This is a genomic window from Scatolibacter rhodanostii, from assembly GCF_900197595.1.
Taxonomy (GTDB): Bacteria; Bacillota; Clostridia; order Oscillospirales; family Acutalibacteraceae; genus Scatolibacter; species Scatolibacter rhodanostii.
Genome location: NZ_FZLO01000002.1, coordinates 57,672 through 519,044 on the forward strand (window position 1 = coordinate 57,672; position 461,373 = coordinate 519,044).

Annotated in this window: 426 protein-coding genes, 8 tRNA genes, 1 other RNA gene, 1 pseudogene, 1 CRISPR repeat array, 3 riboswitches and 3 other annotated features (1 of these 443 cut by a window edge); of the genes and pseudogenes, 150 read left to right on the forward strand and 286 right to left on the reverse strand. The window is 41.0% G+C overall.

Translation table 11 applies throughout. The features are described 5' to 3' along the window. The 16 genes from CS931_RS04865 to CS931_RS04940 form a co-directional block, all read right to left on the reverse strand. Positions 1-1,070 carry the 5' portion of an argininosuccinate synthase gene (locus CS931_RS04865; RefSeq protein WP_099204663.1) on the reverse strand. Its footprint begins 163 nt before the window's first position, so the window shows 1,070 of its 1,233 coding nt (coding positions 1-1,070); its start codon is at positions 1,068-1,070; the stop codon falls past the left edge of the window. A 256-nt stretch (positions 1,071-1,326) separates the two neighbouring features. Continuing rightward, positions 1,327-2,580, reverse strand: a complete 1,254-nt coding sequence (gene hflX, locus CS931_RS04870; RefSeq protein WP_099204664.1) for a GTPase HflX — start codon at positions 2,578-2,580, stop codon at positions 1,327-1,329. 184 nt (positions 2,581-2,764) lie between these two features. Then, positions 2,765-3,229: a hypothetical protein gene (locus CS931_RS04875; protein ID WP_099204665.1), complete on the reverse strand. Its 465-nt coding sequence runs from the start codon at positions 3,227-3,229 to the stop codon at positions 2,765-2,767. After that, the gene (locus CS931_RS04880) at positions 3,226-4,287 is read right to left on the reverse strand and encodes a baseplate J/gp47 family protein (protein ID WP_099204666.1); all 1,062 of its coding nucleotides are present in this window, start codon (positions 4,285-4,287) and stop codon (positions 3,226-3,228) included. The genes CS931_RS04875 and CS931_RS04880 overlap by 4 nt, the downstream gene beginning before the upstream one ends. Further along, positions 4,274-4,621, reverse strand: a complete 348-nt coding sequence (locus CS931_RS04885; RefSeq protein WP_099204667.1) for a hypothetical protein — start codon at positions 4,619-4,621, stop codon at positions 4,274-4,276. Before CS931_RS04885 ends, CS931_RS04880 begins: the two co-directional genes overlap by 14 nt. Next, on the reverse strand, positions 4,622-4,909 hold the full coding sequence (locus tag CS931_RS04890; RefSeq protein WP_143826230.1) for a hypothetical protein: 288 nt from the start codon (positions 4,907-4,909) through the stop codon (positions 4,622-4,624). Positions 4,910-4,922: 13 nt separating this feature from the next. Further along, positions 4,923-5,855 carry a hypothetical protein gene (locus CS931_RS04895; RefSeq protein WP_099204669.1) on the reverse strand — a complete coding sequence of 311 codons (933 nt, stop codon included), beginning with the start codon at positions 5,853-5,855 and terminating at the stop codon, positions 4,923-4,925. Continuing rightward, positions 5,852-6,367, reverse strand: a complete 516-nt coding sequence (locus tag CS931_RS04900; RefSeq protein WP_099204670.1) for a hypothetical protein — start codon at positions 6,365-6,367, stop codon at positions 5,852-5,854. The genes CS931_RS04895 and CS931_RS04900 overlap by 4 nt, the downstream gene beginning before the upstream one ends. A 79-nt stretch (positions 6,368-6,446) precedes the next feature. Continuing rightward, the gene (locus CS931_RS04905; RefSeq protein WP_099204671.1) at positions 6,447-7,127 is read right to left on the reverse strand and encodes a hypothetical protein; all 681 of its coding nucleotides are present in this window, start codon (positions 7,125-7,127) and stop codon (positions 6,447-6,449) included. Continuing rightward, the gene (locus tag CS931_RS04910) at positions 7,124-7,441 is read right to left on the reverse strand and encodes a hypothetical protein (RefSeq protein ID WP_099204672.1); all 318 of its coding nucleotides are present in this window, start codon (positions 7,439-7,441) and stop codon (positions 7,124-7,126) included. Before CS931_RS04910 ends, CS931_RS04905 begins: the two co-directional genes overlap by 4 nt. Further along, entirely contained in the window at positions 7,431-7,820 is a 390-nt protein-coding gene (locus tag CS931_RS04915; RefSeq protein ID WP_099204673.1) for a hypothetical protein, read from the reverse strand. The genes CS931_RS04910 and CS931_RS04915 overlap by 11 nt, the downstream gene beginning before the upstream one ends. Before the next feature lie 121 nt (positions 7,821-7,941). After that, a complete protein-coding gene (locus tag CS931_RS04920; protein WP_099204674.1) occupies positions 7,942-8,961 on the reverse strand; it encodes a phage major capsid protein in 1,020 nt (339 codons plus the stop codon). 30 nt (positions 8,962-8,991) lie between these two features. Beyond that, positions 8,992-9,939: a hypothetical protein gene (locus CS931_RS04925; RefSeq protein ID WP_099204675.1), complete on the reverse strand. Its 948-nt coding sequence runs from the start codon at positions 9,937-9,939 to the stop codon at positions 8,992-8,994. Beyond that, entirely contained in the window at positions 9,936-11,054 is a 1,119-nt protein-coding gene (locus CS931_RS04930) for a phage portal family protein (RefSeq protein WP_242964905.1), read from the reverse strand. The genes CS931_RS04925 and CS931_RS04930 overlap by 4 nt, the downstream gene beginning before the upstream one ends. A 5-nt stretch (positions 11,055-11,059) precedes the next feature. Next, entirely contained in the window at positions 11,060-12,310 is a 1,251-nt protein-coding gene (locus CS931_RS04935; RefSeq protein ID WP_099204676.1) for a PBSX family phage terminase large subunit, read from the reverse strand. Beyond that, a complete protein-coding gene (locus CS931_RS04940) occupies positions 12,307-12,603 on the reverse strand; it encodes a hypothetical protein (RefSeq protein ID WP_099204677.1) in 297 nt (98 codons plus the stop codon). The genes CS931_RS04935 and CS931_RS04940 overlap by 4 nt, the downstream gene beginning before the upstream one ends. A 270-nt stretch (positions 12,604-12,873) precedes the next feature. On the opposite strand from CS931_RS04940, the gene CS931_RS04945 reads away from it, so the two are divergent. The 5 genes from CS931_RS04945 (at position 12,874) to CS931_RS04965 (ending at position 17,976) form a co-directional block, all read left to right on the forward strand. Next, positions 12,874-13,071: a DUF951 domain-containing protein gene (locus CS931_RS04945; RefSeq protein ID WP_099204678.1), complete on the forward strand. Its 198-nt coding sequence runs from the start codon at positions 12,874-12,876 to the stop codon at positions 13,069-13,071. Between the two features lie 56 nt (positions 13,072-13,127). Continuing rightward, on the forward strand, positions 13,128-14,195 hold the full coding sequence (gene prfA / locus CS931_RS04950) for a peptide chain release factor 1 (protein ID WP_099204679.1): 1,068 nt from the start codon (positions 13,128-13,130) through the stop codon (positions 14,193-14,195). Positions 14,196-14,232: 37 nt separating this feature from the next. Continuing rightward, entirely contained in the window at positions 14,233-15,852 is a 1,620-nt protein-coding gene (locus tag CS931_RS13110) for an L-threonylcarbamoyladenylate synthase (protein WP_159459739.1), read from the forward strand. A 143-nt stretch (positions 15,853-15,995) separates the two neighbouring features. Next, on the forward strand, positions 15,996-16,553 hold the full coding sequence (locus CS931_RS04960) for a lytic transglycosylase domain-containing protein (RefSeq protein WP_099204680.1): 558 nt from the start codon (positions 15,996-15,998) through the stop codon (positions 16,551-16,553). A gap of 16 nt (positions 16,554-16,569) precedes the next feature. Then, positions 16,570-17,976, forward strand: a complete 1,407-nt coding sequence (locus CS931_RS04965) for an aminopeptidase (protein WP_200814946.1) — start codon at positions 16,570-16,572, stop codon at positions 17,974-17,976. 527 nt (positions 17,977-18,503) lie between these two features. Here the strand turns inward: CS931_RS04965 and CS931_RS04975 are convergent. The 6 genes from CS931_RS04975 to CS931_RS05000 all read right to left on the reverse strand — a co-directional run bounded on the left by CS931_RS04975 (position 18,504) and on the right by CS931_RS05000 (position 24,015). Then, positions 18,504-20,075, reverse strand: coding sequence for an ATP-binding cassette domain-containing protein (locus CS931_RS04975; RefSeq protein ID WP_099204683.1), 1,572 nt, complete (start codon positions 20,073-20,075; stop codon positions 18,504-18,506). Continuing rightward, positions 19,972-20,289: a hypothetical protein gene (locus CS931_RS13125; RefSeq protein ID WP_099204684.1), complete on the reverse strand. Its 318-nt coding sequence runs from the start codon at positions 20,287-20,289 to the stop codon at positions 19,972-19,974. Before CS931_RS13125 ends, CS931_RS04975 begins: the two co-directional genes overlap by 104 nt. Before the next feature lie 1,660 nt (positions 20,290-21,949). After that, on the reverse strand, positions 21,950-22,492 hold the full coding sequence (locus tag CS931_RS04985; RefSeq protein ID WP_099204685.1) for a glutathione peroxidase: 543 nt from the start codon (positions 22,490-22,492) through the stop codon (positions 21,950-21,952). Between the two features lie 33 nt (positions 22,493-22,525). After that, entirely contained in the window at positions 22,526-22,984 is a 459-nt protein-coding gene (locus CS931_RS04990) for a MarR family winged helix-turn-helix transcriptional regulator (protein ID WP_099204686.1), read from the reverse strand. A 105-nt stretch (positions 22,985-23,089) separates the two neighbouring features. After that, a complete protein-coding gene (locus CS931_RS12905) occupies positions 23,090-23,566 on the reverse strand; it encodes a TM2 domain-containing protein (RefSeq protein WP_242964906.1) in 477 nt (158 codons plus the stop codon). Positions 23,567-23,592: 26 nt separating this feature from the next. After that, positions 23,593-24,015: a TM2 domain-containing protein gene (locus tag CS931_RS05000; RefSeq protein WP_200814947.1), complete on the reverse strand. Its 423-nt coding sequence runs from the start codon at positions 24,013-24,015 to the stop codon at positions 23,593-23,595. Between the two features lie 463 nt (positions 24,016-24,478). Between CS931_RS05000 and yicI the strand changes: the two genes are divergently transcribed. Further along, positions 24,479-26,731 (forward strand): alpha-xylosidase, encoded by a 2,253-nt coding sequence (yicI, locus tag CS931_RS05005; protein WP_099204688.1) that lies wholly within the window; start codon positions 24,479-24,481, stop codon positions 26,729-26,731. A gap of 85 nt (positions 26,732-26,816) precedes the next feature. Here the strand turns inward: yicI and CS931_RS05010 are convergent, their stop codons facing one another. From CS931_RS05010 to CS931_RS05055, 10 genes are all read right to left on the reverse strand, one after another. After that, positions 26,817-27,776: a hypothetical protein gene (locus CS931_RS05010; protein WP_099204689.1), complete on the reverse strand. Its 960-nt coding sequence runs from the start codon at positions 27,774-27,776 to the stop codon at positions 26,817-26,819. A 366-nt stretch (positions 27,777-28,142) separates the two neighbouring features. Further along, entirely contained in the window at positions 28,143-29,501 is a 1,359-nt protein-coding gene (locus CS931_RS05015; protein WP_099204690.1) for a CdaR family protein, read from the reverse strand. Beyond that, positions 29,498-30,415: a diadenylate cyclase CdaA gene (gene cdaA / locus CS931_RS05020; RefSeq protein WP_099204691.1), complete on the reverse strand. Its 918-nt coding sequence runs from the start codon at positions 30,413-30,415 to the stop codon at positions 29,498-29,500. The genes CS931_RS05015 and cdaA overlap by 4 nt, the downstream gene beginning before the upstream one ends. Before the next feature lie 317 nt (positions 30,416-30,732). Continuing rightward, a complete protein-coding gene (locus CS931_RS05025) occupies positions 30,733-31,869 on the reverse strand; it encodes an aminotransferase class V-fold PLP-dependent enzyme (protein ID WP_099204692.1) in 1,137 nt (378 codons plus the stop codon). Further along, positions 31,866-32,093 carry a putative Se/S carrier protein gene (locus CS931_RS05030; RefSeq protein ID WP_099204693.1) on the reverse strand — a complete coding sequence of 76 codons (228 nt, stop codon included), beginning with the start codon at positions 32,091-32,093 and terminating at the stop codon, positions 31,866-31,868. The genes CS931_RS05025 and CS931_RS05030 overlap by 4 nt, the downstream gene beginning before the upstream one ends. Before the next feature lie 379 nt (positions 32,094-32,472). After that, complete coding sequence (locus tag CS931_RS05035) at positions 32,473-33,075, reverse strand: GrpB family protein (protein ID WP_099204694.1); 603 nt, start codon at positions 33,073-33,075, stop codon at positions 32,473-32,475. 13 nt (positions 33,076-33,088) lie between these two features. Continuing rightward, on the reverse strand, positions 33,089-34,237 hold the full coding sequence (gene ispF / locus CS931_RS13050; protein ID WP_099204695.1) for a 2-C-methyl-D-erythritol 2,4-cyclodiphosphate synthase: 1,149 nt from the start codon (positions 34,235-34,237) through the stop codon (positions 33,089-33,091). A gap of 155 nt (positions 34,238-34,392) precedes the next feature. Beyond that, positions 34,393-35,325: a cysteine synthase A gene (gene cysK, locus CS931_RS05045; RefSeq protein ID WP_099205124.1), complete on the reverse strand. Its 933-nt coding sequence runs from the start codon at positions 35,323-35,325 to the stop codon at positions 34,393-34,395. Between the two features lie 22 nt (positions 35,326-35,347). Continuing rightward, positions 35,348-36,637 (reverse strand): O-acetylhomoserine aminocarboxypropyltransferase/cysteine synthase family protein, encoded by a 1,290-nt coding sequence (locus CS931_RS05050; RefSeq protein WP_099204696.1) that lies wholly within the window; start codon positions 36,635-36,637, stop codon positions 35,348-35,350. 549 nt (positions 36,638-37,186) lie between these two features. Continuing rightward, complete coding sequence (locus CS931_RS05055) at positions 37,187-39,508, reverse strand: SpoIIE family protein phosphatase (protein WP_099204697.1); 2,322 nt, start codon at positions 39,506-39,508, stop codon at positions 37,187-37,189. Positions 39,509-39,868: 360 nt separating this feature from the next. On the opposite strand from CS931_RS05055, the gene CS931_RS05060 reads away from it, so the two are divergent. Then, positions 39,869-40,078, forward strand: coding sequence for a hypothetical protein (locus CS931_RS05060; RefSeq protein ID WP_099204698.1), 210 nt, complete (start codon positions 39,869-39,871; stop codon positions 40,076-40,078). Next, the gene (locus CS931_RS05065) at positions 40,068-40,385 is read left to right on the forward strand and encodes an RNA polymerase sigma factor (protein ID WP_099204699.1); all 318 of its coding nucleotides are present in this window, start codon (positions 40,068-40,070) and stop codon (positions 40,383-40,385) included. Before CS931_RS05060 ends, CS931_RS05065 begins: the two co-directional genes overlap by 11 nt. On the opposite strand, the gene spoVAE is transcribed toward CS931_RS05065, so the two are convergent. Both spoVAE and CS931_RS05075 read right to left on the reverse strand, forming a co-directional pair. After that, a complete protein-coding gene (spoVAE, locus tag CS931_RS05070; protein WP_099204700.1) occupies positions 40,382-40,738 on the reverse strand; it encodes a stage V sporulation protein AE in 357 nt (118 codons plus the stop codon). The genes CS931_RS05065 and spoVAE overlap by 4 nt on opposite strands. Before the next feature lie 203 nt (positions 40,739-40,941). Then, positions 40,942-47,454 carry a prealbumin-like fold domain-containing protein gene (locus CS931_RS05075; protein WP_099204701.1) on the reverse strand — a complete coding sequence of 2,171 codons (6,513 nt, stop codon included), beginning with the start codon at positions 47,452-47,454 and terminating at the stop codon, positions 40,942-40,944. Between the two features lie 397 nt (positions 47,455-47,851). On the opposite strand from CS931_RS05075, the gene CS931_RS05080 reads away from it, so the two are divergent. Then, positions 47,852-49,261, forward strand: a complete 1,410-nt coding sequence (locus CS931_RS05080) for a hypothetical protein (protein ID WP_099204702.1) — start codon at positions 47,852-47,854, stop codon at positions 49,259-49,261. 35 nt (positions 49,262-49,296) lie between these two features. On the opposite strand, the gene CS931_RS05085 is transcribed toward CS931_RS05080, so the two are convergent. From CS931_RS05085 to CS931_RS05140, 11 genes are all read right to left on the reverse strand, one after another. Beyond that, positions 49,297-50,010 (reverse strand): pilin N-terminal domain-containing protein, encoded by a 714-nt coding sequence (locus CS931_RS05085; protein WP_099204703.1) that lies wholly within the window; start codon positions 50,008-50,010, stop codon positions 49,297-49,299. Between the two features lie 141 nt (positions 50,011-50,151). Then, complete coding sequence (locus CS931_RS05090) at positions 50,152-51,030, reverse strand: class C sortase (RefSeq protein ID WP_099204704.1); 879 nt, start codon at positions 51,028-51,030, stop codon at positions 50,152-50,154. Positions 51,031-51,132: 102 nt separating this feature from the next. Further along, on the reverse strand, positions 51,133-52,755 hold the full coding sequence (locus CS931_RS05095) for a SpaH/EbpB family LPXTG-anchored major pilin (protein ID WP_099205125.1): 1,623 nt from the start codon (positions 52,753-52,755) through the stop codon (positions 51,133-51,135). A gap of 43 nt (positions 52,756-52,798) precedes the next feature. Continuing rightward, positions 52,799-57,103: a SpaA isopeptide-forming pilin-related protein gene (locus CS931_RS05100; protein ID WP_099204705.1), complete on the reverse strand. Its 4,305-nt coding sequence runs from the start codon at positions 57,101-57,103 to the stop codon at positions 52,799-52,801. A gap of 1,011 nt (positions 57,104-58,114) precedes the next feature. Continuing rightward, positions 58,115-58,330, reverse strand: coding sequence for a cold-shock protein (locus CS931_RS05110; protein WP_099204707.1), 216 nt, complete (start codon positions 58,328-58,330; stop codon positions 58,115-58,117). Positions 58,331-58,586: 256 nt separating this feature from the next. Beyond that, positions 58,587-59,609: a stage V sporulation protein AD gene (gene spoVAD / locus CS931_RS05115; protein WP_099204708.1), complete on the reverse strand. Its 1,023-nt coding sequence runs from the start codon at positions 59,607-59,609 to the stop codon at positions 58,587-58,589. A gap of 1 nt (position 59,610) precedes the next feature. Next, positions 59,611-60,066 carry a stage V sporulation protein AC gene (spoVAC, locus tag CS931_RS05120; RefSeq protein WP_278277654.1) on the reverse strand — a complete coding sequence of 152 codons (456 nt, stop codon included), beginning with the start codon at positions 60,064-60,066 and terminating at the stop codon, positions 59,611-59,613. A gap of 234 nt (positions 60,067-60,300) precedes the next feature. Continuing rightward, positions 60,301-61,200, reverse strand: coding sequence for a glycerophosphodiester phosphodiesterase family protein (locus CS931_RS05125; RefSeq protein WP_099204709.1), 900 nt, complete (start codon positions 61,198-61,200; stop codon positions 60,301-60,303). Between the two features lie 214 nt (positions 61,201-61,414). Continuing rightward, the gene (locus CS931_RS05130; RefSeq protein ID WP_099204710.1) at positions 61,415-63,475 is read right to left on the reverse strand and encodes an LTA synthase family protein; all 2,061 of its coding nucleotides are present in this window, start codon (positions 63,473-63,475) and stop codon (positions 61,415-61,417) included. Positions 63,476-63,674: 199 nt separating this feature from the next. Then, a complete protein-coding gene (locus CS931_RS05135) occupies positions 63,675-65,060 on the reverse strand; it encodes a sugar transferase (RefSeq protein WP_159459740.1) in 1,386 nt (461 codons plus the stop codon). A gap of 158 nt (positions 65,061-65,218) precedes the next feature. After that, positions 65,219-66,343 (reverse strand): aldo/keto reductase, encoded by a 1,125-nt coding sequence (locus CS931_RS05140; protein WP_099204712.1) that lies wholly within the window; start codon positions 66,341-66,343, stop codon positions 65,219-65,221. 200 nt (positions 66,344-66,543) lie between these two features. On the opposite strand from CS931_RS05140, the gene CS931_RS05145 reads away from it, so the two are divergent. Then, the gene (locus CS931_RS05145) at positions 66,544-66,909 is read left to right on the forward strand and encodes a DUF2752 domain-containing protein (RefSeq protein ID WP_099204713.1); all 366 of its coding nucleotides are present in this window, start codon (positions 66,544-66,546) and stop codon (positions 66,907-66,909) included. Positions 66,910-66,912: 3 nt separating this feature from the next. Here CS931_RS05145 and CS931_RS05150 read toward each other — a convergent pair whose 3' ends face one another. The 3 genes from CS931_RS05150 to CS931_RS05160 all read right to left on the reverse strand — a co-directional run bounded on the left by CS931_RS05150 (position 66,913) and on the right by CS931_RS05160 (position 71,014). Beyond that, the gene (locus CS931_RS05150; RefSeq protein WP_099204714.1) at positions 66,913-67,389 is read right to left on the reverse strand and encodes an HdeD family acid-resistance protein; all 477 of its coding nucleotides are present in this window, start codon (positions 67,387-67,389) and stop codon (positions 66,913-66,915) included. Positions 67,390-67,609: 220 nt separating this feature from the next. After that, positions 67,610-68,260 (reverse strand): HD-GYP domain-containing protein, encoded by a 651-nt coding sequence (locus CS931_RS05155; RefSeq protein WP_099204715.1) that lies wholly within the window; start codon positions 68,258-68,260, stop codon positions 67,610-67,612. 39 nt (positions 68,261-68,299) lie between these two features. Continuing rightward, positions 68,300-71,014 (reverse strand): diguanylate cyclase, encoded by a 2,715-nt coding sequence (locus CS931_RS05160; protein WP_099204716.1) that lies wholly within the window; start codon positions 71,012-71,014, stop codon positions 68,300-68,302. Between the two features lie 848 nt (positions 71,015-71,862). Between CS931_RS05160 and CS931_RS05165 the strand changes: the two genes are divergently transcribed. Beyond that, a tRNA-Val gene (locus CS931_RS05165) sits at positions 71,863-71,939 on the forward strand. A 345-nt stretch (positions 71,940-72,284) separates the two neighbouring features. On the opposite strand, the gene CS931_RS05170 is transcribed toward CS931_RS05165, so the two are convergent. After that, on the reverse strand, positions 72,285-72,575 hold the full coding sequence (locus CS931_RS05170) for a replication initiator protein A (protein ID WP_099204717.1): 291 nt from the start codon (positions 72,573-72,575) through the stop codon (positions 72,285-72,287). A 129-nt stretch (positions 72,576-72,704) separates the two neighbouring features. Beyond that, positions 72,705-73,124: a hypothetical protein gene (locus CS931_RS05175; protein ID WP_099204718.1), complete on the reverse strand. Its 420-nt coding sequence runs from the start codon at positions 73,122-73,124 to the stop codon at positions 72,705-72,707. A gap of 127 nt (positions 73,125-73,251) precedes the next feature. On the opposite strand from CS931_RS05175, the gene CS931_RS05180 reads away from it, so the two are divergent. Beyond that, positions 73,252-73,590 (forward strand): hypothetical protein, encoded by a 339-nt coding sequence (locus tag CS931_RS05180; protein ID WP_099204719.1) that lies wholly within the window; start codon positions 73,252-73,254, stop codon positions 73,588-73,590. Positions 73,591-73,735: 145 nt separating this feature from the next. Here the strand turns inward: CS931_RS05180 and CS931_RS05185 are convergent, their stop codons facing one another. The 4 genes from CS931_RS05185 to CS931_RS05200 form a co-directional block, all read right to left on the reverse strand. Next, positions 73,736-74,059 carry a hypothetical protein gene (locus tag CS931_RS05185; protein ID WP_099204720.1) on the reverse strand — a complete coding sequence of 108 codons (324 nt, stop codon included), beginning with the start codon at positions 74,057-74,059 and terminating at the stop codon, positions 73,736-73,738. A gap of 170 nt (positions 74,060-74,229) precedes the next feature. Then, the gene (locus tag CS931_RS05190; protein ID WP_099204721.1) at positions 74,230-75,228 is read right to left on the reverse strand and encodes an ABC transporter ATP-binding protein; all 999 of its coding nucleotides are present in this window, start codon (positions 75,226-75,228) and stop codon (positions 74,230-74,232) included. 10 nt (positions 75,229-75,238) lie between these two features. After that, positions 75,239-76,042: an ABC transporter permease gene (locus tag CS931_RS05195; protein WP_099204722.1), complete on the reverse strand. Its 804-nt coding sequence runs from the start codon at positions 76,040-76,042 to the stop codon at positions 75,239-75,241. Between the two features lie 12 nt (positions 76,043-76,054). Next, positions 76,055-76,834 carry an ABC transporter permease gene (locus CS931_RS05200; RefSeq protein WP_099204723.1) on the reverse strand — a complete coding sequence of 260 codons (780 nt, stop codon included), beginning with the start codon at positions 76,832-76,834 and terminating at the stop codon, positions 76,055-76,057. 479 nt (positions 76,835-77,313) lie between these two features. Here CS931_RS05200 and CS931_RS12630 point away from each other — a divergent pair, with 479 nt between their 5' ends. Continuing rightward, on the forward strand, positions 77,314-77,466 hold the full coding sequence (locus CS931_RS12630) for a hypothetical protein (protein ID WP_159459741.1): 153 nt from the start codon (positions 77,314-77,316) through the stop codon (positions 77,464-77,466). Positions 77,467-77,788: 322 nt separating this feature from the next. Here CS931_RS12630 and CS931_RS05205 read toward each other — a convergent pair whose 3' ends face one another. Further along, positions 77,789-78,190 carry a hypothetical protein gene (locus CS931_RS05205; RefSeq protein ID WP_099204724.1) on the reverse strand — a complete coding sequence of 134 codons (402 nt, stop codon included), beginning with the start codon at positions 78,188-78,190 and terminating at the stop codon, positions 77,789-77,791. A gap of 345 nt (positions 78,191-78,535) precedes the next feature. Here CS931_RS05205 and CS931_RS12635 point away from each other — a divergent pair, with 345 nt between their 5' ends. The 5 genes from CS931_RS12635 to CS931_RS05230 all read left to right on the forward strand — a co-directional run bounded on the left by CS931_RS12635 (position 78,536) and on the right by CS931_RS05230 (position 83,009). Then, positions 78,536-79,420, forward strand: a complete 885-nt coding sequence (locus CS931_RS12635) for an alpha-helical endospore appendage domain-containing protein (protein ID WP_159459742.1) — start codon at positions 78,536-78,538, stop codon at positions 79,418-79,420. A gap of 80 nt (positions 79,421-79,500) precedes the next feature. Further along, entirely contained in the window at positions 79,501-80,028 is a 528-nt protein-coding gene (locus CS931_RS13055) for an alpha-helical endospore appendage domain-containing protein (protein WP_143826231.1), read from the forward strand. A gap of 206 nt (positions 80,029-80,234) precedes the next feature. After that, a complete protein-coding gene (locus tag CS931_RS05220; protein ID WP_099204726.1) occupies positions 80,235-81,665 on the forward strand; it encodes a ParB/RepB/Spo0J family partition protein in 1,431 nt (476 codons plus the stop codon). A 298-nt stretch (positions 81,666-81,963) separates the two neighbouring features. Continuing rightward, positions 81,964-82,317, forward strand: coding sequence for a DUF7768 domain-containing protein (locus tag CS931_RS05225; RefSeq protein ID WP_099204727.1), 354 nt, complete (start codon positions 81,964-81,966; stop codon positions 82,315-82,317). Positions 82,318-82,406: 89 nt separating this feature from the next. Further along, the gene (locus tag CS931_RS05230; protein WP_442467195.1) at positions 82,407-83,009 is read left to right on the forward strand and encodes an antirestriction protein ArdA; all 603 of its coding nucleotides are present in this window, start codon (positions 82,407-82,409) and stop codon (positions 83,007-83,009) included. Between the two features lie 61 nt (positions 83,010-83,070). Here the strand turns inward: CS931_RS05230 and CS931_RS05235 are convergent, their stop codons facing one another. Beyond that, positions 83,071-83,541 carry a TspO/MBR family protein gene (locus CS931_RS05235; RefSeq protein WP_099204728.1) on the reverse strand — a complete coding sequence of 157 codons (471 nt, stop codon included), beginning with the start codon at positions 83,539-83,541 and terminating at the stop codon, positions 83,071-83,073. Between the two features lie 140 nt (positions 83,542-83,681). Between CS931_RS05235 and CS931_RS05240 the strand changes: the two genes are divergently transcribed. The 3 genes from CS931_RS05240 to CS931_RS13135 are packed head-to-tail and all read left to right on the forward strand — an operon-like array spanning position 83,682 to position 86,045. Continuing rightward, complete coding sequence (locus CS931_RS05240) at positions 83,682-84,155, forward strand: PcfB family protein (RefSeq protein WP_099204729.1); 474 nt, start codon at positions 83,682-83,684, stop codon at positions 84,153-84,155. Next, complete coding sequence (locus CS931_RS05245) at positions 84,145-85,917, forward strand: VirD4-like conjugal transfer protein, CD1115 family (protein WP_442467196.1); 1,773 nt, start codon at positions 84,145-84,147, stop codon at positions 85,915-85,917. Before CS931_RS05240 ends, CS931_RS05245 begins: the two co-directional genes overlap by 11 nt. Continuing rightward, a complete protein-coding gene (locus CS931_RS13135) occupies positions 85,914-86,045 on the forward strand; it encodes a hypothetical protein (RefSeq protein WP_442467197.1) in 132 nt (43 codons plus the stop codon). The genes CS931_RS05245 and CS931_RS13135 overlap by 4 nt, the downstream gene beginning before the upstream one ends. Before the next feature lie 40 nt (positions 86,046-86,085). On the opposite strand, the gene CS931_RS05250 is transcribed toward CS931_RS13135, so the two are convergent. Next, a complete protein-coding gene (locus CS931_RS05250; protein ID WP_159459743.1) occupies positions 86,086-86,946 on the reverse strand; it encodes an HNH endonuclease in 861 nt (286 codons plus the stop codon). Positions 86,947-86,977: 31 nt separating this feature from the next. Next, on the reverse strand, positions 86,978-88,189 hold the full coding sequence (locus tag CS931_RS05255) for a Shedu immune nuclease family protein (protein ID WP_099204731.1): 1,212 nt from the start codon (positions 88,187-88,189) through the stop codon (positions 86,978-86,980). 210 nt (positions 88,190-88,399) lie between these two features. Here CS931_RS05255 and CS931_RS05260 point away from each other — a divergent pair, with 210 nt between their 5' ends. From CS931_RS05260 to CS931_RS05275, 4 genes are read left to right on the forward strand one after another with little or no spacing between them, the layout of a single operon-like run. Further along, the gene (locus tag CS931_RS05260) at positions 88,400-88,612 is read left to right on the forward strand and encodes a Maff2 family mobile element protein (RefSeq protein ID WP_011988858.1); all 213 of its coding nucleotides are present in this window, start codon (positions 88,400-88,402) and stop codon (positions 88,610-88,612) included. A gap of 11 nt (positions 88,613-88,623) precedes the next feature. Continuing rightward, complete coding sequence (locus tag CS931_RS05265; protein ID WP_099204732.1) at positions 88,624-89,496, forward strand: VirB6/TrbL-like conjugal transfer protein, CD1112 family; 873 nt, start codon at positions 88,624-88,626, stop codon at positions 89,494-89,496. Positions 89,497-89,543: 47 nt separating this feature from the next. Beyond that, on the forward strand, positions 89,544-90,017 hold the full coding sequence (locus CS931_RS05270; protein WP_242964907.1) for a SpoVG family protein: 474 nt from the start codon (positions 89,544-89,546) through the stop codon (positions 90,015-90,017). A gap of 47 nt (positions 90,018-90,064) precedes the next feature. Further along, positions 90,065-90,460 carry a DUF7007 domain-containing protein gene (locus CS931_RS05275; protein ID WP_099204733.1) on the forward strand — a complete coding sequence of 132 codons (396 nt, stop codon included), beginning with the start codon at positions 90,065-90,067 and terminating at the stop codon, positions 90,458-90,460. 25 nt (positions 90,461-90,485) lie between these two features. Here the strand turns inward: CS931_RS05275 and CS931_RS05280 are convergent, their stop codons facing one another. Beyond that, on the reverse strand, positions 90,486-90,917 hold the full coding sequence (locus CS931_RS05280; protein ID WP_099204734.1) for a VOC family protein: 432 nt from the start codon (positions 90,915-90,917) through the stop codon (positions 90,486-90,488). 65 nt (positions 90,918-90,982) lie between these two features. Between CS931_RS05280 and CS931_RS05285 the strand changes: the two genes are divergently transcribed. From CS931_RS05285 to CS931_RS05315, 7 genes are all read left to right on the forward strand, one after another. Continuing rightward, positions 90,983-91,378, forward strand: coding sequence for a PrgI family protein (locus CS931_RS05285; protein WP_099204735.1), 396 nt, complete (start codon positions 90,983-90,985; stop codon positions 91,376-91,378). Continuing rightward, positions 91,326-93,695 carry a VirB4-like conjugal transfer ATPase, CD1110 family gene (locus CS931_RS05290; protein ID WP_370738183.1) on the forward strand — a complete coding sequence of 790 codons (2,370 nt, stop codon included), beginning with the start codon at positions 91,326-91,328 and terminating at the stop codon, positions 93,693-93,695. Before CS931_RS05285 ends, CS931_RS05290 begins: the two co-directional genes overlap by 53 nt. Positions 93,696-94,097: 402 nt before the next feature. Further along, complete coding sequence (locus tag CS931_RS05295; protein WP_242964908.1) at positions 94,098-95,675, forward strand: C40 family peptidase; 1,578 nt, start codon at positions 94,098-94,100, stop codon at positions 95,673-95,675. 17 nt (positions 95,676-95,692) lie between these two features. Further along, positions 95,693-95,962 (forward strand): DUF4315 family protein, encoded by a 270-nt coding sequence (locus CS931_RS05300; protein WP_099204737.1) that lies wholly within the window; start codon positions 95,693-95,695, stop codon positions 95,960-95,962. Next, the gene (locus CS931_RS05305; protein WP_099204738.1) at positions 95,959-96,612 is read left to right on the forward strand and encodes a DUF4366 domain-containing protein; all 654 of its coding nucleotides are present in this window, start codon (positions 95,959-95,961) and stop codon (positions 96,610-96,612) included. Before CS931_RS05300 ends, CS931_RS05305 begins: the two co-directional genes overlap by 4 nt. Positions 96,613-96,662: 50 nt before the next feature. Beyond that, positions 96,663-96,827 carry a hypothetical protein gene (locus CS931_RS05310; RefSeq protein WP_370738184.1) on the forward strand — a complete coding sequence of 55 codons (165 nt, stop codon included), beginning with the start codon at positions 96,663-96,665 and terminating at the stop codon, positions 96,825-96,827. After that, positions 96,820-97,188 (forward strand): cysteine-rich VLP domain-containing protein, encoded by a 369-nt coding sequence (locus tag CS931_RS05315; RefSeq protein WP_099204740.1) that lies wholly within the window; start codon positions 96,820-96,822, stop codon positions 97,186-97,188. Before CS931_RS05310 ends, CS931_RS05315 begins: the two co-directional genes overlap by 8 nt. 201 nt (positions 97,189-97,389) lie before the next feature. Here the strand turns inward: CS931_RS05315 and CS931_RS05320 are convergent, their stop codons facing one another. Next, on the reverse strand, positions 97,390-97,899 hold the full coding sequence (locus CS931_RS05320) for a nucleotidyltransferase domain-containing protein (protein WP_099204741.1): 510 nt from the start codon (positions 97,897-97,899) through the stop codon (positions 97,390-97,392). A gap of 122 nt (positions 97,900-98,021) precedes the next feature. Here CS931_RS05320 and CS931_RS05325 point away from each other — a divergent pair, with 122 nt between their 5' ends. After that, positions 98,022-98,207, forward strand: a complete 186-nt coding sequence (locus CS931_RS05325; RefSeq protein ID WP_099204742.1) for a DUF4316 domain-containing protein — start codon at positions 98,022-98,024, stop codon at positions 98,205-98,207. Then, positions 98,207-98,551: a plasmid mobilization protein gene (locus CS931_RS05330; RefSeq protein ID WP_370738185.1), complete on the forward strand. Its 345-nt coding sequence runs from the start codon at positions 98,207-98,209 to the stop codon at positions 98,549-98,551. Before CS931_RS05325 ends, CS931_RS05330 begins: the two co-directional genes overlap by 1 nt. A gap of 45 nt (positions 98,552-98,596) precedes the next feature. On the opposite strand, the gene CS931_RS05335 is transcribed toward CS931_RS05330, so the two are convergent. After that, positions 98,597-100,600 carry an ATP-binding protein gene (locus CS931_RS05335; protein ID WP_159459744.1) on the reverse strand — a complete coding sequence of 668 codons (2,004 nt, stop codon included), beginning with the start codon at positions 100,598-100,600 and terminating at the stop codon, positions 98,597-98,599. A gap of 208 nt (positions 100,601-100,808) precedes the next feature. Between CS931_RS05335 and CS931_RS05340 the strand changes: the two genes are divergently transcribed. From CS931_RS05340 to CS931_RS12640, 11 genes are all read left to right on the forward strand, one after another. After that, positions 100,809-100,988 (forward strand): hypothetical protein, encoded by a 180-nt coding sequence (locus tag CS931_RS05340; protein WP_099204745.1) that lies wholly within the window; start codon positions 100,809-100,811, stop codon positions 100,986-100,988. A 141-nt stretch (positions 100,989-101,129) separates the two neighbouring features. Beyond that, a complete protein-coding gene (locus CS931_RS05345) occupies positions 101,130-101,423 on the forward strand; it encodes a CD1845 family protein (protein WP_099204746.1) in 294 nt (97 codons plus the stop codon). Between the two features lie 77 nt (positions 101,424-101,500). After that, the gene (locus tag CS931_RS05350) at positions 101,501-102,901 is read left to right on the forward strand and encodes a relaxase/mobilization nuclease domain-containing protein (RefSeq protein WP_099204747.1); all 1,401 of its coding nucleotides are present in this window, start codon (positions 101,501-101,503) and stop codon (positions 102,899-102,901) included. Positions 102,902-103,260: 359 nt separating this feature from the next. Then, positions 103,261-104,139, forward strand: coding sequence for an AraC family transcriptional regulator (locus tag CS931_RS05355; protein ID WP_099204748.1), 879 nt, complete (start codon positions 103,261-103,263; stop codon positions 104,137-104,139). 7 nt (positions 104,140-104,146) lie between these two features. Then, entirely contained in the window at positions 104,147-104,950 is an 804-nt protein-coding gene (locus CS931_RS05360; RefSeq protein ID WP_099204749.1) for an N-formylglutamate amidohydrolase, read from the forward strand. Further along, positions 104,940-105,512 (forward strand): folate family ECF transporter S component, encoded by a 573-nt coding sequence (locus CS931_RS05365; protein ID WP_099204750.1) that lies wholly within the window; start codon positions 104,940-104,942, stop codon positions 105,510-105,512. The genes CS931_RS05360 and CS931_RS05365 overlap by 11 nt, the downstream gene beginning before the upstream one ends. Positions 105,513-106,048: 536 nt before the next feature. Continuing rightward, the gene (locus CS931_RS05370; RefSeq protein WP_099204751.1) at positions 106,049-106,468 is read left to right on the forward strand and encodes an RNA polymerase sigma factor; all 420 of its coding nucleotides are present in this window, start codon (positions 106,049-106,051) and stop codon (positions 106,466-106,468) included. Between the two features lie 561 nt (positions 106,469-107,029). Beyond that, complete coding sequence (locus tag CS931_RS05375) at positions 107,030-107,293, forward strand: DUF6870 family protein (RefSeq protein ID WP_099204752.1); 264 nt, start codon at positions 107,030-107,032, stop codon at positions 107,291-107,293. Positions 107,294-107,378: 85 nt separating this feature from the next. After that, complete coding sequence (locus tag CS931_RS05380; protein WP_099204753.1) at positions 107,379-109,076, forward strand: recombinase family protein; 1,698 nt, start codon at positions 107,379-107,381, stop codon at positions 109,074-109,076. 58 nt (positions 109,077-109,134) lie between these two features. Beyond that, positions 109,135-109,557 (forward strand): BclA C-terminal domain-containing protein, encoded by a 423-nt coding sequence (locus CS931_RS05385; protein WP_159459764.1) that lies wholly within the window; start codon positions 109,135-109,137, stop codon positions 109,555-109,557. Between the two features lie 15 nt (positions 109,558-109,572). Then, positions 109,573-110,493 (forward strand): BclA C-terminal domain-containing protein, encoded by a 921-nt coding sequence (locus CS931_RS12640; protein ID WP_159459745.1) that lies wholly within the window; start codon positions 109,573-109,575, stop codon positions 110,491-110,493. A 200-nt stretch (positions 110,494-110,693) separates the two neighbouring features. Here the strand turns inward: CS931_RS12640 and CS931_RS05400 are convergent, their stop codons facing one another. From CS931_RS05400 to CS931_RS05410, 3 genes are all read right to left on the reverse strand, one after another. Next, complete coding sequence (locus CS931_RS05400) at positions 110,694-111,389, reverse strand: alpha/beta hydrolase (RefSeq protein WP_099204756.1); 696 nt, start codon at positions 111,387-111,389, stop codon at positions 110,694-110,696. A gap of 387 nt (positions 111,390-111,776) precedes the next feature. Beyond that, a complete protein-coding gene (locus CS931_RS05405) occupies positions 111,777-112,847 on the reverse strand; it encodes an NADH:flavin oxidoreductase (protein ID WP_099204757.1) in 1,071 nt (356 codons plus the stop codon). Positions 112,848-112,950: 103 nt separating this feature from the next. Further along, the gene (locus CS931_RS05410) at positions 112,951-113,823 is read right to left on the reverse strand and encodes an AraC family transcriptional regulator (protein WP_099204758.1); all 873 of its coding nucleotides are present in this window, start codon (positions 113,821-113,823) and stop codon (positions 112,951-112,953) included. A 104-nt stretch (positions 113,824-113,927) separates the two neighbouring features. On the opposite strand from CS931_RS05410, the gene CS931_RS05415 reads away from it, so the two are divergent. After that, the gene (locus CS931_RS05415; protein ID WP_099204759.1) at positions 113,928-116,099 is read left to right on the forward strand and encodes an alpha-L-rhamnosidase; all 2,172 of its coding nucleotides are present in this window, start codon (positions 113,928-113,930) and stop codon (positions 116,097-116,099) included. Between the two features lie 140 nt (positions 116,100-116,239). After that, positions 116,240-116,392, forward strand: coding sequence for a hypothetical protein (locus CS931_RS12790; protein WP_200814949.1), 153 nt, complete (start codon positions 116,240-116,242; stop codon positions 116,390-116,392). Between the two features lie 98 nt (positions 116,393-116,490). Here CS931_RS12790 and CS931_RS05420 read toward each other — a convergent pair whose 3' ends face one another. Both CS931_RS05420 and CS931_RS05425 read right to left on the reverse strand, forming a co-directional pair. Beyond that, positions 116,491-118,722 carry a collagen-like protein gene (locus tag CS931_RS05420; protein ID WP_143826233.1) on the reverse strand — a complete coding sequence of 744 codons (2,232 nt, stop codon included), beginning with the start codon at positions 118,720-118,722 and terminating at the stop codon, positions 116,491-116,493. Positions 118,723-119,013: 291 nt separating this feature from the next. Next, the gene (locus CS931_RS05425; protein WP_099204760.1) at positions 119,014-120,072 is read right to left on the reverse strand and encodes an FAD:protein FMN transferase; all 1,059 of its coding nucleotides are present in this window, start codon (positions 120,070-120,072) and stop codon (positions 119,014-119,016) included. A gap of 348 nt (positions 120,073-120,420) precedes the next feature. Here CS931_RS05425 and CS931_RS05430 point away from each other — a divergent pair, with 348 nt between their 5' ends. From CS931_RS05430 to CS931_RS05450, 5 genes are all read left to right on the forward strand, one after another. Continuing rightward, entirely contained in the window at positions 120,421-121,101 is a 681-nt protein-coding gene (locus CS931_RS05430) for a response regulator transcription factor (protein WP_099204761.1), read from the forward strand. Continuing rightward, positions 121,098-122,594: a sensor histidine kinase gene (locus CS931_RS05435; protein ID WP_099204762.1), complete on the forward strand. Its 1,497-nt coding sequence runs from the start codon at positions 121,098-121,100 to the stop codon at positions 122,592-122,594. Before CS931_RS05430 ends, CS931_RS05435 begins: the two co-directional genes overlap by 4 nt. A gap of 93 nt (positions 122,595-122,687) precedes the next feature. Next, a complete protein-coding gene (locus CS931_RS05440; RefSeq protein WP_099204763.1) occupies positions 122,688-123,527 on the forward strand; it encodes an Mrp/NBP35 family ATP-binding protein in 840 nt (279 codons plus the stop codon). Positions 123,528-123,633: 106 nt separating this feature from the next. Further along, positions 123,634-124,803, forward strand: a complete 1,170-nt coding sequence (gene thiI, locus CS931_RS05445) for a tRNA uracil 4-sulfurtransferase ThiI (protein ID WP_099204764.1) — start codon at positions 123,634-123,636, stop codon at positions 124,801-124,803. Positions 124,804-124,890: 87 nt separating this feature from the next. Continuing rightward, complete coding sequence (locus CS931_RS05450) at positions 124,891-126,165, forward strand: competence/damage-inducible protein A (RefSeq protein ID WP_099204765.1); 1,275 nt, start codon at positions 124,891-124,893, stop codon at positions 126,163-126,165. Here CS931_RS05450 and CS931_RS05455 read toward each other — a convergent pair. The 3 genes from CS931_RS05455 to dinB are packed head-to-tail and all read right to left on the reverse strand — an operon-like array spanning position 126,155 to position 129,372. Further along, complete coding sequence (locus tag CS931_RS05455; RefSeq protein WP_099204766.1) at positions 126,155-126,904, reverse strand: TIGR03915 family putative DNA repair protein; 750 nt, start codon at positions 126,902-126,904, stop codon at positions 126,155-126,157. The two genes, CS931_RS05450 and CS931_RS05455, sit on opposite strands and share 11 nt — an antisense overlap. Then, complete coding sequence (locus CS931_RS05460) at positions 126,883-128,181, reverse strand: putative DNA modification/repair radical SAM protein (RefSeq protein WP_099204767.1); 1,299 nt, start codon at positions 128,179-128,181, stop codon at positions 126,883-126,885. Before CS931_RS05460 ends, CS931_RS05455 begins: the two co-directional genes overlap by 22 nt. A gap of 3 nt (positions 128,182-128,184) precedes the next feature. Further along, positions 128,185-129,372, reverse strand: coding sequence for a DNA polymerase IV (dinB, locus tag CS931_RS05465; protein WP_099204768.1), 1,188 nt, complete (start codon positions 129,370-129,372; stop codon positions 128,185-128,187). Positions 129,373-129,565: 193 nt separating this feature from the next. On the opposite strand from dinB, the gene proC reads away from it, so the two are divergent. Next, positions 129,566-130,360 carry a pyrroline-5-carboxylate reductase gene (proC, locus tag CS931_RS05470; protein WP_099204769.1) on the forward strand — a complete coding sequence of 265 codons (795 nt, stop codon included), beginning with the start codon at positions 129,566-129,568 and terminating at the stop codon, positions 130,358-130,360. Positions 130,361-130,449: 89 nt separating this feature from the next. Here proC and CS931_RS05475 read toward each other — a convergent pair whose 3' ends face one another. After that, a complete protein-coding gene (locus tag CS931_RS05475; RefSeq protein ID WP_242964909.1) occupies positions 130,450-131,718 on the reverse strand; it encodes an MFS transporter in 1,269 nt (422 codons plus the stop codon). A 134-nt stretch (positions 131,719-131,852) separates the two neighbouring features. Between CS931_RS05475 and CS931_RS05480 the strand changes: the two genes are divergently transcribed. Then, the gene (locus tag CS931_RS05480; protein WP_099204771.1) at positions 131,853-132,359 is read left to right on the forward strand and encodes a flavin reductase; all 507 of its coding nucleotides are present in this window, start codon (positions 131,853-131,855) and stop codon (positions 132,357-132,359) included. A gap of 197 nt (positions 132,360-132,556) precedes the next feature. Further along, entirely contained in the window at positions 132,557-133,630 is a 1,074-nt protein-coding gene (locus tag CS931_RS05485) for a glycosyltransferase (protein WP_099204772.1), read from the forward strand. Positions 133,631-133,748: 118 nt separating this feature from the next. After that, a CRISPR array of direct repeats spans positions 133,749-140,033; the repeat unit is 32 nt; unit sequence ATTTCAATCCACACTCCCGTGTGGGGAGTGAC. A 168-nt stretch (positions 140,034-140,201) separates the two neighbouring features. Here the strand turns inward: CS931_RS05485 and cas2 are convergent. The 8 genes from cas2 to CS931_RS05525 all read right to left on the reverse strand — a co-directional run bounded on the left by cas2 (position 140,202) and on the right by CS931_RS05525 (position 149,934). Then, positions 140,202-140,492, reverse strand: coding sequence for a CRISPR-associated endonuclease Cas2 (cas2, locus tag CS931_RS05490; RefSeq protein WP_099204773.1), 291 nt, complete (start codon positions 140,490-140,492; stop codon positions 140,202-140,204). Between the two features lie 9 nt (positions 140,493-140,501). Then, complete coding sequence (cas1c, locus tag CS931_RS05495) at positions 140,502-141,533, reverse strand: type I-C CRISPR-associated endonuclease Cas1c (RefSeq protein WP_099204774.1); 1,032 nt, start codon at positions 141,531-141,533, stop codon at positions 140,502-140,504. After that, on the reverse strand, positions 141,530-142,198 hold the full coding sequence (gene cas4, locus CS931_RS05500) for a CRISPR-associated protein Cas4 (RefSeq protein ID WP_099204775.1): 669 nt from the start codon (positions 142,196-142,198) through the stop codon (positions 141,530-141,532). Before cas4 ends, cas1c begins: the two co-directional genes overlap by 4 nt. Next, complete coding sequence (cas7c, locus tag CS931_RS05505) at positions 142,180-143,070, reverse strand: type I-C CRISPR-associated protein Cas7/Csd2 (protein ID WP_099204776.1); 891 nt, start codon at positions 143,068-143,070, stop codon at positions 142,180-142,182. The genes cas4 and cas7c overlap by 19 nt, the downstream gene beginning before the upstream one ends. Then, positions 143,063-144,823, reverse strand: coding sequence for a type I-C CRISPR-associated protein Cas8c/Csd1 (gene cas8c / locus CS931_RS05510; RefSeq protein ID WP_099204777.1), 1,761 nt, complete (start codon positions 144,821-144,823; stop codon positions 143,063-143,065). The genes cas7c and cas8c overlap by 8 nt, the downstream gene beginning before the upstream one ends. After that, entirely contained in the window at positions 144,820-145,473 is a 654-nt protein-coding gene (cas5c, locus tag CS931_RS05515) for a type I-C CRISPR-associated protein Cas5c (protein ID WP_099204778.1), read from the reverse strand. The genes cas8c and cas5c overlap by 4 nt, the downstream gene beginning before the upstream one ends. A gap of 16 nt (positions 145,474-145,489) precedes the next feature. Further along, positions 145,490-147,628 (reverse strand): CRISPR-associated helicase/endonuclease Cas3, encoded by a 2,139-nt coding sequence (locus tag CS931_RS05520; protein WP_099204779.1) that lies wholly within the window; start codon positions 147,626-147,628, stop codon positions 145,490-145,492. 353 nt (positions 147,629-147,981) lie between these two features. After that, complete coding sequence (locus CS931_RS05525; protein WP_099204780.1) at positions 147,982-149,934, reverse strand: AraC family transcriptional regulator; 1,953 nt, start codon at positions 149,932-149,934, stop codon at positions 147,982-147,984. A gap of 247 nt (positions 149,935-150,181) precedes the next feature. On the opposite strand from CS931_RS05525, the gene CS931_RS05530 reads away from it, so the two are divergent. From CS931_RS05530 to CS931_RS05545, 4 genes are all read left to right on the forward strand, one after another. Then, entirely contained in the window at positions 150,182-151,240 is a 1,059-nt protein-coding gene (locus CS931_RS05530) for a helix-turn-helix domain-containing protein (protein WP_242964910.1), read from the forward strand. 109 nt (positions 151,241-151,349) lie between these two features. Next, positions 151,350-151,796 carry a VOC family protein gene (locus CS931_RS05535; RefSeq protein ID WP_200814950.1) on the forward strand — a complete coding sequence of 149 codons (447 nt, stop codon included), beginning with the start codon at positions 151,350-151,352 and terminating at the stop codon, positions 151,794-151,796. A gap of 72 nt (positions 151,797-151,868) precedes the next feature. Beyond that, positions 151,869-152,444, forward strand: a complete 576-nt coding sequence (locus CS931_RS05540) for a flavin reductase family protein (protein WP_099204782.1) — start codon at positions 151,869-151,871, stop codon at positions 152,442-152,444. A gap of 288 nt (positions 152,445-152,732) precedes the next feature. Beyond that, the gene (locus CS931_RS05545) at positions 152,733-153,995 is read left to right on the forward strand and encodes a chloride channel protein (RefSeq protein WP_099205131.1); all 1,263 of its coding nucleotides are present in this window, start codon (positions 152,733-152,735) and stop codon (positions 153,993-153,995) included. 186 nt (positions 153,996-154,181) lie between these two features. Here the strand turns inward: CS931_RS05545 and CS931_RS05550 are convergent, their stop codons facing one another. Genes CS931_RS05550 through CS931_RS05565 form a run of 4 tightly spaced genes read right to left on the reverse strand, consistent with a single transcriptional unit; the run spans position 154,182 to position 156,431 of the window. After that, positions 154,182-154,547 (reverse strand): DUF1304 domain-containing protein, encoded by a 366-nt coding sequence (locus CS931_RS05550; protein WP_099204783.1) that lies wholly within the window; start codon positions 154,545-154,547, stop codon positions 154,182-154,184. Positions 154,548-154,586: 39 nt separating this feature from the next. Beyond that, positions 154,587-155,426 (reverse strand): nitroreductase family protein, encoded by an 840-nt coding sequence (locus CS931_RS05555; protein ID WP_099204784.1) that lies wholly within the window; start codon positions 155,424-155,426, stop codon positions 154,587-154,589. An 18-nt stretch (positions 155,427-155,444) separates the two neighbouring features. Then, positions 155,445-155,948: a nitroreductase family protein gene (locus CS931_RS05560; protein ID WP_099204785.1), complete on the reverse strand. Its 504-nt coding sequence runs from the start codon at positions 155,946-155,948 to the stop codon at positions 155,445-155,447. 27 nt (positions 155,949-155,975) lie between these two features. Next, a complete protein-coding gene (locus CS931_RS05565; RefSeq protein ID WP_159459746.1) occupies positions 155,976-156,431 on the reverse strand; it encodes a MarR family winged helix-turn-helix transcriptional regulator in 456 nt (151 codons plus the stop codon). Between the two features lie 330 nt (positions 156,432-156,761). Between CS931_RS05565 and CS931_RS05570 the strand changes: the two genes are divergently transcribed. Beyond that, positions 156,762-157,463: an MBL fold metallo-hydrolase gene (locus tag CS931_RS05570; RefSeq protein ID WP_099204787.1), complete on the forward strand. Its 702-nt coding sequence runs from the start codon at positions 156,762-156,764 to the stop codon at positions 157,461-157,463. 343 nt (positions 157,464-157,806) lie between these two features. Here the strand turns inward: CS931_RS05570 and CS931_RS05575 are convergent, their stop codons facing one another. Further along, complete coding sequence (locus CS931_RS05575) at positions 157,807-158,148, reverse strand: winged helix-turn-helix transcriptional regulator (protein WP_099204788.1); 342 nt, start codon at positions 158,146-158,148, stop codon at positions 157,807-157,809. A 116-nt stretch (positions 158,149-158,264) separates the two neighbouring features. Between CS931_RS05575 and CS931_RS05580 the strand changes: the two genes are divergently transcribed. Further along, a complete protein-coding gene (locus CS931_RS05580) occupies positions 158,265-158,660 on the forward strand; it encodes a pyridoxamine 5'-phosphate oxidase family protein (RefSeq protein WP_099204789.1) in 396 nt (131 codons plus the stop codon). A 494-nt stretch (positions 158,661-159,154) separates the two neighbouring features. On the opposite strand, the gene CS931_RS05585 is transcribed toward CS931_RS05580, so the two are convergent. From CS931_RS05585 to ruvC, 15 genes are all read right to left on the reverse strand, one after another. Then, positions 159,155-159,231: transfer RNA gene (locus CS931_RS05585), tRNA-Arg, on the reverse strand. 33 nt (positions 159,232-159,264) lie between these two features. Then, positions 159,265-159,338 (reverse strand) — tRNA-Gly (locus CS931_RS05590). 67 nt (positions 159,339-159,405) lie between these two features. Then, positions 159,406-161,688: an ATP-dependent Clp protease ATP-binding subunit gene (locus tag CS931_RS05595; protein ID WP_099205132.1), complete on the reverse strand. Its 2,283-nt coding sequence runs from the start codon at positions 161,686-161,688 to the stop codon at positions 159,406-159,408. Between the two features lie 34 nt (positions 161,689-161,722). Beyond that, the gene (locus tag CS931_RS05600) at positions 161,723-162,358 is read right to left on the reverse strand and encodes a CDP-alcohol phosphatidyltransferase family protein (RefSeq protein WP_099205133.1); all 636 of its coding nucleotides are present in this window, start codon (positions 162,356-162,358) and stop codon (positions 161,723-161,725) included. Positions 162,359-162,417: 59 nt separating this feature from the next. Next, positions 162,418-163,104, reverse strand: a complete 687-nt coding sequence (locus tag CS931_RS05605) for a CvpA family protein (protein ID WP_099204790.1) — start codon at positions 163,102-163,104, stop codon at positions 162,418-162,420. Positions 163,105-163,413: 309 nt separating this feature from the next. After that, positions 163,414-164,691: a DUF5711 family protein gene (locus tag CS931_RS05610; RefSeq protein ID WP_099204791.1), complete on the reverse strand. Its 1,278-nt coding sequence runs from the start codon at positions 164,689-164,691 to the stop codon at positions 163,414-163,416. 21 nt (positions 164,692-164,712) lie between these two features. Further along, on the reverse strand, positions 164,713-165,489 hold the full coding sequence (gene truA / locus CS931_RS05615; RefSeq protein ID WP_099204792.1) for a tRNA pseudouridine(38-40) synthase TruA: 777 nt from the start codon (positions 165,487-165,489) through the stop codon (positions 164,713-164,715). A gap of 12 nt (positions 165,490-165,501) precedes the next feature. Then, the gene (locus CS931_RS05620; RefSeq protein ID WP_099204793.1) at positions 165,502-166,317 is read right to left on the reverse strand and encodes an energy-coupling factor transporter transmembrane component T family protein; all 816 of its coding nucleotides are present in this window, start codon (positions 166,315-166,317) and stop codon (positions 165,502-165,504) included. Beyond that, the gene (locus tag CS931_RS05625; RefSeq protein WP_099204794.1) at positions 166,314-167,174 is read right to left on the reverse strand and encodes an energy-coupling factor transporter ATPase; all 861 of its coding nucleotides are present in this window, start codon (positions 167,172-167,174) and stop codon (positions 166,314-166,316) included. The genes CS931_RS05620 and CS931_RS05625 overlap by 4 nt, the downstream gene beginning before the upstream one ends. A 54-nt stretch (positions 167,175-167,228) precedes the next feature. Beyond that, positions 167,229-168,068 (reverse strand): energy-coupling factor transporter ATPase, encoded by an 840-nt coding sequence (locus CS931_RS05630; protein WP_099204795.1) that lies wholly within the window; start codon positions 168,066-168,068, stop codon positions 167,229-167,231. Between the two features lie 12 nt (positions 168,069-168,080). Continuing rightward, positions 168,081-168,941 (reverse strand): class I SAM-dependent methyltransferase, encoded by an 861-nt coding sequence (locus tag CS931_RS05635; RefSeq protein WP_099204796.1) that lies wholly within the window; start codon positions 168,939-168,941, stop codon positions 168,081-168,083. Continuing rightward, a complete protein-coding gene (gene glmM, locus CS931_RS05640) occupies positions 168,942-170,294 on the reverse strand; it encodes a phosphoglucosamine mutase (protein WP_099204797.1) in 1,353 nt (450 codons plus the stop codon). Between the two features lie 237 nt (positions 170,295-170,531). After that, complete coding sequence (gene ruvB / locus CS931_RS05645) at positions 170,532-171,563, reverse strand: Holliday junction branch migration DNA helicase RuvB (protein ID WP_200814963.1); 1,032 nt, start codon at positions 171,561-171,563, stop codon at positions 170,532-170,534. 193 nt (positions 171,564-171,756) lie between these two features. Beyond that, positions 171,757-172,359, reverse strand: a complete 603-nt coding sequence (gene ruvA, locus CS931_RS05650; RefSeq protein WP_099204799.1) for a Holliday junction branch migration protein RuvA — start codon at positions 172,357-172,359, stop codon at positions 171,757-171,759. A gap of 35 nt (positions 172,360-172,394) precedes the next feature. Continuing rightward, positions 172,395-172,904, reverse strand: a complete 510-nt coding sequence (ruvC, locus tag CS931_RS05655; protein WP_099204800.1) for a crossover junction endodeoxyribonuclease RuvC — start codon at positions 172,902-172,904, stop codon at positions 172,395-172,397. Between the two features lie 521 nt (positions 172,905-173,425). On the opposite strand from ruvC, the gene CS931_RS05665 reads away from it, so the two are divergent. After that, positions 173,426-174,772 (forward strand): PepSY1/2 domain-containing protein, encoded by a 1,347-nt coding sequence (locus CS931_RS05665; RefSeq protein ID WP_159459747.1) that lies wholly within the window; start codon positions 173,426-173,428, stop codon positions 174,770-174,772. 119 nt (positions 174,773-174,891) lie between these two features. Here the strand turns inward: CS931_RS05665 and CS931_RS05670 are convergent, their stop codons facing one another. The 9 genes from CS931_RS05670 to CS931_RS05710 form a co-directional block, all read right to left on the reverse strand. Beyond that, positions 174,892-177,126: a DNA gyrase subunit A gene (locus CS931_RS05670; RefSeq protein ID WP_099204803.1), complete on the reverse strand. Its 2,235-nt coding sequence runs from the start codon at positions 177,124-177,126 to the stop codon at positions 174,892-174,894. 112 nt (positions 177,127-177,238) lie between these two features. Next, positions 177,239-179,227 (reverse strand): DNA gyrase/topoisomerase IV subunit B, encoded by a 1,989-nt coding sequence (locus tag CS931_RS05675; protein WP_099204804.1) that lies wholly within the window; start codon positions 179,225-179,227, stop codon positions 177,239-177,241. A gap of 250 nt (positions 179,228-179,477) precedes the next feature. Beyond that, a complete protein-coding gene (gene ftsH, locus CS931_RS05680) occupies positions 179,478-181,370 on the reverse strand; it encodes an ATP-dependent zinc metalloprotease FtsH (RefSeq protein WP_099204805.1) in 1,893 nt (630 codons plus the stop codon). Positions 181,371-181,438: 68 nt separating this feature from the next. Continuing rightward, positions 181,439-181,993, reverse strand: a complete 555-nt coding sequence (gene hpt / locus CS931_RS05685) for a hypoxanthine phosphoribosyltransferase (RefSeq protein WP_099204806.1) — start codon at positions 181,991-181,993, stop codon at positions 181,439-181,441. Between the two features lie 67 nt (positions 181,994-182,060). Then, the gene (gene tilS / locus CS931_RS05690; RefSeq protein WP_099204807.1) at positions 182,061-183,398 is read right to left on the reverse strand and encodes a tRNA lysidine(34) synthetase TilS; all 1,338 of its coding nucleotides are present in this window, start codon (positions 183,396-183,398) and stop codon (positions 182,061-182,063) included. Continuing rightward, positions 183,391-184,755 (reverse strand): replicative DNA helicase, encoded by a 1,365-nt coding sequence (gene dnaB / locus CS931_RS05695; RefSeq protein WP_099204808.1) that lies wholly within the window; start codon positions 184,753-184,755, stop codon positions 183,391-183,393. Before dnaB ends, tilS begins: the two co-directional genes overlap by 8 nt. A 19-nt stretch (positions 184,756-184,774) precedes the next feature. After that, positions 184,775-185,221, reverse strand: coding sequence for a 50S ribosomal protein L9 (rplI, locus tag CS931_RS05700; RefSeq protein WP_099204809.1), 447 nt, complete (start codon positions 185,219-185,221; stop codon positions 184,775-184,777). Positions 185,222-185,240: 19 nt separating this feature from the next. After that, a complete protein-coding gene (locus CS931_RS05705) occupies positions 185,241-187,223 on the reverse strand; it encodes a DHH family phosphoesterase (protein WP_099205134.1) in 1,983 nt (660 codons plus the stop codon). A 135-nt stretch (positions 187,224-187,358) separates the two neighbouring features. After that, a complete protein-coding gene (locus CS931_RS05710; RefSeq protein WP_242964911.1) occupies positions 187,359-189,539 on the reverse strand; it encodes an RNase J family beta-CASP ribonuclease in 2,181 nt (726 codons plus the stop codon). Between the two features lie 504 nt (positions 189,540-190,043). On the opposite strand from CS931_RS05710, the gene CS931_RS05715 reads away from it, so the two are divergent. Further along, on the forward strand, positions 190,044-191,201 hold the full coding sequence (locus CS931_RS05715) for a cysteine desulfurase family protein (RefSeq protein WP_099204810.1): 1,158 nt from the start codon (positions 190,044-190,046) through the stop codon (positions 191,199-191,201). A 210-nt stretch (positions 191,202-191,411) separates the two neighbouring features. Here the strand turns inward: CS931_RS05715 and CS931_RS05720 are convergent, their stop codons facing one another. From CS931_RS05720 to CS931_RS05735, 4 genes are all read right to left on the reverse strand, one after another. Continuing rightward, positions 191,412-192,179: a methyltransferase domain-containing protein gene (locus tag CS931_RS05720; RefSeq protein ID WP_099204811.1), complete on the reverse strand. Its 768-nt coding sequence runs from the start codon at positions 192,177-192,179 to the stop codon at positions 191,412-191,414. A 197-nt stretch (positions 192,180-192,376) separates the two neighbouring features. Then, positions 192,377-193,861: an oxaloacetate decarboxylase subunit alpha gene (locus CS931_RS05725; RefSeq protein ID WP_099204812.1), complete on the reverse strand. Its 1,485-nt coding sequence runs from the start codon at positions 193,859-193,861 to the stop codon at positions 192,377-192,379. 50 nt (positions 193,862-193,911) lie between these two features. After that, positions 193,912-194,301 carry a biotin/lipoyl-containing protein gene (locus CS931_RS05730; protein ID WP_099204813.1) on the reverse strand — a complete coding sequence of 130 codons (390 nt, stop codon included), beginning with the start codon at positions 194,299-194,301 and terminating at the stop codon, positions 193,912-193,914. Between the two features lie 61 nt (positions 194,302-194,362). Further along, on the reverse strand, positions 194,363-194,704 hold the full coding sequence (locus CS931_RS05735) for a hypothetical protein (protein WP_099204814.1): 342 nt from the start codon (positions 194,702-194,704) through the stop codon (positions 194,363-194,365). A 608-nt stretch (positions 194,705-195,312) separates the two neighbouring features. Here CS931_RS05735 and CS931_RS05740 point away from each other — a divergent pair. Both CS931_RS05740 and CS931_RS05745 read left to right on the forward strand, forming a co-directional pair. Then, on the forward strand, positions 195,313-196,638 hold the full coding sequence (locus CS931_RS05740; RefSeq protein WP_099204815.1) for an MATE family efflux transporter: 1,326 nt from the start codon (positions 195,313-195,315) through the stop codon (positions 196,636-196,638). 282 nt (positions 196,639-196,920) lie between these two features. Next, positions 196,921-197,472: a DUF4364 family protein gene (locus CS931_RS05745; protein ID WP_099204816.1), complete on the forward strand. Its 552-nt coding sequence runs from the start codon at positions 196,921-196,923 to the stop codon at positions 197,470-197,472. 129 nt (positions 197,473-197,601) lie between these two features. Here the strand turns inward: CS931_RS05745 and CS931_RS05750 are convergent, their stop codons facing one another. Together CS931_RS05750 and CS931_RS05755 are read right to left on the reverse strand one after the other, a co-directional pair. Further along, positions 197,602-201,357: a phosphoribosylformylglycinamidine synthase gene (locus tag CS931_RS05750; protein WP_099204817.1), complete on the reverse strand. Its 3,756-nt coding sequence runs from the start codon at positions 201,355-201,357 to the stop codon at positions 197,602-197,604. Between the two features lie 288 nt (positions 201,358-201,645). After that, positions 201,646-202,917 (reverse strand): glycosyltransferase family 2 protein, encoded by a 1,272-nt coding sequence (locus tag CS931_RS05755; protein WP_143826234.1) that lies wholly within the window; start codon positions 202,915-202,917, stop codon positions 201,646-201,648. A gap of 244 nt (positions 202,918-203,161) precedes the next feature. Here CS931_RS05755 and CS931_RS12795 point away from each other — a divergent pair, with 244 nt between their 5' ends. Continuing rightward, positions 203,162-204,292 carry a hypothetical protein gene (locus tag CS931_RS12795; RefSeq protein ID WP_200814951.1) on the forward strand — a complete coding sequence of 377 codons (1,131 nt, stop codon included), beginning with the start codon at positions 203,162-203,164 and terminating at the stop codon, positions 204,290-204,292. A gap of 154 nt (positions 204,293-204,446) precedes the next feature. Then, positions 204,447-204,548, forward strand: a riboswitch (guanidine-I (ykkC/yxkD leader). A 45-nt stretch (positions 204,549-204,593) separates the two neighbouring features. Further along, complete coding sequence (locus tag CS931_RS05765; protein WP_159459748.1) at positions 204,594-205,319, forward strand: GAP family protein; 726 nt, start codon at positions 204,594-204,596, stop codon at positions 205,317-205,319. Positions 205,320-205,416: 97 nt separating this feature from the next. Here the strand turns inward: CS931_RS05765 and CS931_RS05770 are convergent, their stop codons facing one another. The 4 genes from CS931_RS05770 to CS931_RS05785 form a co-directional block, all read right to left on the reverse strand. After that, entirely contained in the window at positions 205,417-206,409 is a 993-nt protein-coding gene (locus CS931_RS05770; protein WP_099204820.1) for an aldo/keto reductase, read from the reverse strand. A 22-nt stretch (positions 206,410-206,431) separates the two neighbouring features. Further along, positions 206,432-207,955: a S1C family serine protease gene (locus CS931_RS05775; protein ID WP_099204821.1), complete on the reverse strand. Its 1,524-nt coding sequence runs from the start codon at positions 207,953-207,955 to the stop codon at positions 206,432-206,434. Beyond that, positions 207,945-209,537, reverse strand: a complete 1,593-nt coding sequence (locus CS931_RS05780) for a sensor histidine kinase (RefSeq protein ID WP_099204822.1) — start codon at positions 209,535-209,537, stop codon at positions 207,945-207,947. The genes CS931_RS05775 and CS931_RS05780 overlap by 11 nt, the downstream gene beginning before the upstream one ends. 216 nt (positions 209,538-209,753) lie before the next feature. Further along, positions 209,754-210,446 (reverse strand): response regulator transcription factor, encoded by a 693-nt coding sequence (locus CS931_RS05785; protein WP_099204823.1) that lies wholly within the window; start codon positions 210,444-210,446, stop codon positions 209,754-209,756. A 474-nt stretch (positions 210,447-210,920) separates the two neighbouring features. On the opposite strand from CS931_RS05785, the gene CS931_RS05790 reads away from it, so the two are divergent. Next, complete coding sequence (locus tag CS931_RS05790) at positions 210,921-212,327, forward strand: S1C family serine protease (protein ID WP_099204824.1); 1,407 nt, start codon at positions 210,921-210,923, stop codon at positions 212,325-212,327. 120 nt (positions 212,328-212,447) lie between these two features. After that, positions 212,448-212,930 (forward strand): amidase domain-containing protein, encoded by a 483-nt coding sequence (locus CS931_RS05795; protein ID WP_099204825.1) that lies wholly within the window; start codon positions 212,448-212,450, stop codon positions 212,928-212,930. A 109-nt stretch (positions 212,931-213,039) separates the two neighbouring features. Here the strand turns inward: CS931_RS05795 and CS931_RS05800 are convergent, their stop codons facing one another. The 3 genes from CS931_RS05800 to CS931_RS05810 all read right to left on the reverse strand — a co-directional run bounded on the left by CS931_RS05800 (position 213,040) and on the right by CS931_RS05810 (position 215,197). Next, on the reverse strand, positions 213,040-213,573 hold the full coding sequence (locus CS931_RS05800) for a cysteine hydrolase family protein (protein WP_099204826.1): 534 nt from the start codon (positions 213,571-213,573) through the stop codon (positions 213,040-213,042). 26 nt (positions 213,574-213,599) lie between these two features. Further along, positions 213,600-214,682, reverse strand: a complete 1,083-nt coding sequence (locus CS931_RS05805; protein WP_207653738.1) for a GntR family transcriptional regulator — start codon at positions 214,680-214,682, stop codon at positions 213,600-213,602. An 80-nt stretch (positions 214,683-214,762) separates the two neighbouring features. Further along, positions 214,763-215,197 carry an acyl-CoA thioesterase gene (locus CS931_RS05810; protein ID WP_099204828.1) on the reverse strand — a complete coding sequence of 145 codons (435 nt, stop codon included), beginning with the start codon at positions 215,195-215,197 and terminating at the stop codon, positions 214,763-214,765. Between the two features lie 312 nt (positions 215,198-215,509). Here CS931_RS05810 and CS931_RS05815 point away from each other — a divergent pair, with 312 nt between their 5' ends. After that, positions 215,510-218,434 carry an acyl-CoA dehydratase activase-related protein gene (locus CS931_RS05815; protein WP_099204829.1) on the forward strand — a complete coding sequence of 975 codons (2,925 nt, stop codon included), beginning with the start codon at positions 215,510-215,512 and terminating at the stop codon, positions 218,432-218,434. Continuing rightward, positions 218,427-219,710, forward strand: a complete 1,284-nt coding sequence (locus tag CS931_RS05820) for a 2-hydroxyacyl-CoA dehydratase (RefSeq protein WP_099204830.1) — start codon at positions 218,427-218,429, stop codon at positions 219,708-219,710. Before CS931_RS05815 ends, CS931_RS05820 begins: the two co-directional genes overlap by 8 nt. Positions 219,711-219,781: 71 nt before the next feature. Here CS931_RS05820 and CS931_RS05825 read toward each other — a convergent pair whose 3' ends face one another. Next, positions 219,782-220,024 (reverse strand): helix-turn-helix domain-containing protein, encoded by a 243-nt coding sequence (locus CS931_RS05825; RefSeq protein ID WP_099204831.1) that lies wholly within the window; start codon positions 220,022-220,024, stop codon positions 219,782-219,784. 141 nt (positions 220,025-220,165) lie between these two features. Here CS931_RS05825 and CS931_RS05830 point away from each other — a divergent pair, with 141 nt between their 5' ends. Continuing rightward, positions 220,166-220,354 carry a hypothetical protein gene (locus CS931_RS05830; protein WP_099204832.1) on the forward strand — a complete coding sequence of 63 codons (189 nt, stop codon included), beginning with the start codon at positions 220,166-220,168 and terminating at the stop codon, positions 220,352-220,354. 166 nt (positions 220,355-220,520) lie between these two features. After that, positions 220,521-221,291 carry a M23 family metallopeptidase gene (locus CS931_RS05835; RefSeq protein ID WP_099204833.1) on the forward strand — a complete coding sequence of 257 codons (771 nt, stop codon included), beginning with the start codon at positions 220,521-220,523 and terminating at the stop codon, positions 221,289-221,291. Positions 221,292-221,502: 211 nt separating this feature from the next. Here the strand turns inward: CS931_RS05835 and lexA are convergent, their stop codons facing one another. The 14 genes from lexA to CS931_RS05905 all read right to left on the reverse strand — a co-directional run bounded on the left by lexA (position 221,503) and on the right by CS931_RS05905 (position 238,210). Beyond that, positions 221,503-222,087 (reverse strand): transcriptional repressor LexA, encoded by a 585-nt coding sequence (gene lexA, locus CS931_RS05840; protein WP_099204834.1) that lies wholly within the window; start codon positions 222,085-222,087, stop codon positions 221,503-221,505. A 502-nt stretch (positions 222,088-222,589) separates the two neighbouring features. Beyond that, positions 222,590-224,146, reverse strand: coding sequence for a cardiolipin synthase (gene cls / locus CS931_RS05845; RefSeq protein WP_242964912.1), 1,557 nt, complete (start codon positions 224,144-224,146; stop codon positions 222,590-222,592). 203 nt (positions 224,147-224,349) lie between these two features. Next, positions 224,350-227,478, reverse strand: a complete 3,129-nt coding sequence (ileS, locus tag CS931_RS05850; protein ID WP_099204835.1) for an isoleucine--tRNA ligase — start codon at positions 227,476-227,478, stop codon at positions 224,350-224,352. A gap of 403 nt (positions 227,479-227,881) precedes the next feature. Continuing rightward, positions 227,882-228,454 carry a signal peptidase I gene (gene lepB / locus CS931_RS05855; RefSeq protein ID WP_159459749.1) on the reverse strand — a complete coding sequence of 191 codons (573 nt, stop codon included), beginning with the start codon at positions 228,452-228,454 and terminating at the stop codon, positions 227,882-227,884. A gap of 104 nt (positions 228,455-228,558) precedes the next feature. After that, the gene (locus tag CS931_RS05860) at positions 228,559-229,185 is read right to left on the reverse strand and encodes a V-type ATP synthase subunit D (protein ID WP_099204837.1); all 627 of its coding nucleotides are present in this window, start codon (positions 229,183-229,185) and stop codon (positions 228,559-228,561) included. Between the two features lie 15 nt (positions 229,186-229,200). Further along, positions 229,201-230,667: a V-type ATP synthase subunit B gene (locus CS931_RS05865; protein WP_099204838.1), complete on the reverse strand. Its 1,467-nt coding sequence runs from the start codon at positions 230,665-230,667 to the stop codon at positions 229,201-229,203. Then, on the reverse strand, positions 230,664-232,427 hold the full coding sequence (locus tag CS931_RS05870) for a V-type ATP synthase subunit A (RefSeq protein WP_099204839.1): 1,764 nt from the start codon (positions 232,425-232,427) through the stop codon (positions 230,664-230,666). Before CS931_RS05870 ends, CS931_RS05865 begins: the two co-directional genes overlap by 4 nt. 11 nt (positions 232,428-232,438) lie before the next feature. After that, positions 232,439-233,044: a V-type ATP synthase subunit E gene (locus CS931_RS05875; protein ID WP_099204840.1), complete on the reverse strand. Its 606-nt coding sequence runs from the start codon at positions 233,042-233,044 to the stop codon at positions 232,439-232,441. A 48-nt stretch (positions 233,045-233,092) separates the two neighbouring features. Beyond that, positions 233,093-233,401, reverse strand: a complete 309-nt coding sequence (locus CS931_RS05880; protein ID WP_099204841.1) for a V-type ATP synthase subunit F — start codon at positions 233,399-233,401, stop codon at positions 233,093-233,095. Positions 233,402-233,424: 23 nt separating this feature from the next. Next, positions 233,425-233,847 carry an ATP synthase subunit C gene (locus CS931_RS05885; RefSeq protein WP_099204842.1) on the reverse strand — a complete coding sequence of 141 codons (423 nt, stop codon included), beginning with the start codon at positions 233,845-233,847 and terminating at the stop codon, positions 233,425-233,427. 27 nt (positions 233,848-233,874) lie between these two features. Continuing rightward, positions 233,875-235,821, reverse strand: coding sequence for a V-type ATP synthase subunit I (locus CS931_RS05890; protein ID WP_099204843.1), 1,947 nt, complete (start codon positions 235,819-235,821; stop codon positions 233,875-233,877). 12 nt (positions 235,822-235,833) lie between these two features. After that, positions 235,834-236,880 carry a V0D/AC39 family V-type ATPase subunit gene (locus CS931_RS05895; RefSeq protein ID WP_099204844.1) on the reverse strand — a complete coding sequence of 349 codons (1,047 nt, stop codon included), beginning with the start codon at positions 236,878-236,880 and terminating at the stop codon, positions 235,834-235,836. 4 nt (positions 236,881-236,884) lie between these two features. After that, entirely contained in the window at positions 236,885-237,196 is a 312-nt protein-coding gene (locus CS931_RS05900; protein ID WP_099204845.1) for a hypothetical protein, read from the reverse strand. Positions 237,197-237,457: 261 nt separating this feature from the next. Then, positions 237,458-238,210 carry an exodeoxyribonuclease III gene (locus CS931_RS05905; RefSeq protein ID WP_099204846.1) on the reverse strand — a complete coding sequence of 251 codons (753 nt, stop codon included), beginning with the start codon at positions 238,208-238,210 and terminating at the stop codon, positions 237,458-237,460. Positions 238,211-238,479: 269 nt separating this feature from the next. Here CS931_RS05905 and CS931_RS05910 point away from each other — a divergent pair, with 269 nt between their 5' ends. Beyond that, entirely contained in the window at positions 238,480-239,004 is a 525-nt protein-coding gene (locus CS931_RS05910) for a peptidylprolyl isomerase (RefSeq protein ID WP_099204847.1), read from the forward strand. A 117-nt stretch (positions 239,005-239,121) separates the two neighbouring features. Here CS931_RS05910 and CS931_RS05915 read toward each other — a convergent pair whose 3' ends face one another. Further along, on the reverse strand, positions 239,122-240,387 hold the full coding sequence (locus CS931_RS05915) for a pyrimidine-nucleoside phosphorylase (RefSeq protein WP_099204848.1): 1,266 nt from the start codon (positions 240,385-240,387) through the stop codon (positions 239,122-239,124). Between the two features lie 311 nt (positions 240,388-240,698). Here CS931_RS05915 and CS931_RS05920 point away from each other — a divergent pair, with 311 nt between their 5' ends. Continuing rightward, positions 240,699-242,045, forward strand: a complete 1,347-nt coding sequence (locus tag CS931_RS05920) for a hemolysin family protein (protein ID WP_099204849.1) — start codon at positions 240,699-240,701, stop codon at positions 242,043-242,045. 329 nt (positions 242,046-242,374) lie between these two features. On the opposite strand, the gene rplQ is transcribed toward CS931_RS05920, so the two are convergent. From rplQ to CS931_RS06080, 32 genes are all read right to left on the reverse strand, one after another. Then, positions 242,375-242,716, reverse strand: coding sequence for a 50S ribosomal protein L17 (gene rplQ, locus CS931_RS05925; protein ID WP_099204850.1), 342 nt, complete (start codon positions 242,714-242,716; stop codon positions 242,375-242,377). 44 nt (positions 242,717-242,760) lie between these two features. Further along, complete coding sequence (locus CS931_RS05930) at positions 242,761-243,714, reverse strand: DNA-directed RNA polymerase subunit alpha (protein WP_099204851.1); 954 nt, start codon at positions 243,712-243,714, stop codon at positions 242,761-242,763. Between the two features lie 139 nt (positions 243,715-243,853). Further along, on the reverse strand, positions 243,854-244,252 hold the full coding sequence (rpsK, locus tag CS931_RS05935) for a 30S ribosomal protein S11 (protein ID WP_099204852.1): 399 nt from the start codon (positions 244,250-244,252) through the stop codon (positions 243,854-243,856). Positions 244,253-244,267: 15 nt separating this feature from the next. Continuing rightward, the gene (rpsM, locus tag CS931_RS05940) at positions 244,268-244,636 is read right to left on the reverse strand and encodes a 30S ribosomal protein S13 (protein WP_099204853.1); all 369 of its coding nucleotides are present in this window, start codon (positions 244,634-244,636) and stop codon (positions 244,268-244,270) included. A 33-nt stretch (positions 244,637-244,669) separates the two neighbouring features. After that, positions 244,670-244,783, reverse strand: coding sequence for a 50S ribosomal protein L36 (gene rpmJ, locus CS931_RS05945; RefSeq protein WP_004824776.1), 114 nt, complete (start codon positions 244,781-244,783; stop codon positions 244,670-244,672). Positions 244,784-244,878: 95 nt separating this feature from the next. Then, the gene (infA, locus tag CS931_RS05950; RefSeq protein WP_099204854.1) at positions 244,879-245,097 is read right to left on the reverse strand and encodes a translation initiation factor IF-1; all 219 of its coding nucleotides are present in this window, start codon (positions 245,095-245,097) and stop codon (positions 244,879-244,881) included. 14 nt (positions 245,098-245,111) lie between these two features. After that, a complete protein-coding gene (locus tag CS931_RS05955) occupies positions 245,112-245,378 on the reverse strand; it encodes a KOW domain-containing RNA-binding protein (RefSeq protein ID WP_099204855.1) in 267 nt (88 codons plus the stop codon). An 11-nt stretch (positions 245,379-245,389) separates the two neighbouring features. Continuing rightward, positions 245,390-246,142 carry a type I methionyl aminopeptidase gene (gene map / locus CS931_RS05960; protein WP_099204856.1) on the reverse strand — a complete coding sequence of 251 codons (753 nt, stop codon included), beginning with the start codon at positions 246,140-246,142 and terminating at the stop codon, positions 245,390-245,392. A gap of 28 nt (positions 246,143-246,170) precedes the next feature. Then, positions 246,171-246,809: an adenylate kinase gene (locus tag CS931_RS05965; RefSeq protein ID WP_099204857.1), complete on the reverse strand. Its 639-nt coding sequence runs from the start codon at positions 246,807-246,809 to the stop codon at positions 246,171-246,173. 15 nt (positions 246,810-246,824) lie between these two features. Next, positions 246,825-248,141: a preprotein translocase subunit SecY gene (gene secY, locus CS931_RS05970; protein ID WP_099204858.1), complete on the reverse strand. Its 1,317-nt coding sequence runs from the start codon at positions 248,139-248,141 to the stop codon at positions 246,825-246,827. Next, on the reverse strand, positions 248,141-248,581 hold the full coding sequence (rplO, locus tag CS931_RS05975; RefSeq protein ID WP_099204859.1) for a 50S ribosomal protein L15: 441 nt from the start codon (positions 248,579-248,581) through the stop codon (positions 248,141-248,143). The genes secY and rplO overlap by 1 nt, the downstream gene beginning before the upstream one ends. 16 nt (positions 248,582-248,597) lie before the next feature. Then, positions 248,598-248,774, reverse strand: a complete 177-nt coding sequence (rpmD, locus tag CS931_RS05980; protein ID WP_099204860.1) for a 50S ribosomal protein L30 — start codon at positions 248,772-248,774, stop codon at positions 248,598-248,600. Between the two features lie 13 nt (positions 248,775-248,787). Next, positions 248,788-249,288, reverse strand: coding sequence for a 30S ribosomal protein S5 (gene rpsE, locus CS931_RS05985; RefSeq protein WP_099204861.1), 501 nt, complete (start codon positions 249,286-249,288; stop codon positions 248,788-248,790). 16 nt (positions 249,289-249,304) lie between these two features. Next, positions 249,305-249,664: a 50S ribosomal protein L18 gene (gene rplR, locus CS931_RS05990; protein ID WP_099204862.1), complete on the reverse strand. Its 360-nt coding sequence runs from the start codon at positions 249,662-249,664 to the stop codon at positions 249,305-249,307. Between the two features lie 19 nt (positions 249,665-249,683). After that, positions 249,684-250,226, reverse strand: coding sequence for a 50S ribosomal protein L6 (rplF, locus tag CS931_RS05995; protein WP_099204863.1), 543 nt, complete (start codon positions 250,224-250,226; stop codon positions 249,684-249,686). A gap of 18 nt (positions 250,227-250,244) precedes the next feature. After that, positions 250,245-250,643 carry a 30S ribosomal protein S8 gene (rpsH, locus tag CS931_RS06000; RefSeq protein WP_099204864.1) on the reverse strand — a complete coding sequence of 133 codons (399 nt, stop codon included), beginning with the start codon at positions 250,641-250,643 and terminating at the stop codon, positions 250,245-250,247. 22 nt (positions 250,644-250,665) lie between these two features. Continuing rightward, positions 250,666-250,851, reverse strand: a complete 186-nt coding sequence (locus CS931_RS06005) for a type Z 30S ribosomal protein S14 (protein WP_099204865.1) — start codon at positions 250,849-250,851, stop codon at positions 250,666-250,668. An 11-nt stretch (positions 250,852-250,862) separates the two neighbouring features. Then, positions 250,863-251,402 (reverse strand): 50S ribosomal protein L5, encoded by a 540-nt coding sequence (rplE, locus tag CS931_RS06010; protein ID WP_099204866.1) that lies wholly within the window; start codon positions 251,400-251,402, stop codon positions 250,863-250,865. Positions 251,403-251,416: 14 nt separating this feature from the next. Beyond that, positions 251,417-251,743 carry a 50S ribosomal protein L24 gene (gene rplX, locus CS931_RS06015; protein ID WP_099204867.1) on the reverse strand — a complete coding sequence of 109 codons (327 nt, stop codon included), beginning with the start codon at positions 251,741-251,743 and terminating at the stop codon, positions 251,417-251,419. A gap of 15 nt (positions 251,744-251,758) precedes the next feature. Continuing rightward, positions 251,759-252,127 carry a 50S ribosomal protein L14 gene (gene rplN, locus CS931_RS06020; protein ID WP_099204868.1) on the reverse strand — a complete coding sequence of 123 codons (369 nt, stop codon included), beginning with the start codon at positions 252,125-252,127 and terminating at the stop codon, positions 251,759-251,761. Between the two features lie 61 nt (positions 252,128-252,188). Beyond that, the gene (gene rpsQ / locus CS931_RS06025) at positions 252,189-252,449 is read right to left on the reverse strand and encodes a 30S ribosomal protein S17 (protein WP_099204869.1); all 261 of its coding nucleotides are present in this window, start codon (positions 252,447-252,449) and stop codon (positions 252,189-252,191) included. A gap of 19 nt (positions 252,450-252,468) precedes the next feature. Next, entirely contained in the window at positions 252,469-252,672 is a 204-nt protein-coding gene (rpmC, locus tag CS931_RS06030) for a 50S ribosomal protein L29 (protein ID WP_099204870.1), read from the reverse strand. Then, a complete protein-coding gene (gene rplP, locus CS931_RS06035) occupies positions 252,672-253,094 on the reverse strand; it encodes a 50S ribosomal protein L16 (protein ID WP_099204871.1) in 423 nt (140 codons plus the stop codon). The genes rpmC and rplP overlap by 1 nt, the downstream gene beginning before the upstream one ends. Then, positions 253,094-253,789, reverse strand: a complete 696-nt coding sequence (rpsC, locus tag CS931_RS06040; RefSeq protein ID WP_099204872.1) for a 30S ribosomal protein S3 — start codon at positions 253,787-253,789, stop codon at positions 253,094-253,096. The genes rplP and rpsC overlap by 1 nt, the downstream gene beginning before the upstream one ends. A gap of 19 nt (positions 253,790-253,808) precedes the next feature. Next, on the reverse strand, positions 253,809-254,144 hold the full coding sequence (gene rplV / locus CS931_RS06045) for a 50S ribosomal protein L22 (RefSeq protein ID WP_099204873.1): 336 nt from the start codon (positions 254,142-254,144) through the stop codon (positions 253,809-253,811). Positions 254,145-254,163: 19 nt separating this feature from the next. Next, complete coding sequence (rpsS, locus tag CS931_RS06050) at positions 254,164-254,436, reverse strand: 30S ribosomal protein S19 (RefSeq protein ID WP_099204874.1); 273 nt, start codon at positions 254,434-254,436, stop codon at positions 254,164-254,166. Between the two features lie 26 nt (positions 254,437-254,462). Beyond that, positions 254,463-255,296, reverse strand: a complete 834-nt coding sequence (gene rplB / locus CS931_RS06055) for a 50S ribosomal protein L2 (RefSeq protein ID WP_099204875.1) — start codon at positions 255,294-255,296, stop codon at positions 254,463-254,465. Between the two features lie 117 nt (positions 255,297-255,413). Continuing rightward, complete coding sequence (gene rplW, locus CS931_RS06060; RefSeq protein WP_099204876.1) at positions 255,414-255,707, reverse strand: 50S ribosomal protein L23; 294 nt, start codon at positions 255,705-255,707, stop codon at positions 255,414-255,416. Continuing rightward, a complete protein-coding gene (gene rplD / locus CS931_RS06065) occupies positions 255,704-256,327 on the reverse strand; it encodes a 50S ribosomal protein L4 (protein ID WP_099204877.1) in 624 nt (207 codons plus the stop codon). The genes rplW and rplD overlap by 4 nt, the downstream gene beginning before the upstream one ends. A 17-nt stretch (positions 256,328-256,344) precedes the next feature. Next, on the reverse strand, positions 256,345-256,977 hold the full coding sequence (gene rplC, locus CS931_RS06070; RefSeq protein WP_099204878.1) for a 50S ribosomal protein L3: 633 nt from the start codon (positions 256,975-256,977) through the stop codon (positions 256,345-256,347). 75 nt (positions 256,978-257,052) lie between these two features. Next, positions 257,053-257,364, reverse strand: coding sequence for a 30S ribosomal protein S10 (gene rpsJ, locus CS931_RS06075; protein WP_099204879.1), 312 nt, complete (start codon positions 257,362-257,364; stop codon positions 257,053-257,055). Between the two features lie 381 nt (positions 257,365-257,745). After that, the gene (locus CS931_RS06080) at positions 257,746-258,222 is read right to left on the reverse strand and encodes a GNAT family N-acetyltransferase (RefSeq protein WP_099204880.1); all 477 of its coding nucleotides are present in this window, start codon (positions 258,220-258,222) and stop codon (positions 257,746-257,748) included. 146 nt (positions 258,223-258,368) lie between these two features. On the opposite strand from CS931_RS06080, the gene CS931_RS06085 reads away from it, so the two are divergent. Next, positions 258,369-258,614, forward strand: a complete 246-nt coding sequence (locus tag CS931_RS06085; RefSeq protein WP_099204881.1) for a hypothetical protein — start codon at positions 258,369-258,371, stop codon at positions 258,612-258,614. 102 nt (positions 258,615-258,716) lie between these two features. Beyond that, positions 258,717-258,902: a hypothetical protein gene (locus tag CS931_RS06090; RefSeq protein ID WP_099204882.1), complete on the forward strand. Its 186-nt coding sequence runs from the start codon at positions 258,717-258,719 to the stop codon at positions 258,900-258,902. A 70-nt stretch (positions 258,903-258,972) separates the two neighbouring features. Here CS931_RS06090 and CS931_RS06095 read toward each other — a convergent pair whose 3' ends face one another. Further along, positions 258,973-259,248 (reverse strand): hypothetical protein, encoded by a 276-nt coding sequence (locus CS931_RS06095; protein WP_099204883.1) that lies wholly within the window; start codon positions 259,246-259,248, stop codon positions 258,973-258,975. Positions 259,249-259,286: 38 nt separating this feature from the next. Next, positions 259,287-259,538 carry an IreB family regulatory phosphoprotein gene (locus tag CS931_RS06100; protein ID WP_099204884.1) on the reverse strand — a complete coding sequence of 84 codons (252 nt, stop codon included), beginning with the start codon at positions 259,536-259,538 and terminating at the stop codon, positions 259,287-259,289. Between the two features lie 203 nt (positions 259,539-259,741). Between CS931_RS06100 and CS931_RS06105 the strand changes: the two genes are divergently transcribed. The 3 genes from CS931_RS06105 to CS931_RS06115 all read left to right on the forward strand — a co-directional run bounded on the left by CS931_RS06105 (position 259,742) and on the right by CS931_RS06115 (position 261,137). Continuing rightward, positions 259,742-260,101, forward strand: coding sequence for a sulfite exporter TauE/SafE family protein (locus CS931_RS06105; protein WP_099204885.1), 360 nt, complete (start codon positions 259,742-259,744; stop codon positions 260,099-260,101). Then, positions 260,091-260,483 carry a sulfite exporter TauE/SafE family protein gene (locus CS931_RS06110; protein ID WP_159459750.1) on the forward strand — a complete coding sequence of 131 codons (393 nt, stop codon included), beginning with the start codon at positions 260,091-260,093 and terminating at the stop codon, positions 260,481-260,483. The genes CS931_RS06105 and CS931_RS06110 overlap by 11 nt, the downstream gene beginning before the upstream one ends. Positions 260,484-260,609: 126 nt before the next feature. Continuing rightward, positions 260,610-261,137 (forward strand): manganese efflux pump MntP, encoded by a 528-nt coding sequence (locus tag CS931_RS06115; RefSeq protein WP_370738186.1) that lies wholly within the window; start codon positions 260,610-260,612, stop codon positions 261,135-261,137. A 173-nt stretch (positions 261,138-261,310) separates the two neighbouring features. On the opposite strand, the gene ilvD is transcribed toward CS931_RS06115, so the two are convergent. From ilvD to CS931_RS06190, 15 genes are all read right to left on the reverse strand, one after another. Further along, positions 261,311-262,975 (reverse strand): dihydroxy-acid dehydratase, encoded by a 1,665-nt coding sequence (gene ilvD / locus CS931_RS06120; protein ID WP_099204888.1) that lies wholly within the window; start codon positions 262,973-262,975, stop codon positions 261,311-261,313. Between the two features lie 232 nt (positions 262,976-263,207). Then, positions 263,208-264,209 carry a ketol-acid reductoisomerase gene (gene ilvC / locus CS931_RS06125; protein WP_099204889.1) on the reverse strand — a complete coding sequence of 334 codons (1,002 nt, stop codon included), beginning with the start codon at positions 264,207-264,209 and terminating at the stop codon, positions 263,208-263,210. Positions 264,210-264,293: 84 nt separating this feature from the next. Beyond that, on the reverse strand, positions 264,294-264,797 hold the full coding sequence (ilvN, locus tag CS931_RS06130) for an acetolactate synthase small subunit (RefSeq protein WP_099204890.1): 504 nt from the start codon (positions 264,795-264,797) through the stop codon (positions 264,294-264,296). A gap of 19 nt (positions 264,798-264,816) precedes the next feature. Further along, entirely contained in the window at positions 264,817-266,478 is a 1,662-nt protein-coding gene (ilvB, locus tag CS931_RS06135) for a biosynthetic-type acetolactate synthase large subunit (RefSeq protein ID WP_099204891.1), read from the reverse strand. Between the two features lie 140 nt (positions 266,479-266,618). Continuing rightward, positions 266,619-266,896: a binding site (T-box leader), on the reverse strand. 161 nt (positions 266,897-267,057) lie between these two features. Further along, positions 267,058-267,249, reverse strand: coding sequence for a hypothetical protein (locus CS931_RS06140; protein WP_099204892.1), 192 nt, complete (start codon positions 267,247-267,249; stop codon positions 267,058-267,060). Positions 267,250-267,297: 48 nt separating this feature from the next. After that, on the reverse strand, positions 267,298-267,723 hold the full coding sequence (locus tag CS931_RS06145) for an aspartate carbamoyltransferase regulatory subunit (protein ID WP_099204893.1): 426 nt from the start codon (positions 267,721-267,723) through the stop codon (positions 267,298-267,300). After that, positions 267,717-268,658: an aspartate carbamoyltransferase gene (pyrB, locus tag CS931_RS06150; RefSeq protein ID WP_099204894.1), complete on the reverse strand. Its 942-nt coding sequence runs from the start codon at positions 268,656-268,658 to the stop codon at positions 267,717-267,719. Before pyrB ends, CS931_RS06145 begins: the two co-directional genes overlap by 7 nt. A gap of 133 nt (positions 268,659-268,791) precedes the next feature. Beyond that, positions 268,792-269,529: a YebC/PmpR family DNA-binding transcriptional regulator gene (locus tag CS931_RS06155; RefSeq protein ID WP_099204895.1), complete on the reverse strand. Its 738-nt coding sequence runs from the start codon at positions 269,527-269,529 to the stop codon at positions 268,792-268,794. 38 nt (positions 269,530-269,567) lie between these two features. Next, entirely contained in the window at positions 269,568-270,158 is a 591-nt protein-coding gene (locus CS931_RS06160; RefSeq protein ID WP_099204896.1) for a flavodoxin family protein, read from the reverse strand. A gap of 144 nt (positions 270,159-270,302) precedes the next feature. Further along, entirely contained in the window at positions 270,303-271,571 is a 1,269-nt protein-coding gene (locus CS931_RS06165) for a methionine gamma-lyase family protein (protein ID WP_099204897.1), read from the reverse strand. 57 nt (positions 271,572-271,628) lie between these two features. After that, positions 271,629-272,363, reverse strand: a complete 735-nt coding sequence (locus tag CS931_RS06170) for a GNAT family N-acetyltransferase (RefSeq protein WP_099204898.1) — start codon at positions 272,361-272,363, stop codon at positions 271,629-271,631. 63 nt (positions 272,364-272,426) lie between these two features. Then, the gene (gene secG, locus CS931_RS06175; protein ID WP_099204899.1) at positions 272,427-272,675 is read right to left on the reverse strand and encodes a preprotein translocase subunit SecG; all 249 of its coding nucleotides are present in this window, start codon (positions 272,673-272,675) and stop codon (positions 272,427-272,429) included. A gap of 324 nt (positions 272,676-272,999) precedes the next feature. Next, positions 273,000-273,917, reverse strand: a complete 918-nt coding sequence (locus CS931_RS06180) for a sugar phosphate nucleotidyltransferase (RefSeq protein WP_099205137.1) — start codon at positions 273,915-273,917, stop codon at positions 273,000-273,002. A 23-nt stretch (positions 273,918-273,940) separates the two neighbouring features. After that, a complete protein-coding gene (locus CS931_RS06185) occupies positions 273,941-275,113 on the reverse strand; it encodes an LCP family protein (protein ID WP_099204900.1) in 1,173 nt (390 codons plus the stop codon). A gap of 2 nt (positions 275,114-275,115) precedes the next feature. Beyond that, positions 275,116-275,586, reverse strand: coding sequence for a GtrA family protein (locus CS931_RS06190; protein ID WP_242964913.1), 471 nt, complete (start codon positions 275,584-275,586; stop codon positions 275,116-275,118). A gap of 362 nt (positions 275,587-275,948) precedes the next feature. Between CS931_RS06190 and CS931_RS06195 the strand changes: the two genes are divergently transcribed. Together CS931_RS06195 and ssrS are read left to right on the forward strand one after the other, a co-directional pair. Further along, positions 275,949-276,245 (forward strand): DUF1292 domain-containing protein, encoded by a 297-nt coding sequence (locus CS931_RS06195; RefSeq protein ID WP_099204901.1) that lies wholly within the window; start codon positions 275,949-275,951, stop codon positions 276,243-276,245. 118 nt (positions 276,246-276,363) lie between these two features. Next, a non-coding RNA gene (gene ssrS / locus CS931_RS06200) (6S RNA) lies at positions 276,364-276,568 on the forward strand. Positions 276,569-276,710: 142 nt separating this feature from the next. On the opposite strand, the gene CS931_RS06205 is transcribed toward ssrS, so the two are convergent. The 6 genes from CS931_RS06205 to CS931_RS06230 all read right to left on the reverse strand — a co-directional run bounded on the left by CS931_RS06205 (position 276,711) and on the right by CS931_RS06230 (position 281,998). Further along, complete coding sequence (locus CS931_RS06205; RefSeq protein ID WP_099204902.1) at positions 276,711-277,370, reverse strand: DUF6320 domain-containing protein; 660 nt, start codon at positions 277,368-277,370, stop codon at positions 276,711-276,713. Positions 277,371-277,398: 28 nt separating this feature from the next. Further along, on the reverse strand, positions 277,399-278,670 hold the full coding sequence (locus CS931_RS06210) for a hypothetical protein (RefSeq protein ID WP_099204903.1): 1,272 nt from the start codon (positions 278,668-278,670) through the stop codon (positions 277,399-277,401). Then, on the reverse strand, positions 278,667-279,599 hold the full coding sequence (locus CS931_RS06215; protein WP_099204904.1) for an alpha/beta hydrolase: 933 nt from the start codon (positions 279,597-279,599) through the stop codon (positions 278,667-278,669). The genes CS931_RS06210 and CS931_RS06215 overlap by 4 nt, the downstream gene beginning before the upstream one ends. A 514-nt stretch (positions 279,600-280,113) precedes the next feature. Then, positions 280,114-281,013 (reverse strand): diaminopimelate dehydrogenase, encoded by a 900-nt coding sequence (locus tag CS931_RS06220; RefSeq protein WP_099204905.1) that lies wholly within the window; start codon positions 281,011-281,013, stop codon positions 280,114-280,116. A gap of 158 nt (positions 281,014-281,171) precedes the next feature. Next, a tRNA-Arg gene (locus CS931_RS06225) sits at positions 281,172-281,248 on the reverse strand. Positions 281,249-281,587: 339 nt separating this feature from the next. Then, the gene (locus tag CS931_RS06230) at positions 281,588-281,998 is read right to left on the reverse strand and encodes a helix-turn-helix transcriptional regulator (protein ID WP_159459751.1); all 411 of its coding nucleotides are present in this window, start codon (positions 281,996-281,998) and stop codon (positions 281,588-281,590) included. Between the two features lie 395 nt (positions 281,999-282,393). Here CS931_RS06230 and CS931_RS06235 point away from each other — a divergent pair. From CS931_RS06235 to CS931_RS06245, 3 genes are all read left to right on the forward strand, one after another. Continuing rightward, positions 282,394-282,468: transfer RNA gene (locus CS931_RS06235), tRNA-Gly, on the forward strand. A gap of 349 nt (positions 282,469-282,817) precedes the next feature. Beyond that, the gene (locus CS931_RS06240; protein ID WP_143826236.1) at positions 282,818-283,216 is read left to right on the forward strand and encodes a hypothetical protein; all 399 of its coding nucleotides are present in this window, start codon (positions 282,818-282,820) and stop codon (positions 283,214-283,216) included. A 22-nt stretch (positions 283,217-283,238) separates the two neighbouring features. Beyond that, a complete protein-coding gene (locus CS931_RS06245) occupies positions 283,239-283,871 on the forward strand; it encodes a CpXC domain-containing protein (RefSeq protein WP_099204908.1) in 633 nt (210 codons plus the stop codon). A gap of 91 nt (positions 283,872-283,962) precedes the next feature. Here the strand turns inward: CS931_RS06245 and trpS are convergent, their stop codons facing one another. Beyond that, positions 283,963-284,970, reverse strand: coding sequence for a tryptophan--tRNA ligase (gene trpS, locus CS931_RS06250; protein WP_099204909.1), 1,008 nt, complete (start codon positions 284,968-284,970; stop codon positions 283,963-283,965). Between the two features lie 25 nt (positions 284,971-284,995). After that, positions 284,996-286,171 carry an aminotransferase-like domain-containing protein gene (locus CS931_RS06255; protein WP_099204910.1) on the reverse strand — a complete coding sequence of 392 codons (1,176 nt, stop codon included), beginning with the start codon at positions 286,169-286,171 and terminating at the stop codon, positions 284,996-284,998. Positions 286,172-286,525: 354 nt separating this feature from the next. Between CS931_RS06255 and CS931_RS06260 the strand changes: the two genes are divergently transcribed. Together CS931_RS06260 and CS931_RS06265 are read left to right on the forward strand one after the other, a co-directional pair. After that, positions 286,526-286,601: transfer RNA gene (locus tag CS931_RS06260), tRNA-Gly, on the forward strand. Positions 286,602-286,699: 98 nt separating this feature from the next. Beyond that, positions 286,700-287,152, forward strand: coding sequence for a GNAT family N-acetyltransferase (locus tag CS931_RS06265; protein ID WP_099204911.1), 453 nt, complete (start codon positions 286,700-286,702; stop codon positions 287,150-287,152). Between the two features lie 81 nt (positions 287,153-287,233). Here CS931_RS06265 and CS931_RS06270 read toward each other — a convergent pair whose 3' ends face one another. After that, the gene (locus CS931_RS06270; protein WP_099204912.1) at positions 287,234-288,136 is read right to left on the reverse strand and encodes an ArsR/SmtB family transcription factor; all 903 of its coding nucleotides are present in this window, start codon (positions 288,134-288,136) and stop codon (positions 287,234-287,236) included. Positions 288,137-288,354: 218 nt separating this feature from the next. Between CS931_RS06270 and srtB the strand changes: the two genes are divergently transcribed. Then, a complete protein-coding gene (gene srtB / locus CS931_RS06275) occupies positions 288,355-289,137 on the forward strand; it encodes a class B sortase (RefSeq protein WP_099204913.1) in 783 nt (260 codons plus the stop codon). 118 nt (positions 289,138-289,255) lie between these two features. On the opposite strand, the gene uvrA is transcribed toward srtB, so the two are convergent. From uvrA to CS931_RS06290, 3 genes are all read right to left on the reverse strand, one after another. Next, entirely contained in the window at positions 289,256-292,078 is a 2,823-nt protein-coding gene (gene uvrA, locus CS931_RS06280; RefSeq protein WP_099204914.1) for an excinuclease ABC subunit UvrA, read from the reverse strand. Between the two features lie 16 nt (positions 292,079-292,094). Then, complete coding sequence (locus tag CS931_RS06285; protein ID WP_099204915.1) at positions 292,095-292,931, reverse strand: DegV family protein; 837 nt, start codon at positions 292,929-292,931, stop codon at positions 292,095-292,097. Positions 292,932-293,189: 258 nt separating this feature from the next. Continuing rightward, positions 293,190-293,555: a DUF6483 family protein gene (locus CS931_RS06290; RefSeq protein ID WP_099204916.1), complete on the reverse strand. Its 366-nt coding sequence runs from the start codon at positions 293,553-293,555 to the stop codon at positions 293,190-293,192. Positions 293,556-293,809: 254 nt separating this feature from the next. Here CS931_RS06290 and proB point away from each other — a divergent pair, with 254 nt between their 5' ends. The 4 genes from proB (at position 293,810) to CS931_RS06310 (ending at position 297,226) form a co-directional block, all read left to right on the forward strand. Then, positions 293,810-294,604, forward strand: a complete 795-nt coding sequence (proB, locus tag CS931_RS06295) for a glutamate 5-kinase (RefSeq protein WP_099204917.1) — start codon at positions 293,810-293,812, stop codon at positions 294,602-294,604. A 211-nt stretch (positions 294,605-294,815) separates the two neighbouring features. Beyond that, on the forward strand, positions 294,816-296,057 hold the full coding sequence (locus CS931_RS06300) for a glutamate-5-semialdehyde dehydrogenase (protein ID WP_099204918.1): 1,242 nt from the start codon (positions 294,816-294,818) through the stop codon (positions 296,055-296,057). Further along, on the forward strand, positions 296,057-296,611 hold the full coding sequence (locus tag CS931_RS06305; RefSeq protein WP_099204919.1) for an AAA family ATPase: 555 nt from the start codon (positions 296,057-296,059) through the stop codon (positions 296,609-296,611). Before CS931_RS06300 ends, CS931_RS06305 begins: the two co-directional genes overlap by 1 nt. A gap of 93 nt (positions 296,612-296,704) precedes the next feature. Beyond that, entirely contained in the window at positions 296,705-297,226 is a 522-nt protein-coding gene (locus CS931_RS06310; protein WP_099204920.1) for an NUDIX hydrolase, read from the forward strand. Positions 297,227-297,366: 140 nt separating this feature from the next. On the opposite strand, the gene CS931_RS06315 is transcribed toward CS931_RS06310, so the two are convergent. The 3 genes from CS931_RS06315 to CS931_RS06325 are packed head-to-tail and all read right to left on the reverse strand — an operon-like array spanning position 297,367 to position 298,559. Then, on the reverse strand, positions 297,367-297,807 hold the full coding sequence (locus CS931_RS06315) for a hypothetical protein (protein WP_099204921.1): 441 nt from the start codon (positions 297,805-297,807) through the stop codon (positions 297,367-297,369). Between the two features lie 12 nt (positions 297,808-297,819). Further along, positions 297,820-298,290, reverse strand: a complete 471-nt coding sequence (locus CS931_RS06320) for a hypothetical protein (protein WP_099204922.1) — start codon at positions 298,288-298,290, stop codon at positions 297,820-297,822. Positions 298,291-298,313: 23 nt separating this feature from the next. After that, positions 298,314-298,559 (reverse strand): hypothetical protein, encoded by a 246-nt coding sequence (locus tag CS931_RS06325; RefSeq protein ID WP_099204923.1) that lies wholly within the window; start codon positions 298,557-298,559, stop codon positions 298,314-298,316. Between the two features lie 88 nt (positions 298,560-298,647). On the opposite strand from CS931_RS06325, the gene CS931_RS06330 reads away from it, so the two are divergent. The 7 genes from CS931_RS06330 (at position 298,648) to CS931_RS06360 (ending at position 309,260) form a co-directional block, all read left to right on the forward strand. Continuing rightward, a complete protein-coding gene (locus tag CS931_RS06330) occupies positions 298,648-299,127 on the forward strand; it encodes a metallophosphoesterase family protein (protein WP_099204924.1) in 480 nt (159 codons plus the stop codon). A 136-nt stretch (positions 299,128-299,263) separates the two neighbouring features. Beyond that, the gene (locus CS931_RS06335) at positions 299,264-300,958 is read left to right on the forward strand and encodes a phospho-sugar mutase (RefSeq protein ID WP_099204925.1); all 1,695 of its coding nucleotides are present in this window, start codon (positions 299,264-299,266) and stop codon (positions 300,956-300,958) included. A 412-nt stretch (positions 300,959-301,370) separates the two neighbouring features. Continuing rightward, complete coding sequence (locus CS931_RS06340; protein ID WP_242964928.1) at positions 301,371-303,785, forward strand: glycogen/starch/alpha-glucan phosphorylase; 2,415 nt, start codon at positions 301,371-301,373, stop codon at positions 303,783-303,785. Positions 303,786-304,019: 234 nt separating this feature from the next. Continuing rightward, positions 304,020-304,478: a GNAT family N-acetyltransferase gene (locus CS931_RS06345; protein ID WP_099204926.1), complete on the forward strand. Its 459-nt coding sequence runs from the start codon at positions 304,020-304,022 to the stop codon at positions 304,476-304,478. Positions 304,479-304,525: 47 nt separating this feature from the next. Continuing rightward, on the forward strand, positions 304,526-306,382 hold the full coding sequence (locus CS931_RS06350) for a glycoside hydrolase family 13 protein (RefSeq protein WP_099204927.1): 1,857 nt from the start codon (positions 304,526-304,528) through the stop codon (positions 306,380-306,382). Between the two features lie 234 nt (positions 306,383-306,616). Then, complete coding sequence (gene rpsO / locus CS931_RS06355) at positions 306,617-306,880, forward strand: 30S ribosomal protein S15 (protein ID WP_099204928.1); 264 nt, start codon at positions 306,617-306,619, stop codon at positions 306,878-306,880. Between the two features lie 190 nt (positions 306,881-307,070). Then, entirely contained in the window at positions 307,071-309,260 is a 2,190-nt protein-coding gene (locus CS931_RS06360) for a polyribonucleotide nucleotidyltransferase (RefSeq protein ID WP_099204929.1), read from the forward strand. A gap of 100 nt (positions 309,261-309,360) precedes the next feature. Here the strand turns inward: CS931_RS06360 and CS931_RS06365 are convergent, their stop codons facing one another. Both CS931_RS06365 and CS931_RS06370 read right to left on the reverse strand, forming a co-directional pair. Then, positions 309,361-310,056: a 5'-methylthioadenosine/adenosylhomocysteine nucleosidase gene (locus tag CS931_RS06365; RefSeq protein ID WP_099204930.1), complete on the reverse strand. Its 696-nt coding sequence runs from the start codon at positions 310,054-310,056 to the stop codon at positions 309,361-309,363. 68 nt (positions 310,057-310,124) lie between these two features. Continuing rightward, entirely contained in the window at positions 310,125-311,462 is a 1,338-nt protein-coding gene (locus CS931_RS06370) for a YcxB family protein (protein WP_159459752.1), read from the reverse strand. Positions 311,463-311,751: 289 nt separating this feature from the next. Here CS931_RS06370 and CS931_RS06375 point away from each other — a divergent pair, with 289 nt between their 5' ends. Further along, entirely contained in the window at positions 311,752-312,513 is a 762-nt protein-coding gene (locus CS931_RS06375) for an SDR family NAD(P)-dependent oxidoreductase (RefSeq protein WP_099204932.1), read from the forward strand. Between the two features lie 81 nt (positions 312,514-312,594). Here the strand turns inward: CS931_RS06375 and pflA are convergent, their stop codons facing one another. Beyond that, a complete protein-coding gene (gene pflA, locus CS931_RS06380; RefSeq protein WP_099204933.1) occupies positions 312,595-313,299 on the reverse strand; it encodes a pyruvate formate-lyase-activating protein in 705 nt (234 codons plus the stop codon). Then, positions 313,296-315,524, reverse strand: a complete 2,229-nt coding sequence (pflB, locus tag CS931_RS06385) for a formate C-acetyltransferase (RefSeq protein WP_200814952.1) — start codon at positions 315,522-315,524, stop codon at positions 313,296-313,298. Before pflB ends, pflA begins: the two co-directional genes overlap by 4 nt. Before the next feature lie 501 nt (positions 315,525-316,025). On the opposite strand from pflB, the gene CS931_RS06390 reads away from it, so the two are divergent. Then, positions 316,026-316,102: transfer RNA gene (locus CS931_RS06390), tRNA-Val, on the forward strand. Positions 316,103-316,336: 234 nt separating this feature from the next. Here CS931_RS06390 and CS931_RS12645 read toward each other — a convergent pair. Continuing rightward, positions 316,337-316,705, reverse strand: a complete 369-nt coding sequence (locus CS931_RS12645; RefSeq protein ID WP_159459753.1) for a BclA C-terminal domain-containing protein — start codon at positions 316,703-316,705, stop codon at positions 316,337-316,339. A gap of 157 nt (positions 316,706-316,862) precedes the next feature. Between CS931_RS12645 and CS931_RS13060 the strand changes: the two genes are divergently transcribed. Beyond that, entirely contained in the window at positions 316,863-317,231 is a 369-nt protein-coding gene (locus tag CS931_RS13060) for a collagen-like domain-containing protein (RefSeq protein WP_278277656.1), read from the forward strand. Between the two features lie 2 nt (positions 317,232-317,233). Here CS931_RS13060 and CS931_RS06400 read toward each other — a convergent pair whose 3' ends face one another. The 7 genes from CS931_RS06400 to CS931_RS06435 form a co-directional block, all read right to left on the reverse strand. Beyond that, positions 317,234-318,841: a recombinase family protein gene (locus CS931_RS06400; protein WP_099204935.1), complete on the reverse strand. Its 1,608-nt coding sequence runs from the start codon at positions 318,839-318,841 to the stop codon at positions 317,234-317,236. Positions 318,842-318,897: 56 nt separating this feature from the next. Then, positions 318,898-319,161 carry a DUF6870 family protein gene (locus CS931_RS06405; RefSeq protein ID WP_099204936.1) on the reverse strand — a complete coding sequence of 88 codons (264 nt, stop codon included), beginning with the start codon at positions 319,159-319,161 and terminating at the stop codon, positions 318,898-318,900. Positions 319,162-319,608: 447 nt separating this feature from the next. Continuing rightward, positions 319,609-319,860, reverse strand: a complete 252-nt coding sequence (locus CS931_RS06415; RefSeq protein ID WP_099204938.1) for a helix-turn-helix domain-containing protein — start codon at positions 319,858-319,860, stop codon at positions 319,609-319,611. Beyond that, positions 319,841-320,284 carry an RNA polymerase sigma factor gene (locus tag CS931_RS06420; RefSeq protein WP_099204939.1) on the reverse strand — a complete coding sequence of 148 codons (444 nt, stop codon included), beginning with the start codon at positions 320,282-320,284 and terminating at the stop codon, positions 319,841-319,843. The genes CS931_RS06415 and CS931_RS06420 overlap by 20 nt, the downstream gene beginning before the upstream one ends. Before the next feature lie 588 nt (positions 320,285-320,872). Beyond that, a complete protein-coding gene (locus tag CS931_RS06425) occupies positions 320,873-322,120 on the reverse strand; it encodes an MFS transporter (protein WP_099204940.1) in 1,248 nt (415 codons plus the stop codon). Positions 322,121-322,244: 124 nt separating this feature from the next. Next, on the reverse strand, positions 322,245-322,832 hold the full coding sequence (locus tag CS931_RS06430) for a DUF1349 domain-containing protein (RefSeq protein ID WP_099204941.1): 588 nt from the start codon (positions 322,830-322,832) through the stop codon (positions 322,245-322,247). Positions 322,833-322,853: 21 nt separating this feature from the next. Then, positions 322,854-323,465 (reverse strand): DUF1349 domain-containing protein, encoded by a 612-nt coding sequence (locus CS931_RS06435; protein ID WP_099204942.1) that lies wholly within the window; start codon positions 323,463-323,465, stop codon positions 322,854-322,856. Between the two features lie 120 nt (positions 323,466-323,585). Between CS931_RS06435 and CS931_RS06440 the strand changes: the two genes are divergently transcribed. From CS931_RS06440 to CS931_RS06460, 5 genes are all read left to right on the forward strand, one after another. After that, positions 323,586-324,494: an AraC family transcriptional regulator gene (locus CS931_RS06440; protein ID WP_099204943.1), complete on the forward strand. Its 909-nt coding sequence runs from the start codon at positions 323,586-323,588 to the stop codon at positions 324,492-324,494. A 315-nt stretch (positions 324,495-324,809) separates the two neighbouring features. Next, on the forward strand, positions 324,810-325,139 hold the full coding sequence (locus CS931_RS06445) for a plasmid mobilization protein (protein WP_099204944.1): 330 nt from the start codon (positions 324,810-324,812) through the stop codon (positions 325,137-325,139). Next, positions 325,100-326,440, forward strand: a complete 1,341-nt coding sequence (locus tag CS931_RS06450; protein ID WP_099204945.1) for a relaxase/mobilization nuclease domain-containing protein — start codon at positions 325,100-325,102, stop codon at positions 326,438-326,440. Before CS931_RS06445 ends, CS931_RS06450 begins: the two co-directional genes overlap by 40 nt. An 81-nt stretch (positions 326,441-326,521) precedes the next feature. Further along, on the forward strand, positions 326,522-326,914 hold the full coding sequence (locus CS931_RS06455; protein WP_099204946.1) for a hypothetical protein: 393 nt from the start codon (positions 326,522-326,524) through the stop codon (positions 326,912-326,914). A 122-nt stretch (positions 326,915-327,036) separates the two neighbouring features. Continuing rightward, complete coding sequence (locus CS931_RS06460) at positions 327,037-328,050, forward strand: hypothetical protein (RefSeq protein WP_099204947.1); 1,014 nt, start codon at positions 327,037-327,039, stop codon at positions 328,048-328,050. 278 nt (positions 328,051-328,328) lie between these two features. Here the strand turns inward: CS931_RS06460 and CS931_RS06465 are convergent, their stop codons facing one another. After that, positions 328,329-328,574 carry a helix-turn-helix domain-containing protein gene (locus tag CS931_RS06465; protein WP_099204948.1) on the reverse strand — a complete coding sequence of 82 codons (246 nt, stop codon included), beginning with the start codon at positions 328,572-328,574 and terminating at the stop codon, positions 328,329-328,331. Between the two features lie 112 nt (positions 328,575-328,686). On the opposite strand from CS931_RS06465, the gene CS931_RS06470 reads away from it, so the two are divergent. Further along, positions 328,687-328,914, forward strand: coding sequence for a sporulation initiation factor Spo0A (locus CS931_RS06470; RefSeq protein WP_099204949.1), 228 nt, complete (start codon positions 328,687-328,689; stop codon positions 328,912-328,914). A 377-nt stretch (positions 328,915-329,291) separates the two neighbouring features. Here the strand turns inward: CS931_RS06470 and CS931_RS06480 are convergent, their stop codons facing one another. From CS931_RS06480 to CS931_RS06650, 35 genes and pseudogenes are all read right to left on the reverse strand, one after another. After that, positions 329,292-331,358, reverse strand: a complete 2,067-nt coding sequence (locus CS931_RS06480) for an antirestriction protein ArdA (protein ID WP_099204951.1) — start codon at positions 331,356-331,358, stop codon at positions 329,292-329,294. Between the two features lie 11 nt (positions 331,359-331,369). After that, complete coding sequence (locus tag CS931_RS06485) at positions 331,370-332,074, reverse strand: antirestriction protein ArdA (RefSeq protein WP_159459755.1); 705 nt, start codon at positions 332,072-332,074, stop codon at positions 331,370-331,372. Then, a complete protein-coding gene (locus CS931_RS06490; protein ID WP_099204953.1) occupies positions 332,064-334,163 on the reverse strand; it encodes a type IA DNA topoisomerase in 2,100 nt (699 codons plus the stop codon). The genes CS931_RS06485 and CS931_RS06490 overlap by 11 nt, the downstream gene beginning before the upstream one ends. Next, positions 334,160-334,792 carry a DUF4366 domain-containing protein gene (locus CS931_RS06495; protein WP_099204954.1) on the reverse strand — a complete coding sequence of 211 codons (633 nt, stop codon included), beginning with the start codon at positions 334,790-334,792 and terminating at the stop codon, positions 334,160-334,162. The genes CS931_RS06490 and CS931_RS06495 overlap by 4 nt, the downstream gene beginning before the upstream one ends. Then, positions 334,782-335,042 (reverse strand): DUF4315 family protein, encoded by a 261-nt coding sequence (locus tag CS931_RS06500; protein ID WP_099204955.1) that lies wholly within the window; start codon positions 335,040-335,042, stop codon positions 334,782-334,784. Before CS931_RS06500 ends, CS931_RS06495 begins: the two co-directional genes overlap by 11 nt. Before the next feature lie 28 nt (positions 335,043-335,070). Next, complete coding sequence (locus CS931_RS06505) at positions 335,071-336,858, reverse strand: CHAP domain-containing protein (protein ID WP_503167621.1); 1,788 nt, start codon at positions 336,856-336,858, stop codon at positions 335,071-335,073. A 233-nt stretch (positions 336,859-337,091) separates the two neighbouring features. After that, positions 337,092-337,250 (reverse strand): hypothetical protein, encoded by a 159-nt coding sequence (locus CS931_RS13140; RefSeq protein WP_442467198.1) that lies wholly within the window; start codon positions 337,248-337,250, stop codon positions 337,092-337,094. 342 nt (positions 337,251-337,592) lie between these two features. Further along, positions 337,593-338,117 (reverse strand): annotated as a pseudogene (locus tag CS931_RS13145) (DNA cytosine methyltransferase); the annotation flags it as partial. Positions 338,118-338,183: 66 nt separating this feature from the next. After that, a complete protein-coding gene (locus CS931_RS06515) occupies positions 338,184-339,281 on the reverse strand; it encodes a DUF3800 domain-containing protein (protein WP_099204957.1) in 1,098 nt (365 codons plus the stop codon). Between the two features lie 101 nt (positions 339,282-339,382). Then, positions 339,383-341,776 carry a VirB4-like conjugal transfer ATPase, CD1110 family gene (locus CS931_RS06520; protein ID WP_099204958.1) on the reverse strand — a complete coding sequence of 798 codons (2,394 nt, stop codon included), beginning with the start codon at positions 341,774-341,776 and terminating at the stop codon, positions 339,383-339,385. Then, complete coding sequence (locus tag CS931_RS06525) at positions 341,712-342,128, reverse strand: PrgI family protein (protein ID WP_099204959.1); 417 nt, start codon at positions 342,126-342,128, stop codon at positions 341,712-341,714. Before CS931_RS06525 ends, CS931_RS06520 begins: the two co-directional genes overlap by 65 nt. Before the next feature lie 15 nt (positions 342,129-342,143). Beyond that, a complete protein-coding gene (locus CS931_RS06530; RefSeq protein ID WP_099205142.1) occupies positions 342,144-342,995 on the reverse strand; it encodes a VirB6/TrbL-like conjugal transfer protein, CD1112 family in 852 nt (283 codons plus the stop codon). 83 nt (positions 342,996-343,078) lie between these two features. Continuing rightward, entirely contained in the window at positions 343,079-343,294 is a 216-nt protein-coding gene (locus tag CS931_RS06535) for a Maff2 family mobile element protein (RefSeq protein ID WP_099204960.1), read from the reverse strand. Between the two features lie 291 nt (positions 343,295-343,585). After that, positions 343,586-345,343, reverse strand: coding sequence for a VirD4-like conjugal transfer protein, CD1115 family (locus CS931_RS06545; RefSeq protein ID WP_099204962.1), 1,758 nt, complete (start codon positions 345,341-345,343; stop codon positions 343,586-343,588). Further along, a complete protein-coding gene (locus CS931_RS06550) occupies positions 345,340-345,813 on the reverse strand; it encodes a PcfB family protein (RefSeq protein WP_099204963.1) in 474 nt (157 codons plus the stop codon). The genes CS931_RS06545 and CS931_RS06550 overlap by 4 nt, the downstream gene beginning before the upstream one ends. A 3-nt stretch (positions 345,814-345,816) precedes the next feature. After that, positions 345,817-346,677 (reverse strand): DUF6017 domain-containing protein, encoded by an 861-nt coding sequence (locus tag CS931_RS06555; protein ID WP_099204964.1) that lies wholly within the window; start codon positions 346,675-346,677, stop codon positions 345,817-345,819. 32 nt (positions 346,678-346,709) lie between these two features. After that, on the reverse strand, positions 346,710-347,021 hold the full coding sequence (locus CS931_RS06560) for a DUF5720 family protein (RefSeq protein WP_099204965.1): 312 nt from the start codon (positions 347,019-347,021) through the stop codon (positions 346,710-346,712). 123 nt (positions 347,022-347,144) lie between these two features. After that, positions 347,145-349,415 (reverse strand): S8 family peptidase, encoded by a 2,271-nt coding sequence (locus tag CS931_RS06565; protein ID WP_099204966.1) that lies wholly within the window; start codon positions 349,413-349,415, stop codon positions 347,145-347,147. Beyond that, entirely contained in the window at positions 349,408-350,514 is a 1,107-nt protein-coding gene (locus tag CS931_RS06570; RefSeq protein WP_200814953.1) for an AAA family ATPase, read from the reverse strand. Before CS931_RS06570 ends, CS931_RS06565 begins: the two co-directional genes overlap by 8 nt. Positions 350,515-350,724: 210 nt before the next feature. Then, on the reverse strand, positions 350,725-351,129 hold the full coding sequence (locus tag CS931_RS13065) for a collagen-like protein (RefSeq protein ID WP_099204967.1): 405 nt from the start codon (positions 351,127-351,129) through the stop codon (positions 350,725-350,727). A gap of 233 nt (positions 351,130-351,362) precedes the next feature. Beyond that, entirely contained in the window at positions 351,363-352,160 is a 798-nt protein-coding gene (locus CS931_RS06580) for an OmpA/MotB family protein (protein ID WP_099204968.1), read from the reverse strand. A 44-nt stretch (positions 352,161-352,204) separates the two neighbouring features. After that, a complete protein-coding gene (locus CS931_RS06585; RefSeq protein ID WP_242964915.1) occupies positions 352,205-353,047 on the reverse strand; it encodes a motility protein A in 843 nt (280 codons plus the stop codon). A 32-nt stretch (positions 353,048-353,079) separates the two neighbouring features. Further along, entirely contained in the window at positions 353,080-353,271 is a 192-nt protein-coding gene (locus tag CS931_RS06590; RefSeq protein WP_099204969.1) for a flagellar FlbD family protein, read from the reverse strand. A gap of 155 nt (positions 353,272-353,426) precedes the next feature. Then, positions 353,427-354,563, reverse strand: coding sequence for a sodium ion-translocating decarboxylase subunit beta (locus tag CS931_RS06595; protein ID WP_099204970.1), 1,137 nt, complete (start codon positions 354,561-354,563; stop codon positions 353,427-353,429). Positions 354,564-354,616: 53 nt separating this feature from the next. After that, the gene (locus CS931_RS06600; RefSeq protein WP_159459756.1) at positions 354,617-354,775 is read right to left on the reverse strand and encodes an OadG family transporter subunit; all 159 of its coding nucleotides are present in this window, start codon (positions 354,773-354,775) and stop codon (positions 354,617-354,619) included. 102 nt (positions 354,776-354,877) lie between these two features. Beyond that, positions 354,878-354,939 (reverse strand) — a sequence feature (sodium ion sensor (DUF1646 type); this cis-regulatory element may regulate processes involved in with the transportation of sodium ions). A gap of 261 nt (positions 354,940-355,200) precedes the next feature. Continuing rightward, on the reverse strand, positions 355,201-356,685 hold the full coding sequence (locus CS931_RS06605; RefSeq protein WP_099204972.1) for a response regulator transcription factor: 1,485 nt from the start codon (positions 356,683-356,685) through the stop codon (positions 355,201-355,203). Beyond that, entirely contained in the window at positions 356,682-358,442 is a 1,761-nt protein-coding gene (locus CS931_RS06610) for a sensor histidine kinase (protein ID WP_099204973.1), read from the reverse strand. The genes CS931_RS06605 and CS931_RS06610 overlap by 4 nt, the downstream gene beginning before the upstream one ends. 108 nt (positions 358,443-358,550) lie before the next feature. Beyond that, positions 358,551-360,218 carry an extracellular solute-binding protein gene (locus tag CS931_RS06615; protein WP_242964916.1) on the reverse strand — a complete coding sequence of 556 codons (1,668 nt, stop codon included), beginning with the start codon at positions 360,216-360,218 and terminating at the stop codon, positions 358,551-358,553. Positions 360,219-360,273: 55 nt separating this feature from the next. After that, positions 360,274-361,161 (reverse strand): carbohydrate ABC transporter permease, encoded by an 888-nt coding sequence (locus CS931_RS06620; RefSeq protein WP_099204974.1) that lies wholly within the window; start codon positions 361,159-361,161, stop codon positions 360,274-360,276. Positions 361,162-361,180: 19 nt separating this feature from the next. After that, positions 361,181-362,095, reverse strand: a complete 915-nt coding sequence (locus CS931_RS06625) for an ABC transporter permease (RefSeq protein WP_242964917.1) — start codon at positions 362,093-362,095, stop codon at positions 361,181-361,183. Between the two features lie 477 nt (positions 362,096-362,572). Next, positions 362,573-365,659: an alpha-mannosidase gene (locus CS931_RS06630; RefSeq protein ID WP_099204975.1), complete on the reverse strand. Its 3,087-nt coding sequence runs from the start codon at positions 365,657-365,659 to the stop codon at positions 362,573-362,575. Between the two features lie 23 nt (positions 365,660-365,682). Next, entirely contained in the window at positions 365,683-366,678 is a 996-nt protein-coding gene (locus tag CS931_RS06635; protein WP_242964930.1) for a glycoside hydrolase family 130 protein, read from the reverse strand. Positions 366,679-366,793: 115 nt separating this feature from the next. Continuing rightward, positions 366,794-368,305, reverse strand: a complete 1,512-nt coding sequence (locus CS931_RS06640) for an ABC transporter substrate-binding protein (RefSeq protein WP_159459757.1) — start codon at positions 368,303-368,305, stop codon at positions 366,794-366,796. Between the two features lie 31 nt (positions 368,306-368,336). Continuing rightward, positions 368,337-369,269: a carbohydrate ABC transporter permease gene (locus tag CS931_RS06645; RefSeq protein WP_099204978.1), complete on the reverse strand. Its 933-nt coding sequence runs from the start codon at positions 369,267-369,269 to the stop codon at positions 368,337-368,339. A 17-nt stretch (positions 369,270-369,286) separates the two neighbouring features. Continuing rightward, the gene (locus CS931_RS06650; protein ID WP_099204979.1) at positions 369,287-370,258 is read right to left on the reverse strand and encodes an ABC transporter permease; all 972 of its coding nucleotides are present in this window, start codon (positions 370,256-370,258) and stop codon (positions 369,287-369,289) included. Between the two features lie 357 nt (positions 370,259-370,615). Between CS931_RS06650 and CS931_RS06655 the strand changes: the two genes are divergently transcribed. Further along, complete coding sequence (locus tag CS931_RS06655) at positions 370,616-371,635, forward strand: LacI family DNA-binding transcriptional regulator (protein ID WP_099204980.1); 1,020 nt, start codon at positions 370,616-370,618, stop codon at positions 371,633-371,635. Between the two features lie 134 nt (positions 371,636-371,769). Here CS931_RS06655 and CS931_RS06660 read toward each other — a convergent pair whose 3' ends face one another. The 7 genes from CS931_RS06660 to CS931_RS06685 form a co-directional block, all read right to left on the reverse strand. Further along, positions 371,770-372,717: an ArsR/SmtB family transcription factor gene (locus CS931_RS06660; RefSeq protein WP_159459758.1), complete on the reverse strand. Its 948-nt coding sequence runs from the start codon at positions 372,715-372,717 to the stop codon at positions 371,770-371,772. Positions 372,718-372,863: 146 nt separating this feature from the next. Beyond that, positions 372,864-373,040, reverse strand: coding sequence for a hypothetical protein (locus CS931_RS12800; RefSeq protein WP_200814954.1), 177 nt, complete (start codon positions 373,038-373,040; stop codon positions 372,864-372,866). 134 nt (positions 373,041-373,174) lie between these two features. Continuing rightward, a complete protein-coding gene (locus tag CS931_RS06665) occupies positions 373,175-373,447 on the reverse strand; it encodes a GNAT family N-acetyltransferase (protein WP_099204982.1) in 273 nt (90 codons plus the stop codon). 17 nt (positions 373,448-373,464) lie between these two features. Beyond that, a complete protein-coding gene (locus CS931_RS06670) occupies positions 373,465-374,595 on the reverse strand; it encodes a cysteine desulfurase family protein (protein ID WP_099204983.1) in 1,131 nt (376 codons plus the stop codon). A 52-nt stretch (positions 374,596-374,647) separates the two neighbouring features. Continuing rightward, positions 374,648-375,622 (reverse strand): D-2-hydroxyacid dehydrogenase, encoded by a 975-nt coding sequence (locus CS931_RS06675; RefSeq protein ID WP_099204984.1) that lies wholly within the window; start codon positions 375,620-375,622, stop codon positions 374,648-374,650. Positions 375,623-375,704: 82 nt separating this feature from the next. Next, positions 375,705-377,621, reverse strand: coding sequence for an NAD(+) synthase (locus CS931_RS06680; RefSeq protein WP_099204985.1), 1,917 nt, complete (start codon positions 377,619-377,621; stop codon positions 375,705-375,707). 179 nt (positions 377,622-377,800) lie between these two features. Beyond that, positions 377,801-379,414, reverse strand: coding sequence for a VanW family protein (locus CS931_RS06685; protein WP_159459759.1), 1,614 nt, complete (start codon positions 379,412-379,414; stop codon positions 377,801-377,803). 552 nt (positions 379,415-379,966) lie between these two features. Here CS931_RS06685 and CS931_RS06690 point away from each other — a divergent pair. From CS931_RS06690 to CS931_RS06700, 3 genes are all read left to right on the forward strand, one after another. Continuing rightward, on the forward strand, positions 379,967-381,136 hold the full coding sequence (locus CS931_RS06690; RefSeq protein ID WP_099204987.1) for an MGDG synthase family glycosyltransferase: 1,170 nt from the start codon (positions 379,967-379,969) through the stop codon (positions 381,134-381,136). Beyond that, complete coding sequence (locus tag CS931_RS06695) at positions 381,133-381,834, forward strand: DNA alkylation repair protein (RefSeq protein WP_099204988.1); 702 nt, start codon at positions 381,133-381,135, stop codon at positions 381,832-381,834. Before CS931_RS06690 ends, CS931_RS06695 begins: the two co-directional genes overlap by 4 nt. Positions 381,835-382,113: 279 nt before the next feature. Next, positions 382,114-383,136: a hypothetical protein gene (locus tag CS931_RS06700; protein WP_099204989.1), complete on the forward strand. Its 1,023-nt coding sequence runs from the start codon at positions 382,114-382,116 to the stop codon at positions 383,134-383,136. A 168-nt stretch (positions 383,137-383,304) separates the two neighbouring features. On the opposite strand, the gene tnpA is transcribed toward CS931_RS06700, so the two are convergent. The 3 genes from tnpA to CS931_RS06715 form a co-directional block, all read right to left on the reverse strand. Further along, positions 383,305-383,763 (reverse strand): IS200/IS605 family transposase, encoded by a 459-nt coding sequence (gene tnpA, locus CS931_RS06705; protein ID WP_099204990.1) that lies wholly within the window; start codon positions 383,761-383,763, stop codon positions 383,305-383,307. Between the two features lie 190 nt (positions 383,764-383,953). After that, entirely contained in the window at positions 383,954-384,484 is a 531-nt protein-coding gene (locus tag CS931_RS06710; protein ID WP_099204991.1) for a TetR/AcrR family transcriptional regulator C-terminal domain-containing protein, read from the reverse strand. A 21-nt stretch (positions 384,485-384,505) separates the two neighbouring features. After that, a complete protein-coding gene (locus CS931_RS06715; protein ID WP_099204992.1) occupies positions 384,506-385,060 on the reverse strand; it encodes a manganese efflux pump MntP in 555 nt (184 codons plus the stop codon). A gap of 398 nt (positions 385,061-385,458) precedes the next feature. On the opposite strand from CS931_RS06715, the gene CS931_RS06720 reads away from it, so the two are divergent. After that, entirely contained in the window at positions 385,459-388,080 is a 2,622-nt protein-coding gene (locus CS931_RS06720) for a calcium-translocating P-type ATPase, PMCA-type (protein ID WP_099204993.1), read from the forward strand. 60 nt (positions 388,081-388,140) lie between these two features. Here CS931_RS06720 and CS931_RS06725 read toward each other — a convergent pair whose 3' ends face one another. From CS931_RS06725 to CS931_RS06750, 6 genes are all read right to left on the reverse strand, one after another. After that, positions 388,141-389,148, reverse strand: coding sequence for an ATP-binding cassette domain-containing protein (locus CS931_RS06725; protein ID WP_099204994.1), 1,008 nt, complete (start codon positions 389,146-389,148; stop codon positions 388,141-388,143). Continuing rightward, positions 389,145-389,846, reverse strand: a complete 702-nt coding sequence (locus CS931_RS06730; protein ID WP_099204995.1) for a GTP-binding protein — start codon at positions 389,844-389,846, stop codon at positions 389,145-389,147. The genes CS931_RS06725 and CS931_RS06730 overlap by 4 nt, the downstream gene beginning before the upstream one ends. Further along, complete coding sequence (locus CS931_RS06735; RefSeq protein WP_099204996.1) at positions 389,843-391,087, reverse strand: ABC transporter substrate-binding protein; 1,245 nt, start codon at positions 391,085-391,087, stop codon at positions 389,843-389,845. The genes CS931_RS06730 and CS931_RS06735 overlap by 4 nt, the downstream gene beginning before the upstream one ends. A gap of 153 nt (positions 391,088-391,240) precedes the next feature. Next, complete coding sequence (locus CS931_RS06740; RefSeq protein ID WP_099204997.1) at positions 391,241-391,915, reverse strand: Crp/Fnr family transcriptional regulator; 675 nt, start codon at positions 391,913-391,915, stop codon at positions 391,241-391,243. 44 nt (positions 391,916-391,959) lie between these two features. Further along, entirely contained in the window at positions 391,960-392,946 is a 987-nt protein-coding gene (locus CS931_RS06745) for a Gfo/Idh/MocA family protein (RefSeq protein WP_099204998.1), read from the reverse strand. A gap of 178 nt (positions 392,947-393,124) precedes the next feature. Continuing rightward, on the reverse strand, positions 393,125-395,212 hold the full coding sequence (locus CS931_RS06750) for a methyl-accepting chemotaxis protein (protein ID WP_099204999.1): 2,088 nt from the start codon (positions 395,210-395,212) through the stop codon (positions 393,125-393,127). A gap of 639 nt (positions 395,213-395,851) precedes the next feature. On the opposite strand from CS931_RS06750, the gene CS931_RS06755 reads away from it, so the two are divergent. Further along, a complete protein-coding gene (locus CS931_RS06755; RefSeq protein ID WP_099205000.1) occupies positions 395,852-397,867 on the forward strand; it encodes a methyl-accepting chemotaxis protein in 2,016 nt (671 codons plus the stop codon). Positions 397,868-398,473: 606 nt separating this feature from the next. Here the strand turns inward: CS931_RS06755 and CS931_RS06760 are convergent. The 5 genes from CS931_RS06760 to CS931_RS06780 all read right to left on the reverse strand — a co-directional run bounded on the left by CS931_RS06760 (position 398,474) and on the right by CS931_RS06780 (position 405,387). After that, positions 398,474-399,358, reverse strand: a complete 885-nt coding sequence (locus CS931_RS06760; protein ID WP_099205001.1) for a carbohydrate ABC transporter permease — start codon at positions 399,356-399,358, stop codon at positions 398,474-398,476. Between the two features lie 14 nt (positions 399,359-399,372). Beyond that, positions 399,373-400,266 carry an ABC transporter permease gene (locus CS931_RS06765; RefSeq protein WP_099205002.1) on the reverse strand — a complete coding sequence of 298 codons (894 nt, stop codon included), beginning with the start codon at positions 400,264-400,266 and terminating at the stop codon, positions 399,373-399,375. 259 nt (positions 400,267-400,525) lie between these two features. Beyond that, positions 400,526-402,292: an extracellular solute-binding protein gene (locus tag CS931_RS06770; protein ID WP_200814955.1), complete on the reverse strand. Its 1,767-nt coding sequence runs from the start codon at positions 402,290-402,292 to the stop codon at positions 400,526-400,528. A gap of 239 nt (positions 402,293-402,531) precedes the next feature. Next, positions 402,532-403,551: a response regulator transcription factor gene (locus CS931_RS06775; protein ID WP_099205003.1), complete on the reverse strand. Its 1,020-nt coding sequence runs from the start codon at positions 403,549-403,551 to the stop codon at positions 402,532-402,534. Between the two features lie 39 nt (positions 403,552-403,590). Next, on the reverse strand, positions 403,591-405,387 hold the full coding sequence (locus tag CS931_RS06780) for a sensor histidine kinase (RefSeq protein ID WP_159459760.1): 1,797 nt from the start codon (positions 405,385-405,387) through the stop codon (positions 403,591-403,593). A gap of 683 nt (positions 405,388-406,070) precedes the next feature. Between CS931_RS06780 and CS931_RS06785 the strand changes: the two genes are divergently transcribed. From CS931_RS06785 to CS931_RS06855, 16 genes are all read left to right on the forward strand, one after another. Further along, positions 406,071-407,858: a glycoside hydrolase family 2 protein gene (locus tag CS931_RS06785; RefSeq protein WP_099205005.1), complete on the forward strand. Its 1,788-nt coding sequence runs from the start codon at positions 406,071-406,073 to the stop codon at positions 407,856-407,858. A 413-nt stretch (positions 407,859-408,271) separates the two neighbouring features. Then, positions 408,272-409,429 (forward strand): ribose-phosphate pyrophosphokinase, encoded by a 1,158-nt coding sequence (locus CS931_RS06790; protein ID WP_099205006.1) that lies wholly within the window; start codon positions 408,272-408,274, stop codon positions 409,427-409,429. Between the two features lie 281 nt (positions 409,430-409,710). After that, the gene (locus CS931_RS06795; RefSeq protein ID WP_099205147.1) at positions 409,711-411,129 is read left to right on the forward strand and encodes an MATE family efflux transporter; all 1,419 of its coding nucleotides are present in this window, start codon (positions 409,711-409,713) and stop codon (positions 411,127-411,129) included. Positions 411,130-411,296: 167 nt separating this feature from the next. Continuing rightward, complete coding sequence (locus tag CS931_RS06800) at positions 411,297-412,415, forward strand: ABC transporter ATP-binding protein (protein ID WP_099205007.1); 1,119 nt, start codon at positions 411,297-411,299, stop codon at positions 412,413-412,415. Then, positions 412,402-413,274, forward strand: a complete 873-nt coding sequence (locus CS931_RS06805; RefSeq protein WP_099205008.1) for an ABC transporter permease — start codon at positions 412,402-412,404, stop codon at positions 413,272-413,274. The genes CS931_RS06800 and CS931_RS06805 overlap by 14 nt, the downstream gene beginning before the upstream one ends. Positions 413,275-413,925: 651 nt before the next feature. Beyond that, a tRNA-Pro gene (locus CS931_RS06810) sits at positions 413,926-414,002 on the forward strand. Positions 414,003-414,255: 253 nt separating this feature from the next. Further along, positions 414,256-414,876, forward strand: coding sequence for a formate/nitrite transporter family protein (locus tag CS931_RS06815; protein WP_099205009.1), 621 nt, complete (start codon positions 414,256-414,258; stop codon positions 414,874-414,876). 255 nt (positions 414,877-415,131) lie between these two features. Next, positions 415,132-415,240: riboswitch (TPP riboswitch) on the forward strand. Positions 415,241-415,288: 48 nt separating this feature from the next. After that, a riboswitch (TPP riboswitch) is annotated at positions 415,289-415,395 on the forward strand. After that, complete coding sequence (locus CS931_RS12660; protein WP_159459761.1) at positions 415,387-415,539, forward strand: hypothetical protein; 153 nt, start codon at positions 415,387-415,389, stop codon at positions 415,537-415,539. It overlaps the preceding riboswitch by 9 nt. A 114-nt stretch (positions 415,540-415,653) precedes the next feature. Continuing rightward, entirely contained in the window at positions 415,654-416,196 is a 543-nt protein-coding gene (gene thiW / locus CS931_RS06820; RefSeq protein ID WP_099205010.1) for an energy coupling factor transporter S component ThiW, read from the forward strand. 3 nt (positions 416,197-416,199) lie between these two features. Further along, positions 416,200-417,021, forward strand: a complete 822-nt coding sequence (gene thiM / locus CS931_RS06825) for a hydroxyethylthiazole kinase (protein WP_099205011.1) — start codon at positions 416,200-416,202, stop codon at positions 417,019-417,021. After that, positions 417,008-417,649 (forward strand): thiamine phosphate synthase, encoded by a 642-nt coding sequence (gene thiE / locus CS931_RS06830; RefSeq protein ID WP_099205012.1) that lies wholly within the window; start codon positions 417,008-417,010, stop codon positions 417,647-417,649. The genes thiM and thiE overlap by 14 nt, the downstream gene beginning before the upstream one ends. 207 nt (positions 417,650-417,856) lie before the next feature. Continuing rightward, a complete protein-coding gene (thiD, locus tag CS931_RS06835) occupies positions 417,857-418,654 on the forward strand; it encodes a bifunctional hydroxymethylpyrimidine kinase/phosphomethylpyrimidine kinase (protein WP_099205013.1) in 798 nt (265 codons plus the stop codon). 9 nt (positions 418,655-418,663) lie between these two features. Next, positions 418,664-419,344: a thiaminase II gene (gene tenA, locus CS931_RS06840; RefSeq protein ID WP_099205014.1), complete on the forward strand. Its 681-nt coding sequence runs from the start codon at positions 418,664-418,666 to the stop codon at positions 419,342-419,344. After that, positions 419,338-420,090: an ABC transporter ATP-binding protein gene (locus CS931_RS06845; RefSeq protein WP_099205015.1), complete on the forward strand. Its 753-nt coding sequence runs from the start codon at positions 419,338-419,340 to the stop codon at positions 420,088-420,090. Before tenA ends, CS931_RS06845 begins: the two co-directional genes overlap by 7 nt. Then, the gene (locus CS931_RS06850; protein ID WP_099205016.1) at positions 420,087-420,839 is read left to right on the forward strand and encodes an ABC transporter permease; all 753 of its coding nucleotides are present in this window, start codon (positions 420,087-420,089) and stop codon (positions 420,837-420,839) included. Before CS931_RS06845 ends, CS931_RS06850 begins: the two co-directional genes overlap by 4 nt. Before the next feature lie 16 nt (positions 420,840-420,855). Next, positions 420,856-421,860 carry an ABC transporter substrate-binding protein gene (locus CS931_RS06855; protein ID WP_099205017.1) on the forward strand — a complete coding sequence of 335 codons (1,005 nt, stop codon included), beginning with the start codon at positions 420,856-420,858 and terminating at the stop codon, positions 421,858-421,860. A 90-nt stretch (positions 421,861-421,950) separates the two neighbouring features. Here the strand turns inward: CS931_RS06855 and CS931_RS12805 are convergent, their stop codons facing one another. The 5 genes from CS931_RS12805 to CS931_RS06870 form a co-directional block, all read right to left on the reverse strand. Next, positions 421,951-422,103, reverse strand: a complete 153-nt coding sequence (locus CS931_RS12805) for a hypothetical protein (protein WP_200814956.1) — start codon at positions 422,101-422,103, stop codon at positions 421,951-421,953. 111 nt (positions 422,104-422,214) lie between these two features. Next, positions 422,215-422,340, reverse strand: coding sequence for a hypothetical protein (locus tag CS931_RS13070; RefSeq protein WP_278277657.1), 126 nt, complete (start codon positions 422,338-422,340; stop codon positions 422,215-422,217). 205 nt (positions 422,341-422,545) lie between these two features. Then, complete coding sequence (locus CS931_RS06860; protein WP_099205018.1) at positions 422,546-423,052, reverse strand: DNA-deoxyinosine glycosylase; 507 nt, start codon at positions 423,050-423,052, stop codon at positions 422,546-422,548. A gap of 44 nt (positions 423,053-423,096) precedes the next feature. Then, positions 423,097-423,642 carry an NUDIX domain-containing protein gene (locus CS931_RS06865; RefSeq protein WP_099205019.1) on the reverse strand — a complete coding sequence of 182 codons (546 nt, stop codon included), beginning with the start codon at positions 423,640-423,642 and terminating at the stop codon, positions 423,097-423,099. Between the two features lie 68 nt (positions 423,643-423,710). Further along, on the reverse strand, positions 423,711-424,994 hold the full coding sequence (locus tag CS931_RS06870; protein ID WP_099205020.1) for a DUF1015 domain-containing protein: 1,284 nt from the start codon (positions 424,992-424,994) through the stop codon (positions 423,711-423,713). Positions 424,995-425,625: 631 nt separating this feature from the next. On the opposite strand from CS931_RS06870, the gene CS931_RS06875 reads away from it, so the two are divergent. The 10 genes from CS931_RS06875 to CS931_RS06920 all read left to right on the forward strand — a co-directional run bounded on the left by CS931_RS06875 (position 425,626) and on the right by CS931_RS06920 (position 435,011). Then, entirely contained in the window at positions 425,626-426,687 is a 1,062-nt protein-coding gene (locus CS931_RS06875; protein ID WP_099205021.1) for an ATP-binding cassette domain-containing protein, read from the forward strand. Continuing rightward, positions 426,684-427,391 (forward strand): ABC transporter permease, encoded by a 708-nt coding sequence (locus CS931_RS06880; RefSeq protein WP_099205022.1) that lies wholly within the window; start codon positions 426,684-426,686, stop codon positions 427,389-427,391. The genes CS931_RS06875 and CS931_RS06880 overlap by 4 nt, the downstream gene beginning before the upstream one ends. 13 nt (positions 427,392-427,404) lie before the next feature. Beyond that, positions 427,405-428,928: a motility-associated ABC transporter substrate-binding family protein gene (locus tag CS931_RS06885; RefSeq protein WP_099205023.1), complete on the forward strand. Its 1,524-nt coding sequence runs from the start codon at positions 427,405-427,407 to the stop codon at positions 428,926-428,928. 3 nt (positions 428,929-428,931) lie between these two features. Beyond that, positions 428,932-430,425: a DUF4340 domain-containing protein gene (locus CS931_RS06890; RefSeq protein ID WP_099205024.1), complete on the forward strand. Its 1,494-nt coding sequence runs from the start codon at positions 428,932-428,934 to the stop codon at positions 430,423-430,425. Between the two features lie 50 nt (positions 430,426-430,475). Then, positions 430,476-430,711, forward strand: a binding site (T-box leader). Positions 430,712-430,786: 75 nt separating this feature from the next. After that, entirely contained in the window at positions 430,787-431,824 is a 1,038-nt protein-coding gene (locus tag CS931_RS06895) for an ABC transporter substrate-binding protein (protein ID WP_099205025.1), read from the forward strand. A gap of 104 nt (positions 431,825-431,928) precedes the next feature. Continuing rightward, entirely contained in the window at positions 431,929-432,882 is a 954-nt protein-coding gene (locus CS931_RS06900; protein ID WP_099205026.1) for an ABC transporter permease, read from the forward strand. After that, the gene (locus CS931_RS06905; protein ID WP_099205027.1) at positions 432,866-433,660 is read left to right on the forward strand and encodes an ABC transporter ATP-binding protein; all 795 of its coding nucleotides are present in this window, start codon (positions 432,866-432,868) and stop codon (positions 433,658-433,660) included. The genes CS931_RS06900 and CS931_RS06905 overlap by 17 nt, the downstream gene beginning before the upstream one ends. Before the next feature lie 138 nt (positions 433,661-433,798). Then, positions 433,799-433,966 (forward strand): 4Fe-4S ferredoxin, encoded by a 168-nt coding sequence (gene fdxA, locus CS931_RS06910; protein WP_099205028.1) that lies wholly within the window; start codon positions 433,799-433,801, stop codon positions 433,964-433,966. Between the two features lie 73 nt (positions 433,967-434,039). Further along, entirely contained in the window at positions 434,040-434,777 is a 738-nt protein-coding gene (locus CS931_RS06915) for a tRNA1(Val) (adenine(37)-N6)-methyltransferase (protein ID WP_099205029.1), read from the forward strand. Between the two features lie 33 nt (positions 434,778-434,810). Next, on the forward strand, positions 434,811-435,011 hold the full coding sequence (locus CS931_RS06920; protein ID WP_099205148.1) for a helix-turn-helix domain-containing protein: 201 nt from the start codon (positions 434,811-434,813) through the stop codon (positions 435,009-435,011). Positions 435,012-435,125: 114 nt separating this feature from the next. On the opposite strand, the gene CS931_RS06925 is transcribed toward CS931_RS06920, so the two are convergent. The 6 genes from CS931_RS06925 to CS931_RS06950 all read right to left on the reverse strand — a co-directional run bounded on the left by CS931_RS06925 (position 435,126) and on the right by CS931_RS06950 (position 440,538). Continuing rightward, on the reverse strand, positions 435,126-435,995 hold the full coding sequence (locus tag CS931_RS06925) for a PSP1 domain-containing protein (RefSeq protein WP_099205030.1): 870 nt from the start codon (positions 435,993-435,995) through the stop codon (positions 435,126-435,128). A gap of 166 nt (positions 435,996-436,161) precedes the next feature. After that, on the reverse strand, positions 436,162-437,145 hold the full coding sequence (locus tag CS931_RS06930; RefSeq protein ID WP_099205031.1) for a DNA polymerase III subunit: 984 nt from the start codon (positions 437,143-437,145) through the stop codon (positions 436,162-436,164). Continuing rightward, positions 437,145-437,468 carry a cyclic-di-AMP receptor gene (locus tag CS931_RS06935; RefSeq protein ID WP_099205032.1) on the reverse strand — a complete coding sequence of 108 codons (324 nt, stop codon included), beginning with the start codon at positions 437,466-437,468 and terminating at the stop codon, positions 437,145-437,147. The genes CS931_RS06930 and CS931_RS06935 overlap by 1 nt, the downstream gene beginning before the upstream one ends. A 170-nt stretch (positions 437,469-437,638) precedes the next feature. Continuing rightward, positions 437,639-438,988 carry an alanine/glycine:cation symporter family protein gene (locus tag CS931_RS06940; protein WP_099205033.1) on the reverse strand — a complete coding sequence of 450 codons (1,350 nt, stop codon included), beginning with the start codon at positions 438,986-438,988 and terminating at the stop codon, positions 437,639-437,641. Positions 438,989-439,060: 72 nt separating this feature from the next. Next, the gene (locus CS931_RS06945; RefSeq protein ID WP_099205034.1) at positions 439,061-439,603 is read right to left on the reverse strand and encodes an N-acetylmuramoyl-L-alanine amidase; all 543 of its coding nucleotides are present in this window, start codon (positions 439,601-439,603) and stop codon (positions 439,061-439,063) included. Between the two features lie 35 nt (positions 439,604-439,638). Beyond that, positions 439,639-440,538 carry a polysaccharide deacetylase family protein gene (locus tag CS931_RS06950; RefSeq protein ID WP_099205035.1) on the reverse strand — a complete coding sequence of 300 codons (900 nt, stop codon included), beginning with the start codon at positions 440,536-440,538 and terminating at the stop codon, positions 439,639-439,641. A 443-nt stretch (positions 440,539-440,981) separates the two neighbouring features. Here CS931_RS06950 and CS931_RS06955 point away from each other — a divergent pair, with 443 nt between their 5' ends. The 4 genes from CS931_RS06955 to CS931_RS06970 all read left to right on the forward strand — a co-directional run bounded on the left by CS931_RS06955 (position 440,982) and on the right by CS931_RS06970 (position 446,590). Then, positions 440,982-442,790 (forward strand): ABC transporter ATP-binding protein, encoded by a 1,809-nt coding sequence (locus CS931_RS06955; protein ID WP_099205036.1) that lies wholly within the window; start codon positions 440,982-440,984, stop codon positions 442,788-442,790. Positions 442,791-442,846: 56 nt separating this feature from the next. Then, the gene (locus tag CS931_RS06960; protein WP_099205037.1) at positions 442,847-444,676 is read left to right on the forward strand and encodes an ABC transporter ATP-binding protein; all 1,830 of its coding nucleotides are present in this window, start codon (positions 442,847-442,849) and stop codon (positions 444,674-444,676) included. 174 nt (positions 444,677-444,850) lie between these two features. Beyond that, positions 444,851-445,963 (forward strand): radical SAM family heme chaperone HemW, encoded by a 1,113-nt coding sequence (gene hemW / locus CS931_RS06965; protein ID WP_099205038.1) that lies wholly within the window; start codon positions 444,851-444,853, stop codon positions 445,961-445,963. A 144-nt stretch (positions 445,964-446,107) separates the two neighbouring features. Beyond that, complete coding sequence (locus CS931_RS06970) at positions 446,108-446,590, forward strand: VanZ family protein (protein ID WP_143826237.1); 483 nt, start codon at positions 446,108-446,110, stop codon at positions 446,588-446,590. Between the two features lie 68 nt (positions 446,591-446,658). Here CS931_RS06970 and CS931_RS06975 read toward each other — a convergent pair whose 3' ends face one another. Together CS931_RS06975 and CS931_RS06980 are read right to left on the reverse strand one after the other, a co-directional pair. After that, entirely contained in the window at positions 446,659-447,498 is an 840-nt protein-coding gene (locus CS931_RS06975) for a DNA-3-methyladenine glycosylase family protein (RefSeq protein ID WP_099205039.1), read from the reverse strand. Further along, positions 447,495-448,202 carry a DUF6062 family protein gene (locus tag CS931_RS06980; protein ID WP_099205040.1) on the reverse strand — a complete coding sequence of 236 codons (708 nt, stop codon included), beginning with the start codon at positions 448,200-448,202 and terminating at the stop codon, positions 447,495-447,497. Before CS931_RS06980 ends, CS931_RS06975 begins: the two co-directional genes overlap by 4 nt. Before the next feature lie 758 nt (positions 448,203-448,960). Here CS931_RS06980 and rlmB point away from each other — a divergent pair. The 4 genes from rlmB to CS931_RS07000 all read left to right on the forward strand — a co-directional run bounded on the left by rlmB (position 448,961) and on the right by CS931_RS07000 (position 456,409). Then, positions 448,961-449,722, forward strand: coding sequence for a 23S rRNA (guanosine(2251)-2'-O)-methyltransferase RlmB (gene rlmB / locus CS931_RS06985; protein WP_242964919.1), 762 nt, complete (start codon positions 448,961-448,963; stop codon positions 449,720-449,722). Positions 449,723-449,737: 15 nt separating this feature from the next. Continuing rightward, a complete protein-coding gene (locus tag CS931_RS06990; RefSeq protein ID WP_099205042.1) occupies positions 449,738-453,493 on the forward strand; it encodes a hypothetical protein in 3,756 nt (1,251 codons plus the stop codon). 97 nt (positions 453,494-453,590) lie between these two features. Next, the gene (locus CS931_RS06995) at positions 453,591-454,049 is read left to right on the forward strand and encodes a pyridoxamine 5'-phosphate oxidase family protein (RefSeq protein ID WP_099205043.1); all 459 of its coding nucleotides are present in this window, start codon (positions 453,591-453,593) and stop codon (positions 454,047-454,049) included. Between the two features lie 299 nt (positions 454,050-454,348). Next, positions 454,349-456,409 (forward strand): elongation factor G, encoded by a 2,061-nt coding sequence (locus CS931_RS07000; RefSeq protein WP_099205044.1) that lies wholly within the window; start codon positions 454,349-454,351, stop codon positions 456,407-456,409. An 86-nt stretch (positions 456,410-456,495) separates the two neighbouring features. Here the strand turns inward: CS931_RS07000 and CS931_RS07005 are convergent, their stop codons facing one another. Next, a complete protein-coding gene (locus CS931_RS07005; RefSeq protein WP_099205045.1) occupies positions 456,496-457,572 on the reverse strand; it encodes a YeiH family protein in 1,077 nt (358 codons plus the stop codon). A gap of 125 nt (positions 457,573-457,697) precedes the next feature. Between CS931_RS07005 and CS931_RS07010 the strand changes: the two genes are divergently transcribed. Continuing rightward, complete coding sequence (locus CS931_RS07010) at positions 457,698-458,594, forward strand: LysR family transcriptional regulator (protein ID WP_099205046.1); 897 nt, start codon at positions 457,698-457,700, stop codon at positions 458,592-458,594. Between the two features lie 79 nt (positions 458,595-458,673). On the opposite strand, the gene CS931_RS07015 is transcribed toward CS931_RS07010, so the two are convergent. From CS931_RS07015 to CS931_RS07025, 3 genes are all read right to left on the reverse strand, one after another. Further along, complete coding sequence (locus CS931_RS07015; RefSeq protein ID WP_099205047.1) at positions 458,674-459,222, reverse strand: NADPH-dependent FMN reductase; 549 nt, start codon at positions 459,220-459,222, stop codon at positions 458,674-458,676. A 52-nt stretch (positions 459,223-459,274) separates the two neighbouring features. Next, the gene (locus tag CS931_RS07020; RefSeq protein ID WP_099205048.1) at positions 459,275-459,700 is read right to left on the reverse strand and encodes an Rrf2 family transcriptional regulator; all 426 of its coding nucleotides are present in this window, start codon (positions 459,698-459,700) and stop codon (positions 459,275-459,277) included. 289 nt (positions 459,701-459,989) lie between these two features. Beyond that, positions 459,990-460,385 carry a hypothetical protein gene (locus tag CS931_RS07025; protein WP_099205049.1) on the reverse strand — a complete coding sequence of 132 codons (396 nt, stop codon included), beginning with the start codon at positions 460,383-460,385 and terminating at the stop codon, positions 459,990-459,992. A 271-nt stretch (positions 460,386-460,656) separates the two neighbouring features. Here CS931_RS07025 and rbr point away from each other — a divergent pair, with 271 nt between their 5' ends. Next, on the forward strand, positions 460,657-461,196 hold the full coding sequence (rbr, locus tag CS931_RS07030) for a rubrerythrin (protein WP_099205050.1): 540 nt from the start codon (positions 460,657-460,659) through the stop codon (positions 461,194-461,196). Positions 461,197-461,373 lie beyond the last annotated feature (177 nt).

The following is a 461,373-nucleotide window of genomic DNA, read 5'->3' on the forward strand; positions in this document are numbered from 1 at the left end:
TTGCCCTTATACAATTTCAATTTAACGTCGCCTGTTACATAAGTCTGTGTAGAATCGACAAACGCTGACAATGCAGAACGAAGGGGGGTGTACCATTTTCCATTATACACCAAATCAGCAAATTCTAAAGCTACTTTTTGCTTATAGTGATAGGTGTCTTTATCAAGGCAGATTTCTTCTAATTTGTTATGAGCATGATAAAGAACCGTGCCTCCGGGAGTTTCATAAACGCCTCTGGATTTCATGCCGACCAAACGGTTTTCAACAATATCTGCAAGACCAACACCGTTTTTGCCGCCGATTTCATTGAGTGCTGTCACCATTTCTGTGCCGTTCAATGTTTTGCCATCAAGCTGTGTTGGAACACCTTTTTCAAAATGCAAGGTGATATAGGTAGGCTCGTCAGGGGCTTGCTCCGGTGAAACGCCCAATTCTAAGAAGCCTTCTTTATTATACTGGGGCTCGTTGTCGGGATTCTCTAAATCCAGTCCCTCGTGGCTCAAATGCCAAATGTTTTTATCTTTGGAATAGTTGGTTTCACGGTTGATTTTCAGTGGAATATTGTGTGCTTCTGCATACTCAATCTCTTCATCACGAGATTTGATTTCCCATTCTCTCCAAGGAGCAATGATTGCCATTTCAGGTGCAAATGCCTTGATGGTCAGCTCAAAACGAACCTGGTCGTTGCCTTTTCCGGTACAGCCGTGGCAGATTGCATCAGCGCCCTCTTTTTTGGCAATGTCAACAATTCTTTTGGCAATAATGGGGCGAGCAAAAGAAGTACCCAAAAGATATTTGCTCTCATAAACAGCTCCCGCTTTGACGGTTGGATAAACGAAATCTGTTACAAATTCTTCTTTTAAATCTTCAATATAAAGTTTAGAAGCCCCTGTTTTGAGTGCTTTTTCTTCTAAACCGTCAAGCTCTGTTCCCTGGCCTACGTCGCCTGAAACAGCAATGACTTCGCAGTCATTATAGTTTTCTTTCAGCCATGGAATGATAATGGACGTATCCAAACCTCCGGAATAAGCCAGCACTACCTTTTTAATGTCTTTTTTTGATTTTGCCATGATGAATATCCCCTTTATAGAAAAATTACTTTTAAATTTATCTCTTATGATGATTTATTATACACCTATTTTTGCAAAAATCAAGCATTTAATGTATATTTATTCAAAATCAAATTCACAAATATACATCCACTTTTTCTAAATTTATTGGTATTTTGCCGAAACTTAACTATAATTCCTCTTTCTGTGTGTTTCATTCTTGCTGAATGTATACTTTTAATCGGATAATATACATTCCATACAGTTTTTTATGCATTTACTCTTGCACAGCAAACATTTCTACAGACGATAATAATCTTTGGGGAATATTGCCGTCAATCAGCAAACCGGTTTCCACATATTCTTCATGCAAAACAGCCCCCTCTTCACGCAGAACAGCGGCTAACCCACTCTTAGAAAAAGGCAGCAGTATTTTCATCTTGATTGTTTTTTCAGGCAGATTTTCTTCAATTTGCCGCAAAAGCTCGTCGATTCCCTCTCCGGTTGACGCACTGATTTTCACGGCATTGGGCACGTTAATCGGCATCTCTTTTTCTTTTGCCAAATCCCATTTATTCAGCACTGTTAAAACGGGGCGATCCCCTGTGCCCAAGCTTTGCAAAATTTCATTCGTAACATCAATATGCACACCAACCTCTTCATTAGAAGCATCGCAAATATTCAAAACAATATCTGCCGTTGCGGCCTGCTCTAAAGTCGATTTAAAAGCTTCTACTAAATGGTGCGGCAAACGGCGAATCAGTCCAACTGTGTCAATCAGTACCACAGATTTTCCGCTTGGCAGCTTAAGCGCCCTAGCGGTAGGGTCAAGCGTGGCAAACAGCTTGTCCTCTGCCAAAACACCAGCTTGTGTTAAGCGGTTCATCAGCGTACTTTTGCCCGCATTGGTATAGCCAACCAAAGCGACGGTTACAACATTTTCTTTACGGCGACGCTTTGACATCTCTTGCCGATTCGCTTCTACCTTTCGAAGCTGCTCTTTTAAGCTCTCCATCTTGCGTCGAATATGACGGCGGTCGGTTTCCAGTTTGGTTTCACCTGGCCCCCTTGTGCCGATTCCGCCGCCTAAACGAGAAAGCGCAACTCCTTTTCCTGTCAATCTTGGCAGCATATATTTGATTTGAGCCAATTCAACTTGCAACTTTCCCTCACTGCTTTGGGCACGTAGGGCAAAAATATCCAAAATCAAAATGGTTCGGTCGATAACACGCACATCGCAGATATTTTCTAAGTTTCGAATTTGTGATGGCGTTAGCTCTCGGTCAAAAACAATGACGTCTATTTCTTCTTGGCGACAGGTTTCGGCCACTTGCTCTACCATACCGCTGCCAATACAGGTGGCTTTTTCAGGGACAGGGCGTTTTTGTACAACGGTCAAAACTGGGTCTGCACCCGCACTTTTGACTAACTCTTTGAGTTCGAGCAATGACGCTTCCACATCAAAATCGCCGGTGTCCAACGATACCAGTAAAGCTCTTTCAGGTGTAATTTGATTTTCAGTCAGAAGAATTCCTCCTTTATACGGTCACAAGTTTTGCCATCTTTGTCTATACATACCATTTTGTCGGCTATCTTAATAGTATTATACAAAATGCTGTCCGTCAACCAAAACACTTTGTTTTTTCTTTATCGCCTTCAGCAAAGCAAAGAACAAATGGCCTTGCTGAAAATAAATTCAACAGGGCCATTTGCTGTTATTTGATTTCTATATCAAGATGAGCCGGTAAAAGCGTCAATAATTCTTTTTTGGCTTGTTCAAGAGAAATACCTAATAACCTGTTAATGGTCACTACCAATTTGTTCTCTTTTACGTTTTCTGCAATAACGGCATCAACGCCTGCTGCTAAAAGCAGTTTCTGAAAACGAGTGAAATTGCTGTTTTCTGCAAAATCTCCGTATCGTGCCAAAAGCATTTGACGTTTGACCGCCAAGCTCTCTGAAGACGGCACATAGCGAAAAGCCAGTTCTTTTTCCTCTACTGTTTCTGCAGAGGCCGATTCAATAAACAAATCTTCCAGCAATTTTTGTATTTCTTCTTCTACCAGAGAAAAGCCCACCTCATAGGCAGACATTTCACTTTGCAGAATTGTTCCCAAAGAAAAATCATATAGACCGGTTGATTCCAACACCTTTTGCATATGTTTTCTGGCCTCTGTCATGTCTTCATCTCCAATATTTTCACTTCTGATAAGAGAGGGATAACCCCTTTTTCTCCGCCATAATCCAATACATTTAGGGCCAACGAGTAGTTTTTGACTACCCCCGTGTTCATGAAGGCAGCTCCTAAATCTACTTTATACACTGAATCTCCAATTTTTTTAGCGGCATAATATTGCCTGACGGCCTTTGCTACTAAATCGGCTGCTTCTTCAAAAGAAACTCCCTCTTTGGGGATAATATATCCATATACCGAAAGCAATTTTTCTTTCGCAGCGCTTACTGCGACGTCTACATTAATTTCTCTTTCTGCATTTAGTTTAGTTCGCACAGCTTCCAGTACACTTTCTGGTGGAGCTGCTCCATTACCCCAAACATAGACTGTCACCGTACCAATGCCTTTTTCACGAGGCACTGCCATCGCAGAATACACCCCTTCGACCTCTAATGCACTACGACGATAAAATTCACCGTTTGTGCCATTTGACAGCACAGAATAAGCCTGCATTAATCGCACTCGCAGCATTTCGTCTGACTCTTCTTCCTCGCCGCCGGAAAATATTTGCGCGTTGCTTACTTTTTCAATGCCAACAGGAGGTGTCACCAGCGTGTTGATTGAGCCAATTGCCGCATTACCCAGCTTTCCACCCTGCACCGCCTGCGCTTTAGCCAATATAGAAAGCTGACCTGCTTTCAAAACAACCGCTTCTACGGTTTCATATTCTTGAGATAAATCTCCCGAAGTGGCGCATATGGTGCCAAGTGGTATCATGACATCATAGGCAAGTGTGGTGGTGCGAGAAAAAGTTAACACTCCCATCGCTTTTTTTGCTGTATATCTTGCAAGACCTCTTTGTTTAGCGTGATAATCCAGTTCCCTTCCTAAAGCTGTTTGCGGAAAGGCTTGTCTTCTCAGCCAAAATATCTCATTGCTGAGTTTATGAATCTCTCCTGCCAACACTTTCAAACGAATACCAATATCAGCGGCTTCATCTGCTTTAGAGCCGCTCTCTTCTTCATATTTTTCTTGCATACGCTGCAAAATTTCATGGTAGGTCATTTTCTTCTCCTTTCAATACTAGGATTACCGTCCCCTTGCCCTTTGGGGTTTCAATTTCTATCATTACCCTGTCTTCTCTTATCTCAGCTGAACAAGCTTTCATTTGACTGTATTGAGACAGCGCTTCATTGGCATTGGCTATGATTCTCTCAGCCTTTTCTCCTTTTTTTATAAAAGCAACCGTACTGCCAAAACCTCTGTCATACAGAAAGCTGCCTAACGGCACAGCTAATATAAATTTTGCCTGTTGCAAGAAATCTGACAATCCACTCACTGTTTCAGGCAAGCCTTGCGCATTGACAGCAATCTTCCCCTCTACAATTTTTAGGTTCATTTAAGCCTCCTTTGCCGCAAAACGCTGACCATTTATCCAAACATCTCCGTTATTTTTCAGCCAGATTTCCGCTCCGGCAGCAGAACGCAGCCGAATTTCCCCCGGCTGCAATTCAGTTGTATCGGTCTGCACCCCCATGCAGCAACCGTTCATGATAATACCTTGTTCCCCCTCCGGCGGCACACTCGCAACGCCATACGGTGCTACCATTTTAGGGAGTCTATATTCGAGTTCTGCTTGTACGGTTATCTGCTCTTTATCGCTGGAGGTTACTCTTCCGGTACTCATTTGCACCTCTTTACTATCTTGCATTATTTTCTTTGTCAGCCACATTTTTGTTTTCCTCCTTCTCTCTTAGAACAAAAATGGTTCGTACTCCATCTGCAGATTCCGTATACCGTATTCTATGTATATATAAATCTGTCTGCGGCAAAAACCCGGTTATGTTCAGTTGTACTCTGTCCCCAGGTTCAGCCATAATAAAGTCGGCACATTGAATCTCCCATTGCACCACTTCTTGTTCTGTTTGGTTCACATAGGCAATCGGTGACCGATTATCCTGATAAGAAAAGAACCGCTGCCGAGAAATCCCCTCTGTTTTTTCATTGTTATATCCAATTTGATAGGCTCCCGCTGCATTTTGAATCCATATGCGACTAATCTTTTTGTATGGACAATATCGCTGTTGGGCCGAAATAATGGAATGCAGCTCTCTGGTTCGTGGTTCCTCTTGTTTCCATAAAAGTTCTCCTTTTTTATTTACCGTTAATTTGCCACCCAAAAACTGCTCTGCATAGCGAGAAAGCACCGTCCAACAGCTTTCTCCTTTTTTTATTTCAAAGTCACCTTTTACTTCTACAGAATGAACACTCTCTTTTGCTGACAGGCCAAAACTCTCGGCATATTTCAAACACATTACACGCCAAGACGGATTTCGCAGTGTCATCGGCTCTGCTTCATTGTCAAGCAGCAGCGCAGCTAAACTTCGGCAGACTAATTCAACTGTAAATCCCTTTTTATCCAAATGGGTATTTTGTTCATCTACAATCCCACTGAAAACAAGCTCTCCTTCTTGATAGGCATACACACGATAGAGATTCTCCCAAACGCTGTCTGCTGAGAACTTTACAGTCAAGGAATCTGCCGGCACGCCTTCTTCTCGATTGAAATAAGTGCTAATGGCTCTGCCTAAAAGAAATCGTGAGTGATCTTTCATTTCTGCCCAAAAAGTCATCCTATTACCACCTTTTCTCCTTGATTTAGTGAATGAAGATTCCGAATGTGAGGGTTTAGCCGAATCAACTCTTCTATATCGACACTAAATTGGAACGCATAGTCCCAAAGCGATTCTTCCCCTCTGCTGATAACTATTTGGCTAGATTTAACGCTCGTTACATTTTCTTTTTCCACAAACGAAAAACTGTATTCTATAACATTTTCGCCTGCTTCTCCAATAAAAGTTAAACTCTCCATAAGCGCCTGAAAAGGAAGTTGACCCGGCAGCTGCAAACAGCCTGCTCCAGATTGGCGAAAAACATCCTGTAACGCTTCAAATGTTTTGCCGCTCTCGGCACCTGTAAAATATCCTCTGCCGTTTACCCGACGATTCATTAACCCCATATTTTGCGTTTGCTCCCCATAAAAAGGTATCACTGTTTGTTGAATTGTTTTGCTTTCTTTTACTTCTATTCGTGTGGGGTTATTGGGCCAAACAAAATCTTTAAATTTCATCGTCATTAAGCTCATGTTGTCCTCCCAAAATCCGTAGGATAACGACGGCTGTCCCGTTCAAGTTCTTCTGATAAGCGTTCCAATTCATTTTCTGTCATACCAGTTTCCTCCTGTCTGCCGAAATTAGCGTAAACTCATGGTCTGTCAGCGAATACTTGCTCCACGAACAACCAAAATAACCAAATCCGCTTTCATCATCCGGAATAAAAACGAAGTCACTATATTCTTCGAAAGCCAGCCCGTCAAAGCCTTTGAACGTCACACTGTATATAACCTTTTCTTTACTCGTACCAAACGGGATATTTTCCCCAAATGCTGTAAATTCTTTTTGAGATCTTACCGCAGAGATTTGAATGGAGTCCGCCTCACACCGAATATTCTGAAGCCAAAAATAAGATTTTTTCTCCTCTGTTTGCTTCTGCTGAACCGATATGGTACACGGAAACAGAGACAATCCCAAGTCTTCATCCAGTAAAACTTTTCCCTTGCTGACTTTGAGAATAGACCATCCATATTCCTCTAAAACTTTGCACATTTTAGAAAAGACATCTTGTACATACTCTGTTTTTAAATCTTGTGGTACAAAAAAATTGCTTTCAATGTTCACCTCATTTTGCTCTTTTGGGTGCTGATTGTTCAGTAGCTTCAAACTCACATTAATCTGCCTTACTGATAGATTTTCAAGCTGATACTCGTACGCTTTATGAAAAGCAACTTCTTCTATTTTATTTTGAAACAAAGCAATCATTTCATCGCATAGCGTTAAAAATCTCATACCAAACACCTCTCCAAGACTGTTCTGACCGCCATTTTTTTACCGTCTGCCAAAATTAGTTGGCTTGTTAGCTTGCGATAGGTTACGCCCTGATAAAGCAATGTGCAGTCTTCTTGCAACGGATATTCGCAGCTGCCATAGAATACATAAAACAAGTCTTCTGTGCCTCTGATTTCTTCCGCTAATTTTATTCGCAAATCACTTCTGTTGTCTTTTAAAGAAGTAAGTAATCCCCTATCGTTATAAGAATTGGTGGGGGTCACAATTTTCACCATAGCTTGTCGGCGAAAAAGCTTTTGACTTTCATCTTTCATGAGTCGTCACTCCAAAATAAAATTGATTGTCTTTTAATATCGGTGCCACTGCTTTCTTGTTTTCTTCATAAAACTTCTGCGCTTTCTCACTTTTTTCTTTCCACTGCACTGTGCTTTCTGATGTCGTTAAAGAGGTCGCTGCCAATATATCCTCCGTAAGGCAAAAATCCCAAAACGCTTTTGTCGCCGCCAAATTTTCCAATTTAGTGAGATAAGATGCTAGAATAGTCGGCGATACATCTGCTTTTATCATTTTCTCGACTTCTTCCTGCGCCGATTGACACAATGACTCACTCAGCAATAAGCGTAAATAATCCATTTCCGCTTGATTTTCGCCGCTAATCAGAAAAAACCATGCCTTAATTTTCTCGTAATTCATACCTCTCCTTACTATAAAAGAAACCTGCCTACCCTTGGCAAGCAGGTTCTCTTATCCTCTATAAAATTACCTTAATTTGAGTTTTTCTATTCTCTTATTTTCTGGTTGGCCTAACCAACTTTTACACGGTTGCTTCAAAAGTAACTGCCTTAGCAGCTTTCTCAAAGATTCTGGCAAAACCTGAAATAACAGAAATACCCGCACGCTCAAGCTGTCTGTCAATGAGCTTGTCTGCTTCTGCCATAATTTCTCCGGCCTGTACCATTTCAAGCGCACAGCTGTTATCAAGACCAATCATCATACCGCTTGTCATGTTTGGCACATGAATGATTTTTGCGCCCATTGGTGTGCAAAGCTCGCCTGTACCATGGAATTTCATGCCGGCAGCGGAATCTTTAAATTCATTAATGCGCATAATCTGCTGCAAAGCATCTGTACCCGCCACAATCGTGTTTAAGTTGAATGGAGAAAGCTCACCCCACAGCTGCACAAATTCGTCATAGCTCAGTTTACCGTCTTTCGCAGCACGGCTTTGAATAGCTCCGATACTACCATCACCATTTTCAATGATTTTTACCGCTTCTTCAACCTGTGAGGCCGCAATAGCAGCGCCAATCTGACGAAGCATAATGGTGAACAGGTCAAGCTTCTGAAAACGCAGTGCTTCATAGGACGACACAATCAAACGACCTTTTTTGCTCAAGCTGATAAGGTTCGGTGATGTGCGAATATTGACCTGTGCCATCACTTCTCCCTCATCAACTTTTTTCAATCCCTTTGTATTATCTACGCTTTCGGCCGTCATTGAGCGATAATCTCTTGCCTCAATCTTGGTCACAGTTGCCACTAAATCCTCAACCTTGCTCCCACGCTGAATGCCCTGACCCACCGCACGTGTGACGTATTCTGGGAACAGTGCCGCACTGGTTGAGTTCTCAAAAAACTTTTCCAGTCTGTCAGAATTCTTGCCGCTGACTTTGATACCAAAACGTTTTAGCTGTCTTTGATAGGCATCTAAACTTTCGAGTGGTGTTCCTCTATAATTTTCAGATGAGTCCAAGCCCTCCAATACTTCGGTAAAGCTTTTTCCGGGTACGCCGTACATTGCTTTTTCCAGTGTAAGATTTTCAAAATGTGCCATATTCTATCTCCTTATTCTTTATCAAAATGATTATATTTTAAATTCGTTGTCCTGCTGTTTTTCAGGCTGATTCGCTCCACGCCAAAGCTGGGGCTGAATGGGCAGTATTTTTTCTGCCATTTTGCCATAGGCAGCTGCCATGGTTTTTAGGTCTTGAACAGACATTTGCTCAATTGCTTTTTCAAGCACGGCTCTGGGCATTTCCGGCTGTACCAGTGCGCTGTATTTCATGATCTGGCGGCTTAAATCCGCTTTATATTCCTCACCCCACTGCGCTTTTTCTTCTAATTCCTTCACATAAGCAGCTAGCTTTTGCACAGTTTCTTTCTCTGCCAAAAAAGCTTCTCCTGTTTGAATTTGCTTTAGAATTTCCTGCATATTTCTCACCTCCTCAAAGGCAAATTGCTTGGTTACGCCGGCTGCCCGTTGTGCCGGAACCGCCACAAAAGAGCATTCATACGCATCCGTAATTTCTTCAAAAATCTGGTGACATAGCTTGCCTTGATACGATTCACCTTTACGGTGAGAGCAAGTATTTTTTTCGCAAACGCTGCAACGACTGCTTTTTACCGCACAGCTAACACTCACCTCTTTCAAAATGCCGCTTTCAATCGCTGTCACCATGTCCTTTGATTTTTCGGTAATCGGCAAATATGCTCTTGCCACCAATTTTGTGTAAGGTTCTCCCCATTCGGTCTGTCTGCTCTCAGTCTGTATTTCTGTATGAAAGATTCGTGCTGTTTGATTGGCACTTTTCCTTTCATGATCAAAAATACAAGTTTTGCCTACAAATAGAGCTTGCATTTGCTGAAGTGCCGCTAATGAAAATCGGTCAAAATCTCTGTCCACTTCATTGTCACAAAGCACCAGTGAAAAAGAGTAAACCTCTGATTCGGCAAATTTTCGTCTGGTGAAGGCATTAATTCGCTCCATATCACCCTCTTGCAAACCTGATTTCTCTATAATATAGCCGCTCATTCTTCCTCTCCTTTCCATTCTCGCTCAATCGCCTCACTTTTGGCATTGAGATAACGTGCATTGGCATGGTCAACCTCGTCTTGCATGGTAATTTCATTCCACTCTACGGCACATTCACTTTCATAACCCTGCAAAACCAGCCACGTACGGCAGATTTTTTCAATTACAGGTGTCAGCAGTCTGCGATAAGAATCTAGCTCACTGGTCAAAATATCCGCCTGCTGGCTAGACATTCTCTCTGTTGATGACCAAGAAAGTCCCAATAAAAAAGGAGGAACCCCCATCTTGGCAACAACTTGCTCAAGCATTTGCCTTACCGGAATTTCACTGTCTAAAATCTGGTTGTCTGCTCCAATTGCTTTAATAGAAACATCGCCTACCGCCACAAAATCACTGACTTCATGGCTTCTCATAGCACGTTTCCACTCTTCGGCCATTTGCTCAGCTCGCTCTTTTGCATAAATGCCAGAAGAAGCATCAGCAGAGGTGGTCACAGCAAACCTAACATTCCCTGCTCTGTCCCAATTTGTGCCGATTGTGTTGTAGATTTTAAGCAGAATACCGCTTACAAACGGCAGCCCTCGCAAAATAGAAATACCTTCTACTTGTCCCGCCGGTGGATTCAGCGCCGAAGCCAACAGTAATTGTGGATAACGACATGGAATTTTTTTACCTTCTTCCAAACAGCTGATTTGGAGTGTAAGATTTTCTCCTTCTTCTATAACAATGTCGGAAAGAGGAGCATTATAAAGCGCATAAATTTCGTCACCCGACAGTACAATTTCTCCCACTGCATTGCCATATGTCAGCAGCTCTTCAAAATATAAACCGATGAAGCTATCCATGCCCGTGGAAACCGCATTCACCTTAACATTTTTTAAGAAGTACGCCAGTTCTTTTTCTGCCTTCTGATTCGGGCAGTTCACCACAAAGTCACCGATTAATCGTCTTAGCTTATCAATGCTGGCATCAATAATCGGCACATTTTCTCGCAAAGCACGATACAAGCCACGCTCTCCCGATTTTATCGAAAAAACGTCATGCTGTGTGGGTCTGGTCTGTACGCTTAAGGTCGCATATTTGTCTTTTTTCTTGAAAACACCTATTTTTCTCACCCCTTTTATCTTCTAGTAACGGCAAATGCAAAAACGTTAGTTGGCGGTTCTACAGCCAAAATTGTACTTACAAAATAACGAATGTCATCCATGGCATGGTCGTTTTCTTTTACCGGCATATCCTTGGTACTGTCATCTTGCCAGCGATAAAGACCAAATTCTCGTATGGTATCCGTACAGTTTCGGCAAATTTTGATTTTTCTGCTTTTTAGTGCATTGCTCGTTTCACGAATGCCGTCTACCACCGTGTTTTTCGCTGGAATCACCCTAAACCGCCCATGCCGTTGAATCGTCTGTATAAAGCTAGCTGCACTTGGGTCAACCGTTACTGTGCTGATTTTTCTGCCCTCACAAAGCTTATCCAATTGCGCATAATGTTCTTCATCGGTGCGCTGTGTACCTGTCTCTCGTGAGGCATAGTAGTATTCATCGATTCTGTACCATGTGCTCTCATGTTTTCCCCAAAGTCCAAAAGAAGCCGGATTAATCGTGCCGTAATCACACGAAACAGCATATTCTGCAAAGGCAACATCAGGCACATGACAGGCCAACTCTGCGGCGAACGGATAAATTAACCCTTCTGCAGCAACCCATTTTCCTTCCACAAAACGCTCATAAAACGTACCCGAAAACAGATTCTTATATCGCTCCTTGGTTTCTGCTGAAAGCGAAGGATTGTCATCCATTGTGAAATGCAGATAGAGCGCATTCTTTTCCCCTGCTTTCAAAACCCACTCTCGATAAAACCAGTGCTGTGGGTGCTCTGGGTTGCAATTAAACCAAAGTTTTGCACCGGTGATCGAACATCTTGCAATGGCCTGCTCTACAAAAGAACGAGGCATAAGTGCCACTTCGTCTAGTAGCAACCCAGCCAGTGTCACCCCTTGTATCAACGAAGCTGAAGCTTCATCACGGCCGCCAAATAAATAGAATCGATTTGTTCTGCCGTGCATAGATAGTTCCAACATATTTTGGCTTAAACGCTCGGTTACCGTGAAACCCATTTCTTTTAGAATGGGGATTAAATCTACAATCAAATTGCGCCGAATACCACGAATGGTTTTACCGCAAATGGCAAAGCTCCTTTTATCAAACGAAGCAAATGCCCACATCATAAAAGAAATCCCCATGCAAACCGTTTTACCGCTTCTAACTGCGCCGTCGCAAATGACAGCCAACTTATCTTTCTGTTTACTTGTTTTGCACCACCAAGAAAGCACACGCATTTGCTTGCGTGAAAACGGAACCATTCTCATTCATCATCATCCTGCATGGTTTCTGCCGCTTGCTGAACTGCCGTCAAAAAATCTGACGCTCCCGATTCTCCTCTTTCAAGCTCTTGCATACATTGCAGCGCTTTGATTCGGTCAAAGAATTTAATGTCAACTTCACTGTCCTTTTTCTTGATTTGTGCAATGTTGAAAAGATTCATTCGCCGCAACGCAGCAGAAGTCACTTTTTCTTGGAACAACAACCGAATTGGGTCGCTGACGTCGCCAAACGCTAGCTTTTCATATCCATCTAGCACCTTTTCTTTTATATCTTCCAATTCATCACCCTTCCCAATTATTTTTAATTTTTATCTTTGAGGTTTTGTCTCCTCATATCTCCCTCCAAAAACTAAAAAAGTTGCCCTCTAAAAGGCAACTTTTTCGAAAAAAGGAACTAAACTTCCTTTTTATTATCTTTATGAAAATTTATTTTTGCTAAAATCCTTTCGCTGTTGTATAATATAAGGTAAGTTAAATTTTTCCGTTTTATTAGGAAATTATTAAAATCAAATTCACTCTTTCACAACAAATATAAAGGAGGAAAAGCAATGGACGTCAAGGTTGGCGATATTTTAAAAATGAAAAAACCGCACCCTTGCGGCAGTCATTCCTTTCTGACACTTCGTGTCGGCATGGATTTCAAGATTCGCTGCACTGGCTGTGGCCGTGAAGTCATGCTTCCCCGCCTAAAATGCGAAAAAAACATCAAGCAGATTATTCGTGAAAATTCAGAAGAAGAAACCTAGCCACTCTGCTTTTATAACTACTTTACAAATAAACAGCAGAGAGGAAACAAACCACTATGTTTGAAAATCTACAAGCCTTTGAAAATCGATATGAAGAACTAAATATGAAACTCTATGACCCTACTGTAGCCTCAGACCGTGAACTGTATGCCAAGCTCATGAAAGAGCATAAGGACATCAGTGCCATCGTCGAAAGCTACCGTCAATATAAATCCTTACTCGAAACGATTCGGGAAAGTAAAGAAATCATTGCTGAAACCTCTGACAGAGATTTCAAAGAAATGGCACAACAGGAACTCAAAGAAGCCACTGCCGCTTTGTCGCAAACCGAAGAAGATTTAAAACTTCTTTTACTGCCCAAAGACCCCAATGATGATAAGAACGTCGTTATGGAAATCCGTGGCGGTGCTGGCGGCGAAGAAGCTGCTCTGTTCTCCAGTGTGCTTTTCAAAATGTACTCCATGTATGCCGAAAAAAACGGCTGGAATGTCGAAATTGTTGGCTTAAATGAAACGGAGATTGGCGGTTTTAAAGAAATTAGCTTTATGATCGACGGTGCAGGTGCTTATTCTAAACTAAAATTTGAAAGCGGCGTACATCGTGTGCAGCGTGTCCCCGAAACCGAAACACAAGGCCGTGTGCACACTTCAACCGCAACCGTTGCTGTACTGCCCGAAGCCGAGGACGTTGATATTGAAATCAATCCGAAAGACTTGCAGATTGATACGTTCCGTGCCAGCGGTGCAGGCGGTCAGCATATTAACAAAACGTCTTCTGCGATTCGTATCACCCACTTACCCACAGGCTTAGTGGTCGAGTGTCAAGATGAACGCAGTCAGCTGAAAAACAAAGACAAAGCGATGAAAGTGCTGCGTGCCCGCTTGCTTGATCAAGAGATTCAAAAAGCGAATGCTGAAGTCGCCCAAGAACGCAAAAGTCAAGTAGGCACGGGTGACCGCTCTGAGCGAATTCGCACCTATAACTACCCTCAAAACCGAGTCACCGACCATCGAATCGGCTTAACGCTTTATCATTTAGACGACATTCTCACAGGCGAAATCGATGAAATCATCAACTCTTTAATTTCTGCTTACCGTGCAGAACAGTTAGAATCACAAGAGTAAAACTTAGATAAACAAAGTAACGAAATCAGGTAGTTCTATGAATACGATTATTTTAGATGAAAACAATCCACAAGATATCCAAACAGCAGGCAAACTTCTGCATGACGGAGGTTTAGTGGTCATTCCTACCGAAACAGTCTATGGCCTTGCCGCTGATGCGCTGAATCCTACCGCTGTTTCCAAAATATTTGAAGCCAAAGGGCGTCCGAACGACAATCCGTTGATTGTGCATATCAGTGATTTAAGTCAGCTCCCCGCTTTAGTGAAAGAAATCCCCGAAAGTGCTCTGCGTTTGGCCGACGCCTTTTGGCCGGGTCCTCTGACTATGATTTTTCCAAAGTCAGAGCTTATCCCTTATGAAACAAGTGGAAAGCTCGAAACAGTTGCCATTCGTTTTCCGTCTAACAAAACGGCCTTGGCGGTCATCAATGCGGCTGGCACACCTTTGGCGGCCCCCTCTGCCAACCTATCCGGCAAACCAAGCCCCACCACTTTCTCCCATGTCAAAGATGATTTAAACGGACGAGTTGATGCTATTATCAATGGAAAAGACTGCGAAGTCGGGGTAGAATCCACTGTGATTACACTTGTAGGCGATACTATCAAGATTCTTCGTCCGGGTGGAATCACCAAGCACCAGCTTGAATCTGTCCTCGGTCATGTCGAAGTCGATTCAGCGGTTGTAAACCCTGTAGCTAAGGGACAAACTGTTTCTTCCCCTGGCATGAAATATATGCATTATTCTCCTAAGGCTGACATAACAATCATTGATGGCTCTCCTTTTGATTTTGTGTCTTTTGTCAACCAACAGGGAGATTGCCATGCCCTATGTTTTGAAGAAGATACTTCTTCTTTAGGCGTTCCTTTTGTCAGCTATGGCACAAGATATGACGGCGAAAAACAAGCCCAGCGGCTTTTCTCTGCTCTCCATGAACTAGACGAAAAGAATGCTAAGACTGTTTACGCAAGGATTCCTTCCAAAAACGGTGTGGGGTTAGCCGTCTATAATCGCCTTGTCAGAGCTGCCGGATTTCAAATTTGCAACCCCGAACATTGCTATGTGATTGGGCTTACCGGTCCTAGCGGCAGCGGCAAAACAACTGTCTGCCAAGTGATGAATCAACTTGGAGCTGCTATTATTGACTGCGACGAGGTTTCAAAATCACCAGCCGTATATGACAAAGATTGCTTACAAGAATTGCAAAATGCCTTTGGCAGTACCATTTTAAAAGATGGCAAATTACAGCGCAAAGAGCTTGCTAAAATAGCTTTTGCTTCAGATGACAATCGCAAAAAATTGAATGCAATTACCCATCCCCGCATTTTAGCCAAAGTTTGGGAAATGATAACACAAGCTAAGGCAGTCGGGAAAAAGCTGATTGTTGTCGATGCTCCCACTCTGTTTGAATCAGGTTTAGACGAAAAATGTGCCAGAATTTTGGTGGTGACTGCCAAAGAAGAAACCCGCATTCACCGAATTATGCAGCGTGATAATCTAACTTTTGAAGAAGCAGAACTGAGGATTAAAGCACAAAAGCCACCCAGTTTTTATCTTTCTCGTGCTGATCACATCATCAGCGGTGATGACGGCAGTAATTTCGCCAAACGTCTCACACCCATTGTTAATGGTCTTCTGCAAAACATTGACCATACTTAAAACTTAGATACATCTTAAAGAAAACGCTAAAATCTTGTTTATGGCACTTAAAATTTGTTGCCGCCAAAGGATTTTTTGCTATCTCTCTTCTTCGTGAAATAGCAAAGCCTGCGTTATATCTACATGCTTTGAGAGGAGGTTTTATGAAGAAAAATTGCAGCAGTCTTCTTTTTGTCCTTTTTATCGTCTTTATTTTGGGTGTTCTAATCGCTCCAAAATTGATAGAATACGTTCTTAAAATTTATTATCCACAGCCCTACGCTGAAATTGTGGAAGAAAAATCGCAAGCGTTTTCATTAGATAAAAATCTGGTTTATGCTGTTATTCATGCTGAAAGCAAGTTTGATCATAAAGCAGAATCACATGCAGGTGCATCAGGCTTAATGCAGTTAACCGATGAAACGTTTGAGTGGATCAATAGCAAATATCCGTCTGAAGCCGAGCTGCCAAACGTGTTAGAACCGCGAGATAATATTCACGCTGGCTGTGCCTTGCTCAAGCTTCTGCTTGATCACTATGGTGATTTAGACGTAGCCCTGAGTGCCTACAACGCCGGAATGGGCAATGTTGACAAATGGCTTGCTGATGAGCGGTACTCTTCTGACGGCAAAACCTTGCATACTATCCCCTTTCCTGAAACCGAAAAATACGTAAAAAAAGTTCATAAGAACTACGAAAAATACAATAATTTATATAGCTAATAAAGGAGAATTTAAAATGGCTAAAAAAAATGAAAGCAAATCAGAATCATTGCCCAAAGAACTTCTTTTAGAGAGAAAAAATGGTTTTCATAAAATCTCCGATAAAGATATGGAAAAAGCGACTGCCTTCTGCGAAACTTATAAAGAATTTTTAAACGCGGCTAAAACCGAACGTGAAAGCGTTGACTATGTGATAAAACACGCTGAAAAGCATGGATTTGTTGCCTTTGATTCCCAAACCGCTTATCAGCCGGGCGACAAGGTTTATTATAATAACCGCGGCAAAGCAATTTGCTTGGCTGTCATCGGCAGTGACGGCTGCAAAGACGGTGTGCGCATTCTAGCTGCCCATATTGATAGTCCCCGCCTTGATTTAAAACCAATCCCTCTCTATGAATCCAACGAACTAGCTCTGCTCAAGACACATTATTACGGCGGTATTAAAAAATATCAGTGGACAACAATTCCGCTTTCCATGCATGGCAAGATTGTGAAACGTGACGGTTCTGAAGTCACCGTTAATATTGGCGAAAAAGAGGGTGACCCTCAGTTCTGCATCACCGATATACTTCCTCACCTTGGTAAAGACCAAGCAGCCAAAAAGCTTGGTGAAGCCATTGAGGGTGAATCTCTCAATATTCTCGCTGGCAGTCTACCTGTAGACCGTCAAGACGGTGAAAAGCTTTACAAATTGAACGTGCTGAAAATTCTAAACAAACAATACGGTGTTATTGAAGAAGATCTTATCTCTGCCGAAATTGAATTTGTCCCCGCATTTAAAGCAGCAGATGTCGGCTTTGACCGTAGTATGGTGGGTGCTTACGGACACGATGACCGTGTATGTGCCTATTCTTCTATAGAAGCTATCTTCAACTGCAAAAAGCCAAAGCAGACCGTTGTCACGGTTCTCGCTGATAAAGAAGAGGTTGGCAGCAATGGCAACACAGGACTTGCCTCTAACTTTTTGTCTTATTTCATCACTGATTTGGCGGAAAAAGAAGGTTTCGAGGGACGCCATGTCCTCTCAAAATCCACTTGTTTGTCTGCTGACGTAACCGCTGCTTATGACCCCACTTATGCTTCTGCCTATGAAATTGGAAACAGCACTTTTATCAATCATGGTGTTGCTCTGGCAAAATACACAGGTTCCAGAGGAAAAAGCGGCTGTAATGATTCTTCTGCTGAATTTCTTGGCAAGGTACGCAAAGTATTCAATGACCATGATATTCTGTGGCAAATTGGCGAGCTTGGCAAAGTTGACCAAGGCGGCGGCGGTACAGTTGCTTTTACAGTTTCCGCTCTCAATGCCGATGTCATTGACGTAGGCGTTCCCGTGCTTTCCATGCACGCTCCTTGGGAAGTTGTCTCCAAAATCGATGTCTATATGGCTTATAAAGGCTTTAAAGCATTTTTAGAGGACTAATTTCCTACAAATAGAAAAAGGAACCGATTTACAGGAATGTTGGAGCTTAAATCAATAAGTTTATATTCTTTTACTCTTCCAAAACGCCAATGTTTATCTATACTTTTAGGATATTAGACTTACAAGAGAGATAGAATATAACTCTCAATTATCTGAATATCAGTCTAACCGGCCAGACTCAATGGTTAATCTCAGTGATGTCATGACATATTGTTTAGGGAATAATAAAAATACAAGTCTTAAAAGATGACACGCATATGCGTGTCATTTTTTTAAGGCTTGTATTTTTATGCAATAGGCGTAGTTCTGTTTTGTTAAGAAGATGTAGATTCTCATTAAATTTTGACGAAAAAGTAAATAGAAATCAGATTTGTATCCATACTTTTGAGCCTTGACCGGCCATAAATCCCTATTATGAGTCTCGTATTCAAGCTCGATATTGATATAATCTTCCATTATATCGTTCCTGTTTAATCGCCAAATACAATAAATAATACATAACTGATTTCCTTTCATAATATACAATTTTAACAGGTGTATCTATTTCTTACATCGAGATCAATGACTTTATTTGCTATCCCGTCAAGTGCATCGCTGTGCGTGATTGCAAAAATGATTTTTTCGGCTGCCACTTCTTTCATTCTATCATATATCTCCACCGCGCTTTTTACATCAATATTGCTGGTGATTTCATCCAAAATCAAAATATCTGCCTCATTATAAAGCGCCCGTATAAAAGCGATTTTTTGCTTTTCCCCTCCCGAAAGATTGCTGCCATTTTCAAATATTTCGGCATCCAAACTCTTTTCTGCCAGTATTGTCTGCAGCAGCGGATCCTGTTGCATGGTGATTTCCGCTTCCTTGCTGTAAGCTTTATTAAAAAACAAATTCTCCAATAGCGTCCCATGAATAATCGGTACGTTCTGAGATAAATACTCCACCTGTTTTCTGAGTGACGCATTTGTGTATTCTCGCAAATCAATCTCATTGATATAAACAGTATCTGCTGTTCGAAACTTTGGCAACAATTTTAGCAGCGTCGACTTCCCACTGCCACTCTCTCCTTTTACCCAGACAATATCCCCTTTTGTAAATGCCGCTTCAATATCCCTGCCTAAAATCACATTGTTCACTTGTAACGTCTTGATATCCAACCGAATGGAATCGACTTGTGCCAGCTCTCTTTCCCCGTTCTCTTCCTTGTTGTCTCGCATCCACTGCACAAACTCTTTTGAAGCAATCAAATCTCGTTTACTTAGGTTAGCACTGACAATCTTTGTCAGTCCAGAAAAATAAATTGGCAAAACAACAGTGAAAAAGATCAAATCCACCACATTTGTCGTTTGGCTAGTAAACTCGTAGACCACCAAAACCATAATAAAGACTCTGCAAATATCATTGATATTTGAGAAGAGCTGATGCGATATTTGACCAAATTTATTGACTTTTGACATCGCCTGATACATCTTTTTCAATGGGGTCGCAATTTGCTCCAACACATTCGTATGGTCTGAAGACTGCTTCAAATAATCTGTTTGGCCGGCAATAGAGATTAAAGATTGCGCTCCTTCAGATGTTTTTTCCTGCATATCTTTTGAGCGCTGCAGCAATTCCTTATTCAACCATTTATATCCAAAATAATTAATCGGCACCAAAATCAGCAACATACAGGCAATCAGTATATTGGTTAAAAATGTCATGAGCAACAAGGCAAACAAAATGAGCAAGTTGCTCCATATTTCAATCGCATCACTGGTGTAGTATCGATACGAATTATTGACAGCCATCAAAATCTTTTCAATCATACTTGTTGGGCCGGCTTCGTTAATCGTATCATAGTCAACATCAACAAAATAGCCAAACAGTTCTTTGCCGTGGCTAACATTAAATTCCACCGCAAACTGTTCCCGAAAATACACTATTACAATATTAATTGCTATTGTACCCAATAGAATTCCAAGCAGAATACCCGCCTTCACCAAATCGATAGATTGATCATTTCTGGACCACACTGACAGTAATACCGGTGCAACCAGTGATGTGGCCGCATTGAAACAAGTTAATAAAACCATGACACCTACAAAACGACTGTATTTCATAAGATAACCTCTTTTTTTCTTTATTGTTTATCAACATTTCATTTGGCGGTATTAACGCTTCACTTAGCAACAGATACCCTAAAAATTGTAATGGGTTCATGTTATAACAATATGCCCCAGAATTTGGTATTACAATTATGTCACCCTTTTTCATCTTAGGCAAACACTGGTAATAACCAAAACTGTCAGTCGAAGTACAAATCCTTCCAGTAATTTCATATGAGCATGAGGCCTACGTCGTTGGTTTCGCAATATGAATGAAGAATATTCTTATAACAAATCTACGAATGCCGCACGTGGCAGCATGTTGATGCAATCATTCATTCTTCACCTCTGCGAGCTCCCGTGTTTGGAATACTAAATCTCACTGATTCCAAGGATGATGACTTGGCAAGTAGAAAAACTAAGATAAGACATATTTCTCACATATACCTCCCAATTGTTCTTGTGAACGATTTCTATCAAGAATTTCAACATATGGCTGGCAGAAGCTTGCGTTTTCGGTAGTCATATGTCCATGTCCGCATTCATATCCGTCTTTTGAAATATACAGTAAGGATATTGACCATCCCTACTTCGCATGATTTTATCATAATTATATACTTGATAGCTATTCGGCACCGAGAACTCATGAAACCACAACGCTCGTGCTGTTAGACGTCTTCCCTGTAATAATTCCGTCAATACTCTAGTAATAACAACAGGAATCGATAGACCAAATGATGCATCTTCCTATAGGAATTCACAATTTTTTAATTCCATCAAGCCATTATACAGTTGTTTATTATGACCAAACACAGTCTCAGGCGAAATTGTAGGTAATGCTTGGTCAATTTTCAACACGCATTTATTTGAGTACCGTTCAAATATTTCACAAATCGCTTATATAAGCTTCTTCATTCGCATTGCTCGAGGGCTATCTCATTTGTCGCGTAGCATATATCAGTCAGATAGCTAGGCATATATATTTCTGTATTATCGAGAAGTGTATACGCCTAGCTATGTGACTGGATTTTTCTATATCTGATAACAACTTATATGCTTTTCTAAACTTTCCTGTATACCAATTTCATAAGCACTGATATCCATTAACCGTTCATTTGGACTGTAACAAAAAGATTTTGTGGACTTTACTTGAGATAATGGTATACGAAATTTGTACAAGGAAAATGTTTGTAACCGTTCAAAGAATTCTGCTAATCCACTAACCAGACATGCTTCTTCCGTAATCCTTTTCCTATTTGTACCAAACATCGGAATACTTTTCAGCTGCACTCTTGACGAGTATCCACTTGGCAACCGCTGGTCTATTGTCATTTTAATTCGCTAACTATAATTACTATTATTTTTGTTTATTTTTTTATAATTTTAGTTAAACGATACATCCAGTGTTACTGTTTGTCAATAGTAACATTGGAAAATTTTTATATATTTTTAGGTCAAGCTTCACATCTTGCTGTGAGCTGGCAGGCGTTTAAGCGCTTTCAAATCAGAAGGCGCGTATATTGTATTTCAGGTAGTCTTCTCTTAGTTCCGTTCTCGTTATCATGTCTCTATTATCATACTCGGTACCCGAATATCCAATGAAAACTTAAATACTGGTTCTCGTCTACGAATTTCATTGAAAGATTTATTTAAAGATTGTCGAAAAATTGAGGAAATAAACCTGTGTTTCCTCAATACAAAAGCCTTTTGAGCAAAAGAAAAAAGCCCCGTACTCCACTAGGATTCTGGACTTTTACTATTTAGTAGAAGAGGACGGATTCGAACCATCGAAGTCAAAGGCAACAGATTTACAGTCTGTTCCTTTTTGCATAAAAGAACACCCTGATTCTTTGGTAAATACCTTAAAATCAGGGTGCATTTTTATTATTTTATTCTTGTGAAAGTAGTTCTTCAATCGTGCTTTCTATTTTTTCAGGTGTATAGCCAGGAGAAAATCTCTTGACTACATTTCCCTTTTTGTCTACCAAGAATTTACCGAAGTTCCATTTGATATCACCCGGTTTTGCGAATGGTTTCAATGGTTTTACTTTCTTTTCAAAAGCAGCTGATTCTTCATCACCACTATCTTCGGCAATTTCTTCTCTAAGCCACGCAAAAAGCGGGTCGGCATTCTTACCGTTTACATCGACTTTAGAAAAACGAGGAAATGTCGTTCCATAATTGAGTGTGCAGAAACTGTTAATATCTTCGTCAGAACCAGGTGCCTGATTTAAAAACTGGTTTGACGGAAAATCTAATATTTCAAAACCTCTGTCTTTATATCTCTTGTAGACAGCTTCTAATGCGTCATATTGTGGTGTTAAGCCACATTTGATTGCTGTGTTGACAATCATCAGAACCTTTCCTTGATACGCTGAAAGGGAAACGATTTCGCCTTTTCTGTCTTTTACTTTAAAATCAGATATATTCATTTTAATTCTCCTTTTTCTTCTTTTTTATTTTGATTAACATTCCTGTTTATATACATTTGACTCAGGAATTTTTCTTAATAGTTTGTGTGTCAAATCGTATAATTGTTTCATTTCTGCGGCGTTAAGAGGAATACACCCTCCAATGATTTCCGGTAACTTCAATGCTTCTTCTCGCACAGCCAATCCATTTTCTGTTATCGCCGCCAAAACACTGCGTCTGTCTTCTTCTGCTTTGCTAAGAGTGATATAGCCTTTTAACTGCAATTTTTTTAATAAAGGAGTTAATGTGCCGGTATCCAAAAAAAGACGCTCGCCCAATTCTTTAACAGCAATTTGTTTATCTTCCCACAACACCATCATGACGATATATTGTGTATAGGTGAGCTTTAATTCATTTAAATGAGGAGTATATAGTCTTACAATACCTTTTGCTGCCGCATATAAAGGGAAACAAAGTTGATTCTCTAATTTCAGTGCTTCATAGCGACTCATATCGTCTCCTTTAAAATACATTTTATACAATGTATTTTATCACAACAATCTGAAATGTCAAGTTAATTTGGGCAAAAAAAGAAAAAATCCTGAAAATCAGGATTTTTAGTCTTTTAATTCAATTCCATTTGCATCATAACGATATTGTTCGTTGTTGCTAATAATCTGCACACCCTCAATAAAGCTCCAAACCAACACCACAAGAGTTGGAATAAAAAGTGTGAAAATATTGCTCATTAGTCCCACGAGCGCCAACACAAGTTGAATAACCGCTTTATTGCTAAAACCCAAATAGAAGTTATGCACGCCAAAAACACCAACGGTAAAGGCTAAGAGTGCGGCAGCCAGTTTACTTTTCTTATGATATTGATAATAAGGATATCCATTGGGTATGGGTGCATTGTTTTGAGCATTTTGTTCTATCGGTCGTCCATTTGGGTAAAACTGTTGTTGTGTATAAAATCCATTGGGTGGCGGCACAGGCACTCCATTTGGGACATTGTTTTCAGCTGCCCTAAACTCCTCTGCTCCCTGTACAGACCCATCCTTGTTTTGATGCGGCTGATAACCATTCTCTGCCACTGCTTTCACCTCACTTCCATGACAATTTAGTCTTTCAAATAAATACCATAAGCATCTGTAGTAATCCGTCCGTCCAAAATTCTCACCCCTTCAATAATGGCAAGAATCTTCATGACAATCGCACCAATGCCACAAGTTAAAAGAGAAACCAAAAGCTGTGTAAGGCCTTTAGATGTATTGCCAAGATAAAAACTGTGTACGCCCAACTCTCCCAAGAGAATCGCTAAAATACCGGCAGCAATTCGACTTTTTTGCATATAACCTGGAGGTGGCTCCATGCCTTGCTGAGGTTGATATTGTGGAGGGTTATAATAAGATGACTGACCCGGCTGCTGTTGATTATTGGGTGGTATTGGTCCCGCTTGTTGATTATTCGGTTGCTGAGTGGTTTGTGTATTAAAAGGCTGCTCATGATTTGGTATATTTCCGTTATAATTATCTTGCATCATCAAGACCCCTATCTATCAATTTTTACTCTTTTATCTTACGCTTATTCTAATTTAAAATCAACTCTTTCACTAGGATAGTAAGACAAATTTAAAGAAATCAATACTTTTTATTAATTTTTTAATCTTTCGTTTCTAACTAGAAATTATCTTTTTTCAAATTGTTAAATTTATCTCAAATTTTTACTCAAATAATCTACGAAAAGATAAAAATTGACTATAAAAGGTTATCATTTCGCTATACTTTTATCTGTAAAAATGATAGTATAATAATTATCAATTCAGTAATAGAGAACTGTCTTTTATTCCTATTTCTTAATTCATATGAATGGCGGTAGAATGAGCAGCCTTTTATTACTCTTCACAAACTTTTGTGAAACACATTTTTTATTTCACGTCTTAAATGTTCTTGTCAGCTAAATAATTGATACATTATTGCAGGCTTTTGCCTAAAAGGAGAACGATTATGAAATTTACAAATGGCTATTGGCATGTACGTGACGAGATTAACCCACTTTTCGCTGTAGAATATGCTGATCACCGTATAAATGGAGACTCTTTGACCATTTATGCGCCGGGTAGAAACGTATTCCACCGTGGTGCTTCGCTTAATTTGGGTATGATTACCGTTGAACTAACCAGCCCGATGGAAGACGTTATCAAAGTATCCATGCGACACTTTGAAGGCACAACTTATCCCGGTCCTTTTGTTGAAATCAATGATACACACCCACATGTAAGCATTGAAGAAACAGATACTACTTTAACTTATACCACTGGTTCAACCAAAGCTGTTATTTGCAAGGAACCAAATGCATGGTCAATTCGCTTCTTCGATGGTGACCGTGAGTTAACCAACACACAGTTCCGCAATATGGCTTACATGACCAACACAGAAACTGACCGTACTTATATGGTTGAGCAACTTTCCATTGACGTAGATGAATATATCTACGGTTTAGGCGAGCGCTTCACTCCTTTCGTTAAAAACGGACAAACCGTTGAAATGTGGAATGAAGATGGCGGTACCGCCAGTGAGATTTCCTACAAAAACATTCCTTTCTATATTACAAACAAAGGCTACGGCGTTTTAATCGATAACGAAGGCGATGCCGCCTATGAAATTGCCAGTGAAAAAGTGGAACGCATTCAGTTCTCTGTCGAAGGCGAGCGTTTAGATTACTTTGTCATCAACGGCAAAACCCCTAAAGGAACTATCCAAAAATATACCGAATTAACAGGCAAACCCGCTTTGCCGCCGGCATGGTCTTTTGGTCTTTGGCTCACTACCTCTTTCACCACCAACTATGATGAAACCACTACCTCACACTTCATTGATGGCATGGCAGAGCGCAATATCCCTCTTCACGTTTTCCATTTTGACTGTTTCTGGATGGAAGCCTTTGAATGGTGTAACTTTACTTGGGACTCCAAAACTTTCCCTGATCCTAAGGGCATGATTGAGCGCTATCACGAAAAAGGTCTCAAAATTTGTGTTTGGATTAACCCCTATATTGCTCAAAAATCCTATCTTTTCCAAGAAGGCAAAGAGCGTGGATATCTCATTAAAAAGACAAACGGTGATGTTTGGCAAACCGATATGTGGCAGGCTGGTATGGGCCTAGTCGACTTTACAAATCCCGAAGCTGTTCGTTGGTATCAAGAAAAGCTAAAAGTGCTGCTTGACCAAGGTGTTGATTGCTTCAAAACAGATTTTGGTGAGAGAATTCCTGTCAAAGATATCGCTTATTTTGACGGTTCCGATCCTGTAAAAATGCATAACTACTACACTCAACTTTATAATCAGACTGTCTTTGAATTACTCGAAAGAGAAAGAGGCGTTGGTGAAGCTGTTTTGTTTGCTCGTTCCGCTACTGTTGGCGGACAAAAATTCCCTGCACACTGGGGCGGTGACAGTTCAGCTAGCTATTTCTCTATGGCAGAAACGCTACGCAGCGGTCTTTCTTTGGCTTGTGCCGGATTTGGATTTTGGAGCCATGATATCAGTGGTTTTGAAAGCACTGCACCTGCCGATATCTATAAAAGATGGTGCCAGTTTGGTCTCTTAAGCTCTCATAGCCGTTTGCACGGTTCTTCTTCTTATCGTGTGCCGTGGCTCTTTGACGATGAAGCTTGCGATGTGCTAGAGAAATTCACAAAACTGAAATGCTCTCTTATGCCTTATCTCTACCATCAGGCTGTTCTTTCTCATGAAGAGGGTACTCCTATGATGCGCCCCATGTTTGTAGAGTTCCCAACCGACCGCGCTTGTGAACCTCTTGATAAACAATATATGCTTGGCGATTCTCTATTAGTCGCTCCTATTTTCAAAAATTCAGGCGAAGTAGAATACTATCTACCAGAAGGAAAATGGTATAACCTGTTAACTGAAACCGTTGTTGAAGGCGGAAAATGGCAAACTGAAACACATGATTACTTCTCCATGCCATTACTCGTTCGCCCCAACACCCTTCTTGCTGTTGGTTCTTGTGACACCAAACCTGATTATGACTATGCTGACGGCGTGACATTCTATATTTGCATGCCTGAAGACGGTGCTGCTGCTGAAGCTTCTGTCACAGATCTATCCGGCAAAATCGTTATGAACGCTAAGGCTGTTCGTAGCAACGATATTGTTACTCTACAAGTTACAGGCGGCTCTAACTGGCAATATAAAGTTCTTGGCGATGAAGCTTTGACTGTTGTTACTCAATCATAAATTCTAAGTTTATCATCATACGAAAAAGGCTTGAGATTTTAAAATCTCAAGCTTTTTTACTTTTAAATGCTAAATGCATCAAAATTTAATTTAAATTATCTTGTGTTCCCATTTTATAGCTGATTCGGCTTGTTTTTTTCTTTTTAACTGCATTGTAAATAGTAGGAACAGCTCCGACTAATGTAAACAAATAGACCAAACCAAGATTTCCAAGATAATCGACCAAATCGATAATTTCTTCTTCAATGAGAAGAGGTATTGTTCTAAAGGCAGTGAAGAAATCTGTTTCAAAATAGCTCATGACAGTAATTGACCAGTCAGCTTGATGGCCAACAAAGACCATGACCAACATAATAACAACGCTAATAATCGTTCCTTTAATCGTGAGCTTTCCTCCCAGCAATTCATAACCTTTTAAGACACAAATTGCCATAATAAAACCAGAAATACTGGCTACATATCCCAATTGGCCCAAAATAATGATACTTGCTACACCAAGTAAAGAGCCTATCAACGCACCCACAACACCTGCCGCTATATTCTCTTTCTTCATTTTTTCTGTCTGCTGCTCTCTATCTATGTTACTGCTTTTCCCGGCAAAGCAAGAGCTGCAGAGTATTTCTGGCACACCTGCTACCATATAGGTATCGGTAGAACCAATTGCACTGCACTCTTGGCAGCAATTCTGATATTGATTACTAATTAGATAGGATATAACTTCTTCTAAAGCTATTCTAATATTTTCTGTGGTCTTATTTTTTGACATACCAGGATTAATGGTAAAGTTAGCTTTATGTAATGCAGTATTACAACCTGCAATTGCTTTTGACTGTTTCACTAATTCTTTAAATTCTTTTGAAGAGAGTGCCTGCGTCTCTCTGTTCACAACTGAAACACTCAAAACAAACTGGCGCGTATTTTCGGGAGCTTGAAGATAAACCTCATACTCACTTTTCACACCAAAAATCACACCGGAATCTTGATCTACACGCAGTCCATTTTCTTCTGCTATTCTTTCTAACAACTTGAGAAAACTTTTATTCATACCCCTTAATTCCTTCCTTATCCTATATTCATTTAAAAATTTGTGGTACACATTGTCAACCGCAGACAATTCGTTTTTGTTCGCTTCAAACTTTTAAAGGTATGTATATCATATCATTTTTTATTTTCACTGTCATTCCTAAATCTATAAATTCTTTAAAAACATTATTATTACCTAAAAAGTAGAGGAAAGGTCTTTGCAATTTGAACCTTTTCTCTATAAAAATCAAAGCCTACTACTTCCACTACTAAGCTATTGTGCTTACTACTAAAACAAAAAAAGGCCGCATAGTTTGCAGCCTTTTTTAAATTTAAAACTCTATGAAATATCAATCTAATAAGAAAAATGGAAATGTGCCTTCTTAACCTACTGCGTGGCACGTACGGTTGCTACAGCATCATTGTCATTATCTTCTTGTGCCGGTGCATTGGCAACAACAGCATCCATATCAACTGTAACAACATAATTATTGCCTACTACCCAACAAGAATTCGCTCCGTTCACTTGCACTGTTACCGGAACTTCTACACTGCCCGAAGTAGTATTCACATTTTCGAGATTGACCGTGCAATAAATGGAATCGCCAGTCAATTTGCTAATTTGTGCTTCCGAACCCATAATACTGACCGATAACGCTTTTGTTACAAGCTGCGGATTTGACACCGATGGGGCATTTACTAGCTTAATATTAGTGGTAGAAAACTTACTTTCTTTATAAGAATTCAAGTTAAATGATACCTGAACAGATTCTACATTACTGATATTTTTCACATCTGCCACTACGGGAATATCCAAACTAAAAGATTGATTGGACGGTGTAATCGTGGAAAAATCAATAGGACTTTCAATGAGAAATTTATTAATAGCCGCTAGTTTATCAGTTGATGCCGCTATATCAATGGTTGCTGGCGAAATTGTGATTCTAGAATCAGCAAAACCTTCAGGACGATTGATTAAATTCAATTCAATTGGCACTGTCTTTTTAGGTAAAGCTGAAATTGTCACATCAATTTTGTCTGTGCTCAGCGTCAACTTCTCACGGTTCACATCAGTAACTGCCACATTATCTGCGTCATAAAGCGTGATACCCGTGTTAAAAGAAACATCTTGCTTTAAAGTTCCACCTACTTCATAAGAAATAGCCGCCCTTTTAATTTTATTGACAATTGATTCCGGTCCCGTAACAATCACGTCGGTCTCCGAAAAAGCAGGAGCCGAAACATAGTAAGAAGAATCCAGCTGATATTTAATTTCATTTTCAATAGGCAACGTGATTTTTTTCACCCTGTCATATTCTACTGTGATTTCATTGGGTTCTACCGAAACAATCTGAAAATCTTTGAGAGACTGTGCTTTTTGCACTTTGAGTGAGATTGCTTGTGACTGCAAAGAAGACCCTGTCACTTTAGTAGAATCCGGATCAAAATTGGCTTCTACCAAAAAATCATCAACTGTCAATTTATTAATAACAGAAGAATTTCCGGTGACAGAAATATCTATTGTATTTTGCGATTGAGAGAAAATTGCCAATCCATCATTTTGTGCTTTATCAGACATTTTAATGCTAATTGGCACTTCTTGAATCTGTCTAGGGGTCTTTTCCGATACCTCAGAAAATGACATCACAAACCAGATCACTAACGCTATTAAAACAGAAAGTCCTAGAACAAATCCATTGTGAAAAAACAAATTTAGACCAGCATTCTTTTTATCTGATTCTTTCATTTTTTCTCCGCTCCTTTCTTTTTGGAGCTAATTTTCATCCTTCCAAAAACAGCTGAAGGAGAAACAGAGATTCGATCTTCATTGTTAAAAATCAAATATTTTTTGAGCAAATCATTGAGTTGCAGACGTGTTAAATTCCGTTCTAGCCTGCCTGCATCGGCAAAAGAAATTTGCCCTGTTTCCTCTGAAACTACCACTACCACAGCATCTGAATCTTCGCTAATACCCATGGCTGCTCGATGTCTTGTCCCTAATGAGGCACTCACCTTGTGGCTATTGGTTAATGGTAATATACAGCCAGCTGCATATAATTTCCCGTTTCTAATCAATAAAGCGCCATCGTGTAAGGGCGCTTTATTATAGAAAACGTTTCCAATCATTTGAGCATTTGGTTTTGCATCAATGATTGTGCCCGTAGCAGCGATTTCATCCAATCTGGTTTCTCTTTCAAAAACAATCAGTGCACCCATCCGCAATTGTTGCAACATGGCTGTACCTTCAACGACAGCATCAATAGCTTCAAGCATTCTCGCGCTATAATCTCTTCCGTCTTTATTCCCAAAAAACACCCCTAAAACAGAACGTCTGACATTGCTGCGTCCCACTTTTTCCAGTGCCTTTCTAATTTCAGGCTGAAAAAGAATAATAACGGATATAAAGCCAAACTCAAAAAAGAAATCCATAATACGGCTAAGCAGCAGTAACTTAAAATACGAAGAAATAATTCTAGCAAGAAAAACCAATACAACTCCTTTTAGAAGCTGTCCGGCTCTGCTATCGCGCATTAATTTAATAAGCTGATACAACAAGGCTGCAACTAGTCCGATATCCAGCGCATCTTTCCATTGAAAGCCTCGAGCAATATTAATTAATACCTGTCCAAATTGGGCTAATTGTGCTCCCAAAGTATCCATTTCGAAGTCCTTTCATTTGCATATTCCCTATCTAATTCTATCCCATCTTAATTCTAAATTTAAATGAAATCATATAACTTTTTTCCAAAATGATTTCTATAATTTAAAGTCTTACAAGCTGTTTTAAAAGCTAAACGTGTTTTCTCATATTCTAATTTTGAAATTTGCATTGCCGCTTTGGCGGCAGATGGCAAGCATACGTTGACTACAAATTTCGAACAAACTCACTTACTGGATTCTATTTTATCATAAAACTATTCTCAAGAAAACCCCTTTTAGATAAGAATATCTAAATAAATTTCCCCAGACCTAGTGGTTTATTGTACAATTTTCATGATAGCACGCAAAAAAACTTGAATCTCATGTTCTTTTGTAAAATAAGACGGAGAAATGCGAACAGTTCCATCCAATGTGTTCATTTTTTCATGAGCAGCAGGAGCACAATGCAGCCCACAGCGCACACAAATATCATGGCGTGCCAGATATGCGCCCACCTCTTCGCTTGCCATGCCTTCTATATTAAAAGATAGCACAGGAACAAAAAAAGGAGCTTGCGGCTTACTGGTATAAAGAATCACTTTTGGTATTTTCTCTAAAGATTGATATAGCTGCGCAATATGCTTCATTTCTTTTTGATAAATATTATCTATGCCTGTTTTTTGAACAAAATCCATGCCGGCTCTTAACCCTGCAATACCAGGTATATTTTGTGTTCCGCTTTCAAAACGCTCTGGAAATTCATCGGGTTGTATTAGTTCTCGTGAAGATGTCCCTGTTCCACCTTCCACCAGTGTGTCTAACTGTTGCTCACTACTCATAATCAGCATCCCAGTTCCCATAGGACCATATAGCCCCTTGTGTCCGGCAATACATAAATAGTCTAACTGATCTTTGCGCATATGAATCGGAACAACCCCCGCCGCTTGCGCACAGTCTACACAAATTTGGACACCCTTTTCATGAGCAACTTTCGCAATTTCTAAAATAGGCAGGCGAATTCCAAATACATTTGAAGCATACGTGCAAATCACTAGTTTTGTTTCAGGGCGAATAGCCTCTCGAAATGATTCTACCGTTTTTTGCGGTTTAGATTCATACGTTTTTGCTGCTGTATAGCTTATCCCCACTTTTGTCATTTTTTCTAAAGGTCTCATTACGGCATTATGCTCCAAGTCAGAGACTACCACATGGTCTCCCGGCTTGAGAAGTCCTTTTATGACGATATTGACCGCCTGTGTACAGCTTGGCTGAAAAAGCACACATTCGGCTCCTTCAGCGCCAAAAAATTGAGCTGCATCGCGCCGACAAGCATACACTTCTTCGGCTGTCCGCATACTCATTTCATAACCACTCCGTCCTGGATTGGCGGCAAACTGTTTTAAAGCTAAATTCATTCTGTTTATAACCTGTATCGGTTTTGGAAATGTTGTTGCACTATTATCCAGATAAATCATAATCTATTCATCCCTGTCTGCGGTACTCTTCCATAGGTTCTAATACCATTCTGTCTGAGTACATTTTCTGCATAATTAATATCACCCTGTACTGCCAATACATATCCGCATCCGGTTTCTCTCGTTTTAGGAATACGCTCTACACGGCAAGAAATACCCCATTGTGTCAGAACATCTCTTCCTTTCATGGCATATGTGACCGTCTTCATTAGAATCAGTTCCATTCAATCACCTCATTTATCTGTAAAATGTGCTTTTTTTTTTATCTAGTTTGAAGTCAATCCAGTTTATCTTTTTTCACTGGAATCCCATAAAAGAAAAGAGCGCTTTTCGCTATTTATCCTATACAAAAAGAACATTGTCATAAATTAAAAAGAAAGTATCGTTAGGAAATCAGCTTTGCCCAATAGCTATTCTGTATGCTGAATTTCCTCATGCAAATTTTGCCCTCAACAAAAATAATTGGTTTTCGATAAACTTTGCATTTTTGTTTGATGAGCAAATCTGCCACTACTTTTTGTCCATTATATGCTGCTGATTACATTGCCGTCACATTTTTAACAATTTTCTTGCCTTTTAATTGAGAAAGAGAGCCGTTTCTTTTTATAGAAACAACTCTCTCTCTTTCGGCATATATCGTTCTAAGTATAGTAATTTTGCCCTCTTTGTCACGGTCTGAATAAACTCTGTTTTTGCTTCCGTATAACCGTCTCTGTCATGCTCAAACTGCTGCCCCAAAACTCTTTTTAACTTTGCATAGTCTTCAGCTGTTTGGGGATGTTCCATGAGATAGTCCCTAAAATAGAGCTCATCCCAATCAGATTTTAAACGAACGTGCAAGTGATATACCTTTTCCGCAAATCCGGCAGAAGTATAGCCTTTATTTAGTACCCAGCGAAATTCAGGCTCATTTTCAGCGTGCATCATCAGCCAACCCTGGGTCAGCAATCTTTCTTTTAAATAAACAACATCACAATCCGGATTTATCTCTAACAAGATATCCACTGTTGGCTTTGCTAAAAGATTTTTCACAGCTGTACTACCAATATGGTTTATTCTATACCACTCTTGCTTGTGTAAAAGCGAAAGAATATTCTCTTTTTCTTCTTCATACCACCTTGCATATTCCTCATTATGTTCCTTTAAAATAATAGGGAAAAGCTGCCACAATTCTTCCAATGACATCTCTGATAACTCTTTTGCCATATTCAATTCCTCTTTAATTCAATAAACATACCGCCGAAGCAGCCATTCCTTCTTCACGGCCAGTAAACCCTAACCCCTCTTCAGTGGTAGCTTTTACACTGATATCTTCATGGCTTATCTGACAGGCTTTTGCTAGTTTTTTTCTCATTTTTTCAATATGAGGAGAAAGCTTTGGTCTCTGCGCCATAATGGTTGCATCAATATTGCCAATTTCATAGCCTTTTTCTCTAATACGGTGGCAAACCTCTGTTAAAAGCAGCAAACTGTCTGCTCCCTCAAAACTGTCGTCTGTATCCGGAAACAACTTGCCGATGTCTCCCATAGCCGCTGCTCCCAAAATCGCATCCGAAACAGCATGAGCCAATACATCGGCGTCAGAATGCCCCAACAGACCTTTTTCAAACGGTATTTCCACTCCGCCCAAAATCAACTTTCGATTTTCTACTAACTGATGTACGTCATAGCCATAACCAATTCTCATCTTTCTCTCTCCTTCGCAAAACGCATTGGCCGTCAGCAAATCTTCGGGTGTCGTGATTTTTATATTGCGATAATCTCCTAGACACAAACGGACTTTGCCACCATTAAATTCAATTAACTGACAGTCATCCGTAAATTCACGGTTTGCTTTTTTAGCTTTTTCTACGGCTTCTAAATATAGGTTGCCAGCAAATATTTGAGGAGTTTGCACCATCATTAAACGCTCTCTTTGCGGTGTTTCTGTCACAAATCCATCTTCATCTACAAGCTTGCAAGTATCTTTTGCCCAAACCGCTGCCGACACAGCTCCATGTATCAAAGCCTCCTCACAGAGAGACTCAATCAAATTCGGTGTCACCATGGGCCTTGCCGCATCGTGAATCACAAAATAGTCGCTGCCTAACACCAGATTAATCCCATTCAAAACTGATTCTTGTCTGGATTTTCCTCCCACTGCAAACAGGATAGGCTTATTCTTGTTTGCCAATCGTTTCTGTAGCTTCTCTTGGTCTGTTTGTCGGCAAACAACCACTATCTTTTGAATTCTATCTGTCTGCAAAAAAGCTTCTATTGTTTTTTCTATGACCGCTTTTCCATTAATACTTGCAAAAATCTTATCTATCCCCTGCATACGAGAAGAATTGCCTGCTGCTACCAAAATAGCGTTAAACTGATTTTTCACACTCTTACTCCTAAAATGATTTATATTTAAAATTCTTACCTGTAGTTTTATAATTGATGAATATAAGTATAAACCATTTTTGTAACTCGTCAAGCCGCAAAAGAAAACAGACAGCAAAATTGCTGTCTGTTTGAAAAAGGGAGGCTTTCAAAATTTTATTCTGTGAACATGGGGGTAGATAAATAACGCTCACCTGTATCCGGCAGAACAACCACAATGGTTTTTCCGGCGTTTTCAGGACGTTTTGCCAGTTCAGTTGCTGCAAACAACGCTGCACCTGAAGATATTCCGACCAACACACCTTCTGTTTTGGCAATTTGGCGTCCTGTCTCAAAAGCATCCTCATTCGATACGGCGATAATCTCATCATAGACACCGGTGTTTAATACATCCGGCACAAATCCAGCGCCAATACCCTGAATTTTGTGAGGGCCCGGAGTACCTTTAGAAAGAACCGGAGAATCTTTTGGTTCAACTGCGACTACCTTGACATCAGCCTTTTTGGATTTTAAGAATTCACCTGTACCGGTTATCGTGCCGCCTGTGCCGATTCCAGCTACTAGAATGTCAACCGTGCCGTCTGTATCTTCCCAAATTTCAGGGCCTGTTGTCACACGGTGCACCTGTGGGTTTGCGGGGTTCACAAATTGTCCGGGAATGAAACTGTTCGGAATTTCTTTGGCAAGCTCCTCTGCTTTAGCAATGGCACCTTTCATGCCTTTCGCACCTTCTGTCAGCACCAATTCTGCACCATAAGCCTTTAAAAGATTGCGACGCTCAACGCTCATTGTTTCAGGCATTGTCAGGATAATACGATATCCTCTTGCTGCTGCAATAGAGGCAAGACCGATACCTGTGTTACCGCTTGTTGGCTCAATAATGACAGAGCCTTCTTTGATTAGACCTTGCTGTTCTGCATCGTCTAACATAGCTTTTGCGATTCTGTCTTTTACACTTCCTGCGGGATTAAAAGACTCTAATTTTACAATAATTTTTGCTGCCGCATCATGTTCTTTTGCATATCTGCCAACTTCTATAAGTGGGGTTTTGCCAATGAGTTCGGTTATGTTTTGATAAATTTTCATAATTGACACCGCCTAAATTTATTTTTTATTTAATAAAGCTGAATGCTTCTTCGAGATCAGCTTTAATGTCATCAAAGTGTTCTGTTCCAATAGAAAGTCTAACTGTGCTTGGTGTGATACCTGAATCTAAAAGCTCTTCAGGGCTCATCTGTGAGTGTGTAGTTGAAGCAGGGTGAATCACCAAAGATTTTACGTCGGCCACATTAGCAAGCAGAGAGAACAATTGTAAATGGTCAATGAATGTTTTTGCCTCTTCTTCTCCCCCTTTGATTTCAAAAGTAAAGATAGAACCTGCGCCCTGTGGGAAATACTTTTGATATAAATCATAATCGGCACGATTTTGAATTGAAGGATGATTTACTCTTTCTACTTTAGGGTTATTTAAAAGATAGTCAATAACCTTTTTGGTGTTTTCAACATGACGCTCTACACGCAGAGAAAGTGTTTCAAGTCCTTGCAAAAAGAGGAAGGAATGGAACGGGCTAAGCACGGCTCCCGTATCTCTCATCAATGTTGTTCTTGCTTTCGTGATATATGCTAGATTCCCAGCTGCTTCTGTAAATACAGCTCCATGATAGCTGTCATTCGGCTCTGTTAAGCTCGGGAACTTACCGCTGGCTTTCCAATCAAACTTGCCAGAATCTACAATGACACCGCCAATGCTTGTGCCGTGACCACCAATAAATTTAGTGGCTGAGTGAACAACAATGTCTGCTCCATATTCAATGGGTCTCAGCAAGTATGGTGTTGCAAATGTATTATCTACAATGACAGGAATTCCATTTTCGTGGGCAATAGCAGCTACCGCTTCAATATCAATAATAGTGCTGTTAGGATTGCCAAGAGTTTCAAAGAAAATAGCTTTTGTATTAGGACGAATTGCCTTGGCAAAGTTTTCAGGATCACTGCCGTCTACAAACGTTGCTTCAATGCCGATATCTTTAAAAGTATGAGCAAATAGATTATAGGAGCCGCCGTAAATATATTTGTCAGAAATAATGTGATCGCCTGCAATGGCAATATTCTGTACCGCATAGGCAACTGCTGCCGCTCCTGAAGCTGTTGCCAAAGCAGCTGCGCCACCTTCTAAAGCAGCAATACGAGTTTCAAAAACGTCAGATGTCGGATTCATCAATCTAGTATAAATGTTGCCTGGCTCTGATAATGAAAAGCGTCCGGCTGCCTGTGCGCTGTCTTTAAACACATAAGAACTGGTCTGATAAATCGGAACTGCTCTTGCGTCTGTGGTAGGATCCGGATTTTCTTGTCCTGCATGAAGTTGAAGCGTTTCAAATCTATAATTTTTGTTGCTCATGATTAATACCTGCTTTCATTTATTTTTGTGATGACATATCTTTGCTATATACCTGTCATAAGACATCCTTATCTCTCTAGTATAGCAGATATATCTTTCTTAATAAATATCCTTTTTGAGATTTAACAATAATCATCCCAAGCAAGCATTCTACACATTCGAGCACTTCTTATCAATTGTTTGTTTCTTGCAAAATCAGTTTCCATATTTCATTACTCGCTTTTCATATCTGTTTAATATGATTATATGCATTTGCATGGATTTTGTCAATACATTTTTAAACTTTTTTATTTTCAATTCTTGAAATATTTTTTTATCTTTTCTCCAAAAACCTTTTTTCTATTTAACAGTTCCTTGGTATATCTAGATTTCTAATCTATATTCAGCGTTATCACAAATTATTATTCGAAACTTTGCAGGAGTAAAAAAGTAATCCTATCTTTCTTTTTTATTCCTATACAATCAGTATGATTTATATTTTATTGCTCCTGTTTTTCTATAAAAATAATTCCTACCGCCAACTTGCCGTAGGAATTATTTCACACCTATTTATTTTAATACCAAAATGAGTACGCTTACATCATCATCATGACCGTCGCTGCGCTCTTTCTTTGCTCGAACAGTAATTTGCTCTGCCAACATATTGAGTTCTGTTTCTTCATCACAATTTTCCACAAAATCAATTAGCCATTCGCTTCCTGTTGCAATCACACCATCAGAAACCATGACAATCATATCGCCCGCTTCAAGCTCTCGATTGGTGCGAACAAATTCAATATCAGGCATGATACCAGCCGGCATAGAAGAAGACTCTATGTATTCAGTTTTTTTACCCCTGACCAGCACTGTACCAGCTGCACCGGCTTTGCGAAATTCTGCCATACCCGTGAATAAATCAATGGAGGTGACATCAAGCGTTGCCAGTGTTTCATCTCCTGATTTGGCAATCAAGGCAGCATTTACGGTTTTTAACATACTGTCAAACCCAATGCCTGCTTTGAGCAAACTCTCGGCCATTGCTACTGTCATTGCGCCGTCCACCGCAGCGCGCCCACCTGTTCCCATACCGTCACTAATCAGTGCGATTAAATGCCCCGCTCCGTCATAGAAAACAGCCGCGCAATCTCCACAGAACGAACTATTTCGAGCACTGTACTGTGAAAATCCTCTGACAACATCAAATTTAGCTCTCTCACACATTTGAATTCTGCAACGGTCTTCTATTACACTGACACAAGGGGGAGAGAAATTTCTGCCGCAAGCTGATGAAATATCTTTTGTAAAACCGGCACGATTAATCTTCTTTCGTCTATCCTTCTCCACTTCTGCTTCTACTGTCATGCGATCATATCGGTCGACCCGGCAACAAACCTCTATCGGCACCATACCGTTGTCCGATAAAATGGCACTAATTCGTTCTGAAGCTTCTTCATCAAATTGCTCATATTTGGCAAATTCCTCTGCCATTTCTCCCAAAATACCCGACGTTGTTCTAAAATGAGACTCCACTACTTCACGTACCTGTAAAGCTCTAAGTTCCGCAGCTTCTCGTGCCAAATGACGTGCATAGTTTTTGTTGATTTCATCTCTCATTTCGCCCGAGCGTCCGCAGCGGTCCAGAAACTCTTTTTGAAAATCTGAAGATTCAATCTTGCCCTTTTCTTTTAAAATCTTTGTTAATGAGGCAAAGTTGGCAACTGTGACCTCTTTATATTTTCGCCAGCATATCACACTTTTCCCACAGCCGGCACAGATTTTTTCCGCAGATTGGTTATAGACCGTCTGTATGTCCGGCGCAGATACAGCCTCTAGCTTTTTAGAGATTTCTTCAACTGACGCATAAATACCGGTTAGCGCTTCTGAGGCATGATTCAAACGCATGACAATGTTTCCACGCAAAGCACCACCGCTTAAATTATCTTTGCGCATGGTAAAAAACTCGCTAATCCTTCTGCTTTTTGGAATCGCCATATAAAGAATGGTTGCTGCCGCTACCTCTACCGCACCTTTAAAAGCAATATTGCTATCCCCTACTTGAATGGACGCAATTCCATGTGCCAAGATAAAGGCAACCGCTCCAGCAATTTTCCCCAGCGGAGAGAATGCTCCTGCCACTAAGCCACCTAACCCATACGCTCCTGAAAGATAAGAAAGCCCCGAAAGTGAAAGTCCTTGAATGGCACCTGCCGCTACACCGGAGATTGTTCCTCCCGCTACACCGCCCACTCTAGCACAATAAAGAACCATCAAAACACTCAAAATTCTGCCAATCGATATGCCTGCTATATCAACCTGCGTGAATGCCAAAATAAAAATGCAAACAGTAATCATCAATGAAGCTAAATCTATATTATCAAAAACATTTTCTTTTCTTCTATACAAAATCATGTCTGCCGTTCTTTGTATAAAATAAGCACAGCCTGCACCTAGAAAAGATTCTGCCATATAGAGCGCTGCTGAATAATTCAGTGTGCCTTGAATCAATATCATGGTAATTCCTGTCAACAAGAGCGGCAAAAAGGCTGCTACCGGTGCGAATGCCGGATGCTTTGATACTGCTTTAAGCTCTGAAAGTGACCAACGAATGGCCAAGACAGCGACTAGGGTGGCTATATATCGAACTGGTATGTATACAGGGGACGGCAGTAAATATCCGATAAAAGCGCCCAAAGCCGAAGCCCATAATCCCTCTCGGGGAACAGCGGCCACCACGGCGACTCCAAACGGAGAATATTTTCCGAACACCAAACCTCGCGAAGAAACTATTCCCGATAAAAAGCTTGCCACAATTATGAGTATTTTTTCGGTGTATGCTGACTGCCATAAAAGCTTTAATCGCTCTTTCACTCCGCTGACTCTTTGTTCTTCCAAGACAAACACCTCTGTAATCAGTTTTTTTATAACCTATATTCTTATGTAAATCATAGAAGAATTATACCTTTACTTTTATGCATATCTTGTCTTTTTTACTTTGGGTTTTATTGTAACTATATGGTACTCTATGAAAGATTTATGTAATTTTTAATACAATATCTAGTATTTTTAGATTTTTTGCGAATTTATTATGAATACTATATATAGTTTTCTGTTTATAAAAGAAGAAAAATGGGAGAGGAACTTTATTTCCTCTCCTAGCCGAATATATTTTCGATTTTCTATTGATTATTATTTTCTCACCTGATACAATAACTTTACAGTTTAAGAACAAACGTTTAACAGGAGGGAAATAATTTGGATTATACAAAATGGGGACAAGAATACCTTATAGAAGCCAAAAAAATCAAAGCTCACATCGATAACATACGACTAAACTGGAAACATAAATCGCAAGATGAAAAGCTTTCTATCAACCACCGAACCGCTATTCTTTATGATATGTACTTAGAATGCAAACACACAGGAGAATTACTTTTACAGAGAGGTAATAAAAATGAAAACTAGACTGCTTAGTTTTGACGAGCTAACAAATCACTTGAGCAACGAGGGCAAAGCCTCAGATAACCAAGTACAAATTCAAAGAATGACCAGTGCCATGCAATGGGCTATTAAAAATGAATTGACGGACAGGCAAAAAACTTGTATTTCTCTCTATTTTTTTGAGCAAAAGAGCATACCACAAATCGCAAAGGCTCTCTCGCTCAATAAGAGCACTATTAGTCGCCATCTAACTAAAGGCAAAAAAGCCATTCAGAAAGTAGTTTCCTACCGTTGTGCTGAACGGCTTGCCAACACTTATCAAAAATTTTAACTTTTATCTCCAGACTTCGTAATGAGAGAGCCTAAAAGTCCAAAGAATAAAGCGGCCGTTGTACCGGCTGCTCCTGCCGCAAGACCTCCAGAAAAAATGCCGATAAAGCCTTTTTGGTTCACTGCTTCTTTCACTCCCTCTGCCAAAGCCCAGCCAAAGCCAACCAATGGCACAGTAGCACCAGATCCAGCAAAATCTACTATAGGTTGGTATAGGCCAAGTGCTCCTAAAAGAACACCGGTGCAAACGAAGAGCACCATGATTCTCGCCGGTGTCAGCTTCGTTAAATCAATTAACAGCTGCCCAATTACACAAATTAGTCCGCCAACCCAAAAAGCGTTGAAAAAAATCATAGGTACATTCAACCTCTCTTTCTCTTTTATTTTATACGCTAAGCAAAAAATTATTCATTTTATTTCACGAGATAGGATTAGAATCTTTACCTTGTAATAATCAAACTTTTTTAAGATTGTATTTTTAATTCATTATTATTTAAAAAACAAAAAGGCTGTGAAACAGGATTTACCTGTCACAGCCTTTTTTAACTTGCTACAATTTAACTATTTTTTCTATATCTTCTTCCTGTAGGAGCAGAACGTTTTTTCATCATCAACAATGTAACAAGTGCTAATGAAGATACTCCCAATCCTACAAGCCACGCTCCCATTTGACCATTGTCGCCTGTTTGCGGTGTGGTAGTTGTTTTCTTGCTGTCTTTTGTGTTGACAAAAGAAGCTGTTTTTGTTTCGGCGTCAGAAATTTTTCCTGATGCATTTGTTGCTTTCGCTGTGTAGCCTTCTTTCGTGTAGTCAGCCTCAGTTACGGTGTATTCTACATCTGCTGGCAGATTTTGAACTGTAATGCTCTGTCCATTTGCCAGAGAAATTTTGTCACCGCTCTTGAGTGTGCCGTTTTCAACACCAGTTCCGATATATGCGAATTCACCTTTAGCATCAAATTTAACGGTAAAGTCAAATTTCTTGTCTTTGTCTGCTCCACTGCCAGCAACTGTTTTCTCAATCTTCAAGTCGCCGACTTTTTTAGCATTCACAAACTTTGCGGAAGAAACTGCTTTATCGACAATGGTTCCTTCTGCATTTTCAGCTGTCATTGTGTAATGTTCTGCACTATAATCAGCCTCTGACACTTTATATTTTGTGCCTTCCGGCAATCCGTTGATGGTAATGCTTTGGCCATGTGCTAGGGAGACTTGATTGCCGCTCTTCAATGTGCCGTTTGCTACCCCTACTCCGGTATAAGCATATTCACCTTCAGCATCAAATTCAACGGTAAAGTCGAATTTCTTAGTCTGATCAGCTGATTTGCCTTCTACCATTTTAGTAATGAGCAGATTACCTGTTTCTTTCACGTTATTAAAGTTCACAACTGTGTCGACATCTGTAATCTCACCATTCAAGGTTGGGTAAGCAGTGTAATAACCATCGTGCGGTGTTTCAGTTACTTCGTATGTTGTGCCTGCCCATACGTCATAAATTTCAATACTCTCGTCATGAGCAAGTGTAAAGGTATTTTCTTCATTAGAGATAGTACCTGTTACTTTTTCGCCGTTAGCCAAAGTTTTTTCGTAATTATAAGTTTGCTCTGCCCCTCTGCCGCCAAAAGCAATGGCAAAATCAAACGGAACCTCATAGTCACTTGGCAATACAACGCCAGTTACTGTTTTTTGAATCTTCAGGGAAGCTGAATATCTTGTGTTTATAAACTCAGCCTCTGCAGGAATATCTTTGTCAATAATTCCTTCATTACCTGTAGTTTCTGTCACATAACCGTCATTGCTATAGTCCTCTTCGGTTACGTTGTATGTTGCATCTTGTGGTAAACCATGAATGGTAATGCTCTCACCGTGTGCCAGCTCGATTACATCTCCGCTTCGAATGGTTCCGTCTTCTACACCAACTCCGGTGTAAGCATATTCTCCAACAGCATTAAACTCAACTGTGAATGCAAACTTCTTTTGATCATCAGCCGCATTACCAGAAACTGTTTTATGAATTGTCAAACTACCAACATCTTTTGTGTTGACAAAAGAAGCTGTCGCAATCTCTTCTTTAACCAGCGTACCCATATTATCTTCTGCGGTTACAACATAGCCTTCGTCACTATAGTCGGTCTCTGTAATTGTATAGGTTGCACCATTCGGCAAGCCAACAATTGCAAGGCTTTCATTGTGTGCTAAATAGATATTGTCACCACTCTTTACTTCTGTAATACCTTCTACGCCAGAAGCAGGATAGGCTGTTTCATTTAAATCACCATTGCTGTTTCTAAATTCTACTGTGAATTCAAACTTGCGATTTTCATCAGCTGCATTGCCGCTTACCGATTTAGTAATAACTAATGAAGCCGTCTTTTTATCATTGGTGAAAGAAACTGTCTTGCCATCTTGCGTTGTGATTTCACCTGTTCCATTGACAACCTCGGTCTCATAATCTTCACCGGTGTAGTCATCTTCTGTTACTACATAGGTTGTGCCTTCTGGCAAGTCTTTAATTACAACAGTTTCACCATGTGCTAACGTGAACGTATTGTTGCTGTTCGAAACCGTTCCTGTCGTCGTTACATCGCCAACTGTTTTTTCGTAATTATACGTGCCATCTTTACCACGACCATCAAAGGTTACTGCAAAGTTAAACTGTCTTGTATAATCACTGTCTAACAAATCACCGATAACTTGTTTTTCAATCGTTAGGTTATGGTATTGCAACACAGTGTTGGTAAAGGCAACTTCTTGTGTATCGTCAGCTGCAATTGTGCCGGCCGCTGTATTTGATTCTTCTGCCTGGCCGTTCACATGTGTTTTAAACCCATTGGTTGAATCTTCTGTCACAGTATACTTGATATTTTTGGGGATATAGTTAATTGTGGCCGTCTCACCATTGCCAAGATTGATTTTATCACCGCTCTTAATGGTGGTCTTGCCTTCAACTCCCTGAAGCTGATAAGAATCTTCATTGGCAGAGTTATTAGCATTTAAGAAATGAACAGTGAAACCAAACTTTTGATTCGGCTCAGCATCACCGACAACTGTTTTTGAAATTTCTAAGCTGCCTAGTTCTCTTTTTGTGTTGATAAATTCAACTTCTTGCGTTTCATCAGCAGCAATAGTACCAGAAGCAGTATCTTCATTGTCACCATTTACAGTAAATTCTGTATTGTATCTAACATCTGCTGATTCTGTTACTGTATATTTTGTGTCTTTAGGAATGTTTAGCACGGTCAAATTTTCATTATGTTTTAGTGTAAATGTATATTGACCATTTGCATTCGGTAGTAATTCACCTGTCATATCACCTGTCGCTGTTGTTTTTTTGTAGCGATAGGTAGCTGTATTATTGCTCTCCAGTGCCAAAGTGAAGTTAAATTCACCTGATGTATCGTTATCATAACTGGTCACGGTTTTACCGACAGTTAGATGTCCTGCTGTGCCCACAGGATAGTTTGCAACCTTAATTTTGTTCGAATTTGCACCTGTTTTTTCATCGACTGCTGTAACAATTCGTCCTTCTCCGCCTTCTTGTGTTACAACAATTCGATATTCAGTGCCATCTAAAACAAACTGCGGGCCTGCAGTTTTTGTCTCTTTCAAGATGTATTCACCGACAGCTAAACCGCGAAGAATTAATTTACCTTCATTGGCTACCGTTATTCCGCTTCTGAAGACGGTATCGGTTGCTTCACCGTCATTATTGGTGGTGAAGATAGCAAACTCTGCTCCATCCAAAGACTGACCGGTTGCACCGTTTGTCTTTTGAATTTCAACCCAACCACTTCTCTCTAAATAAGCAGAAGCATTGGCATACTGAATATTGAAAGGTACTTTCTTGCTTGTATCATGTGCACTGCCTGTGCCATCAAGGCGAACCTCGTTAAAGAGATTAGCTCCCTCTTCTCCAGTATAATCTGTCATATAAACGAAACGATATGCTTGATTGCTTTCCGGAATTTCGAATTTGAGCTCTCTGTCTTTCAAGTTATAGGTAATAACTTGTTTCAGCTCTTCAATGTCTAACGGTTCACCGACTTCTACATAGCTGCCGTCAGCCTTCAACTCTAACTCTTGAACAGAAATATTATCCTCAAATATTAAGTTACCTTTAGAATCTGTACGCATATCCAAACCTTCAGGCAGCTTATCTGTAATTACTTTTCCCTTAATATCAAGATTATAAGGCTTATATTCTACTGTCCACTTAACAGCACCGTCAACACCAGCATATCCGCCATATGGTGCCTCCATTTTTTTATCCAAAATAGTTCTTGAAATTTGGACATTTTGATCAGCTGTTAATTTGCGGTCATCTGGCCAGTCCTCTGCTTGCAGTGTCAAATCATTCTTAATAGTAGGAATATTTTGATTGTCTGAAAAATAAGTCTTTAAAGTTGCTTCAGTTGGCTTTGCTTTGATTAAAATAACATAGGTTTCATCTTTTCCCAAGCCGTCTGCAAAAACAAATTCCAACTTCTGTCTGCTTGCAGCATCATAGGTAGACTTTGCAAATCCAACTACTCCTGTTGCTTCAGTCAATGGCAATTTTGCTTTAACAACTTTGCTGCCCACTGCTTTAGTTTCGCCTTCGTAAATCAAGAAATCTTTTCCAGATTCAATTTCAGCGAGTTCCCAACCTTGGGGTAGTAAATCTGTTACAGTAACTTTACCGTCACTTGATAAATCTAATCCATCAGCGTTAATGCTTAAACGGAAGATAACAGATTTATCTTGATAATCAAAAGCTTTATTGGCGTCTTTTGTATCTTGGTTTGGGTCTGTAATGTTCTTGTCTGCATCTAATGCCGCTCTATCTAACACTTCTTTTGAAAGCAGATTCGTATTGTATTTTACATTATTAGAAGCTTTTCCGCGATAGTCTGTACCATTATACAAAAATGCGGTGTTATAAACGGTCTTCTCGGCATTTGCCGCATAAATCTCAGGATTTGTTACTGTGGTTTCAAAGCTGAAAGATTGGTCAACCGTGGTTGTAAAACCAGTGACTGTCAGCAAATCAGCAAGGAGATTACCATTTCCATCATAAATGGGTTGAACATTATCTGATAATCCCACATTCCCAATATCAACAAACTCGCCTGCGTATTTCTGGTAGACATTATTATTGTTCTGGTACTTTTCTTTTAACGTATTGATTTCTGATTGTGAAAGTCCTAATACCAAAAGTCGGCTTTCAATTTCTGCTGTAAAACTCCCGCGATGAATCAACAAATCATATACTTTTAGCTGATTCAAATTTGACTGATTACCGGGTTTCACAGTTACGGTCCATTTTACAGAGCGCTCTGATTTTTTATCAATCAGTTCACCTTTTTTGTCAATAGCAGCATAACCAACAGATACGCTATCGTTGCCTACATATTTTCCATCTGGATTGTAATCGCCTAAACCGTCCCAAGTAATTTCAGCATCATTGTTGACATTAAATGTGCCTGTAGGTGACGTATCGGTTACCTTTGTCACAATAGTCAAACGAATAGGCGTATTAACTGAGGCAATTTTATATTTGCCGTTACTTGGTTCTTCATTATAATCCTCAATCATTCCGGTTGAATTCCATACACCCTCGACTTTTTCAACCTTCTCAAGAGTTGCTGATACAAACTCCATTTTCGAGCCAGTTTTTTGCGTTAAATCGGTGATAACTACGTTGTCAAGTGACGCACCTTCATGGTTGGCGATAATCGTCCATGTAATTTCACGATTCTCGGGGTCATACTCTGTCTTAGTGTCATTCCAACCACTGCTTGTGAGCTTACCCGTTTTCTCAAACCATTTGAAAGGTTGGATTGTTACAGGCTCATCATCCGTTTTTTCTATTGGCTGGTCATCTTCATCCGTAGTACGCAGACCAGCTTTGTTATATCCGTTCCAGCCAACATATTGCGCTGTTTCAGGGAATTTAGTCTCGAATGTAACAACAGCTTCTGAATCTAAATAATCTTGAGGGAATGTATATAAAATTTGATTATCACTCACTGTTGGTTGTGGTGAAATAGTATCCCCATCAATTTTAAAAGATCCGTCTACATATTCACCTGCATCTTTACCATTAGCGGCCAAATCATCAAAAAATTCCATACCCGCAAGACTTAGCTTTTTGGTATGTCCGTCATAATACTTTGTAAGGGCAGAAAGCTTCACAGTCCATGTAACCGTACGATCTGCTTTACTTGTTACCTCACCTGTTTTTACTACTGATAAGTCAATGGTCGTTTTTTGTTCACTAATCGGAATTTTGGGTGATTCAAAGTCGCCTACTTTAATTAGGCTAATTCCTTCTTCATCAACATCACCGTAATCCACACTGCTTTCATCGAACTTCAGAGAAAGGCTGATTTCGCCTTTAACATTTTCAATAGACAGATCTTCCCCATTAAAAATGCTGTCAGCTCCATCAAATACAACATATGTTGAAGTTGCATCGCTATGTAGCGTACCTAGTTTTAAGCCGCCAAACATTAAATTTTCATTGGTATTGGTCATGAGCTTGAATTTATCATCAATCTCAAAAACGGCATAATCACCTTTATGAACAATTTGCTCACCCTCGGCAGCCGTTGCCTCAACCGGCACACCAAATGAAATCGTCAATTTAATAGGTCTGGTCCGGTCAATTGGCCCCTTAGCAGGAATTTCTTCTCTATTCCCGTCTTCATATCGATAACCAATAACTGGGCTTTTTAGAAGATTACTCCTATTTTCGCCTTCGGTTGGTGCATCCAAGGGAACCATTAACGCAGATGGACTTACGTCAGCAGTACCTCTATTTTGCGTATCGGCAACCGCTTCTTCAGGCTGTGCGGAAGAAGCCTGATTGTTCACTTCTTCAGCCCCTGCATCTGGGTTATCTTTTTTAGCATCATCATTTTCTTTTTCTGGCACTGGAATATCCGAGGGCTCAACTTGCCCTGTTGTCACCGTTTCTGGTGCTGAAGGATTATTGGGCTCTACAGCGCCAATTGGCAATACCGAATTAAACACAATCGCTAATGCCAGTACGCTGCTAAGAAGCCAATGTTTTTTGTTCTTCTTCATCATTTAATCTCTCCTACTCAAATAATTTTTTCTGACTCAAATATGGTCCTTTACCGCATAATATCTTTGCTGTGCTACAACTAATCAGTCATGCTAGAAATCGCTTATTTCTTACCAATGCATACTGCACTCATAAGGTTTTAAAAAACGTCTCTGCTATACATTTTGCGCTTTAGTAAAGTCTTTCTTTTTTACCATTTATTTCCAGATTAGTTATACAGTACCTATACCATGTAAAATTATACCGAAAACTAAATTTTTCCGCTTGAATTGTTGGTCTACGAAAACATATAAAATTTCCATAAATAGAAATTTTTAAAAATAAAATTTCTATTTATGGAAAGCAAGTTGTTATAAATCTAGTTATAATGGTAAAAATAAAAACTGAATGGAGAAGAAAATGAAAAATGTCGCTCATAAAACGAGTTCGCTGCTCAAAGAATTAATTTTCATTGCTCATATTTCAAAAACTGATTTTGCTTTATTCATGAATATGACCCCTAGCGGATTAAGTAAAATCCTAACAGGTAATCGCCTACCCGTCATGAAAGAAAAGAGGTTTTTTAGTCGCCAAGCCGGACAATACTTTTCAGACCTTATCTTTTGCCAAGGCTGCCACTTTAAATTTGAAAATACCTTTCCCGTAATCTATGATTTTACTTCACAATCTGAGCTTACAGCTTTTCTAACAGCGGCTATTGAATATAGCCTTGACTGTGATTATGCTTTTGAAATCAATCATAGTCTTGAATATCATGATAAGGGATCTTCTTTTTTGGGCAGGAAAACCATTCTAAACATGTTTTGTATAATTTTGTCGGATTATGTTAAAAACACTCGAAATGAGTTTTTAGAATTTTTCAGTACACTGCCTTTATTTGAATCTCTCTTCCCTGATATCTTTAAACGTCTCATTGTTTTTAAGTTTAATAAAGAAAATTTAGTATTGAATCAATTCTTTGATATACCTACTTTTGAATCTGCTCATCAAAACAATATTCATATCATTAACACGGTCATAAATTTACAGGGTGCCCTCAACACCAACTACTGGGAGACAGCTAACAAAATTGAGCCAACCTTTTTGCTTGTAAAAGGATACTGCTTGCTCACTTTCAGCTCTCAACTTGATGGTACACCTCTAATGACTTTTATCACACATAAAAGTTACCTGACTGTTTTTTTTAACCACCTTATGAATTTAGGAGCAAAAAAGATAAGTTATACTCGTGAAGAAGGCCGCCTTGCAATCGCCAATTCACCTAATTTACTTTCCGAGTTACTGGCAACCCCTGTCAAGGCGGTTTACAACCTAATTCCCGCTGGCTATTTATTAAAAAAAGAAGAGATTGAAACATTAGATGCTTCTAGTGTAATGAACAGCGGTATTTTTAGCCTATTTCAAAAAATCTCACTTGATCAAACTTTATTTTATATTTCTGAAGATACGTTGCAGCACTTCTGCCTGTCTGGCAACTTATCTGTCCCTTTTGTCTCTACCATGCATATTCCACTGGATAAACGAATCGACTATCTAGCTCGACTTGAATCCCTTGTGGATGGTGTTGAGAACCACAAAGTAAAAATTCTTAGCTCAGATTCCCCTAAAGCGGCCATTTTTTGCTTTCCTCAGTTTAGCATTGTTTATACCACTTCTTCTGATACTAGTTATGAAAAAGTTCACTATTTTTGCAGTGACGCTATCTATAATATCTTGCAAGAAGAACTATCTGAACAGGATACTTCTCCTATCGACTTTACTCCCGATTTGTGGAAAGCCTATTTGGAGGAATTATCCTTTTCTCTATAACACACAGTCCTCTTTAACGAACTCAAATATTTATTTTATCCTTTATCGGTTTTATTATTTTTAAACAGTATTTTCTTTACAGCGAGCAAAGCTATTACTGCTGCAAATGATAGTAAAAGCAAAGATATCATACCCTCGCGATTGAATGAATCGCTTGTTTGTACAATTTTTCCTCCTGTCGGCTTATCAGGCACTACCGGTGTAGGCGTGGGAATAAAATTGCTTTTTTCTGCTTTGGGATATACTTCAAGATCATATAACCATTCACTGTCCTTTGTGTAAAGAGGTAGATAAATCAAAAATGGTTCCACTGTTCCATACTGGCTTTCTTCTGTTTGAACAGCTAAATAAACCCCTTGCTCTATATCCGCAAAATTGGCTACCCCATTTTTCTCTGTTAATTTTTGTGCCATCGGCTTTTTTCCATGCAGATTATTGGCTAATTTTTGAGAAGCCTGCCGCTGTTGTTTCCCATAAATGAGCGTATTTAAATCAATTTTAGTATCTGAAAACTCGTGAATGAGTTCAAATTGCAAAGTTGTGTTTTCTACCGGAAGACCTACTTGATAGAGAGAAAACTCTACATTCTCCTTAGGTGTACCCAATTCTGCCAATTCTATCTTAACACTGCCAATTCTATCTCTTTCATACAGAGAGTCTGCTGATACTGGCATGGCGCTCAGTAAAAAAAACATGAGTATCATTGGAAAAATGCAATTTTGAAATCTTTTTGCCAATTTATGTTTCATATGTTCCCCCACATCTCTCTTCATCCATCTATAGGAAAGACTTGCTTGCTAAAAGCTATCAAATTACTTTTTAAAAATAAGTTATTCCGTTCAGTATCTTTAAAATAAGGTTGTGTTCCATTTTTCCATTTTCTTGTTTGCTTATTTATAGAATTTTCCTTTTCCATTCATTTGGTGTTTTAACTCAGGCAGTTTCTGTTTGCGGTAAACGACTCTCATGATATAAAAACAAATGATTGGTATTAAAAAAGCAAGTATCCATAAAGCATTTTCTTGTCGCTCATTATTTTCAACTTCGCCTATCACTGCCTGCGCTTGATTCGTAAAAGGAATTCGTTTTCCTCTAACCAGTAATCTATGTGTATTAATCCCATAGGGTGTACAGGTCACTAAAGTCACATAATCTTTATTCTCCGTAATGTCCATACTGTCTAACTCTGAAGGCAAAACCGTTTCAATGTTATCTACTTCATATGCTAATGTTTCATCGAGTACATGGATATAAAAAAAATCTTTTTCCACCAATTGATCAATATCTGTCAATAACTTTGCAGAGGGTAAACCTCTATGTCCAGTCAGCACTGCATGGGTACTTTCTCCGCCTATTGGCAAAGATGAGCCAATATAATGACCGATTCCAACTTGCAGCACATTATCTTCTGTGCCATGATAAATAGGTAGATACACTTTAATAGCCGGAATTTCTAAAACTCCAATAATTTCGTTTTCTCCAATATTTAGTATATTGTCATATTTTAGTTCTCTCGACTTAGTTTCAACAATGTTAGCTTCACTCAATGACTGATATTCTTTTCGCAAATATTGATTATACTGATCTGCTTGTTCCTTTTCTTTGCTATAATCTTTTTCATCCATTTCTTCCACTTCGCCTAAATAGACGGCGGCCGCCTGACTTTGACTTTTTTGATTAACCCAATTACTAATAGAAGGATAAAGGAGAATGGATGCCCCTGCTAAGAAAACAATGCCCAAAATAGCTGTGAATATTTTTCTCTTCAAGGTACTCCATTCCTTTCCTTTATATAAACATCCTTTAACCCTGCTATTGCATGGTTGATTTCAAAAAACAATTGTTGCTTGATTGAGATTTCAAAGTTACTCTTAGTCTCTTTCTTTTTTACGCATTCTCAAAAACATTGCTGCTGCTCCTGCCATAAGAACCGTTCCGCCAGCTGTAAACAGTACTGTTCCTACCCCACCGGTTGAAGGAAGCTCTTTACCTGAAAAGTTTTTCACTTCCACTTTTACAACTCCAGCTTCAACTGTTGTATTTACTTCGCCAACCTGTGCAGCGATATTGGTCAAGATTTCAGTTGTGGCACCGGTCCAAATTTGTCTGATTTCTTCCTCATATTCTGCCTGAATCAAAATTCTGATAGGCTCTTTTAGTTTGTTGTATCCGTCAGGCGCTTCTATTTCTTCCAACAAATACGTTCCTGAATCAAGACCGCTGATGAGTATTTCATCTGTTCCATTACTTTTAATTACATCACCCTCGCCGCCTGTTACATACTTCGCGCCTGCTACAATTTCTTTCACCTTTACTTCCGTACGATTTTCCGGATTATTTCCCCATACCTGGTATAGTTTAAATTCAGCGTCGGCTAGCTTTGTATCGGCGTTTTCACTTTCTCCGTCCACTTTATTTACATTTACACCAAAAGTGAATACCACCACTTTATCTCGCGGTGTTTCTTTTTTGTCTGTGGTCGAATAGGGGTTTGAACTATAAGAAAGCCAAACTTCATTGGGGTTTCCCACAATGCCAATCACAGCATCTTCATTTAATTCGGCTTTATAAGAAATCTCAATCTCATCGCCTGTTTGAATGCCCGCAATCGTCATTAAGTTAGGAATAGTCACTGAAAAAGTAGCACCTACAACGTCAGTAGAGACATCGAATTGATTATCCTGCAATACAATGTCGCCAATTGTTATGCGGATATCGGCTTTGCTATTATAAATAAAAGAAAGCCCGTCGCTCATTTCATCATAAAAAGTCATCTCATATTTTTTATATCCTGTGATATCCGGCACTTTACTATAAAAAGCAAAGGGAATTTCATCACCGATGTGGTAATCTGCCGCATCATTAAATCCTTCACCATATATCTCTGTCGCTTCGGCATTTTTATATTCTTCATCGAATACTTTTTTCTCTACAGATGGATAATCTGACTTAATTGTAATTTCGGTATCACTCATAGCCGTATCTAGCATACAGAGAGAAGCTGCTCCCCCCGTTTGATTGGTTTCGTCTACCAAATAGTAACCAAATGGCAGTTCATCAATCAATACAAAGTCATCTTGTTGGGCTGTTATTGTCCCATAGTCTCCTACACCAATTGTTCCATCTTCCACTGCCTGACGAATAGCTAAGCGAACCTCATCGGCAAATTCCCGAACTTTAGCTTCTTCCGTCAGCGCTTGTATGTAGGCTAAAATTTCTTCCTCTTCTTCTTTTTCTGTCACTGTCTTTAAGATATTTTCGAAAACCGGATTTAGTGTATAAGAAATTTTAGGCTGAGAATCTTCTCCGCTTAGTGCTACACTGGCATTTAAAATGCGATAATAGGAAAAATCTTTTCCCATTAGGCTCTGCCCGTCTTTAGCGTTAATCTTGATACTGCCGACTAAAGCGCCCGCTGATACTATCATGCCCATGCTCATAACAACTAACATTGCTAAGAAAAATGCGGATATTTTTTTTCCGATTACTTTCATGCTTCTTCCTCCTCGTTTGTTTGAACAAATTCTTCTGACTGCGCTAAGATTTGGTTAATTGTTTTCTATTTTTCCGTTTTGACTTTGCATACAATCCCAAAATCAAACTGGAAATTACCATAGCTATACCCGCCAAGTGGTAGAAAGCATCTCCTATGCCACCTGTTTCAGGAAGCTCTGCCTGTTCCGCTTCCCAAATATTTGTAATACTGATTGTACCTTTCGGAATTCCATTATTTTGATAAACCGCTATGTAACCAGCTGGAATTCCTATTTCTTCTACAGAATAGTAATAACTATTCCCTTCAGGGTTTGTTCTCTCTAAATTCTCCCAAGCATACTGCCAACCATTTTCTTTTGTGAGATGAACAGGTTCTCCCACTTTTTCCTTTTCTCCTGCTTCGTTTTCTGGATTTGTATAGTCAGAAAGTTTTATATCTATCTGATTCAGCCAGCTTAAGGCATCAAACTTATACGCCACATCTTCTGTGATCGTCGGAATTGTATACGAAAAAGTTTTATCCCACGGATTTTCAATTTTTTCTATAAAGCTTTGATTTTTAAGTACATTCCAACTTAAGCTGTTATAATTTGTTTCAATTTCTACTGTTAGGGTTGACCCGGGAGCCACCAAAATAGTTTTGGTCTGCGAAAGATTGGGATTTGTCGATTCAGCTTGAATGGTAACCGTATGCCCTATCGGACGAGTCTCTTGTCGGTAAAGCTGAACCTGAATATCCTCAACCACGGGTTCTATTGGTTTTCCTACTTTATCACTCCAGTATTTTTCAACTTTTAGCACTTTATATTCGTTGGGTAAGAACAGTTCTCCGCCGCCTTTAATGAATGCCTTGATATTTTCTGCCGTTACTTTTTCTTCTCCCAGAGAATTTTTTAAACGATTGATCAGATTTATAATTGCCTCTTTATTCTCATCAATGCTCTGTGTCTGGCTAGGTGACCAAACAAAATAAAGAGGCTTTGCTGTCTCTAAATCATATCCTTCCGGTGCAGTGGTTTCTACTAATTTATAGAGAATATCCTGCGATTGTTCTATCACATCAATATTGGGATTTGCCCCAACAGCACCTTGCGTTGGTATCGGTCTAAAAAGAATTTTTCCATTTTCATCCGACTTTGCCTGATTGGTTACCAGTTCCCATCCTTGGTTTGAATTATCCGCTTTTATTTTATAGAGAGAGAATTCCGCTCCTGAAAGCTTTTTCTGATAATTCTCGCTGTCTGTTTTGTATAAGGTAAGCTGGAATTTATAGGACGTTGCTCCACTTTTTGAAGTGTCAATAATTGTTTTGTCTTTATCTCCGTGTCCTTTACCTACTCCTTTGAGTTCAATGCTGTTGTCCATAGTAACATCGACACCTGTCCGAATTGGTTCAAAGTAATAGTGATACTCCAGTACTAAAGCCGTGCTGTCAGGCACTGTAAAATTGGTTTTATAAGTAGCCCCATCATGATTAAAATTAAAATACCCCGGCAGCAGCTCGTGTCCTTTATAACCATTTTGCTCATTCGATGCATCATAGTAATAGAGTCTTGCTGAATTCGGCACTAGATAAAGCTGTCTTAAATTAGCAGTAACAGTTGTTAGCTGGTCTGTAAGGGTAAGCACATTTGAATTTTTGTCCAAATCATCTGCATTGGGGTTAATAATAATTCGATAGAGAATATCATTTTCATCTTGCTGCTCACCGAATTTGTCTATTGTTTTAACTTCTCTCTCTACTTCAACCTTTTGACTGCCAGAAAACTCACCCATGATTACTGTATTTTGATAGGTAACAGTTTTACTGATGAAATCTTTCCAGTTTGCATCTTCGGCGATTGACAGTTGATAATAAATAGCAACCGCACTCTCTCCATATCCTTCTTGAATCTGAATTTGCAGCTGATTATTATCTGTCATCTCATAAGATACTAAATCTTTTATGTCTTTTTTGGTGGTCCAATTATAGTCATATTCGTAGTGATCACTTCCGTAGAAAGAAGCTTTAAAAGATTCTTCTACAAATTCTGTTCCGGCCGGTAAAGAATCTATTAGTAATAAATCACCTTCCTGCAATCCATCCAAATTCACTAAAAGACGATAATAAAGTGTATTTTGAATGTCACCATAATTTACTTTAAAAGATTCTTCTTGATAAGATGTTGCCCCTGACCCTGTTGGGCTCGCCTGTTTTACCAGCGCATACTCAACAGTATGTGTTTTTTTAGCGACATCTACTTCTGTCTTGCCGTTTATCGTAAAATTGGCTGTGTTTACAAATTCCGTATCTCCTCTGTCTTCAATCCAACTGTAATCTGCATAAGTGCCATACGAAAATTGAAGTTGGTCATATGATTTCAAAATCATATCGGGGTTTGTAAGCACAATTTTAAACGATTTCAGCTGCAAATCAGAATTCTCAATCAACTCTTGTCGTGTATACGAGCTCCCTGCTGCATCGGCTGCCTCATAAAAAAGCAACGTGTAATCTTCTTGTGCCAGTAAAACAGATTGATTTCCTTTTGTCGCCTTAATTTCAAATGATCCAAAAGTGTCTCCCGTAAAATAAAGGTGGTCACCTGCTGTATCTATGTATGAAAAGCTATTGCCCGTGTCATTCAGCTTTGGCATTTTTAGAGTAGTCGTCCAAGTATATTTTTCGCCTTCTCTGATTTTCGTGGTTACATTTTCTGCTTTTTTGGTCTGGTAATCAGGTTTAGCAATCACCGGATAATCTGATGTATAATCGTTATCATCTTCATCCGTTACCTTTCCTTGGTTCTCGTAAAGCACTTGTTCGCCAATTTCTGTTTTGGTAACTTCTGTTTCATAAGTGATATAGATTTTATCCTTGGGCATATCTGTAAACTGATAAGGAAGTTGGATATTATCTTTTATCACTCGATTCCCAGCATCTTTAATTGTTATTTTTACATTTGATAAACCAATGTTTGTGCCTGCCTCTTTTAAAATATCTTGAAGCCACCAACCATTAATATCCTGCTTACTCTGATTAAGCGTGATTGTCCACGTTATTTTATTGGTTTCTTTGCTATACCATCCTGATTTGCTGATAATACTATTCTTGAAAGTAATCGTAGTAGAAGAGTTGTCATTATTCGGACCACTTTGTGCTATCGCTTTATTTTCAACCGTTATTTCTCCATTAATCGGCTTCCCATCCTTGCCTAAAAAGAAGCCTTCTTGAAGAACCGCCGTATACGTAATTTCATAAGATTCTCCTGCTGCCAGTGCAGGAAGTGCTTCATAGATAAAACTTTGTTTTCCTTCATTTGTTGTAATTTCAGGTTTTTCAGCAGAAAAGCTTGTATCTATTTCACCGCTTGCTTTCTTTTTGACAATTTGAAAGCTTTCTGTATCATAAGCAATCTTTTCATGCTGTAAACTATCCATGACTTTGATTGTTCCTTTGGTTCCTTTTACAGAAGAGACCTTAACCATATAGTTTGCTTTATCATCTGCCTGGTCACCATTCAGCCATTTCTCTATTTTCACATCGGTGCGTTTTTCTTCTGGAATTGGATTAACGTGAAAACGATATTCTCCTTCACCAATGATAATCCAAGTTCCTTCTCCGCCCTCTTGCAGACTTGCCTGTCCTTGCATATAAAAACTTCCTGCAATACGTGATTCAGGTCTCGATTCTAAAAATTCCTGCTTGTATGTAAGAACTACTTCATTATTTTTCACTTCATATTGACCGACTATCACAGAACCTTCTTTAATCGCACCACTCTGATTTTCTGACCAACTAATTCCTTGTGTGGGCAATTTAAGAATGGCTACAGGATTGTCAGTCGTTACTTTTCCGTTTTCAATATCAAAGTTAATTTCTATTTGAATTTCATCTTTGTCATAAATATCCTTGCTTGGGTCTAACACAGGTATATATTGATCTCCCTCTTTTTTCTCTATTTTCATTCCAGTAATATAGGGAGAAATATCAACGCTAAGCAAGTCCTTTTTTATTTCAGAATTTTGTCCTTGAACCTCAGAATTCTTACCAGATACTTCCGTTTTTGGGCTCGGTTTATTTACGGTTTCCGATTGTTCTGCTGCTGGTTCAACACTCTTTTTTTCTGTATTTTCTTCTATTTGACTTGATTGCTGTGGTATTTCAGATTCTAAGTTTGTGGGTGATGAGCTTGCGGATTCTGCCGGAAGCTTTTCTATTATTTCTCCTAATTGACTTTCCTCTTTATCCTGCAAACCTTCTGCATAGACCAACGGTGTTCCAGCAGAAATTGTTATGAGCAGTACCATGATAAGAGAAAACACTTTTTTGCCGAACTTTAATTTCTTTCTTCTTTTCCACTTTGTCACAGATATATTCCCCTCTCGCTAAAGAATGAGTCCATATAAAATGTATACCTTCAAGATGTTTAGCGGAGCTTTCCTCCGAACAGGCTCTACTTACTATTTCATACGTTAGAGACACCACATTTATGCCAACTTTTTTAAATATAGTTTTTCTTTGGTTACTTTTTAGAGACGGTAAAAAAGTCGATTCTTAAAAGTATTTGTCTTGTTTGTGCATAGAATTCTATTACTTTTAAATTTGTCCCTAGTTCAGTATTTTATCATTTGAACTTCGTCAAATTTTGTATAACTCGGCTTGATAAATTTATAAGCTTTTGTTCAGTTCAGTCGATTTTTCACCGAAAAGAAAACATTTATAGCTTTTTTCTTTTTTCTGCTCCTTCAAATATTTCAAGATCGACCACAATTAAAAAGTGCAAAGAACAAAATCGGTATGTTCTTTGCACTGCTTTTTAGCTTTCCTATTAACTTTTAAAATTCGAATTCATTATATCCAGGCTTGAGAGTCTCTGATATTCTTCTACTGCTTTAACCTGTCTGCGTAAATCAAAAGCTGTATGAATAAACTCCCCTTGCTCATGCAATGTCATCTGCAACGATATCGGCAAAGACAAAAAATAAGTTCTTGAGCTTTTACTTTTAGAAATCAACAAATCTAAATTTTCATAGGACAAATGATCACCTCTAAACTATCATGCACGTTATGCTAAGCACAAACGATACCTACAAAATGTTATCCCTATCTAGTATCCTCCCATAAAATGAATTTACTCTTTGTACTATGTAAATTTTGCTGTTGAATCTTCCTAACAAAATAAAAAAAACAGCATAGAGTGGTGATAAAATCACAATTCTATGCTGTTTTTTATTAAACTGATTTTTAATTGTAAGATAACTTTTTGTTAAATTTTCTTGATGAATGCAAAAAAGGTGAACCCCCCGGCTATACGCCAAGGGGTTCACCTTCACAAAAAGGATTTTTCACAAGAGTGAGAAATTCTTGAGGTTCAAAACTTAAACAACTGGAACAACGTTTGTTGCTCTGTATTTTGAGCTGTTTTTAGGATCTACTTCAGTGTCAAAAGTAACTTTTTGACCTTCTTGAAGTGATTTGTATCCCTCAGAAATGATTGCTGAGAAATGTACAAAAACATCTTCGCCGCCGTCATCATTAGAAATGAAGCCATATCCTTTTTCTGCGTTGAACCATTTAACTGTACCGTTATTCATAAACCGGCACCTCCAAGTAATATTATATTCTCCCTCTGACAAATAGAAAACTCACATCATGTAAATCATAAACGGACAATGACTTACATACAAATGTGAGTTCAAGTTCGTACATTCAGAATATTGTAATCAGTATAGCATTCTCTTTTTGAGATGTCAAGATACTTTGGGCATTTTTTAGAAACTGTAAAAATTTTTCTAATAAATTTTATTGTTTTTAACAACAATTTAGTCTTTTTTCGACTTATTCCAACTTTTATGTCAAATCTTGACATGTTCGCAAGTGCACAATATGAGCAATGCCAGGGATGCTTTCACCTTGCTGTGTGGAGGTCGGTGACATCAATGCGCCAGTTGCTGCAAAAAGTATATTTTTGTATTTTCCCGATTTATCACGCATATTTTTCAAGATATGTCCGCAAAGCACCGAAGCAGAACAACCGCAGCCAGAGGCGCCTGCATGAACATCTTGCCCCTCCAAATCATAAATCATAAGCCCACAATCTTTGTGCTTGCCGGCGATGTTAATTCCTTCTTCCAAAAGCAGCTTTTCTAAAAGACTTGAACCAACTTTTCCAAGATCACCCGTAAAAATCGCATCATAGTCCTGCGGTGATGTTCCTGTATCCTTAAAATAATCTGCATAGCTGTTTGCTGCTGCCGGCGCCATCGCAGCACCCATATTGGCCGCATCCTTAATTCCCAAATCAACTATCTTCCCCGGCATGACATGTTCTATCTGGATTTCTCCTCTATTCGTCACAATGGCACTTCCAGAAGCGGTCGCTGTCCACTGTGCTGTCGGTGTTCGCTGCCCTCCATATTCAAGTGGCAGTCGAAATTGTCTTTCTGCCGAACAAAAATGAGAAGATGTAACTGCTGCGGCAATCCGCGCAGCTCCTGATTCCACCATTAATGAAGACATTAAAAGTGTTTGCGCCATTGTTGAACAGGCTCCATATTGACCTAAAAAAGGAATGTTAAAATCACGCAAGCCAAATGTCGATGAAATGCACTGGTTCAGCAAATCTCCTGCAAAAACTAAATCTACGTCCTCTGCTGTAATGCCTGCTTTGGCAATAGCAAGCCCCAAAGCTTCTTTCTGCATGATGGCCTCCGCTTGCTCCCAGGAACTTGTACCCATCATGGTATCACTGAAAGTTTGGTCAAAATCTTGTCTAAGCGGTCCCTCTGACTCTTTTTTTCCTCCTAATGCTGCACTGGCTAAAATGCGCGGCTTCGTTTCTAATTCCAATGTATATCTGCCAATCCGTTTCATTTTAACCCCCCTGTACAAGCTTAATTACATAAAGTATAATGCCATAAAGCACTGAAGAAGAAATGCCGAATACTAGTACGGGACCCGCAATGCTAAAAATTTTGGCGCCTAATCCCATTACAAATCCTTCACTGCGAAATTCTATGGCAGAAGCCACCACAGAGTTGGCAAAACCTGTAATAGGCACAACAATACCAGCTCCGGCATACTTTGCGACTTTATCATATACCTTTAAAACTGTTAGAACAGCCGCTATAAAAATTAGCGTTATCGCAACAAGCGTTCGAGATTCTTTTAATTCCATATCCCAACTCAAATAGAGCTGGCAAAAAAACTCCCCCAAGGTGCAAATAGACCCGCCAAATAAAAACGCCATTAAACTATTTTTAAAATAATTCGAATTCGGAGATTCTAGTTTTACCATTTCTCCATATTGTTCTTTAGAAGTTATCTTCACAACATCACCTCATCTGATAGAATAGTTCTATTTTTTGCAAAATAATAGAACTTATTCATGCCCATCAAATCGATTTAATTGATAGGTAAAATTTAAGCTACTATTATTTTCTATCCAAATGCGGCTCTTATGCAAAAAAAGAAACTTTCTTAAAGAAAGTTTCTTCCAATTATCTATTTCATTGAATTTAAATTTATTTTGAGTGTCGAAAAACTGTATATATGATCTTATTTTCTAATTTTTAACGGTAATCAAAGCAGCCGCTGCGGTTCGTGCTTCCTCAAAAATAGACTTTTTACCGTCGGTTTGCGGTTGGTTCGGAACAAAACCCTCGAAAATACAAATGGCGCCATCATTCTTCGCAATCGCATAGTCCTCTGGGTTTCTTAATGTCCAACTAACCTCTTGCATTCCAAGCAACGTTTTTGCCAATCGTAAAGAAATATTATTTCTAAAAATAAAATCATACGCTTCAAAATCAGGTCTAGTTAAAAAATTGGTCAGCATATTCATTCCTGCAAAAGCACCAAAAGCTGAAAGCTCATTAGACGGGATTAATTTCCCCATAAGCTGGCCCCTCACCACATTCGGTCGGTTCTGCCGAAACCAACGAACAATCCTAGGGTCAAAGGATTCTATGCAGTAAAGACCCGTATAATCTTGCAATATTTTGGCCACCAATGGGCAAATAATCTCCGGATTGTTATAGGCTTTGATTTCCACAATAATCGGCACACGACTTCCTACTGCTTTCAGCGTCTCTGAAAATAGAGGTATTTGTTCTTCTGTATTGAAAAGAGAAAATGCTTGAAGCTCTGCAAAGGTGAGTTCAGATATTTTTTTATTGACCTTGCCGCTTTTACGCAAATCAGCGTCATGATGAACGACAACTTGATTATCTTTTGTTAATTGAACATCTAACTCAATGCCAAAGCCAGATTCAGCCGCTAAGCGAAAGGCTTTCAATGAATTTTCGGGTATTCCATTTTTATTATTATGAAGTCCCCTATGCGCGTAGTCAAACTTAGCAAGTTTCTGCAAAAATCCCCTGTGTTCTACATTTGGTGCGATTGCCCAAAGCCAAAAAGCTATGATTACGCAAATCGCTGCTATTAAAACTACCGGTAAATACATCGCAAAAACCTCTCTCAAATTATAATATCTTAATTTTATGATACCTTTTCAATCTATAAAAATCAAGTTTTGAATGTAAACAATTCTTATATTAATAGTATTCCTCTTTTTTGTCTTTCATGATTGGTTTTACAAAATTCCATTCTATCTAAAAAAGCCAGCGTTTTTTAAGCGCTGGCTTTCAATCTCAACTATATTATTTGCATTTTGTGTTTTAAGGTGTCACTGTAAATAGCTCAGACATATGATTTTCTTTATCAAATACATTATTATACTGTAGGATGGCATATTCATTCAATAAATCTTCATATGGCTTTTCTTCGTCAGGCCAATAGATATTTTCGTTTTCATCAATGGCGCCCACACCGGTCATAACAGGCAATGACTGACTGAAATAATGCAAATACTTTTGATAAGGCGTACTTTCCAAACCAGCCGCACGCATCAATAAACTTGATAAATAGTTTATACTCGTAACCTCTGTCTCTGGTTGTTCCAAATCATAGTTTGCCCAAATGATATAAGGTACTTCTTGGCGACGCATAAACTCTTCTTTTGATAAGTCGGGGAAAGTCGGAGCATCTAATAGTACTGACATCTGATCATTTGTACCTGCAAAAGGCCAATGATCGCCAAAGAAAAGAATAACCACAGGTTCTTTTTCTTTTTCAAAGTATTCAATCAACATCTCATACGCTTTGTCAGAAGAGTTCGTAGAGGTAAGATATTGATTGGCAGCCGAGAAATCCGTTTCACCAGACATAATTTCTACCGTTGAAGGATAGTCTTCAAATTCAAATCCGGCATGATTCGCCAACGTAATCAGAAAGGTAAAAAGAGGTTCTTCTTTATCTCTGTTCTCATATTCATAGATTACTTCATTGTAGCTTGAAGCATCGTCTGTATAGCCACGCTCCATCACTTTTTCTGTCTTAAAAGTATAATAGTCTGTAAACTGATCAAAACCAAAGTTTTCATAAACTCGATCTCGCTGCCAGTTAGCACCGTTAGCCGGATGAATTGCCAACGTATTATAACCATATTGTTCTAATGTCTGCACCAACGAATCTTGCGGTGTCGTAACATACTGTTGATACGGTTTGCTGCCGATCGGGAAAAATGCCATTGAATTCCCTGTCAAAAATTCATATTCACTGTCACAAGTATTTCCGGCAAATACAGAAGAATAGGCCGTGCCCGAAATTACATTTGGATCTTTCTGTAAAGAATGAATAAAAGGCATATTATCTTTAGACAGCTCCAAATTTGGGTTTGTCGTTAGCACATCTGTCATCGATTCACACATCACCGCAATAATAGTTGGTTTTTTGCCTGGGTCTCCCAAAAAAGATGGTTCTTCCAGTCCATCAATCTCGTCTTTAATGTTATTCAGTGTTTCGACACTATAATTAGATGGTTTTTCAACTATCATAAACTGCATATTTGCTAAAAATCCAGCCAGCATACCAGTGTTTTGACTGCTCATTGTTTGGTTATAAGGACCCACAACAATTCCTAGATACGACATGACATTTAGCGGCATAACGGCCAAATACAACCCCAGTGCCAAAACTGCCGTTACTCCTCTTTCTGCTAATTTCATGCGCATTGATTCTTTCTTATGCTCTGGTTGCATTTTAGAAAACAAGGAAAGCAGAGCAACTGAAAAAAGAAAAAACAACGCAATCGCATCTGTAAGGACAAATTCATAACGATCAGCCACTTCCATGGCTGTACCCAAAGAACCAATATCCCATGGTAAAACGGGGTCACCCCTAAAAATAATTACATAATAGTTAGCAATACCAAAAATAAGAGAAATTAACATTCCCAACCAACCGGTAATCACAGCACGGCGGAAAATCAAGTAGATAACAGCAAACAACATCAAATAGCAAATATAGTTCGCCAATATTTTCCCTGGTTCTTCAAAAGAAAGAGCCGAGGTATGGTTAATATATTCGACCATTATCATAGACAGTGCTGGCAATATAAACAACATAATGCGAGAAATCCGTCTTCGAATCTTATTCCCAACATCTATTTGTAAAAGTTGAAAGAAGCCGGCAACTAGCCCCAGTATGATAAACATACCGACCTTCAATACATCAACCGTACCTTTTTGATACACATGTGCACGTGTTATCAGATACGGAAAAAAAACAAACAGAAGCGTTGATGGCAATAAATAAGCCACCATAGCTATCCAATTCTTCTTCTGTAATGCAAAATGTATCCCTAGTTTCATTCCCTTTTCTTCAGCCTGTTTTTCCAAAAAATCACCCGCTAACCTTTATTTTAAATACCGAGAGGTCGTGCCAAGACATAAACTGCCTTTTCTACATAACAACTATAATTTCTAACCAGAGGTCAAATGTCAATTCAGCCGACACTCAAAACAAAAGCTTTTTTATTGCAAAGCTTTTAATCTTCAGTCCGGCTTTATTGTTATACTATCATTTTATTTCAAGATATCACTCTGCGTCTGAACCGCATTTATCATCAAAACTATAATTTTCTTGTTTACCAAAAGCTTCTGTACTTTCTGATGATTTAAAAAATACGGTGACTGTCTGAAGGATAATTTTAATATCAGACCAAATACTAAAATTCTCAATATACATCAAATCAAGCACTAATTTGTCTTTAGGTGAAGTATTGTACTTTCCACTAATCTGTGCAAGACCCGTTAAACCTGCTTTAGCTCTTAGACGGTATGAAAATTCAGGTAAATCAGAGGTATACTCCGCCACATTTTCAAGCATTTCAGGTCTCGGACCAACCAATGTCATATCTCCCCACAAAATATTAATCAACTGAGGAAGCTCGTCAAGTCTGAACCGGCGCAGAACATTGCCCACTTTTGTGATACGGTCATCATCTTGTGCCGCCGACTTATGAACGGAATTTTCTTCTTTCATCGTACGAAATTTTAGAACCTCAAATACTTTGCCAAATTTAGTCAGGCGTTTCTGACGATAAAAGATTTTGCCACCATCTTCAGCTTTGATAATAATGGCACTAATCAACATAATAGGGCTTGCAACAATTAAACCCACCAAAGAAATAGAGATATCCATCAATCTTTTGACAGCGCGTTGTTCAATCGTCATCTCTTTAACAGTATGGCAAACAAAAGACTTGTCATCAATTGTCGTAAATTTTCCACCCATTGCCACAACATCAGCCATTTCAAAATTATAATAAATATGCTTGTTGTTTTGATAGCAGTAGTCTATAAAACGGTTTCGATGCGATTCTGGTATATCATAAATAAATACAGTATCACATTCATCTATTCTGTCAAAAACAGCTCTATTTCCATAGTGAATCTTATAAACTATATTATATTGTTTTTTAAATCGATTTATTTTCGGGATAACATGACCTAAACTTGACTCTGAAGAAGCAATAACACAACATTTTTCTGGTGGCTCTATTAAAAAATAAATATAGTTACCTAGATAGGTAAAAGCAATAATCACTAAAATCTGTAAGATAATCACCAATAGAAGCAGATGAGGATCTTCATAAACAAAACGGCCGTGTTTACCTGCACCGGCGTTCATAATAGAAAGCTCAAAGTGGGTAATTAAATCGGTAATAATCGTTGCCAAAGTCAGCGAATAAATAATCGGCTTACTTTTCTGCTGACCAATGGCATATCCCCCATAAATCGACATAAAGGCCATGCCCATCACGGTGAAGGTTACCATAGTGATACCCATCGTTCTAGAAGGGTCTAAAAGCCAAGGATTGTCCATGGAAAAAATGCCAAAGAAAATTGCAAATAGAGAGGCAAAAAGTGTAACTTTTAAAAAGAATACAATTGTCTTTTTTAACTTCTTTATTATTTTCATTATAAATATCATCCTAAATAAAATTTATATATTCTTAATGTATTCTTAATCTTTTCTTTAAAATACGTCATATTATATCATATCAACTCAAAAAAAGCAAAGAAAAGCGATAAGATGATAAATAAAATCATTCTTATCGTTCTCTTTGTTATTCTGCTTTATGCAAAAAGTTTCGTAATTTCAGAGAGTTCATCTATGATGGCAATATGCTGAGGACAGTGAGATTCACATGCTCCACAGGCAATACAGTCAGCAGCTGCGCCGCGTTCTGCTATTACACCCGTATATCGTTTTTGTGAAATGGCCAAATTGTTGTAACGAGTACGAAAATTGGCCACATCAAATATTCCCGGAATATTGATATTCATCGGACAACCATCTACGCAATATTGACAAGCTGTGCACGGAATGGTCGGCAAACTATTTAAAATATCTACGGCCTTGCCAATTGTCTGATATTCCCTTTCAGAAAGCGGCTCAAAATTCTCTAAATAAGAGCAATTATCTTCCATCTGCTCTCTGTCAGACATACCGCTTAATACCGTCAAAACTCCCTCTAGCGAAGCTGCATATCTCATAGCCCATGAAGCAATCGAAGCATCTGGGTTGACTTCTTTAAACAAAGTTTGAATATCTGGTGTCATTTCTGCTAATGCCCCACCGCGAATCGGCTCCATGATGATAATAGGTTTATTATGCTTACGTGCCACTTCATAACATTTACGAGATTGAACTACATCGTTTTCCCAATCTACATAGTTAATTTGCAACTGCACAAATTCAGCTTCAGGATGTGCTGTTAAAATTTCATCTAACAGTTCGGCATTATCATGGAAAGAAAATCCCATGTGGCTGACTTTGCCTTGTTTTTTTAAATCTGCCACAAAATCCCAGGCTTTCAACTTCTCGGTTTTGCGATAGTTTTCCTGATCTAAGGAGTGCAAAAGATAGAAATCAAAAAACGATAAACCTGTCCGCTGCAATGACTCATGAAAGATTCTCTCCATGTCTTCATAGCTATTGCATTCGCCCCAAATGGGTAATTTATCAGCTGTCTGAAAACTCTCTCTGGGGTATCTTTTCACGACAGCTTCCTTTAGAAGTTCCTCCGACTTACCTCCTAAATACACATAGGCCGTATCAAAGTAAGAAAAGCCTTTGCTCATATACGTATCTACCATTTTCTTAACTTGCTCAACATCCACTTCCCCTTCAATCATAGGGGGACGCATCAAACCAAATCCCAGTTTCTTGATATTAAGGTTTTCGATAGCTTCAGACATTTTAACTCCTCCTCTAGCTTTCCTATTACATACAATTTCCTCACCTATCCTGAGTATATCGTCTAATATTAAAATCGTCAAGCAAATAAATGCGGTCTGTACCCTCTTGTTCTGCTTCTATAAATCCCTTATAATAGAAAACAGCTGGCTCCTCATGTAGTCTAAGGAACAATCAGCTGTAATAAAAGCAGTGAGGTTTTATGATGTCATTACGCAAAAAAAGATTTGCACATGTAGCTGTTTTCTGGCTTTTAGGTATTTTCTTATTTATTCTTGTAATTCAGTTAGAAATCCCTTGTTGGATAAAATCACTTACTCATCTTGACTGCCCTAGCTGCGGCACTGTACGCATGATGGGTTATCTAAAGCAAGGAAACTTCTTATCTGCTTTTTCACAAAACCAATTTATGTTTTTTGCGCTACCCATCACCGCTATTTTCACCATTATTGCAAGCTGCCGCTATGTAAAAACGGGCAAAATATTGCAAAGAAAAGCAGAACAGCTATTTTTGCTGACACTTATCGTCATCGGCATTTTATTTGCTGTTCTGCGCAATCTTGTTTAAATTTTAGAAATTTTTATTCTGCCGAATCATCGGCGAAAGTCCTTCATAAATAACCAATACACCTACTATTTTTACCAACAGCTTAATCAAACCAAACGGATTGGTAATTAAGGATACTCCCAGAATAACGATGAACACGGCAATAATCAGATCTACTACCCAACGAGAATATCCTATCTTCTTTTTCTCAAAGGCCTTTTGAATTTCTGTAATCCCATACATAAGAATAAGGATACCAAGCAACGTGGGCAGCAAGCCTAAAATAAATTGCGGTAAAATAATCAGCACCAACGCAATTACAATAGAAATAATGCCTTCTGTTTGCTGTGTGCCCATTTTATTATTGATACAAGACACTCCATAAATCAAAACAAGTATACCAAGAACCACCATCAACCATTTAAGGGCAGAGTAAGGAAATAGCACCAATACGGCACCGGCTATCATACATAAAATAGAACGAAAATTTTTATCTTGCATTCGTCAGGCTCCTTTACAAATTAAATTCTATTTTTAATCTATCTAAACATAAGACCAATCATCAATAACAGCTTTATTTTTAGCTTTCTATTTTTTATACGCTGTTTATACTGGTATTATAACAAACAAGTACTAAAAAGAAAGCCTTTTAACAAATTCAACATAAAGAATTAAGTTTTTTGTTATATTTTATTTTCGCATAAATGTATCTTTCCACTTTTTATTCTATAACACTTGCTTTTGGCAAAACCAAATCATTAAACTTATGCTCATACTTTAAAAATATATCCACTAACCCCTTTTCAAATTGAGTGCCTGCACCTTTCTTAATCTCCTCACACGCATAGTCATGTGAATGCGCCAAACGGTAGCTGCGGTTATTAACCATGGCATCATAAGCATCACAGATAGAGGTTACTCTTGCCACCAGTGGAATATCCTTACCGCTTATTCCATAGGGATACCCTTTCCCATTCCACCACTCGTGATGATAAACCGAAGAATCATGAGCCAAAGGAATTAACTCTTCTGTCATACCCGTTATATCACCTGCACGGATATGCACAAAAAGCTTATCCGCAAATCTCGTATGGCTCTGAATAATCCGATACTCCTGTAAAGTAAGTTTTCCTGGTTTGGATAGAATTTCAGGTGGAACACAGACCTTTCCAATATCGTGGTAAAAAGCTGCCATTCCAAATAGCTTAACTTCCTCAGGTGTTGCTTCTTGTAAATATTGTGCAGAAGAGTCTAACAAGTCACTCAACGTACTAACCAATTGTTTAACGTTGCAGATATGTGTAAATTGATCAAGCGGTAGCTTTTTTATAATATCGTTTACATTTGTTCCTTTATAGGTACTAGCGTCCATTTTCTCCCTCCTCAACTTCTAACATCCTCAAACTATTTGTTATTGTTTATTGTTCTTCATCATTTTAATAAAAAAGCTTGCTATATCGGGGTCAAATTGCTTACCCGAACCCTCGGCAATAACTTGCAGTGCCTGCTTTCTACCTTCTTCTGTGTCTCCGCTAAGGTTTAACGCCCTTTCATAATTTTCTGACACCGAAATAATTCTTGAAATAAGGGGAATCTCTTCTCCCTGCAATCCTTTGGGGTAACCACGTCCATCCCAACGTTCATGGTGACTATAAACGCCCCCCGCAATATCCAGCGTTGCAGGAGACAAGTTTAAAATTCGATAGCCGACGATGGGATGTTGCCGAACCAATTCCCTTCCTGCTTCTGTTTGTTCACGTTCACACCCAAAAAGCAGCGAGTCATCCAGCGTGATTTTGCCAATATCATGAAACCAACCTGCGTCTCTCAACTGACGAATTATGGTTTCAGAAAGTCCCATTGCTCGTCCTGTCATTTCACACAACAAGCTGACTTGTTCAGAATGTTGACGTTCTTTCGCACTCTTCTCATGTAAAGCCTTCATAATATCTGAAACGGCTGCGTTACAGAAACTTTTAGAAGAGACATTTTTTTCATGATACATTTCATGCTCAGCATTTTCTAATATCTGCTGTAAACTTTGCCAATGCTTTTGCTTGGTGGCAACTCCAGCTGCCATACTAAAAGGAATCATCTTGATTTTTTGAGAAGCAAGTTCTTCTTTTAGCTTTGCCATTACTTTCACGGCATCGTCCTTTATGGTGCAAGGAAACAAAATTACAAATTCATCTCCACCCACACGAGCCGCTATGTCATTTTCTCTGCAATTACGTTTTAAGATTTTTGCGGTTTTAACCAGCAGTTCATCCCCTGCCGTATGCCCAAATGTGTCATTCAAAAGCTTTAACCCATTCATATCCATATAGAGGACAGAAATCGGTAAATTTAAGGGTGTATCTATCTCCATCATTTTTTTATCGAAAAAAGTGCGGTTGTATAATCCAGTTAAAGAATCATGAAAACTAAGATATTCAATTTGCTGCTCTGCTTTTTTTCGTTCCGTAATATCGATGAAACTAATGACATACCCAATTTTTTTGCCATGCCGAATTTGTGGCAGTATGCGGTATTCAATATCAAAAAAAGATCCGTCTGCTCGCCAAAGAGTATTTTGTTCTGGACGTCCTGCCTCACCAGCCTGCAGATATTCTGTGACAGGTAAGTAATTGTCTAAGTTATGCAAAGCTAGATGATTACTGGGATGAATCAAATCTCGCATCTCTTTTCCCAGTAAGCTCTCTTCATCTTTATATCTTAAAAGTGTTAAAAAGCTCTTATTGTAAAAGGTGCATTTTCCTTCTAAATCTATCCCAAAAACACCCTCTGCTGTAGAATTAAGAATCAAACGCAGTTGATTTCTTTGTTTCTCAAGCATAGTATTGCTTTCATTTAATTCATACGTACGTATTGCGACGGTTTCCTCTAAGTTATTCACTTGCTGCTGAATTTGATCAGCAAGGCTATTAAAAATTTCACTCATAAACCCTACTTCGTCATTTCGAATAATTTGAACACGTTGCTTTAAATCACCTGCTGAAAAAGTCTTAGCAGCAGCTAGAAGAGAGCGTATTGGCGCAAATAACTTTCTTGAAGCAACCCAATAGACGAAAAGAGAAGCAATGCCGACTACGATAACACTTACTACCGTAATCCAAATGTTCGAAGAAAATCCACCGGCCATATAACTTTCCGGAAGCAAAGATATTGTCATCCAATCAATTCCATTATGCTGATATTCTTGTACATCCACATACCATTTTTCGTTTTCACTTTTTATGGTAAAAGCATCTCCATCTGAAAACTCATTATAATTAGGCAACTGATTAAAAATCGAATTATCCAAATCCTCAAGTGTTTTTCTCGTCAAAGTGCCATCAAGGTTATCTTGGGCATTTTCAATATTTGCCGAGTTAGCAATCAAGTACCCTGTGTTTTTCTCTATAATGACAGCATATCCGTTTGATGCGGATGCGATATCACTTAGAGAACTATTTAAATCAGACAAGCGCATATGGGCAACCAATACGCCTCTGAGTTGGTCATCTTCGTCATAGACAGGCACTGCTGTCGACACAGAAATACCTAAATTTGAAAAAGCAGCAAATACTGGTGAAACCACTAAAGCGTTTGCCCTGATAGCTTCTTGATACCAAAGTCGCTCTCTAGGGTCAAAACTTCCCTTGTTTTTAATCACTTCCGTGGTAACCCAATTTTCTTCCGAAGGAAAATAGGGTGCCTGCCCTGGCAGATTTTTATCGTTCTGTACATAAGCCAGTTCTTCGTCTTCTCCGCGATAGGCCGCATAATATTCTCCGTCTACCGTTCCATAACCAATACTATAAAAGGCATTGCCATAGGTGGTCAGTGCACTAAAAAACAGACCCTCCAAATCATCGGTATTGGTTAAATCTATCAAGCCATTTTCCACTAGTCTGCTCGTTACATCAGTCACACTAGCCGGAATCAGTGAGAACTCTGCAATCTTCTTGGAAATATTTTGATTCATGCCTACAGACATAGCCGAAGCTCCACGTTCAATAGAGGCATACCCATTCGTTAAAATTACCAGTCCTGTAATAAAAATACCAGCCATCATCAAGCCCATAAAGATCATAAAAAATATGCTGCGGATAGACATGCTTTTTATTTTGTGAGATTTTTTCATCTTTTCACCATCTGACTATTTCTTTTTTAAAGTTTTCCTGAATCTTTTTGTTTTTGCCGCAATTCAGTCAAACTAATTCTTTCAAACTATTATCTTTAAAGCAGTAATATGCTTTTACTTTAGTTCTATTGCAGATAAAATCCAACTAAGCGTTTTATCCGAAGTAAGGCAGTTTTTTGATGCTTAAAACACTGCTACTGTAAGTTTTTTCCAAAAAAATTATATTCCTATATTCTAAACTAATTTGTATTTATACGTTAATTCTCTTGGTTTCAACAATATCTGACACTTTATCATAACAAAAAATGCAAATTAATAATTCTAAATTCAATTATTTTTTACCAATTTTTGTTTGCCATTAACCTTTGATTAACAAAATGAATGCAAATTTTGCTTTATCATTAACTATATCCCCCACATCAAGGTATTAACTTATGCTAAAGCAATTTTAAAAAGACACCTAGGAGATATTACTTCCCTTCTTACTACCATAACAAGGCAGAACACAGGTTACAATCCTATGCTCTATGTTTACATTTATAGAAGCCACTTCAGCTATCTCGCAATCTTGGCTTTTGAAAACCTGTTAGACATCTGAATTCATCCATTTAATCGACATAAACTGTCAATAAATCCATCTAAAATAACAGAATCAAATCCCTTTCTACAACCATTTCCCATATCATAAATCAGAGATTAATCTTCTACCTTTTATTCTTCATTTTTCTCTTTCGCTCAATAATTTGCAGAAGTTTATAATTTTATTTTTACAACTCTTGACGAAAAAGAAAAATTATGATATTATAAATATCGCTGATTACTACTTAGTGTTAGTTTTCATGCATTATGGGCGATTAGCTCAGCTGGCTAGAGCACCTGCTTGACGTGCAGGGGGTCAGCGGTTCAAGTCCGTTATCGCCCACCATACTTTAAAGCTTTGGCAGAACTTTCTTATTAGATTGTTCTACCAAAGCTTTTTTCTTGCATACCAGAACCTATACTGTATTTCTACCTTATTTCGTTCTTAAACTACATCAGCCGTACAAAATTAAATAAAACATTGAATTTTATTTATTCTATTCTTTTTGCCTTGAATTTCGAATTAAAGACAAAAAACGAATCTTTTTAACTAGTTCGTCCGATGGAGTATCAAGGGGACTGAATTGCACTCTTATTGATTAGATAATGATGAATCCTGTGCAACTACAGCAGAAAAATTCTTGGCGTAGATAATCGTAGGCAACTCTTGACCACGTCTGCATTTTTTAATTTATCCGACTGTCACAAGCTCATTGAGTGCCTTTACGGTCTTCCTATTGCCGCAACAGAGAGTTTCTTTTATCTCTTCTATCGTAAAGATAATGTATGACCGATTCTGTTTGTCAATCCAATTGTTGCGTTGAGAGAATGAATTACGGCTTAAGAGGATACTGTATAAGATTTTGGCAGTGTCTGATACCAAGCGATAGGCAGGGTTGGTGAATAAAACTTTTGGCATGGAAAAGAAACTGTATTGCTCGGCGCTGTTGCCATAAAAGTAGTCTAGGCTTAAGTTTGTCATTTTTTATTTCTCCTCTATTTTAAGAATGGGCAAAAGAAAAGACCTGAGTGAAACCTCAGGTCTTAGTGCTAATATTATTTGAATGTTATTTAAGATTCAAATAATATTATAGAATACGGTAAAATTTATTTATGCTGACGAAATAATAAATGTTTTAATCATACCATTATCACTTTCATCCCTAACTTCTTTAACCTCACCTATATATGTCTGAAAATTTTCAGGTGATACATTGATACTCACTATTTGTACGTTTGAAAGATCGATAGCAACATTATCGTTCTTATAAATAACAGTTATCGTATCACCAACTTCTATGTCATCTACTTTATCTAATCCCGTTATTGGGATTGTGGTATCCGCGGAAAAAGATAAGACTGTCTCGTTATATTCATCGTTTGGCAATACACTAACCTGATAACTGTTATTTTCATTCCAAATCATTTCAGTTATAATTCCTTTATAGTACTTGTGAGTCACCTCAATGGTAACAATTTTAAGATAACGGTCTTCTGTGCAGATCGTTGAAAATATAGTGGTTGCAGTCATACCCTACTAACAACAGATAGTGTTCTGACAGGTCACATTGCTTTTTTACTAGCTTAGTGATACACTTTTTTATATACTATTTTAATTTATAAGTACTTAATTTCAGCACTAACAGATAGGAGAAAAAATGAAAAATTTAAAATTAATTTTAGCTTTTATATGGCAAACTCTTATATCTCTTTTTTCACCATTTGCAATAGGCTTTATTGTTTTATGCCTTACTGGGCGGAGTAAAAGTGATAGTCCTGAAATAGGAGCTGACCTTGATATTTCTATCATGATTGGAGTCGTTGCACTAATCGTATGGCTAATAGCAGCTATACCTGTTACTGTCTGGTTGGGAAAAACACTTTACCATAGAAAGAAATGGATGTGCTTAATTCCTGTCTTATGGTTTATTTTTCTTTTTATATTAGTCGTGATGATAATGGGATTAGGTGAATTTTTAAGTGCTTTTGCTTTTTAGTATATTTTTTGATTTATTATTACGCTCGGCATTTGTGTATAAAAACAGTCTTCAGCAATAGTGTTACTGAAGACTGTTTTTTATTTCAATGCAATATCTCTACTTAATTCTTGAATCTTATATTAACAAAGGTAACTTTATGGATTTAATGATTATACTTGTGGATAACCTGATACCAATCAGCACAATCTTTTCCATAATTATTTGGCATATCTGAAAGAGGATTATATTTACTGAAAGCCATAGCTATTTGCTCTAATGTATAACCGGTAAAACCACTCTTATATGTTAGAGTGGAAAAAGATTTGTATATGAGAGTTAAAGCAGAACATTTTATATTAAAATTAACGTCATCCTTTAACTTATACCAAATGATTTTCATATCTTCAAGATTTTCACTGCTATACTTTCTTTCATCTCTAATAATTCCTTGGTCAACAGCAAAATTAATAGCTTTGATAGCTGTCATTGCAAATATTTGAGCTAATCCTGTGCTGCAATCATGCCTAGATGCAAGAATGTTCTTTACGGCAAGCTCTTTCGTAATTTTGCGAGTGCCATAATTATTTCGGCTAGTCTGAAATATTTCTATAATAGCGTTGGTGAGTTCAGTTGTTTCTTGAGGCTTTTTTGTCCAGTTTATTGTGGACGATTCGATGTCTTATTATTTTCTGAAAATATATTACCCACAATTTGTTCAATGGAAGATTCTTTAACAGCTACATTAATAGGGTCATACATCCTTATAAGCTCAATAAGGGCATTTTTAGCCAGTATATCTGAATTTACCGATACAGTCCAAGTATGTTCATCTTTTGATTCAAGACTATAACCCCTATGGTTTTGCCATACTGGGAAATCGTCAAATGACAGTATTACAGAGTAACCGTCATCATATTCTTCTTTAAATAAATCAAGTCCGCCATCATATAACTTTGCGCCTTCATCAATTAAAATAAGGCGTTTACAGGTGCTTTCAATATCATCCATATCATGGGTTGTTAAAATAATAGTGGTCTCTTTTTCTGCATTTATCTTTAAAATACATTCTCTCAATGCCTTTTTGCTCATAACGTCAAGACCAATAGTAGGTTCATCTAAATAAAGTATATCAGGGTCATGAAGCATTGATAAGGCTAAGTTAGCTTTCATCTTTTGTCCAAGGCTCAGCTGTCTTACAGGCCTATCCATAAAATCACTCATTTGAAGTACATCAATAAACAGCTTTTTATTAGTTTTGTATGTATTATCATCAATCTTGTACATCTTCTTATATACTTCAAATGTATCCTCAATAGGTAAGTCCCAATAAAGCTGAGAGCGCTGTCCGAATACAACACCAATCCTTGCTGCATTTCTTTTTCTTTCATTGTATGGGATAATCCCATTAACTTCGATACTGCCTGCAGTTGGCGTCAATATGCCTGAAAGCATTTTTATTGTAGTAGATTTCCCTGCACCGTTAGGCCCTATATATCCTACTATTTCACCCTTTTCAAGTTCAAAGCTAATATTCTTCACTGCTTCTTTGTACTCATACTCTCTATGAAAAAGTGAACTTAAGCTACCTAGGATACCCGGTTTTGACTTTGCAATTTTAAATGTTTTAGAAACATTTTTAACACTTATAAAAGACATATTCTCCTCCTTATGAACCGGAACTTTGATATTTTGATAACCCCTTATTCCAAGCCTTTATACTTAAGAAAAACATTAACCCCGCCATTAACGGAGTTAAATAAGGCACAAAATCAGGCAAATATGGCGACGAAGGTGTTCTGAGTATCGCTGTTACAGGATAAAAATTAAGAAATGCCAAAGGTAGTACAAACGTTAAAATAATCTGTATGGATGCACTGTAAATTGTTATGGGATAATCTACAAACTGCTTGAATCTAAATATTAAATCCCCAACTGGGTTTTCATTTATAGTTATAAAGCTTATGGAAGATACTGCTATTAACAAAGAAGCTTGTATCAGCGCCGAACTTATCAGCATAATCAAAAACATAAAGGCATTTTGAATATTAAAGGCGTAATCAGTTTGAGGCAGTGTAATCGCTATAACTATTATGCTGAGTATGGTGTGTCCGATATATCCAAAGTTAAAACCGTTATATATTTCATGCATAAACGGGTTTACAGGTTTAATCAAAGCCCCATCAAACTCACCTGTCCGTATCTTGGTAGGTAAATTAATGCATGGTGTAAAAAACACGCATGCTGCAATGGCATAGGATAAAAGGTTAAAAGCGTAAAGAAACATTACTTCTTCAGCCTTCCATCCGCCTAAATCCCCAAAATTACTTATTAGGAAGTACAGGGTAATAAAGGTAGTGCCGTATGAAATCCATTGTCCTATAACACCGGTTATAAAAGAAGCTCTATGTACAAGTTCACCACGGATAGTTTGCTTAGCAAACAGCAAATATAGTTTTATATGCTCTTTCATTTTATCCTCCCCTTAACCCCCGTTTATAGTGATACGTTTTTCTACAACCTTATATATACAAAGACCAATAAGGTTTAAAAGTAATATCCAAAACACAGACACTGATATAATGATCCAAACATCCTGTAGTTGGGTCTTTTGTAGATATAAATTGATAGGCTCAAAGCTAATATATCTAAAAGGTAAGTAATAACTAAAATCATTTAACCCTCTAGGATAAAACCATAACGGGACAACTGTGCCCCCAAACAATGTGGTAAAAGCTCTTAAGTACCAACTTATATACCATGTCTTTTGAGTAAAAAAGGCAAGTAAGCCAAATATATAGGTAAGCTCAAGCATTATTAAACAGCCTAATAAAAGGGATAATAAAAAAAGTAGAAAGTAACTTATATTTGGTACGGGAAGCTTAAAAACAGCGAAACCTAAAATTAATACAGGTAAAGCACTTGTCAAAACATTATATAGATTTTTCCCAAGGTTTTCACTAAAGCAATGGTACTTAAAAGAAACAGGTCTTATGAAGTAGTTGGCAACTGAACCATCCCGTATGGCAGGTTCAAGTTCATTGGCAATATTTGCCGAGGTGAAAGTAGTTATAATAAGGTTTATAACTACAAAAATCATCATATCCTCAATAGTTGTTTCTGATTTACCTGTTGCAGTTAAAGCCGACCATAAATTTATCTGTATAAAAAAAGTCAGCAATGAAACTAATAATCTCATCACCGTTGACGCTGTATATGAAAATTGAGATTTGAATATCTTCCCTGCAATAGTTAGATACTTCATATGCCCTCCATAAATTTACTTTTTCAAATTAAATTATATACTTGCAAAAAAAACTTGTCAATAGAAAAGGCTATGTAGCTTTACGCATATTTAGCCAGTGGGGAAAGAATTTTAGATGCTTGTAATCTCCGTTGTGGATGTTGTATTTTGAGGTCAATATCTTTTAATTCTTTATAGATGTTCTAATAAATTGCATTTGAGTTGGCTTTTATAATACCATTGCTCTTTTAAAGGGTGAGTTACACCTATTCAATTCTTTTTTTAGTTTTTCTTTAGATTTGATAGCAGTCCAGACAGCTGAGTTGACTAAGCTAAATCGCAACGCTGTGAATTAGCTATACGCAAAAATATGATATAGAATCTCTGAATATAGCGCACAAACATCTCCTATTAAAGGAGAGTTTGAAGCAGATGAAAGTTACTTTGGACCAAAGCGTATTCGTGGTAAGTGAGGTCGTGGTGCAAGAAGAAAAACCATTGTGTTTAGGTTGTTTAAACGTGACGGAAAAGTATACACTGAAATTATTCCTAACGCCAAAGCTACTGCATTACAAGGAATTATCAGAACACACGCCCGTAGTCTGTTATTCACACAGACTACGGGCGTGGATATGATGGATTGGCCGATTTAGGTTATGAAAAGCTTTTTCGTGTAAATCAGGGTGAAAATGAATTCTCAAAAGGAAATGGTAACCACATAAATGGTATTGAAAGCTTTTGAGGTTATGCTAAACATCGATCGACAAAATTTAAAGGTATCCCTAAAGATTTATTAAACTTATATCTTAAAGAAACTGAATTTCGCTTTAACCATAGAGGCTTGAATCTCTATCAGCTTTTATTAAAAATCTTTAGGGATAATCCTCTGCTCTAACCAAGACTTTTATTTTATAGTACAGACGATAAATAGCGCCTACTTTTTTATAGCTTTGAGACTTTTGCTAGGATATTTGCTTACGGACAGAATTTACCTTTTACTGTTGTAACCGTTGAATTTTTGCTTTTGTCATCTTTCTGACCGGCTAATCGCATTCTATCATATTTCTTGACGCTACCTGTATAGCTAACGGTTTTTTTGTCATTGTTTGTTGTTGTATGATAGTAATCAACGTTGTCATCAGTTCTCCTATGCATTTTATAACCAAATACATTACTTGTGGAAACATTGTTACTTGAAATGGTTAAATAGTGATTTGATTCATCATCATCTTTGGGTTTATAAAGAGAATATTTTGTGTCATTGAATCCCTTAAAATAAAATGAATACTCTTTGTTACCTGCACTTGCACCAATGGCTGAACTGCCCACCATCATCAAGCCGAGTCCAAACGCTGCTAATCTCTTTGAAAATTCCATAAACATACCCTATTGTTTCTCAATCCATTATTTTGTGAGCCATTTATTTTCTGCCCTGTATCCAAGGGACAATTGTCAAAATCACTAAAAAGTTTCGTTATTTATCCTGTGTTTATATTAAAAATACGCTTCTAATTTCTAATTATAAATTTTAAATGTTACAGAGTTATGTCTGATTTCTTACTTTATAGAAAATAAGACTACATTAATAAACCCTATAACACCCACCAGATTTGTATCTATATATACCCTCTCTATAAAAACTTAGACTACAAAAATGCTTAACTCTCTGCCGTTCTCACCTCACTTTATTTTTAGAATACAATAGAGGAGGAGGTATCTATTATGTCCATGCCTGAATTTCCAAAGCCTGACCCTGCTTTAACACAGGAAGAGGCTCTGAAAATGATTTTAGCATCTATTGCCATGGAAGAAGCCGCGCTTAGCCGCATTATCGATGCGGAAGCAGAGAAGATAAACCATATCTTAGATCAAGCTTCCAGCGGTAATGATTCCGCTAATCTAAATAGTATTTTAGCGGTTAATCAAAGTGTCACTAATTTATTAGAAATTGTATCTCAAAATCAAATGATTTTGAAAAATAAAATGGATAAGGTATTGGCATATTTACCGAATCCTCCTACGCCTCCCTGCCCTCCTGTTCCACCTTGCCCTCCCTGTCCTCCTGTTCCTCCCTGTCCTCCTGCTCCACCCTGTCCTCCTGCTCCGCCTTGTCCTCCTGCTCCACCCTGTCCTCCTGTTCCACCTTGTCCCCCTGTTCCACCTTGTCCTCCTTCTCAATCCCCTTGTTCACCAATAGGTTGTTGCCTATTTAGCATAGCTTGTTTCAATATAATTCCAAGAAACTATTGTTGTCACGAACGTTTGCAATGGAAAGAAAGTAGCGCTTGGAATCGCTTTTCACTTGCTCCCGATGATTCCTCTAAAATTTTAGTACCCCGTACTGGCCGGTTTACCATTGGTTTGGTCCTAAATGTCGGCTGCACAAATTCATCTAGTGTTGGATTAGAATTTATAGTTTCTTGCCGCGATAAATCGCCTATTGTCAAAAAAATAAATATCAGCCCTTATTGCGGTTCTTCTACTCCCTTTAAACAATTTACTGTTCAGATGCCTTGTTCATGTTTTCCATGTTATGCATCTGTTTCTGTGTGTAATCCCTGCGAAATAAATGTTCAGGAAGGTAGGATTATATTCTCAGAACTATAGATGTTGTCCCTTTGCACTCATTTAGACATATAATAGATAACAGACTCTATATCTTTTAAATTATCAGAGAGGTGATATCCTTGTCACAACCATCTTTTCCGGCTAATCCTGACATAACCAGGGATGATGCAGTTAATCAAATCCTGTCTTCTGTTGCTATGGAAGAACTTGGTTTAAGCCATATTATTAACGCCGAAGGAGAAAAACTACAATATATCCTAGGCACACTATCCGGTGTGACTGGCCCTTCCGCAACTATTGAAGATGTTCTCAACGCTAATGCAAGTATTCAAAATCTCTTGCAGAACGCGTCCTACAATCAATTGCTTTTAAGATCTAAAATGCAGCAAGCACTTTCCGCATCTGAAATGACTGGACCAACTGGACCCACCGGACCATCCGGACCCGCAGGAGATCCAGGTGGACCCACTGGGCCTACTGGACCAGCGGGTCCTACAGGAGCACTTGGACCCGTAGGCGCACAAGGTCCTACAGGAGATACCGGACCAACTGGTCCTATAGGTGTCACAGGCACAACTGGGCCAACCGGTCCGGTCGGGGCACACATATTAGGAAAACTGCAAAAAACCTTATTTCATGCGGGATAAGGGATACCACAATAAAATATGAGCTGTCACCTTACGCAGAATACCGCCCCATTGGACAAGCAGGGCGGTATTTCTGTGTCTGGATAGCGGAACTTCGGGACAAGTTGGCCCGAAGTGGAAAGGGGGGATTGCGAATCCCTATGGGGGCTTGATTGAAAAATCAGGCCTTTTTTTCATGCCATAAAACAGATTAGGAGGAAAAGCACATGACAAATAATGAGCCAAATAATCCCGAAGATGTAAAAATCACACCGGGCCAAGAGGCCCCGACAGAAGAAAAAGCGGCTCCCGCACCCCCGCTTGAAGTTGGTGATGATGGATTGGAGCCGCCCACGCCCTTTGATATTCCCGCCCCCGGTGATGTAGTGGTTTCTTTTGACAAAATCAATGAGATTGTTTCCGAGAAACAGGCGGTGGTAAAGGAAGCGGAACACGCTTCTCCCGAAAAACAAGGAGCGGAAAAATCAGCTCTCGCCGATAAAAAAGCAGAGCCGGAGAAGCCCGGCCCTGAAAAAGCAAAGAGCAATGAGCCGAAAACGACTGACAGCAAGCCCAAACCCCGCCAGCCAAAAGCCGCCGACAAAGCGGACAAGAAGCCCTCCCACCCTGCAAAACAGGAAAAACAGAGCAAAGCCGCCCAAGCGGATAAAACCGCCAAGCAAAAGCAATCAGCGGGAATCGGTGGCGGTTCTGTTTCGGGAAAATCTGCCGAACAGCCTAAACAGGAAACACCGCCCCCGGCTCCTGTTCAGCCGCCCGAACCGAGAGAAGCGCCCCGGCCCGAAGAAAAGGAGCAGATTGTTTATCTCAATCTTTCCGAGCTTCACGCTTTCAAAGACCACCCGTTCCAAGTCCGCAATGATGAAGAAATGGCGGCAATGGTGGAGAGCGTTAAGGATAAGGGCGTTACCCAGCCTGCCATTGTTCGGCCCCGTGAAGATGGCGGCTATGAAATTGTATCGGGCCACCGCCGCCAGAAAGCCAGCGAATTAGCCGGGTATGCGGATATGCCCTGTATCGTCCGCAACATGACGGACGAACAAGCCATCACGCAGATGGTAGAGGACAACACCAATCAGCGTGAAAATATCCTGCCCAGTGAACGGGCCAAAGCCCTGCAAATGCAGTTGGAGGCCATTAAAAAGCAGGGCGCACGAACCGGCAACGGACAGCGTTCCAATGAGGTTGTAGCCGAGCGCAACAAAATGACAATCAAGCAGGTACAGCGGTATATCAAGCTCAATGAGCTTGTGCCTGACCTGATGAAAATGGTGGACGAGAAAAAAATAGCGTTCACCCCCGCTGTGGAGCTTGCGTTCATCACGCCTAAAAATCAGCGATATATAGCTATCGCTATTGAGGGCCAGCAGTCGGCCCCCTCACTCTCACAGGCCCAGCGTATGCGGGAGCTTGACGGTAAAAAGCTGTTAAACCCGGATGTTATTGACGGTATTATGCTCGAAGAAAAAAAGGAGGTAGACAAAGTGATTTTATCCAGCCAAGAACTCGGCCAGTATTTCGGGAAGGAAAAGACCCCAAGGGAAATGAAAGACACCATTATGAAGCTGCTTGAGGAAAACAAGGATAAGCTGAAAGACATTTCAGCCCCGGAAAAGAAAGCCGAGCAGGAGAAATAAAGCACTTCGGGCCAAGTTGTCCTGAAGTTTTCTTTTCCGGGGCGTTGCCCCGCACCCCAAAGCTCTAAGGATATAATGTATTCCCCGTCGCCGCTTATTGGGTAGCATAGCCGGGAAAATCAGTCAAGAGCCTGCCGCCGTAGTCGGTGCTTCGCACTCTTGACGGATTTCTCCCAGGTATGCTTTAAGGCAGTCAAGCGACGGGGATATATATTCCTTTGAGCCCCTCCATTTCCATGAGTGGAAAGGGAGGGGATAGGTTGATTACTTAACGCAAGAGAAACGGAGGTGCTTTACCATGAAACGACCATTAGCATATATTACCGCCGCATGGTGCGGCGATCACGATACGGACACCAAACAGGCGGCGCAGTATTGCAGGGCAGTCTATGAAGCGGGCTTTTCGCCCATCTGCCCCCTGCTATATCTGCCCTTATTTCTCAATACCGCTATCCCGGAGGAACACAAAAGCGGCATTGACATGGGGCGTGACCTCTTGCGCCGCTCCCATGTACTGGTGGTGTGCGGCAATGAGGTTGACGAGGATATGAAAAACGACATTGCCATTGCTGGGCGGCTGAATATCACAGCAACCACGCTGGACGGTATTCTGACCGTGAAAACACAGGGCCGGGCGAAAGACAATGCTTGAAGCCTTTATCACCAATTTTGGGCGGTACAATGAGGGATATTTGGACGGGGAGTATTTGAAGCTCCCCGCCCGAGGAAGTGCAGGGCCTTTTGAAGCGAATCCATGTAGACGGTGTACGGTATGAAGAAATTTTCATTACCGATTATATTACCGACATTCCGGGTTTGCGTAGCTGCATGGGCGAAAATGAAAGCATTGACGAGCTAAACTATTTGGCGGCATTGCTGGACGATATGGATGAATGGGAAGTCGAAAAGTTTGCCGCCGCCGTGGACTTCGGGGAATACAATAGTGTACCAGCCCTAATCAACCTTACGCAAAATCTGGATTGCTTCGAGTTTTATTCAAATGTGAACAACGAGGAAGATTTGGGCCGGTACTATATTGAAGAAATGTGTACGCTGGAAATCCCGGAGCATTTGCAGAACTATATTGATTATGAAGCCTATGGGCGGGATATGAACTTGGACGAGGACGGGCGTTTTACCGATGGCGGCTATGTGGTGCGGACAGGCTACAGCTTTATCGAGCATTACAACCGCCGTGAGGATTTGCCGGATAAATACCAGATTTTCGCTTACCCAGAACCGGAAAAATCCATCAAGAAAACGCTGGAAAGCTACGGCAAGCTGATAAGCGAAACCGTCACCGCCGCCCATGAACGCCCCCAACCTGCCAATGAGGAACGTTGAGGAACGATAAAAGACTTCGGGCCAAGTTGGCCCGAAGTCTTAAAAATCGCAATATGGTTTATTAATTCAGAAGCGCTATGCCAAGATTTAAATATCCCGCAAAAGTTACCCATAACAGGTATGGAAGCATTAAATACATTGCCGGTTTTGAAATATGTGCAAATGAAATCATTGTAGTTAAAATCAAAAGCCATAAAATAAGTAGCCAAACAAATGCGAAAAAATATAGCCCTAAATTGAAAAACCAAAACGTCCACAAAAAATTGAAAAAGAGCTGTACTCCGTATAACTTGATGGCTTTGCTAACACTTTTTTGCGGCGCACTTGATGTAACAATTAAATAGGAGGCGATGCCCATGAGTATATAGAGGATAGTCCATGCCACAGGGAATAGCCAGCCGGGGGGTGACAATAGCGGTTTGTTGAGCGTTTCAAACACCCTCATGCTGTCCTTTGAAATAAAGCCCGCAATCCCACCCACAATCAGTGGAATAGCGATACAAATTAATAGTGTTTTCCATTTGATTTTCAAGCAATCACCCCTTTGGATATAGTATACGCCAAAAAACTATGGACTATGAAGATAAACCTACGAGCACTGTTTCTGCATAGAAAGTGGAGAACACAAAACTTCGGGTCAAGTTGGCCCGAAGTGAGAAAGGAGGTTTTTTCATGCAGGAGGATATAGAACGCCGAACGGTTGCCCTATCCGTCAATGCCACAAAGCTGACGGGCCGGGCGTTGGCGAAGATTTTAGGGGCGGCGGTGCGGAAGATCCAAAAGGACTACCAAAAGGGACAGACCCCTCAAGGAAAGCAGAGCGTAAAAAAGCTGATGAACCACGGCGCTTCCACGAAAAGCCTTGACCTCTCCGGGGATACAAAGCGCTTTGACCGTGTAGCTCGGAAATACAATGTGGACTATGCTTTCCACAAGACAGGGCCGAACAAGTACCTGCTGTTTTTTAAGGCAGGACAGGCGGACGCTATTACCACCTGTTTTGGCGAATACAGCAAGCTGGTACTGAACCGGGGCAAGAACCGCCGCCCCTCTATTCTGGAACAGATTAAATCCTTTGCAGACCGGGAGCGCACCAAGCCCCGCCAGCATGAACGAAAACGGGAGGCGGTGCGGAATGAACGATAAAATCAGAAAATATGTATTGCCGAACATTCCGTACTTGTTTGCACTTTGGTTTTTCCTGAAGCTCGGCACAGCCTACCGAATGGCCCCCGGCGCAGACTTCGGCAATAAGCTGATTGGCATAGTGAAAACCATAGGCCCGGCGTTTGAAACAATAGCGCCGGGCCTTGTGCTGTCCGATTGGCTCATTGGCCTTGCCGGGGCCGTTATACGTCGGTTGGTGGTATGGTATAAGGTAAAAAACGCAGAAAAGTTTCGGAGGGATGTGGAATATGGTTCGGCACGGTGGGGAATGCAAAAGGACATAAAACCCTTTATCGACCCCAAATTCAGCAACAACGTGATACTCACAGGCACAGAGTTTCTTACCATGAACACCCGGCCTGCCAATCCCGCCAACGCCCGGAATCTGAATTGTTGTATTATTGGTTCGTCCGGTTCGGGTAAAACAAGGTTTTGGCTGACCCCGAATCTGCTTCAAGCCCATTCTTCCTTTGTCGTGGTTGACCCAAAGGGCGGCATTTTGGGGCAGGTGGGTACATTCCTGCAAAAGCAGGGCTACAAAATCAAGGTGTTCAACAGTATAGATTTTTCCCAAAGTATGCACTATAACCCCTTGTCGTACATCAAAACGGAGAGCGATATTTTGAAGTTTGTAAATGCTCTAATTGAAAATACCAAGGGGGACGGCAAGGAGGGCGACCCGTTCTGGACGAAATCAGAAACTCTTTTATACTGCGCCTTGATTGGATATATCGTCTTTGAGGGGCCAGAGGAAGAACGCAATATCAATACTCTTGTGGATATGATTAACAGCATGGAAACGAGGGAAGATGATGAAAATTTCAAGAACGCCGTGGACTATATGTTTCTTGGCTTGGAAAATCGGAACCCCCGCCACTTCGCCGTAAGGCAGTATAAGAAGTTCAAGCTCGCCAGTGGCAAGACCACAAAAGCCATTCTGATTAGCTGTGGCGCACGTTTAGCCCCTTTTGATATTGGAGAGCTTCGGGAGATTACAAGCTATGATGAAATGGAATTAGACCGCATGGGCGACAGGAGAACCGCTACTTTCTTCATCATCAGCGACACGGATACAACGTATAACTTCATAGTTGCCCTTGCTTTTTCGCAGATGTTCAATTTGCTTTGCGAACGGGCTGACACCGTACACGGTGGCAGGCTCCCCCATCATGTACGGGTATTATGGGACGAAGCCGCCAACACAGGACAGGTTCCGCAACTGGAAAAACTGGTTGCCGTTATACGCTCCCGTGAAATCTCCCTGTGCCTGTTTTTACAGGCACAGAGCCAACTTAAAGCCTTATACAAAGACCACGCTGAAACCATTATGGGCAATATGGACAGCGTGATTTTTCTTGGTGGACGGGAACATAGTACCATCAAGGAGCTTTCGGAGGTTTTGGGGAAAGAAACCATTTCCATGCAGACGGAAAGCCGAACACGGGGCCAGTCGGAAAGCTACGGACAGAATATGCAGCGGCTTGGCAAAGAGCTTATGACAATGGACGAGCTGACCACAATGGACGGAAACAAGTGTATTCTGCAATTACGAGGATTGCGGCCTTTCCTTTCCCCAAAATATGATTTGAAAAAGCACCCCAATTACAGGCGTACAGCCGAAGCCGACAAGCGCAACGCTTTTGACGCTTCAAAGCTGATAAACCGCCGCATGAAAAAGCTCAACCCCAATGAGCAGTATACCCTTTATGAAGTTAGCGCCGAAGCGGAAGCCGCCGCATGAAAAAGCTCAACCCCAATGAGCAGTATACCCTTTATGAAGTTAGCGCCGAAGCGGAAGCCGCCGCCATAGACGAGGATGAGGACATTCTCAACTATGATGATGTGGACGACCCGGAAGCGTTTGCATAAAAATAACATCAGGCCAATTTGGCCCGATGTTGAAAAAAAGTTAGTTTTCATTTTTTCCATAATAGAGAGGGCTAATGTTTCCGTGCTTTTGCAACCAACGCCCATATATATCAAGTCCTTTTGAAGCAGGGTCAGACATACAAATTGTAAATTCAAGACCAAATAGGGCAAAAACAAAAAAGGGATATGCAATTACAGGATTATCGTGCAGTACATCCGTGTTCTCATCAACTGGGATTAGCAAAAAATCACTTTCATGTATTGTCTGATATGGATCTCCTGTATTGCCTTGCCATAGCTTATCGATTTCATATATCCGCCTAATATTGCATGACCATTCTTTGTTACTACCACGGCGAGCATAATCACGAATTGGGTCAAAATCTGAGTTGTCGATTAAATAGTCAACGCCACCATCAATCTTGGCAAATCTTAACGCTAGTGATTCTAATGCAATCTTGGCTATAAAGCGTGAGAGAGGAATTGTGTTTTTAGGTATCATTTCATCTACAAACGCTGGCGTAATAATTGTGCCTTTTTGCAATAATTTCGTGATGTTAGAATGTTCAGTTTCTATGGCTACAATTGGGTTGCTGCTCTGTTCAAATAGCGGTAATCCCGGAAATGGGTTTATAACTTTTACCTGGCTACCATCGGGCAGCACTCCGTTGAGATGGGGAACCACGCCCTTTTTGCTTGGAATAGCCTCCCTAAATCTCAAAGCCTTTATTTCAGTTGATTCAAGAAAGGGCTTCTCAACTTTTCGTGCAAAATAATTATTGCAGTCATCGCAAACAACACCCTTTGGAAGCGTTGCAGTTTTATTTCCTAATGATTCAGGAATTATATGCTCTACACTTTTAGAGTTAGAGCTATCTTGTTTACAAAAAAGACACCTCATGGCCGCCATCCTTTCTGTTGAAATTACAACACTAAATTGACATTTCTAAAGCAGCAATAATATTTCTGATGCGAGTAACCAAATCATCGTAGCTCATAATATCTGTTATATGTTTGTACTGCCGCTTGATTAGTTCAAAGTCGTTCCGCTGTTGAGGGTTAAAATCATTGCTTCTACCAAGAACCAAAATGCCTTGTGGGTTTACAATTTTAGGGCTTATGTTTTCTGGCAAAGCATCTTTCAGTTCCTTTGTTAAGGATGCTTCTCCATCTTTACCCCAATTGTTCATACAAAAAACATATTTCTCTATTTGCTGGATTGTCCCAGCAAGCTCCCTAACAGGTACATAGTTGTTTCTATAAGAAGATTGTTTTGTAAGCAACTGAACACCGGGCTTTTTTATTTCCATAATATCAATGAATCCATTGGCGTCAATCAGCAAAAAATCTGGACGTTTATCATATCCATCAACGCCTCGGATTGTAACTTCACGGATGCCTGCAATATATTTCGGATAAAGTAATCGAATTACATTATGTATTTTTTCTTGCCATTCGTTTTCAGTCATTCCTTCAGCGTTATCCAAAAGATAACGAAGCTCCTCATCCGCGAGCTTGAACTGGGCGAGTTCAACTTGCTTTGTGTGCTGTAAAAAACCAGCATTTCTATCTGTGGCCCAAACCGATTTTGAACGATTTTCCAAGAACTTTTGGAAACGTTTTTCATAACGTTCAGCTTCACCAAAGTATTCCTTGATGATTCTTGAAATGCGGGAGTAAGTGTAATGCCGCATTTCAGCAGTTTTGGGAAATTTCCGAATCAGCTCCGCAAATACCGAAAGAGGGAGGTTGATTTTTCTATCAGAGCTGTCTCCGGTATATATATCCGCGTTAGCAACTTTATCGAGTGTTCTTAAAATTGAAATGTGATAAGAGGCTATGAACATCTTTTCAGTCAGGTGGATTTCATTTGCAAAATAAATTCTATTTTCCGTACCAACAACGCCTGAATCGATGTACGTGTACTTAGCTCCTACTACGCCGATGCAGAAAAACAATGAATCGTCATCAACATCATATTCGGCAGTATGAGAGCGAATGCGTTCAGCGGTAACAGCAAAGCAACGTTTGATACTCCAAGATTTTCCTTCTTTAAGCTCTTGAAGTATTCGTTCACCATCGATTGTCTCTGGATGGTAGATTAGAATCAACTCATTGCCTTCCCGCACAAATTCAAGATTCATTTTGACGCCCTCCCATCAATCACTAACCTAATTATACCCTACATTTCAACGATAAACAACGAGAAAGGAGCGTTTTTGACATTGCCCCGTGGCCCTCCCTCAAAATCCACATCCCCAACTTCGGGCCAAGTTGGCCCGAAGTGACAGCCGCCAGAAATGGCGGTTTTTTCGTACCCGAAAACAAAACGAAAAAATGGAGGTAATTTGATTATGGGATTTTTTACGAGTGCAGTTAGCACATTGCAGACCCTTGTTGTTGCGCTTGGAGCTGGCCTTGCGGTGTGGGGCGTTATCAACCTTTTGGAAGGTTACGGGTCGGACAATCCCGGCGCAAAATCGCAAGGGATTAAGCAGCTTATGGCAGGTGGCGGCGTTATCCTGCTGGGAACAACGCTTGTGCCTATGCTCTCCAGCCTGTTTTAAGAGGTTAGCCTATGGATTTTCTCACCGACTGGATTAACGAATGGATAAAGGGCCTGCTGATTGACGGTATCATGGGAAACTTGGAGGGCCTTTTTTCCGATGTAAATAACCGTGTCGGAGAGATTGCAACACAGGTGGGAACCACCCCGGAGGCTTGGCACTCCGGGGTATTCTCCATGATACGGCAACTTTCCGAAACGGTTGTATTGCCGATTGCCGGGCTTGTGCTGACCTTTGTAGCCACCTATGAGCTGATACAGCTTATCATTGACCGTAACAATCTGCATGACATAGATACTTGGATTTTCTTCAAATGGATTTTCAAAACAGCGGCGGCGGTGCTGATTCTCTCCAATACATTCAATATCGTCATGGCGGTATTTGATATTTCTCAAAGCGTGATAAATAACGCAGGTGGGCTGATTCAAGGCAGTACCGATGTAACCGCCGACATGATGAACAATCTGGAAACAACTTTGCAGGGTATGGAGATTGGCCCTCTCATTGGCCTGTGGCTCCAAACTATTTTTATCGGCTTTACTATGAAAGCGATTGGCATTGTGATTTTCGTTGTGGTGTATGGCAGAATGTTGGAAATCTATATGCTTTCTAGTTTAGCCCCTGTGCCAATAGCAACACTGGTAAACCGTGAAATCGGCGGTATGGGCCAAAACTATCTCAAATCTCTTTGCGCCGTAGGCTTTCAGGGCTTTTTGATTATGGTGTGTGTGGCAATCTACGCAAAGCTGGTACAGAGCGTTGCCACCGCAGGAGCTTCGGACATTATCGGTGCAGTATGGCAGGTGATAGGCTATACCGTTTTGCTTTGCTTTACTTTATTCAAAACCGGGAGTCTTTCCAAGTCGATTTTCGGTTCACATTAGCGACTTCGGGCCAAGTTGGCCCGAAGTGGAAAGGAGTGCAATTTAACGTGAGCAATGAAAAAAACACCGTTTCGCAAGAAGCGGAACAGCAACCCGGACAGGCGGCAATACCGCTGAAACTGGACGTTACTGCCCGGCCCATTGAGCCGAAAGGAAACCTTGTGGGCTTTGCCAGTATCAAGTTTAATGACGCTTTTGTCGTGGAGGATTTCAAGATGTTGCAGAGCGACAAGGGCATTTTTGTAGGGATGCCGAGCAAACCGGATAAGACCAGCAAGACCGGCTACCGGGATACGGCAAAGCCCATTATCGCAGAGTTCCGCAAGGAGCTGACCGGGGCCGTGGTTGCCGCCTACCATGCGGAGGTGGAAAAATTACAGTCCCGTGCCGCTGCCGTTACCGTCCCGGAAAAGAAATCTATCCCGGAACAGCTTGCCGAGGGAGCGAAACAGGCGGCAAAGGAGAAAGCCGCCCGTCCTGCTCCCGCAAAGGCCAGCAAGGCTAAAAGTGCAGAAAGATAGTATTGTGACTTCGGGCCAAGTTGGCCCGAAGTGGAAAGGAGATTTTTATGTATCAACAACCGGAACAATCGCCGTGGGGCAAGGTTCAGCATTGCGAAATTCTCTGCCCCGGCGTGTTTCTTGTAAGTACCGCCAGTTACGGCGGCACCATGTTTTCTAAGGATATGGCGGCGGTTCTCTCTCCCGCCGCCCGGAAATGCGGCTTTCGTCACGGCGGCTTTCTCTGCTTTGAGGAAGATACACAGGAAGATGTTGCCCTGCGGGAGCTTTTGGATAAAAAGCTGTGGGCCGCTCCTGACCGTATCAAGGACAAGGCCGCTTTTGAGGAAAACATCAACAATTCTATCCGGAAATATAACCCGGACTATTGGCGTATACGGCAGGCCGGGCTTGAAAAGGCCCCGGCCCGGCAGACTGCCCCGGCTCACAGCGCCGAACGCTGACACTTCGGGCCAACTTGGCCCGAAGTTACGACCAAATGACAAAGCAAAAGGGATGTCCAGCCGGGTCGAGCATTGTTGTCCATAAGGATTCACTTTCCGATGAAGTAGCTTCGCCATATTGTACGTTGGTTTTTACCGCCCCACAGGAAAGAGCGTGCTGTACGGCAAGCTCCATCTGTTCCTGATTATGTACCGTAAAATCCAAATGTGCCATTTGCTGTTGTGCGCCCGGCTCGTCCGGCCATACGGGCGGAACGTAGTCTGGATTTTGCTGAAAGGCGATTTTTACACTACCGGACGGAGAAATAATATCCGTCCACTCATTTTCTTCCACATGGTTTTTCTTCCAGCCGAGAAGCCGTATATAAAAATTAGATAAAGCGGCTGCGTCCCTGCACTCCAACACAACAGCGTCAAGTGCAATCGGCAACAACCCTTTTGTATTCAATGTTTCCATAAACACACTCCTTGCTTTTTTCTCTAAATTATACCATGAAAACACCCGGAAAGGAGGATTTTTCATTGGCCTATGTAAGCGTACCCAATGATTTATCAAAGGTTAAGACCAAGCTGGCATTCAATCTTACCAAACGCCAGTTAATCTGCTTCGGAGCGGCGGCAGTAATCGGTATCCCCGCCTATCTGTTTACCCGTACCGCTATTGGCAACACCGGGGCCATGCTCCTGATGATTTCCTTTATGCTCCCTTGCTTTTTCTTCGCCATGTACGAGCGTGACGGACTGCCCTTTGAAAAGGTAGTGCGGAATATTGTCCGCTCCAAATTTCTGTGGCCCAGCACAAGGCCATACCGAACCCAAAATATCTACGCCTATTTGAGCAGCCCCAGAAAGGAGGTACAGCAGATTGGCACAAAAAACAAAATGCCCGCCCGCTCCCGCAAGAAGCGCAAAGTCTAAAAAGCGTGGGCCGCAGACCGCACAGCAGACCATTCCCTATAAGGAAATGCTGAAAGACGGTATCTGCAAGGTACGGGAGGGCTACTACACCAAGACCCTTTCCTATGAAGATATTAACTACGCCGTGGCTTCAACGGACGACCAAAGCACCATTTTTGATGGGTACTGCGGCTTTCTCAATTACTTTGACAGTGCCTTGCCCTTTCAAATGTCGTTCATCAACCACCGCTCCCGGCCTGAAAATCGGTACAGTGTGAACATTCCCCCGCAAGATGATGATTGCAACGGTATTCGCAATGAATTTACCAATATGCTGAAAGGCCAGATTGCCAGAAGCAACAACGGCATTGTCCGCTCCAAGTACATCACGTTCGGAATTCATGCGGACGGAATCAATATGGCCCGGCCCCGCTTAGAGCGTATCGAAGCGGACATTATGGGCAACTTCAAAAAATTAGGCGTTCAGTCGGCAACCCTTTCCGGGCGGGAGCGCTTGGAAATCCTGCACAGCCAGCTCCACCCCAGAGGACGGGAGCCGTTCCGGTTCTCATGGGATATGATACCCAAAACCGGAATGGGAACAAAGGATTTTATAGCCCCGACCAGTTTTGACTTTCGGCAAAGCCGCTTATTTCGTGTGGGAAGCACATGGGGGGCGGCTTCCTATATGCAGATTATGGCTTCGGAGCTTTCCGATAAGCTCCTTGCGGAGCTTCTGGAAATGGATGCCGAAATGACCATCACCATGCACATTCAAACAGTTGACCAAAATAAGGCCGTGAAAACCGTTAAGGCGAAGCTTTCCGACATAGGCAAAATGAAGATGGACGAGCAGAAAAAGGCGGCAAGGGCCGGGTATGATATTGATATTCTGCCCCCGGATTTGCTGACGTACAGTAAGGATGCCGCCGCTCTTTTGGCAGATTTACAGTCCAGAAATGAGCGAATGTTCCTGCTTACATTCCTTGTGGTGAACACGGCCCCCACCCGCCAGCAGTTGGAAAACGACATTTTCACCGTGTCGGGCATTACGCAGAAATACAACTGCTTTTTGAAGCGGCTGGACTTTCAGCAGGAGCAGGGCTTTATGTCCTCTCTCCCTCTTGGGTACAACGGTATTGAGATACAGCGGGGCATGACAACAAGCAGTACCGCAATCTTTGTGCCGTTTATGACCCAAGAACTCCGCATGGACGGACAGGCGTTGTACTACGGCATGAACGCTTTAAGCCATAATGTTATCATGGCGAACCGCAAAAAACTGAAATCCGCCAACGGCCTGTATCTTGGCAGTACAGGTTCGGGCAAGAGCTTTTCTGCAAAGCGTGAGCTAATCAATGTATTTCTTGCCACGAACGATAGAATTATTATCGTAGACCCGATGGGCGAATACGCCCCACTGGTAAAACGGCTTGGCGGTGAGGTAATCGACATTTCCCCCGACAGCCCCCACCATATCAACCCAATGGACTTAAAGCTCAATATGACCGCAGAGGACAGTCCGCTTTCCATGAAAGCGGACTTTTTATTGTCCCTTTGTGAACTGATAATCGGCGGTAAGGAGGGTTTACAGCCCATTGAAAAAACGGTGATTGACCGCTGTGTGCGGCTGGTGTACCGGGAGCTTGCCCTTGGTATCGGGGACGGGAAAATGCCCCTTTTGCAAGACCTGTATGAAACCCTGTGCCAGCAACCGGAACCCGAAGCCAAACGGATTGCAACCGCTCTGGAGCTTTACTGCACCGGCTCCCTCAATACGTTCAACTTTGCCACCAACGTACAGACCGACAAGCGGATTATCTGTATCGTGCTGAAAAGCATGGGCGAAAACCTACGAAAAATCGCTATGCACATCACCAACGAGCTTGTAACACAGGCGGTAGACGAAAACTTTTCGGCTGGCCTTGCAACATGGTGCTATTATGATGAATTTCATATTTTGTTGCAGGATGCCCTTTCTGCAAGCTATTTTGTCCGTGTTTGGAAAATGCTCCGTAAAAAGGGCTGTGTGCCGAGCGCACTTACGCAGAATGTGAAAGACCTGCTTGCCAGTCGTGAGGTAGAGAATATATTTGACAATTCGGATTTTATGATACTGCTTGCACAGGCACAGGCTGACCGGGCTATTTTAGCCAAACAGCTTGGCATATCGGAACACCAACTTTCCTATATCGCTCACAGTAACCCCGGCGAAGGACTTTTGTTTTTTGGCAGTACGACCATTCCTTTTGTAGACCGCTTTCCCCATGGTGAGATATACAATCTGCTCACCACCCGCCCGGAGGACATAGCAAGGGAGGCCCAAAATGGAGGATAAGAGCCGTAAGGGGCCATCAGCCGTTTGCGGTTTGAGCGTGAGGAACAGGCGGCAACTTCGGGCCAACTTGGCCCGAAGTCAAAACCCGGTGTAAAGGGCCGAGAAAAGTTGACGGAACCCCCTGTTACCGCTACTACACCGCCGCCGATTTCCGACCAGCCGGGAGCTTCGCCACCTGTGGGCAATGGCTCTGGCCCAGCCCCGCCGAAATCCGCTGACCCTGCCACTTCGGGTCAAGTTGGCCCGAAGTCGGGAAAGCTCCGGCAAGACAGTAAAGCACCCCGGCCCTCCGAACGCTTGCGGCGTGACGGGGGGCCACCGCCCATTGATGAAACTGCCGGGGACGGGGCCGCTCCCCATACTGGCCCTGCTGATAAAAAGGCGAAAAAAAACGGTAAGCGCATGGAGAAATCCAAGCTCCGCATGGAAAAGATCGGTGAAGAGCTGAATACCGCCCGTGAAAAGCTGGCGGAGCAGAAGCCGCCCAAGAAGCCCGGCCCCTTCAAGACCGTGGGCCGGGCCGCACAACATCAGACTTGGCGGTATGTGCATGGCAAAATTCATCAGGTAGAACGTGAAAACGTAGGTATTGAAGCGGCTCACAAAACCGAGCTTGCCGGGGAGCGTGTGGTTCGTGGCAGCACCCGCTTTATCAAAAAGCGTATTCGTACCCGCCCGGCCCGGCAGGTTCGCAAGTGGGAACGAAAAGCCATCAGCGCAAAGGCTGATTATGCCTACCGCCAGTTAGTGCAGGAAAATCCGGGGCTGAAAAGCAATCCGCTTTCCCGGCTATGGCAAAAGCAACAGCTAAAAAGGCAATATCGCAAACAGGCAAAAGAGGCAGCTAAAACAGGCGCAAAGGCGGCAAAGAAAACGGCGGTCACAGAAAAAAATATCGCCGAGGCCGCATGGCGGTTTGTTCGGAGCAATCCTAAAGTTGTATTGATTTTGGCCTGTGCGTTCCTGCTGATTGTGGTTCTGCAATCCTGCATGGGGGCGCTTACTACCATTGGCAACGGCCTGATTGGTGTTGTGGGCGGCACTTCCTATGTATCATCAGACAGTGATATTGAAGCCGTAGAAGCCGACTATACCGCACTGGAAAAGGCGTTGCGGGATAAGCTGGCCCGGATAGAAAGCGATTATCCGTCCTATGACGAGTACCGTTATTCGGTGGACGAAATCGGGCATGACCCCTTCGAGCTGGCTTCTTATCTGACCGCCAAATATGACGATTACACCCCGGCACAGGTACAGGCAGAGCTTCAAGCTCTTATGGAACAGCAATATACCCTTACCATTACGCAGACGGTAGAGGTACGCTATCGTACCGAAACCCGCACCGACACATGGACGGACGAGGACGGCAATACCCATTCCGACACCTACACGGTGGAGGTTCCCTATAACTATTACATTTTGAATGTGAGCCTACGCAATCACTCGCTTGGAGCCGTGGCCCTTGCCAATCTCAACCCGGAGCAGACAGAACGCTACCTGATTTACCAAAAGACCCAAGGCAACCGCCCGAATCTCTTTGAGGGCAATATCTATACCCACCCCGGCGAATACACCGATTACGACATACCGCCCGAAGCACTGTCCGACCCGGTCTTTGCGGCCCTGATTGCGGAAGCGGAGAAATACTTGGGCTACCCCTATGTGTGGGGCGGTTCCAAGCCCTCCACTTCCTTTGACTGTTCGGGCTTCATGTCTTGGGTAGTCAATCACAGCGGTTGGAATGTGGGGCGGCTTGGAGCGCAAGGGCTGTTTAACATCTGTACGCCTGTGTCCTCTGCCAATGCAAGGTCGGGAGATCTAATTTTCTTTGTAGGAACTTATGACACCCCCGGCGTATCGCACGTTGGTATCTATGTGGGCGGGGGAATGATGTTGCATTGCGGAAATCCCATTGGCTATGCTTCTATCGAAACCAACTACTGGCAATCTCATTATTATTCTTTCGGGCGTTTGCCCTAATACTTGGAGGTGGTAACTTGAACGCAAAAATAGAGCGTGTAAGCAAGGACATACAGAAAACAAAGGACAAAATCAATGAGTTTCAATCCAAGCTGTGGGAGCTGGAAAAGCAGAAAACCGAGCTTGAGAACATGGAAATCGTGGACGCTGTGCGGGGCATGGACATTTCCCTTGTTGACCTTGCGGCCCTGCTGAAAGCAGCAAAATCAGGCGGCGCCACTTCGGGCCAAGTTGGCCCGAAGTTAGAAGCGCCCGCCAAAATCGAAAAGGAGGAAACCGAGGAATGAAGAATAAGCCTAAAAAGCGTATATTGACCCTGATTGCCGCCGCTATGCTCTGCATGGCGGCTTTTCCTTTGACCGCCTATGCTGGCGGCGGTGAGGAAATCCCGGAGGAAGTGACGGAACCCCCGGCCCCGGAGCCGGTAGCCGCTCCCAATCCCTTTACCCCTGCCGGGACGGGAACCGTCATTGACAACGCCACGGACGAGGACGGGAAAGAGTTTTACACCATAATGACCCCAAGTGAAAACGTGTTCTACCTAATTATCGACAAGCAGCGGGAGCAGGAAAATGTGTATTTCCTCAATGCGGTAACGGAAAAAGACCTGCTGGCCCTTGCCGAAAAATCCGAGGAACCCGCCGAGCCTGCAACACCTGCAACCTCTGTTACACCGGAGCCGACACCGGAACCCGCCCCCGAACCGGGAAAAGGCGGTAACGGCATGATGATTGTTGTTGTCCTGGTGTTGCTGGCTGGCGGCGGGGCCGGGTATTACTTCAAGGTTTACCGCCCGAAGCAGGAACGGGCCGACAATGCCGAGGACGATTACAGCGAATATGAGGACGACCCCTACACCGAGCAGGAAGATGACAGCGTACCGTGGCAGGAGGACGAGGACGAAGCCGGGGCCGACAGTGAGGACGGTGAAGCATGAATTTCACCGACAACCCCTTTGAGCGAATGATGAAGCAGAAGCCCCGTCCAATGCGCCCAGCCCCACCGAAAAATCCGCCGCCCGGCTCTCCCTGCTGTGGCTGTTCCTACTGGCGGGGCATGGCTTGTGTCGGCGTATGCTACCGGGATTTAACCCGTTCCAGAACTTCGGGCCAAGTTGGCCCGAAGTTGGAGGGAGGGCAAAGTCATGGATAGCCGGGAGCTGACCCGTGGGGAACGGGCGGCAATCCGCAAGCTAGTCACTTCCATGTGCGCCAATTACGACAGCGAATACGGCTGTCTGCCCCTCGACTATGGCGGCTGTTATATGCTGGATAAATGCTGGACAGGCGCATACTGCAAGTATTTTCAAAATGCCGTCCTTCCCAATGACCCAAAGCTGGAGGCCACCTTGTTAGGCAAGGCCGCCCCCGAAATGGACGCTTGCGCCATTTGCGGCAAGGCGTTTGTATCGAACGAAACACGGGCCTACTGCTCGCCAGCCTGCCAAGCGGAGGGCAACCGCCGCAGGAGCCGAGAAAGAATGAGCAAAAAGAGGAGTTCGAATAAGGCATAGCTGTTACGATTAGAGTTGAAAAAAGCCGCTGTTTATGCGGCTTCGGGGAGTCTGTTTTAGGCAGGTGTGGCTTATCCTATGACCGCACTTTCCCAATCGTAACAGCGCCCTATAAATAAAGACAAATAAGCACTTCGGGCCAAGTTGGCCCGAAGTGCTTATTAGCTTGCTGTGGTAAACGCCAATATCCATAGTCTTAACCTATTTTTGAGGAAAGGTATCATTTAGTCTTTTTAAATCAGCGTTATCTATTTCCCTTAATTCATATCCAGAGTGAAATAATCTTTGCCCCTCTACTGAAATACAGGGGATAATTCTGCCTTCAAAAGTGCTTTTTGAAAACCATTTTGCCTCTAAATCAAACCATCCACCTTCCGGGTTAGCTTGCTTCGCATTACCCGACTCACTGATGATAAGGGGATGAATATCAATATAACCGTGCATAGGATGATATAGCTCAACACGAGTTGGACGACAATCAGTAGTAATTTGATAACCTATTTCCTCTAATTTTTCCATTAGCAAACCTTCAAAAACAGCGTCAAAGTCTATATCAATATCTCTGTGTTCCCTTATTTGATTTCCAATTAGAACATCAATACCCCAGCCACCTTCAACCCAATACGGGATATTCAATTCAGATAAAACATCTATAATCATTAGAAAGCTTTCTTTACTTGCTGTAGCATTTTTTTCAATTTTGGACTCCATCGTTTCCCTTTCCTTTACTCCATATTTGTAAAATTCTATTTTTATCACTCTACTATATTTTAACTTAAATAAAGTATATCAGCTTATCAACATATGTTCAATGAAAAGAAAGGAGCTTCACCATGAATAAAAAAGACAATTATTTAAAAAACGCCGAGCTTTCCACGGAGCAGAATTACAATATGATTGATGGGATTCCCAATAATGCCCCTTTGCCTACTCCACAGGCCCGCCCGAAGGAACAGCAAAAAGACCGGGTAAAGGAGCCGCCGGCAAAGCGGCGCAGCCGGGAACGGGAGGAACGGTGATACCATACAAACGCAAGCGGGATATTCATTTGCATGTCATGGTTACAGCAGATGAATTTGACACAATTAAACAGCGTATGGCAGAAGCCGGGATAACCAACGCAGGCGCATATATCCGCAAAATGGCGCTCAATGGGTATGTGCTGAATGTTGACCTTTCTCCTGTGCGGGAGCTTGTTTCCCTGCAACGCAGATGTGCGAACAATCTCAATCAGGTCGCCATTCATGCCAATACCTACGGTGTTTATCCGTCCGAGATTACAGCCCTGCAAAAGGATTACGCCGAGCTATGGGGCCGGGTTTCCGATATTCTGGAACAGCTTGCGGCAGTTACAGCCCTATAAATTTATGGGAGCAACGAAATTTACGTTGCTCCCATAAGCTGTTTATTAGGCGTTTATAGCAACAAGCTTGTTTGCTAGCTCTGTTACTTTATTGCGAGATATTGGAGCATTGGTATCGTCTTCTAAAGAAGATATTTGAGTGAAATCTATCTTTAGTCGTTCAAGTAAAAAACTATGACGGGCTTCAAAAGCTTGAAAAATATCATCCCAGGACAAGGCGTATATTTCAAAATTACCAATTATATCGACAAGTCCTTTCTTGCCATGTTGCTCAAAGTTGGCATACTTTGTTTTTACTTCATCATCAATAGTTGCACATACCGCAAAAAAACGCCAAGTTCTGTTAATGCCGCTAAAACGAGGCTCTTTTCGTATGGTAGTTGCATAACGTACAACTTGGTTGTAGACATCAAGAGATAAATTTACATAGGGAGCTTTCAATTCAATAATTAGCATTTCACTACTTAAATCTTCTTGTACCCTTTGTGTGTATAAAAAGACATCTATTCTCTGTAGCGTTTCTTGAGGCGAAAGGGTCGAAACAGTAGTGTTTCCTGCGGATTCTGTGACCTTTTCGAACTCCTGCAACGAGGTTTTCATGTTTTTATCAGCAGTCAGTAAATGATACTGCTCACCAAAAAGCCAAAAATGTTGCTCAATAATTTTTTGAATATGATCTCTCTCGTTTGTAAAAGAGGTCATATCGAAAACCATACTTTTAAGATTTTCAACAACTGAAATGCGTTTTTCAATTATGCTTATTGCTTCAATAATATACTGCAAATTTGTGCGCTGTAACACCTCTGCAAAGCTTTTTCTCTGCTCTGGAGTCAGATTTACAACTTGCTCAATTATTTGAAGTACATTCTCCCGCTCTTCAGAAGATAACAACAAATTCAAGAATCCTAAAATTGATTTTTCTTGCGTATCATTTAGCTTGTGAAAAATCTTAGGTTCTGTACAATACAATTCACGAGTGACTTGTTGAAAATCTTTTTTTCGTAGTTGTCCGTATACATCCTCGCTAAAAGAGGGGAAATTCCCATTCTTTTCCATTTCCATCAAGCGTTGGTCTGCCTTTAAGACTAAAAATGATTTAAGTGCTTCTGAAATGAGAGAGATGATTTTTTTCTTTAGAGCACGCAATATAATTCGTTGGCCGCTTTCCTGTTCAAGTGCTAATTGGCTTTCCTCAATATCTTGCGGGAAAAACATGCCCGGTCTAAAATATTCCGATGATACAAATACAGCATGAGAGAACCCAACAGTATTTTTATTGAAAGATGTATTTTCAACGGCTACAATTTCACCGTTTTGAGTGCGATAAAAGATTTTTGATGCGTTAGCTACATTTTTGCGCCAGATAATTATATTTATTTCAAACTCATAATTTTCAATTAAAGCCGTCTGGGTAGTGCTTAGGTCAGTATTAATGTAGTGGGAAACATCAAGTTCTATGCCCATATACTCAAGAGAAAAGTTTTTATCTTTATTCAGATATAGAAACCATGCAAATTCTTCAAGGAGCTTTTGACGCATATTGGTGTAAGAAAGTTGGTCTGTTGTTCTTGCATCGGAAATAGGAAACTCAACCGTAGTTCCAGTCTGCTCATGTTCTTGAGTAATGGATGGTTCATCTGTAATAAATTTTGACCTATCCATAGAATCAGTTTTTATACTAAACCTTTGATAGATATCATTATTTTTATAAACTGTCTTCCATTCCGCAGAGGAAGCAAAGCACAAATATGAAAAACGTCCCTTACCTTTATTCACTTGTGATTTTATTCTAATGCTAGATTCATTTTTAATAGAAGAAAGAAAAGTTCCAAATGTTTCACTTAGATTCTCATAAACAATGCCCGTCCCATTGTCAACAACTTCGATAGACATAGCCTCTCTTAACGGGATACCCTTTTGCCTTACAGCTACTTTGCTTGCACCTGATTCAAACCCATTCCAAATATATTCGCAAATCGCATCTTTACAATCTTTGGGAAGTCCTGCTCTATCAAAGCTAGTATTGTTAAGAGCTACCTGTAATTCCACAATTACTTACACCTCCACTATTCGAGATTAGGAATTATCGTTAATATAAATATGATTATACATTTATTTTCTGAAACTAACAACAAAAATTTGGCACTTCGGGCCAACTTGGCCCGAAGTGATAGGACAAGATTGGTGCGGCTTTGACAACATTGTGTTCATTGTCTGGATGCCCCATACTGTAAAAAACTTGACAAGGAGGGCTACCATGCCAGATTACAAGGAAATGTACTTAACCATAATGAGAGCTGCCAATAAAGCATTGAAACTCAATCAAGAAGCTATAGAGCATATTATCTATGCTCAACAGCAAACGGAGGATATGTATATCAAAGCGGACGATACTCCACTTTCCATTCTTCCACCAAATATGGAAATACAAGAATAGTTACACTCACGGATTGCTTTTAGCTGACTTTAAGCCAAGATCGGTGCGGCCTCGACAACATTGTTGTCCTCTTTCCCGCATGGTAAAATATAGGTAGGATAAACAATCTAACTTATGTTTTTAAGAAAGGGGCTTTGTATTATGAAAATAATCGGCAAAATTATTGCTATACCATTTATGATTGTGCTGACCCTGTTTGGCGCAATGACACGATTTCTCTTTTGCTTTGCTTCATCAATTCTTACCGTTATATCGGGCATTTTAGGTCTACTGGCTATTGCCATGTTTGTTACAGGCTGTATGTTGAACAACTGCATATGGGTAATGGTATTTGCTTTCCTGCTTTCCCCCTTTGGAATACAGGCTATTGCGGAGTGGTTGATTGATGGAGTAAACGGCATAAGCAACCGGCTCCGGTTCTACATTATGGACTAACAGAAATTGTATAAGTGCCGGACGACTTCGGGCCAACTTGGCCCGAAGTTATTTTTTGCAGGAAAGGAGGGCCGCACATGGCGACAACCTACTTTAAGCCCCACCATATCAGCAGGGGCGAAACGATAGCACAGTCTATGAAAGACCGTTTTGACTACGGACAGAATCCCGAAAAAACACAGGGCGGCGATTTGGTTCTTGCCTATGAGTGCGACCCGAAAACCGCAGATGCAGAGTTCCTTTTAAGCAAGGCCAAGTACAAGGCCATCACAGGCCGGGAGCAGAAAAAGGACGAGGACATTTTGTGCTATCAGGTGCGACAGTCTTTTGTCCCCGGCGAAGTGGATTCCGAAATGGCACTTCAAATCGGATATGATTTCGCCATGCGTTGGACAAAGGGCAAACACGCCTTTTTTGTAGTTTCCCATGTTGACCGCCCCCACCCTCATGTGCATATCTACTACAATTCAACTACTCTCGATTGCACAAGGAAGTTTCGGGATTTTCTTGGCTCGGCCCGTGCGGTTCGGCGGCTCTCTGACCGTATCTGCCTTGAAAACGGACTTTCCTATATCGCCAATCCCAAGCCGAAAAGTAAGGGGAAATACAGGCATTACGGGCAATGGCTCAGCGGCAACAAAACGCCTACCTTTCAAGAGCGCCTAAAAGCGCAGATTGACATTTGCCTTACGGAAAAGCCGCCCGATATGGACAGCTTTTTGCAGGCAATGGTTACCGCTGGATTTGAGGTTAAGCACAGGCGAGGCGGTGGGATTAGCTTCCGCACCGAGGGGCAGGAACGCTTTACACAGCTTCGTGCCGCTACGCTTGGCAAGGGTTACGGCTTAGAGGATATACAGGCGGCGATTGAGGGCCGGGCCGCTCCTATGGAACGGCGCAAGGTAAATCTGATTGTGGATATTCAGTCCCGGATTAAAGCCGGGAAAGGCCCTGCTTACGAACAGTGGGCCAAGATATATAACCTGAAGCAGATGGCGGCGGCGTTACAGTATTTGCAGGAAAACGGCTTGATGGATTATGCCGATTTGGAGCAAAAAGCCACACAAGCGGCAGACCGTTTTCATATGCTTTCAGACAGTATAAAATCCACCGAAGCCGCCATGCGTACCAACACGGAATTAAAGGCGGCGGTTGTGGATTACGCTAAGACCCGGCCTGTTTTCGAGGGGTACAAGGCGGCGAAGTACAGCAGGAAATACCTTGCGGAGCATGAAGCGGATATTGCCGCCTACCGGGCGGCAAGGGCTACTATGGATAGGCTTGTGAACGGTTTCAAGCTCCCCAAAATGGATACGCTCAAATCAGAGTTTCAGCGGTTGGCTGCTAATAAGAAAAAAGCTTACCGGGAGTACCGGGAAGCCAAAAAGGATATGCAGGAAATTATAACGGTAAAAAGCAATATAGACCATCTGCTCGGCTTGACAGACGGACAGAAAAATAAGGAAATGGAGCGATAGCGACATGACGCAACATGAGGTGCAACGCACCGATTTCGGGCCAAGTTGGCCCGAAATTGCAGGGTTTGGGGAAGGCACTCCCCAACAAGCAGTTTTGAGGATTTCCCGTAAAGGAAAATCCTCAAAACGTGCAACTGTGGCCACAGTTGCCCTGCTTGCCGTTTAGCGGAAAGCCTAAAAAACGCTCAATATGAGTATGCAATCTGCACCAAATAGATTTCGTTCTTATATGAATATATGAACTGCTTTTTTGTCATAGACAGCGATTGTGTTTACATATGAGGACATGAAAAGAGAAAAGAAATACAAAATATTATGTTATAGTATATATAACAAATTTCACAAATGGGTGTTGATATATGGAGTGGTTAAAACGATTTTCACAAGCAATTGATTATATTGAGCAAAATCTTGACAGCGAAATTAGCTATGATGAAGCTGCTAAGATTGCTTGTTGTTCAACAAATTATTTTCAACGAATGTTTTCTTATGTTGTAGGACTACCTCTTTCGGAGTATATCCGACAGAGGCGTATGACCCAAGCGGCTTTTGATTTGCAAAATGGACAAGAAAAGATACAGGATATTGGTACAAAATATGGTTATGTATCTCCTGCATCATTTCATCGTGCTTTTCAGGCGGTTCACGGTGTATCTCCATCAGCAGCGCGATTACCCGGCACCGAACTTAATTCTTACCCACAACTACACTTTTCGGTATCAATTAGTGGTACGAATGGGCTTCGTTATCGAATGGAGAAACGGGAAGCAATGCGGTTTGTGGGTGTTACGCTGCCTTTACCAAACAATATATCTCAATACGAGAAGCATTACGGTAAGTTTTGGAAAGAGTCAGCCGCTAATGGTACACTACGCAAGGTAATTGAATTTGGTGGTGATATAGATTCAACCGTCTGCGGACTAATAAGTGACATTGACCCTCAAAATCCAGTATATTACCTTGCAGTTCAAACGGATAAGCCTAAACCACGCAATATGTCAGAGATTGTGATACCAGCCACAAGGTGGGCTGTGTTCACATACTTTGGAAGGCAACTGCTGACATATGAGGAAGCGAATAAACGCTTTTTTACTGAGTGGCTACCATTTACAGATTATGAAGTAGCTCAAACTGCCGAGATGAAGGTATATCCTGCTCGCGAGGTATTCACACAGCCTTTTGAATATTGTTCAAAGTGTGAATTTTGGATAGCTGTTAAGAACGAACAGGAGGAATAATGATTATATGGATTTATTCAATCTTCACAATGCGGACAACCATAAATGTCCTGTAATAGTGAGTATACCGCATAGCGGCACATTTGTACCAAATGATATACGTTCAGGCATGTTACAGTCAGTCGTTTTATCTAATGTTGATTGGTTCTTAAAAGAACTGTATGACTTTTTACCTGATATGGGTATCACGGTTATATCCTCTAATATCAGCCGATATGTTATTGACCTTAATCGCGATAAAACAGAGGACATAAATGGTGAGGACTTCTGGACAAAGCTGGTACACACTCATAATACATTTGGGAATCCCCTGTACTCTAGGCCCTTGCGCCCTGACGAAATTCAAGGACGCCTGAAACAGTATTATGACCCATATCATACTGCATTGGAAAAGCTAATTAAAGAAAAGTTACGTTTTTATAATAAGGTATTACTTTTAGACCTGCATAGCTTTTGTGTGGATTTTATTGAGGGAGCCAACGAGGACATCAGTTTATCCAATTACAATAATCAATCATCAACAACACAATCCATCGAAGCCTTGCGTGACATACTGGCGGAGCAAGGATATAAGGTAGGAGTTAACGTCATTCGTGGTCGATATATCCTGAAAAACTATAAGAAAATTTTTAGAGATAATATCGACTGTATTCAAATGGAGTTACGCTATTCGCAATACATTGACAATTGTTACTATGGAGAAGAAGAATTGAACAGCTGGAACACAGACCTTTTTATAGGTGCAAAGGCCAAACTACAGACTGCATTTACTAAGCTGTTCAATGAAATGGAGGGAAAAAATGAATTTTAACAAAACACAGAAAATAGCTTATGTAGCCTTGCTTATTGCATTACAAGTAGTATTGGGACGCTTTGCTGGTATTATGACACCCATTGTGTCAATCAGCTTTTCTTTTGTACCATTGGTGATAAATGCAATCGTATTTGGACCAGTTTGTGCAACTGCTAGTTCAGCTATTGCTGATATTATCGGAGCACTTTTATTTCCGCAAGGCTTAGGAATCTATTTTCCCGGTTATACCGTGTCTGCCGCTCTTAATGGACTAATATATGGCCTCATACTTTACCGCAAACCCAAACAATTGTGGCGTATAAGTTTAGCTTGTATTATCCAAGGCTTATCTATTAGCTTAGGGTTAAGTACATATTGGGTATACATGATGACAGGGAAAGGCTATCTAGCAGTATTACCGACGCGTATCTTACAAAATGCAATTATGGTTCCAGTAAAAATATTTGTAATCTGGATTCTTGTTTACCGCCTTACATCGTATCTACAAAAATTTTCTTTACTTGGAATTGATAATTGCAAAAGCAAAAAGCATGTAGAGCCTTTGGATAAAAATTTGTAATATTTTCAATATAATAAAACATGAAATTACTCCCCATGCCGCCATGCCAGCGGAAAAGAAAAAAACCGTTGTTCGGCGGGGGATTCGTTATGCCCTAATAACTGTATTATCAAAGAATAGCGGTTTTGAGAAAATCAAAGCCGCTATTCTGCGTATTTATGAATCTTGTAGCAGGCACTGTGTTATAGCTTAGCGGCTTTAGGATAGGAGGTTCTTATGTATCCGAAGCCGCTGATAAATGTTCGGGAGGAACCGTTACCTTATCGTGACGGTTTGGCGTAGCTGATGTTTTAAGGCTATATAATTTCAGAAAATTATATCAAAAAATGGGCGGCTACTGCGCCTATTTTTTATTCGACACCTTTCGTGCATATTTGCGCAAAGGTGTTTTTTTGTACCCTTTTTTCACTAATAACGTATGGGACACGCTCTATCACTTCGGGCCAACTTGGCCCGAAGTTCCGTACCGCTGTCGTTCTCCTCCTATTCCATTTTGATTCGCCAGCCCCTAAAAAATCGAAATGGAGGAATGTCTTATGGCTAAAATTAATCTGCGGGATTTTTACCCGTTTTATCATTCAGACTTTTTTGTAGATATACCCAATGAAATAAAGGACACATTGCTGGAAGCAGAACGGTTGGAGAAGAATTACATTCGCCGCCGCTTTTATAACAAAGCCCACTATTCACTGGACGCTGACGATGGAATTGAAAAGGATATTCTTTTTGTCTCCCTTTCTCCTAGTGAGATTTACGAACGCAAAATCACAGCCGAACAGTTACATTCTGCAATCGCTTCCTTGCCGGACAAGCAGGGAAAACGGATTTACGCTCATTACATACTCGGCATGAGTAAATCTGATATTGCGCAAGCAGAGGGTGTAAATGAAAAAGCCATCAGAGTTGCTATTGAGAAAGGGTTAAAAAGCATGGAGAAATTTTTGAAAAAGTCTTGATTTCTAGTTCCGAATTTGTCCTCTAAATCACATGACTAATAGAAGGAGTTTTTCTCCATCTATTGTTCTTTGACAACTGAATACCGATAACCCGGATACGTTCAATCAAAAGGGAGCCAAGCCATAGGGTACGCCAAGACCGCCCGTTGAAAGGGGGAAAGACCAAGCGGAGCGTGAGCGATTCCTACCTACTATGACAAGGCAGATGTGGCAATCTGCCCGGCGATAATCTTTTGATTGATACAATGATACTTACGGTTTGAACGCTTCACAGCATTGACCGTCGCGCCATCAGCATGGGGCGGGGTGAAATTCCCATGAGGGTGGTGCCGCCGCCCGTCCGGGTTATTGTCTTTTATATAAAGGGAGTACCGTACCGTTTCTTTCTGTCTAACGATAAGCCAACTTACAGCGGTGCGGTATTCTCCACTGTGATAATAAATCGAAGTGTGAGGAAAGATTAACAGCCATCACTTTTGATGATAAAGTGGTGGCTGTTTGTGTTTCCTCATAGGACAATCCGAGCAATTCATATACATGGAAAGGAGGGGGCGATTGTGATTGAAGAAACGTATTCCAATTTCAGAGTTGGCAAGCGTAGACATAGAATCGGTAAACAAAGAGGATTTAGTTGATGTTAGCGGCTTCATCTTTGATACAACTGTACCGCAGGAACAACGTGCGGCAAAAATCATAACAGCAGTAAAAAATCCCTATTGTTTTCGTGTGGGCGATATGGGCGTAAAATTGGAGTTTTCCGAGGATGCCCCTGCCCTGCAAGATGTGTTTGCCGACTTTCTGAAACGCAAGAAAAGTGGCCTGTAAAGCCAGTTTACAGGCTGTGACAACATTGTGTGCCTTATGCCAAAATGGTATAATATAGGTGTAAGGTGACAGAAAGGAGGCCGCTATGGCGCGGAAAAGCCGAGCTAATATTTCACAAACATCTATGGTGAGAAAATCCAGAAAAACATGGTGCGTTGGACTTTACATTAGATTGTCCAAAGAGGATGAACACCCACTAAAACATGACGATTCCGAAAGTGTTAAAAACCAAGAAAAAATCCTAAGAGCGCATTTTGCCGCTATGGACGATGGCGACACATATGAGATTATCAAGGTATTTATTGACGATGGCATATCTGGCACAACAGACGAGGAACGAGAAGATTTTCAAGATATGCTGACTTATATTGAAGCAGGAAAGATAAATTGTGTCGCTGTGAAAGACTTGGCACGTTCTTTCCGTAACTATGGCGATCAGGGCTATTATTTAGATGATTACTTTCCCCGCCATGATATACGTTTCATATCGTTGTATCATCAAACGCTGGACAGCTATAAAGACCCCCGCAATATGCGGAGTATTGCCGTACCAATACAAGGCGTAATGAATGAAAATCATTGTGCCGAAACTTCCGATAAAGTCCGGGCGGTATTTGACATGAAGCGGAGCAACGGGGAGCATATCGGCTCATTTGCCCCCTTTGGGTATTTGAAGCACCCAGAGGATAAAAATGCTTTAGTCATTGACGAAGTTGCCGCCATTGTTGTCCGGGATATTTACACCATGTTTTTAGACGGTATGAGCAAAAATGCGATTGTACAAAATTTGAACGAACATGGTGTCTTATGTCCGGCGGCATATAAGCGGGAGGTTCTAAAGCAGAAATACACCAATCCAAGTCTTGACCCGGCTAAAAAAACCCTATGGACAGCAACCTCGATTACTACCATATTAAAAAACCGTATGTATTGCGGTGATATGGTACAGGGCCGCTACCGCAAGAAAAGCTATAAAATCCATGTGCAGGAAAGAACGCCCGAAGAAGAATGGTATATCGTGGAGAATACCCATGAGCCAATCATAGAACGTGCTATTTTTGAAAAAGTGCAGACATTACTACTGAAAGATACTCGAACCGGCCCACAGCAGAAAAAGCTATATTTATTCTCCGGTTTCTTGCGCTGTGCGGATTGCGGCAAAGCAATGGCACGAAGTCAAGTTAAGGGTACAGTATACTACTTCTGCCGTACCTACAAAGACCAGTCTAAAACGGCTTGCACGAAGCACTCCATCAAGCACAACCGATTAGAAGCGGCTGTATTATATGCGGTTCAGCAACAGGTTTACTTAGCGGTTCATTATTCCAATACGATTGCTTATATCAATAAAGCCCCTTTACTCAAAAGCCAGTCTGTCAAATTGCAGAACGCTTTAGAGCAAAAAGAAAAAGAGCTTGCGAAAATTACCCGATATAAGCAAGCGGTTTGGCAGGATTGGAAAGACGGAGAAATCTCACATATGGATTACCGCCATATGCGGGAAGATTATGACAATCAGATGCAGGAGCTTACACAGGTTATCGAAACCCTTAGAGCAGAAAAGGATGAGCTTGAAAATGGCATTGATGCCGAAAGTCCTTTCTTAGCAGTTTTCAAGCAATTTCAGAACATTGAGAAGCTGACAAGGGATGTTCTAACCGAACTTGTGGAACAAATCAAAGTACATGAGAACGGCAACATCAGCGTAAAGTTTAAGTTTGCAGATGAACTACGCCGGGTCATTAAATATATAGAAATTAACACCCAATCCAAAGCGGTTTAGATAGACCGCATTTTTACAGGCAGTTTGTTTTCCTAATAATAGTGCCCCGGTCGGTCCTATCGGCCCTACTGGTACAAATACGACCGCAACATCCTCATTTGCTTATGCCTCAGGAAGTGCCCTGTCGGCTTCAGCAGCTGGAACCCCTGTCCCTTTGCCAAGCGGACAAATTTTGCCCAGTGGAATTACGGTTAACGGAGCCAATAACACCTTTACTGTTGCTACACCGGGGCGCTACCGAATTGCTTATGCGGTTAATACTACCGTAGCACTTTTGCTCAGCACTCGACTTATGATTAATGGAGCAGCCTCTGTTGCTTCTACTGTTGCACCACTCCTAAGTCTTTCGAATTACTCTAATGAAATTATAACAGACTTAACCGCCGGAAGTACCGTACAGTTGCAAGCGGTTGGTGCATCCATTAGTTTAACGCTGACAACAGGCGCGGGTGCCACATTGATGATTACCCGGTTGAGCTAAGAAAGGGAGGATATTATGTCAAAGCCTGAATTCCCCTTAGTTCCTGAGTTGAATAGACCCAATGCCATTAATCAAATTATTTCTTCCATTGCATCTGAAGAACTAGCACTTAGCCATATCATCAATACTGAGGGTGAAAAAATTCAATATGCGGTCGGTACGCTGCCCGGTTTAGAAGAAAGTGCTAGCATCACAGATGTCCTCAATATAAACAATAGTGCAGGCAATATGCTCAACACGGTATTGGAAAATCAAATTATATTGACGGGTAAGCTCACTGAAGCATTACAATCTCCCGTGTTTTTTGGCCCAACCGGGCCCGAAGGCCCTACCGGTCCTACTGGCCCAGATTTAGGCCCTACCGGTCCCACTGGTCCTGCTGGTCCTACCGGTCCAACAGGCTCAGACGGACTGCCGGGACCTGTTGGTGCTATCTCCGGAGTAGGTCCAACGGGCCCCATTGGACCTACTGGACCCACTGGGGTTATAGGAATCAGTGGAGCAGCAGCTCCTACTCCGCCCCCTACTGAAACTGCCGCCTTTGCTGCTAATACTTCAGGAGGATTGATCTCAGTATTGGTATTGGGAACAGACATTGCCTTTCCCAATACACAACTTTTGTCATCCGATATCACACTGACAAGCGGAAATACTGTATTCACTCTTGCCACAACAGGTTTGTACCGAATCTCTTACCATGTTAATACCACAGCTGCTGTCGCACTGGGGACACGTCTAGTAATCAATGGGGCAAATATTCCTCAATCTACCATTCCCCCTGCTCTGTCATTATCTCAATTCTACAATGAAATTGAGTTGAGCCTAAATGCAGGTACTACCATACGTCTGCAAATGTATGCACCGTTATTGGCAGGTGTAGCAACCTTGTTAGGCAGTAGTCTGGGTGCTTCTATGATGATTATTCGCTTGGGTTAATCATTTTTAAAAAAGAAGCTAAGCACGTATGCGTACAACTATTGATTGATACAGACCAATAAAATAAATAAAAGCAGGGTATAGGAGAACTCTCTCTTACGCCCTGCTTTTATTTATAGCTTCCTACTCTTACTATTTTTTCTCGCAAGAATTCAAATTGATCTTAAGAACTATCCTTGTTCTTTTGAAGTTCTCTGCCTTCACAACAAACTCTTTTCAATCCATGATTTGACGATTGCCTCATCTCCATGATTCATAAAGGCGTGTTCACTGTTTTCGGCAACGGTAACTTTGCACCCAAATTGGCCTGCAAATTCATCAATGACTTCTCGGCTTTGCAGGTTATCTTTGGCACCATATAAAACATGGGTTGGAGCAGTCCATTGATAAATAGGATTTTCCTTTATGTATTGATAATAGAGCCACGACATCGTATCCACAGGGGTCTCAATCTCTCCTGCTACTTTAAGTTGTTCTTCTGTAATGCCAAACCATATGAACATTTGTTGAATGAGATACTCCATATTTACAATCGGCGATTGAAATAAACAGTTTTCAAAACGTCTGTTTTGATAGGTATAAAGACTAAAACAAGCCCCTAAGCTACATCCAAACAAGGACACCGTTTGCCATTTTTCAAATACATAGTTGCCTATTTTAGCTAAATCAGTAACCCCGTTCATAACATTGCATTTATAATTTCTGTCTGTTCTCTCACCGTGTTCGGGTAGGTCGAAACTGATTGTTTGATAACCTCTACTAGCAGCAATCTCGGCAAATGCTTCTGCACTCTCTTTATTCGACATCTTTCCATGTACAAAAATATAGACCTTATCAGATTTTTCACCCCAAATGATTGCCGGAATATATTCAAGGCATGTTTTCTCTTTTTTCATATTAATCTCCTACTTACAAATTAGTCATATTAGTTTTTAATTTAACTAATCATTCCGCTTCCATGCTGTTCTCTCCAACAAACAGTAACGGTTTTATTTAATCCTGTGAGATATTCTTCGGTAAATGCAATTTCAGAAAAACCGCACCATCATGGAGAAATAATCATACAGATTTTTTCAATCTTTTCACTTTGCAAAAACATTTCTCGCTGCATGCCGTTAATTTCTGCAAATACTTTCTCGTTCATCTGCGTAGTTCTCTTCCTATTCTTGCTATTCTCTAACCACCCTTAAAAACCTCCTTCAAAATTTTAAATCAGCCTACTTTACTCAGTTTCTTCATGAATGATTCCTGTAAAGCTATCTACACTCATGCTGTATGATTACTTACTTAAAGATACACCTTGTTTCTATGCCAAAGCATTTTGTACAAGAAATACAGGCAGCAGGTGCTGTGTCACCCTTTTCCCAACGATTAATAAGCGCAGGCTCACGGATAAGCGGTCTGCAAAGCGAAAAATATTCAATTTTAGTCTGGTTCAAAATATCAGTCAGTTTGTCTATATTTCTGTGTCCACCAACACATATGACGGGAATATCAATCTCTTCTGCCATTTCGGCAGCATATTGGCTAAAGTAAGATTCGGTGGCAGGTGTCACTCTCCTGATAACGCCCTCATTAGCTCTGGAAAGTCTGGTTCCCCCACTAATTTCAACAGCACTCAACCCTGCCTCTTGCAATCTTAGGCATATCCATTTGCATTCTTCAAACGTCAATCCTTGCTCCATAAAATCTTCACAATTAATTTTGACTAAAATGGGGTAATCCGCTCCTAGAGCTTCTCTGATATTTCGGCAAATTTCCACTACCACTCTTGCTCTATTTTCAGTATTACCACCGTATTCGTCCATTCTTCTATTGTAATAAGGCGTTAGAAATCGGCTGAGTAAATAGCCATGAGCTACATGAAGCTGCACACCGTCAAAGCCTGCCTCTTTAGCCCTTACAGCCCCTTTTGTAAATGCTTCTTTCATGACTTCAATATCTTCTTTTGTCATTTCGGTTGCTTCTGCCATGGAAGTATCTTCTGCAATCACGCTTGGCACCCAAAGTACCCCTTGATTTTTACTTTTGTTTTGAACGCCATTACAGACCAACTGCATAATGATATTACAATTATGTTCATGCACAGCATTGGTCATCTTGCGATATTCTTCAACAAAAGAATCATTATAAATTGCCATTTGGCCAGGTATGATTCTCTCTCTATCTGTTACATTGGCCAAACCCGTTATAATGGTTCCAACGCCGCCTTCTGCAAGCTCTACATAATGATGCATCAGCTTATCTGTTACATGTCCCCATTCATCCGCTCTCCCATCGTGAGTTGCGGAACGTACAAATCTATTTTTCGCTTTCAGTCCTGCAAACTCTGTCTGATCAAATACTGTTTTCATTTCACTTGCTCCTCTTGTCATTCATTATGGTACTTGTTTCTTTCAATCCCTCTTATAAAAATTCAAGGGCTATAAACACTAATCAATTTAAAAATTAATTACTTTACTTGTCGGCAGATATTTTTCTATACTGACTTGGCGTCATTTTTAACATTCTTTTAAATAGCTCACCAAAAAATTTATAATCGTGGTAACCGACTGTATGGGCTATCTCCACAGCTGGCATATCACTCCCCACCAATAGTTCGCAGCACTTTTCCATTCGCACTTTTTGCTGATAATTTCGAATCGTAACCCCGGTTTCTTGCTTAAACTTTCGACTGATATATTGAGGGGTAAAATGATACTGTCTTGAAAACTCATCTAATATTTTGGGACTTTGATAATTCTTTTTGATATACTCTATAACATCTGAGACCATTTTGCTGTTCGTAAAAAAAGAATGATAATCTAGCACATTTCTCATCATAATAATCAAAATTTCTTGCAGCTTACTTTTATATACTTCACGATATCCCACCTGTTTTTCCTGATATTCTTTCATCAGCCCATTTAACAGTTCTCCAATCCTTCCATCCTTATCATGAAAAATGCGATTAACGGGGGTTTTCCCCCAATAGAACTTATAATAGCGCAGAAAGCAAGCGTGCATTAGTGTCTCAAAAGAGCAACACCCTTTCAAGGTATCATCAATGATTTCCGGCAGAAACAGACAATTAATCAGCGTTAAATTTTTGCTGTCTGTATAGCGATGTACGCTCCCATAATCCACAATAAAATAATCTCCGGCAGCTACTGAATAACTCATGTCATTCAGTGTGTGCACACAAGAACCGCCTGTAATATAAGCCAGCTCAAAAAAATCATGCTTATGATCTTGCATATCTTCTTGGCTAAGCGGTATGATAACCAATTTATCAGCAGTGCTCATACCAAGCTCTGTATTTCTGAGTGTTAACGTAGCTTTTGGCTTCATAGGTTAAAACACCCCCTTATATTGGTTATAATCCGGTATTTTATTTCAGCATACTATCTGTTAATCTTAAAGTCAACTAATAAATAAAACTGGGAGGCTCTCTCATGCAGTGGAAAGCAAATTGGATTAAACCGATAGAAGACTTTGGCGATATTTGCCCCCTCTTTTCTAAAGAATTTATCTCTGACCGTCCTATAAAAGCAGCAAAACTATTTATTACGTCTTTGGGTGTCTATGAAGCCGTCTTGAATGGAAATCGAATTGGCAATTTTGTACTGGCACCCGGCTGGACCTCTTATGCAAAAAGATTGCAATATCAAGAATATGACGTAACTTCCTTGCTAAGCACCCATAACCAAATTTCAGTTACCGTCGGAAAAGGCTGGTATAGAAGCAGATTGGGCTGGGAAAGCTTTCCTGAGCAAAAAAAGCTGCAAGCGGCACCTGCTGCTTTTTTGGCACAGCTCGAAATCTTTTTTCAAGACGGAACTACCACGATGATTTGTTCCGATAACAGCTGGCTTTGCGGAAAAAGTAATGTTCTTTTTTCAGAAATCTATGACGGTGAGACCTATGATGCCTCTTATTTGCCCGTCGCCAACAGTCCCGTTGAAACTTTTGAAGGGCCATTTTCTACTTTAATAGAACAACAGGGCGAGGACATTTGTGAACAAGAACAGCTAAGGCCGGCAAGGCGATTCCAAACTCCCAAAGGAGAATGGGTGTTTGATTTTGGTCAGGAAGTCACTGGCTATGTAGAAATCAATCTAACGGCCAAAGCAGGCGATAAAGTTGTGTTATCACACGCAGAAGTTATGGATAAGGACGGCAATTTTTATACTGAAAACTATCGCAGTGCAAAAGCAAAATATTGCTATGTCTGCAAAGATGGCAAGCAAACTTATAAACCTAAACTTACCTTTTTTGGATTCCGTTATATCCGTGTTGACCAGTTCCCAAACGGTACTCAATCTGCTAATCTTGAGAATTTCAGTGCCATTGTGGTACACTCTGCCCTCAAACGTACCGGCCATCTAAGTTGCTCTAATCCCCTTTTAAACCAGCTCTTCGAAAATATCATCTGGGGACAAAAAGGCAACTTCTTAGATATTCCTACCGACTGTCCTCAAAGAGATGAACGCTTAGGCTGGACAGGTGATGCTCAAGTCTTTGTTAAAACAGCTGCGCTCAATTTTAATGTCGAGAAATTTTTCACCAAATGGTTGTCTGATATGTCTGCCGACCAAGAAGAAGACGGGCGAATCGGTCATGTAATCCCCGACATTATAAAAGACGGAGGCAGTGCTGCTTGGGGAGATGCTGCTGTTATTTGTCCTTGGGAGATTTATCTTGCCTATGGAAACACACAAATTTTATCCAATCAGTTTAATTGCATGAAAAAATGGATAGACTATATCACCTCCCATACGCAAGATAAGAATCTTTGGACAGGCGGCACTCATTTTGGAGATTGGTTGGGTTTAGATGCTCCTGTAGGAAGCTATAAGGGTTCTAGCCGAGAAGATTTTATCGCCTCTGCTTTTTATGCTTACTCCACTTCACTTGTGATAAAGGCTGGCAAAATATTAGGAGAAGATGTCAGCCAATATAAAGTATTATACAAAAATATTACTTCCGCTTTTCAAAATACTTATCCCGAATATATGACACAAACAGAATGTGTCCTGGCAGCACATTTCAAATTGGCACCTGATTGTCAATCTGCTGCCGACCAATTGGCCGACATGATTCGAGAAAGCGGAATCAAACTGCAAACTGGTTTTGTAGGAACACCTTATCTTTTGCATGTATTGAGTGACTATGGCCACACAGAACTGGCTTATTCTCTGCTACTTCGTGAGCAATATCCTTCATGGCTTTATCCCGTCACAAAAGGGGCCACGACCATTTGGGAACACTGGGATGGCATTATGGAAAATGGAGATTTTTGGAGTCCTGATATGAATTCTTATAACCACTATGCCTATGGAGCCGTAGCAGACTGGGTATATGGAACTGCTGCCGGAATTAAAACAGATGAAAATGCCCCAGGTTATGAAAAAGTCATTATTTGTCCTAATCCCGATCAACGCCTAACTTGGCTAAAAGCTTCTCTAGAAACCAAACATGGATTGATTCGCTCCGAATGGAAGAAAAAAGATGACGTTTGGCAGTATGAAATTGAAACCCCTACGAACACATCTGTTTCTATTGCCAATCAAACCTACGAAGTAAAAAAAGGAACTTACATTTTTTATAGTGCCTGTGATAAATAGGCCTATCGTTTTTCACTATATTTATCTTAAAATTTAAAATTTTTGCCATTATTATCGCACTATTTTACTTTAATGAATTGCCAATCGTTGCTTCTCATAATCCTTTTTTCTTCGGTTATGCTAACTGCGAGGTGATTAAAATGAGTTCTAAAAAAAGAGTCTTTCTTCTAAATCGAGAAGAAGATTACGAAAGACCAATTCCTGAAGACATTTACCCTGCCATTGACTCTGATTTAGCAAGAGATAATCTTGAAAATCATTTTCCTACGGCTGATTTAGAAGATTTAACATGACTCTTCCATAAAAATGAAAAGCGCATAAATCTTATAGATTTATGCGCTTTCTTGCACTTGCTTATAAAGTTTGAAAATTGCGATTGTCTCCAAAAACGTTATCTCATTGCACATAACCAAGGTGTTTTATGCAAACTTACATCGCTGACACTAATCGTCTGTCCAACAGAAAATCCAGAATTCAAATTTTGAGCTCTGAAGTTAATTGGCGGTGCGTCAATTACTGTATTCGTTCCGGCATCAATGGCGCCTAGTTCAGAAGCATTTACCTGATTGAAAACTGCTAAATAGTAAATATTTCTACCTACAACATTTGTTGCAGAAATGAGCGGCAAGGTAAATAATCCGCCTGAAATAGATGTCACCATATTGGTAATGCCAACAACAACCGCACTGGTGTTGGTTACCGCTTCCAAAATAGCCATTTGGAAACTACCCGTTCCTGCTCCTCTTTGTATCACATAAGCGGAAACGCTTGTAATTTCTCTGACATCTGCATCACCGCCAAAAGCAATTCCCCCGATTGCTTGGCTGTTACCTCCTCCTTCATTGGGTGTAATGAAAGTAGAAATATTCCCCATACTGGTTGTCATCATACAATTATCTGCACTAGCAGCCGGTCCGGCTGGCCCGGTAGGCCCTGTGGGGCCTTCCAATGAATCTAACCATTGCTGCTGCGTTCCCACAAATCCTTCTGAGAGAGCTACTTGATAGGCACTAGGACCCGGAACACCTTGAGCTCCGGTGGGACCTTGCAGTCCTGTTGGGCCAATGGCGCCTTGTGGACCTGTCGGACCTTCTAGAGAAGCCAACCACTGTTGCTGTGTTCCCACAAATCCTTCTGAGAGAGCCACTTGATAGGCACTAGGACCCGGAACACCCTGAGTACCTGTAGAGCCTTGGGGTCCTGTTGGACCAATGATACCTTGGGGTCCTGTCGGGCCTTCTAAAGAAGCCAACCATTGTTGCTGTGTTCCTACAAATCCTTCTGAAAGTGCAACTTGATAGGCACTAGCTCCCGGAACACCCTGCGCACCTGTAGGCCCTTGTACTCCAATTGAACCCGTTGCTCCTGTCGGTCCTGTTGGGCCTTGTGCTCCTGTCGGGCCTGGATCACCCTGTGCCCCCTGTATACCTTGTAAGCCTTGTGGGCCTGTTGCACCTTGCGCTCCAACTGTTCCTTGTATACCCTGTGCCCCTTGTGGACCTTGCGGCCCCGGCAATCCTTGAATCCCCTGTAAACCTGTCGCACCTCTCATTCCTTCAGTACCCTGCAAGCCAGTGCTGCCACGCAATCCAATTGTACCTGCTGGTCCCGCAGGACCTTGAGGCCCAGTTGGCCCTGGTTCTCCTTGCAGTCCTTGAATTCCTTGAATCCCTTGAGGACCTGTCGGGCCTGCCGGCCCTGGAATTCCCTGTTCACCCTGTGGGCCTACAGGACCTGTGGGGCCTTCTTCTCCCAGCGGTCCCTGAATTCCTTGCAGTCCCTGTAATCCGGCTGCGCCTGTTGGGCCTACATCACCTTGTAATCCTTGTGGGCCTTGCACACCTTGTGCTCCTTGCACACCCGCTACACCGGTTGGCCCTTGAATTCCCTGTGACCCTTGTGCTCCTGCCGGCCCCTGAATTCCTTGTGGACCCTGTGCTCCTGTTGGTCCTTGCATTCCTATAGAACCTGTTGCTCCTTGCGGACCTGTTGCACCCCTTGCTCCGGTTGAGCCTTGTGGACCTGTCGGACCTTGAATTCCCTGTAAACCTGTTGCACCTTGAGCACCTGTTGCGCCTCGTACGCCTTGTTGCCCCTGTAATCCTATAGGTCCTTGAATTCCTTGCAGACCTTGAGCACCTTGAGAGCCTTGGGCACCTTGCGAACCGGTTGCACCTCGTATGCCTTGCAGTCCTTGTGCTCCTGTCGGTCCTTGTAATCCTATAGGCCCTGTTGCACCTTGTGAGCCTGTTGCACCCCGTGCACCTTGCGCTCCTTGTGCCCCAATAGGCCCCTGTGTACCTTGAGCACCCGTGTTACCTTGTGCTCCTGTCGCACCCCGTAAACCTTGCAACCCTTGCGGTCCAGTCGCGCCTTGCAACCCTATAGGACCCGTTGCACCCTGGGGTCCCATTGGGCCTTGTGCACCCTGTGCTCCTGTTGCTCCACGTATACCTTGTGGGCCTGTAGGACCGGTTGGCCCTGTAATTCCTGTACCGGGAGGACAGGGTGTTGGGCACGGCGAAGGACATGGTGGAGGACATGGCGGAGGGCAAAAACAGTCAATTGAATTTAACTGTTCCTCTTGCATTTGCTCCTTCATCTTTGTCTGTAAAATTTTCATCTGCAGAAATCTCCTTTTGTCAATTGCTGCTTTTCATATGTTCATTAGCAAATATCTTGCTTTTTTATTCTATGCGGCCACATATAAAACGTTAATTCTTATATGACAAAAAGAATGTTATTTCTACTGCTTTCTCTTTTTAAAAATTTTATTATACAACAATATTTATTTTTTTAAAAACCTCTGCACAAGTTAACTTGCAGAGGTTTTTAAATTTGTACTATAAAAAGATTTCTTGGTTATTCCCATAATAGAAATTCCATCGTCTTAAAACTAAAAGATTATCTTCTATCAATCGTTTCCTATTAGCTGATATTCTTGATTAATGTGCTTAAATTGATTTTTTAATCCGCTTGTTATGTACACCTCTTTCGCCTCTGTGACAAATACTGCTTCTGCATTATAATCTTGAAGCAACGGTAGACTGCTCTCATATCCCAAGACAAAACACGCTTGTGCAAGAGCTTGGCTCAAAACTCCGCTTTCTGCTGTCACAGTTACCGAAACCAATCCGCTTTCAGCTGGATATCCTGTTTTAGGGTCTAATATAGAATGATAAACCTTACCGTCTTCTTCAAAGTAATTCTGATAATTTGCCGCCGTAGAAATAAACCCCGCCTGCATCGAAATTTTTCCTATTGTTTCTTCTCCCGATGGATTTTGAATCTCAATCTGCCACGGCAAGCCAAACCACTTTTCTCCAAACAAACCGATTGTGCTGCCCACCGTTATAACCGCACTTGAGGCTTTTTCTTCTTCATAAACTTTCACTGCCTCGTCGCAGGCAGCACCTTGTGCAATCAAACTTAAATCCAATGTAGTAGTCTTTGTCTTTAACGCTACCTGTGTCATTTTCTCATTAAAAAGAATATTGTTGTAATCGGTATAAGGCAGAATTTTCTGAATCAATTCATCTTGCGGAACCGTATTTTTTGCATCTCCAAAACCCCAAAGTCGACTCAGGGGAGCAATGGTCACATCAAAGGCACCTGCACTTTTTTCAGATACTTCTCGACAAGTTTTTAAAATAGAAATGACATCTTCATCAATCGATAAAAAATTGGTTCCGGCATTTAAATTTAATCGTTCTACCTCACTGCCGGCTATACGCCAAGAAATTTTATTTTCCAGCATCGCAACTTTATCCGCAGCTTCTTCGGCGGCTTCTTCTCTATTCTTGCCGTATATTGTTTGATTCACATAAGACTCCATTGAATAAGTAGTGACACTATAGCCAGGCGGTATAAACCACATAAAAACTGCTGTAATGATAAGAATAATGGCACCAACCCCAAGAAGAATCGTTAGTATTTTAAACTTGGAGGAAGAGGATGTGTTTGCTGTTTTCATATTTTCTCCCTTTGTTTTATTTTTCGGTGTAGCTATTAAACTACTAAAAACATCTTAAGTTTAGCACAAATAGAAGCATAAAAAAAGAATATTGGGTAGTCTTTGCGTTTTCTTTTCTACTTTAAAATTGAAAAACACTTTATTTTGCAGTAAAATAATAAACAAGGCTATCATTCTAGATAAATCTTTATTTTTAACTTTGCTAACCCTGCTTTCACACAATCTTCACATCATTTTTTTATACTATTCTATTATATTGCAGATTAACACACTTCTTAAAATATACTTTTATTCAGTAAAATCAGCACTATGGTATTTTACCATTTTCGAATAAACAGGAGGTCTATCATGTATCATATTTTGGTTGTCGATGATGAGGATAAAATTCGCTCACTAATTCGCAAATATGCTGAATTTGAGGGGCATACCGTAACAGAAGCTGCCAATGGTATGCAGGCTGTAGAGATTTGCCGTCAAAAGCCACACGGTTTTGATATTATTATTATGGATGTCATGATGCCTGAATTAGACGGCTTTTCTGCTGTAGAAGAAATCCGCAAAGTTTCCGTCACCCCCGTTTTAATGCTTTCTGCACGAGGCGAAGAATATGATAAAATTTATGGCTTTAAATTAGGCATTGATGATTATGTTGTAAAACCTTTTTCGCCTAAAGAGTTGATGATGCGAATTTCCGCTATTATGAATCGCATTCATCCTACAAAAGAAACGGCTCTGCATCAAACTGTCTCTTTTGAAGGTTTAGTTATCGATTTCGATGCCCGCATTGTCACGATAGACGGCCAGCGAGCCGAGCTCTCTCCGAAAGAATACGAGCTTTTGTTATATCTTGTCAACAACAAAAATATTGCGCTGACCCGTGAAAAGCTCATTACCAATGTTTGGGGCTATGATTTTTATGGCGATGATCGCACCTTAGACACTCACATCAAATTGCTTCGCAAAAGTCTTGGCGTTTATAGCAAATTCATTGTCACTTTGCGGGGTGTCGGTTACAGGTTTGAATCATGAAAACAAAAAAGAAAATCATCAAATTAACCGGAGATGACGGGCCTACAGCCGTGTTTTTATCCACTCAAGCCCGTCCTCACCGTTTCAAAATCCGCACCCAGCTTTTACTTGGATTTTTGGCTTTTACCATAATTATCGGCATTCTGCTTTGGGTATTTCAAATCCTTTTCTTAAATACCTTTTATAGCAATATCAAAAAAGCGGAGGTACGGTCAGCGGCTGAAAAAATTGCCGCCAACTTAGATAACGACAACCTAGATGACATTCTAAGAGAGCTGGTTCTTACGAAAGATATCAATCTTTTGGTTGCCAATAGTCGAGGAAAACGGTTGTATGGCTATAGCACCAGCGCCGACTTTCTAACCAATTATATTGAAAGCTACAATGCCTATGATTTGATGCATATTTTTAACTTGGCACGCTCTGACAACGGACAGGTCATGCAGACCTATGAGCGCACTTTAACAGGCGACGATCGAAACGGCATTATTTGGGCTTCCACTCCCAAAGATAGCGAGGGCAATGATTACCTGATTCTGCTTGAGGTGCAAATTACACCGGTAGATGCCACTGTAGATACCTTAAAAATCCAGCTTTTTTGTGTGACTATCGTCATGATTTTATTGGGCAGCACATTGGCTGTTTGGATTTCTTCTCGCTTAACCAAACCAATTGAATCGATTAATCAGGGCGCTAAACAAATGGCTGGCGGAGATTATGCTACTCACTTTACTGAAATTGGCAGCCGCGAAACCTGTGAACTAGCTGAAACACTGAACTACACAGCCGGTGAACTGTCTAAAGTAGAGGCACTTCGACATGAGCTTTTGGCCAATGTCTCACACGATTTACGCACACCACTGACGATGATTCAGGGATACAGCGAAGTGATGCGTGACTTGCCGGGTGAAAACACTCCCGAAAATGTGCAAATTATTATTGATGAGGCTGCTAGACTCAATGCCCTTGTGAACGACCTGCTAGATTTATCTCGATTAGAAGCAGGAGCAAACCCGTTGCACCTGACCACCTTCAATATTACACAAAGCGTTCGAGAAACTCTTAAGAGATATGAAAAGCTAAGTGATTTTATCTTTGTCTTTACCCCTGATGAAGATTTATTTGTCCATGCAGATGAACTCAAAATTTCTCAAGTTCTCTATAATTTAATTAACAACGCTATTCATTACAGCCGGAACGAGAAAATGATTACCATTCTACAAGAACATCTACCCGAAAATAAAGTGCGAATCTCTGTTGTTGACAAAGGAGAAGGCATTCCTGCTGATAAACTAAAAGATATTTGGGAACGCTATTTTAAGATTGACAAAGAGCATCGACAGTCACAAACCGGCACCGGTATTGGACTTTCCATTGTCAAAAACATTCTCTCTTTGCATGGAGGCGATTACGGTGTCAACAGCCTTGACGGAATTGGCAGCACCTTTTGGTTTGAACTTTCTCTTTCGAATATAGATGAACAAATTATTTGACATTATCCCTTAAAAGTCATATCATTAAAGAGTATAAATTCAGGTGAGTGAATCGCACCCACCTTTAAGTCTATAAAGTAAGGATGATTAAATATGGCAGATTGTAAACCGACAGATTGTTCCAGCTGCGGTGAAACTTGTTCTTCTCGCAAAAGCGAACCGCAAAGCTTAAAAATCCCTCCTCATTCGTTGAGCAAAATCAAAAAAGTAATCGGCGTGGTTAGTGGCAAAGGCGGCGTCGGAAAGTCACTAGTGACCTCTCTCATGGCCGTAGGTATGCAGCGTCGCGATTATCGCACTGCTATTTTAGATGCTGATATTACCGGTCCGTCCATCCCCAAAGCGTTTGGGCTGAAAGAAAAAGCACAAGCCACAGAAGATTCTTTGCTACCTGTCACCACCAAAACTGGCATTGACGTCATGAGCATCAATCTTTTATTAGATGAAGAAACCGCTCCCGTTGTATGGAGAGGGCCTGTTATTGCCGGCGTTCTTCAGCAATTTTGGAAAGACGTCATTTGGAAAGATGTCGACTTTATGTTTGTCGATATGCCTCCCGGAACTGGCGATGTTCCTTTAACTGTGTTCCAATCCTTCCCTGTTGACGGCATTATTATTGTGGCTTCTCCGCAAGAATTGGTTTCTATGGTGGTTGCCAAAGCCGTTGAAATGGCAAATATGATGAATATTCCGATTCTTGGCTTGGTCGAGAACATGAGCTATGCTCTTTGCCCTGACTGCGGCAAGCACATCAACATCTTCGGTGAAAGCCATGTAGACGAGATTGCCGCTAAATATAATTTGCCGATTCTCGCTAAAATGCCGATTGACCCTGTTGTTGCTTCTTCATGCGACCGCGGTGTGGTTGAATTGGTTGATAAAGACTGGCTTGACAAAGCAATTGATAAGGTCGAAGCTCTGCTGACTGAATAATCTATTTCATACAAAAGCAAAAGCGCCGCATTGCCTGCGACTAAATGCGGCAATACGGCGCTTATTCTGTACTATTTTCAAAATGATGTCTAGGAAGGATAAAAGAATGGAAGTAATTTTATTAAAACTCGGAGAAATTGTGCTGAAAGGTCTAAATCGACGCACTTTCGAGGATATGTTAGTGAAAACGGTGCGTAGACGTTTACGTCATGCGGGAGAATTTGACGTCAAAACATTGCAGTCCACCATCTATGTTGTGCCAAAAAACGAGGATTCTGACATGGATATGGCAGAAAATATTGTTTCTAAAATTTTTGGTATTGTTGGCTATGCCAGAGCTGGCGGCTGTGAAAAAGCAATAGAAGAGATTCAAAAACGTGCTGCCGAATACTTACGTGACGATTTGGAATCGGCCGCAACATTTAAAGTAGAGACCAAGCGCAGTGACAAGAAATTCCCCTTGCAGTCACCCGAGGTTTCTAATCTGGTAGGCGGCTACCTTTTGGAACAATACCCTCATTTGACGGTAGATGTGCGCAACCCTGATTTCATCGTGAACGTCGAAGTTCGTGAGGACCATGCCTATGTGCACACCACTCCAAAAAAAGGAGCAGGCGGTATACCCGTTGGCACTGGAGGACGTGGTGCTGTTCTCATTAGCGGCGGACTTGACAGCCCTGTTGCCGCATGGACTATGGCAAAACGTGGGGTTCAGCTTGTTCCCATTCATTTTTCAAGCCCACCTTACACCAGTGAGCTGGCTCATCGTAAGGTTGAAAATTTGCTGCGAAAAGTTTCAGGATATGCCGGCAGAATGCAGATGATTTCTGTTGAATTCACCAAACTGCAAGAAGCTATTCGTGACAATTGCCCCGGTGACCTAAACACGGTCATCTTGCGCCGTTATATGTTGCGTGCGGCTGAAAAGATTGCCGAGCTTGAAGGCTGCGGTGCACTCATCACAGGTGAAAGTTTGGGTCAGGTTGCCAGCCAAACCATGCAAGCCATCGCCTGTACAGACGCCGTGGTGTCTATGCCAGTGTTCAGACCGCTGATTGGCTCGGATAAATCAGAAATCGTCAAGACTGCCTATCAAATCGATACGTATGATATCTCCATCGAACCCTATGAAGATTGCTGTACAATTTTCACCCCCAAACACCCCCGTACCAAACCAAAACTACATCACATTGAATTTGCAGAGAAGAACTTTGACGGCGAATCCCTTATGATGGAAGCAATTGAAAACCGCAAATTCATTGACATTTCACCGTGATTTTGAGATATGCTAAAGGCAGCCAAAAAGCCCCTACTGAGTAGGGGCTTACTTATAAACTTAAATAAATCTAAAGGATGTGTTTTTATGAATGCTGAAATTATTTCTGTCGGAACAGAGCTTCTGCTCGGACAAGTTATCAATACAGATACGGCTATTGTCGCTAGAGAGCTTTCCGCTTTAGGCATTAATCTTCACTTCTCATCTGTAGTGGGCGATAACCCTGAACGCTTGGATGAATCCATTCGCTCGGCACTCACTCGGTGTGAACTGCTGATTCTCACGGGGGGACTTGGCCCCACGCAAGACGACTTGACCAAAGAAACAGCTGCTCGTGCCGCAGGCAAAAAATTAGTTCTGCACGAAGAAAGCCTGCGTCGCATTGAAAACTATTTTAATGAACATACTGTTAGCGAAAATCAAATGAAACAGGCCATGCTTCCTGAAGGCTGCACTGTTTTCCAAAACAACAACGGCACTGCACCGGGTTGTGCTTTTTCTGACGACAAAGGCAGCACCATTATCATGTTGCCAGGCCCTCCCTCTGAACTTGAGCCTATGCTGCTTGATTCTGTCGTACCTTATCTGCAAAAAGAGCAAAATGCTGTTATTGTTTCTCACAACGTACACATTTTTGGCAAGGGCGAAGCCGTTGTCTCTCAAATTGTGAAAGATTTAATTGATGGCGGCAACCCAACTGTTGCCCCTTATGCCAAAGAAGGTGAATGTTATCTGCGTGTCACCGCTAAAGCCACCACTCCTGAAGAAGCTGACCTTCTTTGCCAACCTGCTATCCAAACCATTCGAGAGCGTTTGGGTGATTTCGTCTATGCTGACAATGCTGAATCACTGGAAGAACTTGTAGTCAAAGAACTTACCAGAGCCAATAGAAAAATAGCCACTGCAGAATCCTGCACAGGCGGATTGCTTGCCAAGCGAATCACTGATATTTCGGGCTCCTCTGCCGTATTTGAAATGGGCTGCGTGACCTATTCCAACGAAGTCAAAGAAAAACTGCTGGGTGTCCCCCATGAACTGCTTGCTAAGTATGGAGCAGTCAGCGAACAAGTTGCTAAAGCCATGGCAGAGGGAATTGTAAAAACCTCGGGCGCCGATATTGGCATTGGCATTACCGGCATTGCAGGGCCTGACGGCGGCACTGCCGAAAAGCCAGTCGGCCTTGTTTATATTGCGCTAAGTGACGGCAAAAACACGTGGGTCAGCCGTCGTAATCCTATTGGTCGCACTAAAACCCGTGAATGGCACCGGCACTGTTCAGCCTCACAGGCACTAGACATGGTTCGTCGCTACCTTGCCGATTTACCGGTTATCGTGCCAGACTATAAACCGCTCATGCCTTAAATTCAGTCATATTGGGCCAGTACCGTTTGGGCATATGGTTCATGCGGCAACGTTCATTGCGCCGTCCTTCAATCGCAATGGTTTCGTAGAAATGCTTCCATAAACGACGATAGCTTTCTTCTTCCTCATCAGGGTCGGGGAATGTGACATTGCCATATAGATATTCGGTTGTGCCGTCTCCTTTGTGCAAAAAAGCAATTTGGTGGTTTTTGTCGTAGATAACAAAGTTTTCATCAGGGAAACGGTCGCAGAAATGATAGGTAATCAGCGGTAAAATATTATTTTTAGGCGTGATTTCTGCGCCTAAAAACTCTCCAAACTCCGAGAATCGCAAGAATTCTAACGATAGATGTGCTTCATTCCCAACAAATTTCACGGCTTTGTCAATCGTATGCACAACATCATGCGTGGAGAGCTTTGTTACTTTAGCGCCCACTTGATAGCCAAGACGAAGAAATGCCAAAATTTTAGTTTCTTTATGCTCCATACAACTGAGAAAGGCACGCTTGACAATATCTTCCGCTTCTTGTGACATTTTCAGTGGAATCGACCGTTTTACCCGACCTGCACGCACATCATCTGTCTCAATATATTTGACAGGAAAAAGCGTTTCCTGCTGTTCATCATGCAAAATGATGTCAGCAGGATTTTCTTTTGCCAAAAAGCTTTCAAAGACACAACACAAAAAACCGTCATAGCTGCCGTCATATTGATAGACTATATTTGACCACTCAAGCATTTGACTTTATCCTCCCCTGTTGGCGCAAACAGCGACATTTGCTCCGGTGCCGCCAATTCACGCTCTGAGAATCCACGCTCACAAATCGCACCGGCAATGACAGCGGGGTTATCTGTGCGCAAAAGAGAAGCGCTTTTCCCGTTGCACGTGATGAAAAATCTAGCTCGTTTTAGAACAATGCCCAGCTTCTTCAATTCTTCAACATTGAGAATCGTATATCGCCTAGCTTGCACAATACGCAAGGCACTTTTCACGCCAATGCCCGGCACACGCAACAACATTTCATAAGGTGCACGATTCACTTCGACAGGAAACTGCTCCATATGATGAATCGCCCAGTTGCATTTAGGGTCTAACAAGGGGTTAAAGTTTGGGTTGTTATCATCTAAAATCTCGTCAGCCTTAAACTTATAAAATCGCAATAACCAGTCCGCTTGATAAAGTCTATGCTCACGCAAAAGCGGCGGAGGCGTGTCTAACGCTGGCAGATTTCTATCGTTAATGATAGGCATGTAGGCAGAAAAAAACACTCGTTTCAGTTCAAACTTTTGATATAGCCCCTCAGAGAGCTTCAAAATCTGTCGGTCGCTTTCATCAGAAGCACCAATAATCATTTGTGTAGATTGCCCGGCTGGTACAAATTTGGGTGCTGATTTATATTTCACCAGCTCCGTACTATTTTGTTGAATACCGCTCTTAATCTGTTTCATTGAGCCTAAAATGCGTTCTTTGCTCTTCTGTGGTGCCAATTTTTTTAGGCTGTCATTCGAGGGCAATTCAATGTTCACACTCATACGGTCCGCATAGAGTCCCAATTCATCTATCAGTCTTTGGTCTGCTCCCGGAATGGCCTTGGCATGGATATAACCATTAAAACGGTATTCATTGCGCAGTTTTTTAATCGTCTGAATCATCAGTTCACAGGTATAATCAGGATTGCGCACAATGGCGGAGCTTAAAAATAGCCCCTCAATATAATTGCGGCGATAAAACTGAATGGTTAGTTCACAAAGCTCATCAGGGGTAAAGGTTGTTCGCTGGCCATCATTGCTGTGACGGTTAACGCAATAAGAACAGTCATAGACACAGTCGTTGCTGAGAAGAACCTTCAAAAGAGAAATACACCGTCCATCTGCCGCAAAGCTATGGCAAATTCCGGCAGCAACAGTGTTGCCTATTTTTCCTTTTTCTCCCCCTCGGTCTACGCCGCTGGACGTGCAGGCCACATCATACTTTGCGGCATCCGTCAAAATCTCTAGCTTCTGAAACATATCCATTGCTTATCCCTCATCATCCTCTGGCTTTAAAACTGCCCTGTGTACAGAATCGTCCCCAAAACGCTCTCTGACCTTATCCATGGTCATTTCTAATCTTTCTCTTTTTTTATGCTTCTCTGTTTCACCAAATAGCGAAATTTGTTCTTCTTCTATTTCTGTCAGCTTACCTGCACGAATCCCCAGCAAACGCACTTGCCATCTTTTGTTCTCTTTTTTATATAACTTCCACGCCGTTTCATAAATACTTTGCGAATCACAAATAGAGGGCGAAACGCTGCATTGCCTTTGAAACTCTTCAAAATCTTTGCTGCGAACCGTGATTTGCACTTCGCCACAGCGCCTCTCATGTTTTCGCAATCGGCTGCTCACGCTTTCTGCCAAAGATAAAAGCGCTGTCTGAATGTCCTGCTCTTTACTGATATCTCTGGGCAAAGTGGTACTGTTGCCAATAGTCTTGACATCCTCTTCTGCATCAATTCTCTCTACTACAGAAGAATCCTCTCCATTTGCTGAAAGCCACAAAGATTCTCCCATTTTGCCAAGCTTCTTTTTCATCCAAACTCTGTCAGAACATGCAATATCCCCTATATTTTTTATTCCATATTGATTCAATATTTTCTTGGTATTTGCCCCCACAAAAAGCAAATTCTCTGTTGCCTGTGGCCAAACAAGCTGCCTATAATTTTCTTTACTAAATACGGTAACCGCATCTGGTTTCTTATAATCACTGCCCAGTTTAGCAAAAGTCTTGGTAAATGAGACACCAATCGACACTGTCAAACCCAACTCCGCTTTCACTCTCTCCCGAATTTCTTCTGCTATCTGCAGACTGTCACCAAAAAGCCGGCCGCTACCACCCACATCTAACCAGCATTCGTCTAAGCCAAAGCTTTCTACACGGTCAGTATAGTTGCTATAAATTTCTTTTGCTTTTTGTGAATAATGCTGATACCGTTCAAAATGAGGCGAAATCAGTGCCAAGTTCGGACATTTTTTCTGTGCTTGCCAAATTGTCTCTGCGGTCTTTACCCCTGCTTTTTTTGCAAGCATATTCTTGGCAAGAATAATACCATGGCGGTTTTTCTTGTCACCGGCCACTGCCATCGGTACATTGCGATATTCTGGCGCATATAGACATTCTACCGACGCATAAAAATTATTCATATCAATATGCAAAATCGGATTCTCCATAATTAGCCCTCTTAAACATTTGTTTGTTTTATTTTATCAAACTTATGTACGGTTTGTCAACTCTTTTTCTACTTTTTGGTTTTACAATTTTTTCTTTTTTTGCTGTCATCCCGCTAAAAAGAAAATCATTTTTCTTGACTTCTTTTTCATTTGGTTCTACAATTTAAAGTAATTATTCAAATGAGGTGACAACATGAAACTTGGATTCATCGGTTGCGGAAATATGGCAAGTGCCATTGTTGGCGGCATTTTAAACAGTAACCTATGTGCTCCGGCTGATATTACGGCGTCAGATGTGAATGCCGCTGCCAGAGATCAGATAAAAGAAAAATATGGCATTCAAGAAACGTCTGATAATAAAGAAGTTGTTTCAGCTTCTGAAATTATCTTCTTGGCTATTAAACCGCAATTTACAGCAAATGTTCTTTCAGAAATTGCTCCTTTTCTTACCTCCAACCATCTTTTAATATCCATTGTTGCCGGCAAAGGATTAGATTTTATTGGTGCTTTGGTGGGCAATAATATTCCCGTTATCCGCACGATGCCTAATACCCCTGCTCTCGTGGGTGAAGCTATGACGGCTCTTTCTCCCAATGAGAATGTCACTCCTGAAATGCTCGAAACTGCACAAAAAATTATTAGCAGCTTTGGCAAATCAGAAGTTATTCCTGAACATCTCATGCCCGCTGTGGTCGGTGTCAGCGGCAGTTCTCCCGCTTATATTTTTATGCTCATCGAAGCTATGGCTGACTCTGCCGTTGCAGAAGGTATGCCCCGCAGCCAAGCCTATACTTTTGCAGCACAATCTGTTTTAGGCAGCGCTAAAATGGTACTGGAAAGCGGTATACACCCTGCTGCCTTGAAAGATATGGTCTGTTCCCCCGCCGGTACCACCATTGAAGCCGTCAAAACGCTGGAAGAAACAGGTATGAGAAGCAGTATTATGAAAGCAGTTCATATAAGCGCTGAAAAATCCAGAAACCTATAAAACACATTACTTACTTTTTGACAAACAAAAAGGGAACAGAAAATAAATTCCGTTCCCTTTTTCTATACTCAAATGAAGATGGTTCCTTTTTATGGTTCAACTTGTATTTCAGGCTCTGGTTCTTTGCTGCGGCTGACCACAAAAATGGCAAGGACGAACATCAAAATACCAAAAGCAAAAGGTAAGCGACGGTCTATGCCCGATAATAGACCCGTTAAATAACCAAACGGTGCAGAAAAAGCAATCATTAGCGTTGTCATCAAGGCCATAATTCTAGCTCTTTCTCCCTCGTCAACATTTAAAATCAACATAGACTCTTTTCTGGGATATACCAGCGCATTGGCAACAGCATCCATAAAAATATAGACAACAATGGTTATAATCTGCCCTTTTGGCGAAACAATTAAAACCGATTGTGCTACAATATAAATGACAAGGCCAATAATCAAAGGTCTTTTAATTTTTGTAATTTTATGCTGAAGTCCAAACATAAAGGCAATCATCACAATGGCCTTTATAATGGGAAAGAATGCCAAATATTCCTTTTTTACATCTAGCGTTTCTCCGACGTATAAGCCAAAAAAATTATTGCTGATCATGGCTGTGATATACGTAAAAATCATCAAGGCCAGTGTTTGAATGGTAGCCTTATTCTTTAAAAGATTTGGAATCACCGTCTTATATTGAAGCAGCATTTTCCCAACCGATACACCCTTCGTCTCTTGTCTGCGAATCTTGCCTTGTCTAGTCTCTGTTGTGTGTCTCCACGTGATAATATCTTTCACAATCATACTAACCGCAAAGATAAAATACAACACGCGTACAACAGGAACAAGGCTGAATTTTGCCACCAGTACGCCTGAAATAGGTGCAAAAAACACCGCCATCAAACCGGCAATACTGACCCACGTATAAATGTTAACTGTGTGTCTTTTATCACTGTCTTCCATCAGCAAACATACCCAAGCAGTTTGATTAATCTGTTCAAAACTGTTCATTAATACTGCTGCTAAAAAGAACCAAAAATTCTGCGAAAAAGCCCAGATAAGGCAAGCTAGTGTCCAACCGAAAAAATCACCCATAATGGTTGTGTTTTTTCGACCAAGCTTGTCGGTAATAATCCCGCCCATCAGAGAAAAGAACAGTTGCACCACCATAGAAATCGATAAAATCAATCCAATTTGAACATCTGTAACTCCTAATGAATACATATATAGCGTCGTAAAAGGAGCAATCAGATTAAAAGGGATTCCCCAAAATGGTTCTACCAAAATAGCTATTTTAGGGTTTCCTTTCAGATGAATCAACATATCAATCAGCGGATGCTGCTTTACTTTTTTTATTATATTTCCACTCATACTCATCCCCCTTTAAACATACCAGATTATTATACCTGATTTACCCTTATTAGCAAAGAGATATTTTGACTAATTAAATCATATAAAACTGTAAGAATACAACAACACAACAAAAATATTAATGGAGGTTTATTATGTCATTTCGTAAGTCAAATGCTGAACAGCTACTTGTTAACCCATTTACCCTCATCAACAAAGATTGGATGCTTGTGGCAGCCGGCAACAAACAGTCACATAATGCCATGACAGCCAGTTGGGGAGCTTTGGGAGAAATTTGGAATTATTACACCAGCACCATTTATGTACGCCCTGAACGCTACACATTGGAATTTTTAGACCGTGAAGAATATTATTCACTCTGTTTCTTTGACGAAACTCACCGAAAGACACTAGGCTTTTACGGTTCGCACAGTGGCCGTGACTGCGACAAAGACAAAGAGACAGGGCTTACACCTGTTTTTGACCAAAAAGCACCTTACTATGAAGAAGCAAAGTTAGTACTTATCTGCCGCAAATTGTATACGCAGTCGTTTGAAGAAAAAGCCTTTATTAATGCGGATCTCTATACAAAAAATTATAGTAAAGACGGACTCCATCGCATGTTTATCGGTGAAATCTGCGAAATATTAGTAAAAGAATAAAATAATTAATGTAAGCCTTGTGATTTCTTTTAACATGAAATCACAAGGCTTTTTTTATTGATATCTATTGCTAACCTACTAGAGTATCATTATTTTTCTTTATTTTTTTAAAATTTATACACCTTTGTAAACCTGTCCGCATAGACTGGTAAAAATAGTGTTTTTAAATTTCCACCTTAGTTAATAAAGGAGAATCTATGATGACTATCAGCGTATGTATGATTGTTAAGAACGAAGAAGATGTTCTGGCAAGATGCCTTACCTGTGCCTCAAAATTTGCTGACGAAATTGTGATTGTTGACACTGGAAGCGATGACAGTAGTAAAGAAATTGCAAAACAGTTCACTGACAAAGTGTATGATTTTGAATGGATTGAAGATTTTTCTGCTGCCAGAAATTATTCATTTTCTCAGGCTACCCAAGATTTTTGTATGTGGTTGGACGCCGATGATATCATTGAAGACAGTGAAATCGAAAAAATCATTGCTTTAAAAGAGACTTTGCCCACAGACGTTAATGTTGTCTACATGAAATACAATACTGGCTTTGATGAAAAAGGAAATGTTTCTTTTTCTTTTTATCGTGAGCGTTTAATTCGCCGCTCGTGCGGTATGATTTGGCGAGGCGCCGTACATGAAGCTATCAGCAGTATTGGAAAAAGATTGTATACAGAAATTGCCATCAGCCATCGTAAACTAAAGAGCAGAGACAATACGCGCAATTTGAGAATTTATGAAAGTGAAATTTCTAAAGGCCATCCCCTTTGTGCTAGAGATAAATTCTATTATGCCAGAGAGCTTACTTATCACAATCGATATAAAGAAGCTACCCAAGTGTTGGAGGAAGTGTTAGACGACCCCACTGCATGGATTGAGAATCAAATTGAAGCTTGCCGTAGCCTTTATATCAGCTATCTTAAATTAAATAACCGCAAAAAGGCTCTTTATTCTCTCTTGAACAGTTTTGAATTCGATCGTCCCCGTGCCGAAATTTGTTGCGACCTAGGTTCATACTTCATAGAAGAAAAAAAATATGATACTGCTGTATTTTGGTATGAAACAGCCTTATCTTGCGAACGAAATGATCAATCTGGCGCTTTTATTCTGCCAGACTGCTATGATTTTCAACCCCATCTGCAACTATGTGTCTGCTACTACCGACTAAACAACATCGAAAAATCCATTTACCATAATGAGCAAGCTGGCAAGTTAAAACCAGAAAGCCAATCTTATTTGCATAACAAAGCCTTCTTTGATTCTCTAAAACACTAAAATAAGAAATTTATTTTCGCTACTTATGGTGTTTTCCTTATTATTAATCCGCAAAAGACATTTTTATTTTCTTTCACTGGTGTATACGAAAGAGTAAGAATGTCTTTTATTATTGTCAATTCTAATCCACGCTCCCGCGTGGGGAGTGACGGCGTACAGATAATTTTTTGGTATCTGCGCATTATTGTTTCAATCCACACTCCCGCGTGGGGAGTGACATTGCGTGTTACAGCGTTTTGGTTTAATGCGCAAAATATTTCAATCCACACTCCCGCGTGGGGAGTGACATGATTGTTAGGTCGGCACGTTGCAGGACGTTCGAATTTCAATCCACACTCCCGCGTGGGGAGTGACGCAACGCACTGTAAGCGCCGTCTTTTGTTTTTAGCATTTCAATCCACACTCCCGTGTGGGGAGTGACCTGTACTTCCGTTGTAAAAAACACCTTTTCTATATTTCAATCCACACTCCCGTGTGGGGAGTGACGCACATTTTGACGACATTTTCCATGAGTAGTCAATTTCAATCCACACTCCCGTGTGGGGAGTGACTAAAATCGCCTATGATTGGGATGATTCCATTGTATTTCAATCCACACTCCCGTGTGGGGAGTGACTTATAAACATAGTAATTATTAAGTCTGTTGCGTTATTTCAATCCACACTCCCGTGTGGGGAGTGACTTTGGGAAGATTTCAACGCTGCTTCGGTTCGATTATTTCAATCCACACTCCCGTGTGGGGAGTGACTCTTACTTTTGTAAGATAATAGTTATTTAAAGGGGATTTCAATCCACACTCCCGTGTGGGGAGTGACGTTGTTTGTGATTTGTTTGATTGAGTCAATTTCAATTTCAATCCACACTCCCGTGTGGGGAGTGACGTTTATTTCTCCTTTGTGTCGGTGATAACATCATCATTTCAATCCACACTCCCGTGTGGGGAGTGACCTTCGGTTCGATTGAAACAGCAGGAATCCATATTATTTCAATCCACACTCCCGTGTGGGGAGTGACCGATTACATCTTCTTTATGTGCTACACAGGGCTTAATTTCAATCCACACTCCCGTGTGGGGAGTGACAAGTTGGCCAAGCAACGCACGCAGAAAGTTTTTGATTTCAATCCACACTCCCGTGTGGGGAGTGACCAGTTACCCACGCAGACGGCCATACCAGTATTAACATTTCAATCCACACTCCCGTGTGGGGAGTGACGGCGAGGGGTACAACCCTTACAGACGATAAAGGAGATTTCAATCCACACTCCCGTGTGGGGAGTGACCACTAAAGCTACTTACAGTTGATATTGTCTTATTATTTCAATCCACACTCCCGTGTGGGGAGTGACGGTTAAATATCCGCCATGTTTGCGGATTGTAGGTATTTCAATCCACACTCCCGTGTGGGGAGTGACCAAAATGTGCCTATAGGAATACCTATTACAAATATTTCAATCCACACTCCCGTGTGGGGAGTGACACAATGGTTTTCCTTATGAAACTACACCAAACAGATTTCAATCCACACTCCCGTGTGGGGAGTGACCTTACAGCGAGCCAGTTCCCACCTATTCAGGCAACAATTTCAATCCACACTCCCGTGTGGGGAGTGACATTTTATTGATGTGGTGGCATGGAGGAACACAGCTATTTCAATCCACACTCCCGTGTGGGGAGTGACTTATACAGTGTATTAATAGAAGATAATTTTCCTATTTCAATCCACACTCCCGTGTGGGGAGTGACCAATTAGCGTATTTACTGTAAGTTCTTCTTCAATATTTCAATCCACACTCCCGTGTGGGGAGTGACCATTAATTCAGACAGCCTTTGTGAAAATGACATAAATTTCAATCCACACTCCCGTGTGGGGAGTGACAAAATCGCCCTTGGGTAGCTGCAGCACCGTCTAAATTTCAATCCACACTCCCGTGTGGGGAGTGACGCTCCTATGACAGACAGCGAGGAGGGCAATTCTTTATTTCAATCCACACTCCCGTGTGGGGAGTGACATCAAGCCGTCAGCCGTTTTCCAAAGGCCTAGAATATTTCAATCCACACTCCCGTGTGGGGAGTGACCGGGTGGAGAAATTGCTGATATTAAGGCACAAATTATTTCAATCCACACTCCCGTGTGGGGAGTGACGTTTATCACCTATTGATTACAACGGGTTTCCTTATATTTCAATCCACACTCCCGTGTGGGGAGTGACTGCCATTACCTTAATCTCCTTTTCAAGTAATAAATATTTCAATCCACACTCCCGTGTGGGGAGTGACTTTTAATTCCGATTCTTGCTTCTTCAGTTTCACAATTTCAATCCACACTCCCGTGTGGGGAGTGACAGCCTAAACCAAGTAAGAAGCCTCCTAAAGGCAATATTTCAATCCACACTCCCGTGTGGGGAGTGACCACACAAAGAATTATGCTTGACGAGTTTCAAAGCATTTCAATCCACACTCCCGTGTGGGGAGTGACTTTTCAAAACAACCAAGCGTATTTAGTTTGGTATATTTCAATCCACACTCCCGTGTGGGGAGTGACTTTTGATTCTGCTTTGACGTATGCAGAGCAGATATTTCAATCCACACTCCCGTGTGGGGAGTGACCCACCCTCAATATGTGTTTTTATTAGTCTTCCGGATTTCAATCCACACTCCCGTGTGGGGAGTGACACAAAATGTTCCTATTGGTGTGCAAATTAATAATATTTCAATCCACACTCCCGTGTGGGGAGTGACCCTACTTCTTGTATCGCTTTAGCAAGCCAAAAAATTTCAATCCACACTCCCGTGTGGGGAGTGACAACATATCGGTTAATGGGTCGATGCAAAATGTCAATTTCAATCCACACTCCCGTGTGGGGAGTGACTTCAGATAGAAATTACGATAAAACAACAAAAGGTAATTTCAATCCACACTCCCGTGTGGGGAGTGACACATAATGCAAACATATTTTCATAGCATGTCTTTATTTCAATCCACACTCCCGTGTGGGGAGTGACTATTTTGAGCGTGGTTGCTTTAGATTCAAAGATTTATTTCAATCCACACTCCCGTGTGGGGAGTGACCCAAGAGATGGATTCAACGGCGGCGTCTTCAAATATTTCAATCCACACTCCCGTGTGGGGAGTGACCCGAAATTTACGCAGGAGCAAAACTAGAGCTTACTCATTTCAATCCACACTCCCGTGTGGGGAGTGACCAGCCTTTCTAACTCTAAATCCATTGCAGGAGGATATTTCAATCCACACTCCCGTGTGGGGAGTGACTGCTAGTGGCTAGGTTTGCTTTTAAAGCCAGCAAATTTCAATCCACACTCCCGTGTGGGGAGTGACAGCGGGTGTTTTAAAATCTGTTAGCGGTAAAACTATTTCAATCCACACTCCCGTGTGGGGAGTGACCCGAGAGAAACACGTCAGAAAAAAATTGGTACTATTTCAATCCACACTCCCGTGTGGGGAGTGACTTTGTCAGGCGTGCCGTTGTCGCCTTTTACGGCCGATTTCAATCCACACTCCCGTGTGGGGAGTGACCTTGGCAGAGAAAACATTACTTTTATGTCATTTAATTTCAATCCACACTCCCGTGTGGGGAGTGACTCAGAGCCCTGTTGTTGGCAGGATTTTTGGGAACCATTTCAATCCACACTCCCGTGTGGGGAGTGACCCGGCAAGCCAAGCAATAACACGGGCTTCAATCGCCATTTCAATCCACACTCCCGTGTGGGGAGTGACCTTGAGGACACCAGCGACACACTGATGTCTTTTTTATTTCAATCCACACTCCCGTGTGGGGAGTGACGCGTATCAGCCGAAAAAATAGATACCCATTTAACGATTTCAATCCACACTCCCGTGTGGGGAGTGACGTCTTGCCTAAATCCTGCCTGATTTCCAGTACCCGACATTTCAATCCACACTCCCGTGTGGGGAGTGACTAGAGCTGATAAAATTGTTGCTGCTGTTACTGACAATTTCAATCCACACTCCCGTGTGGGGAGTGACATAGTTGTCATCCATAACAATTGCAGTTTCTAACTATTTCAATCCACACTCCCGTGTGGGGAGTGACTTGCCTTGCTCCAGTGTGATTCTTTGGATAGTTTATTTCAATCCACACTCCCGTGTGGGGAGTGACTTACCATTGCCAACCCTATTTTGCTTGAGTTGAATTTCAATCCACACTCCCGTGTGGGGAGTGACGTTTTCGGGGACGGCACGGCAGAAGCCTTGCTGACATTTCAATCCACACTCCCGTGTGGGGAGTGACCGCACCGCTGACGTTTCGAAACTAGACAAATACATTTCAATCCACACTCCCGTGTGGGGAGTGACCCCATGCTGATTTCATCATAGCAGCACTGCCTTATTTCAATCCACACTCCCGTGTGGGGAGTGACATCTTCGATACACCGCCAGCGTTCGTTACAAATATTTCAATCCACACTCCCGTGTGGGGAGTGACTGGGCACTGTGGAGAGCCTATGACAGGAGATGGAGATTTCAATCCACACTCCCGTGTGGGGAGTGACCTGTCCCACAGGGCAAGGCTTTTGTCACGCCTGATATTTCAATCCACACTCCCGTGTGGGGAGTGACACCGAATGACAGTGCAGAGTTGAAATGGAATCCATTTCAATCCACACTCCCGTGTGGGGAGTGACTACATGAGCTGGGCGTGATGACCTCTGCCCGAGTATTTCAATCCACACTCCCGTGTGGGGAGTGACGGTTTATAACTTTATAGGTTATACAGGCACAAAAGATATTTCAATCCACACTCCCGTGTGGGGAGTGACTAGATACTCTTCAAAAATATTTAAAAAGCGGAAGGATTTCAATCCACACTCCCGTGTGGGGAGTGACCGTGCAATCACAACGCAAAAGCAAAATGAAAACAAATTTCAATCCACACTCCCGTGTGGGGAGTGACGATTAGTTTTTAATGACGATTATTATGACATCGATATTTCAATCCACACTCCCGTGTGGGGAGTGACATCTTTGCAATCACAATTAGATGTCGCTACCAGCATTTCAATCCACACTCCCGTGTGGGGAGTGACAATCCACACTTTGGAGTATGTGATAGCTGATACAATTTCAATCCACACTCCCGTGTGGGGAGTGACATGTAAATTGTCAACCTGCCAGTTGATAATTTACAGATTTCAATCCACACTCCCGTGTGGGGAGTGACTTACATCATTCACACACCACACAACCGCCGAGGGTATTTCAATCCACACTCCCGTGTGGGGAGTGACGATTTACATATCCGAGTTTGAGGAGGTGCGCACATATTTCAATCCACACTCCCGTGTGGGGAGTGACAAATTTAAGCATATCGCAACAACCTGTGGATATGCATTTCAATCCACACTCCCGTGTGGGGAGTGACAATTATTGCCCGGAGTGTGCGGAGCGGTACCGTAATTTCAATCCACACTCCCGTGTGGGGAGTGACGCTTTTGTGTAGCTTCTCCGTTTTGCCATTTTGTATTTCAATCCACACTCCCGTGTGGGGAGTGACCTACTGTACAAGTGGTTACAGGTGATATTGACACTATTTCAATCCACACTCCCGTGTGGGGAGTGACACAATGCCGGAGCTAATAAGCTCTCAATCAAAAATTTCAATCCACACTCCCGTGTGGGGAGTGACTTTCACTTCTTCTCAATGACCCTGTTGCAGCCAAAAATTTCAATCCACACTCCCGTGTGGGGAGTGACGCGGTTATTGTCACGCCGATACAAAACTCCTGTGATTTCAATCCACACTCCCGTGTGGGGAGTGACGCAGCGGTCTTACCTTGGTGACATTGCTGTTGCATTTCAATCCACACTCCCGTGTGGGGAGTGACCGATACAGCACAGAATATGCGATTTAGGCCTAAAAATTTCAATCCACACTCCCGTGTGGGGAGTGACTGCAAAACAGCGTATTGATGATGCTGCCTACTGGATTTCAATCCACACTCCCGTGTGGGGAGTGACCAAATTAGCAATGCCATGAAATATATTTTAGAGGGATTTCAATCCACACTCCCGTGTGGGGAGTGACGATTTTTCTAGGCTTGAAGAAAACAGCTTGGGCAAAATTTCAATCCACACTCCCGTGTGGGGAGTGACAAGTATCTGAAGCAATAATAAAATATCAAGAAAAAATTTCAATCCACACTCCCGTGTGGGGAGTGACTTCTTGTTGCATCACAATAAATCCGATAGGACAAAATTTCAATCCACACTCCCGTGTGGGGAGTGACATTGCCGATTATTTGGTGGCGCAAGAAGGTGTTACCATTTCAATCCACACTCCCGTGTGGGGAGTGACACTTGCTGGGGTGTGAGTTCTTGCCCCTCTTCGACATTTCAATCCACACTCCCGTGTGGGGAGTGACAGCAAAAAGTTATAATTTTTGCTTGTAAAAATTTAATTTGTTTGTCATATATTTTTAATTTTTTGCTTGTTCAGGTGTAAACTTTCTTTTTAAAGATTAATATCCATTTAGAATCAATCAAAAATTGGTGCGAGCCCTCTTGTAATTTATGTTTGCTTATCCTTCGCACTAAACCATTAATACACCTTCTGGTTCGTAACTTGTCTTTGCACCAAAATGTTCAACCTTCGTTTTGTAATTTTTTCCTAGATAATAAAAACGTAGGCTGTCCTTTTCTTGGTCGATGATACTGCAAAGTTTATGTTGAAGCATTTTGGCCTGTGCTGCATCTAACAGACACTCAAAAACACTATTTTGCACGCGCTGGCCATAATTGACACATTGCTTTGCAATTAGGCGCAGCCTTCGTCGTCCTGCTGAATCTACTGTATTGACATCATAAGAAATAAGTACCAGCATTTCAACCACCTACTTCCACAAAAAAGGAGGATATCCATCTAAATCATCTCGCAAATATCTTGCCAGCAATAAGGACTGTACGTACGGTACTAATCCCCATGGAATTTTCTCCTTCAAATAGGGATGCGTTATCGTTTCTCGTTTTCGCTCTTGCCACGCTTTAATCACGGTTTTTCGTCCCTCATCGGTCATTAGGGTCGCTCCACTCTCTCTATCCTGAAAATCTTTGGCTTTTATGATTCTATTATTGATTAAGGTCAGCACAAAGCGATCTGCAAAGCAAGCACGCAATTCCTCCATCAAATCCAATGCCAAAGAGGACCGCCCCGGACGGTCACGATGCATAAATCCAACGTAAGAATCTAGTCCTACAGATTCAAGTGCTGCCGCACAATCATTAGCCAGCAAAGAATAAACAAACGAAAGCATGGCGTTCATTTTATCTAGGGGAGGTCGTCTGCTTCTTCCTGGAAAATAAAAATTTTCTTTATCATTTAATATCATTTCGTCTAATACTGAAAAATAAGTAGCCGCCGTTTCTCCTTCTAATCCTCGCAGTGATTCCAAAGTATCCACATTTTGAATTTTAGGCAGCATATCTTGCAATATTCCCGAAGCATTTTGAAGCTTTTCTTTATCAATTCTCATGCCATGATCTCGAATAGTTCGCTCAACGCTCCACCTAGCGTTATACACTTTTCCAAATATCATGTTCCTCGCAATACGAGAACTGGCACTAACGTCGTCAGCTATTCGGTATTGCGTTCTTCGCAGCAACACATTTCCATTTGATTTACCTACCGCTCGTGCCAAAAAGCGACCATTTGGTGTGCAAAGGCACAAGTTGATATTGTGCTTGGCACAGGCTCCCATTAGAGAGGGACTAGCACCCGGATACGTAAAAGTGACAATATTTTCTAACGTATGAAGAGGAAATCTTGCCAATTCTTTCTTTTCCTGCTGCACAATCACATTTTCTCCGTCAAGGCTCAGATAAGCATCAGGCGTTGTCACAAAAAGCGTGTTGAGAAGTTTCCTCATAGATTTTCCTCCATATAGTCTTTGACAGAACGAATCTTCATAAGAGCCGGCAAGCAAACCTCTTTTAAAGAACAGGCATTGCAAGCTTTTGTTCGTTTCACTTTTGGTGTATATCCACGCTCGTGCAGCTGGTGCATTTCTTGCAAGGCGTCTTCAATTTCCTGTCTAAGTTCCTTAGTGAATTCCACAGGAAAGCGGCGCTTTGTCTTACCATAAAACAAAGCACCACGCTCTATTTTGCAGCACAGCATTTCTTCCAGACACATGGCTTGTCCACAAAGCTGTGCTGCATCACAATTGTTTTCTTTTGGTTCACCGTTTTTATATTCCACCGGAAAGGGAATCCACAAGCCGTCCAAATCGTGAATGGACACCCCTGCCTCATCACGATGAAATTCCACAACATCACATTGACCTGAAACCCCTAAACGACTGGATTTCACACTGATTCCACGGGCTATGACCGTGTTACCTCGTCTTTCTCTGTATGTTTCATCGTGAGCACGCTCATGCATAATTTGCCCATCGATGGTACGCAGATTTTCTGCCCAAAGATTCTCAACGTGAATCAAGGCCCACTGCCGCCGACAGAAAAGAAAATGCTGGAGTCCTGATAACTGCAGAAAATCTTCTTCCGGATAGCCGCTTATTCCATTTGCGTGCATGTCACACCTTCCGGAATCGCTATTTCATCTACCGAAATTTCATAGTCACTATAACTGCGTGCTATCTCGACATCTTCTTTGCGTTTAACACTGACCGTCTCAAACAGCTTATAGGCAGGCGCATTGCCAAACTCTGAATCATGCTTGAAGATAATCAGCTTCCGAACCGCCATTTTTCCTCTGGCAGCAGAATGGTCATGCTCAAACATATTGAGAATAGCTTGCCACAGCAGTTCAATATCTTCTTCTGAAAAACCTGTTGTTTTACGGGCCAAATTCGCCGAAACATAGCCCTCACAACGATATAGACCGTAAGGCACAATATATTTACGTCCCATTTCTGTTCCCTTTTTTTCAGCATCTTTTTCAGTCGTAATGGCAACACGAGTAATCGTTACCTCCTGTGGAATAACAGGGTCAACAGAGCGGGCAAAACCAAGCTGCACAGGGCCACGAACTTGTCCGCAATTAAGTGCCGCTTTCACAAAAGTCGTCATAACTGCCCCAAAAGTACGAATATCAAAGAAGTTGCTGCACATGAAGTCCCTAATTTTTTCGTCGATCTTCTCGTCTTTTTTCTTCTTATCTTTTATGGTTTTATCGTCTGCACCAACATACTCATAGGCTTCTAAATCACTACGATTAAGCGGCACTTTCTCTTTAATATAAATGCGATAACCGCTTTCTCCCTCTTTCACGGTCTCTACATAATTTCTGATTTTTCTTTTTAAGCAAACATCTGTTACTAACCCAAAATTGGTTTCGGGGTCGATGCGAGGCATATTGCCTGCGTCGGGGTCACCATTGGGATTTCCGTTCTCCACATCAAACAAAATAACAAATTCATATCGATTTTTAATTGCTTCAGACATTTTCATTTTCCTCCTTGGTTGTTTGGTTTTCATTTTTCTTTTCATAGCGTTTTTGTGTCTGATGATAATAACCTAGTTGAAAAATACCTTGATCATATAAATTGTGGTGAACCGGATAGCTGTTTGTAATCATCGCCATCAACTCCCCCATTTTTTTAGATAAGTTAATTTTAGAGCCAATTTCCAACTTGCGTACATGCTTTTCTGACAAACTGACAATAATGGGGAACACAACAGAGGGCGTTGCACAAGCCGAAGTAAAATATTTATCCTTGATGGTTGTAACGCCACTTGCTTTATTTTGAATTTCCTCCAACACGGCAAATAACCTTCCTAAAACATAAGGTTGATAGGTTGTTTGTTCATTTAGTTCCACTGTTAATACCTCCTTGTGATGGTCTATTCTATCTAAATAAGCTTTTATAATGGCCGCGCGCCCTCTAGTTATAGTGCGTTCTGCGCGAATTCTCAGCTGTGTTTGCTGATAGAGTGTCGACGGATAACGCCCCCCTGTCAAAATGGCTCTGAGCATATCGCCCGACATCTGTGGAGAAGCCACTTTTTCTCTTGCATTTTCATTCACAGTTTCACGCAAAAGCGCCCACAAAGGGATATTTTTATAGGTATTTCGATTATCCGGCACCACTTCAATTCTTTTATAATGATTTTGTATGTTACGAATCATGCTGCCAAAACTATCACAAAAAAAGAATCTTACTGAAAGTCTGGCGGCATTGGGTGCCAATGACAGCACATAAAATCGATTTTTAGGGTTTACTGGACTCCCTTTCCAGTTGACAACTTCTCCATTTGCCACTTTGCCCATTAAGTCATCTAAGTCATTGTCGTCTACTGTGTCTTGATTTTCTGCTGTATTGTTTGCTCCGTACATATAAGCGCCAAAACACTCTTGGGGCGCTTGCTCCGCATCTTCTGACCAATAGACAAGTGTTGAATCACCTATACGCTTAACGTGTTCTCGTTCTGATAAAAGGTGATTTAGAACAGTTGTATAAGCAAAGGCTGCATATTTGCTGACCGGGGCATTATAATTTTGCTCTCTGCCAAAAGAACAATAGGCCGGAGCATTGAACGACACCAACGCTGCCCCACTTGACTGTGCCCCAGCTACCCCTTTAACAGAAGGATGAGTTGCTGCTGGAACCCTGCTTTCTCCTGTAATTAAACAAGGCATTTTGTCGCCTGTTTCATCTTGATCATAATACTTTTGCCAAGCCGCCTTTATCTCTTTTTCTTCGAGCGGATAGTGATTCTGGAAGTAAAAAATAAGATTAACCGAACCCTCTAGCTCTTCTATATAGGGTAGAATAAGTTCATTTTCTCTTGCTTGTGAGGCATCCCATGTATTAAAAAATAAGCAAATCGCCTTTGCGTAATCATTATCAAGCTCCGAAAGAATCTCTTGATGCAATTGTTTGGCAGCAGCGAAGCAATCCAACACTCTTTGTGGCTTTTCCTTGTCTCCTATGCCTAAAAAATAGGCCGCATTTTCACATAAGAAATTGGAGCTGATTCCCACTGTTTTTTTCACTCGTGCCGGCAACTCCATTTCTCTTGGTACCATTCTCTTCCCATCTTTACTCTCTGTTTTGAGCGGAAGAATAGAGAGCAGTTGCCCCTCGCTGTCAATTTCGAGTGCATGCGTGACCTTGACTCTTTCCCAACCCGGTCTGGCAATTTTGCCTTTATCGGCAAGTGCTTCATAATAAGCCACCAGTGATTGCAGTATCATCGGTACACCTCACAATCTTGTAAATCCAGCACGCCCTTTTGCAGTTGTGCCCGAAAAAACAAAGGCGTTATATTTTGACTGTCACTGTAGTCCATATCGAAAAGCATAAATCCTAGGTCGATGTCCTCATGGGGGTAGGCTGTTTCTATATCGCCGCCCTCCCATTTTTTAAAATTGACAGGGAATTCACGAGTACCAAAACAAGGTTGATGATAACATTGCCCTTTTTCCAATCGCCGTCGCATGATATCGCTGAACTTCCCCTCATTGTCGCTAGGTACTGCTTTATCAGTCATTTCAAAATGCGCTTCAATGACATAATGCACATTTTGCAAAATCATGGCTGCCCGTTGCTGAATATCATCAGAAGCACTAATAAAGATTGGTTTCTGGCTTCCTTCCATCACACTTTTTGCGTTTCTTCCTGATAAAACAGATTTCACCTCATTGCGGCGAACATTGGTAAATTGAATCTTTTCCATCACATAAATTTTATCAATTATCCATCTCATACCGGGGTGCCAATAAATTGCTTCTATAATTCCTCTAGCCGCTGAGGGTGTCATCACGTCATAGCTAACACGTTCTACTTTCATTTCAGGTCGAGAGAAGCACGCATAATCTCCCCAAACCTCTACCTTAACAGACATTCTCTATCACCTCTCATCAAACAATATGTTCTTGACCAAAATTGACTTCAAAAGAAAGACCGGTTTCTTCTTTATACAATAATATATCGCTGAGAACAGCAGAATCTATTCCTATTTTTTGAATTGCGCCCGAGCGAATCAACTCATTAAAATGCGGTTGATAAACGCTAACCGCATATTGTCCTGCCTTTCGCAGCAGTCCACGACTCATCATACCATTTTTCAGCAGATTGATAAGCGATTCTCCCTCTTTCCAAGGAACGTAAACCGTACAGCTGGCTTGCTCAATAAACTGGAATTCATTTGCCACTGTCTCAAACGGCATAGTCCCTTTTTGAATCTCACGTAGAATTTCTTTTTTATCCAAATCTTTTTCATCTTTCAGCCGATAGTACAAAAAATCAAAATAGGCTTGAATGGCTTCAGGTGAGGAAATATCCTCATAATCGCGCATAATACGCTGTGCTGCTGCTACATTCTGCAAAATTTCTTGGGGCGGCTTTTGTTCACTTTCAAAAATATAGACTAATCCTTTTTCCGGTGCTCCTTCGCGATTACAGCGCCCACCTGCTTGAATGATAGAATCAAGTCCCGCCAAAGCACGATAAACCACAGGAAAATCTACGTCTACCCCAGCTTCTACTAAGCTAGTTGAAATGACTCTGCAAGGCTTGCCCAGTTTCAATCTGTCCCGAATTTCATCAAGAACTTCTCGTCTATGCATCGGACACATCATAGTAGAAAGATGAAAGCAACCTTTTCCATCTAGCAAACCGTAAATCTTTTGAGCCTGCCTTTTATTATTGACAATACATAAAACCTGCTTCTGTTCATTTAAACGATACGCTACTTCTTCATCAGACAGCGGACCCGCTTTTTTGTACTCTACTCGTTTAAAAAAAAGATACATGTCTGACACATTGGGGCAAAGCTCACGGCTTTCAAACTCGGGGAGCAATTCTGCAAACAAAGGGGTAAGTGCTGGTTGTGTCGCCGTACACATAATAGCCGAACATCCATAATTTTTGATCAGCTCGGCAACGGCATGAATACAAGGCTTGAGATAAGGGACTGGAAGCATCTGCGCTTCATCAAAAATAATTACGCTCTCTGCTATATTGTGTAGCTTTCGGCATCGTGAAGGCCGATTGGCATATAAAGACTCAAAAAATTGCACTGATGTGGTAATAATAATAGGAGCATCCCAATTTTCGGTAGCAAGATAACGCTTGTCTGTAATTTTCCCGCTTTCATCTGTGGTATAATCCAAACTGGCATAGTGCGCCACGACGTTTTCCTCACCAAATATTTTTTCAAATACCTTTTGCGTTTGTTCAATGATACTCGTATAGGGAATCACATAAATAACTCGCCGTAAACCGTTTTCAAGAGCATGCTTAAGAGCAAAAGCCATAGAGCTGACGGTTTTTCCACCACCTGTCGGCACAGTCAGGCTAAAAAGCCCTGCTTTTTGACCACTACCCTCTATCAACGCTTTTAGAATTTCACATCGCTTTTGATTTAAAAGCTTATCTGATTTCCACCAAGGGGCAATAAAGTCGTCTAACTGCATATCCAGTTTTTTTAAACCAGTTCCCTCTAAGCGCTTTTGAGGGTTGTCCTCCATAAAAGCCTCTGTGTCCAAATAATCAGCATCTACCAAACAAGAATAAAGCATTCTGGTAAAGAAAAATCCTGTTTGAGCATTAGCCAAAAATCTTTTTGGTATCTCACAGGCCGAAACAGCCAGTTCATTCTGATAGACACGGTAGTCTTCTATGTCCTCCCCCACTTTGCGCAACATCTTGCCAGCAAAAGTAGGCTCATCTGAGGTTGCCAGCTTAGGGTTCCCTCCATTTGGAAGCCCACCATGGTGTCCGGCAATGCAAAACCCTACCGGAACATTTCTTAATTCAAGGCAAGCCACCTGTGCGCCTGCCGTCGAATGGTCTACCCTTTCATTTGAACCTGTAATTCGCCGCTGAAATTTCAGCGAATATTTCCCTATGTCATGCAAAATCCCGCATAAATACCCTAAATCTGCCGCAGAAAAGGCTTTTGCAAACTGTGATGCTTTTTCAGCAGTAGCCGTCAAATGATTTAACACACTTTGTTCTCTTTGTCCGTCTTCACTTATATGTGCTAAATATTGCATTCCTCTTTCCCACCTCCCAATGGGTGTTTTTACTTTTCCGTATTAAATCTGATATTCCCTCTCGACCATTTTAGATACTTACAAAGCATTTTTTAACTTTTATATCATTCTTTATTCAAGATATAGAATATCAGTCATTAAAATCATACTACTTCTGTCCATTATTTTCCATAACCAATTTGTAAATAATTTAGAATTTATTCAATTTTTACTTTTATTTTTATTGTTTTTACACAATACGACATATTTTGACATTATTTTCTTTTGCCAAAATAACAAAAACCGCTAAATTCAAAAATAGAATTACAGCGGTTTTTTTATTGTTTAATTAAAGTTTTTGGCAGATTATTTATTTATCCTTTAGCGTTTAGGAGCTGTTCAACCACATTATTTACCATCGCAGTAGAAGAAGAAATATCAGTATAATACGTAATAGCTGTATCCATAATCAGCACTTTACCGGCACTGACCGCTGGGATAGACTGCCAAACCGCATTAGCCGCAATACTTTCAGGCACTTCACCTAAATGGAATATGTAATCTCCGCAATAATCTGAAAGCACTTCCATAGAAGGGCCTCCCCAATATTCGCCGGCATCAATGATGCTGGTCTGTACGATTTCGGGTGCTTTTATGCCTAATTCTTTATAGAGAATGACACCTAAAGCATGTTTATCTCCTGCCACAGCAATGCTGCTGTCTGAAACCTGCATAGCAGAAACGGTTGCTTCTCCAAATTCTGCTTCGGCAAGCTTGGCTTTTCCGTCAGCAATGGCATCGTCATACTTTTTGAGTGCCGCTTTAGCTTCATTTGGTTTACTGAATATTTCACCCATAAACGCGACTCTCTCTTCTGTGGTCATTGTCCCATAAGGAACAAGTACCGTGGGCGCAATTTTTGAAAGCTCTTCATATTGCTCTTCATTGACAGAAACAATTAAATCAGGTTCCAAAGACATAACTTCTTCCAAATCAAAATCCCATTGCCCCAACTGAGCCGAATCTTTTAATTCGTCTTGGAAAACCGAGCCAGGCAGCACTTCTGATACAGCAATAGGAATAACACCTAATGCCACAGCATCGCCCGCCAAATAATGTACAATCACTCTTTGAGGATTGGTCGGAATTTCCACATCTCCCTTTACAGTACTGATTATCTTTGTTTCCGCTTCAGCAGGCTCTGCTGCTTCTTTTTCTGAAACCTGACTGCTTACTGCTGATGAAGCCTCCGTTTTTGTAGTGCTGCTATTATCTGCTGCCGGTGCACAAGCTGAAAGCAACAACACAAATGACAAAGCTGCTGCCAAAATGGTTTTACTCTTGAAATTCTGCATGATTAATCTTTCCCCTTCACCTTTGAGTTTTACATAACTAACTTGACTTTTCTCATTATAGGCGAAGGTTTTGGTGTTGCCAAGGTCATCATCTCTCTTCTGAAGCGACCTGTTCTCTCTATAGGCATTCGGCGGAAACCCTAAATGCTTAGAAAACATGCGCTGCAAGTTCCTTTCATCCTGAAATCCACAATAATCTGCAATTTGGCGAATAGACGCTTCACTGTTTTGCAGCAAATCCTTTGCTTCTGCTAAACGAATATAAATCAGATATTCTTGCGGACTTTTTCCGTTCTGCTGTTTAAATTTTCGATGGAAATGGCTGTAACTAATGCCAAACATCTCACAGATTTCCTGAATGGCTATCGCTTGGCTATAATTTTCATCCATATATCGTTTCGCCATAGCAATGACATCCGGCTCAAAAATCTGTATGCTTCTTTGCGCAATCTCTTCATAGATTTCATATACAAAGCGATAAAATGCCACCTTACCATAAAACAGATTTAGTGCGGTTGGTCCTTTCCACTTTTCATACATCTTTCTTAACTCTTCTGAGAAAAAAAGGGGATTTGCCGGCACAAATCCATACTGCTGTTCAAAAGGATTCCTTTTTTTCATGAGCCTTGAAAATTCTCCTCTATGGAAAGCCGGTTCACCCGCTTTATATAAAATCAAATAATATTCAAGCCAATCACAATCAGGAGAAATCGAGAGTTCTGTACCCTTTCTGCCATGAAATACGCCAAAACGCTCGATAGCATAAGAGTGCTTGTCCAAACATACCTCTGCCTTGCCTCCACTGGTATAAAGAAATGTATTTGCCGGCATGATGTAACCGCAAACTGCTTCTTGCCGAGAAATTAAATGGTGGCGAATATCTAAAAGCGAGATGGAAGCTCGATTCCAAAGATGAATGGCGTCTGCAAAATCTTCTGTCAAAAAATCCGATGCTTTTTTATCGTTATACATAGAAATACCTCTATTGTTCCCATTAGGTTAACTTAAACTAACTTTCATTATAACATGACACAATATCTTTTCGCAATGGGATAGACTTTTCCTGTTTTGTAATTAAAAGGCAACCTAAATTAAACTATAAGTCTTTTAAAATAGTATACAAATAAATATTATTTACTCACCTAGCAATTAGCTTGTCTTTTATAGTTCTAAATGGTATGATTTTCATAAAACAAGATTGAATTTTACCACGTGAGGGGTGTTCATACTGAACAGAGAAAAAATCATTGCCCTGCGGATGGAACGGCAATACCTTACTCGCAAGGCAAACGAAGAAGAATATTTAGCATTATATCGTGATTTACAACCTGGTCAAAATGTGTACTGGAATGGCTTTGGTAACCCACCAAGCCTGACTTACCGTGCCAACTTTGACGACATCGAATATAATCGAGAACGGCAAAGAATTCATCAGCTTGTAAAAGGGAGATTTGCTGGCGGCAACCTAGGGTGGATTGTCCCAGAAGATATGGAATTGTTTGCTTGTTTATATCGTAAACCATTGACCAAACCAAACCCTCGTCAATTGGCTCTTTTAGATTTGATTGAGAACGAAGGGCCGCTGACCATTCAGCAAATGAAAGAATGGATGGGTATGTTAGTGAAAGAAATCACCCCTGCACTGCACCGTTTGCAAGAAGCCTTCTTGATTTATGAGGACCAAAATGAGGGACAAGCTGACAGAGGCTGGTACCGATTTACGGAGATGTTTCCCGATGTAAATTTAGAAAAATATTCGCGGCAAGCTGCACTAAAAATTCTGCTTCAACGATTTGCCTATCGCATGGTTTGGTTTGATGCAGAAATGGTAAAATCATATTTTAAACTGCCTCTTAAAGACATAAAATTTGCTATAGAATCCTTAAAAACCGAAGACATATTAACAGAGCTAGCTAATGGCTATCTGTTGCAGTCAGACGGCAACCTGCTTGCAACTTACTCGCCTATACTCCCTAACTCTGTGTATGCTATGCACCGCAATGATATTCTGGTGAAGTCAAATGAACACTGGCTGAAAGAAAAATATACCCACGGCTATCCAGACACCTTATATTATCTGCTGATTAACGGTGAATTTAGAGGAGTTGTTGTTGGCAAATTTCGCTATACTTATGATATCAGAGATGTCATTCTTGATTTACCCAAAGAGGAAGCAATCCAGCTGAAAGACGAAATTTTGCAAGCTGTTTATCTTTTATGCGGAGAAGAAAATATAGTAGAAAAATATATGGGAGAAGAGTTACTCACCAATGCATGATGCTCCTATATCGCATTCATAAATCAGAATTCTAAAAATAGTCTGGATAAGTTTCAGCTTCACCCTATATGGTAATAATGGAGGAAATTCAAATGAAATATCAAGGCGTTTGTATTGCTGTAAAGGATATCCTCTTTCTAAAAAGTTTTATGAAGATGTATTCGGGCTAGAGGTCTTTCAAGACTATGGCAGAAATGTTTCTTTCGGTGGATTGTCTTTACAGCAGGACTTTGATTGGCTGCTAGAAATTTCAAAAGACAGCATTTTAGAAAAATCACACAATATGGAGTTGTACTTTGAAGAAAGCGATTTTGATGGCTTTGTTGCAAAACTAAAACAACGTAATGATATCTGCTATTTAGGCGACGGCATGAAAGAAACTGAATGGGGACAGCGCTCCATTCGCTTTTACGATTTGGATAGCCACATCATTGAAGTGGGAGAAAACATGAAAATGGTTGTCAAACGGTTTCTTGATTCAGGTCTATCTATGGAGGAAACTTCTAAGCGTATGGATGTTTCGGTATCTGATTTAACAAAGCTTTTAAATAGTTAACTTTGCCATTATTGTAAAATAGCTTAGTACCTAAAAAGCTATCCATTGTTTATTTTATATTGGGAGGCTATTATGGAAAAGATAAATATAACGCCAGACAAAGTTTTTTGTCCTCAACCTATGTACATAATTGGAACAAAGAATGAGGATGGACAGGCAAATTTCAGTGTGATTACTTGGATAGGATTCAGCTGGAATGACAGCCCTCATATCATGTTGTGTATAGGCGGAACAAAGAAAACAAAAGAGAATATTTTGAGAGACAAAGTTTTCTCGGCTAATTTGGTAAGTACCGATATGGTTTGGCTGGCTGATTATTTTGGTTGTACAAAAGGAAACGAAGGCCAGAAAGACAAAATTCCTTATGAATTTACGTGGGGAGAAAAAGTAGATGTGCCCATTATAGAGCAAAGCAAATGGGTCTTTGAGTGCCAAGTTAGCAAAGTTGTTGAGCTTACAGATAGCCATATTTTCGTGAGCAAAATAGAAAATATCCAAATTGATAAGCGCTTTGAAAATATGGATTTACAAATGATTGATTTAATGCAATTAGACCCGGTTATTTACGCTCCCTATCATTATTTTAGTCTAGGTGAAAAATTAGGCAGTTGTAATGAATGGAATCAGCATTTTAATTTATCTGAATAGAATCTTTCTTGAACTTCTGTAAAAGAAGTTCTTTTTTTTTGTTTAAATTTTCAATTATTAATGACAAATTGAGTAAAACAAAGAAATACACTCCTTTAAAAAAGAAAAGAAAGTATTTTCAATAAAACACATAATTTTTTTATCTTCTATCCATCACTTCTTATTCTTCTTTGCTCTAGAAATTTTATTTTAACAGTCGTATAATTTTTATAGGGGAAATTTTGATAAAAGGATAAGAGGAAATCTATGCAATACAAATTATACCAGCGCGCCCAAGAGTTTAAAAACATGTTAAAATCTAAAGCAAGTAGTCTCAGTTTCGAATCGATAGAACAAGAGAAGATTCTTTTCTTGTCTTTTTTTAAGTGGCTTGCTATTTCTCTATTTATAGGAATTACAGCCGGATCTGCCGGAGCCTTATTTTCTATCAGCATTCATTTTCTAACAAACCTTAGATTAGCAAATTCTTTTCTAATTTGGTTTCTTCCGCTAGGGGGTGTTGTGATTGTCTTTTTATATCGGCTTGCCGGAATTAAAAAGCCACAGGGCACTAACTTAATTATTGATGCCATACGCTCTCCAGAACCCATTCCACTCTTAATGAGTCCACTCATTTATATCAGCAGTTGCCTAACCCATCTTTTTGGTGGGTCTGCCGGCAGAGAGGGTGCCGCTCTGCAAATAGGCGGTAGTTTGGGCTATCATGTTGGTAAAGTATTTAAGCTGGATGAAAAAGATTTGCATTTAGCTACCATGTGCGGAATGGCAGCTTGCTTTTCAGCTCTGTTTGGTACTCCGGTTACTGCCGCCGTATTTGTTATGGAAATCGTAACAATCGGCAGTATGTATTATTCCGCATTGGTTCCCTGTACTATCGCTTCTATTGTTGGAAAAGTTATTGCAGGATTTTTTGGAATTGCTCCAACTTCTTTTCATGTCAATAACCTGCCGTCATTCGAATTTGTTTCGATTCTGCAAATTATTATATTAGCGGCTGCTTGTGCTATTATTAGCTTATTGTTTTGCTTTGTCATGCATAAAGCTAATTCCCTTTATGAAAAATATTTTTCCAATTCTTATATTCGCATTTTAGTTGGTGCGGGGTTCATTCTCTTATTAACACGCCTAGTAGGCATTGATTATATGGGAATAGGTGAAAACATATTAGAATCTGCTTTTTCCGGAGTTACTCGCCCCGAATCTTTTTTACTCAAACTGATTTTCACGGCTTTAACGTTGGGAGCCGGTTTCAAAGGAGGAGAAATTGTTCCTGCTTTCTTTGTGGGGGCTACCTTCGGCAATTTTTTCGGAGGTCTAATCGGTATAGACCCTTCTTTTGCCGCTGCTATTGGATTTCTGTGTGTATTCTGCGGGGTAACAAATTGCCCTATCAGTACCTTACTATTAAGCTTAGAAGTCTTTGGCGAAAAAGGATTTCTTTTCTACTTCTTAGCCATTGGTGTTAGCTATATGCTGTCTGGTAATTCGCGAATTTATGAGAAACAAAAAATCCTCTATGCCAAGCATAAACTTTTATTTCAAGACTACTGATGTCGTTTGGCTTTCCTTATTTCTCTGAAAACGATATTTAAATTGAAAGTGATTCATTTTCTTGCCAAACACTAAATTGATAAAATGATGTAAAAAAATAAACTTATAATTTTAAAAGGATGTATCGATAAACTTTAAACCGATACACCCTTTTTTATGTTTTCTCTAATGTAAATTTATTCTCATCTATTGAGCTACACAAAGTACTATCATAGCAATAATGGCTGGCAATGCCTGTTTAAAAAAGATTGATTTATTAGAAGTAAGCGCACCAAAGATACCTGCTACGATAACACATCCCAAGAAGAAAGCCGCCATATAAATATTCCATGGTGCAGTTCGAATGAGCAGTGACCACATAAGCCCTGCCACCAAAAACAGGTTATAAAGCCCTTGATTAGCGGCCATTTCTTTCGTGCTTTTAAGAAAATCAATGCTTAGGTGCGGAAACATTTTGGGTCCTCTGCTAGTCCAAGCAAATATCTCTACCCACGCTATAAATAAATGTTCTAATGCAATGATTGCTACAAAAATCATACTGACAATTGACATCGTTGTTTATCTCCTTTTTTTATTTTATTTATGATTCGATTACACTGCTTTCCAAGAGAAAAGATAGCACATTTGCTCTGGCTTTTGGATTTTAGGCTCCGATAGTTTTACAAATTGACCGGACAAATCTCTTTCTTGTGCAGCCAAATGAAAGTGGCAGGCGCCGATTCCCACATCCGTTCGTTGAATATCAATCCCTAATTTATTATCTTTCATAGAACGCATTTCATAAAAATGATAACTGTCCCCATCCTGAACGACTCTCCAAGGCTGCTTATTGGCGGCAGAGGGTGCAAGTCGCAGCATTTCAAGTGGAAAGGCATATGCGCCAGCCTCATCCTGTGTAAGCGTATGTGAAAAATCGCCTTTAAAAAACATAGTTTCCCAAGGCAACCGCTGATCGGATTTTGCGATAAAACGGGCCATAGAATCCATCATGCGCCGTTTTTCTTGCGGATATCCAATAGGAGAAATTGCGGGGAATAGTTCCCCTTCCTTTAGCTTCATTGCAGCAGCAAAACCACTGCGGTCAAAAGTTCCTCCAAGCCAGCAGGTTCCAAAGCCTAGCGATGTGAGGTATAGAATTAATTGTTCAAAAGAATAACCTAGGGCTTCCAGTCCCAGTTCTCCCGGAGCAACAGACGCCCCAATAAAATCAGATGCCCCCTTTATCACACCATAGGTTCCCAGTTTTTCTCCTGATGAAGAGGGTTTGTTTTCTAAAAGATGAAAAGAAACTTCCACAGAAAACGGGTTGTTTAGTTTGGCCATATAATTTTGAATTTGCTCTTTTTCACCCGCAGGAATCGGACGTTCTAGATATGAGCGAACGCTCTGTCTTTTTTTTACTGTCTCCTCAACCGAAAAATCCATTTTCATACAACAACTTCCTTTCCATTACCATTTTTCGTAATGTACACGTTCAGCTTGATAACGGTCTACAAATTGATTTTTTTGCCCGTCCGGATACCCGACCGAAATCATTGCGAATGGACGGATATTTTCTGGTAGCGCAAACAGGCTACGAACATTTTCTGTCACAAAATCAGCGGTAGCAACACCAAGCCATACACCGCCAAGGCCTAAATGAACGGCCTCTAACAGTAGATTTTCTGCCGCTGCGCCCATATCCTGTTCCCAGCCAGTCGGCACCTTCATTTTGCTTTCATCTGCCAAAAGAACAAATGTCACAGCAGAGTCTGCAAGATGCTTTGCATAGGGAGAGGTTTCCGCCATCTGTTCCAATCTTGCTTTATCCTGCACGACAATAAATTCCCACGCCTGCTGATTTGCAGCAGAGGGAGCTTGCATAGCAGCCCTAAGCAGTTTGTCAATTTTTTCAGGCTCTACAGCCTGATTTGTGAATTTTCTAATACTTCTTCTAATAAAGATTTCTTCCATAATGCATGACCTCCTATTTATCTTTGTTTATTCAGACTTGTTTGTCAGCGCTTCTAACAGCTTTCCGCTCATCTCTAAAAATTGCATCATTTCTTCCTGTGTCAAAATATCCTGATAGTCTTTATGCAGTAAGTTCCACGCATCTATAATCAAATCTTGTTGACTCTGCCCTTTCTCAGTTGACAGCAAACAGACATTTTTGCCTTCCAATTGCTTTGCTACATAACCTTTTCGCTCCAGTTTATCAATCAAGCGAGTAATGGTAGAAGGTGTCAAGTGGAGCAATTCGCCGACATCTTTTTGTTGCATACTCCCTTTCAGATTGATTATATATAACAGCACCGCATGACTGGGAGATAGACCGGTTTTACTGAAAGCATTTTCTGCAAGCTTACTAAATTCTCTGGCAAGCTTGGTTATCGAGAAAAACAAGCAGCCATCAAGTCTGCAATTCTGCCGTTCTTTATCTATGTCTTCCTTCAAATAAATCACCTCATTTGTTTGTACATACAAACATATCGCATTCTTGAGTATTTGTCAATCCTTATTGTTATGTACCTCTGCTAATCATAAAAATTATTAAACAAATATATTTTAGGTGCTAACCGTGGTTATAATACAAACTTGAACGCAACTTAAAAGATAAACCTAGTTCAAATTTTTTCTATATCGTTTATCTAGGCTTCTAGACAGGCTGTGGAAATTCTTAATAACCTGTGATATGATAATGTCACAAAATCAAGTTATTTATTATTTGTATTATAAAAGATGAAACATACTTACTTCTACGAAAGAAAACGAGGAACGATTATTATGGAACACAGAATATTGCGGTTAACTATAAGCGCACCATTTGGCGATATTGAAAATACGATATACCCCACCTTACTTTGGGACAAACAAAATATTATTTTGATTGATTGCGGCTTCGTTGGCTCACTCCCCTTGCTTGAAGAAGAATTGTGTCGGTACAATCTCTCAGTGAATCAACTGACTGGACTTGTGCTCACACATCACGATCATGATCATATGGGGACAGCTGCTGCACTCAAAAAACAAAATCCAAGCATTCAAATATACACTTCTGCTGCAGAAGCACCCTATATTTCCGCTCAGGAAAAACCTCTAAGATTACGTCAGGCAGAAGAAATGCAAAAAGCACTCCCGCCAGAACAACAGGCTTTTGGCAAGGCATTTTGCGAAATGCTTCGTCAAGTCGAGCCAGTTGAGATAGACCATTTGTTGCACGACGGGGATAATTTAGATTGGTGCGGCGGTTGTCGTGTGGTTGCAACACCAGGTCATACACCCGGTCATATTTCGCTATTTATAGAAGCTGATTCCATTATTATTACCGGTGATGCGATTGCTTTAGAAAACAATCAACCTGCTATTGCTAATCCTCAATTTACACTTGATATTGAACAGGCAATGCAATCCATGTCCAGATTATTGTCTATGAAAGCTGACTACTATTACTGCTACCACGGCGGTGTGTATGTTCTCCCAGCGTAATTGATATCTTCGCCAAACTTTGCCTACCTACTCCTTACTATAAAGAATAATAGCATTTACACCTTCTCTGAAAACGCAAAAATAACCGGAAAATGGAGACGTAAGAATACCTCTATTTTCCGGTTATTAAATAATTGTTTTTTAGTCAATGAACTGAAATCATTTTTTCCAATACACCGCAAGATGTATCAATAGTAGTAGAGCAAAACAAAGACCTTTCACTCGTTATTCATCGGCAGCAAGTGACTCTATTTACTAAATTGAAAAAGCAGTCTATCCTTCTGTTTTTAAATCAGGCACAACTGTCCGATATCATTAAACCAGCCTAATCTCTCTAGCATAATTAACTCTCACCGTTCAAATAATCAATATACTCATTGCCCCATTGGCAAAGCGCCTGTAAAACCACTTCAAATTTTTTGCCTATTTCACTTAGAGAATACTCCACCTTTGGGGGGATTTGACTATATTCTTTTCTTATAATCAGACCCTGATCTTCTAACATTTTTAACTGCCTCGATAAAGTTGTATGCGTCATATTTTCTGGCATTTTTCTTTGAAGTTCATTAAAACGTATTGCTGGTTCCAATGATAATAAATACATAATATACATTGACCATTTTCCAGTCAGCACCTTTTGAGAAGTCACATATGGACAAAAGCCAAACAGTTCTTTTTTTGACATAATGGTATCCTTTCTGATACTGGTCTCGTAAAATATCGTAGTTGATTTATCAATCCTATGCTATATAATGTTTATGTAGTTAAGAATACCATATAATTTGAAAAGGAGCAATCATCATGAATGAAGTTTTAGTATTTTTAAAAAGCTGCGGAACCTTTTACTTGGCAACTAACGAAGGGGATAAACCTCACGTTCGCCCGTTTGGAGCAGTATGTGAATTCGAAGGCAAGCTATACATTGTTACTAACAATCAGAAAAACGTCTACAACCAGATTTTGAATAATGCTTGCATAGAAATCTGCGGAATGAACAAAGGGGCATGGCTTCGAGTGGAAGGTAAAGCAATTCATGATGATCGCCGTGAAGCACGACAAGCTATGATGGACGCAAACACCGCTGCACTAAGCAGTATGTATACCGTAGATGATAACCTCATGGAAGTCTTATATTTAGAAGAGGCAACCGCAACCTTTTATTCCTTTACTTCAGAACCTAGAACTGTCAAATTTTGATGCGCAATAGGTAAACTTAATCAATTATTTTATTCCAATACAGCAAGCAAAACAAACTATTTCTTCAGTACAGGGCATGTACTTTCCTTTAATCCAATTTTAATATCATGCTATGCCTGTATATAAAAAGTTTTACAAAAAACGCTATTCATTAAACATTCCTCTCATATTGCTATATAAAACGCAAAAAAGACACTGCTTATACTGGCTTTTAGTTTGCCATAAAATCAGTGTCTTTTTTCATATGCAATTGGTTTATATGGTCTAATTTAGTTCTGACTTTTAATACCTCTTAAAAAATATGACTACAATTAGTTCTCTTTATTTCTTAAAAATTGCATTAACAAATCTCACCAATCTATCAATAAGTATCCCCCGGCATAGCCGGGGGTTTTCTTCATTACAAAATAAAAAAGGACCTTCACTTTAAAAGTGAAGGTCCTCAAAAGGCATGTCTACTGACCTCAAAGCCAATACTATATTACCTTTTCATGTGGCGCGCCAAAAGGGATTCGAACCCCTGGCCTACTGCTTAGAAGGCAGTTGCTCTATCCAGCTGAGCTATTGGCGCATAAAATTGAGACCAGAAAGGTCTCAATAAAAATGGAGCGGGTGATGGGAATCGAACCCACACAACCAGCTTGGAAGGCTGGGGTTCTACCACTGAACTACACCCGCACAACTTGTGACGGATAATATTATATCATCTCGCCACAATATAGTCAATACATTTTGTCGATTTAATTTAAAAAGATTCTAAAACTAGTTTGTCATCTTTCACGTCGATAGCAATGGCGCTGATATTTCCCTCGCCTTTTTCTACAATGAGAGACGCAATTTTGTCTTCTACTTCACGGCGAATATTATTACGCAAATCTCTGGCACCGCTTTTTCCACCAATTGACTGTTTGGCAATCTTTTTATACACTTCCTCTGTCGCACGCAGCGCGATTCCCTTTTCATGCAAGGATGTCAAATATTCATCAATCATCAGCTTAGCAATCTTTTGATAATCTTCTTCTGTGAGCGGACGGAAAACAATCACTTCGTCAATTCTGCTTAAAAATTCAGGACGTAAAAACTCATTGAGTGCTTTCATAGCTCTCTCACGACTAATATCTGCCGCTGTTCTGGCAAATCCCAGCGTATTTTCACGTTTTTCACTGCCCGCATTTGAGGTCATGACAATGACTGTGTTTTCAAAATTCACTGTGCGCCCGTGAGCATCTGTAATTCTTCCCTCATCTAAAATCTGAAGTAAAATATTCATGACATCGGGGTGTGCTTTTTCAATTTCATCAAAAAGTAATACAGAGTAAGGACGGCGGCGAACTTTTTCTGTCAGTTGACCTGCTTCATCATAGCCAACATATCCGGGCGGTGAACCAATGATTTTAGAAACTGAATGCTTCTCCATAAACTCAGACATATCTAAACGAATCAACGTTTCAGGGGTATCAAAAAGCTCTTGAGAAAGCACTCTTACAAGTTCTGTTTTTCCTGTACCAGTTGGCCCTACAAAGATAAATGAGGACGGATGACGTCTAGGGCTAATCTGCACTCTGCTGCGACGAATGGCAGCAGAAATGGCATTTACAGCCTCTTCTTGCCCAATAATTTTTTGAGACAGAACTTTCTCTAAATCAGCAAGCTTTTTCAGCTCATTCTCTTCAATTCTAGCAGCCGGAATCCCTGTCCACAGCTCAATAACTTTGGCAAGGTCCTTCTCCTCTACTTCTGCAAATATGCCCTCTTCGTCAAGTGTACTGATATTTTCTTCCAAGGTGGCAATGCGGTAATGCGCCTTTGCAAGCTCTTCATAGTTCACTTCTTGACTTTCAGAATTTGTCAGCTTACCCTCATACATTTTCTCTTTTGCCAAGGCAAACTGCAAATTGTCATACTCTTCTAGCAACTTGTTGCGAAGCGCTGCGCTTGCACAGGCCTCATCTAAAAGGTCAATGGCTTTATCTGGCAAATAACGGTCATTGATATAGCGTTCTGCCAAGACAACCATGCGGCGGGCAACTCTATCTGAAACCTTCACACGGTGAAATTCTTCATAGTAAGTCTTAATGCCCAAAATAATCTCGGTAGCATCTTCAATAGATGGTTCTGCTACTGTTACCGGTTGAAAGCGTCTTTCCAACGCAGCATCTTTCTCGATATACTTGCGATATTCTGCAAAGGTAGTGGCTCCAATAACTTGAATCTCGCCTCTCGACAAAGCCGGCTTCAAAATATTGGCGGCGTTCATACTGCCTTCAGCATCACCTGTGCCGACAAGATTATGCACTTCATCGATAAAGAGAATAACATTCCCGTCTGCACGCACTTCGTCAACAAGACCCTTAATGCGGCTCTCAAATTGTCCTCTAAATTGTGTTCCGGCTACTAGAGAAGTCAAATCTAACAGCTGAACTTCCTTGCTCTTCAGCCTTGCCGGTACTCTGCCCTCGGCAATGCGAATGGCAAGTCCCTCGGCAATAGCCGTTTTACCCACACCAGGCTCACCAATTAGGCAAGGGTTATTTTTTGTTCTGCGAGATAAAATCTGTACCACACGCTCTACTTCTTTATCACGGCCAACGATAGCGTCTAATTCACCTCGTCTGGCTTTTCCAGTTAAGTCTGTGCAATAGTTTGTAATATGCTTGCGTTTTTTCTTATGGACATTTTCTTTCTCCGTTTTTGTTCTGCCACTATATGCATTTTCTCCCGGATTCTTACCCAGCATCATCTCAAGAGGAGGCATGGTAGCGGCACCGCCCGGCTCAAAGTCATCTTTGTCATCACTTGATTCATCATCATCAGAATCTGCTGTCATGAGCCCCATCATCTGATCCATCTCAGCTGTAGCAGCCTCTAACTCTTCTTCTGATATACCCATTTTTTCTATAATATCGTTAACAGGCTTTATTCCTAGTTCTTTCGCACAAACTATACAAAGACCTTGCGTGTTGTTTCCGTCCATTGAATTGGAAACGAAGACAACGGCAGGTCGCTTTTTACATCTTGTACACATCATCATATGTCAAATTTCCCTTTCAAGAGGTTTTGCTCTAACTAATTCTATTTTTTTTCGATTTTTTCAATTCTTTTGCTCTAATTTCATCAGGTAAGTCAAATTTATACTTCTCATCATCAGAGCGAATTATTTCTAAAAAGATTTGGAAATACTGCACGGCGGCATAAAACATAAATATTCCTGTCACCAACAGTAGTATGTTCGATGTTAGCTGAAACATGAACGGCGTCACTTCAAAGATAGTACGCATACATACAATGGCAGTCACTGAAACATAAAAGAATGTTGTTGCGACTTTTCCGTACCATCTTGCTGAGGTTGGACGTTTTTTTCTTTTTAACAATATAATGGCACCGCACAGCATTAAAAGTTCTTTTACAATAAACAAGATTAATAGCAGCCTGATTTCTGGAATCTTAATCGCTAAACAGATGGCAACGACACCTTGTGTAATCTTATCGGCCAGCGGATCAAGCATTTTTCCAAGCTCAGTAATTTGATTAAATTTTCTGGCAATCCATCCGTCAAAAAGGTCTGAAAGTCCCGAAAGAACAAGTAAAACAACCGCAACTGTTAATTTATCCTTTAAGAAAAAGTAAGCGAAAAAAGGCACCATAATGATTCTGGCCACTGACATTAAATTCGGTATTGTAATATTTTTATTTCTCATCTGGCCGCCTTTGGTCATAAAATTTCCCTTTCTATGCTAAAACTTTGCTTTTCAATCTTTTATAGAGCAAATAAATTTCTAAATGGATTAAAAGAAAAAAACATTTGAGCTATCTTCGATTCATTTGTTACTTTTTGAATTTCTGCCTGCATCTCAAGCGTTAACATGGGTAGAACCATTTGAAACAACGAAAAAATTGCCCAAGCAAAAACCAATGCTGTTAATAAGTTGAATATTCCTCCAAGTGCCCCATTCACTTCTCGCAAAACAGGGAACTTGAACACAGCTGAAATCGAATTCACAAGCACACGAACCACAATCATCAAAAGCATAAAAATAACCAAAACTGTCATCACTTTTAACAAACCAACCATAATTGGTGCAAAGGCCTGCGCAACAGTTTCTGCCGCTTTGTCAACCTGTGTTGTCATTTGATTACTAAGACTTTCTTGCGTCACACCAAGCTTTTCTAATGCCCGAATAATAAATTCGGGAAATCCCTCAAACACTTGATACATTTTTTCTTCAGCGGCAGCCTCTGCAAGGCCTTCATTCACTTTTTGCACAATCGCCGGCCGAAAAAAGGTGTCATAAATCCATTGAGCTGCCATACCGCCCAGCAGTCCCGAGCAAGATGCCGCCACTACTGTTCCAATAAAGCGAAGAGCAGAATGTACTAATCCTTTTCGAACACCCCACACAATACAAAGGATAAAAATCACGACTAAAATAATATCTAAAAACATGCTTTTTCTCCTTCACCCATTTCTATCAAAGGTATATAAAGGCATCAATTATACTCGCATTTTCACGCTTGATAGCCCCACAAACCTTATCACTAAATATAACACAGCTCTTTTATTTTCACAAGTCCTATTCCATTCAAAAGGCAAATGTTAAGGTTTCATTAATATTTAAAATGACTATTACAGAGGAAATTGACGATTCATTTTCCCTCGTAACCTCTCTTGTTAAAAAGGTATCTATTGTCACTCGATTAAAATTCTTATCTTTTTTTGAACCTGTAAATCCATTTTTATGCTCTTTAAAGCGTTTTATTGATTGACATCTAGCTTTTTAATCTCTGATGCACCCAATGTATAGACCTTGCTTTCATTTTCCATCACAATAGCACGAGTGTCACTGCCTACCTCTATTTTCTTCTGTTCTTGCTGTGTGACACTATCATAAAAATGCATTTCTTCGTTGGTTAATATCCCAAGGGTACTACCGTAGCTAGAGAGTGAGAGGACTCTATTTTCGAGTTCTATCGTCTGTGCCTCAACAGCTGAATCATCAATTATCATGACCTTGCCGCTGCCGCCATATTTATATTTTGAAAGTCCCACGAATAGCTTGCCTGAAGACACAGCATAAGCTGTAAGCTGTTGTTCATCAAAATTATATTCCTGCATTTCTGATTGTTTTGTCGAAAGCCTTGCAGCAAAGTTATCTCCTACTGCCAAAACCTGACCGGATTCTGACCAAAATAAATCAATGACCATATTATCTTTTAAATCATATTCAAGAACCGGTTCATTCTTGCTAAAATCTAAAATAATTATTTTAGAATAAAGAGTACCACCTTCACTGCCTAGTGTACTAACCGCACCCATTGTTCCGGTAGAATTAATCGAAACCGCATTGGCATATCCATCCGCAAACGAAAACTTATAGATAAGAGTGCCATCTTTTTTAAGCACTTGCAGCTGGCTAGCATATTCTTCTCCCTGCAGTCCTAAAGCAAAAGTGCCATTCTGGGCAACATCGGCAAAATAGATTTTGCTGTCTGCTTCTTTTTCAAGTAAAATATCATTTCCTGAACCCAAAAGGTAGCCTTCCAGCCCAGCGTTATAAATCAGATGATAGCCTCCGGCTGTTTTTAAGGCAGGGTTAGCAAAGCTATGGCGAGTATAAGAGATTTGAGAACCCTCCGAGTCAAGAACTGTTAAAGCCGTATCACTGAGTATGGCACAATTGCCCAAAGAAGACATAAAGTTTCCTTCTTCTACCTGATTACCTTTAATGGCAACAGGAAACCCCTCTATCACTTCATCACCCTTAAGCTGATGCATAAACCATGTTTTAACGTTTTGCGGCTTTAGGTTTTCTCTGTTCAGCCAAACCGCCAAAGCTAAAACAGCGACTGTTAAAATCAACCCAATGCGATAAACAGCCTTTGGAATTTTTACCGTCTCTTCAACCGAAAAGCGGCTCTTTTTCGGTTCTTCTTCATATTCAATCACAGCAAGTGGTTCGTCAAAATGATTGGCACTTACCTTTTTTTTTGCAGTTTTGTCCCCTTTTGGTTTCATGTGTTTTGAAGTTTTCATTCGTTTCCCTCATTTCCGCCTTTATTGAGGCAGAATTTCAAAATTCGGCATTTCTTCTGCCTTATAAAACACTTTTTGCAGATATAAACCTTCTGGTGGAGCGGTAGGGCCAGCCAGCCCTCGGTCTTTTCCTTCTATGATTTTACCGATGTCATCAGGCAGAATCTTGCCCTGCTGCACACGCAGCAACGTGCCAACCATAATTCTGACCATGTTATATAAAAATCCATCTCCGCAAACTTCAAAAATCACTTTTTCTTTCTCGCGAAAAACCTTTGCCTGTGTAATCGTTCGTACCAAGTCACCTTTTTCTCGTCTGTCTAATGTACAGAATGAGGAAAAATCGTGCGTTCCCACATAATAAGACGCCGCCTGCTGCAATACATCTACATCAAGCGGATACCAATAGTGCAGAGCACGATTTTCTAAAAAGGGGTCTCGAACTGCATTATTCCAGATTTCATACCGATACATTTTTCCTACGCATGAATAGCGAGCATGAAAATCCTCCGGCATTTCCTGGCAATCCAGCACAGCAATATCCAAGGGTAAATAGTGGTTGATGGCTGCTATCATTCTTTCAGACGGAATGGGCGAATCTGTTTTTAAACTTAAACAAAACTCTCTGGCATGAACCCCACTGTCTGTGCGGCTACAGCCCTTTAAATCTGACTCTTTACCTGTCACTTTATAGAGTGCTTTTTGAAATACCTCTTGCACCGCCACGGCATTTTGCTGAATTTGCCAGCCATGATATTTTTCACCGTTGTAGGCAATTTTCAGTAGCAAATTTCTCACAACACACCTCGTTTACATCATAAATACAGGTGGAAAAATCCTGTTTGATAGCAAAAACACGACCAATAAAATCAGCACCAACAAGATGACAAAAAAATCTGATTTCTGCATTTTTAAAATCTTCATTTTTGTGCGGCCTTCACCGCCATGATAGCATCGGCTCTCCATGGCCGTTGCCAAATCATAAGCCCGGCGAAAAGCAGAGACAAACAGTGGAATCAAAACCGGAATCATCGCCTTAATACGCTGCACCATACCGCCGCTTTCCATATCGGCACCCCTCGCCTTTTGTGCTTGCATAATTTTATCTGTTTCTTCTAATAAAAGAGGAACAAAACGCAAGGCAATAGTCATAATCATGGCAAATTCATGCACAGGCACTTTGATATACGTCAGTGGTTTTAAAAGCCGTTCAATCGCATCTGTTAACTGTGTCGGCGAGGTCGTAAACGTTAGCACCGAGCTTGCCAAAATAAGAGAAATGATTCTGGTAGAAATAAAAACGCTGTTTAAAATACCATTTACTGTAACTTTAAAAACCCAAAACTGCGCAATCGGCTCTCCTGTTCCATAAAAAACATTTAGAAGCGAAGTGAACACAACAATAAAGATAACCGCACGAATGCTTTTCAAATAGAGTTTCACCGGCACTTTTGAAATCAGCATACCGATAAAGATAAAGGCAACTGCCACAGCTAATGAAAGAAAATTTTGCGCCATAAACAGCAGCACAATGGAAAAAATAGTTAAGCAGATTTTTAGTCTGGGGTCTATCTTATGCATAATTGATTTTCCCGGAAAGAACTGTCCAATGGTAATATCCATCATTTCTGCATTCCCCCTTGCTGTAAAATTGGCAGAAGCTGACGAACCGCATCATCTACTGTCAATGTAGCAGGGTCTACGGTCAGTCCCATCTCATGCAATTGTTGCATAATTTTTGTGATTTGCGGCACACGCAAGCCCGCTTTTTCAAGTGACTTTGCCTGAGAAAACACCTTTTTTGTCTCATCAAAAAGCTGTGCTTCGCCTTTGTTCATGACAAGAATACGGTCTGCCATTCTTGCTACATCTTCCATACTGTGAGAAACCAGCAAGACGGTATTTCCTCTTTGCTGATGGTACGAGCGAATTTGTGTCAGCAAAACGTCACGACCTCTTGGGTCAAGTCCGGCCGTAGGTTCGTCCAAAATCAGCACCTCGGGATCCATCGCTATCACGCCGGCAATGGCTGCACGACGCTTCTCACCGCCCGATAGTTCAAACGGTGATTTTTCTAATAGCTCGGGTTTAAGACCGGTAAACGCTGCTGCTTCTTCTGCACGTTTCTTCGCTTCTTCGTCAGAAAGCCCCATATTTTTAGGGCCAAACATAATATCTTTTAAAACTGTTTCTTCAAACAGTTGATATTCTGGATATTGAAAAACCATGCCCACTTTAAAACGGACATCGCGAATTTTTTTCGGCTCAGCCCAAATGTCTTTGCCGTCTAAAAGAATCTGTCCGCTTGTGGGTTTAATCAAACCATTCAGCAACTGAATTAAGGTGGATTTTCCGCTTCCGGTATGCCCGATTAAGCCGACAAACTCCCCTGTTTGAATCTGAATGGATACTTCTTTCACCGCTTCTTTTTCAAACGGTGTACCGACACTGTATCGGTATGAAAGACCTTTTGTTTCGATCATATTTCCCGCTCCATATGCCCTTTCAGGCTCTATCCCATTTTGTTGTTTATGGCCCTATTGTATCAGTTCTGCTAACATACGTAGGCCCTCTTCTGTCTCCAACGGCATGTCTGCAACCGGCAAACCGGCACCTTTCAGGCGATACATCAGTTCTGTGACTTGCGGAACATCCAAATCATGTTTTTTCAAAAACGGAACGTCTGAAAAGATTTCTTTTGGCGTACCGTCTTTTAAAATATGACCGCTGTCCATGACAACCACTCTACCCGCCTGTACAGCTTCATCCATATAGTGGGTAATCAAGATAATCGTGATTCCATTTTCACGATTCAGCTTCTGGATAGTTTCCATAACCTCGGTTCTTCCCCTTGGGTCAAGCATGGCAGTTGGCTCGTCGAGTACAATGCATTTGGGCTCCATGGCGATAATGCCGGCAATGGCAACACGCTGTTTTTGCCCGCCTGAAAGCTTATGCGGTGCATGTGTGCGATACGCATACATATCTACCGTTTTTAGAGCTTCATCTACACGCTGGCGAATTTCAAGTGGCGGCACTCCCAAATTTTCAGGACCGAAAGCCACATCTTCTTCGACAATACCAGCCACCATTTGGTTATCTGGATTTTGCTGCACCAGTCCCACCGCGCTTCTCACTTCAAACTGCTTTTCTTCGTCAGTAGTCAAAACACCACTTATGGTTATCTTACCTGCTGTTGGCGCCAACATACCATTAAAAAGCTGTGCCATTGTCGATTTTCCGCAGCCGTTGTGTCCTAAAATGGCTACAAATTCTCCCTGCTCTATCGAAAGGTTAACACCGTCAAGTGCTTCGACAACATTGATTTCATTTGGGTTATACGAGAAATGTACATTTTCTACTTCTATAAAAGCCAATTTTCGCACCTCTTATTTCTGCCAAATCGCTGTACTTCCGCACGGCAGTACCAAGCCTGTTTCCGTAACAGGCAATCCAATTTCATCTGCTGAAACTTGACCTCCAAAGCGTTTCTGCATCAGAATTGTCAGCAAATATTCCATAACAGCAGGAGAAAGTCCCGTTGTATATGAATTTAGAATGAAGAATAATGGGTCTTCAGACAGCACCGGTAAACAGGTGTTGACAAGCTCCCAAAGCTGTTCTTCCAGCTTCCAAACCTCACCGTTGGGGCCTCTGCCATAAGACGGCGGATCCATAATAATGCCATCATAGTGATTGCCGCGTCTTTGCTCACGCTGCACAAATTTCACGCAGTCATCGACAAGCCAGCGCACAGGCTTGTCCGATAGTGAGGAAGCTGCCGCATTTTCTTTTGCCCACTGCACCATGCCTTTAGAGGCATCCACGTGAGTGACTTCTGCTCCGGCTGCCATACAAGCCAGTGTTGCCGCACCAGTATAGCCAAACAAATTCAGCACCTTAACCGGCCGATTTGCTTGCTTAATCTTATCCATCGCAAACTGCCAATTGATAGCCTGTTCGGGGAATATGCCCGTGTGTTTAAATCCCATTGGCTTTAAACGAAATGTGAGTTCGTTCCAATGTATCTTCCAAACATCCGGTGTTTTTTGCAGCATTTTCCATGCTCCACCGCCTGTACGAGAGCGGTTATACTGTGCATGTGCTTTTTTCCAAAAAGTATTCTTTTTGCCTGAATCCCAAATAATTTGAGGGTCGGGACGAATCAGGATGATATCGCCCCAACGCTCTAGCCGTTCCCCGTCACTTGTATCAATCAGTTCGTAATCTTTCCACTGTGCAGTTCTCATTTATACCAATTCTTCTCCTATTACTTTTGCAACATCGTTTGCCAATCTCTGAATTTGCTCTTCGTCAATACCTTCGACCATAACACGTAATAGCGGTTCTGTTCCTGACGGACGAACAATTACACGACCGTTTCCAGCAAGCTCTTCTGTTGCCTTGTCTATCGCCGCTTTCACTTTGCGGTCTGTGTAGAAAGCCAATTTACCTTCAGGCGACACACGAATGTTGATAATGGTCTGCGGATAGCGTTTCATTAAGGAAGCCAGTGAAGAGAGCTTTGCTTCTCTTCTTTTCACAATGCTCAAAAGCTGTGCCGCTGTGAGCTGTCCATCACCTGTTGTAGCGAAGTCGTGGAATATGACGTGGCCGCTCTGCTCGCCGCCTAAATTGTAACCATCCAAAAGCATTTCTTCCAACACATAACGGTCGCCAACTTTGGTTGCCTCGAAACGAATTTCATTTTGCTCGCAGAATTTCACAAGACCCAAGTTGGTCATAATCGTTCCTACTAAGCTATTATGCGCCAATTTGCCACGGCTTTTCATATCCATCGCACAAATTGCCATCATAAAGTCGCCGTCAACAAGCTCACCGTTTTCGTCAACAGCCAAACAACGGTCTGCGTCTCCGTCAAAAGCAAAACCGACAGGCAATTTATGCTCTTTTACATATTCAATCAAATCCTCCATATGAGTTGAACCACAATTTTCATTGATGTTCACACCGTCTGGCTCTGCATGAAGAATATGTACTTTCGCACCAAGCTCGGTGAAAAGTGTTTCGGCTGATGCCGACGAAGAACCATTCGCACAGTCAACCGCAATTTCCAGACCCTCAAAGCCAAAATGCACGGTGCTTTTGACGTGATCAATGTAATCTCTAATCGCTGTATCAGCAGTAGAGACTGTTCCCAAATTTTCATTGACAGCCATCAGGTGATCAATTTTCTCTTTGCCCAGAATAATATCTTCAATTTCTTCTTCCAATTCATCAGGCAGTTTGTAACCTGAACCATTGAAAATCTTGATTCCGTTATATTCAAAAGAGTTATGAGAAGCCGAAATCATAACACCTGCATCTGCTTTATATTTACCGACAAGGTGAGCAACAGCCGGTGTTGGAACTACGCCAAGCAAAACAACATCGGCACCGATACTGCAAAGACCAGCGGCCAATGCGTGCTCCAGCATATCAGAAGAAATACGAGTGTCTTTACCAATAATGACTTTGGGGTGTTTATTTGATTTGCCTGTGAGAACCTTTGCCGTTGCTCTACCAAGCTGTGTTGCAAGCTCACATGTTAAATCTTTATTTGCAATTCCTCTCACGCCGTCTGTTCCAAAAAGTCTTCCCATAATTTTGATAACCTTTCTGTCTGCTGATTTTCAGCACATTGCTTCTGCTGTGCTTCCTGACGCAAACCAATCAGGGGTTTGATTTTATAATTTATGCTAGCCTATGTCTTGATTAAACATAGTATTAAACTTTGTCTATTCTCATAACTACACTAATATCAAATGGCTGACTGCCCTTGCTGAATAATCTCTCCTCTTTCCATTCACTAAATCTATGTGATTGTTCAAGATTTAAAATCAGGAAACCGGTTCTCCCCACAGCTTTTGCTGCGGACTCTCTTCATAGCTTTCCGGCACAGGCATATCCAAATGCAAATAAGCCGCTTTGGTAACACATCTTCCTCGAGGGGTTCTGGTTAAAAAGCCAATTTGCATGAGATAGGGTTCGTTGACGTCCTCAATGGTGATTGCTTCTTCACCAATCGCCGCCGCTAACGTGTCGATTCCAACAGGACCGCCGCCATAAAACTTGATGATTGCTTCAAGCATTCTGCGGTCACTCGAATCTAAGCCTAACTCGTCAATTTCAAGACGGTCAAGTGCCACTTTTGCTGTTTGAAATGTCACCACACCCTCGCTCATAACCTGTGCGAAATCTCGCACACGCTTCAATAGGCGGTTGGCAATTCGAGGTGTTCCTCTGGCACGAGAGGCAAGCTCTAACGCGCCATCAGGTTCCATTTCAATATTCAAAATTTTAGCACTGCGCACAATGATTTTTGCGAGTTCTTCCGGAGAATATAGCTCTAGCCGCAGCAACACGCCAAATCGATCTCGCAAAGGAGCAGATAGCTGCCCAGCTCTTGTGGTAGCACCCACTAATGTAAAATGCGGCAACGGCAGATGAATCGAAGTGGCCATTTGCCCTTTTCCGGTGATAATATCCAGTGCATAGTCTTCCATGGCAGGGTAAAGAATTTCTTCTACTGTGCGGGGCAGACGATGAATTTCATCGACGAACAACACATCGCCCTCGTTTAGATTTGTCAAAAGTGAGGCTAAATCTCCCGGTCTTTCAATGGCAGGGCCACTGGTAATGCGCATATTTACGCCCATTTCGGCTGCAATAATGCCGGCAAGCGTCGTCTTGCCCAGTCCGGGAGGACCATATAAAAGAACATGGTCAAGCGTTTCTTTTCTAGATTTTGCCGCTTCAATAAAAATTGACAGATTTTCTTTTACTTTATCCTGTCCAATATATTCACTAAAACTATGCGGTCTCAGTGGATTTTCCACTTCAGCGTCTTCAGGATTGTAGTCTGCTTCCATCACGCGGTTTTCAAAATCTGATTCTGAAAAATTGGTATAGTCCACCTGTTTTCCCCTTTCTACTATTTTTCTCTAATCTAAATCATTGTATTGCTATCCATAAACCCAAAAATATGAATATTGGGTTTTAAATTAGAAACGCTAAATGCAAACCCAAATATTTGTTGTGTTCTGAGTATTTTTCCATTATGTATTACTGCGCAAAAGATTTCAGAGCTAACCTTACCAGCTCTCCTGTTGGCAAAGAGGAATCTAATTTTCCTACTGCCATAGAAGCTTCTGATGGAGAATAGCCCAGTGTCACAAGCGCACTGACTGCTTGAGCAGCATGAGAGGACGCCGAAACTGCTCCCTGTGATAATTCTGTCAAAGAAATACCGCTGGACGCTGACATATCTTTTACTCTGTCTTTCAGCTCCAAAATAATTCTTTGCGCCAGTTTAGGCCCAACACCACTTGCTCTTGTAAATTGCTTGGCATCTCCAGAAGCCGCTGCCAAAGCAATTTCTTCGGCTGTCAGTTCTGATAAAATCGCCATACCGGCTTTTGGACCTACCCCGTTAATTGCTGTCAACATTTTGAAACAGTGTTTTTCAGAGAGCGAAGAAAATCCAAATAAATCCAGTGCATCCTCTCGCACATTCAAATGCGTATAAAGAGTAGCTGTTTCATTTGTTTTCGGCAGTGTTCTTAACGTTTGCATAGAAACAGCACACTGAAAAGCTACGCCTCCCACATCAATAACCGCCATGCCCGGCTCAGTATGAATTAGCTTTCCTGTTAAGCGATAAAACATAACGTCTCCTTATCCTTGTTGATATTCTGAGCTCGTCAGCGTGGAGAAAATCCTAAAAGTTGTTGTCTAAGGCGGGTAGAGGCCGCTTGCCCATGACAAATTGCCATAGCAAGTGCATCCGCTGTATCATCGGGTTTAGGCACCTCTTTCAGACAAAGGGTTCTTCTTGTAACCTCCATCATTTGCGGTTTTTGTGCTCTACCATATCCCGTTACAGCTGTCTTAATCTGCAGCGGTGTATATTCAAAAATAGGAACACCGGCTTTCACTGCCGCCAAAAGAATCACTCCTCTGGCTTCTGCTACACCAATTGCCGTTTTTTGGTTGTTCTGAAAAAACAGCTTTTCAATCGACACAGCATCAGGCTGATGTTTTTGTAAAATAAAAGAAATACCATCATATATTTTTGCCAATCTAAGATTAAAGTCTTGTTTGGCTTCGGTGGTAATCGCGCCATGCTCTAAAGAACGATAGCGACCCGCTTCTTTCAGCACTACACCATATCCCACAATTGCATAGCCAGGGTCGATGCCCAGTATTTTCAAACTTTCATCTCCTAAATTCGGTTGTTATATTCTTAATGAAGCTCTTTAAAAAGTTTCTTATCATCACGCAATGCAAAAATAAACAGTAAGGCTTACGACAGGAAGGCACCTCGTGCCGACAATTCATTTTTTGCTACCTTCAAACTTGTTTGAAGGTTTTTATCTATAACTCTGTTTTAAAAATGAATGGTGCCGCTTGCGGCAGGAAGGCACCTCGTGCCGACAATTCATTTTTGCTACCTTCAAACTTGTTTGAAGGTTTTTATCTATAACTCTGTTTTAAAAATGAATGGTGCCGCTTGCGGCAGGAAGGCACCTCGTGCCGACAATTCATTTTTGCTACCTTCAAACTTGTTTGAAGGTTATTATAGCATATTTTACGTTTCTATACAATCAAAAGAAAATCATGAAATTTGCCCCTATGCCTCCCAAAATAAAAAAATCACAATGAAATGAATTTTTATATGGTAGCGGTACAAACTATAAAAAACAAACGGATATTAAGTCTTTGGAGGCTAACCATGAAAACTAGAAATAAAATTCGATTAGGTAGCTTTATTGCCGCCGCTATATTGATACTCGGCGGATTTGCCATCCGCAATTATTTTATGCTTGAGCAGAGTAAAACCGAGCTCGAGTACACATATCGCAGAGCTTTGAACGACCTCAGTAATTCCATTGACGACATGGAATTTACGCTGAAAAAAGCCAGCTACGCCAACACTCCTACCTTGCGTCATGAGCTTTCTGCCCAACTTTTAGAGCAAAGCAGTGGTGCCAAAACATCTATGTCAGTTTTACCATTTTCAGCTGAAAAGACAGAGAAAATCTCACGCTTTGTTTCTCAAATCGGTGACTATTCTATGTCTCTCTCTCGTAAAGCCGCTGCTAATATTGAAATTTCTGAGGAAGAAGTGCAAAGCCTTGTCACCATGCGTGACTACACCGTAAAACTGAGAGATGCCCTGCAAGAAATTCAGGCTCATTTAAGCGCAGAAAAAGCAGCTGTAGGCAAAACCAAACAGCTTTTGAACAATGTTGATGAAATCGACAACTTACCCTCTTTTGATGACAGCTTAGATGAAATTGCCAAAGAATTCAATGAATTTCCAACCATGCTCTATGATGGTCCTTTCTCTGACCATATCTTACAAAAGACTGCTATGTTCTTAGAAGGAAAAGCAGAGATTAGCAAAGAAGAAGCTGCAAAGAAAGCTGCCGCTTTTTTAAAGTGTGATGTCTCTGAACTGCAAGATGGCGGCACACAAGACAACACGCTTGCCTCTTATGTGTTCAATTATAACAATGACCGAATTCTAATCACAAAGCTTGGCGGTGAAATTTCATATTTCACGCGCGATTCTGATATTAAAGAAAGAAAACTAGACTATGACCAAGCGATGGCTTCTGCACTAGAATTTTTGAAATCGCAAGGCATTGAAACCGTAAAAGAAAGTTATTATGTACTAAATGATAACCGTTGCACCATCAATTTTGCCTATACCGCAGAGGGTGAAAACACCGTTATCTGCTATCCGGACTTGCTCAAAGTGAGCGTTAATCTGGATGATGGCAGCATTGTAGAATATGACCCAATTGGTTATCTGATGAACCATCATGACCGTGAATTCCCTGCCCCTGCTCTAACCCCCGAACAAGCGCAAGAGAAAGTAAGCTCCTTGCTAACGGTAGAAAGTTACAACCTTGCCATCATCCCTACTGCCGGTCTCAACGAAATATTTGCTTATGAGTTTGTCTGCAAAGATGATGAAGGAACTGATATTCTCATTTATGTTAATGCAGAAACCGGTATGGAAGAACAGCTCTTTATTCTCACCTATAGCGACAATGGTGTCTTGGCTGTATAACGTTTCTCCCCTTATTCCTGATAACTCCCTTAGACAGATGAAAAGAACCTCTTGTTTATCAAAGAGGTTCTTTTTGTGTTTTCAACATTATTTCTGTTTTATGTTGAAAATATACTGTTTTAAGAGAGACTCAGTTGTTCTCCCGTTTCTTCATCCGCAGTAGGCAATGCTCCCAAAGCCGGAATTTTTTTCTTATATCGGCTAGGATTTTGTAAATCCCCCTCCTGATAAAGTGAAACTTTCATTAGACTTTGCCCTTTTTTCATGGTCATCGCGGCAACACCTTGTGTATTTTTAGTTGTCTTTGGTAAAATAACCGCGGAATGAATGAGAAGCATACGGCCTGAAGAAGCCGTCAACAAAATGTCACTGTCCTCTTCCATAGCAAGCACACCTACCAACGGCGATTTATCACTATACGCATTTACAAGCTTACGCCTGTTTGTCTTGGTTTGATAAGCAGAAAGCTCTACTTTCGCAATCTTTCCATTTTCGAAACAGAACAACAAAAAACCGCTGTAATCTTTGGTCACAACCATCGACATCGCTTTTTCGTCATCTTCCATCTGCACTTTTGCCGGAATATATTCTCCCAAAACACTGGCTTTTGTATCAGGAAATTCACTGGCTTTCATTTTGTACACTTTGGCTTTATCCGAGAAGAATAGCAAATCGGCTGTATTGCTTGTTTCCACCTGCAAAACATGTTCATCGCCCTCTTTTAACTTTTGCTCTCCGCTCATGCGCAGTGACTGCGGCATAATTTTTTTGAAATAACCTTCTTGACTGAAGAAAACATGCACGGGATAATCGGGAATTTCTTCTGTTATATCAACATCTTCAATCTCGTCTGCATAAATAATCATGGATTTTCTTGGCTGACCATATTTTTCGGCAACCTCCGTCAATTCCTTGACTATTATATTGTTCACCTTGGTTTTAGAAGAAAGAATACTTTCTAGCTCTTGAATATCTTTTAACAGATTTTCAATTTCTTGTGTACGCTTGAGAATGTATTCACGATTCAGATGACGTAGTTTAATTTCGGCTACATATTCAGCTTGAATTTCATCAATTCCAAACCCAATCATCAAATTGGGCACAACTTCTGTTTCTTCATCTGTTTCTCGTACAATGCGAACTGCTTTATCAATGTCTAACAAAATAGCTTGCAGACCTTCAAGCAAATGGAGTTTTTCTTTCTTCTTTTTTAAGTCAAAATAGGTTCTGCGCTTCACGCACTCAACACGAAACGCTATCCATTCCTCTAAGAGTTCAGTCACACCCATAACCTTTGGCATACCGGCAATCAGTACATTAAAGTTGCAAGAAAAACTATCTTCCAAAGCTGTTAGCTTAAACAGCTTCTGCATGAGTCGGTCTGGTTCTACTCCTCGTTTCAGATCAATCGTAATTTTGAGTCCATCTAAACCAGTTTCATCACGGATATCTGAAATTTCCTTTAACTTGCCTTGTTTGACAAGGTCGATGACCTTTTCGACAATGGCTTCTACCGTAGTAGTGGGAGGAATCTGTGTTACATCGATACAATTGGCCGCTTTATCATAGCTATATCGGCTTCTGACACGAAAGCTTCCCCGCCCTGTTTCATAGATTTTTTCCATAATCTTGCGGTCAAAAATAATTTGTCCGCCGCCGGGAAAATCGGGTGCCTGCAACACTTCAAACAAATCTGCATCCGGTGTTTTAATCAAATTAATCGTAGCTTTGCAAATTTCAGCCAGATTAAACGGACAAATCGAACTCGCCATGCCTACCGCGATTCCTGTATTGGCATTGACAAGTACCGTAGGAAAACTTGCCGGCAAAAGAGTCGGTTCTTTCATCTGATTATCATAGTTATCCACAAAATCGACAGTATCTTTATCAATATCCCGAAAGAGTTCTTTACAAATCTCATCGAGTTTTGCTTCGGTATAACGAGAAGCTGCCCACGCCATATCGCGGGAATAAAACTTACCAAAATTACCTTTTGAATCAACAAAAGGATGTAAAAGTGCCTCATATCCCCTTGATAAGCGAACCATGGTGTCATAAATCGCACTGTCCCCATGCGGGTTCAATTTCATCGTCTGTCCCACAATATTCGCACTTTTGGTTCGGGATGCACTCAGCAAATTCATTTTATACATGGTATATAGCAGCTTGCGGTGAGACGGTTTAAACCCGTCAATTTCCGGAATCGCACGTGACATGATAACGCTCATGGCATAGGGCATATAGTTTTCTTCCAGTGTCTCATTGACACCTTTCTGAACAATTTGACCCGCTCCGTCTATATAGCCATGCACTTTTGATGTTTTGGGTTTTTCTGTATTCTTCCTTCTTGCCATTTCTAACCCCCTCTTTGAGGTTCATTCCCCCAGCTTTTAGCATTTTAGCCTCTTTTTAACAACAGTACTCATTTACGGACAAAAATCTATTGTAACAACTTATAAACAAGATTTAAGAAACATCTGCTTGGCTGATATACTTATATCCATTTTCTGCAATATGGTCTTTTCTGCCAGAAAGATCATCGCCCAATAAGATATCAAAGGTGCGATCTGTTTGCTCTCTTTCAGCTTCGCTATAAACGACTTTAATCAACCTGCGTGTTTTAGGATTCATTGTTGTCAAATTCATCATGTCAGGCTCGTTTTCGCCTAATCCTTTAGAACGCTGAATTGTAAATTTTTGTCCCTCTAGCTGCTTTAAGAACTTTTCTTTTTCTTCTTCTGTATAGGCAAAATAGGTGTCGCCTTTGCAGGTGATTTCAAAAAGTGGTGATTCTGCAATATACACCTTACCTTCTTCAATTAACTTAGGGGTCAATCGATACAGCATCGTTAATAGCAAGGTGCGGATTTGAAACCCATCATAATCAGCATCTGTACAAAGAATAACCTTATCCCAACGAAGGTTGTCCATATCAAATGTCGAAAGATTTTTATTTGCTTTGCTTTTGACCTGTACTCCACAGCCTAAAACTTTCAGCAAATCCGTAATAATCTCACTTTTAAATATCTTATCATAGTCTGCTTTTAAACAGTTGAGAATCTTTCCTCGAATCGGCATAATAGCTTGAAAAGAAGGATCTCTCGCCTGTTTACAAGCACCCAAAGCGGAATCCCCTTCCACGATATAAATCTCACGCTCACTGACATCACGACTGCGGCAGTCAACAAATTTTGCTACTCGACTGGTGATATCCATTTTTCCTGTCAGTTTTGTCTTAAGATTCAGGCGTGTCTTTTCGGCATCTTCACGACTTCTTTTGTTAATCAACACTTGGCCGCTGATTTTATCGGCTTCCATCGGATTTTCAATAAAATAAATCTCAAGATTGTGCCGCAGCATTTCTACCATAGCCTCTTGAATACCTTTATTCGTAATCGCTTTTTTAGTCTGATTTTCATAAGAAGTTTGTGTTGAAAAAGATGACATGACTAAAATCAGGCAGTCCTCGACATCCTGATAAGTAATCTTACTTTCGTTTTTATTGTATTTGCTATTCTGCTTCAAATACGCATCAATTTGATATACAAAAGCATTGCGCACCGCTTTATCGGGCGCACCGCCATACTCAAGCCAGCTGGAGTTATGATAATATTCTGTTACATGACTGCGGTTCGAAAACGAAACAGCTGCATAAATTCTGACATTATAGAGCGACAAATCAGCACGGTCACGTACTTTTTTTTCGCTCTGCCAAAGCTGAACTGGTGTCAGCGAATCTTCTCCCGCTATCTCTTTTGCGTGGTCTGCAATACCGTTTTCATAGCAGAAATCTGTGTTTTCAAATTCCCCCGGCGCTATTTCATTTAAAAAGTGAAAAGTTAGACCGGCATTGACAATAGCCTGTCTTTTCAACACATCCTGAAAATAATCTAAACCAATGTCAATATCTGTGAACACCTTGAGGTCGGGTTTCCAATGAATAATAGAACCTGTATCTTTTTTCTTATAGGGTTCTTTTTTTAATCCACCGACATTTTCGCCTTCTTCAAAATGAAGACGATAGAGATAGCCGTCACGTCGAATTTCAGCATCCATAAATTCTGAAGCATACTGGGTAGAACACAAGCCTAAGCCATTCAGTCCAAGAGAATACTCATAGCTTTGCCCGTCATCATTATCAAACTTTCCGCCGGCATAAAGTTCACAAAAAAGTAGCTCCCAGTTATATTTTTCTTCATTTGGGTTATAATCAACCGGCATACCTCGGCCATGATCTTCAACTTTAATTGACTTATCCAGATATCTAGTCACAGAAATTTCGTTTCCATGCCCCTGCCTTGCTTCATCAATAGCATTGGAAAGAATCTCAAAAACAGAATGCTGACAACCGTCAACCCCGTTTGAACCGAAAATGACACCCGGTCTTTTTCTGACTCTGTCAGCGCCCTTAAGGGAACTGATACTCTCATTGCCGTAGGTCTGTTTTTTTGGCATGTAGGCCTTCCTTTCACGAAACAAACTTCTTTCAATTTACTTCTACAAAACAAGATAAAGGGGCTGCCACAAAAGTCAATCTCCCCTTTGCTTTGCGCAAAGATTGGATTTTAACCCTGCGGTAACCCTTTTCACTGCATTTTATCAGAGAATTTTCAATACACGCTTGTCGTGATGAAAACCTCCTGTTTTTTCAGCAAGGTACAAATCCAACTTTCTTTGTGTAGTAGAAAGTTTCATACCGCTGATTTTATTCCGAATCAGGCAGATTGTCAAGTTCAGCTTTCTCTTCCGGCAACTCTTTGCCCTGCATAATGTCTATAAATTCTTGACCAGACATCTTTTCTTTGACAAACAAAGTTTGCGCTACGCGATGTAGCTGATCAATATTGTCAGACAAAATTTTCTCTGTTTGCTGATAAGCAGTGGTGACCAAAGAATGAATTTCTTCATCAATCGCAGCCGCCGTGGCATCTGAATAGTTGCTCACATGCCCCATATCTTTGCCCAAGAAAGGATTGCTTTCATCTGTGCCATACATAATCGTGCCAAGCTTTTCACTCATACCATATTTCACAACCATACTGCGAGCAATCTTGGTTGCTTTTTCAATATCATTGGAAGCACCCGTTGAAATATCACCGAGAATCAAAGATTCTGCTACGCGACCGCCTAAGAGTGTGATCAAATCTTCTTTCATCTCTTTGCGTCCCTTATAAGAGCGATCCTCTGTCGGCAAGTTCATCGTATAACCGCCAGCCATGCCAGTCGGAATAATCGAAATCTGATGAACAGGGTCTTGTGTTTCGCAGTGATAAGAAGCAACAGCATGACCGGCTTCATGATAAGCCGTCAGGTTTTTCTCTTTTTCATTCATAACACGGCTTTTCTTTTCCGGTCCCACAACTACCTTAATGGTAGCTTCCTCAATTTCAGGCATGGTAATCGCCTTGCGATTTTTTCTGGCAGAAAGCAGTGCCGCTTCATTCAAAAGATTTTCAAGGTCAGCTCCGGTAAAACCTGCTGTCGTTTTGGCAACGGTTCTCAAGCTGACATCAGGTGCCAAAGGCTTACCTCTAGAATGTACTTTCAGTATTTCTTCACGTCCCTGAATATCGGGATAACCCACCATAATCTGACGGTCAAAACGACCCGGTCGCATCAAAGCAGGGTCTAAAACGTCAGGGCGGTTGGTCGCTGCAATCATGATAACGCCTTCGTTTGCGCCAAAGCCATCCATTTCAACCAAAAGCTGATTAAGGGTCTGCTCACGCTCGTCGTGTCCGCCACCAAAACCGGCGCCACGCTGACGTCCAACTGCATCAATTTCGTCAATAAAAATGATACATGGGCGGTTTTTCTTAGCTTTATCAAATAAATCTCTCACACGAGAAGCACCGACACCAACAAACATCTCCACAAAATCAGAACCTGAAATCGAGAAGAATGGAACACCTGCTTCACCTGCAACGGCTCTAGCCAGCAAAGTTTTACCGGTTCCGGGAGGGCCTACAAGCAAAACGCCTTTAGGGATTCTAGCACCTAAGGTGTTAAACTTGCCTGGGCTTTTTAAGAACTCTACAATTTCTTTAAGTTCTTCTTTTTCTTCATCTGCACCGGCCACATCCGCAAAAGTGGTCTTACGTTTTTCATCCGCCATTTGCTTAATTTTGGCCTTGCCAAAATTCATTTGCTTGTCGCCGCCCATGCTGCTTCCCATTTTACGCATCATCAGCACAGAAATCAACATCAAAGCCACAAACAAAATTAATGTTGGCACAAGGCTCATAAACCAGCTTGTTTGTGCTGGTCTCAAGACATCCTGCACCATTTTGTTGTCAGGATTCTCTTGGTTATAGCGAGCAATATCGTCTGAAACATCCTCATAAAAAAGGCTGATGTTAGGCACAACATAAGGAACGGTCTTATCGTCTGTAAGCTTGACAAGCATTTCTCCTGTACCCAAATCAAGCTTATATTCCTTAACTTGGTCAGTCTCAAAATAATTGATAATTTCAGAATATTTTTTACTCTCCTGCTGAGGTGCTTGATTCCATAAAAAAACAATCAGCAAAATCAGTGCTAGAGGTATGCCAAGATACAGCCCAATATTTCTCAAAATCTTCTTGTTGTCGTTGTTCAAGAATATATCCTCCTACCATATTGATATGCCTATTTGTCCCTCACAGCTGATTCTTCACAACATTCTCGTCAAGAATAAACCTTCGGATCTAAGATACCGACAAACGGCAAATTTCTATATTTTTCATCGAAGTCTAATCCATATCCAACGATAAATTCGTCTGGAATTTTGGCTCCGATGTAGTTCACATCTACGTCTACTTCACGTCTTTCAGGCTTATCAAAAAGAGTGCAAAGTTGAATGCTTTTTGGGTTTCTCGATCTAATAATTTCTAAAAGATAGCTAAGTGTTTTACCACTATCCAAGATATCCTCCACAATTAGGATGTCATATCCTTCAAGATCTATGTCAAGGTCTTTTACTATTTTTACAACACCGCTTGTCTTCATGCCAGAACCATAACTGGATGTCGCCATAAAATCAATGCGCGCATGAATGTTAATGGAGCGCATAAGATCTGCCATAAATACAATAGAACCTTTTAAAACACTAACCAAAAGTAAGTTTTTATCTTTATAGTCGCGTGAAATTTCCTGTCCTACTCGTTCTACCATAGCCGCAATCTGCTTTTCTGTAAAAAGAACCTCTGCGATATCGTCTATCAATTCGTGTTTCTGCACCATAATGAGTGACCCCTTTCCCGGAAATCAGGCAATCAAATTTAGCCTTATTATTCACTAAACTTGTCCTTCAATCCACCTCTTCAATCCGAACAGTTACTCCATAAAGAGAAGATTCTGTCACTCGAAATTTTTCAGCTACCCCAATTCCTTCTGCAAAAACAATTTCACCGTCATATTCTAAAATCAACTTTTGATCTCTTTCAAACAGAGGTATTTGCTGTTCATTAAATAGTTTTTTCAGTGTCTTGGTTACACGCCTGCCTACGGGAATAAATGCATCTCCGGCCCCACGTGAACGAGCTATTAAATTCTCATATATTGTAACACAATCGAACGAAGAGTTAAATAACAAATTATTAATTTTTTTACTGTTTATTATGTCACAAACAGCGTTTTTTTGCAAGATTAATACCTTACCGTTCGGCAAAAAAGTTTTTTCGCCGATAACTTTTGTTCTCCATGGTTTTGGTCTTTCCAGTGATTGCACAGAAAGAATGCCCGCGCTGCACTCTACCTTTTTTCCACTTGGAATTGTGAATCGTTTTCCGTTTTCTAGCAACTCTGCCGCTTGGATAATATGTTGACTGCTCAATCGTCCACTGCCGCTTTCTTCCAAAAATTGCTTCACAGCGCGCTGTCTAACGGCTGTATGTGCATTTTTCAAAACAGCTGCCGAAAGTCCGCCTTTTACCTTCGCCCTCTCTAGCAACTTATCAGCTTCTGCCTGCATATAGCTTTCATCTAGTAAAAGCATTTGTGCTGTCGAAGAAACCGACTCAATAAAAGAAGGATTCATTTCTTTCATCAACGGAACCATATGATGTCGGATTCGATTGCGTGTATAACCATCTGACTGGTTACTGCTGTCCTCTACAAAAGAAAGCTTTTCTTCACGGCAATACTGCTCAATTTCGGCTCGAGAAACCGCTAGCAGCGGACGGATAATCGCTTCTCTTTGATAAGGAATGCCGCAAAGTCCTGAAAGTGCTGCTCCTTTTGCCAAATTCATAAGAATTGTCTCTGCATTGTCATCGGCATTATGAGCGGTTAAAATGCGGTCATTTTCGCTTTTAATGAGGGAATTAAAACACGCATAACGCACATGACGTCCACATTCCTCCAGCCCCATTTTAAGCTCTTTTGCCTTAGCTGCAATATCTTCCCGAAAAGATTGAAAACGAAGCCCTCGCTGCTGGCAAAATAGCTCAGCAGCAGCTTCGTCACGTTCTGATTCTTCTGATCTAAGCATATGATTCACATGCACGCACAGAATTCGTTCTTTTGCTATCGTTTCGGAAAGAAAACACACCAAAGCCATTGAGTCAGCGCCGCCAGAAAAACCCACAATCACATTTCCTTCAGACGGCAGTGCACTTAAATTGGCTAATTCACAGAGCCTACTCATGACGAATTACCTCTGATGAAGTAAAACGCATGAATTCGCCCTGCCAATGCATCATAACTGTCTTAATCTCACCGTGACGGTTTTTGGCAACAATACATTCAGCACTGTTGGCATCGGCCTCTTCAGCCGGCGGTTCTCCACCGTTTGAAGCATAATATTCGTCACGATAGAGGAACAAAACAATATCGGCGTCCTGCTCAATAGAACCCGAATCTCTAAGGTCCGACAAAACAGGACGATGGTCGGTTCTCTTTTCACTCGCTCTGGCAAGCTGCGAAAGCGCAATAACCGGAACATTGAGTTCTTTTGCCATAATTTTCAGGCTTCGTGTAATCTCTGAAATTTCCTGCACACGGTTATCAATGCGCTTTGCACTAGACATCAACTGCAAATAGTCAATCATAACAGCATCCACATTTTTCAATCTGCGTACCTTGGCTTTGATTTCGGGTACCGTAATACCCGGTGTGTCATCCAAATAAAGCTCTGCTTGCGAGAGTAAATCGCCGCCCTCGACCACGCGAATCCACTCGCCCTCTGAAAGCTGACCTGTTCTAAGCTTGGTTCCTTCCACTAACGATTCGCTAGAGAGCAAACGAGAAGCAAGCTGCTCTTTTGACATTTCTAAAGAGAAAAAGGCAACCTTCCTTTTGATTTTCTGACCAATATGTTTGGCGATATTTAAAGCAAAACTGGTTTTTCCCATACCGGGACGAGCTGCCAGAATAATCAAATCAGAGCGGTTTAAACCGGTAATGGCCTTATCTAAATCACCAATACCGGTTGGCAAAGCTTTATATTGTTCATTATCGGGCGAATTTAGCAAATCTAAACGGTCAAATGTTTCTAAAAGAATTTCTTTGACGTGCTGAAGCCCTTTCATGTTCTTGCCTTGGCGTATATCGTAAATACGCTGTTCGGCAGAATCCAAAAGTAAACTTGAATCTTCTGCGCCGCTTGCCGCATCACTCAAGATATTACGAGCCGTTTCCATGAGCGTGCGAATGTCATATTTATCTCTTACTATGCCGGCATAAATGTGTACATTTGAAATGGAAGGTACAATTTGTGCCAATTGTGTCAAATATACTTTGCCGCTACCTTCGTCAAACGAGCCACTTTCTTTCAAGCTTTCTAGAACTGTAATGAAATCGATTGGCTGACCCAGAGTGAACTTTTGCAGCATAACTGAGTAAATCAACTTGTTATTGACCGCATAAAAATAATCAGAACTCGGTAAAATCTCCATTACTGCCGTAATGGTCTCTGGCTCAAGCAAAATTGCACCCAAAACAGATTGTTCTGCTTCTAAACTAAACGGCATGCCGCCTGAATTGCCATATTCATTTTCAGCCATGACGGCACCTCCTCAGTGATTAAGCTTCGACTACTTCAACCTTTACGCTAGCTGTGATACCGGCATAAAGCTTCACTTCGACCATAAAGGTTCCAAAAGTCTTGATTTCAGAAACCAAGCTGACTTTACGCTTGTCCACATCTACGTTAAATTGATTCTTGATTTCGGCTGCGACTTCTTTGGCGGTTACAGAACCAAAAAGTTTGCCGCCCTGACCTGCTTTGGCTTGAATTTTGACTGTTTTATCGGTCAAAGCATCTGCCTGTTTTTGAGCATTTTCGGTTTCAGTCTTGATTTTATATTCCTGCGATGCCAGCGCATTTTGATACTCGTTCATGGCTTGGGCATTGGCTTCTTTCGCCAATTTTCTGGGCAGCAGGTAGTTTCTGGCATAGCCGTCTGAAACTTCTACGAGTTCGCCTTTTTTTCCCATCGCTCTTACGTCTTGTAACAAAATAACTTTCATGATAATGACCTATCCCTTTCTAAGCATCTGTGTTGTCTTGTATGGTTACTTCTTTGAGTTTGGCATCTAGTTCTTGAATCAATTTCTCTCTGGCTTCTTTCAGCGTAATGTCTTTAAGCTGTGCCCCAGCCATGGTAAAATGGCCGCCCCCGCCGAAAGCTTCTAAAATTAACTGCACATTTACATCGCCTAGGCTGCGTCCTGAAATATTCACATCACTGCCGTTGCGATATAAAACGAAAGAAGCCTTCACGCCTTGAATCGTCAGCAGCTCATCTGCCGCCTGGGCAGCAGCAATGCGAATATCACCCTCTGTTTCAGCGGATTCTGCAATAGCACAGGTTTGATAGATTTCAGCATTTGAAACCATCGCCGCTTTCTTTTTATAAGATTCAAAAGAATTGGCAAACAGTTTCTTTACTTCTACTGTGTCCGCGCCGCATCGACGCAAAAACGCGGCGGCTTCGAACGTTCTGACACCTGTTTTTAAGACAAAGCTCTTTGTATCAAGCATAATACCTGCTAAAAGAGCTTGGGCAGCAGCAGGCGAAATAGAGGACGACTTGATGTACTGTACAATTTCAGTGACCATTTCGGCCGCGGAGCTGGCATACGGTTCATGATAAAAAATCAGGGCCTCTCGGATGTAATTGACCATCATACGGTGGTGGTCGATGACAATTGTACGTTTGGATCTTGTGAGCATTTCTTCGCTCTCAACAAAAGTCGGCGAATGTGTATCCGTAATGATCAAAAGAGAATGCTCTGTTTGCATTTGCAAGGCTTCTTGCGGGCTGATAAAAACTCTGTCGTTTTTATAGTAATCTTCTACGGCATCCACCAACTGTCCTGCCAGTGTACGGCTGCGGTCTACCACCACATGAACCGAAACATCCAACCCTTTGGCAATCACGGCCCACATACCAACCGCTGAACCAACGCTGTCTAAATCAGAGTTTTTATGTCCCATGATAAACACCTTGTCGCTGGCACGTACATGGTCTGAAATCGCTGCCGCAATAACTCTTGTCCGAACCTTATCACGTTTCTCAACGCCTCTTGACAAGCCACCAAAAAATTCGTATGCTCCATCAGACTGCATCACTGCAACCTGATCACCGCCTCGCCCCAATGCCATATCCAGCGCCTGTCTGGCGAATCGTTCGCTCTCTGCCAAATTGCTAGCCCCTCGACCGACTCCAATCGAAACCGTAGCATTCATATTATTGCTGCTCATTATCTTTCTAACTTCATCTAAAACAGCAAAGCGGCGTTTTCTTGCCTGTTCAATTTGGGCATCATACGTTACAATCAAATAGCGGCCATTGCTCATCTTTTTCAGAAATCCACCGACCGTATTGTTGCCCCACTCTCTTAAAACGGCATCCACTTCTGCCACAATGCGAGATTCCTCTCCGCCCGGTACACCTCTAACCATTTCTTCTCGATTGTCAAAAGCAGCCATACAGACCACAGGTTTCTTCTCCCGATACTCTTTATGTATCTCTTTATAAAAGGTATCGTCCACGAAATAAAGCACCATATAGCCTTCTGCCTTAGCGCCATAGACCGTATATTGCCTTTCGCCGTATGTAATCGGTGTGCCGGCATTGCTCAAGATTTGACGAAGGGTTTTCGGATAAATAAACCGCACAATGTTTTCGCCGGCAACCGGAAAACTTGCTCCAAAGCTTTCTCGAAACATTTTATTGCACCATGTCACATCACCTTGTGGTGACACGACCGCAAGCGGCAATGCGAAATCCTCCAGTGAAATATCTTCTCTGGCGGCAAGCACTTTTTGTGCTGTTTTAACGGCCGAACCAACCTTTCTGCGCAGCATCACATCACTGATTGCTACACCTACAATCGCCAAAACAGATACTGTCAGCTCCATGGCAAACAATATTTTGTTGTATCGATAGCTCACTAATGACATTCCCAAAAGGGCTGCCGCCATTAGATAAAACAGTGGTGAAATCACCCAAACTCGTTTTTTCAATCTAATACTCATGTCCTTTCCGTTGTTTTACCCCAAAACAATTGTTGAGTATTGCCTATCAAGCCACAGCAGTTTTTCAGAAAAAAGCAGGCGGTAAGAGCCCAGAGTCCTGAAATCCTACCGCCTGTTAAAAGTTTAAATCTCCATGATAATTGGTAAAATCATAGGACTTCTCTTTGTTTTTCGATAAAGGAAACGAGAAAGCTCTTCCTTAATGTTCTGCTTGAGCCCGTTCCACTCTCTCACGCCGGTGTTGGCACACTCTTCAAGAGTATTATACACCAATTTCTGCGCTTCGTCCATGAGCTTTTCAGATTCTCTGATATAAACGAAACCTCTCGAAACAATATCAGGCCCCGACACCACATGACCGCTCGTTGCGTCAATTGAACAAACTGCAATGATAATGCCGTCTTCGGCCAAATGTTTACGATCACGTAAGACTACGTTACCAACGTCGCCCACACCAAGGCCATCCACCATGACAGAACCTGCCTGTACATCAGGGCCTTTTCTCATATAACCTTCTTGAATCTCTAAGCAATTTCCGATGTTGCCAATGAAAATATTTTTTTCTGGCATGCCCAGTGATTTGGCAATATTGGCATGCTTTCTCAAATGTTTAAACTCGCCATGCACCGGTATGAAGAATTTCGGTTTTACAAGAGCCTGCATGATTTTTAGTTCTTCTTGGCAAGCATGACCCGAAACGTGCACATCGTACATGGACTCGTAAATCACCGTACATTCACGGCGCAAGAGTTCGTCAACAACAGCACCAACCGTTTTTTCATTGCCGGGAATCGGTCTTGCCGAAATAATGATGAAATCATTCGGTCCAACTTCTACTTGTCTGTGATCAGCAAATGCCATTCGTGACAATGCCGCCATAGGTTCGCCCTGACTGCCTGTTGTTATCAGTACAATTTCGCCGTTATCATAGCGGTTAATCGTGTTCAAATCAATCAATAGCCCTTCCGGCACATGCAAATAGCCAAGCTCGGTGGCAATGCCCATGACGTTCAGCATACTACGTCCAGAAAGAGCCACTTTACGTTTATATTTCACCGCACAGTTAATAATCTGCTGCACTCTGCTGATATTGGAAGCAAAGGTAGCAACAATAATACGTTTTCCTTCTGCCTTGCCAAACAAGGTCTCGAGTGTGTTGCCGACCATCTGCTCGGTTTGTGTATAGCCAGGGCGTTCTGCGTTGGTCGAGTCGGCCATTAAAGCCAAAACCCCTTCTTCACCCAACTGTGCAAAGCGAGCCAAGTTAATCATTTCTCCCTCTGTGGGAGTAAAATCTATTTTGAAGTCACCGGTGTGCACAATCGTACCAGCCGGTGTATGAAGCGCAAGTGAAACGGCATCTGAAATAGAGTGATTGACATGAATCAGCTCAATATCAAAGCAACCCAATTTAATATGAGAACCCGGAGGGGTAACGTTCAGTTTTGCCTGATTGAACAAATTATGTTCTTTCAGTTTGCCGCCAATTAAACCAATTGTCAGCGAAGTAGCGTAAACCGGAACATTAATCTTCTTTAGCAGATAGGCTAAACTTCCGATATGGTCTTCATGTCCGTGAGTGATAACGATACCTTTAATTTTATCAAAATTTTTCTCTAAGAAAGTGAAATCAGGGATAACAATGTCTACACCATACATGTTTTCGCTTGGGAATGCTAAACCGCAATCTACAACCACCATATCTCCGTTGCATTCAAATACCGTGATGTTTTTGCCGATTTCATTCAGACCACCTAAGAAATAAACCTTCACAGCTGGTTTATTAGAAGCCTTCTGTCCTCTTGGGCGTCTATTGCCTGATTTTTGTGTCTTACCTGCGGTATTTTTATTCTGCGGTTGCGTTCTATTTTCAGACTTTTTCTCAGCTGTGCTTGTTTTCTTTTCATTTGTTGCCGGTTTATTATTCTGATTTGCTGCTGCTACATTAGGCTGGGTGGCATTACCACGGGGTGTATTGCCCTGAGCTGTACCGGTTTGTGTCGCATTAGCAGGTCTTCTGTTGTTTCTTCTTGGCTGCGATGGTTTTTGCCCTTGTCCATTGGTTCTGTTGGGTTGAGCATTCTTTTCCTGCCCATTCTGCTGGGGTCTTTGTTTTGGTCTCGCTTGTTGTCTTTGTTGTGGTTTTTCCACTGCATTAGCCACAACTTCTTTTTTAGCTTGCTCATGAACCGCAGTGGTTGCTGAGTCAGCAGAACTAAGCATATAATCCACCTGTTTTTCACTGCTATTAAGCGACGGGGTATGTCGCATTTTATTTATTTTTTTATTGTTGTTGTCTATCAATCAAATTTCCTCCTAAAATGTTTTTATGTACTATTAATTTATCTGTCCGCTGTTATGCTGTATAGTCCGTAACCCATTTTCCTGAATATAAAAATAACAAAATAGACACAAAGAAAATCTCTGTGCATCATTTTGCTTCCATATAGAGTTCAGTTAACCTCGTTGACCGCTGTGTCGGCAACAAAGCACTTTGTCATGACAATCTATTTTAGTAAAATAAAAATAAATCTTGTCAAACATCTCTCAGGTATCTATCAAAAGGCGGCAAATACCGCTAAAAGCCAAAATAAAGTGAGAACTATTTATATAAACCGTAAAGACGGATTAACCTAGCCATTATCAACTTGAAAATAATATTATTACTATTTTACCTTTTACCCTAATGAATGTCAAGCCACCATTTGTCACGCAAACCAATTTGCGCAAGCTTTGAAGAAAAAATTTGCAAACGTAACGCAACCTGTTATACTATAAAAAGAATCTACTAGAAAGGTCTTTATTATCATGAGTCATAATGATTTCATTTATGCAGACAATGCTGCCACAACTGCTGTTCTTCCTGCCGTTGCTGATGCCATGCTGCCTTTTTTTACCGAAATTTACGGAAACGCTTCTTCCCCTTATGAGATTGGCAGAAGAGCTAAATCCGCTTTAGAAAACGCCCGAGCCGAAATTGCTCATTGTTTTGGCTGTGATGCTGCTGAAATTTTCTTTACTTCAGGTGGTACCGAAAGCAACAATTGGGCCATTCAAAGTATTATGAAGCAAAAATCTAAAGAGAGTAAAACGCATATAATTACCAGCCAAATTGAACACCACTCTATTTTAAGAGTTTGTCAGGAGTGGGAAAAAGAGGGCGGTACTGTTACCTATCTGCCCGTTGATAAAAACGGTTTAGTTAACCCCGCTGATGTTGAAAAGAGCATTCGTGGAAATACTGCTCTTGTGTCTATTATGGCGGCCAACAATGAAATCGGTACTCTTCAGCCTCTTCAAGAAATCGGAGGTATCTGTCGTAGTCACAATGTCCTTTTTCATACTGACGCTGTGCAGGCTGTGGGGCATCTTCCGATCAACCCTCATGATATCCCTGTCGATTTATTTTCCTTTTCTGCTCATAAATTTCACGGTCCTAAAGGAATCGGAGGGCTTTATGTCAACCGTTCTGTCAATCTTCCTCCCCTTCTTTTCGGTGGCGAACAAGAACGTGCGAAACGGCCCGGCACCCAAAATGTTGCCGCCGCTGTAGGGCTTTCTACGGCCTTATCGCTTGCTTGCCAAGAAATGACGGAAAGAAATGAAAAAATCAGAAAATTACGTGATTTGCTCATTGAGAATGTGCTTAAAATTCCAGGCAGTTCCTTAAACGGAGACCCGAATCAGCGTTTGCCCGGCAACGCTAATTTCTGCTTTGAGGGCATTGAGGGTGAATCACTTCTCTTAATGATGGACATGCACAATATTTATTGTTCCTCCGGCTCTGCTTGCACCAGCGGTGCCACTGACCCCAGCCATGTAATCTTGGCATTGGGTGTGCCGAAAGACCTCGCGCGTAGTTCGGTGCGCATAAGCCTGAGCCACCTAAACACAGAGGAAGATGTTAGGCAAATTATCTCGGTACTTGAAGAAGCGATTAGCCGTTTACGGCGTCTGCGTCCTTAAATGGCTATTGACAATTTCATAAAAAAGAGGATAGAGAAAGGCTGTGGGTGCCTTTCTCTATCTTTATAATGATCAAAACTTTGCCTTCAAAAGCTCCCCAATAATTCATCTTTGCGCCTTTTGGTATAGTACCTTTGAAAACAAAGCTTTGCTTGCTTTTAGTATGAGTTGTTCTTCGAATTTTATACTTTTGCTTTAAAGCTAAGAACACTATTTTTCTGCGAGCATAAAAAATCGGGGAAAACGAAAAATAATTTTTCCGTCTTGTTGAGCAGGATATGCCCGCTTCACTTTTTCAAAAACTTGTTTCTGAAATTCATCCGCTAGTTCGCTGGAAAGAGATTGAATATAAGGACGCAGTCCTGTTCCACGATACCAATCCATAATTGCTTCGTGATTCTCCATAATGTGAAAATAGGTGGTCTGCCAAAGAGTAAATGACTCTGCACAGACGTTAAAAATATCATAATAATCGTTTTGCGCTAAGTTATGAAAAATTTTTGGTTCGTCAATTTTGTCTGCCCATTCTTTCTTTTTCACAAGATTCATAATGATTTTTTGAATTGGCTCTTCTTCATTCATTGGTGTTTGAATTGCTAAAATTCCGCCTTTTTTCAGACATTTCATCATATTAGGGATGAGCAACTTGTGATTTTGTATCCACTGAATACAAGCATTGGAGAAGACAACATCAAAGTCTGTACCTAATTTGGTCAAATCATCTGATGCATTAAAGACACGAAAAAAAGTTTTTTTATCCGTTTGACACGCTTGTTCAATCATCTCAGGAGAACTATCAATTCCCAAAATTTCAGCGTCTGGATATTTTTTTCTTAAAACAGCGGTACTGTTTCCAGGGCCACATCCAATATCCAAAATCTTCTTTGGTTTTGCAACATCAATTTCATTTGCCAAATCTCTTGCCGGCTTTGTCCGTTCTTTTTCAAACTTTAAATATTGTTCCGAATTCCAATTCATTCTATCCTTCTCCTTACCAAGTAAAAGCACTATTTTTTCTGTTTCATCTATTCTACACTAATGCTCTAACATTCTTTATCCTTCTATTCACAAAACAAACTTTTAATGAAAATCCACTCTATCTCCAAATCAAAACTTATTTCAGAATATAAAAATACTGCCAACAGAAAGTCTGCTGACAGTGTTTTTTGTTTACTTTAGAAATTCCCGCCGGTTAAATCTTCTACAATCAGTGTTCTCACACGATTGTCAGAAGCAGCTGCAGGAGCAGCTTGCACAGCAGGTGCTGCCTGTGCTACAGGAGCAGCCGCTTTTGCTTCTTCTTTAACAGGTTCAGCAGCTTCACCACCGGCATTGCGCCATTTGATAAACTTTTCTGCTACCTGTGGGAACAAAGCATAGCTTAGAACATCTTCTTCGCTCTTTGCAAACTCTTTGCTCTCTTCTCTATATTTATCCATTTCAGGAGCAAGCAAATCAGCAGGACGGCAAGTAATCACTTCTTCGTCGCCAATTGCTTTTTTGCGGACTTCTTCATTTACAGGAGCTGGAAGCTGTCCATATTCACCCTTCAACAGACCTTTAGATTCTTTGGAAACCATTTTGTAGCGTTCGCCTGCCAAAATATTCAGCACAGCTTGTGAACCAACAATCTGACTGGTTGGGGTAACAAGCGGCGGATAACCAAAATCTTCTCTTACACGTGGAATTTCAGCCAGCACATCATAATATTTATCTTGTGCGTTAGCCTGCTTCAACTGAGAAATCAGGTTAGAAAGCATGCCGCCGGGTACCTGGTACAATAGCGTATTGGTATCAACCTTCAAGACTTTCGGGTCAATATCCAATTTATCAGCCACCGTGCGGAAATGAGCAGCAGCTTCACTCAAAAGGCCTAAATCAAAACCGGTATCACGGCTTGTGCCTTGCAGTGTAGCAACCAAAGATTCCGTTGCCGGCTGAGCTGTACCGTTTGCCATAGGTGACAGAGCACAGTCTACAATATCTACACCAGCTTGAATCGCCATGAGGTTGGTCATGTCGCCTGTACCTGTTGTGTTATGAGTATGCAGATGAATCGGCACACTGACATTATCTTTCAGCTTTTTCACAAGTGAATAAGCATCATAAGGCAAAAGCAAGTTTGCCATGTCTTTGATACAGATAGAATCGGCACCCATTTTCTCAAGCTTCATCGCAAGCTTCACGAAATATTCTTCGCTGTGTACAGGGCTTTTGGTGTAACTGATTGCTACTTCACAGTGTCCCCCGTACAGCTTAATGAATTTAATGGCGGCTTCCATATTTCTGGTGTCGTTGAGCGCATCAAAAACACGAACAACGTCAATGCCGTTTTCAATGGATTTTTTGCAGAATTGTTCAACAACATCATCTGCATAATGTTTATAACCTAAAATATTCTGACCGCGCAAAAGCATCTGCAATTTTGTGTTCGGCATTGCTTTTTTCAGCGCTCTGAGTCTTTCCCATGGGTCTTCGTTTAGAAAGCGCATACATACATCAAATGTAGCACCGCCCCAACATTCCAGTGACCAATATCCAACTTTATCCAGAATCTCGCAGGCCGGAAGCATATCTTCCAGACGCATACGAGTGGCAGCTTGAGATTGATGAGCGTCACGCAGAATGGTATCCATAATTTTAACTGGATTCTTTGCCATAGCTTCTCTCCTCCGTTTGCTGTTTTATTTCATATTACCTATTTTTATAATTAGGCAATTGTACAAAGAGGTGTACCGCTTTCAACAGTTGCACCTGCGCTGACAGCAACAGAAGTCACAACACCGTCTTTGGGCGCCATGATTTCATTTTCCATTTTCATAGCTTCTAAAATCATCAGCACATCGCCTGATTTAACTGCTTGGCCTGCAGAAACGTTGACTGAAAGAATTGTGCCGGGCATTGGTGAAGCAATTTCTTCACCTGCGCCTGCCGGTGCTGCAACTGGTGTTGCCTCAACAACGGGAGCTGGTGCAGCTGCAACAGGAGCTGGAGCAGCAACCTGTACGGGAGCAGCTGCGGGTGCCGGTGTGCCTTCTGCGACTTCGGATACATTGACTTCATACGTTGAGCCGTTAACTGTTACGTGATATGTTTTCATAGCCATAGACCTTTCTTCTGAAAATTAATAGTTACATTGTTACAAGGCAAAGGGTGTAAAATCACACTCTGCGAATGGAGTGAATGCGAAGACGAGAAACGTCAGTTCCTGTCGATTCTGCAATTGCAGCGGCCATCACCGCCACGAGTTCACCTTTGTTTTCATTGACCTGCATTGCCGGAGCGACTGGTAAATTCGCCGTTTGTGCAGCTTGCGACTGAACCAAAGTTCCTGTTGGTTTGTCTGCTATTCTTTTGAGTTTTGCTGCAATATAAATTAACACAATTGCGATGACAGCCGTAATGGCTACTGCCGCAATGAGCAAGCCCATCAGTTTTTCAGTCTGAAAAGCGTCCTGCAGTACCTCTTTAACCAGGTTTTTAACTTCGTTTTGAACTACCATAGTTCTCTCCTTTCTGTTTAATCCAATAAACAAGGAAGATTAAGCACTTTGAAAAACAGCCCATACTCCCACATTTTATTCTTGTTTCTATCATATCATTATTCAGTTCTCATTACAAGCTTTTTGTCTCAAAAATTGACGAAAAAAGCACAGTGTTTGTTTATTTTTTTAATTTAACCCCTCCTAATATCTCAAAATATTTTACTCTATTTTGACAGAATATTCTATGTGTCTTGCAAAATTTATAGATTAATAGTAGAATAAAGCTAAGACTATTTTTGAATTACGAAAACTGCTGTCCTTTTTCGCCATTCAAAAAAGTTCTTTATTTTGTTTTAGCCTTTTTGTACATTGTAAAACTAATTTTATCTATTATTACGAATCACTTTCTGTGATTTTTATGCTTTTATACTTATACTTTTCCATTATATTTTTGACTCTTTCGCAAGCCTTAATTTTTTTTCTTTTTTCTCCTTCCAAAAACGTGCTGTTTAAATAAGGAGAAAGTGACTTATAGCAAAACTGATTTTTCAGAAATTTTTAATTTTGTGAGCTGAAAATGCGGCAAATACTTTCGCACAATTATCACTTTTAAGAAAGGGTCTCCCATGTTTTCTAATAAAAGTCTTCGCAATTTAATTGTCCCCCTAATTATCGAACAATTTCTTGCTGTTACAATCGGTATCGCGAATACCGCTATGGTTTCTTCAGTGGGAGAAGCAGCAGTTTCAGGCGTCTCGTTGGTTGACTCAATCAACTTGCTGCTGATTAATCTCTTTTCTTCTATTGCTACTGGAGGAGCCGTGGTTGCCTCACAATACCTTGGAAAAGGGGAACGCTGGAACGCGAACAAAATCGCCAATCAACTAGAATATTTTTCTGTAGGTGCTTCTCTTTTAATTGCTGCTTTTGCCATTATTTTCCGAGATACCATCTTACAAGTGGTCTTTCGTGAACTTTCTGATGAAGTTATGCAAAATGCGCGCATCTATTTTTTACTTTCTGCCATTTCCTACCCTTTCTTGGCTGTTTATAACGCCGGTGCCGCTTTATTCCGTTCAATGGGCAACTCTAAAATTTCAATGCTGATTGCTATATTGATGAATATTATTAATATCTCTATTAGTGCTGTCGGAATTTATATGTTTAACCTTGGCGTCATGGGCGCAGCTCTCGCCTCTCTTTGTGCTCGTATAGTAGGTTCCATCGTCATCACGATTTTACTGCTGAATCCAAATCGAGAAATTTATTTAGATCAGATTTGGAAAGTTAAAATACATCTTGAATACATAAAAAAAATAATGAAAATCGGTATTCCTAGCGGGCTAGAAAACAGTGTTTTTCAGCTGGGAAAAATCCTTACCATGAGTATTGTTTCCAGCTTTGGTACTGCCGCCATTACCGCTAATGCGGTTGCAGGTAACTTATCCTCCATTCAGATTATTCCTGGCAGTGCTATCGGCATGGCTATGCTGACAATTATAGGACAGAGCGTTGGTGCACGAGATATTAAAGGTGCCAAGACCTATACAAAAAGGTTAATGATTATTGCTTATGTTTCTGTCTGGATTACCACTGTAGCTATTTTTCTTTCTAAAGATTTAATTTTAGGTGTATATAATTTATCTACAGAGACCACTGATATTTTAATTCAGTTGTTCCTCGTACACGCTTTCTGCTGTGTGTTAATATGGCCACTTTCCTTCACGCTTCCTAATGCACTTCGAGCTGCGGGTGATGCAAAATTCACAATGATTACTTCACTGCTTTCTATGTGGATATTCCGTATTGCTTTCAGCTACATTTTGGCATTTTACTTTGATATGAATGTCTTTGGCATTTGGGTCGCTATGTGTATCGACTGGCTTTTCCGCTCCATTTGCTTTATAATTCGCTTTGCTCGTGGCAAATGGCAAAATCATCGACTGGTCTAAACAGAAAACAAGCCAATAAACGATGGTCTTTGTAATAAAACTATGATATAATAGAATCCAACTTTATTGGATTCATGAGAAAAATAGGTTCTCGGCACGACGTGCCTCCCGACGCAAGCGTCAACACCTATTTTTAAAACTGTTTTACGATATAATAGAATCCAACTTATTGGATTCATTTGAGTTTCTTTTTATCCTTAGACCGATGAATTAAATCTCCTCGCAAAATTACTATTTTATTATTCACACGCTCTGCTTGTTTTACAAAAAGGAGTTGCTTTTATGTCCCCTTATGATGCTTTCACCGCAGGAGTTGACCCGGGCGGTCTGCGCACAAAAAATGACATCCGCATTTTAATTTGCTATATTTTAGAGAGTGTGAATGCCCCACTTTCTGGTGATGATCTTGCACAAATATTACAAGAGAAATCTTTGGCCAACTATTTTGAAATTATTGATGCCATTAACGCTCTAATTGAAAAAGAAAATATTCAAGCAGATGAAAATGGCGATTACCTAATCTGCGAAACCGGACGAAAAATTGCAGATACACTAGATACCACTCTCCCACTTTCTGTTCGCGATAAGGCCTTAGAAGCTGCGGTAACCACCATGGCTAGAACACGCAGTGAAAAAGAAAACAAAGTAGAAATTATCCGTGAAGAAAAGGGCTTTCGAGTAATTTGCCATATCTCAGGCGGCGATGTCGATTTAATGGAAATTTCTATTTATGTTCCCCACGAGAAACAAGCAAAAATGGTGAAATCCAACTTTCACAGCAATCCGGGCAAAATTTATGAGCTGATTTTAAATGCCCTTACTGGTAATCTATAATACTTGTTATAGATTGTCTTCTATTTTGAATACGCCTTCTACATAAGTAATCTTGAACTCTTTCTGCAAATTAAAAGGACGATACTGATTCCCTCAGTATCGTCCTTTTTGAATTCTTCAATTCTATTCTTAACCGAAATACTTTACGCCGCTTTCAAAAACCAGCTGATCTTTGTCACCGGGCACATTTCTATAAAGATGTTTACCTTTACGCTCAGAATGTCCCATTTTACCAAACACTCTGCCATCAGGACTTATAATACCTTCTACTGCACAAACTGAACCATTGGGGTTCCAAATGCTATCTCCACTGATTTCACCGCAAGGCATGCAATACTGTGTAGCAATTTGCCCGTTTTCTGCTAACGCCTTCATTGTTTCTTCATCAGCCACAAAGCGGCCCTCGCCATGAGAAACAGGAATTGCATGCACATCGCCTGCTTGTACGCCAGCCAACCATGGAGATTTCACGCTTGTCACACGAGTGTAGACCATGCGGGAAATATGACGTCCCAACGTATTAAAGGTTAGTGTGGGGTCATCTGTTTTCGGTTCTGTAATTTCACCGTACGGAACAAGACCCAGCTTAATAAGCGCTTGGAAACCATTACAAATGCCAAGCATTAAGCCATCACGGTTTTTCAGTAAGTCCATAACAGCCTCTGCAATCTTCGGGTTACGGAATGTTGTGGCAATAAACTTACCCGAGCCATCTGGTTCGTCACCGCCTGAAAAACCTCCGGGCAGCATAATCATCTGTGATTCTCGGATCGCTTTTTCCATCGCTGCAATGGTCTCTTCAATATCTTTAGGAGAGCGATTTCGTACCACTAATATTTCTGCTTCTGCGCCTGCTTTTTCAAAAGCTCTGGCAGAATCTATTTCACAGTTGGTGCCTGGAAATGCCGGAATAAAAACTTTAGGCTTGCGAATCTTAACAACAGGTGTATGTGTGCTACGATTTTTATAAAGTGGAACATCTTCTACTTTCACAGCTTTAGCATGAACAGGGAACGTTTTCTCAAGCGTACCGCTCCATGCTGCAACAGCTTCTTTTAGATCAATCTCTTCGCCGCCTATTTTAATTTGAGAATATCCCTTGGTTCTTCCCAAATAAATCGGTGATAATACTGAAGTATCTTCAATATAGGCTTCCGCAGAAAGCTCGACAACAATAGCACCTGCTTGCGGAGCAAACAAGACTTCTTCACTCAAACCATCTGTAAAACGGAATCCAACTTGATTACCAAAGCACATTTTGGCAACAGCGGCCGCTGCGCCGCCCTCTTTGACGACAGAGGCAGAAATGATATCTTTGGTCTCCATTCGCAGCAAGAGTTCTTGGTAAAACTTCTTAAGTTTCTTCCAATTGGGCATGCCACTTTCATCTTGCGGAATCGGCAGCAACATAACTGTTGAACCTGCATTTTTCATCGCAGCAGAAAGTGTTCGGTTGAGTTTCGTCATGGTTATGGCAAAACTGACCAATGTAGGAGGAACGTCTAAGTCCTCAAAAGTGCCGGACATACTGTCCTTACCGCCAATAGAAGGAATGTCCAATTCCAACTGTGCTGTCAAGGCACCTAAAAGAGCAGCCGTTGGCTTGCCCCAACGCTCCGGCACATCTCTCAAACGTTCAAAATATTCTTGGAACGTCAGTCTTGCTTTCAGAGGATTTGCCCCCACAGCAGCAAGTTTTGAAAGACTCTCCACAACAGAATACGCCGCACCAAAGAATGGACTAAATTTCATTAAACCGGGGATATAGCCATAAGACATGGCCGTTGCATCATTGGTCTCCCCTTTGACAACAGGAACTTTTGCTACCATTGCCTCTTCCGGTGTCAATTGATTTTCACCGGCAAACGGCATCAGAACCGTTCCGGCACCGATACTGGCATCAAAACGCTCAGAAAGTCCTTTTTGTCCGCAAACTTCTAGGCGCTTAAGGTTTTCAAGAAACGCTTCTTTACGAGATTTATTTTTAAGAACGCCTGGTACAGCATAATAATAATTCTCTGTAGTAGGCGCAGCGATTTTAACTTCTGCGGTCTGTGTGACACCGTTGGTATCTAAGAAAGCACGGCTCAAATCGACAATTTCATCATTTCTCCATGTCATCTTTAGACGAGGTTCTGCCTTGACAATAGCAACAACCTGCGCTTCTAGATTTTCTTCATCAGCAAGCTTAATAAAGGTATCGACATCTGCTTTATCTAGCACAACAGCCATACGCTCTTGTGATTCTGAAATGGCAAGTTCTGTGCCGTCAAGCCCTTCATATTTTTTTGGAACAGCATCTAAATCAATCGAAAGCCCGGGAGCAAGCTCACCAATGGCAACGCAAACACCGCCTGCGCCAAAATCGTTACAGCGTTTAATCAGTTTTGCTACCTCAGCTTTGCGGAACAAACGCTGAATTTTTCTTTCTGTGGGCGCATTACCCTTTTGCACTTCTGCACCGCAAACTTCAACAGATTCTTGTGTGTGCGCTTTACTTGAACCTGTAGCACCACCAATTCCGTCACGTCCGGTTGCACCGCCCAAGAGGACAATCACATCACCGGCTTCCGGTTCTTCACGCTTAACATTCTCTTTAGGAGAAGCACCAACAACCGCACCAATTTCCATGCGTTTGGCTGCATATCCGGCATCATACAGCTCGGTAACTTGTCCGGTGGCAAGTCCAATTTGATTGCCATAGGAGGAGTATCCTGCTGCTGCCCCTGTAGTAATTTTACGAGTAGGTAGTTTTCCTTTAATCGTATCTTCGACCGAAATTCTGGGGTCACCGCTTCCGGTTACTCTCATGGCTTGATAGACATAGGCTCTGCCGGAAAGCGGGTCACGAATCGCACCGCCCAAACACGTGGCTGCGCCGCCGAAAGGTTCAATTTCAGTGGGGTGATTATGTGTTTCATTCTTGAACTGAATGAGCCACGGTTCTGTCACACCATCAATGGTTACAGGCACTTCGATCGAGCAGGCATTAATTTCATCACTGACATCTAAATCTGGAACAAAACCTTTTTTGTATAGGTATTTTCCGCCCAAAGTTGCCATATCCATTAAAGAGACCGGCTTGTCTTTCCCGGCATAAAGTTCTTCTCTTTTCGATAAATAGTTTTGCAGTGCACTTTCAATTGCTTCACTCAGCACACCTTTTTCAATCTCAATATTCTTGAGCTCGGTTAAAAATGTTGTGTGGCGGCAATGGTCGCTCCAGTAGGTATCAATGACACGCAATTCAGTGACACTCGGATTTCTTTTCTCTTCATCTCTAAAGTAATTGCGGCAGAAAAGCAAATCAGAAAGCGTCATGGCAAATCCCATAGATTGATAGTAGGTTTGCATTTCCTCATCATTCCACTGGATAAAACCGTCTACTCTTTCTACGTCTGCCGGCAAATCTGTTTTCATGGCAAGACTGTCGGGCTTCTGCATAGAAGCAATACGAGATTCTACAGGGTTGACAATATAAGCTTGTATTTTTTCAAACTGCTCATCAGAAATTGCCCCTGAAAGCGCAATGAGCTTTGCCGTAGCAATGACAGGACGTTCGCCCTGCGTTAGCAGCTGAACACACTGTGCTGCCGAATCCGCTCTCTGGTCATATTGACCGGGGAGATATTCTACCGCAAAAACCTTGTATTCTTGCGGCAAACTGAAATCTTCCGCATATACATTATCCATGGCCGGTTCTGAAAAAATCGTTCTTGCTGCTGTTTGAAATTCCTCTTCGCTCAACCCTGAAACATCATAACGGTTTAAAAGCCGCAAATCTTTCAGTTCATGAATGCCAAGATTTTGTACAAGATCTTCTAGCATGTGCTGTGCTTCAATGTCAAAACCCTTTTTCTTTTCCACAAAAAGTCTGGTAACCATTACTTCCTCCGTTCTGCCGACAAGCAGTGCAAAACTTTATTTTGTGTTGACTATGTCTTATATTTTATCACAGTTTGCTCTTATTATAAACCGTGATTTAAGATGAAATTTGTATTCATTTCTTTTCACGAACCGTGCATAAAGCGCAAAACGCTCTAGCACAAAACAGTGTTTGTAAAAAATAAAACAGAAAGCTTCTGCCGTTTATGGCAAAAGCTTTCTCTAAAAATTCAACTTTTCTTTTTGAAATTCAAATACAATCGTGTGATTTAACTTTTAAACCTATCTTTAATCTTTTCTTGAATTCATATCGCTCAAAGACATAGCCGCTGTGTGCTTAATCGGTTTCCATTCAACATTGCTGAATAATGCTGTGAGAACCGCCAAGCCGAAGCTGATGACAAAAACAGGAAACGCAAAGGCATACAAAACTTTTTTGTATGCTGCACCATTTATTTTTTTCCACTCTGTGACAAGCACAGAAATTCCTAATAAATAGACCATTACATAAGAATTTAAGAATGCACTGATAGCACCTTCTACAAACATATGAAATTCTGCCGGTGTACCTCTTAGCGCCACAAAAAACATCAGCAAATTCATAATCATGCCAACACCAGCAACAACAATGGTGGGTATAGCATCCATCAGCATATCATAACTTGAAAAATTTCCGTTTTTAATAACTTCTTTTACCAGTTTGCCGCCATAGCTGCCAATGACTTGCATACTGCCTTTCATCCAACGGCTTCTTTGTGTAATAGACTGTGAGAAAGAAACCGGCTGTTCATCATATAACACTGCATTACGGCAATAGCCAACTTTTTCACCATTGGTAATTAAATCAGCTGTAAACTCCAAATCCTCAGACATCAAGTGATAAGGCCAGCCACCGTTTTTCTCCAATAATTCATTACTGAACATAAATCCTGTGCCGGAAATAGCACAGCTGGCGCCAATTTCAGAGCGAGGATAATTCAGATATTCTGAAATCACCATAAACCATAGTCCGTAACTTGCAGAAACCCAGCTGTCTGTAAAATTCTTTGTGTTGCGATAGCTTGTAACCGCCTGATAGCCATTTGAAAAAACTTTATTCATTTCTGTTATGTAGTGACTGTCAAGCAAATTGTCAGCATCAAAAATAAAATAGCCGTCATAGTGACAATCAGCATGTTCTGTTTTCATCTTATCAAAAACCAAGCTAAGTGCGTAGCCTTTTCCCACTTGCTCCTTGTTAAAACGTTCATAAACAAAAGCGCCTTTTTGTCTGGCAATTTCAGCGGTGTTGTCTGTGCAGTTATCAGCCACAACATAAACATCCACTAATTCTGCCGGATAATCCTGCTGATAAATACTGTCTAGTAAATGCCCGATAACATCAGATTCATTGCGGGCAGCAATCACAACAGCATAGCGGTTGAGTTTGAGTGCCGCATATTTTTTTGCCGGTTTAAAATACTTAATCAGCCAAAAAAATATTTTGTGAATTGTAAAAACAGAAAAGACAATCATCAAAATAGTATTAATATAAGAAAGTGTATGCATATTCTTTATCACCAAACTTACTTTTTGGTGCCTCCTAAATTCCTATCGTTTTATCCTAAATTTTACTGTTTGTTTTATGCAAATCTTATTATACACAATTTATTCATATAGTAAAGCATAGAGATTAAAACTGCATAACAAAAATCTTACGAAATTATGACATAAAGCACCCCTTTTTATATTTGCCTTGCGCCTATTCATGTATTGTGATAAAATATATAAGTTATTATGTAATATTCCGTCAGGAGGAACTCCGATGAAACATATTGTAAAAAAACTGGCTGCTTTGATGATAGCAGCTACTTTGACTTTTAACCTGTCTGGCTTGCCCCATGCCTTTGCAGAAGATTCTTCACAGCCAGCCCCTGAAGAAACCCCGTCTAGTGAGACTTCTTCTAGTGAGTCTTCTTCTAGCGACCCTTCTTCTAGTGAGGCCTCTTCTAGCGACCCTTCTTCTAGTGAGACCTCCTCTAGCGACCCTTCTTCTAGTGAGACCTCTTCTAGCGACCCTTCTTCTAGTGAGACCTCCTCTAGTGACCCTTCTTCTAGTGAGACCTCTTCTAGTGAGTCTTCTATTTCCAGCGAACCTTCCTACACTGAGCCGGAAGAATCCTCTGAAGAAGAAACTCCTGTCTACGAAACTGTTTCAGAAGAACCCGAAGCAACACCTACTCCTGCTCCTAAAAGAAATTCTATAGAACGTCCTAAAGCCACTATCAAACCTGATTTTTCTGCTAATACTGAAGTAGAAGAAAAGAAAGAAAGCAATTATGTCACTTTTGCTACTCTTAATTTAAAAGAAAACAGTATGTCACGCAATCTCTTTATGCTGGGTGCCGTTTTTATTGCTATTGGTGTACTGGGCATTTTTATCCTGATTTTATTGCATATTAAAAGAAGACGTCTGCCTCCATCTGATAACAACGAAATTTTTGCTGCTATTCGAGAGGCCGAAGATCGTTCTCGCGGCGCTGGAACCATGCATAATGAAATGCTAGAAGATTATCCTAACGAGCAATATGTTTCCGGTTATCCTCAGCAAGAATATAATAACACACAAAACTATCAAGCGGCTGAAAACTACTCTGCTTATAACACATCACAGAATGCCTACGATTATCAAAATGAGCAAGTCAATTATGAAACTGAAGACCCTTATGCTGCTTTTGCCTCTCCGGTTGCCCCTTATTCACCGGATGAGTATGACGACTATTCGTCAGTCGACGCTACATCCAATTATCAGGCTGCCCCTCCGGTCTACCCTTCTTATAGTGCCAACGAGCCTTCTCAATCCGTAAACAACCCTTCTCCCCAATCCTATAACACGGAAGAGATTTTAAGAGAAGCTCTCAACTACAATCCTCACTCGGACAACAATTCTTACTAATTTTGCTTTGTTAATTTATCTGCTTGCTCTTTCTAAAAATATCATAGCTTTCTTATAAAGCTATCTATTCTGTCGAGAATCATTTTGACTATGTACTTATGTACTTGACATCTACTTGCTTTTTTGTTATCCTGTTGAGCATAGAACTGAATACAGTATAGTTTTCTAGGGTTCCGTGGCAGAAATGCTGGTCTGGTCCGAGAGAAAACGCATAATCATGCGATTATGTACACGGTGGGATAAAAGCCTAGGAGTATATTACACTCCTAGGCTTTATTTTTTACTTAAAAAGGAGTTCATTATGTTTGCATTGACTATTTCTACCATTTTGACAAGTGCCGCTGACAGTCTTAACCCCATTGCCATTACACAACAATTTGTTTTGCAGGGAATGGTAAAAAAGCCAAAACATATTTGGTTTTTTATTTTAGCTACAGGTATTACAAATTTAATCGGAGGATTTTTAGCTTATTTCGGTCTTGTAAACGTGATTGGCCGTTTTTTTGCAGAAATAATGTCCAATCACGCACAAACCATTTTTACAGCTGAACTTATCTTGGGCATTGCTTTTTTAATTGCGGTCTGCTATCTTATCCAAAACGCAAAAATCAAAACGCTGCAAAAACAGATTGCCTCCACCTGCTCCTCTGATGAGGAAAAAGAGAGAGAAGAAGCCGTCGGAAAAATTAAATCCGTATCCCCTGCTGCCTTAACTGTCCTAGGCATAGGAGCAACCATCTCTGAATTAGCCACGGCTTTGCCTTATTTTGCCTTTTTGGCTATACTCTTTAGTCAACCACTTACTTTTTTAGAAGTTTCCTTTCTTTTGATTTTATATAACTTGATTTATATGTCACCTCTGATGGTCTTATACTTTGTATACACCAAAGCACAAGATAAATTTGACGCATTATATCTCCTCATAAAAAAGCAGATTACCCGATTCTCTCATGTGGCTGCCCCCACTCTTGTTGGCTTAGTCGGGGTCGTACTAGTCGCTCACTCTGTATCATTATTACTTGCGTAATCACGGTGCCGCTTGAAAGCCTTATTCTATATTGGCCATTCTCTCTTACAAAACAAAAAGGATATGCTTGAAATTACTCCAAGCATATCCTTTTCTTTTACTGCAGACTAATTTTATCTATCTCTCGCAATTCACTCTCTGTAAACTCTGTATGGTGAGCTGCTTTTATGTTTTCGAGAAGCTGTGAGGGTTTAGAAGCACCAACCAACACACTGGTTACCACACCATCACGCAAAACCCAGCTCAGTGCCATTTCAGCCAATGTTTGGCCTCTTTGCTCTGCCATTTGATTAAGCTGCTTAATCTGCTCTAATCGCTCTGGTGTCAAATTTTCAGCTCTTAAGAACCGACCGTCTGTTTTAATACGGCTATCTTCCGGGATTCCCTGCAAATAACGGCTACTAAGCATTCCTTGCTCTAACGGACTAAAGGCAATAATGCCTTTGCCACTTTTCTTTGCTGTTGCTTTTAATCCATTTTCTTCAATGGTGCGGTCAAAAATGGAATAACGATTTTGGTTGATAATGAAGGGACAATGCAATTCTTCTAATAATGCAATTGCTTTTTTCAGGGTAGCTCCGTCATAGTTAGAAATACCTGCATAAAGCGCTTTTCCACTTTTAACAGCTTGATTGAGTGCACCCATAGTTTCTTCTAGTGGTGTTTCAGGGTCCATGCGGTGATGATAGAAGATATCAACATAATCTAACTGCAAGCGCTTAAGGCTTTGATCCAAACTGGAGAGCAAATACTTTCTGCTGCCCCAATTGCCGTAAGGGCCTTCCCACATATCATAACCGGCTTTGGTACTGATAATCAGCTCATCCCGATAAGACTGAAAATGTTCTTTAAGAATTCTGCCGGCATTCTTTTCAGCACTACCCGGTTGAGGCCCATAATTGTTTGCTAAATCAAAATGTGTAATACCATTGTCAAAGGCAGTAAAACACATCTGCTCCATGGCTTCATAAGAGGATTTATCTCCGAAATTATGCCAGAACCCTAGCGATATGGCAGGCAGTTTTAGTCCGCTATCCCCACAACGATGATAAACCATTTTTTCATATCGTTTGTCACAGGCTTTATACATTGTTATCTCTCCTCGTTTTTATTTATTTTTGTGTTTCGCCTTTATCTTCTAACAGTGTAACGCTTACCTCAAAATTACTACCTTCGCCTGTACCCATGGCGTTGGGGCGGAAGAGACTTACCTTTACTTGATCTCCCGGCTTATAGCCCAAGAGAACATTGGCAATGTCGTTAACACCTTTTACTTCTGTTTCATCAATTGAGACAATAACATCTCCCACTTGAACCTCTGTACCGGTAAATGAACTTTCTTCGTCTATGACCTCAATCACAAAACCATTAGGCAGCCCCTGAAAATAGTAATTCTGTGTGTCGCTGTCTGCCCCTTTAATGCCAAGTCTCGTACGGCCTTTTACATATCCACCAGAGAAAAGCTCGTTAATAATTTCTTTTGCATTGGTAACCGGAATTGCAAATCCCATTCCCTCGTAATCTGTACTGGCAATTTTAGATGAATTAATGCCTACCACCTGACCATGCATATTGACAAGAGGCCCACCTGAATTGCCGGGATTAATGGCAGCATCGGTTTGAATATATGCCATGCCGTTTTCACTGTATGCTCCCACACTGCGGTTAAGTCCTGAAATAATTCCCCTTGTTAAAGATCTTGAAAATTGCTCGCCGCCCGGATTACCAATTGCCAATACCCACTCGCCAATCTCTAATTCATTGGCGTCTCCAAATTCAGCTGGTGTAAAATTGTGGTCATTGGTTTTAATCACTCCCAAATCCGTGGTTTTATCCACACCCACGACTACCGCATCATATTCTTTACCATCATTGGTGATTACTTTGACATCTGTTTTTTGCGAATTCATCACAACATGACTGTTCGTGATAATATAGCCATCAGAGGTAGCAATAATGCCTGTTCCCGTCGCCGGCTCTGTGCTTTTTCCATATTGTTCTACGTACATAGAAGCTCGAATCGTCACAGTAGATGCCACTACCTTTTTGTACACATCTACCGCCGATAGTTCTTCTGTGTTTGGCTTACTTTTAATTGAAATTCCCTCTTCATTTGGTTCTACTGTAATATCCGGTTTTTCCTTAGGTTCTTCCGGCTCTGTATCCTGTAAAGTATCGTTGTCTCCATTTTGAGCACCATTTCCGGGATTTTCATAATAAGGTTCGCCCTGTACATAGTCTCTCATTTCTTCTAACGTAAACGGCGATATCTTAAAGGCAAAAACAACTAAAAAGGTAACTGTCGTACCGATAGCCACCAAAGATAAAATCCAAAGAAAGACTTTTGTGGCAAGCGGCAGTTTTTCTTTTGGCATACGCTTCATTTTGGGCGGCTTGCCATAATAAATTGGTTGAACCGGTTGTGATTCAAAATTTTGTTTTGACTGAACAGGTTCTGCTGTTTGCTTCGGAGGCATCTTTGCTGCTATTTCTTCTTTTGCTTGTTCTGCTTCTGGTGAGCTTTTTGTATCAACCTCAGAAACCGGTTGTTCTGAAGACGCCTCTGTTCTCTCCTGCTGCTCTTTTACAGGGTCAATGTCTTCTTTTAACACACTTTCTTTGCCATCATCTGTCATTCGTATTCACCTCATCCTTGCTCTTTTTCCCCTCATCGCGAAGAGGTGGTATTTCCTGTGCCGAAGCTGGAATGGCATCATCTACAATCTGTGCATCTAAAATGTCAGACTGGTTATAATCTTTTCTTTCTGGTGCGCAATTCTTTTTAGGAATGAAGAAAGAAAACTTTGTATATTGACCCATTTTCGACATAACGCTGATATCGCCGCCGTGCAAACGAATCACTGTTTTGACAATGAAAAGGCCCAATCCCATTCCGTTCTTGTCACGACTTCTTGACTTATCTGTTTTGTAAAAACGGTCAAAAATCATCGGCAAATCTTCAGGCTCAATACCAGGTCCGCTGTTTTCGATTTCTACGCATACTCTATCAATACTGTCCACCAATTTCAGCGAAATATAGCCACCGTTATTGGTAAACTTAACTGCATTTTCAATTAAATTATATACCACTTGATGCAACAAATCTTGGTCGCCAAAGACCGTTTGCGCGTCCATTTCATCAAGACCCCGCACTTCAATCTCTTTATCATCAATACTTTTTTCAAAGGTAATCATCGCTGAAAAAATTGTCTTTGTCAGATCAAAACAAGTGGGATGTATCTGCATTTCACCGCTGTCAATTCGAGAAAGATCTAACATCGACTTTACAAGACGAGAAAGACGTTTCACTTCGACCGAAACAATTTTCAAATACTTCGTTTGCTTCTCCTGTGGAATAGTTCCATCTAAAATACCATCAACAAACCCTGCAATGGTTGTCATAGGCGTTTTCAGTTCGTGAGAAACATTGGCAATAAAGCTTCTGCGCATCACTTCACTGTTAGAAAGAGAATTGGCCATGTCATTAAAAGCTACTGCTAAATGCCCCATCTCATCTTCTGAATTAACTGGAACTCTAACTGAAAAATCGCCGTCACCAAAACGTCTCACAGCGACTGACATATTTCTCAAGGGTCTTATCATATTGTAAGAATAAAGCACAACTAAACCAAAAGTAATTAAAAATGTTGGCAGTGCCGCCAGTAAAAAGATATTGAGAAGTCCCTGTTGAATTGAATTCATAGGGCTTGAGCTTGTCGAGGCAAATACAGCAGCAGCAAAGGTTTCTTTTCCATCCGCATCCACTATATAAACCGGCACAGCCACAGTCATCATTTTATTGGTGTAAAAACTGTCCAGCATTCCTCTTTCTTCATAACAAGGTTCTTCTGCTTTAAGCGCCTTGATTTTATCCATAATGTTGGTGCCGACAATTTCTTTTTCCTTTGCTGTCCTATGGCTGTTGGCATAATTCCCAAAGAAAACCTCGCCATCTTGTCCTGTCACAAATATATCGGCATCAATATTTTGAGAAAAAGTGGTCAATAAGATTGGCACCAACGTACTGCCTGTGCCGCTTTCTAACACTTTCTTTGTCACTGATGAAACCGATTGAGCATTTTGCAGCAGCAAAGTTTGCTTTTCCTCTTTCCAATAGCTCCCAAAAAAAGTCATAAGTGCTGCACCAAGCGTGAAAAAGCTAAGCGCAATCGTAATCATCGTGAGAGTGAGATACTTTTTAAAAATTGATTTTTGCATCGTATAGAACTATCCTTTCAAGAAGCACCGTCTTTATTTGCCCTGGAAAGCGGCATTCTCTGTGCACCATGTGAAATTACTTCCAAAATATTTTAGCCATTGCAAAAAACCTGCGGTTGAATTCTGATAAAAAGATTTTGCCGTGAACAAACAGCAATTCAGCTTCTCGCAAAGACGCTGACACGGTTTTGAATTTCGCAAACTGCTTTGTATAGGCTAATCTTTGGTTTCAAATTTATAGCCAACACCCCAAACCGTTTTTAACGACCACTTATCTGACACGCCCTCCAATTTTTCTCTCAAGCGCTTAACGTGCACGTCAACGGTACGGCTGTCACCGTAGTAATCAAATCCCCAAACTTCGTCTAAAAGCTGGTCTCTGGTGAATACCTTGTTAGGATTAGAGGCCAAATGGTAGATAAGTTCCATCTCTTTAGGAGGCGTATCTACTTTTTTGCCTCCCACCTTTAACTCATAATTGGTTAAATTAATGTGCAAATTATCATGATTGACGATTTTATTCTCCACATCGGGTTCTTCCTTAATGGTTCTTCTTAAAACCGCATTAATTCTAGCAATGACTTCTTTGGCTTCAAATGGTTTGACAACATAGTCATCCGCTCCAAGCTCAAGACCTAAAACCTTATCAAAAACTTCACCTTTAGCGGTAATCATGATAATCGGTTTATTCGAACGCTTGCGAATTTCACGGCAAACCTGCCATCCATCAAGCCCGGGCAGCATGATATCCAAAAGCATTAGATCAGGATTGCAAGAGTCGAATATATCAAGTGCCGTTTCTCCATCATTGGCAATCTCCGCTTCATATCCTTCTTTTTCTATATACAATCTCAAAAGCTCGCAAATATTTTTATCGTCATCTACAATCAATATTTTTCCGTTCGCCATTTTTATCCTTCTTTCTGCTCTTATTATGCATATCTACATAAAATTCATGAGCCTACTTTTAATAATAATATCTTTATTATAAATCAAAAGCAAGCGTAATACATGAATTTTGTGTAAAAACGACTGCGCATTTTATTTTTTTATTGAAAATAAACTTTTCTTTCGCTCTTGTAACTGTTTTTTCTTTAAAATCAAGATTTAGAAAGTATAATTTCAAGGTCAAAAAGGGTTACGCATAGCATGATATTACCGTTTCGTTGTTGTATTGATTTTTCTTTATTCTGTTTTTCCTTTTATATTTTTCAAATTTTTCATAAAAAGATTTATCTCTCTTCACACTATTTTCACATGTTTAGGTCATACTATAGTCAACATCAATCATAAACCGTCTAACAGACCACATAAAATAAACATTGATACATGCATTAAAATTTGCCCTACCTACGCAGAGCAAAACATGAAAGGAGTTTCATTATGAACGATTCAAACAACTACGGTTCCAATCCGTATAATGCAAACAATAATCCACAAGAAAGTCCTAAAAACAATGAGAACACTGTCCCGACATGGACTTCACAAAACCCGCCTAATACACAAGGATATCAGCAAAACAGCTCCTATACTTGGAGCACCGCGAATCAGCCGCCTGTCTACGCAGCGGTAAAACCTAAAAAAGCAAAGAAACATACTGGTTTTAAGATTGTAGCTGTACTGCTTGCTTGCTTGCTTATTTCAGTTGGTTCTATGGGTGGTTTTTCCTATCTCATTAAACAGGGATATATCTCTATTGCCGCTAATGACACAGACAACACAGCTGCTTTTACAATCAATAAAGTGGTAAGGCAAGAAATTCCGGCAGACAACATGTCCACCGAAATTACTCAAATGACACCCCAAGCCATTGCTGAAAAACTAATTCCATCCGTTGTCTGCATACAAGTTTTCCAAAAAGAAAATCAGAATCAATTCAATTTTAATGCGTATGGAAACTCTTCTGACAGTGACAGCACGCTCGAGCCGGTTTCACAGGGTTCTGGTATTATCTATAACAAAGATGGCTACGTTATCACCAATGCCCATGTTGTATCAGGTGATTATAACTTAAAAGTCATCACACACGACGGCGAAATTTATGAAGCAGAGCTGATTGGTGCTGACACAGAAACCGACCTTGCTGTCATCAAAATTAACGGAAATGGCGCTAGCTTTACTCCCGCTGAATTCGGCTCCTCCGATGATTTGAAAGTAGCCGACTCTGTCATGGCAATCGGCAACCCGGGCGGCATCGCCCTTAACTCAACAGTGACAATGGGTTATGTTTCAGCTTTAAATCGTGAAGTTGCATCTGCTGAAAACGCCTATGCTCTAAAATATATTCAAACAGATGCTTCAATCAACCCCGGTAATTCCGGCGGTGCTTTGGTCAATATGTACGGCCAGGTCATCGGCATTAACACAGCAAAAATATCACAAACCGGCTATGAAGGTCTTGGCTTTGCAATTCCGATTGACTCCGCACAACCAATTGTCAGCAATTTAATGGAATTCGGCTATGTAAAAGACCGTGCCATGATTGGCATTACCTACACTTATGTAGATGAAATTACAGCTCGCTATAACGGTCTACCTGCCACTGGTTTATTTGTCTATGGTTTAACCACAGATAACGCAAAATCTTCAGGGCTTGCATGGGGCGACCTTATCACCAGCATTAATGGCACTGATATCACTTCTACCTCTACTGTTACTTCTGTTCTTGCTCAGAAAAAGCCAGGAGAAACTATCTCACTTGGTGTAACACGACCTTCAACCTCTGAAAAGTTAACCATTGAAGTGGTACTTTCTGAAAACAGCGGTCAAACTGCTACTACAGGAGAATAAGCAAACTTTATATAAAATCTTTATACCTTCTCTTTAAAAGACAGCTCACAACTGGTGAGCTGTCTTTTTGTGTCAACACTCTTGTCTTTTCATATCATATAAAGAGAAAGGGTGAAAAATATGCCTACCTTATATAATCGAACTGCTGCTGTAGACTATGCTCACCGCTGGGCATTTAAGCGTAATCCTGCTTATATGGATTTTCATGGAATCGGCGGCGATTGTACCAATTTTGTCTCACAATGCTTAAAAGCCGGTGGTCTTCCTCAAAACTACACACGATACACCGGTTGGTATTATAATTCACCTCTTGATCGTGCAGCCGCATGGACAGGGGTGGAGTACTTCTATCGCTTTCTTACAACAAATCAGGGCATCGGCCCCAAAGCAACAGTAGTGCCTCTTGAAGAGATTAAACCAGGCGATGTCATTCAGCTTTCTTTTCTTCCCCAAACTTTTGGCCACACTCTTATTGTGGTGGCTGTTGGCAGCCCCGCTACGGTGCAAAACGTTCTCATTGCTTCTCATACATTTGATTCAGATAACCGCCCGCTTTCTACCTATTCTTATCGCGCCTATCGCTGTCTGCATATAGAAGCTTAGCTATTTGTATCCTTATAACCGCTCATTTGTTAAATTGGTCAATAAATAAAACAAAATAAAAAAGCCGCAGAAACATGAAAATTTCTGCGGCTTTTTTATTCACTAACTATTACCCGTTTATCTCAGCAATAACTTGTTCTACCTTGGTGACCCTTGCAAAGCGATTTCTCCAAATTTTATTCTCATAATATTCAGACAACTGCTTGCCACTTGCAAATGCACTGTCAAATGTTGTTGTCGTTCCTTGAGGTATGGTAATATCATATTCATATTCGAAGGCAACCTTGCAGGTAGTATCTACACAATATTCTGACTGCATACCGCAAAGAATCAAACTTTGCATTTTATTTTTTTGAAGATATTCCTTTAATTCTGTTTCACGAAAGGCACTGTTATATTGCTTCTCAATCACTTTCTCTTCAGCCAAAGGAGCCAGTTCTTCATAAATTGCCCAGCCTGCCGTTCCGCTTTCGAGCTCATCCCCGATTCCTCCATCATGCTGCACATAAATTATGGGTATTTTTTTCTCTCTGCATGCTTGCAGCAATCCGCTTATATTGGATATCACAGCAGTTTTATTATATGGTTTGGCTTCCACCAAAGCAGTTTGCATATCAACTAGTAATAAAACGTCATAATTCATAATCTATTCCTTTTCTATGGCTTCTTCTATTTTATCAATTTTCCCTCTGTACTTTTCCCAGAGGAAAAACCCCATTCCATAACAAGCGAAGATTCCTCTCGCCCTTCCATCATATTGAGCAATTTGCGTGCGGCGACAGAACCAAGTACTTCTTTCGGATGATTCAGTGATGTTAACGGCACGGCAGATAAATCACTAAAAAGGCTATGGTCAAAGCTGATAACGGCCATATCTTGTGGTACTTCTTTATCACAAGACTTTAAAAGATTGACAAGCTTTACAGCAATTTCGTCGTTATAACACACCACTGCCGTGCAATCTTGCAAGGATTGTATCACTCTTGCTCCCTCATCCGCCAACAGATAACGGCGGTTTTCTGAATTAAACCAAATAACCCATTCATCTTGAATCGGCAATTTGTGTTCAATTAGAGCCTCTAAATAACCAGCATAACGATTCAATCCTTGTCTATCATCATTCTTAAAAATGCCGGCGATTTTCTTGTGACCTTTTGAAATCAAATGTGAAACAGCTTGATATCCACCTCTTTTATCATTCATGACTACATAAATTTGTTCTTGATTTTGGGGATAATAGCCGTTAAAAAAAACCACAGGTATTCCCTTTTTCTCCAGCTTTTCATAAAGAGATAAATTGGGGTTTGGCAGTGCCGTTTTGGTACCCTCAACGATTAGTCCATCCACTGGCTTTTTTAGGTATTCTTCTAAAATAGCCCGCTCACTGTCTACACGGTTTCCTGTCGCATTCAGCATCATGGAAAAACCATTTTCTGTCAGTTCACTTTCCATTCCCCGCAAAATGGAGGGAAAGATATATTCACTGATATAAGTGGCAATTACACCCACACGCCATGTTTTTTTGCGCTCTTTTTTGCTCTCTTTAATATAGGTGCCGCTACCCTGTTTTCTTTCTACAAACTGTTCTTGTTCAAGCATTGCCAAAGCTTGTCTCACTGTTTGACGGCTCATGCCATATTTTTCTGCTGTCTCGTTCTCTCCCGGGATTTTCTGACCACCCACATATACGCCCTGTAATATTTCACTTTTAATCTGCTCAAAAAGCTGCAAATATTTGGGTTTATCTTTCAAAATCATCACTTCCTGCTGTAAATTATACTTTCCTTCCTCTGACCTTAGTATGTCATAAATAATATGTAATCTTTCTCGTTTTATCTTTCTAAATCAGCCTTCTCCAATGCTTTTGTACAGAAATCATGCAATTGCGGAATCGCACGTTTCAGAGAAACCGGTTTTCCTTCGCTATTTAAAAAACAATGCTGCGTTCTACCTGTACAACAGAGTTTTCCTGTTTCTTTATTTGTCACTTGGTAACAAAAACTGGCTTTAGAGCCTGTGTACTTTTCGAGTGAAACTTCAATGATAACTGTTTCAGCAAAATGGGTCATGGCAATATATTTTGCTTCTGCTTCTAAAACAGGAATCATAAACCCCATTTGCTCCACCCTGCTATAACCAAAACCTGTTTCTTCCAGCCATTTCGTACGCGCTTCTTCAAACCATCGAATATAATTAGAGTGATGAACACATCCCATTTTATCAGTTTCATAATACTGTATTAATCGTTCATAAAAAGTACAGAACATTTTAGACCTCCCCCTTGCCTTGTTTGCCCATTTGTGCCTTATTTTTGCTTTATAAAATTATACTTATTTTGATTATACTGCAAAAGCATCTATTTTAACAGCTATTTTTCGAATTTTTGAACGCTATCTGACGAAAAATTTTAATGCGTAGTTCATATTTAAGCATTTGCTTTTTGTAGTAAAAAATGATATGATAAGTAGCAGCAATTTTATAGAAAAGTTATGCTGAATCGTTTATTTTCGCAATAATAATATTAGTTTCTATTATATTATTATTAGGTTTTAAACTAAGAAAGTTGAATGGTGATATGTATGAAGATAGGACTCGATGTTGGTTCAACCACTTTAAAATGTGTGGTTTATGATAAAAAAGGTGATATCGCTTTTTCTGCCTATGAAAGACATTTCTCTCAAATCGCTGAAAAGGCCGGAGAAATGCTCACTAAAATTCAAAATGAATTTCCTGACACAGCAGAAGCTTCACTTTGCGTTTCAGGTTCTGCCGGTATGGGTCTTGCTGAAGACCTAGGCATCCCCTTTGTTCAAGAGGTTTATGCCACTCGTCTGGCAACCAAAAAATATATCCCCGACGCCGATGTGGTTATTGAACTTGGCGGTGAAGATGCTAAAATTCTGTTCCTTTCTGGCTCTATGGAAGTTCGCATGAATGGTTCTTGTGCCGGCGGTACAGGTGCTTTTATTGACCAAATGGCAACACTGTTGCACATTACCCCCACAGAGCTAAATGATATTGCTGGTGAAAGTGAAAAAACATACAGCATCGCTTCTCGCTGCGGTGTGTTTGCGAAATCCGATATTCAGGCTCTTTTGAATCAAGGTGCACAGAAAAACGATATTTCTAAAAGTATTTTGACTGCTGTTGTCAACCAAACGATTGCGGGATTGGCACAAGGCCGTGAAATCAAGGGAAAAGTTGTATATCTCGGCGGCCCTTTGACATTCTTTTCGCAATTGAGAGATTCTTTTGATGAAATTCTTGGTGTAGAAGGAATCTGCCCTGAAAACTCCCTTTATTTTGTTGCTGCTGGTGCTGCTCTTACCGAGCAAGAAAAAAACTTTGATTTAAAAAATATTACCGGACAAATTCAAACTTACGTTTCTAAAACACCTTATAAAAGTGATGCACCGCTTTTCAATCACTGGGATGAATTCGAAGAATTCCGCAAGCGTCATGATTCTCATGCTGTTTCTACCGAAGCAGCGCTAGGCGAGAACAAAAAAGCCTACATAGGCATAGACGCTGGCTCTACGACCATTAAAGCAACTGCTATCAACGAAAATGAAGAGATTATTTTTTCAAGATACATGTCAAACAGCGGTAACCCGATTCCGCTGATTCGTGAATTTTTGATAGATTTATATAACAAGTTCCCTGGTATTCAAATTATGGCTTCAGCTTCTACAGGCTATGGCGAAGAAATTATTAAGAATGCCTTTCATTTGGATGCCGGCCTTGTCGAAACCATGGCTCATTTTACTGCTGCCAAAAAGTTTGACCCAAATGTCGATTTTATCATTGACATCGGCGGTCAAGATATTAAATGCTTTAAAATCAAAAACGGCACAATCGACAATATCTTCTTAAACGAAGCTTGTTCCTCAGGCTGTGGCTCGTTCTTGCAGACTTTTGCCGGTGCGCTTGGCTACAAAATGAGTGATTTCGCTTCTTGCGGTTTATTCGCCGATCACCCTGTTGATTTAGGCTCACGCTGCACGGTGTTCATGAATTCATCGGTTAAACAAGCTCAAAAAGATGGCGCTACCATTGAAAATATCTCTGCCGGCCTTTCTATCAGTGTCGTCAAAAATGCACTTTATAAAGTCATTCGTGTTACTGATTCTGATTCTTTAGGTCAGCATATTGTCGTGCAGGGCGGTACATTTTTGAACAATGCTGTACTGCGTGCCTTTGAAAAAGAAATTGGTAAAGACGTCATTCGTCCTTCTATTTCAGGTTTGATGGGTGCTTACGGTGCTGCCCTATTTGCTAAAGCCAATGCGCCTCAAAAAAGTTCTATTATTGGTCCTGAGGAGCTTGAAAGCTTTACACATGAAGTTAAAACCACCACCTGTAAGATTTGTTCCAACCACTGCCAGCTCACGATTAACCGCTTCTCAAACGGAGAACGTTATATTGCCGGTAATCGCTGTGAACGCCCGTTAGCCAAGAAAAATCAAACAAAGGAATATAACCTTTACGACTATAAGAAAAAGCTGCTTGCCTCCTATGAACCTTTTGAAGGTCCTCGAGGCACCATCGGCATTCCAATGGTGCTCAATATGTTTGAGCTGTATCCTTTCTGGCACACCTTTTTCAAGGCACTGGGATTCGGTGTAATGCCGTCTCCTGATTCTTCCCGTAGGCTTTATTTTGAAGGACAGCACACCATTCCATCCGATACCGTCTGCTATCCGGCTAAAATCTCACACGGACATATTGAACGTCTGCTTAAAAGGAATGTAGATGCGATTTTCTATCCCTGCATGAGCTATAACATTGATGAGGATATGGGCGACAATAACTTTAACTGTCCTGTTGTGGCCTATTACCCCGAAGTGCTGAATGCCAATATCGGTGCACTTGAAAAGACAAATTTCATTTACGACTATGTCGGCTTACACCGTCCCAAAGACTTCCCCGTTAAAATGACAGCTATTTTGGCAAAATACTTTGATGATATTGATAAAGAAGAAGTCAAGAAAGCCGCTCATATGGCTTATGGCGAATATGAGATTTTCATGACTAAGGTTCGCACCAAGGGCAAGCAGTACGTTCAAATTGCACAAGACCAAAACTTGCCTGTTATTATTCTTGCCGGTCGTCCTTATCATTTAGACGGTGAAATTAACCACGGCATTGACAAACTAATCTGCGAATGCGGTGCCGTTGTGGTAACGGAAGACTCTATCAGCAACTTGGTTTCAAAATTCCCTGTGAATGTTTTGAACCAGTGGACTTACCACTCTCGTCTGTATGCTGCTGCCAAATATGTGGCAGACAGTGGCGATAACCGTATCAACTTGGTACAGCTCGTTTCTTTCGGCTGTGGTGTTGACGCGATTACCAGCGATGAAACCAGAAGTCTTTTAGAGGATAGCGGTCGCATTTATACACAGATTAAAATTGATGAAATCACCAATCTTGGCGCTGTTAAAATTAGAATGAGAAGTCTGTTTGCGGCACTCAAGCTGGGTAAGGAGGCTATTCATGGCTGAACACGAGCTTAAAAAAGTTGAATTTACCAAAGAAATGAAGAAAACCCATACGATTATTACGCCTAACATGGCTCCGATACATTTTGAGCTCATTAAAAATGTAATGGAGAGCTTCGGTTATAAAGTGGATTTGCTGCGCACACAAGGCCGTGAAATCGTGGATGAGGGTTTGAAATATGTGCATAACGATACCTGTTATCCCGCACTTTTGTCAATTGGGCAGATGATGCACGCTTTACACAGCGGCAAATATGACCTCGACAAAGTAGCCTTAATTATGTCACAAACAGGCGGCGGCTGCCGTGCCTCTAATTATATTCATCTTTTGCGCAAGGCCTTAAAACAAGATGGATTAGACCATATCCCTGTTATTTCGCTGAATATTTCAGGATTAGAAAGCAATGCTGGTTTCAAGATTACTCTACCCATGATTCGCCGTGCTTTAGCAGCACTGACTTACGGAGATTTGCTGCTTCTCCTCAAAAATCAAACAAAGCCTTACGAGGTTCGTAAAGGCCAAAGTGATGACTTGGTTCAAAAATGGATTACCGAGCTAACCGATTTATTTGCTCAAAACAAGGCCTTTTCACAAAAAGAATCTAAGGTCTATTACGATAAAATTGCGCAGTCCTTTGCTGCAATTCCGATACAAAAGACAAATAAAATTAAGGTTGGTATCGTAGGAGAAATCTATGTCAAATATTCTCCTCTCGCTAACAACAATTTGGAAGATTTTTTGTATGAACAAGGTTGTGAGGTCATGGTGCCCGGTATTCTTGGCTTTATGATTTTCAAGGTTGATAATCGTTTAGAAGATGTCAATCTATATGGAGGCAGTATTGCTAAAAAAAATGCGATGTCGCTCCTGAAATGGTATTTCACCAAATATGAGAACGATTTGATTAGCGCCTTAAAGCCTTATCCCCAATTCACCTGCCCTTCTCCTTATTCTCACCTGAAGGAGCTTGCTGGTGACGTCATTGGCTATGGCTGCAAAATGGGAGAAGGTTGGCTTCTAACAGCAGAAGTAATGGAATTGATTGAGAATGGTTATGAAAATGTTGTTTGTGCACAACCATTTGGTTGCCTGCCAAACCATATTGTCGGCAAGGGTATGATTCGCAAAGTAAAAGAAAAAATGCCAGATGCCAATATCGTTCCCATTGATTATGACCCTAGTGCTACTGAAGTCAATCAAGAAAACCGTATCAAACTGATGTTAGCAGTGGCGCAAGAAAATCGCGACCGCAAAGAAGAAGAAAACAAAAAGTCTTAAAAGTAGAGCCTGTGCTTAGATGTAGCACAGGCTCTTATGATTATAGGGACTTGACTAATTCAAAAAATAGCTTATTGAATCTCTTGCTCTAAATTTCGGAAAACTTCTGTATCAAAAAATGTAAATAGGCTAATTCCAAAACCGTCACAAATTTTTTTGAGGGTAACAATACCCACATTCTGTGTTTCGTTGTTGAGAATGCTTTTAATGGTTGACTGCGGTACGCCGGCTTTATAGCTCAATGCATTGGGTGTAATTTGATACTCTTTACACAAACTTAAAATGCGTTGTTGTACAGCCTCCCTTGTATTCATGTTTTCCTCCTAGCAAACTGCTGTTAAGAAGAGAATAACCTTTATAGAACAGCATTGTTAGTGATATATCACTAATTATATCAAAAAATAATGTTATAATTAGTAATGTATAATACCAATTAACAGAAAAGGAACTCTTTTATGGACAAGTATAAGCATCTATATTTTACTTTATTCAACAAATTAACTAATTTGCAAAATGAGATTACAGAGATACAGCAGGGTATGGAAGAACTCTATCTCGCTACCTTTATCGATGAAACTGAAGATAAACCAACTATCCTCTATTTTGATGAGCAAAAGAAAGAGGGCGAAAAAAAAGCAAAATGAGTTTTAATTTCTTATTTTAAATGAAAACAATTATTTCTTAAATTTGCTTTGTCAAGGAATGAAACCCAGAAAATCCGCTCATACTACTCATAAGTTAAACTTAAACTTGCAGTCGCAGTAAACGTTATCCTGCGATTTCTATTTTAATCTGAAAGGAAGTTTGATTATGAGCGGAAAACGTTTTTCAGGAGATAAAGCTAAGAAAAACGGGTTTTATCTGGCCTTGGCTGTCTGTCTTGTAGCCGTAGGAATTGCAGCATGGAGTACCTATGAAGCTGTGCAAGGATATCTTGACACAGAGGACAACATCCCCATTTCTGAAAGCAATACAAGTAGCAGAACGGCTGAAGATAACAACTTTGTTAAATCAACCCCTGCTCCCACTCCAAATGCACAGCCAACTGACGCCGAAGAAGGAACAACAGGCGAAACAAGTAACACAGAAGAAACCAACACAGAAGTGGAAGAAAATGCACCTGTTGCTGAAACAGGCCCCTTGTATCTTGTCAGCGAAGTGATGATTCACCCCGTTTCTTCTGAAACAATTTTAAAAGCATATAGCAAAGGCACTCCCGTTTTCTCCCCCACAATGAAAGACTGGCGTATTCACACCGGCACCGATTTTGCAGCTGCGACTGGCGAAGAGGTAAAAGCTTCTGCCAATGGCGTTGTGCAAGATATTTACACCGATTTCTTGCTTGGAAATATTGTTGCCGTTGAACATGGCGATTATGTTTTCTACTATTGCGGACTAGGTGAACAATTTGAAGTAGAAAAAGGCGAAATTATTTCTGCTGGTCAAATTATCGGCAAAATTACAGCTGTTCCTTCAGAAGCTGCCGAAGAATCTCATCTGCATTTAGAAGTAAAACGTGATGGAGCTTATCTTGATCCTACCGAGGTTTTAGCTCAATTTAAATCTGCAGACGCAGAGTAATAGGCAAGTCAAGCATTTTAATAAACACTTGATTCTTAAAACGATATCTCTAAATGGATATGGGCTGGCTACAACATTTGAAAGCTAACTTAAACTTTTATTGTGTTTATTTTTCTTTCTATGCAATTCTTTATCACGAGAGTATATTGTAACTCCAAATAAAAAAGCAGAGGATAAATCCTCTGCTTTTTCTATGCACTATCTCGTTTTTTTAAATATAACGCAATACCGCTACTACTTTGCCCAAAATCTGCACATTGTCACTGTAGATAGGTTCAAAATCCGCATTTTCAGGTTGCAGACGAACACAATTCTCTTCTCTGAAAAAACGCTTGACGGTAGCTTCATCTTCAATCAGAGCTACCACAATGTCGCCATCTTCTGCTGTCGGTGTACTTTCAGCAACAACATAATCTCCATCTAAAATAGCAGCATCTTTCATGCTGAGTCCACAAACATGAAGTGCAAATAATTCTTTGCCTGATTTATCGACAAAGGGAATATAACCTTCTACATCTTCAACCGCTAAAATAGGCAACCCAGCAGTAACTCTTCCTAAAATCGGCACTTGCGTTGATTTTTCTGCCCCGCCCAAACGAATGGAACGATTCAAGCCCGCATCACGCTCAATATATCCTAGTTTTTCTAATGTTTTTAAGTGAGCATGCACGGTAGAAGTAGATTTTAGACCTGTTGCAGCACAAATCTCTCGCACAGAAGGCGGCACACCTCGACCAGCTTCTTTCTTTAAAAACTCAAATACTTTTCGTTGGCTGTCTGTTAACCTGTTTCCCATGTTCTGTTAACACCCCTCATTTATATATTCTATTCTTCTCCATATATTCAAAAACAAACTCAAAATGCTTATCTGCCAATAAACCATATATTTTCTAAAATCGAAACTCAATTTGTATCATACTACTTATTTTAGAAATTTGCATAGTTGTCTTTCTTGCCAAAAAAACGAAGACATCTAAGTGTTTTGCTTTTTCATACAGTAAACTTATTTGTTGCTATTATACCATACTTAGCTTGTATTTGTAAACAAACGTTTTTAAAACTTTCTGACATTCATTCAAGAAGAGTTAACATAATCCACTTAATAAATTAAATCTTTATTCATAGCCTTTTAACAACTAAAATCATTTTCGGGGTATAATGTAAGTGTACTCAAACAGAAACGGACCGCACCTTTTCTGAACGAAGAGTACATGCTCTACCCTCCTCAATAATACCCCTCAAGCAAAAAAGAAGAACTGGCTTAGCCGGTTCTTCCTTTTTTTGTTTTTATTAAGAAATCACATTAGCGGCGCAAATATTTTAAGCAGTCCACGTCCAATTTTAATAGGCCACGGTACATTTTTTGCTTGCTCATACGTAACTTCTTCACTCACTTCAATAATGTGACGAAAATCTTGCAGCATTTCTGCTATTATCGGAGCTTTATAAAGCAACACTCCACATTCAAAATGAAGATATAAACTGCGATAGTCTACATTAAACGTACCAATAGTCGCCAGTTTATCATCACAGATAAAAATTTTAGAATGGATAAATCCGGGTGAATACTCGTAAATGCGAACACCGCTCTCTATCAAAATCTCATAATTAGAACGTGTCATCGCATGTGCATACCAATGATCAGGGATATGCGGTACAACAATCCGCACATCTATGCCCTGCTTTGCCGAGTTACATAACGCTGTCAGCATTTCATTGTCAATTACAAGATAGGGCGTTTGAATATAAACATATTCTTTGGCTCTGGTAATCATATTAAGATATACATTCTCACCCACCAATTCTTTGTCCAGTGGACTATCATAATACGGCTGTACAAAGCCCTTTTCTTCAAATATTTCTTGATTTAAACCTTGATAACGGGTGAAATCTTCTTCTATTCCTGTTACAAACTCCCATGTCGACAAAAACATCACCGTCAGACTCCAAACGGCATTACCCTCTAAAAGAATAGCTGTGTCTTTCCAGTGCCCATATTTTTCATAGGCATTAATATATTCATCAGCAATATTAATTCCTCCCGTAAAACCAACCTTACCATCTACAATTACTATCTTACGATGGTCACGGTGATTCAGTAGGGCACTCAAAACAGGCATCATGGGATTAAATTGACAACACTGAATCCCATACTTTTTCAGCTCTTTCTCATAGTTTTTGGGTAGTGTAATAATGGAACCAACACCATCATACATAACCCTTACTTCTACTCCTTGTGCTGCTTTTTCTTTTAAAATCGCCAAAATTCCATCCCACATCTCGCCCGATGCAATAATGAAAAATTCAATAAAAATGAACTTGTCCGCTTTTTGAAGTTCTTCTTTCATTCGTTCAAAGGCCAATTCTCCCAAAGGAAAATACTCCGCATTTGTGTGACTATAAATAGGACAATGTACTTTCTCTTTTAAATAGCTTATTTGCGCTTTTATACTTTTATGATTGCCAGTTACTTCTTCCACACTCAGGTTTTGCGCCCTTTTTAAATGAAATTCACTCTGTTCATTGGCTCTCTTCAACCTCGTTCTAATTTTTTTATTGATGTAGCCCATGCCAAATAAAATATAAATTAGCGCACCAAACACGGGGAGAAATAAGATCAATGTAATCCATGTGATTTTATAAGCGGGGTTACTTCTGCTATTGATGATATAGAAAGATAGTATAACGGCGGATACCGTCGAACCTGCATAAAAATAAACAAAATGCTGCTGCATGACTGTAAAAGCCAACACTAAAATAAAAATTTGGAACGCCAAAGAAACAACGATATAGAGTAAGTGAAGCACTTCGGCACTTAAAAGAGCTTTCAGTACCTTTTTCCATTTTTTCTTCACGGCATAACCTCCAAAACTGATTGGTAAACAAAGTCATAGTTCTTAGATTTCACGTTGACTTGGCAATAAAGACAATACTAATATACAATTGCTGTTATGTCAATTACTGTCGAATTTTTAATAAAACTCTTTTTATAAAAATAAGCTGTGCTTTGCTTGGTACAACATGGCATACCAAACAAAACCCAGACTTATTTCATTTCTTATTTTTGGATTTTTTCGACTCCAAAGCGAACTGTTTCACCATTGATATCCCATTCGGTTTCAATTCCGCCGACCACATCAATATTCAGTTCTTCAGCCAAGACTTCGTCCATAATTTGTTCTTTGTTCTCGTTCATTACAGCAAGCACTTTTGGACTTCCCTGTGCATAGATTTTAATCGTATCCATGACATCAAAATCAGCGTCACGGCGCATAGATTGAATCTTGCTGATAACTTCACGCACAAAGCCTTCTTCAATTAGTTCAGGTGTCAGCGTGGTATCCAGAACCACTGTCACACCTCGGTCAGTAACAGAAACAAACCCCTCTGCTTTCGCCGTTTCAATAATCAGTTCCTCTTCTGTCAGTTCGATTTCACCCGTAGAGAGTGTAAGCTTTATCTTTCCTGATTCATCTAGCTCTCTCTTGGCCTTTAAGCCCTCAAGTGCTGACAAAGCTTCACGCACTTCACCAAGTTGTTTGCCGAATTTCTTACCCAGCAGTTTAAGCTGTGGTTTGAAGATATAATCAGAAAACATAACCGCATCTTTAACAAACTCAACATGCTTGACGTTTAGTTCTTCTTCAATAATTCTTTGATATAATTCGCCTGATTCACCTTTATCTGTCTTGACAAACATTTTGGCAACCGGCTGACGATTTTTAATGGTAGCTTCATTTCGGGCTGCTCTTCCAAGCGCCACAATTTCAAGCACATTTTCCATTTCATTTTCAAGCTCTGTGTCAATCCAAGCCGACTCACTGACCGGATAATCACAAAGGTGAATACTTTCAGGAGCGTTACTGTCCAGATTACAAACCAAGTTTTGATAAATGCTTTCGGCCATAAATGGAATCATCGGTGCGGCAGCTTTCGCTGTTGTAACCAAAGCAGTATACAGTGTTTTATAAGCATTAATTTTATCTTGTGTCAGCTCTTTACCCCAGAAACGCTGGCGGCATCTTCTGACATACCAGTTGCTCATTTCATCTACAAAGTCTTGCAGAATACGAGCCGCTTCTGTAATCTTGTAGTTCTCAAGATTCTTGTCTGTTTCGGCTACCATGGTATTGAGCTTAGATAAAAGCCACTTATCCATAATCGAAAGCGTCTCTGGCTTCCACTCATATTCATTCGGATTGAACTGATCAATGTTGGCATATAGCACATAGAACGCATAGCTATTCCAAAGGGTAGACATAAACTTGCGCTGGCCTTCCATAACAGCTTTACCGTGGAAACGGTTTGGCAGCCAAGGGGCCGAATTGCTGTAGAAATACCAACGAATCGCATCGGCACCATAGTTTTCGAGTGCGTCAAACGGGTCAACAGCATTACCTTTAGATTTACTCATCTTCTGTCCGTTTTCATCTTGCACATGCCCCATGACAATAACATTTTCATAAGGAGCTTTATTGAAAATCAAGGTAGAGATAGCGAGTAACGAATAGAACCAACCTCTTGTTTGGTCTACTGCCTCTGAAATAAATTTGGCGGGGAATTGTTCTTTGAACAACTCTTGATTTTCAAAGGGATAATGATGCTGTGCAAACGGCATCGAACCTGAGTCAAACCAACAATCGATAACTTCCGGCACACGCTTCATTTGCTTGCCGCATTGATCACACTTAATGGTAACACCATCGATGTAAGGGCGGTGTAATTCGATGTCGTCAGGGCAATTATCCGACATTGATTTCAGTTCTTCAATGCTGCCAATGGCATGGCGATGACCACATTCACACTCCCAAATATTTAGTGGTGTGCCCCAATAGCGGTTACGGCTGATGCCCCAATCCTGCACATTTTCAAGCCAATCACCAAAACGGCCTGTTCCCACATTTTCAGGAATCCAGTTAATCGTTTTGTTGTTGCGAATTAAATCTTCTTTCACGTCGGTCATTTTGATGAACCAGCTATCTCTGGCGTAGTAAATCAGCGGTGTGTTGCAGCGCCAGCAATGCGGATAGCTATGCTCAAATACAGGAGCACTAAACAGCAAGCCACGGTTTCTAAGGTCAGCTAAAACCTCTTTATCGGCATCTTTGCAGAACATACCAGCCCAAGGTGTGCTGGCGTCCATCTCGCCTTTTCCATCAACTAACTGCACAAATGGCAGCTCATAGGCCTTGCCAATTTCATAGTCATCAGCACCAAATGCGGGAGCAATATGAACCACACCGGTACCGTCTGTCAGCGTGACATAATCGCCGCAAGTGACATAATAGGCTTTACCGTTTGGATGCACAAAGTCAAACAACGGCTCATATTCTTTATATTCTAAGTCTTTACCAATATAATGCGCTAAGACTTCATAAGTGCCTTCACCCAAAACAGTATCGCAAAGTGCCTGTGCCAAATAATAGACCTGACCGTCCTCGTTCATCTTGACTTTAACATAGTCTACGGTTGGGTTCACACAAAGCGCCACGTTAGATGGCAATGTCCAAGGAGTAGTCGTCCATGCCAAAATGCTAGCTTCTTCTCCCTTAACTTTAAAACGAGCAATGGCAGAACGCTCTTTGACATCCTTGTAACCCTGTGCTACTTCGTGGCTAGAAAGGGGTGTTCCGCAGCGAGGACAGTAAGGTACGATTTTAAAACCTTTATAAAGCAGGCCCTTTTGCCAAATTTCTTTGAGTGCCCACCACTCTGATTCAATAAAATTGTTGTCATAGGTGACATAGGGATTTTCCATGTCGGCCCAAAAGCCAACGGTTTCGGAGAAATCTTCCCACATGCCACGATATTTCCAAACACTCTCTTTGCATTTTTCGATAAACGGCTCTAGTCCATATTCCTCAATCTGTTCTTTGCCATCAAGACCCAAGAGTTTTTCCACTTCAAGCTCAACAGGCAGACCGTGCGTATCCCAACCGGCTTTGCGAGGAACATCATAGCCTTTCATCGCACGATAACGAGGGATTAAATCTTTAATCGCTCTCGTCAGCACATGACCAATATGCGGTTTGCCGTTTGCCGTCGGCGGACCGTCGTAAAACACATAGCTCTCGTTGCCTTTTCTCAAATCTAAACTTTTCTCAAAGATTTTATTGTCTTTCCAAAACTTTTCTATTTGTTTTTCTCTCTCAACAAAATTGAGATTTGTCGGTACTTTTTGATACATAATCGGTGACCACCCTTTCACAAAGTGCAGGTTCTCTCTGCTCCTTTATCCACTACTATCCAGTATGCCCTTATCAAAAGCATATAAAACAAAAAAAGCCCGCCCTGATAACAGGACGAAGCTTTTGACCTTCGTTATACCACCCATGCCAGCACATAAGCTCCCTTTAACGGTGGAAATCCGGCAAAACTTAATTGCCCATTTGTAGGGCTTTCAGTTTGCAGCTCAAGAGTGATTTTGGGCACAGTGCTACTGGTATTCGGCTCTCAACACCCCGAATTTGCTGTATCGTTCCTACTGTACTTAGTTTCTCTATCATTGCCTTTGACTATTATTCTCATAATAGCAAATATTCATTTGTTTGTCAATTGTCAGTTTCTTTTCTGTGCTGTAAGGCTGTGTTTTACGCCAAAGTGCCTATCTGGTTGAACGGATAAAGACGAACGACGGCTTTGCCCATGACTAATTTTTGAGAGAGTGTGCCAATCATGCGGCTGTCGGCAGAGTCGTTACGATTGTCGCCCATCACAAATATTTCTTCTTCTGGAACAACCATGTCAATTTGATTATCTTTGCCCCAGTCTTGCTCTTTCAAATACTCTTCTTGCTGCACTTCGTCATTCACAATCAGCTGGCCATCTTGAATCTGAACGTGATCACCACCCACGGCAACTACTCGTTTCACAAGCCGTTTACCAAGAGGGTTATCTTGATCAATCACCACAATATCATGTCTTTGGGGTTCATACGCTAACTCCCAAATAATCATATAGTCACCGTTATGACAAGTGTTCTCCATGCTCTGCCCCTCAACAACAATAGGGCGTGCAATAAAATGAATAATCAGCAAAAAGATAAGCAGAAAACTCCCCGTGCTTAAGATGAAAGATAATATTTCTTTCCCAGGATTCACTTTTTCTTCTTTCTCTGAAATGATGTCATCCTGTTCTTCAATCGATTGGTTTTCTTGGTTCATGTAAGTCCCTCTCTTACCACACTTCATTTTTATTTTGGCTATCTACCCAAATTTCTATAAGCTATGGCAAGTAGTATACACCAAACTTGTTAATAAAGAAAGACTTAACTGTCTTTTTTTGTATTCTGCGCTTTGATGACTTTCATGCGAGAAAATTCTTCGCGCTCTTTTTCTTCCAAAGAATCTGTAATAAATTTTACAGACTGTATCAACCTTGGAATCATAATATTTTTCAAAGCATTTGCACGCTTTTGAATCTTTTTAATGGCATCTGCCAAACGGTAGACACTGTTCTCCACTTCGGCAAGCTGTGCGGTCAATTCTTTTACCTTCAAAAACTGCATATAGGCTTCATCTAATGTTTCGTTGGATTTTGCCATGCCATATGGCACTTTGCTGTAGACTTCTGATGATTCAAGCTGCACAATAGGAATCTCCACACCCATAACACTTCTAAAGCTAAGCTGCACACCTGTTTCTACCGGTACTACTCCAGAAAGCTCTTTGCAGATGCCCAGTGTCAGGTTTGCCTGCTGCAAAGCAGCATAAGCGGCTGTATATGTGTCATCGATGACAGCCTGAATATGAGAGGCACGGTCAATCAAAAGCATCATCTCATGAATCAAAATATTACGTTTGCGGTTCATGAGATCATATCCGACTTTGCTAAGGCTAAGCGACTTTTTGGCCGCAATCAGATTGGCTTTGGTAGGTACAACTGCATTTGCCAAGCCTGTCACCTCCTATCAGATTTCATCTTCTAATTCTTCATATTCTTCTTCGTTCTCTTGTTCTTTTGATTTTTGTGCCTCGAGTCTTGCTTCTAGTCTTTTCTTCGCCGGTTCATAATATTTGTCTAGAATCTCGTCATCCACTCGGTCAAGCTCTGCTCTGGGCAGATATCCCAAAAGCTCCCAACCTAGGTCTAAGCTCTGTTCAATCGTACGGCTTTCATAAAACCCTTGCTTGATAAAGCTATTCTCAAAAACCTTGCCGAATTCGATATATCTTTTATCTGCCGGAGAAAGCTCTTCTTCACCGATAACAGAAGCAAGTGAACGAGCTTCAGATACCTTTGAGCAAGAAGCAAACAGCTGACTGGATACGGCAGAGTGATCTTCTCTGGTGAATCCTTCACCAATACCATCTTTCATCAAACGAGAAAGAGAAGCAAAAACGTCAATTGGCGGGTAAACACCGGCATTATCCAAATCTCTGTCAAGCTGAATTTGACCCTCTGTAATATAGCCTGTCAAGTCAGGTACAGGGTGCGTTACGTCATCATTCGGCATACTCAAAATAGGAAGCTGTGTTACGCTGCCTTTTTTACCATGAATCATACCGGCTCTTTCATAAATAGAAGCCAAGTCACTATATAAATAACCCGGATATCCTTTTCTGCCAGGGATTTCACCTTTACTGGAAGAAAATTCACGCAGTGCTTCACAATAGCTAGTCATGTCAGTCATGATAACCAAAACGTGCTTGCCAAGTTCAAAGGCCAAATATTCAGCTGCGGTTAAAGCACAACGAGGAGTCAAGGTACGCTCGATAATCGGGTCATTGGCAAGATTCAAGAACATGACAACGTGGCTCAAAACACCGCTTTCGTCAAAACTACGACGGAAATATTCAGCAACGTCTTGCTTAACACCCATGGCAGCAAAAACAATACAGAAGTCATCTTCTCCATCCACGTCAGCAATTTTTGCCTGACGGGCAATCTGAACGGCAAGCTCATTGTGTTTCATACCCGAACCGGTAAAAATCGGGAGCTTTTGTCCACGAATCAACGTCATCAGCGTATCAATTGAAGAAATACCTGTATTGATATAATTCTGCGGATAAAGTCTTGATACAGGATTAATTGAGCTTCCGTTAATATCCATGCGTTTTTCTGGGAAGATATCGCCCAAGCCGTCAATTGGTTTGCCTGAGCCGTTGAAAACACGACCCAAAATTTCAGGTGCCAAGGGAAGTTCCATGGGATGACCCGCTAAACGGATTTTGGTGTTATCCAGTGCCATGCCACGTGTGCCTTCAAATACCTGAATCGTCACGCGGTCGCCTTCAATTTGTGCCACTCTGCCTTGACGGGTTGTGCCATTGTCAAGTTCAATGGTAACAACTTCTTCAAAAGAAACATCTTCTACGTGGTCCAGCACAATCAGCGAGCCTCTGATTTCTTTCAGCCCAACATATTTGATAATCATACTGTACCTCCTTGAATTGCTTCCAACTTCTCGTCAATTTCTTTGATGTAACTATCAAACATTTCAAGACGATTGTTGGGAATATCATATTTCATCTTGACAACCTTTTCAAACAAGCCTGTTTCTGTTACCGCTGAAATCGGAATGCCTCTTTCAACAATTTGTTTGGCTTTGTGGTCAAGATATAAAATCACTTGCATCATCTTCATTTGCTTTTCAAGCGAAACGTAAGAATCTTCTTGGTGAAAAGCATTTTGCTGTAAGAAACCTACACGAATGGCTTTTGCTGTTTCCAAAACCAACTTTTGGTCATCAGGAAGAACATCAGCACCAATTAATCGCACAATTTCCATAAGCTTGTTTTCTTCTTGCAGAACCGCAGCCATTCTCTGGCGATATCGTAAGAAATCCATGCCTAAATGTGCTGCATACCAAGGCTGCAAATCTTGTTGATATTCACTGTAGCTGTCTGTCCAGTTAATAGCCGGATAGTGTCTTGCATAGGCCAGTGATTTATCAAGCGCCCAAAAACAGCGGGTAAAACGTTTTGTATTCTGCGTGACCGGTTCAGAAAAGTCGTTACCGGCTGGTGAAACAGCACCGATAATCGAAATAGAACCTTCTTGACCGCCAAGTGTTTCAGCAAGCCCTGCACGCTCATAGAATTCAGCCAAACGGCTGGGCAAATAAGCAGGGAAACCTTCTTCTGCCGGCATTTCTTCCAAACGTCCGCTAATTTCACGAAGCGCTTCTGCCCAACGAGAAGTGGAGTCTGCCATGACGGCAACGTGATAACCCATATCTCTATAATACTCAGCCAAAGTAATGCCGGTATAAATAGAAGCTTCACGGGCGGCCACAGGCATGTTACTGGTGTTGGCAATCAGCACCGTTCTGTCTGTCATGGGGCGTCCGCTTTTCGGGTCAATCAATGCCGCAAATTCTTCAAGAACCTGACTCATCTCATTACCACGCTCACCGCAGCCAACATAAATGATAATGTCAGCATCACACCATTTTGCCAGCTGGTGCTGGGTCATGGTTTTGCCGGCACCGAATCCGCCTGGAATCGCAGCAGCGCCGCCTTTGGCAATCGGGAATAAGGTGTCAATGACACGCTGTCCGGTAATAAGAGGCACACGACTCTCAAGCTTTTTCTGAACGGGTCTGGGTGTACGAATTGGCCACTGCTGATAGAACTTAATCTCATGCTGTGTGCCGTCTTCCGCTTCCAAAACCAATGCTATGTCTTTCAAGCAGTATTTTCCGTTCTCTTTGATGCTGACAACCTTGCCGCTCACACCATAAGGAACTAAGAATCGATGCTCAATAATGGCCGTTTCAGGGCAAACAGCAAATATATTTCCACTTTCAAGTGTATCGCCTATTTGCACCTTAAAGATAATATCCCACATTTTTTCTTCATCTAAAGAAGAAACATGACTGCCCTTAGCAATAAAAGCTCCGCTTGTTTTTTCAAGCTCTTTCAGCGGTCTTTCAATGCCATCAAAAATATTATCCAAAATGCCGGGGCCAAGCATAGCAGTCATCAGGCTGCCTGTGCCCTCAACGGGTTCGCCCGGTTTTAATCCGGTGGTTTCTTCGTAACACTGAATGGTAGTGATTTCATCTTCAACGTGAATGACCTCACCAATCAGGCGCTTCTCTCCGACAAAAACCATCTCCATCATTGAAAAACTCTTTGTGTCACGCACCGTTACGACCGGCCCGTTTATTCCAAAAACTATATCATTTCTCATGTTTTCCCTCTTTAAATCACAGATAAATCGGAATACAGAGCAAACCAATCATGCTGATCACACAGCAAAGAATCTAAACTCTGGTCTACCATCTTGCCGAGCTTTGTACTCTTGACCTGTAAACCGCCGATTTGTATCGCTGCATCTGTTTGAAACTGGCATGGTCTGCCAAAGGCTTTCTGCAAATCTTCTTGATAGCGTTCGTCTGCTTGTTTGATAACAAACACAGCATCATCTACTGCATACAGTTCTTTTATGCTCTCAACTTGTTTCAGCAGAAACGGCAAATACTCTTCTGTCTGGGTAAAATCCAGCAGTCGTTTTTTGGCGTCTTCAAATACTTGATTTGTAATTTCTCTTCTTTGTTTGAGAATGTCTTGCTTTACATCTTGTTCGCGATGTGCTATCTCGCGTGACATCTCAGAATTAACTTTTTCTAAACGGTGTTGGATATATAAGCTCATTTCTTGCTGAATGGTTTCTTTGGCACATTTCAGCTCTTCTTGTTGCTTTTGCTGAAGCTCCTGCAAAATTTGCTCACTTTGCAGTTTAGCATAGTCAAAAATGGCTTCTTGAAATTTTCCTGCATTCTGCATCCGCTCTTTTTGATCTGCCATTTTCTCCCCTCTCTTCTCTATTCAGTTTTGATTTCTCATTTTCATAACCTATATTTTGAGTCCAATTGCTTCTCTAACATAGCGGCTGATTGAATCTTGTGTTCGTCCATCGCCATGTCTGTCTGGAATCTCAACAATTAGAGGTTTTTTCATCTTTAGCTTTAAATCGTAAATCATATCGGGTAAAAGCTCTAGCAGTCTTGCCGTAATCAGAACAATAGCAATGTCCTCTTGCGATGTGGCATAGTCCAATGCTTCTTTCACCTCTGCGGCTTCATGCACCACTACACCTTCAATTCCTGCCAGACGCATTCCTACCTGTGTGTCAACGTTGTCGCTGATTAAATAAAAACGCATAGTAACCCTCTTTCAGGTTTCCATCAAACTTTTGTCATCAAAATCAAAATAGCAATAAGCAAACCATAAAGAGCAATACCTTCACCCAAAGCAACGAAAATAATTGCCTTACCAAAGTTCTTGGGGTCTTCGCTCGTAGCTCCGATAGCCGCTGCCGCAGAAGGACCAACAGCGATACCGCCGCCGATACCGGCAATACCAACAGCTAATGCTGCTGCAAGCAAGCCTAAACCATTTGCAGGGGCAGCTGCTTCTGCTGTAGCAGCAGAGGTAACCAACGGCATTGCAAAAGAAATCACGCCAACTAGCAAGAAAGAACCAATTTGAGAAAGCATAACAGTTCTGGGTTTTTTACCTCTTTGAACACTCTTGGTTGCCATGATAACAGATGCAACTAGAAAAACAACGGGCAATGCCAACATAATAGACTTCAAAATAATATTCATAATAATCCTCCTAAAATTCCCACTTTATTATTTATAAATTGTAATCGGGTGGAACGGGCGACCGTCACCGTCGTAAAAGCGGCTAAACATCTCATAATACTGCAAACGCAGCACGTGAATACAAACTAGCAAAGTTTCTAGAACACTGACAAAAATATTGCCAAACACGACCATAATAACAAAACCTAAACTGCCAACAGGTCCCATCATATCCGCCAAACTCATAATCATCAACATCATACCGGAGTGCACCAGCACAAAGGCGCCAATTCTCAAGAATGATACTGTATTACTCAGAAGAGAAAGTAAGACCTCAAAGAGTTCAAAGAAACTTTGAATGAGATATTCACCTATCTTCTCTGGTTTAGCCGGTTTGCCTTCGATTAACTCACCTAAAACTTCTTTAAAGAAAATCACTAGCAGAGGTACAATAATTAGTCCAATAATGTACGGCACTGTCAAAATTGTTTTTCCTGTTAGCATCTGAATAACGAAGCCTAGCACCAATGCCCAATAAAAGACAAAGCCGGCAATTCCGTTTTCACTGAACAACGCTCTAGGCAAATTTCCTCTACGGAAACTGGTAACAATATTAACAATCATTGCAATTGATAAGCAGACAAATCCGATTCCAATTGAGGCAATAATAATTTGCATAACCGTGTCGCCATTCATGACTTCAATCGGTTTTTCGGCAAAGCCCAGTAAATGGTATAAAGGATTGAGTGCCTCTTCAAAACCAAAAACAGAACCAAAAATTAGACCAAACACCGCTCCTGAAATACCACAAGGAAGCAAAATCTTTCCAATAGCCAAATGTTTCTTTTTCCACATGAGGAAGTAGCCAATCAGTGCAATACAAATCCCCTGTCCCACATCGGCAAACATCATACCAAACATCAGCGTAAATAGAATAGACATCAGCTTGGTTGGGTCACTCTCATTGTAGTTAGGCAAACCGTACATATCGACAAAGAACTCATAGGGCTTGCTAAGCGCATGGTTATTCAGCATAACTGGTGGAGAATGTCGAGCTTCTTCTTTATCGCTTGAGAAAGAATATTCTACCGTTGCGACACTGTCAAGTTCACTGGTAAGCTGTTTCTTTGCTTTAGCAGGAACCCAACCTGTTAAAATGAACGAGTCATTATAGCGCATGACAAAACTTTTTAGATTAAAGCAAATGCTTCTTTCTACAAGCCATGAATACATTTGCTGACATTTCAGGCCTTCTTCTTGCCAGAATGTTTCGCCTTGCTTATTTATTTCACCTAACTCGTTTGTATCTCTTTTGATTTCTTCTTGCAAAGACTTTATCATCTCTGCCGGCGTATCACTCAGCTCTCTTAAACGAAGACGTTTAAAATAGAGTCGTGAGAAAATTCTGTCGATTTCCATTGCCATATCAATCGGGCAGAAATAAAGGCCCCAAACATAGTTGACGTCATTTGTACAGGGGAAGAAAGTAACGTAGGGATGATCTTTATACTCGGTTTTAAGCGTTTTATAGCTTTCTTGCGGTATTGATCCAAATCTTACTTTAATAAATTCGCATTGGCGAATTTCATCCAGCCTAATTTCTTGTCCCGTGAAATGCTGTAAATTACTGATTTCTTCTTCTGCTGCCGCAACTGATTTATGCAAGGCTGTCCTTTTGTTTCTCAGTGCCATTAAAGTATCACTGACATACTGAACATACTGCTCTGCTTCGTCTCTCGCAAAATCAAGCTGTGAAGCTTTCGTTTTTTCAATCAATTCAGGCTTTTTGTGAAGAACCGTTAAAGCCTCTGTTATTTCTGCAATCCATTCTTCATAGGGATTTTCTTCATTAATCGGCAAAAGTTTATCAGCGTTTTCAAAATGCTGAATTTCTTCTGGATGAAAGACTTCACTGTGGCAGCATTTTGTTGTTACCGCATCCAAATCTTTCATATTGCCAATAATGCTAATCCTCTTCATTTTTGCAATTGCCATGATCACCCATCCTTATACAAAGTCATATAACTGCAAGAGCCGTCTGATTTCTGCCTTGGGCATGCCATATCGTACCCCTTCAATAACATGAATCAATCCATTCAGTTCTGCTTGCAGCAAGAAAATATACGATAACATTACTACACTGGATTCTTCGCTATATAAAATGTTACGCCGGCATAGCTGATGTCTTACCGTTGCTGCCAGTTCATCAATTGTTTGATGTTCAATCTTGAGAACTCGCTTTCCTGTACGGGTTTGTTTCATGATTTCTGTCAGCTGCACCTCTGATTCTGCAGCAATCATCTCTTGCATCCGCTCTTTGTTTATATTCCCGAACGGAAACAATCGGTAACGTATTTCTACGTTAGACGTTCCAAAATATTTTTTCATTCGAAAGATTCGACTGTAATTGGTTAAGTCTATCATCTCATCAAACAACTGACGCAACGCTTTCTGTGCGTTTTTGCTTGCATTTTGATCGATATACTCATACATCCTACGGTAAGCATAAACTTGCAGTTCACGTTCCATCCGCGTATAGTCTTCTTGCTTTTCGCTTTCAAAAGAAAATGGATTTAAAATTTCGTAATATGGTGTTTCTTCAATCGCTTCTAAAATCTCTGCAAAGGTGTCTGCTTTGTCTAAACTACGCTGATCAAGCCTCGACATAGCATCTAGATAACGGTTAGGCTCATGAAAATAATGATCATCTTCATGTGAAATCACTCGTATCACCGCTGACAAAATCTGATCAATCTCTAAATTTGCCAAAATGAAGTGAGAAGCGTTCCAACTGCCCGAAACATCATAATGACTCAGCTTAAAAGATTCTTGAACCAAACGTTCTTGCAAAAACCGCTCGAGTTCATGCCGATGTATGGTTTCACTGGATACTTTGCTGAGTACATCTTGGTAGGCTGTATTGTTTTTAAGATAAGCTGCCGCTTCTTTTATGGTTGAGCATGCCAACAAGTTCTCCCAGTCTTTAGGAGAAAGACGTTTGCCGTACATCGCCCGAACTTTACTGATTGCGGCGGCGCCTGATGAATGCAACATAGTATCACTTCCCTAAAACTCTGCTGACAATTTTGCTGACCCAATCTTCTTGATTTGCCTGATATTCTTGATTCAACTTTTCTTTCACTCTATCATAATCTTTTGCTTTTTTTTCCCACTTCTGTTCTGCTTCTAAGCGCAGTTCTTTCCTCTTCTCTTCAATTTCTGCATCTGCCTGGGTTCTGGCTTCTTTGGCAAGCTCATGACGCTTTTGAGCTAATTCTTCAGCCGCACCCTTTCTTTTTTCCTCCGCTTGATCCACAAGGGCCTGGGCCTTTCGGTCTGCCTCTACGATCTGTTCAATCATGTCTTTCATAGCGTCCCTCCCGCTTTTTAGCGCACTACATTTACCTTATAAAAAAGAAGCCCCATAAAACTGGTAAAGTCCAGATTCCATGAGGGCTTTCTTTAGCTTATATTATACCTCTTATCGAGAAAAATCAAGCAATTTGTTACATTCATTTTTATCGATGTTTTATGACTAAAATAAATTAATTTAGTCAATCTGACGAATGCCCTATTATAATTATCTAATCATTCTATTGTTTATCGATTTTTTTGTTCAAAACGTATATTTCTATTTTAAAACAATCCCTACCGGACAATGGTCGCTACCTAGCACTTCAGGCAAAATAAAGCTTTCTTCTACCTGATTTTCAAAGCCGTTTGAAACCAAAAAATAGTCAATACGCCAACCTGTGTTATTTTCTCTCGCTTTTCCCATATAACTCCACCAAGAATAAGCACCCTCTTGCTCAGGATAGAGGTATCTGAAAGTGTCTACGAAGCCGCTTGCTAAAAGCTCTGTCATTTTGCCACGCTCTTCGTATGTATAGCCTGCATTACCGATATTGCTCTTAAAATTCTTTAAGTCAATTGGATTATGTGCTACATTCATATCACCGCATACAATAACCGGTTTTATTTCTTTCAACTGCGCTAAATATCCACGAAAAATATCTTCCCAAATCATGCGATAATCCAAACGCTCTAGCTCACGTTTTGCATTAGGCGTATAAACCGTCACGAGAAAGAATCTTTCATATTCAGCTGTAATGACACGTCCTTCGTTGTCATGTTCAGGCATTCCCATACCGTTGGTAACCTTTATCGGTTCTGCTTTTGTAAAAATGGCGGTACCTGAATAGCCTTTCCGCTCAGCCGAGTTCCAATACATATGATAGCCATCAAATTTGAAATCTGCCTGCTCAGGATGCATTTTTGTTTCTTGCAAGCATATAATATCGGGAGACTGTTCTTCTAAGAAAGGCTCAAATCCCTTTTTCATACAGGCTCTTAGGCCATTTACGTTCCAAGAAATCAGTTTCATTCTTTTCTTCCTTTCATCCATATAGTTAATAAAAAATGTAATATTTGTCGCTTTTTAGTTTTGGTTATGTTAAAATAATAAGGTAATCATTATCTGACAATATGAACTGACACACTTACCACACAACCTTTAAAAGTCATGATTATTTGTCCAGATATCTTAATGATGTTTGCTTTATTGATATCCACCCGACAAAAATTAAGCTTTGTTGTTATTCTATCATACTAGAACTATTACGGCAAATGCTAAAAACAGGAGGTTCATTGAATATGCCAAATCCAATCGTTACATTTGAAACCACAAAAGGGGTTATTAAAGCAGAGCTTTACCCTGAAATTGCCCCAAACAGCGTGAACAATTTTATATCTCTCATTAACAGCAATTACTATGACGGCACCATTTTTCATCGTGTCATCCCAGGTTTTATGATTCAAGGTGGCTCACCTGACGGCAACGGAATGGGCGGACCCGGTTATTCCATCAAAGGTGAATTTGCCTCTAATGGTTTTCAAAATGATTTGAAGCACACCACTGGTGTTCTTTCTATGGCTCGCACAGGCTACCCCGATAGTGCAGGTTCACAATTTTTTATTATGGTTGCAAACGCTCCTCATCTTGATGGCAACTATGCCGCTTTCGGCAAAGTTATTGAAGGAATGGAAGTGGCACAAGACATCGTTTCACAAAAACGCGATCGTGCTGACAAACCAAATGAAGATCAAATCATGGAAAAAGTTACCGTAGAGACTTTTGGTGTAGAATATCCTGCTCCCGTCGCCGGCCCCGATCTTTAATGCTAGCTTTGTCAAACCAGAAGACAAAAAAGAAAATTAGAGTGCACCGCATATAGCTAGTTTTAACTTGATTTTTTCTGTTATCCAAGTTAATCAAATTGAGATTTATAACAATATCTAATTTATTTTTATTTTAAATGCCTGCTGTAGAATTTTTTCTGCGGCTAGGCATTTTTCTTTACTTTCACTATAGAATTTTGCCAAAACTTCACCCGCCTCAACGTGTTCTCCCTTTTTTCTACACAGAATAATTCCTGCACCATAATCAATTTCACTTGTTTTTGTTTCTCGTCCAGCCCCCAGTGTCATGGCGGCAATTCCACAAGCTTCTGCGTCAATTGATTGAATTTCTCCTGATTGAATTGACTTCATTTCATAATGTATTGCTGAAAGAGGAAACAAACTGTTATCTTCTATATAGCTTACATCGCCACCTTGTGCACTTACTATTTCTTTTAATTTTGCAAACGCTGAACCATTTGTAATCGAAGACTTTGCTTTTTCTCTTCCCTCCTCTAAACTACTTGCTCTTTCTCCCAGATAAATCATGTGTGCCGCTAACTCCACACATAAATCTGTCAAATCTTTTGGCCCTTTACCTTGCAATGTCTCACATACTTCTATAATTTCTAGTGCATTACCAATACAGTATCCAAGCGGATTATCCATATCCGTTATCATCGCTTCGGTTTTTCGTCCCGCTTTTTCCCCAATACTTTTCATAATAGAGGCTAGCTTTTCTGCCTGCTCAGCAGTCTTGACAAAAGCACCGCTACCTTTTTTAACATCTAATAAGATTCTGTCTGCCCCCGAGGCAATTTTCTTGCTCATGACACTCGCTGCAATTAGTGGAATACTTTCTACTGTGGCTGTGACATCACGCAGCGCATACAGCTTTTTATCCGCCGGACACAAATTTCCTGATTGTGATACAACAGCTGCTCCTATTCGTTTCACATTTTCGATGAATTGTTCTCGAGATAAATCTGTTTTGAAACCTGGAATGCTTTCAAGCTTATCGATTGTTCCCCCTGTATGCCCTAAACCCCTGCCGCTCATTTTAGCGATGGAAACACCGCAAGCTGCCGCCATTGGCGCTATAATCATCGTTGTTTTATCTCCCACACCGCCTGTGCTGTGCTTGTCTACCTTAATACCATCAATTGCCGAAAGATCAACTTGCTCGCCTGAATTTGCCATTGCTACGGTCAATTCGCCCGCTTCATCATCTGTCATACCTTGATAGTAAATAGCCATTAAAAGTGCAGAAGACTGATAATCTGGTACGGTTCCGTTCACCACACCTTCTATCCAAAATTGAATTTCTTGAGGAGAAAGAACTCTGCCATCTCTTTTTTTATGAATTATATCGTACATTCTCATCTAGCATCCTCCTACTTGTATGTTTTGCTTATTATTATATACATTTTTGATATAGAAAATCAAATTTATCTCATTTTTTACTAAATTAATTTGACAATTAAATTCAATTGGTATATAATAGCTTTATTTTAGAAAGCAATTTTAGGAGTGTGTATTTGTGGACGACCCGGATAGTAATACCCCCAGTCGATTATCAATAACATATGACACGATCTTTTAATAGAGGCATAACTTGTTTGAAGCTAAATTCATACAGGTTGTGTTTTTTTGCTTTTTATCAATATTATTATTAATTTTAGGAGGATCCACCATTGAACGACGTTCCCATAGGGTGGCAGTTACTTTTACAGGTTTTTTTGATTGCACTGAATGCTGTTTTTGCCTGTGCTGAAATTGCCGTCATCTCAATCAACGACAACAAAATTGCTAAGCTAGCCGCACAAGGAGATAAGCGAGCCGTTCGCCTTGCCAAACTGACGAGTCAGCCTGCACGCTTTTTGTCAACCATTCAAGTCGCCATTACTTTATCAGGATTTTTAGGTAGTGCATTCGCTGCCGATAATTTCTCAACTATGCTTTCTGAATGGATTATTAGTTTGGGTGTCACGATTTCTCGTCCTACTCTTGATACACTTTCGCTTATTGCTATTACGCTTATTCTCTCCTATTTTACGCTCGTCTTGGGTGAGTTGGTCCCCAAACGTGTTGCCATGAAAAAAGCAGAAAAACTTGCTTTAGGTATGTCAGGCTTCATCAGTGCCATGGCCAATCTTTTCCGCCCCATTGTTGCTCTGCTTACCGTTTCAACCAATGCCTTACTTCGTCTTCTCAAAATTGATCCTAATGCAGAAGATGACGAAGTAACGGAAGAAGAAATTCGTATGATGGTCGATGTGGGCAGTGAAAAGGGAACCATTGATAACTCTGAAAAAGAATGGATTCAAAATGTTTTTGAGTTTGATGATATAACTGCTGATGAAATTGCAACACACCGCACCGATTTAGCAATTCTTTGGATGGCAGACAACGAAGAAGAATGGTGTAAAACCATTAAAGAAAGTCGCCACTCTATTTTGCCAATTTGTGACGAAAGTGTCGATGACATCATCGGTGTACTGAATACAAAAGATTACTTCCGCTTGAACAAAATAGATAAAGAGCATATCTTAAAAGATGCAGTTTCACCTGCCTTCTTTGTCCCTGAAAATATTCGTGCTGATATCTTATTTCATCGCATGAGACAAACTCGCAATCACTTCGCTATTATTTTAGATGAATACGGCGGTGTGACAGGTGTCGTCACGATGAATGACCTTTTAGAGCAGTTGGTTGGTGATCTAGATGATGATGCCAACCAACCGGTAGAGTTTGAAATTCAACAGTTGGAAGAAAACAAGTGGAAAATTCTTGGCAGCGCTGAATTAGATGAAGTGGAAAAAATGCTTGCTATCAGTTTGCCGACAGAAGAATACGATACTTTCGGCGGCTTTGTGCTTGGTACTTACAGTTCTATCCCTGATGATGGCACCGAGTTTACGATGGAATATGACAATCTTTCTATTCATGTTTCAAAGATTAAAGACCACCGAGTCGAGGTTAGCTTTGTTACTGTAACACCCAAAGTAACGATAGTGCCTGATGAAGAAGAAACCAAGTAAACCGTTTTCGAGATTGTTAAGTGATGACTATAAAGCCTGCTTCTTTAAATGAAGCAGGCTTTTTTCTTTTAATATTGAATCTATCTACAGAGAAACGCTTAAAGTACAAAAATCAGCCCACTTTACTACATTTTAAAAGCATTTTTGTAATCTACTCAACCTTTAGAGTAGATTACTAGAACTAATATTCACATTTACCTTTACCAGCTTTTCCATACCTTTCCTTCACAAAGTATACCCAAATCTTGATTCTCTCTATAGAGATTCCCCTCTTATAATAAAAACACCTATGCTTTTTATGAAAGCATAGGTGTTTTGGTTTAAATCAATTAAACTAATTCTAAAATTGCCATTTCAGCGGCGTCACCACGACGCGGGCCAATTTTGGTGATTCTGGTGTATCCACCAGCTCTATCAACATATTTGGGAGCAACTTCTGTGAACAGCTTATGAGTAACTGCTTCTTTGGTGATAAAGCTGAGTACCAAACGGCGATTGTGAAGGTTATCTTCTTTCGCGATGGTCAGCATTTTTTCAGCCATTGATTGTACCTCTTTGGCACGAGTTACTGTAGTTTCGATTTTTCCATTCTCAAAAAAGAACGTGACAAGACCTCTAAGCATAGCGGTTCTATGAGCAGTGTCTCGTCCGAGTTTTCTGGTTCTCGGCATCGATATTCACTCTCCTATCTTTATATAGTAGATTATTGTTCAAATCATTCGTCTTCTGGCTGAAGATTAACTCCTAAAGATTCTAGCTTCTGCATAACTTCTTCTAGTGATTTTCTTCCCAGATTGCGAACTTTCATCATGTCTTCTTCAGATTTATTTGTTAAATCTTCGACTGTATTAATCCCTGCACGTTTCAAGCAATTGAAAGAACGAACAGATAAATCCAATTCTTCAATTGTCATTTCCAGAACTTTTTCTTTTCCGCCTTCGTCTTTTTCAATCATAATTTCAGTTGTTTTTCCCTTATCAGAGAGATCAACAAACAAGCTCAAATGATCTGTTAAAACTTTTGCGGCAAGAGAAACAGCCTCTTGTGCATTAATAACACCATTCGTCCAAACTTCAAGTGTAAGCTTGTCAAAATCAATGCTTTGACCAACACGGGTATTTTCAACGTTGAAATTAACTTTCAGCACTGGTGTATAGATAGAATCAACTGCTATCACACCAATCACTTCGTTGTCCATGTTCTGCTTATTTCTTTCACTTGATATATATCCGCGGCCTTTGCTCAGCGTTAACTCCATGAAAAGCTTAGCGCCTTCTCCAAGGGTTGCAATATGGAGTTCCGGATTTAAAATCTCAACTTCACTGTCGCAACTGATTGAACCAGCTGTGACTTCACAGGGACCTTCTGCTGAAATTTCAACAATCTTTTCACCGTCAGAATGTAGTTTTGCCACAATTCCTTTGATATTCAGCACAATTTCGGTCACGTCTTCTTTCACACCGGGAACAGTAGAAAACTCATGAAGAACACCGTCAATTTTAACCGATTTCACGGCGACACCAGGCAAACTGGAAAGCAGCACTCTTCTGAGGCTGTTGCCAAGTGTTGTGCCAAATCCTCTTTCGAGAGGTTCTACCACAAATTTACCATATGTGTTGTCTTCGGATATCTCTTCAAGCTCTATGAGGGGCTTTTCTATCTCAATCATCCGTGATCCTCCTTTTACATTGATTCTCCGGCAAATATTTCTGTCGGATCTTGTGCCACAGCCATGCACGTCAGCATGGGGTTTTCCTAAAGATAAGCAACTTTAAGTTCCTTATCTTCTGGGCAACTTGTAAGATAGGCTAGATGCGTCTTCTTTTCGGAGGACGGCATCCGTTATGCGGAATAGGTGTGACGTCTTTGATCATGCTGACATCCAGTCCGGCAGCTTGCAAAGCACGAATAGCGGCTTCACGTCCTGCACCAGGACCTTTAACATATACTTCAACGGATTTCATACCATGTTCCATTGCCAATTTAGCAGCTGTTTCTGCAGCTGTTTGTGCGGCAAAAGGAGTGGATTTTCTGGAGCCTCTGAAGCCGAGTTCGCCGGAGCTTGCCCAAGAAATCGCATTGCCCTGAACATCAGTGATGGTAACGATTGTGTTGTTAAAAGTGGACTGAATATGCGCTGCACCGCGCTCAATATTCTTGCGCTCGCGGCGGCGGCGTGTATTGGTTTTACCTTTTTGTGCTGCCATTTTTATCCCTCCCGATTATTTCTTCTTGTTCGCCATGGTCTTTCTCGGACCCTTGCGTGTTCTTGCATTTGTTTTGGTCCTTTGACCTCTTACCGGAAGGCCTTTACGATGACGGATACCACGGTAGCAGCCAATTTCAATCAATCTCTTGATGTCAAAAGCTGTTTTACGGCGAAGATCACCCTCAACCTTACAGTTTTTATCAATATATTCTCTCAGCTTTGCAGTGTCATCTTCTGAAAGATCTCTAACGCGGATATCAGGATCTACTCCGCTTTCTTTACAGATGATTTCGGCTGTTCTGCGTCCAATACCATAAACATAGGTAAGAGCAATTTCAATTCTCTTATCTCTTGGTAAGTCAATGCCTGAAATACGAGCCATACTTACACCTCCATATTTAGTAGCCCGGGAAAATTAGCCCTGGCGCTGCTTATGCTTCGGGTTCTCACAGATCACCATGACTTTACCCTTACGCTTAATAATTTTGCATTTCTCACACATTTTCTTGACAGAAGGTCTGACTTTCATATTGTGTGCCCTCCTTTTTATTAGGGTTTCTGACTTCTGGTGTAGTTGGCAGGCGAGTCCATTATAACCTGCCCCAGAAGAATTTATTGTCGAATTTACTTAGAACGCCATGTAATGCGCCCTTTGGTTAGGTCATAAGGTGACATTTCAACTGTTACCTTATCTCCCGGAAGGATACGAATGAAGTTCATTCGTAGCTTGCCAGAAATGTGTGCCAAAATAATATGTCCATTTGGCAGCTCAACCTTAAACATAGCATTGGGGAGTGCCTCTGTAACCACTCCGTTAATCTCAATTACATCCTGTTTTGACATGTAAAACCTCCATATCAGCAATAAGCCTTATCGTCATCGGATTTATTCATAAATGCCCTCAAGGCGATTTTGATGTGCCGGTTTGTCTTTAGCTTTTCTTCATCTAGTCGTTCTGTTGTCGGTGCCAAATGAATCAGCTTTTTCTTCTTTGGTTTCTCAAGTGTTCTGCGTTTGCCGTCACATACCAAGGCATAGGGCAGCTGAAGTTCCAGAATGACCTGAAAATCCCCTTTATCATGTCCGGCCTTTGACTTTACAACCTGCCCTCTTTTTATCTCCATATCTTCAAACCTCAATCCGGTATCGTTAAAATAACCGGACCGTTTTCGGTAATGGCTATGGTGTGTTCAAAGTGAGCTGAAAGTTTGCTATCTCGTGTTACCGTTGTCCAACCGTCTTCAAGGATATGAACCTTTTCAGTACCTTGGTTAATCATTGGTTCGATAGCAATTGTCATGCCTTTTAACAGTCGCACGCCCCTGCCGGGTGTGCCGTAATTGGGAACGCTTGGATCTTCGTGCAGCTTCGCACCTACTCCGTGGCCGACAAATTCTCGTACCACCGAGTAACCGCGCGCTTCGGCATACTCCTGCACCGCATGGCCTATATCGCCGATACGGTTTCCGGGCTTTGCCTGCTCAATTCCTTTGAACAAGCTTTCCTTTGTTGCGTCCAAAAGCTTTTGGGCTTCGTCACTAATTTTTCCGCAAGGATATGTCCAAGCATTATCGCCGTGGAAACCTTTAAAATAGGCACCGACATCAATGTCAACAATATCGCCTTGCTTCAAAATTTCGTGTTTGGATGGTATGCCGTGGACAACCACTTCATTTAAAGAAATACAGGCGCTGGCCGGAAATCCGTTATAATCGAGAAAGCTGGGCACAGCGCCCATTTTCTCGATATAATGACGGACAGCTTGGTCAATTTCCCAAGTGGAAACACCGGGTTCGACCATTTCTCCGGCAAGCTTTAGCGCATTCGCAGAAATTTTACAAGCTTCTTTCATAAAAGAAAGCTCTCGACTGGTTTTTAAAACAATCATGATTTGACTCCATTCTTTTGGGTTTTCATCATGCCTGTTTGGCAACCGCTTCTAAGACAAGTTTGGTAGTATCAGCCACTTCTTCTTGTCCCTCTACGATAAACAGCTTGCCCTGTTTGCTGTAAAAATCTTTCAAAGGCTCTGTCTGGTCATGATAAACGTCCAAACGATCCTTCACAGTATCGGGGTGGTCATCCTTACGCTGAATAAGGGTGCCTCCGCAAGCATTGCAGATGCCTTCTTTAGCAGGCTTTTTATAAAGCATGTGATAAGAAGAACCGCATTTCTCACAGACACGGCGACCAGACATTCTGGTGACGATTCTTTCGTCTGACACCTCAATGTCAATGACTTTATCAATCACTACACCCATTTTATCCAGTGCCTCGGCCTGCGGGATGGTTCTGGGGAAACCATCAAGAATGAAACCATTCTTGCAGTCTTCCTCTGCCAAGCGGTCTTTGATGATTCCGATGAGAATCTCATCTGGCACCAAAGCGCCTTTATCCATATAGGATTTTGCTTTCAGACCCATCTCCGTGCCGCTTTTCAGCGCTTCTCTTAAAATATTTCCTGTCGAAATGGCAGGAATATTATATTCGTTACAAACTACTTCAGCCTGTGTACCTTTTCCAGCACCGGGGGCTCCTAAAAAAATCAGATTCATTCTTTTCTCCTCTCGTTAATCCAAGAATCCCTTATAATGACGCATCATCATTTGAGATTCAAGCTGTTTCACTGTTTCCAAAGCTACACCAACCATAATGATGGTTGAAGTACCTGCTATGGTCAGACTTGCCATACCTGTGGCTCTGCCATAAATCATAGGAACAATAGAAATTACGGAAAGGAACAAAGCACCAATCAAGGTTACCTTTGAAAGAATTTTAGAAATAAAATCAGAAGTCGGTCTGCCGGGACGAATACCAGGAATCGTGCCGTTGCTCTGACGCAGGTTGTTCGCCATCTCAATAGGATTATACTGAATAACCATGTAGAAATATGCAAACATGAGGATTAAAAAGAAATAAATAACCATGTAAGCTCCGCCAGTGTTCTGCATCGCTTTTAAAATCTTTTCAAACAGGCCGCCTTCTTTTGGTGAAATAAAAATCGCAAGAAGACTTGGAATGGAAAGAATGGAGCTAGCAAAGATAACCGGCATAACACCGCTCATCGCTACCTTAATTGGTAAGAAAGAGCTTTGTCCGCCATACATTTTGCGTCCGACAACTTTTTTAGCATATTGAACAGGAATTCTTCTCTCTGCTTCGTTCATAAAGATAATCAGCCAAATAATGCCAAGGAACAAAATAACAAACAGCGGAGAAAGAATAAAGTATTTACCATAGTTGGCTGAATCTTCAAGAGCCATTTTAAAGAACTCCCAAACGCCGCCAAATGTTACCGGAAGTCTTGCGACAATGCCGGCAAACAAAAGAATGGAAATACCATTGCCAATCCCTTTGTCATTAATCTGCTCGCCCATCCACATGATAATAGCTGTACCTGCTGTAAAGCTCAATACCATAACAATTGCCGCAAACACGCCAGAAAAACCAGTGGTGTAATTGACAATGCTGTTGTTACGAAGGAAGAAATAATAACCAATTCCTGTGATAAGACCTAAACCGACAGTGACAAATCGCGTAATCATCGCAATTTTCTTTCTGCCGACTTCGCCTTCTTTTGCAAGCCTCTCCAGTGCCGGAATGGCCACCTGTAAAAGCTGCATAATAATAGAACTGTTGATGTAAGGGGAGATACCAAGAGCAAACAAAGTTGCCCTTGAGAAAGCATCACCCGTCATCATGTTCAGCATGCCCCAGCTTCCGCCGCTTTGCTGCACACTGTTCATAAGCTGTGAAAGTGCATCCATGTTTAAAAACGGCATCGGAATCGCAGAACCAAAACGAAAGGCTACAACAATTGCCAGAGTGAAGAGTATTTTCTTGCGTAAATCAGGAATCTTCCATGCGTTTTTTAACGTTTGAAGCATCAAATCACCTCGGTCTTTCCGCCCGCAGCTTCGATTTTCTCCTTGGCCGCTGCAGAAAAGGCACTAGCTTTTACCGTCAATTTTTTTGTGATTTCGCCGTTAGATAGAATTTTCACTCCATCGCAGACTTTTTTAATGATACCAGCTTCAACGAGAGCTGCTGCATCTACTGTAGCACCGTCCTCAAAGCAGTTGAGTTTTTCAACATTAATGGCAGCATATTCAGTTCTGAAGATATTATTGAAACCTCTCTTCGGAACTCTTCTCTGAAGAGGCATTTGGCCGCCTTCAAAACCAGCACGGACACCGCCGCCAGATCTTGCATTCTGTCCTTTGTGACCTTTACCGGAAGTTTTACCTTGACCGGATCCATGTCCACGACCGATACGCTTTGATACTTTTGTTGCGCCGGGTGTTGCTGTTAACTGTTCTAGTTTCATGCCTTGCACCTCCCTCTTACTTGCTTACCTCTACGAGATGAGCGATTTTTTTCACCTTGCCCTGTGTTTGGGCATTATCAGGTTGCTCCGTTTTATCCCCGATTTTTCTCAAACCGAGGGATTCGGCGGTTGCAATCTGGTCTTTCTTACTGCCGATTATGCTTTTCTTCAAAGTGACTGTAATATTTGCCATTTTGCACCCTCCTTTACAGAATCTCTTTTACAGATTTGCCGCGAATCGCTGCCACTTGTTCAGCAGAACGCAGACTGGCAAGCCCTTCCATTGTTGCACGAACAACATTGCAAGGATTGTTAGAGCGAAGCGCCTTTGTACGAATGTCCTGAATGCCGACACTTTCAACCACTGCACGAACTGCGCCGCCGGCGATAACGCCTGTACCGGGAGCAGCTGGTTTCAGCAGCACTCTGCCTGCACCGAATTCACCCATCACTTCATGCGGAATGGTGGATCCACGAAGTGAAATTTCAATCAAATTTTTCTTTGCATCTTCAATGCCTTTACGGATAGCATCTGGAACTTCGCCAGCTTTACCAATTCCAAAGCCAACAATTCCTTCGCCGTTTCCGACAACAACCAAAGCAGAGAATTTAAAGATTCTTCCGCCCTTAACTGTTTTTGCAACGCGGTTAATAGAAACCACACGCTCTTTCAAATCAAGCACCGATGCGTCAATTTTAGTAGCCAAACTCTATTCCTCCTTCTTAGAAGTTCAGGCCGCCCTGACGGGCGCCGTCGGCCAGCTCTTTGACACGGCCGTGGAAAATATGTCCTCCGCGGTCAAATACCACGTCGGTGATTCCTTTTTCAGATGCTCTTTTGGCAATCAGCTTGCCAACTTCAAGAGCTGCTTCTTTGTTTCCGCCGTTCCCGCTGATTTCTTTATCCAATGTGGATGCTGCGCAAAGGGTAACACCTTTTACATCATCAATCAACTGAGCATAAATGTTAGCGCTGGAGCGGAAAACGTTCAAACGAGGTCTTTCTGCCGTGCCGCTTATTTTACCGCGCACTCTTCTATGGCGGCGCAGTCTGGCTTTATTGGTATCCGGCTTCTTTACCATATTGATCACACTCCTTTAATTATTTACCCTTACCGGCTTTTCCTTCTTTGCGGCGAACAACTTCGTTAGCATAACGAATGCCCTTGCCTTTATAAGGCTCTGGCGGACGTTTTTCACGAACTTCTGCTGCAAATTGGCCGACTTTTTGTTTGTCGATACCGACAATAATGATTTTGTTTGGTCCGGGAACTTCAATTTTAACTTCATCGGTTTCTTCTACAATCACTTGATGTGAGTAGCCGATATTCATAACAAGGTTTGTGCCTTGTTTTTGAACACGATAACCAACGCCCAAAATATCCAGTTCCTTTTTGAATCCCTCTGTAACACCTGTCACCATATTAGCGATTAGTGTACGGGTCAGACCATGAAGAGCTCTGTTCTCTTTCGCGTCGTTTGGACGAGAAACAGTCAGTTCAGCACCCTCAATTGCAATACTCATATTCGGGTCAAACTTTTGTGTGAGTGTACCTTTCGGTCCTTTCACGGATACTACGCTGCCGTCAACTTTAACTTCGACGCCGGCGGGAATATTTATGGGTTTTCTTCCAATTCTCGACATACTATCGCACCCCCTTAATTACCAAATGAACGCCAGCACTTCGCCGCCGACATTTTCTTTTCTTGCCTGTCTGTCTGTCATGATTCCTTTAGAAGTAGAAACCAAAGCAACGCCAAGGCCCTTCATGACTTTTGGCAACTCTTCTGCATTTGAATAAATGCGAAGACCTGGTTTTGAAACTCTTTTGAGTCCCTTAATAACAGGTGTTTTGCCTTCTGAATATTTGAGTACAACTTTAATCATACCCTGTTTGCCATCTTCGGCTGTTGAAAAACTCTTCACATAACCTTCATTAACAAGAATCTGGCAAATCGCTTTCTTCATGTTTGAAGCGGGAATCTCAACGGTATCATGCTTTGCAGACTGCGCATTTCGGATACGAGTAAGCAAATCGGCAATTGTATCTGTAACTTGCATGTGAATAACCTCCTTATCCTTCTTACCAGCTTGCTTTTCTTACGCCAGGAATTTCGCCTTTATAGGCAAGTTCTCTGAAGCAAATACGGCATATACCGAATTTACGAAGGTAGGCATGCGGCCTGCCACAGATTTTGCATCTGTTATATTCTCTTGTGGAGAATTTTTGCGTTCTTTGTTGTTTAACCTTCATTGAAGTCTTGGCCACAGTATCCCTCCTTATTTTGTAAACGGAGCGCCCATTAGAGTTAAGAACTCTCTGGCCTCTTCGTCTGTTTTTGCGGTTGTTACGAAACAGATATCCATTCCGCGAACCTTGTCAATCTTATCATACTCAATTTCAGGGAAAATGAGTTGCTCTTTGATTCCCATGTTGTAGTTGCCGCGTCCGTCAAAAGAATTCGGATTGATTCCTCTGAAGTCACGAACTCTGGGAAGAGCCACGTTGAAAAGACGATCTAGGAATTCATACATTCTGTCGCCTCGAAGTGTTACTTTAAGGCCGATTGCCATGCCCTCACGCAGCTTAAAGTTAGCAACGGATTTTTTTGCACGGCACACCATCGGTTTTTGACCTGTAATTTTCATCAGGTCTCCGCTGATAGCGTCAATTGCTTTTGAGTTATCTTTTGCTTCGCCAGCGCCAACGTTCACTACGATTTTATCTAGAGCAGGAATTTCCATAACGCTCTTGTAGCCAAACTTTTTCATCAGCGCAGGAGCAGCTTCGCTTTTATAAAAATCCTTCAGTCTTGGCATCAATTATTTCCCCCTTACAGCGACTCGCCGCATTTTCTGCAGATGCGTTCTTTCGTGCCGTCGTTCAAAATTTTGTGACCAACACGGGTGGGCTTTCCGCAGTGTGAGCAGACGATTTGCACTTTGCAGGAATAAAGGGCAGATTCAGCTTTGATAATGCCGCCTGCTTCACCCATTTTCTTGGGTTTAACATGCTTAGAAACAAAGTTTGCGTTTTCAACGATGACTTTGCCTTCTTTTGGGCTGACCTGTAAAACCTTACCTTTTTTCCCGCGGTCTTTGCCGCTCATAATCATAACGGTGTCACCGGTTTTTACATGAACTTTTTTATCTTGATTCATTTCCGTGCACCTCCATTAAAGTACTTCCGGGGCAAGTGAGAGTATTTTCATGTACTCTTTGTCACGAAGTTCTCTCGCAACCGGTCCAAAAATACGTGTTCCCCTGGGGTTCTTGTCATCTCTGATAATAACGGCTGCGTTCTCGTCAAATCTGATGTAAGTTCCGTCGTCACGACGAACACCAAATGCTGAACGAACGATAACAGCCTTTACAACGTCACCTTTTTTAACAACGCCGCCGGGTGCTGCTTTTTTAACAGAAGCTACTATAACATCACCGATATTGGCATATCTTCTGCCAGTGCCGCCCAGAACGCGAATGCACATAATTTCTTTCGCGCCGGTGTTGTCGGCAACCTTGAGATAAGATTCTTGCTGTATCACAGTGCGTTCCTCCTTTACTTAGGCCAAATTTAAATTTGTGCCAATTAAAACTTTGCCAAATTTATTTGGCTTTTTCGATAATCTCAACCACTCGCCATCTCTTATCTTTGGATAAGGGACGGGTTTCCATGATGCGTACGCGATCGCCGATGCCACACTCATTGTTCTCATCGTGGGCTTTTCTTTTCACGGTGCGCTTAATGATTTTTTTGTAAAGCGGATGCTTAACACTGTCTTCTACAGCCACAACTACAGTTTTATCCATTTTGTCACTGACAACACGGCCGATAGTCGTTTTTCTGTTGCTTCTTGATTCGCTCACTATTTAATCCTCCCTTACCTTAATTTTTCTGTGCTGTGAGTTCATTTTCGCGTATCATTGTTTTGATACGAGCAATGTCTTTCTTCACAGCAGAAATTCTCATCGGATTGTCAAGCTGATTAATAGCAAGCTGGAAACGAAGGTTAAAGAGCTCCGCTTTAAGGTCAGCGAGTTTCTTGTTCAGCTCTTCAGCAGTTAATTCTCTGATTTCTGAAGTTTTCATTACTCTGAGACCTCCGTTTCTTTCACAACAAATTTGCACTTAACAGGCAATTTGTTGGCGGCCAGACGCATAGCCTCTCTGGCTGTCTCTTCTGATACACCGCCAAGTTCAAACATAATGCGGCCGGGCTTAACAACGGCTACCCAAAATTCAGGTGCACCTTTACCGGAACCCATGCGAACTTCAGCAGGTTTTTTTGTGACTGGTTTGTGTGGGAAAATTTTAATCCAAACTTTACCGAAACGTTTGCAATAACGAGTCATGGCAACACGAGCGGCTTCAATTTGGTTAGCAGTAATCCAAGTGGGCTCAAGTGCTTGAAGGCCGAATTCACCGTAAGTGACTTGATTACCACGAGTTGCTTTACCGGTCATACGACCTCTGTGAACTCTGCGGTATTTCACGCGCTTTGGTAGTAACATTATCTGCGGCCTCCTTCCCTTTTTGCCGGTCTCTTTTCTGTATTATTTACAGTAGACTGACGTTTGCTGTTGAGAACTTCGCCTTTATACAGCCATACCTTAACGCCCAAACGGCCGTAGGTGGTAGCAGCTTCAGCAAAACCATAATCGATATCTGCACGAATGGTCTGCAGCGGAATTGTTCCCTCATGATATTGTTCTGTTCTAGCGATATCAGCGCCGCCCAAACGACCGGATACCTGTGTTTTGATACCCTTTGCGCCGAACTTCATGCTTCTGCCGATGCACTGTTTCATAGCACGACGGAAAGAAACACGTCTCTCCAGCTGTGAAGCGATGTTTTCAGCAACTAGCTGAGCATTCAAATCAGGTTGTTTTACTTCAATAATATTGATAACAACTGGTTTCTTCAGCATTTTTTCGCATTGTACACGAAGTTTTTCAATCTCAGCACCGCCCTTACCGATAACCATACCGGGTTTAGCGCAGTGAATATGCACTCTAACTTTTGAAGCATCTCTTTCGATCTCAATCTTCGGAACGCCAGCGGAATAAAGCTGCTTTTTCAGCACCTTACGGAGGTTGTAGTCTTCAACCAAAGTATCGCCGAAAACTTCATCCCTTGCATACCAGCGGGAATCCCAGTCTTTAATAACGCCCACACGAAGACCGTGCGGATTTACTTTCTGACCCATATCTTTACCTCCTTACGCCTTATTCTTTTTCCTTCACAATCAAAGTGATATGTGAAGTTCTTTTTAGCACTCTAAATGCTCTGCCATGAGGGCCGGGTCTCATTCTTTTGAGGGTTGGGCCGGGTGTCACATAGCATTTGCTAACATAAAGGCTGTTTTTATCCATGTTAAAATTGTTTTCTGCATTAGCTACAGCAGATTTGAGCAGCTTTTGCAGATCAGCACAGACAGCCTTTTGTGTGTGCTTTAAGATCGCGTCTGCAAGGTCAACGGGCTTGTTACGAATCAAATCGAGCACGATGCCCACCTTGCGGGGAGAGATTCGAGTATAATTCAGCGTTGCTTTTGCTTCCATTTAATCTCTGCTCCTTTCATCATTTGCTCGTCTTTGAGCCGGCATGGCCCTTAAAGGTTCTTGTGGGGGCAAATTCGCCCAATTTATGACCAACCATATCCTCGGTAACATAAACCGGAACATGCTTGCGGCCGTCATGAACGGCAATCGTATGACCTACGAAATCCGGGAAAATCATGGAAGAACGGCTCCATGTTTTGATGATCTTGTTTTCGCCGGCTTCATTCATTAATTGAATCCTTTTAAGCAGCACAGGCTGTACAAAAGGTCCTTTTTTCAAGCTTCTGCTCATTTATTTCAAGCTCCTTTCCGCACGCCTTACTTACTGTTTCTGCGTTTAACGATGAATTTATCGCTATGATTTTTCTTGGAACGTGTTTTATATCCCAAAGCAGGTTTACCCCAAGGAGTAAGCGGTCCTGAATGTCCAACCGGGCTCTTACCTTCACCACCACCGTGCGGGTGATCGTTCGGGTTCATAACAGAACCTCTAACTGTTGGTCTGAAACCTAGGTGACGTTTGCGTCCTGCTTTGCCGAGCTTCACATTCTCGTGGTCGATGTTGCTGACCTGTCCAATAGAAGCCATGCAGTTTTCAGGAATGTTTCTGAGCTCTCCGGAAGGAAGTCTCAAAAGAGCCATTCCGTTTTCTTTTGCCATGAGCTGAGCCATAACACCGGCAGAACGTACGATTTGTGCGCCTTTTCCGGGATGCATCTCAACGTTGTGAACAAAAGTACCAACAGGAATGTCAGATAATTTCAAGGCGTTGCCGGGTTTGATATCGGCTTCTGCACCTGAAACAACTTTATCTCCGGCTTTAAGGCCGTGTGGTGCTAAGATATAATTTTTTTCGCCATCTTCATACTGAATCAGTGCAATGAAAGCGGAACGGTTTGGATCATATTCAAGACCCAAAACAGTAGCTGTCATGCCCTCTTTCTGGCGTTTGAAATCGATGATACGATATTTTTTACGGTTGCCGCCGCCTCTATGACGAACGGTGATTCTTCCGTAGCTGTTACGGCCTGCATTCTTGTTTAAAGAAGTCAAAAGACTTTTTTCAGGGCCGTTTTTAGAAAGGCCTGAATAGTCTGTGACAGACATATTACGTCTTGCCGCCGACGTAGGCTTATAAACTTTAATTGGCATGGAATTCACTCTCCTATTTTGGCTTTGCGGGGAATGCCCGTTCCCCATTCGTGCCCTTCGGGGGCAATTGCCATTGCTGGCAATCGGCATTGCTGCCGGTCAGCATCGCTGCTGATTTTAGATCATGCTCTCGAAGAATTCGATTGTCTTGCTGTTTTCTGTCAAAGTCACAATTGCTTTTTTCCAGCTTCTTGTGTAGCCTTCTGTTCTGCCTTGGCGGCGGAGTTGGCCTCTGACATGCATTGTGTGAACTTTGCTGACGTTTACGCCAAACAGCTCTTTTACTGCAGCAGCAATTTCAATCTTTGTTGCACTCTTGTCAACTTCAAAGGTATATTTTCTATCAGCAATTCCCGCCATCGTCTTTTCCGTGATGATTGGGCGAATCACGATGTCTTGAGATGTTTTCATGCGTATACCTCCTCAATTTTCGCAACGGCACCCTTTACAACGATAAATTTATCGGCATTCAGAATGTCGTATACATTCAGCGTGTTCACCTGAGAGGTTTTCACACCAGGAATGTTGTTGGCAGAAGCAATTACTTTGGCATCCAAAGAATCAAGCACAATGAGGGCTTTTTTCTCGGAACCGATTGCTTTCAGCATTTCAGCAATCGCTTTTGTTTTGTAGGAATCTAAATCAATCGCATCTAATACGATGATTTCATTGTCAGCCACTTTAGAAGAAAGAGCAGACTTCATAGCCAAACGTCTTACCTTCTTATTCAGCACATAGCTGTAATCACGAGGCTTCGGAGCAAAAACGATACCACCATGTGTCCACTGTGGTGAACGGGTAGAACCCTGTCTTGCACGTCCTGTGCCTTTTTGTCTCCACGGTTTTTTGCCGCCGCCGGAAACTTCTGCGCGGGTAAGAGCAGACTGAGTGCCCTGACGCTTGTTAGCAAGCTGATTTTTTACAACATCGTTCATAACAGATGCATTGGGCTCAATACCGAAAACGGCATCAGAAAGATCGATTTTTTCAATCTCTTTACCCTGCATATTCAAAACTGATACTTTAGGCATTCTAATTCCTCCTTCCCTTACGCTTTCAAGCTATCGCGAATTATCACGATGCCGCCGTTCGGACCCGGAACAGCGCCTTTAATAGCAATCAAATTATTGTCCGTATCCACTTTTACGACTGTAAGATTCTGAACAGTGACCTTCTCGGTACCTAAATGTCCAGGCAACTTAAGACCTTTCCAAACACGTGACGGAGTCGAACAAGCACCGTTTGAACCGCCGTGACGAACAACAGGTCCACTACCATGAGTCTCTTTAAGTCTGGAGAAGTTCCAGCGTTTGATAACACCTGCATAGCCTTTACCTTTGCTGGTGCCGGTTACGTCAACTTTGTCTCCGTTTTCAAAGACGTCAGCTTTGATCAAATCGCCAACATTCAGTGCGCTGGTGTCATCTAGTCTGAGTTCACGAAGTGTTCTCTTTGGAGCGACGTCAGCTTTTTTGAAATGACCCGTGAGCGGTTTTGTGACTCTCTGCGGTTTTTGGTCTCCGAAGCCAATCTGAACAGCTTCATAACCGTCGTTCTCTTTTGTTTTCTTCTGTGTTACAGCACAGGGACCGGCTTCGATCACAGTTACAGGAATTACTTTCCCGTTTTCATCGAAAATCTGTGTCATGCCGATTTTCTTACCGATGATTCCTTTTTTCATCTTTGTTCCTCCTAAGGTTATTGGTTGAACGGCTTTGCCGCCAACATGACCCTACTGGTTGGTTTATAACCGAAATTAAAGTTTAATTTCGATTTCAACACCGGCGGGGAGTTCAAGGCCCATCATAGCTTCAACAGTTTTGTTGCTGGGTCTTAAAATGTCAATCAGTCTCTTGTGGGTTCTCATCTCAAACTGCTCACGGCTGTCTTTGTACTTATGCACAGCGCGCAAAATTGTGATGATTTGCTTTTCAGTCGGTAGCGGCACAGGTCCAGAAACTCTTGCTCCTGTACGCTTGGCTGTTGCTACGATTTTTTCAGCGGATTGGTCAACCAGCTGATGATCGTATCCCTTTAATCTGATTCTGATTTTTTCTTTGACTGCCACGTTCATCGCCTCCTTAAATATTTGAGTTGGCGGGCATCAGGTTTTTAACACTGTACCGGGTGTTTGTTCACTCGGACAAATAAAAACCGAAATTCACACAGTGAATTCCGGGGTAATTTCAGTGCAAGCACCTAGAATAAGCTTTAAAAAGCGCAATCCGGCCTATGAGAATCCCTTCTCATGGTTCCAACTTTTTAAATTCATCGCCCGGTTTAAAATCGGACATACTCCACGGAAAAACCGGCTCATCGCAAGATGTTTGTTCTAATCAATGCTAGTCCAAAACCTTTCGTTTCTGCCGCAACCTCCCGCTTCAACGCATATCTGTCGCAGTCGTGCTTGATTATTATATCATCGTATGTCACTGTTTGCAAGCTTTTTTTAACATTTTCTTAAACTTTTTTTCATCACAAAATTTTCCATAAAAATATTATTTCTTTTAAATCTTTGCTTTTTAATAACCTTATAACCACATCTTTCAAAGAACGGTTTTGCTGTAATGGAAGCTTGAACATCTATATACGTAAGTTCTTTTTTTACGGCCTGACTTTCTATATCTTCGGCGAGCATTGCCCCTATTCCCAAACGCTGAAAATCCTTGTGTACAAATAAACGGTCAAAATAGTTTCCGTCAAGGTTTGCAAATCCAACCATCTTTCCCTCTGATTCAGCAATTACCGTATAACTCTCTTTGAATGCCTTGCACCAAGTTTTTAGTTCAATCTCCTTCGGTGCCCAAACATCCTGTTGTTCTTTTGTATAATCCTTGGCATTGACACTATGAACTGTTTCTTGAAAAAGTTTTACCATTTCTGCATCATCTTCAGCTTTATATTGCCGCAAACAATAACCAATCATATTGTACCCCTATATTCATGTAATATTCCAATTTTTTCTAATTATCACCTGTCAATCAAAGCTTGATAAGTTTTGATTGACACTATGTTTCATGAATAATTCTACTTTTCATCGGCAACTATAATGTTTAAGGAGTTGATGATAAAATGTCAAAAAATAAAATCGATTATCATGAACATGATGAAGTTAAAAATTATCCTAACATCGGCAATGTAGCATCGGCGAATGAAACCACCGGGCTTATTCCCTCACTCGCCCAGACAAATGATGAATTTCGATCTTATCAGGATATTAGCTCTACTGCCATTCCTAAAAAAGCCCCTGGAAAACGCGAGCGCTCTGAACCTTTAAAAATTGAACCTACACGTCACACCGATCATCCCTATTTATAATTTCATCTTTAACAATAACCTTTATATACGTTTATCTGCTCTCTTTTCATTTCTCGAATCCTCACAAGCTTTATCGCTTATTAAAATCAACGGGAGGCGGTTATGTCCCCTTATCAAGAGATGTACCAAGAACTTTTTCAAGAAGTTACACAAGCCATTGAAATCTTGAAATCCGCTCAGCAAAAAACAGAAGATATTTATATTAGAAAGAAAAACGCAAAATCACCTGTAACCCCTATGCCACATTTTAATCCGGATAACCCTTTTCTAAAAAGACGGAAAACTTGACTATACAAAAGATTAGAATGCAAACAAAACCAGGAAAACAAAAGCGGCAGGAATTTGTACCCGCCGCTTTCTATTCGTCTTTCAGTGCTCTTTCAAGCCAAGCATCTGCAATATCCATTGCTGTGAATAAACCCTCTTTTTCGCTGCTTTTCAAAATCGCTTTTCCCGTTTTTAAAGGATCGGTACTTAAAAGCTGAATTCCTACTTTGCCCGCTATGTCTAAATCATGAAATTTTTCTTTGGTCTTAACATCAATCTTTACTACGTACAATTCTCGCATATCACCGTAATACAGCGTATCCCCGCTGCGTACCAAAGGTCTGCCTTTGTAAGTTGGAAACTTCATCTCGTTTGTACTCAAAAAATCACCATACTTTCCAAATTTTATTCGCCCAAATAAGAGCGTACCATTGCTCGGAGGAGTTCATCTCGATCAACTCTGCGGATTAAACTTCTGGCGTTGTTATGGGTAGTGATGTAAGTTGGGTCTTCTGACAAAATATAACCTACAATCTGACTAATGGGGTTATACCCTTTTTCTTTCAACGCATCATATACCGTGAGCAATATTTTCTTCATGTCTGCTTCTTTTACTTCATCTATAGAAAAGGTAATCGTATTAAAATCCTGTGACATACAAGTGACACCTCCAAAACATCATTCTTACAGTTTTGCCATTCTTTCTATTCAATCATACATGAATTCAGCCTATAATTCAAGTCTTTTCGCTGAAAACTGTGTTGCACTTGATTTTTACTTTTTAAAAACATAAACGCTCAAAGCGAATATTCTACCTATTCCCGTAAAATCTAATTTTTATTAAGCCTAAGGAGAAGATAATGAAGAATAAGGTAAAATCTGTCATTACAGGCGCATTAGCAGGCCTTGCCAATGGCTTTTTTGGAGCAGGAGGAGGTCTTTTTTTGGTACCTCTGCTCACTCGCTGGATTAAAATTGATGAGAGAAAAGCTTTCGCTACTTCTGTTGGCATTATTCTTCCCCTGTCTATTATTTCTGCAATTATGTATTTTATGAAAGGTTCCATCAATTTATTATCGGCACTTCCTTTTTTGATTGGAGGTACGGTAGGCGGTATTATTTCAGGTCACTTATTCAAAAAAGTACCCATACATGCTCTTCGCAAAATTTTTGCTCTGCTTATTCTATATGGAGGGATACGGGCTTTATTTGGATTCTAGCCCTAAAAAAACGATGTGGTGGATTGACGTTCTTATCGGCACAGCAACCGGTATCCTTTCGGGATTCGGTATTGGCGGCGGCACATTGCTCATCCTCTGGCTAACTCTATTTGCAGGACTAAATCAATTACAGGCGGGAGGTATTAATCTTCTCTACTTTGTTTTTTCTGCTGTCCCTGCTCTTATATCACATGCAAAAAACAAACTCATAGATAAAAAAATCTTAATTTTCTGCATTATTGGCGGTATCCCCTCCTGTATCATTGCCTCTCTAATTGCTTCTCAATTAGATGTCACTTGGCTGAGAAAAGGTTTTGGCGTTCTCCTTTTGTTCATTGGGATAAAAGAATTATTTTCTCCCAAACAGGACACAAAAAAATAAGCCAAACGACAAACTTTCATTGACAATTTTTCCACAAAAGAGTATCCTGATAATTACGCCATCTTAAAGCAAGGGGAGAATATTTTGGGATTTATTGAACTGTTTTTGATTGCTATCGGACTTTCTATGGACGCTTTTGCCGTTGCTATCTGCAAGGGTTTGACTATGAAAGAAGCCACCGCTAAAAAAGCGATCACCGTTGGCCTTTATTTTGGGATTTTTCAAGCTCTCATGCCGTTAATCGGATATTTAGTTGGTATGCAGTTTGAAACGCAAATCAAAAGTATTGACCATTGGATTGCTTTCTTTTTACTTGCCGTTATCGGTGTAAACATGATTATCGGTTCCTTTAAAAAGGAAGAAGAGAGTTGTGGTTGTGAAAATTTACGGGCAAAAGAAATGCTGCCGCTTGCTCTTGCCACCAGCATCGATGCTTTAGCTGTTGGTGTTACCCTTGCTTTTCTCAGCACAGATATTGTGCCAGCCGTTAGTTTTATTGGTATCACTACCTTTTCTTTGTCGGTTATCGGCGTCAAGGTTGGTCATCTTGTAGGCGCAAAATTTAAGTCAAAAGCAGAATTCTTTGGCGGAGTTGTTTTAGTCATAATAGGCGTCAAAATTCTATTGGAGCATTTGGGAGTGCTAGCCTTTTAATCTAGGCTATCTAGGCAAGAATAGCTTTGCTCACAACAATGACTTGCAACAGTATGATTATAAACTTGTTAAACCATAAAACTTCTACATAAATAAGGACATCGCCTATAACAAGTGGCGATGTCCTTATTTATTCTTCTTAAGGCAACTCTTTCAAATTTGAGTGACAGCTATTAATCTAGCACCGCGCCTTTATCAGCACTGGTCACCAGCTTGGCATAACGCTTTAACCAACCCTCTGTCACTTTTGGTTGAAATTCAGGTTGAACAGCACGTCTTGCCGCAAATTCTTCTTCTGAAACTTTTGCATTAAGCTTGTTCTTGAGAATATCAATCTCAATGATATCGCCTTCTTGCAGCAACCCAATTTCGCCACCGACTGCGGCTTCAGGACTGGCATGGCCGATAGAGGCACCGCGAGAAGCTCCCGAAAAACGTCCGTCTGTCACAAGTGCAACGTCTTTATCCAAACGCATACCAGCAAGTGCAGAGGTCGGGTTCAACATTTCACGCATACCAGGTCCACCTTTTGGGCCTTCATAGCGAATGACTACGACATCACCCTTATTGATTTCACCGCCATAAATTGCCGCAATTGCTTCCGATTCGTCATCATATACTCTTGCCGGACCTGTGTGCACCAACATTTCAGGTGCAACTGCACTCTTTTTGACAACTGCACCTTTTTTGGCTATGTTGCCCCAAAGCACAGCAATGCCGCCGCTCTCTGAATATGGGTTGTCAATCGGACGCAAAACCTCGGGGTTTTTATTTCTTGCGTTGGCGATATTTTCGCCTACTGTTTTGCCTGTGGCTGTCATCAGCGTAGTGTCAATTTTGCCTTTTTTAGCAAGTTCTGCCATAACAGCGGGAATACCGCCAGCGGCATCTAAATCTTCGATATGGTCAGGACCTGCCGGAGCAAGGTGACACAAGTTCGGCACATGGGGGTTCATATTGTTGATATCTTCAAGCGTTAGCTTAACACCTGCTTCGTTAGCAATTGCCAATAAATGCAGCACACTATTGGTACTACAACCCAAAGCCATATCACAGGCCATCGCATTTTGAATCGCTTTGTCGGTCAGAATATCTCGAATGCGAATATTATTTTCGACAAGGTTCATAATCTGCATACCGGCTTTTTTGGCAAGCATAATACGCTGTGCCTTGACAGCCGGAATGGTTCCGTTGCCGGGCAGTGCAATGCCAAGTGCTTCTGACAAGCAGTTCATACTGTTAGCCGTATACATACCGGCACAAGAACCGCAGCCGGGACAGCAGCCCATTTCAAATTCTTCAAACTCTGCCTCGTCCATCAAATTTGCTTTATAAGAGCCAACTGCCTCAAACATCTGCGACAAGCTGACTTCTCTTTCACCGACCTTACCGGCCATCATAGGACCACCGCTGATAACAACGGCAGGCACATTCATTCTTGCTGCTCCCATAATCATGCCCGGTACGATTTTATCACAGTTTGGAATGAGCACCAAACCATCAAACCCGTGACTGCGTGTCATAGTTTCAACACTGTCTGCAATCAATTCACGGCTCGGCAGTGAATATTTCATGCCGATATGCCCCATCGCAATACCGTCACAAACACCGATAGACGGCACCAAAATTGGTGTACCGCCAGCAATGCGAACACCCGCTTTTACGGCTTCGGCAATCTTATCCAAATGGATATGCCCCGGCACAACCTCACTATACGCACTGACAACACCAATCAATGGTCTGTCCAGTTCTTCATTTGTATATCCCATTGCATGAAAAAGCGAGCGGTTCGGCGCGCGCTCCACGCCCTCAGTTACATTTTTACTATTCCATTTCATAGCAGGATTCATCTCCTTTTTGTTCTTGTCAGCAATTTCAAATACCGTGGTTGAGCCGACAACGATTAGGATTTTTAGTTTTTATCTCGTAGGCTTACTCTTAATGAGTGCTAACCCTTTTTTATTCTAGCAAAGAAATGCTACTTTTTCATTCCTCTTTAGAATAAGAAAAGAACAGAACCGCAAAAGCGGCACTGTTCTCTTTTACCGCCTGAATTTTTCAGCCGTTCTCTTATTTCTTATCTTTCAGCCAGCTCATCATGCTGCGCAGTTCTCCACCCACTTTTTCAAGCTGATGTTCAGACTCTACACGGCGTTTGGCAAGGAAGTGTGCTTTTTTGCCTGCGCCAAATTCCTGAATGAACTCGCTTGCAAAAGTGCCGTCCTGAATTTCTTTGATGGTTTGTTTCATCGCTGCACGGCTCTCTTTTGTAATGACTCTTTCGCCTGTGCGATAGTCGCCGTATTCAGCTGTATTAGAGATTGAATATCTCATGTAATCAAATCCACCCTCGTTGATTAAGTCAACAATGAGCTTCATTTCGTGGATACACTCAAAATATGCCATCTCTGGTTCGTAACCAGCTTCAACCAAAGTTTCAAAGCCAGCTTTCATCAACTCGGTCACACCGCCACAAAGAACAGCTTGCTCACCAAACAAGTCTGTTTCGGTTTCTTCTTTGAAAGAAGTCTCCAAAATTCCTGCACGGCCAGCGCCGATTCCGGAAGCGTAGGCAAGCGCATAATCTCTGGCTCTGCCAGTTTCGTCCTGATGAATAGCGATAAGGCTAGGCACACCTGCACCACGAACATATTCGCTACGAACAGTATGACCAGGTCCTTTAGGAGCAACCATGATAACGTCTACACCCTTAGGAGCAGCAATTTGGTTGTAATGAATGTTAAAGCCATGAGCAAACATCAACACATTGCCTTCAACTAGATTTGGCTTAATGGATTCTTCATAAATGGAAGGAGCAAGTTCGTCCGGAACAAGCATCATTACAAGGTCACCGACTTTAGCAGCTTCAGCAGGCTCCATAACGGTAAGACCGGCTGCTTTTGCTTTGGCAGCACTGGCAGAATCACTGCGCAGACCGACAACAACATTAACACCGCTTTCGTTCAGGTTTTGGGCGTGAGCATGACCTTGGCTTCCAAAGCCGATAATGGACACGGTTTTATTGTCAAGCATTCCTAGATTGCAATCTTTGTCATAATATTTCTTAATCATGGTTTAGTACCCCTTTCTAATTTAAAACGTCTTTTTTCTGTATGTAAATCAGGGAGATTCCCCCTAATTTAGTCTATTTTATTTTTAGATCTTTTCGAGCACCCGACTGCCTCTTGCCATGGTTGTAACACCGGTTCGGCACATCTCAATCACTTCATACTCATTGATAACGGTTAAGAACGCATCAATTTTAGAAGGCTTTCCGGTCAACTCCACCACCATGCTATCCACAGAGAGGTCTACTACATTGGCTTTGAAAATATCCGATACGCTGGTAACGACATTGCGCATCTTTTCTCCTGCCTTAATCTTCACCAAGAGCAACTCACGCTGAATACTGTCATCGGGATCCATGGCTTCTACGCACTGCACTTCAATCAATTTGCCTGTCTGACTCAAAATTTGATGCAGTGTATTTTTATCCCCTGTTGTTGTAATGGTAATGCGAGAAATTTTCTCATCGTTGGTTGCCGAAACAGTCAGCGAATCGATATTGAAGCCTTTTCGGGCAAACAAGCTTGAAACTCTCGCCAATACGCCTGAATGGTTATCTACAAGCATAGACACCACTTGTCGGTTTTGATCCATTGTTTTTCCTCCTTTCTGCTTATCCCATGATAATGTTTTCGACTGTGCCGCCATTTGGAATCATCGGCAGCACCTGTTCATCTCTACCAATCGGGCATTCAATCCAAACTGGGCCGTCAACCTCCAGTGCCTCTTGCAGAACCTTCTTGAATTCTGCAATGGTCTCGGCACGATAACCCTTTGCGCCAAAACCCTCTGCTGTCTTAACATAGTCAGTTGCACGAGAAAGTGTGGTGTTTGAATATCTGTCATCATAAAAACTGTGCTGCCACTGACGAACCATACCAAGCACATCATTGTTAATAACAACTGTTACAACAGGAATTTTATAGCTGACAGCCGTTGCTACTTCATTCATATTCATATGGAAAGAACCGTCACCTGTGATATGAACCACTTTACGCTGGGGCTGTGCTACCTTTGCGCCAATGGCTGCGCCATATCCGAATCCCATGGTTCCCAAACCGCCGCTTGTCAAAAAGCTTCTCGGTCTGGTACGGCAGCAATATTGCACCGCCCACATTTGATGCTGTCCCACATCCGTTGCCATAATGCCGTCTTCACCAACTGCCTCGGTAATAGCGCCAATAATTTGGTGAGGTTTCAGCTTAGTTTCGCTGTCAACTTCTTGATAATCGGCCTTTTTCCATTCGTCAATCTGGTGAATCCAATTCGGGTGTTTTGTGTCATCTAACATAGGAATCAATTTTTGCAGCACCTGCTTGATATCGCCAATGACCGAATAATCTACTTTCACGTTCTTATTCACTTCACTGGGGTCGATATCAATCTGCACAAATTTTGCATTTCTGCCGAATTTTCCTGGGTTCAATGCCACACGGTCGGAGAAACGAAATCCTACTGCTATAATCAAGTCGGCTTGATCAAGCGCTTTGTTGCCCGAAAATCTGCCATGCATGCCCACCATGCCGATATTCAGCGGGTCATTCCAACTCAAAACCCCTGTGCCCATAATCGAATGCACCGCCGGAATGTCCATTTTGTGCACCAATTCATACATTTCAGCATTTGCTTCGCTGCCTACCACACCGCCGCCAAAGCAAATTAACGGTTGTCTGCTGCTATCAATGTATTCAACCACTTTTTTCAAAGCATCTTTGTTATCAAAAGGTTTTTTCTTCTCTTCGAATTTCTTACCACTGTGAAATTCGCCCTCATTAATGGTAGCATCTTTTGTAATATCAATTAGCACAGGGCCTTTTCTGCCGCTGCCGGCAATACGAAATGCTTCTCGCAGTGTCTCTGCTAGATCATTTACATCCTGTACAAAAAAGTTGTGTTTGGTAATCGGCATCGTAATGCCCATGGTATATACTTCTTGAAAGCTATCTTTGCCAATCAGCGAGCTTGCCACGTTACCTGTAATCGCAACCATCGGAATGCTATCCATATAGGCTGTTGCAATGCCGGTAACAAGGTTTGTCATGCCGGGGCCGCTAGTCGCCAAAACAACTCCGGTTTTCCCCGTTGCTCTTGCGTAGCCATCTGCGGCATGGGCTGCGCCCTGCTCATGTGCTGTGATATAATGCTTGATTTTGTCTCGATGATCATACAAAGCGTCGTAAATCGGCAGAACAGCTCCGCCTGGATACCCAAAAATCGTGTCTACGCCTTGCTCCATCAGAATTTTGCAAATTATTTCTGCACCTGAAACTCTCATAATGCTGCCTCCTTTTCTTCGGAGATTTTTGAAGCAACCACTTCAAAAACAACCTAATTTTCATTTTCTTTTGCCAATATGCTATATTTGTTATTTATAATTGATGGTAAACAAAAAACCCCTGTCTCTTATAAATTTATATAAGAGACAGAGGTAAAAACTCTGCGGTACCACTCTTTTTGCTATGGCATTACACCATAACCACTTAGCAATATCTATCTTTCTCTACACCCGGGGTATAAAAGATAATATCGGGCACTGTAACATAGTGCCAGTCGACCGCGCCTACACAAACTTTCGTCCTTCAGGCGGCTGCTCCAGGGAGAGACTTCATCATGCGCTGCCGTACTGCCTCTCACCACCCGGCAGCTCTCTGAAACATTACACGCAGACTACTATTTCCCTTCATCACATTTCGCTTTATTAAATTAAAATTTATTATACATAATTAAATCTAGTCTGTCAACATCAAAAAACAGATTCCCTGTTTTTACTATAAATTGTCCTTGCCTGTCAAACAATACTTTGTTTTTGTTTGCCTTTTAAAGAATCAAGGATAAATAAATTAAAAAAATTGTTTTATTTCACTTTTTTAGTTTCTTGCCTAGCACGATTAATTACGGTCATCTCATCTTCCTTTTGAATCACCTTGAGAGTATCTTGGCGATTCATAACATGCAACATGATGGTAAGACCCAACTGCAAGATTGTGATAATCCCTAAAAACAGTTTTGGCCAGACAGGTTCTTTTCTTTTAGGATACTTTCTCATAGCAATGACCTCCTTTTTGAGAAATTTATTTTCTGTTCTGCCACTGCGTCATTCTTGGGTCAACTCTTCTTCACAATATTGGCAGCGATAGCGATGATCTTCCGCACTGCACAAATAAAAAACCTGTTCAATTGAGGCTTCAATACTAGTAATACAACGTGGATTTTTACAAGAAACGATATTGACAAGCTTGTCCGGTAAATCAAGCTTTTTCTTCTCCACAAGCTGGCCATTTTGAATGGTGCAAACAGTGGCTCTGTTATCAATAAATCCCAGCACATCTAAATTGACACCTGTGATACTATCTATCTTTATAATGTCCTTTTTTCCGTATTTATTACTTTTTACATTTTTAATAATTGCCACACCAGAATCTAATTTATCGAGCTCTAGCAGCTCATAAATGCGCATTCCCTTGCCCGCTGTGATATGGTCAATCACAATTCCATTCGTGATACTATCGATATTTAGCATAAAGAATCCTCCAAAATCTCGTTTTCGATGCCCAGCAAAGAGAGAATCAGCGCCATGCGTACATAGACACCATTCTGCGCTTGTTTGAAATAGACAGCACGAGGGTCTTTATCTACTTCTACTGCAATTTCATTTACTCTTGGCAGCGGATGCATTACCATGAGAGAATCTTTTCCCAGTGCCATTTTTTTGTGATCGAGAATGTAGGAATCTTTCAATCTCACATAATCTTCTTCATTAAAGAAACGTTCTTTCTGCACTCTGGTCATATAGAGAACATCTAGCTCACCGATAACATCTTCCATAGAAGAAACTTCTCGATAAGGGAATCCTGACGGTTTTACCACTTCTTCAATGATATAGTCAGGAAGTGTTAATTCTTTGGGAGAAATAAATATAAATCGTACATTTTGATAGCGTACAAGTGACTGAATTAGCGAATGCACTGTTCTTCCGAATCGCAAATCACCACAAAGGCCAATGGTAATGCCGTCAATCGATCCTCTGCCTTTTTGAATCGTCAACAGGTCGGTTAATGTTTGCGTGGGGTGTTGATGCCCGCCGTCGCCGGCATTGACAATTGGAACGGAAGCAAACTTGGCTGCCACGGCAGGCGCGCCCTCTTTATAGTGCCTCATCGCCACAATATCGGCATAACAAGAAATCATGCGAGCCGTGTCAGCCACGCTTTCCCCTTTAGAAGCCGAGCTGCTTTGCGCCGATGAAAATCCCAGAACTTGTCCGCCCAAGCGCATCATTGCTGATTCGAAGCTTAGTCTGGTACGTGTGCTGGGTTCATAGAACAGGGTCGCCAAAATCTTACCGGCACATGTATGAGAATACTTCTCTATATTCTGCGAAATATCCTCTGCTAACTTTATTACCTTATCTGTTTCTTCTTTTGTGAAATCAAGTGGGTTGATTAAATGCCGCATATATACCTCCGTTTTCAGAACACTTCGTATAAAAGAAACCCTATCGGACATTTTATCTGCCGACAGGGTTTTCTTTGTTTTCATTTGGATGGACTCATTGAAAAGAAAACCCAATTTTGTTTAAGTGTTAAACTCAATCTTCCTCAGGCATCTCCCAGTTGTGCCAGACGTTTTGGACATCGTCGTTGTCCTCAAGCATATCCAACATTCTCTGCATTTTTTTACTGACTTCTTCATCTTCTATTTTCGTGTAGGTATCCGGCACCATTTCTACTTCTGCTGAAATAAATGAATACCCTTTGGCCTCTAAATCATCACGAACACCGCTGAAGTCTTCCGGTTCAGTAGTGATTTCAAATACATCCTCATCAGCGGCAAAATCAGAAGCGCCTGCCTCAAGTGCATCATTCATCAGCTTTTCTTCATCTATGCCATCGCCTTCCACAACGATAACACCTTTTTTAGCAAACATAAACGATACACAGCCTGTCGCACCTAAATTACCATTGTTTTTATCAAAAGCATGGCGAACCTCACCCGCTGTTCGGTTTCGGTTGTCTGTCAACGCTTCTACAATAACAGCCACACCAGAAGGACCATATCCCTCATACGTACATTCTTCATAGCTGTTTGAATCACTGTCACCGGCAGCTTTCTTGATAATTCGCTCAATGTTTTCATTGGGAACGTTCGCTGCCTTGGCTTTGGCAATGCAGTCTTTCAAACGAGAGTTTGACGCAGGGTCAGCACTGCCGCCTTCTTTTACCGCTACAGCCAATTCACGTCCAATTTTTGTGAATATCTTAGCCTTGGCGCCGTCTGTCTTTTCTTTTTTTCTTTTTATGTTGCTCCATTTCGAATGCCCTGACATCGTAAAACTCCTTATATTAAAATATTATAGTAATCATATCACGGTCGCCCCAGTATTTCAAGCGCAAGTTCATGTGCTTTTTTCTGAGCAAACGCCCTGTCTTCTGCCTTGTTTCGGTCTGTACCGCTCCAAACCGCACAACCACTTAGCTCTGTGTTCATCACGCCAAATGCCATTTCGAGTTGACGAATGGTGACTTCAATGGCGGTTTCTTGTTCAGAACCCATCGTTAGCAGCAAAACTGCTTTTCGGCTTTTCTTAATCGACTGTTCAATTCCCAGTGAAAATCGAGCTTCAAAATAGCGCTGCATTCGATCTAAAACAGCTTTAAACGGTGACGGAAACGAATCAAAATACACGGGAGAAGCTACGACGAATAAATCACTTTGCCGAAACGCTTTATCAAAATCGTTTAAATCGTCAAACACGCATTGTTCTTTTTTAGCGCAAGCCCGGCAGCCAACACAAGGCTTTGCCCGCATTTCATAGGTGTTCATCTCGGTAATTTTCCAGTCTTTATCCTGTTCAAAAGGCTGCAAAAAACTGTTTAGAAGTGTACGGGTATTTTGTTGTGAGTTTGGTGAAGCAAACATCACCAGCAAATTTTTCTTTCTGTTTAGTAATCCCATTGTTTTTCATTCATCCTTTCCCGCAAACTCAACTGTCTGGGGTAATCTGATATCCGATAAATTCACCACATAATTGCTGTAAAAACCCAATGTGACAAGCCCACATTTACCAAGTGCTAAATTTCTAAACACACCTGTTTTATCCTATAAATGGAGCAAATTCTGGCTATGCATTTCCTGTGCCGCTAACAGCACACCCAATTGGCCGCTATGATAGTTCAGACCGCCCTGCATCCAAACTGCATACGGTTCACGCAGCGGTGCATCTGCAGAAAGCTCTACCGAAGCACCAAGCGTAAAGGCGCCTGCCGCCATAATCACGTCGCTATCATAACCAGGCATAGGGGCTGGTTCAGGCACAACGAAAGAATCAATCGGTGCTCCCTTTTGAATCCCCCTGCAAAAAGCAATCAGTGCCTCCGGCTTTTGCAGTAAAATGGCTTGAATAATGTCTGCTCTCGGCTCATCATAACGAGGGGTGACCTCATAGCCCATGAGCGTAAACAGTGCTGACGCAAAAATAGCCGTCTTCATGGCTTCTCCCGTTACATGAGGCGCGTGAAAAAGTCCCATAAAAAGCTCGCGCTTGGTATTTAGAGTACAGCCAATTTCGCGGCCTGTTCCCGGCGTTGTCAAGCGATAGGCACACTGCTCAATGAGTTCTTTTTTACCGGCAAGATATCCGCCTGTGGGCGCAATACCTCCGCCGATATTTTTAATCAACGAACCTGCCATTAAATCGGCGCCATAGGTAGTTGGCTCTGTGGTCTGTGAGAATTCTCCATAGCAGTTATCCACCATCACAATTGCATTCGGTGCATTCTTCTTAGCAATGGCTATTATTTTGGCAATCTCCTCCACGCTAAGAGACGGGCGAAGACTGTATCCCCTAGAACGCTGTAAATAAATCATACGGTACTTCGGAGAAATAGTTTGCTTCATCGCTTCATAGTCGAGCGTGCCGTCAGAACATAAATCAACCTGTTCATAAGAAACCCCAAACTCTTTCAATGAACCACTAGATGGCTTGCCGATTCCTATGACGCCATGAATCGTATCATATGGCATTCCGGTGACAGAAAGCATCGTGTCTCCGGGTCGTAAAATACCAAAAAGCGCTACCGTCAACGCATGTGTTCCGCTGACAAAATTATGGCGCACCAAGGCATCTTCTGCATCTAGCGCAAATGCCATGACTTCATCCAGTACGTCCCGTCCTCTATCGCCGTATCCATACCCTGTGCTGTCTGCAAAATGACTTTCGCTAACACCCGCTTTAGCAAAAGCTGCCAACATCTTTTGCTGCGTATACCGCTGAATTTCTTCCGTTTTGCGATAATAAGGTGCTGCCATTTCTTCTGCTTGATTTGAAAGTTCTTTCAATCTATCATCTATTGTAAAATATTCATACATGAACTTAGATTTCCTTTCTACTTTGCTTTTTAAAATAGGATACGCGACCCATCATCGCTATTCAACAGGCGCATTTACCCACGTATCGGCTTTATGATACCCAAGCTGTTTATAAAATTCCTCGTGCAGTCCTTTTTCTTTAAATATGTAAATCGTTTTACCGCCCAAAGCAGCTTCGGCCTGTTTTATTAATTCACTGGCGATTCCTTTTCTTCGAAAGGATTCTTTTACCGCTACTGCCGACAAAATGGCTGCTGTGTCTGTAATGGATGAAACCACTGCACAACCTACCAGCTGGCTTTCTTGATATTCGGTCACTACAAGTGCCGCTTCATGCCGTAATCGGTGAGATAAATCCATATAAAAAGCTTCAAAGTCGGTTTCCATACCACATTCTTCGAGTAAAAAATAGATTTCACGAATATTGACTTCACTGGTGTCTACAAAAGCACCGCTCTCAAATTCTAGCTTTTTTTGCAGAACATCACCTTGATGCTGCATGGGCATAGAAAGTTTTTCAGCCCCTCGCAAGGCACACATAATTTCTTTGGCGCCGACCATTTTAAGAAACATATTTGTCTCTTCTGCATTTTTGGGTGTGCCGCTGATAATCATAACATCATCTACCAAACAATACACAGCATTGGAATCTTGTTCCTTCCAAAAGCACGAAAACTTCTTGTCAAATCCATAGGCCGTAGCAATAGAAGCAATTTTACAGCCAAATGCCGACTTTTGGCACAGCTCCAAAAGTTTCTTTCTTTGTTCTTCTCTTTCTGCAACCTGAATCATTTTATCCCCCTTAGATTACACAAAAAAAGCCTCGCAAAAGCGAGGCGCAAAACCCAAAACAACTTATTTTGCAAAAAAAGCAACCGCATTGATAATAATGACTAACACAACAAAACCAACCGCAATTACTTTGGTCCAACGTGATAGAAAAGCGTTAGCCGACCTTGCTTTATTTTTAGAAAGGAACGTATCTGCACCGCCAGTTACCACACCCACGTTTTTCTGATTGCCTTCTTGCAGCAAAATAACAATAATCACCAAAACAGAAAAAAGAATCAATATAGAGCCTAAAACAATATTAAGAACTGACATGACAGCACCTCATCCATCTTTTAATACTTCTTTAATAATCAAAAAATATTTTACCACAAACTCTGTACGTTTGCAAGAAAAAATTTCTTTTTTATCGTTTGCATAAACCGCAAAGAAGTCGGTCATAATACTAACAGCAACAGGGATTAAGCGTTTGCAGCTTGAAGCATTTCTTTCATAGCGAGAATAGGATTTTACTATAAAATTTCTTTTCTATGCTTATTACAGTGCTTTCAAGACCAGTTGCTCGCCTTTTGGTTAACTTATTCGACCCCTTGGTTGATGTAGATAATCAAGGGGTGTTTTTTTGCCCTTTTATAACCGTTAAGACCAGAGCGGCGACGGATAGATTCCTTCTTGTGCCAGTTTTGCTAACGCTGCCATCACCATTTCTTTGTCTTCTTTATAGGTCACACCATACCATTTATCTTGAGAAGTCAGAACTTCTACTTTTGCCTTACCCTTTTGCAGCAAAGCATTTACCACAAAAGGAAGATAAAATTCTGCTTTCAGAGGGTTGCCCTTCACTTCTTCAAGCAAAAACCGTGCAAAGTCTTTTTCAAGTTCGGCAAAAAATTGGTTGGTAAATCCCCACATATTCATCGAAACCGGTGCATTCTCGGGCAAATCGTGCCATATTTTGCCCTCGTCTTCTGTGTAGGCAATCGCATTTTCTCTTTGCTCAATTCGGGTGCGCTCCACAATGTTTTTTAGCAATCCGCCTTCTGTTTCACATACACCGCGAGAAACAGAGCCGTTTTCTGTCACTGTGTTTTTAAGCTGAAAGCCAACCATGGCACAAGGCAAAATCTCTGTTTCCTCTGCCTGTGTCAAAAATTGATAAATTTTCTCAAACGCTTCTCGGCCATAAAAATCGTCGGCATTAATGACCGCAAAAGGGCCTTCAATGCACTCTTTACCCATCAATGCTGCATGCCCTGTTCCCCAAGGTTTCACCCGTTCTTCAGGAACATTAAAACCAGCAGGAACTTTCTCGAGCGTCTGAAAAACAAATTCAATTTGCATATGTTTGCCGGCTTTTGGCAAAATCACATCTTGGAAGTCCTTCAAGTTTTCTTCTTTGATTACAAAAACAGCTTTTTTAAATCCAGCTCTGGCAGCATCAAAAAGCGAATAGTCAATAATAATTTCACCGTTCTGCCCTACAGGGTCAATCTGCTTTAAACCACCGTAGCGGCTGCCAAGTCCGGCTGCCATAATCAATAAAACAGGTTCTTTCATCATAAAATGCTCCTTTTCATGCATTACTCATCTACTTCTGTACTGCTACCATAATAAGTGTCATAATAGGGAGAATCTTGCTCATAGATAAAGGCATCGATTAAATGAGACGCATCCTCTAAATCATACAAAATAACTGACATATCATCTATATATGGATCATCATATCCCGTAATTTCATTAGGTATTGTCATGCGCTCCATTGTGAAACCTGAAAGTGCCACTTGTGCAAGGGGCAACACATCACCGGGGTCTAAACTAGTCTCGCAGAGCGGCATCATTTGCTTAATCATACTTGGATATTCTGCTTTACTCATTGTCATTACTCTTTGGAACATCGCCTCAAGCACATTTTGCTGACGACCCACACGGCCAAAGTCACTATCTAAATAACGAATTCTTGAATACGCAACTGCCTGATGCCCTGAAAGATGCAGGAGCCCCGCTTCTGTCACTTCGTCATCCGAATCAATCCCTAATTCGGGCTGCTCAATTGCCAAGCCTCTCAAGTTATCATTCATATATGAAATTTCATCTTCTCTTATTTCAACGTCTACACCGCCGACTGCATCAATTAATTCTGCGAGTCTGCCAAAATTGACGGTGACATAATCCATAATGTCCATGTTGTAGTTTTGGTTGAGCGTCTTAATGGCAAGCTCATAACCGCCCCAAGAATAAGCCGCATTAATTTTGTAAGAACCGTTGCCTTCAATTGGAACATAAGAGTCACGCAAAACCGAGGTTAATTTGATTTTATTATGCTTCATATCAACTGACATAATGATAATCGCATCGGAGTTTCCCGTAAAGCTATTGCCACGTGAATCCACACCAAATAAAGCAATATTTTTAATGCTATTATCAGAAATGACGTCTGACGCAATACCAAGCTCTGCGGGATCTTTTGTCAAAGAAGTGGTATTCAAATCACCGAGCAGATACGTTGACACATAAATCAATCCTGCGCCCAAGACAATCAGCAGCGAGAAAATAACAGCCAAGATAATCTCAATTGCTTTTCTGCCTGCACTTTTCTTTTTTCTAGGGCCTTTCTGACCTTGTGAAGAATAAGAAGAAACATCTTCAAAACTGCCTTTGGCTCCATATCCCTGTGGCACTGCCTGTGCTCTTTTATTGGTCTGATATTCGTAGTTATCATCATATCGATTATGTCTGTTTTCATTCCGACTCATTTTTAACCTCCGTTTTGCTTTGCTTCATCATCATGAGCAAGCTGCGTTTTCGTCTTTTTAAATACAAACAGCTTACTAAATACATAATTTAGAACAATCACCAACACATTGCAAAGCAACTTCATAATATCAAAATTATATCCCATGTTGTCTACAAAAAGAGTCATTAGCACAACCTCTATAATGCCTGAAGAAAGTCTAGCCCCTACAAAAGCTGCCAGTTCTTTCAAAACCTCTTTTTTGCCGCTTTTTTTACTGCGGAATACCCAAATACGATTCGTTACATAAGCAAAAAGGACTGAAATTGCCCATGCGATACTTACTGATGGCCAAGATTTTTCTACACCAATTTGCAAAAACCACGCATTGGCTGCCAATGCCGTAATGTAATTTACCGCTGTCGTTAAAACACCGAAAAACAAATAGGAAATCGGTTCACGATATTGACAGATGATTTTCTTTATCCTATTCACAGCATATCCTTTCCCGCATATTATCAACTAAACTCAGCATGAGCCAAAGAACAAGCCTAAGTTTTAGCTATTAACTCAAATATTATAATGCAACTCTCGTCGAATTTCAAGGTTAGCTTGCTAAATCGGCCTATAAAGCTGAAATTTATGATTTCTGTAAGATTTCGTTAATATCAGTTCATTTTTATTTTTGGCAACTAAATGTAAGGTTTTTCCCATTTTTCAATAAAATATAGGTGATTATCCACTTATTCTCTCACAAGTGTTCTCTTGACTTGCGTGCCTATTTTGTGTACAATAACGGTATAAAAGAGCATAGCTTTCTCGGCTGTGTCGTTATAATACTGAAAGGATCGATTAACATGACAGATGAATTCGAAGCAGATTTGCTAACCTTGCTTGACGACGACGGTGCCGAACACGAATTTGAAATCATTGATGAACTAGAAAATGACGACGGTCATTTTATTGCCCTTGTTCCCACTCATCAAGATGCCGATGATTTGGCTGCTGACGCTGAAACCTATTATATTTTTGAAATTGTTGATGTAGATGGCGAAGAAGAACTGCAAGAAGTTGAAGATGATGATTTGCTGAATAAATTGGCTGATGTTTTTGAAAACCGCTTTAATGAGCTTTATTTCGAAGACGAGAACTAACAATAGCATGTAAAATTTACCGGCAGGAATTTTTATAGACATTGCGGAAAAACTTTTAGAGTAGACTCATTGTCTCTATTCTAGTATGATGACACATCGTCAAAATATCCTGCTCAGGCTTTTCCTACCTTTCACGCGGACTGTGCAAAAATAACCCTACAATCTTATTCTCGGGAATCCGCCTCTGTTTGTGGACTGCAGACCTCCCAAGGCATGCTAGACATGTTTTTGGAAGAAGGGAGCGAGAAACAATCAGGAGGATACCCACCTGCTTTTCAAGTAGCAGGTTATTGAGAAGCACATTACGGTTAGGCGGGAATTTATTTGAACAAAACAGCCCTCTGTTTGCGGAGTACCGCGGCAGGGGGCTTTCTGCATTCTTTCATAAAACGATTTTAATTAAACTTGCTGTCGATGGAAAAACTTCGCCTAACCATGTTTTATTCTATGTTAAATCTTCTGCTTTTATGGGGATAGCCTTCTTTTAAGTTCTTCCCACATGCTTTCTCCTTTAAAAACCGCCAAGGCCGCCAAAGACATTACGCTGCCTGCCACACAAATGACGGTTGGGTATCGTACCGACACAGAATCAGTGATATAGAAAATTAACGGCACAATGCCAAATAAAGCATTGACAACTACAGAAATCATATAATATTCCACTCTCCACCGCAAAACTCGTGAGAGTACAGACAAGCTGGCAAGACCTACCAGGCATAAAATAGGGACTACATAATCTATGCTCCAACCGCTCCAGCCTACAACAAAATCCCATAGCGTGCAAATTAGAGAGATAACAACCACCTGATAGAAAATCCATTTCGGCATATTTTTTCGTTTTCGTACAGCAAGCGTTAAGACAATCCATAAACAAGCCGCACCGGCAACCCAAAAAATTGACCACCAACCTGCATCTCGCCACATCAGATTTACTGCCACGGCTACTACAACCACGGCAATAGAGATAAAAATGAGTATTCTAAACAAAAAATGAAATTCTTGATAGACGGTTGGCACCAAAGGGAAAACTTCTTCTGAATCTTCTCCGCTAAGCTTACCTTGACATAACGGGCAAAATTCACGCTTGCCTTTTACCGTTACTCCACATTTGGAACAAGTCTTCATATCTGTCCCCCTTCTTTATAAACCACGATTAGTTCCCTTCTTCCAAAGGGCTAGAAACAATTTCAATGGGTAAATTCATTGCTGTCAGTTTGCGAAAAAAACATTTTTGGATATCTGCGCTAACAAAGCCATCTGTGAAACTCATCACCAAATTGTTTCCATAAGAGCATAAACAAATTTGTATCTTTTTCGTACTTGCCATAACATCAAACAAACGAATATGTTTTTGATATACTTCGGGCATTGTCACTTTACCAATATTTGATAAGGAAGCTGTGACCGATCGATCGGCAATTTTATATCCAAGATTCATAAAAAAGTTCTTTAAAGTCAGCGGAATAATGCGAATAGCTGGATTTTTTTCAATCGCAATCATGTTGTTCATTTTTTCTCTGATACAGTCTGAGCAAAGTTTTTCTGCCATCTGTTTTTTAATGCTGGTTAAGACGTCTTCAAAGTTCACTTCTTCACCCTTGAATCGATAAAAAACATTGACTACACTGAAAAAGTTACGAGAAGATTCTGAAGGAAAGTAACTTCGCAGATTTACCGGAATAGAGATACCAATTGGTTTTTTTCTCTCACGAACAGTCATATTGTCTGCAATAGAACAAATCAATAGGCTCACTAAAAAAGCAGTTAAGGTCGCATCATGCTGTTTTGCTAGCGCCAAAGCCTTGCCGGTGTCTGCAATCCCCTCAATCACTTTTAGGCGATTTTCTGACAGACGACCCCTTTTCAATTGATGAGTTATCGGACTTTTAGTTCGCTTGATTTTTTGGGGAACATAATACTTATCAAAACTATCGGCCATTCTCTCTGAATGCGAACCTTCATATTCTGAATCTGGAGGATTTTCGCCCAATTCATCTGCATGTGTCAGCATTAAATATTGGCAGACAAGTTCTCTTAAAAACAGCATGGCTCCTCTACCATCAGCCAATGCATGATAAATCTCAAAACTAATCCTGTTTCGATAGTAGAAAACGTCAAATAACAGGGCTGATTCATTTTTATCGTACAACTGTTGACAAATTGGTGTATGTTCTTCGTGCACTTTAGGCATTAGCTCTGTATCTTCTAAATAATACCAAAACAAGCCGTGTTTTAAGACAACTTGATAGCCTTTAAATATACTCAAAGTTTTGTCTAAAGCTTGCTGCAAAACTTCTTCTTGAATCTCCTCCCGCAGTTCACAGGCAAAACGGAAAACTTTTGAATCCATTTTATTGGTTGAAGGAGGAAAAATTTTAGCGGCGTTATCGAGTTTTATCCAATTTCTCCTTCTTTTGCGCTTCAATCGCTCACCCCATCTTTATCTAAAAAGTTTCGAATCAACTGGCAGGCCTTTTTGGCAGGTGTTCCTAACGTCATTGAGAAAAAACCGTGCAGGGCATTTTCCATACGATATTTTGTAACCTGACTACCTGCCGCACTGAGCTTGTCAGCATACATTTCACCTTCATCACATAAAGGATCGAATTCAGCCGTAATCACCAATGTTTTGGGCTGACAAGAAAAATCTTCTGCCAGTAAAGGCGCAAAATAAGGCTGTGTTCTATCACCTGTGCCCGCATAAAGCTCTATATATTCTTGTATGCGTTCTGCCGTAAGAATGTAGTCTTTCCCATTTCTGTGTACTGATTCAAAAGGAGAAGTAACTGTATAATCATTATATAAAGCTGGATAGAGTAAAATCTGTGACACTGGCGTAAACTCACCCGAATCACGAGCTTTCAAGCTGATAGCAGCGGCTAGGTTGCCTCCAGCGCTATCACCCATCAATATTAATTTTTCGGAAGAAACCCCAAATAGAAACTCAGCGTTCTGATAGAAATATCGGCTGACTGCATAACAGTCTGTAAGCCCTGCCGGAAAAGGATGTTCTGGCGCAAGTCGGTAATCTACCGCTGCCACACGGCAATTCAGTTGACGTGCTAGCATAATACAGACACGATTATAGCTGTCTACATTGCCCGAGACCCAGCCCCCGCCATGAAAGAACAAAATGACAGATTTGTCTTTCCAATTCTCAAGGGGATAATACATCCGAACAGGCACCACGTGCTCTTCACAGACTACGTCAAAGTCAGCTCCACTAAAAGTTGGGTCTAATCGATGAAATTTCCCGATTTTTGAAAGCTGCCGCTGTAATTTATAGATTCGCTGCACCTCCGGCTGATTTTCCGAAATCATCTTCAAGGCCGCTTCAATTGCTTTATTATGCATATCCAAAAGAGCCTCCCGGCAAAAGTGCCTTTTCTTAAAATTTATAGTAGAATCGATAGAGAAAGAATAAAGCTAACTTAGATTCAAGCTAGACTACTTCACCTTACTGTAAGAAAAAACAGCCGTTTTTCTTTCTCGACTTCGTGAAGTATTTCTGCTCTTTTTGCTAATTCTTTTTTCATTATATGGGATTCTTTGGGCTTTTTCAACTTTTTTTACTGGATTTTTACCTTTATTAAGGAGATTTAAGATTTCTGTAATATAAATTTTCGGCTTATTGGGGCTTGATTTGAAAACTAAATCTGATAGAGCATAAGAATATTCTTAGTAAAATATTCTTATGCTAGTGTTCGCTTTTTTAATAAAGCTAGTCTCCCCTGACATTATCCCCGTTGAAAAAATAAAAGAGTTGCTATTCGACATGCGATGGCTATTTATCATAAAAAAAGGACGGCAGGATATACTCTGCTGTCCTTTTCTATCTAAATTATTACTGCTCGTTTTGCTATCCTGTTTATACCAATGCTGCTACCAGCGCTTCTCTGTCACCGGGCAATAAATCAATGACCGGAATCTCAATCATGGTGTATGCTCCTGGTTTTTGCTTGGTCACCGCTCTAGCGCAAGCAACCAAAACCTGTGAGGTTAGCGCCGGATTATTAATTGTCATGTTGAACTCAAAAATCTGGTTGTCTGTTTCGCCTGAAACACCTTTTCTCACCATATGAACCCCATGACCTTTATCAATCACTGTGTTGATATCGGATACTTCAATGACATGAGTTTCATCGTGCGTAAAATATGCATCGCCTTTTATTCCCTTTTCAACGTCTGCAAAAACGGCATTCTCTTCCAGTTCAACATAGACCATTCTTCTGTGGACACCGGTGCCCAGCGGAATGGTCATAGACAGTGCGCCTTTAACCCCCGCAACTGCTTTTGCCGCTACGGTATGTCCCATGCTCATACCGGGTCCAAAATTTGTATAAGTAATACCTTTTGGTGCACAAGCCTGCATCAGTGTTCTCACAATAGAATCGCTGCCGGGGTCCCAACCGGCTGACAGAATCGCCGCTGCGCCTGAAGCCTTTGCTGCTTTATCCAAATTACGGCGCAACTCTACAATAGAGGTATGAATATCAAAGCTATCTACTGTACAAATGCCCATTGCCAAAAATTTTTCAGCATTTTCCTGCACACTTCGTGTGGGTGTGCAGAGAAGAGCAACATCCACCTTGCCCAGCTCACTGATATCATCTGTTACTTTTATATCTTGCAGTTCTTTTGGTTGCTCTCCACCAATCGTTCTGCGAACGATTCCGGCAAGCTCCATATCTTCTGCTGCCTCTACTGCTTCAACTGCATATTTCCCGATATTTCCATATCCCACAATTGCAATACGAATTTTTTCCATTCTACACTCGTTCCTTTCCAATCTATACATGATTTTTGGCTTGTCCTATAAATTAATCTTCAATTTATTTTATGTCTTGTACTACAGCTTGTCAAGAATTTTTACATCTACTAAAACAAAAGAACCTCACACGCAAATTGCGTATAAAGGTTCTTACTTGGTGCGCCTGACAGAATTCGAATCTGCGGCCTTTGGAGTCGGAGTCCAACGCTCTATCCAGCTGAGCTACAGACGCATATAAAACAGAAACCCACCTAGCAGTATCCACTTCTATAGAAAGCGAGCAACTTTTTATTCATTTTCCATCCGTCTTCAAGTTCTCTTTTGCGATACTTTACATAACTCCTTGTCGGTCCTATACAACTCAACTCCTGCGACAAAATGCTCTCATCCATCGAACAATTCTATCACAGTTATCAGAGTCTATCGCTCGCCTAGCTTAACTCCAAGACAAATCAATAAATCGAGTAATTGGGTTTAAGCAGCACTCAACGTTGTATATTATAGCACACCTACTGATAAAAAAGAAAGAAAAATTTTGGAACGACACCATCATGTCAAAATCATAAGCCTATTAAAATTCCAAATCATCCATATCAAACTTCTGCTTCAACTCTTCTACCCATTCATCTGTTTCTTCTGGACTCAAAGAACGCATTAGTGCAATTACAGATTTTTCTTTACTGGATAAATCGCCAATCTTGTGAGGATTATCTCGAATAATTCTGCGCGGGCGTCGACTATTCGCATCAGAAAACATACTGACAACTTCTTCTTCCAGCAGAGAATGTACCGGAACATCCAATATCTGAGCAAGTGACTTTAGTGTATGAATATCGGGTGTAGTTTTGCCTGTTTCGTAATAGGTATAGGTAGAACGATTAATATTGAGTGCGTCTGCCAAATTTTGCTGCGTATACCCTGCCTTTAATCTAAGCTTTCTTAGCATGTTGCCCAAAGTAGTTTTTTCATTTTTGTTAATCATTATTATGCACCTGCTTACCATAGAAATTTTATATTACCATAGAAAAATCAAATATATCATATTATTTTTTCCATTTATGAAATATATCAAAAGAAATTAATTATTTCATTATTATACCGTGGTTTCATAAATTTTAGTACCAAATTCGACAAAAGACTACAAAAGTCGACTTCTATTTTTCTTTTTAGATTATTTGGATAAATTTTCCAATTTTGTAGTAATATCGACAGCTTAAGTAAAAAATATTCACACAATTATTGACTTGACCAAATTTTGGTGTTATAATATGTCTAAAATATTGTTTTGTATACAGCCTGATTTGAGAAAAGCAATTTTCAATAGACGAATCTCACCACGGTCTGATAAAAAATATTGCCCTTTATGATCTTACTTTTGCGGGTATAGTTCAATGGTAGAGCGCCACCTTCCCAAGGTGGATGTTGCGAGTTCGAGTCTCGTTACCCGCTCCAACGTTCAGAGTAGGTACAACAGAATACCCTTGTGTGCCTATATATCTCTTTTTTAGCCATTGCAGCAAAACTTCTATCCTGACCTAAAAATCTTCATCAAAGATAATTTCACTTTAACTGACCTCCTATCCTTTCAGGAGGTTTTTCTGTAATATAAAAAAACATGCAAACGAATTTCACTTTCTTCCTCCTAAATTGAAATATATTACACAAAAAAGACTATTCTTTTTGCGTTTCATCATATATAATAGAGATGTATACATGATTCATTTGTGATTGACGGCGTATGCTTTTGTCATCAGTATGAATCTTTCTCTATTTAAATTAAGCGATAATTGAAAGGATGGTTATGATGATGAGTATATTGAAAAATATAGGGAAATCTGTCGAAAGAGTAATCGACAAAATTGAGCAGAAAAATCACTTAGCCGCTCAGGTTAATCGAATTCGTAGTATTATGAAAAGAGAGCAAAAAGCGGCAGAAAAAGAATATATTACGCTTGGACGCTACTATTATCAAAATCTAAGAGACGAAAACAATGCTGTTACTGAAAAGCATTGCGCTGAAATCGATCAGCTCGAAAAGAAGATTCACGCTGCCATGGATGAACTCGAAAAGACCTATTACGAAGCAGCTAAACATGATGAAGATTCTAGCGAAGAAATTTCTCTCGAAGATGTTGTTGTCTTAGACGAACCGCCTGTTTTAGAAAATACGGACCTGCCATTTGCAGATTCCGAGAAGTAAAATTTCAAGAAGGGTTAATGCAATGGCAAATGAAACGATTAAAGAGGTTGTGTGCCCCAGATGCGGTGAAACGCAAGAGCACAAAATCTACTTACAGATTTATACGGCGAAAGATCCTGCTGTTAAACAGCAAATTTTGAAAGAGACCTTTTTTAACTGGGAATGTCCTAAATGTGGTTATGTGGCAGACATGACTTACCCTTGTCTATTTATGGATATCAAATTTAGATATGCTCTGCTATTTATGCCTGTTGGCAATGTACCACTACCAGAACTACCTGAACAGCTCAGCGGCTACACAAAAAGAATTGTACGGACGCCTGCCGAACTAAAAGAAAAACTATTGATTTTTGATAGTGGGCATAATGATGTTGCTTTAGAACTCGTTAAAAATGCACTTTGTACAACAGTTTTGAGCAAGTATAAGGTCACTAAACTCAAAGCTCTCTTTAGCAGAGAAAAGGACGGCGAATTTGAGTTTGCACTTTTTATCCCTGATAAAAAAGAACCGATTTATCATGTCCTCCGCTCAGAAATCTATCAAGAATCTCTTTCTATCCTTGATACCCTTGGATTTGAAGAAAAAGAAGAATTTTTGCAAGTGAATGCTAAACTTGCCACTAAGCTTTTAGCTGAATATGAACAACTTGAATAAAACAAATAGATATAAATATCGACCTCACATATACAATGTGAGGTCTTTTTATTCTCACAATCACCAATACTTAAACAAATGTCGCTCTTCTTTACTTTTTAGGAAGAAAGCCTACTTTTTTCATCACTTTAGAGAGTGTTTTTCTGGCAATGGAAGAAGCCTCTGGTGCACTCTTGCTAAAGCAATCTTCTAAATAAGCCTTATCTGCTAATAGTTTTTTGTAATTCTCTTGGATAGGACGAAGCTTTTCTACCACAGATTCACCAACAGCTACCTTAAAGTCGCCATAACCTTTTCCTTCAAACTCTTTTTCTATTGCGGCAAAATCAAGGCCTGTCATTAGCGAATAAATCTCCATCAAATTGTTGATTCCATCTTTGCCTTCGGCACAGTAGACTTTCGCTTCACTGTCTGTCACGGCCCGCTTGAACTTACGCATGATATCATCAGGGCTGTCTAAAAGTGAAACAAACGCATTCACGTTTTCATCCGATTTAGACATCTTCTTAGTAGGATTTTGTAACGATTTTATTCTTGAACCTTTTGCTGCAATCAAAGGTTCTGGAACGACAAAGGTGGGAGAATACGTTGCATTAAAGCGTTCGGCAATATTACGGGTCAATTCGATATGCTGTTTTTGGTCATGCCCTACCGGAACATATTCTGCATTATAGAGCAGAATATCGGCAGCCATTAGACTGGGATAAGTGAACAATCCGGCATTGACATTATCGGTATGTGCGGCTGATTTATCTTTGAACTGTGTCATACGGGACAATTCCCCAAACTGGGTATAACAATTAAGCACCCATGCCATTTGTGAGTGCTCTGGAACCTGACTTTGAATGAAAAAAAGACTTTTTTGCGGATCAATGCCAATAGCCAACATCAGCGCATAAGAACTCAAAATAGTCTTTCTGAAAGCAGCAGCCTCCTGTCGAACGGTAATAGCGTGCAAATCAGCAAGACCATAAACGCACTCATATTCATCTTGCAACTCCACAAATCGTTTCAGCGCACCCAAATAATTCCCCAACGTAAATACACCCGTTGGCTGGATAAGACTGACAATACGCTTCTTTTTTTCTATTGACTCCATAATAAAACTTGCCTCCCAAATTGTTTTAAAGCAATGACCCCAGCCGTTCAATTCCTAACAAAAGCTGTTCGTCTGTTGGCGTAGAAAAATTAATTCTAAAAGAAGAACAAGGTTGATTTTCGTCTGTTAAAAAGGCTGTACCTGGCACTACGCAGACTTTTTCCGCCAATGCCTTTTGTATATACTCATACATATCAATCTGTTCTGGTAGCGTGCACCATGCAAACAGTCCGCCTTCTATAGCGTTCCATTTGATTTGCTTAGGCCGCAAATATTTTTCCATTGCATCTGTCAATATTTGTGCTTTGCGCCGGTATATTTGTTGCAGATTTTTTATATGCGCTGAAAAATCATACTTTGTCATAAATTCATGGCAAACAATCTGTCCCCACATATTGGTGTGAACATCTTCTCCTTGTTTGCAAACCACCATCTTGCTGACAAGTTCTTCAGGAGCAGCTACATAACCTACTCTGATGCCCGGCGCAATCACTTTAGAAAATGAACCTACATAAACAACAATACCATCTTCATCAAATGTTTTAATGGCAGGTACTTCTTCCCCTGCAAATCGCAAGTCTCCATAAGGGTTGTCCTCTAAAATCAAGACCCCATATTGGCGACACAACTCATATACTTTTTTCCTCTTGGCAAGACTCATCGTCACACCGGATGGATTTTGAAAATTGGGGATTGTATAGAAATATTTAATATTTTTATGTGTTTGCAATGCCGCTTCCAATTTATCTATATTGACTCCATCGGATTCAACCTCAACGCCCACTAAATTTGCCTGAAAGGAACGAAAACTATTCAGAGAACCAATAAAACTTGGTGCTTCGCACAGCACTACATCATTTTTATTGAGCACCGATTTTGTCAGCAAATCCATTGCCTGTTGTGCTCCGCTTGTAATCAGCAAGCTATCTTTTTGTTTATAGAGTAATCTTTCACCGAGATATGAAATCAGAAAATTCCGCAAAGGTAAATAGCCCTCTGTTGTGCCGTACTGCAAAACAGATATAGGGCTTTCTATCAGCAGCTTTTGTGATATTTCGGCTATCGCTTCCACCGGAAAGGCATCCGGCGCAGGGTTTCCCGCTGAAAGGGCAATATATTCAGGATTTGCTGAATATTTGAATATCTCTCTAATAGCAGAAGGTTTTAAATTCTGCACCCTGTCAGAAAAAGAATACTTCACAAAGATACCTCCAAAAAGAAAAATAAAAATCTCCTATCCTATGGCGAGGACAGGAGAATCCGAGGGTAGCCAAAAGGAAAGAAAGGCTAGTTGTATATTATCCTCAGATTAAATTGACACAGCAACTATAAACCAGTGCTGAGGAATTCACTTGGATAAAAGAAAGAAAAAATTTGTTCTCTGCAGAATATATTATATTAGTTAACCGATAATTTGTCAATATTTTTTAACGGCTATAAAGAATCCCTTCTAGGCCAATTAGTTAGCTTAATGTAAAGAAAAAGAAAAAAGAGTATTGACAAATCCCTCTTCATAGGCTAGAATATTAAAGCAGTTAAAAAACCGCTGAAAAATGCGGGCGTAGCTCATCTGGTAGAGCGCCACCTTGCCAAGGTGGAGGTAGCGAGTTCGAGCCTCGTCGCCCGCTCCAAATTATTTATGAAGAAAGCCAATTCTGAAAAGGATTGGCTTTCTTTGCAACTATACGACAACAGCAGATTATAGAAGTTTTGGGAGGACAGATGATAAATGCCTATTCAATATCGAAAGTTATCAAGCGACGATATCCCCATATTTATCAATATGCGCATTAACCAGCTAAGAGAAGAAGGTGCAACTGCAGATATCGATCTAACTCCTTCACTCATTGATTATTACACACGTCATATAGCTGACGGTACCTTTATTTCATGGATTGCTTTTGATGGCGACAAAATTGTCGGCACCAGTGGCATATCGTTTATTGAAAAACCGCCGTATTATGGTTGTCCAAACGGAAAAATCGGGTTGCTATCCAGCATGTTTACTGCAAAGGAATATCGCAGGCAAGGAATTGCTAAAAAGCTTTTATCATGCGTTCTCCATGAAGCTAAAAATTATGGCTGCAAAGTGATACAGATTACAGCTTCTGATATGGGCGTTATGCTTTACTCTGATTTTGGATTTGTCAAAAATGAAAATTATATGCAGTATAAGCTTTAATTCTATGCTTCTTCCAATAAGCCATTTCTTTTCGCCTATAGCAAAAGGGTTCTGCTTATTTTCTTACGATCATGCTCCTACTTACTCAAAGTATAATTTAAAAAGAATGTCTTGTGCATAGTTCCCGAATTGATCCCCAAACAGTGTAACACCGCCAACATGCTCTGATTCTTTATCTACTTCGATTTTGAAATCCCACATATTTTTGTGTATATCCAGTTCAGATAGCTTTTTTTCTGAAATTTGGTTGCCATCAATAAAGGTTCCGCTTTCGTTGATACGAATTACTTTCATCACGCCATATTGATTAATCTTATCATTCCACCAACTTGGGGTTAATTTGCCCCTTTGCTTACCAAAATCTCCGGGACTAGTCCAATACCCCAAATAAACTCCATTCAACCAAAAACCAATATCAGAGGGCCAATCTTCATTAATACCAGGTGCTTCAGATGAAATTTCCATAGAGATTTCAAGCTCTTTGGGTTTTTGCGTTGCCAAAAGAAAATTAGGAATTTTATAATGAACGAAGCCTTGCGAAAACCATAAAATTTTGGCATTGACTCTTTCTGCAAGTAAGAAAGAGCGTACATCATCAAAGTTGCCAATCACCTTTTTCTCGGTTGCTAAACCACAGGTAGGCGTAACGTCAAAATCGGTGAAATGTCCGATAGGAAGTACATATTGATGAGAGCGTCTTTCTTTTCGACCTTCGGGCAGTTCAATTTCAATTGTTCTATCTGATGAAAGAGAACAAATCTTTTGAACAGAACCATTCACTCTCTTTCGCTGTGTTATAATTAGGTTCGCTGTTTCCAGCTTGCGTACATGCATCGTCATGATCGCACTGCTAAGCCCTGAAGCCTCTGCCAGCTCTTTGATATTCAAAGGCTTTTCGGCTAAGAGATTTAAAATTCTTAATCGCACTGCACTGGCCAATGCTTCATAAACAGGAAGATATTGTTCTTCTGTATTAATCCTCATATAAATTCACCTTCATTCTATTTAATATGATTATAAATTGAATAGCCGATGAAATCAACCTTTTTCATACATTGCTTTCTTTTTTTTGAAATGTTACAATAGGGGTAACCTATCAAAATTGTTTGCAGCACAAATCATCAATAAAAAAAATGTCTTTTTCCGCATAACGGCTGCATTCTTTTTTTAAATTTAATCTATAGCCCAAGAGGTAAAATAGAATGAAAAAAATGATATATCGACTACTTCTCACCATTAGCATAATTGCCTTTTTGCTTTCAGCTTTTATGGTCGGAAAATATTTCTATGAGCAATATAAAAGTCAGTCTGATTTTCAGACACTTTCTAGTTCTGTACAATTTCCTATACGCAATTCTGCTACGCTAAACGAAGCACCCAACCAATCTGTTCAGTGGTTTGATGCTTATCAAAAACTTTACGACCAAAACCAAGATTTTGTAGGCTGGATTCAAATTGACGACACTAAAATCAACTATCCTGTCATGCAAACTGTTAGTGACCCTGAATTTTACCTTCATCGCAATTTCGAAAAACTTGACAGTTCTCACGGTACACCCTTCATCGACTACCGCAATGAGTTAGATCCACGCTCTGACAACATTCTTCTTTATGGCCACCATATGAAGGACGGCACCATGTTTGCCGACTTAATTCAATATACTGATTATGATTATTTTGAAAGTCATCCTATTATTCGCTTTGATACGCTAAATGAATTGTCAGAGTACCAAATTGTTGCTGTCTTTAAAACCCCTTCGGAGGGTGAAAATGTATTCTTCTATAATGACTATCTCAATTTCACGGATGAACAAGATTTTGAGACCTACCGCCAAGAAGTGCAAAATCGTTCTTTCTATGATACCGGCGTTGATTTTCAATTTGGAGATAAACTACTTACACTTTCTACCTGTGAATATACCTTAGCCAATAATGGGCGTTTAGCTGTTGTAGCCAAAAAGACAACCAGCATTGTCAAAGAATAAATTCACCAAAACGCCATTCGATCTCTTAATAAAACGCAAAAGTCACTTGTCTTTTATGCAGACAGGTGACTTTTTTATAGCACTCTTTTCAGATAAAGTTTTTTATTCTAAAATTCTTTTAATTCAAAAGCTTTTTTAGATATTGTCCTGTATAGGAGGATTCTACTGTAGCAATCATTTCCGGCGTTCCCTCTGCAATAATTTCTCCGCCTCGGTTACCGCCTTCCGGTCCTAAATCGATGATGTGGTCAGCCGTTTTGACAAGGTCTAGATTATGCTCAATCACCAGCACGGTATTTCCCGTATCAACCAGCTTTTGCAAAACTTCAATCAGCTTATGAACATCGGCGATATGCAAACCGGTGGTTGGTTCGTCTAAAATATAAATGGTTTTACCTGTGGGACGTTTGCTCAGTTCTGAAGCTAACTTGACACGCTGTGCTTCACCGCCTGAGAGGGTTGTCGCCGGCTGACCAATTTTAACATAAGACAATCCAACATCATAAAGGGTTTGCAATTTTCTGGCTATTTTAGGGATATCTTGGAAGAAATTAAGGCCCTCTTCGACCGTCATCTCTAAAACGTCATGAATGTTTTTGCCTTTATATTTAACTTCAAGTGTTTCACGATTATAGCGCTTGCCTTTACAGACATCACACGGAACATAGACGTCCGGCAAGAAGTGCATTTCAATGCGCAGAATACCGTCGCCTTGGCACGCCTCACAACGACCACCTTTTACGTTGAAAGAGAATCTGCCCGAATTAAAGCCTCTTACCTTTGCCTCCTGTGTGCTGGCATATAGCTCACGAATATCCGTAAATAAACCTGTGTAGGTCGCTGGGTTAGAGCGAGGAGTTCGCCCAATTGGCGACTGGTTAATTTGAATCACTTTGTCGAGATTCTCAATTCCCTTTATGTCTTCGTGCTTTCCTGCAAATGTTTTGGCACCGTTTAAATCTGCTGCCAATTTTTTGTAGAGAATTTCATTAATCAGCGAAGATTTTCCCGAACCCGAAACGCCTGTTACACAAACAAACTCGCCCAAAGGGATGGATACATCAACATGGTGCAGATTATTTTGGTCTGCCCCCACAATTTCAATCGTCCTTCCGTTTCCTGTACGACGTTTCACCGGAATTTCAATCTTTTTAGCTCCGCTAAGATATTGTCCTGTTAGTGAGCTTTTATTTTTCAAAATCCCCGCCACTGTTCCGCTATAGACAACCTCGCCGCCATGAATACCTGCACCGGGGCCAATATCTACAATATAGTCAGCTTCACGCATAGTATCTTCATCATGCTCTACCACAATGACAGTATTGCCCAAATCACGCAGGTGCTTTAGTGTATCCAGTAATTTGGCATTGTCACGTTGGTGCAGACCAATACTCGGCTCATCTAGAATATAGAGAACACCCATAAGAGAAGAACCAATCTGAGTTGCCAAACGAATACGCTGGCTTTCACCGCCTGATAATGTTCCCGAGGCACGAGATAAAGTGAGATATTCAAGACCTACACTTTGTAAAAATCCCAAACGAGACTTTACTTCTTTCATGATAGGGGCAGCAATCATCGTTTCTCGTTCGCTGAGCACAAGTCCATCAATAAACTTCAGGGCTTCTGTTACAGACTGCTCACAGAAATCGCTGATATTGATGCCACCAACTGTCACCGCCAAACTCTCCGGAGAAAGTCGTTTTCCTCCGCAGGCATCGCAGGGGACAGCCGTCATATACTGCTCAATTTCTTCTTTAATCCAGTTGCTCGAGGTATCTCTGAAACGACGCTCCAAATTATTAATAACCCCTTCAAAAGGCGCTTCATACTTACCCATGCCATATTCATTGGTACGTTCTAACTTAATTTTCTCTCCCTTTGTACCATAGAGCAAAATATCAATAATTTCAGGGGAAAGCTCGCCAATTGGCTTGTCCAAAGAAAATTTATACTTTTTAGCAAGACCTTTCATGTACATGGCTGCAATCGTGCTGCCTTCCATGGCCCAACCGCTGGCTTTCAGTCCGCCTTTATTAATAGAAAGCTTTTTGTCCGGAATAATCAGCCTTGGGTCAATTTTCATAAATACCCCTAGGCCAGTACATTTTTTACAGGCACCAAACGGATTATTGAAAGAGAACATTCTGGGAGTCAGTTCTTCCATGCTGCCGCCATGCTCTAAACAGGCATAGTTCTGCGAAAATGTAATATCTTCACCGTCAATGACATTGACAACCACTACACCGCCACCCAACGTTGCCGCTGTTTCAACAGAATCAGCAAGGCGCGAGCGAATATCTTCTTTCATCACCAAACGGTCAATTATAATTTCAATGGTGTGTTTCTTATTCTTTTCAAGCGCAATCGTTTCGCTTAAATCGTAAACCATCCCATCTACTCTTACACGCACAAAACCAGATTTTCTCGCGCTTTCAAATTCTTTGGTGTGCTCACCCTTACGTCCTCTGACAACCGGTGCCAAAATCTGAATTTTAGTCTTCTCCTCCAAAGCCATGACCTTATCTACAATTTGGTCAACGGTCTGCTGTTTAATTTCTTTGCCGCAAACTGGACAGTGAGGTATGCCGATTCTTGCATACATCAAACGCAGATAGTCATAAATTTCTGTAACCGTGCCCACAGTAGAACGAGGATTCTTTGAAGTGGTTTTCTGGTCAATCGAAATAGCAGGTGAAAGCCCATCAATGCCTTCGACATTTGGCTTTTCCATCTGTCCTAAAAACTGTCTGGCATAAGAGGACAGCGACTCCATATAGCGTCTTTGCCCCTCTGCATAAATCGTATCAAAGGCAAGAGAAGACTTTCCTGAACCGGAAAGTCCTGTCAATACAACCAATTTGTCTCTTGGAATGGTTACATCTATATTTTTAAGGTTATGCTCTCTGGCGCCCCTCACTACAATCTTATTATTACCCATCTTTCCTCCCTATCAATCAGCGGCGGATATATGATAAACCGCAGGCATTTGGGCCGACATGTGTGCCAACAATGCTGCCAATATCACAAGTGGTAACATCGCGTTTTTTGAGTGTATCATGAAAATACTCTTCAAAATTTTTGATCCCTTCGGGTGAATTGCTGTGCCCTAGCGTCACGCCATAGTCATTTGAAATCTCATTTTTCTGTATCAGATTTTCCACTAGCTTATAAGCGGCCTTTTTGCCTCTTGCCTTGCCAACTGTTTCTACCAAGCCATCTTTTATCGTGATGATGGGACAAATGCCTAAAATGCTGGCAAAAAAAGCACTGGTTGCCGAAAGCCGACCACCCATTTTAAGATATTTTAAATCTTCAATAACAGCCCACAAATGATTTCTTGGCACAATAGAGGTAATTTGCTCTGCAATTTCAGCTGCCGAAAAACCGCGGTCACGCATTTTTACTGCTTCTTCTACCAAAAGAGCCAATGCAAAGGTCACGGTCAGTGTATCAACAATATGAATGTTCTCTCCGCCCACAAGGCCTTTTGCTACAAGTGCCGATTGATAGGTACCGCTCATTTTAGACGAGATAAACAGACAGACAATTTCATCGCCCGCTTCTACATATGGTCTAAAAATATCTTCAAACTCAGCGGGTGTAATCTGTGAGGTGGTCGGCAAACTTTCTGCTTTTGATAGTCGCTCATAGAATTCTTCATTGCTAATCTCCACATTAGCCTTAAAGCATTCTTCTCCAAAATGAACTCGAAGCGGAATAATTTCGACACCCAGTTCTTCACAGCGCTGCAGGCTTAAATCGCTTGAACTGTCCGTTATAATTCTAAGCATAGCACCCTCCCATTCTAACCAATTTCTAAATAGACATAAAATTATTTGTTGATTTATACCTTACATTTCACTCATCATAAAACTTAATAAACAGCAGAAACACTGTCATTTCACCCATAAAAGAAAATGGTTTTGACACAATTTATTGCTTCTATAAGACTAAATTGATTTTCACAATTATATCACAACCAAACACTTGTTTCAAGTAGAAGAATTAGGAATTATTGTTTGTAAGACTTCGTTTTATGAACTCGTATGTCAGTCTAACAGAACACCGTCAATCCCATATTTCTTGGCTATATCTTGAATTCCCTGCTGAATTTCTTCATGCGAAAAGTTTCCTTCTTTCAACTCTTCTTCGCTTTTTTCATTTAGGCTTATATAAAAATCGAGCGCTTGTCTTAGAACAGCTTTATCGCCTAGGGTCATCGACTCAAATAGGATATTTTCTGCTTCTCCATATCTTTTTTCATACAAAAGACTTTTTATGCGCAAGTTCAAATCTGTACTGTCAACATTTTGAAACTCTTCTTGTTTATCGGCTCCTTTTTGGAAAACAATGCGTGCCAATGTGTCTACTGACTGCAAAATTTGACGCATAACCCAATCTTTCTCATAAACCATAATGAATGCTCCTTTTTTCTATTTTAACCCACGATTTAAAGAATATCTTTTCTATATTAACTGTATTATAAAACCTCTTTCTTTTTTTGACAATATTTAAGGTTGTTTACTGGATTGTTATGCTCTGCTTCAAATGGATTTAGGATTGATTTTCCCCTTTCAATTATGGTAGAATAAATAATACCTAAGTTGAGGTTATCCTCAAAGAATCATAGGTTTACATAAAATAAGCAGAGAAGGTCTTGGAGAAAATCATGAAAAGTATTCAGACGGCAAAACGAATTGTGATTAAGGTCGGCACTTCGACTCTAACACATGAAAACGGTAAGCTAAACCTCAAACGCATGGACGAAATTTGTCGAGTCATTAGTGACTTACAAAATGCCGATAAAGAGATTGTATTAGTCACCTCAGGTGCAATCGGCGTTGGCGTTGGTAAACTTTCCCTGCCTTCACGACCTAGTAAGACCGAAGAAAAGCAGGCAATTGCTGCTATCGGTCAATGTGAACTCATGTTTATGTATGATAAGTTTTTCAGCGAATATGATCAGGTAGCTGCACAGATTTTGCTGACGAAAAATATAACCGATCGAAGCCGCAAAAATGTACAAAACACCTTTAATGAACTATTTCGTTTAGGTGCTGTGCCTGTTGTGAATGAGAATGACACAGTAGAAACAGCAGAACTGGAGGGCACAAGCTACGGTGATAACGATATGCTTTCTGCTATTGTCAGTGAACTGATTCACGCTGACTCTCTCGTCATTTTCACCGATATTGACGGTCTATATGACGCCGACCCCCGCAACAACCCAAACGCTAACATTATTCATCAAGTAGATGATATCACCGATGAAATTCGGGACATTGCCTGCGGCAGCGGTTCCAATCGAGGCACTGGCGGCATGTCTACCAAAATTTATGCGGCAGATTTTGCCACCTCACACGGTATTCCTGCTTATATCATGAATGGCAGTGAGCCTGAAAATCTATATAAGCTGATTAATGGCGAAACCATTGGCACTTATTTTGTACCTGCAAACGTATAAATCATTCATTTAATTTTTGACCAAATAAAATTCACCTACACGATAATAAACCAATTTAAGCATTTCTTGAAACAAAAGTATTATTTACTATCGAGATATTTAGCTAGAGTGCCGTGAACTTGGCGCAGTTTCACCTAACTGCTTTGTCTCGCTATGATAGTGTAAAAGATTGAAGTTCTCAGAAATGCTTTCGGAAAGGATGATTCAGACTATGACAAAGTTACAGGAAATGGGCAAACTTGCTAAAATCGCTTCTGCCGATTTGGCTTTGGCCGGTTCTGCCAAAACGACGGCTCTGATTGCCGCCGCCAACGCATTGATTGAAAATACTGCCGACATTCTTTCGGCAAACCAAAAAGATATTGAAAAAGCAGAAGAAAATGGACTGACAGCTGCTATGATTGACCGCCTTCGCTTAACCGAAGAACGTATTGAAGGCATGGCAAAAGGCATGAGTGATGTCGCAAATGAAAACGACCCTGTCGGGCGTGTGCTGGCAGGCACCGTTCACCCCAAAGGCATCAAAATAGAGAAAGTAACGGTACCGCTCGGCGTAATCGGTATTATTTTTGAATCTCGCCCCAACGTGACCAGTGATGCGGCAGCTTTGTGTATAAAAGCTGGCAACGCTGTGATTCTGCGCGGCGGAAAAGAAGCCTATCATTCTAACCGCATGATTACCGATATTCTGGATAAAGCTTTTACCGCAAGCGGATTGCCCAAGAACAGCGTTCAATTGGTCGATGATACCTCTCGCGCTTCAGCACAAGAAATGATGAATTTGACTGAATACCTTGATGTATTAATTCCTCGAGGTGGCGCAGGTCTAATTCAAGCTGTGAAACAGAACTCTAAAGTACCGGTCATTGAAACCGGTGTTGGCATTGTTCATATTTATGTTGATGAATCGGCAGACATCGATATGGCTTCCAATATCATATTCAACGCCAAAACCACTCGTCCTTCTGTTTGCAATGCTGCCGAAACTTTGCTAGTTCATCAAAGCCTTGCTGAAAAAGCACTGCCGATTATCAAGGCTAAACTGGACGAAAAACAAGTTGAACTGCGCTGCGACGAAAGAGCGCGTGCTATTCTTCCTGATACAACAGCAGCGGTGCAAGAAGATTGGGAGACCGAATACTTAGACTATATTTTGTCTGTCAAAGTGGTCGATTCTTTTGAAGAGGCACTTGCCCATATTGCCCGCTATTCTTCTGGCCACAGTGAAGCTATTGTTACCGAGAGCTTTACCCGTGCTGAAGAATTCTTAAACCGAGTCGATAGCTCTGCTGTCTATGTCAATGCCTCCACTCGCTTTACCGACGGCGGCGAGTTTGGCCTGGGTGCTGAAATCGGTATTTCTACCCAAAAGCTGCACGCAAGAGGTCCTATGGGCCTAGAACAGCTCACCTCACAAAAATATTTGATTCGAGGAAACGGACAGGTGCGCTGATGCGCTATCATCATATTCATCTTTTTGGCGCTTCCGGTTCGGGTACTACCAGTATTGCTAAACGAGCAAGTGAGCTACTCCAATTCGTCCACTTCGACTCTGACCACTATTTTTGGCTGCCAACAGAAGAACCTTTTGCAGTGGAAAGACCCCGAGAAGAGTGTTACTCACTAATGGAAAAAGACTTTTCCTCTCACCAAAACTGGATTCTCAGCGGTTCTGTCATCGGTTGGGGCGAAGAGTTAACTCCTTTATTTGATTTAGCAATTTTTGTGTATGTTCCTGCTGAAATTCGATTAGAACGGCTAAGGAAACGTGAATTTGAACGCTATGGCGATGCTATGATGCCGGGTGGCTTGTACTATGAAAAATCGCAGAAGTTTCTTTCTTGGGCAGCCGATTATGACGGCAAACCGAAAAACGGACGCAGTCTAGCTAAACATCAAGAATGGATGAAAACGCTGCCTTGTCCAATACTTGAAATTGTCAATCTTAATTTTGAAGAAAGTGTGCAAGCGGTTATTCACGCTGTGCAATCTTCAACCTCTATCTAAAAAATCATCATGGCTCTGATTCTCATGCACGATAGTGGAATCAGAGCCATCAAAAATTCATCTGCTAATAAAGCAGGGATGAGGGGAATTTTTATGGAATTATGGGATATTTATGATGCTGACCGAAATAGAACCGGTCGGGTAATGGTGAGAGGCGATGCTTTTAAAGAAGGCGATTATCATCTTGTCGTTCATGTCTGTATCTTTAATCAAAAAGGTGAAATGCTGATTCAGCAAAGACAACCTTTCAAGCAAGGTTGGTCCAATTTATGGGATATTACGGTCGGTGGAAGTGCCGTTGCAGGCGATTCAAGCCAAACTGCCATTGCCAGAGAACTCGAAGAAGAACTGGGGCTAACAGTCAGCTTTGCTGGTATTCGCCCTCACTTGACACTTTTTCACACCAACGGATTTGACGATATCTACTTATTGCAAAAAGAGGTGGAGCTTGACAAACTCACTCTGCAAGTTGAAGAGGTGCAAGCTGTGAGATGGGCTTCACAGGAAGAAATTTTTACGATGATTGACAGCAAAGAATTTATCCCTTATCACAAAAGCCTGATTGCACTATTTTTTGACATGAAAAATCAATATGGCGCTCATCAGCAAAAATAAATTTCTCTTGATTTGCAAACTCATTATTATGATATTGTTCAAAAATTAAAATAAGTGTAACTGTTATGAGCCGAATAACACGCTCTCACAATTACACTTATTTATCCTCATGAAATATGCTTGAAGCACTTTTGTTGCTTTTAAATTAATAAGAACAAGAGCGCAAACATCAACTCGTTACTTTGCCCTTCACCGCTGAGCAAAACCAACAGCATTAAAATGAGTGTGCGGTCTTTGTCTTCCATCAATGTATTTAAAATGCTTGGCGCATTAGGGGCAGATGAACTGGCCTGTAAGTTAGTGTTTGTCTGCGCCGTACGTTCAGCCGTGTTCCTTTCACTCCCTGTGTTTCCCATCGAGAGAGGAACAGTTCTTGGGCTTGCTTGCCTTTGTGTTGTATTGGTTCCTTGCTGTGTCTCTGCCCTTGTAGCTGTTGCCGTGGCCGTTTGATTGTTTGCCGCTCTTGCTGTTTGAGTGGTTGTTTGTGCTGCCGTAGGATTTGCCCGCAGATACATTTCTCTGGCACGATTCATGGCCTCCTCTTGCATACGCAGCATTTCAGGACTATCTCCAATTGCCATTTTTATCCTCCTTTATAAAAGCCCCGAAAGAAATCCGGAATTTTTCATCATCGGCATTAACCGCATAAGCTGCATAATCTTAAGAGATTCATCTAATTTTTGTTGTCTATCTGCACTCAAAAGCGGACGCAGCGAACGAAGAAGGCGTGAAGAATCATCATCCTCTCTCATTTTTTGCATGAGCGGCGCCAACTGGCTAACAGTTGCCATCATCTGTGAGGCATCTGCCATACCAGCGTCTCCCGTTTGAGAGGCAACTCCGGGCAAGGCGTTTGCTTGCTGACCATTCATAGAGCTCAGCAAACTGCTTAAAACCGACATATCAGGCATACCGCCGCTTGTTCCTGTATAAGACCCTTCTCCGGCTGGCTGATCAGCTGCTGTGGCTCCGCTTTGTCCAAGTGAACTCATGAGCGACTGAATTTGCTGCATGCTTTGCGGGTCTGATAAAATTTCACTTAATCTTCCACTAATATCGTCCATTTCAGAATCCCCCTCCTTTTTTGTTATTTTCCATTATTTCTCTGATTGAGCCACTTCATCACTTCTTGCGCTTCTGGCGTAGAAAGCAACTTTCTCGCTGTTTCAGGGTCATTCAGCATTTTCTTAATTTCTTGTGATGGCCCGTCAATGGAATTATTAATTTGTTTTTCAAGATTGCCGTTGAGAGCCATTTCTTTTAGCTGATCTGCAGAAGTGCCCAGTTTTTGCGCAGCATTTCTCAAAATTTCATTTAGCTGTTTATCATCCATTTATAATCACCCTATTTCAAATATTATTACCTGCTTATTTATATGAAACAAAAGCTCAAAATATAACCCTTGTGCGAAAGGACTTGAAATGCGTATACTGGTTTTTTCTGATACCCACGGAGATTCAAACTCTCTTTATAAGGCTTTACTCTCACAACCCCAGGCTGACATTGTTATTCATCTCGGTGACGGTGAGGCTGATGTAGAAAGCGTACGGTACGAGTTCCCTAGTAAAATGTTTTTACAGGTTCGGGGGAACTGTGATTTTGGCTCTACACTACCGCTCAGTGAAGAATTTGTTACCGAGGGTATCAAGATTTTCTACACACACGGCCATTTCTATGATGTCAAATGGCAAGATGACCTGATTCTTGCTGCTGCCGAAAAGCGAGAAGCCAATGTTCTTCTCTATGGCCACACCCATGTGCCGCTTAGTACTTATCAAAACGGATTGCATATTCTCAATCCCGGTTCACTCAAGGGTAGCCACGGAAGCTATGGCTTTATTGATATAACGCCGCAAGGAATTGTCACAAATATTATCTATCGCAATCAATCTCATTCTTGACTTGGCTTTCAGGAATTTTCGTTGACAGCACTTTATTGATGTGATAGTCTTATCTTATCTAAACAAATTGACATTCTATTTTTCAAAATAGATGTAAGATTTCCGAATTTTATGACACGAAAGTGGGGATATTTATATGACAGAATATCAAAGATGGATGAATCAAGATTTAGATGACCAATCGTTGATTGATGAATTAAAAGAGGTTGAAGGTCAGCCGGATGAAATCAATGATCGCTTTTATCGTGACCTTGCTTTTGGTACAGGCGGACTGCGTGGTGTTATCGGTGCCGGCACCAACCGCATGAACGTTTACACGGTTCGCAAAGCCACACAGGGTCTTGCTAACTATCTGCTGAAACACGCTGACGGCAAACCGCAATCAGTGGCGATTGCACATGACAGCCGTAACAAAGGCGTCGATTTTGCCAAGCAGTCTGCTGCCGTTTTGGCCGCAAACGGTATTACTGCTTATCTTTATACCGAGCTTATGCCAACGCCTGCTCTTTCTTTTGCAGTTCGCCACCTGCACTGTAACGCCGGAATCTGTGTAACTGCCAGCCATAACCCAGCCAAATATAACGGTTACAAAGCTTACGGCAGTGACGGTTGTCAGGTTACTTCTGAAATGGCTGACGGCATTATGGCTGAGATTAACACACTGGATATTTTTGCAGATGTCAAGAAAATTGATTTTGACGAGGGAATCAAAGCTGGCAGTATTATTTATATGGATAATGAAGTCGCCGATTCTTTCATTGAAGCGGTTTACAACGAGAGCCTAAAAGGCGATGCCTCTAACATCAAAGTCGTGTACACCCCTTTGAACGGCAGCGGCAAGGCTTGCGTTTTGCGCATATTGGATAAGATTGGCGTGAAAGATATCACGGTTGTACCCGAGCAGAGCGAGCCGGACGGCAACTTCCCCACTTGCCCGTATCCAAACCCTGAATTTAGAGAAGCTCTGCAAAAGGGTCTTGAACTTTGCGAAACTGTACAGCCCGATTTACTGCTTGCTACCGACCCAGACTGCGACCGTGTTGGTATCGCTGTTAAAAAAGACAACGATTTTGTGCTTGTCAGTGGCAACGAAGTTGGTGTTCTTTTACTCGATTTCGTCGCCCGAATCAAAAAAGAACAAGGCAAACTGCCACAAAACCCAGTTGCTGTTACAACCATCGTCAGCACTGACATGGTCGACCCTGTTGCTGCTAAATACGGTATTGATTTGCGCAAAGTTCTCACAGGCTTTAAATACATCGGCGATGTCATTGCCGAACTCGAAGACGAAAACCGTGTAGATGACTTTATCTTTGGCTTTGAAGAAAGCTATGGTTATCTCTCTGGCGGTTATGTTCGTGATAAAGATGCTGTCGATGGTAGCATGCTGATTTGTGAAATGGCCTCTTACTACAAAGAAAAAGGTATTACTTTGTATGACGCCATGCAAAACCTATATAAAGAACATGGCTACTATGCCAACGAAACCTTGAACTTCACGTTTGAAGGACAAGACGGTGTGAAAAAAATGGACAGCATTATGGATGGTTTACGCCAAAATCCGCCGAAAGAAATTGCCGGCATGACTGTAACAGGTCACAGCGACTATCTCTTATCCATTCGCTATGAAAACGGCGAAACTCCGATTACTTTGCCAAAATCAAACGTTTTGGAATATCGTTTGGCCGGCGGCAATAAATTTATGGTTCGTCCATCTGGTACAGAGCCAAAAATTAAGATTTATCTGTCTGTCAATGCTCCTTCAAAAGAAGAAACTAAGGTGTTGATTGATAGCTTGACTGCTGCTACAGAAGCTGTTCTGGGTATTTGAGTTGAACTCAATTCCTAAGAAAACATAAAATAGAGAGTGTGATGACTAGTTTCATCACACTCTCTATTTTTTTGTTTGATTTTCAACCACATTTTTTCAACAAAAACTACTCAATATCTGATTTCATTTATTTCAAAAACAATAAAGTGGAATAAAGTTGTCTATACTAGAATATATCGTAATTATTTACAAAGATATAACCTATTGCTAAAGTGACAAAATATTGTTTTAACTGACTTTATGTGCTATAATCAGAGCAATTCTTATTTTAGTTTTATTGCAGCCAAGAACGTGAACGCTGACGATTTCAAATCCGTTTCCGCACTGCTTTTATTTAAAATTTGGGTAACCGTTTCTCTACTACAAAATGACCATTTTAACGTTTATCCGGACAAAAGGAAGGTTTTTGATGATGAAATATAACATGAGCCCCTCTGAAATAAAAAAACAGATTCAAGAAAAACTGGTGCATACCTTTGGTGTAGTGTCCGTTGACAATGCGACTGATGAGGAATTCTATAAAGCACTTGCTATGATTCTACGTGAAAAAATGGCACAGGGCCGTTCTGAATTCATTAAAGATGCCGCTAAAAAAGAAAGCAAACGCATTTATTATCTGTGCATGGAATTTCTTTTAGGGCGCTCTCTAAAGAACACTCTTTTTAACTTGGGGTTAGAAGAAAATGTACGTAAAGCACTGACTGAAATGCAAGTTGACCTTGATAAGTTATATGAACAGGAGCCAGATGCCGGCTTAGGAAATGGCGGTTTAGGCCGTCTTGCCGCCTGTTTTTTAGACAGCTTGGCTTCTGAGGGTTACCCTGCCATGGGGTATTCTCTGCGCTATGAATATGGAATGTTCCGCCAAAAATTTGTAGAGGGTTGGCAGACCGAACTGCCCGATTTTTGGCTCCCTGGCGGCGAAGTTTGGATGCAAAAAGTAGCGGACAGCGCCTTTGAAATTCGCTTTGGCGGTCATGTCGACGAAGAATGGCATGACCAATATCATGTTGTTCATCACAGAGAATATGAATCAATTCGAGCAATTCCCTATGATTTGTTTGTTGCTGGAATCGATGGTAAAGGCATCAGCATTCTGCGCATTTGGAAAGCCGAGGCCGACAAATTTGACATGAAGCTCTTTAATGGCGGCAATTACCTGCACGCAATGGAAGCCAATGCGATGGCAGAAGTGGTTACCAAGGTTCTCTACCCCGAAGACAATCACGAAGGCGGCAAAATTTTGCGTTTGACACAACAGTATTTTCTTGTTTCTGCTTCGGTGCAAGATATTATTCGTCGCCACCTAATGTCTAACCGCACGCTAGATAACCTGCCTGAATTGGCGGCAATTCATCTTAATGACACCCACCCGGTTTTGGCTATCCCAGAATTAATGCGTGTCATGCTGGACGAATGCGGATATGATTGGGAAAGTGCGTGGAAAATTGTCACACGCACGATTGCTTACACCAACCACACGGTTATGTCTGAAGCACTTGAGTGCTGGCGAATTGACCTCTTTAAAATGCGTCTGCCTAGAATTTATCAAATTGTAGAAGAAATCAACCGCCGTTTCTGGGAGGAGATGAAAGACAAAAATGTTCACCCAGGAGCCATTGAATATATGGCACCAATTGGGGATGGCTATGTTAAAATGGCGAATTTGGCTGTTATCGGTTCGCACAGTGTCAACGGCGTTTCAGAACTGCACAGTGAAATTTTGAAAGACGATTTATTCCATGATTTTTATCAGCAAACCCCTGAAAAGTTCAAGAACGTAACCAATGGTATTGCTCATCGCCGCTGGCTAAATCAAGCCAACCCGAAACTTGCCGCTTTCTTAAACGAAACTATTGGTGACGGCTATATCTATGATGCCGCCAAACTTTCTGGACTTTTATCCTATAAAGATGATTCTTCTGCACTGCAAGAACTGCAAAAAATTAAGCATAGCAATAAGGTTCGATTGGCCAATTATATTCAAGATAAACAAGGGATTTTAATTGACCCAAACAGCATTTTTGACGTACAGATTAAGCGCTTGCACGAATACAAACGTCAGCATATGAATGCGCTTCACATTTTAGCGACCTATCAGTGGCTTAAAGAAAACCCAAATGCTGACTTTACCCCGCACACCTATATTTTTGGTGCAAAAGCTGCTGCGGGCTATTATCTAGCCAAAGAAATTATTTCTTTCATTTTGCATTTGGCCGATACCATTAACAACGACCCTTCTGTTAACCAAAAAATGAAAGTTGTGTTTGTCGAAAATTATTGCGTAACATGGGCAGAACTGCTCACTCCTGCCGCTGAAATCAGCGAGCAAATTTCACTGGCGGGCACAGAGGCATCCGGCACAAGCAACATGAAATTTATGATTAACGGTGCGCTCACGTTGGGCACATTGGATGGCGCTAACGTTGAGATTCATCAGGCTGTCGGCGATGAGAATATGTTCCTGTTTGGCATGACCGCTTCGCAGGTTGAAGACTTGCGTAAAAGTGGTTATCAGCCTCGCTATCATTATGACAACAACCCCACTATTCATAAGGCACTTGATGCCATGCAAAACGGACTAAACGGCAAGAATTTTAAAAATATTGTAGCTACCCTTTTGAACACAGACCATTATATGGCTTTTGCTGATTTCGATGCTTTTGCACAGGCACAGAAAAAAGCTGCTGAAACTTATGCTAACCAAACACAGTGGAACCGTATGTCCCTGATGAACATTGCCCATGCCGGCATATTCTCATCAGACCGTTCTATCCGTGACTATGCAGAACGTATTTGGCATACTGAGTCAGCCTTTAAAAAATAAACTCAATTGTTGGGCATTATACGATAAAAGATGAAAGGGTAAGCGATCTGTCGCTTGCCTTTTCATTACATTTATGCTATTTTTGAAAGACAGCTATATCTTGTTTTTATCCTTTTAACTTTCTAATTTTATGTTCAATATTTTTTAAGTCATCTATACTTGTGGTATCACCACGCTAAGGTTTATTTTCTATACAATAAAAATCTAAACAGTGCCACCAGAAAGAGAGTTGCTATGCATATTATTTCTGTAAGACAACGACCTGATTACGCAAAAACTGCTATCGCCTTTTTTCAAAAGCATTGGGCAACTGAAGAAAACAAGATGGTCTATGAAGATTGTATCACGAACTGTCTGACTTCTTCCTCTTTACTGCCACAATGGTACCTGCTCTATGACAGAGATGAACTGATTGGCGGAGCAGGATTGATCCCCAATGATTTTATCAGCCGTGCGGATTTATCTCCTTGGCTTTGTGCTCTCTTTATTGAAGAAAAACACCGAGGTCATGCCTATGCCTCTCTGCTGATTCGCCATATCCAGCAAGACGCATCAAAACTAGGTTTCTCCCATCTTTATCTTTGTACTGACCACATTGGTTATTATGAAAAATACGGTTTTTCATATCTTGGCGATGGTTATCATCCTTGGGGCGATAGTTCTCGCATTTATCAAACCTCACTACACTCATAATTGATTTCTCTATTTTCCATTCAGTAAGCAAAAAGGAGCTTTTTCTTTTGTTTGATTCTAGAAACTTGAATTACAAGAACCCTTTTGGTGCTGTATCAACCGGCACTGCCGTCCATTTTAAAATTAATTTACCCCGTGATTTTCACTGTTCTGGCGCCAGTTTAATAGTGGAAAATAACAGTGACAAACAGGTACTTGACCTATTTTGGTGCGGCATGAATGGAGATTCCCACGAATATTGGGAGTGCCATTTCGCACCAAATTCTGCCGGCATTTATTTCTATCATTTTGAGTGCCGCACTGACCGCGGTATTCGTGCACTTATGCGCGGAATAGATGGAAAAGCCGTTTTACAAGGATTTGACCGTTGGCAACTGACGGTATATAACGACTTTCAAACGCCAGAATGGTTAAAAGGCGGACTAATTTATCAGATTTTTCCCGACCGTTTTTATAAATCTGATGAAACAGCAAATACTATACCCTATGAACGGTTCATTCATCAAAATTGGGACGAGGATATTCGGTGGCAACCCGCCGAAGACGGCGAAATCTACAACGATGATTTTTTCGGCGGAAACTTAAAGGGAATTGAAGAAAAGCTTCCTTATTTACAATCACTTGGTGTCACCTGTCTCTATCTTAACCCTATTTTTGAGTCGCATTCTAATCATCGATATGACACAGCTAATTATGCCAAAATTGACCCCTTGCTCGGCACAGAAGCTGATTTTGTTTCTCTTTGCAAAACAGCAAATACACTGGGGATTCATATTCTACTAGACGGCGTTTTCAGCCATACAGGCAGCGACAGTGTCTACTTTAATCGCAGTGGACGTTATGATTCAATCGGTGCTTATCAATCTGAAACCTCACCCTACGCAAGTTGGTACCAATTCAAGAACTTTCCTGACGATTATGACTGTTGGTGGGGCTTTATCACACTACCTAATGTCAACGAAACAGACAGCTCTTACAATGACTATATTAATGGCGAGAATGGCATTGTGCGTAAATGGCTCCGACTGGGTGCCTCAGGTTGGCGGCTTGATGTCGCTGACGAACTGCCAGACACTTTTCTAGACAACCTACACGATGCTGCCAAAGCTGAAAAACCAAATGCGCTGATTATGGGCGAAGTTTGGGAAGATGCTACCAACAAAATGGCATATGGCTCCTTGCGCCGTTACCTCCTGGGCGGTCAACTTGACTCTGTTATGAATTACCCTTTTAAAAACGCCATTTTACTTTATTTGCTCGAGGGAAACTCCTCTGCTTTTTTTGAAATTATACTTTCGATTGTGGAAAATTATCCTGCTGAAAGTCTGCAAGTCTTGATGAATCCACTTGGTACACATGATACCGAGCGAATTTTAACGCTGCTTGGTGGCATTCAAACGGTTGGTCTTGACCGCAAAATGCAAAGTGAGCAAAAATTGACCCAGCAGCAAAGAGAGCTTGCTGTCAAACGTCTGAAGCTTGCTTCGCTTTTGCAATATACGCTGCCCGGTGTGCCGGCTTTATATTATGGCGACGAGGTTGGCATGGAGGGCTGTAAGGATCCTTTCAACCGCAGAACTTTTCCGTGGGGAAATTCCCTTTATGAAAATGAAAAAGCTGAACTTACTTCATGGTATCATGACCTTGGACAAATGCGCCTCACGAATCATGTCTTAAAACAAGGCAATTTCCGCAAAATATATGCTGAAAATGATGTTCTTGCTTATGCTCGTGAATCTATTCATTCAGATTGTTCTTCCCTGTTTGTTTTAGTCAATCGAGGTGAAAAATTTCATGATATTGGGGATATTCTCCCTGTTGATGGAAAATCTATTTTAGGCAAACATTTTAATGAGCAAAACAAAGAAATTGGACCCTTTGAATTCTCAGTGATTGCTTATTAATGAAAGCATTTTTTCTATTATTTATAATGTTTTGAATTGATATTTTAAGTGAAAAAACCTTTACAAAAATTAGCTCGTATGGTAAACTTGTAAAGGTTACCTTGTCTGCGGTTACGGGACTAAACCTTTGAGAAGTTCTTATTCTTATGAATGAGAAGCTTTATAAGGATAACACCGACCCTTGCTGTGGATAATGGTGAATCGCATTTTAATGCAGAAAGGTGCTAAAACACAATGACAAAAACAGAAAAAACCGAAATCCTAAAAAAATATGCTCGTCACGAAGGTGACACAGGTTCTCCTGAAGTACAGATTGCTGTTCTTACCAAGAGAATCAATGATTTAACTGAACATCTTCGCGAAAATAAAAAAGATCACCACTCACGCCGCGGTCTTTTGAAAATGGTTGGTACCAGAAGAAGCCTTCTGAATTACCTCATTAAAATTGATATCGAAAGATATCGTACTCTTATCGTAGAACTTGGTATTCGTAAATAAGAAAAAGTTGTGGCTGTGGCTGTATTCCTTGGAATGGCAACCACGGCCTTTCCTCTTTTTACTAACTAAAAGAGTTTTTAGGGTGCAGTTCAGCAGTGAAACGAGTTTTCGGCATTTTGCGGAGAATTGGTTTAATTGTTGAACAGCTGCCGGATACTCTTGTGCCGAATCAGGCAGAAAGGATGCTATTATGTTTGAAAATTTTAAAGTATTTGAAACAGAATTTGCCGGCAGACCCCTTGTCGTAGAAACCGGTAAAATGGCGCAGCTCGCTAACGGCGAATGTTTGGTTCGCTATGGTGAAACAACCGTGCATGTTGCCGCTACAGCTGCCACAAAACCCAGAGATGGCATTGACTTTTTTCCACTCTCCGTTGATTTTGAAGAAAAACTTTATTCTGTCGGTAAAATCCCTGGCTCTTTCTTGAAAAGAGAAGGTCGTCCTACTGATAAAGCAATCTTAGTTTGCCGTATGATTGACCGCCCCATTCGTCCGCTTTTCCCAAAAGATATGCGCAATGACGTTTCTATTGTTTGCACTGTCATGTCTGTTGATCCTGATTGTTCTCCTGAAATTGCAGCTATGGTCGGTACTTCTATCGCCCTTTCCATTTCTGACATTCCGTGGAACGGACCAATCAGTGGTGTATCTGTTGGTTTGATTGACGGTGAATTTGTTATCAATCCCAATGCTGAGCAGCGCAAGATTTCTGAAATGGCTGTCACCGTTGCTTCTACTGACGAAAGAATTGCTATGATTGAGGCCGGTGCCAATGAAATTCCTGATGACGTTATGCTTGCCGGTATTTTGGCAGGACATGAAGCTAATCAGCATATTATTTCTTTCATTAAAAACATTCAAACTGAAATTGGCAAAGCCAAATTTGAATATCCTTCTCTAAAACCAAATGCAGAAATGTTGGAAGAAATTAAAGCTTTTGCAACAGAAGATATCAAACTAGCTCTTGATACCGATGATAAAACCGTACGTGATGAAAGATTACATCCGATTTATGAGAAGGTACATGCTGAGTTTGATGAGAAATATCCTGATCAAGGTGCACAAATTGACGAGTGCCTCTATCAGACACAAAAATATATCGTCCGCCGTTGGCTTTTGGATGAGCAAAAACGTGTTGACGGCCGTGGCATGAATGACATTCGTCCGCTCGCCGCAGAAGTCGATTTGCTCCCCAGAGTACATGGTTCTGGTATGTTCACCAGAGGACAGACACAGGTTCTCACGATTGCGACACTCGGTTCAATCCGTGACAATCAGCTGTTAGACGGTATCGACGACGAAGAAAGCAAACGCTATATTCACCACTACAATTTCCCGTCTTATTCCGTTGGCGAAACCAGACCCAGCAGAGGACCAGGACGTCGTGAAGTTGGTCATGGTGCCTTAGCAGAAAGAGCGCTTGTGCCTGTCATTCCTCCTGTTGAAGAATTCCCTTATACCATTCGTTTGGTTTCAGAAGTTCTTTCTTCTAACGGTTCAACCTCACAAGGCGCAATTTGCGGCAGCACTCTTGCTCTGATGGCCTCAGGTGTTCCGATTAAAGCACCGGTTGCGGGTATTTCTTGTGGATTAATCACTGAAGGCGACCGTTGGATGACCATGGTTGACATTCAGGGCTTAGAAGACTTCTTCGGCGATATGGACTTTAAAGTTGCCGGTACCCATAAAGGTATTACTGCTATTCAAATGGATCTGAAAATCACAGGTCTGACTCCTGAAATGGTCAAAGAAGCGCTTGAAAAAACACACAAAGCCAGAGATTATATCTTAGACGATATCATGCTAAAAGCCATCCCTGAGGTTCGTTCACAGCTTTCAACCTATGCTCCTAAAATGCTTTCTACGAATGTTCCTGTTGACAAGATTCGTGAAGTCATCGGTTCAGGTGGTAAGGTGATTCAAAAGATTTGTGCTGAATGCGACGTTAAAATTGATATCGAAGAAGACGGTCATGTCTTTATCGCTGGTATTGATTACGAAAAATGTCAGCGTGCACTTGATATTGTGAATACCATTGTTAACGATCCTGAAGCCGGCTCTTACTATAACGGTAAGGTCACTCGTATCATGGATTTCGGTGCTTTTGTGGAAATTGCTCCTGGTAAAGAGGGTATGGTTCATATCTCTCACCTCGACATTAAACGTACTGATAAGGTTACAGATGTTGTGAATATCGGCGACAGCGTGAAAGTTAAGGTCTTGGAAGTCGATGATAAGGGACGTTTGAACCTTTCTCGCAGAGAAGCCCTTATCGATTTAGATGGTGCTGTTCCAGAAAACACTTTGTCTGACAGACCACGCCGTCCTTCTCCTCCTAGAAGAGATTTTAACCGCGGCGACCGTGATCGCAGAAACTAAGCATTAATAAATGAAAACAAAAGGCCATCTTGTTTAAAACAAGATGGCCTTTTTGATTTCTAATGAAACTTAAACCTAACATTGTCGCCAAATTAATCAACTAAAGCTTATCAATCACTGCCAGTAAAAGTTTCTGCATTTTTTCAGCTGCCATTTTTGCAAAAGCAGGAAAGTCCATATTGGAGTCTTCATCACCCTTATCTGATATAGACCGAAGTACTGCGGCAGGTATTTGATTCATATAGCACACGTGTGCTATACTACCGCCTTCCATCTCGCAAGCCATCGCCTCGTACAAATGATTTAGCTCCTTCGTCTTCTCCCTGCTATTTAGAAAAATATCGCCTGTTGCTATAACACCCATATAGGCATTGCCGTAAATATCTTGCGCCGCCTTTTTGATTTTTTCAGCCGCTTCTAAATCACAAGGAATGTTTATAATATTGATTCCTGACACCAATCCAGGTGGATCACCCAACGCTGTTGTATCGCAATCATGCTGCACACAGCTATTGGCAATGACAAAATCACCAATTTCCATGTCTGAAGCAATTCCCCCAGCCACACCCGAATTAATCACAAGCCGTGGATTATATTTCAATATCATGGTTTGTGCGCAAACAGCAGCATTCACTTTGCCTGGCCCACATCGAGAAATAACACAGTTTGTCTGATTTAATTTGCCTATATAAAAAGTAAGCGACGCTATCTTTTCTTCGTTCTCAATCTCCATCTGAGAAAGCAGCGCTTCAATTTCCACATTCATGGCTCCAATAATTCCAATAGGTCTTTGCATTTTGGCTTATCCTTTCTATCCTTTTAAATTTATATTAGTAGCCTAATCTTAACATAGTTTAAAACAGCTTATTTTTGTTCCATTTTTTCTTTGATAAATTGATAGAAAGTATCTTTATCTCCCGATTCAAACCCATTCACATCTAGGATATAAGCATTGTCGGGTCCATAATAAATGTAGAAAAAATCCTTATAACGGCGAATATCTGTAACTTGAAAATAGGGATAAGCGATAGCAGATTGAACGCCAGACACACGAAACGCACTGTTATAGAAAGCATATTTTGCACTGCGCTTATTATTGTTTTGCCCATACACTTTACGCTGTATTTTTTCGATTGAGCTTGAAGATACTGCAATTCTATAAACTTGGTAAGCAAAAAGAGCAATCGCTACCAAAATCATCCACCATTCCGTCTTACTCACTATTGTTAGAACTACTAACAAAATACTGAAAAGAAGACCAATCGCCATTGGCACAATATTCTTTATATAAGCATGGTAGATACTGAAGGTATGCAATACTTCATTAGAGCAATCCGTAATATTCGCATAAAGCATTTCTCCTTTTATTTCAGAGCTGCCTACGCTTTCTTTTCGATAGGCTGAAAGTCTTTCTGCCATTTCTTTTTTCTGCTTTTTTTCTTTCTTTTCACGTACCTTAACAAAAACAACACTGCCGATAATGAGAACTAAAAATCCACCCACAACCAACAGCATGCGAAAAATCTCTTCAGGAGGCACCTGATTGGCGGCTTCTGCCTCTTCTTTTGTAATGAGGTTAGTAATATTTAATGAAAAAGCTGTTTTTTCAAGCGTGTCAAGTTCTTCAGGTTTAAAATCTCTGCCCTGTGCTTGTGTATTAAAGGTTACGATATATCCATTAAAAATAGTGGCGTAAACTTTTTCATGCAGTTCTCCCATTTCTGATGCTTCACTAAACGATTCTAACGAATCATATCGCATAGAAATAAAAGTAATCCCATTATTTTCTACTATTTCTGATTGTAACTCAAAATGCTCTACCGGAGAAGAAAGAGAGTCTAAGAATTCTTTTTTCTTTTCTTCGGTAACTTCTGATAAATTGAAAACATCCCACGATTCTTTTGATGTCTTTTTCGTCACAAGTACATTTGGGCTTCCCTCTTCACCAATAAAATCTACAATTGCATTCATACCCTCATCTTCGCTCGACTTGAAAAGCTTAAGTGTAGCGACCGGGTCTGAAATGCCTGCCAATGTCCAATTTGGGTCTGATAACGCTGTTTGCTCTGTGAAGGTATAAAGATTATCGGGTGCTGTTATTTCAAAGTCATCACTTTTAAACTCTGCCGCCGAAACAGAAAGCGGAATCATCATCACCATAATTCCTGCCAAAAAAACAGAAGCGGTCTTTTTCAAATTCATTGCCATCCACCTTTTAATTTTAATCATCCATACTTTTAAACCGTACCAAAATAAAGCGCAGCTTTACCAATTTTTACAATCTAATAGCTGCTGAGATACAAATTTTAAAATATACACTATATTGACACTATTATAGCAACAATTCTTTCTCAATACAAATAACTTTTTGTGAACATCTGCTTACGTGATTCCTGCTGTATTTCTCAATTATTTTGAGAAAGAGTTGACGAAGTATTCTTTTTGACATAAAATAAAACTAAGTATAAAGAGGACATGGGAGGAATCGAATATGGCCGTTGCAATTATTACAGGCGCTTCTTCAGGTCTTGGACGAGAATATGTAAATGCAGTTGTTGAACAATATCCTTTAATTGATGAATTTTGGCTGATTAGCCGCCATAAAGAAAACTTGAAGGAATTGGCAGATGAACACCAAAACAAAACAATTGCTGCTATTTCTTTAGACTTAGCTGAATCAACCAGTTTTGAAATATTTGAAAAATTGTTACGTGAAAACGAACCTGAAATTAAAGTTTTAATCAACTGTGCTGGATTTGGACAAGTCGTCAGCTTTTTTTCAGCTGATAAGAAAAGGCAGACCGATATGATTGATTTGAACTGCCGTGCGCTAACTCATATGACGAGGCTATGCCTGCCTTATATGATTGACGACAGTCTCGTGATTAATGTATCTTCTATTGCTTCTTTTGCTCCTCTGCCCAGAATGTCGGTCTACAGCGCAACAAAATCTTATGTTCTGGCTTTTTCTAAAGCTTTGCGAGAAGAATTGCGCCCCCGAGGCATTAATGTACTTGCTGCTTGCCCAGGTGTTATGGAAACCAATTTCTATGATATCGCCTACGCACCCGAGGGACCTTCTAAGTTTTTAGACTCGCTCCCCAAAATTCTTCCGGCTGAGTTTGCCGAAAGCTCACTTCGGGCTGGCCGTTATAAGAAAGCCTTTTACACAAAAGGTGCTTTTTACAAGATGTATCACTTAATCGCCAAAATTGTTCCCCATAATTGGCTGATACGCTTTTTTGAGCTCTAATTCATTTTATATAGTAAAAATATAATCTCCCCCAAAGAATCACAACACATTTCTTTAGGGGAGATTATTCTATCTATTACTCTATTTTAACTGACTGACAAGTTCATTCAATGCTTCTTGCGAAAGCGATTCTGTCTTTTCTAGCGGAAATGGAATCTGCATTGTGTCATATTTTTCTTGGCACAAATTGTGAAACGGCAGAAATTCTAACTTGCGCATATTGGGGTATTCCTCAGCAATATCTTTGACCTCTTGCATCGAAGCAAGCGAGTCGTTCATATTAGGGACTACCACATGGCGTATCCAAATGGGTATTCGCATCTTTTTTGTAAGCTCTAAGAACTGACGAACATGACCGTAGTTCCCTTTGGCAAACTGCTGATAATCTTCTGCCGTGGTAAATTTTAAATCTGCCAGCACCAAATCGGTGTGCTCCAGTAATTTTTCAACCTTTTCACCAAGCAAAATGCCAGACGTATCCAACGCCGTATGAATGCCTTGTGCATGTAGTTTTTGAAATAGCTCTGTGACAAATTCAGCTTGCATGAGCGGCTCACCGCCTGAAACCGTCACACCACCATCTTTGCCGAAATAGGTCTTAAACCGGACCACTTTGGCGACAAGCTCGTCCGCTGTCATCTCTTGTCCACCGGCAAATTCCCACGTGTCCGGATTATGACAATACACACAGCGCAGAGGACAACCCTGCATAAAAATGACATACCGTAGTCCAGGACCGTCTACTGCACCGAGCGATTGTACGGAATGAATCCGTCCTTTTGTCATATTGAAGTGTGGAACGTACGAGAGATAACTTCTCTCTGCTGTTCTTTAGAGAGGCGGTGGAAGTTAACAGCATAACCAGAAATGCGAATGGTTAAGTTCGGGTATTTTTCAGGATGCTCCATAGCATCTTCTAATGTTTCACGGTTCAAAACGTTGACATTGAGGTGATGGGAAAGTTGTTTGAAGTAGCCTTCCATAATGCCAACCAAATTTGTTACTCTGTCTTCATCTGTTTTGCCAAGTGATTCAGGAGTAATAGAGAAAGTATTAGAAATACCGTCACGAGCATAACGATAAGAAATTTTAGCCACAGAGTTCAAAGAAGCCAATGCACCAGAAGTATCTCTGCCTGACATGGGGTTTGCACCAGGAGCCAAAGGTTCACCATGTTTACGTCCATCAGGTGTGTTACCTGTCTTTTTACCGTACATAACGTTAGAGGTAATCGTCAAAATAGAAAGTGTGTGTTCTGCACTTCTATAAAGAGGATATTTGCAAAGCTCATTATAGAACTTCTCAACTTGCTCGCAAGCAATTGAGTCAACTCTATCATCATCATTACCAAATTTCGGGAAATCGCCTTCAATTTCAAAGTCAGTAACAATGCCTGTCTCAGGATTTCTGACGCATTTTACTTTTGCGTATTTAATAGCAGACAAAGAGTCAGCCATACAGCTCATACCAGCGATACCAAAAGCCATCAGTCTTCTAACGGTTGTATCATGCAGAGCCATTTGAGATTTTTCATAAGCGTAGCGGTCATGCATGTAGTGAATGATGTTCATGGCACTTACATAGGTCTTTGCCAACCATGCGCGATAAACATCCAATCTTTCCATTAGCTTATCATAATCCAAATATTCGTCTTCCCAAATCGGCATTTCCGGTCCGATTTGTTCAGCTTTCAGCTCATCACGGCCGCCATTGATAGCCATAAGCACCATTTTCACGATATTGGCTCTGGCACCAAAGAACTGCATGTCTTTGCCGATTCTCATAGCAGATACGCAGCAGGCAATCGCGTAATCGTCACCGTAATGAGGACGCATAACATCATCATTTTCATACTGAATCGCATCGGTATCACAAGAAACTTTTGCGACAAAGCGTTTCCAGTTTTCAGGCAGATTTTGTGACCAAAGAATGGTCATATTCGGCTCTGCAGAAGGGTTGAGGTTATAAAGAGTGTGCAAAGTACGGTAGCAAGTTTTTGTTATCAGGTGTCTGCCATCTTCGCCAATACCGCCGATTGCTTCGGTAATCCACATGGGGTCACCAGCAAACAGTTCGTTATATTCAGGAGTTCTTAAATGTCTGGCCATACGCAGTTTAAGAACAAAATCGTCCATGATTTCCTGTACTTGAGATTCATCGAGCAAACCGTTTGCCATATCTCTCTCAAAATAGATATCTAAGAAAGTAGAAACTCTGCCCAAACTCATAGCTGCGCCGTTTTGCTCTTTAATAGCAGCAAGATAAGCAAAATAGAGCCACTGTACAGCTTCTGTTGCATTGGTTGCCGGAAGAGAAATGTCATAGCCATATTGCATTGCCATGGTTTTCATGTCTTTAAGCGCTGAAATTTGGTCAGAAACTTCTTCAGCAAGACGAATACTGCCAACTAGCATTCTTTTTTCATCTACGTTTACTTTGTCTTTTTGTTTTTCTGCAATCAATCTGTCAATGCCGTAAAGTGCTACACGGCGGTAGTCACCAATGATTCTGCCACGGCCATAGGCGTCAGGCAAGCCTGTGATAATGCCGGCATGTCTTGCTTTTTTAACATCAGGTGTATACGCAGCAAAAACGCCATCATTATGTGTTTTATGATAACGAAAAGCATTTTCAATATTTTCGGAAACTTCATAGCCATACGCTTTACATGCCTGACGAACCATTCTCATGCCGCCAAAAGGATTGCAAGCACGTTTAAGAGGTTCATCTGTCTGCAAACCAACAATAATTTCTTTTTCTTTATCCAGATAGCCAGGTCCAAAAGAAGTACTGGTGATAACTGTATCGGTGTCAACCTTTAAAGCACCGCCATTTTCATGCTCTTGACGCATTAATTCTTCAAACTGATTGCGCAAGTCCACCGTTCTTTCTGTGGGTCCCGCTAAAAAGCTGTCATCCCCATTATAAGGTACATAGTTGCGCTGAATAAAATTGCGAACATCAATTTCTTTCTCCCACACGCCACCTTTAAAACCATTCCAAGCACTCATCACTCATACTCTCCTTCGTCTGCTATTTTCCAAATCTCTTTATCTCGTTTTTGAGTGTTTATAAACATTTATAAACTATTTGGAAACTTTTCATTTGAATTTATAATATATTATGTTTTATTTCTCATTTAAGATACCATATATTTTTAAAAAAATCAATACCAAATATAAAAATAATCATTTTTATATCATCTTATAAATCTAATAAATCACTGCTATCATTGATAAATCTTAAACAAATAAGGATGATTCTTATCTATATTTCATAAACTTTGTTAATTTTTTATTTATAATGCCCTAAATTTCTATATTTATTCTAATTTTCTTTTATTTTTGACTGAATACACTATATATGGTGTATTCAGTCTGCAATTAGCTGTATATTGTTAATAATTTCACGATTTGCCTGTTTTTTACTTTATAAATTTATAAATAATTATTCTAAAATATTTTTATTGACTGATGCTTTAAAAATTGATATAATAATAAAAATTCATTTATGGGGGCATAGCTCAGCTGGTTAGAGCGCCTGCTTCACACGTAGGAGGTCGATGGTTCGAGTCCATTTGTCCCCACCATAACATTAAAAGCTGTGATAAAAGAGTTACTTCATTCTTTTATCACAGCTTTTAATCTATAACGGAGCCATTATTGGGACATCTCTTAACCGCATCTGTAAATTACTATAGTTATACGTTAACTCTCTTAGTTTCTATCTCCTTTTTCTATGGCCATTTAGGAACAAAACGCAAAAAGGCTGTAGCATTTCTGTTTTGCTACAGCCTTTTTGTGTCTATTTGTTCAACGCTCCCTTAGCTTAACTTTACAATTCCAATAGAAGCACCCGAACCAATTGTTACAGTCTCCCCCGCTGCGCCAAATAGACCCAACGAGATAACATCTCCAGCTTGCAACACAGCTATCGTAGTCATAGACTCTGATAGAATTAAAGATTGTACAGAATCTGCAATAGATGGATTGTAAGGTGTTTGATTTCCTTCAGGCCCGATCAAAAAAATAGCACCTATTGTTGTTTGTTCTGGACCAGAAACATCAATTGAATAGGTCAGTAGGTAGGTTCCTGCTGTTGCCATCTGAAATTCTGTTGGAGAAATTACATTAATATCCGGTGAAGTTAAGACCGGTGCAGGGAAATCTACTGGCGTAGCAAGAGGCAACACTTGTAGATTGTAGGTTCCTGTATCTTGATGGACAAGGAAAGAGGTTTGTGTTGGTGTCGGTCCCTGTGGTCCCGTTGGACCAACAAGGCTTTCTAGCCATTGCTCTTGTGTACCAGTAAATCCTTCCTCTACAGCGACTTCATACGCACTAGCACCTGTGGAGCCATCGGGACCTGTAGCACCATTTATACCAGTTGGACCTACAGGTCCAGTAACTCCTGTCGGACCAGTAGGCCCGGTAGCCCCCGTATCACTGTCTGCTCCGGCTGGACCTGTAACCCCAGTGGGACCAGTTGCTCCTGTCGGTCCTGTCGGTCCGGTTGCTCCCGTGTTACTGTCTGCTCCGGCTGGACCTGTAACCCCAGTGGGACCAGTGGCTCCTGTCGGTCCTGTCGGTCCGGTTGCTCCCGTGTTACTGTCTGCTCCAGCTGGACCTGTAACTCCAGTGGGGCCAGTGGCTCCTGTAGCTACAGTAATTTATGCTCAAACAGTTTGGTTAAAATATAGAGAATTTCTTTTCGGCTAAAATCAGCCTACTTTATTCTCCACCACTGTTAATGAATATTTGTTGTTTTCAATGAAGTCTATCATGCGTTTGTACTGGTTTTCCAACTTGAATTGTACCGTGATTTCTCCGTTCTCATGGATAAGGATGGTTTTCACCAATTCTACCAATAACCCTTGTGAAAGCTCTTGAATATTTTTATGCTTCAGGAACGCTTGCAGATATGGGTCGTCAGAAGTAATCCCTTGTTCCATTGTGCCGATTTCACCTCGAATGTGCTCAATGACTTCTTTTAGCTGTTCTTCCTGCTGCTCAAACTTCTCTTTCATCTTTCGGTACTGTTCACGGGTAATATCGCCGTTCTTCCAGTCCATATAGAGCCCTGATATTAAGTCCTCGATTTTTTCAAGCTCCTGTTCACGAAGTTTCAAAAGGTGCTCTAACCGAGTGGATTTTGTCTGAACAACGGGTGCCTGATTGATGTTGTTAAGCACTTCCTCCAGGCTTTCCACAAGCTCAATCTGCTTTTGGATAACCAGCAGAACCGTTTTTTCCAGTACATCAAGCCGCATAGTGTGTTTGGTGCATTTATCCTTTGATTTCCTCTTATAAGTGGAACAGTTATAGTATACAAAACCATTTGACGCCCTGCGGGTCATGGATTTTCCACAATCAGCACACTTGAGAAAACCTGAGAATAAGTAAGTTTCCGTTTTGCCCGGGGCGGTCCGTGTGTCCTTTGCGTGAAGTTCCTGGGCCTTTTCAAAGAGTTCTAAGGAAATAATCGCCTCATGGGTATTGTTTACCTGAAACCAATCTTCTTCGGGAACATTCACCATATCATGCACCTTGTAGCTGATAACCCGCTGCTTGCCCTGTACCATTGTTCCCATGTACACTTTGTTTTTCAGAAGTCTTGAAACGGAAGTTCCCATCCAAAGGCCATCATTTTCATCCACGAGAGTTTCTGTACTCCCGTCACCATAGACAAACCACTGGAAAATGTCCCGTACCACCTGAGCCGCTTCTTCGTCAATGACAAGAGCATTTTTATCGGTAGGGTGTTTCTCATAGCCATAGGGAGCAAAAGCACCAATAAATTCACCGTTGCGGCGTTTGTTATCAAATGTACGTCTCACACTGTTTGAAGTCTGGGCAGCAAAGCGGTCATTCATAAGACCGTTTATGGGGACTTCCATGCCGCTTACGGCCTCCGGGTTCAGATATGTATCAACCTTTGGGTCGCCAAGTGTGATGAAACGTGTACCATGCAATGGAAAGAAACTTTCAATGAAATAGCCCTGGTCAGAGTAGTTACGAAAAGCACGGGCAAGGTTTTTGCAGATAACGCAGTTGACTTTTCCTGATTCTACATCCTGTATCAAACGCTGGAAATCAGGGCGGTCATAGTCTGTTCCTGTTCGCCCGTCGTCTACATAATAATCAATGATTACATATTCCCCTTGAAAAAACTTCTCTACATATTCTGCGAGAATTTTCTTCTGATTTGTCACACTGAGACTTTCATCATTTCCATCATCTTTAGAAAGACGGATATAGAGTGCAATGTACCAAACAATTTTCTTTACTGTAGATTTTTCATCCGTTTGCGATTTTCGTATGCGTGCCATCTTACCTCCAATCCCGCATAACCACAACACTATTATGCCGTGTTATTGGTAAAATGTCAGCCTTGTTTTATGCGAATAAAATAATTTTCCAAGGTTTTGCTAAGTTTCGGACCGTTATCGGTAAAGCAGACTCTCACGGGAATATCCCCGCATAGAAAGCAGTAAGGATTTTTTATTCGTTCCAAAAAGTCCAGTATTTTTTCTTCATGAGGTAAATCCTGTCTTATGTGAATAGCGGATAAATCCACCAGCTCTTTCCTGTTGATTGTTTCAATGTTCTGCTGGCTCATAATCTCCAATTCGCTGCTTGTAATCATCATAGTTCCCCCTTTCAAGGCAGGAGAAAAACACATCAGAAATAAAAGTTTCCTCTATCTCCATGATATGAAGGTCTGATTGTCCAGTATGATAGGCATAAAAACGGATGGCTGCTGGCACAGCTCCACGGGAGTTTCACCCCTCCGACGGTCTGCCGGAGCCCTGCCCATTGCCTGCGACGCTTTGAACGCTCGGACTGTGGCTGCAAGGGAGTATCATTGTCCTGCCTGTACGCTCCACCCGCAAGCCGCCACGCTTGCTTTGCAGCCTGGGTGCTGATCGCTCGCTCATAAGAGGTCATGGCGCACCGGCTGTTTGGCTCTATACAGACAGAATGTATCCGTATGCCCTATACTGCACCGCCGTTATCTTGCGGGCTTTCTTTGTCAAAGAGCAAAGGCAAGGCAGGGTTTACAGTCTGCGGAAAAGGGGGGCGCAGACCGTTTAACTCAAACCTTGAATGAAAGGACAGCCCGCATGAGCTTTGAGCGCAAGCGATCCCGTATATCCTCGTCTATGCCGTAATAGGTATTGCCGCGTTCGTCGCGGAGCTTTCGCATAGACAGGCTGGCCATGTAGCTTTCATACTGTTGTACAACAATCTTCATAGCCTCCGGGTCGCCCTTATTTGCGGCTATAATTACCGGGTAAGGCAGCAAGCCGCGCTCGTCGTTTCCGGTGTTACCATTTGTTTTCATCATAGGCGCGTTCCTCCAAATAGCGTTTTAGTAATGCAAAAGAGCTTGTCCGCCGATACTGTACGGTACTGCGTGGAATTGCATAGAGTTCAGCAATTTCCGCGTCGCTCATGTCAAAGAAGTAGTACAGCAGGACAGCTTCGCGCTTTTCTTCCGGCAAGCTGTGCATAGCCTCGGCAAACAGTTTTGCGGAGATTTCCTTTCCCGCGACACAAAAGGATTGTTCAGCCTTATCATCCGCAAAATAACGGTCATAGGTGTAAAGCTGATTTTCCTCCTGTGGGGACAGGTCGGAAAAAACGGTCTCGCGTGACTGCCGCCACTTTACATGATTGTGAGCGTTGACCGCTTCATTTCGGAGTGTTTCTTTGCAAAACCCATTAAACGCACAACGGATTTGCCATTGGGTACGAGCAGGTTCATTCATGGTATTCACCTCCTTTCGCAACCGCGAAGGCGGGTGATGATTTCCCCTTTCGTAAACCCTCAACAAACAGAAATTGAAAACTGCCAAAGACAGCAGAGGATTTTTTAAAAAAAGATTTGATAAAAACGCAAAAATGCCCGGTTGCATAGCGCAACTGGGCATCAATTTTATGATTAAAGATGAACTTACTGACTTATAAGCATAGTTATCCTGTAAATAGCTTTTTCTTTTTTTGATATGTCAATATTTACATTAATATGTCGAACAACAGGTAACACGGCGATACCTCCATGTGCCGTTGTACCATGAAAAGAAGGCGCCTTTAATACGCCCTCCACAATTCATTCTTTCAGAAAAACGGCAGCTTTGAATTTTATTTCAAAACCGCCGTTTGGTTACTATACTTTACTTAAGCGCACGCCAATCCCTGCTACCATAACAACGGTTTTTTTTATTTACCGTTAGTTAACGCACTTTATTTGACTAATCGTAAATGACTAAGCAAACAACATTGTTGCTAATATAAGTACACCAATCACCCCTAATAAAATCTGTCCAATACATGAATCCAAATCAAAATTTTTGAATCTATTTAAGCGAAGAACTCACAATAGTTATTCTATTCTTTAATATACGGGTACTTAGTAGAATCACAATAGGGAATACAATTGCGGTGAATAGTCCTACCTTAAGAGCAGATTGTGTAATATCCACACCTGTAAACAAGTGTTCAACATCTGTATAGTTAAACTTAATTATTATGTTTGACACAAACCCAACCAGGCTTGGCCCAACTGCACACCCGATATCCCCTCCTAAAGCCAAGTATCCAAACATAGCATTTCCTCCATTTGGATATAATTTGGAAGATAGGCTAATAGTTGCCGGCCACAAAATAGCAATCGATAGCCCAGTCAAGGCACAACCAACCAGTGATATAGCCGGAATCGGGGATAACGATACCAATAAATAGCTAAAGATGCACATCCCTCCAGAAATCGCAATCAACTTCCGCAAATCATATTTCGCACCTTTTTTTCCATAGATTAACCTTGTAATACCCATCAAGAAGGCAAATGAACAAGGTCCAAGTAAATCACCAAGCGTCTTAGATGTGCCAAGACCAATTTCGGCAAAAAAGGAAGACCATTTTGACATTGCCTGCTCAGCAGCACCTGCACACACCATCAATACGAACAACATCCAAAATGTTTTTATTGAAAAAAGCTTTCTTGATGGAATCTGAACATCTTTTTCAACTAAAGTCTTCATCGGTACTTTAAGAAATAGAAACAGATTAAAAAGCGGAACGATACACCAGAGTATCGCCAGCAAGTACCAATGTTGTTCACCGACTAATGTGAAAAATAGCGTAGACAATAAAACAACCGCCACATACCCCCAACAGTAGAATGAGTGTAAAATTCCCATAACGCCCGATTTTTTATCCCCTGGTAAGGCTTCTGCAATAGGATTCACAACAACCTCAATGAAGCCGCCGCCTACAGAATTCAAAGTTACACCAATCAACAATCCTATAAATGGACTTATAATCATGGGGAGTATACTCATGCCAAGCAGCCCTGCCAAACAACAGAGATTAGCAATAGTAACAGAAATACGGTAACCGAAAATATCAACAATCTTGGCCGCCAAAAAATCAACCAAAATTTGAATACAAAATCCCACAGTAATAAGAAGTGTTATTTTTTCAAGTGAAACACCCAATTGCGCCTGAAATATAACAAATAAAAGTGGCGGTAAGTTACTTACTATAGCTTGGCAAATATATCCGCAAAAGCAAGCGTAAAGCGTATGTTTATAATTTAATTTCATGTATCCTCCATTGTTAGCCGCCACTTATGAATAAATCAATGAATTGTACAAATAGATTGTAATTTACTATCCTAAAAGTTCGTCGGCTCTGCACTCTGTCTTATAACTATTTCATTATCTGGAATTACTTTCCCATTCGGATATTTTTAACTTTCCTGTTTTCTATGGTTAAATCCTCATAGACACGAACCCCGCCAGTGCCGGTAGGAGCCTGTGCCAGCAGACCCACCTTCAAAGTTTCCTCTGCTGGTAAGTTAAAAAACCGCATCATATAATAATTATTGCCATCTATTGAATAATGGAATGCGAAAGACTGTCCTAAGCGACATAGCTGAAGCCAAACAGAATTTTCCTCTATATTGCAACCATTTGCATCGTCTGATTGACCATTTGTAACAACACTAACAACGGCATGTGTGTTAAAATCGGTAAGCTCAAAACATGCTTTTGCCCAGTGAGTCATATCCTGCATTACCATAATAGAAGAAGAATCATAAATATCTTTGAAATCAAGTGATACTTTTACTTTCATCACAAAATCACCTGTCACCTCCGTATAATAAAAAGGAGCATTACTAAGTGATTCCGGGGTGACACCCTCTTCTCCGACAGTCCCACCATTACAGAAAAAATCACTTTCTTTAGGGGCGAAAATTTCAATTCTTTTTCCTGACTTGTTTATTGTGCTTTGATTTAACCATTTAAACTCCATAACAAATTCTCCTAATAATATTTAATGTTTTTCAACACGCCATTCTGCATCTGATTCCCATTGACACTCCGTAATTTCCATATTGGTAAATGTTGCTTTATAAGAGCCTTCCGTCGGACTTCCGGCATATATTCCAAAAGTGATTTCACCAGACGCTTGACACATATGGAAAATTCTCATCTGCTTAAAGGAAATACCATCCTGACTACATTCAATACAATAATCACTTTCTCTACGTGAAAAGCGATACCACATAGCCTTAATCTCTGAGGAAATATCTGTAGTTGCCCAATCAGAATAGCCATGATTGGTAACTACACTCCCCAATCGCTGCACTTTTTTATCCTCGTATTCAATCGAAGCCTTAAACCAATTATCGCTGTCTAAGTACATTGCAACGCCACACTGGTCAAAACGATGGCCGCTTTCAAACTCCGTCTTTACTATAAAGGAAAAAAACTGTTCAGTTGTTTTCACCTGTAACACGGGAGCACTATCATTTTGAAAACCATAATAAGTACGCGCCCACAAATCTGTTCCTTTTTCTGTAATAATCACTACCTTATCTTCACTTACCATTGTCTGAACTGGTTTACGAATCCACTCCGGATTGCATTTCAAAAAGTCAGCCATATCTTTTCCTCCTAAATTGATTAATTATCTATTAGTCCAATTGCATTATATCCCAATAAAAATATTTTTTCACTACATAAAATCACAAATTTATAGTATAATATAACAGAGGTGAAAATTATGCAGTTTTATAAAACTACTACCGATGAAACATTAAGAGAAACCGCTACTCATGGAAGTGATGAATATCCCATAGCATATTATGTAGATGATATCTGGCAATTTGATCTTGGATGCATAGACTGGCACTGGCATCGAGAAGTTGAATTTGTAACTGTCTCAAAGGGTACTGTAAATTGTCTGATTGGGCAAAACAGAATTCATCTGGAAATAGGTCGGGGAATCTTTATTAATAGTGGAACCATTCATCGCTTTGAAACCGATGATAACGGTATCATGCCCAACATTGTATTTGCACCAGAACTGATTGCCACAGAAAGAAGTTTAATTCATGAAACATATATATTACCCATACTGTCATCCGGTCCCGCTTATCAGATACTAAACCCAAATATCTCATGGCAAAATACGATACTGATGTTACTGAATCAAATATATGACATACAAGAAAAGAACGTGGATTCTTTATCTCCTCTAAATACACTTCTTCTAACTACTGATTTATGGAAACATCTATTTCAAAATATAAATATTGAACCAATTTCTGTAAATGGAGTGAAATCAGCCTTTCAATCTTCACGATTACAGATTATGTTACAATTCATCCATGACCATTATGCAGAGGATATAGGACTTAAGGATATAGCGAAATCCACTAACATTAGCAAAAGTAGTGCATTAGAAGTTTTTCGTCGCGGAATTGCACAATCTCCAGTTTCTTACTTAATTGAATATCGTTTATTACAGGCAGCTATTTTACTAAAGAACACGAAAAAGACCATTTCTAATATATCACTCACTATCGGTTTTTCCAGCAATACTTATTTTTGCAGAAAGTTCAAATGCTATTATAAGATCACTCCTGCCGAATATAGAAAACAGGCATTACACAATAGCCCCTCGCTATGACTTGTTACCCTTTTTTGTGCGGATAGTTGCTGCCACGGCAAAAAAGACATTAAAAAAATCCGAAACAGAGAATCAGTGAATGTTCTGAACACAACAGAATATGAAATAAGAAGCGTTACAGACAATAAAGTTTGTAGCGTTTTTTATTTGGCAAAATAGGCTTTTCCTTTGTTGTAGGTATTAGGGATAGAGTAACGTAGCAAGCACAGCAAGTGAGTACCCACTTGCGGATTTTTGCATTTTCAGGTCCCTTGCCCGAAAATACAAAAATGCTCGTTGGGATAATCCCAAACCCTTATAGAACGGAGGAACGCCATGCCGAACAGAAAACGGAATATACAGATGAAATTTTATGTTACGGAAGAAGAAAAACGGCTGATAGAGGAAAAGATGAAGCTCCTGCCGACACAGCGGTATGGGGCTTATCTGCGTAAAATGGCGATTGACGGATACATCATTTACACCGATACGGCAAACATCAAAGCATTTACCGCGGAGCTCCAGGGCATAGGCCGGAACATCAACCAGATAGCAAAGCGGCTCAACGCCGGGGCTCCGGTTTATGAAGCGGATATAACGGAGATTAAAGAAAGGCTGAATCAGATATGGCAATTACAAAGACACATCCTATCAAGTCTACGCTGAAAAAAGCGATTGACTATATCTGCAATCCAGTCAAGACAGACGAAAAACTTTTGGTGTCTTCCTTTGGCTGCGCCGCCGAAACCGCCGACATTGAATTTGCCTGGACCCGCAAACACTCCATAGACAAGGGGACGCACCTGGGGCGCCACTTGATACAGGCTTTTGAACCGGGCGAAACCACGCCGGAACAGGCCCATGAAATCGGTATGCAGCTTGCAAAAGAGATATTGGGCGGCAAATATGAGTTTGTCCTTACCACCCATATAGACAAAGGGCATATTCATAATCACCTGATATTTAATGCCGTCAGCTTTGCGGACTACCGTCATTACCATTCCAATAAACGCAGCTATCACTATATCCGCCGCGTTAGTGATTGGTTATGCAAGGAACATGGCCTGTCGGTCATCATCCCTGGACAGGACAGAGGAAAGAGCTATGCGGAATATACCGCCGAAAAAGCGGGAACCAGCTATAAGGCAAAACTCAAAGCAGCCATTGACCGGCTGATACCCGTATCCTCCGACTTTGAGGATTTAATCCGCCGTCTGCAGAACGGGGGATACGAAATCAAACGTGGGAAATACATGTCCTGCCGGGCTTCCGGTCAGGAGAGATTTACCCGCATGAAAACCCTGGGCGCCGATTATACGGAGGAAGCAGTTGCCGCCCGGATTGCCGGAAGACCCCGCCCCTCCAGACAGCCTAAAAAAGATGACAAGCGGATTAACCTGCTTATTGATATTCATAACAATATCAAAGCCCAGGAGAGCGCCGGTTTTGCTCATTGGGCAAAAATCAACAACCTAAAGCAAGCGGCAAAGACTATGAATTTCCTCACAGAACACGGTATCAGCAGCTATGAGGAATTGGAGGAAAAGGCCACTGCTACTGCCTCCGCCAGCGATAAGCTACTTGCCTCTGTCAAGTCCACGGAAACCCACATAGCGGATCTCTCCCTGCTGATGAAGCACGCTGCCGCCTATCGGAAGCTTAAACCCATTTATGACAGCTACCGGAAATCCTCGGATAAAGAAAAGTTCCTACGAGGCCATGAGAGCAATATTATCCTTTTTGAAGCGTCAGCCAAGGCCTTAAAGGAAATAAGGATAGAAAAACTCCCCTCCGCCGAGAAGATGAAAGCGGAGTATGAAGCCCTTACCATCGAAAAGGAAAAGCTGTACTCTGCATATAAAACTGCAAGACAGGAAGCAAAGGAATACCGCATCATTAAACAGAATGTTGACAGTCTGCTTTCTCCTCCAAAAGAAAAGGAGCAGGAGAAATATACGGAAAGATGACGAAAATCCTGGGCTCAGGGAGATTTTGGGTGTATAATGGAAATGAAATCATAAACAGAGATTTACAAAAGGAGGTCAATCATGGCAGGGTTATTTACATATGGGCTTGTCCTGGCTATCAGCATTATCATTGGCCTTATCTTTACCGTGATAGGGCTTTTTCTCGGACACATCATTTTATTTGACAGTATATTTCTTGCAGCAATCAGTGGAATAATCTGCAATCAAATATGGCACGTTCATCCCGCATTGTGCGTAGTAATAGCGATTGTATTGTTCGCAGTCCTCTTTTGGTTGCAAAATACAAAAGCGGGATTTTGGATTATCGGAGTGCTGCTTTCAGCGTTTTGGGCGTTTGTGTTCGGCTTCTTCGCACATATCTTTACAGGTGAAGATATGGTGTGGTTCTATGTAGTGATGGGTATCGGATTTATTGTAATGATGGGGCTTCATCTGAAAGCAAGGGATAGGTAATAGGAACTTACGCAACAGTAGAGCCACGGAGTATCTATATATTAACGCAGATAAGCAGAAATCGGCATTCCTGCTACTATCAGTAACTTAAACTTATTAATGAGTGTGGAGGATGAGACAATATGTCTGATTTTAATAAAATATTAGCATTCCAACAAATAATGCCTTACCTAAACAAAGAAGAACAAGAGAATTTAGCAAATACTCTTAATATGGATTTACAGGAAATAGAGAAACGTTTAGTTGGAAAAAATAAAGAAGACGAATTTATTTTAATACTGCTATTTATGGAAGTATGCAAAAGCATAACGGGATTTGACGAAGGAGTGTCTCAATTACTTAAGACAGCGACTTCTGATTTGCTTATCGAATTAAAAAATGGCAAGAAGTTTATGATGGAAATAAAACATACAGATAAAGAAAAATATTCAATTAGTGCTGGAAATCTTCAAAAAAGAATAGACTATGCACATAAACATGAGCTTGAATTGTTTTTTGCTATTTCTATAAAAGGTTATTGGATGTTGTTTGACGAAATTTATTTACAAGAGAAACACGGGAAAATTGATGTTTCTGATCTGATAAAATCCCGGTTAGATGAAACTTTAGGATGTGTATCGTACATTTTTCCTAAGTCAATCAGGATAAAAAGTGTATATTCTAATTCCGCTACAAAAACAACAGGAATAAAGTTTGAACCCTATGGCAAGCTGGTATCCTATGAACTATATTATAATAATACAAGGATTTTTAGAGTTAAGGGAAAAAATAGTCCTTATATAGGGTACGCCATGATACTAGAAGCATTACAGGATAGGTTATCTATGGATACACAAACGATAGAGAAACAAGGTGAATACACTGTAATTAAAGAATCATTTTCAAATGATTTTAATGCTATATCAGAGTATAAGTTTTTGCTAGCACCGATTGAGCACACTGCAATAGAGGAAAACGAAAAATATACTGCCCATTCCTATCTTGAAAGAGCTAAAGCGGATGAAAACCTCTTGAAAAGTCGATTTAGATTAGGACATATTCGAAGTATTATGCAATATTTAGCGGATAATGGGGCCAATATTATGTATATAAAAAACAATTTGATATATCAGTTACAGCCGCAAGGCCATAAGTAAATTCAAATTTATTGTGCACTATGAAAATTGTGCATAACAGGCCATTCCGCTGATGGAAAACAGCATTCACAGCCCGTGGAAAAGTACAGGCTTTACCACAGCCTGCAAATACCGTTTCCCACAGTTCCATAACCCGGTCAGTTATACACAGTCCCACAGCGCCTACTACTACTACGAAAACCTATTCCTTTCTTATCAATTCTTATAAAAATAAAATAAAACAAGTTAATAAAAAACAGGAGCTCAACCATCGAAAAACAGATGGCCGAGCTCCTATTTTAGTCCAGTAATTCCTGATAGGATACACCTAATACTCTGGCAATAACCTTTAATTCAATATCTGTGATAAAACGGTCTCCACTCTCTATCCTCTGAATTGCATTTTTATCTAAATCCAATCCGGCAATTTGCAGCATATCAGAAAATTGCTTTTGAGAAGTTTTTTCCAGCAACTGTTCACGATATTTCCTTATCCTTTTACCACAAATATTATTGCTCCCGTCGGGAGCTTTGTTCTTATACATAGCATCCCTCCTACCTATGACATTCACTGATTGTCAATAAGAAAATTATATGTTAAAATAACGCTTAATATGACATTCACTGAATGTCAACCATAAAGAAAGGGGAGTGTCTATGAAAAAGATAAATGCGGAAGCCACAATAAGAAAAATAGCTTTAAGCGAGGGAATTACCGTTGAAGAAGTACGAACAGAAATAAAAAAAGCTATGCTGATAGGCTTATGCAGCCAGGACCCGGCAATCAGAGCAAAGTGGAATAAAATACCTTGTAAGGGTGATATACCAACGCCGGAGGAATTGATTGTCTACATTGCTCAACATGTGAAAGAACGCCTATATTAGTCTATACAACGAACAGAGGAACAAAAAAGAGAGGGAGCGAACCCAAAAGATAAACCAATGGATACGCTCCCGTTTCTTATGCAGTAAAAAGGTGCAAAAACAGACTTTTTTTCTTGTATTTTTGAGCGGATAATCATATAAGGGAAAGAATATTGCCTACCTAATTTGAAGCCGATACAGAGGATTTTATTGCTCTTTTTTAACCCTTTTCGGGGTATGTTTTGCCTCTCTGCTGATATACTTCGGGCATTGTATCAAATCTGCCCGGAAACTCTGCTTGCAGTCATGCACACACCGCTTGCAAATACGGTTATACTGCCGCCTACCGTTTTTGCCCAGGAAGAAAGCCCATTCTATTTTCCATTTCTTGCTTCTGCTCATAGGTCATGCTCCGGGCTGTTCTTCTCCGGTTTCTTTGTTTCGGGCGGCTTGCGCTCGGCACATTCCCGTTTTGCCTCCGCCAGCCGGTCCCGGATGGAAGTCCTTTCCTCCGTGCCGAGAGGTGTAACCTCTTTTTTGCCGTTGTTGATAATACCGTCAACCATGCCGTAATCATCTTCCATAGCCATTTCCGCATTTTTCAGGTAGTTTTCCGGCTTCAAAAATTCCGGCACTTCCGCAAAACCGAAGCTGTCACAGTAGTGGGCGGTTTCCTGGCCGTTCTGCCGGATAACCACCACATCCGACACGGAAAGGGAATGGCCCTTGAAATCTTTCGGGCGGTCCACGTTGAAGTGGGTATAAATGCTTTCCAGATTTTCACCGGGGAACATAACACCAGAATATACTTTATCATAGTTTTGCATATCCACCTTGCGTTTCATCCCACGGAGGCGGTCAAGAGGTTCAAAGGCATAATCCCGCCTGCCCGAAAAATCCTTTAGCTGATAAATGTCATAGGTACATGCTTCTTCATTTACAATGGCAAAAGCCCGTGTACCGTTACCCATGATATGAAAGCGGCCATCATCTGAGCTATGATGAAAGCCATATCCGGCAGCCTCCATCTGCTCCTTTGACATATTTGTCAAAAAAAAGCTCCCCCGTGGTGTTTTAACTTTTTCCCCGGTTAAAAAATCATCCGGTGTAATGACCTCCGCCGGAACAGGGATAGCGGTAATCTCCCCATCCACCATAGCGAACATTTCCGGTGTTTTGAAATGCTTCATGTACTTTTGTGCCAGTTCCGGGGAAAGGGAATCAAAGTTATCTTCACTGAGCCCTGCCACAAGAAACGGTCCGGCCACAATGTCATAAAGCTGCCCCCGGTCATCCCGCAGGGAACGGTTAAGCTCCATGCCGTTTATTTTCCCCTCGTCGTTGCAGATAAGGGCGACAGGGTCGTCAAAGGGATAGGCGGCGGCAATCAGGCCGTTTACTTCCTGCTGCATAGCAGAGAGGCCGGGAGATATTTCTTTCAGGTACGGTTCTTTCAGCGGCTCTACCACAAGTACTGTCATGGTATCCTTATGGTCCTGGGCCTGCTCCAGCTTGTCACGGACAGCGGCCACATCCGTATCAAGATACGACTCATAGCCGGTTGCCTGCTCATAGCTGCCGATACGGGAGAGAAGTTCATCCTCCGATGTCTGCACCATTTCCGCAAGCCTGTCCTTGATGGCCGCCGTTTTCCCCTCCAGGAGCAAATCCGCAATCAGTTCCTTGCCTACGTGGGCATCCGGGTGGGCGGCGGCATACTGCGGGTCTTTCTGCCGGAAAAACTCGTCCAAGTCAAAGGCAAGGTTCGTTGTCATATCCAGTTTCATTTCCTCATCCTGGCTCTGGATAAATTCCTGTTCATCCACTGTAGCGGTGACACGGTACTCCCAGGGAATTTCATCACGGTTCCCCTCGTAATGCTCGGTGAAGCTGTCTCCCGTATCCCGGACGTAGCCCTGATCGGTGAAGTGTCCATTTTCATCCAGAGCAATATCCCGCCCATACGCCTCATAGTCGATATAGTTTTTCAGATGGTCGGAGACTTCCATAGCGCCGTACTCGTCGATATACATCCGCCCCAGGTCGTCGTGGTCGTGAACATCCGGGTAAAAGTCATATTTATTCAGGTCTTCCGTGAGGTTAATAAGGTCTTTCACGCTGCCCGCATAGTCGCCTATTCCTATGGCTGCCTCAAACCTCTCAAAATCGGATTTGTCCATTGCCTCAATGGCGTTAGCCAGATAATTGAGTTCATCTAAACTTTCATATTCCCCAAGAATATCATGCAAACCGTCTACATAGCAGTCATAATCGGTGATGAACCATTCCTCATATATGTTTCCAAATTCATCTTCCTTGCCGATACCGATACGCTCAAAGACTTTCTGCATTTCCTCATAGGTAGTGGGAAACTTCACCCATTCTCCGACAAGCTCACCCACGTTGTATTTGCCGAGATTGGTAATATACGCCTCAAAGGGGCAGTCATGGTCGTAGTTATACATACAAGCACCTCCTAAAGTTCCGGCCCGTGTTTTTCCGGTTTATCCGGCTTCGTTTCACGGGCGGCACATTTTTTCTTTGTCTGTTCCAAACGCGCTTTCAGGGATTGCTTTTCCTCCCGCTTCGGAAGCGGCCGCTCATGCAGCCACTTATCACCGGATAGGGTAAGATAGCCCTTGTCAGTAAAAATCCCCTGTTCCTTCTGCCTCACATAACGGCCAAAGGGCTCCGGGTCAATGGCTCCCCTGCAGCTTTCGGGGATTTCCGTAAGCCCCTGCTGCTCCAGCCAGTTCCATCCAAGCGCCGCGTCATCCCTGAGTTCCGTGCCCAGGCAGAAATAATCCACGTTCCAGGGATATTCATGGAATTGCTCCAGAGAAGTAAACTGTATGGGGGATAACTGGATGGCCTCCAGCTTGTTGCGCTCATGGGGCGGCAGGTCATAAAGCCCCTGGGCCAGCGCCGCCAGTTCGTCAATGTCGCCGTACATGGGAAGAAGCGGCTTCAAGCCCTCCACCTTGCAGACATAATCATCCATGAAATACATATCCGGCATGGCGTCGGGCGGCAGACCGATTTTCTCAAATAGAGCCTGAATATCCTCCGCATAGGGCGGGAAATAGAGCCATGCCCCAGCGTCACGCTCCCCAGTGTCATAGGCCTGGGTGTTCACCACATAAGCCTTGAAAATATAATCAGAAGTGATATTACCGTTCATTTGCACGCTCCTTTTTCTTCTCAAACTCCAGCTTGAAATTGATATACTTGCCGCCCGTGTCATCCAAAATCACCGTGGCGTCATAGGTGGTATCTTTCTTTTCCGAATACATCCCCTTGACTTTGGTACGGCCTTTTTTGAGCAAATCAGCAGCCATCTTCTTTGTGAGTTCCTTTTTGCGGGAAAGCCAGAAACGGTCATTTTTCCAGAGGACAAAACCGCAGCCACGGTTCCCGCAGTAAAAATTCTTCTTTCCCTCATACACCTGCTCCCGGCAGCGGGGGCAGAGGCCCATAGCCTCCTTTTGGGGAGCAAACAGCTTTTGTCCGTCCTCCGAAATGTGGGAGTAAGAGTTTACAAGCTCCGCCGCCATTTTCTGTATATCCTCCATGAAGGTCCGTTGATTGGCAGCGCCCCTTGCGATTTCAGACAGGCCCTTTTCCCATTCGGCGGTGAGAAGCGGAGAGGTCAAAACCTCCGGCAAAACGGTAATCAGATTGATACCGTCTTTTGTGGGGATAAGGCTTTTCCCCTTGCGCTCCGCAAAGCCGGAGGATACCAGCTTTTCAATGATAGCTGCCCTGGTCGCTGGTGTTCCCAAACCTTTCCGCTCCGCGTCCTCCGGCATATCGTCCTTGCCTGCGTGCTCCATAGCGGAAAGCAGCGTGTCTTCGGTATAGGATTTCGGCGGCGTGGTATAATGCTCGGCAATGGAAGCCGCCGCACGCTCAAAGATTTTCCCCTGGATCAACTCCGGCAGATCGCTTTCATCCTCGGTGTCGTCCTCCGGCTTTTCTTTCAGGGAAGCACGAAACAGCCGTTCAAAGGTTTTCCATCCCTCCATAAGTACCCGTTTCCCTTTTGCGGTGAAACGGTATCCGCCGCACTCAAATACCGCCGTGACCGCTTCATACACATGGGGAGAGGCCGCCCCACACAGCAGTTTGCAGCATATTAGGAAGAAAAGGGAACGCTCCCCAACAGGCAAAGCGGTGAGGTCCGCCTTTCCCGCCTCCAGAGTGGGAATGATGGCGTGATGGTCGGATACGCCCTTTTCGGAAATCAACGCCGCCGCGTCCGGAGAAAAGTCCGGGTATCCGGCAAGGAGCGGAAGCCCCGCCGCCAGTTCCAGAACGGAGGTAGCCGTATCCGCCATGTCGGAAGTAAGATACCGGCTGTCCGTGCGGGGATAGGTAATGAGTTTTTTCTCATAGAGGCTTTGAGCGTAATCAAGGGTCTGTTTCGCCGTGTAGCCGTATATGCGGTTAGCCTCCCTTTGCAGGGTGGTAAGGTCAAAGAGCTTTGGTGGCTTTACCGTCTTTTTCTCTTTGTCCAGAGAAGCACAAACGGCCTGCCGTTCATGGCAAGCCGTTTTCATCTGCTCCGCTTCTGAAATGTCAGGGACTCTTTCACTTGTGGCCCCGATACCATCCAGTTCCAGCCGGACAAGATGATATTTCTCTTTCGTAAAGCTGGATATTTTATTGTCCCTATCCACCAGCATAGCAAGGGTAGGCGTCTGCACCCGGCCCACGTTCAGCGTCTTATGATAGAGAACGGAGAAAAGCCGGGTGGCGTTTATCCCTATGAGCCAATCCGCTTTTGAGCGGCAAAGCGCCGATTGATACAGGGCTTCATACTCTATGCCCGGTTTCAGGTTTCCAAAGCCCTCACAGATGGCGGTATCTTCCATTGAGGAAATCCACAGGCGGGATATGGGTTTTGTGCAGCCAGCCATTTCATAGACTAGCCGGAAGATAAGCTCACCCTCACGGCCAGCGTCACAGGCATTTACTATCTCGGATATGCCGGAACGCTCCATCAGGTTTTTAAGAACGGTGAATTGTTCTTCCTTGCCGGGGGAAAGTACATACTGCCATTCATCTGGCAAAATGGGGAGGTCTTGATAACGCCATTTTTTGAAACGTTCATCATAGCAGCCTGCGTCGGCAAGGCCCACAAGATGGCCGATACACCAGGAAACAATCAGGCCGTTTCCCTCGATGTATCCGTTTTTTCTTTCTTTAGCGCCCAGGGCGGCGGCTATGGCCGCCCCGACGCTCGGTTTTTCCGATATAATCAGTTTCATTCTTCCGTGTCCTCCTGTTCGTCCTCAAATTCAGTTTCTTCGTCCTCGTCATCCTCAAAATCGAAATCATCCAAATTCGAGTTGCCCTTTACGGATTGTTTGGGTTTCATCACCTTAAAATAGTAGAATGCACCGCCTCCGCCCAAGGCAAGAATGAGGATAACCGCCAGGATACCGCCAGTGCCGCTCTTTTCAGGTTCGGGCTCCGGCTCCGGTTCAGGAGTAGGTTCCGGTTCCGGCGTAACAATGGGCTCCTGAGGCTTCACTTCCTCATCAATCAAGGCCAGAAGGTCGGCCTCGTCAACCTGGTTCAGAAAGTGGACCGTGTTTTCTCCGTCCTCCGCCCGGTCAATGATGATGTAAAAATAGTTGCCGTTTTTGGTAACGACAGTAATAAACTGCTTATCGCCGGAAGCCTCACCCTCAATGTCATCCACAAGGCTCATGTTGCCCTCCGGGGTAAGGGGTTCCGGCTCATATCCGCCCGTAGTTTCTTCCGCTTGTTCTTTGGGTGAGAGTTCCTCATATTCAGATCCGCCGCCGGCAAAGGCGGTCAATGGAAAGGCCGCCATGCAGAGCATGACGGCCAGGAGAGCGGCGAACAACCGCATTTTTCCTTTATTCTTCATTTTCGCTGTCCTCCTGTTCTTTCAACTCTGCCTGCATATCGGCAGGGAGAGAGATACGACCGCTGGCATAGGCTTTCAGGAAAGCGGAAAGCTCCTTGTTGTCCAGCTTGACCGCCTTTACCATGCGGACGATTTCCAGATTTTTTTCCTCCGCTACTTTCTGCTCCAATTCACGGAGCCGCTTTTGCTGCTCCGCAATCTTCACTTTTGTTTTTTCAATATCGCTTCGGATTTTATCAATTGCTGCCATTAAAAATACCTCCATTTCATATTCTGATTTACCAATTCATTAAGCCGTAACCGTCTATCACGCTGCTGCCCACCGGGTAACTGCGGATTTTACAGGCATCGCCGCTGTTTCCCTCAACGGTATAAACCGTTGTTCCATCTGTTCCAATGACAATGCCCACATGGTCGGCGGTTCCGTCACCGTCCCAATCGAAAAAGATGGCATCACCCGGCGCTATGTCCGCATAATATCGGTCTCCCCATTGTCCTCTGGACTGGAACCAGGGTCGGCCCTGAGAAGTACAGGCCGCAAAGCGGGGATCGCTGTATCCAGCTTGATTGTAAACCCAGGACACAAAGCATGCGCACCATTCCACACGGCCATTAAAGCCGTACCAGCTCCAATAGGGGTATCCACCAACATTGCCCTCCTGGGATTTCGCTATGTTCACCACCGCCTGATTTCCAGGGCGCTCACCATCCACAAAGCGCACACCGCTTAAATCGGTGGATGGATTGTTGTTCACAGAACCACCGCCAAAGAGCAGGGGCATGTTCCCCAGTGTTTGACGGTAAATGTCATATAGCTTTTTTTGCTCTGGGGTCAGTTTCGATTTAAAAATAGAGGAAAGTCCTTTGTTTTTCAGCGTAACCGTAACAATGGTGTACTCATAGGGCACTTCCTCGGTGTAAGTATCGGTGTGCTTGTTTCCGTTCTCGTCAGTCCAGGTTTCGGTATAGGTCTCGGTTCGGTAGCGTATTTCCACCGTCTCCCGAATGTCTAAGTCATATTGCAGCCCCAAAATCCACTCCAACTCACGCTGCACATCACTTTCTGTATAGGCGGTGTATTTTGCAGAGAGGTAGGCCGCCAGCTCATGTGGGTCGTGGTAGATACCATCCAGATGATAGCGGTATTCGTCGTAGCCTGGATGCAGGCTTTCAAAATTATCCACCTCATATTGAAGCTCCGACTCCATAGCGGAATAGTCAGCCTCCGCCGCCAGCATGTCTGTGTCCTCCGAAAGATAAGAGGTTGCTATCACAGATGAGGAAGCTCCCCCAAATAGAGCAGAACAAGACTGCAATCCGCCTAAAAAAAAGAGGATGAGCAGCCCCAAAGCCAGAAGCACCAGCACGCCTTTCCAATTGCGGGTGATAAACTTTACCGTATTTTCCGCTGCCTCTTTGGCTTTCTTTGCCGCCGATTTGACCGTTCCGCCCACACTTTGAGCGTTTTTTCCTGCGTCCCGTATCTGTTTGGCATAGTTTCGCTTTATCTGTTGTTTCTGCAAAAAACGAGAAAGAGGATTGTAGGCGGCAAGCTGGGGATTATCACGGAGCGCCTTTTGATACAGGAAATCCGCATTGGCCTTGATTGCGGATTGTTCCGCCCTTGCCGCTGCCCGGTAGGGTTTCAGCTTATGATGTCGGATACTGCCTTTTACAAGACGGTATCCCTTGCCGACAGCCTTTTCCCCCAACCGTTCCGCCGCATGACCGCCCTCGACACCTGCATTCTCTTTTTCCACTTCATAAACTTTGCCGTGGAGCTTCATGCCCACTTCCTGCATAGGGCGGGAAAGAGGGTTGAGCCGCATTTTCCCGCCAAAGGGCTTTTCCGTTTCCTTGAAGCGGAGCCGGGTTTTGCCCTTGCCTAAAGCCTCGTCAAAGGTACGTTCTCGAACCAGCTTCTTTTTCTTTGGGATATTTTCCCGTACTGTATCCAGCCTGTCTGCTGCCATATCCGACTTGCGGATAGACTTTTGAAGTTTGGGAGCTGCCCGTTCTTCTTTGGTAAACTGCAACCGGGAAGATGGCCGGTTGACAGCCTCCATGCCCCGGTCCGAGGTTTTTCGGGATTTCTTTGCCGCCTTTTTGGAAGAACGGCGGGTATGTTCCTTATCCAACCTGTCAATCACTTTCCCCGCTGTATTCACCGGCTGTTCCGAAATGTTACTGTCATCAGGGCGGGAAGAAATATTCTCCGCCTCACCCGTGGTAAGGTTCTGAACCTCCGCACCTGCACGGGTCATTTTCTGCACCACTTTATTAGGTGCCTTATACTCTTTCAATTTTCATCACCTGCCTTTCCAAAGACGCACCAATCCTTACAGCGCCCGGTTTCTATATCCGCAATGTACTTAAAAACAGGGAACGCCTGGGGCGGGCAGACAGCATTCCCCAAAGTTTTAAGCCGCAAGGCACGGTTTTCCGTTTCTTCCGTCATGCGTGGGATGTCCTTAGGCTCCCTTGCCCACAGGATACGTCCGTCCATCCATGGGGGAAGCCCATCAGCCATTCCACCCAATCCGGGTTCAGGGCCGCCGTATCTGACGCAGGGTTCTCCATTGCGATAACCTGGGCCGACAGATTTCCGTTCTTCTTGTTCGGGTCGTAGGCCGTCGGTTTCAGCGTGGAGCGGAAACCGTCCGACGCTACCGGGGTCAGATAGAACACCGCTGCCGACAGGGGCAGACTCCAGATGGCTCCGTTTTTGTTCTTCTTTCGGAACACGCCATTTTCCGACAGGTATACATCCAGGTTTTGCGCATCCCGGTTCGTGCCCTTGTCGGAGGCAAGGGGCGTGGGAAACATCAGCCGCAACGATAAAAGTTCGTTGGCGCTCATGCCATGCCCCGACGCTGCAAGCCGGAAATACGAATGGGAGAATAGCGTATCCCGCTTTTGCCAGGTCAAAAATCGTTTTGTCGAGCCCCATATTGATGAAGCCAGCAACATTTTCCCCAAGCACCCAACGGGGCCGCAGCTCGTCAATAACTCTGCACATTTCCGGCCATAGATAGCGTTCATCCTCAAATCCTTTTCGTCGTCCTGCGGTAGAGAACGGCTGGCAGGGGAAGCCGCCGGACAATATGGTGATTGTTTCAAGTCCTGTTTTTTCAATAAATGCCTCCTTTGTGAATGTGGTAATATCCCTAAATTTCGGTACGTCTGGCCAATGCTTTTCTAAGATGGAATAGGGATAGTCCGCCCATTCGCACTGGCAGACGGTTTCAAAGCCTGCTGCCTCTGCAGCAAGGTCAAGTCCTCCAATGCCTGAAAATAGGCTTGCATGGGTAAGTTTACTATTTATTTGGTTGTCACCTCCTGATTTTGGGCATAAGAAAACCCGCCACTGTAGGCGGGTCAGTTTGGGTAATTAACTTTTTAGGTATTTCGAGAAATGCTGATTTAATGAACTATTATCTATTGGTGTAAGTTTACCTGGATTTAAGCCAATAGCCTTTAAATATTTTACAATTAGTTTCTCAGGAAATACAAAATCCCATGTGTGCATCTCATCATGCAACACAGATAACTGTCTCATGATTTCTTTTTCGGATTCTATTAAGTCAACCTCCTTGTCTATTTTCTGAAAACATCTTAAAAGAAATCCACAAAGTAAATCCGAAATCTGTACTAATAGTTCATCTTTTGAATCAACAAGAGTCAGTTCGGATATATTGGGAAATTTAGAATACCACTCAAAATCCTTGCTCTTGAGTATTTCGACCTCACCTTGAGATAAATAAATATCCCTTATAATATCTAACCCATCATCATATCCGCGAATGTTATCGTGTTTAATCAATGTTTCTAAACTATAGTTTTTAGAAAATACTTGTAAGACTTGCATTAGATGATTGAGTGAGGGTATTGTAAGACTTCTTGATGAATTTGGTGTACTAAATTCATCAATCATTTCATTTAATCCGCTGTCTGTGATTTGTTGCAAACTAACAACGATACTTGGCAGTTGTGAAAACGCAGATATCAAAGCAACTTTCAAACTTCGCATTTCATCTAACGAAGGCGTTCCTGAATGAATTATTACTGCGAAGTCACTAATAACCCTATTTGTCTTAATTACCTCCGCAAGCTGTTTTTTTAATCCCGTATCCCAACTAAATTGATTACTTAGGCATGGATTATAAGCAGGATCAAAATAAGTATCAATGATTTTGGGAGCAACGATATAAGCCTTATCTGTAACTGTAAATACAGGAAAAGCCGGGGTGTTAAGCATAAGGTCAAACAGACGCTTGAAATATTCATCTGCTTTACCCATTCTAAAGAAACGTTTCGATTTAATTTCTTTACCGGGATACTTTGCAAAAATATCCGCCAAGCCAGAAAGAACGGCATCTCTACTCTCATCCGGAATTAGCCATCCACCGTAAACAAAAAACGGTTGAGCTGCATCTAACCAATTTGTACCCGTGCTACCGCTTTCATCACAATAAAAAGTGGCTTTCATTTTGTTGTCTCCATTCTCACTTAAATTTATAACATCATTTTACCACAACTTTCCTCCCAAAGCATGGGAAAAGTGGTAAATAACGCCGCCAATCGCCTTTTTTAGTCTCCCTTCATTTCTTCTGGCTTTGTCGTCATAATGCGGTATAGCTCAGTATCCTGGGGGAAATGGTCAATGAACGGCAGAATGACATTGCCATAAAAAATAAGGCCCTCACCGGCCTCTGAATGGGTAACATAGGAAAGCTGCTGCGGAGAGATATTGAGCTGTTTCGCAAGTATCTCCCTGTCGCCCGCCGCCTGGTTGAGCATATACACAAAGTCAGAATTCTCAAATATGTTCTCCACCTCACGGGAGGCCAGAAGGTCCTTGACGTTTTGTGTGATACCTGTCGGTATGCCACCCCACTTCCTGAACCGCTTCCAGATCTCCACGGAATAGGCGGCGGTCTGTTCTTCTTTTAATAGCAGATGAAATTCATCTATATAGTACCGGGTTGCCTTTCCCTGGTCGCGGTTCACGGTGACACGGTTCCATACCTGGTCCTGGATGACGAGCATACCAAGTTTCTTTAGCTGTTTGCCCAGTTCCTTAATGTCAAAACAGACAAGGCGGTTTTCAATATCCACGTTGGTACGGTGGTTGAACACATTGAGGCTGCCGGAAACATAGAGTTCCAAAGCGGAGGCGATACGCTGTGCCTCCGGCTCCGGCTGCTGCTTTACCTCATTGTAAAGGTCCTCTAAAACCGGCATGTTCTCCGGTTTCGGGTCTGCCAGATAGGAACGGTAGACATTGCGGGTGGCACGGTCAATGACGGTTTTCTCCACCGGCTCCAAGCCATTTTTGCCGCCTACCACCAGTTCACACAGAGAAAGAATGAAATCACTCTTTAAGGCAAGGGGGCTGTCATCCTCTGAGTAGTTCAGGTTAATATCCATAGGGTTTACATGCTGTCTGCTTGTCGGAGAGATTTTAATAATCTGCCCGCCAAGCCTTTTCACCAGAGGATAATACTCTGCCTCCGGGTCGCAGATGATAATGTCATCCAGGGTAACGAGAAACACATTAACAATTTCACGCTTTGCGGAGAATGACTTTCCGCTGCCCGGTGTTCCTAAAATTAGCCCGTTGGGGTTCTTCAGCCATTTGCGGTCACAGAGTATCATATTGTTGGAAAGAGCATTCAGCCCATAGTAAAGGGCTTCTCCGTTTTGGAAAAGCTCCTGGGTGGTAAAGGGTACGAATATGGCGGTGCTGCTTGTGGTGAGGCTCCTTTTGATGTTGATTTGATTGAGCCCCAGAGGGAGAGAGGACATGAGCCCCGCCTCCTGCTGGAAATCCAGGCGCACAAGCTGGCAGTTATATTTCTGCGCCACGCCGGAAGCCTGGAACACCGCATTTTCCAGCTTGCGTTTCGTATCTGCAAGGTTCAGGACAAGAAATGTCAAGAGGAACATTCGCTCATTCCTGCTTTGCAGTTCATGTAAAAGGTTCTTTGCCTCCCCGCCATAGGTGGCGAGGTCTGAGGGGATAATATCCATGTCGTAGCCGGAGCGCACGGCTTTCTTTTGCTCCGCTATCTTCATAGCGTCCAGGTCGGTAATCTTCCGCTTGATGGTCTTGATGGCCTCGTTCTGGTCGATACTGCGGATATGGAGATTTACCATAATGCCGCTGTCCGCCTCCATGAAATCCGCAAGCATACGGTCATTGAGCTCCGGTGCCAGGATTTGCAGAAAGGAAACGGCCCCCAGCTTTTTCCCCATACGGAATGTTCGGGTGCCGCCAAACTCAAAAGAGGACGGGGCAATAAAATCTTTCACCGACAAGCCGCTTTGCGGAAGCCAGCCCCATTCAAAGGCAAATTTTTCACCGTCCGGGTGGAAAATCCCATGCAGGAGGGCAAGACGCTGTTTTCCGTTCAGCACCCTTGCCCCCGCGCCCATCACTTTGAAATGATTAAGGCTGTCCGTTTCAATCCTAGCAAGCCTGCTTCTGGCAGCCTGGATATTATCCGCCTCGATGGTGAGGGTCAGGAATTTTGTTTTCACAAGACCGTTATTGCCGCGCGCAAGCTGGCCGCCAAGCATGGAAGTGTACTCCGCCCTGATAGGGTCAAAGTCATCCCCCTGGGGCGGTATTTCAATAGACTGTTCAAAATCCTCCTTGCTGGCGTACCGGCTGATAAGGGAAAGCTGGATACCAATGGAGGCGTCATAGTAGTTATAGAAGTCGCAGAGGTTTTCAAAGGTTGCCGTTTTATCATCTGCCCCGGCAAGCTGATAGTTGATGTCCTCAAACTCAATGCACTTTGAGTAGCTTTTTTCGTTAAGCCTGCAAAGCCCATCCGGGTACATATTTTCAAAAGGGATACTGTCCTGAGCCGAATGGGGCTTCCCGTCGCCTTTGGCCTCACGGATAATTCTTTCAATTTCCCGCCTTTGGGCACGGGTCAGCTTCTGCCGCAGGGCGGTTCTTTTTGTTTTTGACAATGGCTTTTACCTCCTTTTCCAGTCTGTTCTGCCGCATGAGGGCGGCATAGAAATTGTTGGTCTGATAGGGGCGTTCCTTTGGAAGCAGGAATTTTGTGCGGATAAAATGCCTTGCGATAACTTCCAAAGGTTCTCCATTCCGTTCATACATGCCGAGCAGAAAGAACGGGAGCATGACAAGTATCATGCAGAATGCCGCCGCACTGTTTCCGGCGCTGCTTTTGAGCAAAAAGAAAAGCGGCACTCCGATAAGCACCGCCGGGGAAAAACACGCAAGCTGCCGTTTGGTAAGGCCAAACAGTACCTTGCTTTTTATTTTGGTTAGGTCTTTCGGGACCGTTACATAGGCCAATAAAAAACACCTCCTTTAATGGGCTGCAAACAGGCTTTTCGCCAAGCTGCCTGTTTTGAACAATGTGTAGCAGAGAAGAACCGTGTACCCCATGCAGGACCATATGGCTCCCATTATGTCATCGTCCACGGAGATATTCTGTACCAGCACTCCATAGATACCGACACACACCATGATAAGGAACGCCTGGAAGCCCAGGGCAAACAGGGATTTCAAATAGTTCTGGCCCATGCCGCCCCATTCCCGGTTTACCATTGTGGCAAGAGGAATAGGCCCGATTGAGGTCGTCAGATATATTTCAATCATTCTGCCGTAGATGACAAGGAAAATGCACACAGAAAGAATGTTCATGGTAAGCCCCACAAAGATACTTTGAAACCATAATCCCAACAGGGTGCCAATATCCCAATCCGCAAGCCTTGTTTCCAGGTCCGCTATGGTGCTTGTGATGTCTATTCCCGCGTCGGAAATAATCACTCCGGCGCTTTGGTTCACCACATGCTGCGTCAGGTCGAATATGCCCATGACGATATTCCAGGTGTTCGTTACCAGCAGCACGGCACACATTGTCTTGAAAATCCACTTGAAGAATATCCATGTGTCTATGTCATGGAGATTGTTTTTCTCAATGACAATCTGTATCAGTTCGTAACACATGACAAAGGTCAGAATGATACCGGCTATGGGGAGGATGACGGTTTCCGAAAGGCTTTTTATCATGTTGAAGATACTGCCATTCCATGCGGATGGCGTCATGCCTACATCACCGGCGATTTCCGCCACTTTGGTATTTACCGTGTCGAACATTCCTGTTAAATTGCTGGTAATACCGTCAATCAGAAGTTCCTTGAACCACTCCTTAATCATGTCTAATATCAATCAGAACCACCTCCTTTCCTGTGCCCTCCCGCATAGAAGCAGGAGGACACAAAGGGTTGAATTTGCACGGTTTAACCGAACAGGCCGGAGAGCAGAGGCACAAGGGTAAGGCCGATAAGGGCAATGCCGCCGCCAGCCATAAGCTGTTTCATCCCTTGTGATTTCGCGCCTGGATTATCATTGCCATATCCCTCCATGAGGTTGATAACGCCCCAGATGGCAAGACCGGCTCCCAATGCGATAACAAGGGTTTGCAATACATCTACCGCAGAATTAAAAAATGCCATATATTTTTCCTCGCTTTCATGTTATAATTTTTTCAGCATGTTCCTCTGTGTGGGTTCAATTCCCACACTCCCCAACATTGCCATTACACCGCTTGTGTTTACGCTTTCTGCTTTTGCAGAAGCAATAATACAAGAAATTGCAACAAATCTTTTCCCTAAATTAAAGGAGTGGATGTCTATGTTAGCAATCTTTCTCGTTGTCCTGCTTGGAACCGCGGGGAGCTTTGGTAAGCAGGGTTGTATGGCAACCAGCAGGACAACAACCACAAGAAATGAGCCTTCGGGCTCTTTTTATATTTCCAGTTCGTACAGTTCAAAGGGCTCATCCGGCTTTACCAGCGTTAGTTTCCTTTTTATGTACCGTTCAATATCAAATTCATTTTTCTTGTCGGCGTCGGCAAGGTGTTTGTAGTTCGGATGTTTCATAATGTCGTATTTATCTGAGAAAAACGGCCTCACACCCCGTACCTGCAAAATACACTTGCCTCCGTCCATTACCGCAATTTCATCCTGGGTCATCAACTCCTTTCCTAATTTTTGATAATTGAGGCCGTGAGAAATCTGCGTACCCCGGTTTTCGGAGGTATTGAAGCTGTCTATGGTTTCTTTGCCCAATATCTCCGAGATTTCTTTCAGGGTGGATTTCTCCTTGCCTCCCAAAAACAAGGTTGTGTCGCAGTTGCCGGCTATGGTATCCGCTGCCTCCTTGTAGATGGACTTTAATTGTGACTGCGACTGCAAAATAATAGAAGCCGAGATTTCCCGGCTCCTGATGGTGGCTATGAGTTTATCGAAATTGGGTATCTGCCCGATATTGGCAAATTCGTCTAAAATGCACCTGACATGAACAGGTAGCCGCCCGCCGTATACATCATCCGCCTTATCGCACAATAAATTGAACAACTGGCTTTGAAGAATAGCAATAACGAAATTAAAAGTAGTATCCGTATCGCTCATAATGAGAAACAGGGCAGTTTTTCTATCGCCCAGGGTGTCAAGTTCGAGCTCGTCATATTCCAGCAGGTCACGGAGTTCTTTTATATCGAATGGGGCAAGGCGGGCACCACAGGAAATAAGTATGCTCTTTGCGGTCTTGCCTGCCGCCAGCTTATATTTTTTATACTGCTTCACGGCAAAATGGTCCGGGTCCTTTTCTTCCAACTGCGAAAAGAGCAGATCAACAGGGCTTTGGTATTCCTCGTCATCCTCTTTTGCCTCGGAAGCGTTGATAAGCTCCAGCAGGGTAATGAAATTCTTTTCTTCCTCCGGGGCCTCGTACCAGATATAGCCGATTAAGGCACAGTATAAGAGCCGTTCCGCTTTCACCCAAAAATCCTCACCGGCTTTTTCACCGTCACCTTTGGTGTTCATAATGATGGTGTTTACCAGCTTCAAAATGTCCTTTTCGGAACGGATATAGGCAAAGGGATTGTAGTGCATACTCTTTCTGAAATTGATGGTATTCAGTACCTTTATCCGGTAGCCGCCCCTTTGGAGCAATCTGCCGCACTCCACAAGCACCGTGCCCTTCGGGTCCGTCACCACATAGGAAGAATGGAGCTGCATGAGGTTAGGCTTGCAAAAGAAACGGGTCTTGCCGCTGCCGGAGCCGCCGATCACCAGGATGTTTTTATTTCTGGCATACTTTGGGTTCTTCGGGCGGCTTGACATAGTGAGGCGCTCCGTCTGGGTGAGAATGACATTGTTTGAAAAATCGCTGTCCATGTACGGAGCAATATCCTGGGCATTTCCCCACCGGGCAGAGCCGTATTCAATACCCTGGCGGTATTTCTTAGCGTTCTTGCCTTTGAAATAAACAACCAAGCGAATAACGGTCATACCCACAATGCCGACACAGAGGTCAAGCAGATGGAGAGAGGGCGCCATATTTTCAAAGGCTGCGTTAAAGCCTCCGCCCAGGTTGATGATTTTTGCGGAGAGGTCCGCACCGGCCGCAAGCCGGAACGCCTGCCCAACTTTATCAAACAACCATAGGAACAGTACGTAGGGCAGGTTCGGGAGAATGATTTTCTTGATATTTACATTCATAGTTCCTGCCCCCGTTCTTTGGTCTTGACTTTTTCCCGCTGCCGATGCTGCTTTGTTTTCTCCCGCATTTGGGAAAGCAGTTTTCGGATGGAGGGCTTTTTCTCCCGGTTAAGGTTCTTTGCGGAAAACTCCTTGAATGCCGCTGTCAGCACATCAGCGTCCCGCCCTTTGAAAAACACCAGGTAACGGGGCGGCTGCGTGGAAATATCTTTTTTCAGGGCAAAGTCAACACCGTATTTTTTCGCCGTGTGATCAAAGGCTTTGATATTCTCGTCAGTGATTTCAATGTTGGAAACGCCTGTATTGTGTTTCATAAGCTGCCGCAAGGTCTGTTTGCCTTGATGAAGCCGAGACTTTTTCTTTTTCTGCGCCTCCAGCAGCTTTTTAAGGGCTTTCTGTAAAACAGAGGCGGTCAGCTTTGCCGTTTGAATGGATAAGGCTATGGTTTTTTGAGTAACTTCTTCCTGCAAGGGCTACCTCCTTTCTCCGCTGCCGTACAGGTCATGGTTTACCAGGGCAGAGTAATAATTTCCAATGGTGGCCGGAGCATTGAACAGCGCCGCCAGAAGATATTTCTTGATGTTGCGGACATAAGTGGTGTTGGCCGCCATACAGTCAAGCACATATTGGATGTGGCTACTGTCCAGCTTCAAAAGCCGGGACTTTACCACCTCGGCGGGGAAGTCATCCCCCGATATGCGGATGGTCTGCCTTGCGGAACAAACCGTGTCCACAAGCAGTTCCACGATTTCATCCAGACGGTCACGGTCAAGTTTGCGGTCCTGAATGAGAATGTCATACTCGATATTTTCCAAAATGATTTCACGGTATGTTTCTCTCGTATCCATTCCTATCCCATCCGCCGCCTGCGGCTCATAAGGATTTGATGGTTCCGTACTTGATAAATCAGTTATTGATTTTTGGTTACTTGATTTCTTAGTATTTAATTGTGCGGGATTTACCTGTTCAGGTTCTTCCATGATTGGATTATCCAAAACTGGATTTTCCCGTTCAGGTTTTTCCTGTTCAGGCAAAGGCAGTTTAGGGTGCTCTAAAATGGTATATTCAATCGCGGTGAGCTGCCCTTTGGAATTGCGGATACGCTCACGGATGATGTACCCGTGTTCTTCCAGTTCCTTTACCGTGGCGCAAATGCTGTCCACGCCATCCCTGCATATCCGGGCAAGCCCTTTTGTGGTGTAATCCCAATTTTCCGGCAGGGAGAGCATGAGGGAGAGAAGCCCCTTTGCTTTTAGCGAAAGTGCCGTGTTGCGTAGATGGTGGTTTGCCATCACCGTATAATCCCTGGTTTTTTCTATACGGAATACTGCCATTGTGTATCAGCTCCTTTCCGGGCGGCTCCGCATTATAGAGGCTGTTCCCTATGGTCGTAGAGAAGATGGCTGGATGATACTCTGGCATGGTTTCTGATTTTAATTTCATTGCGCCCCTGAGAGGCCAATGCTTTTTTGTATCCTTCGTCCGTCAGGAACAGACGCATACGCTCACCTTTGAAACCAACGGGGGATTCATGGGAAAGCACATCAAAGACAATCATGTGCCGGGTATCGGGAGCGAAACGCTCCAGGTCCATAATGTCGTGCCCTGCCAGTTTGGGGGCGCCGGATTTTTTCCGCGCTTCTTCCAGCAGTTCACCGATGGTTTTTTCTTTGCTCATATTGCAATAGCTCCTTTCTTGAAAATGGGTATAAAAAAACGCTATCCTTAGGCTTGTGTGCCATTCAGATAGCGTTTGGTGCGTTTATTCAGTTATATAATATCAGAATAATAATATTTCCCCTTATACTTTGACAAATAGTTGATTTTCCGTTTGGATATTTATGGGTACAAGCCCACGATATTGTGTCAATATATCATCATATAAAATTCCTGAATATTTTGGGATATCTATAGTTATTGCCACAAAGTATTTCATAGTTTCTGTATTGAAAATATCCCTATTCATACCATGAAGAATAAAAAATGGATTATGTAAAGAAGATACTCTCATATTAAGTGTCTTCTTTACAATAGTATCCCATTTTAAATGTTGAGACCGTAATTCATCTTCACTTAAAAACTTTTTTGGTGGCTTTGAGATAGGCAAATCAGAACGATTATATCCTAAGTCAATAAGTTCCTGTTCTTCTCCACTTCCAGCAAAAGCGGCTTTTTGACGTCTACCATTTATAGTGTTTTTAAAATAATTAAAATGATTGTCATGTGGATAGAAATAATCTTCGATACAATTACATGTATACGAATCAACATCATTGGGATTTAGTTCAGCTAATGTTGAAATTGTCCATGTAATATTAGCATTACATTTAATTCCATTCAAATTAGGAAGTAGTATAGGGAGTTTGATATTTTGCTTTGGTACAATATTACCTTCATACAGTACTATTACTTTATTATCTTCACAATTAAGAATATCCTGTATGTTTTCTGTACAAAAGCCGAATCCGATTTCTTCGATACCTAATTCTTCCGAATCTTCGGCAGTATGAATCAGTAATGTCCTTGCCATCTGAGGAGAAATTTCAGGTGATAACGCCATGATTTTTCCTAATTTTCCCGCAACTATCGGAGAAGAAAAACTTGTGCCGCACTCAGTTATTGTTTTATTCGCAGTAGTACTAATTAAAATTGCAGGATTTTCAGGAGAACCACCGAATTCTAATATGTCTGGTTTGACTTTACAACCCTCACGTCCTGGTCCAATACAACTATAATTAGCACGAACCTTATCTCCTGTTCTATCAAAAGTATATGCACCTATACCTAAACCATTTACTAAGTCTGCCGGAGCTTGGACACGGTTAAATGGATAAGGTAAATCGCCATCATTTCCAACCGCAACACAAAATAACGGATGATGTGGCAATGTAGATAATATATCTAACGCATATGTGAACCTACTAATATCATCGTCAATAATTGCACCACGGGGCCCGAATGACAGATTATATAATTTAATATCAGCACGTTGAGTAACCACCTTTTCGATTTCATCAATTGCTGGGTAAAGTCCGTTATCTTCTAATGGATTTCCTGTCTGTTTTTGTGGCAAAATTCTATATGATTCAACTGAAACAATAGGGGTATCTAGTTGCTCACTACTTTTTTTATAATTTAGCACTCCATATAAAGAAGCACCACATACAGCCGTTCCATGTGCAATTAAAGATGGGTGACTATTTACGGATGTTAGATTATGAACTGTAATAAAATCTTTTAAATGAGGTAATGTCTCATCAGCACCTCCGTCAAATATACCAATTGTTATTTGCGGTTTTCCCTTGTAGATGGGAGGCACTGGTGCGTCAAAAAAATCTTTTCCTCTCATGTTTGGGATGTTCAATTCGCCTAATGGATGTATAGTGCGTAAAGGATTAAACATTAACAATTTATTGATAGTTTCCTGAGTACATTCTGCGGCACAAAATAAAGGTCCGTTGTGATAACCTGTCATTTTGTATTTATCTTTATCTAAATTTAGTATTGATAGAAACTGCTCCATAGCAAAATTGTCATCCCAAAAGAATGGATGTAAAACTATTTCAACCAATCCACTATCCCATGTGCTTGAAAATCCTGATAATTTTTCATTGGGTGCCAATAGGTCGATAGTACGGATAGTACATATTTGATTTTGCCATGTTACAACACTATCTTTTTGTCCCGATTGAAGAACATGCTTCAAGTTTTCAAGTCCGTCATCATTAGTTTTAGCAAAGTATAGTTTTGATTTAACCTGCCCTTCTTCAGACTTGGAAATCGTATACTTTCTTCCGCCAATAGGCGTAATTCCGTCAATAGATAAAAGCATATCAGGAGAATAAGATTTAGCCTCAAATTTTGGTTCCATACGCATACATATAACTTTTTCTGACAAAAATATCTCATCATTATGTTTGATCTCTTCTTGTATGGAAGAAATACTGTTAATTAAAGTAATTTTATTTTCATGATAAGAATGTGGAAGCTTGGGAGGACCACCATAATATCGTTTATCTATGTCACTGATATATAATTCACCACGACCTAAAATAGGATGTTTATTATTCATTTACGTTACCTCCGTTCTGTAAATATCTGCTTACTGATGTTATGGAAATTTTCGTTATTCTAGAAATATCCCTAACACTAAACGCTGGATTAACTTCTTTTAATAATTTGCAAATCTCTATTTTACTATTTCTACTATAAAAATGTCCTGAACAAAATTCTTCAAATATAACTAAATCTGGATTACTGTCTTCCAAAACTATTTTTCTTTTTGCATGCATACAGAGTTTGCAAATATCGGCTGCGTTTATTGAATCAGTTTGTTTTATAGCAAATGATATTGCAGCGGGCGATAATAGTCTATAGTACTTTCCTAAATATCTTTCAAGCAATGCTTGTCGTTCTTGAATTCCCGGCAATTTGAAATCAACTGTACGGTCAAAACGTCGCCAAATTGCTTTGTCTAATAAATCAGGATGATTTGTAGCCGCAATCACCACGCTTTGACTCGGCCAAGTTTCCAGTTCTTTTAACAACACATTAACTAAGCGTTTCAATTCTCCTAAATCAGAAGAATCATCTCTTTTCTTAGCAATAGAATCAATTTCATCCAATAAAAGGATAGCAGGAAAAGAGCGTGCATAATCAAATATACTCTTGATGTTTTGACCAGAACGACCTAAATAACTTGAAATAGACGTTGCTAAATCCATTGTTATTAATGGCAAATCTAATTTATAAGAAAGCCATTTAGCCGAATAAGTTTTTCCAACTCCAGGGTCTCCTACGAAAAGCAAACTATTTGGTGGAGTAATATCTTCCAATATTAACTTTTCAATCTTGCTTCGTTCGTAAATAAAATTCTGCAATTCTAAAAATGTGTCTTCCATCAAAATTGGTTCTTCTATTTCCAGCGGTTCTTCGGCTTTACATAAAGTAAATCTAGATTCTCTGTCAATAGGAAGTGGTTGGACATCCATTGAACGTATTGTGGAAGCTCCATTACGTGCATATGTTAAAGATTGAGAAATTTCACGAGCTATATCAGGAGCGCTCTTTTTAAATACTTTCACTAACATTGTAGAAATTTCTTCGACTAAGCGCCTATCATTATCCAGACAAGCTCTAACTAATTTGGGTATCAGTTCATCACTGTTCATATTTTCACCTCGTACTCTACTTTGAAACAGTATCATTATATAATAAAAACAAGGATTTTTCAAGTATTTTGTTTCAATGTTTGAAAATATTAAAAAATGAAACAAAACGCTTTCTGCGGCTTGTATTCCTTTCAGACAGCGTTTTGTGTGGTTATTCGGTTATATGTTTTATTTTGTTATTGCGTGAAACCCCTGTAAACAAAGGTTTTTTCAGCTTTGAGCATAAATATATGTAGCCGTCGGACCTGTGGGGCCGGTTGCTCCTGTGTCACTGTCTGCTCCGGCTGGACCTGTAACCCCAGTGGGACCAGTGGCTCCTGTCGGTCCTGTCGGTCCGGTAGCTCCTGTGTCACTGTCTGCTCCGGCTGGACCTGTAACCCCAGTGGGACCAGTTGCTCCTGTCGGACCTGTGGAGCCGGTATTGCCCTGAATGCCTTGTGGACCTTGTATTCCCGTAGAACCCGTGACACCTTGTGGACCTGTCGGCCCCGTTGGCCCTTGCAAATACTGGCAACAGATACTTCCGTTACAGTAGCAACAGTACCCTGAGTTGCATCCACATTGCCCATAGTATGCTCCACAGCGTGTGCATTGATAATCATTATATTGATTCATGGATAAGGCTCCTTCAAAAGTAATTATTAATAGAGCTTTGATTAACTTTACCCTAATATTAATTATAATATGTGTTCTAAATTAAAACGGTACCAGATACACTTAATCTCACCACTTTTGAAAATAGGTGCTTATCGCGCTTTAAACTTAAAATATTTTATTGCCATCACGCCAAAAGAGAGCCTAGGTAAAAAAACCTGGCTCTCTTTTGGCGTGATGTTATCTCTTTATGTTTATTCGGATTTTGGCAAACTTGACTCTGGCAAAATGATATCTTTTACACTTCCTGTCGCTGGGTAGGCTTTATTATCATAAAAAGCACCCAAAACATCTTCCATATTAAAATCTGCCGAGCTTTCATTTCCGATAATGACTAACTCAACCCTTCTGTTTTTTCTTCTTCCCGCTTCTGTATCATTCTCAGATACAGGGTATTGGTTTCCATATCCCATCACAGTCAGTTTTTCCGCATCAAAGTTGCTTTTATTATTAAAATAAGTGGCAACTGTTGCGGCACGCTCTCCAGAAAGCATCCAATAGGAGGTGCCGTTTGGTACGGTAGCTGTGTATCCGATTACATTTACCATTCGGATTTTTTCTTCATACTGCTTTAGACCGCCGCTGATAAAATCTAACACAGGTAGGCTTTCTTGACGTAAAACATACTCATCCGGCTCAAAGAATAGTGTTGTAGAGAAACGAATATAAATTATGCCGCTATCCACCGAAAGCTGTATTTGACTCTCCTGATTACTCTCATGAACATAGTTGTTTAGCAGCTTAAACAATTCTTCCATATCTGTTATAACCAAATCGCTATCTGCCACAGCGTCACTAGATGGATTCGTTATTTGCTCAATCACTTCAGGAGATAAATTAGAAAAAGACTTAATAAATGCATTAAACTTTCCTTCGTCTGTGCTAGACATGCTCAAAAGCACCGCAAAAAAAGTCAACAGCAAAGTCACCATATCTGCATATGTATTAAGCCAACTATCTCCACCTTCTCCGTCATCTCTTTGTTTACGCATTTTCTCCCCCCCTTGCCTGTTGATACCATCCAATCAAAATCACTTTATTTGCTGTCTTTATTTTCTCGTTTAGTGCTGCCACCGTATTTTTTTTGCTTATAAGCCGGTAACAAATGCAATAATCTAGACTGTACCAAGTTAGGGTTTTCTCCTGCCTGAATGGCTTGTACACCCTCACAAATAATGCGCATACAAAGATATTCCTCATCGTTTCTGGCACGAAGTTTGTTTGAAATAGGGGCAAAGATAACATTCGCCAATATAGATCCGTAAAAAGTAGTGACCAATGCAACCGCCATATTAGGACCAACCGAAGAAACGTCCTCTAATGTTTTCAGCATATTAATGAGACCAATCAAAGTGCCAATCATACCAAATGCGGGACCTAGCGCTGCACCCTTATCATAAAAAGACCGTTCTTGCGCATGCCTCTCATCAATGCTGTCTAGCCAAGATTCCATTTCTTCTTTTACTTTTTCGGGGTCATGAGAATCTACCACCATCTGAAGGCTGTTTCTTAAAAATTCATCTTGCTGTGTATTGGCGTCTTCTTCCAATGCCAACAAGCCTTTTTCACGTGCTTTTCTTGCGCATTCAACTAACACTTCAATATATTTAGTTGGCACATATTGAGTTGGCATAAAAATAATTCTTAAATGTTTGGGTATTTTTGCAAACTGAGACATCGGAAACATAACGAGCAAACACCCCAGCACACCGCCAAACACAATCGCCACACTAGGGATATCAATAAAACTTCCGATATTTGTGGTCACAATAGACCCTACATTCGTCTCACTGTCTACCACAAACACAATCCCAAAAATAACCAATCCAATTGCGAGTATAAATCCAATTATTGACGCAATGTCAAACGATCTTTTCAACTCCCACTCAACTCCTTATCCTAGAATTCATTTTACCAAGAAAACCCACTGCAGTTCTTTTTAAAGCGAATTACTCTTTGTTTAATTTCATGAGCTGATTCTTTCACGATATAATAATTTTTATTAATCAAGCGAATGGTAGTATCCGGTGTTTCTTCAATGGTCTCAATTAAATCTGAGTTTAGAACGAAGGGAACGTCATTTAACTTGGTTAGCTCAATCATTTTTATCCCTCTCTTTATTTTTTATGTTTTTAGCCTTAAGTTTCTAAATCATTTTGTATCTGCTTCTCTTACTATAAATCCAAAAATAAGTAAAAGTAGTGCCTGAATTTAATGTATCCATTGAAATCAGGCACAAAATAAGAACTTTTAAATTATTAACCAAAGAGAGCCAGCAAAACACCTGCCGCAACCGCAGAACCAATTACACCTGCAACGTTCGGTCCCATAGCGTGCATTAATAAGAAGTTGCCCGGATTGGCTTTTTGTCCTTCAATTTGAGAAACTCGAGCGGCCATTGGCACAGCGGATACACCAGCAGAGCCAATAAGCGGATTGATTTTCCCTTTGGTAATCACACACATCAATTTTCCAAGAAGTAACCCACCAATTGTACTGAACATAAATGCAATCAATCCTAGTACGATAATTTTGATGGTGTCCAACTTCAAGAAGGTTTCGGCATTGGCTGTAGCACCTACGGTGACGCCAAGGAAGATAGTAACAATATTAATCAAAGCATTTTGCGCTGTGCTTGACAAACGTTCTACCACACCTGATTCTTTAAATAAATTACCAAGCATCAGCATACCAATAAGCGGAGCTGTGGAAGGCAGCAACAAAACACAAAAAATTGTGACGATAATTGGAAAACAGATTTTCTCTAGCTTTGAAACCGTCCGAGTTTGCTCCATTTTAATTTCGCGATCTTTTTTGCTAGTCATTAATCTCATAAGAGGTGGTTGAATCATAGGAATTAGTGCCATATAAGAGTATGCTGCCACTGCAATAGCCGGCAAAAGAGCAGGCGCTAGCTTAGATGTTAAGAAAATAGCTGTGGGGCCATCTGCACCACCGATGATACCGATACTGGCTGCTTCTTGCGGTGTAAATCCCAGTGCTGTAGCAATCATAAACGCAATGGCAATACCAAACTGTGCTCCGGCACCGATAAAAAGACTGGCCGGTCTGGCAATGAGCGGGCCAAAATCTGTCATAGCGCCAATGCCAAGGAAAATTAATGACGGATAAATTCCCTTTTTTACACCTTGGTACAGATAATATAATAATCCACCTGCTTCAGATGACGAAGCCGGTGCATCCATAAGACCGGTAAAGGGTAAATTCACAAGCAAAATACCAAATGCAATTGGCAATAGTAACATTGGTTCAAATTTTTTGGCAATTGCCAAATAAACTAATACGCAAGCAACCAATATCATCACCAAATGCTGCCATGTTAAACTGACAAAGCCAGAACTGGCCCATATCTTTTGAATAGCCTCAATAAACATATTATTCTCCCTCTTTTACGTACCCAAGCTCATTTTCTATTTAGAAGTAGTTTTTATTGTCTTTTTGTTGTTTTCACATCATCTTTTGACTTTGATTCAATTGAACGAATGATTAAAGAAAAAAGATTAATCAAAAGAAATAAACCGCACAAAACCACAAAAACAACTGCCATCATAAAAACAGAAATATTTAAGCTCTCCAAAATACCCATACTATGACCCATCCTTTCTATGAAATAATAAAATTATATTGCTGCTATACAATCCAATTTTGTAAATTGGACGACAAAAAGGGCGGAAATCTCCCCTAAGGGAGCTCTCCACCCTGAAGCTCAAAAAACTTGAAAACAAACCCACGAACACAGTTTGTCCAACCGGAATATGACCAATATGAAATTTGTAATATTTTAGTATATTATAGCATTTTAGGTCTAAAAGTCAACCTATTATGATTAATTATTCGAATTAAACTTTTCTTTTCACTCCTTACACTCCTTCAAGCTTTTAGCTCATCATAGTCTTACGACCTACTTTATATCATTTTTACGCTTCCCTACAAGCTTTAAAACAAATTCTTTCAACCTTTCAGCTGTTCGATTAAAAAAAAGAGCCTGTTTTTAGCAGGTCCCTTTTTCTGTTAATCCATTGTTTGTTGCCCATAAAATCTCTGATATTCTTTGGGAGACATCCCTGTTAGTTTTTTAAATATCTTAGAAAACTGCTTGGCATCCTCATACCCACATTTCTTTGATATATCTGATATTTTTAAATCAGAATCACCCAATAGTTGTTTCGCCCTATTGGTTCGAACCATTTTTAAATAATCTACAAACGATTGTCCCACCATCTTTTTAAACATATTCGAAAAATAGTAATAGTTAAGCCCTACATAATTTGCCACACTAGCCATATTGATATTCTTATTAAAATTTTCGTCAATAAACAATATGGATTTTTCGATTGTTTTCATCTTGTTCTCATAATCATTTTTTCCATTTTGATAAGAAGACAGAGTTTCTGATACAGCCTCAAAAAAATCAATTAGCTTTTTTTGATAGACTTCAATCCCGTATTTAAGTATGCAATCTTTTTCAAATACATCTGCCTCATGGCAAACCATTTTGTATTTGCTAATAATCTTTACGTATATCTCTTGTTCCAGTTTTTCAAAATAATCAAAGAAGTAAGTCTTTTTAGCTTCCTCGCACAAAAGGTTTTCTATTGCTTTTTTTAATTTTTTCTCATCTTGATTTCTGAAATCTTCTAACACAGAAAAATCTTTTGAAGATATTTCTCCTTGTATGCGCTCTTGAATCGCAGAAAATTTAATCTGTTTTATGTCCTGTATACTATGATATTTGTCCACTTCTAAAACTTCTTGCAAAAGCGACTTTAGATGATTCACATTCGTCCCCACTGAAGTTTGCGAGAGATTGATGATATTTTCTTCTCCGATTTGATGTAAAATAGCCTGACGATTTTGCGGATGAAAAATTACCAATAATTTTGACTTGAAACGCATAGCAATCCACGGTGTGCTATAAGAAAATTTATGTTGATTATTTTCTATAAAACGCATCTCATTTTTAATCGAAGCACACTTAACAATCATGAGGCAGAACTCATTTTCAAAGATTGCATGCTGTTGAAAATCGTATCCTTCACTCGCTGCCTGTTCTGTTTGTGACATCCACACTGATTGTATCTTCGCCGAAAGCACTTCATACAACAAGCCTTCTGCCATTATCATCTCTCTATTGCTGGCTTGCCGAACTGTTTCTACCAATTCTTGAATATCGACCGGTTTTAATAGGTAGTCAAAAGCTTGCAGGCGAACTGCTTCTGCCGCATATTCAAACTCGGCATAACCACTAAGAAAAATAACAGGAGGCATTTTTTTGTTTTGAGCAGCTGCTTCTCTTACAAACGCAAGCCCATTTATTCCCGGCATTCGTATATCGGCAATGATGACATGAATTTCATTTTCCTGCAAAACCTGCAGCGCTTCCTCTGCATTTTCACATTCATATATTTTACCCATCTCTAAATCAGAATTTTTCAGGATGCTGGCTATCCCTTTTCTTATATTTTCTTCGTCGTCTACTAATAATGCATGAATCATAGCTCCACCTTATCCTTATCAATTTCAATGGTAATTCGGGTGTAATATTCGGGCTCGCTGTCAATATATATTTCTGCACTATCTCCATAGTATAGTTTTAGGCGCTCATAAACATTTTTAATGGCAATTCCATTACTTTTGGGATGGACAGTATAAACTTTTTCTAAAATCTCCCCCACTGTCCCACGCTCAATTTTTTGTGGAAAACCAATTCCGTCATCTTCCACTCTTAAACAATAGCTTTTTTCATTTTCATAAGCTTTTACCACAATTTTTCCTGACTTTCTGCTCTCTAAACCATGTACCACAGAATTTTCTACTAAGGGCTGCAAAATCATTTTGTGAATACGCATATTAAGATACTTATCCTCTACTTCAATTGTTAACTGAAAACGCCCGCTATTGCGAATGCTCACTACAGCAAAATAATTTTTAACATGTTCTATTTCGTCCTTTAAAGACACAAAATTGCTTTTCCAGTTTAAATTATAGCGCATAATTTTTCCCAATACTGTTATATCGTTTGCTAGTTCATATTGATTTGCAATGACTGCTTTCATTTTTATATTTTCTAGTGTATTGTAAAAAAAGTGAGAATCAATTTGTGCTTGCAGTGCGCCTAATTCTGCTTTTTGGGTGGCCGTTTCTTCTTTAATAATTTTAGCAATCAGTTCTCTAATGGAACGCACCATTTTATTAAAGCTTCTTGCCAAATCACCAAACTCATCGCGCCCGTCAAGAGGTATTTCTACATCTAAATTGCCTTCTTGCATGTAGTTCACGTATTTCGTAATAATACTCAACTTTTTCATTAGCCCGTTTGTCGCCGTTGCAGTCACAAACGAAATGGCCACTAATAATAAAATTGTAATGGTTACCGTCCAATTTCTTTTTTTATTTAGCTCATCTCTATATTCGCTTAAATCAGAAATATTAACCACATACGTATCCAAATTTTCAATATAAGTTTGTGAAATAGCAAATGTCTCATCTTCTACTGTTTGCAGATAGGGAGTTGCCTTTTCTTTGGATAAATTCTGCAAAAAACTGCTGTAATCTCGGTTTTTAATATCTTCGTCCAAACCGGTTATTAACACTCTACTTTGCTGACCTCGCTGATTTTGCAGTAAAGATGTCTCACTGTTATCCAATCCCCAAAAATGTTCAGCCGACATAACTATTTCAAGAATACCGACAAAATTTCCTGCCGGATAATAGATTTTGCGATAAAAGGACACAACGGACACATTGCTGTCCTGATTATAAACCATATGATTTTCATTGTGATTCAAACGCCAGTAGGTGCCCGATTTACTGTTGTTTAGCAACGAATAAAAATCAGTACTTTGCAAATGTTTTTCGCTATAAAGATGAGGCCAAATTTCAAGACTGTTATCATAATGCGAAAAGATTCGAATTTGATAAATATCTTGATTCATCTCCATCATTTGATTTATGTTTTTAATAGTATCATTATTAAAATTAACATAGTCCATCGAAGTCTTTTTTTGATTTGACGAAATAAAATCTAACAAATTATAATCCTGTAAAATGTACCATTCAATATTAGAAATTAAATCTCCATTTTTTTGGACTGTGCTTTCAATTTGGTTAGATCGTTCTTGTATGGCTTTAAAGCGATCTTTTTCTTCCTGCTCCTTAATATTGTGAAAAAACACAAAGGAGAAAAAGATGCTGGGGACCGTAAAAATACTTAAGTACACTAAAATTAACTTTTGATTTATTGTCAGCTTCATAAAACTCCTCCTGTTTTATTATAAAACATATTTTTTCACAATCACCACAAAAGCAGAAAATACAGCATAATAAGTATGCTATATTCTCTGCTTACTATAAATGAAAAATTACTCTTGTGCCGGCAATTTTTTCAAATTTTCTTCATACTTGGCTTGCTCATATTCCATCAACTTGTCATAGCCCAAATCAGTTTTTGTCTTCACAAAATCTTGGAACAAGCTATCAAACTCTTCCTCCGATTCAGCTAAAATAAGTTTTGGCAGAGCCAATCCCCATGCTTGCTTAATTTTTGTATCTACAATGCCCTGTTCGCTATCTGTTGGCGGAGCGATGTTATCAAAAGCAGCATAGTTAATCGATTTTCCAATTGTCCAGTCGTCCATTTGCTTGAGGTAATCTGCTTTTTCAGGTTTCCACTGATGAATTTTGGTATCAATACGAAGCATCCAAAGTGGATCCATACCAACTATTTTATCGTGCTCATCGCGGTCATTGACAAGCAATTCTTTTAGTTCTGGCTTCATAACCTCTTTGCCATCAACCATATCCCAGCTTTCGCCTTCTTTACCTAGATATAAATCTCTTTGGCCTTCGTCAGAAATCCAATAAGTGAAAAGTTGAATGGCACGGTCAGGGTTTTCACAGTTTTTGGTGATTAATGATTGTGTCCAACCGGTAATAGAAGTACCGTTCAGTTTAGGTTGATCTAAGTTAGAATTAAACATGCCGTCAACCGCAATATAAACACTGTTAGGATCTTCTAGATTTCTGGCTGCCTGTCCGCTGACAACGTCAGATTTCTGGTAAAGCATTGCAAAATAGCGACCCTGTGCCACTTTTTCGTCAATCTGAGCACGTTTGTCAATGAAGATATCAGAAGAAATCAAGCCTTTTTCATTGGCTGTTCTTAATGTTTTCAACCATGTTAGATATTCAGGGTCTTCTCTTCTATCAATCAGTTTATTATCTGCATCTACTTTAGAAATAGCCAAGAAATTCTGTAAAAAATCATCTAAAGAATAGTTGCCTGTATCAGAGAATTCATGTAATGCAAAAGGAATAAGCGGTTGCCCGTTTACTTCAGGGTACATGGCTTTTGCATCTTCTAAAGCCTTTAAGAAGCCTTCAGGTGTGCGCATGTCAGGCTTACCAAGAGCTTCGTACATATCTTTTCTAACCAAGAAAGTCTGCTGTGTTTCAATTGTTTCAGGTTTTTCTTTGTAGTCGCTTGAAACAGCATAGGAGTTATTATAGCCATATGTTTTGCCATCCGGCTGAGCATACCAATCCAACACTTCTTTGTCAGCAACTTCATAGAAGTAGGGGTCATACTCGTCTGCTAAATCATTTAGGCTATAAACCAAGTCAGCTTCAATAATTTGGCGAATGCTATCTTCTGTCGCACTGATTGTGACCATATCAGGCAATGATCCGCCGGCAATCATCGTGTTCAACTTCTCTTTTTCGTTGCCTGCGGGAACAATAAAGTTGATGCTTACACCTGTTTTTTCTTTTAAGTATTTGGAAATCATGGTTGTGCTTTCAGCTGGCTTATACCAAGAAAAGTTAATGTACCAATCAAAGGTAACCGGATCCGTATTGCTTTTCCATCCTGGTTCATCGGCTGTCGGTGTTGCTGAAACATCTGATGTTGCCGCAGATGATGTTCCCGCTTCGCTTGCGTTTTTGCTTGATTCTTTTGAATCGCTTGCACAAGATGCTAAGGTTGAAAGAATCATCAAAACACTAAATAGCATGCTAAGTCTCTTTTTCACTTTTGTACCTCCCTAAAATATATTCCTCTCTACCCAAACTTTTTATATTTTGTTATTAGCCTTTCACAGAACCTAAAAGCATGCCTTTAACAAAATATTTTTGAAGAAATGGATAGATACAGACAATTGGAAATGTTGTGACTACCATAGTCGCCAATTTAATGGACTGACTGCTAATCGTAGTCGATCGTACCCCGCCCGGCATATTGGCCATCATTTCGGCAGAACTGGCTTCTGCCACAATACGGTATAAATACGTTTGAATGGGCTGTATATTCGTGTTATTGATGTAGATAACCCCTGAAAAATATTCATTCCAGTGATAGACCCCATTGAACAGTGCTATCGTGGCCAATACCGCTTTGGATAGCGGCATAATAATTCTCACAAATATAAGAAAGTCATTGGCACCATCTACTCTTGCGCTTTCTTCTAATTCTTTAGGTAATTCACGAAAAAATGACTGAAAAATAATCAAGTTATAAAAACTAAAGAGTGACGGGATAATATAGACGAAGAAATTATCCAACAAGTTCAAATTCTTGATCAACAAGAAAGTAGGGATTAACCCGCCTGAAAAAAACATGGTCACAATGCCCATACCCATGAAAAATTTTCTTCCAATTAGTTCTGTTTTTGAAAGACCATAAGCAACCATCGCTGTAAAAAACACACTGGTTACCGTTCCGATTAATGTTCTTGCTGCTGTAATGCCAAAAGCTGTAAAAATTTCATTGCTCTTAAATACTGCTTTATAGCTGTCTAAGCTAAATTTTCTAGGCCACCAATAAAGATGTCCCATCATAGCGTCTGTTGCGTCATTAAAGGAATGCACCACCGTATACCATATCGGATAAAGCAGCACAAAGCAAATCAGCAGCATAACCAGAACATTGACCGTATCAAAAACAATCTCTGATTTTGTTCTTCTGTTTGATTTCATTTTATCTCCCCCTGCTTCATCAAAATAACGATGTATTGTTAATTTTTTTAACAATGGTATTCGTACTTACCAATAATACCACTGCGGTAAGAGATTTAAACAGCCCCGCTGCGGTGGCAAATGAGAAACGTCCTGATTGAATACCCATGCGGTAAACAAAAATATCAATCACATCACTGGCGTCTGCATTTAATGTGTTTTTCAGCACAAATATCTGGTCAAAGTTCGAGTTCATCATATTACCGACTGCCAGAATTAGCAAAATGGTAATCGTACCAGCGATACTCGGCAAAGTAATATTCCATATTTTGCGCAGCCTTCCGGCACCATCTACCGTGGCTGCTTCATACATAGATTGGTCGATTCCTGAAATAGCGGCCAGATAAATAATGGCGTTCCAACCAAGCTCTTTCCATATATCCGAAACAATGACAACTCCCCAAAAGTATTCTGATTTTGCTATAAACGGAATCGCTTCTTTAATAAGTCCCATGCTCAAGAGCAACTCATTGAGCAATCCGCTTTCTGAAAGCCATGTAATCATTATGCCACCCAAGACAACCCATGACAGAAAGTGCGGCAAATAAGAGATGGTTTGTACCACTTTTTTAAATCGGTTGTGCTTTACTTCATTTAACATAATAGCAAACAAGATTGGGAGAGGAAAACCAATGATTAATTTAAGAAAACTAATTCCCAATGTATTTTTTAAAATCAAGAAAAATCTTTCATCCTTGAAAAATTCTATAACATGTTTCAGCCCTACCCATTCGGCTTCTGAAATTGGTTTCGTTATCTTGTAATCTTTAAAAGCAATAATAATTCCATACATCGGTGTGTAGTTAAAAATCAGCATCCAAATAATGCCGGGAATTACCATTAGCAATAAATATTTCTGGTCAATCAATTTACGTCTTACTTTGACCCAATTCAATCAAAATCCCCCTCGCTTTTGTTGTTCACAAAACTTATACATAATTCATAAAACTATATATAATTTACCTTTATTTATTATCCAAAAACAATTATATAGAGATAATCCTTGAATTAACAGGTCATTTTTTTGATTTAAGTGTTAAAATTTAAGGTTTCTGTCAATTTTTCTTATGCAAAATTATAGTTTGTTTCAAAAATATTTTTGTTTTTCATTTTAGTAGTTTCCCATAAACCTTTCTATTCATCTTTCCTTCCTATGTATATATTCTTGTTTGACATCCATTTCACCCTGGGTTTTATCGCTTTATTGATATAAAAAAGCGTGAAAGAAAGTCTTATCCAAATTCTATGGATAAGACCTTTTTCTTTTATTCTTTTGCAAAGTAAAATTTACACTTCGATAATCTCAAGACACAACAAACACAAAAACGATCTCCTAACCTTGAGGTTGGAGATTGTTTTAACTCTTCTAAATTTAGCCACGAATACGGAATGTTTTTACTTCATACGGTTTAATCGTAAATGGCAGCACTGCTCCTTGAACAGACACATCTGCTATTTTTTCTTCGATTAAATTGCATTCTTCTGCTGAAACAATGTTGCCGTTCCATGTCAGTTCAGTCATTGTTAGTGCATTGTCGCATTCATACAAACGAACAATCACACCATCGCCGTTTTCTGCTTCTTTTACGGTTTCAATAACCGCATTGGGCGCATTTACCGAAACAACAGAAAGACCGTTGTATTCTGTCCCGCCTGCAGAAGCAAAGGCTGGCTGATTCAAGAAGAAAGCTTGCTTCACCGTTCCTGCTTCACGCCAGTTTCCAGCATGGGGATAGAGTGAATAGGTGAAATAGTGCATTTCTTGGTCGGTAGTTGGGTTTGGTTCAATACCTGATTTAATCAATGTCAAGCCAATATTGCTGTCTTTCACAGAATGACCATATTTGCAGTCATTCAGCAAACTGACACCATAATGACCCTCAGATAAATCCATCCACTTTTGGCCGCAACTTTCAAAACGAGCCTTATCCCAGCTGGTGTTCGCGTGTGTTTTACGAGTTACATTACCAAACTGAATTTCAAAGGTTGCCTCATCCGTATGCAACGCAACAGGAAAATGAACCTTGAGCAAATGCTGGTGTTCTTTCCAATCGACGGTAGTTTCAAAGTCGATACGGCGAGAATTGGCATAGAAATGAATTTTCTGGCAAATCAGCGAATTGCTGACTTTACGTTCCTGATACAAGGTGGCACGAACAGGACCGTTTTCAATCCATTCAGATTTTTCAAGCGAAGTAACATCCCAGAATTTCTCGGTATAATAAATATCGATATCCCAGTTATCATAATAAATCGGCTTATCTTCATACATACGGAACAAGTTAGCCGGAAGCTTCTCCTGCACAACTTCACGATGATTTTCTTTATCCAGAATACTGCTCATCAAGCCATTTTCATCCAGTTTTACTGTATAGTATGGAGTTTCAATTCCGTCTGCTGTAATTTCCAGTACGTTGTTCTTTTCAGTCGAATCAGCTGTTTTATATGCTTTATAGCCTTTAGACGGCAAATCTTCTACATAAACTACAGCACCGTCTTCTGTCTGCTGAACAGGATAAACTTTGCCATTTTCATCTGTCAAAGCTTTTGCCTTGCAGTCCTTAAGCACGACAACGTCATCACGGCTAAAGCCAGTGGTGTTGAATATGGTTACTCCTTCTTTGCCGCTAACTAGTGTTTGCAAGCGTTCTTCTGACAAGGCAGCCATTTTAGCTTCCATGGCTTCATATTCACGTTTCGTGACTTCGTATACTTCTTTAATAGAAGAACCAGGGAGAATATCATGGAACTGATTCAACAGAATATTTCTCCAAAGCTTGTCTATCTCTTCATGCGGATAAGCTACTTGGTTTTTAGCCAATACACTCAAAAGCTCTAAATCCATCATGTGTAGCTCGGCTTTACGGTTTGAACGCTTATTGCGTGCCATCGAGGTGTAGGTTCCTCTATGGTATTCAAAATAAAGCTCGCCAACCCATGTTGCCAAACGGGGGTTATCTTTCACACGCTCTGCCAACTCGTCAAAATAAGCACGCGAGAACTCTTGTCTGACTTTCGGCACGCCCTGAATCCCCTTATCCAAACGGGTAGAAGCTTCTAGCATATCGCGAGTTGGACCGCCGCCGCCATCTCCATAGCCAAAGGAAATCAAAATGTCGTTATTGATTTCTTTGTCTTGATAACGGTGCCAGCCACCCAAAATAGCGTCAGAATGCAGCATACCATTATAGGTAGTAAAGAAATCATCTTCACTCTGTCCTACACCTAAGGTAGTGACAAGATGAGTCAAAATCTCTGTGCCGTCAATTCCTCTCCACATAAAGGTGTCATGCGGCATTTTGTTAAACTGGTTCCATGCGAGTTTTGTGGTCATAAAATAGTCAATACCACTTTTTTGCATAATCTGCGGCAATGCGCCAGAATAACCGAACACGTCCGGCAGCCAAAGAATACGGTTATCAAGACCAAATTCTTCTTTAAAGAAACGTTTGCCGTAGAGGAACTGACGTACCAAACTTTCACCGCTTGTCAGGTTACAGTCCGCTTCGACCCACATACCGCCTTCCGGCTCCCAGCGTTTTTCAATTATACGCTGTTTAACTTGTGCATAGAGTTCGGGATAACGTTCTTTCAAGAACTGATAAAGCTGCGGTTGGCTCGACATGAATTTATAGTCAGGATATTCTTCCATCAGTTTGAGCACGGTCGCAAAACTTCTGCCTACCTTTTCACGGGTTTGCTCAACGGTCCACCACCATGCCACGTCAATGTGTGTGTGACCAATGCAAGTGGCAATTACTTCACTATTCCCTGCCAAATCGGTATACATTGCCTTTGCTAAATACTCTCTTGCTTGTTGTACACTGGCATAAAAAGCTTCACTATAAGCGGTACGCATATCCAACAAGTTAATAGCATGATTCAGCACACGTTCTAAATCACGGCGTTCCTTACCGTCTTTCGGTAAACGAGGGAAAGCATCTAACGGAATGCGCAAATCATAATATAAACCCGTGATTTCAGGATCGACTTCTTGCATTTCTACAATCAAATTAAATTCAGAGTGCAAAGTGCCTGTATAAGACTGTAAATCCAAGCGGTAAGTCGTGCCGGCTACCGCTTTTCTTTCTAGCAAGATATCACGGTGATTCATGTCAATACCTTGTATTGGCACATTGTCTTTAAACAGCAAAAATTGCGGGTTTTTTCCGTCATCCCACTCTTCAATTTGAGTGCGAACATGCATCCAAAGCGGTTTGCCGTCAAATTCCTGCGGCACAGTATAATCACAGCGGAACCAATAATGCTCATCCGGTCCATACCAGTGCATGGTGCGGCTGTCAAATACCTCAAAGGCCGTGCTGTCTGCATCGGCATCTGCCGGGTACACAAAGTTGCCTTTTTTGTAAACCCAGTTTTCCATAGGAAGGCTCTGCTTAACGGTCAGCTTTTTTAGCTCATCGCAAATCCCTTTAATACGTTTATCTAAAAAGTCCATCTTTTTCCTCCCATTTGCATTTGTTAAGCAAATGAATTTTCTTTCGTGTAGTTAATTAGCTCGTCTACTGTCGTAAATGCCACACCTGTTACCGTGTCAGCACAACCATAGTATATCGCAATTCTTCCTGTCTCACTGTCACATAAAGTCGCACATGGGAACACAACATTTGGCACGTCACCCATACATTCATAGATTTCATGTGGAGCCAGAATGTAATCTTTAGAGCGATATTTTACCTTCCATGGTTCATCAATATCCAAAATGGCAGAACCCATACGATAGACAAATCCGTTACAAGTGTTGATAACACCATGATAGATCATCAGCCAGCCTTCATCCGTTTCAATTGGGATTGGACCAGGGCCAATTTTGGTACTCTGCCATGCTGACGTATCGCCACTGACTGCACCCATCATATAGCGGTGACGTCCCCATGCGATTAAATCATCACTCTGACTGACAAAAATATCGCCAAAAGGCGTGTGACCAGTGTCACTCGGACGGCTCATCATCATGTAACGTCCATTAATTTTGCGAGGAAACAGAACCCCGTTGCGATTATAGGGTAAAAATGCGTTTTCCATCTGATGAAAAGTCTTAAAGTCTTCTGTCCAAGCCATGCCTATAGTTGGGCCATGATAGCCGTTACACCATGTCACATAATATTTGCCATCCATAAAGCAAACTCTGGGATCATAGCGATATTCTCTATTCAAAACTTCAGGTTCATCACCAACCAAATGAATTGGTTCGTCATTGATTTTCCAATGAATACCGTCTTCACTAAAACCAGCAAAGATATCCATACTAATAGAACGGCTATCACAACGGAATACACCGGCAAAGCCTTCATCAAACGGAACAACTGCGCTGTTAAAAACGCTATTGGAACGCTTATTTCCGTTTCTTCCTATAATCGGATTTTCTGCATAACGCCACAGTGGCATCTCTACGTTTTGGGGTTTCTCTTGCCAAGGAATATTCGGAAGAGCATTCCCGATAATTTTTGCCATAATACTTCTCCTTTTTGACTACCCTATAGAATTAAAACTTTTAAAAGAAAGGGCGAGAAATCTCCATTTCCCGCCCCTTGGCAATTACTTTATAAAAAACACAAGTGCGTATTTAGAATTATTTAGACGCTATAAAAGCATCAACTTGTGTTTGTGCTTCAGTCACAATCTCATCAAAACCAGCATCGCGCATTTCTGCCATCATAGCAGGAATGGATTCTTCTGGATTTGTTGTGCCAGTCAGAACTTCGCCTTTATAACGCTCATAGATAGAAACACAGTTAGCAAGCTGATCGCTGACTTTTGTTGTATCAAATGTGAAACCAACCAAAACAGAAGGAGTTGCTTTTTCGTTCAGTGTTTTCACTTCATCCCACTGGTTAAAGTCTACGTCATCTGTCTGTGTAACGGTGAAGAAGCTGGCTTGTGTATAACCAGCCATTGACCAGTCTGTTTTATTGCGGTGAACTTTGTTGTCAGCTGTATAATCCCAGTCGTCGCCTTCCAATCCATAATAGAAGCTGTCACGTACATAGGAATCTGTGTTGATCAACTGTAAGAATTCCAAAGCCTTTTCAGGATTCTCGCAGTTAGCAGAAATTGCATTCAAAGAACCACGAACTGTGTCGTTAGAAATAACGCCTTCGCCGATTTGATAAGCTTCTGCTTCAACGCCCATGTTCGGTCCCCAAGTTGTTTTGGCAGCGCCTGACCAACCTTGAGCAATTTGAACGGCTTTATAAGAAGCATCTTCTGGCAAAGTTGCTGCGTCAGAATTGATGATGCCTGACTGATACCACTGGTGAAGTGTGGTAAGGTCTTTCATGATATCGTCCTGCTCAAAAACAGGAACAACCTTTGTAGAAGCATCATCATAGCGAACACCAATTGCTGGCAGGCCGCTGCTCATGTTGTCATACTCATAATAAACCCATGTTGCACCCGATTTGAAAATTGGGAAAGCAGGTTTGGAGATTTTATCTGTAATCTTTTGAAGCGGTTCTGTCATCGCGTCCAAAGTATTGATAGAAGCTGTATCAATTCCTACTGAAGCAGCCAGTTCTTTGTCCCAAACAATAAAGTTAGTTTGTGAACTGTCTTTATAAGTGGGAACACCGTAGATTTTGCCATCTACACGGCAAGCATCCCAATAGTTAGCAGGAATAGAACTGTAAAGTTCTGGCGATGCTGTCTCTACAATATCAGTGAGATCAGCAAAAGCATTTGTCTTTACATCACTGGTGTAGGTATCACCATTGGTAAACAGAATGTCATAGTCACCGCCGGTTTTAACGATAACGCTTCTTCTGTTGCTCCAATCGCCCCAGCTTACTACTTCCAAATCGATGTTAACACCAATTTTTTCGCCCATATAGCTGTTTACCTTTTCAGCCCAAGCTTCATAGTTGCTTGGCATACCGTTACCAACCATAGCCCATTTCAATGTTACTACATCACCAGATGCAGCATCATCAGTTTTTGAACTTGTTTCTTCGGTTTTGCTGCTATCTCCTGAAACAGGAGCTTTTGAAGCATCACTTGCAGGTTTGTCTTTTCCGCCGCATGCTGCTAAAGCGAAAACCATAACCATGCTAAGAAGCAGTGCAACGATCTTACTTGTCTTTTTCATATCTTTCTCCTTCATTGAAAATATTTTATCGTTATCCTTTCACTGCACCTATCGTTAAACCAGAAATAAAATACTTCTGGAAGAACGGATAAACACATGCTATAGGAAGGACAATCACCATGGCGATAGCCATTCGAACTGATTCGGATGGCATGCTATTTTTATACTGTTGCAAGCTCAGTCCTGCTGAAGGGTTTTTAGCGATAAATTCCAAATTCTTCATCATGTTATTTAGCAGTGCCTGCAAAGAAATTAATTTGGCGTTTGATATATACAAAGAGGATTGGAACCAGTCATTCCAATAACTAAAGGTTAAGAACAATGCTATTGTTGCAAAAACCGGTTTAGATATTGGCACAACAATGCGGACAAATATGCTCAATTGGCTGGCTCCGTCAATTTTAGCCGATTCTACTATAGAATCTGGTATGGTGGTTCGGAAAAAAGTTTTACAAATAATAATATTAAAACTAGAAACAGCAAGCGGTAAAATTAAAGACCAAATTGTGTCATTCAGTCCTAAGATATTATTGACTACCACATAGTTCGCCACCATTCCGCCGTTAAAAATCATCGGAATGAACACAATCCATGTATAAAAACCTTTTAAACGGAATTGCTGGCGAGAAAGTACATATCCCATGGATGTTGTCAGCAAAACACCTATTGCGGTTCCTAAAACAGTGACAAGGACTGAAACAAATAAAGACCTGAAAATCATGCCTCTCTCGTGCCACAAAAATTGGTACGCCGAAGAGGAAAACTCGTTGGGCCAAAGTTGGTAGCCAAACTGTGCAATAGATTGCTCAGAGGAAAGAGAAATCATCAGCACAAAAAACACAGGAAACAACGATACAAATGACAGTATAATAAATACAAGGTTAAACAGTCGGTTTGTGGCCGGTTTAATCGCATTCAGCTTAAGCTCGTCAGAATCATTTTTCTTTGTAGTAACTTTTGACATAATACTCTCTCCTTTCGCTAAATAATAGCACTTTCTTCATCAATTTTAGATACAATGAAGTTGGCTGCCAGAACGGTGACACAGCAGGCAATGGATTGGAACAAGCTTGCAGCGGCTGTTTTGCCAATACTAACATTACTTTGAAGAGCCATGTAAATGTAAGTATCAAATGTACTTGCCACATTTGTTAACGAATTGGGAACCCCTTGTGTTACCTGATAGAACAGGCCAAAATCAGAATAGAAAATGCGTCCAACATTCAAAATAAACATCATAATGACAACTGATTTGATAGATGGCAAGGTGATATACTTTACTTGCTGCCACTTATTGGCACCATCTAGCATGGCTGCTTCATAAAGGCTACCGTCAATACCTGTAATGCTGGCTAAATAAACCACCATGCTATATCCCATGGTTTTCCACACTTGCATAATTATCAATATAAATGGCCAATACTGAGGCTGAGAATACCATAGAATCCTTTCGCCGCCAAAAGCTTTGATAATTGCATTGGCTAGGCCTTTATCTGGATTCAGAAAGGCAAACACGAAATAACTAACTACAACCCATGACATGAAATGAGGAAAAAACATCATCGTTTGATAGGCTTTAGATATAAATTTATTATGGAGCTGATTAATCATTACTGCGAAAGTAACAGGAATGATAATTCCCAAGAGAATAAAAACGATATTATATAACAACGTATTTCTTAGAAGCATTCCAAAGGTATTACTCTTCAAAAAAAAGTTGAAGTTTGAAAAGCCCACCCAATCACTATTTATCAAGCTGTAAAGAAAGCCTCTTCCAGGTGTCAATTTATAATCTTTAAAAGCGATGATTAACCCAAACATAGGTAAAAAGCTGAAAATCGCAAACCAAATAAAGGTAGGCAACCCCAACAAAGACAATTCTGTATCGTCTCTCGACCACTTTCGATGTTTTTTCGGCACTGCGACAGCCGAAAAGTTCTTTCGATTTTTCATTATTTCCTCCTCTCAGTGCTGAAAGCCACGTTTAGTTAACGAATAGTTAACCAAACTCTCTTAAGTTGATTCTTTTTATTAACTTAAATATTAACCTAAGTTTTTTGATTAGTCAATTGTGAAATTTAACTAAATGCACAATATTTTTTTGGATTATAAAGCAGTTTTCGCTTAAATTCTGCCTTTACTTTTCAATTTATTTTTTATAATTTGTTTAGTATAGTCAAATTTCAACTGAAAATATCTATATTAACAACAATTAACAATTCCTTGATTTTTTGAATTTTGTTGCGTATAATAGACTTAATTTAAAGCAAACGTTATCATTATTTTATAAGGTACGGTGAAACTTTCATTATGAAAAAACCTACTATGCAGGACATTGCTAACGAACTTTCCACTTCGCGCATTACTGTTTGGAAAGCTCTGAATAACAGGCCCGGTGTTTCTAGCAAGCTACGGCATGAAATTCTAACAAGAGCAAAAGAACTTGGTTATCTCTCTGAAGAAACTGAGTTACCTTTAGCAAACACAGTGGCTTCACGTACTATTGCCGCTGTTGTCTCCCGTCCTGAATCATCGGTTTTTTGGATGGAAATTATTCACGAACTCGCCAAAACGCTTTCAGAACAAGGCATTAATTTGATGTATACCTATCTGCCCACCTCCTACAAACCCGGCTATGCTTTGCCGTCTGTTTTAACTGATGGTTCTGTTTCTGGCATGATTGTGCTAAACATTTATGCCAAACAACTGTTGGAGAAGCTTGCCGCATTGCCGCTTCCCAAAGTTTTTCTTGATACGGTACCTGACTTGCCCTTTGCAAAATTAAATGGCAATTTGGTGATACTAGAAGGCCGTTGCCTTGTCAAAGAAATTACTTCTCGTTTGCTGGAATCTGGCCGAGGCAGACTTGGCTTTATTGGTGACGTTGATTATGCTCAAACCAACACAGACCGTTTTCAAGGCTTTTTAGACGCTTTTGAAGAAAAATCTCTTTCTCCCGACCTCTCTCTCAGCCTGCTTGGTCCTTTTGGTTTTCGTACCCATTATGAAGAAATTTGTCGATTCATTTGTAATTTGGATTCTTTACCAGAAGCATTTGTCTGTGCCAGTGACTATATTGCTGATTTTGTACAGCTCTGTTTCAATGAGTATAATCTTAACCCACAGGGAAAAATTATTTTGACTGGCTTTGATAATAACACAGAGTATGCCAATGTGGCTGGTCGTCTTACTACTGTAGATGTACAAACTAAGAGCCTTGGTGCACGGTTGGCTAATCATATTCTCTTTAAAATAGATTATCCAGCCTCTTCTCCCGAGCTTTCTTATATTTCTTCTGATATTCTTTACCGCGGGATTTTATTAAATTAAACCGTTCTCTTTTATTTATACACACATAAAAAGAATCTATTTTTCCTAACTGCTGTTAGTGAACGATAGATTCTTTATTTTTCCTGAATTCTATTTTACGCATTGCTTAGTGTTCTCTTATTCATCTCTCAATACTATCTAGCATCCTCCCGATAACGAATGCACATTTTAATTCCTTGTGGATAATCGCCGAAATCTTCTCCAAAAATATTCAGGCCACCTACATACTTCGCATCTTCTTTGACACCAATGCGCATCGTTACTGAGCGTTTCCCTTTTAAAGAAAGCTTCTTGGCTGTTATATCCGAAACCTTTTCTCCGTTTACAAAACTACCTTGTGCGTTAACCATCCACTCGGTCAAAACGCCGTATTGTGTAGCACCAAACTTCCATTGTTGCGGGGTTAATTCTCCTCTTCGATCTCCAAAGTCAGCCGGTGAAGCCCAAGAGCCGATTTCTTTTCCCTCAATCCACATAGTAATGTCTGATTTCCATAGATTGTTAAATCCTGGGGCTTCTGAACAAATCTCCATTGTAAAAGCAATTGACTCAGGCTCTAATTCTATCGACTGATAAATAGGAATGATATACTCTACAAAACCTTTTCTAAACCAAATCAAACTTGCATTAATGCGAGAAGGATGCAGAAAATAATAAGGGTCGTCACAATGTGTGTCGCCTACCATACTCTCGAGATTGTTTTTACAGACAAAACCACAAGAGGGGTGCACTTCAAAATGCTGGTAGTTACCAATGGGAACAGCAATTTCAAATTTTTTGCTATTGGGCGGAATGGTCACACCATGTGTTAGCATAATGAGAACATCTTGATACACTAAACTACATAGCTTTTGAGAACCATTTTTGGCCGGCCGAAGTTCAGTCATGATAAGCCCTGCTTCTTCTAAAATTTTCACATTGACTGACACCGTAGAAACCGGTGTATGTAGCGCCTTAGCGATGTCAACACAACTCAAGCTTCCGCTTTGCAATAGGTTAACCATTTGCAAACGCAAGGGAGTAGAAAGCGCATGACAAACTTTTGCCAGCACCACTGGGTCTTGTATAGACAGCCTTAACATTTCTTTTCCCCTCCCTCTCCTCATAAAATAGATTTAACAAATAGCGACACCGCAAGAGAGCAAATTTCCTCTCCAATTAGAAATTTTGCTCTCTTCTTTGTATATTTGCACTTACCAATCGCCTTTATTATTCTATAACTTGTATGTTACCCAATCACTGAATACATCATATTTTCCCAATGGAGTTTTGTGCCGACATCTACATCATCAGGCAAAAGGGCAACCGCAATCATCATAGGTTCTCCCGCATCATAAATATCTGTGCGCCGGAGAAATGCATAGTCCCCATTCATATCTTCCACAACGTATTCATAAGGCCCCATTTTAGCTATTCCTTTCTTACTGTTAATACGAACAAAAAAAACAAGCTCTCGATAGAACAACTCAAGTAACTTAATCAATAATGTAACCGTACTTAATCTAGCTGAATCAAGCAGAAAATCTCTTAGGATTATCCTTAATCTAACAAATCCTGTTCTTCTTCATGCTTGGCGAACCAACTGACAGCATAAGAACAAGTTGCTTTTGCTTTTTTGCCTTGTTGCCGAATTGTCTTGACTGCCTCTTGCAAAAGTCTGCCTGCCACGCCTTGACCCCGTAGAGAATCGTCTACAAAAGTGTGATTAATATCCACCACTTCGTCTGTTACATTGGGAAAATCAACTTCAGCTATTACGTCTCCATTTTCTGACTCCGCATAGATACGATTGCTCTCATAAATAAAGTCCATTTTTATTTTCCTTTCTCTTAAGCATGATGAAGCGTATGAATGCCCTCTTTTAAGGCTGCAGTCAGGACCTCTACATCTTCTTTTGTATTAAATCGTGAAAAACTCACTCGAATTGAGCTATCCACTTCTTGTTTATCTAAGCCTAATGCCGCCAACACATGGCTAGGCTTGCCTTTTCCACAAGCAGAACCTGAAGACACGTAAATATCTTCAGCCGACAAAAAATGGAGCATGGTTTCAGAACGAATACGTCCGGCAGAAAAATTCAATATATATGGCAGCGCCGTTTCGGCAGAGTGAATTTGAATCTCGGGTATCGCCGACAAGTTTTTTCGCAACGCAGCGTTCAATTCTGCCACCCACGCAAGATTTTTTTGTATGTCTTCTCCTTGCTGAACAGCCTCTGCCAAAGCGCCAATCAAAGGCAAGCTTTCTGTCCCTGAGCGAATCTTTTTCTCTTGCCCACCACCAAAATGGGTTGGTAAAATCCTTGCTTTTTTGGCTACATATAAAGCCCCTACCCCTTTAGGTGCATGAATCTTATGTCCGCTTAGAGACAATAAGTCTACCCCCAGTCGGGTGACGGAAATTGGCATTTTCAAATAAGCCTGCACAGCATCAGTATGCAAAAGGGCAGTCAGTTTTTTTCGGCGAATAATATCGGCCGCTGCTTTGACAGGTTGTACACTGCCCGTTTCATTATTCACCAACATCATACTGACTAAAATTGTATTGCCATCAATGGCTTGTTGCAATTCTTCCGTAGAAATTGTTCCATCTGGCTTTAATTTGAGATAAATTACTTCAAAGCCTTGTTTTTCCAACTCTTTCATCGGCTCTAAAACTGAAGGATGTTCTATTTTCGTGGTAACAATTCGGTTTCCCCGTCTTTTTTGTGCTTGCACTGCTCCAAAAATGGCCAAATTATTACTTTCTGTACCGCCAGATGTAAAATAAATTTCTCCTGCATCGGCTCCCAAGCTTTTGGCAATTGTTTCACGAGCATTGTCTAGCTCACATTTTGCCCTAAAACCTCTTGTATGCAGAGACGATGGATTTCCATACTCTTCTGTCATTAAAAACAAAGCTTTTTGTGCGGATGACTCCAATACTTTTGTTGTGGCACTATTATCTAGATAATGTTCCATGCTTGCCTTTCTAAATGCGCTGACACTGACAATTTATATTTATCACATATCATTATTTTACTGATTCTCGATATCCTTCTTTGCGGTTCACTAAATTAATGAGTTCTTTTCCCTGGTAATAACGCGCCAAGTTCTCAGTTAAAATACGGATGACACGCTCGTGTGTTTCTGGCAGATAATAAAAACCTGAAATATGTGGCGTGACAACGGCATTTGGTAATTTCCATAGTCTATGATCAGCCGGAAGAGGTTCAGGTTCTACTACATCCAGACCAACACCCCAAAGTTTGCCGCTTTCTAACGCATCACACATTGCCTCTGTATCGACCACAATTCCTCGGCCTACGTTAAGAATAATTGAGCCGTCTTTCATCTTTTCGATTTTTTCCCGGGAAATCATATTTCTCGTCTTCTCTGTACCCGGCAAACTGATTGCCACCACATCTGCTCTGGCTAAAACAGCATCAAGTTCTTCCGGTGTGCAAAGTTCATCAATATATTCTGGTTTCTCGTGCTTCACGCGACGCATACCAATGACGTAAGCCCCTAAAGCTTTGCAGCGTTTAGCAAATTCACTACCAATATCGCCCATGCCTAGTACCAAAATAGTAGAGCCGTAAACAGATTTAACTTCACCCTTAGCTTTCCATAGCATTTCATGCTGTGCATCACGATAGAGATGCAGCTTTTTTTGAAGCTCCATCAACATGGCCAACATATGCTCGGAAATTGCCAGTCCATATGCCCCTGTCGCATTGCTCAAAATGGTATTTTCGTGCAGTCTTCCCGGTACAATATAACCCTCGATACCCGCACTGTTAGTCTGTGCCCACTCTATAGAAGAATCACCGTGCAACAAATTAGGGTTGACATTTCCCAATAGAATTTCAGCCCAGTCCACATCCTCTTGTGTTGTTTCTTGCATTTTAACATAGCGAAATTCATAGGTAGGTGCTGCTGCTTCTATCTTTTTGAGATGATGTTCTTTGAGAGGTACTGTTACCAACACTTTTTTAGTTTTGTTCATTTTAAACGCCAACCCTTCCCGGCTTATGCCTACACATAAGTCCTCAACCTATTGCTTGTTTCTGCTTCGTTTGTATTTATATTTATGCCTCTAGCTCTTCTGCTTCTTTTAACCAAAGAGCTGCACAGGCATCACTCGGCATTCTAAAATCGCCTCTGGGTGACAGCGTGACCGAACCCACTTTAACACCGTCAGGCATACAAGAGCGTTTGAACTGCTGTGCAAAAAACCGCCTATAAAATGTCTTCATCCATTTTTGGATAGTAGATGGCTCATAATTCCCCTGAAAAGCCGACACAGCCATACGGAAAATTTTTGCCGGTGCAAATCCATAACGCAATGTGTAATAAATGAAAAAGTCGTGAAGCTCATAAGGACCAACGAGATCTTCAGTTTTTTGACTGATTTCTCCATCCTTAGGGGGTAATAATTCAGGACTAACGGGTGTTTCTAATATATCTACCAGCACATTTTTCAGACTTTCTCCGCTCTCTCCTGCTTCATAGTTCACCAAGTGTCGCACCAGCGTTTTGGGAATGGATGCATTTACGCCATACATCGACATCTGGTCACCATTATAGGTTGCCCAGCCCAATGCCAGCTCAGATAAATCACCGGTACCAATGACAATTCCGCCGCACTTATTGGCAAGATCCATCACCACCTGCGTTCGCTCTCTAGCCTGCGAATTTTCATAGGTGACATCCGTGCGATTTTGGTCTTGTCCTATATCTTTGAAATGCTGTAAAACAGCCTTTTCAATGGAAATCACCTGAAAATCAACGCCATATTCTTTTGCAAGGCACTCTGCATTGTTTTTTGTTCTGTTTGTCGTGCCAAAACAGGGCATTGATACTGTATGAATGCCCTTTCGATCTAATCCCAACAAATCAAATGCCCGAACCGCTACTATTAGTGCCAAGGTGGAATCAAGTCCGCCAGAAAGTGCCAGAACAGCATTTTGAGCGCCAATATGCTCTAAGCGCACTGCCAATCCATGTGCCTGAATATTTAAAATGGTTTGGCAACGCTCTTTTCTTGTTTTTTCGTCTTTAGGCACAAATGGCTGAGGAGAAAACTTTCTTCGCATTTGAAAGCTCTCAATCGTTTGCTTGTCCATCGTAAAAGGAACTTGTACTATATCGGGCAATTTGTTCTTCCATGTTGTATTGCGCAACCGCTCTTGTTGAATCAAATTTACGTCAATTTCAGCCACTGTAATACCGGTTGAAAAAAGATTGCTTTCTGCTAAAATAGAGCCATTTTCAGCAATTATATTATGGCCGGCAAAAACCATATCTGTGCTAGATTCTCCCCAGCCGCTGTCAGCATAAAGGTAACCGGCAATCAAACGGCCAGACTGGCTCTTGACCAATTCACGACGATATTCCGCTTTTCCGACTGTTTCATCACTGCAAGAAAGATTGAAAATAATAGATGCTCCGCCTTTAGCCAATTCGGTACTGGGCGGTGACGATGACCACACATCTTCACAAATTTCAATTCCTAAACACAAATCAGGAACATTCTCACATGGAAACACAATGCCTGTTCCAATAATCGTATCTTGTCCAGCAAAATGAATCGGTTCTGGCGCACACCCCGGCGCAAAATAGCGCAATTCATAAAATTCATTATAGTTAGGAATCTCTGTCTTGGCCACCAAAGCTAACAGCTTCCCTTTATGGAATATCGCTGCGGTGTTATAAAGCTCTCCAGCAAAACCTACAGGTAGTCCTACAGCGCACACAATGTCAAGCAAAGCCGTATCAGCCATAAGGTCTTTCAATGCTTCTTCTGCCGCTTGCCGCAGTGTTTGATGAAAAAACAAATCGCCGCACGTATAAGCCGTTAGTGACAATTCTGGAAAAATCGCAGCGGCACAGCCCTTTTCTGCACATTCTTCTATCAACTTTTGAATACTTATCTTATTCGCTGCGACGTCTGCCACTTTGACCTTCGGTGTGACAGCCGCCACTCGAACTAATCCATCTCTCATCTTTTTCCCTCTATTCACAAATCCTCTGGGCAAGCAGCCGCAGAGGATTTCATCTTTGAACTACCCTTATTTTTGTAGCAACATTATAACTGCCTATAGTATTAAATCGTAAACCCGTATTTTATTCGCTAAAACCTGCTTAACACCTTTAGACTGAGCTTTTCCCTACCCTATTGCTGCTATACGACTTCACCGGACACCGAAGAAACTGGATCTGTTGGCTTTCCTGGGGTCGGTTCTGGTTCAGGTGTCGAAACTGGAATTGGAGTGGGAGTCGGAGTAGTAGTAGGAACCGGAGTCGGTGTTGGTGTTGGATCAGGAGTTGGATCAGGTTTCGGAGTGGCTGTCACAACGGGTGCGGCGGGAGTTGGTGTCGCAGTCGGTACCGGTGTAGGGGTGGGTTCACCCTCTACTTTACCACTATCCTTTGTCGTGTCTATTTTTGATACATCTGTGCCCGGTCCATATTTGTATATTTTGCCTTTAGGAGGATAATATGAGCTAGGCAAATCCTCTGTCTTCACTAATTCTCCGTTTTTATAATAGTGGCGAGCTGCGTAAGAAGAAACACCTACTCTGCCGGCAGAATCTAACACATAATCGCCTTTTGCAAGACCCGGATCTTCTATAAAGCTAACCGTATCTGGAATTGCATAGGTTTCCACTCGACCTGAACTTGTTTCTATTGTATCCCATTCAGGAGATTTTACACCATAAATCGATACAGTCAGTGTAACGCCATCCATCCAACTTTGAATGTAAATAGGATTACCTGAATTATTTCTAAATCTAAAGTCATAGTTACCATAGTCGACCATGGCATCCAATCCAGTGGGAACATAAGATGACTCGAAAGCATGACAATCTCGCTCTACAATTTCCAGTCCGGCATGAACCACCGCATTATAAACCGTGGTAGAACCTTGGCAGATTCCCCCTCCGTACATCTGCACAATTGCGCCGCCGCTAATACCGCCAGCCGGCAAATAACCTTCTGCGGCTGAGGTACTGTCGCCAATGGTGCCATTGTATGAAAAAACTTCTCCGGGTTCTAATTTAGTGCCATTGACACGAGAAAGAGCCAGTGCCATATTGGAATTGCCATTATAACCATTGGTTGAAATCGTGGAGAAAGTTGATAGCATACCAAACTGACTTTGCAAAGTTTCTTTTGTGATGGTAGGAATAACCTCCATAAATTCAGCTTGCAAAGCACCACCCTGTTTCTGCATGATCAGCTGGCGAATATTTTTAAGCGTTTTATCAATGTCGACTTTTTTGCCTTTTGTTTCTGCTGTAAACACAAAAGAACCGCTGGCAGAGTCAAAACCCTCCACAGTAGATTCTACTGCTTTAACAAAACATTTCTGAGCGGCAGCCATAATCTTTTCTTTGCCTTGATTGGAAAGATCAATGACATAAGGAACAGTCAAGTCTTCTATTTTCCCACTCAAAATTTGTTTAGGCAGTGTAATCTCCAACATTTCTTTATATGTAAAATCTTCGCCTTTCAGCACAATCGTGTCGTCTTGAAACTTGACACTGACCTCCAATTTATTCAGTTTGTTTTCAATATATGTTTTCCCTAGCTTGACAGCTTCTTCTGATGTCTTTCCAGAAATATCTTGACCCTCAAGCATACTGCCTTCTATAAAAACCACAGGTTTTGCTTCAGCAGAAGATTCTGTAGGATTCCCGGGAGCTGTCTGACAACCTGCCAGCAAAGCGGCTGTTACCAAAAAAGCAAAAATAGCTTTTAAATTTTTTTCTTTATTTGATCGACGGTTTTCCATTATTACGTTCACTCCTTTCCCAACATTTGTACACAGCTTAAGAAAAATCGCTATGATTTTAAGATTTATCTGCATACAATACTAGTCCGGCGGTTACCCCTCCGGTTTATTCCATTTTTCATCTTATTTGTCTTTTTTCATATTTACTCGGTTCATCCATACTTTGAATCCGGTCTCACTTTTTCCACAAGATATTGACAAAACCATTATACAAATTTTTACCAATAAAGTAAAGCCTAAAGAAGAGTTTCGAGTGTCAAATTCCCCCCTTTTTCTTCTGATAAATGACATCAACTTTCATAATTTTCATACAGTTTTATTTCTCTTTTTTGCTAATTTTTTTCTTTTCCCTTTTATTTATTTCATCCTCTCTGCTTTCATCAAGAAAAATTATGATTTTGTAAGATTTTTTTAATTTCTTTGCTCTCTAATATATGGTAAACTTGTAACCAACTTATTAAAGTCTTTCTCACTTTTTGTTAATATAAAAATTTTCTTAACGTTTAATACCTTATTCTCAACACTATCTTGGTATTACGAAAGGGTGGTACAATGAAAATTATGATTTTAACTGCTGCTACAGGCGGAGGACATTTGAGTGCCGCCAGTGCACTGGAAGAATATATTCGAGAAAACACTTCTCATGAAGTTGTTACCGTTGATGCACTAAAAGCAATTGGACGGTTTTTGGATAAAACCATCTGCGACAGCTATCTCTTTATGGCCAAGAGAGTTCCTCTCTTATTTGGTCAGCTTTACAAACAAACCAACAAGCCAAACTATCTATCTTATTTGGCACCAAAAATCAATTCTACTTTCAGCTATTCTCTTAACAAGGCTATTCATTTAGTAGACCCGGATGTGATTATCTCTACCCATCCTTTTGCCACTGAAATGATTTCTCACCTTAAACACTTGGGAAAAATCAGTGCCAAGCTGCTGACCGTTATCACCGATTATGGTCTTCACCGTGCTTGGATTGCAGAGCATGTGGACGGCTATATCGTCGCCTGCGAGGATATGATCGCTCCTTTAATGGCTCTGGGTGTACCTGAAAATAAAATTCATGTATTCGGCATACCTGTTCACAAAGCCTTCTTCAATCCTCCTTCTCGTGAAGACACTTTAAAAGAACTGGGGTTTTCGCCTGAAATTCCTACCGTTCTCTTTATGGCGGGCAGCTTTGGGGTGTCAGACATCATTAAGATGTATCGCAGTCTTACAAGTGCAGAAAAAAAACTGCAAATGATTGTAATCACCGGACGAAATGAACGCTTATACAGCGCCTTTGAAGAAGAAATTGAATCCAGCAGTGAAAATAAAAATCGCACACATTTACTCTTTTTTACCAAAGAGGTGCAAAAATACATGAATGCTTCTGACCTAATTGTCACCAAACCAGGTGGATTAACGGTTTCTGAAGCATTGGCCTGCAACTTACCCTTGGCGGTCTTTAATGCAATTCCCGGACAAGAAGAAGACAATGCTCTTTTCCTTGAAAATAATGGCATGGGCATTCGAATTCCAAAAGATAATTCTTTTACTGATGTATTGCTATCTCTTGTGCGAGACACAGGGCGTCTGAATCAAATGCGAGAGAATTGCCGCCGTTTTGATAAGTCCGATTCAGTTCCTCAAACTGTAGAACTGGCAGAAAATCTCATCTCCCCTAAATCCATTCCCAAAAAGCATAAATCTATCTCTTTAAAGGTGAAGAAATGACATTTACCCCTGACGATTATGCTCTCATTCTTCAAAAATTTTCAGATTTATCCGACGAACAATACCGCGTTTTTCACGCCTCCCTTGTACCTGGCACCACTATCCATTATGGAGTTCGGGTACCTGAAATTCGCCGCATGGCCAAAGAAATTCTTCGTCAAGACCCCACTGCATTTTTGGGCTTTTCACAGCCTACTTCTTACGAAGAAATTATGCTGAAAGGTTTTGTCCTCGCCGGTATGAAAATGCCGATTGCTGAAAAACTGCTTCTTGTAGAGGATTTTCTTCCTCTCATTGATAATTGGGCTATCTGTGACACTTTTTGTTCTTCTCTTAAATGCAAACCCAAAGAAATGCCTTTGGTATGGGAATTCATAAAACCCCTTTTTCAATCGGAATCTGAATATACCGTTCGTTTTGCAGTGGTCATGTTTCTGGGACACTTTGTGCAAGAATTTTTTGTAGAAGAAGGCCTTTCTCTTCTTCTTTCAATTTCTCAAGATACTTACTACATCAATATGGCTGTCGCGTGGGCTGTTTCTGTTTGTTTCATTAAATTTCGTGAACCCACTTTTGCGTTGATTTCTGCTAGACAACTACGCCCTTTTATACAAAATAAAGCTATTCAAAAAATTCGAGAGTCTCTGCGCGTTTCGGCAGAAGATAAAACAATGCTTTTGGCTTATAAAATCCTGTAAATTTACGGCTTACTTCTAAAGCTTTTACCTATTAAAAATCTTATTTGAGGCTTTTAGACCGCCAAATTTCCTAGCTGTGAGAAAATTTCTCACAGCTTTTATTGATTTAAACCTCTATTTTTACTGGAACCGCCATATCACACCCAACTGGCGAATATAATATAAAGGTCTGTTATCGCTCTATTCATGTGTCCTGATTTTAGGACACAACCCAACGATTGTCCCTTTATCTTTGCAAAACCATAGAGTAAAATCAGATATAGAAAGGAGCATTATGAAATGGGAAAAGATATTACCCGTGTTTTAGTTGAAACCACTTTACGCAAGACGTTAAAAGACATTCATCAATCACCTGACAGAACCATTCGGAATCTGGTTGATTTAGCCTTAAATTTTTCAAGCGGCGACTTTCAAAAAGAGATTCTCAGCGATATACAGGAAATGCTTCAAAACGAAGACAGTGCCTATTATACATTAGCCTCCAACTTAATTTCACAGGTTGATACTGACAACATCATTGCCTTTGGCCTGAATGTTGGCTACAACAGCTGTTCAGCGGGAGCCAAAGAAATTCGCAAAATTGAGCAAAAAGAGGGATTTAATATTCCTTGGTCACTTTCGTTGCAAATTTCACCGAATGCTGATCGAACTGCACAATATCAATCTCTTATCACACAAGGTAAGGCTTTAGGAATATATACCTATCTGCTTTTCACGGAAGAAAATCCTGAAACTTTGCTTCCTCTTATAGAAGCTCATCCAGACTGCGCCTTTTTCCTCTTTATTTCTGGAAAATGGATAACATCATCCTTTCTGAAAAGAACCTCTGGTTTGCAACATCTTATGTATGCTATTCAATATGATGAGCATGCTTCAACCGCATGTCGGTTATTAAGAACCAAAAAACTTCTTTTCTCTGTTTACTTACGCTATACAGAACAGCAAGCCAAAACTTTAATCAATGGTGAAATTTTGCGTCAGATTCTTCTTCTGAAGCCGGCCTTTGCCTTTTTTATTCCGCAAAAAAGCTGCACCGAAAAAACAGAGCAGCTGGTTTATCAATATATTTGTCATATACGGCAAGAACAAAAAGTACCGATTCTACTGATGGATATTAAATATGACAACATGTTCATCGACAGTATTATCTCAGAAGATGCCTGCACGGCCTTTTTTGATGAAGACGGTTTTTTGCATCCCACTTTTATGCAAAAGACTGTTCAACCTTTCAACTGTTTTCAATCTGATTTACGCACTATTTTTTCTGCGGCGTTCCCAAAAACAACGGCGAAACACCGCTAATTTTTAGTGCTAACAGATGCCAAATTTCTTCATCCATCAAACGACTTTATGCTAATTTATAATAAGTATCCCCCGGCTAAGCCGGGGGTATTGCTTATGCGGGCAAAGCCCTATGATACTAGCGACGTCTAAAGACGTGTAGCACGGTCTGCCATTTGCGAAAGCTTGTTACTTGCTACCCGTAAACGGGTCGGTGTATTCTTTCATTGTCATCTGGTCATGAATTTGATCTTCTTTTAATTGATTTTTGATATACTCTTGAATTTTCTTTGCATTTTTTCCTGCAGTATCAACATAGTATCCTCTGCACCAAAAGCTTCTATTTCCATATTTATATTTGAAATTTCCATGTCTTTCATGAATCATAAGGCTGCTTTTTCCTTTTAAATATCCTACAAATCCTGACACGCTTATTTTCGGTGGAATTTCAACCAACATATGAATATGGTCAGGACATAATTCTGCCTCAATTATCTTTACTTCTTTCCATTCACACAATTGACGCAATATCTTCCCTATTTCTACTTTTAAATCACCATATATTATTTTTCTCCGATATTTTGGTGCAAACACTATATGGTACTTGCAATTCCACTTTGTATGCGATAAACTGTTGGTATCGTTCATTTTTGAATCTCCTCCTTTTGATTTGACTAAGCAGTTGGCAGACCGCTTATTTACTTTATCAAAAGGAGTTTTTTACTCAATACCACTTAAAGCTTTACCCCCGGCATAGCCGGGGGTTTTCTTCATTATAAAAAGAAGGGCAATGTCTTTTACAAGCATTGCCCTTTTGGTTTGGTTTTATTTAATTTTATCATGCCATTTCTTCTGCTGCAAAACGAATGCACGCTTTTAGTCCTGTGACAAATTCTTTGGGAGACTGTGATTCTCTTGAAAGCAGCCAACGCCGAATGGCTGATGTAAAAGCATCTACCAAAAAAAGGAGATAAAAATCGGCATTTTCCTGAGAAAGTGAACCATACTCTATGTATTCTCCAATAAAAAGGCTCAATATCTCTGTAAAATAATCGAAAAAAGAGTTTTGCCCTTCAATCAAAAAAGCTTTTCGATAGAAACGACTATGCTCAAAAAGGTAAGCACAAATATCTTCCATAAAATCCCATGCTCCCGCATAGTCTTTTTCCTTTGCCACGCTAATAAATTCTGTTTGATAAATCCAGTTTACCAAATCATATTTGTCCTTAAAGTGATAATAAAAACTTTTACGATTCATTTCACACTTCTCGCAGATATCGGCTATATTGATTTTAGAAAACGAGCTTTCTTCCATTAACTCTTTTAAAGAAGCTGCAAGGGCCCTTTTGGTTATATTGGAATCTGCCATATATTCTCCCCTACCCAAAGTCTAAATAATCGAAAGATGTTCAAGAAGTATTTTCACTCCCATGAAAACGAGCACCACACCACCCAAACGTTCCGCTGTCTTTTTATATCCTGCCCCGAAAACGTGTCCCAGCTTTAAGCCTATTGCTGAAATAACAAAAGTCATCACACCAATAAAACTGATGGCAGGCACAATATCTGCCTGTAAAAAGGCAAAGGTAACACCTATAGCCAACGCATCAATACTGCTGGCCAGCGCTAGTGGAATCATAACCTTAGCAGCAAAAGAATCGCCGATTTTTTCTTCTTTAAACGACTGATAAATCATATTGATTCCGATAACCGCCAGTAGAACAAAGGCAATCCAGTGGTCCACTCCGGCTATCAAGCTCTGAAACCGTATACCCAAAAGGTATCCCAACAATGGCATCAGTGCTTGAAACCCACCAAAATACAAACCTATGGTGAGTTGCTGTTTTTTGCTCACTTTTTCTACGGATAACCCTTTGCAGATTGCTATTGCAAAAGCATCCATAGAAAGCCCCACGGCAATAATGAATAATTCCCAAATTTTCATCTTTCTCTTCCTTCTTTCTGACAAATTTTAAGTGCAGAAACAGAAGATATAAAAAAAGACCCATCTGTCGCTGCAGATAAGTCTCGTCTATTAAGATGAAGCCAGGATAAATCCAGCATGTTGACATCATCACACCATGGTGCAGACTACTCCCTTATATTCTTTTATTATATCATATTCCTGCAAAAGGGCAACTACTTTTCTTTTTTTTATGGGACAAAAAAAGAAAAATGTCTAAAAATGTAACAAATTTCTTTTTGAGGGCAAAATTATGACATCCCTATCATTTGTCCATTGAAAAAATGCGTTTTTTCTTTATAATAATAACTATAAAATACATTTAGGATCAGCGTTTCTAACTTCTTTAAAAAAATAGGAGCGCAAAAGGAGGAACTATTTTGGTTTTTTATCATGAAACTCCAGAAGCCGTTGTTCAGCAGCTATCTTCTCATCCTGCAAACGGCTTAACAAACAATCAAATTTCTGAAAAAAAGCAGCAATTTGGCGAGAATAAGCTTCGCCAGAAAAAAAAGAAAACAACTTTTCAACGTTTCTTAGATCAGTTTAAAGATGTTATGATTTTGATTCTAATTGCCGCTGCCGCTATTTCTTTTATTACCGCCTTTTATGAAGGAGAAGCAAAAGCCTTTTTTGAACCGCTTCTTATTTTATTAATTGTGGTTCTTAATGCTACCATCGGTGTTTTTCAAGAAAACAAAGCTGAAAAGGCATTAGAAGCGCTTAAAAACATGTCTGCTCCCCATGCCCGTGTTATTCGAAATGGCAGAGAAGACATTATCGATGCTATTGAGTTGGTTCCCGGAGATATTATTCGATTGGAGGCTGGCGATTTTATCCCCGCCGATGCACGTCTTCTGCAAAGTTCCAGCTTAAAAAGTGAAGAATCTGCTCTGACCGGTGAATCTGTGGCTTCTGAAAAAGAGGCAAGTATTCTTGTAGAAGAAAATGCTCCTTTGGGTGACCGAAGCAACATGGTTTTCTCAGGCTGTAGTATTACTTATGGCACAGCAACAGCTATTGTCACCGCTACTGGAATGGACACAGAAATGGGCAAGATTGCTAATCTTCTTGACAGCGAAGAAGACGGGCAAACTCCTTTACAGGAAAAATTAGCCCAGCTCGGTAAATACCTTGGTATTATGGCTCTTGCCGCTTGCGCCATCGTTTTCCTTATCGGCGTTCTCAATCAAATTCCGGTACTAGAAATTTTCATGACCGCTGTTTCTCTTGCCGTATCGGCTATCCCCGAAGGCTTACCTGCCATTGTTACGGTAGTTCTTTCTATTGGTGTACAACGTTTAGTTAAGCATAATGCGATTATCCGCCGCTTGCCTGCTGTTGAAACCCTTGGCGGTGCCTCCGTTATCTGCTCTGATAAAACAGGAACACTGACACAAAATCGTATGACGCTTGTAGAAACTTATCTGGACGGTGCCGATAAACTTGAAAAAGTCACCACTCAAAACACTGAGGAAACTAAAAAATTGCTCATGTACGGCACACTGTGCAGCAACGGTTCTGTGGGCTTTGAGAATAATGAAGAAAAACACATGGGTGACCCTACCGAAACCGCTATTGTTTTAGCCGCCCATAAAAACGGAATGCCTAAAAATCAGTTGGAAGAAAAGCATAAACGCTATGCTGAAATCCCCTTTGATTCTGATCGTAAACTAATGTCCACCATCAATAAAATTGACGGACAATATCTGGTTCTTGTCAAAGGCGCTTTTGACATGATGGCTCCTCTATGTGTTACCGGCAACATTGAAAAAGCAAAAGAAATGAATGAAGAGATGAGCCGAAATGCGCTGCGTGTTTTAGCTATCGGCTATAAAGTGATTGACCGTGTACCAGCTAAGCTTGTACCAGAAGAGCTTGAATCTGGCCTAACCTTTATGGGGCTTGTGGGCATGATTGATCCGCCTCGTCCCGAAGCTGCTGAAGCTGTCAAAATTTGCCGTAAAGCCGGCATTAAACCTGTCATGATTACCGGTGACCATGTTGTCACGGCTTCTGCCATTGCTAAAGAATTGGGTATTTTGCAAGACGGTGATCTTGCTATTACCGGAGCAGAACTTGATTTAATGACCGATTCTGAACTTGAGAAATCTATTGCCAATATTTCTGTTTATGCTCGTGTATCGCCCGAGAATAAAATTCGTATTGTCAAAGCTTGGCAGAGAAAAGACCATGTCGTCGCTATGACTGGTGACGGCGTAAATGATGCTCCTGCTTTGAAAGCCGCTGATATTGGCTGTGCTATGGGCATTACAGGCACCGACGTTGCCAAGGGCGCTGCTGACATGACCCTAACAGACGATAACTTTGCTACAATCGTGCACGCTGTTCGAGAAGGCCGAGGCATTTATGCCAACATCAAAAAAGTCGTCGGTTTCCTTTTAGGTACCAATATCGGCGAAATTATCACCGTGTTTGTTGCCATGCTTCTGTGGCATAAATCTCCGTTGTTATCTATGCACCTTTTGTGGATTAATCTCGTAACAGATAGTATGCCTGCCATTGCGCTAGGCATGGAAGCTGTTGAGGCTGATGTCATGGATCGCAAACCAAAACCAAAACATGAAGGCATTTTTGCTCATGGATTTGGTGTTCGCAGTATCTTGCAGGGTGTTATGTTCGGTACTTTATCGCTTATTGCTTTTAAAACAGGTGAGACGGTTACCGGTGAACTTGCCGGCGGACAAACACTTGCCTTTATGGTCTTAGCCTTGTCACAGATTGTTCAGGCTTATAATATGCGTTCTGAACATTCTCTCTTCAAAATTGGTGTTTTCTCTAATCACAAATTAAACTGGGCATCTCTCATTTCTGTTCTTTTAGTTGCTTTGGTTATGTTCACTCCTTTAGCCAATGCTTTCAGCCTTGTCATTCTACCTTTAAATCTTTACCTAATCGGCCTATGCTTGATTTTCACTCCTCTATTAATCATGGAAATCTCAAAAGCAGTAGGACTCATCAAACACCACACAAAATCATAAAATTTCTATGCTTCATAAAAAAAGAGCGATGTTATCCCATTGTGATAACATCGCTCTTTTTTATTTAAAAATCTCCTGCTTTGTCAGCAAACTACCCTCACGAAGTTTTCGTCTTGCAGATTGTATGATTCCGTCAATTTTGTCAAGTTCCAGTAACAAAGATTTTTCTTCTTCTGTTGTGGTTAAAACAGCGTGAATGCCACCATTTTGAATAACAATTCGTCTGTCTGCCATGAGAGCCAATAAAGGGTCATGCGTCGCCATCAGCACAATTTTATCTTCTGAAACCAAAAGCTCGAGCGCTCTGCGGCGGTCAATACCCGCATTTTCAATTTCATCAATCAACACAATCGGTGATGTGCTAAGAATCGCTGTGTCGGCAATCATCAACGCTCTCGATTGTCCTCCGCTAAGGCTTGTCACAGGGGTATCGACCAAAAACTTTTCCCCTGCTAAATGGTTGGCGGCTTCTAAAATGCGAGCTGACATTTGCTCTGGATTTTGCACCATTCGGCTTTGCGCATGCATTTCTAAAAACTCACCCACACGCAAATCCATGACAAAGTTCATGTTCTGCGAAAGCTGGGCAACTAATTTATTGTTGGCAGAATAGCGCCACTTGGGATCAGGCATCTTGTCATTAATTAAAATGCTGCGTCCTGTGGGTGTATCACCCTGTGCTGCCCACTCAATGTCGGCTAGCAGTCGGCTTTTTCCTGAACCTGTAGGACCCACAATAGAGATAATTTGCGAGGGCAAAACAGTTAGATTTTCAAACTTTTCAGGATTTCCGTTTTTATCGGTACCGGGTATAATCGTCAGCGACTGTACCGTATTATCGTCCTGTACACCAAGAAATTCAAGCATTTTTTCAATATAGGTTTCTAACTCTGGCAAGAAACGCTCTATGTCAATTGCTTTATCTTCTATTTCTTCGGCAGAGAAATGCTGTAGATATGCTTCAAATGTGAGATGTTCAAATCCTGTTACTTGCAGCCGATTCTGCTGAAAGTAATCTTCGACAAAGGGGTAACGCTCGAGTAATTCAGCAATGGTCATGTTTTTCATCCTTCATCCTCCCCAAAGTCCATTTTCTTCACATTTCCAAGTTGATAACTTTCACCTATTCTCGTTTCACCCAAACAGTATGAACACATAGCTGACGGCATGGGGAAACGCAATTTCATACCCTGCACAGAATCAACCTGCTGATTTTCGTCATACAAAAGTGTGCTGAGTTCATAGGCTCCCTGCCCTGTTAGACCATTGACGTGCATGACCATCGCTTTGGGGTTAACCGTACTAACACGAGAGGAAAATACTTCTCTTTCTGCTTGCGACACAATATCTCCCTTTGTCACGACCACTAAATCAGCTGCTTTCAGCATAGGGCCAATTTTTTTGGGTGTATTAATGCCTGACAGATTGTCAATGACACAAACCCCTTTAATGCCCACAATATAAGGCGAACAGCGGTTGCAAAGTCCGGCTGATTCGGTAATCAGCAAATCTAAATTTTCCTGATTCCCCCACTTGACGACATCTTCGATATTCGAGGCAAAAAAGTGGTCGGGACAAAGTGCTCCTGAAAGTCCCTTTTTAACCGGAACACCTGCTTTCTCATACAGCGTATCATCATCCGTGTGCAAGCAGTCAAACTTGACGACACCAACCTTGATACCTCTTTTTTGAAAGAAAGCAATTGCCTTGAGTATGACCGAAGTTTTACCCGATGACGGAGGGCCTGAAAAAATAGTTAAATTCATGATTCGCCACCTCCCGTGACGGCAAAGAACACATTTTCCAAATCTTTCAACAATTTACCGATATCATGTGAATGAATAAAGTCCCAACCCGGCCATAAAAATGTTTTCTCTGCTGACAGTTGATTGTCCACTTCAGGGTGTGTCGAGGGAAACTTACCACCCGCCGCAAACACTTCTCCAACCTCTTTAGAAAACAGAAAATCTACCAAGGGCTGTATCTTTTCTGCCGTTTTTGTTTTTGATAGCAAGAAGATAGGGCTCACAATTGCACCGTCTTCTGGCCATACTGGAATGAGTGAACCATTTTCTTTGGCCATCCAAGTGAAGAAATACGGCATAACGGTGACTGCCGGTGTTTTTGCCTCGGCTTTTCTTGTACCCGTTTTTATCATCTGTGCGGGGTGCATACTGCTCAGCATCGCTTTACCAAGCTTTTTGATTCCCTCTTCGCCATATTCTTTATAAATGCCCAGCAATAGAGCATTAAATAAGTCCAAGTCACGAACAGGGAGGGCAATGCTGTTTTCAAACTCTGGTCTCATAAGGTCGGCCCAGCTTTTAGGAGCGGTTCTATCTCCCAATGCCTCTTTGTTTACCATAAAAATGGCAGGAACTACTCCCAAAATTGAGTATTGGTGCAAGGGATCTTTTAAATCAATTTTATCATTATCAAAGATACTGTTTAATTTTTTTGCGCCCGTTAAATCTGAAAACACACCGTTTTCTTTGTATTTGCCCATTCTTTTACGGTCAAAAAACAAACCAAATCCAGCAGACAGATAGACATCTGCCAGTGCCTCTTCCCCTTTATGCTCATTCTGGATGAGGTCATCTTCTATCCAGTCAAGGCCCATGCTGGCAGCTTGCAAGCTATAGTCATATTGAATTGGCTGTGCCGCAAACCAAGCTTCCAGTTTTTCCATAAACGGCACACGAATGGGGCAAGGTAAAATCCCTTTAACTTTTACTTCTCCGCCGTTTTCTTGTTTCGCCTCGACAAGTCCGGTAGAAAGAGCCGGACGTTGCTGCTCGATAGCTTCCACTAACTGCCGCTCAAAAGAATCTGCATTAAGTTGCTTACTTTTCAGTGCCATTTGAAGTGAAATGGTCTTACCCAGTGTTCTGCGCATCATTTCATTGCGCAAATTTTCAAATCCATTCGCCGCAAGCACGTCAATTAGCTCTGGGTATTTCTCGGTCACATCATACACTTTATCAGAAAAAGAAAAATATGAATTCATATTAAAATCCCTCCTATGGGCAACATAGATTGTACTACTATTCTTATAACGTGCTCTTATTTTATCAAAGTTTTTTTTGAAAATCCGTAACAAGCGTTACAAAAAAAGAAAAATCCGATTTTAAGCATACTAAAATCGGATTTTTAGGTATCGTTATAAAATATCTTGCAATTTTTTTTTGTTTGGTAAAAAGATAGCTTTTCCGTCCAACTTTAAAAGCTCATCTTCTTGCATTTTCATCAATTCTCTTGAAACAGAAGGACGCGCTACATTGAGAAAATCAGCTAATTCTTCCCGATTCATTTTCAGAAAAACTTTTCCTTCATGATTGCTGTTCTGCAAAAGCACTTTAGCAAGCTTTTGTCTGATTGTCATGGCTGACATAATCTGAATTTTTTGATTCAGGTAGTAAGCCTTCTTCGCCAAAATCTCTAGCATATTCGAAATTAGTTTCCTATGATAATCATCGTTTTTTTCACTTGGATGATAAAGAAAATCTTTAGGAATTTCTAATATCTTAACATCATTGACCGCTTGTGCGTAGTTGTCATATTCCTTTTTGTCTAAAAATAGAAAGACCTCTCCAAAAAGTTCTCCTGGGTGACTAAAGGTAGCGATAATGCTGCGTTTTCCCGATGCCGAATCAGTACCAATAACTACTGTACCTTCCAGCAAAATATGCAGTTTTTGAGGTTTGTCCTCTTGGTAAAAGATAATTTCATCTTTTGCATAAGAAACGACCTCCGAACCACTGTCTGTCAAACACTTTTGAATGTCGTCGTCTCCCATATTGAAAAAAAGAGGAGATTGCTTGGCAAGTGAAATCATAGGACACCTCTTTTCTTTTGCTGTCTCAATTCCTTTAAATCTATTTAGTTTGAAGCAGATTCTACCCTTTGTTCTTCAAATTGTGCCATCAGTATATCAAAAACTTCAGCGCAAGCAATTGAATCTCTATGAGAGATTAACTCACTTTCAATTTTGTGATCATGATACAGTCTGCACACCTCTCGAATTTGATAAATAAATCCGTCCTCATCTATGCCTTCAAAAGTTTCAACCAATTGATTGCTCTTATCATATCTCTCACATTTTCTAGTACGCAGAAAATCATAGACTACAATATGTCCCTCACTGCCGTAGATATAAGCATCCGATGATGTGTTCACTGAAATACCAGAGGAAATTGTGGCCAAAGCACCGCTTTTAAAGCCAAAATTCACAGCTGTAACATCATCAACGCCTGTTTTACAAATACTGGCAACACCATTTGTGTAGATAGGATTTTCATCTAAAATACCTGTTACAAATTCAATAGGATAGACGCCGGCATCATATAAGCTGCCACCTGCTAAATCGGGTTTATAAAGACGGTTTTCTTCGTTAAAAGGAGCATTAAAACAAAATGAGGCTTGAATAAGTTTTATTTTACCGATACTGCCCCCCAACGTCCACTCTTTTGCTTTTTGAAAAGCCGGCAGACAGCGTGTCCACATTGCCTCCATCAGTACTGTATTGTTTTTCTTAGATAACTCAACTAATTCTTGCGCATGCTTTTGATTCAATACTAACGGTTTTTCGCAGATAACTGCTTTTTTATTTTCTAAGCATTTTTTCACGATTTCATAGTGAAAATTATGTGTCAAGGCAACATAAATCACTTCTACCTTTTCATCTAAAATTAAATCTTCATACTTTGTATAGGCTTTAGTAGCATGGTATTTCTCTGCAAATTCGGCTGCCTTTTGATTATCTCTTGAAGCGACTGCCGCCAATTCAATTTCTTCCATCGTATTCAATACAGACGCAAATCGGTTGGCGATTGCGCCTAACCCAATAATTCCAAATCGTGTTTTCATATTAAATTTCCTCTCTCACTTCCAAATTTTAGACTATTTTGCAACAATTTTATCATTTAGCCTTAGCTGCCGTCAAGACCAAATAGAAAGATTTTGAATATAACACAACAAAAAATGAGACGCCAATCAATCATCAACGTCTCATTTCTTTATAGGGCATTTTTATTTAAAAACAATCTCAATACTTGTCTGACTGAGTTTCTGCTTCAAGAAAATCTGCAGAATCTAACTCGGCAGGCACATTCGCTTCTGAACAATAGGATACTCCTTCATTCTGCAATCTAAATTTCTCAACTTCTTCTCGCAAAATATCGGCTTGTCCTGCTAGCTCTTCACTAGAAGCAGAGCTTTCTTCTGCCGTTGCTGCATTTGTCTGCACAACATCTGAAACTTGTGCCAATCCCAGTGTGATTTGATCAATAGATTCCGCCTGTGCGGTAGAAGAAGAATCTATTTCTTGAATGGAAGCTTCTACTGCTTTTGACTTTTCTACTGCATCCAACAATACTTTACCGGTTTCAGTAACCAGCTTTTCGCCTTCCATAACAGAAAGATTAGAATGTTCAATTAGTGCAGCTGTTTGCTTTGCTGCTTCCGCTGATTTAGAAGCTAAATTTCGTACCTCGTCAGCTACAACCGCAAATCCCTTGCCAGCGGTACCGGCACGAGCTGCTTCAATGGCAGCATTTAAAGAGAGTATATTGGTCTGAAAAGCAATATCCTCAATGACTTTTGTAATACTGGAAATCTTCTCTGAGGAAGCGGTAATCTCATTCATGGATTCGGTCAGGTTCTGCATGTACAGATTTCCTTTGGCCACACCCGCACCAGAAAGCGCTACATATTCTTTTGCTTTATGAACATTTTTAGCATTGTCTTCTGCTTGCTGTGCAATGGTCGTAATGGCTGCTGTCAGCTGTTCTACCGTAGAAGCTTGTTCTGCCGCACCCGAAGCCAAAGCTTGAGAAGCCATAGCCACCTGTTCAGAACCTCCTGCTACTTGCTCTGCAGAATCCTTTACCTTTGCAAAAACCGTGTTTAAATTATTAACAATCTGTCTCAAAGAATCACGGATCACTACAAAATCGCCTTTATATTCTTGCTGCACTTCAGCCGTACAATTCCCCTCTGCAAGACAAGATAACACACTCGACATTTCACTAATATAAGAATTAAGAGAAATGACTGTATCGGAGAAAGAGTCTGCCAGAACACCAATTTCATTATTATCTTCAATAACTGGAGCCGCCGAATGTAAATCACCCTCAGCAAGCATTTTCACTCTGGTAACCAAACCAAGGATAGGATTCACCATTTTATTTGAAATTCTAAACGCTACAACGAATGCCAGAATAAAGAATACTACACCGAGAGCAACTGTCACGCCAAGACCCATATAAAAAGAGTTTAACATCTCGCTTCTCTTTGCCGTAATACCAATTGACCAACCATCTGTATTAGGAATACTTGTATAACTTGCCATCTGTTTAACGCCGTTAAACACGATATCTTGTTTGCCTTCTCCGCCTGCAATCATACTTTCAATTAAAGCTGCTGTACTTTTAAGGCTCTCATCACTTTGTGATTCTTCTATATAATTGACTTGATTGACCACTCTATCGTTTTCTCTATGGGCGATGATTTTACCATTTTTATCTACAATGAAAGCATATCCACTTTCCCCAATAGATATATCATCAATAATGGAGCTAAAGGTATCACTATCTAATCTAGCGTATACAATTCCGTTAAAGGTTTCGCTTTTCAGCTTGGTGGCCACCATTAAAACCGTCTTACCCGTCACACTACTGACATTGGTAGAAGACATGTATGTTTCTCCCTGCATAGCCTTTTGATAATATTCACGTTCACTAACTTGCGAGCCTTCGGTCGTTTCTCCGTTAGCATCTGCTACTATCAATGCCTCAAAACCATTTGCTGTCGCCAATTCTTCTAGGATTTCAACTCGCTGACTTAACGATCTTTTCGGATTAGCAATAGATTCATTTTGAGCAATCATCTCAATTTTAGTTTTAAATACGGAGATCGCATTCTCAACAGATTGACTGTAAGCTATCGCGTTTTCACGCAGTCTCTCATTGGTGCTGTCAATAGATTGAGCATATAAAATTGATCCGCTAATCACTCCATAAAGGAGAACAATTGCAACAGATAGTGAACTAATAGAAATTAAAAGAGTTCTTTTGATTGATTTCTTTTTTGTTTTCTTCTTTGTTGCTGATACGTTTCCTTTTTCTTTTTTCATGTTTTTCCCCTGATTCTTGTGATATTTTATTGAAAAGCATATAACCTCTTGAAGTCAAACTTGAAATTAGCGTTAAATTTCATTCAGACGCACAGTTATATCCTTTATTTCACACATTATTGCATCCATTAAAAAAAAGAGAGAGTCAATATTTATTTTTCAAATTAGACATCACAAAGCTTATTAAAAAGCGTTTATAAATTAGGTGTTTTACAGTAATATTTTTCCTTTTTTATCAATTATAGAATAACATTTTCGTGAAAAAAGTCAATACAATTCACGAAATCTGACGAAAAAGTCAATATTATGTAAGTTTTTGGCTTATAATCTGAATAATTATACAAAGGAATAAATATTATTATTATTTTCTTAATATGAATTTTACACTACCAAATATAAATACTTCTCCGTGATAAGATATTGAATAATTTACTTGATTTACCAGTAGTGGGCACCTTTTCAAATTTAATTGTACGTAATAATAAAATATTAAATTTAGTTATAAAAAATAAGAATTTTTGTAAAAATTTGGTTATTCATGAAATATTTGATTGCTTTTTGTCAAAAAAAGAAGTATAATAATTCTAATTTAATAAATTTAATCGCGTCTGCGGTCCTTTTGAGGAGGAAATTGAGATTATGTTATCTAAAAAAAGCATCAGAACCGACTTTATTAAGGCTGTCATTATTATCTTTGCAACTGTCAATGTGATTTTAATCTTGGCTTCAAGTTATTTTATCAGAAATTCCACAACCGAGTCTTTAACAAAAAGTATGACAGAAACTAGTGAGCTTGTTTCTCAAAAGATTACTTCGGAAATCGATAAATTTCGCCTTGTTTCAGATTCTGTTGGTTTTTATTATAGAAAAAGTAATCCAGCCGGTTTTAAGAGCTATTTAGAGACGCTCTGCGAGCAATATGGATATGAGAAAATTGATATGCTGGGTTCTTCTCTTATTTCTGTTGTTGATACCTCAAATGAATATACACCTAACAATGCCCTAAAAATGGCAGCAGCGGGCACTCCGGGTTTGAGTGAACCTATTATTAGCGGCGAAAATGTATATTTTCAATATGCCTACCCCTATCAAGGCTATATCATACTAATAGATATTCCCTATTCGTTCTTCGCCGATATTGTTTCTTCTGTTAAAATCGGTTCTACTGGCAGCACCTACATTCTCGACAGTACCGGTACTAAAGTGATTCACGATGATGTTTCGCTCGTTTTAAGTCGGCAAAACAATCTTGAAGAAGTCAAATCAGACCCTGGCACCTACCAGTCTGTCGCAAATCTGGAAAGTGATATGATTCAAGGTAATTCCGGTTTTAATTTTTACACTTGGAAGGGAGATAAGAAGTTTGGTTCTTACGCTCCTATTGAGGGCACGGACGGTTGGTCTGTCAACGTAACCGCTTTGGAATCTGAGTTTATGAAGAAAGCAACCGAAGGAACGATTGCTATGATTCTAATTGCTATCGTCGATTTAATTGTTGCTATTTTTGTCATTACTCGAATCTCCAATAAGATTTTAAAACCCATTGAAAGAATGGTCGTCAATATTGATGAGATGTATAAGGGTAACTTATCCATTGAATTTAAGGCAGAAAGACAGGATGAAATTGGCCTGATTTCAGAGAAACTGAATAGTATGTCAACCACCTACCGAACGCTGATTCAAGATATTTCAAATGTCTTGCAAGAAATCTCATCTGAAAATTTATTGGTTACTACCGAGGCAGACTATCCGGGTGATTTTAACCAGATTAAGCTGTCACTGGTCACTATTATTGAGGGTCTGACGGATGTTCTCTCCCAATTTGGCCTTGCTTCCTCCGAAGTAAAATCAGGTGCAGAACAACTCTCCTCCGGTGCTCAAAATCTTTCTCAAAGCGTTACAGAACAAGCAGGTTCTTTGGAAGAATTAGCCGCTACCATGGAGACTATTGCTGTAAAAGTGAAAGATGCGGCTCAAAATGCTAATCTGGGCAACCTAAAAATGAATGAAGTCAACCAAGAATTGCAGAACAGCAACCATAAAATGCAAGACATGACTGCTGCTATGCAGGAAATTAACAGCACTTCTAATGAGATTAGACGAATTATCAAAACGATTGAAGACATTGCTTTCCAAACCAATATTCTTGCTCTTAACGCTGCTGTTGAAGCCGCCAGAGCCGGTTCAGCCGGCAAAGGTTTTGCCGTTGTTGCTGATGAAGTCCGTAACTTAGCCAGTAAGAGCGCCGAAGCTGCTAAAGATACTACCGTGTTAATTGAAAAATCGCTGACAGCTGTCCAAAAAGGCGGTTCCATTACCAACGAAACAGCACACTCTTTATCAGAAGCCGTTTCGTTAGCCAATGAGGTTTCTGATATCGTACAACAGATTTCCTCATCCTCTGATGATCAGTCTCGTTCAATTGAACAAGTCAATATTGGTATCACACAAATCGCTGCCGTGGTGCAAACCAATTCTGCCACAGCAGAAGAAAGCGCCGCCTCTAGCGAAGAGCTTCTTTCACAATCTGATATCTTACAGAATCGCATTAGCTCCTTTAAGTTAAAAAGCAATGATTTAGAGATAGAAGAAGAATCCTTCGAGTTTTCAGAAGAAGATAACCTAGAAGACAGCAATCCCGACGACAAGTATTAATCAGTCTTACAGAACAGCCTAAAACGAATGACTAATTTTAAACCCTCTGCAGACTTGCAGAGGGTTGTTTTTTCTGCAGAACAGCACTTCCATTTTAAACCGTAAAACGGTGCCGTCCTAATTGTCTGTTTTGCTGTTACATAATCTTAATCCCTTTCATCGCTACCGCTTCTTTTAGTAGCATATAATGGCCATAAATATAATCTCATGTATAAGATAATAGCTTTAAAATTAGAGGGATTACTGTCCATTCTTGCGCCATCGATATCAGTTTACACAGCAAAGATATCTGGTTGTATAAAATTCGTATTCATGCAAGCAAAATCAGATATCATCTCCAAAGAAATTTCAGAGAAATCAAGCCCATTAAACAAATAACTGAAATATAGCGAATGAGCTTATTGACTAAATCGATTGTTATATCTTCTTCTGCTTAATCTACAACCAGAAGCAGCTTTCTAACAGGGTTATTTTGATTTACCTCACTCTTACCATATCAACTCTATAATAAAGAACAACCACTATCAGAGAAATTATCTGATAGTGGTTGTTCTTCTTATTTTAGCCATATATGGTTTTCATTTTTATACAGCATAGTTTGTGCTTTTATTCTTTGACTGCTCCTAGCATAATGCCCGTTACAAAGTATTTTTGTAGGAACGGATATACAATTAGCATAGGAATCATCGCAATAAACACCTTAGCAGCATCTAGCGATTTATTAGAAAGCTTACTCAGGTTTTCAATCTGATCTTTCGTCAAGTTTGTGGTTTGAATATTGACCACAAGCTGTTTAATATACGTTTGTAGAGGATAATTAGTTTCTCCTGTTGTTAAAACAAGTCCTTGGAAGAATTCATTCCAGTGATAAACACTAGTGAACAAAACAATTGTTGCTAACACAGGGATAGACACCGGTACAATAATCTGAAAGAGAATTCTCCATGGATTTGCACCATCTACAACCGCAGCTTCTTCCAAGTCAGAAGAAATATTACGGAAAAAGTTCATCATAACAATTAGGTTAAAAACTGGTAAACTGCCTCCAAGAACTAATCCCCAAATGTTATCAATCAATCCATATTTCTGCATTGTGATATACCACGGTATGGTTCCACCGCTAAAGAGCATACAGAAAAGTACAATCCACATGAGAATATTGCGGGGCTTATAATCTTTTTTAGATTTAGCAAGTGGATAGGCCATCATAATCAAGACGAGCATGGTCACACCAGTACCTAAAACAGTTCTTTGAATCGAAATCCAAAAAGAATTAAAGAATTTCCAATCTCCCATAATCTCTTTATAAGAATTAAGAGTAAATCCGATAGGATATATGGTCACTAGTCCTGAGTTTGCAGCTGATTTATCTGACAAAGAGAGCGAAAGCGCATACCAAAGTGGATAAATACAACTGAAAGCTAAAATACCCATAATAATGTTATTCAGGATATTAAATACACGGGAACTAAGAGTCTTATTTTCAATCATGCGGTTCCCCTCCTTTAAAATACCCGATAATTAGCGACTTTATATGCGGTAACATATGAAATGATAATCAAGATAAAGCTGACACCCGATTTCAAAAGTCCGGCTGTGGTAGCCAGAGAAAATTGCAAATCAATCAGCCCCATGCGATAAACCCATGTGTCTAAAATATCACCGGTAGAATAAACAATCTTGTTATAAAGGTTAAAGACTTGATCAAAACCAGCATTGAGCACACTGCCTAATCCCAAAACACCTAACAGAACAATGGTAGGAATTAATCCCGGTATCGTAATATGCCAGATGGATTTCCAGCGACCTGCACCGTCAATGGCTGCTGCTTCATAAAGATTTGGGTTAATGCCCGTTAAAGCAGCCAAATAAATAACTGCATTATATCCAAATTCTTTCCAAACATCAGTACCAATGACCAACTGACGGAAAATAGAAGATTCCTGCATCCACACACGCGGTTCTGCTCCAAACACGCCTGCCACCGTATTCACAACACCGTTATAACCAAAGATGTTGATAATAATGCTTGCTAGAATAACCCAAGACAAAAAGTGAGGAAGATAAACAATTGTCTGTACTACTTTTTTATATTTCACACTTTTAATCTCGTTCAATAAAATAGCAAAAGTCAACGGTACTATTAGATTCAATATCATCTTAGACGTTGCGATGATGATTGTATTTTTCATAACCTGCCAGGCATCACTCATTGAAAATAAATATTTAAAGTTTTCAAGTCCTATCCATTCCGACTGCCAATATCCCAGTCCGGGGTTATAATCCTGAAAAGCCATAACAATACCGACCATGGGTACAATGCTAAACAAAATCAACCACACAAATCCGGGGAGAATCATCAGCGTATAATGGACTTGATTCATAAACTTACTTTTCATAACTTATTAATCATTCCTTCCTGAAGGCAAAACCATGCCGTGATACTTTAGAGCCAATACACGTTCAACCTCACCAAAATCCCAATTCACTTATTAAGAAAACTTTTATTATTTGAACATTTCCCTTTTGTCATCTCAATATAAGCTATGCCATTTATACATAGCATCTGTGTTATTATCCCTGTAAAACACCAATTTTAGGATAGCCGCGGTGCAGAGACATCTCCTCTACACCGCAACACTATCTCACATTCAATTTTTAATTTAAGCCTGCTACTTCAGCTAAGATTTCATCTCCGCCTTGTGCATGCCAATTGCTGACAAAGGTATCAAAAGCACTGATGTCCTCTTGACCGGTGATGATTTTTAGCATTGTTTCATCTTCTAATTTTTTGAGGTTAGCCCATTTACGTTCCATTGTTTCTGTCATGCTGTAAGTAAGGCTGTAGACTTTCTTATCAACTTCTGTTGTAGCATAAGGACGGTTGCCGATCAAGATTGCATACATACGTTTGAAGTCGCCTTCATTTTCCATGCTGAAATCTGTGACAGCCAATTCTCTATCTTTTGTATAGCCAGTAACAACGTTACGAACTTTGGTAGCATCCTGATAAAGAAGTTTATAGATAGACATTGGGTCATTAAATTCTTCTGGGTCTGCTTCGCCGTTCAGCACTCTTGTCAGTTCTTGAGATTCATGCTCTACTTCATCAGCAGCAGCAGCAACTGTTCTCAAAGGATACCAGCCGATGGCAACTGAAGTATCAAAAACACCTTCATCACGAACCAATGCATTGTACATAATAATGATAGCAGCTGCAACATCTTCAGAAGCATTTTTGCTGATCATAGTAGAAGAAGTACCTACGCTCTTCATATGAACATTCCATTTGCCGTCATCACTAAAGATCGGGTAAGTCTGCCAGTTGGCAGTAGGATCATTCTTGAAAGAATCTCCGTTGCCATAGCCAAGTGACCACCAAGGACCAAAGAACATACCAACTTGGTTAGCGTTAACAGCTTCGCCTGAAGAATCTCTTGTGCCCATTTCTGGATCAATGTAACCTTCAGCGTACCATTTTGCCAAACGCTCAAGAGCGGGTTTCATTTTTTCATCGGTTGAACCGTAAACAACTTCGCCTTTATCATCCTGCAGCCAATAGCCGGGATAAACATCATAGGCGGAGAAAACAGGGTCTAAACCGTGTGCATTATTGGAAGACTCTAAGAATGTGCAGTAAAGTCTTTCGTTCTTGTCTGGGCCAGAAAGCGGAATTGTCTGGTCTCCGGCAGGTTTTTTCTCTTTGAAGACTTTAGCAATGTTTTCAACATCATCTAAAGTTTTCGGTACTTCCAGACTATATTCATCTAACCAGTCTTTTCTGATATTCAAGATGTGAACACCGTCTGTATCAACTGTGACGTTGGGCAAGCCCTGCATTTTGCCGTCAAAGCTAACACTTTCAATAGCACGGCCATCTGTAGAATCAACAATTCCTTTAACCTGCTCTGAAGCATATTGGTCAAATAAATCGGTAATATCCATCAGCATGTTTGACTTAGCTGCTTTACGCAGATAAGATTGCTCATTGGCAACCAAACCATCGGGCAAAGTGTCACTGGCAATAGCCAAAGAAACTTTTTGGTTGTAGTCATTGCCCTCTGCTGCTGTCCAATCTACAATAACATTAATATTGTAGTTGTCGCGCAGATAACGAGTATATTGGTTATCTTGTGCTGAATCACCAGCCGGCAACGTTGTGTCGATTGGAGAAACGCTCATGCCGATATGTACATCTACAGGTTCGTCAAATTTTTTAAAAGCTAAATCGTCTCCAGAGGAAGTTTCCTCTGTCTTACTGGTGCTGACTTCTGATTTGCTTTCTTCTACCTTACTTGATACCTTGCTTTCTTCTGCTTTGCTTGCCGTGCTTTCTTTACCCTTGCCATCTCCGCATCCAGCAAGAGAAGAGAAAAGCATTACCAAAGAAAGCGACAATGCTGCTAACTTTTTCACATTTTTCATTGTGTACCTCCACTTCAATTCTTTTACCACAATTCGCTTTTTAGTAACAACCAACAGTCATTGTCACTAAATGTGTATAGAATATAACATAATTTATAGTAATATAAAACAGATAATCGTATGAGCTTTTTTAGACTTTTAAAAAAAATAAGATAATCGTCTTTTAATAATCAGACGATTATCTTAAAATCACCCTATTCTTGGCATTCATTACAACTTTGCTATTTTTAGCCTCTCTTTTACTTCAACGACACTTGGTGAAAAAAGGCACTAGGGGACATTCCCGTTTGTTCTGTAAAAATGCGGCAAAAATATTGCTCATCTTCATATCCCACTTTATGAGAAACCGTAGCCGGACCGCTTTCGCCGGATTCCATTAAAGATTTTGCAAGATTCACCCTCTCTTGCCGGATAAATGTATTGAAAGTTAACCCTGTTATTTTCTTAAAGGTAGCTGCAAAATGACTTCGGCTAATACCTACCTGATTGGCAACCGTGTGGATAGAAAGGTTTTCATTTAAATGCAAACTAATATATTCTACTGCATGGAAAATACAGACCTCGTTGTTCGATGACTTTTTTTCATGTAAATTTTGTCTCAATATCTCTCTTAACTTGCTAATCCATTCTAAGGCGGTTTGTGCATGGTGAACGGAGGGGACGGACGGCAACCCTTTTATTTCAAATAATTCTAGCGACTTATCTAAAATACGAACCAATAAATGCTCTAGCCAGCGGTGTGAAACAGATTTTTTTAAGGTTTTGGCAATTAAATCTTCCATCACTTGATTTGAGTAAAGCCACCTGAATTGCAACCATTCCTCTTGTAGGTCGGCATCGACCAGCATGACTTCTTGTTCCGAAAAATCTGAATGCTCCATATTGGTCATAATTTCTCCGACACGCAGAAAAACTTCTTCACAATCTCTTTGTTCTAACCTCATTTTTGATATGTAGTCAAGCGTACCTAACCGAAGTGCTGCCTGCACATTTTGAAAATCTTCATGAAAGCTTAGTACAACATATTGCAAATTAGGGTGTTGTTGCTTTGCCTGTTTAATAAATTCCAACCCCGGCATGACCGGCATGGCTAAATCGACTACACACAAATCCACTTCATTTTCTTGAAGAAACGCCAGACCGCGTTCTCCATTGGACGCCTCTCCCACCACTGTCATGCCACATTTTTCCCACGAAACCAGGGAAATTAACCCCATGCGAGCTAATTTGTCATCGTCAATAATCAGCACTTTAATCATGCTATCACCTTATTCCCATAGTTTAATCATTTCTTCCATCTATTTCTTATCTTCTGTATTCGGCGGCTTCTTCTCATCTCTATGTATCGGAAAGCGAATCGTTACCAGTGTGCCTTTTTGAGGTTCGCTGGCAATATCCATTTCTGCTGAAGAACCATAAAACTCCTGCAATGTTAACCAAACATATCGCAGCCCAATTCCATTGTGAGCTTGACGTTCTCCTTCAAGCGGCAAAGCCTCTTTATAAGACAGCATCTCTACATTAAAACCGGCTCCATCATCACGAATCTTAATTTCCACTCGTTCCTGATCATCTGTGTGAATCTCAATCCACAAGTTGCCAAAATCATTTAGACTATGGCAAACCGCGTTTTCAGCAACCGGCTGCAAAATTAATCGGGCACAAGGTTCGTCTAGATACAGACCTGGTTCAATGACAGTATGCACCTCAAAATCTTGTCTGGTTTGCTGCAGCTCAAGATATTCCATCAGCATTTTAATCTCAGAATTCAGCGTGGTGTTTTGATTCACTTTCCCCAGTGTATAAGCCAATATAAAATTCAGATGGGAGAGGTAATCCGCAATAGCAGGCTGCTTTTCCATTCGTGCCTGCCACTGTGCAGAATTGAGTGCATTCATAATAAAATGCGGGTTGATTTGAAAATACAGCTTGTCCAACTCTAATCGTCGTTTCTCTCGTTCGCCTTGAACGATATCTTCCATCAAACCGCTGATTTGGTTTTTCATATGTAGAAATCTTTCATATAAGACCTGATATTCTTGTATTTGGAAAGGGTGCTTTCGAATGGCCATGTCCCCTTTGCCTGTCAGCATAATTTCATTTTCAATCAGCTTAAGCGGTCGATACATCTGGTTGCGGAACAGAAAAGACAACATTAGAATAATTAAAAGCGCTAGCATAATAAAAAGAAGAATGTCACGGTATAATGTCATGCGCTCATAGTCATAGTAGTTTTCCGGCAGCAACAGCACATTTTTAAAGCCATATTTAGCGGGAGCATAGCACCACACATACTTTTGGCCTCGCCCCATGCTCATATCTGCTGTCTTTGTCATCTGACCACTTAAATCAAAGGTATCACCCACCGCTATATCTTCAGCAAGACTATACCGTACCACATTGTTATTGTCTAACTGAATCAATTTATAAGGAATCCCTTGTTCCTTTTCAAGAGCTTCCATACTGCTGGCTATATCTGTACGATATTCAAGGTAAATATAACGGGGGATATCATCGCTAAAAAGCACCGGACGGATAATAGAAAATACCTCCGAGTTGGTAAATCGGTTAGCCGTATTATGAATACTTTGAAAAGTAATATCTGTTGTTTGAGAAAGCATATCATTGCCAATGGGGTCAAAATCTGCTTGCGTTTTCATGTTGCCGACCCACACGAGAGCCGGATATTCACAATAGGCCACCAATTCTATTTGATTAGATGAAAAAGCGGATTGACCAATCAGACTGTCAAGCCACTTACGTGTTGACATTTTCTCATAAGGAGATTCTGCATTGAGATAAGATTCTACCATAGAGCCAATATTACCAACCGGCAACATTTGCTGCGAAATATTGACAATGGAATCAAATTCCTGATTGATTTGCTTATCTAACTGCTCTGTATACGTTCTCAACGCGGTTTGAAAACGGTTTTTTTCTGCTAAATCTAGGGTGCGCACCGCCATTAAAAACACCATAAAAATACAAAGGAGCGCCACAATGCAAAGCTGCATGGCCATAATTGTGCGAATTGATTTTGGCTGTTTACTATACTTTTTGAGCTGCAACAAAATTGACGACTCTTTTGCCTTCATGTAGATTCTCCCAAACATATGCTTACAGGATTCAAGAAAAATTTTATTCATTTTCAGTATATAATTTCACAAATTCCATCTATTCTTTTTTGGCCAGTCATTATGTACAAGATTAAAAAACAGTAAATTGTTTTCATAAAAGATAAAAAATCTGAAATCACACATAACTATTTTCTATATAGATATCATTGTTATTCTTTAAAACATTCACCAACAAAAAAATAGTACGACAACGCCATTTCTTCATGGTATTCAAAGCAAAAAATTATGCCGATATAATATTTTATATTATAGACTATTTATACATAAATTACAACTATCGTTTCTTAATTATGATGTCTATTGCTAATGGCCTTGATTTTTTAACTGTCTTTTTGCTACTGATTTTAGGCAAGTAACTATTCCAACTTAGCCATCTTCTATTTGTTGTCTATTCATTCCGATTTTTTGTATTTAATTCAATATTTATGGTTTAATCTCGAAATTGAAACATCATTTTGTAACTGTAAATAGGCTTATTTTATATTGAAACCCGCTATTAATTATTGTATGATTACCCCAACATCACCTAACACACGATTCAAACTGCTTTTGGCTTGTCATAACGTCAAATTTCCAGTTTGATGTATTGGTTTTGCAGACACATAAAGATTTATAGGAAACAAACTGGAGGTCAACTTGTAATGAAAAGCTATGAAAAAAATCATCCTCGACCACAGCTTTTTCGTCCGGGCTGGGAAAATTTAAATGGGTCATGGGACTTTTCCTTTGATGATATCAACCAGGGTGAAAAACAAGGTTGGGCAAGAGCCTTTACACCCACACACACAATTCAGGTTCCTTTTACTTATGAAACAAAGCTTAGCGGCATAGAAGACGAAAGCCAACATCCAGTGGTTTGGTATCAGCGCTCTGTCATCATTCCAGAAGATAAGCAAACTAAAAAAGTAATGTTGCATTTTGAAGGCAGCGATTATTTTACAAAAGTTTGGGTAAATGGGAAGTTCTGCGGTTCTCATCGAGGCGGTTATGCTCGGTTCTCATTTGATATCACAGAAGCTCTTCACAGCGGTGAAAATTCACTTGTGGTGAGAGTAGAGGATAGCAAAGACCCACAGCAGCCTCGTGGAAAACAGCGTTGGACTAATGAAAGCTATGCTTGTTGGTATGTGCAAACCACCGGCATATGGAAGACTGTATGGCTTGAATATGTACCTGAAAATTCTATTGAACAAGTGAAAATGACACCCAATCTTGGTAAAGGTTCAGTAGACATTGATGCTAAAGTTCTATCAGAAAATTATGGCGAAGAATTGCTTTTAGAAGCTTCTGTCAGCTATCAAGATCAGTTTATTAACAAAATCATTATACCTGTGATGAAAAAAAACCTTGCTTTTTCTCTTCCTGTCGGTCGTACTGATTTAGATGGATTTGAATGGAATATTCACACTTGGACACCTGAAAATCCAAATTTATATGATATTTCTTTTCGTCTGCTTGAAAACCAAGAACAGCATGATGCTGTATATTCTTATTTTGGCATGCGTGAAATTGCTATTCAGAACGGTCATGTCTTACTGAACGGGCAACCTATTTATCAACGCTTAATTTTAGACCAGGGCTACTGGAAAGATTCTCACATCACACCTCCCGATGAAGAAGCTCTCCTCGAAGACATTGATAAAATTAAAATGCTTGGCTATAACGGTCTGCGCAAACACCAAAAAACCGAAGATGAGCGTTTTCTTTATTGGTGTGATGTAAAAGGTATGCTGGTTTGGAGCGAGTTCCCCGCTGCCTATCAATTCAGTGACTATGCTGTGCAGTTAATGACAGAAGAATGGATGCAGATTGTTCGGCAAAACTATAATCACCCCTCCATTATTGTATGGACACCTTTTAATGAATCATGGGGCATTGGCGGCATCAAATCAAACCGCACCCAACAGCATTTAACAGAGGCCGTTTATCATCTGACTAAAACATTTGACCCTATGCGCCCTGTTGTCCTTAACGACGGCTGGGAGCACACCTGCTCTGATATAATTACTTTGCATGATTATGAAGAACTCGGCAAAATTTTGCGCGCAAGATACGAAAATCATAAAGAAGATATCGTTGCCGGTGAACTGTCTCATAACCTGAGTCAATTTGCTATGGCAAAAGGCTTTGCCTATAAAGGTCAACCTATCTTAATTAGTGAATATGGCGGCATTGCGTTCCAAAATGATAATGTGGGTTGGGGTTATGGAAACAAAGTAAACTCGCAAGAAGATTTTATTAAGAGATTTGACGATATCACTACTGCTGTCAAAGAAATTCCGTATATCTGCGGTTTTTGCTATACACAAGTCAGCGATGTACAGCAAGAAATAAATGGACTTATGGATGAGGAAAGAAACTTTAAAATCGCGCCAGAAATAATCAAAGAAATCAATGAAAGAAAAGTAAATCCGCTTCATAAAGGATAAAAAAAGATACACTGAGATTTTCTGTAAATTCTCAGTGTATCTTTTGCTATAACGAAAAACAATGTATAAATCTACACAAAATAAAATCACAAGTGAATAAATTTCTATGGGAGTAATCTTATGTTAAAAATGGATAAATTAAATTCCTTTTTAGTGTGGAAATATTTCATTTTGTGTGTTAAAATTGTTGTGACAAAATCGGATGACAATTAGGGCTTTTCTGAATATCGAAATTTACATTTGGTTTTCTGAGAACAATGAGGCAAGTGCAAGGCAAATTTTTGCCGGAATATTTTTTATGCGAAGTATTCTTTGACACAACCGACCACTGTTTTTAGTAAAACCGAACAAGTTGTTTTGAGGTTTTCAGCCCCCTAGTTAGTCAAGACAAAATATAGGCAAGGAGAGATTTTATGGTTGATCAGGCATCAGAGGTTTTCAGTACAGATCATCGATCAGCACCACTTGGTATCGTAACTATGGACGGTGCAAAAGAACTAGGCAGAAAGATTGAGGAGCACTTAATTCGCTGGGCGAAAGGTGCAGGACGCGAAGTTGAAACTTTTTCAATTGGCAACAGCTGCCCCCGTTTTTCTTCAGGCGATGCAAAGGGTTTAATTGAGTCTACCATTCGTGGCTATGATCTGTTTTTTATTGTTGATGTTGGAAACTACAGCGTTACGTACAATTACTTTGGTAAAGAAAACCACATGTCTCCCGATGACCACTACCAAGATCTAAAACGATTGATTCAAGCTGCCAGCGGTAAAGCTTATCGTATCAATGTCATTATGCCACTGATGTACGGTGGACGTCAGCACAGAAGAAACTATCGTGAATCATTAGACTGCGCTTTCGCTTTGCAAGAATTACAAGGTATGGGCGTTTCAAACGTGGTTACCTTCGATGCACATGACCCCCGCGTGCAAAATGCAGTTCCGCTTATGGGTTTTGACAATCTTATGCCCTCTTATCAGGTTTTGAAGAAATTATTTAGAAGCTTCCCTGATATCTCAACTGAGCGTGGTGAATTTATGATTGTCAGTCCTGATGAAGGCGCTCTTAGCCGTAACATGTACTATGCTTCTGTCTTAGGCGTAGACATGGGTATGTTCTACAAAAGAAGAGACTACTCTAAAATCGTCAATGGCCGCAACCCTATCGTAGCACACGAATATTTGGGTTCTGATGTAGCTGGTAAAGACATTTTTATTTCTGACGATATCATTTCTTCGGGTGATTCTATGCTGGATTTGGCATATAATCTTAAAAAGAAAAAAGCTAGACGTATTTTTGCTTATGCTACCTACGGCATTTTTACAAACGGATTAGAAGCCTTTGACAAAGCGCATGCTGATGGCATTATTGACGGCGTATTTGGCAGCAACCTCACCTATCGAACCGAAGAACTTAAAAATCGTTCTTGGTTCTATGAAGTAGACGTTTCAAAATATATTGCTTATTTTGTAGCTGCTCTAAATCACGACATGTCTATCAGCAAATTGGTTGATCCACATGCCAAAATTGATGCACTTCTAGAAAGAAGACATTCTGAAGCGACTAAAGATTGAAAAACCAGATTTCTTAAAACAGACATGCTTTTATACGTGAAGAGAGAACCTTTTTAGGAGGGTTCTCTCTTCATTTATATCGCCAACAGCATCTTCCTTTTTCTTATATAAACTGGCCTCTTTTTTAATAAAAACCAATATTTTCATGGTGGTTAATTATTTTTTATGAAAAGTTAAAAATACTTGTTTACAAATTTAAATTACATGGTAAAATTGTTGTTATGATTTAAGGGGAGGCGCAAGAACCGGTGTTGGCTCCGGCAGCGCAGAAAGGTTTTTTTATGACCAAGGATTTAACATCGGGTTCACCGCTAAAAAAGGTTTTAAGTTTTGCTATACCGCTTTATTTCGGTAATATATTACAGCAACTTTATACCTTAATTAACACTATTATCGTAGGAAGATTTTTGGGCACCGATGCTTTAGCAGCGGTTGGTTTAACGGCATCTATCAACTTTTTAATTTTAGGTTTTTGTGTCGGGGTTGCAACCGGTTTTTCGATTCCCATTGCACAAGCCTTTGGCTCTAAAGACTATGCTGAGTTAAAGCGTCTTACTGGAAACATCACGACTCTTTCCATTATAATCTCGGCTATTTTCACCATTGTTACGGCTGTTCTTTGTCGTCCCATTTTGTTATTGATGAATACACCTGAAAGCATTTTGCAGGATGCTTATAACTATCTGCTGGTTCTCTTCTTGGGTGTCCCAACTGTTTTTGCTTATAATGCTCTTTCGAGCTTGATGCGCTCTTTAGGCGACAGTAAGACTCCTCTTATTATCTTATTGCTTTCTTCTCTCATTAGCATTGGACTGGCTTATGTTTTTATTGATGTATTTCATTGGGGTGTTGGTGGTGCAGCTTGGGCAATCTTTATTTCACAAGCACTCTCTTCCATTGGCTGCTTTGTCGTTATCGTCAAAAAGTTTCCTCTCTTGCATTTCGATAAAAAAGATTTGAAGCTGCAGACAAAATATGTTTCTCAATTGCTAAAAATAGGCATTCCTATGGGCTTGCAGTTTTCTATTACCGGTTTTGGCAGTGCCGTACTGCAAAGTGCCGTGAATCAATTAGGGTCTGTTATTGTAGCCGCCGTTTCGTCTGGCGGAAGAGTCATGACCCTGATTTCTTGTGCTTATGACACATTAGGCTCTACGATGGCCACCTACGCCGGACAAAATGTCGGTGCCGGAAAAATTCACCGCTTACGTAAAGGCGTACACGCTGCTGTCTATATCTCTTTGGTCTTTACTGTCTTTGCTATTTCTGTTTGCTTTATATTTGGCAGACCACTTGCTATGATGTTTATCAGCGACAGCAGCAGTCAAGATATTGTAGACTATACTTATCAATTCCTTAAAGTTAGCAGCCTGTTTTATGTCCCATTGGCTCTTGTCAATATTCTCCGTTTGGTGATTCAAGGTTTGGGATACGGAAAGCTTGCGATGATGTCAGGCGTTTGTGAAATGGTCGCCCGTGTAATTGTGGGTAATGTGTTTGTTCCTCTGTTTGGTTTTGCTGCTGCCTGTTTTGCTAACCCCTCTGCTTGGGTATTAGCTGATATTTTCTTGATTCCTGCTTATTTTATTGTCATGAAGCGAATTGAAAGGACATTCCCCGAGCGAGAGAATTTAGATTCGTCTCCTCCTACTATAGATAACTTAGTAGAACCAGTTTTACTGCCAGAAGAAAATTCATAAAAATAAAACTTTAAACAGGATAGGGGATTTCAGTTGAGAATCTCACTATCCTGTATTATAATGGAAAATAAATGAGTCTTTCTAAAGCCTTTTGCTTGCACAAAACAACTTTGTGCAAGATTCTGTTTATGTTGGCTAGATTGAATTTGGGGTACATGGAGGTTGGAATGGAAAAACAAGTTCTTTTACAATTGAATCAAATCGAAAAATCTTTTGGCGAAACCCAAGTTCTTAAGGGGATTTCGCTAACTGTTTATCAGGGGGAATTCATTACTTTACTCGGCTCCTCAGGATGTGGAAAAACGACCACACTTCGCATTATTGCCGGTCTTGAAACGCCTGACAACGGAAGTATTCTGCTAGAAGGGCAAGACGTGACCGAAATTGCACCGAATCATCGTGATGTCAATACTGTTTTTCAGAGTTATGCTTTGTTTCCGCACATGAATGTGGCAGCCAATATAGCCTATAGTTTGAAAATCCGAAATACACCAAAAGCAGAAATTGCTGCTCGGGTAAAAGAGATTCTCGAGCTTGTTCAGCTTGAAGGATATGAAAAAAGAATGCCCAGTGAGCTTTCAGGCGGACAAAAACAGCGTGTTGCTATCGCAAGGGCGCTAATCAACCGCCCCAAATTACTTTTGCTGGATGAACCGCTCGGTGCACTTGATTTGCAGCTTCGACGTCAAATGCAGTTAGAATTGAAACGACTGCAAAAAAAGCTAGGCCTAACTTTTATCTACATTACGCATGACCAAGAAGAAGCTCTTAATATGTCTGATCGAATCGTTGTAATGGAAGACGGTCGATTTGAGCAAATTGGAACCCCTAGTGAGGTATATGATGCACCGCGCACCTCCTTTGTTGCTAAATTTGTGGGTACAGCCAATCTGATTGAGGGAACTGTCACCTCTTCTGATGGCCGCTTGATTCAATTTCAAAACCAAGATGGATCTGGCAGTTTCTTGACTGTCGGGCACAAATTTGCTGCCGGAGATACCGTGACACTGGCTGTTCGTGCTGAACAAACCCACATTACGCTTGATACTGAAGATGAACGAGGTGCACAAACCGGAATTTGTGGTATTGTCAATGAGAAAAACTTTGCCGGCGGTATGCTGCGAATTGCCGTTAAAACTGCAAATGACAATGAAATTATTTGCAGCCGTCAGGGCATTGATTCTGCCTTAGCAACCGGTGATCATGTTGTTATCACTTGGCTCCCCGAACATTGTGTGCCCGTTGACCTGCAAGAAAGCGAGGCTTTCGACCATGAAAAACCATAAGAAGATTTGGCATTGGGGCTATTTCTTGACACTACTGCCCATGTACCTTTTTACTATTATTTTCATATTAGGTCCCCTTGTCTATATGATTATTCTTAGTTTTCTAAAACGCGCTGAAACGTGGGGCGTCGTATGGGAATTTTCTCTACAAAATTATGCTGACATGTTTGACCCCGTCTATCTGAACACTTTCAAAGAATCTTTAAAATTAGCCGCCATTAGCACTCTCTTAGTTGCGGCAATCGGGTATCCTTGCGGCTATTTTATGGCAAAATTATCTGCAAGATGGCAAAAGATTTCTATGATGATTCTGATGATTCCCTTTTGGACCAGCTCACTGATTCGCCTATATGGGTGGATTACTATTTTTACCGCTAATGGTGTATTGGATAAAGCTTTGATGACTTTGCACGTGACCGATTCTCCTCTGCGCCTGCTTTATACCTATCCTGCTGTTGTCGGGGGAATGGTCTATACACTTTTGCCTTTCATGATATTTTCGGTGTATTCCAGCGCCGAGAAACTGGATTTCACTCTGGTTGAAGCGGCACGTGATTTAGGTGCTAATGCAGCAAAAGCTTTTCTGACCATTTCATTCAAGCTCACTCTACCCGGACTGCTTTCAGGTGTCATCTTGACATTCGTTCCTTCTATGGGGCTTTTCTTTATCGCCGATATTTTAGGTGGAAATAAAGTAGTGTTGATTGGTGTCGTTATTCAAGAACAGCTCATGAAAGTACATAACTGGCCTTTTGCTGCGGCACTTTCTGTGGCATTAATGATATTAACCAGCCTTATGATTTTTATCTATCGAAAAATTTCTAAGGTAAAAGAGTTAGAGGGTTTAGGTTCCTTTTAAATTATTTTCTTGCGCATCTGCAATTTTTATCTACCCCTCACGCTGCTTTATCTAAAACTCTATTGAACAACGTCAAATTCACTTTTTAAAATTAAGACGAGAAAGAGCGGCCGATAATGATCAGCCGCTCTTTCTCGTGTACTTATACTTTGAAAATAAATAGGTGTGTTGTAATCTAATTTAAGGGGAAACCACATCATAACGATAGAAAAAATTGGTTTCCATAACTTTGTACGATATAGTATAACACTGCCCTGTTTAAATTGCAACATTCAAATATTGAATAAAGAAATATGATATGTTTTGCATAAATTTTCATTATTAAATCTAAAATAAACATTCATTTTATATAGACAACTTGCAGTAATTTTCTTTAATTATGTGCAAAAAACTATAACTTATACCTTTAAAACTACCATCTATAGTAAGAAAAGTTTTCTATCAGTTATATTATCTTTTCATTCCATACCTTTTTTTCATAACCCTAAATGTTTTAAATTGTGAGTCAAAATAAAAAATATGTATATAGTTTTTTATTCGACAAATTATGATAATAACAGTACAAATAAATTTTCCTGATTAAATTGCCTTAGAAGGCTTGACACTTTCCATTCGGTACGTTATAATAACTAAGCACAAAAATGAATAAATCGAGGCGTAGCTCAGTTTGGTAGAGTGCTTGGTTTGGGACCAAGATGCCGCAGGTTCGAATCCTGTCGCCTCGACCAATTAGCCCACAATTCTTAGTAAAATTGCTAAGAATTGTGGGATTTTGTTTGTCTGCATACAAATCGAATAAATGGTTTGAAAGGCAAAAATAGTTTTACAAAAAGGTGTTCTTCTCACTACTCTCGGCTATTTGTCATAATAGGCAGGGAATTCATGTGGTAACCTTTAATAGAGAAGTTGAGAAATCTCTGTATTTTATTGATAATTCAAGTTATGATAAACGACGGATTTCTATGACGAAAGGGGTATAATGTGTTAAATAAATGGATTAAATCAATTTGGGGTGGGGCTCTTGTGAGCCTTGGAGCAGTGGTTTACCTCTCAGTAGAAAACCACATTGTCGGAGCACTATTATTTTGTGTAGGCCTTTTTACTATCTATACCTTTGGCTTATACTTATATACAGGCAAAGTTTGCCTTATTCCAGAGAACCCTCCATCTTTTCTGGGAGAATTAGCTTTAATCTACTCTGGAAATTTAGTGGGTGCTGTTGGTATGGGGTATCTTTTGCGTGCTACTAAACTTGTGCATTTGTCAGAAGTTACCACATCACTAGTAACAGCAAAACTTGCTGATTCTCCCTTTAGTGTTTTTATAATGGCAGTGTTGTGTGGCTTAATGATGGCCATTGCCGTACTGGGATTTACCTCCATTGAAGACAGCGTAGGCAAGCACCTTGCTTTGATTATGCCTGTCATGGTGTTTTTGCTTGCAGGCTTTGAACATAGCATTGCTAATTTTTTCTACATATCAATGGCAAATCTGTGGAGTCTCAAAGCTGTTCTGTACAGCCTTATTTATGCATTAGGTAACATGGCAGGCGGTGTTCTTCTTCCTCTTACCACAAAAAATCTGCGTGAAAGTCATTCATAACTTTAGTACAATATTTAAGAATTTTGCTAGGCACCAGAATGTTCTATTTTAATCACCAATTTTATGATATAAACTCTCCTACCTAGTCCTCGGTTTTGCCGTCAAGCAAATGTTAAACCGTGTGGCGACACAACGTTAAGGAGAGACAAATAGTATCATTTTTATAGCTGATGTCTTACTAAAAGATATTGTCAAAAATCAATTGTAAACCTAATTTCGCCATTTTTCTTGCGTTTTCAGTGTGAGTAGCGTATAATGTCTACCTGTGGGGAGCTTGTGTGACAGGCTGAGAGGAAGTTTTTAGACTTCGACCCTAGAACCTGATGCGGATAATGCCGCCGTAGGGAATCTATACTGATTCTTTCGGAGATACCGCATGGGTATCTCCTTTTTTTGTTCCTAGCTATATGAAAATTAAAAACGGGGAGCTTGTGTGACAGGCTGAGAGGAAGTTTTCAAACTTCGACCCTAGAACCTGATGCGGATAATGCCGCCGTAGGGAGTCGTCTTTTGATTCTTTCGGAGATACCGCATAAGGTGTCTCCGTTTTTTATTGCTTTTTTGAAAGGATGTGATGACGGCATTCACGGTGAAACCGTGGTGGACAAGGGGGAGCGCCCTATGTTCTCTATAACAGCGATGGGAAGCCGTGTTCCGGCGTGAGAGGAGACCAAAAAGTCTCGACCGAATTCCTGAGCCAACTTTTGCTCAGTTTATCAAAAGAAGAACGACGCTGTTTTTGCCGTTTTCTCTACCCAAATTAAAGGAGATTGTCTCATGAAAAAAGTGAACATTCAAAAACTATCAATCGCAGGAATTTTATGTGCCGTCGCTATTGTTGGCAGCCTGTTTTCTTTTCCCGTTTTTGGAAGCAAATGTGCCCCTGTACCGCACATGGTTAACATTCTCTGCGCCGTCCTACTAGGCCCGAGTTATGGTGTTGCAGTTGCCTTCGGCGCCAGTTTAATCCGAAACCTGCTTGGTCTTGGCAGTCTAATGGCTTTTCCGGGCAGCATGTTTGGTGCTCTTCTCTGCGGTTTGGTCTACTGGAAAGGCAAAAGAATTTTCCCAACGTTGCTGGCAGAAGTATTCGGCACTGCGGTTTTAGGCGGTCTATGTGCTTATCCCATCGCTATTTTCTTTATGGGACGGTCCGCAGGTGATTTAGCGTTTTATGCCTACATCATTCCTTTCTTAATTTCAACCGCTGTTGGCTCAATTTTATCGGGAATTATCGTCTTTTCCCTGAACAAATCAGAGATTCTCTCCACGATTCAATCTCGCCTGGATTCATCTGCTTATCGCAAGAAAGGAAACTAAATTATGTTAAACGAAATGCTCACCAACTTACGAAATCAAGCGCCGCTGATTCACAATATTATCAACTATGTCACTGTGAATGATTGCGCCAACATTCTTTTGGCATGCGGCGGTTCTCCTATTATGGCAGATGACCTTGATGAAGTGGTGGAAATCACCTCACTTTGTGGCGGTCTAACCATTAATATTGGCACGCTGAATCAGCGTACTATTCCTGCCATGCTTGCCGCTGGACAAAAAGCAAATGAATTGAGCCACCCTATAGTTCTCGACCCTGTGGGAGCAGGCGCTTCTGCGCTGCGCACCAGCACTGCTCTCATGCTGCTTGAGAAAATCCAGTTTGCGGTGATTCGGGGCAATATCTCCGAAATCAAGGTTCTTGCCAACGGCAATGGAACAACCAAAGGTGTAGATGCGGATTTGGCTGACCAAGTCACCGAAGAAAACTTGGAACAGGCTGTCAGCTTTGCCAAAGCATTTGCCAAGAAAACAGGTTCTGTCATTGCTATTACGGGAAAAATCGACATTGTCGCCGATTCAAATATCGCCTACTGCATTCGCAATGGTCATGCCGATATGAGCAAAATTACGGGTACAGGTTGTCAGCTTTCTGCCATGACAGCCGCCTACGTGACTGCCAACCCTAATCACCCGTTAGAAGCTGCTACCGCTTCTGTCTGCGCTATGGGTATTTGCGGCGAAAAGGCAAGACAACGCATGACAACACTTGATGGCAACTCTAGCTACCGAAACTATATTATTGATGCCATTTATAATCTATCCCCCGATGAATTAGAAGAAGGAGCGAACTATGAAGTGCAATAAAAACACAATGCTGCTCTATGCCGTAACCGACAGAGCTTGGGTAGGAAAGCTCAGCCTATATGAGCAGGTCAAACAAGCCCTACAAAATGGTGCTACTTGTATTCAGCTCAGAGAAAAAGATTTAGATGAGCATACCTTTTTGGCAGAAGCCATTGAACTTGCCAAACTTTGCAAACAACACCATGTACCGTTCATTATTAATGATAATGTAGAGATTGCCATTGCGTGCGATGCAGACGGTATTCATGTGGGACAAGAAGATATGCTTGCCTCTGATGTGCGTGCCCGTGTGGGCGAAAACATGATAATCGGCGTTTCTGCCCACACCGTTGAAGAAGCCTTGTGTGCCGTCAAAAGTGGAGCAGACTACCTTGGGCTTGGTGCTGTTTTTTCTACCTCTACCAAAACAGATGTAAACTTAATGTCTTATGAAACCCTTAAAGACATATGCAGTGCTGTTTCTGTTCCCACTGTCGCAATCGGCGGCATTTCGAAGGAAAATATTTTACAGCTTTCAGGCAGCGGTGTAGACGGTGCCGCCGTGGTTTCTGCTATTTTTGGGGCAGAAAATCCGGGTGAAGCAACAGCAGAGTTATTAACGCTTGCAAAAGAAATGGTACAAGCCTGAAAATCCACTTTGCTATTCACAATATTTTAAATTTAGCCCAATTTTTTACATTTTTGGTTTCACAGGCAAAATGCCTTGAAATAGCGGCAGACCGGGGGCACCACTCTTTGTCGCTTTATAAAAATAGTGTTAAGGGATATCTGAAAAAGCAAAATTCTTTTTAAATTGGGTTTTCAGATATGCCCTATATGAAAGGAGTTCTTTACTATGAGAACAGCATTATCAATCGCTGGAACTGATTCCAGCGGAGGCGCCGGCATACAAGCTGACATCAAGACCATGACCGCCAACGGCGTATACGCCATGAGCGCCATCACGGTCTTGACTGCCCAGAACACAACCGGCGTACAAGGGATTTTTGAAATCCCAGCAGAATTTCTTGCTCAGCAAATTGACAGTGTTTTTACAGACATTCGTCCTGATGCCGTCAAGATTGGCATGGTATCTTCCGCTCCACTCATCAAAGTGATTGCAGAAAAGCTCAAGCAATATCAAGCGGTGAATATCGTAGTTGACCCCGTTATGGTGGCAACCAGCGGCTCTCGACTGATAAACGAAGATGCCATTGATGCTTTAAAAGACTATCTGCTGCCGTTGGCCACACTGTTAACGCCCAACATTCCCGAAGCAGAGGAGCTTTCAGGAATGCAAGCAAAAAGCAATGAAGATATGCTCATGATTGCCAAATACATCAGTGAAACTTATCACTGTGCTGTGTTATGCAAGGGCGGCCACAACCTCAATGACGCCAACGATCTTCTATATCAAAATGGAAGCCATCATTGGTTCAAAGGAAAGCGAATTGAAAATCCCAACACACATGGCACAGGCTGTACGCTTTCCAGTGCCATTGCCTCTAACTTGGCAAAGGGATACGATTTAGAAACTGCCGTAGAGAAAGCGAAGGCTTATATCTCGGGAGCTTTGGGAGCTATGCTCAATTTGGGTGCAGGCTCTGGCCCTATGAACCACGCTTTCACGATGACAAGCGAATTTTCGCTTTGAGGTACAGGCATGAATACGAAAACAACGAAGCGTCTGCTTGATGCTTCGAAAGAAATATGGGAATCCTATCACAATCATCCTTTTATTCAAGGAATTGCAGACGGAAGTCTGCCACAAGAAAAGTTTCAATACTATATGATACAAGATTATCTCTATCTACTTGACTATGCCAAGGTTTTTGCTGTCGGCACGGCCAAGTCACAAAACGAAAAAGTCATGCGCCTGTTTGCCAGCTATGTCTCGCAAATTTTAGACGGCGAAATGGATATTCATAAAAATTATATGAAACGGCTTGGGATATCTTTAGAGGAAGCCGAACACACCTCCCAAGCAATGGATAATCTTTCTTACACCTCGTATATGCTTCGAGTTGCCTATGAAAGTGGTGCAGGCGAAATTGCGGCAGCGATTCTCTCCTGTGCCCTGAGTTATGAAGTCATCGCCAAAGAAATGCTTCAAACCTTTCCCTCTTGCACCAATCACCCTTTTTATGGTGAATGGGTGCGTGGCTATGCTGACCCGGAATATGCCAATGCCAATAAAAAGTTGATTGCTTTGCTGGAACAGCTCACTGCTGATTATTCCGAAAAGCAGCTGCAACGGTTGGAGGAAATCTTTATCAACTGTTCACGGTATGAAGCAGCCTTTTGGGATATGTCCTGGGAAATGAGAGAAATAGGCCTATGCTGACTTTCCAAGATGTAAGCTTTCAATACAAAACAGAAGATTCCCCTCTTATTAACCATCTCTCCTTTTCTATAAATAAGGGGGAGTTTGTATCTATCATTGGTCCGTCGGGCTGTGGAAAAAGTACCATTTTTCGCCTGGTGAATGGACTTTTGAAATCAGCCGGCGGTGAGATTTTCGTCGATAAAACAAACATCAAGAGCCAAAAACACTATTGCGGCTATATGCCTCAACAAGATATGTTGTTTCCATGGCGCTCTGTAGCAGAAAATGTACGATTGCCGCTTGAGATTCAAGGCGATTTATCCAATCCAGAGATGGATTTACGTGCCAATCAAGCTTTAATAGCTGTTGGCTTGGAGGAATGGGGGGAAAAATCACCCCAAGAACTTTCCGGCGGTATGCGCCAAAGGGCCGCTTTTGCTCGAACGCTGCTCACAGGCTCAGACCTTTTATTATTAGACGAACCCTTTTCAGCTTTGGATTATTTAACTCGACTAACCATGAGAGAATGGCTGTTAAAACAGTGGGAACAAGAGCGTAAAACGGTCCTTTTCATTACCCATGACGTAGAAGAAGCTCTGTTCCTTTCTAACCGAATATTAGTGGCGCAGAATGCACCCATTACGCATCTACAGTCCTTTGACGTTCCCTCCGGATATCCCCGCTCTATGCAAACCCTTCAACAGCCAGAAATGTTTGCCTTAAAAGAACAGTTAATTTCTATGCTTAGGAGGGACAAGCTATGAGAAAAACAAATCGAGCCAATATCCCCGCCGCTCTGTTGTCGCTTGCCCTCCTCATGATTTGGCAAGCGGCTGCCATGGGCATTCAGGCCGCTTATATTCTGCCAAGCCCTCTGCAAGTTATTTTGCGGCTGTGGGAGCTTCGTCGACCCCTATTCTCTGCTCATTTACCGGCAACCATGACGGTCGTTGTTGTCGGTCTCGTTCTTTCTGTTTTTTTGGGTTTGGGACTAGCTATCCTCATGGATTGCTATCCTGCTGCCGAAAAGGCACTGTATCCACTGATTATCGCCTCGCAGACGATTCCCACAACCGCTCTCGCCCCTTTATTTGTGCTGTGGTTTGGCTATGGTTTGTGGAGCAAGGTTTTGGTGACGGTACTGATGACGTTCTTCCCTATTACCATCACCGTTTTTGACGGATTTCGTTCAGTCAAAACAGAAATGACAGATTTGCTGTTTACCTTTGGAGCCAACAAACAGCAGATTTTTTGGAAATTGAAATTTCCCACCATACTGCCCTACTTTTTTTCTGCTATTAAAATGGCAATTCCCTTGTCCATTATCGGAGCCGCTATCGGCGAATGGTTAGGTGCACAAAACGGTCTCGGTTATTTTAGCCGACGCATGATGACACAGTTAGACGGAGCAGGCGTTTTTGCTCCCATTTTACTGCTATCTGTGGTGGCGATGATTTTAGTGGGAATTATTAGCATAATCGAAAAACGTGTCCTCACATGGCGCGGTCAATAAAGAAAGAGGTATATGTATGAAAAAAATGATAGCGCTGTTTTTGTCAGCAATACTGTTTATAACCCTTATGAGTGGCTGTACCACAAAAAAAGACAATGGTAGCAGTGAAAACCTTAGAGAAGTTAATGTGGTACTGGATTGGTATCCCAATGCTCTGCACGCTTTTATCTATACCGCTATTGAGCGAGGCTACTATAAAGACGAAGGGCTAGATGTGAAAATTCAGTTCCCAGCCAATGAAAATGATGCTTTATCTCTAGTATCGGCCGGCAAAGCAGAAATTGGTCTATACTACCAGCATGATATCATCCAAGCCGTTGCAAACCAAGATGTCGGTGTAAAATCTATTGGGGCTGTCGTGCAGTCACCCTTGAATATCATCCTCTCTTTATCTGACAAAAATATTCAAAAGCCAGCCGATCTTGTTGGCAAAACAGTGGGATATGCAGGGACTGCTTTAAGCGAAGCGCTTGTACAAGCTATGATGGAAGCAAGCGGTGAAGACTTCTCCAGCGTAAACATGGTGAATGTCGGGTTTGAACTGATGAGTTCGATGACTACGGGCAATGTTGACGCTACAATCGGTTGTCTTGTGAACCATGAGGTTCCCCAAATGGAGGAAGAGGGCTTTGATATCAACTATTTTATGGTAAATGAATACGGAATTCCTAATTATTATGAAGCTGTCTTTTTAGCCGGCAATGAAATGATTGAAAATGAACCTGATGTTTTGGCCGGATTTCTCCGAGCCTCTGCTAAAGGATTTGCAGACTTTCAAAAAGATACAAAAAGTTCTCTGCAAATTTTGCTCGACAATCAAAATGAAGAAAACTTTCCGCTTTCCCCTTCTGTAGAGGAAAAATCCAGCCAAACCTTGCTACCTTTGATGGAAACCGCTAACGCTTCTTTTTTGAGCCAAACCGACGAAAACTGGCAGGCTAATATTGACTGGATGTATGACACAGGGCTCATCAAAAATAAAATTGATGTCTCACAGGTGACAGCAAAGATTGATTTCTGAAAACTTTATTTTTGATTCAACCAAAAAATTCTCAGCTTATGGTTGTTTCGCATAAACTGAGAATTAACGTAATTTTTAACAATTTTTTTGCTATTGTTTGGTATTGGGCCCTAAAGCTTCTTTTTTTACATGATGACTTTGGTTTTGATTGACGAGTCTGCTTTTTGTCAACTCTGCACTTATCCCCTTATGACTATTTTTTTCATCAGCCGTTGATTTTATATTGTTAGACTCATTTTTCATACTATCACCTCATGACTAGTATGGTTCATCTTAAAAAAGATATCCAGTACCGTAAAACTAAAATTGGCAAAGAAAAAAGCCTCGCTTTAAGCGAGGCTTTTGAAATTTTAATTATTGCTCTAAATCAATGCACCCATCTGGGAACTCAGGAGAGCAAACAATTTCTTCTGTACTGTTTAGCGACATTTCAGACTCGCTACTATTCAACGCTTGGTATAATTTTTCAAATTCATTCATAATATATGCCTCCTAGTTATATTTAATCCATTTCTATTTATTAGGATTTATAAAATTATAGCATATCTTATAGTGAATTTCAATAGAAAAATAATAATTATTTTTATTTATTGATTTTTCTAAAATTTTACCTTATTATTTATTTCATTTATCAATTTCACCGATATTTGTAAAATTTCAAACCATAATGGTACATTTTATATGGTTAATCTATTAAAAAAGGGTTCATCTCTTTTCGCCATACCTGCACTAATTTATCAAGTGACCATGCTGCATTAGCAGGGCTTGTTGAAGGCAGACAAACACTTTCTACCCCTGTTTCAGCACGACAATATTTTTGGTAAAAAGCTTCTGCTTTCTTGCCGTTGGTAAACACTTTCTTAATCTGTGTCTTTTGGAGTAAAGGCAAAATCTCATTGGGAATCTCGGCACGAATAGAACTGTCTCCGCTCCCAACGATTTCACAGCTTTTCAGTACATCCCACACCGCAATTTTATGAAGCAAAAGCATTTGCTTTTTTTCCTCTATTGTTTGGGGCAATTCACAAGAAACGAGTTCAGCCAATACTTTCCAAAAGCGGTTTTGAGGGTGTCCATAGTAAAAATGGTTTTCTCGCGATTTGACAGAAGGGATTGTCCCTAAAATCAGAATACGAGAATTTTCGTTATACACGGGTTCAAATTCATGCTGAACAATTTCATATTCTCCCAATTTTTCGCCTCGCTTTTGTTTCTACTTCAAAATCCAACAAAACTTTATATTCTGTTGGATTTCAAGAGTGCCGCTGTTTTCAAAATAGCGGTTTGTGTTTTGCCATCCGGAATTTCTCCTTGTAACACTTTGTCCACTGCTTCTGCCAAAGGCATTTTCACAACCTCAAGAAATTCATCTTCATCAAGTTTCAGTTCGCCTGCCCTATCTTCACGACAGGCCCACATATAAATGATCTCACCGCAATAGCCAGGAGAGGGATAGTATTGTCCCAAAGAGATATATTCTTTTCCGGTCGTACCGGTTTCTTCTTTTTGCTCACGTTTCATGGCTTCAAATGGGTCTTCGCCCAGCTCTAACTTGCCCGCAGGAACCTCAAGCAGCACTTCACCATAAGGATAGCGAAATTGTCGAACAAGAAGCAATTCATCTTTTTCGGTCAGAACGGCTACACAAACACCACCATTGTGATCAACAACCTCACGCTTGCTCGTTTTCTCGTTTTCCAACTTGACTTCATCAACGTGAACTTTAATAATGCGCCCGTCATAAATCAATTTTTCTGACAATTTTTCTTCATGTAGTTTCATACTCTCAGAACCTTTCCGCTAATTGTCTCCATTTTGCTTATGCTTTTGAGCTGTCATGCGTTCTGCTCTCAGTCCTCATTCATGCAGTTCATAACCAAACCTGTTGTGAGTTTAGGGTAGAAATAAGTGGATTTTTGCGGCATTTTTTCTCCATTTGCCGCCACAGCACCAATTTCAGATACCAAAGTGGAATTTAAGAAGAAGGCACAGTTACTTTTTCCACTCTCGGTGCTCTCTACCGCTTCATCAAAAGAACGTGTGTAGGTAAGATTCACTTGATTCGCCATGTTTTCTTTATCAATGCCAAGAAGTTTTTCTAAAACAAGGCTATGCAAAATAGATACGTCTAAGAAACGATAGGCGTCACTTTGCTCCGGAATGACATCACGCATGACGGTAATATCTTTTAAAGTTAGCACAGCTTTGGTTTCTCCATCATAAAAACCAAATGCTTTCTGGGCATCTTTCGAAGCTTCCGCCAGTTCCGTATGAATCTCATCCAAACTGCCCACTTTTTCTACAGCAAAATATTGCTCACAATCTTGCAACATTTTTTCGGTATCAAAGCTTTCCATATCACGGACCAAACGGTGTGTTGGGAACACGACCAAGCCCTCATCGGCCATATCTGCCAAATACATCATGACATATTCACTTGAGGGATTATAAATATTGTTTTCACGGCAATAATTACGATAGTTAATGGAGGTTTCATAACGGTGGTGACCGTCAGCAATATAAAGCTTTCTTGGCGCAAAATCCTCTGCAATTGCTTCAATAGCGGCTTTATCATTGACAACCCACAAACGGTGAATAACCAAACCGTCATCAAACTCATAACGAGGTGCTGTCGATTTTGAAAGATTCTCCATTCGCTCTCTGGTGACGTGTTTTTCGTCTTGATAGAGAGAATAAATTTGGCTGAAATTACAGTTTGTTGCCTTTGTCAGATTGAGCCTGTCTTCTTTTGCCTTGCTAAGAGTTTCTTCATGCGGCAAAACCACATTGTTGGCAAAATCTTCAATTCTCACTCGGCAGATGATACCTTTCAGACTTTTGGTCTCTCCCGTAGTAACATTCTCTTTAAATTCCAATTCATAGATGTAAAGACCCTCGTCCATATCGCATTGCAAAACGCCATCAGATAGCCATTTTTTGAGGATATCTCCTGCTTCTTCATAAGGGTTTTCTCCTTTTGGCAGTTCTAGGCGAATGACATTGTGCTCATTGCGTGCCAAGTATTCTGCACGTTCTTTGTCGCTGATAATGTCATAGGGGGGGCAAACCAATTCTTCGATATTTCCTGCTTTTTGTCCGTATCTCATTCCTTTAAACGCTTTAATCTGTGCCATTTTATTTCCTTTCATGCCGGATATTTCCGAGTTTATTTTTATAGGCACAAGATCTCTACTATGCATCTTATGCCATTGATTGATTTTGTTCCATTAAACTTTCATATTCAAACAGCGGCTATGCTTTCCTAACGATAAGACAAGGAGCTATTACCACCTGTTTCTTTTTATATTCTATCCTGATTTTTTATTGCCGTCAAGCCAAATCACGGCTAGAAAACACTTATAAATTTTCTTTGAAATTTTCTTTTCTTAGCTTTTCAAAAAGTGCTTCTGCTAATTTAGTACAAAATTCTAAAAATTTTTATATTCTTGCCTTATCTTCACATTCTTTTCACAAATCAATTCTATAATAAGAGAGTATATTTAGGGCTTACTCGGAGCGAAAATGTGTGCAACTCTTGAATCGCCGTCTATCAAAAAAAATTTTTGCATTTGTTTTGGTAATGTAAGTGAATCATTCATTGTTTTTACTTTACCCATTCGCTCTACTCTCTACGAAAATTTTTATTCAGACAGATTTCGCAGAAATAGCCCTTACAAATCCGTATTTTTTATTGCAAATTCCTATATAGTGCGATAAAATAAGAAATTGTTACATCGAGATTATTGAAAGCAGGAGGAATCTACCATGATAGAGGTCAAACACCTCACAAAGCGCTATGGTGTCAACACCGCGATTGACAACGTTAGCTTTAAAATCGAAGAAGGTACGATTGTTGGTTTTCTAGGACCGAACGGCGCCGGAAAATCTACTACTATGAACATTATCACCGGGTATCTTTCATCTACATCAGGTTCTGTCACTATTCAGGATATTGATACACTTGAAGACCCGTCGGCTGCCAAGAAAATGATGGGCTATCTGCCTGAGCTGCCACCACTTTATTTGGACATGACAGTCAAAGAGTACTTGAACTTTATGTTTGAGCTGAAAAAAGTAGCGCTGCCTCGTCAAAAACACATTGACGAAATCTGCCGTTTGACAAAAATTGAGAACGTGTACGGCCGCTTAATCGGCAACCTATCAAAAGGGTATCGCCAGAGAGTCGGCATTGCACAAGCCCTTTTAGGAAATCCTCCTGTTTTGATTTTGGACGAGCCCACCGTTGGTCTTGACCCAAAACAAATTATTGAAATCCGAAATCTAATCAAGAGCCTTGGCAAAAACCATACCATTATTCTTAGCTCGCATATTCTTCCTGAAGTACAGGCTGTTTGCGAACGTATCATTGTCATCAACAAAGGAAAAATCGTTGCTGACGGCAAAGCAGATACACTGGCACATGATCTTTCAAAAGACCATAAGTTGGTGGCAAGAATTGCTGGTATTGAAAAAGAAATTGTGCAGGGCATTCGTGAGTTAGAACACGTCGAAGATGTCCTTTCCCTAGGCGAAAAAGAAAAAGGCGTCTTTGAAATCAGCATTGAAGCTACCCCTGAAACCGATATCCGCCGTAGTTTGTTTGCCCTTTTGGCACGCAAAGGCTGGCCGCTCCTCGCTCTCAAAAACTCTGATCTCACTTTGGAAGACTTGTTCCTCAAGCTGACTTCTGGAGAAGATTTCGCTGTTCAGCATGACCTCGAAAATTCTGAACACCCTGAAATCGAACTGGAAGAAGCACAAGATGAGGCAGATACCTCTGACGAAGAACAAACTGAGACAGAAGAGAAAGGAGAGGACAACGCATGATTGCTATTTTTAAAAGAGAATTAAAATCTTATTTTTATTCCCCTATTGGCTATGTTTGTGTAGCCGCTATTGTGGCTCTTTATGGCTTCTTTTATTATGCCATTCTTATGAGCTCGGGCACTACCGCCTACATCGGCAGTGTATACAGCACTTTGTTCAGCTTTACCATGATTATTCTTCCCATCCTCACCATGAGAAGCATGAGTGAAGATCAGAAAAACAAAACCGACCAAGCCTTATTAACCGCTCCTGTCAGCGTAGTTTCTATTGTAACCGGTAAGTTTTTTGCCTCTTTTGCCGTTTACTTTGTTGCTTCAACACTTGGTCTTCTACCCGCCTTTGCCCTAGCTTTTGTATCTTCTCCACCTTGGGGCATTATTTTTGGCAACTATATTGCCACCCTGCTTTATGGCGGCGCCATGATTTCTATCGGCGTGTTTATTTCAAGTCTGACACAAAGCCAAGTTATCGCTGCTGTCGGCACTTTTATTGCTTCTATCATCTTTATGTATATAGACGGCATTGCGGCTAGTATAAACAATCCAATTGTTACTAAAATTGTTGGTTGGATTTCTTTCTCTACCCGTAACGCTACTTTTACTGCAGGAACTTTCAGCTTTGCTAGCTGCATTTTCTTCATCAGCGTCATCTCCATTTTTGTCTTTCTCACCTCTCGCAGGCTAGAAAGCCGCCGTTGGAGTTAAGGGAGGATTAAAAATGAAAGATAAACAAGAAAATAAGACAACTGAAGTCAAAGCTACCACAAAGAGCAAACCCAGTTTTCTAAAAAGCACAAAATTCAAACACGGAACTTCCTCCGTTATCATGACAGTGGTCTTTCTCTGCATTATCATCGTGGTCAATATTTTGGCTTCGGTTTTAACAGACCGCTTTCCTTCTTTAAATATTGATTTAACGTCTCAGAAAATAAACACGCTTTCTGAAGATGCTGTAGAAATTGCCAAATCGGTTCAGACAGATACACAGATTATTATTCTTGCCAGTGAAGATAATGCAGACCAGTTATTGAATTCTGGCGACATGCAGTATAGCCAAGTTATTACGCTGGCTAAAAAGCTGCAAGAAGTCAACAGCAAAATTCAAGTGAGCTTTGTTGATTTAGACACCAACCCTCAATTCACACAAGAGTATTCTGAATACAGTCTTTCAACCGGTTCTGTTATCGTAAAATCAAACAAGCGTATAAAAGTGCTTGCCCCCATGGTTGATTTGTTCAGCGCCACTCAGAACCAACAAACTGGCGGCTACGATTACACTTCTAAAGTAGACGGGGCTTTGGCCAATGCTCTCAGCTTGGTTAACTTAGAGAAAGTTCCTACCATGGCGGTAGCCAACGGCCACGAAGAGCTACTAGTTTCTACTGCTCGTGCTGCTTTTGACAAGAACCTTTCTGACCGTGGTATTGATGTAGTGGAATTCAACATTATGACAGATGACATTCCTGAAAATGCCGATATCATTATGATTCCTACTCCATCAACCGATTATACAGAAGCTGAAATCACAAAACTAAGAACGTTTCTTTCTGATGAAACAGCTGAAAACTCTCGCAGCATTCTTTATACGGCCGACTACAGCCAGCCTACTATGCCGACTCTCGAAAGCTTTTTAGAAGAATGGGGCGTCAAACTGCAAAAAGCTGTTGTTGTCGAAACCAACACAGACCATGTTCTTCCCGGCGGAGATGCTTCCATCATCTTTGTTAATTCCTCTAGCGAGCTACTGTCTAAAAATTCTTATTCCTATCTTGTTGCCCCAGTTGCCGCACCAATGGAACTTCTTTTCTCTGGAAATGACAGTATCTCTACTACTGCTTTATGGACTTCTTATGACAGCACTTATGTCATGGAAAATGAAGATAGCGATACATCTAAAACAGATGCATATCCGGTAGCTACCATGTCTACCAAAGCTGTTAAGAAAAACGGTGAATATGTAAATGAGAATGTAATTGTCTTCTCTTCTTCCGTTGCTTTCACCGATAACTTTATCAATTCATCTACCTTTGCCAATAAGCAATTCTTTACTGATTTATTCTCTAATCTCACAGGTTCAGATATGTCCCAGGTTTATATCGCTCCCGTGACAGTCAATCAGTATGACATTGCCGCCAGTGCATCTGTCATGAATATTCTTGGGTTTGGTGTGTTTACTGTTGCCATCCCTCTCGTTATCATTGCATTTGGATTGGTTATCTTCCTGCGCAGGAGGCATTTGTAAGCTATGAAAAAAAAGACCAAAAACATTATCATTATGCTGGTGGTTCTTTTGGCAGTGGGCGGCATAGCAGCCGCCCTGCTGCTTAATCCAAAAGAGGATACGGCTGAAGAACCTTCCTCCAGTACTGCCACAGAAATCATCCCTGTTGTTGAGAAAACAGCAGCCGATCTTTCCTCTATTTCTGTGAAAAATGCAGCAGATCAGTTTGTCATTACCGCTAAACAAATAGCAGCGGATGAAGCTACCGAAACGAAAGCCTCTACTGAATTTTCTTTAGAAGGATTCGACGGCGTTGCGCTCAATGCCAGCAACCTCTCTTCTGCAGCCAACACAGTTGTTTCTCTCAATGCTGTCAAACAGCTCGACACACCAGAAAAGCTTGCTGATTTTGGCTTAGACGGTGAAGGAGAGGCCACTCTTACCCTGCAATATACAGACGGCACCCATGAAACTCTGATTGTCGGCCTACCTTCTTCAGGTACCACAGGACGTTATGTCTTGAAAGACAAAAACGTTTATATCGTCAGCTCTGTTTCACAAAGTTTTTTTGATACCGCACTTAGCTTTGTTGATACAGCCGTCCTTGCTATTCCTGATGTTGAAGTCACCGATGCCGAAGGAAATGTTTCTGCAGGCGCTGATGTACTGACCGCCTTGACCTTGTCGGGCAAGCAATTCCCTGAACAAATCGAAATTGCGCTTAATCCAAATGATTCTACCAGTATGTCCCCTAACCGCGTGCTCGCTCCCATAGAGGCTGATGGCAATTCCACTGCCATTTCTGAAATTACAACAGCTTTGAGAACGATTACGGCAACAAATGTTGTTCAGGTAAAGGCCGACGACGCTGACTTTGAAACTTATGGGCTAGCCGAGCCTTATGCACAGGCCGACTTTGAAATTAACGGCGAAAAACATACGGTAAAAATCAGTGATGCCAATGAAAACAAAAATCATTATTTAGTCATTGACGACAACAAAACAATCTATGAAGTTCCCTCCTCTTCTGTCTCTGTCTGGAGTGATGCAAAGCTTGATAAACTTCGCGCTTCGTATATCCTGCTCTCCAACATTCAAGATGTCAGTAAGCTAACTTATACAAAATCAGATTCTACCTATGTTTTTGACATGACCAGAGAGAAAAACGAAGAAAAATCAACTGACGACGCTATTCAGTATGATATTTCAGCTACTTTTAACGGTGGCAGCATTGATTATTCCAAAACTTATCAGCCCATGTACAGTGCTATGTTAAGCTTGCCTATCCTTTCATCTGAAGTGGTTGAATACGATAAAGCATCTCCTATTTTCTCTATGCAGTATGATTATTTTGAAGGTGGAAGCGACGTAGTCAAGTTCTACGCTTTAGAGGGTCAAGATCGCTATGTTGCTGAACTAAATGGAAAATACAGCGGTATTCTCCGTAAAGTTTCTTTAGATGATTTTATCACTTTGTTGGACAGAGCTTCTAAGAATGAAGTCTTGAAAGAATCTTAAAAATTTTTTCAAAAACAATTGACAAAATCACACCACTGTGCTTTAATGTTTTTAAACCGTTGACGGGGATATAACATAAAAAAACGAACTGAAAGAGAGTCGGGGTGGTGAAATCCGACAGCTACGTTTTTATGGAATGGACCCCTGAGGGCTTGCGGAAAAGCTTTGGCTGAGTATGGCAGGACGTTTGCCGGCGTTAACAGGCAGGAATGTGTTAGCATTCTACGAGGCGGCCGAAAAAATCGGCAAGCAAGGTGGCACCGCAGATTTCGCATCTGTCCTTGTAATGAGGACAGGTGCTTTTGTTTTATCTGTCCCTCATCCATAAATTTATTTTTGTTGAGGAAAGGAACTAAATGCCATGAAAAAATTTCAAGTTAAAAAAATGTTGTCTCTGATTTTGTCTGTTCTAATGCTTACCGCATTGCTTGCTTCTTGCAAAAGCGACGGGGGCGAATCTTCCACTTCGAGTGATGTTGCTTCAACCAGCAGTTCAGAAGCTCCCAAACCTCTAAAAATCGGGCTGGTTCAATTTACCGAACACGCTTCTTTAGACACCATTAGAGAATCTTTTTTGGCCCGCATCGATGAATGGGGCTACGATGAAACCAAAATTTCCATTGATTATCAAAACGGCAGCGGCGATACTGCTAACCTCAACTCTATTTGCCAAAAATTTGTTGGCGACGGTGTAGATGTGATTGTTGCCATTGCTACTCCTGCCGCACAAATTGCTGTTTCTGCTGTAGAAGGCACTGATATTAAAGTTGTCTTTGCTGCCGTGAACAACCCTGTTGATAGCCTTGGCATTAAAACACCTGAAAAGCCTGAGGGTAACATCACCGGTACCTCTGATAGAATTCCAGTTTCTTCTACCATTGATTTGGCTCTTAAAGTGAACCCGGAGCTGAAAACTTTTGGCTTGCTCTACAATTCAGGCGAAACCAACTCTGTGGATGCTGTTGAAGCCGCAAAAGCTTACTGCGCTGAAAAAGAAATTGCTGTTGTCGAGGGTACTGTTTCTAACACCAGTGAAATTCAGCAGGTTGCCACAAACTTAGCCACACAGGTCGATGCCATTTTTACTTCTACCGATAACAGTATTGCTCAGAATATGCCTGTCGTAGTAGAAGCTGCTAATGCCGCCAAAGTACCTTTCTATGTTGGCGCTGACTCTATGGTCAAAGACGGTGCACTGGCCGCTATTGGGATTGATTACTCTAAATTAGGTGCTGAAACCGCTGACCAAGCCATCGAAATTTTAGAGGGCAAACCTGTCTCTGAAGTTCCTGTGAAATTTTTTGAAACTTATGATACCTACATTAACCAAACAACATTGAAAACACTGGGCATTGAATTTCCGGAAGATATCTTATCCTCCGCCATTACTTTTGAATAAAAGCTCTTGTGTTTCCATAGCAAATTTATTTTTATTCGTAAAAACACACAGCCTGCACGGATTTTATACCGCGCAGGCTATCTCATTGAATTTGGAGTGACATTATGACTGCCATTGCGCTAAGAGGTGCCATTGAATTAGGGCTGATTTATAGCCTTGTTGCCGCCGGACTTTTTATCAGTTATAAAATCTTAAATCTTGCCGACCTCACGGTTGACGGAAGTTTTACCTTAGGGGCTGCTGCGTCTATCATGCTGACGATAGGAGGGCACCCTTGGCTAGGACTTTTAGCTGCCATTTTGGCAGGTGCTTTAGCCGGTTTCTTTACTGCTTTTTTACAGACGAAACTCCGGATTCAATCCATCTTAGCCGGTATTCTCACCATGACGGGGCTTTACTCCATAAATCTAAAAGTGATGGACAACAAAGCCAGTGCAAACTCTATTAATCAGCCCAATATTTTTGACTGGTTTAAAGCCGGATTCGGAGATTACGGAAAGCTTGTCTTCATTTTGATTTTGGTGGTCATTTGTGCCGCTATTTTGGTTTTGTTTTTAGGGACACAGCTGGGACTTTCTATTCGTGCAACGGGTGACAACGAGAACATGGTGCGCTCCTCTTCCATCAATGTTGGTATGATGAAAACCATTGGTCTTGTCATTGCCAATGCCCTTGTGGGGCTTTCGGGGGCTGTTTTGGCACAATATCAGCAAGCTACCGATGCCGGTATGGGTATCGGCGTTGTCGTTACGGGACTAGCCTCCTTGATTATTGGTGAAGTTCTGATTGGCAATTTAATTCAAGCTGTCTTTCACAAGCGCAACATCTTAACAGGACTGATTTCTGTGCTATTAGGCTCTGTCATCTACCGCATTATCATTGCCTTTGTCCTACAGCACAACAATGCACCCGCTCTGCAATTCCTGAATATTACGGCTTCTGACATGAAACTTCTATCTTCTATTATTGTTATTGTGGCAATCTCTTACCCAGCTGTGCGTGATTCGATTCAACTATCTCGTTTGAAAAGGAGCCAAAACTATGCTGATCATCAATGAAATTAGCAAGACCTTTCACAAAGGCACCCAAAATGAGCGCAATGCCATTTCTTCTCTCAGTTTAAAGGCTTCTGACGGTGAGTTTATCACGATTATCGGTGGAAACGGTGCGGGAAAATCCACTCTCTTGAATTTAATTGCCGGCACACATTTTCCCGACAGCGGGCAAATCTTGTTGGCTGATGAAGATATTACTTATTTACCGGAACACCAAAGAGCTAAGAATATTGGTCACCTTTTTCAGGATCCGCTTATGGGCACGGCGCCAAATATGACTCTTGAAGAAAACCTATCGCTTGCTTTCTTACGAGGCGGTCATCGAGGACTGAGGCCCGGTCTTAGTAAAAAAAACATTTCTATTTTTGAAGAGCACTTAAAATCTTTAGATTTAGGTCTTGAAAGTCGCTTAAAAACCAAGGTTGGCCTGCTTTCAGGTGGACAGCGTCAAGCTGTCACCTTGCTTATGGCCACAATTGCCACACCGCATTTGCTGCTTTTAGACGAGCACACCGCTGCACTTGATCCCACCACCGCTGACAAGGTCTTAAATCTAACGCAAAAAATCAGCAAAGAACATGGCATTACCACTTTGATGATTACACATAACATTGAACACGCTCTTGCTTATGGGGACAGAACCCTCATGATGCAGCATGGTGAAATTGTCATGGATATTGCAGGAGAAGAGCGAGCCAATATGACCGTAGAAAGTCTTCTGCAAAATTTCAAAGCACAAAGCGGACAAAACCTGACAAATGATCGTATGCTTTTGTCCTAAAACCACTTTGTTGAACTGCTCTAAAACTAGAAAACTATTGATTTTTCTGAAAAATGTGATAAAATATAGCTAATCGAGAGCATGGACAATTGTAACCTTGTGAAAATGCTCTGTGTATATTTATGGAGGTGTAAGAATATGGCTTATACAATCAATGACGAATGCATTTCTTGCGGCGCTTGTGCCGACACTTGCCCTACAGAAGCAATTTCTGAAGGCGATGGAAAATACGTAATCAATGCTGATACATGTGTCGACTGCGGTGCTTGCGCAGGTGTTTGCCCTGTAGACGCTCCCCAGCCGTAATTTCTTTCAAAAGAAACAGAAACAGGACTTGCACCTTGTGGCAGGTCCTGTTTTTATATGAAAGGAAACTTTTATGAACACACATGAAACGTGGGAACCCATTTCCTCTGAACACTACATTTTAGTCACACCAGAACATCATTTTACAACGGATACCATTTTGCTTGCTCATTTTTCTGCCCCCAAAGCCAAAGATATCTGTGCTGACTTTGGCAGCGGCTGTGGTATGATTCCTTTGCTATGGCAAATTCGAGTTTGCCCCTCACAAATTCATGCTGTAGAAATTCAGCAAAATGCAGTGGAGCAACTGCAAGCCTCAGCAAAGCGCAACGGCTTTCCTCAGCTTGCCATTCATCATGCCGATTTACGCAATATCCGCTCTCTTTTCACACCAGAATCGCTAGACCTAATCTCCTGTAATCCCCCTTACAAAGCCATCGGTGCCGGTCTGCAAAACGAAGATTCCTCTCGTAAAACAGCGCGACATGAAGATTCGCTTTCTTTGGATGAGCTTGCCAAGAGTGTTCGCTTTGCCCTTAAATTTAGCGGCCGCTTTTGCATTTGTCAACGTCCAGAACGTTTAACAGATGCCATGAATATCTTTCGTCAACATGGATTAGAACCTAAGCGTCTTCGTTTAGTGCAACAAAGAAATAACAGCAAGCCCTCACTTTTTCTCCTAGAATGCAAAAAGGGCGGCAAAAGCGGATTAATCATTGAACCCACGCTGCTGATTGAAGATGAAAATGGGTATACCGCAGAAATGCTTGCTATTTATGGGGATTATAAAACTCATGCAGAGAAATCATGAGAAGATTAGATGTTTGTTGAGGGGCTTATAATCATGATTGTATTTGATAGACTGTGGGAAACCATGCGCAAGAAAAATGTTTCGACCTACATGCTTCGTGAGAAACACAATATCGACTCACGCACGATAAGACGACTCAAAGCAAACGAAAATGTCACCACAGACACGCTGAATACTCTTTGTGTTATTCTAAATTGCAATTTGCAGGATATAGCGGAATACGTGGAGAAATGAAAACAAAGGAAAACCCTATAAAGTTTTCCTTTATTACACACCACTATTCTCTATCAATTTAATCTAAATAAAAAAACTGCTGCAAGGAAAAATTCCCTGCAACAGTTTTTTTATTTATTCTTTTTCCAATGCTTTCAGTTCAGCGGCTTCTTTGGGGTTCACCTTTACTTTGCCGTCCTTAATCAATTTTACGTCTTTTACTTTATAGATTTTAGGGGCAGCATCAGGGTCTTTATCAAGTTTAACCGTCAGTTTCTGTGTAAGAAGATTTTGGTCAATAACCACACCCTTGCCCTCATCAGTCAAGACAATCGCTCCCATTTTAGGCGTTGTCCGCAAGAGGTCGACATAAGCGTCTTGCTCATACTTCAAGCAGCACATCAATCTGCCACATGCACCCGAAATTTTCACTGGATTCAGTGACAAGCCCTGCTCTTTTGCCATCTTGATGGAGACAGGCTGAAAGCCATTCAAGAAACTTCCGCAGCAAAATTCTCGGCCGCAAATACCAAGGCCGCCCAGCATTTTTGCCTCGTCACGCACACCAATTTGTCTTAGCTCAATGCGGGTACGAAAAATTCCGGCTAAATCTTTGACAAGCTCACGGAAATCAACTCGTCCATCTGCTGTGAAATAAAACAAAATTTTTGTATTGTCAAAGGTATATTCAACATCAACCAACTTCATATCAAGCCCATGATCGGCAATTTTCTTTTCACATTGAATAAAGGCAGTCTTTTCTTTCTCTTTGTTTTCTTCTAGTTTCCGGATATCGTCTGCCGTTGCTTTGCGAATTAAGCTTTTTAATGGTTGCACAATACTGTCATCACTAACATTCCGATTGGCCATAGCTACTTCACCGCACTCAACTCCTCTGGCGGTTTCTACAATGGCCATATCTCCCTTTTCAAGCTGTATGCTTTTAGGGTCAAAATAATATACTTTACCGGTGCTTTTAAACCGAACACCAATTACTTCTGCCATTTTTTTAATTATATCCTTTCCCGACCTTATGCTTCAAAACAAAAAGCCGCTTTCCTATATTCTGCAAATGCAGTTATAAATCTATCTATTCGTTTATCTTTTATTTAGGCAGACAAACTGTTTTATTGCAAAAAATTTACCCTATTCTGTATTTATCTGAAAATGGCTATCGTCCTGCCATTTTTCTTAACTGCGCACAAAAGGCAGTTACAAGCAGTGTCATATTAGCATTTCTTTCCATTTTATCTTTATATTCTCTGGCGACCTCCCGCATCTGCATAAGTCTTTTGACAGAAATCTTCTGCAGCGATTCCAGTCTTTGTGTTTCTTTTACAGATAGACCTGTATAGCCACTTTTGAGCAACACAGCTTGCCGAAAAAGTTCTTCTAACTGCTCTAACACGGCAGCAAACATTTTTTTATCTCGAATAAGCGCAGAGGTGCTAGCAAAAATTTCATTTTCACTTCTCCCCGCAACTTGCGGTAAAATCAAGTCTGTTATTTCTCGCACCGATGCCGCTGTACCGCTTTCTGCTTCCTCTAACATTTTGCCGAGATTACCTGCGCAAAGCTCTGACAAAGTCAATGCTTTCTCATGTGGCATTTCTTGTTTTTGAGCAATCCACTCAGCTGATTCTTGAATAGAAGGCGGTTGGAGCGTAAAAATCTGCGCACGTGACCGTATGGTGGGCAGCAAAACTTCTGCGCTCTGGCAAGTAAAAATAAAAATAGTGCGCGCAGGGGGTTCCTCTATTACTTTTAATAATTTATTCTGTGCCGCTTCACTTATTCTATTCTCTATGAAGAGCAAATAGACTTGTATATCGGCCTCTTCGGGCATTCGATAAGCATCTGCAATAATCGCTTTCACGGTATCAACAGTAAGGGAGCGAGTTGCCCCGCTCCCTTCTTCTATACGAATATCAGGATGAGAACCTGCCTTGGCACGAACACACGAGGGACATTCTCCACACGGTGCCTGTATTTTTTGTCGACAAACCAGTGCCTGTGCAAGAAGCTTCGAAAACGTGCGTTTTCCGGTCCCTTTTTCACCTTGCAAAACAATAGCATGCGGAAATTTTCCACTTTGCAGGGCAGAAAAAAGGCTTTGCTTGACGTGCTCATTCCCTAAAAAATCTATAAAGCTCATCAGACCTTTTCAAATCGGTCGACATCTAATACAAAAATAGTAGAGCCGCCAACTGTCACCTCAACCGGGAAAGAAGAATACATGCCCATATCCATGGTAGAAGTATTGGGCACCATCTGATTTCTGCGGCTGCTATGTTTGGAGATGATTTCAATCACCTCGTCTACTTTCTCATCTTCTACACCAGAGATGAATGTAGTGTTACCTGCCATTAAAAATCCGCCTGTTGTGGCAAGCTTTGTTACAGAATATCCCTCTCTTGTTAGAGAAGAAGAAACGGCACCACTATCATCATTGCTCACAATTGCAAGAATTAGTTTCATAAAATCCGCCTTTCTTTCGTTTGTTTCGTATTTTATATACAAAAAATCTTCCTATTTATTGCTGTTTTACGAACCTATCATACCATAAACTCTTTAAAAAATCTATACTATTTTTACAGCAATTTGAGAAATAAGTCTTACGTTTATCTCACAATTACCAAAGATTCACCCTATTTTTGCCTAGACTTGCTTTTTATTAATTTGCTTGCTTTTTTTGTCTTTTCACGCAATCTCACCTTTCTGTCTTTATCTCTTATTACAGTCATTACTTCACTGCCAAAACAAAATAACGCTATTATATTAGGAATGGCCATCAATCCATTGAAACTATCCCCAAGCTGAAAAGCAAAGTCAAGTGGTACAACACAGCCTAAAAAAGCACAAAAAGCATACACAACGGCAAATGTCGTTTTTCCTTTGCCTTTGGTGAGGTAAAAAAGTCCCTCTCGCCCATAACAGCACCATGTGATGGTAGTCGCTACGGCAAACAAGGCCGTACAAAAAGAAATTAACTTAGCCCCCCACTCACCCATCGCCGCTTCAAATGGAAAAAAACTTATCGCTGCTCCTTCTAGGTTTAAAGGAGCCTGTGCGCTGAGAATGCACAAACCTGTTATGGTACACATGACAACGGTATCCGCAAAAACTTGAAAAATCCCTAAGCAACCTTTTTGCACCGGCGTTAAGCTTTCTACTTCATCATAAGCAAAACTGGCACTGCCAAGTCCGGCCTCATTGGTGAACACACCTCGAGAAATCCCTGTTTTGGCCGCCAGTATCATGCCGGCTGCCCCGCCTAATCCTGCACGCAAAGAAAAAGCGCCTTCAAAAATAGAAGTTATTGCCGAAGGAATGTTAGCCCGAAACACCCATAGCACAACCACTGCTGCAGAAAAAAAGATAACTGTCATTAGAGGCACTAATTTTTCTGTTATTTTCACCGCAAATTGCATACCGCCCACTGCCACAAAAAAGAGAACAGCGGCTAAAATGAAGCCTGACATTTCCGGGGAAATTCCAAACTCTGAAAAGGCCGAAGCCGCCGCATTGACTTGTACCATATTGCCCATGGCTAAAGAAGAAAGAAAGCATCCAACCGCATACAAAGCCGCCAAAGGTTTTCCTATCTTTTTTACTCTTTCTATGTACCCTAACGGCCCTTTTTTCTGGGGATATTTGGCCGCCAGCATATTTTCTGCAAACAAGGTCATCATGCCAAACAACGCAGAGATACACATCCATAAAATAGCCCCTGGCCCACCAGTGCCAACAGCTACCGCCACACCAACAATATTTCCGGTTCCAATTGAGCCTCCCAGTGCTGCTGTTAACGCCTGAAAAGAAGAAATCTTTCCTTTCTCTGATTTTGACCCAAAAAGGGCTGTTTTCATCCAAAATTTGCTCTTTCTAATTTGAAAGAATTTGCTTTTAAGGGACAGCCAAATTCCCACAATCAAAATTGGAATGAGAACATGCCAACCCCAAAGCATATTGCTAATTGTCTGCAGTATATTTCTCATTCCTTTCCAGAAAAATATGTTTTGGTATCTATTTATATTGAATTGAGATTTACAACCTTGTATGATTCCCTTTTAATTTGTCAGCTCATAAAATTCTAAAACAGAATAGATAGACCTTGACAAATTTTTTGCAATTTCATCCGTATGATGGGTCAGCCATATTTCATCTTGCGGATTGTCATGATAAATGAGCTCTGCCAAAATTGCTGTAGCTTTTGTTTTACGTAATTCATCTAGAGCGGTAACAGAATCTACCTGTACCAAGTTCGGCTCAGGATAAATTTTTTTGTAACTTTCCGCTATGCTCTGGGCAATTTCTTTTCCTTTTGTATCGTGTTCATAATAAAAAAACTGCGCTCCTTTTCTTCTACCCTTATAATGTAAACAGGCTTCATTAGAACGCAAAGCAAGGTGTAAATCATATGTATCTGCATTTGCATCACGTATTAGGGCCGGCATTTTGAGCTCTTCTGGAGAAATTACGCAAATCACCCCTTTATTGGCTAAGTCATTGGCTATTAACTGCGCCATTTCACTCATCCAAAAGCTTTCATCTCCGCCATTTGGATATTGCCGGTTTCGTTTTCTTGGCAAACTGATATAGATTTTTGCCATTCTACACCCTCCATTTTACCTGAATTTCCTCTGTTTTATTCTATCGCCAACTTCATTTTTTTCTCAAAAAATTCTTTTGTTGTAATTCCCGAGGGACGCACAAAGCGGCCTAAATTATAAAGCGAGTCTTTATCTCGAGTAATCACACTAATTTTTTCGGCTGACGTCAATGTCGCTGAAAACCCCATTTCTTTAATCAACTCGGGTGTAGTCTTACTGACCGCCCCAAAGGGGTAAGCAAAAGCGGTGGGTCTTTTCCCCACATGTTTTTCAATTTCATCTTGTGCTTTCAGCAAATCATTTTCTATTGCTTTTTTGTAGCTTTCATCCGACTCGCCTTGCTTCTTTTTAACTCCTTTTCTGGCACCTATGGTGTGCATATCATAGCTATGGTTCTGAACCTCTATCCTCCCTGAATCGCTCATTTCTTTCAGCATATCCCAAGTCAAATGGGAGTAATAGGCATTCTCCTCTTGAGAAGCCGTGAATAACTCTGTCACAGAAACAATGGGAGAAACTACAAATTTGCAGTCTAGTTTTTCGGCAATTTCCATTCCGTAAAGATAATTGTTGTAATAACCGTCATCAAAGGTAATCATTACCGGTTTTGCAGGCAAATTTCCTCCGTTTGTATAATTAATTAGGTCTTGTACTACCACTGTTTCATAACCATTTTCTTTTAAATAAGTTAAATCTTTTTCCAATGTATCCGGAGAAATAACATATTCGCCATGACGGCTTGGGTCTTTTAACAACGAATGATACATCACCACCGGAACGGCTATGCTCTCTTCGGTATTCGTTTGAATTGAATTATCTGCTTGTTTTGGAGCGAAAAAATGTATGGCTAAAAAAGTAAGCCCAAGCAGGGCCAAAATAGATAAAATTTTAAGACGAGTTACCTTTATAACGCTATATTTCCAACTACTCTTCATACTTGCACCACCTCATCAGTAATAGATAGTCGCTGCCCCCTCATTTTATTCGTATTTCATATTTTATCTATACAATTTAGTCATTTTCCTTACAAATTATGAACTCCATTGACTTTTATATGGATACATGCTAAAGTGAAAACACCGTTGTTTATCCCAGAATTACCCCTTATTATAAACAACCTCGCAAAGACTTTCTGGGATAATGCGCCGTCTGTCGTGTAGGCGGCCAATAAAAGCCGGAGAGCAAATGATTCTTTCGGTGTGCTAGAATCATTTTCTCTCCGGCTTTCTGACTTTAAAAGTCTTAAAAACGGAAAACCTTATCTTCATCCGTTATCGGTCCGTTACACCGCAGAAGATAGGAAAAGAAGAACCGTTACAGGCAGGATATCCTGCGTAGCGATACATTATTTGATGTATCGGAAAGGCAAGGTAAATTCATGAAAAAAAACAAATCCCCAAAGGGGGGTATTCTTCGTTTTTATCCTTTTACAAAAGGGTTTCGCTTTTCTTTTTGCTTATCTGCTGTGGCATTATTATTCTCTATTATTGCCAACTATATGACCCCACAGGTGGTTCGCTTCACGGTAGACTCTGTTATAGGGGACACCCCTTTTCAGCTTCCTACTATTCTGGTCAAGTGGATTGAACAGGCTGGTGGCCGTGAATTTTTGCAACAGAACATTATCTTATGTGCAGCCGCTGCTGTTTTTTTTGCGGTGCTCTCTGGGATTTTCGACTATATTTATCGCATGCGCATTGCCAAAGCTAGCGAAGGCACAGCAGAACAACTACGAAATAAATTATTTGACCACATTCAAAAGCTTCCTTTTGCATGGCATGACAAACATCAAACCGGTGACATGATTCAGCGTTGCACACAAGATGTTAATATGCTGCTTAACTTCATTCGAAGCCAGCTGCTTGAAATTATTCGTACCGTGCTGCTGCTTGTGGTTTCTCTTATTCTGATGTTCATGATGAACGTCAAGCTTTCACTCATTATCTCCGCTTTCTTACCTATCTTAATGCTTTCTTCTGTTGTCTTTTTTAAGCTGACAGGGAAAAAATTTTTACAGGCTGACGAAACAGAGGGTGAACTAACGGCCATGGCACAAGAAAATCTTACTGGGGTTCGAGTGGTAAGAGCTTTTGGCCGTGAGCGTTTCGAAATTGATCGCTTTCGCCAAAAAAGCCATGAATTGGCTGATTTTTGGATTGGCTTGTCCAAGCTGATGAGCTTGAACTGGGGTTCAGGTGATTTATTAGCCGCCCTGCAAGTGCTGGTTTCGATTATTTCCGGTATTTTCTTTGTTGTGAACGGTGAAATCACCACAGGCGAATACATGACTTTTTTTGCCTATACTTCGATGATTGTTTGGCCGGCACGAAGCCTTGGCAGACTTTTAGGCGAGCTGAGCAAATCAGAAATCAGCTCGGTCCGACTGCTTGAAATTTTAGACGCCGAAGAAGAAAAAGACTGCGAAAATCCTCTGACACCTGACATGGATGGCGATATTGTCTTTGACAATGTCAGTTTCTGCTATTCAGGTTCTCAAGATGTACTTAAAAATGTCTCTTTTACCATTCCAGCTGGTTCGACTTTTGGCGTTTTAGGCGCAACCGGCAGCGGCAAATCAACCTTGATCAGCTTGCTTGACCGTCTCTATGAATTACCTGAAAACCACGGTAAAATTACAATTGGCGGCGTGCCTGTTTCACAGATTAAACTCACTCATTTGCGCAAACATATTGGTGTAGTGCTGCAAGAACCTTTTCTCTTTTCTAAGTCATTTAAAGAGGGAATCGCCGACGGTGCACAAAGTGCTGAACTGTCTGTAGTGCGCCATTTTGCAAAACTTGCCGTCATTGATGAAGCAATTTCAAGCTTCTCTGAAGGCTATGAAACACCAATTGGTGAGCGAGGTGTGACAATTTCAGGCGGACAAAAACAGCGCGTGGCAATTGCCAGAATGCTGATGCAGAACACCCCCATCAAAATTTTTGACGATTCGCTCTCTGCCGTTGACATGGAAACCGACACAAAGATTCGCCAATCTCTGCAAGAAAATGTATCAGGAACCACTATTTTGATTGCCCATCGCATTACCACGCTAATGAACGCCGACCGCATTCTAGTGCTAGACAAAGGCGAGGTCAGTCAAATTGGTACACACCGAGAGCTTATTGCAGAAGACGGCATTTACAAACGCATTTACGATGCACAGAGTGCCAGCCGCAATTCTTAATTGCAGCAGCCATGTGCTCTTTTCGGTCTGCCAGTCAGACCCTTGTGAGGTGACTTATGAACGAACAAAAAGATATTAAAATTGGATTTTCTTCTCTGAAAGTATGGGGACGAATGATTCCTTACTTAAAGCCCTACAAAAAATCTTTGATTGCCATCGGTGTGTTAATGATGATTAACGCTGCTGTCGATGTCATCTATCCCATTTTGGCAGGGCGTGCTGTCAGCCAATTCGTTGAGCCCCGTCGAACCGAGGGACTCTTGACCTTTGGCCTGATCTACTTGGCCATCATCATTCTTCAAACCTTCTCTACTATTCTTTTTCTGCGTCAAGCTCTTTTTACCGAGACCAAAATTCGCAGAGATTTGTGCATTACACTCTTTGATCATTTGCAAACACTTAGCTTTTCTTATTATAATGTCACGCCAGTTGGCACGATTCTTTCTCGTGTGATGAGTGACACTGAACGTATTGGCGCTGCTTTTACATGGAGTCTTGTCGATGTATGCTGGAGTTCTGCCTATTTGATTGGCTGCATTGGCTCTATGCTTTTTATCAACTGGAAGCTCGCCTTAATGATTATCGTTATTATCCCTATTATTGGATTTTTAACCATCAAATTTCAGAAAAGAATTTTGGCTACCAATCGTGAAGTACGCCGAGTCAATTCTGAAATCACCCGCCACTATAACGAAGGTATTTCAGGTTCAAAAACTTCTAAAACAATGGTTATTGAAGACAAGAACACATCCGCTTTCAAGAAAGTTACACAAGAAATGCGCTCAAAATCAGTGCATTTGGCTTTTCTTGGTTCCGTCTATGTTCCGATTATCGTGTTCTTAACCTCTCTTGCTGTTGCTTTTGTGCTGACAAGCGGTGGAAGCATGGCGATGAATCGTTTAATTGATATCGGTACACTGACTATTTTCATCAACTATGCGCTGACCATTTCACACCCTGTGCAAAGCTTTGCCAATACAATCACTAATTTTTTCTCAACACAGGCAAACGTAGAACGTGTTTTTGAGTTGCTTGACAGCAAGCCTGAAATTACGGACACTCCTGAAGTTGTTGCCAAATATGGCACCTCTTTTGAGCCTAAAATTGACAATTGGGAAGCCATTGAGGGCAACATCACGTTTGAAAATGTTTCCTTCATGTATTCAGACGGCACCGAATATGTTCTTGAGGATTTTAATCTCGATATTCCTACCGGCACAACGATTGCCATTGTCGGTGAAACCGGAGCGGGAAAATCCACCCTTGTTAATCTTGCTTGTCGTTTCTTCGAACCCACAAAGGGTCGCATTTTGATTGACGGCAAAGACTATAAAGACCGCAGTATGCTGTGGCTGCACAGCAATATTGGTTATGTTCTGCAAACCCCTCACCTGTTTTCAGGTTCTGTGAAAGAAAATATTCGCTACGGCCGCCTCGACGCCACTGATGATGAAATTATTGACGCTGCCAAACTTGTGGGTGCTCATGATTTTATCATGAAAATGGAAAAAGGTTATGACAGCGATGTCGGCGAGGGTGGCGGACAGCTTTCCACCGGCGAAAAGCAGCTCGTTTCTTTTGCTCGTGCGGTATTATCTAATCCCCGCATTTTTGTGCTGGACGAGGCAACTTCTTCTATTGATACGCACACCGAGCAGATTATTCAGACCGCTATTTCTACTCTGCTTGAAAATCGTACTTCTTTCTTAATTGCCCACCGTTTATCCACCATTCGTCAAGCTGATTTGATTTTGGTCGTAAAGCATGGCAAGATTATTGAAAGAGGCACACACCATGACTTGATGAAAAACGGTGGCTACTACGCCGATCTTTATAACAAGCAATTTGAAGATGAAACTGCTGAAACCGTGTTTGCAGGGCAGTAACGCTAACAAATCTAATCTAGAACATTAATCTACTTAATAAAGATGAAGCAAGAGTTTTTCACTGCTTGCTTCATCTTTTTATCTTTTAAAGTTTCTTTGGTTTGTCTATACAAATAGGGTCAAACATGGTATCGTAAAGAGTAGATTTAAATTCAACCTGAAAGGGGATTGTTTATGATTAAGCATCCGCCCCTCGGCATTTATATACATGTTCCGTTTTGTTCTCAAAAATGCCCGTATTGTGACTTTTATTCGCTGCCCCCAAAAGGCAACCTTGCCGCCGAGTATATCCATGCACTGCAAGTAGCTATGCAAAAATATGCTCATTTGGGGCTTTCGGTTGACACGGTTTATTTTGGAGGTGGCACACCCAGCTTGCTCGGTGCAGAAAATTTGGTGCGCATTCTTACGATAGTCAAAGAAAATTTTGCTGTATCAGAGCAAGCCGAAATTACTTGTGAAGCAAACCCAGGAAATCTGTCCAACTCTTTTTTCGCTAAACTGAAACAAGGAGGGTTCAACCGCCTTTCTTTTGGTATGCAGTCGGCAAACGAAACCGAGCTGCGCTGTCTTGGCCGTCAGCACAGTGCTGACGACGTTAAAAAAGCGGTTCAGTCAGCACAGGAATTTGGTTTTGATAATATCTCAGTTGATTTAATGTTGGGCATACCTGAAAGCTCTGCCGAGCATTTGAGGGAATCTATGAATTTTGTGGGTGAGCTAAACATTCAGCACGTTTCCGCTTATATGCTGAAAATTGAAGAAAATACGCCTTTTTATACAAAACGCGAGACGCTTACTGTCCCCGATGATGATGGTATGGCTGACCTTTATCAGCTTTGTACAGACACTTTGCCAGCCAAAGGCTTTGCGCAGTATGAAATCAGCAATTTTGCTAAATTGGGCTTTGAAAGCCGCCACAATCTAAAATATTGGCATTGTGAAGAATATTTGGGATTCGGCCCCTCTGCCCATTCTTTTTATGAGGGTAATCGCTTTTACTATCCTCGCAGCGTGAACCATTTTCTTGCCGGAAAAGCCCCCCTCTCTGATGGAACCGGAGGAGACTTTGAAGAATTTGCCATGCTAAACTTACGACTTCGAGAGGGTATTTCGCGCTCTGCCTGTGAGGAACATTTTGACGATGGCAAAGCTCAATTTAATGTTTTACTGGCCAACGTAAAGAAATGTCCTCCTCACCTTCTCCTAGCGAATCCTCAAAGAATTGCATTAACACCAGCGGGTTTTGCTGTCTCTAACGCAGTGATTTTAACGTTGCTTTCTTAAAGTCTATTTTATTCCACCTAACTAGCTTTTTAGATTGCTTAACCATGACTTTAGTTTTATCGCCATAAAGGCACGTAAAATTATTGGTATTTTCAGCTTTTCTATAAATTCACAAATAAACTCAATAAAGGGATGAACGTTCAATTGCCTTGGATATTTTCAAAAAAACAAATTTTTTATCTGCGAATAATTGGTATAATCGGTACTCTTTTCTGCATGACTGCTATTTTTCTATTTTCTGCTCAAGACGGCGAAAAGAGCGGTGCTCTCAGTGGTGGTTTGCTCCATATGCTTCTTCAGTTTTTTCTACCACAGGCCACCCCCGCAGAATATGAATGGTTGAGCTTCTTCATTCGTAAATGTGCTCATTTTTCCATTTACACTGCCACCTCTATCTTTTTATCTATTTTAGCGGTTACCTTTCCCCTCTCTCTTGTCAAGAAACTAATCTTTGTATTGATGGCTGGCTTTTTATATGCGGTTTCCGATGAAATTCACCAACTATTTATCCCTGGCCGTGCCGGCAGTTTTAAAGACGTTTTGATTGATACCTGCGGTGTCCTTGTAGGAATGTCTGTTACTTTTCTATGCTTTTATTTTGTTCAGAAGAAGAAAAACAAAACGTGAATCTTTTATAAAAAAAGCCTTGCCAAAAAACGGCAAGGCTTTTTTCAATTGACTATCCCCATTAGATTTTATGTATCTGGCGTTTGAAATAATTCAGCGTGCATTCGGCTATAGTGAAAAATGTACTGCTGCGCCAATCCAGCGTGTTTCCCAAACTCTTCCGGTGATTTCCCGGGAAAAAGCTTGTTCATTGCCCGCTTCATCCACACATCCAGCGGAAAAGCTTCTGTTTTATGAAAACCATATAAAAGCGTGCATTCGGCCACCTTTGGCCCTACTCCATGAATTTTTTGCAATTCATAGCGCCCAAAGTGAATATCCTTTTCCCGAATTGCCTGCAAATCAACCTTGCTCTCTACAATTGCGCGTGCCGCAGCGATAATATACTTGGCACGAAATCCGGCACGAATGGGCTCTAAGTCTTTTACCGTCATTTTTGCCACTGTTTCTACTGCGGGAAAAGTAAAACCTCCGTCAATTGGTTCCCCGCACAATTCTGCAAATCGCTCGATAATTCCTTTAATACGGGGAATATTATTGTTTTGAGAGAACAAAAAGGAGGCTAATGCTTCCCAAGCATCTTGTCTTAAAATACGAATGCCCGGAGCAAATTTTGTCGCCTCTTTCAGCGGTTCACTTTGCTTAGCAAGCGTTTCTCTCATCTCTTCGTAGTTTACCGCAAGGTCAAAGTAATCATACCAAACGGTTTCATAATCTTGCTGTGAACAAAAGAACGTCAATTCATCTTCATCCTGACGAATTTGCAGCAAGCGGCCAAAGGCAATGCCTTCCCATATGCTGTATTCTTCCGTTTTCTCTATTTCTTTCCACCGAAAACTTTGACCACAATTTAAGGTCTGTTCCAAGTCAAAGCATTTGTTTATTTGTATACCGGTCTTTGTCATCATCGATTTTTCTCATCCGCCTTTTGCTGAATTTCAGGCTTACGAGAAGTGAAGTATTCTATCGAACGCTCAATGGCATCCTTTGAATTTCCCCAGTCGGCACCTTTGCTGCGATAATCAAACATACGGCAAAAATGCGTGACGTCATCACCCAAACCAGCCAGCTGATTTTTGGCAAGTTTAGCTGTCTGCGCGGCAAAAATAGGAAAGTTTTTACGATGCATTTTTTGAGCATACTCAATGGCCATGCCGTAATGCGTCAAACAAATAAACTCTTGTTCTGCATATATTTGACGAAATTCTTCCTCTGATTCCCATAGTTTAACCATGCTGTCAAACAAATGGCGCATATTTTTCTCTACGTTTTCGCAGATAAAACAATCATGCTGCCGGCGTTTCACTGCTTCTACTATTTTCTTGGCGGGCACTTTTCCCTCTGGAAAAACTTCTTTAGAGGTTTCGGCAATTAAGCTTTCTAAAATGAGTGCCACTGAAAGACGACTGCCTCGAGCCAAAATATGATTAAAATGAGTTTCGCAGAAACCCAGACGATTCGTTTCTTCTCTGACATCAGGTTCCATCATAGCTGCACCTGTGATATAAGTGGCAATCCGGTCTTCCAGCATATCTCTCATACGGCAAAACGGACAACCCTCTTTGGGCTGAAAAATATCATTAATCGGTATAGAGCATATATCTTCTCTCATGTCAAGTCCCTTCTTTTAAATTATAAATTTATTTCTGCATATTTATGCTTTTACTATCCAACCCCTAAAGCTTGTTTTTTCCCACTGTCAACAGGTTTTCCCCATAGCTTTCAACATTATAAACAGGGTTTTCAACTGCTTTTGAGCTAGTATATCACATTTTCAGCTAAAAAGGTAGCAATCTGCTTGTGAATAATTTGCTTTTTTTACCGCTTTGTGGATATACAGGGTTGAAACTGTGGAAAACTCAATTACTTTTCCTCGGTAATAAATTTTCGAACAAACCGTCCCCTATATATAGACAATTTTGAAACAAAAAATTCAATTTATGGACATCTTGTTATTTTTCTTTTTTAGAATTATTAAATATGAGCAACTCAAATTTCGACATGTGTTTACATAAAATAAGTTTTTAGAAAGCCTGTTGAAAACTGGAAAACCTTGTGGGACAAGAAGTTCTTAACATTCTTAACAGAGTTATCAACAGTTCCATCTTTCTGTGAAATTATCAATTATGTAAACTGAATGGTGTTTTTCATTTTCGATAACCTTTTCGATTTAACTTTGTGGAAAAAATGTAAAAATATTCATTCCATTTCCGTCATTCATTCATTTTCTCTGTTTTTCAGATTGAATTTTACATTTTTATTTGAAGAAATGCGATTATTGTGATACAATAGATTAAATTATGGGTTGATATGCTTAATCGGCATAATACCTATCTATCCCGAATGAAATAAAGGATGATTTTGAATTTAATGGATAATCATGAGAACAATATCATTGCCGGTCGAAACGCCGTTAGTGAGGCTCTGCGCGCAGGGCGTCCCATTGCCGCTCTTTATGTGCTGCGAGGAGAAAAAAATGGTTCGATTGTTTCGATTTTGGCAAGAGCAAAACAGAAAGAAATTCCTATAAAAGAAGTTGACCTCAAAAAACTTGATTTTATGTGTGGTCATGCTGTTCACCAAGGCGTTGTGGCAGCGGTTGCTGTCAAAGATTATGCCGATTTAGACGATCTTTTTCGTTTGGCAGAAGAGCGCGGTGAACCACCTTTTTTCATTTTATGCGATGAACTTTCTGATCCTTACAATCTGGGCGCTATTATTCGCACGGCCGAATGTGCCGGTGCTCACGGTGTCATTGTCCCCAAAAGACGCAATGTGGGACTAACTTTTGCGGTTGGTAAATCTTCGGCCGGTGCTGTTGAATATCTCCCCGTTGCGCGAGTGACAAACTTGGCTGACACGATTGAAACGCTTAAAAAACGCGGCGTTTGGATTTATACAGCCGATATGGACGGTCAGCCCTGGTGTCAAACCGACTTTAGCGGGGCTGTCGCTTTGGTCATCGGCTCTGAGGGCGAAGGCGTAAGCCGACTGATTAAAGAAAAATCTGATTTTATTGTTTCTTTGCCTATGAAAGGCAAAATTAACTCTCTGAACGCTTCGGTTGCTGCCGGTATTCTTTCTTACGAAATTTCACGTCAAAGAAGTCGGCTAAATACCGTTAATCCTTAAAGGAGGTTGCGTTTTATGGCAGATAACCAAAAAAACGACTTTACTCTTGATGATATTCTGGCAGAGCAAAGGGTAAAGAAAGAGACCAATCAACCAGAAGCTCCTGCTTCTCCTGAAACTACTATGCCCACAAAGAAGGAGATGCCCCCTGCTGATTCTATGCAATCTCCATCTCCTGCGCAAACTGCGCCTTCTCCTACACAAGCGCCTCCGTCTTTTCCTACGGGAACAAAACCTATGGCTCCTAAACCTGCCAATCCACAGCAAGCGCTGCGTGCCAATCAGGATGAAGACATGAGTGCCACCGAAGATATCAATCTATATGCCACAGGCAATATTAAGGCTGTTGATTTTGATGACGGAAAAAAGAAGAAAAAGAAAAAAGGATTTTTCGGTTGGTTTGGCGGCAAAGACAAAAAGAAAAAAGTCCCCGATTTCGATGAGTCAAATGATATGTTTTATGGACTTCAACTGAAGCCAATTGACGAATATCGAAAAGGCTATAACAGCACCGATGAAATTCCTGTTCCACAAGACACTTATGCCGATTTATTTGATCAGTCAAAAGACTCAATTGATGACGATATGGCAGAAAGCTTTCGAAAATTGCAGAAAGAGCGTCATTCTCGCATGCAAGAAGCCATGGAATCTTCTGGCATGGATGAAAACGAGTTGGCCGATGAGCTTGGTATTGTAGCTCCTATGCCTGTCACTTCTTTTGCTGCTGATCCATATGCCAAACAGCATGGTGTTGAAATTGAAGGAGTTGGCTCTAAAACTGCTAATATTCCAAGCTTTCAACAAGCACAGCTTAACTCTTTGCAGAACAACGAGCAGACCATGCAAATTAAGCTTAATATTTTAAATGACACCATGGAGCTAGAAAGCCTTAGAAATTCTTCTCCTGTCTCAGATGAAACGGTGGAAAAAATATTGGCAGCGGCGCCTGTGCAGACAGAAACCGAACTGTTTACACATGCTGCCCGAGATAAATCTGAGAATCCTTTCTTGAATCATCTACCACCTCGAGATAAAGCCTTGGTTACCGAGCAGCCTTATCAAGAGAAAACCGCTCCTGTTCAGCAGAGACCTGTACAACCTCCTGTCACCGAGCAACCTTATCAAGAGAAAACCGCTCCTGTTCAGCAGAGACCTGTACAACCTCCTGTCACCGAGCAGCCTTATCAAGAGAGAACTGCTCCTATTCAGCAGAGACCTGTACAAGCTCCTGTTACCGAGCAGCCTTATCAAGAAAGAACTGCTCCCGTTCAGCAGAGACCCGTACAAACTCCTGTCACCGAGCAGCCTTATCAAGAAAGAACTGCTCCCGTTCAGCAGAGACCCGTACAAGCTCCTGTTACCGAGCAACCTTATCAAGAGAGAACTGCTCCTGTTCAGCAGAGACCTGTACAAGCTCCTGTTACCGAGCAACCTTATCAAGAGAGAACTGCTCCCATTCAGCAGAGACCTGTACAGTCTCCTGTCACCGAGCAACCTTATCAAGAGAGAACTGCTCCTGTTCAGCAGAGACCCGTACAAGCGCCTGTCACCGAGCAACCTTATCAAGAGAGAACTGCTCCCGTTCAGCAGAGACCTGCACAACCACCTGTCACCGAGCAGCCTTATCAAGAAAGAACTGCTCCTGTTCAGCAAAGACCTGTACAGTCTCCTGTCACCGAGCAACCTTATCAAGAAAGAACTGCTCCTGTTCAGCAGAGACCTGAAAAAATGCCAATTGCACAAAAAGTTGTGCCGGCTTTAGATAATCCGCCCGCCACTGTTCCAGAAGTTAAAAGTCCTTTTGAATATCGTGAAAAAGGCATTCCTATGCACGTCCTAAATGCTGATTTATCGGGAATTTTGGACTTTAATAAACCCGCTGAACCAACTTCTCGCTCAATAATTAATAAAACCGCTCGCATGATTCAGTCTATGGTCCCTTCAAGCAATGAAAACCAGACTATTTCTGATGAAGAAAGACCTGTTTCCGTGCAAAAAGAGACTCCTAAGCAAAAACCTGCTTCTCTTTATGAACAGCCTGAATCCATTGATGACTACACCAGTCCTGACGATGCACATGCCATTACCAATGAGCTTAAGGCCGATATGCATGATTTGACACTGCGCGTGTTAATTACTGGTGCCGCTACTGCCATTTTGATCTTTGTAAATCTTATTTTCGGACGTTCTCTTTCAGCTGATGCGACAAGCTCTTCGACAATTTATGTTGCCCTCACCTTTATCTTCTTATCTGCTGCTATTGTCGGGTGTTTCCGCACGATTTTGAACGGACTTAAATCTTTGTTTACCTTTAATGCAAATTCGGATAGTGCTGTTGCTGTTGCTGCCATTGGTGCCATGCTGCAGACACTTTCAGGACTCTTCTTTAAAGAAGCATTAGCTGACGGCAGCTTGCGTATGTATGCCGTCGTACTCACAGGCGCTTTGTGTATTAATGCTGCCGGTAAATTGACCATGATTCGCCGAATTCACAGCAATTTCCGTTTTGTCACCTCAAGAGAGCAAAAATATGCGGTGAATCTATTTGACGACCATAACACTGCTTTAAAAATGACAAAACAAGTTGTGGCTGATAAACCTGTCATGGCTTACCAAGGCAAGACAGCCTTTTTACGTCGTTTTCTTGAAATTTCCTATCGTCCTGATCCCTCTGAAACATCTTCACAGATGTTCGCTCCTATTGGATTGATTGCCTCTTTGGTGCTCACGATTGTCTGTATGCTGGTAACCGGCAGTGTTCCCATGGCCATTAACTCTTTAGCCGCTGCGTTAATTGTCAGCGTTCCCGTCGGAAATATGCTTTCTATTAACCTGCCTATGAGCCGTTTGGCCAAGCTTGCCCGACGCGCCGGTGCCATGGTTTCGGGTTATGAAGCTGTTCGCTTGGCCGGAGATGTCAATGCCGTGATGATGGATGCGGATGACTTGTTCCCCAAAGGTACAGTTGTGCTAGACGGTATTAAGACCTATACAGGCCGTGATCAAGTCGAAAATGCAATTATGAGTGCTTCTGCTTTAATGAAAGAAGTTGGCGGACCTCTAAGCGGCGTGTTTGAACAGGTTATCATGGAAAAAGAAGACCACCTACCTGATGTTTCACGCTATGGCTATGAAGATGAATTTGGTGTTGTGGGTCATGTTGACGGCAAAACTATTTATATTGGCGCAAGAGGTTTGCTTATCAAACATAAAATTGAGCCGCCGGCTCGTGAGGATGAATCTCCTTATGCTGCCAGCAACAAGCAAATTATCTATCTTGCACAAGATGAAACGGTTGTAGCCATGATGGTTCTTAGTTACACCGCTGACCGCCGCCGTAAAAATGAGCTTCAACGGATGGAAGACAACGGAATTAGCGTGGTTATCCGCACGACAGACCCCAATGTTACTCCTCAATTTGTCGGCAGACTCTTTGGAATTGATCAACATTCTGTTTCTGTTTTGGATGATTCTCTTGGCAATGTCTATCAAGACCTTACCGCCAAAGAGACACCTCGCAGCGATGCAACTATTGCCACCAAAGGCCGCATAGAATCTCTTATGACAGTGTTGGCTGCTTGTGTCGGCAGTAAAAGAGACGCTAACTTTATTATGGCACTGCAAAACATCAGTGTTGTTTTAGGCTTTTTACTGGTTGCGTTCCTTTCCTGCTTCGGTGCTATCAGCAAACTTTCTGTTTTTGCACTGTTTGCCTTTGAACTGCTTTTCTTACTCATTATTTTGATTATTCCACGGATGAGAAAACCATAATATAAACCAACTTACGAATAGACAGCAAACTTTCCCTTTGTTTGCTGTCTGTTTTTTATATTAACAGCATGACCACTGCTTTAAAGGAGATTTCATTATGGCGCAAAAAACTGCCTCTCAAATTCAAAAAGAGCGTACGCAAGTGTTAGAAACCAAAGCGGAACAGTTACTGCAAAAATGCTCTACCATGACTCTGGCCTCCATAAATAAAGAGGGGTATCCTCGCATCTGCACCGTTTCTAAAATAAAGAATGAAGGATTTTTAAATCTCTACTTTGTCACTTCTAAGCGGTCTGCCATCAATGGCAAGGCCACTCACTTTGAAAACTGCTCAAAAGCCAGCGTATGCTATTCTTTGGCTGGCGATAGTGTCACTTTAATTGGGGATATCTCCTTTATCACTGACAAAACAGAACAGGAAACTTTTTGGCAGGAATCTGACCGCCGCTTCTTTAAAAAAGGAATCGATGACCCTAAGTTTCGCCTACTTAAATTCCACACAATAGAAGCTACGTTTTGGATTGAGGGGAAATTCAGAACCTGCCGCTATAAGTAATTCATTTCAAATGATGTTGCACTCCTATCTATTTCCTACTATGCCGACACAATTCACATATCCCTCTTGCTTGGTCTACATTCTTTGTTACAGAAACTTCGACCCTTTCTTTTGGCTAATCATTGTATAATATATCTAAATCAATTGATAAAACTAAATATAATTTGTATAAATATTGGTTTTGGGATTGTTTTCTTTGTGTTTATATTATATAATCGTTCTATCATAGCAGAAATAAATTGTTGATTTTGTCGAATGAATCCATTTAGCTTTCTGCCAATTGAAAGGAGCATCTATCTATGAAACAGTATTCTGCAAAAAATATCATAAATGTAGCTGTCACCGGACACAGCGGTTCGGGAAAAACTTCTTTGACAGAAGCAATGCTGTATTTGTCTGGTTCTTCTGAACGCCGCGGCAAAGTGGATGACGGCAACACGGTCACTGATTTTGACCCGGAAGAAATTCGCCGAAAAACGTCTATCTCTTCTGCCACTGCTCAGTTTGAATGGAGAAATAAACAACTAAACTTAATTGATGCTCCAGGATTGTTTGACTTTGAAGGCGGCTTATGCGAAGCCATGCGTGCTGCTGACACCGCCCTAATTGTGGTTTCGGGCAAAGACGGTCCGGCTGTCGGTACTGAAAAAGCATTTGCTGCCGCAGAAAAGAGAAATCTCTCTAAATTCGTATTTGTCAACGGTCTTTGTGATGAGAGCGCACGCTTTTATCGTGTATTTGAAGATTTAAAATCTAAATTTGGTCCTTCCATCTGCCCTGTTGTTGTTCCTTATATTGTGGACGGACAGGCTAATATCTATGTCAATATCCTTGAATACAAGGCCTATGATTATTCTGGTGGAAAGCCTGTACCTGTTGCTATGCCAGACATGGGTGACAGGTTAGAAGGTTTGCGTGCTGCCATTTGTGAAGCCGTGGCTGAAACCGATGACGAGCTATTTGAAAAATACTTTTCAGGCGAAGAATTTACACCTGAAGAAATTATTGTGGGCGTGAGCAAAGGTGTTAAACGAGGCTCTATTACCCCCGTATTTTGCGGCGATGCTCTGCTTATGAGAGGCATGGAACAATTCCTCAATGGAATTGTATGGCTTGCCCCCAGTGCAGAGGAAAAATCAGGTGAAACGGGAGTAGACCTAGAAGGCAACCTGATTGAACTCACAGTGAATGAAGATGCAGCACCTGTTGCTGTTGTTTTCAAAACGGTTGCTGACCCATTTATCGGCAAACTGTCTTACATAAAAGTGATTGCCGGAAAAATTACCGCTGAAACACCCCTTGTGAATATGACTACAGGCAATGCAGAAAGAATAGGCAAGCTTTTAGTGATGAATGGAAAAAAACAAACGGAAGTGAAAACTTTGGTTTGCGGTGATATTGGCGCCATCCCTAAGCTTAGCACGGCTAACACCGGCGACACGCTTTGCTCCCCTGTTCGCAAAATCATTGTGAAACCAGTCGAATATCCCGGTATCGCAATGAGTATGGCCGTAACAGCCGCTAAAAAAGGAGAAGAAGACAAAGTTGCACAAGGTTTTATGCGACTTGCTGAAGAAGACCCCACGCTTAAATTCCACACCAATCACGAAACACATGAAATGATTATCAGTGGACTCGGAGATCAACATCTCGACGTTGCCGTTTCTAAATTGAAATCTAAATTTGGTGTCGAGGTTTCATTAAAGAAACCCAAGGTTCCTTATCGCGAAACCATTCGCAAAACGGTTCAGGTGCAAGGTCGTCATAAAAAGCAAACTGGCGGTCACGGTCAATTTGGTGATGTTTGGATTGAATTTTCTCCCTGTGATAGTGACGGTTTAGTCTTTGATGAACGTGTGGTAGGCGGTGCTGTACCAAAAGGCTTTTTCCCTGCTGTCGAGAAAGGCTTGCAAGAAAGCATTCAAAAAGGACCTCTAGCCGGTTACCCCGTAGTGGGTGTCAAGGCGGTTCTCTATGATGGTTCTTATCATCCTGTCGATTCCTCAGAAATGGCCTTTAAAATGGCTGCTTCCATTGCCTATCGGGAAGGATTACCAAAAGCTAATCCCGTCTTGCTTGAGCCTTTAGGCTCTTTGCAGGCGACTGTTCCTGATGCCAACATGGGTGATATTATGGGTGAGGTCAATAAGCGGCGAGGTCGCATTTTAGGGATGAATCCTGCTGGACACGGTACCCAAACGGTTGATGCTGAAGTACCCATGGCAGAAATGCATGATTTTTGTACCTATTTACGCCAAGTTACACAAGGGCGAGGTAGTTTTGTTTTTAACTTTGCCCGCTATGAAGAAGCCCCCCAACCAATTGCCGAAAAAGCCATTGGCTTGGCCGTGGGAGAATAACGCATGAAAAAAGCGAGCTGATGAATCGGCTCGCTTTTTATACGGAAAATTTATCTTATTCTTTGATTTATTGCTATCTACCATTATCACGTCGCATGTATACAAACTTGCACCACATAAGCGACAATGGTTACTAGAATGTCAATTCCAATAGCGAAGATTAATGGTTTTTTGCCCTTGTCTGCAAAATCTTCTTTACTGGTTTTCATGCCGATTGCTGCCAGTGCCACCAACATTAGAAATTTTGTTGTGGTAGAAATAGCGGGATTCATTTGCGCAGGGACAATCCCCGTGCTTTTAATGGCTACCATAGCCAGAAAAAGTAAAATAAAAAATGGAAAAACTTTTTTCCAGTTTACTTTAACCGCTTTAATCTCGCCTCCTGCTGAAAGTGCCTTTGCTTTTACTCTAGCGTTGATATACGAAAAAATAAGAACAACAGGAACAATTGATAGCGTTCTTGTTAGCTTGACAATCACTGCCACATCCCCCGCTTGCTGCGAGAAAGCATATCCTGCTGCCACAACAGAAGATGTATCGTTTACTGAAGTACCCGCCCAAACACCGAATCCGGCGTCAGTCATCCCTAAAAACCGTCCAATAAAAGGAAAAAGAATGACCATGATAACGTCAAATAAATAGGTGGAAGAAAGTGCGAATGTGACATCACTATCCTCTGCTTCAATAACCGGTGCCAATGCTGCAATAGCCGAGCCGCCGCATATTCCTGTTCCAGCCGACAACAAAGCAGACAATCGCCAGTTTACTCCAAATAACCGCCCTAATAAATTTCCTATGACAAAGGAAGTAAACAAAGTAAAGGACATGACAATCAGCGAAATTTTTCCCACAGAAAAAACTTGACTAAAGCTTAACGTCAGACCCAACAACACAATCGCTGTTCTTAATATGTACTTTGATACAAATTGAATGCCGGGCTTAAGCACGCTAAATCGGCTAACTTGTTTGTTTAACAGCATACCAATCACAAGCGCAAAAATGCTGGGCTCAACTAAATCATCAGCAATTTCAATGTGAAAAATGGCTTTCATGGCAAAGGATAGCAACAAGCTTGCCAGTCGACTCAATGCAATCGAAAAAAAGGCAAGTAGTATTGAAACCAAAATACCTGACCACAAATGTGGTTTTGTTTGTTTGTTCATCTCCAAAAGAACTCCCCCTAAACAAATAATTCATATTGATTATAATCGCCACTCATGATAATATCAAATTATATATCTTTATAAACTCATAAATTTATTTAATAAATGATTAAGAGGTTAAGTTCATGCTTGATTTTCGTCATGAAACATTCAGAATGCTGTGCCGCCATGGTAACTATGCTAAAACAGCAGAGGCGTTGCACATTACACAACCCGCTGTTTCTCAGCATATTCAATATTTAGAGCAATGGTATCAAGTCAAACTGATTGCTGAAAAAGGAAAGCGTTTTTCTCTTAGTCCTGCCGGAAAAGAATTGTTGCTTTTCATTCAAGCCTGTGACAGTGGTTTATCTGCCTTAGAGCAGCGCATGCAGACTTCAAACTCTCCCTCTCAGCAGATTATCATTGGGGCCACACGAAGCATTGGAGAATGTATTTTACCGGATATTATTGCTAACTCCCTGCGTATCCATGAAAATGTGGATTTTCGATTAGTGATAGACAACACAAATATTTTGTTAGATAAGCTTCAAGAAGGAGAAATTCATTTTGCACTATTGGAAGGCTATTTTGACGCTTCGCTCTATGAATCCATTCTCTTTTCAAACGAAGAATTTATTGGTGTTTGCTCCCCAACCAATTCTTTAGCAAATCGTGAAATTTTATTTTCTGATTTATTGGATCAACGTCAGATTGTGCGAGAGAAAGGCTCGGGCAGCCGCGAAATCTATGAGGAAATTTTACACGAAAATTATTTGAATCTATGGCAATTCCCTCGGTTAATAGAAGTCAACAACTTGGCTTCTATTAAAAAATTGGTTGCCAAACATGCCGGCATTACCTTTTTATATCAATTTTCTGCAAAAGATGAACTACTGTCTGGAAATTTTGTGCAGCTTCGAATTAAAGATTTTTTAGCTATGCGCAAACTTCATTTTGTCTATCCTAAAAACAGTTTAACTGATATTGACTATCTTTTTTGGTTTCATGAGTTTTTAAAAATCTATCAATCTCCCCTATAAAAACAAAAAAAGACAAGGTGTTTTGCACCTTGTCTTTTCGTATTGCTATATTCAATTTTCCTTGCCACTTATCCGACAATTAAAACTTTTCAACCCATTTTTCAAAAGCAGCTACATAAGCTTGCAGATGTTTTTGAGTATCCTCATTTACTACTTCTCCATTTTCATTGAGGAGCGTATGAACAGAACCAATATATGCTTCTGGCTGCTGCAAGGGATGAATATCCAAGAAAGAAAGAACCTGACGGAGATGATGATTAGCACCAAAACCAGCTAAACCACCTGGAGATACACTGACAACACCGGCGGGTTTTCCGCCCCAAACGCTTTCACCATAAGGTCTTGAACCAACATCCAACGCATTTTTAAGAACAGCTGGAATGGAACGGTTATGCTCTGGGGTAAAGAACAAATAAGCATCGACAGATTTCAAATCTTCTCTTAATCTAGTCCAAGATGCTGGGGGGTTACCCTCTAAATCTTGATTAAACAAATCTACACCGTTCAAATCCACAAATTTTGCTTCATAGTCAGATGGGAGAATCGAAGCTACATAATTAGCAACTGATTGAGAGAAAGCACCCTTTCTCAAGCTACCTACGACAATACCAATTTTTTTCTTACTCATAATAATTTCCTCCTAAAATTTTAATTTTTTAATTTAATAGTTTTATTTTATATTAAAGACTTGAAGTTTCCAGATGCAAATCCGCTAAAATATCAGAAAGCCGTAAAGCATTAAGCTCTTTTTCAAATTCTGTCTGTACCTGACTGTTAATATGTTCTAGTACATTTCCAATTTTGGCACCCACTGGGCACTTATGATTTGTGTTTTGATGAATGCCGAATAGCTTTTGCTCTTTCTCTACTGCTTTAAATATTTGGAGAAGAGAAATTTCTTCTGGCGATTTTGCAAGACCGGTCACGCCAATCTTTGTTTGTGCTTCAATGAGGCCTGCTTTTTTTAAAGCGCTCATTAATCTTCTTACTAAAGCAGGATTTGTGTTTACACTGCCTGCGATATACTCTGATGTAATCGATTCTTCTTCTTTTAGAGCGATTAAACTAAGAATATGAATACTGACGGCATATTTAGTTGAGTACATTGTTTCCTCCTTTATTTGTTACTATTATAGTTACTAATTATCCATTTGTCAAGAACAATTATCAATTTTATTTTAAAATGTTTTTTTTAGCGTGTTTCTTTGCCCCTTTCTATTCATAATGTCCCATTTATCTAAAAAATAAACAGCCACCTTTCCCTCAAAGGGCAAAGTCAGCTGTTTATTTCGTCACGGGTATTCATTTAGTATAGACTTATATGTTTTGTGTTTTCGCTCAGCTAGTTTACTTTCTAACGAATAATTGAATATCTTCAAAAAGTTTCGCTAACTACTATGTTTTTTTAATGAAGGTAGTCTTACACTTTTGACAAGTAACTTGAATTTTACCCCGCCCTCTTGGTGCACGCAGTTTTTGCTTGCAATTGGGACAGCCAAAATACTTGTATAGCTTTCGTTCTTCTACTTGCTTCTTTTTGAACGAAAACCAGCCTCGCACCTTTGACTTGTATTTCATCAAAATAGTTAGCTCACGCTGCCTTGCCGGAATATTTTTTGAAAATATACGAAACAAGCCATAAATATAAAGTGCATACGAAAAAAGGGTTAATATAATTAAGTTGAACCATTGACCAAAAGTAGAAAGAACTAAACCAACCACTAACACAGCTAGGCTTACTAAATCAACACCATATCGCCCATACATAAAGCGCTTAAATTTTTCCATCATCAAAGATAACACCAACCTACCGGCGCAATCACCGCCAAATAATTTTTATGTTTCTTAGTATACAACTTTTTTAGATGATTTCCAAGATTCCACAAAAGTTTCACAAGAAGTTTACAATTTGTTTTCACTTTAGATAAATAGATTTTATAATTGCGTTTTTATAACGCTTTCTTAAAAAAACAAGAACAATTACCATAAATCGTGTTGACAAAGAATTTTATTGATATTATAATTAAACCACAAGTGAAAATATGTATATGGAGGATTAGTTATGGCTAATTTAAAAGGATCTAAAACCGAAGCAAACCTCTTGGCGGCTTTTGCGGGAGAATCTCAGGCAAGAAATAAATACACCTATTATGCTTCCCAAGCAAAAAAAGAGGGCTATGTTCAAATTGGAAACATCTTTGAAGAAACTGCCAACAACGAAAAAGAGCATGCCAAAATGTGGTTTAAGCTCGTACACGGCGGAATTGGCAAAACTTTGGACAACCTAATTGATGCTGCTGCCGGCGAAAATTATGAGTGGACTGACATGTATGCAACTTTTGCTAAAGAAGCTCGTGAAGAAGGCTTTGAGAGCATTGCAAAGTTATTTGATGGCGTTGGCGCTGTTGAAAAATCCCATGAAGAAAGATATTTAAAACTGGCTGAAAACTTGAAAAAAGGCATTGTTTTCTCTAGAGAAGGCGATGTTGTGTGGTTCTGCAGCAACTGTGGCCATTTGCACGTTGGCAAAGAAGCTCCCAAAGTCTGCCCTGTCTGCGCACATCCGCAGTCCTATTTCGAAATCAAAGCAGAAAACTATTAATAAGCGCATAGACTCTTCATTTTTATAATTGAATTTTTGCTGCTTAGGAGGAAAGATCTGTTCTGCCTCACGAGGGTAAACAGATAATAGACAGCTTTTTTACAATAGGCAAACTCTCTGTAAAAATAGATTTTCTGTCTTTTCCTCTGAAGACCCCTCAAATATTTGAGGGGTCTT

Excerpts from the sequence above, each read along its gene's own strand:
- CS931_RS04875 (WP_099204665.1), bottom strand. The coding sequence starts at position 3,229 with ATGACAGAGGCCAGAAAACATATGCAAAAGGTGTTGGAATCAACCGGT.
- CS931_RS04880 (WP_099204666.1), bottom strand. The coding sequence starts at position 4,287 with ATGACCTACCATGAAATTTTGCAGCGTATGCAAGAAAAATATGAAGAA.
- CS931_RS04885 (WP_099204667.1), bottom strand. The coding sequence starts at position 4,621 with ATGAACCTAAAAATTGTAGAGGGGAAGATTGCTGTCAATGCGCAAGGC.
- CS931_RS04890 (WP_143826230.1), bottom strand. The coding sequence starts at position 4,909 with ATGAGTACCGGAAGAGTAACCTCCAGCGATAAAGAGCAGATAACCGTA.
- CS931_RS04895 (WP_099204669.1), bottom strand. The coding sequence starts at position 5,855 with ATGACTTTTTGGGCAGAAATGAAAGATCACTCACGATTTCTTTTAGGC.
- CS931_RS04900 (WP_099204670.1), bottom strand. The coding sequence starts at position 6,367 with ATGAGCTTAATGACGATGAAATTTAAAGATTTTGTTTGGCCCAATAAC.
- CS931_RS04905 (WP_099204671.1), bottom strand. The coding sequence starts at position 7,127 with ATGAGATTTTTAACGCTATGCGATGAAATGATTGCTTTGTTTCAAAAT.
- CS931_RS04910 (WP_099204672.1), bottom strand. The coding sequence starts at position 7,441 with ATGAAAGATGAAAGTCAAAAGCTTTTTCGCCGACAAGCTATGGTGAAA.
- CS931_RS04915 (WP_099204673.1), bottom strand. The coding sequence starts at position 7,820 with ATGAATTACGAGAAAATTAAGGCATGGTTTTTTCTGATTAGCGGCGAA.
- CS931_RS04920 (WP_099204674.1), bottom strand. The coding sequence starts at position 8,961 with ATGGCACATTTTGAAAATCTTACACTGGAAAAAGCAATGTACGGCGTA.
- CS931_RS04925 (WP_099204675.1), bottom strand. The coding sequence starts at position 9,939 with ATGAGCGGCTATATTATAGAGAAATCAGGTTTGCAAGAGGGTGATATG.
- CS931_RS04935 (WP_099204676.1), bottom strand. The coding sequence starts at position 12,310 with ATGAGAATGGTTCCGTTTTCACGCAAGCAAATGCGTGTGCTTTCTTGG.
- CS931_RS04945 (WP_099204678.1), top strand. The coding sequence starts at position 12,874 with ATGGACGTCAAGGTTGGCGATATTTTAAAAATGAAAAAACCGCACCCT.
- prfA (WP_099204679.1), top strand. The coding sequence starts at position 13,128 with ATGTTTGAAAATCTACAAGCCTTTGAAAATCGATATGAAGAACTAAAT.
- CS931_RS13110 (WP_159459739.1), top strand. The coding sequence starts at position 14,233 with ATGAATACGATTATTTTAGATGAAAACAATCCACAAGATATCCAAACA.
- CS931_RS04960 (WP_099204680.1), top strand. The coding sequence starts at position 15,996 with ATGAAGAAAAATTGCAGCAGTCTTCTTTTTGTCCTTTTTATCGTCTTT.
- CS931_RS04965 (WP_200814946.1), top strand. The coding sequence starts at position 16,570 with ATGGCTAAAAAAAATGAAAGCAAATCAGAATCATTGCCCAAAGAACTT.
- CS931_RS04975 (WP_099204683.1), bottom strand. The coding sequence starts at position 20,075 with ATGAAATACAGTCGTTTTGTAGGTGTCATGGTTTTATTAACTTGTTTC.
- CS931_RS04985 (WP_099204685.1), bottom strand. The coding sequence starts at position 22,492 with ATGAATATATCTGATTTTAAAGTAAAAGACAGAAAAGGCGAAATCGTT.
- CS931_RS04990 (WP_099204686.1), bottom strand. The coding sequence starts at position 22,984 with ATGAGTCGCTATGAAGCACTGAAATTAGAGAATCAACTTTGTTTCCCT.
- CS931_RS05000 (WP_200814947.1), bottom strand. The coding sequence starts at position 24,015 with ATGATGCAAGATAATTATAACGGAAATATACCAAATCATGAGCAGCCT.
- yicI (WP_099204688.1), top strand. The coding sequence starts at position 24,479 with ATGAAATTTACAAATGGCTATTGGCATGTACGTGACGAGATTAACCCA.
- CS931_RS05010 (WP_099204689.1), bottom strand. The coding sequence starts at position 27,776 with ATGAATAAAAGTTTTCTCAAGTTGTTAGAAAGAATAGCAGAAGAAAAT.
- CS931_RS05015 (WP_099204690.1), bottom strand. The coding sequence starts at position 29,501 with ATGAAAGAATCAGATAAAAAGAATGCTGGTCTAAATTTGTTTTTTCAC.
- cdaA (WP_099204691.1), bottom strand. The coding sequence starts at position 30,415 with ATGGATACTTTGGGAGCACAATTAGCCCAATTTGGACAGGTATTAATT.
- CS931_RS05025 (WP_099204692.1), bottom strand. The coding sequence starts at position 31,869 with ATGATTTATCTGGATAATAGTGCAACAACATTTCCAAAACCGATACAG.
- CS931_RS05030 (WP_099204693.1), bottom strand. The coding sequence starts at position 32,093 with ATGGAACTGATTCTAATGAAGACGGTCACATATGCCATGAAAGGAAGA.
- CS931_RS05035 (WP_099204694.1), bottom strand. The coding sequence starts at position 33,075 with ATGGCAAAAGAGTTATCAGAGATGTCATTGGAAGAATTGTGGCAGCTT.
- CS931_RS05050 (WP_099204696.1), bottom strand. The coding sequence starts at position 36,637 with ATGAGCAACAAAAATTATAGATTTGAAACGCTTCAACTTCATGCAGGA.
- CS931_RS05065 (WP_099204699.1), top strand. The coding sequence starts at position 40,068 with ATGAAAACTAGACTGCTTAGTTTTGACGAGCTAACAAATCACTTGAGC.
- spoVAE (WP_099204700.1), bottom strand. The coding sequence starts at position 40,738 with ATGATTTTTTTCAACGCTTTTTGGGTTGGCGGACTAATTTGTGTAATT.
- CS931_RS05075 (WP_099204701.1), bottom strand. The coding sequence starts at position 47,454 with ATGATGAAGAAGAACAAAAAACATTGGCTTCTTAGCAGCGTACTGGCA.
- CS931_RS05080 (WP_099204702.1), top strand. The coding sequence starts at position 47,852 with ATGAAAAATGTCGCTCATAAAACGAGTTCGCTGCTCAAAGAATTAATT.
- CS931_RS05085 (WP_099204703.1), bottom strand. The coding sequence starts at position 50,010 with ATGAAACATAAATTGGCAAAAAGATTTCAAAATTGCATTTTTCCAATG.
- CS931_RS05095 (WP_099205125.1), bottom strand. The coding sequence starts at position 52,755 with ATGAAAGTAATCGGAAAAAAAATATCCGCATTTTTCTTAGCAATGTTA.
- CS931_RS05110 (WP_099204707.1), bottom strand. The coding sequence starts at position 58,330 with ATGAATAACGGTACAGTTAAATGGTTCAACGCAGAAAAAGGATATGGC.
- spoVAD (WP_099204708.1), bottom strand. The coding sequence starts at position 59,609 with ATGAAACGGATTGGCAGATATACATTGGAATTAGAAACGAAGCCGCGC.
- CS931_RS05125 (WP_099204709.1), bottom strand. The coding sequence starts at position 61,200 with ATGTATTTACCGGTAGTTTTAATAGCAGCGATTTGCGTAATCATAGCT.
- CS931_RS05135 (WP_159459740.1), bottom strand. The coding sequence starts at position 65,060 with ATGAAAATAATAAAGAAGTTAAAAAAGACAATTGTATTCTTTTTAAAA.
- CS931_RS05140 (WP_099204712.1), bottom strand. The coding sequence starts at position 66,343 with ATGTCTGAAGCTATCGAAAACCTTAATATCAAGAAACTGGGATTTGGT.
- CS931_RS05145 (WP_099204713.1), top strand. The coding sequence starts at position 66,544 with ATGATGTCATTACGCAAAAAAAGATTTGCACATGTAGCTGTTTTCTGG.
- CS931_RS05150 (WP_099204714.1), bottom strand. The coding sequence starts at position 67,389 with ATGCAAGATAAAAATTTTCGTTCTATTTTATGTATGATAGCCGGTGCC.
- CS931_RS05155 (WP_099204715.1), bottom strand. The coding sequence starts at position 68,260 with ATGGACGCTAGTACCTATAAAGGAACAAATGTAAACGATATTATAAAA.
- CS931_RS05160 (WP_099204716.1), bottom strand. The coding sequence starts at position 71,014 with ATGAAAAAATCTCACAAAATAAAAAGCATGTCTATCCGCAGCATATTT.
- CS931_RS05170 (WP_099204717.1), bottom strand. The coding sequence starts at position 72,575 with ATGACAAACTTAAGCCTAGACTACTTTTATGGCAACAGCGCCGAGCAA.
- CS931_RS05175 (WP_099204718.1), bottom strand. The coding sequence starts at position 73,124 with ATGACTGCAACCACTATATTTTCAACGATCTGCACAGAAGACCGTTAT.
- CS931_RS05180 (WP_099204719.1), top strand. The coding sequence starts at position 73,252 with ATGAAAAATTTAAAATTAATTTTAGCTTTTATATGGCAAACTCTTATA.
- CS931_RS05185 (WP_099204720.1), bottom strand. The coding sequence starts at position 74,059 with ATGACAGCTATCAAAGCTATTAATTTTGCTGTTGACCAAGGAATTATT.
- CS931_RS05190 (WP_099204721.1), bottom strand. The coding sequence starts at position 75,228 with ATGTCTTTTATAAGTGTTAAAAATGTTTCTAAAACATTTAAAATTGCA.
- CS931_RS05195 (WP_099204722.1), bottom strand. The coding sequence starts at position 76,042 with ATGAAAGAGCATATAAAACTATATTTGCTGTTTGCTAAGCAAACTATC.
- CS931_RS05200 (WP_099204723.1), bottom strand. The coding sequence starts at position 76,834 with ATGAAGTATCTAACTATTGCAGGGAAGATATTCAAATCTCAATTTTCA.
- CS931_RS05205 (WP_099204724.1), bottom strand. The coding sequence starts at position 78,190 with ATGGAATTTTCAAAGAGATTAGCAGCGTTTGGACTCGGCTTGATGATG.
- CS931_RS12635 (WP_159459742.1), top strand. The coding sequence starts at position 78,536 with ATGTCCATGCCTGAATTTCCAAAGCCTGACCCTGCTTTAACACAGGAA.
- CS931_RS05220 (WP_099204726.1), top strand. The coding sequence starts at position 80,235 with ATGACAAATAATGAGCCAAATAATCCCGAAGATGTAAAAATCACACCG.
- CS931_RS05225 (WP_099204727.1), top strand. The coding sequence starts at position 81,964 with ATGAAACGACCATTAGCATATATTACCGCCGCATGGTGCGGCGATCAC.
- CS931_RS05240 (WP_099204729.1), top strand. The coding sequence starts at position 83,682 with ATGCAGGAGGATATAGAACGCCGAACGGTTGCCCTATCCGTCAATGCC.
- CS931_RS05245 (WP_442467196.1), top strand. The coding sequence starts at position 84,145 with ATGAACGATAAAATCAGAAAATATGTATTGCCGAACATTCCGTACTTG.
- CS931_RS13135 (WP_442467197.1), top strand. The coding sequence starts at position 85,914 with ATGAAAAAGCTCAACCCCAATGAGCAGTATACCCTTTATGAAGTTAGC.
- CS931_RS05250 (WP_159459743.1), bottom strand. The coding sequence starts at position 86,946 with ATGAGGTGTCTTTTTTGTAAACAAGATAGCTCTAACTCTAAAAGTGTA.
- CS931_RS05255 (WP_099204731.1), bottom strand. The coding sequence starts at position 88,189 with ATGAATCTTGAATTTGTGCGGGAAGGCAATGAGTTGATTCTAATCTAC.
- CS931_RS05260 (WP_011988858.1), top strand. The coding sequence starts at position 88,400 with ATGGGATTTTTTACGAGTGCAGTTAGCACATTGCAGACCCTTGTTGTT.
- CS931_RS05265 (WP_099204732.1), top strand. The coding sequence starts at position 88,624 with ATGGATTTTCTCACCGACTGGATTAACGAATGGATAAAGGGCCTGCTG.
- CS931_RS05275 (WP_099204733.1), top strand. The coding sequence starts at position 90,065 with ATGTATCAACAACCGGAACAATCGCCGTGGGGCAAGGTTCAGCATTGC.
- CS931_RS05280 (WP_099204734.1), bottom strand. The coding sequence starts at position 90,917 with ATGGAAACATTGAATACAAAAGGGTTGTTGCCGATTGCACTTGACGCT.
- CS931_RS05295 (WP_242964908.1), top strand. The coding sequence starts at position 94,098 with ATGGAGAAATCCAAGCTCCGCATGGAAAAGATCGGTGAAGAGCTGAAT.
- CS931_RS05305 (WP_099204738.1), top strand. The coding sequence starts at position 95,959 with ATGAAGAATAAGCCTAAAAAGCGTATATTGACCCTGATTGCCGCCGCT.
- CS931_RS05310 (WP_370738184.1), top strand. The coding sequence starts at position 96,663 with ATGCGCCCAGCCCCACCGAAAAATCCGCCGCCCGGCTCTCCCTGCTGT.
- CS931_RS05315 (WP_099204740.1), top strand. The coding sequence starts at position 96,820 with ATGGATAGCCGGGAGCTGACCCGTGGGGAACGGGCGGCAATCCGCAAG.
- CS931_RS05320 (WP_099204741.1), bottom strand. The coding sequence starts at position 97,899 with ATGGAGTCCAAAATTGAAAAAAATGCTACAGCAAGTAAAGAAAGCTTT.
- CS931_RS05325 (WP_099204742.1), top strand. The coding sequence starts at position 98,022 with ATGAATAAAAAAGACAATTATTTAAAAAACGCCGAGCTTTCCACGGAG.
- CS931_RS05340 (WP_099204745.1), top strand. The coding sequence starts at position 100,809 with ATGCCAGATTACAAGGAAATGTACTTAACCATAATGAGAGCTGCCAAT.
- CS931_RS05345 (WP_099204746.1), top strand. The coding sequence starts at position 101,130 with ATGAAAATAATCGGCAAAATTATTGCTATACCATTTATGATTGTGCTG.
- CS931_RS05350 (WP_099204747.1), top strand. The coding sequence starts at position 101,501 with ATGGCGACAACCTACTTTAAGCCCCACCATATCAGCAGGGGCGAAACG.
- CS931_RS05355 (WP_099204748.1), top strand. The coding sequence starts at position 103,261 with ATGGAGTGGTTAAAACGATTTTCACAAGCAATTGATTATATTGAGCAA.
- CS931_RS05360 (WP_099204749.1), top strand. The coding sequence starts at position 104,147 with ATGGATTTATTCAATCTTCACAATGCGGACAACCATAAATGTCCTGTA.
- CS931_RS05365 (WP_099204750.1), top strand. The coding sequence starts at position 104,940 with ATGAATTTTAACAAAACACAGAAAATAGCTTATGTAGCCTTGCTTATT.
- CS931_RS05370 (WP_099204751.1), top strand. The coding sequence starts at position 106,049 with ATGGCTAAAATTAATCTGCGGGATTTTTACCCGTTTTATCATTCAGAC.
- CS931_RS05380 (WP_099204753.1), top strand. The coding sequence starts at position 107,379 with ATGGCGCGGAAAAGCCGAGCTAATATTTCACAAACATCTATGGTGAGA.
- CS931_RS12640 (WP_159459745.1), top strand. The coding sequence starts at position 109,573 with ATGTCAAAGCCTGAATTCCCCTTAGTTCCTGAGTTGAATAGACCCAAT.
- CS931_RS05400 (WP_099204756.1), bottom strand. The coding sequence starts at position 111,389 with ATGAAAAAAGAGAAAACATGCCTTGAATATATTCCGGCAATCATTTGG.
- CS931_RS05405 (WP_099204757.1), bottom strand. The coding sequence starts at position 112,847 with ATGAAAACAGTATTTGATCAGACAGAGTTTGCAGGACTGAAAGCGAAA.
- CS931_RS05410 (WP_099204758.1), bottom strand. The coding sequence starts at position 113,823 with ATGAAGCCAAAAGCTACGTTAACACTCAGAAATACAGAGCTTGGTATG.
- CS931_RS05415 (WP_099204759.1), top strand. The coding sequence starts at position 113,928 with ATGCAGTGGAAAGCAAATTGGATTAAACCGATAGAAGACTTTGGCGAT.
- CS931_RS12790 (WP_200814949.1), top strand. The coding sequence starts at position 116,240 with ATGAGTTCTAAAAAAAGAGTCTTTCTTCTAAATCGAGAAGAAGATTAC.
- CS931_RS05420 (WP_143826233.1), bottom strand. The coding sequence starts at position 118,722 with ATGAAAATTTTACAGACAAAGATGAAGGAGCAAATGCAAGAGGAACAG.
- CS931_RS05425 (WP_099204760.1), bottom strand. The coding sequence starts at position 120,072 with ATGAAAACAGCAAACACATCCTCTTCCTCCAAGTTTAAAATACTAACG.
- CS931_RS05430 (WP_099204761.1), top strand. The coding sequence starts at position 120,421 with ATGTATCATATTTTGGTTGTCGATGATGAGGATAAAATTCGCTCACTA.
- CS931_RS05435 (WP_099204762.1), top strand. The coding sequence starts at position 121,098 with ATGAAAACAAAAAAGAAAATCATCAAATTAACCGGAGATGACGGGCCT.
- CS931_RS05440 (WP_099204763.1), top strand. The coding sequence starts at position 122,688 with ATGGCAGATTGTAAACCGACAGATTGTTCCAGCTGCGGTGAAACTTGT.
- thiI (WP_099204764.1), top strand. The coding sequence starts at position 123,634 with ATGGAAGTAATTTTATTAAAACTCGGAGAAATTGTGCTGAAAGGTCTA.
- CS931_RS05450 (WP_099204765.1), top strand. The coding sequence starts at position 124,891 with ATGAATGCTGAAATTATTTCTGTCGGAACAGAGCTTCTGCTCGGACAA.
- CS931_RS05455 (WP_099204766.1), bottom strand. The coding sequence starts at position 126,904 with ATGCTTGAGTGGTCAAATATAGTCTATCAATATGACGGCAGCTATGAC.
- CS931_RS05460 (WP_099204767.1), bottom strand. The coding sequence starts at position 128,181 with ATGGATATGTTTCAGAAGCTAGAGATTTTGACGGATGCCGCAAAGTAT.
- dinB (WP_099204768.1), bottom strand. The coding sequence starts at position 129,372 with ATGGAGAATCCGATTTTGCATATTGATATGAATAATTTTTATGCGTCG.
- proC (WP_099204769.1), top strand. The coding sequence starts at position 129,566 with ATGAAACTTGGATTCATCGGTTGCGGAAATATGGCAAGTGCCATTGTT.
- CS931_RS05475 (WP_242964909.1), bottom strand. The coding sequence starts at position 131,718 with ATGAGTGGAAATATAATAAAAAAAGTAAAGCAGCATCCGCTGATTGAT.
- CS931_RS05480 (WP_099204771.1), top strand. The coding sequence starts at position 131,853 with ATGTCATTTCGTAAGTCAAATGCTGAACAGCTACTTGTTAACCCATTT.
- CS931_RS05485 (WP_099204772.1), top strand. The coding sequence starts at position 132,557 with ATGATGACTATCAGCGTATGTATGATTGTTAAGAACGAAGAAGATGTT.
- cas2 (WP_099204773.1), bottom strand. The coding sequence starts at position 140,492 with ATGCTGGTACTTATTTCTTATGATGTCAATACAGTAGATTCAGCAGGA.
- cas1c (WP_099204774.1), bottom strand. The coding sequence starts at position 141,533 with ATGAGGAAACTTCTCAACACGCTTTTTGTGACAACGCCTGATGCTTAT.
- cas4 (WP_099204775.1), bottom strand. The coding sequence starts at position 142,198 with ATGCACGCAAATGGAATAAGCGGCTATCCGGAAGAAGATTTTCTGCAG.
- cas7c (WP_099204776.1), bottom strand. The coding sequence starts at position 143,070 with ATGTCTGAAGCAATTAAAAATCGATATGAATTTGTTATTTTGTTTGAT.
- cas8c (WP_099204777.1), bottom strand. The coding sequence starts at position 144,823 with ATGATACTGCAATCACTGGTGGCTTATTATGAAGCACTTGCCGATAAA.
- cas5c (WP_099204778.1), bottom strand. The coding sequence starts at position 145,473 with ATGTCTGTTAAGGTAGAGGTTTGGGGAGATTATGCGTGCTTCTCTCGA.
- CS931_RS05520 (WP_099204779.1), bottom strand. The coding sequence starts at position 147,628 with ATGCAATATTTAGCACATATAAGTGAAGACGGACAAAGAGAACAAAGT.
- CS931_RS05525 (WP_099204780.1), bottom strand. The coding sequence starts at position 149,934 with ATGTATAACGATAAAAAAGCATCGGATTTTTTGACAGAAGATTTTGCA.
- CS931_RS05540 (WP_099204782.1), top strand. The coding sequence starts at position 151,869 with ATGGAAAAGATAAATATAACGCCAGACAAAGTTTTTTGTCCTCAACCT.
- CS931_RS05545 (WP_099205131.1), top strand. The coding sequence starts at position 152,733 with ATGTTAAAATCTAAAGCAAGTAGTCTCAGTTTCGAATCGATAGAACAA.
- CS931_RS05550 (WP_099204783.1), bottom strand. The coding sequence starts at position 154,547 with ATGTCAATTGTCAGTATGATTTTTGTAGCAATCATTGCATTAGAACAT.
- CS931_RS05555 (WP_099204784.1), bottom strand. The coding sequence starts at position 155,426 with ATGAAAATGGATTTTTCGGTTGAGGAGACAGTAAAAAAAAGACAGAGC.
- CS931_RS05560 (WP_099204785.1), bottom strand. The coding sequence starts at position 155,948 with ATGGAAGAAATCTTTATTAGAAGAAGTATTAGAAAATTCACAAATCAG.
- CS931_RS05570 (WP_099204787.1), top strand. The coding sequence starts at position 156,762 with ATGGAACACAGAATATTGCGGTTAACTATAAGCGCACCATTTGGCGAT.
- CS931_RS05575 (WP_099204788.1), bottom strand. The coding sequence starts at position 158,148 with ATGTCAAAAAAAGAACTGTTTGGCTTTTGTCCATATGTGACTTCTCAA.
- CS931_RS05580 (WP_099204789.1), top strand. The coding sequence starts at position 158,265 with ATGAATGAAGTTTTAGTATTTTTAAAAAGCTGCGGAACCTTTTACTTG.
- CS931_RS05595 (WP_099205132.1), bottom strand. The coding sequence starts at position 161,688 with ATGATGTGTACAAGATGTAAAAAGCGACCTGCCGTTGTCTTCGTTTCC.
- CS931_RS05600 (WP_099205133.1), bottom strand. The coding sequence starts at position 162,358 with ATGAGAAATAAAAATATTACAATACCGAATTTAATGTCAGTGGCCAGA.
- CS931_RS05605 (WP_099204790.1), bottom strand. The coding sequence starts at position 163,104 with ATGTTTTTAGATATTATTTTAGTCGTGATTTTTATCCTTTGTATTGTG.
- CS931_RS05610 (WP_099204791.1), bottom strand. The coding sequence starts at position 164,691 with ATGAAAACTTCAAAACACATGAAACCAAAAGGGGACAAAACTGCAAAA.
- CS931_RS05620 (WP_099204793.1), bottom strand. The coding sequence starts at position 166,317 with ATGATGGATATTACCATTGGACAGTTCTTTCCGGGAAAATCAATTATG.
- CS931_RS05625 (WP_099204794.1), bottom strand. The coding sequence starts at position 167,174 with ATGATCGAAACAAAAGGTCTTTCATACCGATACAGTGTCGGTACACCG.
- CS931_RS05635 (WP_099204796.1), bottom strand. The coding sequence starts at position 168,941 with ATGAGAACTGCACAGTGGAAAGATTACGAACTGATTGATACAAGTGAC.
- glmM (WP_099204797.1), bottom strand. The coding sequence starts at position 170,294 with ATGGGAAGACTTTTTGGAACAGACGGCGTGAGAGGAATTGCAAATAAA.
- ruvB (WP_200814963.1), bottom strand. The coding sequence starts at position 171,563 with ATGGAAGCAGACTACAATCCTGAAGACGCTGAAGTGGAAAATCCACTG.
- ruvA (WP_099204799.1), bottom strand. The coding sequence starts at position 172,359 with ATGTTTTATCGCTTAACAGGAAAGCTAATTCATACTGAGCCGGGCATG.
- CS931_RS05665 (WP_159459747.1), top strand. The coding sequence starts at position 173,426 with ATGAAAACTAGAAATAAAATTCGATTAGGTAGCTTTATTGCCGCCGCT.
- CS931_RS05670 (WP_099204803.1), bottom strand. The coding sequence starts at position 177,126 with ATGGCAAGAAGGAAGAATACAGAAAAACCCAAAACATCAAAAGTGCAT.
- CS931_RS05675 (WP_099204804.1), bottom strand. The coding sequence starts at position 179,227 with ATGCCAAAAAAACAGACCTACGGCAATGAGAGTATCAGTTCCCTTAAG.
- hpt (WP_099204806.1), bottom strand. The coding sequence starts at position 181,993 with ATGGTGCAGAAACACGAATTGATAGACGATATCGCAGAGGTTCTTTTT.
- tilS (WP_099204807.1), bottom strand. The coding sequence starts at position 183,398 with ATGAGTAGGCTCTGTGAATTAGCCAATTTAAGTGCACTGCCGTCTGAA.
- dnaB (WP_099204808.1), bottom strand. The coding sequence starts at position 184,755 with ATGGCTGAAAATGAATATGGCAATTCAGGCGGCATGCCGTTTAGTTTA.
- rplI (WP_099204809.1), bottom strand. The coding sequence starts at position 185,221 with ATGAAAGTTATTTTGTTACAAGACGTAAGAGCGATGGGAAAAAAAGGC.
- CS931_RS05715 (WP_099204810.1), top strand. The coding sequence starts at position 190,044 with ATGAGTCATAATGATTTCATTTATGCAGACAATGCTGCCACAACTGCT.
- CS931_RS05720 (WP_099204811.1), bottom strand. The coding sequence starts at position 192,179 with ATGAATTGGAATTCGGAACAATATTTAAAGTTTGAAAAAGAACGGACA.
- CS931_RS05725 (WP_099204812.1), bottom strand. The coding sequence starts at position 193,861 with ATGGCAAAGAATCCAGTTAAAATTATGGATACCATTCTGCGTGACGCT.
- CS931_RS05730 (WP_099204813.1), bottom strand. The coding sequence starts at position 194,301 with ATGAAAACATATCACGTAACAGTTAACGGCTCAACGTATGAAGTCAAT.
- CS931_RS05735 (WP_099204814.1), bottom strand. The coding sequence starts at position 194,704 with ATGGTAGTTCAAAACGAAGTTAAAAACCTGGTTAAAGAGGTACTGCAG.
- CS931_RS05740 (WP_099204815.1), top strand. The coding sequence starts at position 195,313 with ATGTTTTCTAATAAAAGTCTTCGCAATTTAATTGTCCCCCTAATTATC.
- CS931_RS05745 (WP_099204816.1), top strand. The coding sequence starts at position 196,921 with ATGTCCCCTTATGATGCTTTCACCGCAGGAGTTGACCCGGGCGGTCTG.
- CS931_RS05750 (WP_099204817.1), bottom strand. The coding sequence starts at position 201,357 with ATGGTTACCAGACTTTTTGTGGAAAAGAAAAAGGGTTTTGACATTGAA.
- CS931_RS12795 (WP_200814951.1), top strand. The coding sequence starts at position 203,162 with ATGAAACATATTGTAAAAAAACTGGCTGCTTTGATGATAGCAGCTACT.
- CS931_RS05765 (WP_159459748.1), top strand. The coding sequence starts at position 204,594 with ATGTTTGCATTGACTATTTCTACCATTTTGACAAGTGCCGCTGACAGT.
- CS931_RS05770 (WP_099204820.1), bottom strand. The coding sequence starts at position 206,409 with ATGTATAAAGCCTGTGACAAACGATATGAAAAAATGGTTTATCATCGT.
- CS931_RS05775 (WP_099204821.1), bottom strand. The coding sequence starts at position 207,955 with ATGACAGATGATGGCAAAGAAAGTGTGTTAAAAGAAGACATTGACCCT.
- CS931_RS05780 (WP_099204822.1), bottom strand. The coding sequence starts at position 209,537 with ATGCAAAAATCAATTTTTAAAAAGTATCTCACTCTCACGATGATTACG.
- CS931_RS05785 (WP_099204823.1), bottom strand. The coding sequence starts at position 210,446 with ATGGCGAACGGAAAAATATTGATTGTAGATGACGATAAAAATATTTGC.
- CS931_RS05790 (WP_099204824.1), top strand. The coding sequence starts at position 210,921 with ATGAACGATTCAAACAACTACGGTTCCAATCCGTATAATGCAAACAAT.
- CS931_RS05795 (WP_099204825.1), top strand. The coding sequence starts at position 212,448 with ATGCCTACCTTATATAATCGAACTGCTGCTGTAGACTATGCTCACCGC.
- CS931_RS05800 (WP_099204826.1), bottom strand. The coding sequence starts at position 213,573 with ATGAATTATGACGTTTTATTACTAGTTGATATGCAAACTGCTTTGGTG.
- CS931_RS05810 (WP_099204828.1), bottom strand. The coding sequence starts at position 215,197 with ATGTTCTGTACTTTTTATGAACGATTAATACAGTATTATGAAACTGAT.
- CS931_RS05815 (WP_099204829.1), top strand. The coding sequence starts at position 215,510 with ATGAAGATAGGACTCGATGTTGGTTCAACCACTTTAAAATGTGTGGTT.
- CS931_RS05820 (WP_099204830.1), top strand. The coding sequence starts at position 218,427 with ATGGCTGAACACGAGCTTAAAAAAGTTGAATTTACCAAAGAAATGAAG.
- CS931_RS05825 (WP_099204831.1), bottom strand. The coding sequence starts at position 220,024 with ATGAATACAAGGGAGGCTGTACAACAACGCATTTTAAGTTTGTGTAAA.
- CS931_RS05830 (WP_099204832.1), top strand. The coding sequence starts at position 220,166 with ATGGACAAGTATAAGCATCTATATTTTACTTTATTCAACAAATTAACT.
- CS931_RS05835 (WP_099204833.1), top strand. The coding sequence starts at position 220,521 with ATGAGCGGAAAACGTTTTTCAGGAGATAAAGCTAAGAAAAACGGGTTT.
- lexA (WP_099204834.1), bottom strand. The coding sequence starts at position 222,087 with ATGGGAAACAGGTTAACAGACAGCCAACGAAAAGTATTTGAGTTTTTA.
- ileS (WP_099204835.1), bottom strand. The coding sequence starts at position 227,478 with ATGTATCAAAAAGTACCGACAAATCTCAATTTTGTTGAGAGAGAAAAA.
- lepB (WP_159459749.1), bottom strand. The coding sequence starts at position 228,454 with ATGAACCAAGAAAACCAATCGATTGAAGAACAGGATGACATCATTTCA.
- CS931_RS05865 (WP_099204838.1), bottom strand. The coding sequence starts at position 230,667 with ATGATTATCAAATATGTTGGGCTGAAAGAAATCAGAGGCTCGCTGATT.
- CS931_RS05870 (WP_099204839.1), bottom strand. The coding sequence starts at position 232,427 with ATGAGAAATGATATAGTTTTTGGAATAAACGGGCCGGTCGTAACGGTG.
- CS931_RS05875 (WP_099204840.1), bottom strand. The coding sequence starts at position 233,044 with ATGGCAGATCAAAAAGAGCGGATGCAGAATGCAGGAAAATTTCAAGAA.
- CS931_RS05880 (WP_099204841.1), bottom strand. The coding sequence starts at position 233,401 with ATGCGTTTTTATTTAATCAGCGACAACGTTGACACACAGGTAGGAATG.
- CS931_RS05885 (WP_099204842.1), bottom strand. The coding sequence starts at position 233,847 with ATGAATATTATTTTGAAGTCTATTATGTTGGCATTGCCCGTTGTTTTT.
- CS931_RS05890 (WP_099204843.1), bottom strand. The coding sequence starts at position 235,821 with ATGGCAATTGCAAAAATGAAGAGGATTAGCATTATTGGCAATATGAAA.
- CS931_RS05895 (WP_099204844.1), bottom strand. The coding sequence starts at position 236,880 with ATGTTGCATTCATCAGGCGCCGCCGCAATCAGTAAAGTTCGGGCGATG.
- CS931_RS05900 (WP_099204845.1), bottom strand. The coding sequence starts at position 237,196 with ATGAAAGACATGATTGAACAGATCGTAGAGGCAGACCGAAAGGCCCAG.
- CS931_RS05905 (WP_099204846.1), bottom strand. The coding sequence starts at position 238,210 with ATGAAACTGATTTCTTGGAACGTAAATGGCCTAAGAGCCTGTATGAAA.
- CS931_RS05910 (WP_099204847.1), top strand. The coding sequence starts at position 238,480 with ATGCCAAATCCAATCGTTACATTTGAAACCACAAAAGGGGTTATTAAA.
- CS931_RS05915 (WP_099204848.1), bottom strand. The coding sequence starts at position 240,387 with ATGAGAATGTACGATATAATTCATAAAAAAAGAGATGGCAGAGTTCTT.
- rplQ (WP_099204850.1), bottom strand. The coding sequence starts at position 242,716 with ATGCCGAGAACCAGAAAACTCGGACGAGACACTGCTCATAGAACCGCT.
- CS931_RS05930 (WP_099204851.1), bottom strand. The coding sequence starts at position 243,714 with ATGATTGAGATAGAAAAGCCCCTCATAGAGCTTGAAGAGATATCCGAA.
- rpsK (WP_099204852.1), bottom strand. The coding sequence starts at position 244,252 with ATGGCAGCACAAAAAGGTAAAACCAATACACGCCGCCGCCGCGAGCGC.
- rpsM (WP_099204853.1), bottom strand. The coding sequence starts at position 244,636 with ATGGCTCGTATTTCAGGCATTGACTTACCAAGAGATAAGAGAATTGAA.
- rpmJ (WP_004824776.1), bottom strand. The coding sequence starts at position 244,783 with ATGAAAGTCAGACCTTCTGTCAAGAAAATGTGTGAGAAATGCAAAATT.
- infA (WP_099204854.1), bottom strand. The coding sequence starts at position 245,097 with ATGTCAAAACAGGATGTAATTGAGATTAACGGAGTGGTTACAGAGGCA.
- CS931_RS05955 (WP_099204855.1), bottom strand. The coding sequence starts at position 245,378 with ATGGAGATAAAAAGAGGGCAGGTTGTAAAGTCAAAGGCCGGACATGAT.
- map (WP_099204856.1), bottom strand. The coding sequence starts at position 246,142 with ATGATTGTTTTAAAAACCAGTCGAGAGCTTTCTTTTATGAAAGAAGCT.
- CS931_RS05965 (WP_099204857.1), bottom strand. The coding sequence starts at position 246,809 with ATGAATCTGATTTTTTTAGGAGCCCCCGGTGCTGGAAAAGGTACACAG.
- secY (WP_099204858.1), bottom strand. The coding sequence starts at position 248,141 with ATGCTTCAAACGTTAAAAAACGCATGGAAGATTCCTGATTTACGCAAG.
- rplO (WP_099204859.1), bottom strand. The coding sequence starts at position 248,581 with ATGAAACTAGAACAGTTAACAGCAACACCCGGCGCAACAAAAGTATCA.
- rpmD (WP_099204860.1), bottom strand. The coding sequence starts at position 248,774 with ATGGCAAATATTACAGTCACTTTGAAGAAAAGCATAATCGGCAGTAAG.
- rplR (WP_099204862.1), bottom strand. The coding sequence starts at position 249,664 with ATGGTAAAGAAGCCGGATACCAATAAAGCCAGACTGCGCCGCCATAGA.
- rplF (WP_099204863.1), bottom strand. The coding sequence starts at position 250,226 with ATGTCGAGAATTGGAAGAAAACCCATAAATATTCCCGCCGGCGTCGAA.
- rpsH (WP_099204864.1), bottom strand. The coding sequence starts at position 250,643 with ATGCAAGTTACAGATACAATTGCCGATTTGCTTACTCGTATCCGAAAT.
- rplE (WP_099204866.1), bottom strand. The coding sequence starts at position 251,402 with ATGCCAAGACTGAAGGATTTTTATAAAAGCGAAGCTGCTCCTGCGCTG.
- rplX (WP_099204867.1), bottom strand. The coding sequence starts at position 251,743 with ATGAATCAAGATAAAAAAGTTCATGTAAAAACCGGTGACACCGTTATG.
- rpmC (WP_099204870.1), bottom strand. The coding sequence starts at position 252,672 with ATGAAAACTTCAGAAATCAGAGAATTAACTGCTGAAGAGCTGAACAAG.
- rplP (WP_099204871.1), bottom strand. The coding sequence starts at position 253,094 with ATGTTACTACCAAAGCGCGTGAAATACCGCAGAGTTCACAGAGGTCGT.
- rpsC (WP_099204872.1), bottom strand. The coding sequence starts at position 253,789 with ATGGGTCAGAAAGTAAATCCGCACGGTCTTCGTGTGGGCGTTATTAAA.
- rplV (WP_099204873.1), bottom strand. The coding sequence starts at position 254,144 with ATGGAAGCAAAAGCAACGCTGAATTATACTCGAATCTCTCCCCGCAAG.
- rpsS (WP_099204874.1), bottom strand. The coding sequence starts at position 254,436 with ATGAGCAGAAGCTTGAAAAAAGGACCTTTTGTACAGCCTGTGCTGCTT.
- rplB (WP_099204875.1), bottom strand. The coding sequence starts at position 255,296 with ATGCCAATTAAAGTTTATAAGCCTACGTCGGCGGCAAGACGTAATATG.
- rplW (WP_099204876.1), bottom strand. The coding sequence starts at position 255,707 with ATGAAAACATCTCAAGACATCGTGATTCGCCCAATCATCACGGAAAAG.
- rplD (WP_099204877.1), bottom strand. The coding sequence starts at position 256,327 with ATGCCTAAAGTATCAGTTTTGAATATGCAGGGTAAAGAGATTGAAAAA.
- rplC (WP_099204878.1), bottom strand. The coding sequence starts at position 256,977 with ATGAAAAAAGGAATCATCGGTAAGAAAATCGGCATGACACAGATTTTC.
- CS931_RS06080 (WP_099204880.1), bottom strand. The coding sequence starts at position 258,222 with ATGATTGGTTATTGTTTGCGGCAATATAAAGCTGAAGATGATGCAGAA.
- CS931_RS06085 (WP_099204881.1), top strand. The coding sequence starts at position 258,369 with ATGTCAAAAAATAAAATCGATTATCATGAACATGATGAAGTTAAAAAT.
- CS931_RS06090 (WP_099204882.1), top strand. The coding sequence starts at position 258,717 with ATGTCCCCTTATCAAGAGATGTACCAAGAACTTTTTCAAGAAGTTACA.
- CS931_RS06095 (WP_099204883.1), bottom strand. The coding sequence starts at position 259,248 with ATGAAGTTTCCAACTTACAAAGGCAGACCTTTGGTACGCAGCGGGGAT.
- CS931_RS06100 (WP_099204884.1), bottom strand. The coding sequence starts at position 259,538 with ATGTCACAGGATTTTAATACGATTACCTTTTCTATAGATGAAGTAAAA.
- CS931_RS06105 (WP_099204885.1), top strand. The coding sequence starts at position 259,742 with ATGAAGAATAAGGTAAAATCTGTCATTACAGGCGCATTAGCAGGCCTT.
- CS931_RS06115 (WP_370738186.1), top strand. The coding sequence starts at position 260,610 with ATGGACGCTTTTGCCGTTGCTATCTGCAAGGGTTTGACTATGAAAGAA.
- ilvD (WP_099204888.1), bottom strand. The coding sequence starts at position 262,975 with ATGAAATGGAATAGTAAAAATGTAACTGAGGGCGTGGAGCGCGCGCCG.
- ilvC (WP_099204889.1), bottom strand. The coding sequence starts at position 264,209 with ATGATTAAGAAATATTATGACAAAGATTGCAATCTAGGAATGCTTGAC.
- ilvN (WP_099204890.1), bottom strand. The coding sequence starts at position 264,797 with ATGGATCAAAACCGACAAGTGGTGTCTATGCTTGTAGATAACCATTCA.
- ilvB (WP_099204891.1), bottom strand. The coding sequence starts at position 266,478 with ATGAGAGTTTCAGGTGCAGAAATAATTTGCAAAATTCTGATGGAGCAA.
- CS931_RS06140 (WP_099204892.1), bottom strand. The coding sequence starts at position 267,249 with ATGAGAAAGTATCCTAAAAGAAAAGAACCTGTCTGGCCAAAACTGTTT.
- CS931_RS06145 (WP_099204893.1), bottom strand. The coding sequence starts at position 267,723 with ATGCTAAATATCGATAGTATCACGAATGGAATTGTGATTGACCATATC.
- pyrB (WP_099204894.1), bottom strand. The coding sequence starts at position 268,658 with ATGCGGCATTTAATCAACCCACTTGATTTCACAAAAGAAGAAACAGAT.
- CS931_RS06155 (WP_099204895.1), bottom strand. The coding sequence starts at position 269,529 with ATGTCAGGGCATTCGAAATGGAGCAACATAAAAAGAAAAAAAGAAAAG.
- CS931_RS06160 (WP_099204896.1), bottom strand. The coding sequence starts at position 270,158 with ATGGGATTACTAAACAGAAAGAAAAATTTGCTGGTGATGTTTGCTTCA.
- CS931_RS06165 (WP_099204897.1), bottom strand. The coding sequence starts at position 271,571 with ATGTATGAATATTTTACAATAGATGATAGATTGAAAGAACTTTCAAAT.
- CS931_RS06170 (WP_099204898.1), bottom strand. The coding sequence starts at position 272,363 with ATGATTCAGGTTGCAGAAAGAGAAGAACAAAGAAAGAAACTTTTGGAG.
- secG (WP_099204899.1), bottom strand. The coding sequence starts at position 272,675 with ATGTCAGTTCTTAATATTGTTTTAGGCTCTATATTGATTCTTTTTTCT.
- CS931_RS06180 (WP_099205137.1), bottom strand. The coding sequence starts at position 273,917 with ATGAAAGAACCTGTTTTATTGATTATGGCAGCCGGACTTGGCAGCCGC.
- CS931_RS06185 (WP_099204900.1), bottom strand. The coding sequence starts at position 275,113 with ATGAGTCGGAATGAAAACAGACATAATCGATATGATGATAACTACGAA.
- CS931_RS06195 (WP_099204901.1), top strand. The coding sequence starts at position 275,949 with ATGACAGATGAATTCGAAGCAGATTTGCTAACCTTGCTTGACGACGAC.
- CS931_RS06205 (WP_099204902.1), bottom strand. The coding sequence starts at position 277,370 with ATGAAGACTTGTTCCAAATGTGGAGTAACGGTAAAAGGCAAGCGTGAA.
- CS931_RS06215 (WP_099204904.1), bottom strand. The coding sequence starts at position 279,599 with ATGCATAATAAAGCAATTGAAGCGGCCTTGAAGATGATTTCGGAAAAT.
- CS931_RS06220 (WP_099204905.1), bottom strand. The coding sequence starts at position 281,013 with ATGGAAAAAATTCGTATTGCAATTGTGGGATATGGAAATATCGGGAAA.
- CS931_RS06230 (WP_159459751.1), bottom strand. The coding sequence starts at position 281,998 with ATGATTAACAAAAATGAAAAAACTACTTTGGGCAACATGCTAAGAAAG.
- CS931_RS06240 (WP_143826236.1), top strand. The coding sequence starts at position 282,818 with ATGATGATGAGTATATTGAAAAATATAGGGAAATCTGTCGAAAGAGTA.
- CS931_RS06245 (WP_099204908.1), top strand. The coding sequence starts at position 283,239 with ATGGCAAATGAAACGATTAAAGAGGTTGTGTGCCCCAGATGCGGTGAA.
- trpS (WP_099204909.1), bottom strand. The coding sequence starts at position 284,970 with ATGGAGTCAATAGAAAAAAAGAAGCGTATTGTCAGTCTTATCCAGCCA.
- CS931_RS06265 (WP_099204911.1), top strand. The coding sequence starts at position 286,700 with ATGCCTATTCAATATCGAAAGTTATCAAGCGACGATATCCCCATATTT.
- CS931_RS06270 (WP_099204912.1), bottom strand. The coding sequence starts at position 288,136 with ATGAGGATTAATACAGAAGAACAATATCTTCCTGTTTATGAAGCATTG.
- srtB (WP_099204913.1), top strand. The coding sequence starts at position 288,355 with ATGAAAAAAATGATATATCGACTACTTCTCACCATTAGCATAATTGCC.
- uvrA (WP_099204914.1), bottom strand. The coding sequence starts at position 292,078 with ATGGGTAATAATAAGATTGTAGTGAGGGGCGCCAGAGAGCATAACCTT.
- CS931_RS06285 (WP_099204915.1), bottom strand. The coding sequence starts at position 292,931 with ATGCTTAGAATTATAACGGACAGTTCAAGCGATTTAAGCCTGCAGCGC.
- CS931_RS06290 (WP_099204916.1), bottom strand. The coding sequence starts at position 293,555 with ATGGTTTATGAGAAAGATTGGGTTATGCGTCAAATTTTGCAGTCAGTA.
- proB (WP_099204917.1), top strand. The coding sequence starts at position 293,810 with ATGAAAAGTATTCAGACGGCAAAACGAATTGTGATTAAGGTCGGCACT.
- CS931_RS06300 (WP_099204918.1), top strand. The coding sequence starts at position 294,816 with ATGACAAAGTTACAGGAAATGGGCAAACTTGCTAAAATCGCTTCTGCC.
- CS931_RS06305 (WP_099204919.1), top strand. The coding sequence starts at position 296,057 with ATGCGCTATCATCATATTCATCTTTTTGGCGCTTCCGGTTCGGGTACT.
- CS931_RS06310 (WP_099204920.1), top strand. The coding sequence starts at position 296,705 with ATGGAATTATGGGATATTTATGATGCTGACCGAAATAGAACCGGTCGG.
- CS931_RS06315 (WP_099204921.1), bottom strand. The coding sequence starts at position 297,807 with ATGGCAATTGGAGATAGTCCTGAAATGCTGCGTATGCAAGAGGAGGCC.
- CS931_RS06320 (WP_099204922.1), bottom strand. The coding sequence starts at position 298,290 with ATGGACGATATTAGTGGAAGATTAAGTGAAATTTTATCAGACCCGCAA.
- CS931_RS06325 (WP_099204923.1), bottom strand. The coding sequence starts at position 298,559 with ATGGATGATAAACAGCTAAATGAAATTTTGAGAAATGCTGCGCAAAAA.
- CS931_RS06330 (WP_099204924.1), top strand. The coding sequence starts at position 298,648 with ATGCGTATACTGGTTTTTTCTGATACCCACGGAGATTCAAACTCTCTT.
- CS931_RS06335 (WP_099204925.1), top strand. The coding sequence starts at position 299,264 with ATGACAGAATATCAAAGATGGATGAATCAAGATTTAGATGACCAATCG.
- CS931_RS06340 (WP_242964928.1), top strand. The coding sequence starts at position 301,371 with ATGAAATATAACATGAGCCCCTCTGAAATAAAAAAACAGATTCAAGAA.
- CS931_RS06345 (WP_099204926.1), top strand. The coding sequence starts at position 304,020 with ATGCATATTATTTCTGTAAGACAACGACCTGATTACGCAAAAACTGCT.
- rpsO (WP_099204928.1), top strand. The coding sequence starts at position 306,617 with ATGACAAAAACAGAAAAAACCGAAATCCTAAAAAAATATGCTCGTCAC.
- CS931_RS06360 (WP_099204929.1), top strand. The coding sequence starts at position 307,071 with ATGTTTGAAAATTTTAAAGTATTTGAAACAGAATTTGCCGGCAGACCC.
- CS931_RS06365 (WP_099204930.1), bottom strand. The coding sequence starts at position 310,056 with ATGCAAAGACCTATTGGAATTATTGGAGCCATGAATGTGGAAATTGAA.
- CS931_RS06370 (WP_159459752.1), bottom strand. The coding sequence starts at position 311,462 with ATGAATTTGAAAAAGACCGCTTCTGTTTTTTTGGCAGGAATTATGGTG.
- CS931_RS06375 (WP_099204932.1), top strand. The coding sequence starts at position 311,752 with ATGGCCGTTGCAATTATTACAGGCGCTTCTTCAGGTCTTGGACGAGAA.
- pflA (WP_099204933.1), bottom strand. The coding sequence starts at position 313,299 with ATGACAAAAGGACGGATTCATTCCGTACAATCGCTCGGTGCAGTAGAC.
- pflB (WP_200814952.1), bottom strand. The coding sequence starts at position 315,524 with ATGAGTGCTTGGAATGGTTTTAAAGGTGGCGTGTGGGAGAAAGAAATT.
- CS931_RS06400 (WP_099204935.1), bottom strand. The coding sequence starts at position 318,841 with ATGGCACGCATACGAAAATCGCAAACGGATGAAAAATCTACAGTAAAG.
- CS931_RS06405 (WP_099204936.1), bottom strand. The coding sequence starts at position 319,161 with ATGATGATTACAAGCAGCGAATTGGAGATTATGAGCCAGCAGAACATT.
- CS931_RS06415 (WP_099204938.1), bottom strand. The coding sequence starts at position 319,860 with ATGATGAAAACAAATGGTAACACCGGAAACGACGAGCGCGGCTTGCTG.
- CS931_RS06420 (WP_099204939.1), bottom strand. The coding sequence starts at position 320,284 with ATGAATGAACCTGCTCGTACCCAATGGCAAATCCGTTGTGCGTTTAAT.
- CS931_RS06425 (WP_099204940.1), bottom strand. The coding sequence starts at position 322,120 with ATGAAATTAAATTATAAACATACGCTTTACGCTTGCTTTTGCGGATAT.
- CS931_RS06430 (WP_099204941.1), bottom strand. The coding sequence starts at position 322,832 with ATGGAGTTTAAATGGTTAAATCAAAGCACAATAAACAAGTCAGGAAAA.
- CS931_RS06435 (WP_099204942.1), bottom strand. The coding sequence starts at position 323,465 with ATGGCTGACTTTTTGAAATGCAATCCGGAGTGGATTCGTAAACCAGTT.
- CS931_RS06440 (WP_099204943.1), top strand. The coding sequence starts at position 323,586 with ATGCAGTTTTATAAAACTACTACCGATGAAACATTAAGAGAAACCGCT.
- CS931_RS06445 (WP_099204944.1), top strand. The coding sequence starts at position 324,810 with ATGCCGAACAGAAAACGGAATATACAGATGAAATTTTATGTTACGGAA.
- CS931_RS06450 (WP_099204945.1), top strand. The coding sequence starts at position 325,100 with ATGGCAATTACAAAGACACATCCTATCAAGTCTACGCTGAAAAAAGCG.
- CS931_RS06455 (WP_099204946.1), top strand. The coding sequence starts at position 326,522 with ATGGCAGGGTTATTTACATATGGGCTTGTCCTGGCTATCAGCATTATC.
- CS931_RS06460 (WP_099204947.1), top strand. The coding sequence starts at position 327,037 with ATGTCTGATTTTAATAAAATATTAGCATTCCAACAAATAATGCCTTAC.
- CS931_RS06465 (WP_099204948.1), bottom strand. The coding sequence starts at position 328,574 with ATGTATAAGAACAAAGCTCCCGACGGGAGCAATAATATTTGTGGTAAA.
- CS931_RS06470 (WP_099204949.1), top strand. The coding sequence starts at position 328,687 with ATGAAAAAGATAAATGCGGAAGCCACAATAAGAAAAATAGCTTTAAGC.
- CS931_RS06480 (WP_099204951.1), bottom strand. The coding sequence starts at position 331,358 with ATGTATAACTACGACCATGACTGCCCCTTTGAGGCGTATATTACCAAT.
- CS931_RS06485 (WP_159459755.1), bottom strand. The coding sequence starts at position 332,074 with ATGAACGGTAATATCACTTCTGATTATATTTTCAAGGCTTATGTGGTG.
- CS931_RS06490 (WP_099204953.1), bottom strand. The coding sequence starts at position 334,163 with ATGAAACTGATTATATCGGAAAAACCGAGCGTCGGGGCGGCCATAGCC.
- CS931_RS06495 (WP_099204954.1), bottom strand. The coding sequence starts at position 334,792 with ATGAAGAATAAAGGAAAAATGCGGTTGTTCGCCGCTCTCCTGGCCGTC.
- CS931_RS06500 (WP_099204955.1), bottom strand. The coding sequence starts at position 335,042 with ATGGCAGCAATTGATAAAATCCGAAGCGATATTGAAAAAACAAAAGTG.
- CS931_RS06505 (WP_503167621.1), bottom strand. The coding sequence starts at position 336,858 with ATGGAGGCTGTCAACCGGCCATCTTCCCGGTTGCAGTTTACCAAAGAA.
- CS931_RS13140 (WP_442467198.1), bottom strand. The coding sequence starts at position 337,250 with ATGACGGAAGAAACGGAAAACCGTGCCTTGCGGCTTAAAACTTTGGGG.
- CS931_RS06515 (WP_099204957.1), bottom strand. The coding sequence starts at position 339,281 with ATGAAAGCCACTTTTTATTGTGATGAAAGCGGTAGCACGGGTACAAAT.
- CS931_RS06530 (WP_099205142.1), bottom strand. The coding sequence starts at position 342,995 with ATGATTAAGGAGTGGTTCAAGGAACTTCTGATTGACGGTATTACCAGC.
- CS931_RS06535 (WP_099204960.1), bottom strand. The coding sequence starts at position 343,294 with ATGGCATTTTTTAATTCTGCGGTAGATGTATTGCAAACCCTTGTTATC.
- CS931_RS06545 (WP_099204962.1), bottom strand. The coding sequence starts at position 345,343 with ATGAATGTAAATATCAAGAAAATCATTCTCCCGAACCTGCCCTACGTA.
- CS931_RS06555 (WP_099204964.1), bottom strand. The coding sequence starts at position 346,677 with ATGGCAGTATTCCGTATAGAAAAAACCAGGGATTATACGGTGATGGCA.
- CS931_RS06560 (WP_099204965.1), bottom strand. The coding sequence starts at position 347,021 with ATGAGCAAAGAAAAAACCATCGGTGAACTGCTGGAAGAAGCGCGGAAA.
- CS931_RS06565 (WP_099204966.1), bottom strand. The coding sequence starts at position 349,415 with ATGAATAATAAACATCCTATTTTAGGTCGTGGTGAATTATATATCAGT.
- CS931_RS06570 (WP_200814953.1), bottom strand. The coding sequence starts at position 350,514 with ATGAACAGTGATGAACTGATACCCAAATTAGTTAGAGCTTGTCTGGAT.
- CS931_RS13065 (WP_099204967.1), bottom strand. The coding sequence starts at position 351,129 with ATGAATCAATATAATGATTATCAATGCACACGCTGTGGAGCATACTAT.
- CS931_RS06580 (WP_099204968.1), bottom strand. The coding sequence starts at position 352,160 with ATGCGTAAACAAAGAGATGACGGAGAAGGTGGAGATAGTTGGCTTAAT.
- CS931_RS06590 (WP_099204969.1), bottom strand. The coding sequence starts at position 353,271 with ATGATTGAGCTAACCAAGTTAAATGACGTTCCCTTCGTTCTAAACTCA.
- CS931_RS06595 (WP_099204970.1), bottom strand. The coding sequence starts at position 354,563 with ATGTTTATTGAGGCTATTCAAAAGATATGGGCCAGTTCTGGCTTTGTC.
- CS931_RS06600 (WP_159459756.1), bottom strand. The coding sequence starts at position 354,775 with ATGGGTATTTTGGAGAGCTTAAATATTTCTGTTTTTATGATGGCAGTT.
- CS931_RS06605 (WP_099204972.1), bottom strand. The coding sequence starts at position 356,685 with ATGATTCATGCATTATTAGTAGACGACGAAGAAAATATAAGAAAAGGG.
- CS931_RS06610 (WP_099204973.1), bottom strand. The coding sequence starts at position 358,442 with ATGAAGCTGACAATAAATCAAAAGTTAATTTTAGTGTACTTAAGTATT.
- CS931_RS06620 (WP_099204974.1), bottom strand. The coding sequence starts at position 361,161 with ATGAAATCAAACAGAAGAACAAAATCAGAGATTGTTTTTGATACGGTC.
- CS931_RS06630 (WP_099204975.1), bottom strand. The coding sequence starts at position 365,659 with ATGGACTTTTTAGATAAACGTATTAAAGGGATTTGCGATGAGCTAAAA.
- CS931_RS06640 (WP_159459757.1), bottom strand. The coding sequence starts at position 368,305 with ATGAAAAAGACAAGTAAGATCGTTGCACTGCTTCTTAGCATGGTTATG.
- CS931_RS06645 (WP_099204978.1), bottom strand. The coding sequence starts at position 369,269 with ATGTCAAAAGTTACTACAAAGAAAAATGATTCTGACGAGCTTAAGCTG.
- CS931_RS06650 (WP_099204979.1), bottom strand. The coding sequence starts at position 370,258 with ATGAAAAATCGAAAGAACTTTTCGGCTGTCGCAGTGCCGAAAAAACAT.
- CS931_RS06655 (WP_099204980.1), top strand. The coding sequence starts at position 370,616 with ATGAAAAAACCTACTATGCAGGACATTGCTAACGAACTTTCCACTTCG.
- CS931_RS06660 (WP_159459758.1), bottom strand. The coding sequence starts at position 372,717 with ATGTTAAGGCTGTCTATACAAGACCCAGTGGTGCTGGCAAAAGTTTGT.
- CS931_RS12800 (WP_200814954.1), bottom strand. The coding sequence starts at position 373,040 with ATGGGGCCTTATGAATACGTTGTGGAAGATATGAATGGGGACTATGCA.
- CS931_RS06665 (WP_099204982.1), bottom strand. The coding sequence starts at position 373,447 with ATGGACTTTATTTATGAGAGCAATCGTATCTATGCGGAGTCAGAAAAT.
- CS931_RS06670 (WP_099204983.1), bottom strand. The coding sequence starts at position 374,595 with ATGGAACATTATCTAGATAATAGTGCCACAACAAAAGTATTGGAGTCA.
- CS931_RS06675 (WP_099204984.1), bottom strand. The coding sequence starts at position 375,622 with ATGAACAAAACTAAAAAAGTGTTGGTAACAGTACCTCTCAAAGAACAT.
- CS931_RS06680 (WP_099204985.1), bottom strand. The coding sequence starts at position 377,621 with ATGAGAGATGGATTAGTTCGAGTGGCGGCTGTCACACCGAAGGTCAAA.
- CS931_RS06685 (WP_159459759.1), bottom strand. The coding sequence starts at position 379,414 with ATGGAAAACCGTCGATCAAATAAAGAAAAAAATTTAAAAGCTATTTTT.
- CS931_RS06690 (WP_099204987.1), top strand. The coding sequence starts at position 379,967 with ATGAAAATTATGATTTTAACTGCTGCTACAGGCGGAGGACATTTGAGT.
- CS931_RS06695 (WP_099204988.1), top strand. The coding sequence starts at position 381,133 with ATGACATTTACCCCTGACGATTATGCTCTCATTCTTCAAAAATTTTCA.
- CS931_RS06700 (WP_099204989.1), top strand. The coding sequence starts at position 382,114 with ATGGGAAAAGATATTACCCGTGTTTTAGTTGAAACCACTTTACGCAAG.
- tnpA (WP_099204990.1), bottom strand. The coding sequence starts at position 383,763 with ATGAACGATACCAACAGTTTATCGCATACAAAGTGGAATTGCAAGTAC.
- CS931_RS06710 (WP_099204991.1), bottom strand. The coding sequence starts at position 384,484 with ATGGCAGATTCCAATATAACCAAAAGGGCCCTTGCAGCTTCTTTAAAA.
- CS931_RS06715 (WP_099204992.1), bottom strand. The coding sequence starts at position 385,060 with ATGAAAATTTGGGAATTATTCATTATTGCCGTGGGGCTTTCTATGGAT.
- CS931_RS06725 (WP_099204994.1), bottom strand. The coding sequence starts at position 389,148 with ATGAAAAACATGACCATTGCTGAATTACTCGAGCGTTACCCCTTTGTC.
- CS931_RS06730 (WP_099204995.1), bottom strand. The coding sequence starts at position 389,846 with ATGAATTTAACTATTTTTTCAGGCCCTCCGTCATCGGGTAAAACTTCG.
- CS931_RS06735 (WP_099204996.1), bottom strand. The coding sequence starts at position 391,087 with ATGAATTCATATTTTTCTTTTTCTGATAAAGTGTATGATGTGACCGAG.
- CS931_RS06740 (WP_099204997.1), bottom strand. The coding sequence starts at position 391,915 with ATGATTTCACTTGCCAAGCAATCTCCTCTTTTTTTCAATATGGGAGAC.
- CS931_RS06745 (WP_099204998.1), bottom strand. The coding sequence starts at position 392,946 with ATGAAAACACGATTTGGAATTATTGGGTTAGGCGCAATCGCCAACCGA.
- CS931_RS06750 (WP_099204999.1), bottom strand. The coding sequence starts at position 395,212 with ATGAAAAAAGAAAAAGGAAACGTATCAGCAACAAAGAAGAAAACAAAA.
- CS931_RS06755 (WP_099205000.1), top strand. The coding sequence starts at position 395,852 with ATGTTATCTAAAAAAAGCATCAGAACCGACTTTATTAAGGCTGTCATT.
- CS931_RS06760 (WP_099205001.1), bottom strand. The coding sequence starts at position 399,358 with ATGATTGAAAATAAGACTCTTAGTTCCCGTGTATTTAATATCCTGAAT.
- CS931_RS06765 (WP_099205002.1), bottom strand. The coding sequence starts at position 400,266 with ATGAAAAGTAAGTTTATGAATCAAGTCCATTATACGCTGATGATTCTC.
- CS931_RS06770 (WP_200814955.1), bottom strand. The coding sequence starts at position 402,292 with ATGAAAAATGTGAAAAAGTTAGCAGCATTGTCGCTTTCTTTGGTAATG.
- CS931_RS06775 (WP_099205003.1), bottom strand. The coding sequence starts at position 403,551 with ATGATTAAAGTGCTGATTATTGACGATGACAAATTAGCTCGCATGGGG.
- CS931_RS06780 (WP_159459760.1), bottom strand. The coding sequence starts at position 405,387 with ATGAAGGCAAAAGAGTCGTCAATTTTGTTGCAGCTCAAAAAGTATAGT.
- CS931_RS06785 (WP_099205005.1), top strand. The coding sequence starts at position 406,071 with ATGAAAAGCTATGAAAAAAATCATCCTCGACCACAGCTTTTTCGTCCG.
- CS931_RS06790 (WP_099205006.1), top strand. The coding sequence starts at position 408,272 with ATGGTTGATCAGGCATCAGAGGTTTTCAGTACAGATCATCGATCAGCA.
- CS931_RS06795 (WP_099205147.1), top strand. The coding sequence starts at position 409,711 with ATGACCAAGGATTTAACATCGGGTTCACCGCTAAAAAAGGTTTTAAGT.
- CS931_RS06800 (WP_099205007.1), top strand. The coding sequence starts at position 411,297 with ATGGAAAAACAAGTTCTTTTACAATTGAATCAAATCGAAAAATCTTTT.
- CS931_RS06805 (WP_099205008.1), top strand. The coding sequence starts at position 412,402 with ATGAAAAACCATAAGAAGATTTGGCATTGGGGCTATTTCTTGACACTA.
- thiW (WP_099205010.1), top strand. The coding sequence starts at position 415,654 with ATGAAAAAAGTGAACATTCAAAAACTATCAATCGCAGGAATTTTATGT.
- thiM (WP_099205011.1), top strand. The coding sequence starts at position 416,200 with ATGTTAAACGAAATGCTCACCAACTTACGAAATCAAGCGCCGCTGATT.
- thiE (WP_099205012.1), top strand. The coding sequence starts at position 417,008 with ATGAAGTGCAATAAAAACACAATGCTGCTCTATGCCGTAACCGACAGA.
- thiD (WP_099205013.1), top strand. The coding sequence starts at position 417,857 with ATGAGAACAGCATTATCAATCGCTGGAACTGATTCCAGCGGAGGCGCC.
- tenA (WP_099205014.1), top strand. The coding sequence starts at position 418,664 with ATGAATACGAAAACAACGAAGCGTCTGCTTGATGCTTCGAAAGAAATA.
- CS931_RS06845 (WP_099205015.1), top strand. The coding sequence starts at position 419,338 with ATGCTGACTTTCCAAGATGTAAGCTTTCAATACAAAACAGAAGATTCC.
- CS931_RS06850 (WP_099205016.1), top strand. The coding sequence starts at position 420,087 with ATGAGAAAAACAAATCGAGCCAATATCCCCGCCGCTCTGTTGTCGCTT.
- CS931_RS06855 (WP_099205017.1), top strand. The coding sequence starts at position 420,856 with ATGAAAAAAATGATAGCGCTGTTTTTGTCAGCAATACTGTTTATAACC.
- CS931_RS12805 (WP_200814956.1), bottom strand. The coding sequence starts at position 422,103 with ATGAAAAATGAGTCTAACAATATAAAATCAACGGCTGATGAAAAAAAT.
- CS931_RS13070 (WP_278277657.1), bottom strand. The coding sequence starts at position 422,340 with ATGAATGAATTTGAAAAATTATACCAAGCGTTGAATAGTAGCGAGTCT.
- CS931_RS06865 (WP_099205019.1), bottom strand. The coding sequence starts at position 423,642 with ATGAAACTACATGAAGAAAAATTGTCAGAAAAATTGATTTATGACGGG.
- CS931_RS06870 (WP_099205020.1), bottom strand. The coding sequence starts at position 424,994 with ATGGCACAGATTAAAGCGTTTAAAGGAATGAGATACGGACAAAAAGCA.
- CS931_RS06875 (WP_099205021.1), top strand. The coding sequence starts at position 425,626 with ATGATAGAGGTCAAACACCTCACAAAGCGCTATGGTGTCAACACCGCG.
- CS931_RS06880 (WP_099205022.1), top strand. The coding sequence starts at position 426,684 with ATGATTGCTATTTTTAAAAGAGAATTAAAATCTTATTTTTATTCCCCT.
- CS931_RS06885 (WP_099205023.1), top strand. The coding sequence starts at position 427,405 with ATGAAAGATAAACAAGAAAATAAGACAACTGAAGTCAAAGCTACCACA.
- CS931_RS06890 (WP_099205024.1), top strand. The coding sequence starts at position 428,932 with ATGAAAAAAAAGACCAAAAACATTATCATTATGCTGGTGGTTCTTTTG.
- CS931_RS06895 (WP_099205025.1), top strand. The coding sequence starts at position 430,787 with ATGAAAAAATTTCAAGTTAAAAAAATGTTGTCTCTGATTTTGTCTGTT.
- CS931_RS06900 (WP_099205026.1), top strand. The coding sequence starts at position 431,929 with ATGACTGCCATTGCGCTAAGAGGTGCCATTGAATTAGGGCTGATTTAT.
- CS931_RS06905 (WP_099205027.1), top strand. The coding sequence starts at position 432,866 with ATGCTGATCATCAATGAAATTAGCAAGACCTTTCACAAAGGCACCCAA.
- fdxA (WP_099205028.1), top strand. The coding sequence starts at position 433,799 with ATGGCTTATACAATCAATGACGAATGCATTTCTTGCGGCGCTTGTGCC.
- CS931_RS06915 (WP_099205029.1), top strand. The coding sequence starts at position 434,040 with ATGAACACACATGAAACGTGGGAACCCATTTCCTCTGAACACTACATT.
- CS931_RS06920 (WP_099205148.1), top strand. The coding sequence starts at position 434,811 with ATGATTGTATTTGATAGACTGTGGGAAACCATGCGCAAGAAAAATGTT.
- CS931_RS06925 (WP_099205030.1), bottom strand. The coding sequence starts at position 435,995 with ATGGCAGAAGTAATTGGTGTTCGGTTTAAAAGCACCGGTAAAGTATAT.
- CS931_RS06930 (WP_099205031.1), bottom strand. The coding sequence starts at position 437,145 with ATGAGCTTTATAGATTTTTTAGGGAATGAGCACGTCAAGCAAAGCCTT.
- CS931_RS06935 (WP_099205032.1), bottom strand. The coding sequence starts at position 437,468 with ATGAAACTAATTCTTGCAATTGTGAGCAATGATGATAGTGGTGCCGTT.
- CS931_RS06940 (WP_099205033.1), bottom strand. The coding sequence starts at position 438,988 with ATGAGAAATATACTGCAGACAATTAGCAATATGCTTTGGGGTTGGCAT.
- CS931_RS06945 (WP_099205034.1), bottom strand. The coding sequence starts at position 439,603 with ATGGCAAAAATCTATATCAGTTTGCCAAGAAAACGAAACCGGCAATAT.
- CS931_RS06950 (WP_099205035.1), bottom strand. The coding sequence starts at position 440,538 with ATGAAGAGTAGTTGGAAATATAGCGTTATAAAGGTAACTCGTCTTAAA.
- CS931_RS06955 (WP_099205036.1), top strand. The coding sequence starts at position 440,982 with ATGAAAAAAAACAAATCCCCAAAGGGGGGTATTCTTCGTTTTTATCCT.
- CS931_RS06960 (WP_099205037.1), top strand. The coding sequence starts at position 442,847 with ATGAACGAACAAAAAGATATTAAAATTGGATTTTCTTCTCTGAAAGTA.
- hemW (WP_099205038.1), top strand. The coding sequence starts at position 444,851 with ATGATTAAGCATCCGCCCCTCGGCATTTATATACATGTTCCGTTTTGT.
- CS931_RS06975 (WP_099205039.1), bottom strand. The coding sequence starts at position 447,498 with ATGATGACAAAGACCGGTATACAAATAAACAAATGCTTTGACTTGGAA.
- CS931_RS06980 (WP_099205040.1), bottom strand. The coding sequence starts at position 448,202 with ATGAGAGAAGATATATGCTCTATACCGATTAATGATATTTTTCAGCCC.
- rlmB (WP_242964919.1), top strand. The coding sequence starts at position 448,961 with ATGGATAATCATGAGAACAATATCATTGCCGGTCGAAACGCCGTTAGT.
- CS931_RS06990 (WP_099205042.1), top strand. The coding sequence starts at position 449,738 with ATGGCAGATAACCAAAAAAACGACTTTACTCTTGATGATATTCTGGCA.
- CS931_RS06995 (WP_099205043.1), top strand. The coding sequence starts at position 453,591 with ATGGCGCAAAAAACTGCCTCTCAAATTCAAAAAGAGCGTACGCAAGTG.
- CS931_RS07000 (WP_099205044.1), top strand. The coding sequence starts at position 454,349 with ATGAAACAGTATTCTGCAAAAAATATCATAAATGTAGCTGTCACCGGA.
- CS931_RS07005 (WP_099205045.1), bottom strand. The coding sequence starts at position 457,572 with ATGAACAAACAAACAAAACCACATTTGTGGTCAGGTATTTTGGTTTCA.
- CS931_RS07010 (WP_099205046.1), top strand. The coding sequence starts at position 457,698 with ATGCTTGATTTTCGTCATGAAACATTCAGAATGCTGTGCCGCCATGGT.
- CS931_RS07015 (WP_099205047.1), bottom strand. The coding sequence starts at position 459,222 with ATGAGTAAGAAAAAAATTGGTATTGTCGTAGGTAGCTTGAGAAAGGGT.
- CS931_RS07020 (WP_099205048.1), bottom strand. The coding sequence starts at position 459,700 with ATGTACTCAACTAAATATGCCGTCAGTATTCATATTCTTAGTTTAATC.
- CS931_RS07025 (WP_099205049.1), bottom strand. The coding sequence starts at position 460,385 with ATGATGGAAAAATTTAAGCGCTTTATGTATGGGCGATATGGTGTTGAT.
- rbr (WP_099205050.1), top strand. The coding sequence starts at position 460,657 with ATGGCTAATTTAAAAGGATCTAAAACCGAAGCAAACCTCTTGGCGGCT.